Here is a 461,373-nt window from a genome sequence, read left to right as displayed (position 1 = left end):
CGCTGGGCATGGTCGTGCTGTATCGGCTCGGCGCGCTGATCCCGTCACCCGGGGTTTCCTACCCCAACGTCCAGCAGTGCATCGAACAGGTCCAGGGCGGCGACAACCAGAGCGTCTACTCGCTGCTCAACCTTTTCAGCGGCGGCGCCCTGCTGCAGTTGTCGGTGTTGTCGCTGGGCATCATGCCCTACATCACCGCCAGCATCATCGTGCAGCTGCTGCAGGTGGTGATTCCGCGCTTCGAGCAGCTGAAGAAGGAGGGCCAGGCCGGGCAGGCCAAGCTGACCCAGTACACCCGCTACCTCACGGTGGCGCTGTCGATGCTGCAGGCCACCGGCATCGTGGCGCTCGCGGTGCGCGGGCAGCTGTTCCCCGGCTGCACCGTCCCGGTCGTGCCGGACAACTCGGTGCTCAACCTCGTGACGATCGTGGTCGTGATGACCGCGGGCGCCATCCTGCTGATGTGGATGGGTGAGCTCATCACCGAGCGCGGCATCGGCAACGGCATGTCGCTGCTCATCTTCACCTCGATCGCCGCGCAGATCCCGAGCGAGGGCGGCCGCATCCTCAACTCCAACGGCGGCCTGGTCTTCGCCGTGGTGCTCTGCTTCGCCGTGGCCATCATCGCGACGGTCGTGTTCATCGAGCAGGCGCAGCGCCGCATCCCGGTGCAGTACGCCAAGCGCATGATCGGCCGCCGGATGTACGGCGGCACGTCGACCTACCTGCCGCTGAAGGTCAACCAGGCGGGTGTCATCCCGGTTATCTTCGGTTCCTCGCTGCTGTACCTGCCGCAGTTGCTCGGCCAGCTCACCGGCGGTCAGGAGACCTGGTGGTCGACCTTCATCCAGACCTACATCGTCGACCCGTCCAGCTGGGTGCACATCCTGCTGTACATGGCGTTGATCGTGTTCTTCGCCTACTTCTACGTGTCCATCACGTTCAACCCGGAGGAACGTGCCGAGGACATGAAGAAGTTCGGCGGGTTCATCCCGGGGATCCGGCCCGGGCGGCCGACGGCCGAGTACCTGAGCTTCGTGCTCTCCCGGATCACGCTGCCGGGCGCGCTCTACCTCGGCATCATCGCGATCCTGCCGAACTTCTTCCTGGGCATCACCGGCGACGGCGGTCAGGGAGGTCAGAGCGCGCAGAACTTCCCGTTCGGCGGCACGGCCGTGCTGATCATGGTCAACGTCGGGTTGGACACGGTGAAGCAGATCGAGAGCCAGCTGACGCAGCGCAAGTACGAGGGTTTCCTGCGCTGATCTCGGGCGAGGAGCGTCGCCCCGGTCCAGTCAATGGGATCGGGCTGTGAGATGTCGGGGTCGCACCGGTATACCTCGGTCCGGTGCGCGCCGGTAAGGTCGGCGCGACGCCGGCGGCGCCGGTGCGAGGGCAGCGGGCGCGCGTCGCGGTGCGTCAGCGATTGGATTCGGAGGCAGACCCTTGGTGCGATTGGTTCTCTTCGGCCCCCCGGGAGCGGGTAAGGGCACGCAGGCCGAGGTGCTCAGCGAGCGGTTGTCGATCCCGCACATCTCCACGGGCGACTTGTTCCGCTCCAACATCGGCAACCAGACTCCGCTCGGAGTGCAGGCGAAGTCCTACCTGGATGCCGGTGAGCTCGTGCCGGATGAAGTGACCAACGAGATGGTGCGCGTGCGGCTGTCCGAGTCGGACGCGCAGGAGGGCTTCCTCCTGGACGGATATCCGCGCACCACGCCGCAGGCGGACGTGCTCGGCGAGATCCTGAGCGAGAACGGTCTCGAGCTCAGCGCGGTGCTTCAGTTCGACGTTCCCGAGGAGGAGCTGGTGCGGCGCATGCTGGAGCGCGGCCGCGAGGACGACAACGAGGACGTGATCCGGCGCAGGCTCGCGGTCTACCGCGAGGAGACCGAGCCGCTGCTGGACTACTACGGCGACAAGGTCGTCAAGATCGACGCGGTCGGGACGGTCGAGGAGATCTCCGAGCGCGCGCTGCACGCGGTGCGCGCGCGCAGCTGAGGCAACGGGCCGGGCCGGGGTGGGGCCCGCCGGTCCGGTCGTTTCGCCGGCGCCCGGTTTCCGGTGGCGCCCGGCCGGTACGAACGGGGAGGGAGCGCGACGTGTTGCGACGTGGTCGGGGCATCGAGCTGAAGTCCGCCGGTGAGATCGAGGCGATGCGCGCGGCGGGCCTGATCGTGTCCCGCGCGCTGGCCGAGGTGACGCGGCAGGCGCAGCCGGGTGTGAGCACGGGGCAGCTGGACGAGGCGGCCGAGCAGCTCATCCGCGACGCCGGAGCGGTCCCCTCGTTCAAGGGCTACCACGGGTTTCCGGGGTCGATCTGCACGTCGATCAACGAGAAGATCGTGCACGGCATCCCCTCGCGCGACGAGGTCCTCGCCGACGGGGACCTGCTCTCCGTGGACTGCGGCGCGATCCTCGACGGCTGGCACGGCGACTCGGCCGTGACGATCGAGGTGGGCGGTGTCGCCGAGGGCCACCGGACGCTGTCCGCTGCGACGCGCAAGGCCATGTGGGCGGGCATCGAGCAGGTTCGCCCGGGCAACCGGCTGACCGACATCTCGCACGCGGTGGAGACGGCGGCGCGGGACGCCGCGGCGGCGGATGGCCTCGACTACGGCATCATCGCCGAGTACGGCGGGCACGGCATCGGTACGCGGATGCACATGGAGCCGTTCCTGCCGAACCTGGGCAAACCGGGGCGCGGGCCGAAGCTGCGGGTCGGCATGGCGATTGCGGTGGAGCCGATGCTCACCGGTGGCACGGCGGAGAGCGAGGAACTCGACGACGAGTGGACGGTCGTGACGCTCGACGGTTCCCGAGCCGCGCACTGGGAGCACACCGTCGCGGTGACCGAGAGCGGCCCCTGGGTCCTCACCGCCCCCGAGGAGTGACCCCGCCTTCGGATCTGACCAGGCCGAGGCCCCGCAGCCGCTTTGTCCCACCGGACGTCGTCGTTGCGCCGTGCTCACCGCCGGCGGCGCTCGCTTGATACACGCCCGATGGCGTGGTGATCATTTGTCGTCCGGACGTGTGGGGATAACTCACAATTTTCATGAAAATTGTGCTATCTGGAATGGTTCCAGTCTGGCTGGGCGGTGCAGTGGCGGGTGAGCTGCGCGTCATCGCCCCTTGGGCCGGCGGCAGACGTAGATCTTCGCGGGCGGCACGTTCCGCAGCACCGTGCTCCGCGGCAGCACCTCGTCGAAGGTTTCCTCGAGCAGCGCGAGGAAGTCGCGGGTGGACCGGCGCCACAGCGTCGTGACGTAGGTGACGGTGGTGAACGGTGCGGATGGTTCGAGCACGCGTGCGCAGGCGTCGAGCAGGCGGCGCTGGTGCTCGGTGTCGAACAGCGTCCAGGGGATGCTCGTGACGAGCGCGTCGACGGTGCCGATGCCGCGTTCGGCGAGGTGTTCGGGCAGGTCGGCGAGGTCGGCCTGGATCACGTCGAGCCAGGGCTTGTGCTGCCGCAGGTAGGCGACGAGCTCGGGATCGACCTCGACGGCGAGCTGCCGGGTGTGCGGGCTGACGCGCTGCGCGATGCGTTCGCTGAGGGCACCGGTTCCGGGGCCGGCCTCGACGACGACCGGGGCGCGTCCGTCGCGGGCAGCGGTGACGGCGGAGCTGGGGACCACGCCGGCCACGGCCGCGCCGACCTGGCCGCTGGTGGGCAGCACCGCGCCCATGGTGGCCGGTGCGCGCAGCGCGCGGCGGAGGAACGTCCAGTACTCGCGCGCAGTTTCCGCGGGGTTGTGCGATGCGGTGTTCAACGGGCCTCCCCACCGGTCGGGAACGGGCGGCGCGGGAGAAGCGTCCCGCCGCGCTCGCCGCGGGGCAATCCTGCTGCGACCCGCGGCGTCCTGCCGGTCCGGTGGTGCGCCCGGCCCGCTCCGCCGGCGCGTGGCGGTGCCGGTCTCCGCGGAGCGGCTAGCGCAGCGGCCGGCGGCACAGGTAGTGCAGGATCGGCGGCAGGTTGCGCCACGTGGTGTGCGTGAGTATTTCGTCGAACGTGCGGTCGAGCCGGTCGCGGAAGCGTCGGCCGTTGGGGCTCTGCGCCACGGGCAGGTACGTGACGGCGGTGAACGCGCCGGTGTCACCGAGGATGTGGGTGACCTGCTCGAGGACGCGTTGCTGCTGCTCGTCGTCGAGCAGGGACCACGGGATGCTGCTGATGACCGCGTCGGCCCGGTGGACGCCGAGCCCGCCCAGCAGCGTGCCGAGCTCGCGGGCGTCGCCGTGCACGACTTCCATCCAGGGTTTGTGCGTGCGGAGGTGCTCGGCGAGTTCCGCGCCGAGTTCGATGCCGATGTGGCGGGCACCGCTGGGCAGCCGCCGGTGGATGCCTTCGCTGAGCGAGCCGGTGCCGGGGCCGAGCTCGACGACGACGGGTGTGCCGGTGGTGGGCACCACCTGCGCGACCGTGGCGGCGACGGCGGGCGAGGTCGGCGTGGCGGCGCCCATCATGCGGGGTTTGCGCACCGCGCTGCCGAGGAAGGTGCGGTATTCGCTGACCTTGTTCCCGAGTCCGGTGCCGCCGGGGCGCGCGGTTGCGGTTCGGCGTGAGGGGGCGAGCGGACGGGAACGTTGCGGGCTGGCTGTCACATTGCTCCTCGGGTGTGCCGTGCGGACCGCCGAACGGGCGCGGTCCTGGCGGATGCGGCGGTGCGCGCACGAGCGTGCGCGCGGGTGGTGGCGGCCGTCCGTGCAACCGGGCCCCGACACCGGGTGTGCCGCTCCCGGTGGGCGCGGCCCCGCGCCCACCGGGGTTCGGACCCTGCGGGCTCGGGTCTTCGGCACGCGCACGGATACCCCGGTGCGGGGCCTTGCAGTCCCGATGCGCGGACTCCGGCGGCACCCCCCGGCGGGGGCGGGCCCCGGTGGGATGAACCCCGGTGGGTAGGACCCCGGTGGCAGATCCCGGTGCGCCGGACGGGCGTGCGCGGACCCGATGATGTCGGAACCGGTGTCGCGGACCGCGTGGCGGGCCGGCATCGAACGTGATCGAACATAGTGAGGGGGAGCGGCCGGGTGCAACCTGCGCGTTGCGCGCGGGTGATACGCGTGGTTCCCGTTCTGTACACTGTGCGGTGGTACGCGGGATGAGCAGCCCCGATGGCGGGGGCCTGAGCTCCGAGGCGTACGATGGAGCATCGGCGCACTCGTAGTGTCGGGAATGCATGTCCGACGCCTGCGCACGCCAGAATCTCAGCTGGTCCGGAGTCGTTCCGGTCACGCCCGCTCGGGCTGTCCGGAGGCGACGCCGGCCCGTGCGTGGCTCGTCCCGCGCGCCGCGCCGGGACACCGGCTCCATGAGCATAGCGGTTCCGCGCGGCGGGGCGCTGTGGTCATCGGGCGACCGCGACCCCGGGCGTTTCGACGGTGGCGGGGACGTGGGCTGGGAACGGCGTGCGGGGGTCGGTCGGGGCTTGCGTTCGGGTTGCGACCGCGTTCGCACCGGTGCTGCGCAGGGCGCTGTCGTGGGGTCGGCCCCGACCCCGCGGCGCGGACGACCGTCCGATCAACCGTCACCGTCACGAAACGCGGAGGACATGGGCAAGAAAGACGGGGCCATTGAGGTCGAGGGTCGGGTCATCGAACCGCTCCCCAACGCGATGTTCCGCATCGAGTTGGAGAACGGCCACCAGGTCCTCGCACACATCAGTGGCAAGATGCGACAGCACTACATCCGCATCCTGCCCGAGGACCGGGTCGTCGTGGAGCTTTCCCCGTACGACCTTTCCCGTGGGCGCATTGTCTACCGCTACAAGTAGTGACCTCCACGGTGTCCGGGAGCACCGGGCACGTGTCCGAGCAGGAGAGCAGCGGCCGTGAAGGTCAAACCCAGTGTGAAGAAGATCTGCGATAGCTGCCAGATCATCAAGCGGCACGGCAACGTGCTGGTGATCTGCACCAACCCGCGCCACAAGCAGAAGCAGGGCTGAGACGCAGCTCCGATCGCAGCGACAGCGGAAGAGGACCTCCCCCGACCTGCCGGCCCTCGAGGCGGGCCGGCTGACCCCCGGGCCAGGCCGGGGCTCCGCGCGTGCGGAGGTGGCGGAGGAGCAGACCTGGCTGAGACGAAGGGGACCCTGATGGCAGCACGGGTCGTCGGAGTCGATCTCCCCATGGACAAGCGTGCGGAGATCGCTCTTACGTACATCTTCGGGATCGGTCGCACCCGGTCCCGCGAGATCCTGAAAGCGACGGACATCGCGCTCGACGTCCGCGCGCGGGATCTCGACGACGAGCAGCTCGCCAAGCTGCGTGAGCACATCGAGAACAACTACCGGGTCGAAGGTGACCTCCGTCGCGAGGTCCAGGCCGACATTCGCCGGAAGATCGAGATCGGCAGCTACCAGGGGCAGCGGCACCGTCGTCACCTGCCGCTGAACGGGCAGCGGACCAAGACCAACGCCCGGACCCGGAAGGGGCCGAAGAAGACGGTCGCCGGCAAGAAGAAGTCTGGGAAGAAGTAAGCCTCGCTAGGAGATCGCGACACTCATGCCACCCAAGGGTCGCGCCGGCACCGTCAAGAAGGTGCGGCGCAAGGAGAAGAAGAACGTAGCTGCTGGGCAAGCCCACATCAAGAGCACGTTCAACAACACGATCGTGTCGATCACCGACCCGACCGGTGCGGTGATCAGCTGGGCCTCCGCCGGCCATGTCGGGTTCAAGGGCTCGAAGAAGTCCACCCCGTTCGCCGCCCAGATGGCCGCGGAGAACGCCGCCCGCAAGGCCGCCGAGCACGGCATGAAGAAGGTCGACGTCTTCGTCAAGGGACCGGGTTCCGGGCGCGAGACGGCGATCCGCTCCCTGCAGGGCGCCGGGCTCGAAGTCGGCACCATTCAGGACGTGACCCCGCAGCCGCACAACGGTTGCCGCCCGCCGAAGCGTCGCCGGGTCTGAGCGGGAAGGGAGAGTAGACAACCATGGCTCGTTACACCGGTCCCGCGACCCGCAAGTCCCGCCGGTTGAAGGTCGATCTCGTCGGCGGTGATCAGTCGTTCGAGCGTCGTCCGTACCCGCCGGGGCAGCACGGGCGCGGTCGGATCAAGGAAACCGAGTACCTGCAGCAGCTGCAGGAGAAGCAGAAGGCCCGGTTCACCTACGGCGTGCTGGAGAAGCAGCTGCTCGCCTACTACAAGGAGGCGCACCGCCGCAAGGGCAAGACCGGTGAGAACCTGCTGCAGCTGCTCGAGACGCGGCTGGACAACGTGGTCTACCGGGCGGGTCTGGCGCGCACGCGCCGCATGGCCCGCCAGCTGGTCAGCCACGGCCACTTCCTGGTCAACGGCCAGAAGGTGGACGTCCCCAGCTACCGGGTCACCAAGTGGGACATCATCGACGTGCGGCCGAAGTCGCTGAGCACGACGCCGTTCGTCATCGCCAAGGAGACCCTCGGCGAGCGTCCCGCCCCGGCCTGGATGCAGGTCGTCCCGTCGAACCTGCGGATCCTGGTGCACCAGGATCCGGAGCGCGCGCAGATCGACACGCCGGTCACCGAGCAGCTCATCGTCGAGTTCTACTCGAAGAAGTAACGCGTGGCGCCGGCGGCCCGCGGGCCGCCGGCGGACGCCGCGGTGGTGGAGAAGGAAGCCACCACCGGCCCGCTGCGGCGGGCATGCCATCCCATCGGCGTCATATGGCGGGCGCCGTGAGGAAAGGAAAAGACCAGTGCTCATCTCCCAGCGACCCGCACTGTCCGAAGAGACAGTGTCGGAGACCCGGTCGCGGTTCTCCATCGAGCCGCTCGAGCCGGGCTTCGGATACACCCTCGGCAACTCACTGCGCCGCACCCTGCTGTCGTCGATCCCGGGTGCGGCCGTCACCAGCCTGCGCATCGATGGTGTGCTGCACGAGTTCACCACGATTCCGGGCGTGAAGGAGGACGTCACCGACGTCATCCTGAACATCAAGGAGCTGGTGGTCAGTTCCGAAGAGGACGAGCCGGTGACGATGTACCTGCGCAAGCAGGGCCCCGGGGACGTCACCGCGGCGGACATCGTGCCGCCGGCGGGGGTCACCGTGCACAACCCGGACCTGCACATCGCCACGCTCAACCAGAAGGGCAAGCTGGAGATCGAGCTCGTAGTCGAGCGTGGTCGTGGCTATGTCCCCGCGATGCAGAACAAGCAGTCGGGTGCGGAGATCGGCCGGATCCCGGTCGACTCGATCTACTCGCCGGTGCTGAAGGTGAGCTACAAGGTCGAGGCCACCCGTGTGGAACAGCGCACGGACTTCGACAAGCTGATCCTCGACGTCGAGACGAAGCCGTCGATCACCCCGCGGGACGCGGTGGCCTCGGCCGGCCGGACGCTCGTCGAGCTGTTCGGGCTCGCCCGGGAGCTCAACGTGGACGCCGAGGGTGTCGAGATCGGTCCTTCGCCGGCGGAGGCGGACACGATCGCCGCCTACGCGATGCCGATCGAGGACCTCGACCTGACGGTGCGCTCCTACAACTGCTTGAAGCGGGAAGGCATTCACACCGTCGGCGAGCTGGTCTCGCGCAGCGAGGCCGACCTGCTGGACATCCGCAACTTCGGTGCGAAGTCCATCGACGAGGTCAAGATGAAGCTCGCCGGTCTGAGCCTGTCGTTGAAGGACAGCCCGCCCGGGTTCGACCCGTCGGCCGCTGCTGCGGAGTACCCGGCCGAGGGCTTCTCCGACGAGGGCGAGCAGCTGGGTCCGGTCGGTGGTGTCGGGGCTGAGGCCGCCGACTACATGCCGAGCTACGAGACGTCGTACGAGACGGGCTACGACACCGGTTTCGAAAGCTACGACGACGGCCAGGACTACGCGGAGACTGAGCAGCTGTAGCTGTGCGTGCCCGGTTTCCGGGCCGCAGTGAGAGGAGCAAGCGATGCCCACCCCGACGAAGGGCCCGCGTCTCGGCGCGTCCCCGTCGCACGAGCGGCTGATCCTGGCCAACCTGGCCACCTCGCTGTTCGAGCACGGGAAGATCACCACCACCGAGGCGAAGGCCAAGCGGCTGCGTCCGCTGGCCGAGCGGCTGATCACCAAGGCCAAGAAGGGCGATCTGCACAACCGTCGCCAGGTCATGAAGACCATCCGCGACAAGGACGTGGTGGCCAAGCTCTTCGAGGAGATCGGCCCGTTCTACGCCGACCGCCCCGGTGGTTACACCAGGATCGTCAAGGCCGCGCCGCGTAAGGGCGACAACGCCCAGATGGCGATCATCGCGCTGGTGCAGGAGAAGACCGTGACGTCCGAGGCGGAGGCCGCCCGCGGCACCAAGTTCGCCAAGGACCAGCAGGCCGAGCCCGAGCAGGCCGCGGAGGAGTCCGCCGGCGAGTCCTCCGCGGCGGAGTCCGAGGTCGCGGAATCCGCGGAGACTGCGGAATCCGCGGAGACTGCGGAGTCCGCTGACGAGTCCGCGAGCGAGAAGAAGGATGAGTCCTGACATCGCGCGTGACAACGGTGCGCACGAGCCCGCTGCCCCCACCGGGGGTGGCGGGCTCGTTCGTCTGCGGCTGACCGTCGCCTACGACGGGACGGATTTCGCCGGCTGGGCCCGGCAGCCGGGACTGCGCACGGTGCAGGGGCTGTTGGAGGACGCGCTGGCGAAGCAGCCGCCGGGCCGCGAGGTGCCGCGGTCGGTGGTGGTGGCCGGACGGACCGATTCCGGGGTGCACGCCGCCGAGCAGGTGGTGCATCTCGACGCGGTGCCGCTGAACCAGGCGGAAACCCGGCTGCCGGTGGACGAGCACGGGCTGCCGGATCTGGACCGGATGCGGCGCCGCTGGAACCGCATCCTGCCGGGCGATGTGCGGGTGCTGGGAGCCGAACCCGCACCGACCGGGTTCGACGCCCGGTTCTCGGCGCTGCGGCGGCACTACCGCTACCGCGTGTCGGATGCCCCGTGGGGCGTGGATCCGCTGCGTCGCCGGGACACGTTGGCGTGGCAGCGTCCCTTGGACGTGGACGCGCTGAACGCCGCCTCGACGGGACTGGTGGGGCTGCACGACTTCGCGGCCTACTGCAAGGCGCGGGAGGGCGCGACGACGGTGCGCGAACTGCTCGAGTTCACCTGGCAGCGCGTTGAGCCGCACCTGCTGGTGGCGGAGCTCTCCGCCGACGCGTTCTGCCACTCGATGGTGCGCGGCCTGGTCGGCACGGTGCTGTTCGCCGGGGACGGCCGCCGCGGTGCCGACTGGCCGCAGCTGCTGCTGGAGTCCGGGCAGCGCACCAGTGCCGTCGCCCCGGCCCGCGGGCTCACGCTCCGCGGTGTCGACTACCCGCCTGCGGCGGAGCTCGCCGCGCGTGCGGAGCACACCCGCGCCCGCCGCAGCCTGGACTGAACCGGCTGCGGAAGCCGTCCTGAGCCCGCACCGGAGTCCGCCCCCGACCCGAACGTACGCGACTTTTCTCGAGAAAAGTCCCACACTGCTACGGCCGGTCAGTCGCCGCGGCGGATCGGGCCGAGGATCTCCTGCTCCTTCGTGCTCGTCACCAGGCGGATCGGGGACCACAGCATGTTGCCCAGGGCGATGAGGCCGTCGTCCTGCAGCTGGGTCAGCTGCTGCACCTGTTGCGGGTGCAGGCTCCAGATGCGCTGGGCCAGCTGCGCCTGGTTCAGCGGCAGCCGCTGCAGCATCACCAGGTCCGCCGTGTTCGCGACGGCGCCGCTGCTGATCTGCGGATGCAGGTACGGCAGCACGTACATCGTCGTCTGCCACGGCGCGCGCGGCGGGAACAGCTCCTGCGGAACCGCGCCGCCGTCGTGGATGAGCAGCAGCGGCGTGTCCTCCGAGGCGCCGGGCAGGTCGAACGGCGTGAGGCGCCGGATCTGCATCAGCGGGACGGGTTTGCCGTCGGGAGTCTGGCCCGCGGCGCGTTCCAGCACCTTCCACGCGGCCGGCCGGCCGGTGGCGATGATCACCCACGCGCCGGTGGCGATGGCCCGCAGCGCCAACTGCCGCGCGAAGTACAGCCCGCCGACGGTGACCATCCGCGTGGGATGCGGCCGCAGGATGGAGGCGGCGACCGCCTCGCCCTGCGGCCCGGAACCGATGAGCATGCCGCCCCGGTCACCCGAGGGACTCACGGCCTCCAGGGTTTCCGGTGGCACGAGGAACTCCGGCGCGCTGCCCTGGTTCCCGGGGACGTCGATCGTCCTGCTGCGACTCATACGGCACCTCCCAGGGGCAGTGTCGCCGCGTATCCGGACAGCTGGTTGCCGCGCAGCGGCGTCAGCGTCATCCCGAGCCGGTCGCTGATGGTGCGCAGCCGGTCGTCGGCGGTGTCGAGCTCTTCGGGCGTGCGGGCGCTGACGCGGACGACGCCCCGCAGGGCCACCTCGTCCTGTTCGCCGGAAGGCGCGATGGACAGCGTGATGGATGTGGACAGCGCCCGGATGCCGGTGAGCGCGTTGAGGCTGTGGCTCGTCTGCGCGGGCCAGCCGGTGATGGCGTAGCTGGAGTGGCCCACACCGCCCGCGGTGACCCCGCTCCACCGTTCCTTGAGCCCGACGGACCGCTGCGAACCGAGGACGCTGTGCAGCTCGGCCGAGGAGATCCCCGCCTGCAGCAGCTCGTCCGGGGCGAGCGGGCGCGCGGGCACGCCTTGGCTCTCGAGCGCGTTGCGCACGCGGGAGAGCGCGCCGATGAGCGCGCGGTGCGCACCGACCACGCCGCCGCCGCGTTCGCCCACGGCCTTGGCGCAGCGCTGCGGGTCGAGCCGCAGCGCCACCCACGTGGTGCGGCGCGCGGCGGCCGGCAGCGGCCCGAGCAACTCCAGGTACGAGTCCAGCGCCGGCGAGTTCGACGGCAGCGCGGCGCTGCCCGGGTAGCAGTGCCAGATGACCTGGATCGCGTCGAGCACCACCCCGCGGTCCTCCAGGCACGGCGAGAGCACGCCGAGCGGCAGGTTGGGCGCGTTGTTCACCGAGTTCAGCAGCGACGGCGTCGGCTCGACCATGAGCACCGCGGTCCACTTGCCGTTGTGGAAGGCCATTCCCACGGGGTTTCGGTCGTGGTCCTGGCTGCGCGCGATGACGAGGTCGGGCAGCGCGAGCCGCAGCAGCGCGACGCGGTGGTTCTCGTCCGGGCCGATGATGCCGTCGCCGTCGAGGTCCTCGGCGGATTCCACGTCGTCGACGTTCGGCGGTTCGGCCACTCGGGTGTGATCGCGACCGCGGTAGTCGAGCAGGAGCGCGAACCACTGGGTGAACCAGCGGCCGCGGCGGCGCAGCACCGCCAGGACCAGGGCGAGCGCTGCCACCCCGATCGCCCCCGGCCACAGCACTTGGTCGATCAGCACGAGGACCAGGCCGATGGCGAGGCCGACCTCGATGAGCACGATGTTGGCCGCCGGCATGCCCCCCAAGGTCACGCCGTTCAACCGGCGCCGCCGCGCACGGATGCGCGCACGCGGCGGATTTGCGGTTTCCGGTGCGTTCGGCTGGGCCGGATGTTGTGTCGTCACGGACATCCGTTCGGTCTTCCCCCTCGCTGTTACGCGGCGCACGGCACGCGAGTAGGCGGTTGGATCGTTGGCGCGTGCAGAGAATACTGACGGACTTGGTCGAACCGCACCCATTCGGCATCCCCTGAGGACTATCCTGCGGGACCGTACCTCGGACGGGAGAGCTGTAGGCGAAGAATGGCAACAACACCCACGACGAAGTCGCAAGTTCAGGCGTACCGGTTCGTGTTGCGCCGCATGGAGTCCGCGCTGGTGCGCAAGGACGCGGTGATGCTGCACGATCCGATGGGCTCGCACAAGCGGGCCACGGTGGTCGGCGCGATCGTCGCCTGCGTCGGCATGATCGGGTTCCTCGTGTGGGGCCTGTTCGGCGGGAAGGGCAGCGTGCCCGAACCGGGCAACGTCGTCATCGCCAAGGAGAGCGGCAGCGTTTTCGTCGTCACCTCCGACGAGCGGGCGGACAAGCGGCTGATCCCGATGCTGAACATGACCTCGGCGAAGCTGCTGGTGATGGCCCAGGGCGGTGCGCAGGGCGGCGGTCCGATCGATCCGACGACCGTCAAGGAGGCCGCGCTCTCGGAGATTCCGCGCGGTTCGCTGACGGGCATGGTCAACGCGCCCCAGTACCTGCCGGAAGGCGGGGACCAGGCAGCGCCGACCTGGGCCATCTGCGACGAGGGCCAGGTCCGCGACACCCTCGACGACTCGCAGGTGGAGGGTGCCACCGACGTGCGCACCACCGTCGTCGGCGGGCAGCAGGACCACGGCACGGAACTGCGGCCGGATCAGGCGCTGTACGTGCAGGACCAGTCCTCGGGGGACCGCTACCTCGTGTACCGCGTCGCAGACGGGGTTCCGGGCCAGCCGCACACGCGAACGGTCAAGGCGCTGGTCGACGAGGACGACAGCGCGGTGATGGACATGTACGGCCTCAACGGCACCACGCCGCGCACGATCAGCACGAACATGCTCAACGCGATCACCGAGGTTTCCGAACTGTCGGTGCCGCAGCTGCCGACCGGCGGGATCGACTACATGACCGGGCAGTACGCGGCGGGCGACGTGGTGCGCCGCAGCGTCCCCGGCAACCCGGACGAGTTCTTCCTGCTGCTGCCGAGCGGCAAGCAGGAGATCTCCCAGGGTGCCGCGGCTGCGGTGCACGCGGCGAAGTACAGCAGCGAGGAGCTGCCGAACGCGACCGGTGAGATCACCGAGGCACCGGAAGCGAGCGACGGTGACAAGCTGGGCGCGTTGGACTCCTTCCCCACCCAGGTGCCGTCCCCGGTGAGCTTCCAGGAGTCGGACACCTCGTGCTTGAGCTCGAAGAACGACCGCGGTGACCAGGACGTCACGGTGACGCTGAACAAGGGCCCGATCAGCGACAGCCCGGTCAAGCTGGCGCAGGCCGACGGTTCCGGGCCCAATGTGGACAGGTTCCACCTGCCGACGGGCAAGGCCGCGGTCGTGCGCGGCACGTCGAACGAGGCGGACGCGGATTCCGGCCCGATCTTCCTCATCACCGACCAGGGCGTGCAGTACGGCATCAAGGACGTGGCCACTGCGCGCGGACTGGGCGTGATCGGCAGTGCCGCCGACATCGAGCCCGGCCCGTCCTGGTTGATGCGCAGCCTGCCGCAGGGCGATTTCCTCGATCCGGCGCAGGCGAGCTTCACCTATGACGCGGTCGAACCGGGTGAGGGGGTGAACCGCCCGCCGCAGGAGGACGGCCAGGGGCGGGGCTCGCAGCAGCAGGCGGGCTGAGCGCAGCGTTTCCGCTCGCGGGGTCTCCGGCCGGTTGTGCCGGGGATTCCCGGGCGGCAGCTGCCGCGGCGGGCGCCGCTGCGATGCGGGCCGGCTGACCAGCGGCCCCGGCGACCGGCTCGGGCGGGCCGCTGAAATCCCCGCACACGTCCGAGGGCCGCGGTCCCGTCGTCCCGGGTGGACGGCGGGACCGCTTGCTGTCCGCGGTCGCTTCAGCAGGCCGCGTGCCGCAGCAGGCCTCAGTGCCGCAGCAGGCCTCAGTTCCGGGTGGTGTCGCGCTGCGCGTTCAGCCGCGCGCGGAGGTTGCGGCGCGCGTTGATGAGGAACGCGGTGAACACGATGGCGGCGATGCCCGCTCCCGTGCCGCCGAGCGCGGTCAGCAGCGCGGGCCAGTCGCGCGGGGGCAGCACGTCGGCGTCCAACCGCGCCGGCTGGTTGTTGTTCGTGGCCACGCCGTGCTCGGCGGGCACGACGTCGTTGAGCGCCGCCATCGGGTCGATGACGCCGGCGCCGACGATGTCGTTGCGGCCGTCCGCGCCGCCCGGGTGCAGCGCGGTCTTCTCGATGCGATCCATGATCTGCCCGGGTCCGAGTTCCGGGTGCTCCTGCTTGATCAGCGCGACCAGCCCGGACACGTACGGCGCGGCGAAACTCGTGCCCATGATGGGTTCGGGCTGGCCTTGGCCGCTCTGCAGCTGGTTGGCCAGTCCGGTACCGCCCACGCCCGGGTCGAGCGAGGTGAGGTTCTCACCGGGGGCGGCGACGTCGACCCACGGTCCGGGCACGGTGAACTCGGAGGGCGCGCCCTGCTCGTTCACCGAGCCGACGGTGAGCACGTAGTCGTCGTACCAGGCGGGCAGCACCGCGGTGGTCGGATCGCCCGAGGGGTTCTTCTGGCACTGGTCGGTGGTGTTGCCCGCGGCGGCCACGACGACCGCGCCCTCGTCGTAGGCGTCCTTGACCGCCTGGTGCAGCTGGTTGTTGAAGCTGTACTGCGGCGACGAGGAGTCGGTGGCCTCGGCGATGGCCTGGCAGGAGGACTGCGAGATGTTGATGACGCTGGCGCCTGCTTCGGTGGCGTGCTTGACGGCCTGCGCCATCGTCGCCGTGTTGCCCACCGTCTGGTCGTTGTTCTGGTTGACGAACTTCTGCGAGGACTGCCGGATGGACAGGATGGTGCTGTTCGGGGCCACGCCGACGAATCCGGTCTGCGAGTCGGGCTGCGCGGCGATGATCCCGGCCACGGCGGTGCCGTGGCCGTCGCAGTCGAATCCGGCGCCGCGGCCGTCGGGGACCGCGCTGCCGCCGCCGGTGTCCACGTCCAGCCGCGGGTGCCGGTTCACACCGGTGTCGATGACCGCGATCTTCTGGCCCTGCCCGTTCAGCCCCTGCTCGTGCGCCTGCTCGAAGCCGAGGTAGCGCTGGCTCCAGGGCTTCTCCTCGATGGTCCGTCCACCCGGGTTGCCCTGCAGGCAGCCTTCCTGCGGGTCGAACGGGCCCGGTTGGGGGGCGAGCGGCCCGCCGTCCACCACCGTCGGGACCAGGTCGGGCGGTTCGAAGGAGGACTCGGCGACCGCGGGTGCCGTCGGACCACCGAGCACGAGCACGCCCAAGGCGGTGGACAGCGCGAGGGCCCGCCGAGGACCGCGGGCGCGGAGGAATCGTGCGCGCATCGGCTGCCCCTTTAGAACAGGTTCAGGTTCAGGTCGCGGATCATCATGTACACGTTCATCACGGCCAGAGCCAGCGGCAGCACCGCCGCGATGAGCACGGCTTCCAGCAGGTCGACGGTGCGCCGTTGCACCGGTGAGAACCGGCGCCGGGGGAAGACCACGCCGAAGACGAGCGCGAGGACGCCGAGCAGCAGCATCGGCGGGAAGGCCCACGCCACCGCCGTGGGCCACTGCGCCACCTGCACGAGCAGTCCCGCGGTCACGCCTGCGGCCGCGAGCAGTCCGTTGAGCAGCAGCGCCATCGCCTGGCTGCCGTTGGCGTAGTTGCGTCCGCGCAGCAGCAGCACCGCGGCGACCACGATCGCGTAGATGGTTCCCCAGGCACCGCCGAATCCGGCCGAGATGACCGCGCCGAGGGCGGCGGTGAGGCCGCAACCGATGATGAGCCCGGTCATGTACTGGTGCGCCACACCGGTCTGCCGTTCGATCGCCCGGTAGTCGGGGAAGCTGGTGTCCTCCTTGAGGTCCTCGGCGGTGCCGGGGACCTGCGGCAGCGGCAGGCGCGCCAGTTGGATGGTCAACCGGGGCAGCAGCGAGATCCCGGCCAGGCCGACGGCGGCGGCACCGGCGGCGATCCCGGGGGCCTCCGCCTGGCTGACGAGGGTGGCCACGAGGAACGACACCGTGGCGAAAGTGCCCACCACGGCCGCTGCGATGAACGTGATGATCCCGGTGCCCAGCAGCATCAGCGACACCGAGGCGAAGATGAGCACCAGCGCGCTGGCCAGCAGCAGCCGGGGTTCGGGGGAGTTGCCGGGCACGATGTTGAACCCGGCGACGAACGCCATGGACAGCCCGCCGGATGCGGCGATCACCGTGCCCGTGGTCGTCGCTCCGTAGGCCTTGGTGACGATCGTTCCCAAACCGGTTGCGAGCACCGCCGCGACGGTGGCGGCCAAGGCGGCCACGGTCTGCAGCACCAGCGGCAGGGCGCCGCCGGTTTCGGGGTGCAGCAGCACCACGGGGCCGGCCAGTCCGAGCGCGACGGCCGCGGCGAGGAACGCGAGCGCGCCCGCGATGTGGCCGATCCGCGCGGCCGTTTCCTTCGTCCACGGCCGGTAGCTGCCCGGTTCGGCGTCCGCGAGCGCGTCCACCACGTCGTCGTACAGCGGTGGCGGCGGATTGTCCGAACGCTTGCGCAACTGCAACATGTCGCCGTCGACGATGCCCTGGGATGCCAGCGTCTGACTGGGATCGAGCGGCTGGCTGTCGCCGAGTTTTGCCAGGCACCATCCGCCGTGTCGCGAACCGCCGTCCTGAGTGACCTCGCGGGCCATCTCCAGCACCATCGGCAGCAGGTCCGCCACCGACACGTCCGCGGGCAGCGCCAGGTCGATGCGCGTGCTCGGCGCCACCACCGTCACGCGACTGAACACCGTGGTTCCGGTCGCCACTTGGGCCCCCTACTCCCTTGGTCGCCTTGCTGTCTGCGTGTGCACTCCCGCCCGGTCCGGCGCGGCGACGTGCACTCTGTCCGTTGCGATCCAACCAAGCGCGTCTTTTCTTGCGAAACCGGCCCACCCGGTCGGACAGCGCCCCTAGTATGGGCACACCGATCGCCATCGGGTGACGGGTTTGGTGCAACTCGTGGCAATCGGTTCGCATGCGGTGGATCACGACGGGGTGTGCGCACTGCGAGTCCTGCGACCGTGTGCACGCCGTGAAGTGAGCACGACGGGAACCACGACGGGAACACGGTCGCAGGGCCCTGTTCGGCGGTGCCGCGAGGACAGGACAGAATGCCGCGAGCCAAGCGTGCAGGCTCGTAGAGGACGGAAAGGTTGCCGCGTCGGTGAGTACGCTGCAGTTCAAACGCATGGCCCGCCTGGCGCCGCCGCGTCCGCCGGGTGGCGAGGTGCATCTCGAACCACCGCCGGAGATTCCGCGCGCGGTTCCCGGCAACATCGTGCAGAAGATCCTTCCGGCGGTCATGATCGTCGCGTCGCTGGGCATGATGGTCTTCATGCTCCAGCGGGCCAGGGACAACCCGATGATGATGATGATGCCGATGATGATGCTGGTCAGCACCGTCGGCATGATGGCGGGAGGGGGCTCCGGCGGCGGCCAGAAGAAGTCCGAGATGAACGAGGACCGCAAGGACTACCTGCGCTACCTCGGGCAGATGCGGGACCGCGCGCGCGAGGCCGCCGACGAGCAGCGGCAGGCCCGCGAATGGGTGCACCCGGATCCGCAGACGCTGTGGTCGGTGTCGGGCACGCGCCGCATGTGGGAACGCCGGCCCGCGGACAACGACTTCTGCCAGCTGCGCGTGGGCCGCGGTTCCCAGCGGTTGGAAACCCGCCTCGTGCCGCCGCAGACCGGGCCGGTCGACGAGCTGGAGCCGATCACCACGCTCGCGCTGCGCCGTTTCGTGCGCGCGCACTCGCTGGTGCCGGACCTGCCGATCGGGATGTCGCTGCGCGGGTTCGCCGCGATCGGGCTGCAGGGTGAGCGCGATCTCACGCGGGCCGTCGCCCGCGCGATGCTGGCCCAGTTGGCGACGTTCCACGCGCCGGACGACGTGCTCATCGCCGTGGCCAGCGCCGGACGCGCGCGCGGCGAGTGGGACTGGGTGAAGTGGCTGCCGCACGCCCAGCACCCGACGGACACCGACGGGATCGGCCCGCGCCGCCTGATGTCCGGTTCGCTGGGGTCGATCGAGGAGATGCTGTCCGAGGAGCTGGCCGACCGGCAGCGCTTCCAGCGCAGCGCGGCGGCGCCGGAGGGCGAGCCGCACATCGTCATCGTCATCGACGACGCGGAGATCAGCCGCGAGGAGCACCTCGTGCTCGAGGGCGGTTTGGCGGGCGTGACGATGATCGACCTGTCCGAGTCGCTCGGCCGCGTCACCCAGCGCCGCGGCATGCGCATGGTCGTCGAGCCCGAACGCATCGGTGCGCGCGGCGCCAGTGGCGTGGAGTGGTTCGGGGTGCCGGACACGCTCACCGCGTCCGAGGTCTCCGCGCTGGCGCGCCGCCTGTCGCCGTACCGGCTGGCCAGTGGCGGCGCGGTGACCGAATCGGACAGCGGCGGGTACGAGCCGCTGACGACGCCGCTGAACTACGTCGAGCAGCTCGGCCTGGCCGGCGACGTGGTGACGTTCGACCTCAACGAGGCGTGGCGGCCGCGGTCGGTGCAGGACCTCTACCGCGTGGCGATGGGACCGGGCGAGACCGGCGAGATCGTCCACCTGGACATCAAGGAGACCGCTTCCGGCGGCATGGGCCCGCACGGCCTGTGCATCGGTGCGACCGGTTCCGGAAAGTCCGAGTTCCTGCGCACGATCGTGCTGGGCATGATGGCCACGCACTCCTCGGACATGCTCAACTTCGTCCTGGTCGACTTCAAGGGCGGTGCGACGTTCAACGGTTTCGAGCCGGCGCCGCACGTTTCGGCGAGCATCTCCAACCTGGAGGACAACTCCACGCTGATCGATCGGATGTACGACGCGCTGTCCGGTGAGATGAACCGCCGCCAGGAGGTGCTCAACAAGGCCGGCGCGAAGAACGTCTGGGATTACCGGAAGATGCGCGAGGCCGGCGACGAGTACGCGCAGGAGCCGCTGCCCGCGCTGTTCGTCGTCATCGACGAGTTCTCCGAGTTGCTGGCGCAGCAGCCGGAGTTCGCCGAGCTGTTCGTGATGATCGGCCGGCTGGGGCGTTCGCTGCAGGTGCACCTGCTGCTGGCGTCGCAGCGGCTGGAGGAGGGCAAGTTGCGCGGTCTGGACGCGCACCTGTCCTACCGGATCGGGTTGAAGACCTTCAACGCGGCGGAGTCCCGCGCCGCGATCGGTGTGCCGGACGCGGCCGATCTGCCGGCGACGGGTGGCCACGGTTACCTGAAGCATCCCACCGGGATGGAGCGCTTCCGCGCCGCCTACGTCTCCGGGCACCTGCACCAGACCAGCGGCCGCAAGCCCTCGACGCAGGCCGCGTCGCCGGTGACCGGCGACAAGATGCCGCGCGTGTTCATCCCGGACTACGTCGAGAAGCCGCCGGAACCGGAGCAACCCGAGATCGTCGAGGAGGAGCCGGAGCCGGCGGAACCCGATGCCCTGGCACCGACGGACTTCCAGATCGTCATCGACAAGATCTGGCGCTCCGGTGGGCCGCAGGCGCACCAGGTGTGGTTGCCGCCGCTGGACAACCCGCCCACTTTGGACACCTTGCTGCCGCCGCTGCAGCAGACCGACGACCGCGGGTACACCGCCGCGGGGTACGCGGGCAGCGGGCGCCTGCAGGTGCCGGTGGGGCTCATCGACGTGCCCTACCACCAGCGGCAGGACCTGCTCATGCTGGATCTCAGCGGTGCTTCCGGGCACGGCGCGATCGCCGGCTCGCCGCAGGCGGGCAAGTCCAACGCGATGCGGACGATGATCGCGTCGATGGCGCTGACGCACACCCCGCAGGAGGTGCAGTTCTACTGCATCGACCTGGGCGGCGGTTCGATGGTCGCGCTGCGGGACCTGCCGCACGTCGGCAGTTTCGCGGGGCGCCGGGACCAGGACACGGTGCGCCGCACGATCGCCGAGGTGAAGAGCCTGGTGGCGGAGCGGGAAGCGCGGTTCCAGCAGTTGGGCATCGACTCGATGGCCGACTTCCGCACCCGCAAGCGCCGCGGTGAGATCGAGGAAGACCCCTACGGCGACGTGTTCCTGATGATCGACGGCTGGCGCACGTTCCGCGAGGACTACGAGTCGCTCGAGCAGGACGTCATGAACATCACCGCGCAGGGGCTGACGTTCGGCGTGCACGTGTTCGTCACCGTCAACCGCTGGGGCGAGCTCCGTCCGGCGATGAAGGACCTGCTCGGTACCCGGTTGGAGCTGCGCCTCGGTGACACCTCCGAGTCGGAGATGGGTCGCAAGATCGCCGACAACGTGCCGCAGGAGCGTCCGGGCCGCGGTCTGCACTCCTCGCAGCTGCACTTCCTCACCGCGCTGCCGCGTGTGGACAGCGAGAACATCGGTGACCGCGAAGGTGCGGAGCGGGAGCGCGCCGAGCAGGAGCGGGACGCGCTCCGGCCGACGTGGGAGCTGTACAACGACGACCTGGCCGACGGGGTGTCCGATCTGGTCAACCGGATCCGCAGCTCCTGGCGGGGAGCGCCGGCGCCCCAGGTCAAGCTGTTGCCGGACGAGTTGCCGTACGACCAGCTGCCGCGGCCGGAGCAGCAGCCGAAGCAGCGGCTGGTGCCGATCGGTGTCAACGAGGACGGGCTGCACCCGGTGTACCTGGACTTCGACGCCGATCCGCACTTCTACGCCTTCGGTGAGCGGGAGTCGGGCAAGAGCTCGCTGCTGCGCGGGATCGTGCGCGGGATCACCGAGCGGTACACGCCGCAGGAGGCGTTGATCCTGCTGGTGGACTACCGGCGGACGATGCTCGGTTTCCTCAACACCGGGCACTTGCTGGAGTATTCGGTTTCGGCCGATCAGCTCAAGAACAACGTGGGCGATGTGACCAACGCGCTGAAGAAGCGGTTGCCGGGGCCGGACGTGACCCAGGAGCAGTTGAAGACCCGTTCCTGGTGGAGCGGTCCGGAGCTGTTCGTCGTGGTCGACGACTACGAGCTGGTGGCGCCGCAGGGCAACAACCCGCTGGCGCCGCTGTCCGAGTTCGTGGCGCAGGCCCAGGACGTCGGGCTGCACGTGATCCTGGCGCGCAACTCCGGTGGTGCCAGCCGCGCGCTGTTCGAGCCGGTGGTCGGCAAGATGCGCGAGGTTTCGGCGCCGGGGCTGGCGATGTCGGCGAACAAGGACGACGGCCAGCTGGTCGGCAACATCCGTTCGCAGCCCCTGCCCGCCGGCCGGGGGATGCTGGCCAGCCGCGCCTTGCGCGGGGGTCCGCAGCTGATCCAGACGGCGCACGTACCGCAGGAGTAGTCGCTCCGCGCGTCGGGTGTGCGCAGGGCCTGCCTCGTTCCGCAGGGGTTCGGGGCAGGCCCTTTGCCGTGGGGCACCGCTGCTGCGCGCGAAACGACCGCGGGCGCGGGTGTTCTGCCCCTCCGGTGTGCTGCCGCTTGCTGTCAAGGGTCCAGCCACTGAAACACCCGTTCGGGTGTCGCCTGTTCGGAGAGGGGGAGCGGGGCCTCTAGAGTGCTGCAGGAGGCCGCTGCAGGGGGCCGCCGCAGCGGCCGTTGCAGGGGGCCGCTGCAGGGGGCTCGGCGCGGCGCGTCGGAAGCGACCTCGGGACCTCGGGAGACCGCTCCGGCGACGGCGAAGGAGTTTGCTGCGTGTCGCTGCACGTGTCCATCGACTTCGGAACCTCGAGCACCTGCACCGTGGCTTCTGTCGACGGTGAGGGGCCGCAGGTCGTGATGATCGACGGGCAGCCGCTGGTGCCCTCGGCCGTGTGCGGCGCACCGGAAGGCACCCTGTTCGTCGGCCACGAGGCGGAACGGCAGGCGGCGGTCGACCCGGCGCGCTTCGAACCGCACCCGAAGCGGCGCATCGACGAGGGCGAACTGCTGCTCGGCGACAGCGTCGTCGGCGTGCCCGACGTGGTGCGCGCGGTGCTCGGCCGCGTCGTCGCCGAAGCGCGCCGCACCGCGGGCGGAGTGGCCGTGGACCTGCTCGTGGTGACGCATCCCGCGGACTGGGGCGCGGTGCGCACCGGTGTCCTGCGCCAGGCCGCGAGCGGGCTCGCGCGCGAGGCCGTGCTCGTCCCCGAACCCGTCGCAGCGGCGGTGTTCCACTCCGCCGGGCACGGCATGCCCGACGACGCGGCGCTGGCCGTGCTCGACCTCGGCGGCGGCACCATCGACGCCAGCGTGGTGCACAAGCAGGGCGGGGCCTTCCGCGTGCTGGCCACGCGCGGCGACCCGAACTTCGGCGGCGCGGACATCGACCAGCTGCTGCTCGAGCACATCGGCGGGCTCGTCGGTGGAGCCGATGCTGCGGGCTGGCGCAAGCTCGTGTCCGGCCGCGACATGGCCGACCGGCGGCGTCGCCGAGTGCTGCGCCAGGACGTCCGCGGTGCCAAGGAAACCCTCTCCCGGCACGCTTACACCGACGTGCCGCTGCCGCCGCCGTTCACCGACGCCCACGTCACGCGCGGCGACCTGGAGGGCCTCGTCCACGACCCGCTGTCGGCCGCGGTGCGGCTGCTGACCGACACGCTGCGCGCCGGGGGCGTGCCGCGCGACCGGCTCGCCGGGGTGTTCCTCGTCGGCGGTTCGAGCCGGATTCCGCTGGTGTCGCGGCTGGTGCACGAACGCACCGGCGTCGTTCCGAGCACTTTGGACCAACCGGAGACGGTGGTGGCCCGCGGCGCGCTGCGCGCCGTGCGGCTCGATCCGGCCCGCGGCGCGGGGCTCGTGTCCACCGGTGACTGGGCGGGAAGGCGAGCTCCGCCGCGGCAGCACGCGGCGGGGTCGCAAGCCCCTGCGCCGGGCTCGCAGGTTCCCGCCGCGCAGCAGGAGCAGGCCGCGCAGCAGGAGCAGGCGGTGCAGCGGACGGCGCCCCAGCAGGCCGTTGCGCAGCGGCCCGCACCACGGCAGGCGGCACCAGCACATCAAGCGACGCCGTCGCAGCCGGTCGCGCCGTCGCAGCGAGCGGCACAGCGGAGCAACGCGGCACCCGAACCGCCGCCGGAACGCCTCAGCGATGTGCGCACGATCGTCATCGGCGGCTCGGACCGGACGCGGCCGGTGGCGCCACCCGGACGTGCGCGCGGGCCCGCGCGCACGCGCCGGGGCGCTCGGGTGCTCGCGGTCGGCGCGGTGTGCGCCCTGCTCGTCGCGGTGCTCGTCGGGATGCTGCTCACCAGCGATGCCGAGGACACCGCGCGGTACGGCTACGATTTCCGGCAACCGGACCGGTGGGTGGTGGCCGACGACGTGCCGAACGCGCGGCGGACGGTGCTCGCCCCGGCCGCCCACGAGGACGGGAACGCCCGGCTCGTCGTGGAGGCGGAGCGGCTCGCCTACGACAGCGGCTCCGCGCGCAACCGGGCGGTGCACGACGTGCGCGCGGAGTACGACGAGCGCCGCGCCGCGGGGGAGGAGCTCTCCGGTTTCAGCGCACCGGCCAGTTTCGCCGGTCGGGACGTGGTGTACTTCCGCGAGCGGCGCGGCGGACCGGTCGTCGAGTGGTACCAGCTGCACGAGGGCGGCACGCGGCTGCGCGTGGGCTGCCAGTACACCGGCTCCGGCAAGGGCGCGGTGCAGCAGGCCTGCGAGCAGGTCGTCAGGTCGCTGCACGCGACCTGAGGCGCGGCCCTCCCCCTTCCATTCGCGAACACCCGGTGACCAGGCGCTTTCGCGATCATCGTTTACAAGCGCAATCGCTTTCGCGCAAACGCGGGACAACCGGGAACCGGGCGTGGCAATCTCTGCGTCGCAAGGAACGCGATCACGACTCAGAAGGAGGTCGACCCGCGATGGGTGGCGGATTCGGTACCGATACCGAGGTGATGGAGAAGGCCGTCAGCGAGGTGCAGCAGGTGCGCCAGGCCGTGGACTCGGCCGTGCAGACGCTGAACGGCGAGGTCGAACCGGCGCTGGGGAGCTGGCAGGGCCAGGCCGCGCAGGTCTTCCGCAAGTTGATGGACCAGTTCAACCAGGAAGCCAAGACCATCACGCAGAAGCTGGACGAGATCGGCGAGAACATCCAGGGCTCCAGCCGTGACTACAGCCAGCAGCAGGAGGAGAGCGCCCAGGAGATCTCCAAGATCGAGGGCATGCTCAACGGCTGACGCGCGCGCTGCCGCGCTCCGCACGGCCACTGGGGGCCGGGCGATCACTGGGGTCCGGGCGGCGACTGGGGTCCGGACGAGAACCGGCGAGGATTGAGGGGATTACCGAATGAGTGAGATCAAGGTCGATTTCGCGCAGCTCCAGCAGGCTGCGGACAGCCTGAGCCAGGCTTCGAACAAGATCGACCAGGAGCTGAACGAGCTCGAGTCGGCGCTGAAGCCGCTGATCAGCAGCTGGGAAGGTTCCGCGCAGGAGGCCTATTACTCCGCGCAGCGCGAGTGGGACCAGGCCGCGCAGAACATGAAGGAGATCGCGGCCAAGATGGGGATGGCCGTCAACGCCGCCAACGAGTCGTTCCAGTCCGGTGAGAAGCGCAACGCCGGTCGTTTCGGCGGCTGAGCAGCCCGCACCTCCGGCTGCCGGGGTGGAGCGCACCGCGCCGACGTCCGGCCGGTGCCGCCCCGATCGCTCGCACGGCCCCGGTGCCCGCACGGCACCGGGGCCGTTGCACGTGCGTTCGATCTTGCGGTGCGTTCGTGACCGGCGGAAAACCCCGCGATCTCGGAAAGGCGCCGCAGCGGGGCCAACCCGGGTGCGGACCGCCGAACGCCCCCGGGTACGCTGGTCGAGTCGATGACATGGTGAAGACGGGTCTCGGCAGGCCGATGGCCCCGCCTTGCGGGATGGTCCCGCCCTGCAGGGTGCGGTGCCACCACCGGACCCCGTTTTGACCCTGTTGTCGGCCACCGAGTACCCTCATTTTTTGTTGTGCGGTGCGCGCCGTGTGCAGCCGCGGCTGGGACGGACACGCCGGGAGCGTGCTGTCGGCCCGGCGCCACGTCCGCGGCGTGCCGGTCCTGGAGGGACGCCGCGTCCCGGACGGCCGGTCAGTCCCAGCGGGCCCCGCACTCCAGATTCCGACGCGAACGACGACGAGGTAGACCCGTGCGCACGTACAGCCCGAAGCCCGGCGACGTGACCCGTGCCTGGCATGTGATCGATGCCGAGGACGTCGTCCTCGGCCGGTTGTCAACCGAGGCCGCGAGGCTGCTGCGCGGCAAGCACAAGCCGATCTATGCTCCGCACATGGACACCGGCGACTTCGTCGTCATCGTCAACGCCGAGAAGGTCCGTCTGACCGGCAACAAGCGCCAGCAGGCACTGCAGCACCGGCACACCGGCTACCCCGGTGGTCTGCGCAAGCAGTCCTTCGGCGAGGTGCTGAACTCGCAGCACCCCGAGCGGCTGCTGGAGAAGACGATCAAGGGCATGCTGCCGAAGAACCGGCTCGGCCGGGCCATGGCGCAGAAGCTCAAAGTCTACGCCGGGCCGAACCACCCGCACCAGGCCCAGAACCCGCAGCCGTTCGAGATCAACGCGAAGGGCAAGAAGTGACCGACGAACTTCACGAAGACCAGGTGGGCGTCATCGCCCCTGAGCAGCCCGAGGCTCAGGAAATCGCGCCCGTTCCCACCGGACGCCCGGTGCAGACCGTGGGACGCCGGAAGGAGGCCGTGGCCCGGGTTCGCCTGATCCCCGGTTCCGGCAACTTCACGCTCAACGGCAAGTCGCTGGAGCAGTACTTCCCGAACAAGGTGCACCAGCAGGTCGTGCAGGAGCCGTTCCAGGTGACCGACCGGGTCGGCAGCTTCGACATCAAGGTGACGCTGAACGGCGGCGGTCCGTCCGGGCAGGCCGGTGCGCTGCGGATGGCGATCGCTCGCGCGCTCTCGGCCTACGAGCCGGAAGACCGCCCCACGCTGAAGAAGGCCGGCATGCTCACCCGTGACTCGCGGGAGAAGGAGCGCAAGAAGTACGGCCTCAAGAAGGCGCGGAAGTCGCCGCAGTACAGCAAGCGCTGACGAGTCCCCACGATTCGCGGGAGCCAGCCGCGCTACGGCACGGCTGCTCCCGCTTGTCGTATGTGCGGCCCCTTCTCGCGGGTCGCGGTGTTGACGGACTGGGGGAGCGACTTTCGCCGGGCGGAACGGGATCGATCAGACCACCGGGTGACCCGGCGTCGTGTGCGGTGGGCGCCGTGCGGCCATGCTGTCGGCGGGGTCCCCGATCCGAAGCCGTGCGGCGAAGGAGGATCTACGGTCGATGTCCCGGTTGTTCGGCACCGATGGCGTGCGGGGTTTGGCCAACGCCGACCTGACGCCGGAACTGGCCCTGGCGGTGTCGGCCACCGCGGCGCGCGTGCTGTACGAGCACGACGATTCGCACCGCCGCGTGGCCCTGGTCGGGCGTGACCCGCGGGCCAGCGGGGAGATGCTGGAAGCCGCGGTGACTGCGGGGTTGACCGCGGCCGGGGCCGACGTGCTCCGCATCGGTGTCCTCCCCACGCCCGCCGTGGCGCAGCTGGTGGCGATGACCGGGGCCGACCTCGGCGTGATGATCTCCGCCTCGCACAACCCGATGCCGGACAACGGCGTCAAGCTCTTCGGCGCGGGCGGGCACAAGCTGCCCGACGCGGTGGAGGACGTGATCGCTTCCCGGCTGGGCGAGGACGTGCAGCGGCCGACGGGCAGGCACATCGGCCGAGTCCGGGACGACGCGGAGGCTCTGCACCGGTACGTGGACCGGCTGCTGGAGGTCGCGCCGCAGCCGTTGCACGGGTTGACCGTCGTCGTCGACTGCGCGCACGGCGCCGCGTCCTGGGCGGCTCCCGAGGCGTACCGCCGAGCGGGGGCGAACGTGGTCCCGCTGCACGCGGAACCGGACGGGCTCAACATCAACGACGGTGTCGGCTCGACGCACATCGACGGCCTGCGCGCTGCGGTGGTTGAGCACGGTGCGGACCTGGGCATCGCCCACGACGGTGATGCCGACCGGTGCCTGGCAGTGGACGCCGAGGGGCAGGTCGTCGACGGCGACCAGATCATGGCGGTCCTCGCGCTCGCGATGCGCGAGGCCGGCGAGCTGACCGAGGACACCGTGGTCGCCACGGTGATGAGCAACCTCGGGCTGCGGCTTGCGCTCGGCGAGTGCGGCGTCGACATGCGCACCACGAAGGTGGGTGACCGCTACGTCCTGGAGGAACTGCACTCCGGCGGCTGGGCGCTCGGCGGTGAGCAGTCCGGGCACATCGTGCTGCCGGACAACGTCACCACGGGCGACGGGCTGCTGACCGCGCTGCGGCTGATGGGGCGGATCGCGCAGACCGGCAAGCCGCTGGCCGAACTCGCCGCGGTGATGCAGCGGCTGCCGCAGGTGCTGGTGAACGTGCGGGTGGTGGACAAGTCCACCGCCGTGTCCGCACCCGAGGTCACCGAGGCCGTGGCCGCGGCCGAGGCCGAACTGGGCGGGTACGGGCGCGTGCTGTTGCGACCCTCCGGCACCGAGGAACTGGTCCGGGTGATGGTCGAGGCGCCCAGCGAGGACGGAGCGCAGCGCGTGGCTGAGCACCTCGCCGGCATCGTTGCCGCGATCCAGTGATTGTGTGATCTAGCTCTCGTGGTCGGCGGGGTTGTGTGCGACCCTCGTCACATGAGTGCAATAGCCACCGCTCTCGCCGTGGGCGCGATCGCGCTCGGCCTGGTCGCGGGCATCGTCGTGTTCGCGGTGCTCGCGCTGGCCGGGTTGAAAGCGATCAACGCGGCGCACGAGGGGCGAACCTGGTTCGTCGATCACGTCAGGCACCGCCGGGCCTCGTAGGGGCGTTTCCACCTGCGCGCGGTGTGGTAACCGGTGCACGCGGTCAGCGGCGCACCGGCGTCGGTGCAGGGCTCGGACGGTCGGAGCGGCCGGGCGGGAACCCGGCCGCCGGCATCGACGTGGCTGATCCCGCTGCGCGGACCCCGCTTCGGTTGCCGCTGCGTGACTGCTGCTGCGTGGTTGCTGTTGGGCGGCTGCTGCTGGGCGGGGGAGTGCTGAGTCGGAACTGCTGGTCAGGAACTCCCGGACCGATCGCGGGCGGACTGGTCGCGGGCGGGGCCGGTCGCGGGCGGAGCCGGTCGCGGAACTTCCGCACGCCGGAGAGGAGGGAACATGCGGGTTCTCGGTGATCTGCTCTGGGGATTCGTGATACCTCTGGTGCTGCTGGTTGTCTTGACCCTCCTCGCGGTCGTGCTCTCGCAGGGATGGGGTCTTCCCGTCGTGCTGGGGTGAGGCCCGGTAGGGCCGTGCTGGTTCGCTTTCCCGTTCGAGGGCGCTGGTCCGTGCGGCTGGTGCTGCGCGGCATGATGATTCCCCCCAACGTTCTGGTGGCACCGCTTCTGGTGGCACCGCGCGCCGTTCGCCGCGCAAGATGATTGCCCGAAACGCCGCGAGCTGCCGATCGGACCTGCCAAGATGGGCGCGTTGATCGACATGCGCGTCCGCGTCGCACCCGCGGTGTGGTCCCGTGCTGGGTGTCCCGTGCTGGTGGCCCGTAGCTGGTGACGAGGCGGAACGAGCAGAGAGGAGGAGGGCGTGTCCGGGTTCGGGGCGAATGCCGGCGAGCTGAGCTCGGTCGCCGGCAGCATTCGCAGCGCCGGTGATCCGTTGCGGGACGAGCACAGCAAGAAGGTCGCGGACTTCGAGTTGGGCAAGGCCGACTTCGGTGAAGCGCACCAGCAGCACTTCCAGGGCTTCGAGGAAGGTGTGCAGAAGCTTTCCAAGAGTCTCCGGAGCATGGCCGATGCGATGGATGATTTCGCGACGAACTTGGAACAGGCCAGTTCCGACTACGAGGCCACGGACGAGAGTGCGTCCGAGGACGTCGGCCAGTCCGGGGAGAAGTGATGAGCGGGGAGGAAAAGCCGAGTTGGGAGGAAGTCGAGAAGCTACTCAACAACCCGGACGTCTCGGACGAGAAGAAGTATGAACTCGTCCGAGGGTACGAGTACCATGGCGAGGGTGGCGATACGAAGGAGTTGGTGGCGTATCGCGATCGTTACCGGGACGAGGACGAGTACACTACCTACGCCGGCGCCCCGCACAATCAGAACCACCAGGCGCACCGTTACGACCTGGACGAGGCGTACAAGGACGCGAAGGAGCAGGCGGACTCGGCGGCAGAGGAAAGGGAGAGGGAGGTCGAGAACGCCCGCGGGGCTCTGGAGGACAGCGAGAGGGCCGCGCAGAGCGGCGAAAACGGCGGTGCGGGGGTGAAGACCGCCGACGAATTGCTGGAATCCGGGAAGCCTGGTTTAAAGTTTTTCGAGAACTGGGTTCCGCTGTACCACGATATTAAGAATGCCGTCAACGACAAGGAAAAAGTTAAGAAGCTTGAGAAGATAAAAGAGGAGTACCAGCAGCAGAGCGGTCTGGACTTTGCCAAGTTCGCTGGCTGCGCCGATGATCTGGAGGCTGCCGACAAGGGCGCCAGGGAGGCGCACCAGAAAACGGCCGGGAAGCTCGGCCAGTTGTGGGGGTCGTGGAGCGGACAGGCGGCTCAGGCTTCGGAGGGTTTCTTTCAGGAAAAATTCACTCCCGCGGCGCAGGAGAGGGTGGCAGCGCGGGCGAAGGACGGTGCTGAGTCGATCCGCGAGGCGAACAAGAGCGTCGCCGAGTTCGTGCGGAACAAGGTGAAAACCGTTCTTGGGTTCGCCGAACATGCGAGTCAGATCGACGGGAAAGGGAAGTCCGACTGGAAGATCACCATCGAGGTCGCCAACAACAGCCAGGACGACGACACGCTCAAAAGGGCGTGCGCGATCTGGAATGTCCAGATTGATAACGAGTGCTGGGGCAATGATCTGACGGACGGGCAGAGGCGGAAGATTCAGACGGACTGCCAGAGCGTGGTCCGCGATACCTTTGCTTCGATCGTCGAGAGTTCCTGCGCCGAGCTGCACGAGGCCTGCAAGGACGCCAGGGAGAAGATCGACGAGGCCTTCGGCGAGCTGAACAAGGTGCTCGGTGAGGCGGAGGAGGACCCGTTCAAGAACCCGGGACCTGCGCCGGATTCGGAGGGCGACAAGGGCGGCGGTTCGCAGCAGCCGGACCAGACACCTGGTGGTGGCACGCCCGCGGGCGGTGGCGGTCCGCAGGGCGGAGGCGGGGGCGATGCCTCGGGCGGCGGTGGCACGCCCGGCGGTGCCGGAGGCGGAGCTCCGGGTGGTGGCGGCACACCTGCAGCGCAGGACATGCCGAAGCCGCCGGATCCGCAGGCGGCGATGCCCGACACGCCCGGCGGTCCCGGAGAATCCAGCGGGCCGGGTGAACCCGGCGGCCCTGGAGAATCCGGCGGACCGGGTGAGTCCGGCGCTCCGGGGGATCCCAGCGGCCCTGGGGAGCCCGGTGGTTCTGGGGAACTCGATGCTCCTGGGGAGCGGGGCACGCCAGCAGCTCCGCAAGGGCCGGGAACGCCCGACGGGCCCGGTGCACCCGGCGATTCGGGGGAGAAGGTGACGCTCGGCCAGGGGGAGGAGGCCGTGAGCCTGAGCGAGCCGGGACCGGACGGCACGGTGAACGTGGAGATCCGCGATGAGAACGGCGAGCCGAAGTCGTACGCCCTCGCGCTCGGCCAGGAAGGCGACAACCCCGCCGGGCCGGGGCAGCGGGGAAGTGGCCCGCCCTTGCCGGGACAGCAGGATCCGGGTGGACCGGTGCCGGAACCCGGCGGCGCCGGCCAACCGGGCGAACCGAACGCGGGACCCGGCGGGATGCCCGGGCCGGACGGACCGGGCGGGGCCGTGGGCGGCCCGATTCCGGTGCAGCCCGGTGAGGACGGCAAGGCCGTGATCGAAGAGGGCGACCGCACGATCACCGTTGAGCGGGCACCGGAAGGCCGCCTCGCCGTCAGCGTGGACAACGGCGGGGGTCAGCCGCCGCTGCACCAGACCGTCGGTTTCGGTGGCGACGGCGGGGTCCCGGCGCCCGGCATGCCGGACGGCCCTGCGCAGTCCGCGGATCCGGGTACCGGCCCGGGTGGCCAGACGCCTCCCGCCCCTCCAGAGCCCGAGGCGCCCTCGCCGGACCCCCCGGGCGCGAGCAGCCAGGTGCCGACCGCGCCGCAGACCGCGGAGGCTCCTGCGGCAGCGCAGCAGGGGCCTGTCGGCGACCCCGCCGCGACTCCCGGCGGGCCCGAGGCCGCTCCCGGTCCGACCGCGGCGACCGGTGCCCCCGAGGCGCAGCCCGGTGCCGCTGCCCAGAACGCGCCGGCCTCGACGACACCGCAGTCCGCGCTCGGCTCGGTGTTCAGCGCGAATGTCGGGGGATCCTTCGGCAGCATCGCCGGGGACCTCTTCGGTGGCACCAGCCCCGACAGCGCGACCGGGCCGACGGAGCCGGGTTTCGGCGGCGGCCCCGATCGCGGGGCGTCCGCGGTGAACGAGGGCGCCGCCAAAGCTCCGGGTGAAGCGCAGTCCGGCGGGCCGAGCGGCGGTACTTCCGGCAGCGCCCAGGGGTCCGGCGCCGGCGGCGGCATGATGGGCGGTATGGGCATGATGGGCGGCGGCATGGGTCAGCAAGGCGGTGACCAGGAACGTTCCAACGACAGCCCGTGGCGCACCGAGGGTCAGCTGTTCGACGACGGCGTTCCGCAGTCGAACGTGCGGTACCGCTCCGTGATCGGCGAGGAAGACGAGCGACCCGAGCAGAACAAGAACACGTGACGGTGCGGCGAGAGGCGAACGTGAGCGGGGACAGCGAACGGGTGAGAGCGTTCCGCGACCGGATGCAGACGCTGGTCGCCGAGAGCGCGCGCAACCGCGAAGCAGCCGGGCAGCGGTGGCAGGAAACGGTCAAGCAGGCCGGGGAGAAGGCCGACGAGCAGGTCGCGAAGGCGCAGAAGCTCGTCGAGCGGGTGCGCGAACGCGCCGCGTACCTCCGCCGCCAGGAGGAGTCGAACGAGATCTCCGTCGGTGCGGAGATCGACGAGGAAGAACGGGATCCGGAGGTCGAGCGCTTCGCCCAGTCGTTGCGGGATCAGCAGCGCGAACAGGAGCGTGCTGCGGCGAGCACTGCGCAGGCCTCGGCAGCCCCGGGGGCGCCGACCTCGGCGCCCGGTGCAGCGCCGAACGCGGCAGCACCTGGCCAGGCTCCAACTCCGGGCACCGCGCCACCCGGGGGAGGTTCCGCCACCGGCCCCGGTGCTGCCGCACCTGCGTGGCAGAGCTCCTGGCAGGTGCAGGCGGGCAGGTTCGGCCGGCAGAGCGCCGAGGGGGCCGAACAGCCCGCGCCGAAGCGGAAGGAGCCTCCGGCGGCGCAGGCGAACGGGCGCGAGCAGCAGTCCGCGCCCGCGGAAGCACCGCGCCCACCCGCACGTCGCCGGGAGCCGGTGTTCGACGACCCGGTGTTCGACGACGATGAGGACTTCAGCAACCAGACCTGGTTGCGCTGAAATCCCGTTGCCGCGGGCTCAGGGGTGGTGCGGCGGTCCGTGGTCCCGGCCTGCCGCCCGCGGTGGTCCGCTCGGCCGCGTCGGGCCGGGCGCGGGCGGCTGGTCCTGCATCTCCCCGTGCTGTTGCGCCCCGCCGTGTACCGGTGGGGCCGCGGCAGGACCAGCCGCTCCGCGCGGCATGTGCGGTGCGGGCCCTCCGAACTGCGCGGCCTGCGGCCGGGTCGGGCGCGTGAGCGTGCGGCGCACGATCGGGAGGAACACCAGCCCCGCGAGGAGGATCGGGGTGAAGGCCAGGAACAGCCAGATCGGGCTCCGCAGCCACACCGTCCAGAACGACGCTCCCACGTGGAGGAACTCCAGGACGGCCTGGTGCACGACGCTTTCGATCTGGACGAGCCCGTAGACGAGGTAGGCCCACAGCGCGAGGCGTTGACGGCGCAGCAGCAGGACCACGCCGGCGACGGCGGACGCCACGGACACCGCGAGTTCGAGGTAGGCGAGGGCCAGCTGCACGTTCGGTTCGGGCGGGCCGTAGAGGGCGAGGAGCCGCACGTTGATGATGACGGAGTAGGCCGGGAACAACAGCGCGAGCGCGCCCAGCGCGATCGCGACGACGCGTCCGGCGTCCGGACCGCCCGGTGCGTTCGGGGGAGGAGCCGGGGCCCCGGGTGGCAGCTGGGCCCCGGCCTGCGGAGGGGCAGCTTGCGGAAGTCCGGTCGGCGGAGGGCCGGGTTGCGTGCCGGGTGGGGGTGGTGGTCCTGGTGGGCCGAACGGCTGCGCGGGGCCCGGTTGTGCGGGCTGGTCCCGTCCCGGGGCCGGTTGGCCGTGCGGAGCAGGCTGCCCCGGTGAAATCCCGGGGTAGCCATCCGGTCCCTGCTGGCCCTGCGGTGGTTGCGGCGTGTTCATCGCCGGGGAGTATGGCTGAGGTGATCACTCCTGTGGGGCGGATCGGCCACGTGCCCCGGCGCGTCGGTGCCGCGGCCCCGGCGCACGCCTCCTGAACACGGCGCACGCCTCCTGAACACGGCGCACGCCGCCTGAACGCCGGCGCACGCCTCCTGAACACGGCACACGCCGCCTGAACACGGCGGACGCCGCTGCGCCACCCGGTGCCGCGGGAAGCCCGCGCCGCCGCGCCTACGCGGCGGTGAGTTCTCCGCGGGTGTGCTCGGAGTCGAGCTCGGTGCCCTTGAGCTTCTCCGCCAGCAGCATCGCCCCCCGCTTGTCCCTGGCCAGCGTGCGCAGGAAGAACGCGGTGAACAGCGCTTTGGTGATCCGCTGCGTGCGGTACTCCGAGCGGCCGTGCAGCAGCAGCTCCGACCAGTGCCGCCCCTCGGTGTAGCCGAGGTGGCTGGCCTTCGGCAGCGTGCGCAGCTGCACCGCTGCGCCCCAGGCGCGTGCCAGCGGCATCGCGTGCGCGTTCGCCGGAGCGAGCAGGTCGTTGTCCCCGGTCAGGAACAAGGCGGGCGCGCTGACGTGCGGTGCGACGTCGAACATCGACGGCAGCGTCTGCGCCGGAGCCGCTGCCGCGACCGCGCGCACCCGGCTGTCCGAGCCCGCGGCGAGCACGGAGCAACCGCCACCCATGGCGTGCCCGGCGAGTCCGAGCCGGCGCTCGTCGACGCTGATGCCGCCGTCGCCGAGCCGCACGTTCACGCAGACGTCCAGGGCGGTGCGCAGGTCGTTGGCGAACGAGCGGTGCGAGGCGAACACGCCCTTCTGGGTGGCCGGCGCGGCGACGACGAAGCCCCACGAGGCCAGGTGCCGCAGCAGTCCGAGGTAGCGCCGCGGCGGTTGCAGCCACCCGTGCCCGAAGGCGATCGCCGGCAGCCCGAATCCGCTGCGTGGCGTGCACAGCACACCGGGCAGCCCTACCAGCGCCAGGTCGCCGTGCAGCACCTCGTGCGGCCCGCGGCGGGAGAGTTCGTCGAACGCGTTCGTCACATTGCGCGCCATGGGCCGTAACCGTAGTCCACGGCCCCGCGTGTGTGCGGGAGCCACGCCTCCGCGGAGGTGCGGCGCGCGAGCGGTAGCTACGCTGGGGCGAGTGTGCGGCATCGTTGGTTACGCAGGACATCGCCAGGCCCTGGACGTGGTGCTCGGAGGTTTGCGCCGCCTCGAGTACCGGGGGTACGACTCGGCGGGAGTGGCGCTGCCGAACGGGCGCGGTCCGCTCGCCGTGGAACGCGCCGCCGGAGCGCTGTCGAACTTGGAAGAGCGGCTGGCCGCCTCGGACGGGGCGCGGTTCGCCGGCACCAGCGGCATGGGTCACACCCGCTGGGCAACGCACGGCGCGCCGACTGATCGGAACGCCCACCCGCACTGCGACAGCAGCGGACGGGTCGGGGTGGTGCACAACGGCATCATCGAGAACTTCTCCGCGCTGCGGGCCGAGCTGGAGGCCGCGGGTGTGGAGATGGCCAGCGAGACCGATACCGAGACCGCTGCCCACCTCATCGCCGCCGCGTTCGACCGCGGCGCCACCGCCGGTGATCTCACGGCGAGCGTGAACGCCGTGGCCCGCCGGTTGGAGGGCGCGTTCACGCTGGTGGTCACGCACGCCGACGTGCCCGGCACGGTCGTGGCGGCGCGGCGTTCCTCGCCGCTGGTGGTGGGCGTCGGTGCGGGCGAGCACTTCGTGGCTTCGGACGTGGCCGCGTTCATCGAGCACACCCGCGACGCCGTCGAGCTGGGCCAGGACCAGACGGTGACGATCACCGCGGGCGGCTACCGGGTGACCGATTTCGACGGTGCGGAGGTCGCGGCGAAGCCGTTCACCGTGGACTGGGACTTGTCGGCCGCCGAGAAGGGCGGGCACGACTACTTCATGCTCAAGGAGATCGAGGAGCAGCCGGAGGCCCTGCGCAACACGCTGCGCGGGCACTTCCAGAACGGTTCGGTCGTGCTCGACGAGCAGCGCATGAGCGACCAGGACCTGCGGGACGTGGACAAGGTCTTCGTCGTGGCCTGCGGCACGGCGTACCACTCGGGGCTGCTGGCCAAGCACGCGATCGAGCACTGGTGCCGCATCCCCGTGGAGGTGGAGCTGGCCAGCGAGTTCCGCTACCGCGACCCGGTGCTGGGGCGCGACACCCTGGTCGTGGCGATCTCCCAGTCGGGTGAGACCGCGGACACCTTGGAGGCGGTGCGGCACGCGCGCACCCAGCGGGCGCGGGTGCTGGCGATCTGCAACACGAACGGGGCGCAGATCCCGCGCGAGTCGGACGCTGTGCTCTACACGCACGCCGGCCCGGAGATCGGGGTGGCGGCGACGAAGACGTTCCTGGCGCAGATCGCCGCGAACTACCTCGTGGGGCTGGCGCTGGCGCAGGCCCGCGGCACGAAGTACCCGGACGAGGTGGCCCGCGAGTTCGCCGACCTGGCGGCCACGCCGGAGGCGGTGCAGCAGGCGCTGACCGCGGTGGAGCAGACCCGGCAGCTGGCGCAGGACCTGGTCGGTTCGAAGGCGGTGCTGTTCCTCGGTCGGCACGTGGGCTACCCGATCGCGCTGGAGGGTGCGCTCAAGCTCAAGGAGCTCGCCTACATGCACGCGGAGGGCTTCGCGGCCGGGGAGCTCAAGCACGGCCCGATCGCGCTGATCGAGGAGGGCCTGCCGGTGGTGGTCGTGATGCCGTCGGCGAAGGGGCGGGCCCAGCTGCACGCCAAGATGGTGTCGAACATCCGCGAGATCCAGGCCCGCGGCGCGCGGACCGTCGTCATCACCGAGGAGGACGATGACGCGGTGCGTCCGTTCGCGGACGAGCTGGTGGAGGTGCCCGCGGTGTCGACGCTGTTGCAGCCGCTGGTTTCCAGCGTGCCGCTGCAGGTGCTGGCTGCGGAGATCGCGCGCGGTCGCGGTTTCGACGTGGACAAGCCGCGCAACCTCGCCAAATCGGTCACGGTCGAGTGACGCCGCGGGGTCGGTCGTGATCATCGGCGTGGGCACGGACCTGGTCGAGGTGCGGCGGTTCGCCGCGTCGCTGCGCCGCACCCCGGAGCTGGCGGATCGCCTGTTCACCGCGGACGAGCGGGTCACGTGGGAAGGGCGGGCGCGGTCGGCGCGTTCGCTGGCGGCCCGCTTCGCCGCGAAGGAGGCGGCCGCGAAGGCGCTCGGGGTTCCGGCTGGCGTCGAGTTCACCGACTGCGCCGTGCGGAGCACCTCCGACGGGCGACCGACGCTGCACGTGACGGGCGGGCTGGCGGCGGCCGCGGCGCACCGCTCGGTGAACCGGTGGCACGTGTCGCTGACGCACGAGGTCGAGCTGGCCTCCGCCGTGGTCATCGCCGAGCACGTCGCCGCCGGGTGAACATTTCTCGAGAAAAGTCGCCGACATTTCTCGAGAAATGTCCGCCAGCCCCGCCGGGGCGCGGGAGTGGTGACGCGCCCCGGCATGACTGGGAACACACGACGAGCACGTATCGTGTTCGCCAATGGACGCCGGCGACGAGGAGGCCCTGGCATGCGGGGAGCGTGGACACCGGAGCAGATTCGCGCTGCCGAGCAGAGCCTGTTCAGCACCGTCGCCGAACCCGCTGTGATGCGCCGCGCCGCCTACGCGGTGGCGATGAGCGTCCGAAAGGTGCTGGTCGAACGCACCGGAGGTGTTGCGGGCCGCCACGTGACGCTGCTGGTCGGCGCCGGGAACAACGGTGGCGACGCGTTGTGGGCGGGGGCCGAGCTGCGCCGCCGCGGCGCCGGTGTGACGGCTGTGCTGCTGGCGCCGGACCGCACGCACGCGGAGGGGCTGGCGGGCCTGCGTGCGCGCGGCGGCCGGGCCGTGCCGGCCGAGGGTGCGCACCCGGACACGGCGGGCATCGGTGCTTCCGCGGCCGATGCCGTGCAGCGCGCCGACGCGGTCGTCGACGGCATCGTCGGCCTGGCCGCGCGCGGCGGGTTGCGGCCGACCGCGGCGCTGCTGGTGCAGCGCATCACCGCTCCGGTGGTGGCGGTCGACCTGCCCAGCGGTGTGGATCCGGTTACCGGGGAGGCCGCGGAGAACGCGGTGCGCGCGGAGCGCACGGTGACCTTCGGCGGCAGCAAACCAGGGCTGGTCCTCGGTCCCGGCGCGGTGCGCGCCGGGGCGGTCGACGTCGCCCCGATCGGTGTGCACGAGCACCTGCCCGAGCCGGAGCTGTTCATGCTCGACGGCGTCGACGTCGGGGCGCACTGGCCGGTGCCGGCTCCGGCGGACGACAAGTACACGCAGGGCGTGGTGGGCATCGCCGCCGGTTCGGCCACCTTCCCCGGCGCCGCGGTGCTCGCCGCGGGCGCGGCGGTGCAGGCCACCTCCGGCATGGTGCGCTACGCCGGGCCGGCCGCGGACACGGTGCGCAACCACTGGCCCGAGGTCGTCACGACCGGGGCCGTGGCCGATGCGGGCCGGGTGCAGTCCTGGGCGATGGGCCCGGGCATCGGCACCGGCTCGAGCGGCCGCGACGTGGTGCGGCACGTGCTCGAGTCGGGCCGCCCGGTCTGCGGGGACGCGGACACGATCACGCTGCTGGCCGAGGACGCGTCGCTGTGGGACGCGCGGGACCCGGAGGCGCCCGTGGTGCTCACCCCGCACGCCGGGGAGTTCGCCCGCCTGGCGGGCGGCGAGCCCGGCGCGGACCGCGTCGGCGCTGCCCGCGAGGTCGCCGCCCGGTTCGACGTGGTGCTGCTGCTCAAGGGCAACACCACGGTGGTCGCCGCGCCGGACGGGCGCGTGCTCGTCAACGACGCCCGCCACGCGTGGCCGGCCACCGCCGGTTCCGGGGACGTGCTCACCGGGCTGATCGGCGCGCTGCTGGCGAGCGGCATGGATCCGCTGTGGGCGTGCGGCTGTGCTGCCCGGGTGCACGCCACGGCGGCCGAGCGCGCCGCGCTCGGCCGGGGGACGAGCGGGGGCATCGAGGTGGGTGCGCCGATCGGCGCGTCGGCGCTGTTGGCGGCGGTGCCGGATGCGGTGCGCGAGGTGCGCGGCCGGGCGCTCGAGGCCGGCGCGCTGAGGACCGTGCAACCCGAGTGACCGGCGGTGATGCTGCTGCCGGAGGTCGGTTGGCCGGTCTCGTGTGCGAGGATGGTGCTGCATGAGCGAGTTGACCGCCTTCCGCGCTGATCTTCGCGTGGACCTCGACGCGGTGCGGGGCAATGTGCGCCTGCTGGCGGGGATGGCGCGCGAGTCCGGCGCGGCGACGATGGCCGTGGTCAAGGCCGACGGGTACGGCCACGGAGCGGTGCCGGTGGCGCGGGCGGCGCTGGAGGCCGGCGCCGAGTGGATCGGAGTCGCTTCGCCCGATGAGGCGCTGCAACTGCGCGCGGCGGGCATCACCGCGCCGGTGCTGTGCTGGCTCTACACCGACGGGGAGGATTTCGCACCTGCGCTGCGCGCCGGGGTGGACCTGTCGGTGTCCTCGTCGAGCGAGCTGCGCGCGATCGTCCTCGCGGCGCGCGGGGTGGGCGCTGCCGCGCGGGTGCACCTGAAGATCGACACCGGGTTGAGCCGCAACGGCTGTCCGGCGGAGGAGTGGCCCGAGCTGGTGGACGCGGCGGCGAAGGCCGAGGTCGACGGGGATGTCGCGGTGCACGCGGTGTGGTCGCACCTGGCCTGCGCCGACGATCCCGGCGATCCGTCGGTGGACGCCCAGGCGGAGCGGTTCGGCCGGGCGTGGACGCGGGCGCGGGAGGCCGGGTTGCGGCCGATCCGGCACCTGGCGAATTCGGCGGCGGCGCTGACCCGGCCGGACCTGCGGTTCGACCTGGTGCGCCCGGGCATCGCCGTGTACGGGTTGGATCCGGTGTCGCGGCGGGGCGAGCGCGGTCTGCGTCCGGCGATGACGTTCCGCTCCTCGGTGGTGCGGACCAAGCGGGTCGCCGCGGGGGAGAGCGTGTCCTACGGGCGGACGTGGACGGCGTCGCGCCCGACGACGCTGGCTCTCGTCCCGGTCGGCTACGCCGACGGGGTGCCGCGCAGGTTGTCCGGGAACCTGTCGGTGTGGCTGGCGGGGCGGCGGCGTCCGGTCGTGGGGACCGTGTGCATGGACCAGGTGCTCGTCGACTGCGGTGATGCGGAGGTTCCCGCTGGTGCGGAGGTCGTGCTGTTCGGCCCCGGGGACCGGGGCGAGCCCACTGCCGCGGAGTGGGCCGAGGGTCTCGGCACGATCCACTACGAGATCGTCACGGGCATGTACCGGCCGCGGGTGACGCGGACGGTGGTGGCCGGATGAAACCGCTGTGGCAGGCGCTGGCGTGGGCCGGCGGTGTCGCGGGTGCGGCGGGCGTGGTGCTCGGCGTGGCCGGTTCGCGCCGCCGCGACGGTGATCCGGCCGATCCGCGAGCTCCCCGACCGGAGGAGGTCGGCCCGGCAGAGACCCGTTCTGATGGGGCCGGCCCGGTCGGGACCCGCTCGGCCGACTCCTGCCGGGAGGACCCGGCCGCGGAGGAGCTGCCGGGCAGGTCGGACGCCTCGCGCAGCTCCACCGTCTCCACCGATGACGGGGTCCCGCTGTGGACCTGGGAGTTCGACCCGGTCGGCGATCCGGACGTGACCGCGGTGTTCGTGCACGGGTTCGCCCTGGACAGCCGTGCGTGGACGTTCCAGCTGCGCACGTTGGCCGCCTCGGACGACCCGCGGGTGCGGGTGGTGGCCTACGACCAGCGCGGGCACGGCAGGTCCGGCTACACCGGCGCCACCGGCAGCACGATCGAGCAGCTCGCCGCGGACCTGGACGCGGTGCTGCGCGCTGTGGTGCCGCGCGGGCCGATCGCGCTCGTGGGGCACTCGATGGGCGGCATGGTCGTCATGGAGCTGGCCGAGCGGTGTCCGGACCTGTTCCGCGAGCGGGTGCGCGCGGTCGCGTTCATCGGCACCGCCGCGGGCGGGCTCGAGCAGACGCGGATGGTGCGGCCGTGGCTGTCCCGCTACAACCCGGTTCCGCGCGGTCTGACGATGCTCGCCGACGTGCAGCCCGACCTGGTGGAATGGGTGCGGCACCGGGGCGATGCGGTGGCGCGGCGGATCACCCGTTCGCTGGCGTTCGGCGGGCGGGAGGTCACCGCGGCCGTGGTCGACCTGGCCGCGGAGATGATCGGGGCGACCCGGGTGGAGGTCATCACCGATTTCCTGCCGACGTTCGCCGCGCACGAGCGCACCGCCGCGCTGGCCGCGCTGGAGAGCTGCGAGGTGCTGGTGCTCGGCGGCGACGCGGACCGGATCACGCCGTTCTCCTGCGCCGAGGCGATCGCCGAGGCCGTGCCGCACGCTCGGCTCGCCTCCGCGGAGGAGGCCGGGCATCTGGTGATGCTGGAAAAGCCCGAGCTGGTCAACGAGGAGTTGTTCCGCTTGCTGCGCTCCGCCCTGCTGCCGGGCGGAAGCGGTGCGGCGAACGGATCGGTTCGACCTGAGAAGGTGACGCGCACGATGGAATCCGAGGCGAACGCGGCAGTTCCGGCGCTGGAATTGTCCACTGAGGACGAAACGTGGGAGTTCGGTCGGGACCTCGGCGCGCGGTTGCGCGCCGGCGATCTCGTGCTGCTGGACGGCCCGCTCGGTGCGGGCAAGACCGTGCTCACCCGCGGCATCGCGGCGGGCATGGGAGTGCGGGGGCCGATCACCTCGCCGACGTTCGTCATCGCCCGGGTGCACGATCCGGAGTCCGGCGCGGGCCCGTCGCTGGTGCACGTCGACGCCTACCGCCTGTCCTCATTGGACGAGGTCGACGACCTGGACCTGGACACGGATCTGACCGAGGCCGCCGTGGTCGTCGAGTGGGGCGAGGGCATGGCCGAGCGCCTCGCGGACTCGCACCTGCTGGTGCGGATCCAGCGCCGCCCGGACGACGTCCGCGAAGTGGGGCTGCACCCGCAGGGCCCCGCCTGGCGGGGGCGCGAGCTGGGTTCGCACCGCGGTTGAGCGCAGCACGCCGCTGCCGTGCGGGCGAACACCCGGAGCAGCAGGAGCCCTGTTCGACTGCGCCGTCGGGCGAGCTCCGGGCTTCTCCCCGGGCCTCACGGCTCGGATTCGTCCGAGCCGATCTCCTCGGCCAGGTCCCGCGCCAGCCGCTGCATCAGCGGGATCACCTCGTCGGTGGTGCAGCGGGTCATGCGTCCTTCCGGCCCGCTGATGGAGATGGCCGCGCGCGCCGGTGTGTGCGGTAGCGCCACCGCGTAGCAGCGCACACCCACTTCCTGCTCGCCGTCGTCGACGGCGTAGCCCTGCTGCTGGATGCGTTCGATCTCGTCCCACATGCCGTCGACGGTGGTGACGGTGCGCTCGGTGTGCGGACGCATGTGCGTGCGCGTGAGCAGCTGGTGCACCGGGTCGGCGGGGAGGGTGGCGAGCACGGCCTTGCCGACGGCGGTGGCGTGCGCGTCGACGCGGCGCCCGACCTCGGTGAACATGCGCATGGAGTGCTGCGAGGGCACCTGCGCCACGTAGACGATCTGGTCGGCGTCGAGCACCGCCATGTTCGAGGTCTCGCCGGTGGCTTCGGTGAGCTCGGCGAGGTAGGGCCGTGCCCACGTGCCGAGGGCGCGGCTGGCCGTTTCGCCCAGGCGGATGAGCCCGGGGCCGAGCACGTAGTGGCGGGAGGGCTGCTGCCGCACGTAGCCGCGGGTGACGAGCGTGCGCATGATCCGGTGGATCGTCGGCAGCGGCAGCCCGGACTTGTCGGCGAGCTCGGAGAGCGCGACCTCCCCGCCCGCGTCGGCCATGAGTTCCAGCAGTTCGAAGGTGCGCTCGACCGACTGCACTCCTCCGGCCTGCTGCGTGCGGCGCGGATCGGTGGCCATGAGCGTCGTCCTTTCGGCTGGGGTCCGTGCGGAAGTCTATCCCGCGTGCGTCGCGACCACGTCTGTTGCTTCGAACGCGATGTGGAAACTAACATCCACGATGCAGAAAACAAGACAGCCGTACCGCTAGGATGCGACGGCCGGCCGGCCGTCGCGGCCCCGCGTGGATGCGCGCGAGCGCACCACGCGGCACTGTGAACGCTCACCACCATCTGGCGACCCGGCAGCGAAAAGAGGTGGACTCTCATGTCTCAAGGACAGGGCGTGCGCGTGCTCGGCGCACCTGTCGAACGCGGTGACGAGATCCTGACGGCCGAGGCCCTGGAGTTCGTCGCCGGCTTGCAACGGGCCTTCGGCCGGCGCCGCGCGGAGCTGCTCGAGCGGCGGGCCGAACGGCGCGCCCAGGCCGTGCGCGACGGCCGGCTGGACTTCCTCGAGGAGACCAGGAACATCCGCGAGGGCGACTGGCAAGTCGCCGAACCGCCGGCGGACATCCGCGACCGCCGCGTGGAGATCACCGGACCCACCGACCGCAAGATGGGCGTCAACGCGCTCAACTCCGGTGCCCGCGTGTGGCTGGCCGACCTCGAGGACGCCAACACCCCGCACTGGAACAACGTCGTGTCCGGTCAGGTCAACCTCTCCGACGTGGTCCGCAAGCGGATCGAGCTGACCACGCCGGAGGGCAAGCACTACGAGCTGCGGGACGACGTGCAGCACGCGGTCCCGCTGGTGCGCCCGCGCGGCTGGCACCTGGACGAGAAGCACGTGCTCGTCGACGGCGAACCCGTCGCCGGTGCGCTGCTCGACTTCGGGCTGTACTTCTTCCACAACGCGCGCGAGCTGATCAACCGGGGCAGCGGGCCGTACTTCTACCTGCCCAAGATGGAAAGCCACCTGGAAGCGCGGCTGTGGAACGACGTGTTCACGCACGCGCAGTCCGAACTGGGCATTCCGCACGGCACGATCCGCGCGACCGTGCTCATCGAGACCTACCCGGCGGCGTTCGAGATGGAGGAGATCCTCTACGAGCTGCGCGAGCACTCGGCCGGGCTGAACGCGGGACGCTGGGACTACCTGTTCAGCGTCATCAAGACGTTCCGCGAAACCGGGCAGTACATCCTGCCGGACCGCAACAGCGTCACGATGACCGCGCCGTTCATGCGCGCTTACACCGAACTGCTGGTGCGCACCTGCCACAAGCGCGGCGCGTTCGCCATCGGCGGCATGGCCGCGTTCATCCCCACCAAGGACCCGGCGACCAACGAGAAGGCGCTGGCCAAGGTGCACGACGACAAGAAGCGCGAAGCCGGCGACGGCTTCGACGGTTCTTGGGTCGCCCACCCGAACCTGATCGGGCCGTGCTTCGAGGAGTTCAACGCGGTGCTGGGCGAGGCGCCCAACCAGATCGACCGCAAGCGCGAGGACGTGTCGGTCACCGCCGATGACCTGCTCAACGTCGCCGCCACGCCCGGCGGCAAGACCCGCGAGGGCCTGCGCGGCGCGGTCGACGTCGGCGTGCGCTACCTGACCGCGTGGCTCGGCGGCAACGGCGCCGCGGCGATCCACAACCTCATGGAGGACGCCGCGACCGCCGAGATCTCCCGCTCGCAGGTGTGGCAGTGGCTGCACAACGGCATCGAGCTGGACAACGGCGAGAAGGTCACCAAGGACCTCGTCCGCGAGATCCTCGCCGACGTGCACCAGGAGTTGCAGCAGGAGTTCGGCGCGGACGAGAACCTCGCGCAGGCCGTGGAACTGTTCGAACAGGTCGCCGTGGCCGACGAGTTCGCCGACTTCCTGACCCTGCCCGCTTACGAGCGGATCGACTGACGGTTTCCGGTGCGGCCCCTGCCGGCACGCCTGCCGTCCCGCCGTCCACGAAGGCGGGCGGCAGCCGGGAGGGGCCGCACATCCCCGATGGAGAAGAGGAGAGTGCTCCGTGGTCCGGACCTCGTTGGACCCCGCCGCCGTGAACGACCGGTTGCGACGTCTGTCCGCTGTGGATGAAACGCTCGCCGAGGCCTACCCCGGTTCCGGTGCGGCGCGGCAACCCGTGCACACCTGCTACGTGCCGGCGAACCAGGTGGACGGCGACACCGTGCGCTCGTGGGGCCGGCGGGCCCTCGAGGCGCTGGACGCACACGCTCCGCGCCCTGCGGACCTGGCCGAGATCCTCGACATGCCGGTCGAGATCGCCGAGGCGGTGCACCCGCGGGTGTTGCAGCGCTTGGCCGAGGAGCCGCTGGAGGACCTGCGCATCGACTTCGAGGACGGCTACGGGCAGCCGGGCGACGAGGTGGAGGACGCCGACGCAGCCCGCACCGCCGGGGTTCTCGCCGACTGGCTGGCCGCCGATGCGGCACCGGGCACGTTCGGCCTGCGGGTGAAGTCCTTCGACACGCCCGCGTTGCGGGCGCGTTCGCTGCGCACGCTCGACGTGTTCCTCACCGAACTGCTGGACCGGCACGGGCGGCTGCCGGACGGGTTCGTGCTCACGTTCCCGAAGATCATGGACGTCTCCCAGGTGGAGGTGTTCGTCGAACTGCTGGGACTGACCGAACGCGCCCTCGGGCTGGACGAGGGCGCGCTGCGGTTCGAGCTGCAGGTCGAAACACCGCAGTCCATTGTGGACTTAGATGGCCGGTTCGCGCTGCCGCGGCTGATCCGCGCCGGCGCCGGGCGGGTCAGCGGGCTGCACTTCGGCACCTACGACTACACCGCCGCCTGCGGGCTCACCGCGGAGAACCAGCACCTGGCGCACGGGGCCTGCGACTTCGCGCGGCACGTGATGCAGGTTTCCGCCGCGGGGACCGGGGTGTTCCTCTCCGACGGCTCCACCAACGTGCTGCCGGTCGGCGAGCAGGTGCGGCACGGTTGGCGCACCCACTACGACCTGCTCCGCCGGTCCCTGCGGCACGGTTTCTACCAGAGCTGGGACCTGCACCCGGCGCAGCTGGTCACCCGCTACGCCGCCGTGTTCGCGACGTTCCGGGAAACCGCCCCGCAGCAGGCGCAGCGGCTGGCCGCCTACGTCTCGGCCACCGACTCCGCCGTGCTCGACGAACCGGCGACGGCCCGGGCGCTCGCGGTATCGTTCGCACGCGCCCTGGACAACGGGGCCATCGACGCCGCGGAGGCCGAACGGATGACCACGCTGCCCGAGCAGCGCCTGCGCGCGCTCGCGCACTGATCCCCTCGCCCGCGGGCGACCGCGCCTGCGGGCGCGTGCTCGCGGGTGCGACCTCCGCGGGTGGCTGTGCCTGGCAGACGGCTGTACCCGCGGTGCCGTGGGTGTCGTGTCCGGTGGGTGCCGCGGCTGCACCCGCGGGCGCGATCTTCGCGGGTGCCGCGGTCGCCGGCCGTGCCGCGGACGTCGGCGTGCCGGTCCGAACGCGGAGAGGAGCACCGAGGATGGAACGACCCGACGGCGATGGCGAGCAGGACGGCGGTCCTGCGCCGGAGCGGCTCGAGCGACTGGCGGAGCGGTTGACGGGCCACCAGGTGTTCGGCGAGCCCGTCGTGCACGGTGCGAGCACGCTCGTGCCGGTCGCGGCGGTGCGGACGGGAGCAGGCCTGGGCGGTGGCCGCAAACGCGGTGGCGGAGGAGGTGCCGACGTGCGACCCGTCGGTGCCTTCTGCCTGCGCAGCGAGGGCGTCACCTGGCATTCCGCGGTGAACGTCAATCGCGTCATCCTGGGCGGTCAGCTCGCCGCCACCGTCCTGGGCGTCGCGATCGCCCTGGCTCTGCGCAAGCGACGGTGATCCCCTCGTCCTTCGGGCGACTCCGCAGTGCTCCGCGCAGGCGCCCCTTCTCTGGAACTCTTCCAGGGAGCACAATTTTCATGATAATTGTGAGTTGTCCCCACACGGATGGAGCACAAGCTGTCCACAGGGGATCGTGTTGTCCACCGGTACTCCGCGTGTCGGGTGGGGGCCCGTGCGTGTCGGCGGATCCGGGAGGCGGACCGAAGCGGGTCAGTCTTCGACGGTGGCCGGGTCCACGCCGCACCAGTCGCTGAGCATCGACGAAACGTCGAGCACCGTCGGCCGCTGCTCCGGGGCGGGTTCCAGGCACGCGTCCACTGCGCGCGCCAGCGGCTGCGGCCACGCCTGCTGCCCGGTCAGCGGTTCCGGCGGTTCGCGCAGCTGCGGGTAGTAGCGGCCGCCGCCGGCGGTGCGTTCGCGGTGCGGCACGTGCCTCCACGGCGGCGCTCCGGACAACGCCTCGTAGAGGGTGACGCCGAGTCCCCAGGTGTCCGCGGTCGCCGTCATCGGGTCGCCGCGGGCCTGCTCAGGCGAGAGGTAGTCGAACGTCCCCGCGGAGCTGAGCTCGCCGATGCGGCAGGCGAGGCTCAGGTCGAGCAGCACCGCGCGTCCGCCGCTGGCGACGATGTTGGACGGTTTCACGTCGAGGTGCACCCAACCGCGCTGGTGCAGGTAGGACAGCACCGAGCACAGTTGGATGCCCAGCACCGCCACGTCCAGCGGCGCGATGTGCTCCTCGTTCGCGATGAGATACCCCAGCGTGTTGCCGCCGACCGTTTCGACGATCACCACCGGTCGAGTCGGTGCGTGCGTCGCGGTGATCTCGTAACCGCGCACCAGGTGCGGATGGGTGAGCTGGGTGAGCATGACGCCCTCGTTGCGCAGCGAGCCGGCGGCCTGGTTGTCCCCGGCGCGCTCCGGTCGGAGCGTCTTACCGATGCAGCGGCACGAACGCTCCGCGCTCCACAGGTCGTAGACGTCGAGCCGCGTGCCGCGGCGGAGGTGCGCGACCACGCGGTAGTTCGGCGCGAGTTCCGCGCCGGGTTCGACCACGGGGCCGGCCGGTTCGGCCGGCGCTTCCTGGTCGCGCGAGCAGGAGCTGAACGAGTCGGGGAGTATCACTGGTCACCGCAACAGCACGTCAGCGGGGGTTCTGCGGCTCGTTGTGCGGGTTCGGCTGCGCCGGGGTGTCGAGCCCGCGGTGCGGAGCGCTGCTCGAGCGGCGGGGGTGCGCATCACCGGCCGGCCGGTCCGGGCCGTGTACGTGCCTGGCCGGGAACAGCGGCGTGAACAGCCTGGTCATGCGCGTTCACTCCTCGCCCGTCGCCGATGCTGGTGGTTCACCCACGATCATTGTCCGCATGACGAGCGCCGAGGTCGAGACCGGTGAGCGCTTCAAGCGGAATGTCCGCATGCCGGGGGCTGCGCGGTGTGCTTCCGCGCCGCTCTGCTCGGGCAGCTCGGCGCAGCATTCGCGCAGGAACGCGGCCAGGTCTTCGAGCGCGACGGCGGTGTCGTGGCAGCGTTGCTGCGAGAGCCTGCCGCCGCCGACGGAGTGGGCGGCGTCGTCGAGCATCCACTCGCCCTGGCGCATGAGCACGGCCAGCACGCGCTGCGTCTCGGCGCGCGTCATCGCGCACCGCCCCGGGCCTCGGTGCGCGGCCGGGCCACGACTCGGCCGGATTCGTCGCGCACCAGCACGATCTCGTGCTCGTCGCGTTCGTGCCGACGCACCACGTCGTGGTAGCGGTGCTCGTAGCCGCACTCGCCGTGGGTGCAGCGGTAGACGAACTGCACCGCCGTTGCGGGCTTGTCGATGCGAACGGGCATGGAATTCCTCGGAAGCGTCGGTTCGGGTGCTCGGCGGTGCCGGGCGCGGATCGTTGCTGCGTGCACGGAAAAGCAGGTCGCGACGTGCACTGATGAGCCTGCTGCTGTCGATCAGAGTTGGGCTGCGAAAAGCCGCTCGCGCGGGCAGTCGCACGCGCTCGTGTGCTGCGCGCGGCGCTGTGTCAAGCACCTCACCCCATCGGAGGGTGGGTACATTTCTCGAGAAACGTCGCCGACATTTCTCGAGAAAAGTACACACCGTCGCCGCGCACGGGTGTCTGCGCAGCGCTTTTCCGGAGCGAGGTGCGCCGTGGAAGCGGTGGCGCCACCGGTCCTTCGGGCGCGAACCGCGCGTGGCAGGCCTCGCAGGGTGCGTATCCGGCGCGCGGAGGCGTGAACCCACCACGGGCGCGCCGCCAGGGCAGGTCGATGCCGGGCAGGCGGTGGCCGCACACGCCGCGCGGAGGCCGGTCGCGGCCGGAGGCGTCCAAAGCCGCCGCGTCGACGAGGTGCACGACGGATTCACAGCTGCTCGCAGCCCACAGCAACTCGGGATTGCCGGTGTCGCGGGCAACGCGTTGCGCCGGCTCCCGCGCGGAGGGTGGTGGCTCCTGTCCGGAACACGGCGATCCCCGCGTGGCGGGCAGGGGTGCCTGCGCGCAGGCCGGAGGTGCTTGTGTCGAGAACGGTGGCGTCTGCGCGGAGGATGCGGGCGCCTGCACGGAGGTTGCAGGCGCCCGCGCGGAGGTTGCGGGCGCCTGCAGGGAGGTTGCGGGCGCCTGCGCGGAGGAGGGCGGTGCCGCGCGGGACGGCTGCGAGCTGCGCAGCAACGCCGCAGCGAGCACGCACAGCCCGGCGAAGAGCTCCAGGACTACGAGCAATGGCTTCTCCGTAGGAAGAACGGCCTGTGGAAGTTTCTGCAAATTGGTTGCGTAACCACTATGTTGAACGTGCAACCGACGAGCAATTCCTCGTTCGGGTGATCAACTACCCGGTAGGTGTGCTGGATAGGATCGGTTACATGGCTGCAACCAGTGGAGCCCCGCGGGGCCGGGCGCTCGCCGCTGCGCTCAGGGACGCCCGACTGTCGCAGGAGATCGGCTTGCGTGATCTCGCTCGCCGCATCGGAATTTCGCACACGCTCGTTTCCCAATGGGAGCGCGGCCATCGTCTCCCCAAGGTTGAGGACGTGGCGACCGTGCTCACCGGTATTGGAGTCTCGTCGGCGGAACGCGGCCGCATCATCGAACTCGCCCGCAACGCGGGGGAAAACGACTGGCTCGCTTCCGGGATGCCGGGCATGTCCCAGCAGATGGCGGGCATGCTCGAGTGCGAGCGTGCCGCGTCGGAGATCGTCAATTGGGCCCCGTTGCTCATTCCGGGGCTGTTGCAGACCTCCGACTACGCCCGCGCCATCCTCGGAGCGGGCAACGTTCAGCCAGGCCAGGTGGAGACACAAGTCGTGTTCCGGGTCGGGCGTCGTGACATCGTCAATCGGCGCCGTCCGACGCAGTTGTGCGCGCTGATCGGCGAACCCGCCTTGCATCTGCAGGTCGGCGGCCCGGAAGTCCTGGTGCACCAGCTGCGGTTCCTGCAGGAGGTAGCGGAGTCCTGGGATGCCGTCACGGTGCAGGTCGTGCGCAACGACGTCGGGTGGCATCCGGGGGCTTCCGGGTCGTTCGTCTTCTACGAGTTCGACGACGGGCCGCCGATCGTGCTGCTGGAGCACCACCGCTCATCGGTTTTCCTGTCCAATGACGAGGATCTTTCGGAATATCGCCGAGCTGCGGATAGTCTTCGCAAGGAAATGGCGATGGAGCCCCAGGCTTCGGCCGAGTTCATCGCCGGTGTCGTCGAGGAGCTGGAGGCGGCTTGATGGGTGCGTTGTGCGAGGCGAGCGGTTGGCGCAAGTCGAGCTACAGCGGTCAGGACACGGACTGCGTCGAGGTCGGGCGCACCGGAGCAGGTGCTGCCGTGCGGGACTCGAAGGACCGCGCGGCCGGTTACGTCACGGCCGACCGCGGGCAGTGGCAGGCGTTCCTCACCGCGGTGAAGTCGGGAGCGTTCGGCTGAGCACCGGTGCGACGAGCCAGGGCCTCAGCCAACGGGCAGGTACTCCGGCCTTGCTGCGCGGGCGTTCCCCGTGCTCGTTCGCACGAGGAACGCCCGCACGAGGAACGCCCGCGCGGCGGACGTCCGGCGCAGCTGGCGGAGGTGCTCAGCGAGAACCCTCGGCGGACGTCGCGTCCGTCGCACCTTCCTGCACCTGCTGCGGGATCGCGGTCGCCGTTTCCTCCGCCGCGGCGCCCGCGGAGCCCGCTCCCGCAGCAGAACCCCCGCTGCCCGCAGGACCCGCGTTCGCCGTGGCACCCGCGGCAGCACCGCGCGGAACCGGAGCCCCTTCACCGGAATCGCTCGCAGCTGCCGTGCCCTCGGGCGCGACCTCGCCGCCGTGCTCGGTCGCAGAACCCGCGCGGAAGCTGTTGAACAGCAGGTTCAGCAGGATCGCGACGAGGCAACCGGTGCTGATGCCCGAGTCGAGGATGGTGCGCATCGCCGCCGGGAAGTTCTCGTAGAAGTCGGGCGCGGCCACGGGGATCATGCCGATCCCGATCGCACCGGAGACCACCAGCGCGTTGAACGGATCGCCGAGGTCGGCCTTGCTCAGCGTCTTGATGCCGCTGGCCGCCACCGAGCCGAACAGCACGAGCGCGGCACCGCCCAGCACCGGCTGCGGCACCAGCGAGATGATCGCGCCGACGATGGGGAACAGCCCCAGCAGGATGAGCACCCCGCCGGCCGTGGCGACGACGAAACGGCTGCGCACGCGGGTCAGCGCGACCAGGCCGATGTTCTGCGCGAACGCGCTGCAGGTGAATCCGCCGAACACCGCGCTCAGCGCGCTGCCCGCACCGTCGGCGCGCAGCCCCGCCGCGATGGTCTTCTCGTCGGCGGGCTTGTCGACGACCTCGCCCAGCGCGATCATGTCCGCTGTGCTCTCGGTCATCGCCACGAGCATGACGATGCAGATGGACAGCGTCGCGGTGAAGCTGAACGCGGGCGTGGCTAGCTCGAACGGAACCGGCAGGTTGAAAACCGGGGAGTTGTCGAACGTGGTGCTGTCCACCGCACCCAGCGGCCACGCCACGAGCGTGCCGGCGACGAGCCCGATGAGCAGCGAGATGCGGTTCCAGAACCCCTTGAGAACGCGGTTGAGGATGACCACGAGGGTGAACGTGGCCGCGCCGAGGATGATCTTCTGGCCCGTTGCGTAGTTCGGCGCCTCCGGGTCGTCGCCGGCGATCCAGTTGATCGCCACCGGCATCAGCGACAGCCCGATCAGCGTGATCACCGTGCCGTTGACCAGCGGCGGGAAGAACCGCAGCAGCCGCGAGAAGTAGGGCGCGGCGAAGAACGCGAGCACACCGGCGATGAGCACCGAGCCGTAGAGCACGGGCAGCGGGTCGTCGGACTGCTGGTCCACGATCGCCAGCATCGGTGCCACCGAGGCGAACGTGACGCCGTTGACGAACGGCAGGCGCGCCCCGATCCGCCACACGCCGACGGACTGGAGCACGGTGGCCAGCCCCGCGGTGAACAGGCTCGCGGCGATGAGCAGGGCCATCTTCAGCGGCGGCAGCCCGATCGCTTCACCGACGATGAGCGGCGGTGCGACCACGCCCGCGTACATCGCCGCGATGTGCTGCACGCCGAGCGCGAGCATCCGCCACCAGGGCAGTGTCTGGTCGACCGGGTGCAGGTCGGATCTGCCGTTGCGGGAACCGCGGTTCCGCCGCGTGGTGAACAGGGCCATGGTGCTCTCCTAGAGGGGTGAGGAGCAGGTGAACCGCACCGGCGACGAATTCCGGGCCGGGGAGGGTGCAGTAGCGGAATTGTCGGCAGTGGGGGTGCGAAAACGCGCGGGGCCACCGGGGAAACCCCGATGGCCCCGTGACGTGCCGAGTCCGCGCGCCGGTTCCCGTTCGAGCAACACCGCAGTGAGCATCCGAACCACTCCCGGAGGAACGAGTGAGGAATGCCCGGATCGCAGGAGACGAGCCGGTGTTCGTCAGAAACGGCGTGCGGAATGATCGGCACGCGGGTTCCGGAATCCGCCGTGTGCGGGGAGGAAGATCCGGACGCGGCGGTCGGAACGAAAGCAGCTGAAAACGGCGCGGGAAGGATCTCCCGCCGATTTTAGAACTCGGGCAGGCTGAACCAGGCTTCCGGGGATTCCGGAACGTCGTCGCGGGTCACCGTGCCTTCGATCAGCCCGTACGGGCGGTCGGCGGCGAAGAAGACCTCGTTGTTGTTCTCCAGGTCGCAGTAGGACAGATCCACGAGGAAGTGGTGCTTGTTCGGCAGCGACAGGCGCACTTCGGCGAGTTCGGAGTGCGCTTCCAGTGCCGAGCGGCCCATTTCGTAGAGCGTCTGCTGCAGCGCGAGGCTGTGCGTGGTGGCGAAGGCCTCCAGCAGCGTTGCGCGGATCGAGGAGAAGCTCTTGTCCCAGTCCACGTCGTTGTGCTGGTAGCGCCACCGCGCGGTGACGGCCGTGGCCAGCACGCGGTCCTCGGTCTCGGCCAGCGTGGTGTAGCGGTCCTTGGGGTATCCCCAGAACTCGGAGCCGGTGGATTTGAGCACGACCAGGTCGGACAGGCCGGAGACCACGTGCGCCTCGCCGTTGTGCATGGTGACGGCGGTGGTGCGCTTCTCCTCGCCGCTGCGCAGGAACGAGTGGTCGTGCCCGGTGCCGCCGACGGGGATGCGTTCCCAGGGGTGCTCCTCGGCGAGGATGCGCGCGCCGGTGACGGGTTCCTGCGTGTTCACGAAGTGGTGGCCGAGGCGCAGCGCGAAGTCCTCGATCGCGCCGATCGGTTGTTCCTTGGCGAAGGCGTAGACGGTGTTCTTCTGCGTGTCGGTGGGCAACACGTTCGAGTTGTCGCCATCGTGGTGGGCGCTGGCGAAATCACCGCGCAGCGATGTGCTCACGGTGAGGTCGCGCATGCGGTGGCGGGTGCTGGAGCGGTCCACCGCCACCATGCGCACCTCGGCCTTGCCGTATTGGTTGTGCCCGAGTACGACACCCATCGTTGGTCAGCTCCCTCGGTAGGTGGAAAATGCGAACGGACTGAGCAGCAGGGGAACGTGGTAGTGCTGTTCGGGGTCGGCCAGTCGGAAGGTGATCTGCGCCTGGGGGTAGAAGGTCGCCACACCCTGCCGGTCGAAGTAGTCGCCGGTGGCGAAGGTGAGCCGGTAGTCGCCGGCGTCGAGGCGGTCCGGCCCGAGGTCCCGGATCCGGCCGTCGTCATCGGTTTCGCCCTCGGCGAGGAGTTTCCACTGCGAGTCCACGAGGGACTCGAGGTGGACCGCGACGCCGGCGGCGGGTTGTCCGCGCGCGGCGTCGAGGATGTGCGTGGTCACGGCGCTCATTGTTCGATCACCTTGGCCAATCGGAGTCGTGCGATCTTGCGCAGTTCGGTGGCGACCACGTCGAGTTCCGCCTCCGCGTCGTTGTCCAGTCGGGAGCGCAGGATCTCGAGCAGCTCCTGCCCGCCGCGCCCGCTGGCGCACACCAGGTAGACGTGGCCGAAGCGGCGCTCGTACTCCTCGTTGCCCTCGCGCAGCGCCCGCGTCAGCGCCTCGTCTTCGGTGTCCACACCGGACTGCTCGGACCGGGAGAAGGAGCCTTCCCCCTCGGTGCGTTCGCCGATGCGCGGATGGGCCGCGAGAGCGCCGTGGATCTCCTCGGTCTCCAGCGGGTCGGCCGCCCGGTCGGCGGCCTCGTAGAGCTCCCGGGTGCTGCCGAACGGCCGCTGATCGGCGATGTCGGTCGCCCAACGGGGTACGTCCAGGCAGGCTTGCAATTGTTTGACGAGTTCCGGTCGGGGCAGGCCGTTGAGTTTGGTCAGCCCCGAGCCGGTGTCGGTGACAGGTGTCGACATCGCGTTCTCTCCGTGAGTGCAGCCGCCCGGGCGAATGGTTCTCCTGTTCGAGAAATGCGCCGAATGGCCGCGTGAAGGTTCTCCGTGCCGGTGCGGGTCAAGCTACGGCCGGGTTCAGCCAGGTGTCAACACTTTGTTGAATAGCGTGGGCACGGTGTTGTGCGCGGAGCACATCGCGCGGTGCTGCGGTCCGGACGTCCTGCGGGGCGGGTGCTGCGGGGCTGCTGCCCTGCGGAGCGGACGCTGCGGGGCTGCTGCGCTGCGGGGCGGGTGCTGCGGGGCTGCTGCTCTGTGGGACTGCTGCTCTGCGGAGCGGACGCGGGCTCAGTCCGCGCGGTTGAGGTAGTTGTAGACCGTGAAGCGGCTGACGCCGAGCGACCGGGCCACGGTCTCGACCGACTTGCGCAGTGTGAACGCACCGCGTTCTTCGAGCAACCGCACGGCCTGCTGCTTTTCCGGGCGCGGCAGCTCGGAGAGCGTGCCGCCGAGTTCGCGTTCGACCTGGCCGATGAGCCGGTCCAGGGCGGTGGTGATCTCCTCGTTGGGGAGCCGGACGGCGACGGCCGGAGCGCCGTCCCAGTAGAGCACGACGTCGTCGGGTTCGCGCTGCTCGACGGGGACCGAGACGGCGCCGAGCCGGTCGAGCAGCGGGGCGATCGCGGTGGCCAGGGGGTGCACGGCCATCAGCGTACTGAGTCGACCCGCCGGCGTGTCCCGCGTGTCGAACACACCGGGTGGCAGGTGGGTTGCGCTGCGCGCATGTTCCGAGCGCGCCTCACGCCGTTCCTGGGGTGGCCGTTCCGGGGGCGGAGTCCTCGCCGACCGCGGGGGCCGCGTCTTCCGGGTTCGCCTCGCCCGGGCTCGTCTCGTTCGCGGGCGCGTCCTCCGAAGCCGCGTCGTCCACGGTGATCTGCAGGGTCACCCGGTTCGCGCCGGAGGTGAGCGCCGAGTGCAGCACTTCGGCCAGCGCGGGCAGCACCGTCGAGTGGTCCCCGTGCACGGCCGTGCCCAGCGGTCCGAAGTCGGGGTCGAGGCCCGCCGCGAGCAGGACGTCACGCGCGTTGACGGCGTGCGCGGGCGGTTCGCCCTCGCCCTGGAAGGGCTCGGTGGTGAACTCGGCGTTCAGGATCATCGACGACCTCCTGCGGCAACCGTAACCGGCGGTTCGCGGCCGCGCCGAGGCAGGCCGTGCCGCGGTCACCGGGTCGCGGCGGAGCTCGAAAGCCCGCGATTCGGCGGAACGTGCGACGCGTGCGGCGTTGACCGCTCCGCACCTGCTCGCTTAGTCTATCGCTGTACGAAATTTTAGTTCCGTAATATGAAAAGAGGCGTTGTCGGTGGATCGCTCCCGTTTCGACGTCAACCTCTCCGTGCTCTTCACCGAGCTCGACCTGCTCGACCGTCCCGCCGCGGCCAAGGCCGCCGGCTTCGACGCGATCGAGTTCTGGTGGCCCTTCCCGGACCCGGTCCCGTCCGAACGGGAAGTCGACCGCTTCGTCCATGCCGTCGAGGACGCCGGAGTGTCCCTGGTCGGGCTGAACTTCTTCGCCGGCGACATGCCGGCCGGTGACCGCGGCGTGCTCTCGCAGCCCGCCCGGGCGCACGAGTTCCGCGACAACATCGACATCACCGTCGACATCGGCAAACGACTGGGCTGCCGGGCGTTCAACGCGCTGTACGGCAACCGCGTCGAGGGCGTCGACCCCGCCGAGCAGGACGCGGTGGCGACCGAGAGCCTCGTGAGCGCCGCCAAGGCGGCGGCCGAGATCGACGGGACCGTGCTCGTCGAACCCGTCAGCGGGACACCCGCCTACCCGCTGCACACCGCGGGCGACGCGGTGGCCGCCATCGAACGCGCGCGGGCGCGGGACGTGCACAACGTGGGTCTGCTGCTGGACATCTACCACCTGGTGGCCAACGGTGACGACCCGTCGCGCGCGGTGCGCGACCACGGCCGGCACATCGGGCACGTGCAGATCGCCGACGCTCCCGGCCGCAACGAACCGGGCACCGGATCGATCGATTTCTCCCGGCACTTCCGGGAACTCGACGACCTCGGCTACACCGGTCACATCGGACTCGAGTACAAGCCGAGCGCAGCGACCACGGACAGCTTCAACTGGATCCAGTGAGCGATCGCCGGGTAGCTGTTGCGAGTCGTGAACAGCTCCGTTCGCCACCACTGCGGAAGCAGCATCCGCACCAACGGCGCATCCCGCGCGCACAACAGCGTTGAGGAACATCAGGAGGAACCGAATTGAGCCGCATCGGATTCATCGGACTGGGCATCATGGGTGGCCCCATGGCGGCGAACCTCGTCGCCGCAGGCCACGAAGTCACCGGATACAACCGCAGCCGGGCCAAGGTCGACCGGCTGGTCCAGCAGGGCGGCGAGGCCGCCACCAGCGTCGCCGAGGCGGTGCGCGGGGCCGATGTCGTGGTCACCATGCTGCCGGACTCGCCGGACGTGGAAGCGGTGGTGACCGGCGAGGACGGCGTGCTCGCCCACCTGCCCGCGGGGACGCTGCTCATCGACTTCAGCACCATCCGGCCCGACGTGGCGCGCCAGGTCGCCGAGGCCGCCGCGGACAAGGGCGTGCGCATGCTCGACGCGCCCGTCAGCGGTGGTGAGCCGAAGGCCGTGGACGGCTCGCTGTCCATCATGGCCGGTGGAAGTGAGGACACCTTCGCCGCCGCGCGGGAGGTGCTCGACGTGGTCGGCTCGACGATCGTGCACGTCGGACCCGCCGGTGCCGGGCAGACCGTGAAAGCGGCCAACCAGCTCATCGTCGCCGGCAACATCGGCCTGCTGGCCGAAGCGCTGGTGTTCCTCGAGTCCTACGGCGTCGACACCAAGGCGGGCCTGGAGGTCCTCGGCGGCGGCCTGGCCGGCAGCGCGGTGCTCGACGCCAAGGGGACCAAGATGCGCGATCGCGAGTTCGGCCCGGGGTTCCGGCTCGAACTGCACCACAAGGACATGGGGATCGTGCAGGCAGCGGCCCGCGAGGCCGGTTTGACGATCCCGCTGGGGTCGCTGGTCAGCCAGCTCGTCGCGGCGGCCAACGCGCAGGGCGACGGGGCGCTGGACCACTCCGGCCTGCTGCGGCAGATCAACAACCTGAACGGTCGGGACTGACCGCGCCGCGCGCGCTTCCGGTCGGACCACGGCCGACGAGCCCAACCGCAAGGTCGCGGGTGGCGGTCGGGTAGCCGCCAAGCATTCCACCGCCACCCGCTCCCACCGGTGCGCGCCGAAGCGCCGCACCTGAGAGGAAGTCTCACATGATCCCAACAGTCCCCGCCATGCGGGCCGTCGTGGACGTGCTGGAGTCCGAAGGCGCCACCACCGTGTTCGGCTGCCCGGGAGCGGCGATCCTGCCCCTGTACGCGGAGCTGGAGCACAGCCCGATCGAGCACCTCGTGGTGCGGCACGAGGAAGGTGCCACGCACATGGCCGACGGCTGGTCGCGCACCACCGGCGGTGTGGGGGTGGCGATCGGCACCTCCGGACCCGCCGGCACGAACATGATCACGGGTCTGTACACGGCGCAGGCCGACTCGATCCCGATGGTGTGCATCACCGGTCAGGCGGTGTCGTCGAAGCTGCACCAGGAGGCCTTCCAGGCCGTCGACATCGTCGACGTCGCCCGCCCGGTCACGAAGTGGTCGGTGCGGGTCAACGAGGCCGCGCAGGCGCCGTGGATCTTCCGCGAGGCCTTCCGCACCGCGCGGTCCGGCCGTCCCGGCCCGGTGCTGATCGACCTGCCGCTGGACGTGCAGAAGCAGCACATCCCGTGGGACTCCGGCGTGGACGCTCCGCTGCCGGTTTCCGCGGTGCACCCGCACCCGCCGCGGGTGCGCAAGGCGCTGGACATGCTGCTCGAGTCGGAACGCCCGCTGCTGCTGGCCGGCGGCGGTGTCATCGGTGCGGAGGCGTGGCCGCAGCTGCGCGAACTCGCCGAACTGCTCGGCATCCCGGTGCAGGTGACGCTCATGGGCAAGGGGTCGTTCCCCGAGGACCACGAGCTGTTCGCCGGCATGACCGGGATCCAGACGGCGCACCGCTACGGCAACGAGTCGCTGCTGGAATCCGACCTCGTGCTGGCGCTCGGTGCGCGGTTCGGCGACCGGCACACCGGCGATGTCGACGTCTACCGCGGTGACCGGCGGTTCATCCACGTCGACATCGAACCCACCCAGCTCGGCAAGGTTTTCGGCCCGGACCTGGGTGTGGTCTCGGACACCCGGCTGTTCTTGCAGGAAATGCTGCGGCAGGCTCGGGAACGCGCGGCAGCGACCGACTTCCGCGGATGGGTCGAGCGCGTCGGCGAGCTCAAGCAGGCGCTGGTCCGGCCGGACGACTACGACGACGTGCCGATCAAGGCCCCGCGCGTGTTCCGCGAGCTCAACGACATGTTCGGGCCGGAGACGTACTTCGTCACGGCGATCGGGCTGTACCAGATCTGGTCCGGCCAGTTCCAGCGCACCCACCTGCCGCGGCACTACCAGGTGTGCGGGCAGGCGGGCCCGCTGGGCTGGGAGGTGCCCGCGGCGATCGGGGTGAAGTCGGCCGAACCCGACGCCGAAGTGGTGGCCGTGGTGGGCGACTACTCCTTCCAGTTCCTCGTGGAGGAGCTGGCGGTCAGCGCCCAGTACGACATCCCGTTCGTGATCGTCATGCTCAACAACGAGTACCTGGGCCTCATCCGGCAGGCCGAGGCCGACGGCTATTCGATGAACACCGAGGTCGACCTGCACTACGACGAGTACGGCACCGACAACGTGGCGATCATGCAGGCCTACGGCTGCACCGGCTGCCGCGTGCGCGATCCGGGTGATCTGGCGGAGTCGATCGAGTGGGCCCGCAAGACCGCCGGCGAGACGAGTCGGCCGGTGCTCGTCGAGGCGATGATCGAGCGGGAGGCCGACACGGCTCGCGGTGGCCGCATCGACGGGCTCATCGAGCCCGAACCCGTCCCGTTCCCCGAGGGGATCCCCGCGTCCGGCAGCACCGACCGGGCGGGGCAGGCGGCCCGCGCGTAGCGCGCGGCGCCCCTTCCGCAGGCCGGGGGTATCGGGTGGAATGGGACTCGTTGCCCCCAGTGTTGCCCGTCGGGCGAGCCGGGCGTCTCGGCGGGCAACACCCCTCTTGCAGTGGGAGAGACCTGGTGACGGGAGAAGGTCTGTGGCAGTGCTGATCGCACCGGACAAGTTCAAGGGCTCGTTGGCCGCGCCGGAGGTGGCCGATGCGGTCGCGGCGGGCCTGCGCCGGGTGAACCCGGACCTGGCGGTGCGCATCGCCCCGGTCGCCGACGGCGGTGACGGCACGGTGCGCGCGGCGGTCGCCGCCGGATACCGGCCCGTTCCGGTGCGGGTCACCGGACCGGTCGGCGAGCCGGTGGACACCGAGATCGCCGTCGACGGGTCGACCGCGGTGGTGGAGATGGCCACGGCCTCCGGGCTGGCGCTGCTCGATCCGCGGAACCTGGCCCCGATGACCGCGCACAGCACCGGCACGGGCGAGGCGGTCGCCGCGGCGCTGGACGCCGGGGCGCGCACCGTGGTGCTCGGCGTGGGCGGTTCGGCCAGCACCGACGGAGGTGCCGGCTTGCTCGCCGCGCTCGGCGCGCGGATCACCGACGCCGACGGCCGGGAGGTGCCGCCGAGCGGCGCGGGACTGCGCGACGTCGCAGCCGTGGATCTGTCCACTCTGGATCCTCGGCTGTCCGGAACGGACATCGTGCTGGCCTCCGACGTGAACAACCCGCTGCTCGGGGAGAACGGCGCGGCGCACGTCTACGGGCCGCAGAAGGGCGCCGAGGGCGACCAGCTCGGGCGGCTGGACGCGGCGCTCGGCAACTGGGCGGGTGCGCTGCGGCGGGCAGGCGGGCGCGACGTGGCCGCCGAACCCGGGGCGGGCGCGGCCGGCGGCGTGGGCTTCGCGGCGCTGTCGGCGCTCGGTGCGCGCATGCGTCCGGGGGTGGACGTGGTCCTGGAACTGGTCGACTTCGCCGGGGGCTTGACCGGTGCGGAGCTCGTCGTCACCGGTGAGGGATCGCTGGACGAGCAGACGCTGCACGGCAAGGGGCCCGCCGGAGTCGCGGAACGGGCGCGCGCGGCCGGTGTGCCCGTCCTCGCGGTCGCGGGCGTGTGCTCGTTGCCGCCCGAGCGGCTGCGCGCGGCCGGGTTCGCGGGCGCGTACGCGTTGGCCGACATCGAACCGGAGCCGCAGCGGTGCCTGGACCGGGCAGCGGAGCTGCTGGCCGAGCTCGGGGAGAAGGTGGCCCGCGACCGCGGTCTGTGAGGGCGTCGCGACCGCCCGTTCGTGCATTTCCACGCGAAATGTGCACGCACCTGGGGCGTCGCTCCCTCGCGGAGGCGGAGCTTGACCCGGCGCGCGAACAAGGCTCAACATTCTGTTGAAGCTCGAGGAAGGAGTCCCAGTGGCAGCGTCGACCCCCGACAACCCGGAGACCGTGTTCCGCGCTCCGCGGATGATCACCCAGCACGGCGAAGCAGCAGGCAGCGTGGCGGTGCGCGACGGCACCATCACCGCTGTCGACGCGCTCGACGCGCGGTGGAACGCGGGTCACGAGATCTCCCTGGGCGCGGACGAAGTCCTGCTGCCCGGGCTCGTCGACGCCCACGTGCACGTCAACGACCCCGGCCGGTCGGAGTGGGAAGGCTTCCCCACCGCCACCCGCGCCGCCGCGGCCGGCGGCATCACGACCATCCTCGACATGCCGCTGAACAGCATCCCGCCCACCACGAGCGGCGACGGGCTCGCCGCCAAGCAGCGGTCGGCCGCCGAGGCCGTGCACGTCGACGTCGGCTTCTGGGGCGGTGTCGTGCCCGGCAACGTCGCCGAACTGCGCGGGCTGCACGAGGCGGGCGTGTTCGGCTTCAAGGGCTTCCTGCTGCACTCCGGCGTGGACGAGTTCCCCGGGCTGACCGAGGACGAGCTGGAAAAGGCGATGCGCGAACTGGCCGGCAGCGACGCGCTGCTGATCGTGCACGCCGAGGACGCCGAGACCGTCGAGCACGCACCGCAGGCCGCCGGCACGGGCTACCGGTCGTTCCTCGACTCGCGCCCGGAATCCGCCGAAGTCACCGCCATTTCCCGCGTTCTCGAACTCTCCCGGCGCACCGGGTGCCGCGTGCACATCGTCCACCTCGCCGCGGCCGGCGCCCTCGACGAGCTCGCGCGGGCGCGCGCCGAAGGCGTGCCGGTCACCGTGGAAACCTGCCCGCACTACCTCTCGTTCTGCGCCGAGGAGATCCCCGACGGCGCCACCGCGTTCAAGTGCTGCCCGCCGATCCGCGGCGCGGCCAACCGCGAACGGCTCTGGAAGGGCTTGCAGGAGGGGATCATCGACTACGTGGTCACCGACCACTCGCCCTGCGTGCCCGAGCTGAAACTGCTGGAGACCGGCGATTTCGGCGGCGCGTGGGGGGGAGTCGCCAGCTTGCAGGTGAGCCTGCCCGCCGTGTGGACCCAGGCCCGCGCCCGCGGCCACGACCTGGCGCAGGTGGTGCACTGGATGGCTTCCGAACCAGCCCGGCTGCTCGGCGTGCCGCGCAAGGGCGCGATCGCACCGGGCAACGACGCCGACCTGTGCGTGTTCGCCCCCGAGGAGGCCTTCGTCGTCGACGCACGGGAGCTCAACCACCGCAACCCGGTCACCGCCTACGACGGGCGCCCGCTGGCCGGGGCGGTGCGCCAGACGTGGCTGCGCGGGCGGCGCATCCACGGTGACCGGGCACGCACCGCCCCCGCGCCGAGCGGGCGGTTGCTGCGCCGCGACGAGTGAGTCGCGCACGTGGCGGGCCGACGGGGGCGAGCGACCCGTGTACCCGTGGTGACCAGCGTTGAGCTACGCTGAGTAGCCGTGCTCGTCATCGCGTTGGACACAGCGACCCCCGCGGTCACCGCCGGGCTCGTCGAGCTCGGCGACGCTCCGCGCCGCCTCGCCGCGCGGATCACGACGAACCCCCGTGCGCACGGCGAGCTGCTCGTGCCGCACCTGGCCGACGCCGCCGCCGAGGCCGGCTGCGAGCTCTCCGCGGCCGACGCGGTCGTCGTCGGTTCCGGACCGGGTCCGTTCACCGGGCTGCGCGTGGGCATGGCCACGGCCGCGGCCCTCGGTACGGCGCTGGAGCTGCCGGTGCACCCGGTGTGCAGCCTCGACGCGATCGCCCGCAGCGCTTCCGGCGCCTGCCTGGTGGCCACGGACGCGCGGCGCAAGGAGGTGTACTGGGCGGCCTACGACGACGCGCACACCCGGGTCGACGGTCCGCACGTGCAGCGGCCCGCGGACGTCCCCGTCACCGAGTGCGCAGGCGCCGAGCACGCGGTCGCCGAGGTCCTCGGGGAGAAGGCCGCCGCGCTGGAGGTCCCCGAGGGCGTCCGGTGCCTCGAGGGGGTCGGGCCCGCTCCGGAAGGCCTGGTGGCTGCGACCGCGGAGGCGCTGCGCAGCGGTGCCGAACCGGACCCGCTGGTGCCGCTGTACCTGCGGCGTCCGGACGCCGCCGAGCCGGGGCCGCGCAAGCGCGTCACGCCGGCGAGGGGTGACCGGTGACCGGCGCCGATCTGACGGTGCTGCGGCTGCGCCGCAGCGATCTGCGCCGTTGCGCCGTGCTGGAGCAGGAACTGTTCGCCGGCGACGACCCCTGGACGAAGGAGATGTTCGAATCCGAGTTCAACCAGGGGAACTACTACCTTGGTGCGTACGACGCCTGCGAGCGGCTCCTCGGCTACGCCGGCCTCGCCTTGCTCGGCTCCGGTGACGGAGCAGAAGCGGAGGTGCACACTATCGGTGTCGACCCGCGAGCGCAGGGCCGCGGGGTGGGCACCGCCCTCCTGCGGGGGCTGCTCGAGCGGGCGGACGAGCGGGGCGCCGTCACGTTCCTGGAAGTCCGCACCGACAACGACGTGGCGATCGGGATGTATCAGGCGCACGGCTTCGAGATCGTCGGCACGCGGCGGCACTACTACCAGCCGTCCGGTGCGCACGCCTACACCATGCGGCGCGCGCGGGCCGCCGCCGGTGCGCAGGACGCGGCCGGTGCGCAGGACGCGAGGGAGGAAGCGGGATGACGGAGCGGATCGTGCTCGGGATCGAGACCTCGTGCGACGAGACGGGTGTCGGACTCGTCCGCCTCGACGCCGACGGTTCTGCGGAGCTGCTCGCCGACTCCGTGGCCTCCAGTGTGGACGAACACGCCCGCTACGGCGGTGTCGTCCCGGAGATAGCCAGCCGCGCCCACCTGCAGGCGATGTCACCGATGGTGCACCGCTGCCTGGAGCAGTCCGGGCGTCGACTGTCCGATGTAGACGCCGTGGCGGTGACCTCGGGACCGGGGCTGACCGGTGCGTTGATGGTCGGCGTGGCCTCGGCGAAGGCCTACGCCGCGGCGCTCGACGTCCCGCTGTACGGGGTGAACCACCTCGCCGGGCACGTCGCCGTCGACACGCTCGAACACGGCCCGCTGCCGGAGCGGTGCCTCGCGCTGCTCGTCTCCGGTGGGCACACGCAGCTGCTGCTCGTGGAGGGAATCGCGCACAAGATCACCGAGATCGGCAGCACGATCGACGACGCCGCCGGCGAGGCCTACGACAAGGTCGCCCGGGTGCTAGACCTGCCCTATCCCGGCGGGCCGCCGATCGACCGCTGCGCGGCGGAGGGCGATCCGCGCGCGATCGACTTCCCGCGGGGGTTGACCGGACCGCGGGACGCGCCGTTCGACTTCTCGTTCTCCGGCGTGAAGACCGCCGTGGCCCGCTGGGTGGAGAACGAGCAGGCCGCCGGTCGCGAGATCCCGCTCGCCGACGTGTGCGCCTCGTTCCAGGAGGCGGTGGCCGATGTGCTCACGAGCAAGGCGGTGCGCGCCGCGGCGGAGCACAACGTGGACACACTCGTGATCTCCGGTGGTGTCGCGGCGAATTCGCGCATCGCCGGGCTCGCGCGGCAGCGCTGCGAACGGGCGGGCCTGCGGTTGCGCGTGCCCCGTCCGCGGCTGTGCACGGACAACGGCGCGATGATCGCGGCGCTGGGCGCGCACGTGCTCGCCGCCGCCGCCGAACCGTCCCCGCGGGGGTTGTCGGCCGACCCGGGCCTGCCCGTGGAGACGGTCGTCGCGCGCTGAACGGGACATTGCCAGGTCGTTTTGTCCGTTGGGGCGGGGCCAGCTGGGAGGAACCCCGGGCACGCCTCTCGCTGTGGGTGCTCGACGTCGAGTAGCGGCCTACACGTGGAACGCACGTGCAGATTGCCGCCCTCGCCTCCGGTGGTCCGGCGCGGCCTGCACACTGAGCACGTGCGAACGATCAGCGTGGCGATCGCGGGCCTGCTGCTGGCCGCGGCGGTCGCGTGCTTCGCCCCGTGCGCGTGGGTGCTGCTGCGAGTCCGCGGACGACTGCGCCGTCCCGGCGACGTCCCGCGCACCACGCACGCCCTCGTGCTCGGCGCCGGAGTGCGCAGCGACGGCCGACCCAGCCTCATCCTGCGCGGGAGGTTGGAGACCGCGTTGGACCTGTGGGAGCGGGGTGCGGTGCGCCGCATCGTCGTCAGCGGAAGCCCCGCATCGCGCGGGCACAGCGAACCCGTCGTGATGCGCGAGCACCTCGTCGCGCGCGGTGTGCCGCCGGCGGCGGTCGTTCTCGACGAATCCGGCGTGGACACGTGGCGTTCGTGCCTGCACGTCTCGCGGGAGTTGAGATTGGACTCGGTGATCGTCGTGACCACGAGGTTCCACCTGCCCCGCTCGGTGGCGCTGTGCCGCCGAGCGGGCGTTGACGCCTACGGGGTGGGGCACGACGCGGCTGCCGCGGGACTGCGGCGCGTTGCCGCCCGCGGCGCCCGCCGCGAGGCCTTCGCCCTGATCAAAGCCTTCTGGTGGCGGCGCTGATGCGCAACAGCGGCTGATGCTCCGCAGCGACTGATGCTCCGCGGCGACCGGGATCCACAGCGTCTGGGGCTCCACAGCGACCGGGCTCCACAGGGATGGGCTCAATAGCGCGGCCGGCGGTCGGAACGGTTCGGAGGCGCCTTCGGGCCCGGTGGGCGGGACGGGCGGGGGCGGCGCTCCCATGGGCGACTCGCGGGTTTGCTGCGGGCAGCCATGTGGGTGAACCTAGGAGACCGAACCGGGCTGTGGGAAACGCACATGGCGCGCGGTGACATTTCACGCATGCCGATCTACCTGCGAAGATCACGCACTGTGGATCACCGGTTACCACGTTCGGTGTTCGTGCGCACGGATTTCGCGGTGCGGGTGGACGAAGTGGCTACCGCACCGGCGGCGGCGCGGTAGCGTTGCGGCGACCGGGCGCTGCGCCGGGGTTGGCAGGGCCACCGGTTCGAGCGAAAACACGAGGTTCGCCGACGGTGGTAGTTGAGGACTGGCACTCGGGTGGGTAGAGTGCTAGATGAACGGCGCCGGAGCGCCCCGGCACCCGCGACGGCGGGGAGCCACGGTAGCCGTCGTAAATCCAGCCAATGCTTTGAAGGCCCCAGAAGGTGGAGGTCACACCGTGGCGAGCATCAAGCCGCTTGAGGACAAGATCGTTGTCCAGGCGAGCGAAGCCGAGACGACGACCGCGTCCGGCATCGTGATCCCGGACACCGCCAAGGAAAAGCCCCAGGAGGGCAAGGTACTGGCTGTCGGTCCGGGGCGGATCGACGAGAAGGGCAACCGCATCCCGCTGGATGTCAACGAGGGTGACGTCGTCATCTACTCGAAGTACGGCGGCACCGAGGTCAAGTACAACGGCGAGGAGTACTTGATCCTCTCCGCCCGCGACGTGCTGGCCGTCGTCAACTGAAGCCGAGCACCGTGCGAGTGATGCCGCCCCGGAGGTCCCCGAGCGGGATCACCGGGGCGGTTCGCGTGCGTCAATCCGCAACCGCTCTTCCACGCGAAAAGGCTGAAACACATGGCTAAGCAGATCAGCTTCGACGAGCACGCCCGCCGGGCGCTCGAAAGCGGAGTCAACCAGCTCGCCGATGCCGTCAAGGTGACCCTCGGTCCCCGCGGTCGGCACGTCGTGCTGGACAAGCAGTTCGGCGGGCCGCAGGTCACCAACGACGGCGTGACCATCGCTCGGGAGATCGAGCTCGAGGACCCGTACGAGAACCTTGGTGCGCAGCTGGTCAAGAGCGTCGCCACCAAGACCAACGACGTGGCCGGTGACGGCACCACGACGGCCACCGTCGTCGCCCAGGGCCTGGTCCGCGAGGGCCTGCGCAACCTGGCCGCCGGTGCCAACCCGGCTTCCCTGAACGCTGGCATCGAGGCGGCCGCCGACGCGGTCGTCGAGGAGCTGAAGGCCAAGGCCACTCCGGTCAAGGGCCGCGACAACATCGCGCAGATCGCCACCGTGTCCTCGCGTGACGAGAACATCGGTGCGCTGGTCGGCGAAGCGATGGAGCGGGTCGGCGAGGACGGCGTGGTGACCATCGAGGAGTCCTCCTCGCTGGCCACCGAGCTCGAGGTCACCGAGGGCCTGGAGTTCGACAAGGGCTACGTCTCGCCGCACTTCGTCACCGACGCCGAGCGGCAGGAAGCGGTGCTGGAGGACGCGCAGATCCTGCTGCACCAGGAGAAGATCTCCAACATCCAGGAGATGCTCCCGCTGCTCGAGCAGATCGCGCAGGACAACAAGCCGCTGCTGATCATCGCCGAGGACGTCGAGGGCGAGGCGCTGTCGACCCTGGTCGTCAACGCCGCGCGCAAGACCTTCCGCGTCGTCGCGGTGAAGGCCCCGTACTTCGGTGACCGCCGGAAGAGCTTCCTGGCGGACCTGGCCGTGTCCACCGGTGCGCAGGTCGTCTCCCCGGACGTCGGCATGAAGCTGTCCGAGGTCGGCCGAGAGGTGCTGGGCAGTGCCCGCCGCGTCACCGTGACCAAGGACAGCACCACCATTGTGGACGGTCGCGGCAGCGCCGACGAGGTGCGTGGCCGCACCGAGCAGATCCGCAAGGAGATCGACGCCAGCGACTCCGACTGGGACCGCGAGAAGCTGCAGGAGCGGCTGGCGAAGCTTGCCGGCGGCGTTGCGGTCATCAAGGTCGGCGCGGCCACCGAGACCGAGCTCAAGGAGCGCAAGTCCCGCATCGAGGACGCCGTTTCCGCGGCCAAGGCCGCCGCGGAGGAGGGCAGCGTCCCCGGCGGTGGTTCCTCGCTGATCCACGGCGCCAAGGTGCTGGAAGGCGACCTGGGCAAGACCGGCGATGAGGCCACCGGTGTCCGCCTGGTGCGCGCGGCGCTGGAGTCCCCGCTGTACTGGATCGCGCACAACACGGGCAAGGAGGGCGCCGTCGTGGTGTCCCGCGTGCGCGACATGGAGTGGGGCTCCGGTTTCAACGCTGCCGAGGAGACCTTCGGTGACCTGGTCAAGCCGGGCATCGTGGACCCGCTGAAGGTGACCCGTTCGGCCGTGTCCAACGCCGCCTCGGTGGCGCGGATGCTGCTGACGACCGAGAGCGCGGTCGTGGACAAGCCCGAGGAAGAGGAGAACGAGGGCGGCGGCCACAGCCACTGATCGAGCGTCGTTCTCGCTCGACTCGAGCCTTCGCCGATCCCGGCGGCCCCGCGGTGGGGTCGCCGGGATCTTTTTTCGTCCGGCGCGCCGCACGCCTGGGACGTGCAGTTGCAACGGAACATGCACGTGCACCGGTCTGCGGACGGAGGATTCCCGGTGCCACCGGGAAGAGCTCGCGCGGGAAGGATCGCCCGGGACAGAAAGGACTCCGGGCAGCTCACTCCTGCCCGGAGTCCTTCGCGTCCGGTGTGGAGTTGTGGCGTGCGGTGAATGGCGCCCCTCGTCGATGTGCACTCGCATGCACTGCCATGCACCGATGTTCACCGTTGTCCGCAGGCTCGCGCGGTGGCGAGCGTCAGCGTCAACTCGCCAACCTGGCAGCCTCCTGCTGAGGCTCCTCCGAGATCTCCTGCGGACCGCCCTGCTGGGGCACCTCCGAGATCTCCTGCGGACCGCCCTGCTGGGGCACCTCCGAGATCTCCTGCGGACCGCCCTGCTGGGGCACCTCGGGATGGATCATCTGGTGTTGGCGCTTGCGGGCCTTGATGATCATCTCGCGTTCCGACTCGGACAAACCGCCCCAAATGCCGTACGGCTCTTGCACTCTCAGGGCGTGGTTTCGGCACTGCGCGATCACTGGGCAACGTTGGCAGACTTCTTTGGCCTTGGCCTCGCGACGTGCGCGGGCAGGGCCGCGCTCACCGTCCGGGTGGAAGAAGTACGCGCTGTCCATTCCGCGGCAGGAACCCCGTATCTGCCAGTCCCAGATATCAGCGTTGGGTCCTGGAAGACGTCGAGTATCCGCCATTGCGTCGACCACCTCCTACTGGTGGGTTCCCCTCCCTGTCGGGCTCGGCCCGACCTCGCGAGATCCACCGTAAAACCGAGCCACACGTTGTTCAACCATAATCGCGCCAAATATTGGTCAATCATGGCAGCGGTGTCCGTTCGGGGGTGCTTGTCGCGATCACCTCGACTGGGTTGCTCTCGGCGTGCTAGAGCCGGAGCATGTCCCGCGTGATGACACGGCCGGAACGCGAGCACGACTCCGACGACGCCACGCCTCGGCCGGCCGAGCACGAAGCGGCGCAGGCCCACGAATCCGATTTAGCGGAAGGAACGGGCACCGCGCGGCGGCGTTCGGCCCGGGGCGAGGAATCGGAGGCCGAGCAGCCGCGTTCCGCTGCGCCCGAGTCATCGGAGAAACCCCTGCAGCAGCCCCGTCTGACAGTTGCCGCGGTCGCGCGCCGGCTCGGCGTTGCGCCGGCCACGCTGCGCACGTGGGACCGCCGCTACGGGCTGGGCCCCAGCGATCACGCGAGCGGGCACCACCGCCGCTACGCGCCCGAGGACGTCGCGCGGCTCGAGCAGATGCAGCGCGCACTGCTGCGCGGTGCCTCCCCGGCCGAGGCCGCGCGGTTCGCGCGCAGCGTCGACATCGATCCGAGCGATCCCGCCGACGCGGTCCGCGCGGAGGCGAAACCGAGCGGCAGCGAACCGGTGCTGCGGTCGGGAGTGCTCGACGACGGCCCCGCGGAACAGATCGACACCACTCGGAGCGGGGGGCAGGGGTTGCGCCTGGCGGGTGCGGGCCCCCGTGCCCGCGGCCTGGGGCGGGCGGCGTTGGCGCTGGACACCTGGGCCGCGCAGGGTCTGCTGCGCGAGGCGGTCGAGGCCGACGGCGTGGTGTCCACATGGGAGGAGACGCTGCACCCGGTGCTGCGCGCGGTCGTGGAGCGGCGGCAGCGCACCGGTAGCGGGATCGAGGTGCAGCAGCTGCTGGTGGACTGCTCCTCGACGGCGCTGCGCGCGGTCATCGCCGCGGCGCCCGAGCCGGTCAGCCCGCGCCCGGTGGTGCTCGCTCCCGTGCCCGGCGAACCGCAAGGGCTCGAGCTGGTGGCGTTGGCCGCGGCGCTGTCGTCCGCGGGAGTGGGCCAGCGGCTGTTCGGCGCGGGAGTGCCGCGCGAGGGGTTGTGGGCAGCGGTGCGCCGTGCGGCGCCGGCGGCGGTGATCCTGTGGGCGGACCAGCCGCACTACGCCTCGTCCCGACTGCTCGCCGAGGTTCCCGCCACCCGGCAGCGGGCGCGGTTGTTCGCCGCCGGTGCCGGGTGGCCCGCCGCGGGACTCGCGGGCGGAGCCGAGCACGTGGAGTCGCTGCGGACCGCGGTCAGCCGGGTTTCCGAGACGGTTCTCGACTAAAGTGACGTAAATCACAGTAACCGTACTCATGTCGTACATTCGAGCGAAGACAGCTCCCGAAAATACGTGCGGACGAGTGAATATCGCAGGTAATCGGCTTACAGGCGATCACGTGTCGCCCGCGTGCGGTCGGAACGCGGGACTGTGGTCTGTTCCGGTGAAGATCATCGAGGCGCACGATGGGCGAATTCCCCACCGGATCGGGTCAAGGTTTCCCGGTCTCCAGCCGATAAGGGGAGGTGGAACGTCACTCGCCTGCAGGAAGGAGTTCCCGTGACGACGGTCCTGATCTGCGATGACCGACGGAGTGTCCGAGAAGGACTCACCCGCGTCATGTCCGCGGTGCCCGGGGTCAGCCGTATCGACTGCGTCGCTCACGGCGACGAACTGCTCGCGCGCTACTCCCGGCAAGCTGTGGACGTGGTGCTCGTGGGGACCCAGCGTGCGGTGCCCAACGGCGTGGAAGCCACGCGGCGGCTCGTCTCGGCGCACCCGCAAGCCAATGTGATCGTGTTCGGCGCGCCGGACGACGCGGCGAGCATCGCCGCGGCGATCGCGGGAGGTGCGCGGGGTTACCTGCGCTGGGACGCCTCCCGGCCGGAGCTGGTCGCGGCACTCGCGCACACGCTCGCGAGCACCTCGGTGCCCACACCGCGGCAGCCTTCCGACCCGGGCGTGCAGCTGACCGAGCGCGAGCTCCAAGTGCTGCGCGGCATGAGCCAGGGCAAGAGCAACGGCCAGATCGGCCGCGAGCTCTACCTGTCCGAGGACACGGTGAAAACGCACGCGCGGCGCTTGTTCCGCAAGCTCGGCGTGCGCGACCGCGCGCAGGCGGTGGCACACGGGTTCCGGCGCGGTCTGGTGGCCTGACCGCGCCGGTGGGCGGCCAAGCCGGGCTCACCCTCCGGGTGCGGAACTCCTTCGGGAGTGGTGTTCCTGTCGAGGGCGGGTGACCGGGGTAGTTGGGGAACCTCCCGCACGAGGGCCCAGCTGCTCCGGCCTCCCGCCCCGGACAGCGGAGTCGGAGCCGTGCCTCGATCCTTCCTCGCGAGGAGTCGCGCAGGAGAACCCGCCGTGAGCCCGGTTGCGAGGTGACCCCGGCCGGACGTGTGTACATTTCGCGCGAAATGTACACACCCCTCGGTCGAGCCGTCCGCGGCGTTGCTGCGGGTGGTGGCGTGACCGATCGCGGGAGTGCGCAATGTCTCATCGCAGGGGCGGGGTCGGGACGTCGGGTACGATCCGTTTTCCGGGCGAGCGGTGCAGGTCTCGTTTCCGGCGGTGCGGTCGGAGTGTCCGGGAAGCCGGTTCTGCGCGGCACGTGCCGGAGGTGCGCAGCGGGACGAATCGTGCGGCGGCGTGGTCCGCTGTGGTTCGTCGCGGTCCCTCGCCGCCCGGGAGCGCGGCCCGTCCGGCGCGCGTCCGAGCGCCCTCCGGTGTCGCGGCGAACGCTGATGAGCTGCGAAAGATCGCAGCGCCGACCGGTGCAGCCGCGTTCTCTGGTAAGTGTGAACAGGCGGTGGTGGGGCTGCGCGCGCCGAGTCCCCGTTCAACGGCCGCTCATGGCCCGGTACGGTGAATTCGGTGCGGCGTGCTGGAGACGACGTCCGCCTGAAATTCGAGTCGCTTAACGCGTAACACCAGGGCTGCTGTCTGCGATGACCAATGTGGGGGACGGGCTGGACGCTCTAGTAAGCGCCGCCGTCGACGGCGATCGTCAGTCGATCGAGCGCTTGCTGGCCGAAATCCGTCCTTTGGTGGTGCGGTACTGCCGCGCCAGGGTTGGACGCAACGAGCGGTCGTTCGCTTCGGCGGACGACGTCGCGCAGGAGGTGTGCCTCGCGGTGATCACCGCGCTGCCCACCTACCGCGACCAGGGGCGTCCGTTCCTGGCGTTCGTGTACGGCATCGCCGCGCACAAGGTGGCAGATGCGCATCGTGCATCCGCCCGCAACCGTTCGGAGCCCGTCGCGGACGTGCCGGACACCCCGGAGTCGGAGGCGGGGCCCGAACAGCGAGCGCTGCAGGATGAGCTCTCCGGCAGGATGGCGCAGCTGTTGCGTGTCCTCCCGGACAAGCAGCGGGAGATCCTGCTGCTCCGGGTGGTCGTCGGCTTGTCCGCTGAGGAAACCGCCGAAGCGGTCGGTTCGACGCCGGGAGCCGTGCGTGTTGCGCAGCACCGCGCATTGGCCCGGCTGCGCAAGACGCTGTCCGCGGAGGAGGTGGTCTGAATGGCTGAGCGGAAAGGGCCGGCAGGTGAGCGACCAGAGCATGAGCCCTTCGACTCCGGTCAGCAGGATGACCGCTCGCACGGCGTGGGCGAGCGGAACGACGAACCGAACACCGAACCGAAAGGGACCGGCAGCACCGACCACGGTGACGGTGCCGCGGCGCGGGCAGTGACTTCCGAAGAGAACCCAGAACCCCCAGAATCCACGGACGAGGACGGCGCGGGCGAGCCGACGGCGGAGTCGCCCGACAACGTGCTGTCCTTCCGCAAGCCCGAATCGGCCGAGGATCCCGACTCGACCGGGGATCCCGACTCGACCGGGGATCCCGACTCGACCGGGGATCCCGACTCGACCGGGGATTCCGAGTCGGCCGGGGCTGCGGACGCCGCTTCCGCGGAGGCCGACGCGGCGGAACCCGCCGAAGCCAGCGGCGAGGCCGCCGATGATCCCGACCTGCTCGAGCAGGAGGAGATCGGCGAGCCCGTCGATCTCACCGCCCTGCGGGCCGACGACGCATTGCTGGACGCGCTCGGCGGCACGAACCCCGAGGTACCCGAGCGGGCCGGCAACGCACCGAACTTGGAGGAGCTCCTCGTCTCCTGGCGGCGGGACATCGATTCCGCGCCGGTCGAGGAGCTCGTCGATGTGGATCAGGCCGCGGGCGCGCTCGAAGAGGCCCAGAAACCGCAGCGCCGCGGTTGGTTCCGCCGGCGGCACCTCGTGCCGGTGGCGACGGCCGCGGCCGTGCTCATGATCGGCTGCACCGGCGTGGGCGTGGCCGCGCGGGACGCGTTGCCCGGCGACATGCTCTGGGGCGTGGCCCAGGTGTTCTACTCCGACCACGCGAAGACCGTGCAGGCGGCCACGTCGGCTCGGGAGGACCTGCGCACGGCCGAGACCGCGCTGGACGACGGCCGGACGAGCACGGCGGAGTCGGCGCTGCGCTCGGCGCGCGAGCGGATGAGCGCGGTGGACGACGAGCACAGGCTCTCGGACCTGCGGGCCGCGCACCGTTCGCTGAGCGCGCGCGCGGACGAGGGTGCCGGTGAGCAGGACCCGACACCGCCGCCGACGACCACCTCGCAGGAGCCGCCGTCCAGTTCGGTGACTTCCCCGACGCCGACCGAACCGGGGCAGCCGCCGCCACCACCGCCGACCGAGCGGCCGACCACGACACCGCCGACGACCTCGGAAGGTTCGACGACACCGCCGACGAGTTCGAGCGAGCCGAGCGAGACTCCGGAGTCCTCCACGTCGGATCCGGCGTGGGGTCCGAGCAACCCGTTCTTCTCCGACTCGGACGAGGAGCAGCCTTCGAGCTGAGGTGTTCCGAAACCCGGTGGGAACCACCTTCGCCCCGGTCCGAACTTCGGGCCGGGGCGAAGACGTGCCGGGAAGACGTGCCGGCGAAGACGTGCGCTGCAGGCCTCGGGAGAGGTCCCGGGAGGTTCAGGCCTTGGGGTAGTGGCTTTCGGACTGGCTGACACCGTCGACGAAGCCGCGGCAGTACTCCCAGGTGACGTACTGGTTCGGGCTCGGGTCGTACGCTGGTTCGTGCGGGCGCATCCTGCCGTTGTGCAGCAGTTGCTCGAGGCTGGCGCGCAGCAGGTCCCAGTCGTGGTAGTGCGCTTCGCCGCAGTCGACGCAGTCCACGACGATGCCGCGGACGCCGCGCGGCTCCAGCAGCGCCTGGTACACGGCGAGGTCGGCCAGATCGGCGAGCAGCTCGGTCTGCTCCTCGTTGCCGAGCGGTGGATCGGCCGGGTCCGGGTCGTTCTCCCCGAGCGCTGTGCTCGGGTCCTCCGGATCCCCCGCGAACGGGTCGGGTGGCATCTGGTCGTGCGGCACGGACCGAACGTTACCCATCCGCACAACGCGGTTCGGCGCACGGGGGTCCATCACCGCGTGGTGTTTTGCGTCCCGTCACATCGGCCGCTCCGGGCGGCAAGCCGCATCCACGGGTCTCTATCATGGGAGTAATCCCGTTCTCCGCAGGTCGCGGTGCACCCGCGCCCCGCACGGCGCTCACCCGTCCGGTAGCCGCGTGCGGCCGACCTGCCCGCACTGCTTCGACCCGACCGGTAGGAAAGGCACATCGCTCGCCATGACCAGTGAACTGAGCGCCTCCAACCTCCCGCCGAAGTTCGCCGCGCTGGGGCTGACCTTCGACGACGTCCTGTTGCTGCCGGACGAAACCAACGTCATTCCCAGCGAGGTCGACACGACGACCCGGCTCTCGCGCAACGTGACGCTGCGGGTGCCGCTGGTCTCCGCGGCCATGGACACGGTGACCGAGGCCCGCATGGGCATCGCCATGGCGCGGCAGGGCGGTGTCGGGATCCTCCAGCGCAACTTGTCGGTCGAGGAGCAGGCGGCGCAGGTCGAGGTCGTCAAGCGTTCCGAGTCCGGCATGGTCACCGACCCGGTGACGTGTTCGCCGGAGGACACGCTCGCCGATGTCGACGCGCTGTGCGCCCGTTTCCGCATCTCGGGTGTGCCGGTCGCCGACGCCTCCGCCCAGCTGGTGGGCATCATCACCAACCGCGACATGCGGTTCGAGATGGACCACACCAAGAAGGTCCGCGACGTGATGACGACCTCGCCGCTGATCACCGCGCAGGTCGGTGTCACCGCCGACGTCGCGCTCGGCCTGCTGCGGCGGCACAAGGTCGAGAAGCTGCCGATCGTGGACAACGCGGGCAAGCTGCGCGGGCTGATCACGGTCAAGGACTTCGTCAAGACCGAGCAGTACCCCGACGCCACCAAGGACGCCGACGGCCGGCTGCTGTCCGGCGCCGCCGTCGGTGTCGGCGCCGACTCGCGGGAGCGCGCGATGGCGCTGGTCGACGCGGGGGCGGACGTGCTCGTCGTGGACACCGCGCACGGTCACTCGCAGGCGGTGCTCGACACGGTGACCACGTTGAAGAAGGAGCTCGGCCCGTCGGTGGACATCATCGGCGGCAACGTCGCCACGCGCACCGGCGCGCAGGCGCTGGTGGATGCGGGGGCCGACGCGGTCAAGGTCGGTGTCGGGCCGGGGTCGATCTGCACCACCCGCGTGGTCGCCGGTGTGGGCGTCCCGCAGATCACCGCGGTCTACGAGGCGAGCCTGGCCTGCCGTCCGGCCGGGGTGCCGATGATCGCCGACGGCGGTGTGCAGCACTCCGGTGACATCCCCAAGGCCCTCGCGGCGGGCGCGAGCAGCGTCATGCTCGGCAGCCTGCTCGCCGGCACGGCCGAGGCGCCGGGCGATCTCGTGCTCGTCAACGGCAAGCAGTTCAAGGTCTACCGCGGGATGGGCTCGTTGGGTGCGATGCAGACCCGCGGCGAGCAGAAGTCCTACTCCAAGGACCGCTACTTCCAGGACGACGTGCTCAGCGAGGACAAGCTCGTGCCGGAGGGCATCGAAGGGCGCGTGCCGTTCCGCGGCCAGCTCGAGCAGGTGATGGACCAGCTGGCGGGCGGGGTGCGTTCCGGCATGGGCTACACCGGCGCGCGCACGATCCCGGAGTTGCAGGACGCGCACCTGATCCGCATCACAGCCGCCGGGCTCAAGGAGAGCCACCCGCACGACGTCGCCATGACCGCGGAGGCGCCGAACTACACGACCCAGTGAGGTCGGTGCGGCCGCTGCACCCCCGCGGTGCGGTCTGCGGCCTGCTCCATGAGCGGTGCGGCCGCGTGGTCTTCCGCCGTCCGAGCAGCGTGCGCCGCCGCGCCCGGGCGTTCACCCCGGTGCTGCGCATCCGGGGCGAGTAGAGAGAATGTCCCGTCGGAGGAGCTGGGTCGTTGAGAAGGGACTGACGGTGCGGGATCAGGTTGAGATCGGCATGGGCCGCACGGCCATGCGCGGCTACGACTTGGACGACGTGGAAATCGTTCCGTCCCGGCGTACCCGCTCGTCGAAGGACGTGTCGCTGAGCTGGCAGATCGACGCCTACCGCTTCGACATCCCGCTCATGACCCACCCGACGGACGCGATCGTCTCGCCCGCGACGGCGGTGCGGATCGGCGAGCTCGGGGGTCTGGGCGTGCTCAACGCCGAGGGACTGTGGGCGCGGCACGACGACGTGGCGGACAAGCTCGCCGAGGTCGTGCGGATCGCCGAGGAGAACGGTGATCCCGAGGCCGCGATCCGGCGTCTTCAGCAGTTGCACGCCGCGCCGATCCGACCCGAGCGGTTGGCCGAGTCGATCAAGCGGATCAAGGATTCGGGCGTGACCGTGGCGGCGCGGGTGAGTCCGCAGCACGCCGAGGACCTCACGCCGGACCTGATCGCAGCGGGCGTCGAAGTGCTCGTCGTGCAGGGCACCATCGTCTCGGCCGAGCACGTGGCGGAGGGCCGCGAGCCGCTCAACCTCAAGCGGTTCATCGGCGATCTGGACATCCCGGTAGTCGCCGGCGGTGTGGGGGACTACCGCACCGCGATGCACCTGATGCGCACCGGCGCGGCCGGTGTGATCGTCGGTTTCGGGCAGTCCCGCGCGGCCACGACGACGCAGGTGCTCGGGATCGGCGTGCCGATGGCCACGGCGATCTCGGACGCCGCCGCGGCGCGGCGCGACTACCTGGACGAGACGGGCGGCCGCTACGTGCACGTGATCGCCGACGGCGCGCTCGGTTACTCGGGTGACGTCGCCAAGGCGATCGCCTGCGGCGCCGACGCGGTCATGCTGGGCGAGGCGCTGACCGAGACGCACGAGGCGCCGGCGCGGGGTTACTACTGGACGCCCGCGGCCGCCCATCCGAACCTGCCGCGCAGCGAGATCATCGGCTTCGAGGGGTCGGGCGTGGATCTGGAGACGCTGCTGTACGGCCCGAGCAGCGATCCGTACGGCACGTTGAACCTGTTCGGCGCGCTGCGCCGGTCGATGGCCAAGACCGGCTACTCCGAGCTGAAGGAGTTCCAGAAGGTCGGTCTGATGCTCGGTCGTTGAGCCTCCACTCGGCCACCGCACCCCGACATTTCTCGAGAAAAGTCGCCGACGTTTCTCGAGAAATGTCCACATCCTCCCTCGGGCGAGTGACGGGCGAGCGTGGGTGCGGGTGCGGCGGCTCGGGGTGTGGTAGCGGCGCGCTGCCCTCGCGTGGATCGATCAACCCCGGTCGTTCGGCGGTGATGTCTGGCTACTCGCGAGTAATACGTTCTAGCCTGTCGCGCATGACTGGCTCCCGCGATCGCGAGACGGATTTCGACGTGGTCGTCGTCGGCTCCGGGTTCGGCGGCAGCGTGGCCGCCCTTCGCCTGACGGAGAAGGGCTACCGCGTCGCCGTCCTGGAGTCCGGCAGGCGGTTCGCCGACGACGAGCTGCCCAAGACCTCCTGGGACCTCCGCAGGTTCCTCTGGGCACCCGACCTGGGCTGCTACGGCGTGCAGCGCATCCACATGCTGCGCGACTGCCTCATCCTCGCCGGGGCGGGCGTCGGCGGCGGTTCGCTGAACTACGCCAACACGCTCTACCGCCCGATGGACGCGTTCTACCGGGACACCCAGTGGTCGCACATCACCGACTGGAAGGCGGAGCTCGCGCCCTACTACGACCAGGCCAGCCGGATGCTCGGCGTGGTCACCAATCCGACCGAAACCCCCTCGGACACGGTCATGCGCCGCGTCGCCGAGGACATGAACTGCGCCGACTCGTACCACCACACGCCGGTGGGCGTGTACTTCGGCGAGCCCGGGGAACAGGCGCAGGACCCGTACTTCGGCGGCGCCGGTCCGGCCCGGACCGGATGCACCGAATGCGGTGCGTGCATGACCGGCTGCCGGGTCGGGGCGAAGAACACGCTGGTGAAGAACTACCTCTACCTGGCCGAGCAGAACGGCGCGCAGGTCTTCCCGATGACCACGGTCTCCCGGCTGGGGCAGGCGGGAGACGGCACCTGGCGGTTGGCCACCCACCGCACCGGTTCCAAGCTGCGCCGCGACTTCCGGATCTTCCGCGCCGACCAGGTGGTGCTGGCTGCGGGCACCTGGGGCACGCAGAACCTGCTGCACCGCTCCCGCGACGCCGGGGACCTGCCGCACCTGTCCGAACGGCTCGGCGAACTCACCCGCACCAACTCCGAGGCGATCCTGGGTGCGCAGGTCAGCCAGGTCGACCCGGAACGGAACTTCTCCGAAGGCGTGGCGATCACCTCGTCGTTCTACCCGGACCCGGACACGCACATCGAACCGGTCCGCTACGGCAAGGGCTCCAACGCGATGGGGCTGCTGCAGACCCTGCCGACCAGGGGCGACGACCCGCGGCCGCGGTGGCGGCAGTGGCTGAGCTTCCTCGGCAGGCATCCGGTGAAGTCGCTGCGGCTGCTGTGGGTGAACCGGTGGAGCGAGCGCACCGTGATCCTGCTGGTGATGCAGAGCCTGGACAACTCGTTGCGCACGGGCCTGCGCAAGCGCTTCGGGCGCCGCTGGCTGACCTCGCGGCAGGGGCACGGCGCGCCGAACCCCACCTACATCCCGGTCGGCGAGGAGGCCAACGAGCGCGCTGCGGAGAAGATCGACGGCATGGCCGGCGGCGTGTGGTCGCAGCTGTTCGACATGCCGATGACCGCGCACTTCATCGGTGGCTGCCCGATCGGGGACACGCCCGAGACCGGCGTGATCGACCCGTACCACCGGGCCTACGGCCACCCCGGCCTGTCCGTTGTGGATGGTTCGGCGATCACCGCGAACCTGGGCGTGAACCCGTCGCTGACGATCACCGCGCAGGCCGAGCGCGCGCTGTCCATGTGGCCGAACAAGGGCGAGTCCGATCCGCGCCCGGAGCAGTCCGCCGGGTACGCGCGCATCCCGGCGGTGCCGCCGGGCGAGCCCGCGGTTCCGGCGGAGGCCCCCGCGGCGCTGCGGCTGCCCGTGGTCGCGATCGGCGCGGGTGGCTCGGGTGCCGATGCCGTCGGTGCGCAGGCCGGGCGGGGCGAGTGAGGCCGGCCGGGCGGCGGCTCCGGCGCGGACGCTCGTGCCGTGACCGAGCTCGCGCGGGGTCGCTGCCCCTGTGCCGGTGAGACCTGGGAGAATGAGGGCGGCAGGCATTAGCGGGCAGCGCCGGTCACCGCCGCGAGGGCAGTACCCCGCAGTGCGCTGTCAGGCATGACGATGTCCTGCAGGGGAGGTTGCCGCTCCGTGTCCGGTTCCGCCGGCCCCGGCCAGGGGCCCGTTCTGGTGCTCGACTACGGTGCCCAGTACGCGCAGCTCATCGCGCGTCGGGTGCGCGAGGCCCAGGTGTATTCCGAGGTGATCCCGCACGAGACCTCGGTCGACGAGATCGTGCGCCGCGACCCGGCCGCCGTGGTGCTCTCCGGGGGCCCGGCGAGCGTGTACGCCGAGGACGCGCCCCAGGTCGACTCCGCGCTGTTCGACACGGGCATCCCCGTGTTCGGCATCTGCTACGGCTTCCAGGCGATGACTTCCGCGCTGGGTGGTTCGGTGGAGCACTCCGGGGTGCGCGAGTACGGCCGCACGGACCTGGACGTCACCGGTGACGGCGGCGCGCTGCACGAGGACCTCCCCGCGCACCACCCGGTGTGGATGAGCCACGGGGACTCGGTGAGCAAGGCGCCGGAGGGCTTCAGCGTGACCGCGGGAACCCGGGACACCCCGGTGGCGGCCTGCGAGAACGTGCAGCGCCGGCTCGCCGGCGTGCAGTACCACCCCGAGGTGGCGCACTCGCCGCACGGACAGGAGGTGCTGCGCCGCTTCCTGCGCGACATCGCCGGCATCCGCCCGCAGTGGACGGTTTCGTCCATTGTGGAGGAAACCGTGCGCGGGATCCGCGAGCAGATCGGCGACCGGCGCGCGCTGTGCGCCCTGTCCGGTGGTGTGGACTCCGCCGTGGCCGCGGCGCTCGTGCAGCGCGCCATCGGTGATCGGCTCACCTGCGTGTTCGTCGATCACGGGTTGTTGCGCTCCGGGGAGCGCGCCCAGGTGGAACGGGACTTCGTCGCCGCGACCGGTGTGCGCCTGGTGACCGTGGACGCGGTCGAGCAGTTCCGCGCAGCTCTGCAGGGAGTCAGCGACCCCGAGGAGAAGCGCCGCATCATCGGTCACGAGTTCATCCGCACCTTCGAGCGGACCGCGAGCGACCTGCAAAGCGGCGACGGCGCGGAGGGTCAGATCGACTTCCTCGTGCAGGGCACGCTGTATCCGGACGTCGTCGAGTCCGGCGGCGGCTCCGGGTCTGCCAACATCAAGAGCCACCACAACGTGGGCGGGCTGCCCGAGGACCTGCAGTTCGACCTCGTCGAACCGCTGCGCGCGCTGTTCAAGGACGAGGTGCGCCGCGTGGGCACCGAACTGGGGCTGCCGGAGACGATCGTGAACCGGCACCCGTTCCCCGGCCCCGGCCTGGCCATTCGCGTCATCGGTGAGGTGACCGCCGACCGGCTGAACACGTTGCGGGCGGCCGACTCCATCGCCCGCGAGGAGATCACCGCGTCCGGTTTGGACAGCGACATCTGGCAGTGCCCCGTGGTGCTGCTCGCCGACGTGCGTTCCGTCGGAGTGCAGGGCGATGGCCGCACCTATGGCCACCCGGTCGTGCTGCGTCCGGTGTCCAGCGAGGACGCGATGACGGCGGACTGGACGCGACTTCCCCACGAAACCCTGGAGCGCATCTCCACCCGCATCACCAACGAAGTCTCCGGCGTGAACCGGGTCGCGCTCGACGTGACCTCGAAACCGCCGGGCACCATCGAATGGGAGTGAGCGGGACGCGGTCCTACTGCCCGCGACGGGGCCGCAGCGAGAGCACCAGCAGCAGCACTCCGACGGCCACGACGGTCGCGCCCAGCAGCCACACCAGTTGATCGACGAGACCGAGCAGCACGAACGCCGACATCGCCAGGGCGAGGCAGCCGCCGGCCAGCGCCACCTGATCCACGTCCCGCCGGATGTGTTCACCACCGCGGTTCGACGGTTCAGTCACGGAGGACCTCCACATATCCCGTTCCCGCGTGCGCGGTGATCGTGACCAGACGACCGTTGCGCGCACCTTCTCCGTGGTCGGTCACCGTCTGCCGGGCCGGGGCGCCCGAACGTTCGGTGCCGAGGCAGTCCACCGTTCCGGCCCAGCTGCTGCAGTGCGCGGTGACGTCCCAGTCGGCCGGCACGTGCACGGTGACGCCGCCCGCCCCGGTGTCGGCCTGCACGTGGTGGACCCGGGCGGCCTCCTGCGGCGGTATGCCGCGCAGGTCGAGCGTCATGTTCCCCGCCTCGAGGGTGTGCGCCCGGTTCGCCTCGGCGGCGGTGGTCGGCACGACGTGCCGATCCGCGTCGGCCGCCGGTGCCGGGGTCTCCGGGGGCGTCGAGCCGCGGTGCGGTGTTGCGCCCGCGGCGAGCACGGTCAGCACCGCGACCGGAACGGCGAGCAGCACGAGGACGCGCCCGCGGCGCAGCACCGAGCCGACGAGCATGCCGAGGCCGAGCACGCCCAGGGTGGCGGCCAGGATCGTCGTCAGGTCGTAGGCGAGGTACAACCCGCCCGCTGCGGCCAGCGCGGCCAGCAGCAGCGTGACCGGTGTGAGCATCCGGTCGAACCGGGGGCGCTCCGGCACGGGTCCGGCCGCGGCCGGCGCGTCCGGGACGTCCTCGGCGAAGGGCGCGTTCCACGGGTCCACCGCGGGCGGTTGCCGGGCGGTGAACCGGTCGGTGTCCGCCTCCGCCTCGGATTCGGCGCGCGCGGTCTCCGCCTGGACCGGTTCGGCGCGGGTGCTCTCGGCCTCGGCAGACGCGCCCGTGCCTTGCGTCGTCTGAGCGGCGTCGGCAAGGCTCGTGGTGTTGCCTGGATCCGTGCTCCCGGGCGGTATTACCTCGGCGGCCGGACCGCTGGACCCCGTATCACCGGATGCCGGGCCACCGGGTGGCGTCGCCGCGGATCCGGGACTGCCGCCCGGCCCGCTGCTGCCCGGTCCGCTGTCGCCCGGCCCGCTGCTGCCCGGTCCGCTGTCGCCCGGGCCGGGTTCGGCGCGGTTGCGGTGCAGCAGGTACAGCGCCAGGAAACCGACCACCACGCCGATCAGCCCGGGCAGGTTGCGCAGCGCGTACAGCGCCGGGATCAGCAGCACCGCCAGCACCACGAGCACCGGCGTCGAAGTGGTCCGAGTGCTCACCTGCCCGGAGGCGTCCCGCTCTTCGCGCGGGAGGAACATCCACCCCAGCAGGTACAGCAGCACTCCGGACCCGCCGTAGAGCGCGGCGACCACGAAGGCGACGCGCAACAGCACCGGGTCGACCGCGTAGCGGTTGCCGATCGCGGCGGCCACCCCGCCCAGCTTGCCGCCCGTCGCGGGACGCACCGGACGGGACGTCCAGAAGTCCCGCACGGTCGTCTCGATGCTGCCCACCGCGCTCCGCGTGTCGTTCATGCCACCACTATCCGTGCACCGCGCGGGCGGTGACATCGGGGACGCCCCTGAGCTCGGCCCCCGGAACCCGGCTCGCGCGCCCCGATGTGCCCGGGTGCGGGGGCGTGCAAGCATCGGTGGTGTGAGACCCCGGTTCGGGCGGCGCCGGGCGCGCACAGCGCCGCAGACCCAGCAGACACCGCAGCAGGCGCCGGCCCAGCAGACACCGCCGCAGCAGGCGCCGCATCCGGCGCCGGCGCAGTGGCGTTCAGCGGAGGACCCGCGGGCCGCCCGGCAGCGCGCTGCGCACGGTGCACCGGAGGCGTCGCGGTTGCGCCGGACCCGCGAGGGCCGGCTCCTGGCGGGTGTGTCCGCGGGTGTGGCCGAGCACCTCGGCATTCCGGTGATGTGGGTGCGCGCCGCGTTCGCCGTGCTCGCGGGGTTCTGGGGCGCGGGCGTCCTCGCCTACGCGCTGCTGTGGGTGTGCGTGCCGCAGGACGGCACCTCTCCGCGCGAGCCCATCACCACCCGTGAACGGCAGCAGGGCGCGGCGCTCATCCTGCTCGGCCTGGGGCTGATGGTGCTGTTCGGCTCGCTGGCCGCCCTGCCCGCGTGGTTCACCGTGCCGCTGCTGGTGATGCTCGTCGGCGCCGCCGTCGTGTGGCGGGAGGCCGACGAACCGCGGCGACGCCGGTGGATCGAGGGGCGCGCCGGTCTGCTGCGGGTCCTCATCGGTGCGGCGCTCGTCTTCGTCGGGATCTCGGTGTTCCTGGCGGGCAGCTCCTCGCTGAGCATGGTGCCGTTCCTGCTGCTCGCGGTGCTCACCACGCTCGGCGGGGCGGTCGTGCTGACCGTGCCGTGGTGGATGCGCCTGGCCCGCGATCTCAGCCAGGAGCGCGCCGGACGCATCCGTTCGCAGGAGCGCGCGGAGATCGCCGCGCACCTGCACGACTCGGTGCTGCAGACGCTCGCGCTGATCCAGAAGCAGGCCGACGCTCCCCGCGAGGTGCGGCGGCTGGCGCGGGGGCAGGAGCGGGAGTTGCGGCACTGGTTGTACGGACCGGGTGGTTACCGCGGAGCGCGCTCCGGTGCGGAGGAGGCCGCCGATCCCGCGCCGGAGCAGCCGGCGCAGCCGGCGATGCTGACCGCGGAGCTCGCCCGCATCTGCGGGGAGGTCGAGGACCGGTTCGCGGTGAGCGTGCAGCACGTCGAGGTGTCCGACTGCGCCCTCGACGAACGCGTGCGGGCCCAGCTGGCGGCCGCGCGGGAGGCGGTGACGAACGCGGCCAAGCACTCCGGGGACTGCGAGATCAGCGTCTACGCCGAGGTGGAGCCCGAGCGCGTGTCGGTGTTCGTCCGCGACCGCGGTGCGGGTTTCGATCCGGACGCCGTGCCGGCCGATCGGCACGGGCTCTCCGACTCGATCCGCGGGAGGATGGAGCGGTTCGACGGATCGGTGCGGCTGCGCACGGCACCCGGGGCGGGCACGGAGGTGCAGCTGGAGATGCCGCGGGAGACGGCTGAACGCACCCCCTCGGGGCGATGAGCGAGGAGGAGCAGATGAGTGGCATGGCGGAATCGACGGCCGGCGAGCAGGCGGTGCGCCCGGTGCGGGTGTACATCGTGGACGACCACGCCCTGTTCCGCTCCGGTGTGCGGGCGGAGCTGGCTTCGGCGCCGGAGGAGGTGGACGTGGTCGGCGAGGCGGGTTCCGTGGGCGAAGCGGTCGCCGGCATCGGCCACTACCGGCCGGCGGTGGTGCTGCTGGACGTGCACATGCCGGACGGCGGAGGAGCGGAGGTGCTGCGCCGCACGCGCGCGGAGTTCCCGGACGTGGTGTTCCTGGCGTTGTCGGTCTCGGACGCCGCCGAGGACGTCATCACGGTGATCCGCGGCGGGGCGCGCGGCTACGTCACCAAGACGATCTCCGGGCGCGAGCTCACCGATGCGATCCGACGCGTCGCCGGGGGCGATGCGGTGTTCTCACCGCGGTTGGCGGGTTTCGTGCTGGACGCGTTCGCCGAGGGGCCGAACGTCTCCCCCGTGGGGGATCCGGAGCTGGATCTGCTGACGCGGCGGGAGCGGGACGTGCTGCGGCTGCTCGCCCGCGGCTACGCGTACAAGGAGATCGGCGCTGAGCTGTTCATCTCGGTCAAGACGGTCGAGACGCACGTGTCCAGCGTGCTGCGCAAGACGCAGCTGTCGAACCGCTACGAGCTGTCCCGCTGGGCTTCGGACCGCCGCCTGGTGTGAGCGCATCTGCTCGAGCTCGCGGCGGGTGATGCGGCCGCCAGCGGGCGGAGCCGGGGTCGTCAGACGACGGAGTCGGTGTTGATGCGCAGGTCGCCGTCCTGCTCGATCAGTCCCAGCCGGTGCTTCTCGGTGCTGGTGCCCCCGTCGGTGGTGGTGAACTCCAGCTGCACCGTCACCGTCTTGCCGGAGGCCTTCGGCTTGCCCTTGACCTCCACCGACTCGACGGATTCCCAGAACGCGCGGTAGCTGTCCTCGCCCTGCGACCGCAGTTCGGGGCCGAGCATGGACCAGCCCTCCGCCACGTCGTCCGGCATCGCGTCGTAGTACTGCTCGACGGTCTCGACCGCGTCCTCCTCGTTCACCTTCGCACCGGAGGTGGTGCTCGTCGTCGACGAGGACGTCGTGGTGCTCGAGGAGGTCGTGCTCGTCGGGGAGGTCGACGTCCCGGTGGTGGTCGTGGGCGCAGTCGCCGTGGGCGCAGTCGTCGTGGGGGCGGCCGGCACGGCGGGCTGTTCGGGCGAGGAGGCTTCCGAGTCGGAGGACCCGCCCCCGCCGCCGAGGGCGTTGGCCCCGAGGACGCCGAGCAGCACGGCCGCGAGGAGGGCGACGACCCACAGCCCCGCTCGCACCGGGCGGGGAAGGCGTCCGCGCGCTCGCGCGGACGCCGGGGCGGAGGCCGGTGCTGGCGCGCCCGCTCGCGTGGCGGGGGAGGCGTTCGCCGCGGCCGGGCCGCCGACCCGAGCGGGGTGCGGTGCCTGGGGGGCCGCTGCCGGGGCGGCGGTGCGCTGCCAACCGGCCGTGGGGGTGGCGTTCGGGATCGGGCGGCCGTCCACCACCGCCCGCAGCAGGTCGCGCGTCTGCGCCATCGTGGGCCGTTCCACCGGGTCTGCGCGCAGCATCTGCATCAGCGCGGGCGCGAGCGGCCCGGCCTGCCGCGGCGGTTCGACGTTGCCCTGCGCGACCCGGTGCAGCAGGCCGATGGCGTTCTCGTCCGTGCCGAACGGCGGGGAACCTTCCACCGCCGCGTACAGCGTCGAGCCGAGCGAGAACACGTCCGAGGCGGGCGCCGGGTCGCGGCCGGTGGCGACTTCCGGTGCCAGGTAGGCCGGCGTGCCCGCGAGGATCCCGCTCTTGGTGACGGCGACGTCACCGATGGCGCGGGAAATGCCGAAGTCGGTGATCTTGGCCTGCCCGTTCTCGCCGAGCAGGATGTTGCCCGGTTTGAGGTCCCGGTGCACGATCCCCGCCATGTGCGCCGCAGCCAGCGCACTGGAGACCTGCACGCCGATGCGCGCCACGTGCATCGGAGCGAGCACGCCCTGGTCGGCGACCACCGACGCCAGGCTCTGCGAGGGCAGGTACTCCATCACGAGGACGGGCTGGCCGTCGTCCTCGGCCACGTCGAACACGAGGATCGCGTTCTGGTGCTGCAGCCGGGCGGCGATGCGGCCCTCCCGCATCGTGCGCTGCCGGGCCTCTTCGGTCTCTTCCCGGGTGTAGCCGGGTTGAAGCAGCAGGAGTTTGACGGCGACGGTCCGGTGCAGCCGTTCGTCGACGGCTTGCCAGACCACGCCCATGGCGCCGCTGCCGATCCGCTCCACCAAGCGGTATCGGCCTGCGATGACCCGATCCTCGGCGCTCACCGGTGTCTCTCCCCTGGTGGCTGCTCCGACACGACTGACCGGACCCCCGTGGCCAGCTTTTCCGACCCACCAACCCGCCGGCCCGGTGCGTCCGGTCCAGCGGATGGTTTCACGGGACGCAACGTTACTGGGCGTTCCTGACGGCACGACACACCGGGGTCCACCGCGCCGGAACCGTTCACTCGGCGGAACGCGAGGCGGGGTCGAGGCCCGGCAGGCCCCGTCCCCGCTTCGAGGCCCCCGGCCTCGAAGGCTCGCCCTCGAGCGCGCGACCGAGGGCTACTGCCCCGGCTCCGTCATCGCCTGCGACCCGGTGGCACCGCCGTCCGTCGTGGTCGGCTGTTCCTGGGTCGTGGTGGTCGGTTGCTCCTCGGTCGTGGTGGTGGGCTGTTCCTCGGTCGTGGTGGTGGGCTGTTCCTCGGTGGTGGTGGTCGGTTGCTCCTCGGTCGTGGTGGTGGGCTGCTCCGTCGTCGTGGTCGGAGTCTGCTCCTCGGTCGTCGTGGTCGGAGTCTGCTCCTCCGACGTCGTCGGCGCCGGCGGTGGCGGCATGTCGTTGCCACGCGTCGGCGACGGGCCGTCGTTGGCGGGGGGAACCGGGGGCCCGTCATCGTTGTTGCCGAGGAACATCGAGGTGAGCAGCACGCTGGCGACGGCCACCGCGAGCAGCGCCAGACCCGAGATCAGCACCGGGCGCTTGCGCTTGCGCGGCTCCTCGTACAGCGCGTCATCGCCCCGGGTGTCCGCGCCCATGTAGGAGGTCGCGTTCTCGTAGGCCTGCTCGGAGTACGGGTCCTCCTCGTAGGCGGCGCCCTCCGGTGCGACCGCCGTGGGGGGAGCCTCCTGCTGGCCGGACGACTCGGGAGCGAGCGCCGAGGGGATCGGGGCCGCGGCCGTCGGCACCGACGTCACCGAGTTCCCGTCCGCGACCGTCTGCAGCATCTCCACGACCTGCGCCATGCCCGGCCGGTCCTCGACCCGGGCGTTCAGCATGGCCATGAGCGGCTGGGCCATCGGTCCGGACTGCTGCGGCGGTTCCACGCGGCCGGCGGCCACGGCGTGCAGCAGCGCCAGCGTGTTCTCGTTCAGACCGAACGGCGGCCGGCCCTCGATCGCCGCGTACAGCGTCGCGCCCAGCGAGAACACGTCCGAGGCGGGTGTGGGCTCCTGACCCATGGCCACGTCCGGCGACAGGTACGCGGGCGTGCCCGCGAGCATCCCCGTCTTCGTGACCTGCACGTCGCCCTGCGCCCGGGAGATCCCGAAGTCCGTGATCTTCACCGTGCCGTCGTCGCCGAGCAGGATGTTGCCGGGCTTGATGTCGCGGTGGATCACGCCGGCGGAGTGCGCCGCCCCGAGCGCCGAGGCGACCTGCGCGCCGATCCGGGCCACCTCGCGCGGGGGCAGCGGCCCGTGCTCGGACATCATCTTCGCCAGGCTGGTGGACGGCAGGAACTCCATGACGAGGACGGGTTGGCCCTCGTCCTCGGCCACGTCGTACACCGAGATCGCGTTCGGGTGCTGCAGGCGCGCGGCGATGCGCCCTTCCCGCATGGCGCGTTGCCGCGCTTCGTCAGCCTCGCCGGGATCCAGCCCGGGCTCGAGCAGCAGCTGCTTTACCGCGACAGTGCGGTGCAGGCGCTCGTCGACACACTCCCACACCACGCCCATCGCGCCGCTACCGATGCTGCGCTGCACCCGGTAGCGTCCGGCGACCAGGCGACCTTCGTCGCTCACCGACGTCTCCCCGTACTGCTATCGATGCCCGGTGGGCCGGGTCGATCGGGTGGTCGCACCACCCGGCCCCGGTGCCACCGGCCAAACGGCGGTCTGCACGAACCGGCCGCGCCGGTCCGCGATATGTACACGTTGCTGGCGGGCCCTGCGGCGACCGCACAGCCTGTCACTGAAACGTTGGTCGCGGTCATCCGGGGCCGCTGGTACGGCAGCCTAGCCGACGCGCGTGTCGCGTAGGTCCGAAGTCCGCAGATCCCGCACACCGATTTCACCGCGCTCCGCCACCGCGTGGATTCTCACCCGCGCACGCCGTTCGTTGTGCCCGTTTGTCCAGGTAGTGGTCGGAATCACCCGTTGCGGACCCGCGTGCGGCCCGGGGTGTTCGCGCCGCGCGTCCACCAGCCTACGCGTCGGAGCGGGTCGAACGGAGCGTTCGGATCCACGGAAGTTCGTTGCCGCATCGTTGTTCCGCCCGCGGTGGACAACCTGTGACCGGGTGCGGGCGTTCCGGAGTCCCGTTGCACGCGTGCGGCTCACCGCGGGTGCGTGCGGCGGGCGCTCAGCAGGCGCACGTCGGTGATCCGCGACGCGCCCGGCTCCTCGCTGACCGCGAACGCCTGCCGCAGCGTGACGCGCGAGCCGTCCGAGCAGTGCACAGCGGCCTCGGCGAGCACGGGTCCGTCCCGGCGCGCCGTCACACCCGTGAGGCGGACCGCTTCGGTGCCGGACCACGCCGACACGAGGTCGTGCTGCGTACCGCCCCGCAGTTGCGGGTGCAGCCACGGCAGGGCCGCGGCCGGCTCCGTTGCCAGGGCGCCGTAGAAGCTGCGGACGGTGCGGACCGCGGAGGTCGAGCTGCCCGCGGCCGGGTCGGCCACCTGCTCGCGTTCGTTCGACGGGGTGACGGGGAGCGGTCGTTGCGCACCGCCCGGCTCGGGGTGGCCCGCGCACGAAGTGCCGCCGGAGCGCAGCACCTCCGGCGCGAGCGCGGGCGCGCCGGTGACCGGTGCGGCCGTGCCCGGCTCCGCGTGCGCATCAGCCGGCGGGTCGGCGCCCGTGCCCAGGCGCAGGATCACCGCGAGCACCGTCAGCGCCGCGCACAGCAGTGCGACGCCGATGACCACGATCCCCGTGCGCGCGGGGCGGGGAGGTTGCGCGGAGCCGCCGTGCTCTCCGCTGAGCACGGCGCGGGCGAGCCGCTCGTAACGGCCGCTGCGGCGCAGGAGGTCGGTCACGCGCACGCCGCCAAGGTGGTTGTGGCGGGACGTCGAATCGGAATCCTGCACGGTGCTCTCGTTCTCCCCGGGTTCTCCCCGGCCAGGCCGCCTCACGGCGAGGCCGTGGCCGCGGTGTAGCCCTGCGGGAGCCAGCCATCGGCACCGACCGCGGGCTCGGGCAGCGGCGACGGGAGCACGCCCTGCTCCGCCGGGAACAGCGGTGTCGGAACGGTGTCGTCGACCGCCGGGAGTTCCGGGAGATCGGGTGGTTCCGGGAGATCGGGCGGCTCCGGGGTGCTCGAGGGCGGCGAGGTGGGCGGGGGTGCCGGTTCCGGTTCGGCGGGTTCCGGCGTCGCTGCCGGCGGTGCGGCGGCGGGGGGACCGGCCTCGACCGGTGCGGCCGCGCCGGTCGAGGCCGCGGCAGGCGTGGTCGAGGCCTGCGCAGTGCTCGGAGGTTCGGGGCTCGGAGGTTCGGGCTCCTCGGCGCGCACGACGGTGAACGGCCGAGGCTGCCCGTCCGTCCGCTCACCCGCCGGCGCGTCGTCCTGCTGCGCGTCGTCCTGCGGTGCGGCGAGCCCGAGCTGCGGCTGGCCGTGCGGCACGCTCGGCGATGGCAGGTGCTCGAGCGGGGGCGTCCTGTTGTGCGCGGCGGTCGCCACGATCGACATGCCGCTGAGCACGAGCGCGGAGGTGGCCACGGCGAACCACGCCGCGCGGCGGGAACTGCGCGGCGGAGTCACCGAAGCGGGCACCGTGCCGAGGTCGAAGGCGCGGAGTCCGGCGGCTTCGGCCTCCGGCGGAGCAGCGGCGGCGGTCGAGCCGCCTGCGGCCGCGCACCGCTGCGGAAGCGGTGCTCCCGCCGGGTGCGGGGCGTCCTCCTGAAGCGGTGGGCCGTTCCCCGGCCGCGGGCCGCGGGGGGAGGCTGCCGGCGCGACCCGCACACGACGCGCCCTGCCGGGGTGACGTCCCGGTGCCCCGCTGCAGCGGGCTCGCCCGTCGGTCATCGGTACCGCCTTCCGCCGCGGGACGGTCGCTACCCGGTGTTGACGAACTGGAACGCCTCGGCCAGCCGTCCAGGCATGCCGTGCTGCTCGGCGTTGCGCGCCAACCAGGGACGCAGCATGCCGGCCAGGTCGGTCAGATGCGCCGTTTGCGACGTGTGCGCGGCCAGCGCTGCGATCTTCGTATCAAAATGATCGGTGATGTCGACGGCACGGTTGATCCGACATTCAGGTGAAGCGACCAGCCACAGTTCCGGCACGCTCCACGGCTGCAGCCCCTCGGCGGCCAACTCGGGGTGGGCGAAGGCGTTGCGCGCATCCGGGTAGACGGCCGCCAGCGCCGCTTCCCCGACGGCGCGGTGATCGGGGTGCGAAGCGGGGATGTGCTCCCAGTTGATCTCCGGTGAATGGGTGAGCACTCGCTGCGGTCGCACCTGGCGGATCACGCGGCTGACGTCCCGCCGCAACGCCATGTCCGGCTGCAGCGAACCGTCCCGGTGGTCGAGGAAGCGCACGTCGTGCACCCCGGCGGCGGCTGCGGCCGCGCGCTGCTCCGACTCGCGCAGCTGCGGCATCGCCTCGCGCGGGGTGTCGTCGAAACCGCCGGCATCCCCGTACGTGCACACGCAGTAGGTGACGACCGCCCCGGCCGCCACCCAGGAGGCGATGGTCCCGGCGGCGGCGAAGTCGGCATCGTCCGGGTGCGCGGTCACCACCAGCACGCGATCTTGGTCCACGACGCCATGGTTCCCGGCATGCACCACCCGGGCAACTTGCGTCTCTACCCGCACCACCAGCGGAGCTCACAAGTGCCGCTGGAGCACTGGCAGTACTTTTTACGTGACTGTCGGTCGCCGCCAGGGGCTGCAAGCGTTTCGTCATCTCGGCGCGACAGCTCGCAGCTCAGCGGCTGCCTCGACCGCCGACCCCGCATCGCAGCCGGGCCCACTGCGGGTTCTCCTGTGCGGCTCTCGCGAGGAAGGCGAGACGTGGTGTAGGTGGCTACTCGAGGTCGAGCACCCGGAGCGAGAGCCGTGCGGGAGGTTCCGCCACGGGAGTCCGCACGCAAAACGGTTTGACGATGTCCTCCTAGTTGAGTTCGCCGCGGCGGAACTTCCCCTGGCTGCTCTGCAGCGACTTGAGCGAGCCGATACCGCCCGCACCGCCGAGCAGGATCGCGAAGATGTCCGCGCCGACTCCGCCGCCGAGCGCGATCAGCAGCGCCACCGCCGTGACACCGAGGCCGATGCCGGCCGTCGGGTAGCGCTTGCGCGCGAACTCGGCCGCGGGCTGGCCGCCCGCGCGCTTTTTCGCCGCCGTGTTCAACATCGCCAGGTAGCCCATGTGCCCGGCCGCGACACCGAGCGCCGCCAGTGTGATCAGGAACGCGACAACACCGATAATTGCACCCATGCCTCCAGTCTGCCTCGTCCGGGCGCGCTTCCGGTATGGGTACTTTTCCGGAAGGCCCGGCACCGCGGAGCGGAAAAGGTGCCGCGGAGGACTGGATCACCGCGGCGATCACGCATAGTTTCCCGGTCATGACCGATCGTCGGGACCTCGGCCCCGAACCCGCGACACCGACCGCTGCGACACCGACCACCGCTGCGGCACCCGCACCCGGTCCCGGCAGCGGAATCGCCGGAAAGCGCGTCGTCATCACCGGTGCGGCCGGTGGGATCGGCGCGGCGCTGGCCCGCCGCTTCGCGGCCGAAGCCGACGTGCTCGTGGCCGACCGCGAGGCCGAACCGCTGCACGGGCTCGCCGCCGAGCTCGACGCCCAGGCGCGGGTGGTCGACCTCTCCGACCCGGACAACGCCGCCGAGCTCGGCGAGGGCGCCGACGTCGTCGTCAACAACGCGGGTTTCCAGCACGTCGCCCCGATCCAGGAGTTCTCCCCGGACGTGTTCGACACGCTGCTGCGCGTGGTGGTCTCCGCCTCCTTCCGGATCGTGCGCTCGGCGCTGCCCGCGATGTACGAACGCGGCTGGGGACGCGTGATCAACATTTCCTCGGTGCACGGGCTGCGCGCCTCCCCGTTCAAGAGCGCCTACGTGGCGGCCAAGCACGGACTGGAGGGGCTGTCCAAGACGATCGCCGTCGAAGGTGCGCGGCACGGCGTCACCGCCAACTGCATTTGCCCCGGGTTCGTCCGCACGCCCCTGGTGGAGCGCCAGATCTCCGAGCAGGCGGTGCTGCACCGCGTGTCCGAGGAGGAGGTCCTCGAGGACGTGCTGCTGGAACGGACCCCCACCAAACGCCTCGTCGAGCCGGAGGAGGTCGCCGAACTCGCCCGGTGGCTGTGCGAACCGGCGGCGAACTCCGTGACCGGGGCGTCGTTGTCCATGGACGGGGCGTGGTCGGCCAACTGAAGCGCGGCCGGCTGCCCGAGGGGAGGTGTGCGCGATGAGTGTTCCGGCGCGCAGCGCTGCCGGTACGGGGCGGTTCCGGATCGTCCTGGCGAGCCTGGTCGGCACCACCGTCGAGTGGTACGACTTCTTCCTCTACGGCTCGGCCGCGGCCCTGGTGTTCAACCAGCTGTTCTTCCCCGCGGGCGACGCGCTCACCGGGACGCTGCTGGCGTTCGTGACCTACGCGGTCGGGTTCGTCGCGCGCCCGCTCGGCGGACTCGTGTTCGGCCACTACGGCGACCGCCTCGGCCGCAAGAAGCTGCTCGTGCTCAGCCTGATGCTCATGGGGCTGTCCAGCTGCCTCATCGGCCTCGTGCCGACGTACGGGACGATCGGGGTGGCCGCCCCGATCGCGCTGACCGTGCTCCGGCTGGTGCAGGGCTTCGCCATCGGCGGCGAGTGGGGCGGTGCCGTGCTCATCGTCTCCGAGCACGAAGGCGCGAAGCACCGCGGGTTCTGGGCGTCCTGGCCGCAGTGCGGCGTGCCGCTCGGGAACCTGCTCGCCGTGGCGGTGCTGGCCGTGCTGGCCGCGGTGCAGAGCGAGCAGGCCTTCCTCGCCTGGGGCTGGCGCGTGGCGTTCCTGCTCTCCGGAGCGCTGGTGCTCGTCGGGCTGTGGGTGCGCTTCGGCGTCGCCGAATCGCCCGTGTTCCAGCGGGCCCAGCAGGAGGCGGACGAGGCCGGTGCGGAAGCCAAACCTCCGATACTGGAGGTGCTGCGGCGCTACCGCGGTGCCGTGTTCACCGCGATGGGAGCGCGCTTCGCGGAGAACGTCGTGTACTACATGCTGACGTCGTTCGTGCTCACCTACGTGGTCACGCACCTGGGGCTGCCGCGTGGGCTGGCGCTGAACGCCTCGCTGATCGCCGCCGTGATCCACTTCGCCACGATTCCCGCATGGGGCGCGCTGTCCGACCGGGTGGGGCGCCGCCCCGTGTACCTGTTCGGTGCGCTCGGCACCGGGGCGTGGGCCTTCGCCTTCTTCGGCCTGCTGGACACGGGATCGTTCCTGCTGATGACCTTGGCGATCACCGTGGGCCTGGTGCTGCACGGCGCAATGTACGGGCCGCAGGCGGCGTTCTTCGCGGAGTTGTTCGGCACCCGGGTGCGCTACTCGGGCGCGTCGATCGGCTACCAGCTGGCCTCGATCGTGGCGGGCTCGCTGGCGCCGATCATCGCCACCGCGTTGCTGCGCGAGTACGGCTCCTCCGCGCCGATCATCGCCTACCTCGTCGTGTGCGCCCTGGTCACCGCGGTGACCGTGCTGCTGTCCGCGGAAACGCGGCACCGCGACCTGAGCGCGGACCACGGCGTGTGACCAGGGGTGCGACGAGGGGTGTGGCCAGGCGTGTGCACATTTCTCGAGAAAAGTCGGGAACTTTTCTCGAGAAAAGTCCCCTCCGGGCAGCCGCGCGGGCTCCTCGGGGGGCAGTCCTTCCGCTACTCGGCGCCTTCGTGCCCGAGGCGCCCCCGGCCCAGCCGCAGCAGGATCATCGCCAGCTCGCGTCCCTCCGGGCCGAGCTCGCGGTAGCGGGCGAGCACGTCCATCTCGCGGTTGTAGACGATGCGGGGCCCGCCCGCGGCCATGCGCTGCTCGCCGACCTGCCGGGAGATCTCGGCGCGGCGCTTGACCAGCCGCAGGATCTCCGCGTCGATGTGGTCGATCTCCCCGCGGAAGTCGGAGATCGCGGCCGCGGCCTGCTCCGGCTCCTCCGCCGCGGCGGGGTCAGGAGCGTTCTCCGCGGGCTGCGTCGAGCTCTCCGGCTGCCCCCGGTCACCGTCCACAGTGGTGTTCATGGCACGTCCTCCGGTTCATCGGGCCCGGAGCGAGCGGCCCGGATGCGCGAAAGCCCCGGGTCCGCGGACTCCGGGGCGTCGTAGATGGTGAGTGCTCACGCGTCCACGGGCGCCGGAGCCTTCCGGTGCCCGTAGAAAAAGTAGTTCCGCGCCAGCACGTCGGCCATTGTGCCACAACCCCGCGTGGCCGAAACAGCGCGCACGGCTGTATCCCCCGCCACGAGATTCCCCTGCCACGAACGCCTGTTCGAGTGCGCGCCTGCCCGCGTCGCCCGGCCGTCGCTGCCGCCCGTGGTCACCGGGGTGCGGAGCGGGCCGTCTGCGCGTGGAACGTTCGCCGCGCCCGGTAACGTGGAGCCGTGATGAGCACCCTGTTCGACCTTCCGCACGAGTCCGAGGAGCCGGCGCCGCGTGCGGGGCGGTCCGGCAGCGATCCGGACGCCCTGCTGGCGGGGATGAACCCGCAGCAGCAGGAAGCCGTGACGCACCGCGGTCCCCCGCTGCTGGTCGTCGCCGGCGCCGGTTCGGGCAAGACCCGGGTGCTCACCCACCGGATCGCGCACCTGCTGGCCACCGGGGTGCACCCGGGCCAGGTCATGGCGATCACGTTCACCAACAAGGCGGCCGCGGAGATGAAGGAGCGCGTCGCCGAGCTCGTCGGGCGCCGCTCCGGCGCCATGTGGGTGTCCACGTTCCACTCGATGTGCGTGCGCGTGCTGCGCCGCGAGGCGAAGACGCTCGGGCTCTCGTCGAACTTCTCCATCTACGACGCCGACGACTCCAGGCGGTTGATCACGCTCATCACCCGCGACCTGGAGCTGGACTCGAAGCGCTACCCGGTGCGCACGCTCGCGGGGCAGATCTCGAACCTGAAGAACGAGCTCATCGGGCCCGAGCAGGCTGCCGAGCAGGTCGGCAGCGACGTGGAGCGCGTCGTCGCCCGGGTCTACGCCGCCTACCAGCAGCGGTTGCGTGAGGCGAACGCGCTGGACTTCGACGACCTCATCATGCGCACGGTCGAGCTGCTGCAGGACCACCCGGGCATCGCCGAGTACTACCGGCGCCGGTTCCGCCACGTGCTCGTCGACGAGTACCAGGACACCAACCACGCGCAGTACGTGCTCGTGCGCGAGCTCGTCGGCACGCAGACCACGGACAACGGTGTGCAGCCGTCCGAGCTGTGCGTCGTCGGCGATGCCGACCAGTCGATCTACGCCTTCCGCGGCGCCACGATCCGCAACATCGAGGAGTTCGAGCGCGACTACCCGCAGGCGCGCACGATCCTGCTGGAGCAGAACTACCGCTCCACGCAGACGATCCTCTCGGCGGCCAACGCGGTCATCCGCAGGAACCCGAACCGCTGGGACAAGCGGCTGTGGAGCGAGGCGGGCGAGGGCGAGTCCGTGGTCGGCTACGTCGCCGACAACGAGCACGACGAGGCCGCGTTCGTCGCCTCCGAGATCGACCGGCTCGTCGACGAGGGCTCGGTCACGTTCAACGACGTCGCGGTGTTCTACCGGACGAACAACCAGTCGCGGGTGTTCGAGGAGGTGTTCATCCGCCTCGGCCTGCCCTACCGCGTGATCGGCGGGGTCCGCTTCTACGAGCGGCGCGAGGTGCGCGACGCGCTGGCCTACCTGCGCGCGATCGACAACCCGGAGGACACGGTCAGCCTGCGACGGGTGCTCAACGTGCCCAAGCGGGGGATCGGTGACCGCGCCGAATCCGTCGTCGCCGCCCACGCGGAGCGGGAGCGCCTGTCCTTCGCGCAGGCGCTGCGCGCCGCCGCGGCCGGTGACATCGCCGAGCTCAACACCCGCGCCGCCCGCGCGATCAACGGGTTCGTCGCGCTGCTGGACGAGCTGCGCGAACTGGCAGCCCAGGCCGACGTGGGCGAGCTCCTCGAGACCGTGCTGGAGCGGACCGGCTACCGCGCCGGGCTCGACGCCAGCGACGATCCGCAGGACGCCACCCGCGTGGAGAACCTCGACGAGCTGCTCACCGTCGCCCGCGAGTTCACCGAGGCGCGTTCCGGCGGTGGGGTCGCGGAAGGTTCCGCCGAAACCGCGGAAGACGCGGCGCCGGGAGCCGCCGCGGCAGACGCGGCAGCGGACACGGCAGCAGATGCGGCAGCGGACACGGCGGCGGCAGATCTCGCCGACGCCGCTGACGGGCTGCCGCCGGAGGACTCGCTGGCCGCGTTCCTGGAGCGGGTCTCGCTCGTGGCCGACGCGGACGCGCTGCCCGAGTCCGGTGACGGCGTGGTCACGCTGATGACGCTGCACACCGCGAAGGGACTGGAGTTCCCGGTGGTGTTCAACACCGGTTGGGAGGAAGGCGTCTTCCCGCACAACCGGGCGCTGGGCGACGAGAAGGAGCTCTCGGAGGAGCGGCGGTTGGCCTACGTGGGCATCACCCGCGCGCGGCAGCGGCTGCACGTCTCGCGTGCGCTGACCCGCTCGGCCTGGGGCCAGCCGATGACGAACCCCGCGTCGCGCTTCCTCGACGAGCTGCCCGCGGAGCTCGTCGAGTGGCGGCGGGCGGAGCCGGAGCGCTCCGCTCCGCAGACCCGCAGCACGTGGGGCGGGCGGGCCGCCGACCCCACCGGTGCGGACTCCGCCCAGGCGCGGCTCGGGGCGGGCGGCATGCGCTCGACCGGTGCGCAGGGGTGGAAGAACGAGGTTGCGATCAGGCTCACCGCCGGTGACCGGGTCAACCACGACAAGTACGGCCTGGGCACCGTCCTGTCCACGGAGGGCGAGGGGCCGCGGGCGACGGCCACGATCGACTTCGGTGCGAACGGCACCGTGCGGCTGATGCTCATCGGCAGCGTGCCGCTGACCAAGCTTTGAGGTGCACGCGGCCGTGACGTGCGCGCGGCCGTGACATGCGTGGCTGAAAGGTGCAGCGCCGCCGCCGGGCCGCGCCGCCGCGGAGAGCGTGCCGCGGCCCGGCAGCGGTCGCGGGACTACACCGGCGAGATGCCGTGCTCCTGCATCCACGGCAGCGGGTTGATCTTCGCGCCGCTCGGGTTCCACACCTCGAAGTGCAGGTGCGTGCCGGTGGAGAGCCCGCGGTTGCCCATGGTGGCGATCTCGTCGCCGGCCTGCACCTGCTGGCCTTCTTCGGCGGTGATCGTGTTCACGTGGCCGTAGACGGTGATGGTGCCGTCCTCGTGCTGCACGCGGACCCACTGGCCGAACCCGCTGGCCGAGCCGGCTTCGATGACCTCGCCGTCGGCGGCGGCGACGATCGGAGTGCCGGTCTCGTTGGCGATGTCGATGCCGTAGTGGGTGGTGCCCCACCGGCCGCCGAACCCGGAGGTGAAGTAGCCCTCCGCGGGTTGCACGAACTTGGGCCGCGCGGCCTCGGCGGCCGCGGCGGCGCGTTCTTCGGCGATCCGCTCGCTCTTGGCCAGCTTCTCGACTTCGGAGCCGGCGTCGGTGGTCTGCTGAGCGGCCGGGAGCACTTCCGCGGGCGGCGCGCTGCGCTGCGACTGCTGCTGGTTCGACCCCTGCGCCGAGCGGGTGCTCGCGGCCCCTTCGTTCGCAGCCCCGTCGTTCGAGGAGTCGTCGCCGGCGGCGGTTCCGAACGAGGCGGCGACCCCGCCGGGGTCGAACCCGTCGCGCTCGGCGGCGTGGCCTTCTTCGCTGGCGAGGGACTGCCCAGCGGCGGCGAAGGCGCCCGCGGCGACGGCGGCGACGACGATGCGTCCGCGCCAGACCGCGGCGGGCGCGCGTGTGGCCGTGCTCGTGCGGGTGTCCACGGCTTCACCCGGGTCGCCGAACGGGGCGGCGGGGCCGGTGGGTGCTGCCGGGGTCGCAGCCTCCGGGGTGGCCGGGGGATGTTGTTCGCCGCTGGGGGAGCGGTATCGCGACAATGCCTGCCCTTCCGTCTCGGGGAGTCCGAACGCGTCGCCGGACGGGGGTTCCGGCTCGCCGGTCGGGGAACCGGCGCGGGGTGTTGTCGTGATCGGACTGTGACAACGGACCGGAGGAAGGTAACGAAGATGATCGTCCGGGGGCAAGCCTCCGCTCGTGCGCACGTGAACGCGTTCGGTGATCACCGGGTGCTCCGGTGCACCGGTCGCCGGTTCGTTCCAGCGCCGGTGCGCACCCGGGAAGCGCATCTGCCTGCGACTTCACGTGCGAGCGCGAGCGGGGCGGATGCCGGCACGTATCGCCCTTTCGGGCAAGCTGCGGTGGCGCGCGCGGCGAAAAATGATGTATATCACAACGTGGACGCGGCCGTTGGCCCTGCAAGCGATACGGTGAGGCGGCGCTACTAGCGTTTGTGCGGTGACTGAGCGGTCTGCCTCCCCCGCCCGCGGTTCCGCCCGGCCGGAACGGCACGAGCCCTTCGGCCGCACGACCTTCACCTCCGCGGTGGTGCTCGCCCTGCTCGGCGCCCTGCTGCGCGGACTCGGCCCGCTCGCGGGACTGGTGGTTCCCGAACCCGCACCGGCCTACCCCGCGTGGCCGGTGCTGCTCGTGCTCGCCCTGCTCGCCCCGGGCGCCGCGCTGTGGCTGCAGGCGCGCGGACGTCGCACCACCGCTGCCGCGGTGCTCGTCGGTCCCGCCGCGCTCGCCCCCGGCCGCGCCGTCCTCGACGCGCAGCTGGCCTTCGACGCGAGCGCGGCCGCGCGGCCCGAACTGCTGCGGCCGGAACGCCTGGCCGCCTTCAGCCCCGGCCCCGGGTTGTGGCTGCTGCTGGCCGGGCACGTCGCGGTGCTCGCCGCCGGTGTCCTCGCCATGCGCTTGATCACGTGGGACACCGCCGGTGACGGGCCGCAGCGGCAGGGCCTGCTCGCCGTCGGACTCGTCGCCGGGGTGCTCGCCGCAGTGGGCGCGCTGATGGCCTCCTACACCTCGAACGACCCGTACGTCGTGCCCACTTCTGCCGTCGACGGCCCGCCGGCCGTGCTCGCCGGCAGCCTGCTCGTGGCGCTCGCGGTGCCGGTCACCGCGGGGCTCGCGGTCGGCGCGGCCGATCCCGGTTTCGCACGCGGCGGGCTGCTCGGGTTGGCGCTCGCGCTGGCAGGCGTGTTCGTGCCCGCGCTGGTGACGGCCGTGGTGCTCGCCGACTTCCAGGTGGGCGGGGGACCGGTGCTCGGTTCGGCCTCCGCGCTCGTGCTGGCACTGCTCGCGATCCCGGCGGGACGCCGGTTGCAGTCGGCGGGGGAGCACCGGGAGTTGCAACTGCCGGCGCGCGGCGGGCTCTGCACGCTGACCGCGGTGCTCGCCTGTCTGGCCGGGGTGAGCTGCCTGGTCGCGGCCGCCACGAGCCAGTTGCAGCTGCCGGCGGGCATGGACGACCCCGCGGAGTACCCGGCGCACCTGCTCTGGGTCGCGGGCGGGGTGCTCGTCGTGCTCGGTGCGGGAGTGTTCGTGCCCGGGTGGGCCGAGCGGATCCGGCCGGTCCTGGCCATCGCCTGGGTGGTGGTGCCGCTGTCCTGCGCCGCCGTGCTCGACTCGGTGTTCACCGCCGTGCAGGTCGCCGACGCCGCGGCCGGTCCCGGTGCGTGGGCGTGCGGTGCCGCGCTGGTGCTGGCCGTGCTCGCGGCGATCGCCGCGGCGCTGGCCGGGGCGGTGGAACGCGACGAGGTCGACCTGACCGAGATCGCGATGCGGCGGGACGTGCTCCCGCCGTCCCTGGTGGCGCTGGTGCTCGGCGCGGGCGCGTTCAGCTTCCCCGTGGTCGATGCCCCCGGCTACACGCCGCCGGGGGTGTTCGCGGCCTTCGGGACGACCTCCTGGGGGCTGCTCACCGCGGTGATCGCGGTCGTGGCGGCGGCCGTGGTGGCCCCGCTGTCGCGGCCCGCGCGGTCTTCGGCGCTGCTGATCGGGGGCGCGCTGGTGGTTGGCGTGCGCGTGGCCGAGTACCCGTTGACCGTGGACCGGTTCGAGGGTTCCTGGGCCGGTCCCGGACTGTGGCTCGGCCTGGCGGCGGTGGTGCTGCTGCTGGTCACCGCGGGCTTCGCCGGGCGTGCGCAACGCCCCGCGACGGGCTCCGCTTGACTGCTCCCCGCCCTGAGCGGCCGCTGCAGCGAGGTCGCAACCGCGGCCGCGCGCACGCGGGCTGGCCTTCCCGGCGGATTGGATCTGCCGCGAGCAGTCACCGCGTGCGCGCACGCGGGGCTGGCGGGTGCGTTCCCGCCGCGGGAGACTGGTGTGGCGGGAGACCGGCGCCGCGGGAGCCCGGGAGCGGCTCGGCGCGGCGCTCGACCGGGCGTTCCGCGGCTGTTCCGTTCATCACGGTAGGGCCGCGCAACGGGCGCACCCGCGGTGGGCTTCGCCCGCACTGTATGGATTCACCCGCTGGTCGCGGGGCGCTGCGGGTGAGGCAGTTCACCAGGTGCGCCGACCCGTTCGTCGTCGCAGGTCGATATGGTCTTCCCCGTCCGACACCGACGTCGCAGGAGACTCGAGTGGACCTGTACGAGTACCAGGCGAAGGAGCTCTTCGCCGCCCACGGAGTTCCCACGCTGCCCGGCTCCGTGGCCACCGATCCGCAAGGGGCGAAGGCAGCAGCTGAAGAACTGGGCGGGCCGGTCGTCGTCAAGGCCCAGGTCAAAGCCGGCGGCCGGGGCAAGGCCGGCGGTGTGAAGCTGGCCGAGAGCCCGGACGAGGCGCAGCAGAAGGCCGAGGCCATCCTCGGGCTCGACATCAAGGGGCACACGACCCGCCAGGTGCTGGTGACCAGCGCCTCCGACATCGCCGACGAGTACTACTTTTCCTTCCTGCTCGACCGCGCCAACAGGAACTTCCTGGCCATGGCCTCGGTCGAGGGCGGGATGGAAATCGAGGAAGTCGCCGCGACGAAGCCGGAGGCCCTGGCCCGGGTGCCGATCGACCCGATCGAGGGCGTGGACAAGGCCAAGGCGCGGGAGATCGTCGACGCCGCGAACTTCCCCTCCGACATCGCCGACGAGGTCGCCGACGCGGCCGTCCAGCTCTGGGAAACGTTCGTCGCCGAGGACGCCACGCTGGTCGAGATCAACCCGCTGATCAAGGACCCGCAGGGCAAGGTCATCGCGCTCGACGGCAAGGTCAGCGTCGACGACAACGCTTCCTTCCGGCACCCGCAGCACGCCGGGATGGCCGACTCCGCCGCGGAGAACGCGCTGGAGGCCAAGGCCAAGGAGAAGGACCTGAACTACGTCAAGCTGGACGGTCAGGTCGGCATCATCGGCAACGGCGCCGGTCTGGTCATGTCCACCCTGGACGTCGTCGCCTACGCCGGTGAGCGGTACAACAACGTCAAGCCGGCGAACTTCCTGGACATCGGCGGTGGCGCCTCGGCCGAGGTGATGGCCGCGGGGCTGGACGTCGTCCTGGGGGACCCGGACGTCGAGTCCGTGTTCGTCAACGTCTTCGGCGGGATCACCGCCTGCGACGCGGTCGCCAGCGGTATCGTGCAGGCGCTGGAGATGCTCGGCGACGACGCCACCAAGCCGCTGGTGGTCCGCCTCGACGGCAACAACGTCGAGGAAGGCCGTCGCATCCTGGCCGAGGCCAATCACCCGGCCGTGACGATGGTGGACACCATGGACGGTGCGGCCGACAAGGCCGCCGAGTTGGCTTCGGGGGCGTGACGCGCGATGGCGATCTTCCTCAACGAGAACAGCAAGGTCATCGTTCAGGGCATCACCGGCTCTGAGGGAACCAAGCACACAGCCCGGATGCTGCGTTCCGGCACGAACATCGTCGGTGGCGTGAACGCCCGCAAGGCCGGCACGACGGTGGAGATCGAGGGTCAGGAGCTCAACGTCTACGGCTCGGTCAAGGAAGCGATGGCCGAGACCGGCGCGAACGTCTCCGTCGTCTTCGTCCCGCCGAAGTTCGCCAAGGACGCCGTGATCGAGGCCGTCGACGCCGAGATCGGCCTGGCCGTGGTGATCACCGAGGGCATCCCGGTGCACGACGCGGCGACGTTCTGGGCGCACGCGCGGGCCGCGGGCAACAAGACCCGCCTGGTCGGTCCGAACTGCCCCGGCGTCATCTCCCCGGGCAAGTCCAACGCGGGCATCATCCCGGCCGACATCACCGAGTCCGGCAAGATCGGCCTGGTCTCCAAGTCCGGCACGCTGACGTACCAGATGATGTACGAGCTGCGCGACATCGGCTTCTCCACCTGCGTGGGCATCGGCGGTGACCCGGTCATCGGCACCACGCACATCGATGCGCTGCAGGCCTTCGAGGACGACCCGGAGACCGAGGCGATCGTGATGATCGGCGAGATCGGCGGGGACGCCGAGGAGCGCGCCGCCGACTACATCAAGGCGAACATCAGCAAGCCGGTCGCCGGCTACGTTGCCGGGTTCACCGCGCCGGAGGGCAAGACGATGGGGCACGCCGGCGCCATCGTCTCCGGTTCTTCCGGCACGGCGCAGGCGAAGAAGGAGGCCATGGAGGCCGCCGGGGTCAAGGTCGGCAAGACGCCGAGCGAGACCGCCCGCCTGATGCGCGAGATCGTGCAGGGCTGACAGCCCGCGCTGTCGGTCCCTTCTTCTCGGTCCCTTCTTCCGGGCCGGGTGCTCCGCGGGAGCGCCCGGCCCGTTTCGCCGCGGCCCGCTTCCGGCGATGCCGCCGACCGTGCAAGCGCCTGCGGCGGGGAGGACGGCGGTGCGGTGGGCGCTGCTGCCCGGCCGGGCTGCACCGCACCGTCCGGTACTGTCGCGGTGGCCCCGACAAGCGAGCGTTCTCCGAGGAGAAGTCGACACCATGCCCGAGCCGTACCCGCCGCCCCCGAAGGCCACCGCGTCCGGACGGTTCCAGCTCGGAACCGGCGAGATCCTGCTTCTCGCGGCGTTCGGAGGCGGAATCCTCGGCTACCTGATCGGCTTTTTCAACGACGTGGCGCGCACCCACTTCGCCGGCCTCATCGGAGCGGCCTCGCTCCTCGCGGCGTTGCTGGCCGGGCTGCGGCTGGCGGCCGCGTTCGGCAACGGCACCAAGGGCGTCCCGAACGTGCTGCACGCGGCGGCGCCGCTGTCGGTGTACGCCTCGCTGGCTCTCGTGCACGCGCTGTTCGACAGCGGATCCGTGGCCAGCACGGTCGTCGTGCTCGTGCTGAGCGCGGCGCAGAGCGCCGCCCTGGTCGTCCTGCTGCTCGATGAGCTGGGGATCACCGCGGTCAGCGGATCGGGGTCGAGCGGTTCCCAGCCGCCGCCACCACCGTTCGCCCCGCCCGGCCAGTCCCAGCAGGGGTCCGGGTGGGCTCCGCAGGGCAAGCCGGTCCCCGGGCACTTCGGGCAACCGCCCGCCTCGCCGCAGGGCGGCTGGAACCCCGGTTCCGGCGGCCAGCCCCAGGGCGCTCCGGGGCAGGGCACGCCCGGTCAGGGCGCTCCGGCGCATCCCGCTCCGGCACCTCCCGCGCCGCCGCAGCAGGCGCCCGGGCAGCCGCAGCAGGGACAACCCCAGCAGGGGCAGTCCCCGGCTCCGGGACAGCAGGGCCCGAGTGCGGGGCACAGCGGCAACGGCGGCCCGCAGGGCACGCAACAGATGCCGCACCCCGGTCAGTGACCCGGTTCGGTTTCCGCGACCCGGGGTGGTGGCGCAGCGCGGCACCGCTCCGGGCTTTCTGCGTCCGGCTCCTGGAGTCCCCCGTTCAGGAGACATGATCAACGCAACGGCGTGTTCCCGCCCGATCGGAGCCCCCGCGGTGCGAAGTTCGCGGCGTGTCGGAAGTTGATGCACCTGCGGAACCAATCCAGCGCAGCACGGACGCGGATCCCTCCGCCGAGGCCGGGGCCTTCCCGGGCCGGGGCGGAGCGCGGGGGTGGCTGCTCGTGGCCGTGTGCCTGGCGACCCTGCTGCTGAGCTACCTGCTCGTCGCCGCGTTGCTGGCCTGCGTCGTGGGCACCGCGGACGGGGCGCGGTTCGAACCACCGGCGATCCTGCTCGCCGCTGTGGCGGCGTGGTTGGCCTGCTTCCAGGTCCCGCTCACCCTCGACGGCGCCGCCCTGGGGGCGTTGCCGCTGCTGCCCACCGCGCTCATCGCGGTGCTCGTCGCCGCCGCAGCTTCGGCGTACGCGCGCCGGTGCCGCCTGCACCGGCCCGACCAGGCGGGCCCCGTGGTGCTGAGCTTCGGCGTGGGCCACGCGATCCCGGCGGGACTGGCGGCCTTCCTCATCGGCCCCCAGGCCGCGCCCGGTCCGGCTTTCGCGTGCGCGGGCCTGCTGACCACCGCCGCGGCCACCGCCGGTGTCGCACCCCGCTGCGGTCTCGTCCACCAACTGCGGGGATACGCCCCCGCTGACGTGCGGGCGGGCGTGCGGGTCGGGTTGCTCGGCCTCGGCGCGGTCCTCGCGGCCGGCGCGGCGGTCGTGCTGGTGTCCCTCGGTGCAGCCCTGCCCGATCTGGCCGGGTCCTACGGTGCGGGCACGTGGGGTGAAGGGTTCGGGACGACCGTGCTGTCCCTGGTCTACCTGCCCAACGCGGTCGTGGCCGGCTGGTCCTTCGCCGCCGGCACGGGATTCGCGCTCGGCCGCACCTCGGTGGGCCCGTGGCACCTGGTCGGTGGGGACGTGCCGCGCTTCCCGCTGGCGGATCTGCTGCCGGCCGGCGGACCGCACGCGTGGTGGTCGGCGATGGTGCTGCTGGCGCCCGCGGCGGGCGCGCTCGTGGGCGTGCTCTGCCGTCGCGCGTTGCCGGACGTGGCCGGGCGGTTGCGCGCGGCGGTCGCCGCGGTGGTGGTGATCGCGCTCGGCGTGCTGGTGCTGGCCTGGCTCGCGGGCGGGGCCGTGGCGGACGGCCCGCTCGGACCCGTCGACCTCGCTCCGGTGGCACTGGTGTTGGCGACGCTCGGCTGGACGGGGGTACCCGCGGCGGCAGTGGTGCTGCTGGTTCCGACGCCGATGCCCGCCGGCCCCGAGTTCGACGAGGAACAGGAGGAAGAACTCGCCGGTGCGGAGCTGCCCGACGGGGAGCTCGAGGCGGAAGGCGCACCGGATGCTGCCGGGGGAGCAGGTGCGAACAGCGCCCCGGAAGCGCTCTCGGAGGAGCCCGTCGAACCGCACGGCTCCGATTCCCCCGGGCGGCCTCCCGGAGATCCCGCCGATGAGCACGACGCCGATCCGGCCGCTCGGCACCTGCGCTGAAGCCGTCGTGCTCCGGCGGGGGCGCGGGCGGCGCGCCCCCGGCGCGTTTCCGCGGTGGTCGGCGCCTACGCTGCATGCGGAAAGCGCGTCGTGCAACGTCGCCAGGCCGCCGAGCAGGTCGGGAGTCCCACGCTGAACACCACGGTTGAACCGGGCCGGCAGCACGAGCCCCGGCGACTGAGCACCGGAACCCCCGCACGCGTGGTGGTGCTGGTGTCGGGATCGGGCAGTCTGCTGCAATCCCTGCTGGATGCCGGCTCGGAGCACTTCCGCATCGTCGCCGTCGGAGCGGACCGCTCCGATGTGGAAGGGCTCGCGCGGGCGGAGCGCGCGGGTGTGCCCACGTTCGTGCGGCGCGTGTCCGACTACGATGCGCGCCAGGACTGGGACCGGGCGCTGACCGGGGACTGCGCCGCGCACGAGCCGGACCTGGTGGTGTCGGCCGGTTTCATGAAGCTGGTCGGCGAGGCGTTCCTCGCCCGTTTCGGCGGGCGGTACCTGAACAGTCATCCGGCGCTGTTGCCGTCGTTCCCCGGTATGCGCGGAGTGCGGGACGCGCTGGAGTATGGGGTGCGGGTCACCGGCTGCACGCTGTTCGTCGTGGATTCCGGTGTGGACACCGGGCCGATCCTCGCTCAGGAGGCGGTCGAGGTGGCCACCGATGACGACGAGTCGAGTCTGCACGAGCGGATCAAGGCCGCGGAACGGCGACTGCTGGTGAACGCCCTGGAGCAGCTGGCGAAGCACGGGTGGACCGTGCAGGGACGGAAGGTGAGTATCCCGTGAGTACGAACTCCTCGCGTCGTCCGGTGCGGCGCGCGCTGATCGGCGTGTCGGACAAGTCCGGCCTGCTGGAGCTGGCTACCGGGTTGCATGCCGCCGGAGTGGAGATCGTCTCCACCGGGGGCACGGCCCGAGCGCTGTCCGATGCGGGGGTTCCGGTCACTCCGGTCGAGGAGCTCACCGGTTTTCCCGAGGTCCTCGACGGCCGGGTGAAGACGCTGCACCCGCGGGTGCACGCGGGCCTGCTCGCCGACACGCGCCGCGAGACCCACGCCCAGCAGCTGCAGGACCTGGACATCGCCGCGTTCGATCTGCTCGTGGTGAACCTCTACCCGTTCGTGCGCGCGGTCGACTCGGGCGCCGACGACGAGGAGGTCGTGGAGAACATCGACATCGGCGGTCCGGCGATGGTCCGCGCTTCCGCGAAGAACCACGCCAACGTCGCGGTCGTGGTCGACCCGAGCAACTACGACTGGGTGCTGGAACAGGTGCGCGGCGGCGGTTTCACGCTTCGGGAGCGTTCCGAGCTGGCCGCGGCCGCCTTCCGGCACACCGCTTCGTACGACGTGACCGTGGCTTCGTGGATGAGCCGGCGGCAGGACGTCGAGGCCGGAACGTCCGCAGAGGACAGTCCGTTCCCCGGCTGGATGGGGCAGACCTGGCAGCGCCGGTCGCTGCTGCGCTACGGCGAGAACCCGCACCAGCCCGCGGCGCTGTACGTCTCCGGCGGGGAGGCGGCGGGCCTGGCCGCCGCGGCGCAGCTGCACGGCAAGGAGATGTCCTACAACAACTACGTGGATGCGGACGCGGCGTGGCGGTCCGCGCACGATCACGACGAACCCTGCGTGGCGATCATCAAGCACGCCAACCCGTGCGGCATCGCCGTGGCCGACGACATCGCCGAGGCGCACCGCAAGGCGCACGAGTGCGACCCGGTGAGCGCGTTCGGCGGGGTGATCGCGACGAACCGCGAGGTGTCGGTGACCACGGCCGAGCAGATCGCGGAGGTGTTCACCGAGGTCGTGGTGGCTCCGGGCTACGCCGAGGGCGCGCAGGACGTGCTCATGCGCAAGAAGAACATCCGCGTCCTCACCGCGCAGCCGCCGAAGAGCGGCCGGGTGGAGATGCGGGCCATCTCGGGAGGGCTGCTCACCCAGGGGGCGGATGCGATCGACGCCCCGGGCGACGACCCGGCGAACTGGGAACTGGCCGCCGGTGAAGCGGTGGACGAGGCCACGTTCGCCGATCTCGTCTTCGCGTGGCGGACATGCCGCGCGGTGAAGTCGAACGCGATCCTGCTGGCCGCGGACCGGGCGACGGTCGGCGTGGGGATGGGGCAGGTCAACCGCGTCGACTCGGCGCGGCTGGCGGTCTCCCGCGCCGGTGACCGGGTGCGCGGGTCGGTCGCCGCTTCGGATGCGTTCTTCCCGTTCGCGGACGGTCCGCAGGTGCTCATCGACGCCGGTGTGCGGGCGATCGTGCAGCCGGGCGGTTCGGTGCGGGACGCCGAGACCATCGAGGTCTGCGCGGCGGCGGGAGTGGCGCTGTACCACACGGGCACCCGGCACTTCGCGCACTGACCGGGCGGGGAGCACCTGGCTGAACCTCGACATGCCGGGCCCCGCCGACCTCGCGGATTTCCACCGGGTCAACTTCCACCGGGTCAACTTCCACCGGGTCAACTTCCACCGGGTCAACGCGGTGCGCACCAGGAGATTGCGAATGTGCTGCAGGCGTCGGCCTCGATGACCACGGGCCATACCATTTTGGCGTGGCCGAACGCGACATGACCGGTTTCGAGATCGGCAAGGACGGGCTGGGCGGCATCGTCGTCGGGATGGACGGCAGCCCGGCGAGTTTCCACGCCGCGGCATGGGCGGCGGGGCTTGCGCGGCGGGAGCGGGCGCGGCTGGTGCTCGTCTACGTCGAAGCCGTGGGCGGGGTGGCCTACTGGTCGCCCATGGGCGTGGCCGTCGCCAGCGAGGCAGCGGAGAGCCTCGTGGCCGAGTTGAAGGACGAGGTGGTCGAGCACCTCCGCGGCATCGACATCAACTGGGACTTCGTGCACCACCGCGGTGACCCCGCGGTCGGGTTGGAACAGGTCGCCGAGCAGTACCGGGCGGATCTCATCGTGGTCGGCCGTTCCCGCCGGCGTGGCGGGCTGTTGGGCACCGTGCCGGCCACGCTCGTGGTCGAAGCGGTGCGGCCCGTCGTCGTCGTTCCCTAGCCCACCGCCACCAGCGCACCCGAAGCGGAGAGCGCTCCGCGCGGCTGAAAGAGCAAAAAAGGAGCACACCGCGGGAATTCGCGGTGTGCTCCGGACGCGGTCGCGCGTTCCTCACTCCATCGGCGGGCGCAGCGCTTCGGTCGGCGGCATTTCCACCAGCACGCCCTCCGCCAGCAGCTCCTCGACGGAGGTGGGCAGGACGTACGCCGTGCCCCCGCCGGGCTGCTCGAACCACGGCACCGCCGAACCGCGCAGCACCTGCAGCGGCCGTTGCACGCAGTAGGCGTAGTAGTTGCGGTTCGCCCACTGCGGCGGCAGCGAGCGGTTGCCGTACGGCGTGCGGAACGCGTAGGTCACGTTGCCGCCCGGTTCGCCGAAGCGGTCCAGCTCGGTGCCGGGTTGCAGCATGACCTGCTGGCGGTCGCGGTACAGCGTCAGCGGCGGTTCCCCGCTCAACGGTTGGATGTTCGCCTGCGCGGCCGGGGTCTGCACCGGCTGCCCGCCCGAGGAGGGGTTCATCGGCTGGCCCGGTGCCGGTGCGGGCGGCTGCCCGCCGGAGTGGGCACCCGGCTGCTGCGGACGCGGCGGCATCGACGCCTGTCCCTGCGGGGGAGCGCCCGTTCCCGGCGTCCCGTTCGGTTGGGCCCCGTTGGGGTGCGCCCCGTTGAGCTGGGCCCCGTTCGGTTGCGGAGCGTTCGGCTGCTGCGGAGCCGGCGGCATGCCGCCGTCCTGCCGCGGTTGCCGCTTCGGCAGCGGTGGAACCGGTGCACCGTTGTTCGCTGGCGGCCCGACCGGTGCTTGCGGTGGCTGCTGCCCGCCCTGCGGAGGTTGTGGCGCGGGAGCCTGCGCCGGAGGCTGACCGCCGTGCGCGGAGGGCGCCTGCGGGGCTGGAGGCTGCATCCCCGGGGCTTGGCCGGCCGCGGGCGGCTGCGACGCGGGGGGCTGCGGCTGCTGGCCCGCAGGCGCTTCCGGCGGTGTCGGACGAGCATCCGGCAGCGGTGCTTGTGCCGGAGCCTCCGCGTCCAGGGCCTGGGCGATGTCCCCGGCCGGTTCCGGCGGTTCGCTCGGCTGGTTGGCGGTGAACAGCGGATTGCCGCCCGGATGCTTCGGCAGTCCCGCACCGGCACGGCTGTCGGCCGCTTCCGGTTCGGCCGCCTCCGGGGCCGCCGTTCCCGGTTGCGGCGCGTCCAGCGGTTCCACCGGTGCGGACGCGGCCTCGGGACTGCTCGGCACGTCGGCGGCCTGCCGGCGAGCCGGGTCGCCGGCATCGGCGGGCGCTGCGCCCGCCTGCGGCTCTTCGTGCCGGAGCAGCAGGGTGCCCAGCAGGAACGCGGCGGCGTGATCGACGCGGGCGAACCGCACCTCGGCGTCCTCGTCGGTGACGACCCACGACGCGCCGTCGGCGAGCAGGCAGTGCGCCGTGTCCACGCGGCTGCCGATCCGGTACTCCGCAGCCCCCACACCGTGGGCGCTCAGCTTGTCGTGCAGCTGCGCGAACACCGACTCGGGGGAGATGTCCGGCTCTTCCGGCTCCTCCGCCGCATCGGTCTCATCGCCGGCGGCCCCGTCGAACGCGGTCCCCTCGTACGCAGATCCCGCCGCGGGGCCGTCGAGCAGCTCTTCCGGTGTGCCCAGCTCTTCCGATGGGACCAGTTCCGCCGGTTCGTCGATCTCCGCCGGTTCGCCGAGGTCGCCGAGGCCCTCGGGGCTATCGGCATCCTCAGGGCTACCGGCATCCTCGGGGCCACCGCCAGCCTCGGAGCCACCGCCAGCCTCGGGACGATCCGCACCGAGGCCCGGGCCGAGACCCGCGCCGAGATTCGAGCTGAGCTCCGAACCGAGTTCCGGGACGCCCGCGGGATCCTGCGCCTGCGTGCCCTCGTCGCCGCGGGCGGAGGGCTCCTGCTCCGGAGCAGCACTCGCGGCCATCGCCGGACCCTGCTCGGCGTGCACGTCGGCCTCCGGCGCAGTTCCGGTCCGGTCCTCGTCCAGGTCGGACGTGGTCCAGTCCTCCTCCGGAGCGAACGTGGCGGGCTCCCCGATGAGTCCGGTTTCCCCGGTGTCCCCGGTGTGCATGGTCTCCCCGGTGTGTCCGGCGGGGACCTCGGCAGCGGCGGCTTCGTCCGCGGGGTCCGCCGTGCCCTCGAGGAACCCGCGGATCGCGGCGAGCCGCTCCTGCGGCACCGCGGGCACGGCGAAGCCGCGTTCGCTGATGTGCGCCAGCAGTTCCGGTTGCGGCGGGACGCCGTACTGGGCGAGGTAGTAAGGCACCGCTCCCGGCCAGAGCCAGGCGCCGTCGGTGTGCCACGTGCCGGGCACGCTCGGGGAGCGCTCGGGATCCAGCTCGTCGTGGTGCTCGCTCGTGCGCTGGACCAGCGGAGCGGTCTCCAGGTACTGCCGCAGTGCGGCGACTTCTTCCAGCGGCACCGGCGGGCGGCCGGTGAGCAGCGGAAGCCCCTGGTCGTCGATGTCGACGAAGACCTCCGCGACAGCGGGCGCCTGCTCCGTGCCCGGGACGTCCGCGGCCGGAGCGGGCGGCTCCTCGGAGGCGAGTCCTCCGCCGGCCCGGCCGGTCAGGTACTGATCAGGTGCGGCCGAGGATCCCGCGGCGCTCGCCCCGCTCGCGGGAACGGCGCTGTCGGGAACGGCGCTGTCCTGCGGCGGTTCCGGGGCGGACAGGGTCGCTGCCGGCTCGCCCAGGCCCGCGGGCGAAGCCGGCACGGCGAACTGGTCGTCCGTCCCGGTCCCGCCCTCGAACGCGCCGGTGCCCGCGGCTTCGGTGTCAGCGACTTCGGTGCCGGCAGCATCGCCGGGCTGCGGGGCGGTGGGGGTGAACTCCACCCCCGCCGAGCGCTCCGCCGCTGGGTCCTCGTCCGCCGGGTCCTCCTCCGCGGAGGGATCGGAACCGTCGAGCTTCGCCCACATCCACTCCGGGATGTTCTCCTCGGCTCGCGGGTAGCGGCGCAGCTCGTCCGCGTACGCTCCCCGCGGCAGCGGCTGGTGCCAGCTCGGTTCGGAGTCGAAGTTGATGTCGATGCGGTAGGACGACGGGCGCTCGACGATGTACAGCGCGCTCAACCAGGTGCCCACGTCCGGGCGGTACATGCCGTCCCGCAGGTTCTCGAATATCCCCGGAAGTTCGGACGGCGGTTCCCACTGCTCGGCGGTACCGTCCTGCTTGATGATCTCGCCGAGCAGGTCGTGGTGCTCACCGGTGGCGCGGTACTCCACGGTGATCTGCTGCCAGTCGTCGGGCACGGCCTGTAACAGCAGGACCCCGATCTGACGGGCGATCTGTTCCTGCTCTTCCGGGCTGATCGCTGTCGGACGCGACATGGGTGACATCCTCCCCCTCTGGGCCAAGCACAGCGTCCCCACCCCGCACTAGACGCTACTCGACACGAGCGAAGCAGTGTGCCGCGTGTGCCGTTCCGGACGTCGATGCAGGACACGCGCACCTCTCGCCGGGGAGGTGGGCGCCTGGCCGGGCCGTTCCGCGGCGCACAGCTTCCCCCGTGACCGGGGTGGAACAACATCACACCACCAGGTGGGATTCGATCACAAACGGCCGGTGGCCGATGTGCACCGTCCCGCACGTGGCCTGTCGCGGAATGCCCGGTTCAGCAGACCGGTTCAGCAGACCGGTTCAGCAGACCGGTTCAGCACGTCCGGTCAGCGCCGAGGTGCACCGGGGAACCGTTCGGGAAAACCGTTGGCGACGTGCGGCTGCCGCACGCCATGGTGGAGATCGTGCCGCAACCGCGTCTGCTCCAGCCGTACCGCGTCCTGGCCGGCGTTCCGCACGCACCCGGCCTCATGGCGTTCAGCCTGCTCGGCCGCCTGCAGATGCCCGCCGTGCCGATGGTGCTCACCTTCCTCGTCGCCGAGTGGACCGGCTCCTACGCCGCCGCCGGCGTCGTCGTCGGAACGATCACGGTCGGCCAGGCCGTGGCGGGGCCGGTGCGGGGACGTGCCGCCGACCGCCGCTCCGTCCCGCTGCTCGTGATCGCCATGGGTGCGCTGTACGCGGCGGGGCTGGTCGCGATCGTGTTCGTCGCCGAGGCGCTGCCGGCGCAGCAGTGGTGGGTGGTGATCCCGCTCGCCGGCCTGACCGGGCTGGCGCTGCCGCCGGTGGGGCAGGTGGGCAAGGCCATCTGGCCGCGGCTCGCCTCGGGGAGGGCCCTGGAGGCCGCCTACGCGGTCGAGGCCACGCTGCAGGAGCTGATCTACATCGTTGCCCCGGTTTTCGCCGCGTTCGCCGTGACCCACCTCGGCGCGGACGTGGGCGCGCTCGCGGTCGCCGCCGTGGCGGTCCTCGGGCCCGCGCTGTTCGCGCTGGCCCTGTGGCACGCGGGTTTGCAGCGCGCACCCGCTCGTGCGGCGGGCTCGACCGACCAGCGGCGCGGCCTCCTGCGGACCCCGGGGATGCTGCGGCTGCCCGTGTTCGGTGCTGCGCTGATCGCCGGGCTCGTTTCCGGTGACCTGCTGCTCGTCGGTTGGGCCCAGGAACGCGGCACACCGCAGCTGGCCGGGGTCCTCGCCGCCGTGTGGGCGCTGGGTTCGCTGACCGGCGGGCTGTTGGCGGGCGGACTGCCTGGACGGCCCGTGCTGTGGCGGCGCGGGCTCGCGGCAGCGGCCGGACTGGCCGCGCTCGTCCCCGCCCTGCCGCCGGTGACGGCGGGATCGCCGGTGATCGTGGCGGTGCTGCTGGGGCTGGGTGGGATGGCGATCGCACCGAGCCTGGCCGCGGCGAACGGTGCCGTGGCCGGGATCGCCCCGCCCGAGCGGCGCAACGAGGCCTTCGGGTGGTTCTTCAGCGCCACCACCGCCGGTGCCGCGGTGGCCTCGCCGCTGTCCGGTGCGATGCTCGACTCCGTCGGGCCGGCCGGGGCCGCCGGGGCCGCCGCGCTGCTCGTCGCCGGCGGGGTGGTGCTTGTCGCACATCACAGCCTGCACGGCTCGCGTTCCCCGCGTGCGACGGAGGAGACTGCCCGCACGTGACCGTGTCCGCAGAACGCCCTACCGCCACCTCCGCAGGACAGACCGGCCGACGCGCGATCGCCGGGATCGCGGCCGCCGGCGTGGGCATGCTGCTGGCGGTGCAGGCCAGGATCAACGGAACGCTCGGTGACCGGCTGGGCGACGGTGTGACGGCCGGTGTGGTCTCGTTCGGCGTGGGTTTCGTCGTGCTGCTGCTCGTCGCCGCGGCCACGCCCGCGGCGCGGCGCGGAGCGCGCCGGGTCGCGCGGAGCGTGCGGAGCGCGGGCGGACTGCGCCCCTGGGAGTGCCTGGGCGGCGTCTGCGGTGGCTACCTCGTGTTCGCGCAGGGCACCGCCGCCGCCCTGATCGGTGTCGCGCTGTTCACCATCGCCGTCGTCGCCGGGCAGGTGCTCAGCGGCATGGTCGTGGACCGGCTGGGGCTGGGGCCCGCCGGCAAGCAACCGGTCACTCCGCCGCGCCTGGTCGGCGCCGCGCTCGCCGTGGTGGCCGTGGTGATCGCCATGTCCACCGAACTGGGCGGCAGTCGCGGGAGTTGGCTGGTGCTGCTGCCCGCGCTCGCCGGCATCGGCCTCGGTTGGCAGGCCGCGGTCAACGGGCTGGTGAAGCAGACCGCCGAGTCCAACGTCGCGGCGACCACGCTGAACTTCGGAGTGGGCACGGTGGCGCTGCTCGCGGCGTTGGCGGTCACCGCCGCCGTGCGCGGGCTGCCCGGTGGCTTCCCGCCGGAACCGTGGTTGTACACCGGGGGGCTGCTGGGGATCTTCGTCATCGGCGGTTCGGTGGCGCTGGTGCGGCACACCGGTGTGCTGCTGCTGAGCCTCGGCATGATCTCCGGGCAGCTCATCGGCGCGTTGCTGCTGGATCTGCTCGTGCCGGCCCCCGGCACGCACGTCGGCACGTCCACAGTGGTGGGTGTGCTGCTGACGTTGGTCGCGGTCGGAGTGGCCTCGCTGCCCACGCCCCGTCTGCCGCGATGACGGGTGCTCTGCCAGGATGTGACTGTGAGCGCGACGATTCTCGACGGCAAGGCCACGAAGGACGCGATCTACGGCGAGCTGAGCGCCCGCGTCGCCAGGCTCACCGAGCACGGGCACACCCCGGGGTTGGCGACGGTGCTGGTGGGTGACGATCCGGCGTCCCACTCCTACGTGCGCGGCAAGCACAACGACTGCGCCAAGGTCGGTATCACCTCCATCCGCAAGGACCTGCACGCCGATGCGAGCCAGGACGATGTCGAGGCGGTGCTCGACGAGCTGAACGACGATCCGGCGTGCACCGGCTACATCGTCCAGCTGCCCGTGCCCGACCACCTCGACTCGGGGGCGCTGCTGGAGCGGATCGCCCCGGAGAAGGACGCGGACGGGCTGCACCCGAACAGCCTCGGGCGCCTCGTGCTCAACGAGCCGGGGCCGCTGCCGTGCACCCCCCGCGGGATCATCGAGCTGCTGCACCGCTACGAGGTGCCGCTGAACGGGGCGCGGGTCGCCGTCGTCGGCCGCGGCATCACCGTCGGTCGCTCGATCGGCCTGCTGCTCACCCGGCGCAGCGAGAACGCCACCGTGACGCAGTGCCACACCGGCACCATCGACCTCACCGCCGAGGTGAGCCGAGCGGACGTGGTCATCGCCGCCGCCGGCAAGCCCGGTCTGATCACGCCGGACATGGTGCGGCCCGGCGCGGCCGTGCTGGACGTCGGCGTGACGCGGACCGAGTCCGGACCGGCCGGTGACGTGCACCCGGACGTGGCCGAGGTCGCCGGGCACCTCTCGCCGAACCCCGGGGGCGTCGGTCCGATGACCCGGACGATGCTGCTGACGAACGTCGTGGAGGAAGCCGAGCGCCGCCTGGGCCTGTGAACACGCGCTCGGCGCGTCGGCGCGGAGGGGAAGCATGAGCGACCGGTTGTGGGACGATCCGCGGTTCCGCGCGCACCTCCCGTTCGCGCTGGTGGCCCTGATCGTGCTGCTCGGTTTCCTCCGCGTGGCGTTGCAGCACTGGCGGGAGGGCGCCGCGCTGGTGAGCGCGGCGCTGCTCGTGGCAGCCGTGCTGCGCGTGCTCGTGCCCGAGTGCCGCCTCGGGTTGCTGACCCTGCGCACCCGGGCGGTCGACATCGCGTTGTACGGCGGGTTCGGACTGGCCATCGGGTATGTCGCGCTGACCATCGAAGGCGGCCCGTTCGGGTGACGAGCGGCGCGGTCAAGCAACGCAGCTGCGGAACCGGCCGGATCGCTCGCGCGGCGGTGCGGGAACCGCGCGAGCGCGCGGGAACCGGGCGACGGGCGCCGGTCAGTCCCACCAGAACGACCAGGTCCGCCGTCCGCGGATCTCGCGCGCGTATTCGGCGATGCTGCCGGACTCCTGCACGATCCGGTCCGGGCAGAACGTCCAGTGCTCGGCGGCGACGGCCGCGGCTTGCTCGGCGTCCTGCGGCGGGGCGGACACGCTCAGGTCGAGCCGGTCCGGTCCGAGCCGCAGCACGCGGGCGCCGAACCGCTGCTCCCAGCTGCGGGCCATGGCCGAGAGCCCGGCCGTGCGGGACACGTGATTGGCCGCGCCGGACCAACCCAGCGCGGTGAGCACGTCCGAGCCGTGCCGCACGGGCACGAGGGCGAGCTGGGACTGCTCGTCGACGAACCGGGCGAGTTGTTGGTTGGCCAGGATGTCGGGGTCGGCCAGCAGGTTGCCGGGAGCGGCCGCTCCCGGGCAGGCGTGGCCGAACGGGGCGAGCGTGTCCAGGTCGTAGGCCGGGCCGAGCGCGTCGTCGGCCTGCACGAGCCCGTCCCAGATGCGGGCCATGACGTCCTCGATGGTCCACCGGTCGATGTGCTCGAGGGGTTCCGGTGGGACGACGCCGATGGTGCAGCGGTCGCCGTAGGTCTCGGTGCTGTCGCAGACCAGCAGCGGCCACAGCCCGGTCCGGTGGTGCTCGCCGCGCAGGGTGGCCACGAGCTGGGGTGCGGGTGGTGCGTCGCTGAGCCAGCACAGGGCGTTGCGCGAGTCCGAGTGGGCGGCCTGCTCGGTCATCAGGCCGCCCACGGGCAGTTCCGCCGACGGGGCCGCCGCGGCACCGAGAGCGGCGAACGGCCCGTCCGCCTCGCCACCGTCGGAGAACTCACCGGCCCGCGGGTCGGTGGGCGTTGCCGACGCCCAGTTGTCTCGCACCTCTTCACCGCCTCCTCGCCATACGCCCCTCATCGCGATCTACTTTATGAAGTCGGTCGCGGCCGCGCGCGTGGGTGGTGCTTTCCGTTCCCGCCGTTGCCCGCGCTGCCGTTGCCCGCGCTGGGGTGCGCGTCCTGCCGGCGCGGTGCGGCGACCCGGCGGGAAGCGGTCGAACGAGCGGCGGCACCGGGACGATACCGCCCGGTGCCGCGTCTGTGGAGTCGGATCGGCGTGCGGGCGGGATCAGTCCCCCTGCCGGGGGCGGGGTGGTTCGATGAGGCAGTCCCCGCCGGGGAAGACCAGCCGCTCGTGGCCGTCGTCGAAGCGCACGAGGTACGGCGGCCCCCCGTTCTCGCCGCGGACTTCGATGATGACGCCCGTGCGGTCCACCTCCGAAATGGTCCTGCTGTGCACGTGGAGTTGGTCGCCCACCGTCGCTTGCATGCCCATCACCTCCGTCGTTCCAGGCTAGGTGACCGAGGACACACTCCGCAGCGGGTGCGAACACCACTCGTTCGGGTGCACTGGGACGCTCGGGTGCGCTGGCTCGGGCGCGCAGGGACGAGTGCCCGCTCCCGAGCGGCGGGTCAGGTCACCCCGCCTGCTACGCGCGAGCAGGTGGTGCTGACCTCCTCGTAGTTCTCCGACTGCTGGTTCGCCCACTTCCCGCTGCTGTCGAGCGAGATCTCGCCGGTGGCGACCCGGTGCACCGACTCCCGCACGTCCTGCAGGTTCTCGTGCAGCTGTTCGTCGTGGGTCCGGGACAGCAGTCGGTCGATCTCGGCGAGCTTGTCGTGCGCGTCCGCCCGGGCCTGGTGCGGATCGACGAAGTTGGGCATGAAGTTGGCGACGCTGATCGCGCTGGCGCACGCCGAGGTGTCCGCCGGGTCGACGCGGGATGCGCCGCCCTGGCCCTGCTGCGTCTCGTGCAGCGCGCCGCAGGCCGTGAGGGCCGTCAGCACCAGGACGAACGGTGCGGCCGCGCGCGTGATCAGTTTTCGTCTCCGGTCGCGTGTACCGGCTCGCATGGTTCCTCCGGGCCTGTCCCAGCCAGTGCTTCCTGCCCGCCTTCTTCTTACCTTATCGGTCGGAGCGGTCTGGATGGGTGGTTTGCCCGGACTTCAATGTGGTGATCCTGGTGTGAGCCAAGCCGCCACCTGAGGCGGCAGGTTCAGATCGGCCAGCCACGGGGCCGCACCGATGCGGTAGAGCACAACTGCTCCGAGGACGACCGCACCGATGGTGAAGGCCGGGCCGACCAGGAGCATCTCCACGCGGCCGCCGGTTTTCATGCGCAGCGGTTTCGGCGGGGCCACCGGGTACCAGGTCTGTCCCTTCAGCGGCAGCGGCCACAGCATGGGGCAGCCCTGCTCGGTGATCGCGTCGCCGAGGAAGTGCGCGGTGCAACCGATCATGACCGCCACGCCGAACGCGGCGGCTTCGGTGGACTGGTGGCCGGCCCAGGCCCAGCACGCGATGGTGAGCAGCACGGATGTGACGGAGATGAGCAGGGCGTCCTGCCGCGGGCTCCACTTGTGCATGATGCCGCGCACCGTCAGGCCCGCGAAGACGAACATGAGCGCGGCCAGCGCCGCGCCGTTGCTGGTCTGCACGATCGCGGTGGTGATCAGCCCGGCGAGCACGGCGAAGACGAGCGTGTGGGTGAAACCGCGGTGGGTGCCGGAACGGTCGCTGTCGTGCTTGGTGCGCGTCAGCCGGTACATGAACCCGCTCAACCCGCTCAGCGCGGCCGAGGCGCCCCGGGAGATGCCCCCGAAGGTGCTCGCGACCGTGGATTTGGGGTGGTCGATGTCCGGCAGCAGTGCGGCACCGGCGGCCAGCGTCGCCCCGACGATCCACGTCTTCGGGGTGAGCTGTCCGATGGTGTGGCTGTTCGCCAGGGCGGTGACCGCCGCCCACGCGGTCAGTCCGCTCATCGCGTGCGTCGGTCCCGTCGCCATGCCGCTCCCAAGATCACGTGTTCGACGGCCCACCAGCCTAATAGGACGCCAGCCCCGCACAGGACGCCAGCCCAACGGGACGTTCGAGGTGGGGGCGGCCGCGGTGAGCGTGCTGCGCGCCCGTGCCGCGCGGGGCGCCGTCGGAGGGCCGTCGGAGGAAGGGGCCGCCGGGAGCGGTCGCGACCGGGCCCGCGCCGACTCCGGGGAGTGGTGTATCGCGCGGCCGATGGGGTGGTGGCCGTTACGGACGGGCAGGCACAATCGAACACTGATAGCAGTACGCTCGTACCGCTATCATTCTCGCGAGAGGAGCACCCCGCCACATGAGCAAGATCAAAGTACAGGGCACCGTAGCCGAGCTCGACGGCGACGAAATGACCCGGATCATCTGGTCCTTCATCAAGGACAAGCTGATCCACCCCTACCTGGACATCAACCTCGACTACTACGACCTGGGCGTCGAGAACCGCGACGCCACCGACGACCAGGTCACCGTCGACGCCGCCAACGCGATCGCCAAGCACGGCGTGGGCGTCAAGTGCGCCACCATCACGCCGGACGAGGCCCGCGTCGAGGAGTTCGGGCTGAAGAAGATGTGGCGCAGCCCGAACGGCACCATCCGCAACATCCTCGGCGGTGTGATCTTCCGGGAACCGATCGTCATCTCCAACGTCCCGCGGTACGTCCCGGGTTGGACCAAGCCCATCGTGATCGGCCGCCACGCGCACGCCGACCAGTACAAGGCCCAGGACTTCAAGGTCCCCGGCCCGGGCACGGTCACCATCACCTACACCCCGGCCGACGGCAGCGAACCGATGGAGCTCGAGGTCGCGGAGTTCCCCGAGGACGGCGGCGTGGCCATGGGCATGTACAACTACCGCCGCTCCATCGAGGAGTTCGCCCGCGCCTCCATGCGCTACGGCCTGCAGCGCGGTTACCCGGTGTACATGTCCACCAAGAACACGATCCTGAAGTCCTACGACGGCCTGTTCAAGGAGGTGTTCGAGGAGGTCTACGAGAACGAGTTCAAGGCCGACTTCGAGGCCAACGGCCTGGAGTACGAGCACCGCCTGATCGACGACATGGTCGCCTCCGCGCTCAAGTGGGAAGGCGGCTACGTGTGGGCCTGCAAGAACTACGACGGCGACGTGCAGTCCGACACGGTCGCGCAGGGCTTCGGCTCGCTGGGGCTGATGACCTCGGTGCTCATGACCGAGAACGGCACCGTCGAAGCGGAGGCCGCGCACGGCACCGTGACCCGCCACTACCGGCGGCACCAGGAGGGTCAGGAGACCTCCACGAACCCGATCGCGTCGATCTTCGCGTGGACCCGCGGTCTCGCGCAGCGCGGGCAGCTGGACTCCACGCCGGAGGTCGTGTCCTTCGCGCAGACGCTGGAGCAGGTCGTCATCGAGACCGTCGAGAGCGGCAGGATGACCAAGGACCTGGCCCTGCTCGTCGGCGGTGACCAGGGGCACCTGAACACGCAGGACTTCCTGAACACGTTGGACGAGAACCTGCAGAAGAAGATGGCCGAGCGCTGAGGACCCCTCGCGCTCAGCGGCGCGAGGAGGTGGTGCCGCGCGGTGCGCGCAGCGCCGCTGCCGGCGCCACCTGCTTCCGGCGCCGCGGTTGCCGACGGTCGAGCCGGTGTGCCCCGGGCACACCGGCTTTCGCCGCTTCAGGAGGGGTGTCGTTGCCGGCGATCGCCGTGCGCTATGCTGTCGGTGCACGTGGTGCAGTGCTTCGCGCGATTAGCTCAGCGGGAGAGCGCTACCTTGACACGGTAGAGGTCGCTGGTTCGATCCCAGCATCGCGCACCGGTGAGAAGTCCCGAGCGCGAATCCCGGTCGGTGTTCCGGCCGGGATTCTCCCGTGAGCAGCGCGAGCGGCGCGCCGACTCCGCTCGAGCGGCCCCTCGGGGCCAGCGGACGGTTCCGTCCACAGTGGTCCGTTGGGCTCGTGATCGCGGTATCGCCTGCCGATGTCTGCGCGCTGGTGTCCACAGTGCCTGGTGAGCGTGTGGTGCGCTCGTGGTGCGCGGTCCGGGTCGTCCCGCGCTCGAGCCGCCCGCGGCCTCAGTCGTCGTCGAGACCGCCGGCGGCGTGCTCCTCCGGAGTGACGATCTCGACGCTGCCGAAGGCGCCGCGGGTGTCCACCACCACGCTGCTCGTCCCGGCACCGGGGGAGGTGGCGCAGGCCGACGCGCACTCGGTGCTGCCGAACACCACGAGACCGGACGTCTCCGCTCGGACGCCCTCGGGCACGACCACGTCCACCGAGCCGAACAGCGCGCCGACCTCGGCGCGGCCGGTGTCCCCGGAGACCTGCACCACCTGGTCGCCGAAGACGGCCACGCCGTCCTCGGCGGTGACGACGTAGCCCACGCCGAACAGCCCGCCGATCACCGCGAGCGTGCCGATCGCGGCATCGAACACCCGGCTCGCGCGGCTCTTCTCCGCGGGTTCGTCCTCGGAGTCCTCCGTCGCGTCCTTCCGCGCCGGCGCGGCCTCCTCAGCGGCCTTCTCCGGGGGCCGCTCGGCGGTTTCCGCCGGCAGGTCCTGGGTGAGCGGTTCGAGGTCGCGCCGGATGCGCGCTGCCCAGCAGTGGCCGGAGCGCTCCTCGTACTCCGACACGGTCAGCCGGCCCTCGGCCAGGGCCTGCTGCAACCGCCGGTCCACCTGCCTGCGTTCCTCGTCGCTGATGCGCATCGCGTCGCGTTCGTCCGCCACAGCAGCATTGTGCCCCGAACCCGGATGTTCGGGGCACAGGGCTGGGAAATTCCCGTGCTGCGCGCGCGGTTGTCCGCGCCCGCGTGATCGTGTTCGCTGCACGGGAGGGCCCCCGAGAACGGATGAGGACCGATACCGGAGAGGACGGGACATCGTGCTCGAAGCACCGCGAACCCGGGAGAAGGTGGCTGCGCTGCGAGCGGAGACCGCCGGATGCGACACGGTCACCCACTTCAACAACGCGGGATCGGCGCTGCCGCCGAAACCGGTCGTCGACCGCGTCGTGCAGCACCTGCGCGCGGAAGAGGCCATCGGCGGTTACGAAGCGGCCGAACAGGTGGGTGAGGAGCTCGACGGCGTCCACCGCGACTTGGCCGCGCTGGTGAACGTCGATCCCGACGAGATCGCGATCACCGACAGCGCCACCCGGTCCTGGCTGGCGGTGTTCACCGCCGTGCCGTTCCGGCCCGGCGACCGCATCCTGACCGCGGTCCCGGAGTACTCCAGCAACATCATCGCCATGCGCTCGGCGGCCGAAAGCCGCGGCGTGCGGGTGGAAACCGTCCCGAGCGCCCCTGCGGGCCAGATCTCGGTCGATGCGCTGCGCCGCGCCCTCGACGACGACGTGCGCATGGTCGCGGTGACGCACGCGCCGACGAACGGGGGGCTGCTGCAACCGCTGGCGCAGATCGGCGAGCTCGTGCGCGACTCCCCCGCGGTGTTCCTCGTGGACGCCTGCCAGAGCCTCGGCCAGGTGCCGATCGACGTGCCCGCGGTCGGCGCCGACGCGGTGGCGGTCACCGGCCGCAAGTACCTGCGCGCCCCGCGCGGAACCGGGTTCCTCGCAGTGCGCCGGCACCTGCTGTCCGAGCTCACGCCGCAGCACGTGGACCTGCACTCGGCGGCGCTCGACGGCGAGAGCTTCCGGCCGCGCGAGGACGCGCGTCGGTTCGAGCTGTGGGAACGCAACGTGGCGGGCGTGCTGGGCCTGGGCGTGGCGGCGCGCTACTACCGCGACACCGGCATCCCGTGGGTGCACGACTACGTGACCGCGCTGGCGCAGCGGCTGCGGGATCAGCTCGCCGAACTGCCCGGTGTGCGGGTGACCGACATCGGTGCGGAGCGCTCCGGCATCGTGACGTTCCGGCACGATCGGCTGCCGGCACCGGAGTTGGTGGGGAAGCTGCGCGAGGAAGGGTTCAACCTGACGGTTTCACGCGCCCCGTCCACGCCGTGGGACATGGCAGAACGCGGCTTGGACGCGCTCGTGCGGGCCTCGGTGCACGCCTACAACACCACCACCGAGATCGAGCGGTTCTGCCGGAGCGTGCGCGCGGTCGCGGCGTGAGACCCGGGATGTGCGCGCGGAAGCGGGTGCGCGTTCAGGAGCGCACGAGGCGCGCGATGGCGTCGTTGGCTTCCTTGATCTTCTCCTCGGCGACCTCGCCGCCTTCGGTCATGGCTTCCGCGACGCAGTGCCGCAGGTGTTCTTCCAGCAGGCTGAGCGAGACGGACTGCAGCGCCTTCGAGGCGGCGGCGCCCTGGGTCAGCACGTCGATGCAGTACTGGTCCTCCTCGACCATGCGCTGCAGCCCGCGGATCTGCCCTTCGATGCGGCGCAGCCGTTTGAGGTAGTTCTCCTTGTTCGCCGTGTAACCGTGCATCACCGCTCCCGTGTCGCGCTCGCGTACTGGGGGTCATCATACCCGCCGGCGCTCCGCTTCCGGCCGAATCGCGGAATGGCCACCACCGACGGCGGAGCAGCCGTGCGGCGCGGCCGCGGCCCGGCGCGACAGCACCCGCGCCGCGCGTGCTCCGCCCGGCGCGGGTTCCGACCGTCGGGCGGGGTCAGTCCTTGCCGACCACTTCGTAGCCGGCTTCGGCGATGGCCTCGCGGACGGAGTCCTCCGCGGCCTCGCCGGTGACCGTGACGCGGCCGCTGGAGAGGTCGACGGCCACGTCGCTGACCGCGGAGAGTTCACCGAGCTCGCTGCGCACGGCTTGGACGCAGTGGTCGCAGCTCATGCCTTCGACGACGTAGGTGGTGCTCACGAGTTCCTCCTGCTGGTTTTCTTCCTGGAAGCCCGGTGCCTCCGAGTTGATCGGTTCCTCCGGGTTGTTCGGTTCCTCCGAGTTGCTCGGTTGTTCCGGGGTGCTCGGCTTCCCCGGGTTGCTCGGCTGTTCCGGGCGGCTCGGCTTCCCCGGGTGCTTCGCTCACTCGCTCGGGAAGTCTCCCCGAGGCGCACCACATACATTACCCCCGTGGGGTATAAGTTTCAACGTTCCGACTTGGCGGCATCGGAAGTTGAACGATTCAGAAACTTGTCGCCCGAACAGACCAGCAATGCCTGAACGAGCGACCCGAGGCTCCGTCTCGCTCCCGTGTTTGCCCAGGCCACGGCGCGATGCCGGACTGAATCGGTCAACACAATTTTCATGAAAATTGTGCCGGCGGGGGCGAGCAGGCCCGGTGGGTGGAGGATGAAGCGGCGGGCTCGGCCAGCGCGGGCGGAACGTGCCGACCGCGCCGTTCGGGGTGCCGAGCCCGCCGGCTCGGGGGCGCCGTCGGGGGTGGGCGCCCGTGGGGCTGGTCCTCGGGGCCCAGGACCGTGCGACGACCAGAACCCGGCGGAGAGCGTGCGGACGCAGCGCTTCGGCTTCAGGCCGAAGCGGGCACCGGGTGCGCCGGGGCGGGTGGCCAGCACCCGGTCGGCTGCATGTGGTGCCGCGTCGACGCGGCGTCCAGGGCGAGGACCTCCTCGATCACCTCGTCGCTGCTGCCGGCGGCTCGCCACAGCACGCGGCCGGGAAACAGGATGTCGGCCTCGTCGCTGGGAACGCGCAGCGCTTCGGCGTCGTCCTCGCCGAACAGCTTGATCACGTCGATGGCTTCGTCGAGCACACGCAGGCCGACCACGGCGACGAGAGCGCCGCCGGCATCCCGGGGGTGCGCGAACTCGAAGCCACAGGCGGTCAATCCCTGCAGGTCGCAGGTGATCTCGTTCATGGCGCCACCGTTTCCTCGGGAGGGCAACGATCGGATGTCAGGAGACGAGGTCGTCGAACTCGCCGTCTTTGGCTCCGTGCAGGAACGCGGCCATTTCGGCGCGGGTGTAGATCAGAGCGGGGCCGTTGGGGTGCCGGGAGTTGCGCACGGCGACACCGCCGTCGGTCAGTTCCGTCACTTCGACGCAGTTGCCCACCGCACCGCTGTATCGGCTGCGTCGCCAGCTCGTGGGCAACAGCTCGGCCGACATGCCGTTGTGGATCTCTGCCATCGAGGTGCCTGTTCCTTTCCGCCGACTCCCTCTGCACGCTCATCTGCACGTGCACGCAACAGGCGCCGACCGTAGCAGGACTCAGTGCACGCGTGAATGCACGTGCACGCGGCTGAGATCGCGATCACTGGGCGGGCCCAGCGCTGACCCGCGAGGCGTGCACGTTTGGTCAGCACGAGCGCCGTGCTCTCATCCGAACGGCCGCGTTGACGTGAACGGAGGACGCCGTTCGCAGGGACGGATACCCCGCAGGGGCATACCGCGAGCGGCCGGTTACAGCTCCCGCAGCCGCTGCGCCAGCAGGTCGCGGGTCTGCTCGGGGGTGCGCGCGTCGACCGCGAGGCGGTGGCTGGCCTTGCTGTACTGCTCCACCTCGTCGGCCTTGTCCAGGTAGAGCGCGCCGCACATGTGCTCGAGGTAGACGATGTCCGGCAGTTCCGGCTCGCCGAACCGCAGGAGCGTGAAGGCCCCCTCGGCGCCCGAGCGACCCAGGTCGAACGGCAGCACCTGCAGCGAGATGTGCGGGCTGCTCGTGACCTCGAGGAGGTGCTCGAGCTGTTCGCGCAGCACTCTCCGCCCGCCGATGGGGCGCCGCAGCACCGACTCGTCGATCACCGCCCACAGGTGCGGGCTGTTGTCGCCGGTGAGGAGTTGCTGCCGCTGCACGCGCAGGCGTACGCGGCGGTCGATGTCGTCCGGCGGCGCGTCGGGACGACCACCGAGCGCGACCGCGCGGGCGTACTCGGCGGTTTGCAGCAGACCGGGCACGAACTGCAGCTCGTAGGTCTGGATCCGGGAGGCGGATTCCTCCAGGCCCACGAAGTCCTGGAACCAGGTCGGCATCAGGTCGTTGTAGCGGTTCCACCACCCGGGTTCGTTGGACAGCCGCACCATGTCCACGAAGGACTTGTGCTCCTCGTCCGAGTCGACTCCGTAGAGCCGGAGCAGGTCGGTCACGTCACGTTCTTTGAATCCGACGCGTCCGAGCTCCATCCGGCTGATCTTCGAGCCGGAGCCGCGAATGGCCTCGCCTGCTTCTTCGCGCGAAATCCCGCTGGCCTCGCGGAGTCGCCGCAGCTGGCTGCCCAGGACCAACCGCCGCGCCGTCGAGCCGCCGCCCGCCTGTCCGGCGATGCCGCCCGTGGCCACGTCGTAACCTCCCGCGAAAAGACTGCTGGTGCGCCGCTGCGGAAGTCGTGCGCCGACAACCGCGTTACCCGCGGGAATCCTAGTGCACGTCCGGCCGGATTCGAATCCCTTCGGCGGAGGAGAATTTACTTACTCACAAGTAGGCTTTTCGGTGCCGCGGGCGGAAATCCGCGCACACTGGAACCGTTCCAGCGTGCAGCGGAGCAGTCGCCGTCCGGCCGGTGGACGGTGTTTCGGCAGACGCTACCGTGTGGGCCGTGCTGACTGTGTCGACCGTGAACGTCAACGGCCTGCGCGCCGCGGCGCGCAAGGGTTTCGTCGAGTGGCTGGCCGCCACCGCGGCCGACGTCGTGTGCCTGCAGGAGACGCGGGCGGAGCACGACCAGCTGTCGAAGCAGGTCATCGAACCCGCCGGCTGGCACACGGTGCTCGCGCCGAGCTCGGACAAGGGGCGCTCCGGGGTGGCGCTGTACATGCGCGCCGAACCGGACGAAGTGCGCGTGGGCTTCGGCTCGGCCGAGTTCGACGGCAGCGGCCGGTACGTCCAGGCCGACTTCCCCGGGCTGACGGTCGCCAGTCTCTACCTGCCCAGCGGCGATGTGGGCACGACGCGGCAGGACGAGAAGGAGCGGTTCCTGAAGGAGTTCTTCAACCACCTCTCGAACCTGCGCGAGCGCGCCGCCGCGGAAGGCCGGGAAGTGCTGGTGTGCGGCGATTGGAACATCGCGCATCAGCAGATCGACCTGAAGAACTGGAAGGCGAACCAGAACGAAGCCGGGTTCCTGCCCGAGGAGCGGGCCTGGATGACGCGCGTGTTCGGCGAGCTCGGCTACGTCGACGTGCTGCGCCGGCTGCGTCCCGAAGGACCCGGCCCGTACTCGTGGTGGACCTACCGCGGCAAGGCCTTCGACAACGACTCCGGTTGGCGGATCGATTACCAGGCGGCCACGCCCGGCTTGGCGGAGATGGCCGCGGACATCACCATCGAGAAGGCGCCCAGCTATGACCAGCGCTGGTCCGACCACGCCCCGGTGACGGCGACGTTCGACGTGCCCGGGCTGGAGGAGCGGTAGGGGACCTTTCGGGGCCGCACAGGCGGACCCACGGTTGCGGGCTCTGGTGTTCCGCCGTCGGTTGGGCATGTCCTTGCAGCCACCGGCCCTGTGTGCTCATCGGTGCTCGGGTGGCCGCTGGTGACGTTGGCAGGCTCAACAGACGGTGTGGTCACCCGCGGACGCCCTCGACAGCGCCACACGCTACGGCGAGCAGGACTGCACCGGTCGTAGCGCTTGCCTGGTTCGATCCTGCTGCGTCAGAAGACGAAGCAACCATCTCGGCCGCGGCAACCCGGGCAGGCAAGGTGAGGCACGTCGATCCCCCTGCGCTCGGCGGGTGCGCGTTGAACGCGTACCCGTCCAACAGAAGAAGGGGGGAACGCTCACCCGTCGAGCTTGTTACGGCTCGACAGCGCCGGGGTTACCGCCGAGTCTGCGATGGGAGGCATGTTCGGCGGAGCTTGCGCGCGACGCTTCCAAGACCGGTCGCGGGGTGCTCCGAGAACGACACGTTCGCGCGCTCCAGCTTCACCGGTTCTGACCCGGGTACTCGGCGCTGTGAACGTCGGCCACGACTGACACCGTGCCTACACCGTGCGTGGGGCGGTGTAGCGGGAGCAACTTCCGGGCGGTATGCTCAGCCCTGCGTTTTGATTCCTTGGCAGGTTCAAAATAGCACGGTTCGCCCCCCGGTCCAGCCGGGGGGCGTTCTCGTTTCCCGGGTCCGCCGCTCCGCCCGAGTGATCACGCGGGAATGAGTAGAAACCCGCACCCGAACTCGTAGCTTGTTCGATACGGTGCGTTCCCGGTGATGATCAACGGGCTGTGGGGAGGCTCCGTGAGCGTGCGGGTTGCTCCGGCGACCTTGTCGGCGCTTACCGGTGGGATCGAGCGGTCCACGAGCGAGCTCGGGCAGGCACAACCGCCCGCGTCGCCGGACCTCGGACCGTCGAGCGCGGCCGCGGATGCCACGGTGGCCGATCTGCTGCGGGTCACCGCCGGCTACGTCGAGACCCTGCACCGGGGTGCCGCCGACCTGGATGCCAACAAGGCCGACTACGCCTCGACCGACGACAGCAACGCCGGACTCTTCCACAACCTGGGGCAGTGACAACCGATGACGCTGAACAGCTTCGTCGCCGGTAGCCCCGGCGAGGCGCGTTCGTTCGCGCAGGAACTGCGCAAGCTCGGCGGAGGCACCGAGACCGCAGCCACCGGCGCGCACCAGGCACGCACTCGGGCCGAAGGCGAATGGGAGGGTTCCGCCTCGGAGGCGTTCCAGGGCTGGGCGAAGACACAGGGCACCGACGGTGACGCGCTGCCGAGGTCTATCCGAGCATGATCCGTGCCTACGAGATGTGGGCTGATGAGCTCGACACCGTGCAGGCCCGGATGGAGCAGGCCAAGCAGGTGGCCCGCGAGGGCGGGTTGAAGCTCATGGGCGCGCATCTCATCCTGCCGCCGAAGGCACCCACGGTGAGCAAGCCCGAACCGCCACAGGGACGGATGAACGCTGCCCAGGCCGAGCAGCATTCGCAGGACGTTGCCGCCTACGAGGCCGCTATGGCCGAGCAGCAGCGCCAACAAGCCGCCTGGCAGGAAGCCAAGTCCACCGTGACCGGACGCGCGGGAGAAGGAGAAAGCCGCCCACGAGACGTTCGTGAATGCTCTGGACAAAGTCAAGGCGCAACTTCAGGGCATCGGCCAGGCTCAGAAGTGGGCCGAAGCTGGCGTACAACCATCCAGCGCCGCCGCTGGCGGGCTGGCACACGCTGCCACCGCGATGGAGTCCAGCTCGGCCGCAGCCACCAAGAGCATGTTCGAGAGCTCCATCGGCAACCCAGCCGCCGTCAACGCCGCGTGGTCGTCGATGTCCACCGCCCAACGAGCCGACCTCATCGATCGGCACCCGCAGATGGTCGGCAGCACGAACGGCGTACCCGCCGTCGCCCGGGACGAAGCCAACCGTTCGATCCTGGCGACACAGCGTCAGGCCATCGTCAATAAGATCAACGGGCTTCAGCAGGCGATGAAGGAGGACTTCCGCAAGCACGGCCACAGCGACAACGCCAAGGGACACGTCATCCAGCCGCTGCAAGAGGCGCTTGACGGCATCGATCAGTTGCAGGAAAAGCTCGGCCCTTCCGCTGAACAAAGCGGATATTACCTGCTCGGGATCGACTCCACCGCGAACGATCGCGGACAAGCGATCGTCGCACAAGGCAATCCGGACTATGCCGACAATACGATAACGCTCACGCCTGGCACGTACAGCGACCTTCAAGACGTTACCGACTATGTACAGGAAAACGAAAACGTGGTGGAGCGGGCCAACCAGATGGCGCCCGGTCAAAACAATGTCGCGATCACGTGGGCGAGCTATGACTCACCGAATCACATATTCCCGCACGCCGGTCAGTACGGCTACGCTGAGAATACAGCACCCGACCTCAGCGAGTTCCAAGAAGGCCTTCGAGCTACACATGAAAGCGACACCCCGTCCAACAACACCCTCGTGGGGCACAGCTACGGCTCGACAGTCGTCGGAGAAACTTCTCACAATACCGATGGCAGCTACGCCGACAGTATCGTCTTCCTCGGCAGCCCCGGCGTCGGCGTTGACACAGCACACCCACTCGACGTCCCCGCCGACCACGTGTGGGCCGGTAAGGCCGGAAACGACCCTATCGATAGTACTCCGGACTCACCTGCGCATGCGAACCCCACGGAAGAGAGAGCGGGCTCACACGTTGGTCGGATACCTTGACCCGGTGGGGATCAACCGTTTGGACCGGAAAACCTGACTTCGCAGCCTTTGGTCTCGACCCGACTGAACCAGAGTTTGACGGGAACGTTCTTCCGACTTCCCCCGACGGCGAGCACGGAGACTACTGGCAACAACATCAGTCTCGGGACGCCATGGCTCGAATCATGACTGGCAACCAAGGTGCACACTGACATGACTAGCCGAAACGACAACGATGCCAATAAACACCCTCGAAACCATCCACTGAGAATGGTGTCGATATCAATTGGCGCTTTCCTTGTCCTGGTAAGCCTGTTGGTATGGATCCCGTCCCTGGCGGGAAGCCTGAAATATCTCGATCCCGATCCTGAAACTGGCCCTGGCGTCACAAACGAAGGAATCATAGGGGCAATATTCGGGGTGTGGCTACTCGTCTGGACCCCAGGGATCGGCTTGATGATCGCAGGAGCGGCTGGCTGGCGCAAACGGCTCATGTGGGGCTTCGTTGCGCTCGCGGTGGTGATGCTTGCGGTGTCGGGAGCCACCTACATCGTCGGCAGCACAACCGGGTGAGCAACTTTCGCCGCAGAGAGTCGGGTAGCCGGGAGGGGCAGTTCCTCCCTGCTACCCGACTTAATATGGATTGGATTCGCACTCAGGGTGTGGAGTCGGTCGAGTTGGGAGTGATCTACTGCCGGGGACGGAACCGGTGAACACTCGGCCCCGGGACGGTCTCCCGTCCCGGGGCCGACGCGGTTTCTCAATCGAGGCGCTCGATGGTGTGGACTCCCTGATGCTCGCCGAGGGTCACCAGGACTGCACCGAGGGCCAACGGGCCGGTTGCGAGTTCGTAGGCGGGCAGTCGGGTGACGTCCTCACCACGGAGTGCTGCGGCGAAATGAACCGGGTCGAACCCGCCGCCGGTGAAGCCGAGTCTGCCGGTCATCCCCACTTCAGCAACATAGCCGGTGCCGGCCGGCAGGACATGCCCTCGCAGAGTGGGGTCGTGTGTGTGGGTGCCCAGCACGGCATCGACCTGCCCGTCGAGGGCGGTGGCGAACGAGGCCTTCTCCCACGGCGATTCCCCGTGCAGGTCCACGAGGACCCGGCCTGGCAACGACTCCTCGGCGCACAAGGCCTGCCAGGACGACCACAGAGGGTAGGGCTGCGGGGCATGCATCCCGGGCAGCGCCGCGGTTGGGCTGAGCAGGTTGACCACGGTCAACGCCTCGGTTCCGCGTTTGAGCGTAACCACGCCCTGGCCGCGCTCCTCGTCGACGTTGACCGGCCGCACCACGCGCTCGTAGGCCAGGACCTTGTCGACCTCGGGCCCATCCCAGGAGTGGTTGCCACCGGTGATGGCATCGACACCGCTGTCCAGCAGCATGTCCACAATCTCGGTGGTCAGCCCGAAGCCGTCTTGCGGCAGTGGGCCGGTGACCACGCAGTTCTCACCGTTGACGATGATCCAGTCGGCGCCGAGCTCCTCGCGCAAGCGGGGAACACGGGAGGCGACCCACTGAGCGGCCTCGGTTCCGACGACGTCGCCGATGAAAACAACTTTCACAGGAACCGTCCCTTCTCGCGGTGCGGCGACCACGATCAGCTGGCCACGACTGTCGAGCGGGAGAACAGGTGCTGAGATGCCCGGTGTGCACCTTCGGAGAGCGAACGGAGCTTGGCCCACACCAGCCGCGGCATGACCGGCTTGAACGAAGCGAAACTCGCAAAGCCGCAGTCCGTGCCGGCGATGACGCGCTCGGCACCGACGACCGAGGCGTAACGTTCAATCCGTTCCGCGACCAGATCGGGGTGTTCGACGTAGTTGCTGCACGTGTCGATCACGCCGGGAATGAGGACCTTGTCCTCCGGCAAGGGGATGTCTTCGAACACGCGCCATTCGTGGGCGTGCCGCGCGTTGGCGGCTTCCACCGCGAGTCCGCGCGGCCGGGCTTGCAGCACGATGTCGAGGATCTCGGTCAACTCGACGTCGCGGTGGTGGGGCGATTCGTAGTTGCCCCAGCACAGGTGCATCCGCAGCTGATCCGGGTCGATGTTGGCCACGGCCGTGTTCAACGCCTCGACATGCTCGGCGATCGCTGTGCGGAAGGCGGCCGTGGAGCAGTCGGCATACTGGGCATGCCGTCCCATGGCCAGGTCCGGGCAGTCGATCTGGACGATGAAGCCGGCCTCGGCGATGGTTTCGTACTCGGCGCGCATGGCCTCAGCCAGTGCCCCGAGATAGGATTCGTGCGAGTCGTAGTACTGGTTTCCCAAGTACGTCGCGATCACGCCGGGCGAGGCGGCCGGCACGAACACCTCCTGCGGGCGACCGCCTTCAGCTTCCTGAGCCACGTCGACAGCCGCGCGCAGCTCTTTGAGCTCGCGGTGCAGCACGTCACCGCCCTGATACTGCACCGGGCCAGTACACGACGGCGTGCTCGTGACCAACCCTGCTAAGGCCTGCTCGGCAATTTCCGGGTAGTCATCGAGATCGGCCAGGCCCAACGCACCCACTTCGCCGTCGAAGCCCGTCAAACGCTCCTTGACGTAGGTCGCGTAACCGATCTTGCCCTGCTCGCCGTCACTGGCAACATCGATCCCGCAGCCGGCTTGATCACGCAGGACCGATTCCGTCGCTTGCCGCGCCAACAGAGACAACCGGTCCACTTGATCTTGGCTTAGCGTCTCGGACTCGCGAGCGACCATCAACTCGGCCAACTCGCCCGGGCGCGGCAAACTTCCCGTGTGCGTCGTCAGAATTCGATCATCACTGGTCAACACAGTTGCACGGTAAAGAGCACAAGAAAATCACCAATCACTCGATCCTGAACAGGAAGTGGCTGATCAATGCAAATCGACTGACTGATGTTTTCTGATCAAGGTGCGGGGTTATGTCGGGAGTATGCAGGCAGGGAAACCGACAGCGGTGCATACCCGTGAGCAGGAGCAGCAGCGGCTGGCTGCGGCGGAGTTGTTTGAGCAGGGTGGGTGGTCTCAGTCGGAGATCGCTGGGGTGTTGCAGGTGTCCCAGCAGACGGTCAGCACGGTATCGCCGGTGGCTGTGTGGGTGCGACGCGCTGGCCAGCACGGGCACGCCGGGAGCGCAGTGCCGCTTGACGGTCGAGCAGCGTGCTCGCCTGCGCGCGGTGTTGCAGGCAGGTGCGCAGGCGTCTGGCTTCGCCACCGACGGGTGGACGCTGACCCGGGTTCGTCGGATCATCGCCAGCCGGTCAGACTCCGGTATTTGCCCGTGGTCAAGGGGCGTCAGCCGAAACTGTCCCTGGCGGCCCTGTGTTGTTATCGACCCGGCCACACTCCACGATTGCTCTAGGAGCACCCGACGCGGCTGGTGGCACGACACAGCACTGATCCGCCTGCTCGACCAAGCCCACCAGCAGCTACAGACCCCGCTGATCCTGATCTGGGACCGCTTGGACGCCCACCGCAGCCACCGCATGCGCCGAGCCATCGCCGCCCGCTCCTGGCTCGAGGTGGAATACCTGCCCGCGCCCCGGCCTCAACCCACCGAAGGGCTCTGGTCAAGCCTGAAACGCACCGCTCTGGCCAACCTCGCCGCCCGCACCCTCGACGAACTCACCACTGCTGTCCACGTCGGACTCACTCGACTCCAACGCCGATCCAGCCTACTGACCAGCTTCCTCACCCACGCCGGACTGGATCATCCACAACTCACAACCTGACAGGAAAACGTCAGTGGTACACGGGGTGGCGGTGGATCTCCTCGAGGAGCATGCCGTCGGGGTCGTTGATCGCCGGATTGCGCACGTTCGAATCCCCACCGGGAAGACGAACGTGTCCGTCTTCCCGGTGCGGAAATCCTCGTCCTCCGTGGCGCAGGCGAATTCCCGTCCGCCAATGCCGAGGAACACGCGGTTCTCGGAGTATCCGACGTCGGGTTCGGCGTCGAAGGTGTCCGATGCGCGGTCCTTCGTGGCCGTCTGGATCTCGATCTCGATCTTCGCGATGCTTTCCGACACTGCGGCTCCTCGGGTGCTGCGGGTGTGCTGGGATCGGCGGGCCGTTTTCCCGGTCGGGAGGAATGGCCGAGATGATCATCACACCGCTCGCCCGCAGTGATCCAGCAAGGTGCCACGAAGGTGTGCGCGCGCTGCTCTTTCCGAGCCGGGAATATTCCGCGGATCCCACCGCTCTCGCGGAATGCGCGGCTCACCCGTGTCGGGTGCGGAACTCCTCCTCGAACTGCTCGAGCGTCTTGCCGCGGGTTTCCGGCACTGCGGTGAGGACGAACAGGATGCCGACCGCGGAGACCGCGGCGAAGATGAAGAACGTCGGCGCGATCCCGAGGGTGTCGACGACCGGCGGGAAACCGAAGGTGACGCAGGCGTTGGCCAGCCACAGCACGAACACGCACACGCCGACGGCGAAGCTGCGGATCTTCAGCGGGAAGATCTCCGAGAGCATCAGCCACACCAGCGGTCCCAGCGTGCCCTGCATGGAGAAAACGAATCCGACGAGGCAGACCAGGATGGCGTAGGGCTTGAACGCGTTGTCCGGCAGCAGCAGCGCCGCGGCCCCGGACAGCGCGTGGAACAGGGTGATCAGCGCGAAGCCGCCGAGGAACATGGTGCGGCGGTTGAGCTTGTTGATCAGCATGATGCCGACGGTGATGCCGAGGAGGCTGAACAGCCCGTTGGCGGTGTTGGCGATGATCGCCCCGTCGCCGGAGAAGCCGGCCGTCTGCAGCAGCTGCGTGCCGTAGTACATGATCGAGTTGACGCCGGTGAACTGCTGGAAGATCCCGAGCACCGCACCGATGACCACCAGCCGCCGCACCCACGGCACCGCGAGGTCGGACCACCCGCCGCGCCGGGCCTGCCGCTCCTCCTGCACGAGTTCGTGGACCTCGGTCATCTCGGCTTCCGCGCGTTCCGGGGAGCGGATCTGCTTGAGCACGGCCAGCGCGTCGCCGTCGCGGTCCTTCGCGGACAGCCAGCGGGGGCTTTCGGGCATCCGCAGCATGCCGAGCAGCAGGGCGAACGCCGGGAGCACGGCCACGACGAGCATGTACCGCCACACCGAGGTGTGCTCGCCCCAGGCGGTCATGATGAGCGCGTTGATGATGAACGCCGCGAACTGGCCGGTGATGATCATGACCTCGTTGCGGGTGACGAGGCTGCCGCGGCGTTCCGCCGGGGCGACTTCGGCGAGGTAGACGGGCACGGTGGCGGAGGCGCCGCCGACGGCGAACCCGAGCACGAAGCGGAACGCGGCGAGCACCTGCCACGTGGGGGACAGGGCGCAGCCGAGCGTGCCGATGATGAAGACCCCGGCGAGCATGAGGATGTTGGCCCGGCGGCCCTGCCGGTCGGCGAGGCGTCCGCCGACCGCCGCGCCGAAGGCGGCGGCGAAGATGAGGATGCTGACCACGAAGCCCTCGGTCACCGGGGTGAGTCCGAGGTCGGTGGTCATGGGATCCACCGCGCCGTTGATCACGCCCGTGTCGTAGCCGAACAGCAGCCCGCCGATGGTCGCGACGAAGGCGACCGCGCTCAGGCGTTTGGAGTGCGGTCCCGGGCGATCGGCGGGCAGGGGTCTCCGGTCGGGGCTCGTCGTGGCGCCGCTCATGAGCGCTACCTCCACTCGGTCGGGCAGTGGTGCGCCGCGCGGGGTCTTCGTCGGGCGTTGCCGGCGTCGTCCGCAGCTGGGTTCGGGTGCTGCGCACCGTCGACGCTGCGCGGTTGCACGGACTGTGTCCCATGCCACCCTTTATGTCAAGACATAAGGATGACGGTATTTTTTGCGGGGCTGTGCGTCCCGTCCGAGCACCCGCCTCGCCCCGACACGCGGGCGCTGCGGCGGGCGGGTGTCGCGCCGGGCGCCGACGCACACCGGTGACCAGCGCAAGTGCGAGGGCTGTCGACCCGCACGTGGGTACCGCTCTTCGAACGAGCCCCGGGGCACTTTTCAGGTAATGCCCGCGGGGCCGCTCAGCCGCATACAGTCGGCGCCATGTCAGCACACGAACAAGCCCCGGAGGACCCGGCTCCCACCGCCTCGGCGATGCGCCGCGCACTGCGACGGGCCACCGACGGGGCCACGCTCGACAGCACCGAAGCAGCGACGCTGATGCACGCGCGCGGTGACGACCTGGAGACGTTGCTCGGCGCGGCCTCCCGTGCGCGGGACGCGCACCTGCTCGCCGAAGACCGCGCCGGGATCGTCACCTACAGCCGCAAAGTGTTCATCCCGCTGACCAAGCTGTGCCGCGACCGGTGCCACTACTGCACGTTCGTCACCGTTCCGGGCAAAGTGGACGCTCCATACCTGGAACGCGAAGAAGTCGTGGAGATCGCCCGCCAGGGTGCGCGGCAGGGCTGCAAGGAAGCCCTGTTCACCCTGGGCGACCGGCCCGAGGACCGGTGGCAGGAGGCCGCCGACTGGCTCGAGGCGCGCGGCTACTCCTCCACAGTGGACTACCTGCGCTCGTGCGCGATCGCCGTGCTCGAGGAAACCGGCCTGCTGCCGCACCTCAACCCCGGTGTGCTCAGCTGGTCGGAACTGACGCGGCTGAAACCCGTGGCCCCCAGCATGGGCATGATGCTGGAGACCACGGCCGAACGGTTGTTCAGCGAGAAGGGCGGGCCGCACTACGGCAGCCCGGACAAGGAACCCCGGGTGCGGCTGCGCACCCTCACCGACGCCGGACGCGTGGCCGTGCCCTTCACCAGCGGCATCCTGCTCGGCATCGGCGAGAACACCACCGAACGGGCCGAGTCCCTGCACGCCCTGCGCAGCAGCGCCCGCCAGTACGGGCACCTGCAGGAGATCATCGTGCAGAACTTCCGGGCCAAACCGGACACCGCGATGCGCGGCATGCCCGATGCCGACCTGCACGAGCTCGCCGCCACGATCGCCGTGGCGCGGCTGCTCATGCCCTCGGGCGTGAGCGTGCAGGCACCGCCGAACCTGGTGGGCGCCGAACAGCAACTGATGCTGCGCGCCGGCATCGACGACTGGGGCGGTGTCTCACCGGTGACGCCCGACCACGTGAATCCGGAGCGGCCCTGGCCGGAGATCGACGACCTGCGTGCCGAGACCGCGCGCGGCGGCTACGAGCTGCGCGAACGCCTCACCGCCTACCCCCGCTACGTGCGGCAGGGACTGGCCGGGGACAGCACGCAGTGGCTGGACCTGCGCGTGGCCGCGCACGTCGACGCCCTCGCGGGGGAGGACGGACTGGCCGAGGCGGACGCGGAGGTCACCGGCCGCGAATGGCAGGAACCGGACGGCGGGTTCGAGTCCATCGGCCGCACCGACCTGCACACCGCCATCGACACGGTCGGCCGCAGCGAGGACAAGCGCAGCGACTTCGACACCGTCTACGGCGACTGGGACGAGCTGCGGGCGCAGGTGCCGACCGCGCGGACGCCGGAGCGCCTCGACACCGACGTGCGGGCCGCGCTGGAGCGCGCCGAGTCGGATCCGGCCAGCCTGCTGGAGCACGAGCACGCCGATGCGGCCATGGCCCTGATGACCTGCGACGGTCCGGCGCTCGACGCGCTGGCGGGCATCGCCGACCGGCTGCGCGCGGACACGGCGGGCGAGGACGTGACCTACGTGGTCAACCGCAACATCAACTTCTCGAACATCTGCTACGTGGGCTGCCGGTTCTGCGCCTTCGCGCAGCGCGAGCGCGACGCCGACGGCTACCGCCTCGCGCCGGAGGACGTGGCCGACCGCGCCGAGGAGGCCTGGCGGCTCGGCGCGACCGAGGTGTGCATGCAGGGCGGCATCGACCCCCGGTTGCCGGTCAGCGCCTACGCCGACCTCGTGCGCGCGGTCAAACAGCGGGTTCCCGACGTGCACGTGCACGCGTTCAGCCCGATGGAGGTGGTCAGCGCCGCGTCCAAGGCCGGGGTGAGCATCGCGGAGTGGCTCTCCGAACTCGCCGGGGCCGGGCTGGACAGCATCCCGGGCACCGCCGCTGAGATCCTCGATGACGACGTGCGCTGGGTGCTGACCAAGGGCAAACTGCCGGCGGCCGAGTGGATCGACGTGGTCAGCACCGCCCACCGGCTGGGCATCCCGTCCTCGTCGACGATGATGTACGGCCACGTGGATCACCCGGAGCACTGGCTCGGGCACTTCCGCACGTTGGCGCGGGTGCAGGACACCGCCGCCGAGCACGGCGAGGCGGGCTTCACCGAGTTCGTGCCGCTGCCGTTCGTGCACCGCAACGCGCCGATCTACCTGGCGGGCATCGCGCGGCCCGGCCCGAGCGCGCGGGACAACCGCGCGGTGCACGCCATGGCGCGGGTGCTGCTGCACGGCCGCGTGCCGAACGTGCAGTGCTCCTGGGTCAAGCTCGGCGACGAGGGCACGCTGCAGGTGCTGCGGGGCGGTGCCAACGACCTCGGCGGCACGCTCATGGAGGAGACGATCAGCCGGATGGCCGGCTCGGAGCACGGTTCGCAGCGCACCATCGAGCAGCTGCACGAGCTGGCCGGGCGCATCGACCGTCCGGCGCGGCAGCGCGGGACGACGTACCAGCCGATCGCCACCGCGACGTCCTGAACCGGCCGAGGTCGGCGGACGCGCCGATCCGGTGGCCGGTTCGGTGGTGGTCCGTCCCGGGCGTCCGGGGTCGGTGTCCGCCTGCTCCGGGGCGCCCGTCCCGGGCGTCCCGGGGTCCGGTGGTGTCCGGTCCGAGCGCCGGGCCGAGATCAGCACCGTGCCGAGATCAGTGCCGTGCCGGGATCAGTGCCGTGCCGGGATCAGTGCCGTGCCGGGATCAGTGCCGTGCAGGGGATCGGGGTGCTCTGCGCGTGAGCTCGTGCGGTGCACCCCGCTCCCCGAGCAGTGCTCGGTTTGCGTCGCTGCCGGTCGCTCCTGCCGGGGGCAGCCGACGGCTCGCCGTTTCGACGCTCGTCACCGCGAGCGCTCGACGAGACCGCAGAAGTCTTTGCAACGACACGCGGTGATTCGGGTGAACAGTCCTGGAACATTCGTCGAACGGGGAGTGGTCGTGGTGCTGCGACGCGTTGGCCGTGCCGCCGGTCGAACGGTGCGAGCGCTGCGGTGACCAGCTGCTGGGGCGACCCCCGCAGCCCCTGGTGGAGGCGGCTGCCGGGATCAATATCATCACTGCCTTGTGATGACCTCACCGTGAGGATCTCGCTGTGGTGACCTCGCCAGTGGGTCATTTTCCTAACCCGAAAGAGTGTCCTTCGGGTTCTGGTAGACACGACCCGTGTGCGAAGACCCTGTGCGAAGACTCGTCGAGGAGGCGTGCTCGTGCGTAGCCGAATCGCTCGTCGGAGCATCCGGCTGTCCGTGGTGAGCGCCGGTGTGGCGAGTGCGTCCGTGGCCACCGCCGCCACGGCTGCCGCCGCCCCCGTCCACGCGGCGCTGGCACAGCAACCCGGTCCGCTGGAGTCGCTGAGCACCCCGGTCGGCCTGGGTGCCGTCGGGCTGGGCGTCGCCGGCATGGTCGCCGGCGTCTTCCGCAAGAAGAAGGTCCACCCGGAGAACCAGCGCAAGCAGTGATGCGGGCCGAACCCGGTGCCGCCGCCGCAGCCGGCCTTGCGAGAATCGCCCCCGTGAGCAGCGTCAGTTCAGTTCCGGCCGAGCGAGCCGGCGCCCGGCCCCGGGTGTTCTCCGGCATCCAGCCCACCGCCGACTCCTTCCACCTCGGCAACTACCTCGGTGCCCTGCGGGAATGGATCCGGATGCAGGAGCAGTACGACGCGTTCTACTGCGTCGTCGACCTGCACGCGATCACGGTGCCGCAGGACCCCGCGGAACTGCGCGAGCGCACCCGGCGCTCCGCCGCGCAGCTGCTCGCGCTCGGCATCGACCCGGAGCGCTGCACGCTGTTCGTGCAGAGCCAGGTGCCGGAGCACACGCAGCTGAGCTGGGTGCTGGAATGCCTCACCGGCTTCGGCGAGGCCGGCCGGATGACCCAGTTCAAGGACAAGTCGGCGCGCCAGGGCGAGGACCACGTCGGCGTCGGTCTGTTCACCTACCCGGCGCTCATGGCGGCCGACATCCTGCTCTACCAGACCGACGCCGTGCCGGTCGGCGAGGACCAGCGCCAACACCTGGAACTCACCCGGACCCTGGCGCAGCGGTTCAACTCCCGGTTCGGTGAGGCGCTCACCGTGCCGCAGGCGCACATCCCCTGCGACACCGCGCGCGTCTACGACCTGCAGGACCCCACCTCGAAGATGAGCAAGTCCGTCCCGGGCGGGCTCGTCGAGCTGCTCGAAGACCCCAAGCGGCTGTCGAAGAAGATCCGTTCCGCGGTCACCGATAACGAACGCGAGATCCGCTACGACCCGGAGGCCAAGCCGGGCGTGAGCAACCTGCTGGCCATCCACTCCGCGCTGAGCGGGCGCAGCATCGCCGATCTCGAATCGGCCTACGAGGGCAGCGGCTACGGCGACCTGAAGAAGGACCTCGGCGCGGTCGTGGCCGACTTCGTCACCCCGTTCCAGCAGAAGGTGCACGGCTACCTCGACGACCCCGCGGAGCTGGACAAAGTCCTCAACAGGGGTGCGGAACGAGCCCGCGAAGTCGCCACGCGCACCCTCGGCCCCGTCTTCGAACGGGTGGGTCTGCTCGTGTCGAGCAGCTGAACTGATCATCCCGCGGTACTCTGCCTCGGCGAGGATGCCGCCGTGGAGGAGGGTGCTGCCGTGGCGACGAAGGAGGGCCAGCAGGACAGGCCGAGCCGGCTGACCGTCTGGCGCACGCGGTACCCGCGGCTCGACCGTCTGGTCACATCCTGGAACCGGTACCAGGAGCAGTACGGCGACTACTACGCCGCTGCGTTGACGTACTTCAGCGTGCTCGCGCTCGTGCCGCTGCTGATGATCGTCTTCGCCGCGGCCGGGTTCGTGCTGCGCGGCAATCCCGAGCTGCTGAGCCAGCTGCGGGAATCGATCGCCACGGCCGTGCCCGACCCGGCCATCCGGACCATGCTCGAACGGGTCGTCGACGAGGCGGTGCAACGAGCCGGCGCCGTCGGACTGATCGGTCTGCTCGCCGCGCTGTACTCCGGACTCGGCTGGATGACCAACCTGCGCGCGGCGCTGACCGCGCAGTGGACCCAGAGCCCGGTGCAGCTGTCCTTCCTCACCCGGATCGGCGTGGACCTGCTCGCGCTGGTCGGGCTCGGCCTGGCGCTGGGCATCAGCTTCGGCATCAGCGCGCTCGGCGGGCTCAGCGGTCAACTGTTCACCCTGCTCGGCATCGGTGGCACGGCTGCCGCGAGCGTCGGGGCGTGGATCCTGACGCTGCTCGTGTCCGTCGCGGCGAGCTGGCTGGTCTTCCTCTGGGTGCTGACCCGGTTGCCGCGGAAACCGGTGACCCTGCGCAGCGCCGTGTGGGGCGCCCTGTTCGCCGCGATCGGGTTCGAGATCCTCAAGCAGGTCGGCGTGTACTACCTGGGCAGGGTCACCGAATCGCCCGCGGGCGCCGCGTTCGGCCCGATCCTCGGGCTGCTCGTCTTCGCCAACCTCACCTCGCGGTTCGTCCTGTTCGTGACCGCGTGGACCGCCAGCGCGCGGGAGAACCAGGCGCTGCTGCCGCCCGAACCGCCAGGACCGACCGTGATCCGCCCGGTGGTGTCCGAACGCGCGGGATCGCGACTGGCTGCCGGCGCGTTCGGCCTCGGCGTGCTGGCGGGTTTCCTCGCGCGGCGGCGGCGCTGAGGTAGGCACTCGTTCCGGATGCGGAGCGCCCGCTGGAGGGCGGGCAGCGGGACCTCTGGGCGCTGGCGCGCCGGAACAGCTCAGTTGTGCTCGCCCGCAGCCGCCGCGACCGGCCTCTCGCCGCCGACAGGAGCACTGCTGACGGGAGCTACTGCCGCCAGGAGCACCGCCGACGGGAGTACCGCCGACGGGAGTACCGCCGACGGGAGCACTGCCGACGGGCGTTGATGCGCATCACTCGCGATGGGCTCGACGCGCGCGGCGGTGGCGCACCGCGAGCACGGCGGCGATGACGGCGGCCACCGCGGCGGCGAGCCCCACCGGCCAGGCCCAGGACTGCACACCCGGGGAAGCCGTGTCGCCCGCCGACGGGGCCGCGGCGGCACGATCGCCCTCGCCCGGGCCGCGCCCGTCCGTCGCGGTGGGGCTCGGTGTCGGGGTGACCAGCCTGCCCACAGGTTCGGCGGCGGACATGCCGTAGCCGTAGTCCAGCAGCCGCTCACCCTGCGTGGACAGCCGCACCGGGGTCTGTTCGCCGTGCATGAGCACGGTGACCAGCCGTCGTCCGCCCTGCTCGGCCGCGCCGATGAACGTGTGCCGCGCGTCGTTGGTGAAACCGGTCTTGCCGCCGATCCCGCCGGGGTAGTTCAGCAGCACCTGGTTGTTGCTCCGCACCTCCAGCGGCGGCTGGTCGGGCGGACCGGGTATCTCGGTGCGCTCCGTGCCGACGATGCGCGCGAAGTCCGGTTCCTCCATCGCCTCCCGGTACACCAGTGCCAAGTCGTAGGCGGAGGTGCTCATCCCCGGACCGTCGAGCCCGGACGGCGTGGCCACGCGCGTGTCCCGCGCGCCCAGGTGCTGGGCCAGCCGGGTCATCTTCTCCGCAGCGACGTCCGGGCCGCCGAGCAACCGCCCCAGCAGGTGCGCAGCGTCGTTGCCGGACTGCAACAGCAGCCCGGCGAGCACGTCCTCCACGGTGTAGGACACGCCCGGTTCCAACCCGACGCGGCTGCCCTCCATGTTCGCGTCCTCTTGCGTGGCCACGACCTGCCGCGACAGGTCCAGCTCCCGCACCGCCAGCAGCGCGGTCAGCACCTTGATCGTGGAGGCCGGGCGGTGCCGCGCGTGCGGGTCGTGCGCGGCGAGCACTTCACCGCTGTCCAGATCGGCGAGGACCCAGCTCGCCGCGGTCACCTCTTCCGGAGGTGCCGGGACGCCTGCGGGCAGCACGGAGCCGCACTCGCCGAGGCGCTCGCCACCGACGGGCTGTTCGGGCACGGGCAGCGGGGAGGGCTCCGGCTGCCCGGGCGGCGGCACTTCCGAGCTGTCCACCGGCGGTGGTGGGGCGGCGGCGGGGCACGGCGCTTCCTGCGCGGCCGCCGCGGTGCCGCCGAACACGAGTGCGGTGGCCAGCGCGGCTGCGCCGAGCGTGCGCAGGGCCGGCCGCGATGGACGGGCAGTGAGCTGGTCACGCGTGGAAGCAGGCACGGAGCGAAGCCTAGACGGACGTCCGCGGCCCTCGCCGACTCGACCGGAAATCGCCACCCGAAACGGCGCGGAGTTCCACGCGTGCGCCCCACGGCCGTTCATCCCGGTGGCGGGCGGGACACTGGGGGGGCGTGAAACTCTCTCGTGGTGCAGCGCTGTTCCTGCTCGCGTTCGGGGTGTGGAGCTACCTGCTGTGGCCCACCTTCATCCGCAACATCTGGGCGAGCGACCGTTCGTGGGACCTCGCCGGGGCGCCCACGTCCTACCTGATCGTGCACCTGGTGATCGGAGGTGTCTCGCTGGTGCTGGGCACGATCATCGGCGTGCTCGGCTGGCGCGGGCTGCGCGCCGCCCGCGCGGCACGGCACGCCGCCGCGGGCGGGAGCACCTCGAGCCCGTCGGATTGAAACCGCCACGCCGGGCGGACAACGCGCCCACCGGTGGGGACATTTCTCGAGAAAAGTCGGGAACTTTTCTCGAGAAAAGTCCTTCACCTCACTCGCGCAGGTGAAACGTGAACGAGCCCGGTGGGTGCGGAAGGCAGCTCCGACCGCGGCGGCGGCAACGCCTCAGCGGCGGAACATCAGCGCCCGCTTGACCTCCTGGATGGCCTTGGTGACCTGGATGCCGCGCGGGCACGCGTCCGTGCAGTTGAACGTGGTGCGGCAGCGCCACACGCCGTCCATGTCGTTGAGGATGTCGAGGCGTTCCTCGGCGGCCTCGTCCCGGCTGTCGAAGATGAACCGGTGCGCGTTGACGATCGACGCGGGACCGAAGTACTGGTTGTCCGACCAGTACACCGGGCAGGACGAGGTGCACGCGGCGCAGAGGATGCACTTGGTGGTGTCGTCGAAGCGCTCCCGCTCGGCCACCGACTGGATGCGCTCGTGCGTCGGGTCGTTGCCCGAAGTCACCAGGTACGGCTTGATGGCCTTGTACGACTCGAAGAACGGCTCCATGTCGACCACGAGGTCCTTCTCCACCGGAAGGCCCTTGATCGGCTCCACCGTCAGGGTGGTCTCGCCCTTCTTGGCGAACATGTCGCGCATGAGGACCTTGCAGGCCAGCCGGTTGTGGCCGTTGATCCGCACGGCGTCGGAGCCGCACACACCGTGCGCGCAGGACCGCCGGAAGGTCAGCGTCCCGTCCAAGTACCACTTGATGTAGTGCAGCAGGTTCAGCACCCGGTCCGTCGGCAGCGCGGGGACGCGGAAGGTGTCCCAGCGCATGTCCTCGTCGACCTCGGGGTTGTACCGCTCGATCTTGACGGTGACGATGGTCGCGCCCTCGGGCACCGGCGGCGCGTCCTCCGGCAGGTCCACGGTGCCGTTGCTGGCGGTAGTGGTGGCTGCTGTCATCAGTACTTACGCTCCATTGGCTGGTACCGGGTCATGACGACGGGCTTGTAGTCCAACTGCAGGTCGGACTGGAAACCGGTCAACCCGAGCGGGGCGTTCGGGTCCTCCTGCTCGGGCAGCAGCTTGTACTGCATGCTGTGCCGCATGAAGTTCACGTCGTCCCGGTCGGGGTAGTCCTCGCGCGCGTGCCCACCGCGCGATTCCTTGCGGGCGATCGCGGCGTTGACCAGCGACTCGGCGAGATCGAGCAGGAAGCCGAGCTCGACCGCCTCGAGCAGGTCGGAGTTGTACCGGTAGCCCTTGTCGTGCACCGAGACGCGGCCGTAGCGCTCCTTGAGCGCCTGCACGTCGCGCAGCGCCGTCTTCAGCGTCTCCTCGGTGCGGTAGACCGACGCGTTGGCGTCCATGGTCTGCTGCAGCTCGGTGCGGATGTTGGCGACGCGTTCGCCGCCGTGGGCGGTCCGCAGGTGGTTGACCATGCCCTCGACGAGCTGGGCGGGGTTCTCCGGGAGCTCCGCGTGCTCGCGCTCGAGGGCGTGCTGGGCGGCGGCGATGCCGGAGCGGCGGCCGAACACGTTGATGTCCAGCAGCGAGTTGGTGCCCAACCGGTTCGACCCGTGCACGGACACGCAGGCGCATTCGCCGGCCGCGTACAGGCCGGGCACCGTGTTCTCGTTGTCGCGCAGCACTTCGCCCTCGATGTTCGTGGGGATGCCGCCCATGGCGTAGTGCGCCGTCGGGTAGACCGGCACGAGCTCCGTGGTCGGCTCCACGCCGAGGTAGGTGCGGGAGAACTCCATGATGTCCGGGAGCTTCTCCTCGAGCAGGTCCTCGCCGAGGTGCGTCACGTCGAGGTAGACGTAGTCCTTCTCCGGACCGGCCCCGCGGCCTTCCAGGACCTCCAGCGCCATGGCCCGCGCCACGATGTCGCGCGGCGCGAGGTCCTTGATGGTCGGGGCGTAGCGCTCCATGAACCGCTCGCCGTCGACGTTGCGGAGGATTCCGCCCTCACCCCGCACGCCTTCGGTGATCAGGATGCCCAGGCCGGCCAGTCCGGTCGGGTGGAACTGGTAGAACTCCATGTCCTCCAGCGGCAGCCCCTTGCGGTAGATGATGCCCATCCCGTCACCGGTGAGGGTGTGCGCGTTGGAGGTGGTCTTGAAGACCTTGCCGAAACCGCCGGTGGCGAACACGACGGACTTGGCCTTGAACACGTGGATCTCGCCGGTGGCGAGATCGTAGGCGATGGCGCCGGAGGCCACCTGGTTGCCGTCCGCGTCCTCGCTGAGGTTGATGTCGAGGACGTAGTACTCGTTGAAGAACTCGACACCGTGCTTGACGCAGTTCTGGTACAGCGTCTGCAGGATCATGTGGCCGGTGCGGTCGGCCGCGTAGCAGGACCGGCGCACCGGGGACTTGCCGTGGTCGCGCGTGTGCCCGCCGAAGCGGCGCTGGTCGATGCGCCCTTCCGGGGTGCGGTTGAACGGCAGGCCCATCTTCTCCAGGTCGAGCACCGAGTCGATGGCTTCCTTCGCCATGACCTCGGCGGCGTCCTGGTCGACCAGGTAGTCACCGCCCTTGATGGTGTCGAAGGTGTGCCATTCCCAGTTGTCCTCTTCGACGTTGGCCAGGGCCGCGCACATCCCGCCCTGGGCCGCGCCGGTGTGCGAGCGGGTGGGGTAGATCTTGGTCAGCACGGCGGTGCGCGCGCGCTGGCCCGACTCGATCGCGGCGCGCATGCCGGCGCCGCCGGCGCCGACGATGACCACGTCGTAGGTGTGGAATTGCATGATCGTCTCCTCGGGCTGGTGGCGGTGCCGCCGAGGCGGCCGCCACGCTGCGGTTCGCGGTCAGCCGATGTTCGGGTCGAAGGTGAAGATCACGTAGGTGCCCAGGACCACGATCAACAGCACTGCCGCGTTGAGCAGGGTCTGCAGCCAGAAACGGGTTCCGTCCTTGCGAGCGTAGTCGTTGATGACGGTACGCAAACCGTTTCCGCCGTGCAGAGCCGCAAGCCACAGCATGACCAGGTCCCAGACCTGCCAGAACGGGGAGGCCCAGCGGCCGGCGACGAAGGCGAAGTTGATCCGCTGCACGCCTCCGTCCAGGAACAGCATGATCAGCAGGTGCCCCAGCACGAGGAACAGCAGTACGACGCCGGACATCCGCATGAACAACCAGCTGTAGAGCTCGAAGTTGCTGCGGCGGGCGGCGCGCCGGTGCGGCGAGCGCGGCTTGTCGACGGACATCGGTGCATCGGTGACGCTCATCGTTCACAGCCCCCCGAGGAATTCCGTGACGGCCCGGCTCAGCAGGTTGATCGCCGCCGGGATGATCAGCACCAGCCACAGCACCAGCACCGTCCACAGCATGGGGCGCTGGTACTTCGCCCCCTTGGCCCAGAAGTCGACCAGCATGACCCGGATGCCGTTGAACGCGTGGAAGAGCACGGCGGCGAGCAACCCGAGCTCGAACAGGATCATGAGCGGGTGCTTGTAGGTTTCGATGACCGTGTCGTAGGCGTTCGGCGACATGCGCACCAGTGCGGTGTCCAGCACGTGCACGAACAGGAAGAAGAATGTGAGCACGCCCGTGATGCGGTGCGCGACCCACGACCACATACCCGGATCGCCGCGGTAGAACGTCCCCTTGGCGCGCGGCCTGGAGACCGCGCGCGGAGGCGCTCCCGCGGAGGCGGTGGTGCTGGCCATGGTGGTAGGCCCTCCAACCTCGCTGGTGGACGAACGGCCCAGTTCGGTCACGGCGTGGTCCGGATGGTCCGGGCCGCGTTCGCCCACGGCGAGTGCGGCTGTCTGCTCGTCACCGGCCACGGAACTGAAGCCTTGACTTTCTGGAATGCTAGTCCCACGACATGTTCCCGGCCTACTCGCCTGTGCCGTCTGTGATCGACCAGACAAAGCCCGCGGGCGGGTGGATCGGTTCGGAAAACCGATTCGGCTCCCGGGAAACCGCTGTGCTGGTGCGTCAAGATATCGACCGGAGAGGCATCTCACCAATTCGCCGGGGATTGGGTTTCGCGGGCGTGTCGGCCGCCACAACCGCGCAATTCGGCAAGGATTGCCTTACCTAAAAGACTTGCACCACTCGATCGGGGTGTATCGAATCGGCCCTCGCGCCCTCTTTATTGGGTGAGCGCAAAGAGGAGGTCGGGATCGTGCAACAGCGAGACACCGCAGCGCGCGCCGAGCAGTTCACCGCCGTCGATGTCGTCCGGGCGAAACGCGACGGGGAAGAGCTCGACGACGCGCGCATCGCATGGATGCTCCGCGAATACCTCGACGGCCGGGTCACCGAGGGGCAGATGGCCGCGCTGCTGATGGCCGTGGTGTTCCGCGGCATGACAGAGCGCGAGACGGCGAGCTGGACCGCGGCGATGCTCGGCTCGGGGCGGCGACTGGACTGGAGCGATCTGGACGTCGCCACTGTGGACAAGCACTCCACGGGCGGAGTGGGGGACACCACCACGCTGGTGCTCACCCCGCTGCTGGCCGCGTGCGGCGTGGCCGTGCCGCAGCTCTCCGGCCGCGGGCTCGGTGGCACCGGCGGCACGCTGGACAAGCTCGAGGCGATCCCGGGCTGGTGCGCGGAGCTGTGCACCGCGGGCGTTCGCGCGCGGATGGCCGATCCGGGAGCGGTCGTGTGCGCGGCGAGCGAGCAGCTGGCGCCCGCAGATCGCGCGCTCTACGCCCTGCGCGACGTCACCGGCACCGTGGAGTCGGTGCCGCTCATCGCGAGCTCGATCATGAGCAAGAAGCTCGCCGCGGGCACCGGTGCGCTCGTGCTCGACGTGAAATGCGGCTCCGGTGCGTTCATGCGCGACCGGGAGCAGGCCACCGCGCTGGCCCGCGCGGCGATTGCCCTCGGCCGGGAGAACGGGCTGCCCACGAGCGCGCTCATCACCGACATGTCGCGGCCACTGGGCACCGATGTCGGCAACGCCCTGGAGGTCGCCGAAGCCGTGCGGACGCTGCGCGGGCAGGGATCGCACGATCTCGTCGAACTCACCCTCGCCCTCGCTCGGGAACTGCTCGCGCACGCCGGAATCACCGATGTGGACCCGGAACGCGTGCTGGCGGGTGGCCAGGCCTACGAGCGTTGGCAACGCCTCGTCCGCGCGCAGGGCGGCGATCCCGCGGCCCCGCTGCCGCAGGCCGAGCACGTCGAGGCGGTCACCGCGCCGTGCGCGGGAACGCTCGCGCGTCTGGACGCGGCCGCTGTGGGCGAGGCCGCCTGGCGGCTCGGCGCGGGCCGGGCGCGGCAGGGCGACGCCGTCGATCACGCCGCCGGTGTGCGGTGCCTGGTGAAACCCGGCGAGGCAGTGCAGGAGGGCCAGCCGGTGTGCGAGCTGCACACGAACCGTCCGTCGACCCTGCCCGCGGCGCGCCGGCACGTCTCCGAGGGGATCGACGTCACCGCGGCGGCGGTGGCGCCGGGCCCGCTGATCCTCGCCCGGGAACCGACGTGAGGGCGGACGACCGCGGCCGGTCGGGTGCTCGCGAAGCCCCGACCGGCTGGCGCGAGCAGCAGCAGGAGCTCCGCCACTGGCTGCGGCGCGCGCCCGGCTGCAGCAGCACACCAGGGGACCACCTCGGCAGCGAGGCAGTACTCACCGGCCGGGAAAACACCGACCGGTGACCACCACAGCACCGTTGCCGCTTTCCTGCCCCGAACGCAACAAGCCAACCCCGGACGGCGAATGACCGGGACGCACCGAACCCCACCGGCTGCGAACCATTCCGCCGCGTCCTGCGGGCCCACCAACATCACCGCATTGGAAGAGCGGTAGGTCGCTCCGCGGAGGAACTCGACTCCGCCGCGCTCCACGCGGCACGAAAGCAAGCAAAACACGTTGTTGCGCAACACTTTTCAGCAATTCCCCCGTTCCGCGGAAGAATCGGGTCGCACTGCGCCCGGCAGCACCCCCGCGGGCGCTCCAGCCAGCGCGGGAAGGGTCCAGCACACCGCTCTCGGCTGAGCGCAGTGGTGACGCGGCAGTCATGACAACACCAGTGGGCCGGCAACGGGCGATCGAGCCGGAAGCCCCGCACCGGTCACCCCTGTTTGGCGGGAACGAACAACAGCTCCCGTGCTGATTGTTCCTCCCGCACAACCAACCTCGGCGGGTGTGACGACAAGCTGGGAACGGACGGGTTGGTGTGCCGACTGGGGAGCCTCCCGCGTCAGCGACAACGACCGAGGAGGAAGCACAATGAGCACGAGCGAGGCGAGCGCCCGGTGGCCGGTCACCCTGACCGTCGGGTCCGGGACGCTCGCAAGCGAGATCGGCAGCATCACCCCGGACCCGGACCGGTGGCGCGGGCACCTCGCCCTGTTGCTGCGGCAGACCGCGGCGATCCTCGAAGCCCGTGAGCAGGAAACCGTCGAAGAGCACTGCCTGTGCGGGCATTCGGTGCTGGCGCACGATACCGGAGTGTGCTGGACCCGCCCGGAAAACGAAGCGCACCCGGATCCGGCGTGCGGATGCCGCTGGTACGAGCCAGCGAGCAGCACCGAAGCATGACTACGTTGCTTCCCGAATGATTCGGTCTTGTGTGAGGTGATCTCAACACGCCCACCTTGTTGAGATCACCTCGGTGCGCGCGGCATCGCGGCGGCCGCCGCCAAGTGCGGCAGGTGCGGCCGCCGCTGCTCAGGCGCTCTCGGCGACGTCGTCGCTGCTCTCCGCCGGCAGCGCCTTGTCCCCGGACTCGCGCTTGGCGCTCTTGGAACGCCCCCGCCGCTGCTGGTTGTTCTGCCGCGGCAGCGCCGTGGGAGCGGACGTGCCCTGCTGAGGCATCTGACCGCCACCGCCGAGGATGAGTTCGGCGAACGTGGCCATGGCCTCGTCCAGCTGGCCCGCGTGCCGCTGCTCGCTCTCCTCGTTGGCCTTCCGCACCAGGGAGTCCAGCGCTTCCGCATCGGGACGCGAGGAAACCGTGCCGCCGAGCTCCGTGAAGTTCTGGCTCACCGAGGTGCCGAGCTCGTCCAGTCCCGACTTGACGCCCTGCTCGGCGGTCTCGATGCGACTGTGGACGTTGCTCTCCACGGCGTCCAGCCGACCGGACACCTGGTTGAGGCGGTCGGTGAGCTGATCCAGCCGCTCCGCCAGGGAATCCAGCCGCTCGGTCGGGTCGACCGCCGGACGCTCGGCGAGCTCGTCGAGCTTGCCGGTGATTTGCTCGCGGCTACCGGAGACCGTCTCGGACAGCTCGGAAACCGTCTCGGACAGCGAGGCGCGCACGCCGTCGGTGCTTTCGGTGACCGAGCGCTGCAGCGATTCGCGCGTTCCGTCGAGGTGCTCGTGGATGCCCTCGTCGATCTCGGCGACCCGGCCGCGCAGATTCGTCTCCAGCGACTCGATGCGCTCGCGCACCGGGTCCTGCACCGCGCTCGGCAGCGACTCGAGCCGGTTGTCCTGCTTGTCCAGGTGCCCGCCCAGCTCGTCGAGCCGCTTGTGGATGTGCGCGAGCTTGTCCTCGAGCCCGTCCATGCGCCCGACCACGCCGTCCATGTTCCCGGCCATGCCGTCGAGACGTCCGTTCAGCTGCGCGAACGGAGTGGCGAGCTTGTCGACCAGGCCCTCGACCGCGGTTTTCAGTTCGGACAGGGCGTTGTCCTGGCCCTCGAGCTTGGACAGCGTCTCGTCGAGACGTTCGGCCAGCACGCTGACCTCGGTGCGGTCCGGCAGCTCGGACAGCCGCTTGCGCACCGAGCCCATGGACTCCAGCGGAGTCAGCCTCGCGTGGATCTCGTCGAGCGCGTCGAAGATCTGCTGCTGTTCGCTCTCACGGATTTCAGCCGCACGCGTCAACATGGTGCGCATGCGATCGAACGACATGTTCTCGGTCACGGCTTCCGGAGTCCTTCGTCGTGGGGAGCTGAGGACTACGGAAGCCTAGCTACTCGAAGGGGTGGTGATCAGCAGCCCCCCGGGGCAAGATCACCCGGTCGTCGCGCCGCGCGTCGCGCGGGCGAGCTGCCCGCACCGGTCACAGCACGTACAGGTGCGTCGCTTTATATGAAGAGGTTTCATTCAACGGTTCCGCGCCCTTCGGAGCGCCGGTCGACGCAGCGTGATCGCGGCTTGTGCGCACGCGAAAGCACCATGGGTGCGTGCACCGGCACCGCGGGTCACGTCGGGCGCTGCGACCGGAGATGAGCTACGCAGCGTCGCCGAGGCAGTGCGGCCCCAGCCCCGTCGGAGGGCGGAGGGGTCCGTCACGCACCGGAGTGGGGTGGCAGCGCGGGGAAACGCCACCGCCCCGCCCGAGCGCGGTCGCGGTTCTTCCCCGTGCAGGAGAATCGTGCCCGAATCGATATCGGCCCCGCCGGGACCGCGCCGGCCGAAACGTCCGGAAAGAACGAAAAGAGGTCTCCCGCCGGTGGTCGAGGGTTCAATGGCTGCGGAGCTTCTGCTCGAACCTCTCCACGAGGTCCCGCCACACGCGGACCTCGTCGTCGAACGGCGCGCTCGGCGGCAACCGGTTCGGCGTGGGCTCCAGGATGAACGACACGAGCCAGCCGAGGCGGTTCGAAGGGTTCAGCGCCTCGGACACCGCGTCGTCCCCGGTCCAGACGGCGGCGTCGAGGAGCAGCTCCTCGGCCAGCTCGAGCTGTGCGGCGTCCACTTCGGACGGCCCTGCTTCCAGGTCGGCGTCGAGGCCGTTGAGCACGTAGGTGTTCGCCGGTTCGACCTCGATCTCCAGCTCACCCGCCACGGCCTTCTCGGTGACCTGCGGCCAGGTGGACACGCGGGCGAGGTCGGTGCCGTCGACTTCCTCCTCGTGGGCGAGGAACCGGGCCAGCGCCCGCGGGGAGCGGAACACGTCGATGAGCCCGTCTCTGCCGAGGAACACCGGCTCGTCGTCGAGGTAGCAGCGCAGCGTGTAGTGCTCCGCTTCGGCCGTGACGATGCGGATCGGGTCGATGCCGATCTCGTTCCACCAGGTGGGTTCGCGCTCCTCGGCCGTCGCGTCCACATCGGACTCCGCGTCGGCGGTGGCGGTCTCCTCGGTCTCGTCCGCCGCCTCGGCGAGTTCCGCTTCGGCAGTGGCCACCGCGTCCTCGTCCACCTCCGGAGTGGTCACCACGGCGTCGACCGCGTCGAGCAGCTCGTCCCAGCGCTCCGCCACGACGCGGCGGATCTCCTCCCAGCGGCGCTGCCCGTCGCGTCCGTTGAACGCCATCGGGCCCTGCTGCAGGGCGGCGAAACCCGGGGCCGCCTCGAGCACCTCGTGCACCGCGTCCAGGTCGCACACCTCGGCCAGCGACCGGACGATCTCCACGATGCCGGCGAGTTCGCTGACGGTCCACGTGTCCAGCGGCTCGGTCAGCAGCTCCGGCACGCCCACCAGGTCGTACTGGTGGTCCTCGTCGGGATTCAGGTCGGTCGCCGACAGGTTCGGCACCACGTGCCACGCCGGGTGGTCGTTCAGGTCGTGCTCCTGCGCGGTGCGCGTGAACGCGGCCAGCCGCGCGGTGTCCGGGAAGACGTACAGATCCTCCTCGTGGCCGAGGAACGCCTCCCACTCTTCGCCGTCCTCCCGCCACTGCGGCGCCCAGAGCGTGACGACGTCGCCCTGCGGCAGCCCCAGCTCGATGGGAACGATGTCGTGAGCCATCTCTTCCACCTCCGGTCACCGAAGCAGACGTCGCGGAAGCCTACGGGGTCGATACCTGCGCGCTGCTCGCCGGGCCGAGGCTCGCCGACACCGCGCCGGCGGGCGATCCCCGCATCCGGCGTTCGGTGGATCCGTGCGCGAAGCAGCGGGACGTGCGGCCGTGGTTCGCCGCCGCTGGGCCACCCGCCGCCGGCCGGAGCTACCTTTGGCGGTACCTCGACGGGCAGCGGGCGGCGATCATGAGCGGCGATGAGCGTCACCGAACTGTGGACGAGAATTGTGCGCTGGTTAACCGACCGCGCGCCGGTGACCGGGGGCGCGCTGCGCTCCCCGCCGTCCCCACCGGTGTTCGGCCCGCTGGAAGCCGAGCTCGGCGTGGAGCTGCCCGCGCAACTGCGGGAGTGGTGGAAGTGCTGCGACGGGACCGGCGGCGACGTGCTGGCCGACGTGCTGCCGCCGTTCTACACGCCCTACGGTGCCGCGAAGGCGCTGGAATCCTGGCGGATGCACCGGGAGAAGCGCGCCGCCCCGGGAACCGGCGGTTCCTGCGCCGGTACGACGTGCACCACCGGGTTCCACCCCGCGTGGATCCCCATCGCCGGGGACGGGTTCTCCGACGAGCTGCTCGTGGACCTGCGGCCCGGGCGGCTGCACGGGTGCGTCGTGGAGTGGGAGCACGAATCCGGGCAGGTGCACCGTCCCGAGTGGTCCGGAGTGCACGGCATGCTCGCCGATGTGCACCGGGCCCTCAACGAGGGCGTGCCCGCCGGGCACGCCTACCCGACCGTCACCGAGGACGGCAGGCTCGACTGGCGGATCAGCTGATGCACATGCTGCCGTTCCGGGTGGGTTGCCGGAACAGCTGGGCGGAACCGGGGCAGCTGGGAGGATTGGGGCAGCTGGGGCGGAATTCCTGCGCGGCTCACGTGCCGACCGGGTGCCACAGGGTGGTCGTGCGCGTGTACGCGCGCAGCCGCGCCGGACCGGGGTGGGCGGTGAAGTCCGGTTCGGCCCCGACGCGCACCTGCCCGGCGGCCTCGGCCGCGACGCCCCGCAGTTGCGCGGCCAGTTCCGCCTCCGCCCCCGGAGCGTCCACGAGCGCCACGTCGTCGTGCCCCACCAGCCACGGCGCCAGCTCCGCCGGTGCACCGCTCAGCACGTTCACCAGCCCGTCCGGGACGTCCGAGGTCGCCAGCACCTCGGCCAGCGTGCTCGCCGGGACCGGGTCCGGCTCGCTCGCCAGCACCACGCACGCGTTGCCCGTCGCCAGCGCCGGGGCGAGCAGGCTGATCGCGGCCAGCAGCGGTGACGCGGCGGGGCAGACGACGCCGACCACGCCGAGCGGGCGCGGCGTGCTCACCGACAGGAACGGCCCCGCAACGGGATTGGGCGCGCCCAGCACGGTCCCGATCTTGTCCGTCCACCCCGCGTACCAGACCAGTCGGTCCACCGCCAGGTCCACGACGGCCGAGGAGTCCGAAGTGGACGGATCGGCGCCGGAGGCGTCGAGCAGGGCGGTGAACTCGGCGCGGCGGGACTCGAGCATCTCGGCCACCCGGTAGAGCACCTGCCCCCGGTTGTGCGGGCTCGTCGCCGCCCAACCGTCCGCGGCTCGCACCGCCGCGGCGACCGCGTCGCGCACGTCCTTGCGGGAAGCCCGGGCCGCGTTCGCGCGGAACACCCCGTCGGCGGAGTGCACCGGGTACACCCGGCCGGACTCGGAACGCGGGAACCGCCCACCGATCGCGAGCTTGTACGTCTTGGCCACGGTGAGTCGCTCCCGGGGATCAGACATCGAGGTAGGCCTCCAAACCGGCACGTCCACCGGTGCTGCCGGCCGCGGCGGCAGGATCGGATCGGTGAGTGGTGTTCGCCCAGGTCACCTCGCCTGGCATCTGCTCCGCGGCCCACAGGGCGCGCGAACCCTTCTCCGTCCAGACAGCGGTGCCGGCACCGGAGGCCGCACTGCCCGCCACGGCCTTCTGCGCCTCCTGGGGCGTGCGGAACGTGCGAACCGCCAGCATGGGCCCGCCCGGTGCCTCCCGCGCGACCGGCACCGTGCCATCGAGCCCGGTGCACACGGTCGGCCGGACGAACCACCCGCGTTCCGGCAGTTCCACCGCGGCCGCGTGCGCCCGCGCGCCCGCGGCCACCGCCTCGTCCACCAGCGCGGTGAACCGCACCTGCCGCCGCTCGGTCACGAGCGGGCCGACTTCGGTGTTGCGGTCCAGCGGGTCGCCGACGCGCACCACGCCCAACCGGGCCCGCAGGTGCTCGGTGAAGCTTTCCGCCAGCGGTTCCTGCACGAACACCCGGGATCCGACCGGCCCGGACTCCCCGCACCCCCGCAGCACACCGTCGACGGCCTGGTCGAGCGCCGCATCATCGAAGACCACGTGCGCGCCGGGGCCGGTCGTGTCCGCCCGCACCGGCAGCGCACCGGCCGCGCCGCGCACCGCCGCCGCGGCGGACGCCGAACCGGACAGGAACAGCTGATCCACCGCGGAACTGGCCAGCGCCGCGCCGAGCCCGGCATCACCGGGCAGCACGTTGACCACCCCCGCGGGCAGCCCGGCCTGCCGGCACACCTCGGCGAAGACCAGCGCGCTCAGCGGAGCGTGCGCCGAAGGTTTGACCACCACGGTGTTGCCGCAGGCCAACGCGGGCGCCGCCGCGCGCACCAGCGAGACCAGCGGCGCGTCGGCGGACAGCAGCTGCGCGACGACGCCCAGCGGGCGCGGCCGCGCCCCGAAACCGACGAACTCCAGCTTGTCGGCCCAACCGGCGTAGTGGAACAGCCACGCGGCCGCGCTCGGCAGATCGCCCTCCCGCGTGCGGGTCACCGGCCGCCCGGTGTCCAACGTTTCCAGCACGGCCAGTTCCCGCGCGCGTTCCTGCAGCAGCCGCGCGAGGCGGAACAGGTGCTTGGCGCGCCGCTCACCCGGCATGTCCGCCCACTCCGCGAACGCGGTGCGCGCGGCCTCGACCGCCTCGGCGGCGTCCTCGGAGGTGGCGGTGGCTACTTCGGTGAACACTTCCTCCGTGGCCGGGTTCCGCGCCGGGTGCACGGGCCCGCGGCCGTCGCGGAACTCGCCGGCGAAGAACGGCCGGTAGTGCGGGGCCGGCCCCGCCGCTGCCGCCGACTCCGGCGCCGGGGCGTACTCCCAGGGGATCTCCGTCATTCACTCCACCGCCACGTCGCTCTTCGTGCCGTAGTGCGACCGCACCCGCTCGCGTCCCGCACGGGTGCGCCGCTGCAACAGCAGATCATCCAGCAGGCTCGACGCGCCGAACCGGAACAGCTCCGGAGTGAGCCACTCCGCTCCGGCGACCTCCCGCACGGCGACCAGGTAGCGCAACGCGTCCTTCGTGCTGCGGATCCCGCCGGCCGGTTTCACCCCGCACCGGCGGCCGGTGGTCGCGTGCCAGTCGCGGACCGCCTGCAGCAGCACGTGCGTGACCGGCAGGGTGGCCGCCGGTGCGATCTTGCCGGTGGAGGTCTTCACGAAGTCCGCCCCCGCCAGCAGGGCCAGCCAGCACGCGCGGCGCACCGCGTCGTACGTGCCGAGCTCACCGGTCTCCAGGATCACCTTCAGGTGCGCGCCGCCGCAGGCCTGCTTGACCGCGCGGATCTCCTCGTGCACCCGGCCGTAGCGCCCGGCCAACAACGCCGCCCGGTCGAGCACCATGTCGACCTCGTCGGCACCGGCCTCGACCGCCTGGCGCACGTCGGCGAGCTTGACCTCCCGCGAGGCGCGGCCGGACGGGAACGCCGTGGCGACCGAGGCGACCCGCACGGGGCTTTCCCGGGTGGCGGTGACGGCCGTCTCGGCCAGGTCGGGGTAGACGCACACCGCGGCCACCGGTGGCGCCGCGGCGTACGGCTCCGGGTGCTGCGCCCGGCCGCAGAGCCGCCGCACCACCTCGGGCGTGTCGGCGCCTTCCAACGTGGTCAGGTCGAGCATGCCGATGGCCGTGTCGATGGCCCGGTCCTTGGCCTCGTCCTTGAGCGCACGACCGGCGAGCTCGTCCGCGCGCTGGTGCAGCCCCACCGCGTCGACGGCGGGCAGGCCGTGCAGGAAACGGTGCAGGGCGGATTCGCTCGCCGCGACCTCGGGCAGCGGTTCGTCCGGGGCGTGGGCCATGCAGCGGAGTCTACGACCGCTTTCAACGCCGCGGCTGCGCCAGGAGGGCAGCCAGGTACCCGGTCACCGCCAGGAGGGCAGCCACAGCTCCGCGTCCCAGTGCCCCTGGGTGATGGGCACGGCGTTGAGGATCGGCCACAGCCACAGGAAGTTCGCCACGACCAGCCCGACGTACAGCGACACCGCCAGCAGGCCCGTTCGCCGGCGCTCCTCGGAGTCGCCGACCCCGCCGAGCACTTCCCCGAGCACCAGCGTGATCCCCAGCACCAGCAGCGGCGCCAGCGGCGTGGCGTAGAAGTAGTACATGGTGCGGTCGAGGTTGCTGAACCAGGGGAGGTACCCGGCGCCGTAGGCGACGAGCACCGCCGCGTACCGCCAGTCGAAGCGGGTCGCCACGCGCCAGAGCGCCCAGCCCGCCACGGGCAGCGCCACCCACCACAGGGCAGGCGTGCCCAGCAGCATCGTCGCTTCGACGCACTCCGGGCGGCCGCAGCCCCGGGCGGTGTCGTCGATCGAGTAAGCCATCGGCCGCAGCCCCATCGGCCACGACCACGGTTTCGACTCCCACGGGTGCGAAGAGGTCAGCCCGGTGTGGAACTGGAGCACGTTGGAGTGGTAGTACAGCAGCGATCGGAACATGTCCGGCAGGAAGCCGAGGCCGACCTGGTCGAGCTCGACCGCGTGCCGGTCCGTGCCCGTCTCGCTGGCGTACCAGCCGGCCCACGTGCCGAAGTACACCACGATGGGCAGCACGAGCAGCGCCCACAGCGCGGCGGGGGTGTCCCGCAGCAGCGCACCCGCCCACGGTCGGCGCACCCCGGCGGTGCGCCGCGCCAGGGCGTCCCAGATCACCGACAGCAGCCCGAACGCGGCCACCCAGTAGATGCCGTTCCACTTCACCCCGCAGGCCAGGCCCACCGAAACCCCGGCGGCCAGCCGCCACCAGCGGACACCGAGCCGCGGCCCCCAGTCGGAGGCGGTCACGCGGCCTTCCTCGACGACGCGGTGCAGCCGCCGGCGGACCTGGTCGCGGTCGACCAGCAGGCAGCCGAAGGCGGCGAGCACGAACAACGCCTGGAAGACGTCGAGCATGCCCACCCGCGACTGCACGTGGCTGAGCCCGTCGCAGATCAGCAGGATCCCGGCGATCGCCCCGAGCAACGTCGAGCGGGTCAGCCTGCGGCCGATGCGGACGATCAGCACGATCATCAGCGTCCCGGCCAGTGCCGCCATGATCCGCCAGCCCCACGGGTTGTAGCCGAGCAGCCACTCGCCGACGGCGATGAGCTGCTTGCCAACCGGCGGGTGCGCGACCAGCTCGTAGCCCGGGTTGTCCTCGTAACCGCCGTTGCGCAGCATCTGCCACGCCTGCGGCACGTAGTGCTTCTCGTCGAAGATCGGAGTGCCGTCGTCGGTGGGGTGGCCCAGGTTCCACAGCCGCACCAGCCCGCCGAGCACGCCCAGCACCAGCGTGACGATCCACCCGCGGAGGCGGTCGGTGGGCATGGCCACGCGCAGCGGTCCACGCGGATCGCGCTGCCCGGGAGGTCGGGGCGGCGGAGTTCGCCCGGCGGGGACCAGCTCGTCGCAACGGCCGGCGGATTCGGGCACGAGGACGCTCACACCCGGGATCGTAGGGCGTGCCGGCGACGCGGGTGCACGGCCACCTCGCCCCGCCCGGTCGGCCGCGCGCCGTCTAACCTCGAGGGCGATGTCGGCCTCTGACGCTGCTGGAACCCTGCTGCTCGCGGCGACCCCGCTGGGGGACGCGCGGGACGCCTCGCCGCGCCTGCGCGAAGCGCTGCGCACCGCAGACGTCGTCGCCGCCGAGGACACGCGCCGGGTGCGCGCCCTCGCGTCCAGCGTCGACGCGGTGCCCGCGGGACGGGTCGTCAGCTACTACGACGCGGTCGAGGCCTCCCGGACGGACGCGCTGCTGGCGCACCTGCGCGAGGGCAGCACCGTGCTGCTCGTCACCGACGCGGGCATGCCCAGCGTGTCCGACCCGGGCTACCGCCTGGTCACGGCGTGCGCGGCCGAAGGCCTCGCGGTGACCTGCCTGCCCGGGCCGTCGGCGGTGACCACGGCGCTGGCGCTGTCCGGACTGCCGTCGGACCGGTTCTGCTTCGAGGGTTTCCCGCCGCGCAAGTCGGGCGAGCGGCGGCGGTGGTTCGACGTGCTGCGCACCGAACGGCGCACGGCGGTGTTCTTCGAGGCCCCGCACCGACTGGCCGACGCGCTGGCCGACGCGGTGGATGTGCTGGGCGGGGCTCGGCCGGCGGCGGTGTGCCGGGAGCTGACCAAGACCTACGAGGAGGTTCGGCGGGGCACGTTGGCCGAGCTCGCCGACTGGGCCGCCGCGGGCGTGCGCGGGGAGATCACCGTGGTGCTCGGTGGTGCCGAGGCGGCGCCGAGCGATCCGGGTTCGCTCGTGCCGCAGGTGGAACAGCGTGCGGCCGCCGGCGTGCGGCTCAAGGACGCGGTCGCCGAGGTGGCCGAGCTCTCCGGCCTCCGCAAGAAGGAGCTCTACGACGCGGTGCTGTCCGCCCGCGAGCAGGAGTGACGGCGCGAACGTGCGCGGGGGTGCGGAACGCCCGCACCGGGCCTGCGCCGCCGTGCTTCGGGCTGACCCGGGCCGCCAGCGGCTGCTCGAGGTGAGCACCCGGAGCGCGGGCGTGCTCGGCGATGCCCCAGCTGCCGGTCACCCGCCCTCGTCGGCGCCGAGCACGGCCAGCTGGGGCGCGGCCTTGGTGAGGCTCTCGCGCCACTCGGCGTCCGGATCGGAGTCGGCGGTGATGCCGCCGCCCACGCCGAACTCGTACACCCCGGCCCGGTGCTCCAGCGTGCGGATGGCGACGTTGAGCTCCATGCCGGCCGCGGGGGAGGCCATGCCGATCGCGCCGCAGTAGAGGCCGCGCGGCTGCGCCTCCAGCTCCTCGATGAGCTGCACCGCGCGGGGCTTCGGCGCGCCGGTCACCGAAGCGGGCGGGAACGTCGCGCGCAGCAGCCGCCCGTGGGGGAGATCGGCGGGGACCTCGGCGCGCACCTCGGAGACGAGGTGCCACACGCCCGGATGCGGCTCCACCTCGAGCAGCCGCGGCACGGTGACCGTGCCGGTCTCGGCGACGCGGCCGAGGTCGTTGCGCGCCATGTCCACGATCATCACGTTCTCGGCGGTGTCCTTGACCGAGCTGCGCAGCGCTTCCGCGTTGGCGTCGTCGGCGGGTCCGCGGCGCGGCAGCGTGCCCTTGATCGGCCGCGAGCGGACCTCGCGCCCGGTGCGGCGCAGGAACAGCTCGGGTGACAGGGACGCGACCGCGCCCCACGGGCCGGACAGGTACGCCGCGCGGGCCGGGCCGAACCGGGCGCTGCCGTGCGCGAAGACCTCCCACGGTTCGGCGTCGGAACGCACGCCGAACCGGCAGCAGATGTTGGCCTGGAAGATCTCCCCGGCGGCGATCTCGGCGACGCAGCGCCGCACCGCCTTGCGGTGCTGCTCGCCGTCCGGGTGCGCGGCGGTTCCGGTCCGACCGCTCGGGCCGCTCCACCGCGCCGGCGCCGGTTCGGCCGCGGTGCGCACGAGCGCGCCGAGCTCGGCGCTGAGCTCCGCGTTCGGTGGTTCGCTGCCCAGGGATTCGAACCACCACTGGCCGTCGCGGTCGCGGCGCAGCACGTGGTCGGCCCAGCCCCACGCGGTGCGCGGCAGGCGCCGCGGCTGGGCGTGGCGGTCGGGGTAGCCGAGGTAGCCGATCCACCCGCCGCCGACCGCGCCCGGCCGGTCGCCGGAGACCGGCGGGTCGCTCGTGTCGAGCGGGCCGAACTCGGAATCGCTCGGGGTGATCGCCACGGAGGGGGCCAGCACCGCGCTCGAGCCGAACCACTCGCCGGTCAGCGCGGCCGGCCCGGGCAGGTGGCGGCGCCGGGCGCGGGCGACGAGCGCCCGCAGCACCGCCGAGGGGTGGGCGTCGGCGTCCAGCGGCCGCGTGTACAACTGCATTCCGCCGAGTATGCCGGGTGCGCTCCATCGCCTCCGCCGCAGGTGGCGGGGTGATCTGGCTCGCGTTCGGCTGCTGTGCGCCGATGCCCCCCGACGCGGGTGCCCTCGATGCAGTGCCCTCGTCCTCGATGCGGGGCACCGCCGCGCTCGCCGGTCTACCGTGGAAGCCATGGTGCGCGTGCTCGGCAGCGTCCGGATCGGGCGGGTGACCGGTGAGGACTCGCGGAACCGCACCGCGAGCCGCTTCGGGGTCACCGCCACGGACCTCGGCATTCCCTGGCGCTGCGCCGACGGCGGAGTGCTCATCGCGTTCGGCGACACCTACGGCCACGGCTGGGGCGGTTACGGGGCGGGGCCGCGCACGGCCGACTGGCGCTGCAACGTGCTCGCCCACAGCAGCACCACCGACCCGGAGGCGGGCGACTCGGAGGCGGGGTTGCGGCTGGACTGGATGCTGCCCCGCGGGGACGGCGTTGCCGAGCAGGTGCTGGCACCGGACGGGGAGGCGCGCGAGGCGACGGTCATCCCGACCTCCGGCATCTCCGTCGACGGTCGGACGTACCTGCACTACATGTCGGTCCGGCGCTGGGGCGTGCCCGGCGTGTGGCACACGAACTACAGCGGTCTGGCCTTCTCCGCGGACGGCGGTTGGACGTGGACGAAGTCGCGCACGGCCGTGTGGCCGAACCGCAAGCAGCGGACGCTCGCCCGGCTGCGTCGCCGGGACCAGGGCGGGCACCCGTTCCAGATGGTCGGTTTCGCCGGAGTCGTGGACGGTTGGCTCTACCTGCTCGGCACGCCCAGCGGGCGGTTCGGCGCAGCGCACCTGGCCGCGGTGCCGGCGGAGGAGCTGCTGCAGGCGCGCGCCTACCGGTACTGGACCGGCGATGGTTGGGGTGCGGACCCGTACGCCGCGGCGGCGCTGCTGCCCGCGCCGGTCGGGGAGGTCTCGGTCGGGTTCCACGCCTACCTGGGGCTGTGGTTGGCCACGCACCTGGACGAGCACCGCGCGGCGATCGTGGTGCGCAGCGCGCCGGAGCTGACGGGGCCGTGGAGCGCTGGCGAGGTCGCGGTGGCCGGGTTGGACTACCCGGCGCTGTACGGCGGCTTCCAGTACCCCTCGCCGCGGGACCGCCCGGTGCTGTACTTCACGCTCACCCAGTGGGGCCCGTACAACGTGGACCTGTTCCGCGCCGACCTGGTCGGCTGAGAGGCCTCTCGACGGGCAGCGGAGCCGCCGCGCGTCACCCTCGCTCGAGTGACGTGAGGAACATTTCTCGAGAAACGTCGCCGACGTTTCTCGAGAAATGTTCTCCGCCGTCCCCCGCGGGTGCCCCGGTGGCGCGGGACGGGCGGTTCGAGTGGTTCCGGCGGTGCGCCGTAGGCTGGAAACATGAGTGCCTCCGTGTTGACTGCCGTGGCGTGGCCCTATGCCAATGGTCCGCGGCACATCGGCCACATTTCGGGTTTCGGTGTGCCGTCGGACGTGTTCACGCGGTACCAGCGAATGGCGGGCAATCGGGTGCTCATGGTGTCCGGCACGGACGAGCACGGGACGCCGATCCTGGTGCAGGCCGAGAAGGAGGGCCTGAGCCCGCGGGAGGTCGCCGACAAGTACAACCGCGTCATCACCGAGGACCTGCAGGGCCTGGGGCTGTCCTACGACCTGTTCACCCGCACCACGACGAGCAACCACTACGCCGTCGTGCAGGAGATCTTCAAGGCGATGTACCGCAACGGTTACATCCAGCCGAAGACGACCACCGGGGCGATCAGCCCCTCGACCGGCCGGACGCTGCCGGACCGCTACATCGAGGGCACCTGCCCGCTGTGCGGGTCCGACGGCGCGCGCGGCGACCAGTGCGACAACTGCGGCAACCAGCTCGACGCGGCCGACCTGATCAACCCGGTGTCGCGGATCAACGGCGAGCGCCCCGCGTTCCAGGAGACCGAGCACCTGTTCCTGGATCTGCCCGCGTTCACCGAGTCGCTCGGCAAGTGGCTGTCCACGCGCACCGACTGGCGGCCGAACGTGCTGCGGTTCGTGCGCAACCTCGTCGAGGACATGCGCCCCCGGGCGATCAGCCGCGATCTCGACTGGGGCGTGCCGATTCCGCTGGAGGGCTGGCGGGAGCAGTCGATGAAGCGGCTGTACGTCTGGTTCGACGCGGTGATCGGCTACTTCTCCGCCAGCGTCGAGTGGGCCCAGCGCATCGGCCAGCCCGATGCGTGGCAGCCGTGGTGGACCGACCCGTCCGCGCAGGCCTACTACTTCATGGGCAAGGACAACATCACCTTCCACGCCCAGATCTGGCCGGCGCTGCTCATGGGCCACAACGGCCAGGGCGACAAGGGCGGCCAGACCGGCCCGTACGGCGAGCTGAAGCTGCCGGACGAGATCGTCTCCAGCGAGTTCCTCACGATGAGCGGCTCGAAGTTCTCCACTTCGCGGGGAACGGTCATCTACGTGCGCGACTTCCTCCGCGAGTTCGGGCCGGACGCGCTGCGGTACTTCATCTCCGTGGCCGGCCCCGAGAACCAGGACACCGACTTCACCTGGGACGAGTTCGTCCGCCGGACGAACTTCGAGCTGGCCAACGAGTGGGGCAACCTGGTCAACCGGGCGATCTCGCTGGCGGCGAAGAACAACGGCGGCGTGCCCGCGCCGAACGCTCCGCGCGAGGAGGACGAGCAGCTGCGCCGGCAGTCCCGCGAGGCCTTCGACGCCGTGGGCGCGAACCTGCGCGGCTCGCGGTTCAAGAACGCCGCGCAGGAGGCGATGCGCGTGGTCAGCGCGGCGAACAAGTACCTGTCCGACCAGGAGCCGTGGAAGCTCGGCGACGACCCGGACCGCCGCGACTCGGTGCTGCACACCGCGTTGCAGGTGGTTGCGGACGCGAACGCGCTGCTGACGCCGTTCCTGCCGCACTCGGCGCAGAAGGTGCACGAACTGCTCGGCGGGACCGGCGTGTGGTCGGCCCAGCCGGAGCTGCACGAGGTATCCGACTCCGCTGACGGCTCGCAGTACCCGGTGATCATGGGCGAGTACGCGGCCGAGCAGGCGAGTTGGCAGCCGCAGGAAGTGCCGGTGGGGCGCCCGCTGAGCAAGCCGAAGCCCCTGTTCGGCAAGGTCGACCCGCAGCTGGCCGAGACCGGGCCGGAGTGGGCGCCGATCCCCGAGTGACGCTCGGCGGAGTGATCGACGCGTTCGCGGAGGCACCCCGCCCGGTCGTGGACCGGCGGTGGTGCCTCCGTCGCGCGTGGACGGTGGTGTTCGCGCACCACCGCTGATGTGGAGGGACGATGAGCAGCAAGCGGGAGCTGCCGCCGGTGCCCGAGTCGTTACCGGCGGCGGCGGTGGACGCGCACACCCACCTGGACGCCATCGGCGCGACGACGCCGGAGGGGGTGCGCGCGGCGGCCGACCGCGCCGAGCGGGCCGGCGTGGGCCGGCTGGTGACGGTCGCCGACGACATCGAGTCGGCACAGTGGACGGTGCGCGCGGCCGAGTGGGACGAGCGCGTCGTCGCCGCCGTCGCGCTGCACCCGACGCGCACCGAGAAGTTCGATGCGCAAGACCGCGCGGTGCTCACCGAGCTCGTCGAGCACCCGCGGGTCGTCGCGGTCGGGGAGACGGGGCTGGACTACTACTGGGACTACGCCTCGCCCGGTGCGCAGCAGGACGCCTTCCGCTGGCACATCGACCTCGCCAAGCGCTGCGGCAAGCCGCTGATGATCCACGACCGCGAGGCGCACGAGGACATCCTGCGCATCCTCGACGACGAAGGCGCTCCGGAAACCGTGGTGTTCCACTGCTTTTCGGGTGATGCCGAGGTCGCCCGGCGGTGCCTGGACGCGGGCTACGTGCTGTCGTTCGCGGGCACGGCGACGTTCCGCAACGCCAAGGGGGTGCGCGCGGCGGCGGAGATCGCGCCGGCGGAGCAGATGCTGGTGGAGACCGACGCGCCGTTCCTGGCGCCGCATCCCTACCGCGGGCGTCCGAACGAGCCGTACTGCGTGAATTACACCCTTCGGGACCTCGCCGAACTGCGCGCTCAGCCGCTGGAGGAACTCACAGTGGCGACCACGCGCACTGCCGAGCGGACGTTTTCGCTCGATCCCGTGTCCTGACCCCTGTTGCTGACCTCGCCGCGTGCCGTGCTAAGAGCGCGGTTTCACCGTCCGGCTTGCGGGTGACTGCGCACTTCGTACCGTCCGAAGTGGAAGCCGGATGAGGAGCCCGAAGCGGACACCGCCCCCGCTGCTCGTGCTGAGCGCGGCGGGCCGTGGTTGCCGCGGCCTCTGCCCGGACCCCGCGAGAGTCAGGACGGACATGCGCAACGACGGCGATGCGGCCGGTCCCTCCCGGAACACCGCCTCCCGGAACACCGCCTCGCAGAACACCGCCTCGCAGAACCCTGCTTTCCCCGAGTCCCGCGGCCGCGCGGTGCGCGCGTCCGGGCGCACCGCGCTGGCGGCGGTGTTCGCGCTCTGCGCCGGTGCGGTCGGCCCGGCGCTGGGCGCGCAGGCGAACCCCGGCGCCGCCGGGGGGACCGCTGCCGCCGAGAGGGCTGCGGAGCAGCGCAGCGCCGTGTGGGACCGGCTCGCCGAGTGCGAGGCCGGCGGCAACTGGCAGGCCAACACCGGCAACGGCTACTACGGCGGGCTGCAGTTCGACGCGAGCACGTGGCGCGCCTACAACGGTGACCGTTTCGCCGGATACGCCCACAACGCGACGCGGGAGCAGCAGATTTCAGTCGGTGAAGCGGTTCGCGCCGACCGCGGCGGCTACGGGGCGTGGCCCGCCTGCTCCCGGAAGTTGGGGCTGCCGCGATGACGTGACGGCGTTCGCGACGTATTCCGCGGTCGTTACCAGCGAATTTCGTTCGCGTTGGATGTTCGTGGCGCGTCCGCGCGCGCATCGCCCGCCCGGCATCAGGGATACCGCCGAACGGGTGGCGATCGCGAGCACTTTCCGGGCGAAATGTCACCGCGCGTGACGATCGAGGCGGCGAAGTTGGGTAATACGAGTCACATCGCGATGTTGGTGCCTTGGTTCGGCAGTGGAGATCACGCTAGAGTCTCGGCGCCATAACCCACGTCAACACCTGCCGTGGGACGGGTATCCGCTAGTCGCCGCCGGTGCACGTCGGGGAGTCGATCCATCGGATTGGCTGGAACGGCGCTCGGCTAGGGGAGTCGAGTACACAGCGAAGCACGAAAGGCCGTGTCGGATCGGGGCAGGAGTGGCGGCGTGCACCTCATCGGGGTGAGCGCAGCCCGTCGTGTCCTGCGAGCACGGCTTTTGCGCCTTCGGGAGGTAGCGACCCGGTGAACGATAGCGACGACCCCGGCAATCCCGCGCGCAGTGGTGCCGACCGGACGGCACCCGGGATACCGATGAACACGATTCCGCGCGGCGGCCGGCACGGTCGCGGCGCCGATGGTGCCGACCAGTGGCAGACCAGCCGGTTGGCGGGAACGATCGGGGACACCGCCGCGTGGCAGGCGCCGCGCAGCGCGGAGCGGACCTGGATCGACCCGAGCGAGGCGCAGTCCCGGCCCGCGGCGCGGCACGGCGCCGTGGGCGTGCTGGATCGCCCGCGCACCGCCGAAACCCCGGACTCGGCAACCCCGGACTCGGTGCTGTCCACGCAGGACATCCCCGCGATCGGGAGCTTCCCGGACACGATGGAGCGCGCGCTCCGCGACTTCCCGTCCGATGATTACCCGAGCATCCCGCCGGGCACCCTGGACATCACCCCGCAGGACGTCTACGAGGCCCTCGGCCCGGACGCCGACGACCTGCTGGCCACGGCCGACGTCGACGTGGACGAGATCATCCGGCTGATCAACGCCGAAACCACGGTGCTGCCCGCGGTGCCGCTGCCGGTGATCCCGGACGAGCCCGCGCGGACCCGGGCGCAGCCGCAGGCGCAGCCGGAAACCGACCAGGAGGAGGGCGAACAAGCGCTCACCACCTGGAAGCGGCGCTTCGTCAAGGGCGCGGTGGCCGCGGTCGTGCTGTCGCTGACCGGTGGCGGCGGTGCCGCCGCGGCGATGGACAAGTCCGTGACGCTCGACGTGGACGGCAAGGAGCTGTCCGTCAACACCTACGACTCGACGGTCGGCGAGGTCCTCGAGGAGGAGGGCATCAACGTCGGGCCGCACGACGCGCTGAGCCCGTCCCCGCAGGCCGAGGTCAACCACGGCGACACCATCACGCTCGACCGCGGCCGCCTGATGAAGGTGACCGTGGACGGTGAGCAGCGCGAGGAATGGGTCCGCTCGGTCACCGTCGGCCAGGCGCTGCGGCAGATGGGCGTGTCCCCGCAGGACGCGCAGGTCTCCGCCGACCTGAACCGGGCCGTTCCGCGCGACGGCATGAACGTCAACGTGCAGACCAGCAAGGACATCACGGTCGTCGACGGTTCCGGCGAGCCGCGTCCGGTCAGCACGCACGCGGTGACCGTCGAGGACCTGGTCCGCGAGCAGAACTTCGACCTGGGGCCGCAGGACGAAATCACGCCCGGCGGCGAGCAGAAGATCACCGATGGCACCGAGGTGCGCATCGACCGCACCAGCAGCTCGGTGATCAACGTGCGCCAGCCGGTCGAGCCGCCGGTGAAGGAGATCGTCGACGACTCCATGCTCAAGGGCGAGGAGCAGGTCGAGAACCCGGGCAAGGCCGGCGAGAAGATCCTGGTCACCCGCGTGACCGAGCGCAACGGTGACGAGGTCGGCCGGGAGACCATCAAGGAGAAGGTCGTCCAGCAGCCCCAGCCCCGCGTGGTCCGCGTCGGCGGCAAGGAACCGCCGAACAGCGGCGTGTGGGACAAGCTCGTGCAGTGCGAGGCCGGCGGCAACTGGCAGGCCGACACCGGCAACGGCTACTACGGCGGGTTGCAGTTCGACAAGTCCACCTGGAGCTCCTACGGCGGTGACCAGTACGCCGAGTACCCGCACCAGGCCAGCCGCGAGCAGCAGATCTCCGTCGCCGAGAAGGTGCGGGATTCGCGCGGCGGCTACGGCGCCTGGCCGTCCTGCTCGAGCCAGCTCGGCCTGGGCTGACCCGCGTTCGCGCCGCCGCGCCGGTCCCGCACCGGCGCGGCGGCGCTGCTTTCGGCCCGCGAGCGCGGCCTCGATCCGGAAAGGTCGCGGCTTCGGGCTGACGGGCGGTCCGGGCGGAGGTTTCCCGGCCCCGGCGGGGCGCGGACACGTCCGATCGCCTCCGCCCCGCCCGGTACATTGGTGCGAGTGGACCAGCAGGTGACGCTGCTCGGCCCGGCCGACGTGCGCCGGCTGGCCGCCGAGCTCGGGATCCGTCCGACCAAGAAGCTCGGGCAGAACTTCGTGCACGATGCCAACACGGTGCGGCGCATCGTCTCCGCCGCCGACGTGGGCGCAGAGGACGTGGTGCTCGAAGTGGGGCCGGGTCTGGGGTCGCTCACCCTGGGACTGCTGGAGGAGGTCCGCGCGGTCACGGTGGTCGAGGTCGACGCGGTGCTGGCGCAGCGGCTGCCGCGCACGGTCGCCGAGCACGCACCGGCGGCGAGCGACCGCCTGCGCACCGTGCAGGCGGACGCGTTGCGCGTGCGCGCCGCGGACTTCCCGGAGGAGCCGACCGCGCTGGTGGCGAACCTCCCGTACAACGTGGCCGTGCCGGTGGTGCTGCACCTGCTCGCGGAACTGCCGAGCGTGCGCACCGGGCTGGTGATGGTGCAGGCCGAGGTCGCCGAACGGCTCGCCGCCAGCCCGGGCGGGCGCGACTACGGCGTGCCGAGCGTGAAAGCCGCGTGGTTCGCCGAGGTGCGGCGCGCCGGTTCGGTTCCGCGCGGCGTGTTCTGGCCGATGCCGAACGTGGGTTCCGGGCTGGTGGCGTTCGAACGCGTCGATCCGCCGTCGCAGGCGCCGCGCGAGGAGGTCTTCCGCCTGGTCGACCAGGCATTCGCGCAGCGTCGGAAAACGCTGCGCGCGGCCCTGTCGTCGTGGGCCGGTTCGGCCGGGCGCGCCGAGGAGTTGCTGCGGGCGGCGGGCATCGACCCGGCCGCTCGCGGGGAGCGGCTGCGCGTGGGGGATTTCGCGCGCGTGGTGGAGTGCCTCCGCGGCTGAAGCCGTCCGTGCGCGCACCGTGAGCACTCGAACGCGCAGCAGCGCAAGCCCTGATCCGATTCCGTTACGTGGGCCATAACAGCTTGCGCCCGGGCGTGCCAGTAGGGTCTACTATTCGGGAAATCGCGAAGAACCCATCCTGAGCGGCCGAGAGACCTGGCTCGACGACGCCGCAGCAACCACCCGCACGGGCAGGTGCTAACGCCGGGACCGATGGAGTTGTGGTGTCCATTTTCCTTCCTGCCAGCTGGGCCGGTTCGACCGGCGGGTCCCTGCTCGTCGGGCTCGACGCTGTGGACCGTTCGCAGCGTTGCGTCCCCTCCCGGAGGCTGCTGACGCAACGGCGCGTCATCGATCACGGACGGCGCACCACGACCGCTTGTCCAACTGGGATGTGATCCCCCAGCCGTCCTCCTTCCCACTCCAGTCCCGGGCACCCGTGTGCCCGGGGCCGGTGCGAGCTGATCTGGAGCCGATCGTGATCACCGTTGAGAACCTGACGAAGACCTTCCCGCACAACGGGGAGACCGTGCGTGCCCTGGACAACGTGTCGCTCGAGGTGCCTGCGGGCAGCATCTGCGGCGTGGTGGGCTCCAGCGGCGCGGGCAAGTCCACGCTCGCTCGGTGCCTCGCGCTGCTGGAACGCCCCGAAAGCGGCGCCATCCGCATCGACGGGACCGACCTGCTGGCGTTGCAGGGACGCGACCTGCGCGCCGCTCGTCGGCAGATCGGCGTTGTGCCGCAAGGGGATTCGCTGCTGCGGCAGCGGACCGCGGCCGGCAACGTCGCCCTGCCGCTGGAGGCGGCCAAGGTGGACGCGTCGCAGCGGCGCAGCCGCGTCGCCGAACTGCTCGACCTCGTGGGCCTGTCGGACAAGGCCTCGGTCTACCCGGACCAGCTCTCCGGCGGGCAGCGGCAGCGGGTCGCGATCGCCCGCGCGCTGGCGGCGAAGCCGTCGGTGCTGCTGGCTGACGAGCCGACGTCCGCATTGGACCCGGGCACGACCGACTCGGTGCTGACCGTGCTCGACCGCGTCCGGTCCGAACTGGGCGTCACCGTGCTCGTGGTCACCCACGACATGGCGGTGGTGCGCCGCGTCGCCGATGACGTCGCCGTGCTCGAGCAGGGCAGCGTGGTCGAGGACGGCAGGGTGCTCGACCTCGTCACCGAACCGGGCAGTCGGATCGGCACGACGTTGCTGCCGGAGACCGACCAGGCCGACCACTTCGGCGCGGTCGGCGGGCGGCACGACGTCGTTGCCGAGGTGGTGCTGGTCGGGTTCGCCGCGGTGGGGGCGCTGCTGCCGGAGGCCTCGAGCCGGTTCGACGTGGGATTGGACATCCTCGGTGGCGGACTGACCCGCCTGGGAGACACCCCGGTGGCGAAGTTCCGGGTCGGGATCAGCGGTGAACGGTCCGAGTCCGCCCTGAAGTGGATGGTCGAGCGCGACGCGCACGTGCGTCGCAGCCCAGTGAGTGTTGACGGAGTTGCCGCGTGACTGATGTGACCCCCTGGGCCGAGGTTCTCGAACTCCTCGGCCCGGCGACGGTCGAAACCCTGTACATGGTGCTGGTAGCGACCCTGCTGGCAGTGCTCGGCGGGCTACCGCTCGGCGTGCTGCTGCACATGACTTCGCCGGTCGGGCTGAACCCGCGGCCGACGTTGTACAGGGTCGTCGGCGTGATCGTCGATGTGGTCCGCTCGGTGCCGTTCGTGGTGCTGCTGGTCGTGCTGGCGGCGTTCACGCGAGTGCTGATCGGCACGTCGATCGGCAGTACGGCGGTGATCGTGCCGTTGACGATCGGTGCCGTACCGTTCTTCGCGCGGTTGACGCAGAACGCGCTGCGCGAAGTGAACTTCACCGTGGTGGAGGCGGCGGTGACGACCGGGGCGAGCCGGCTGCGCATCGTGTGGACGGTGCTGCTCGGCGAGGCCCGGGCCGCGCTGGTCGGCGCGGTGGGCGTCACCGCCGTGGCACTGATCGGCTACGCCGCCATGGCCGGTGTGATCGGCGGCGGTGGTCTGGGGGCGACCGCGATCCAGGACGGCTACCAGGGTTACGACGACCGGATCCTCTACAGCTCGGTCGTGGTGCTGGGGGGCTTGGCCTTCGCCATGCAGTTGACCACCGACGCGGTCGCCAAGATCGTCGACCGGCGCCGCAGCGCCAGCGCGTGAACCGCAGGCGCCGGTGCCGCGCCGCGCGCTCCGAACCGCGCGGCGCCGGTCGGTGAGTTGTTTTCCGCAATCCCCCGACGCTTCCGGTCGGGGAGGGCAGCGCACGTCCGACACCGCGCGGGCGGGCGTGCCCGATTCTGTCCAGAAAGGACTGATCATGCGTACGCGTTTCGCCGTGTTGCTGGTTGCCGCCGTGTTCGCGCTGGCGGCCTGCGGCGGGGGTCGGACTCCGGCGCAGGAGGACCCGCAGGCACCGCTGAAGATCGGCGCGAGCTCCACCCCGCACGCCGAGATCCTCGAGTTCGTCGAGGACGAGCTCGCCGAGGACGCCGGCCTCGAGTTCGAGATCGAGCAGTTCGACGATTACAACCGCCCGAACGACGCGCTGCAGCACGGCGAGCTCGACGCGAACTACTACCAGCACAGGCCGTTCCTGGAGAAGTACGAGGGCGAGCGCGGCGGCGAGTTCGCCTGGGTCACCGACGTGCACAGCGAGCCGCTCGGCGTGCACTCGGAGAAGGTCGACGACCTGCAGGACCTCGGCCGGGGCGCGACCGTCACGCTGCCGAACGACCCGGCGAACCAGGCCCGCGCGCTGAAGCTGCTGCAGGCCGAGGGCGTGCTCCAGCTCAAACCGGACGCCGGGCAGGGGGCCGGTGTCCGCGACGTCGCGGAGAACCCGAAGAACCTCGAGCTGAAGCCCCTGGCCGCCGACCAGCTGCCGCGCTCGACCGCGGACGCCGGAGCGGCCGTGGTCAACGGCAACTACGCGATCAAGGCCAACTTGAACGATCCGATCGCGGTGGAGGACGTGGCCAACGACCCGTACGTCAACGGGTTGGTCAGCACCCCGCGGATGCAGGACGACCCGCGCGTGCGCAAGCTCGCCGAGCTGCTGACCTCGCAGCAGGTCGCCGACTTCATCAACGACGAGTGGGGCGCGGCGGTCGAACCGGCCGCGTGATCGCGGGAGCGGGAACTCCGGGCCGGGTGCGCACCGCGCGTCGCCGGCCCTCCCGCGCCGCGCCGTGCCCAGGCGAGTCGACCCCGCCCCGGGGAAGACACGTACGCTTTGAGTGTGCTCTCCGTGGTTCCGACGCCGATCACCGTCCGCGTGCCAGCGAAAGTGAACCTGCACCTGGCCGCGGGAGACGCGCGCCCGGACGGCTACCACGAACTGGTGACCGTCTTCCAGGCGCTCTCCCTGATCGACCAGGTCACCGTGGTGGCCTCCGAGCAGTCCGGCATCGAGGTGCACGGGGAGGGCGCCGACGTGGTGCCCGCGGACGCGGACAACCTCGCCTGGCAGGCAGTGCGGGTCGTGGCCGAACGCGCCGGACGGGATCCGGACGATCCGGGCGTGCGGCTGTCCGTGCACAAGGGCATCCCGGTCGCCGGGGGCATGGCCGGCGGCAGCGCCGACGCGGCGGCGGCGCTGCTGGCGCTGAACCAGCTGTGGCGGCTCGAACTGGGCCGCGACGAACTGTCCGACCTCGCCGCACCGCTCGGCAGCGACGTGCCGTTCGCCCTGCACGGCGGCACCGCGCTCGGCACCGGCCGCGGCGAACGGCTCGTGCCCGTGCTGGCGCGGCACCCGTTCCACTGGGTCATCGCCCTGGACGACGAGGGCATGAGCACCCCCGAGGTGTACGGCGAACTGGACCGGCTGCGGGCGGAGAGCAAACCGCACCGGGTCGGCGACGTGGAACCGCTGCTGGAGGCGCTGGCTTCGGGCGACCCGCGGCAGCTCGCACTGCTGCTGGGCAACGACCTGCAGTCGGCGGCTGTGTCGTTGCGACCCGGCCTGCGGCGCACGCTGCGCGCCGGGGTCCAGTCGGGAGCTCTCGCGGGGATCGTGTCCGGTTCCGGTCCCAGCTGCGCCTTCCTCTGCCTGGACGGGGACGAGGCGGTCCGCGTGGCCGCCGAGCTCTCCGGCGCCGGCGTGTGCCGCACCGTGCGTGTGGCGCAAGGCCCCGTGCCCGGGGCGCGGATCGTCACCGAGGAGCACACCGACCGGCCGACACCCCCGCAAGTGCACGCGTGAGCCGTCCCACCACCCGACCGGAACGAGTGCGGGATGCTGTGGCGGGCAGGGTGGCGTTGTGCCGGGGCGGGCCCGTGCGGACGCCTGCGACGCTGCGCGAAACCGCAGGTGGGCCGGATTGTCACGGGGTGCGCCGCGCGCCGAAGCGCGGGCGTGCCCACCGGAACGCGAAGTCGATGGAGCGGTTGAACCCCCGATGGTGAATATCGTCAATCTGGAGGCGGTGCACAAGAGCTACGGCGTGCGCCCGCTGCTCGACGGCGTCTCGCTCGGCGTGAGCTCCGGCGACCGCATCGGGGTCGTGGGACTCAACGGCGGCGGCAAGACGACGCTGCTCGAAGTGCTGTCCCGGCTCGAAGAGCCCGACGAGGGACGCGTCAGCCACGCCCGCGACCTGCGCACGGCCGTGGTCACGCAGCGCACCGAACTGCCCGCCGGGGCGACGGTGCGCGACGTGGTCCTCAAACCGCAGGGCTACACGGCCGAGCACGAGTGGGCCGCGGACGCCAACGTCCGTTCCGTGCTCGGCGGCCTCGGCATCACCCGCCTCGGGTTGGAAACCGCCGTGGACAACCTCTCCGGTGGTGAGCGGCGGCGCGTGGCGCTCGCCGCCGCGCTCGTGGCCGACCTCGACCTGATCGTGCTCGACGAGCCCACCAACCACCTCGACGTGGAAGGCGTGCGGTGGCTCGCCGAGCACCTGCTCAACCGGCGCATGTCGCTGATCGTCGTCACCCACGACCGCTGGTTCCTGGACACCGTCTGCAACCGCACGTGGGAGGTCGTCGACGGCCGCGTCGAGCAGTACGAGGGCGGCTACGCCGACTGGGTCTACGCCCGCGCGGAACGCGCCCGACTGGCCCAGCAGGCCGAGGAGAAGCGCCGCAACCTCGCGCGCAAGGAGCTGGCCTGGTTGCAGCGCGGCGCCAAGGCCCGCACGACGAAACCGAAGTTCCGCGTCGAGGCGGCCGAAGCGCTCATCGCCGACGTCCCCGAGCCGCGCGACACGGTGGAACTGGTCGCCTTCGCCAAGCAGCGGCTCGGCAAGACGGTGGTGGAACTGGAGAACGTCGACCTGCGGCTGGACGACCGCGCGCTGCTGCAGGACGTGACCTGGCGGCTCGGCCCGGGCGACCGGATCGGCCTCGTCGGCGTCAACGGGTCCGGCAAGACCACGCTGCTCGACCTGATCGCCGGGGCGCGCGAACCGGACGCGGGCCGGCGCGTCCAGGGCAAGACGGTGCGGCCGGCCCACCTGACCCAGGAACTGCACGACCTGCCCGAGCATTGGCGCGTGCTCGAAGCGATCGAGAAGGTGGCCACCAGCGTCCGGCTCGGCAAGTACGAACTGTCCGCCTCGCAGTTGGCCGAGCGGTTCGGCTTCGGCAAGGGCCGGCAGTGGACCCGGGTGCAGGACCTCTCCGGCGGGGAGCGGCGGCGGCTGCAGCTGGCGCGGCTGCTCATGGACGAGCCGAACGTGCTCGTGCTCGACGAGCCGACCAACGACCTGGACATCGACACGCTGCAGCAGCTCGAGGACCTGCTGGACGGCTGGGCTGGCACGCTCGTCGTCGTCTCGCACGACCGCTACCTGGTCGAGCGGGTCTGCGACAGCGTGCACGCGTTGTTCGGCGACGGCACGATCACCCACCTGCCCGGCGGCATCGACGAGTACCTGCAGCGGCGGGAGTCGCTGCTCACGGAGGACAACAGCATCGGGCGGCAGGCCCGCGACGGCGCCGGCCGGAACAGTGCCGCCCAAGACGGGGCCGCCCAGGACGGGGCTGCTCAGAACGGGGGCACCGCGGGTTCGGCAGGCGGCGGGCTGGGCGGTGCCGAGGCGCACGCCGCGCGCAAGGAGCTCGGCCGCCTCGAGCGGCAGCTGGACAAGCTCGACAAGCAGCAGCAGCAGCTGCACGAGGAGCTCGCCGCGGCCGCCACCGATCCGGATCGCCTGTCGGAGCTGGAGTCCAAGCGGCGTGACCTGCAAGAGCGAAAGGACGAGGTCGAGGGGCGCTGGCTCGAGCTGGCCGACCAGCTGGGGTGAAACGCCCTCGGGGTGCCCTGCGTGCGTGGTTCCACCCCGGTTGCGCCGCCCGGGATCCGCCGACGCGGTGATCCGCGGGGCTGTGCAGGGCGTCACAGCGGCCGTAAGCTGCCGGACATGAGCAGGTTCGTGGACACGCTGGTCGCCGCGGCGCGGGAGAACACGGACGCGGGCGACGGCACGGCCCGCGGGCTGGTCACGGGCGAGCCGGACGAGCCGGTCCGCCGCAGCTGGGGCGAGGTGCACGACCGCGCCCGCGGCATGGCCACCGCGCTGCGCGGCACCGTCGGCTCCGGCGACGCGGTCGCGGTGCTCGCGGCCGACCCCGCCCTGATCGCCTGCGCCGTGCAGGCGGTGTGGCTCAGCGGCGGCAGCGTCACCATGCTGCACCAGCCCACCGCGCGCACCGACCTGGGCCAGTGGGCCGAGGACACGCTCCGCGTGCTGCGCATGATCGGTGCTCGCGTGGTGCTGCTCGGCCCGCCGTTCGACGAGCTCGGCGACGTGCTCACCGACAACGGCATCGCCTTCCAGCGGCTCGGCGAGCTCGTCGAGACGCCGGCGGACCCCGAACTCGCCCCGGTCGACACGACCGAGGACGCCGTCGCGCTGCTGCAACTGACCAGCGGTTCCACCGCCGAGCCGAAGGCGGTGCGCATCACCCACGGCAACCTCGACGCGAACCTGCGCGCGATCACCGCGGCCGGCGAGCTCGACCCCGCGCACGACGTGGTCGTCTCCTGGCTGCCGCTGTTCCACGACATGGGCATGGTCGGCTGCCTGGCGGTGCCGATGGCGCTGGGCATGGAGACCGTCAAGGTCACCCCGGTCGACTTCATCGCCCGGCCGCTGCTGTGGCCGGAGCTGATCACGCGCTACCGCGGCACCGTCACGGCCGCGCCGAACTTCGCCTACGCCATCACCGGGCGCCGCATGGCGCGGGCCGAGGAGGGCGATTTCGACCTCTCCTCGATGCGGTTCACGCTCAACGGCGCCGAGCCGATCGACCCGTCCGCGGTGCGCGCGTTCACCGAGGCGGGCGCGCCGTTCGGACTGCCCCCGGACTGCATGGTGGCCGCGTTCGGCTTGGCCGAGGCGACGTTGGCGGTGTCCTTCGCCCCGCTGCACCGGGGGCTGGAGGTGGACGCGGTGGACGCGGACGCGTTGGAACGCGAGGGCCGCGCCGTTCCCACGTCCGCCGGGGGCTCGGAGGTGCGGCACTTCGTCCTGCTCGGCGAGCCGCTTCCCGGGTTGGAAGTGGAGGTCGTCGACGACGCGGGCACGCGGCTGGGCGAGCGGGAGGTCGGGCGGCTGCGCGTGCGCGGCGGGGCGGTCAGCCCCGGTTACGTGACCGTCGACGGGTTCGCTCCCACGCAGGACGTCGAGGGTTGGTTGGACACCGGCGACGAGGGCTACCTGGTGGATGGCCAGGTGGTCATCTGCGGACGCCGCAAGGACGTGATCATCATGGGCGGCCGCAACATCTACCCGGTGGACATCGAACGCGCCGCCTGCGAGGTCTCGGGGGTGCGCGCGGGCAACGCGGCCGCGGTGCGGCTGGACGCGGGCAGCAGGCGGGAACGCTTCGCCGTGGTCGTCGAATCCGCCTCGGCCGGTGCGGAGGAGGCCGAGGGCGAGCTGCGCAAGCAGGTCGCGGCCCGCGTGGTGGACGCGGTCGGGCTGCGGCCGTCGGCCGTGGTGGTGCTGCCCGCCGGCGGCCTGCCGAAAACCCCGTCCGGCAAGCTCAAGCGGGCTGCGACGGTGGCGCTGGTGCCGCAGGAGGCTGCGGCGCGGCGGGCGTGAGCGGTGGTGCCGCACGCGATCGGGGAGCGCGCACGCGGGTAGCGGTGGGGATGGTGTCCTCGCCCGTGGCGCGGCCTCCGCGGCCGCGCGAGTCGGCGGGGACTACGCGCAAGCCGCGGAGCGGTCGACTTCGCTCCTCGAGACCGTGACGTCGTGATCCTCGAAGTCCGCGATGAGCTTCAGCGTGGCGCCGAGGGCGGTGATGTAGCGCCGGATCGTGCCGAGCTCGAGGTGAGCTGGATCGCCGTTCTCGAGCTTGCTCACACGTGCCTGGCTGATTCCCATTCGTTCGGCGATTTCAGCCTGGCTCACGTGCCTCGTTTCGCGCAGTTGGGCCAGGCGGTCGCCCAGGACGTAGGCTTGGGTCAGCGTTGCGGCGTGCTCGCGGGCGGTTTCGACATCCCGGCCACGGGCTCGATCCTGAGCTTCCTTGTCCTGCTTGACGTCTTTCCACGAACGTCCCACGGTTCAGCCCTCCCTCTGCTCGGCCAGGTGTTCGTCGAAGCGTTGATCGGCTACGGGGATGTTGGCTTCGTACCAGCCTCTCCAGTTACCGGCTTTGTCACCTGCAACCAAGACCAGTGCGCAGCGTTGTGGATCGAATGTGGACCCGTGCGTTATGGCGTGCAAGTGCCCGCGCAGCGGCGTGGCGCCGAGGGCGGTGATGTAGCGCCGGATCGTGCCGAGCTCGAGGTGGGCTGGATCGGCCGTTCTCGAGCTCTCCCCGGCGGGCCTCAGTGGAAGCGGTTCTGGGCCGCCTCGAGGCCCTCGGAGACGAGCGCTTCGACGGCGTCGGCGCACTGGTCGACGAAGTAGCCGAGCTCCCTGCGCTCGGTGGTGGAGAAGTCGCGCAGCACGTAGTCGGCCGGGTCCATGCGCCCGCTCGGCCGGTCGACGCCGAACCGCACGCGCAGGTAGTCGCGGGTGCCGAGCGATTTGCTCACCGAACGCAGCCCGTTGTGCCCGTTCTCGCCGCCGCCCTGCTTGAGCCGGACGGTGCCGAACGGCAGGTCCAGTTCGTCGTGGATCACCGCGATCGACGTCGGCTCGATCTTGAAGAACTTCGCCACGGCCGAGACGGGGCCGCCGGAGAGGTTCATCAGCGACCGCGACTTGGCCAGCAGTGCGCGGGTGGAGCCCAGGTGACCTTCGGCGAGTTCGGCGCCGCTGCGGTGCGCCCGGAACTTCTCGCTCATGCGCTCGGCCAGCTCGTCGGCGACGAGGAATCCGATGTTGTGCCGATTGCCGGCGTAGCGCGGGCCAGGGTTGCCCAGTCCGACGACCAGGCGGGGGGGACCGGTCACGAGGTGCACTCCACGGGCTGCTGCGGCGAACGTTGAGCGGGGTGCGGCGCCGCCCGCGCGGCGGCGCCGCACCGGCTTATCAGGACTCGGCGGACTCGCCTTCCTCGGAGCTCTCCTCGGAGCCGGCCTCGGCGGTCTCCTCGATGCCTTCCTCGGCGGTCAGCTCGGCCTCGGTCGGGGCCTCGGTGACGTTGACGACCAGCGCCTCCGGAGCGCTCTGCAGCTCGACGCCGCTCGGCAGCGGCACGTCGGCCGCGGTGATCTGCGTACCGGCCTCGGCCCCCTCGGTGGAGACCTCGAGCTGCTCGGGGATGTGCAGCGCCTCGGCGGAGACCTCGATCGCGGTGATCTCCTGGTTCACCAGGGTTCCCGCGGCGGCCTCGCCGGCGACCGCGACCGGGACCTCGACGGTGACCTTCTCGCCGCGCCTGATCACGAGCAGGTCGACGTGCTCGATGTAGGACTTGATCGGGTGCGCGCTGACCGTCTTGGTCAGCGCCAGCTCGGTGCCGCCGCCGGCGACGTCCAGGCGCAGGACGGCGTTCTGACCGTTCTCCCGGAGCGCGCGGGCGAACTCGACGGACGGCAGCGACAGGTGCTTCGGGTCGGTGCCGTGCCCGTAGAGCACGGCGGGGATCTTGCCGGCGCGGCGGGTGCGGCGGGCGGCACCCTTGCCGAACTCGGTGCGCTGTTCGGCGGGCAGGCGGACCTCGGACACGGCGGTACTCCTCAGGACGTCGGTGAACGTTGGGGCGGCCTGCGGCGGCGGGGCGCGCAACGAGCGAGCACGACGCGGGGACCACCAGGTCCGTGCCAACCGCGGGTGGCACCGCGGCACGGACGAGCGGTGGCGACGTGGCGGAGCGGTGCCGACCGCTGCGGACGTCGCCCGCGTCACCGCGCCGATCACGCCAGGCACAGCGCCCGACCTCGCCGAGGCAACCCGCACAGTGTAAAGGTTGCCGGTCGCGGTACTCGCGCGCGGGTCCGCGAGGCCCCTCCTCCCGGCAGGCGGCCGCGCAGCAGGAACCCGCGGGCACGCGACAGGAGGGGGTCCCCGCCTTCCGGGACGGGCAGAAAGTCAAGTTTTGGTCGCGCGTCCGGGTCAGCGCCGCGCGCGGCTACTACGTTGCCCGCCATGGCAGATGCGAAGGCTGAACAGAACCCCGGACCCGGCAGCGGGCCGGAGCCGCCCGCGGGCGGACTCGCGCGGGCGAAGCAGATCGGACCGGGACTCGTGGCCGCGGCCACCGGGGTGGGAGCCGGGGACCTGGTCGCGAACATGATCGCCGGATCGCGCTTCGGCTACGCGCTGCTGTGGGCCGTGGTGCTCGGCGCCGTGTTCAAACTCGCGCTGGCCGAGGCGGTCGCGCGCTGGCACATGGGCTCCGGCCGGACGATGCTCGCCGGATGGCGCACCCTCGGCCGCTGGGCGGTGACGTTCTTCGGCGTCTACATCGTCATCTGGGGCGTGATCTACGGCGCCACGGCCATGTCCGCCTCCGCGCTGCCGCTCAACGCGCTGGTGCCGGGGCTTCCGGTGTCCGCGTGGGCCGTGCTGTGCGGCCTGCTCGGGCTGGTGCTCGTGTGGTTCGGCCGGTACCGCCTGGTCGAGCGCCTGATCACCGTGCTCGTCGGCGTGATGTTCGTGACCGTCGTCGGCGCGGCCGTGCTCACCGCACCGCACCTGTCCGGCCTGGCCTCCGGGCTCGTGCCGCGCGTCCCGCCGGGTTCGGTGGCCTACGTGCTCGGTCTCATGGGCGGTGTCGGCGGCACGATCACCATGGCGGCCTACGGGTACTGGACGCTGGCCAAGGGGTGGGCCGCGCCCAAGTGGATCCCGTTCATGCGTCTGGACAACGCCGTCGGCTACGTCACCACCGGCATCTTCTCCGTGGCGATGCTCGTCGTCGGTGCCGAGCTGATGCTCGGCCAGGGCATCACCGACAGCGACGAGGGGCTGCTCGTGCTGGGCGAAACGCTCGGCGCGGAGTACGGGCAGTGGGCGCGGGTGATCTTCCTCGTCGGGTTCTTCGCCGTGTCCTTCAGCTCGCTGATCGGCGTGTGGAACGGCGTGAGCATGCTGTTCGCCGACTGGTGGCGGACGTGGCGGATGCCGCGGGAGGCGCCGCAGGAAACGACGCAGGAGTACAGCGCCAAGGCGGGCACGCGCAGCTGGCCGTTCCGGTTGTACGTGCTGTGGCTGACCTTCCCGCCGATGCTGCTGCTGTTGTGGGGCAAACCGTTCCAGCTGGTCATCATCTACGGCGTGCTCGGCGCGCTGTTCATGCCGTTCTTGGCGGGGACGCTGCTGTGGCTGCTGAACAAACCCGTGCACATGCCCGCGGCGCACCGCTCGCGGTGGTTGTCCAACACGATGCTGGTGCTGTGCGTGGTGCTGTTCGTGCTCGTCGGCGTCATCCAGATCATCGAGCAGTTCACGTAGCGAGCGCGGGTGGCTCGTGGAAAACCACTGGTCACCCGTGCAGGGCGAGGTAGGGCGCCACGACGAGCAGGGCGAGGACCAGGGCGTGCTTGAGCACGCGGGTGGGCAGCTTCCGCGCCACCACCCAGCCGATGAGCACGCCCGCGAGTTCGGGGACACCGACGAGCGCGGCCAGTCCCCAGTCGATCCCGCCGTGCGCGAGGTAGCCGACCGAGCCCGCCGTGGCGATCACGATGGACTGCGCCTGGGCCGCGGCCAGCGCGGAGAGCACGGGTACGGAGGCGGCGATGAGCAGCGGCACGGCCAGCATGGGGCCGCCGATGCCGAGGACGCCGCTCGCCACCGACACGCCGAGGCCCAGCGCCAGCACGCTCGGTGTCGCAGGCGGGCGGGTGCTGCCGCCGTCGGGCGTCCCGCCATCGGGCGCCCTGCGGTCGCGGTAGCGGACCAGCGCGGCCACGAGCACGAGGAGCACGGCCAGCAGCACCCCGAAGGCGCGGGCGGACACGAGCGTGTTCAGCTGCACGCCGAGGGGTGTGCCCACCACCGCGGTGGCGGCGATCAGGCCGGCGAGCCGCAGTGTCGCCGGTTCGCGCAGTTCACCGGAACGCGCGTAGGCGCCGGTGGCGAGCAGGCCGGTGGCGACGTGCGTGACGATCGCCGTGCCCGCCACCACCGTGGGCGAGAGGTCGGTCAGCGCGAACAGTCCGATCGTGGGCAGCACTCCGCCCGGGCCGAGCGCCGTGATGCCGATGCCGCCGGCGAGCCCGAGCAGGGCCAGCGCCGCGAGGACGGGCAGTTCCAGCCCGGCGATCTCCCACCCGGCCATCTCCAGCCCAGCCATCTCCGCTCCGCGAGGGTGCCTCGGTTCCGTTGCCGGAGGGAGAGGCTACCTGCGCGGTGCGGCGGGCCAGTATCAGGCGGGAACGGCCCGGCACAGCACGAGGGCCTGGCCCGCGCCCTGCGAGGTGCGGACCAGGCCCTCGTGCTCGGAGCACGCGCACGCCTCACGCGTCGCCGTCGAAGAGGCTCGTCACCGAGCCGTCCTCGAAGACCTCCTGGATCGTGCGGGCCAGCAGCGGAGCGATCGACAGCACGGTCAGCGTGTCGAACTTCTTCTCCTCGGGGATCGGCAGCGTGTTCGTCACCACTACCTCGCGCGCACCGCAGCTGGACAGCCGTTCCGTGGCCGGCCCGGACAGCACCGGGTGCGTGGAGGCGATGATGACGTCCTTGGCCCCGCTCTCCAGCAGCTGCTTGGTGGCCTTGGTGATGGTGCCGCCGGTGTCGATCATGTCGTCGACCACCACGCACAGCCGGTTCTCCACGTCGCCGACCACGCGGTTGGCGACGACCTCGTTCGGCCTGAGCGGATCGCGCGTTTTGTGGATGAACGCCAGCGGCGTGCCGCCGAGGTCGTCGGCCCACTTCTCCGCGACGCGCACGCGGCCCGAATCCGGGGAGACGACGGTGATCCGCTCGTCCGGGTAAGTCTCGCGGATGTAGTTCGCCAGCAGCTTCTGCGCGAACATGTGGTCCACCGGGCCGTCGAAGAAGCCCTGGATCTGGTCGGTGTGCAGATCGACGGTGACCAGGCGGTCGGCACCGGCGGTCTTGAACAGGTCAGCCATCAGGCGCGCCGAGATCGGCTCGCGGCCCTTGTGCTTCTTGTCCTGGCGGGCGTAGCCGTAGAACGGCATGACCACGGTGATGCGCTTGGCACTACCGCGCTTGAGCGCGTCCACCATGATCAGCTGTTCCATGATGGCGTCGTTGAGCGGGTGCGTGTGCGACTGGATCACGAACGCGTCGCAGCCGCGCACGGACTCGTCGTAGCGGACGAAGATCTCGCCGTTGGCGAACTGGTAGGCAGCCTGGGGCGTGACCGTCACGTCGAGCTGCTTGGCCACCTCCTCGGCCAGCTCCGGGTGGCTGCTCCCGGAGAAGAGCTTGAGGCTCTTCTTGGGTGTCGCGGACATGGCACTCACGGTCATCGTCCCTCCCCGTTGACGTGCGTCATTGCCGTCACTCGTCGGATTGGTGGATGGTTTCTGCATTGCCCAGGGCCCGTTGTGCGGCCTGGTCGGCGGCGGTGCCCGGGCGGCGCTTGGCCACCCAGCCTTCGATGTTGCGTTGCCTCCCGCGCGCCACCGCCATGGCGCCCGGGGGGACGTCCTCCGTGATCACCGAGCCGGCGGCGGTGTAGGAACCGTCGCCGATCTCGACCGGTGCGACGAACATGTTGTCGGCACCGGTGCGGGCGTGGGAGCCGACCACGGTCCGGTTCTTGTTCACCCCGTCGTAGTTGACGAAGACGGTGGCAGCCCCGATGTTGCTGTGTTCGCCGATGGTGGCATCACCGACGTAGCTCAGGTGCGGGACCTTCGTCGCGGTGCCGATGTCGGCGTTCTTCGTCTCCACGAACGAGCCCGCTTTCGCCCGCGCGTGCAGTTGCGTGCCCGAGCGCAGGTAGGCGAAGGGACCGGCCTGGGCTTCCGGGCCGACCTCGGCCCGCTCGCCGTGCGAGCGCACGACCGAGGCGTCCGCGTGCACGGTGCAGGCGGTGAGCGTGGTGTCCGGGCCGATGGTGGCGCCTTCGCCGACGGTGGTGCCGGCGCGCAGCTGCACCCCCGGTTCGAGCAGGACGTCGCGGTCGAGCACGACATCGCAGTCCAGCCACACGCTGGAGGGGTCGGTGACGGTGACGCCGCTGCGCATCCAGGACTCGACGAGGCGGCGGTTCAGTTCCGCGCCGAGGTTCGCCAGCTGGACGCGGTCGTTGACGCCCTCCACCAGCCACGGGTCGGAGCAGACCAGCGCGCCGACGCGGCGGCCCGCGCCGCGGGCGATCGCCAGCACGTCGGTGAGGTACCACTCGCCCTGGGCGTTGTCGGTGGACAGCCGTGCCAGCGCGTCGCGCAGGACGGACGCGTCGAAGGCGTACACGCCGGAGTTGATCTCGGTGATCTCCGCCTGCGCGTCGGTGGCGTCCTTCTGCTCGACGATGCCGGTGACGACGCCGTGCGCGTCGCGCAGCAGGCGGCCGTAGCCCGTGGGTTCGGCGACGACGGCCGAGAGCACGGTGACCGCGTTGCCGGAGTCGCGGTGTTCCTCGAGCAGGCCGCGCATGGTCGTGCTGTCCAACAGCGGCACGTCGCCGTAGGTCACCAGGACGGTGCCGGACGTCTCGTCGAGCGCGTCGAGGCCGCGGGCGACGGCGTGCCCGGTGCCGAGCTGCTGCTGCTGCACCGCCGTGCTGATCGGGCGGTCGAGCGAGGTGGACAGCTCGTCCAGGTGCGGAGTCACCGCGTCGCGGCCGTGGCCGACGACCACGGCGAGCTCGCGCGGGTCGATGCCCGCGGCAGCGCGGACGGAGTGCTCCACGAGGGGGCGGCCGGCCAGGCGGTGCAGCACTTTCGGCGTCGCGGAGCGCATTCGCGTGCCTTCCCCCGCTGCGAGCACGATGGCCTGCACGGAATCCGACGAATCGGATCCGGCGGAACCGTCGGGGGAAGCGGGCTGGGCGGCTTCGCCCTCGAGCATCGGCGCTCTCCCTTGGTCTCTCGAGACTGCCTTGGCGGCACCAGGCCCGAGCTCGCCGCGATGTCGACCCCGCGATGTCGACCCGTGGTATCGACACCGTGATCGTCGACGCACCGGCGATCGCGTGCCTTCCCGGGCGCGTGCCAACGCCCGCGCAGCGACCGCGCGGTCACCCGGTCGTTGCCACCAAGTGGGTGAAGGGTAACCGGGATGCGCGGCCGCGGATCGCACGGGCCCTCCACGCTCCGAGGGCGTGCGATTGCCGTGGTGCCGACTCGACGATACCTGCTCAGCCTCCTCGCGCGGTTGTGCCGCGAGGGGTTCGAGCTGCGGTTTCCAGCTCGCGATCCGCAGCGGGGCGGCAGCACCGGCGCCGCGCCGCCGGACCGCGCTCCGCCCGCGCTCCGGCCGCGCAGGCCGCGGGCGCGCCCGCCACCGGTCGCGCGCGGCGGGAGGTGTCGCGAATCCCACTGTCCGCCCGCCGGGTGGTGCCCGCGGAGTCCGGAATCCGCCGCTCGAGCCCGGGCCGCCGGCAACAGCGCGGGCCACTGGCAACAGCGCGGGCCGCCGGCAACAGCGCGGGGCGGATCAGGTGAGCGGATCCGGTGGGATCCAGCGGTGCTGCCCGTCCAGCCGGCCGGTCTCCGCGGCCGGTTCGCAGACGTGCACGCCGTTGCCGCCCGCGCGCTTGGCCCGGTACATGGCTTCGTCGGCGCGCGCGAGCGTGCGCACCGGCGATTCCTCGGGGCGGGCGGAGACGGCCCCGATGGACAGCGTCACCCCCCGCGCGACTCCGGCGGGCAGTCGGCCCACCGCGTGGACGGTGCGCCGCAGCGCCGATTCCGCGGCATCGAGCGCGACCCCCGGAAGGAGGATGACGAACTCGTCCCCGCCGTAGCGCGCGACGAAGTCGTCCGCGCGCAGCGTGTTCCGCAGCGTGTCGGCGATGGCGCGCAGCGCGTCGTCGCCCTCGGCGTGCGAGGAGCGGTCGTTGACCTCCTTGAACCCGTCCAGGTCCACCAGCGCCACCACCAGCGGCTGCGCGGTGGGGCAGGCGTGCAGCTGCTCGAGGCGCTCGTCGAGAGCGCGCCGGTTGTTCAGCCCGGTCAGCGAGTCCTGCAGGGCCTGGCGCGTGATCGCGTCGTGCTTGTTGCTCAGCCGCGCGTTCTCCAGCCGCGTCAGCAGCGTGGACACCCGGGCCTGGCGCATCGCCCACAGCTCGTTCTCCAGCTCGGCGGCGTAACTGCGCAGCGCGGAGTCCGTCGCATCGGATGCGGGGGCGGTCAGCCACGTGTACTCGCGGGTGAGCGCGAGCCCCAGGGTGGGATCGGAAGCGTCCGCGGTCAGCTCGCCGCGCACCCGGGCCAGCAGCTCGCCCGCCTCGTCCTCGCGGCCGGCGCGCACGAGGCAGCGGGACAGCGCGATCGTGGTGGTGATCCTCTCCCGCGGGTGGATCGCGCGCTCCGGCTCGAGCAGCCCCCGCAGCCGGGAGATGTGCTCGGCAGCGGGCCGGGCCAGGGCGTGCGCGGCACCGAGGGGCGGCATCTGCTCCGCCGCCGGCCGCTCCGCCAGCCGCGGGAACAGCGACTCGTGCCACGGCCCTTCGGCGGCGTCCGCGATGGCCGCGGCGGTGTTGAAGCGGCGTTCGGCCTCCTCGGAGTGGCCGACCCGTTCGAGCCGCAGTCCCCACCCGAGCAGCATGCGGCACCGGTTGATCAGGTGCACCGCGATCTCGTGCGGGCCGCCGCCTTCGCGGATGCGCTGGTGCGCCCGCGACATGACCTCGTCGGCCATCTCGTAGACGCCGAGCTGGGTGAGCACCAGCCCCAGGTCCACCAGGGCGGTGGCGAGCACCCGCTCCCAGGAGCGCAGCCCGAGGACGTGGTCCGGGGCGGGGTCCTCGTCGAGCATGGCCAGCCCGCGGGCGACTTCGGTCAGCGCGCTGTCCTCGGCCCCGGTCAGCAGGGCGCGGTGGCCGCGCAGGGCGTGGCTGTCGGCCTGGAAGACCACGAGCCCGTGCCGCCGCGAGTGCGTGAGCAGTTCGTCGAGCAGGGGTTCGGCGCTGGCCGGGCAGCCGGCGGTGGACAGGCGGAGGGCGGCGCAGTGCCGCAGGAGCTGCGCGATCATGCGGGGTTCGCCGCGGCGGCGGGCTTCCGCGAGCAGCCCGTCGGCTTGTCCGATCGCTTCGGACTGCCCCTGCGTGTCGCTGTACTGGCCGACGGCGCTGAGTTCCCGCGCCCGCGCCATGAGCCAGGCGTTGGAAACCTCGCCCAGCGCGGCCGCATCCTCCCGCGGTGCCGCGGCGTCCTCGTGCCGCGGGTTCTCGTGCCGCGGGTTCTCGTGCCGCGGGGCCTCGTGCTGCGGCTGATCGTGCCCCGGGGCCTCGTTCTGCGGGTCCTCGTGCAGCGGCGAACACCCCCTGGTCGTCTGGCGGAGCCGGCGGAGTTCACCGGCGTCCGGTTCGGGGGTCAGCACGGCAGGTCCGGGAGGGTTGCTCGCTCCGCCGCCAGGATTCGAACCTGGACCATCGGAACCAAAATCCGAGGTGCTGCCTTTACACCACGGCGGATCGGGCACTGCCGTGGAAATCCCTCGACAGCCGGGAGCGGAGCTCGAGATCGGAACCGGTCCCGATATCGCCCAGGGCACATCCTGGCATGGCCGCGGCCGCCGGCGGCCAGTGGGGCCGCGCCCGCGCGGGTCGGGTGCCCCCTCGTGCGGCGCTCGGCGGTACCGGATTCTGCGTCGGTCATGTGGCCTCCGACGAGGTGCACCGACTCGTGGTTGCGTGCTCGTCGTCGGCCGACCGGGTGAAGCTGGCTGGCACCGCGGGCAGTGCGGGGGACCAATGAGGGCGGGGACCGATGAGGGGGCTCGATGAGGGCGGGCAGCGACACGCCGGAAACGGCGACACGCCGCAATTTTCCGGATCAGGGTGACGTGTTCGCGGGAAAGACCTTACGCTGGCGTAGGTTACGGTTCCGTAGGTTGAACGCTCTCGCAGCACAACGGCACGCGCGAGTATCGGAACTGCCACGGACAGTGAGGAAGAGAGCATGACCGCAACTACCGGGTACGCAACCCCTTCCGCCGCTTCCGCGGACTCGGAGACCTCGAACGGCCGCTCCGGGCGCAAGCCCCTCGTGGCCGGAACCAGGAACTGGGTGTCGCAGCTGTCGGTGTACATCTTCGTCCTCGTGCCCCTGATCGCGTTGATCACGGCCATCCCCTTCGCGTGGGGCTGGGGACTCGGCTGGGCCGACGTCGGGCTCGCCGCCGCCTTCTACGTCATCACCGGTCTCGGCGTCACCGTCGGATTCCACCGGCACTTCACGCACGGCTCGTTCAAGGCCAAGCGGCCGGTCCGCGCCCTCCTCGCGGTCGCGGGCATGATGTCCGTGCAGGGGCCGCTCATCAACTGGGTCGCCGATCACCGGCGGCACCACGCCTACTCGGACCGCGAAGGCGACCCGCACTCGCCGTGGCGCTTCGGCGGCTCGCCCGTGGCCCTGGCCAAGGGATTCTGGTACGCGCACATGGGGTGGCTGTTCGAGCGCAACGTCACCAACGCGCAGCGCTTCGCCCCGGACCTGCACAAGGACCGCACCATGTTCGGGCTCAACCGGCTGTTCGTGCTGTGGACCGTGCTGAGCCTGCTGCTGCCCGCCGCGCTGGGCGGTCTGCTCACCATGTCCTGGTGGGGCGCGTTCACCGGGTTCTTCTGGGCCGGCCTGGTGCGGGTCTCGCTGCTGCACCACATCACGTGGTCGGTGAACTCGATCTGCCACATGATCGGCGAGCGGCCGTTCAAGAGCCGCGACAAGGCCGCCAACTTCTGGCCGCTGGCCCTGGTGTCCTTCGGCGAGTCCTGGCACAACTCGCACCACGCCGACCCGACCTGCGCGCGCCACGGCGTGCAGCGCGGGCAGCTGGACATCTCCGCGCGCGTGATCTGGGCGCTGGAGAAGTTCGGCTGGGCCTGGAAGGTGCGGTGGCCGAACGCCAAGCGCCTCGCCCGCATCTCGGTCACCGAGACGGGGACCTGAGCGACCGGGCCCGGCAGGACCCGGTGATCGGTTTAGGGTTGTTCGAGTGGCACGGCGACGCGCACGCACCAGCGAATCCAACAAGCGGGCCTCCCGCTCGGCCCGCCGCGCCGCGCGCGTGCGGATGAGCGGGGAGGAGCGGCGGCACCAGCTGCTCGACGTGGCGCGCGCCCTCTTCGCCGAGAAGGGGTTCGACGGGACCTCGATCGAGGAGATCGCGCACCGGGCCGAGGTCTCCAAACCGGTGGTCTACGAGCACTTCGGCGGCAAGGAGGGCATCTACGCCGTCGTGGTGGACCGGGAGATGCGGCACCTGCTCGACGAGATCGTCTCCGCCCTCTCGGCCGGACACCCCCGGGACCTGCTGGAACAGGCCGCACGAGCACTGCTGGACTACGTCGACAACTCCACCGACGGGTTCCGCGTGCTCGTGCGGGACTCCCCGGTCGCCAGCACCACCGGCACCTTCTCCAGCCTGCTCAACGACATCGCCAGCCAGGTCGAGGACATCCTCGGCGTGCAGTTCTCCGCGCGCGGCTACGACCCGAAGCTCGCGCCGCTGTACAGCCAGGCGCTCGTCGGCATGGTGGCACTGGTCGGGCAGTGGTGGCTCGAAGTGCGCAAGCCGAAGAAGGACGAGGTCATCGCCCAGCTGGTGAACCTGGCCTGGAACGGCCTGTCGCACCTGGAGGCCAAGCCCGAGCTGCGCACCACCTGACGAGGTGCGTCAGAGCTCGTTCGGCGTCACCCGCAGCACCGCACTTTCGATTTTTTCGAATTTTCCCTAAGCTGGTGCCGCGAAGGGAGCGTAGCGATGAGTGCGAAGATGCGTGAGCAAACCGTCCTGCCTCCCGAAGACGGGCGGAATCTGCTGGGTGCGCTGGCCAAACAGCTGACTGCTGAGCGGCCCAGTGGTCATGCGCTGTTGCTCGGGCCGGAGGGGGAGGAAGTCGAACTTCCCGAACCCGTTTACCGCGCCCTTCAAGAGGTCGTGACCGCGATGGCGCAGGGCATGGCGATCACTGTGGCCCCGCACAACACGATGTTGACCACGCAGGAGGCTGCCGACATGCTCGGTGTTTCGCGTCCAACACTGATCAAACTGCTCTCCTCCGGCGAAATCTCCTACAGCATGCACGGTCGGCACCGGCGCGTGCGGCTTGCCGACGTCGTCGCCTACCAGCAGCGCACGCGGCAGGAGCGGGAGGCGGCATTGCACGAGATGGCGGTAGAGGGGGAGGAAGCAGGCTTCTACGAGGACACGTTGCAGTCTCTTCCCGAGGAGTAGGAGCCAGCGGTGGCGTTCCCCGTGCTCCTCGACACGTGTGTACTCGTTCCTGGCTACCTGAACGACACGCTGCTCTGGCTGGCTGCAGCCGATACCTACCGGCCGCTGTGGTCGGCCCATGTTCTTGATGAACTACACCGCAACCTCGTCAAGCTGACTTCCGAGGCTCAGGCTGATCATCGTCACGGCAAATCTGCGGCACTTCCCGGCATGGGCCGTGCGACCGTACGAGGTGGAAGCGGTCCATCCGGACGAGTTCCTGCTTGACCAGCTCGATCTTTATCCGGGGCGGGTGCTGGCCAGCTTGGAGCGTCAGGTAGCTGGTTACCGGCGGGATCCCACGACGGTCGCCGGTTTGATGAACCGGCTCGAGCGGATCGGGGTGCCGAAGTTCGCGAACGAAGTGCTGCGGCATCAGCGGTAGGGTTTCCGGCGCACCACCTGACGAGGTGCGTCAGAGCTCGTTCGGCGTCACCCGCAGCACCCGGTCGTTGGTCCCGTTCGAGGTCGTCACGTACAGCGCGCCGTCCGGGCCCTGCGCGGCGGCCCGCAGGCGGCCGAACGTGCCGTCCAGCGGCCGCGGCACGTCCACACCGCGCACCTGCGAACCGGCCACGTCGAACAGCAGCAGTTTGCTGCCCTTCAACGCGGTCACCGCCAGCCGCCCGTCCAGCGGGCCCCACTGCGGGCCGGACAGGAACGTCGCATCGCAGACCGCCTCGGTGTCTTCGCCGGAGGACCACGCGGCCGGCACCGCGTCCGGGAACCGCTCCCGATCGGTCATCGGCACCGACTCGTCGTAGCCGGTCAGCCCGCCGCCCGGCGCCCACCCGTAGTTGCGGCCGGGCCGCACCCGGTTGACCTCGTCGTCGACGTCCGGGCCGTGCTCGGCGAGGAACACCCTCCCGTCGGCGCGCGTGGCGATGCCCTGCGCGTTGCGGTGGCCGAAGGTGAGCACGAGGCGCTGGCGCGGATCGGCGGCGTCGGCGAACGGGTTGCCGCGCGCCGGCCCACCGGTGTCCGGATCGACCCGCAGGAGCTTGCCGCCGAGGGACGTCAGGTCCTGCGAGATCCGGGGCGCGGCGCTGTCGCCGGTGGTGACCAGCAGGGCGCCCGTGTCGTCCAGCGCCATCCGACAACCCGCGTGCCGCCCGTTCGACCGCAGCGGGATCCCCGTGACCAGCGGGTCGCCGACGCGTTGCGCCGCCGTGCGGTCCTCGGACAGCTGCCAGCGCAGCACGCGGACGTCGCCCGCGCCGTCGCCGCGCTCGGTGGCCTGGCAGGTGAAGAAGACCCGGTTCCGCGCGAAGTCCGGGTGCGTCTGCAGTCCCATGAGCCCCGCCTCGTTGCGGGCGAAGACATCGCCGAAGTCCGCGCGCACCGGTTGCGCCCGCGTGCGCGAGCGCGGATCGGGCAGCAGCACCAGCTCCCCCGAGCGCTGGGTCACCAGGGCCGCCCCGTCCGGCAGGAACCCGATCTCCCACGGGTGCTCCAGCCCCTCGGCCACGACCTCGGCGGCGAGCTCGCCCGTCGGCGCGGACGGGCTCGGTGCCGCGTCCTGCCGGGTCGGTTGCCCACCGCAGGCGACCAGCGCTGCGACGACCGCGAGGGACACGAGGAACCGAACGCGCACGGGCTCAGTGTGCCACCTCACTCGCGGCGGCGGGGGTCGCCGACGCGCCCGGCCGCGCCCAGCGCCCTCGGACGGCACCGCGGCCGCACGTCGTAGGCTGGGTGGTGGCTTCCTGTTCCCGGTCGACCGCACCCCCTCCTCCGGTCGGCGGCGTGCGCGCCGTCCTCGCGGTCCCGGGCAGGAGCGTGTGCGCCTGTCGTGACGTCGCTGCGAGGTACATCCCATGACTCAGGCCGGTCCCCTGCGCGGACTGCTCGACGCGATGCTGGCCGATCCGGCCGTGGCACGCGTGCTGCGCTCCACCGACCGTCCGCGCCTGGTGCTGGAGGGACCGGCCGCCGCGCGCCCCCTCACCGCCGCCGCGCTGGCGGCCGACGAGGACCGCGGCGGGGGCGAGCGGCCGGTGCTGCTGGTCACCGCCACCGGCCGCGAGGCCGAGGAGGCCGCGGCGGCGATCGGCGACCTCATCGGCGAGCACGCGGTGGCCGTGTTCCCGTCGTGGGAGACCCTGCCGCACGAACGGCTCTCGCCCCGCGCGGACACGGTGGGCCGCCGGCTGGCCGTGCTGCGGCGGCTGGCCCACCCCGAGGAGCACGACGAGGGGCCGGTGCGCGTGCTCGTCAGCACGGTGCGCAGCCTGATCCAGCCGATCGCGCCCGGGTTGGGCGAACTGCGACCCGTGCGGTTGAACGTCGACGACGAGCACGACTTCGAACAGCTCGTGGCCCGGCTGGCGCACCTGGCCTACGAACGCGTGGACATGGTCGAGAAGCGCGGCGAGTTCGCCGTGCGCGGCGGGATCATCGACGTCTTCCCGCCCACTTCGGAACACCCGCTGCGGCTGGAGTTCTGGGGTGACGAGATCACCGAGGTCCGCCCGTTCTCGGTGACCGACCAGCGCTCCCTGCCGGAGGCGGAGTCGGTCGAGCTCTACGCACCGCCGTGCCGGGAGCTGCTCATCACCGACCAGGTGGCCGAGCGGGCGGCGAAGCTCGCCGAGCAGCACCAGCAGGACCCGCAGCTGGCCGAGATGCTCGGCAAGATCGCCGCGGGCTCGGCCGTCGACGGGATGGAGGCGCTCATCCCCGCCCTGTGCGAGGGCGAGATGCACCTGCTGACCGAACTCGTCCCCGAAGACACGCACGTGCTGCTGGCCGATCCGGAGAAGATCCAGGCCCGCGCGGCCGACCTGGTGCGCACCGGGGAGGAGTTCCTGCAGGCCTCGTGGACGGTCGCCGCCGAAGGCGGGCAGGCCCCGATCGATCTGGGCGCGGCCGCCTACCGCGGGCTCGGCGACGTCGCCGAACAGACCCGGCAGCGCGGCCTGCCCTGGTGGAGGCTGACGCAGCTGTCCAGCGAGCACGACGAATCCGATGACGAAACCGTGCCGCTGGGCCTGCAACCCGTGGAGCGCTACCGCGGCGAGATCAGCAAGGCCTTCGCCGACCTGCGCGCGCACATCACCGCCGGCGGCGCGGCCGTGCTCGTCGTCGCCGGCACCGGCACTGCGCAGCGGGTGGGTGCGCAGCTCGGCGAGGAGGAACTGCCGGTCAAACTGGCCACCGAGGGGCTGGACAGCTCTCCCGAGGGCGGTGTGGTCACCGTGGTGCGCGGCGGTCTGGAGGACGGCTTCGCCGCTCCCCAGGTGCGCCTGACCGTGCTCACCGAAACCGACGTCACCGGCGGCCGCGGCGGCACCTCCACCCGCGACATGCGGCGCATGCCGTCGCGCCGCCGCAACGCGGTCGACCCGCTGGCGCTGAAACCGGGCGACTACGTGGTGCACGACCAGCACGGCGTCGGCAAGTTCATCGAGATGGTGCAGCGCACCGTCGGCGGGGCCACCCGCGAGTACCTCGTCCTCGAGTACGCCTCGAGCAAGCGCGGCCAGCCGGGCGACCGGCTGTTCGTGCCCACCGACCAGCTCGACGAGGTCTCCCGCTACGTCGGCGGGGAGACCCCCTCGCTGAACAAGCTCGGCGGCGCGGACTGGAAGAACACCAAGGCCAAGGCGCGCAAGGCGGTCAAGGAGATCGCCGCCGAACTCGTCCAGCTCTACGCGGCGCGCCAGTCCTCGCCGGGGCACGCGTTCGGCCAGGACAGCCCGTGGCAGCGCGAACTGGAGGACGCCTTCCAGCACACCGAGACCGGCGATCAGCTCGCGGCCATCGACGAGGTCAAGAGCGACATGGAGAGCTCGGTGCCGATGGACCGGGTGATCTGCGGCGACGTCGGCTACGGCAAGACCGAGATCGCCGTGCGCGCGGCGTTCAAGGCCGTGCAGGACGGCAAGCAGGTGGCGGTGCTCGTGCCGACGACGCTGCTGGCGCAGCAGCACCTGAACACCTTCACCGAGCGGATGCGGTCCTTCCCGGTGCGCATCGAGGGCCTGTCCCGGTTCACCACGCCGGAGGAGGCCGAGCGCACGCTGAGCGGGCTCGCCGAGGGCGAGGTGGACGTCGTCATCGGCACGCACCGGCTGCTGCAGACCGGTGTGCGCTACCGCGACCTCGGCCTGGTCATCGTCGACGAGGAGCAGCGCTTCGGCGTGCAGCACAAGGAGCACATCAAGTCGCTGCGCACGCACGTGGACGTGCTGACGATGTCGGCCACGCCGATCCCGCGGACGCTGGAGATGAGCACCGCGGGCATCCGCGAGATGTCCACGATCCTCACACCGCCGGAGGAGCGCCACCCGGTGCTCACCTACGTCGGCGCCTACGACGAGAAGCAGGTGGCCGCCGCCATCCGCCGCGAGCTGCTGCGCGACGGCCAGGTGTTCTTCGTGCACAACCGGGTCTCGGACATCGAGAAGACCGCGCGGAACCTGCGCGAGCTCGTCCCCGAGGCGCGGGTGGTCACCGCGCACGGGCAGATGAACGAGGACCGGCTGGAGAAGATCATCCAGGGCTTCTGGGAGCGCGAGCACGACGTGCTCGTGTGCACCACGATCATCGAGACCGGCCTGGACATCGCCAACGCGAACACGCTCGTCGTGGACCGGGCCGACCGGCTCGGCCTCGCCCAGCTGCACCAGCTGCGCGGCCGCGTCGGGCGCGCCCGCGAGCGCGCCTACGCGTACTTCCTGTACCCGGGGGAGACGCCGCTGAAGGACACCGCCTACGACCGGCTGTCCACGATCGCGCAGAACTCGGAACTGGGTGCCGGGATGGCCGTGGCGATGAAGGACCTGGAGATCCGCGGCGCGGGCAACATCCTCGGCGCGGAGCAGTCCGGGCACATCGCCGGGGTCGGGTTCGACCTGTACGTGCGGCTCGTCGGCGAGGCGGTCGAGGCCTACCGGCAGCAGGCCGACGGCGGTTCCGGCGACGTCGAGGAGACCGAGCCGACCGAGGTCCGCGTCGACCTGCCCGTGGACGCGCACATCCCGCACGACTACGTGACCGGTGAGCGGCTGCGGCTGGAGGCGTACCGCAAGATCGCGGCCGCGCGGACCGAGGAGGAGCTGGAGTCCGTGCGCACCGAGCTGGTCGACCGCTACGGGCCGGTGCCGGATCCGGTGACGCGGCTGCTGCACGTCGCCCGCTTCCGCCAGGCGTGCCGCGAGCACGGCGTCACCGAGGTGACGGTGCAGGGCTCCTCGTTGCGGTTCGCGCCGGTGGAGCTGCGCGATTCGCAGGTCGTGCGGCTCCAGCGGCTGTACCCGAAGGCGGTGCACAAGTCGGCCGTGCGCACGCTGTCGGTGCCGCGGCCGACCGAGGGCGCCGCCGGCGGGCGCATCGGCGCTCCCCAGCTGCGCGACGAGGCGTTGCTGGACTGGTGCGCGAACCTGCTGAACTCGGTGGTGGCGGCACCGGCACCGGCGTGACGAACAGCTGCCCGGCTTCGGCGTGGTGATGTGCGCCACGGGGCGTGCGCCGTGCGAAGCTGTGCCGCTGTGAGATCCACCTTCTCCCGCCGTGCCCGCCCGTTGCTGGCCGTGCTGCTCGTCACCGGAGTGCTCGCCGGGTGCGGCACGGCCGACCGCGCGGGCGCGGCCGCGTTCGTCGGCGGTACGCGCATCCCCGTGCGGGAGGTGCACGGCTGGCTGCACGACACCCTGCGCGACGAGCAGGAGCTGAAGCAGCGGTTGCAGCAGCGCGGCGAGGTCGACGACCTCGGCAGGGAGCTCGCCGCGCAGCTCGTCCGCGAGGAGCTCACCCGGCGCGCGGCGCGGGCGGAGGGCCTCGAGGTCTCGCAAGCCCAGGTGCGCGAGCTGATCAGCGGCGCCGGCGGTGCGCAGTCGCTGACCGAGGGCACCCCGTACCAGCGGGACCAGCTGCCGCGGGCGGCGCGTTCGGAACTGACGCTGGTGGAGCTCGGGCGCAAGTACTACGACCGGCTCGCGGTGAGCTTCGCGATGACCCGGGCCGACAGCCGCGGCGAAGCCCGGCGCAAGGCGCAGCGGATGGCCGCAGGGCCGCAGCAGGCCCGCGAGCTGCTCGCCGCGGACCGCCGCGCCGGAGTGCCCGCGCAGCGCGTCGACGGGCTGCGCGCGTCCGCCGCGCCGGGCACGGCCGCGGGGAGCCCGCTGTTCGGCGCACGGCCGGGAACCGTGCTCGCCTACGAACCCAGCCCCGGGGCCGGGCAGTGGCTCGTCGCGCGGATCGCCCGGCGCGACGAGCGCGCCGAGCCGGACCGCCGCGCCCGACCCGCCGACGAGCAGGTGCTCAGCCGGTTCGGCGAGCAGCTGCTGGGGTTGACGGCCGCGCGCGAAGGCGTGCGGCTCAGCCCCCGCTACGGCGTCTGGGACCCGATCGCGCTGACCACCCGCAGCGACGAGGAGGAGCTCCGCGGCTTCCGGATCGGGCCGTGCCCCGGCGCGCCCGGCTCCAGCGCATCCGGATCCGGTGCGCGGCCGCGCACCGCCGCAGTGCCCACCCCGGAACCGGGCGAACGCGCGGTCCGGGCAGAATCGAAGCGTGGTTGCTGAGTCCAAGCCGGTATCGGGCACTGCCGTGGTCGTGGTGGATGCGCGGCTCGGCGAGGTCATCCCCGCGTCCGCCTTTCCGTTCCTGCGCGACGCCGCGGACGTGTTCGCCACGGACGCGGTCCCGGACGCCGCGCGTGCGGCGCTGGCCGCGCGCGGGACCTCCCGGGTGCCCGCGCCGCCGCCGGCGGCCGAGCTCGCGCGGCGCGCGGCGGTCGCCCCGGTCGTGCTGCTGACCACCGATGCCGCCGAAGCACCCGCGGCCGAGCTGCGCGCCGCGGGTGCGGACGTCGTGGGCACGCCCCGGCCCGCCGGTGCCGAACTGCTCGCGGCCGTGTCGGTGATGGACCGGCTGCGCTCGCCGGGCGGCTGTCCGTGGGACGGGCAGCAGGACCACGATTCGCTGCGGCGCTACCTGGTCGAGGAGACCTACGAACTGCTCGACGCCATCGCCCAGCGGGACCGCGCCGCGCTGCGCGAGGAGCTCGGGGACGTGCTGCTGCAGGTGCTCTTCCACGCCCGCGTGGCCGCGGAGGACGCCGGCGATCCGTTCGACATCGACGAGGTCGCCGCGGACCTCGTCGCCAAGCTCGTGTCCCGCCACCCGAACGTGTTCGCCCAGGACGGCGAGGTGCTCGACCCCGAGGCGCAGCACGCCCGATGGGAGGAGCTCAAGCAGCGCGAGAAGCAGCGCGACTCGATCGTGGACGGTGTGGCCCCGGGGCAGCCGGCCGCCGCGCTGGCGGCGAAGATCGCGCAGCGCGCCCACCGCGCCGGGGTGCCGGTGGCGGAACTGCCCGCGGGTGACGGCTTCGGCGGGCGGATGTTCGCGCTCGCCGCGCGCGCCCGCGTCGACGGGCACGACCCCGAGGACGAACTGCGCGAGGTGGCGCTGCGGGTCGACCGGATGATCCGCCAGGCCGAACGGCAGCTGCGCGAGGAGGGCCGCGAGCCCGCGCGGGCCGGCGAAGCCCAGTGGCGCGCAGCACTGCCCGGTTTGTCCGAGCGCGCTGCCGTGCCCCACGATCGGTGAGGCGCAGCGGAGCGCCGCACCGGCCGCGTGGACGGTGTCCCCGCGAACCGGGTGCCGCGGGAACCGGGCGAGGCCAGCGGTCCGGGACACGGGTTGCAGAAGGCGCGGGTACGCGCGGACGGAGGAATGCTGTGCCGCGAGCAGGTGCGCGCGGGATGCTGGTGTGCGTTCCGGCGCTGGTCGTGCTGACCTCGTGCTCCGCCCTGGACTCCCGAGGGCCGGACACTTCGGAGCGCTTCGAACCGCCGCCCGCGTCCGCCCCGCCCGACCCGGGGGTGGACCCGCCCGAGGTGCGGCTGCACGAACCCGGCGACGGTGCTCGGCCGCCCGAATCCCGCCCGCAGGCCCAGCTGCGGCCGTGGACCGAGAATCTGTCCACTGAGCTGAACATCCCGCGCGCGGCCCTGCAGGCTTACGGCTACACGGCGCGGCAGCTGGAACGCGACAACCCCCGGTGCGGTCTCAGCTGGACCGTGCTCGCGGGCGTCGGCTCGGTCGAGTCCGGCCACGGGCGCTACGGGGGTGCGCAGCTGGACGCCACCGGCCGACCCAGTCCGGAGATCCGCGGCGTCCCGCTGGACGGCAGCGAAGGCGTCCGGCGGATCACGGACACCGACGGCGGCGCGTGGGACGGCGATCCCGTCTGGGACCGGGCGGTGGGCCCGCTGCAGTTCATCCCGGACACGTGGCGCGAGTGGGGCGTCGACGCGGATGCCGACGGGGACGCCGACCCGCACGACATCGACGACGCGGCGATGGCCGCCGGGCGCTACCTGTGCGCGCAGGACGCGGACCTGACCGATCGCGATGACTTCCGGACGGCGCTGCTGCGCTACAACGCCAGCCGCGACTACGTCGAGGAGGTCGTGGCCTGGGCCGATCACTACGGCCGCACCAGCCGCGCGCAACCGGGCGAGCAGAGCTGACCGCCGTCCCCGCGCACCGCTTCCGCGCATCCGTGGCAGCGCGGTGATGGTCACGGCAGGCTACTGGCACGTAGCCTGTCGCCGTGCTTCGGTCGTTCTACCGGGGGGCGGCACGCTGGGCCCGCAGCTGTTCGCACGCGTGCGGCGCCGCGGGGCGGTTCCTCCACCGGCGTCTCGCTCCGCTCGCGGCGCGCGCTCGCCCGCACGAGCTCGGCGTGCGCGGGCGTGCCGTCGTGGCCGTGGCGCTCGTCGTGCTCGTCTCCGGTGGGATCGGGCTGCTCGACGTGCTCACCCGGCCGCCCGAGGGCCCCCGCGCGGGGCCGCTGCCGCGCGAGCCCGTGCGGCCCGCCGCGGTCGAGCCCGGCTCCGAAGCGCCGGCCCCGGACGAGTCCGCGGGTCCTGAGTCGCTGCCGCCACCGGCTGAGGGCGCGTGGCAGCAGCACGACGACCCGGTGCGGGCGTTGGCCGAGGACGTCGCCGCCGAGGTGGACATACCGGCACGTGCCGCCGAGGCCTACGTCAACGCCGAGCTGGGGATGCGCCGGCACCGGCCGGAGTGCGGCCTGTCCTGGGTGACGGTCGCCGGGATCGGGCGGGTCGAATCCGACCACGGCCGCTACGGCGATCGGGTGCTCGGCGAGGACGGCACCTCCACCACCCCCATCATCGGTGTGCCGCTGGACGGCGGTCCCGGCGTGCGCCACCTGCCGGACAGCGACGGCGGCGCGCTCGACGGGGACACCCGGTTCGACCGGGCCGTGGGGCCGCTGCAGTTCATCCCCGGTACGTGGCGCAGCTGGGGGGCCGACGGCAACGGGGACGGGGTGGCGGACCCGTTCGACATCGACGACGCGGCCATGTCGGCCGCCCGCTACCTGTGCTCCGGCGGGCGCGACATGACCACCGGGCGGGGCTGGTGGTCGGGAGTGCTGACCTACAACAACTCCGCGGACTACGGCCGCACCGTCTTCTCCCTGGCCGAGAGCTACGCCGCGGCCGGTTCCCGCCACGAGTGAGACCCCGCGCGGCTGCCCCGGAGGGGACTTTTCTCGAGAAAAGTCCCCTCACTGCCCGCGGACGGCGATGTGCGCGTTGATCTCGCCGAGCGCTTCCTGGTAGGTGGGCGTGGGCGACATCGTCGCCGCGAGCCGCAGCTGCGCTCGTGCTTCGGCGAGCCGTCCCTGCCGCTGCAGGGTCCGGCCGAGCGCGAGGCGCGCGTAGTGATCGGACGGGTCGAGCTCCAGCACCCGTGAGAACGCCGACTCGGCGCGGGCGAGCTGCGCCGAGAAGTAGTACGCCCGCCCGAGCAGCAGCTGCACGCTCGGCTTGTCCGCGCCGATGTGCAGCACCGGTTCGAGCGTGCTGAGCGCTTCCCGCGGGCGGCGCTGGACGACGAGGTTCTCCGCGCGGCGGAAGGCTTCCACGGCCTCCTCGCCGAGCGCCGCCGCGTCCGCGGCCCCGCCCGCTGGACCGGTTCCGACGTCGTCGTGCGAACCGTTCCGCGCGGGGGGAGGCTCTTCGGCGCCACCCCGGTTCGCCTGGTGTTCCTCGCTCATCGCGACCTCACCGTAGGACGATTCGCCACTGCACACGACGTCCAACCAGATGGTAGGTGACCGATTCGGTGGTGCGCCGCCTTTCCGCGCGGCGCCGCGGCCGTCAGGCTGGACGGGCGGGCGGCACAGCGACGTGTCGAAGGCGACGGGAGTGCGGACGGCCCGGCCCGAGCGCATAGGCTCGGGAGTGGCCGGTACCGCCGGGGCGGCGCAACCGCCTCCGAGGTCACCGCCGCGAGGTCAGATCGTTGGAACGCTGGTAAGGAGCACACGTGGCGATCATCGAGCAGGTCGGCGCCCGCGAGATCCTCGATTCCCGGGGCAACCCGACGGTCGAGGTCGAAGTGGCGCTGGAGGACGACACGCACACCCGCGCCGCGGTGCCTTCGGGCGCCTCGACCGGTGAGCACGAAGCGGTCGAGCTGCGCGACGGGGACGCCGGCCGTTACGGCGGGAAGGGCGTGCAGCACGCGGTCACCGCCGTCCTCGACGAGATCGGTCCGGAACTGCAGGGGCTGGAAGCCACCGAGCAGCGCGTCGTCGACCAGAAGCTGCTGGACCTCGACGGCACGGCCACCAAGTCCCGGCTCGGGGCGAACGCGCTGCTGGGCGTGTCGCTGGCCGTGGCCAAGGCCGGAGCCGAGTCCTCCGGGCTGGACCTCTTCCGCTACCTGGGCGGCCCGAACGCGCACGTGCTGCCCGTGCCGATGATGAACATCCTCAACGGCGGCGCCCACGCGGACACCGGTGTGGACATCCAGGAGTTCATGATCGCGCCGATCGGCGCTGACAGCTTCGCCGAGGCACTGCGCTGGGGCGCGGAGACCTACCACGCGTTGAAATCGGTGCTCAAGTCCAAGGGCCTGGCCACCGGCCTCGGTGACGAGGGCGGGTTCGCCCCGACGCTGAGCAGCAACCGGGAAGCGCTGGACCTGATCACCACGGCGATCGAGAAGGCCGGCTACAAACCGGGGCGGGACATCGTGCTCGCGCTGGACGTGGCGGCCACCGAGTTCTGCTCCGCGGGCGTGTACACCTTCGAGGGCAAGCAGTGGACCGCCGAGCAGCTGTCCGGCTACTACAGCGAGCTCGTCGACGCCTACCCGCTGGTGTCCATCGAGGACCCGCTGTCCGAGGACGACTGGACCGGCTGGGAGCAGCTGACCAACCAGATCGGCGGCAAGGTCCAGCTCGTCGGCGACGACCTGTTCGTCACCAACCAGGGCCGCCTCGAGGAGGGGATCAACCGCGGCGTGGCCAACGCGCTGCTGGTGAAGGTCAACCAGATCGGCACCCTCTCCGAGACCCTGGACGCGGTGCAGCAGGCCACCTCCGCCGGCTACAAGAGCATGCTCAGCCACCGCTCCGGGGAGACCGAGGACACCACGATCGCCGATCTCGCCGTGGCCACCGGCTGCGGCCAGATCAAGACCGGTGCGCCCGCGCGCAGCGAGCGGGTGGCCAAGTACAACCAGCTCGTGCGGATCGAGGAGCTGCTCGGCGACGCCGCGCGGTTCGCGGGCGAGCTCGCGTTCCCGCTGTTCACACCCGTGGAGGACTGATACATGCCGGTCGGGCGCGTTTCGCGCAACACGGGCCGCCGCGGTCGGGACGACTCGCGGCGGCCGGCCCGCGCCCGTCGCGGCACGTCCCCCCGGCCGACCGGGGCCAAGCGGTCCCGGTCGGCCTCGGGCAGCACCGGCGGTGCGTTCAAGCTCTCGTCCACGCCCCGCGCCGCGGTGCTGGCGCTGGTGGTGTGCGCCATGGCGTTGAGCGTCGCGGTGCCGCTGCGCACCTACTGGAGCCAGCGCACCGAGCTCGGCGCGCAGCAGGAGCGCCGCGCGCAGCTGGAACGCGAGGTGCAGTCGCTGCAGCAGCGCAAGGAGGAGCTGTCCGACCCGGCGCAGGTGGAGGCCGAAGCGCGCGAGCGGCTCGGTTACGTGCGCCCCGGTGAGACGCCGTACATGGTGCACGTGCCGCCCGCGGAGGCCACCGCGGACAGCGACGGGTCCGCGGCGGAGCACGAGGACGTGCCCTGGTACGAACAGCTGTGGAAGTCGGTGCGAGGGGAGGACGGATCGTGACGACGGGCACTCCCGAAGCGGTGCCGCCGATCGACGAGCACGACCGGGAGGCCGTCGAGCGGCAGCTGGGACGCCGTCCGCGCGGGTTGCGCTCCGTCGCGGCCCGGGACGCCGCGGGCGATCCGACCGCCGTGTGCACCAACCCGCGCCTGGAGGACGGGACCCCGTTCCCCACGCTGTACTACCTGACCGCGCCCGCTCTGGTCAGCGCGGCCGCCACGCTCGAATCCGAAGGCCTCATGCGGGAGATGACCGAGCGGCTCGAGCAGGAAGCGGAACTGGCCGAGCGCTACCGCCGCGCGCACGAGGCGTACCTGGCCGAGCGGGACGCGCTGCAGTCGCTCGGCACCCGCGTCAGCGCCGGGGGCATGCCCGATCGCGTCAAGTGCCTGCACGTCCACCTGGCGCACGCGCTCGCCGTCGGCCGCGGGACCAACCCGATCGGTGACGAGCTGATCGACCTCATCGCGCAGCGCTGGCCCCACCTGCGGGGCGCGCTCGGACTCGGCGCGTGAACCCGCCCGTCCCCGACTCGTCCGGGTGACCTCGCGCTGCGACCACCCGGCGATCTTCCCCGCTGTCCGGTAAGGAAGGGAATCGTGCGCGGGCATTGCGCCCCTGGGGGCACCGCCCGCGGCGCGATACGGCGCCGACTCGCGCGCGGGGAGAGGGCAGTGGCGTTGGACGAGGACAGCCGAGCGCGACGCGGCCGCGACCGCCACAACCCGTGGCGCCGTCGCAGGCGCGTCGAAACCGTCGTGGCCGCACCGATCGTGGCCGCCTCGGCGGCCGTGCTCGTGGTCACCGGGATGCTCACGCAGCGGGGCGAGGACTCGGCGCAGGAGGCCGACGCGCCGCCGCGCACGCTCGGCATCGCCGGTGCGCTGCCGGAGCGGCTCGATCCGCGGCCGCCCGGCTCGGGCGGGTCGCAGAACTCCGCGGCCGAAGCCGCCGATCCCGCTTCCCCGGACGGTGCGGCGCGGGCGGGGCGGTTGGACATCCCCGAGTCGGTGCTGGAGACCTACCGGGCCTCGGCGCGGGCGGTCTCGGACGAGCAACCCGGCTGCGGACTGCACTGGTCGGTGCTGGCCGCACTGGGACGCGTCGAGTCCGGGCACGCGGAAGGCGGCGCGATCGACGCGAACGGCACGACCACCACGCCGATCCTCGGGCCGGTGCTCGACGGCGACGGCGTGGCCGAGATCCCGGACACCGACGGCGGGCGGCTCGACGGAGACCCGCGCTGGGACCGCGCGGTCGGTCCGATGCAGTTCATCCCGGGGACGTGGCGCGTGGTCGCGGAACCGGGCACGGATCCGAACAACCTGGGCGATGCCACCACGGCGGCGGGGGAGTACCTCTGCGCAGGAGGCCGGGACCTGAGCCGTCCGCAGGAGCTGGCCCGCGCCGTGTTCGCCTACAACCGCTCCGGCGAGTACGTGCGCGAAGTGCTCGTCTGGGCGAACGCCTACGAGCGCGGTGTGGCCCCGAGCCCCGGCGAACTGGCACCTCCGCAGGAGTCGGCTCCGGACGTGACCGGGCCGTACTTCCCGCGGATCGAGCCGCTGCCACCCGCGGATCCCGTCCCGCCACCGAGGTTCACCCCCCGGGCCGGCAGCGCGCAGCCGGGCGGCTCCGCCGCACCGCAGGGACCGCCGCCCGAGCTGTCGGAGGGCACCGCCTCCGCACCTGCGCAGCCGCCGGCGGGCGAGCAGTCCCCGGAGGGCTCCCCGCGGCCGGAGGCTCCCGCCCGGCCGTCCGAGGCGACCTCGTCGCAGCCGCCGGAGGCGGGCTCACCGGAGGAGCAGGCACCCCGGGAAACTCAGACGCCCCAGGAGACCCAGACGACCCCGGAGGACCAGACGTCCCCGGCGGACCAGACGTCCCAGGAGGTCCAGCCGCCTGCTGCCGAGGCCCCCGCGCCGGGTGACGTCGAGGTGCCGCTGCCGCCCGCGCACCCGGTCGGCGAGTCCTGAGAATCCCCGGCAGCCGCGGACGCCCGTCACCCCGCGGCGGGCGGAGCGGGGCGGACGGTGAGGATCTGCTGCGCCTGCCCGACGGGGCCGTGGACGTCGTGCAGGCAGGTGCTGGTGAGGCCTTGGCCGGCGGGTCCGAAGGTCACCGCGGTGTCGAGCCCGGTCCAGCGGCACACGAGCGCCGATCCGCGGACTCCCTTACTAGTGTGGTGACCGCACCCCTCACCGGGAGCGGTGCGCACCGACACTGCGAGGAGGAACGCCGATGGCACGGGTCGCCGCGATCGACTGCGGGACGAACTCGATCCGCCTGCTGATCGCCGATGTGGCGGTGACCGGGGACGGGCGGCGCGAGCTGCGGGACGTGCAGCGGGAGATGCGCATCGTCCGGCTCGGTCAGGGAGTGGACGCGTCGGGGCGGCTCGCCGATGAGGCGATCGAGCGCACCCGGCTGGCCCTGGTGGACTACGCCGAGGCCGCGCGGCAGGCCGGTGCCGAGCGCGTCCGCATGGTGGCCACCTCGGCCACCCGCGACGCGGCGAACCGGGACGACTTCTTCGGCATGGTCCGCAGCACGCTCGGCGTCGACGCCGAGGTGGTCACCGGCCAGGAGGAGGCGCAGCTGTCGTTCACCGGTGCGGTCAGCGCCTTCGACCCCTCCGGCAGCCCGTTCGCGGTCACCGACGTCGGCGGCGGCTCGACCGAACTGGTGCTGGGCACGTGGGACGGCGCGCAGGCGCGGGTGCAGGCGTCGTACTCGGCCGACATCGGCTGCGTGCGGCTGACCGAGCGGTGCCTGCCGTCCGACCCGGCGACGGCCGACGAGGTCGCCGAGGCGGAGAAGGTCGCGCGGTCCGTGCTCGACGAGGCGTTCGCCGCCGTGGACGCCTCGGGCGCGCACACGTGGATCGGTGTGGCGGGCACGGTGACGACGTTGTCGGCGCTGGCCATGGGGCTGGAGGAGTACGACTCGGTGCGCATCCACCGCTCGTCCGTGCCGCGGGAGGGCATCGAGCGGCTGACCGGTGATCTGCTGCGCATGCAGCACTCCGAGCGCGCCGCGCTGGGGCCGATGCACCCCGGGCGGGTGGACGTGATCGGCGGCGGTTCGCTGGTGGTGAAGGTGCTCGCCGACGAGTTCGCCGAACGCGCGGGCATCGCCGAGATGGCGGTGAGCGAGCAGGACATCCTCGACGGCATCGCGCTGTCGCTCGTGTGAACTTCTCGCTCGTGTGAAGCTGGAAGAGCCTCCCATGGTGTGGACCAATTGGCCCGCCATATGGCTGAATTGTCGTCTGTACCGAGAAAGTCGGCTACGTCTTGATGACACACCCGCACTGTGGGCCACCTCTCGCCTAAATTGTGCGCGAGCCACGCGGCGGACCGGACCGACGGCGGTCCGTGGCGTCGCGCGGCTGGTGCGTTAGCGGGAGGTACACATGCGGAAACGACGCTTGGCCGCCTGGGTGGCGGCCCCACTCGTGGTGGGGCTGGTCGCCAGCGGCTGCGGCGGCAGCGGCGCCAGCACGGAGGAGGGCTACATCTCGGTCAACACGACCGAGCCGGAGAACCCGCTGGTGCCCGCGGACACTACGGAAACCGGCGGCGGACGCCCGATCGACGCGATGTTCACGGGCCTGGTCGGCTACGACTCCGAGAGCAGCGAGCCCTACAACGAGCACGCCGAGTCGATCGAGACCGAGGACAACCGGGTCTACACCATCACGCTCAAACCGGGCTGGACGTTCCACGACGGCACCCCCGTGACCGCGGAGAGCTACGTCCGGGCGTGGAACTACGCGGCCTACGCCCCCAACGGGCAGTCCGCCGCGTCGTTCTTCTCGCACATCGAGGGCTTCGACGAGGTCAACCCGGGCGGCGGGGAGGGCGAAGGACCGCAGCCCGAACCGCAGGCGCAGGAGATGTCCGGCCTCGAGGTGATCGACGAGCGCACCTTCCGGGTCACCCTCGACCAGCCCTTCGCCATCTTCCCCACGACGCTGGGCTATCCCGCGTTCTCCCCGATGCCGAACGCCTTCTTCGACGACCCCGAGGGCTTCGAGCAGCACCCGATCGGCAACGGCCCGTTCAGGTTCGAACAGCGGCAACCGAACGCGCACATCACGCTCGGCCGCTTCGAGGAGTACAAGGGCGAGCACAAGCCGCAGATCCGCGGCGTCGAGTTCCGCGTCTACAACGAGCAGGAAACCGCCTACCAGGACGTGCGCTCCGGCAACCTCGACTTCATCGACTCGGTCCCGCCGTCGGCCCTGGTCGACGACAAGTGGCGCACCGACCTGCAGGACCGCGTGGTGGACAAGGAGATCCTGCGCAACAACGCGCTGCAGCTGCCGCTGTACCGGGAGGAGTACCAGGACCCGCGGGTGCGCAAGGCGCTGTCCATGGGCATCGACCGCGAACGCATCACCGACGTGGTGTTCAACGGCGCCTACACCCCGGCGAAGGGCTGGGTGCCCAAGAACGTCATCCCCGACTACGAGACCGGCGCCTGCGGTGAGAACTGCGAGTTCCAGCCGGACCGCGCCAAGCAGCTGCTCGACGAATCCGGCTTCGAAGGCCCCGTCAACATCACGTCCAACGCGGACGGCGGGCACAAGGAGTGGATCGAGGCGCTCTGCGGGCAGTGGAAGAACAACCTCGGCCTGGACTGCACCTTCAACTCGGTGCCCACCTTCTCCCAGTTCCTGACGATGCACGACAACCGCTCGCACAACGACCCGTTCCGGTTCGGCTGGGTCGGCGACTACCCGTCCGCGGAGACCTTCCTCGGCAAGATCTACCGCACCGGTGCCTCGTCGAACTACATGGACTACTCCAACCCCGAGTTCGACAGGGCGATGGACGCCGCCGACAGGGCACCCAGCATCGAGGAGAGCAACAAGGGGTACCAGCAGGCCGAACAGGTCCTCGCCCAGGACATGCCCTCCATCCCGCTGTGGGACCAGAAAGCCGTCTCCGGCTACTCCGAGCGCCTGGAGAACGTGCACGTCCAGTTCGACATGAGCCTCGACCTGGAAACGGTGCGCCTGACCGAGTGAGCGCGCGGATCCACGGGTCCGGCCGCACCCGGCCGGGCCCGTGGCGCGTTCGCGCACCGCTCCTTCGGAGCACCGCAGGCAGAAACCGTTGCGAGGAGGTCCGGCGTGGGACGCTACATCCTCAGGCGCCTACTCCAGTTCGTCCCGGTGTTCATCGGGACCACCTTCATCATCTACGCGCTCGTGTGGGCGCTGCCGGGCGATCCGTTCGCCGGCCGGTGCGGTGAACGCGCCTGCCCACCGGCCTACATCGCGGAGATGACCGACAAGTACAACCTGGACGATCCGCTGATCATCCAGTACTTCAAGTACCTCGGCCAGTTGCTGCAGGGCGACTTCGGCGAGACCTACGCCGGCGTGTCCGTCGGGCAGCTCGTCGGCGACGCCTACCCGATCACCATCCGGCTGGCCGTCATCGGCCTGGCCTTCGCCGCCGTCATCGGCATCGCGGCCGGCGTCCTCACCGGTCTGCGCGGCCGCGGGCTCGTGGACAACCTCGTGCTCGTGTCCACGCTGTTCCTCATCTCGCTGCCGGTGTTCGTCACCGGCTTCGTGCTGCAGGTGCTGCTCGGCACCGAGTGGGGCCTCATCAACCCCAGCGTGAGCTCGCAGGGCCGGTGGGGAGAACTCATCGTGCCCGGGCTCGTGCTGGGCAGCCTGTCCATGGCGTACGTGGCGCGGCTCACCCGCACCAGCATCATGGAGAACAAGCGCGCCGACTACGTGCGCACCGCCCACGCCAAGGGCCTGGCACCGCGCCGCGTCGTCGGCGTGCACCTGCTGCGGAACTCGCTCATCCCCGTGATCACGTTCATGGGCACCGAGCTCGGAGCGCTCATGGGCGGCGCGATCGTCACCGAGGGCGTGTTCAACATCAAAGGCATCGGCGGGTTGGTCTTCGACGCCATCCAGACCAAGGAAGGCGTCACCGTCACCGGCGTGGTGACGCTGCTCGTGCTCGTGTACCTGCTGATGAACCTGCTCGTAGACGTGCTCTACGCGGTTCTCGATCCGAGGATTCGCTATGACTGACATGCGACGGTCCCCCGCGGACAGGAACGCAGCGGCCGCAGCGGACGAGGTGCGGTCGCCCGCACCCGCGCCTGCGCAGCCGGCGGGCGGCGGCAAGCAGGAGAAGCCGCGCGGCTTGTGGGCCGACGCGTGGCGCGACCTGCGGCGCCGCCCGCTGTTCGTGATCGGCAGCGCGCTGCTGGTGCTGCTGCTCGTGATGGCCGCGTTCCCGCAGCTGTTCACCTCCGCAGACCCGACGCACCAGGACCTGCTCCGCGTCCGCGAAGGCCCCTCGGGCGAGGCGTGGTTCGGCTACGACGCCCAGGGGCGCGACATCTACGCGCGCTGCATCTACGGGGCGCGCACCTCGATCATCGTCGGCGTGCTGGCGACCGCGCTGACCGTCCTCATCGGATCGGTCGTCGGGCTGGTCACCGGGTACTTCGGCGGCTGGTTGGACAGCCTGCTGTCCCGCTTCGCCGAGGTCTTCCTGGGCCTGCCGTTCGTGCTCGGTGCGATCGTCGTGCTCACCACGCTCAACCCGGCGAACCAGCAACCCGAACCCGCGCGGATCATCACGCAGGTGATCCTGGCGATCTCGCTGCTGTCGTGGCCGATCTCGATGCGCATCATGCGTTCGGCCGCGATCGCGGCCAAGCAGCAGGACTACGTCAAAGCCGCGCGCGCCCTCGGTGCGGGGCCGTTGCGGGTGATCCGCTACCACCTGCTGCCGAACACGATCTCGCCGGTGCTCGTCTACGCCACGATCGCGCTCGGCGGGTTCATCGGCGCCGAGGCCACGCTGTCCTTCCTCGGCGTGGGCCTGCAGTCGCCGGTGGTGTCCTGGGGCGTGATGATCGCCGACTCGCGCGACTACATCTCCGTGGCACCGCACCTGCTGTTCTTCCCGGCCGCGTTCCTGGTCGTCACCGTGCTGACCTTCGTCATGCTCGGCGACGCGGTGCGCGACGCACTCGACCCGAAGCAGAAGTAGGAGGAGATCGTGTCCACACAGGACAGCAGCGCGTCCGGCGCGGCACCCCTGCTCGCGGTCGACGACCTGCACGTCGAGTTCCGCATGCGGGAGAGCACCGCCCGCGTGCTCAACGGCGTGAGCTACCACGTCCGGGCCGGCGAAACGCTCGCCGTGCTGGGCGAGTCCGGTTCCGGCAAGAGCGTCACCGCGCAGACCGTCATGGGCATCCTGGACATGCCGCCCGGCGTGATCACCGGCGGCTCGATCCACTACCGCGGTCAGGACCTGCTCACCGCGGGCGAGGAGAAGCGCAGGAAGCTGCGCGGTGAGTCCATGGCGATGATCTTCCAGGACGCGCTCTCGGCGCTGAACCCCGTGTACACCGTCGGGCACCAGATCGGGGAGCAGTTGCGCCTGCGGCGCGGCATGTCGCGCCGCGACGCGGCGAAACGCGCCGCGGAACTGCTCGACATGGTGCGCATCCCCAACGCGAAGCAGCGCGTGCGGGAATACCCGCACCAGTTCTCCGGCGGGATGCGGCAGCGCGCCATGATCGCCATGTCGTTGGCGCTCGACCCGGAGCTGCTCATCGCCGACGAGCCCACCACGGCGCTGGACGTCACGGTGCAGGCCCAGATCATGGACATGCTCGACGACATCCGCCGCGAACAGGGCATGGGGATGATCCTCATCACCCACGATCTCGGCGTCGTCGCCGAGATCGCCGACCGCATCGCCGTGATGTACGCCGGGCGCGTCGTCGAATCGGCCGACGCGGAAGAGCTGTACCGGCGTCCCGCCCACCCCTACACCGAAGGGCTCATGCGGTCCATTCCGCGCATGGACGCCAAGGAGTCCACACTGGACAGCATTCACGGCATGCCGCCGAGCATGTCCGCCATTCCCAGCGGATGTCCGTTCCACCCGCGGTGCCCGCACGCGCGAGAGCGGTGCGCGGTGGAAGTCCCCGGCTACCACGAACCCGAGCCCGGCCGGATCAGTGCCTGCCACTTCGCCGAGGAGTTGATGAGCCGTGTCTGAGCCGATCCTCGAGGTGCGCGACCTCGTCAAGCACTTCCCGATCACCCGCGGAGTCCTGTTCCGCAAGACGATCGGCCACGTGCGCGCAGTCGACGGCGTTTCCTTCGACCTCAACCGCGGTGAAACGCTCGGCATCGTCGGCGAAACCGGTTGCGGCAAGTCGACTCTCGCGCAGGTGTTGATGAACCTGGAACGCCCGACGAGCGGGCAGGCCTTCTTCGAAGGTCGCGACATGTTCCGGATGAAGAGCAGCGAACTGCGGAAGCTGCGCCGCGACATCCAGATCGTGCTGCAGGACCCGTACACCTCGCTGAACCCGCGGCGCACCGTCGGCGACATCATCGGCGAACCCTTCGAGCTGCACCCGGACGTCGCGCCGAAGGGCGACCGGCAGCGGCGAGTGCAGGAACTGCTCGAGGTCGTCGGACTCAACCCGGAGCACATCCAGCGCTACCCGCACCAGTTCTCCGGCGGCCAACGGCAGCGGATCGGGATCGCGCGGGCGCTGGCGCTGCGGCCCAAGGTCATCATCTGCGACGAGCCGGTGTCCGCACTGGACGTGTCCATCCAGGCGCAGGTAATGAACCTGCTGGCGCAGTTGCAGTCCGAGCTCGGCCTGTCGTACATCTTCATCGCGCACGACCTCGGCGTCGTCCGGCACCTCTCCGACCGGGTCGGGGTGATGTACCTCGGGCGCATCGTGGAAACCGGGACCGAGCAGGAGATCTACGAACACCCGCAGCACCCCTACACGCAGGCGTTGCTGTCGGCCGTGCCCGTACCCGACCCGTCAGTGCGCGAGCGGCGGGAGACGATCCGGCTCGTCGGCGACGTGCCGAGCCCGGCCGACCCGCCGTCCGGGTGCCGGTTCCGCACGCGGTGCTGGAAGGCGCAGGACGTGTGCGCCGAACAGGACCCCGCGCTCGAGCGGCAGGACGGCCGGCACGACGTGGCCTGCCACTTCGCCGAGGAGCGGCCCCAGGTCGTGTCCTGACGCCCGCCCGGCTCCGCGCCTGCGGCGCGACGAAGCACTGCGAGTTGTCGCGGCTCGCTCGGGGCGGGGCCTGCGTCGCGGTCGCCGCCGGCGGCGGGCGGATATCCTGGCGCCAGGAAGTCACGGCGAGGGAGGATGCGGCGTGTCCGACCGAGCACCGCGCGGCGAGGAAACCGACGCGTCCGACACGGGGCCGATCGCGGCACCCGAGGGCTCCTCCGCGGCCGACACGGGTCCGATACCGCTCGCCGCGCCCGGTCGGGAATCGCGGACCGCCCCCGGGCGGGCGCTTCCCCCGGCAGACCCCCGTGCCGGCCCGGGCTCGCAGGTCGGCGTGCCCCGCGGCGCGGAGCAGGTGCGTCCGCGTGCGGCGCTGCGCCCCGCCGCGCCCGGAATCCCACCCGTGTCGCAGCGTCCCGCACGCGCCGCGCGCACGCCGCGCAGCGCGGAGGCCACCGCGTTCGTGCTGCACCAGTTCCCGCTCGGGTACATGCCCGTCTCCGCCAGCACCCCGGTGCATCAGCGCGCAGGGGAGGGGATCGAGCAGCAGCGCGAGCTGCGCGCGGCGTACTCGGCGCAGCAGCCCGCGGATCCCACCGGTCCGGAAGCCGCCGGGATCCTCGGACCTGCAACCGCGTTGCCGGCGGAGCTGCTGACCGGGTACGAGCCCGACGGCGGGTTCGACCCGCGGGAATGGGACTGCAACTACCGCGATGACACGGGCGAGGGCGGTTACGTCTGGCCTCCGTCCGGGTCGCCGGGGTCGGTGGAGCCGCTGCCCGCGGGCGCCGAGGTGGACCTGCTGGGCACGCCAGCGCGGCGCGTCGTGTTCGCCGCTGGCACGCCGTTCGCCGAGCGGGCGCAGCCGCCGGAGTACCGCCGGCGGCCCTACCGCCGGTTCCGCGTGCGGCGCGCGGTGCCGGTCGTGCGTGACGAAGCGCAAGCGTGGTTCGGCCAACCCGGCGGCGGTACCCGCTACGTGCTGCCCTGCTCGGTGGTCGAGCTCGCGGCTTCGGGAAGTCTCGTCGAGGACACGGCCGGGGCGGCCGGCGGGGCGGATGCCGGTGTGGGAGTGGCGGGGCGTGCCGCGGAGCTCCCCGGCGGTTCCGGTGACTCGGAGCGGACGGATACTCGGGTGCGGGCGGTCGGCGGGAGCGACCCGTTGGACGCCCCGAACGAGTCGACCGGGGTGCGGTTCGGCTCGGAGGGAGAATCTGCGAGCCAGGAGGCCCGTTGAACGTCGAATCGGTGCTCGGCTGGCTGCGCGCCATGCACGTTCCGGCGGAGCTCGTGTCGGTCGGGGCGGAGGCCGATGACGCGTGGTGCCTGCTGCGTTCCGAGGCCGATGGCGCCGCCACCTGGGACGTGTTCTGGCGGGAGCACGGAAACCGCTACGACTGGGCGCGTTTCGAGGACGAACAGGTGGCGTGCTTCTACCTTTTCGGCCGGTTGACCTGGACCCAGCTCCTGCGCGGCGCCGTCGGTCCACTCGACACCACCCCCACTCCCGCCGACGGCACCGAACTCCCCACGTCCGAGTAGCTCGCCTGCCGCGATCCCCGAGCAAGTCGCCGGCACGATCTGGAACTCTTCCAGAGAGCACAATTTTCATGAAAATTGTGAGTTGTCCCCACACGGATAGAGCAGCATCCATCCCCAAGGGTGCGGGTTGTCCACAGGGGTGCTCATTCGATGGGGCGGTTGTGGGGGGTGACTGTATCGCGCGGTGGGTCGCATGGCCTCAAGCCGGATCGTCGCAGGGGCGCAGCACCACGCTCCGAGGCCGTGGCCGACCCACCGTGGTCCAAGTTGCGGCGGTCGAGCCACCTGGTCCGCGTCGCCCCCTCGGAGGGGTGCCGCCCGAGCCAGCACCAGCGGAGGGTTGCCGCCCGAGCCGCCGATCCGAGCCGCCTACCGTCGAGCCGTCGTGGAACGGGGCGGCCGCGGTCCGCGGCATGCGCACGGGAACTGGGCGCGCGAGGCAGGGCAGACCGAGCCGCGCGAGTCAGTCCGAGCGGAGCGCGGCCAGAGCCGCGTCGTGCAGGAGGCCGTTGGTGGACAGCGCGTTTCCGCCATCGATCCGCGCAGTGCCGTCGAGATCGGTGAACTGCCCGCCCGCTTCCTCCACGAGCAGCCGCGCAGCCGCGACGTCCCACGTGTTCACCACGGGCTCCGCGGCGATGTCGATGGCACCTTCGGCGACGAGGCAGTGGTGCCAGAAGTCGCCGAACGCCCGCGTCTCCCAGCAAGCGTCGAGCAGCCGCAGGTACGACGCGCGGGAGCGGTGGTTGCCCCACTCGGCCAGGTTCGTGGTGGACAGGTAGGCGTCCGCCAGGGTGCCCACGGCCGAGACCCCGAGCCGTTCGACCCCGCCCGCCGGGTTGTTCGCCCACGCTCCCTCGCCGGCACCGGCCCACCAGCGCCTGCCGAGCGCGGGAGCGCTGATCACCGCCACCCGCGGAAGTCCGTCTTCGAGCAGTGCGAGCAGGCTGGCCCACGCGGGCACACCGCGCAGGAAGTTCTTCGTCCCGTCGATGGGGTCGAGGATCCACGCGCGGCCGGCGTCGATCTGCCCGCCGCGCTCTTCGCCGACGACTCCGTCCGCGGGGCGCTGTTCGGCGAGCACCCCGCGCACCGCGTCCTCCACGGCGAGGTCGGCATCGGTGACCGGCGTCCGGTCGGGCTTTCGGTCGACGGTGAGGTCGCGCGCCCGGAAGCGCTCCAGCGTGATCCGGTCCGCCCGGTCGGCGAGATCCAGGGCCAGGTCGAGATCGCGGTCGTCACCAGTCACGCGGAGCACCCTACCGGGCGCGGGTGCGGCCGGGGCACGGCGACTGCCGAGGGCATCTGAAATCGATACGTGTTCGCAGGAACACGTGAAGTGCGCGATCCGCCGGGGAAATTCCGCTCGAACCGTTCATGGCGAGAGGAAGAACGCGCTGCGCAACGCCGCGTGGTCACAGCACCACCGACGCGATCCGCAGCGGCCTCTAGGCTGGAATCGTGAGTGTGGTCCTACTGGCGGAAGACGACCCGGCGATCGCCGAGCCACTGTCGCGCGCCCTGCAACGCGAGGGCTACTCGGTGCAGGTGCTGGAGGACGGTCCCGGAACGCTCGAAACAGCTTCCGCGGGAGGCGTCGACCTCCTCGTGCTCGACCTGGGCCTGCCGGACATGGACGGTCTCGAGGTGTGCAGGCGTTTACGAGCCCAGGGACGCGGCCTGCCCGTGCTGATGCTCACCGCGCGCACCGACGAGGTGGACTTCGTCGTCGGCCTCGACGCGGGCGCCGATGACTACGTGGCCAAGCCGTTCCGACTCGCCGAACTCATGGCGCGCATTCGCGCGCTGCTGCGCAGGGGAGCCCCGGACACGCTCGAGGCGTGCGGCGTGCGGCTCGACCTCACCGCCCGGCGCGTCCTCGTGGAGCAGCAGGAGGTGCAGTTGGCCAACAAGGAGTTCGAGCTGCTGCGGGTGCTGATGCAGCGCGCCGGGCAGGTGGTCAGCAGGGAGGAGATCCTGGAACAGGTCTGGCCCGAATCGGACCGCAAGGGGAGCAAGACGCTCGACATGCACATCTCCTGGCTGCGTCGCAAGCTCGGCGACGGCAACGGACGCATGGACGAAACGCACATCGCCACCGTGCGCGGTGTCGGATTCCGCTTCAACACAGACTGAGCCATGCGCCGCCGCATCCTCCGCGCCACGCTGCTGGCGGTCGCCGTGACCGCCATCGTGCTGGGCCTGCCGCTCGGGTTCAGCGCGTTGAAGCTCGTGCAGGACATCACCAGTGCCGGCCTGGCCACCCGCGCCCAGCAGATCGCGACGCTGCTGGACGAGCAGATCGCCGCGCACCGCCCCATCAACCTGGACACGGCGCGCTTGGCGGTACCGGACGGAGCCCGCCTCGTCGTGCGCACGCAGCAGCACGACTACACCTACGGGCCCGATCCGGGGGAGAACCCGCTCGTGGAGAGCGTGCCGATGGTGCAGAGCGGCACCGTCACGATCGCCGCGCCGAGCCAACCCGTGCGCATGCAGCAGTTGCAGGTCGCCGGGCTGCTGCTGTTGCTCGTGGTGTTCTCCGCGGCCACCGGGATGATCGTGGCCACGGTCACCGCGCGGCGGTTGGCCGACCCGCTCAGCCATGTCGCGGCGCGCGCCGCACGTCTCGGGGCGGGGGACTTCCGCGCCGATCCCACCAGGCACCAGGTGCCTGAACTCGACCGAGTCGCCGACGCCCTGGACGCTTCGGGTGCGGCGTTGTCGCAGCTCGTGCAGCGGGAGCGGGAGCTCGTCGGGGATGTGTCGCACCAGCTGCGCAGCCGGTTGACCGCGTTGCAGCTGCGGCTCGAGGCGTTGAGCACGATGGAGGACGAGGAGGTCTCCGAGGAGGCGCAGGCGGCGCTGGAGCAGGCGGAACGGCTCTCCGCGGTGCTGGACGACCTGCTGGCCGCGGCCACGGAAGCGCGGGCGCGGGAGGCGGAGCCGCTGGACGTTTCGGCGCTGCTGGACGAGGTCGCCGCGGAGTGGCGCGAGCCGTTGCACGCGGAGAACCGCTCGCTTCGCCTGCGGGTTTCGGACGGGCTGCTCGCCCGGGCCACGCCGGAACGGCTCCGCGAGGCCATCGGGGTGCTGCTGGACAACGCGCGGCACCACGGCAGGGGGCCCGTGGTGCTCACCGGCAAGCAGGGCAGCGGGACCGTGGTGATCGAGGTCAGCGACAGCGGACCGGGCGTGCCCGACGAGCTGGTCTCCCACGTGTTCGAGCGCGGCTTTTCGGGAGCGGGCTCCACGGGTGTGGGGCTGGCGTTGGCGCGGGCACTGGTGGAAGCCGATGGGGGGCGGATGGAGCTGAGCCAGTCGCGCCCGGCCGTTTTCAACATCTTCCTGCCGCTGGCCAGGGCCGATGATGTGCTCGGCGTGCCGTGGAACGCGGACGGCTCCACTCCCCGCTGACTCAGCGTTTCGTATCGGCCAGCGCCAGGTCGCGGTGCGTCGTGGCGGTGCTGCGGGGGAAGACCCAGCGGCGGAACGCCCACCAGCGGAACAGCATGCCGAGCAGGATGCCGATGATCTGCCCCGACGTGAAATCGGCGAGTTCTTCGACGAGCCTCGTGGTGTACGGCGTGTGCAGGTGCAGCAGGTGCCGTGAGATCCACAGCGGAGCCGAGTACATCCCGACGGCGAGACCGCTGACCACGAAGTACAGCAGCGCTTCGTGCGGAGTGCGGCGCCCGCCGCGCGTGCGGAACGACCACTCCCGGTTGAGCAGGTAGGAAGCGAACGTCGCGACCGTCACCGCGATGACCTTCGCGGTCACGGGTTGCTCGACCAGCACCGCGAGTTTCAGCAGGTAGAACAGCGCGGTGTCGAGCACGAACGTGGCCGCGCCGACGGTGCCGAACTTGAGGAACTCGCGGTGCCGGATCGCCAGGTCACGCACGCGGCGGGGGAGCCGTCCCGACGTCAACTCCACGGTGGACACGTCCCGAGTCTAGGGGCCGACCAGCGAACCGGCGTCCTTGCCCGTAGTGGGGGGCACCATGGCCTCTCCGTCACTGTCCGTGCGGGGGATTGGTTTCGCTGCTCGTGCCCTCCGGAGGTTTCGAGGTCGGCGCCTGCGAGGGGGACGGCGTCTGCGAGGGGGGCGGCGTCTGCGAGGGGGACGGCGCCGACGTTGCCTCCGCGTCGCCGTCCGGGGGAGGCGTTGTCGGCGGAGGCCCAGCGGACGACGGAGCGGACGGCCCAGTGGACGGCGGGGTGGACGGCCCAGTGGACGGCGGGGTGCTCGATGGAGCCGGCGGCCGTTGCTGCGACGGCGGTGACGGTTCCGCAGGACGAGTCGGTGTGCCCGAAGCGGGTGCGCTGGGCGTCGGCGTGCCCGGGCTCGGCGTGCTCGGAGCGGGTGGCGCAGTGGGGGTCGGCACCGACGGCGTCGGCTGCCCGGGAGACGTCGGCTGCCCGGGAGATGTCGGCTGGTCCGGAGTCGTCGGCACGGGAGTGCTCACCGAGGGGCTCGGTGACGGCGTCTCCGGCGGAGGTGTCGGCTCCGGCGGGCGCGGCGGCATCGGAGGCCACGGCGACCACGCGTGCAACGTGGCCGTGTCCCGGTCCGCGGCCGTGCCGAGGTGCGCCTGCGCGTGCACCGTCACGTCCCGGCCGAACGGGACCTGTTCGTGCGGCCACGACGCCGGCTCCGCCGACGGCCGCTGCGCCAGGTCCGGTTCGGTGTGCAGCCAGGCGTGACCGCGGAACACCTCGCCCGGGGCGAGCTCCTCCGCGCAGCGCAGGCGGTGCTCGGCGATGCGGTCGCAGCGCGCCGACCAGCCCGCGAGCTCGACCCTCTCCGGCAGCCGCAGCAGCACCTCGGCGCGGTCGGTGCTCCGGCCGGTGTTGTGCACCCGCAGGACCACCCGGCTGCTGTGCAGCCAGGGGACGCCGTCCCAGGCGGTGACGTGCGCCTCGACGCCGTCGCGCGGCGGATCCGGCGCGACCACGACGGGCACGGTCGGCAGGGTGACGTCCACCTCGCCACCGGATCCGATGCGCGCGTGGAGCTGCCCGCCGGTGGCCTCCTCCGCAGCTCGGACGCGGAAGTCGAAGCGGATCGACTCGCCGGGTTCGAGGCCGCGCGAGGTCGAGCACCGCAGCTGCGAGTCGGTTTCCGCGCAGGACACGTTCGGCCCGGGGGCCTGCGCGGCTGCGGTGCGCACCGCAGCCGGGGAAGTGCTCGCCGGTGCGGTGGCGGACCGCGCCGCTGCCGGCGCGCTCGCGGCGGGCCGTACCGACGCGGGCTGCACCGCGGCGGGTTGCGCCGACGCGGGTTGTACCGCGGCGGGTTGCGCTGACGCGGGTTGTACCGCGGCGGGTTGCGCCGATGCGGGGTCGCTGTCGGCGGGCGTGGCCGTGCCCTGGGGCTGCGCTTCGGGCAGCGCAGCCGACACGCCGTCCGGCAGGTCGAGGGTCACGGTGACCGGTTCCGACGTGGCGTCGCCGTCGTTGCGCACGGTGACGGGCAGGTCGGCCGGATCGCCGCCCGCGACGAGCCGCACCGGTTCGGCCGGACCGGTGGCCGCCAGGTCCTCCTCCGGAGGGGGCGGAACCGGCTGCGGTGCAGGAGGTTCCGGCGCGGGCGGAGGAGGCTCTTCGGCCGGGGGCTGCGGTGCAGGCGGGTTCTGCGGCTCGGGCGCTGGAGGAGCCGGTGGTTCGGGCTCCTGCGGCCGCTGCACCGGCGGCTGCGGCGGCGGAGCGGCCGCGGGCTGGGGCGGCTCACCGCTACCCGCGCTCAGCGCCAAGCCGATCGCGGCGAGGAATCCGCCGGCGGAGAGCGCAGCCGTGGCCGTCTGCCGCGGCCCGGAGGTCAGCGCTTCACCGGCGGCGCCGGCCCCGCCGGCCGCTCCCGCGCCGGCGGCGGCACCCGCGGTGGTGCCGCCCGCGGTGGCGCCGGCCGCCCACGACAGGTAGCCGGTCGTGGCGGCGAGGCCGAGCAGCGCCGCCGGCACGGTCCCGCGCAGCGTGTCGTTGATCGCGACGAGCTCGCCGGCCCGCGCGTGGCAGCGGTCGCACTCGTCGAGGTGGGCCTCCACCTGGGCGGTCTCGCGGCGGGCGAGCTTGCCGCGCGCCCAGGCCCCGAGGCGTTTGGCGGTGGACCGGCAGCGCACCGGAGCCCCCTCGGTGTCCAGTTGACCGAGGTGGACCTGCAGGTACTCCTGCCGCAGCCCTTCGCGGGCGCGGTAGACCAGGGCGGACACGCCGTTCGGGCTGAGCCCGAACTGCGCGGCCACGTCGGCGGGCGTCTGCTGCTCGATGACGACGTGCCACAGCACCGCCTGCCAGCGCTCCGGTAACCGCTGGAACGCCCGGGTGATGAGCGTGCGCTCCAACCCGGCCACCGCGGTGTCGGTGAACGGCACGCTGATGTCCGCGCCGGGCACCTCCCCGACGTCCGCGGCAGGCTGCTCCCGGGACTTGCGCGTCCGGTCGTAGGCGGTGTGCCGGATGGTGGTCAGCAGGTAGGCGCGGAACGCGTCGGTCGGGCCCCGGCCGGAGCGCAGCACGTCGAGCACGCGCGCGAAGGCTTCGGCGACGAGGTCCTCGGCATCGGCGGAGCCGCGCGCCACGGTCCGGGCCATGTTGTACGCGGCTTCGACGTGGCGCTGGTACAGCTGCGCGTACGCCTGGGTCGAACCGCCGCGAACGTCCTCGATCAACGCCGCGTCGCTGCGGTCCTGCACCTTCGTCGGGAGGCTCGCCACACCGCACCTCTCTCGCCGCTCGCTCCGCCCGCGGGCGGAGCCCCCGGGCCACCCGGTCCCCGCCGGGACTTCCCGCGCCCTCCGGCGCGCTCTCGGTTCACATTGTGATCGACAGTGCGCTGCGCGCACCATCCCGGCCGCCGAACCGGGCGCGCGCCGGCGGGTGCGTCCGGGCGAACACGGTACGGCGTGCGGCATCTCGCGATGTGCGCTCCCCGTTCCGAACGGCGGTGCGCACCCGCTTAGGCTGGGCGGCGTGGACCAGCGCACCGGAACCCCCGTTGTCGGCATGATCGGTGGCGGCCAGTTGGCCCGCATGACCCACCAGGCGGCGATCCCGCTCGGCCAGTCGCTGCGCCTGCTGGCCGCGTCGCCGGAGGAGTCGGCCGCCTTGGTGGCCTCGGACGTGCGCATCGGCACGCACACCGATCTCGAGGCGCTGCGCGCCTTCGCCGCCGAGTGCGACGTCGTCACGTTCGACCACGAGCACGTCCCCGGCGAGCACCTGCGCGCGCTCATCGCCGACGGCCACGCGGTGCACCCCGGCCCGGAGGCCTTGGAGCACGCGCAGGACAAGCTGGTGATGCGCCGCCGGCTGGCGGCCATGGGCGCACCGGTGCCGCCGTTCGCGGAGATCACCGAGGCCGAGCAGCTCGTCGAGTTCGGCCAGGAGCACGGTTGGCCGTGCGTGCTCAAGGCCGCCCGCGGCGGCTACGACGGCCGCGGCGTGTGGGTGCTCGACGACGCCGACGAGGCGCGCCGCACGGCCGAGGAACTGCTGGGAGAGGGCCTGCCGCTGCTGGCCGAGCAGCGCGTGGCGCTGCGCCGGGAAGTGGCGGCCGTGGTGGCGCGTTCGCCGTTCGGGCAGGGCGCGGCGTGGCCGCTGGTGGAAACCGTGCAGCGCGACGGCATCTGCGTGCAGGTCGTCGCACCTGCGCCGGACGTGTCCGCGGAACTCGGCAACGAGGCCCAGAACCTGGCGCTGCGCATCGCCGAAGAGCTCGGCGTCACCGGGTTGCTCGCGGTCGAGCTGTTCGTCACCGATGACGGGCTCGTCGTCAACGAGCTGGCGATGCGCCCGCACAACTCGGGGCACTGGACCATCGAGGGAGCCCGCACCTCGCAGTTCGAGCAGCACCTGCGCGCCGTGCTGGACTACCCCCTGGGCAGCACCGAGCTGACGGCGCCGGTCGTGGTGATGGGCAACGTGCTGGGGGCGCCGGAGACGCCGAGCACGAAGCTCGACGAGCGGCTGCACCACCTGTTCGCGCGGTTCCCGCACGCGAAGGTGCACTTCTACGGCAAGGCCGAGCGCCCCGGCCGCAAGATCGGGCACGTGACCCTGCTGGGGTCGCAGCCGGATGCGGTGCGGCACGAAGCGGATCTCGCGGCGCACTGGCTGTCGCGGGCGGAGTGGCCCGACGGGTTCAGCAGCCACTGAGCGGGCGCGGAGAATTGGGCGTCGACCGCGCGGAGCGCGCGGGAGCGGACGATCGACGGGAGCGGAACGTGGTGGAGGACCCCCAGGTCGGCGTGATCATGGGCAGTGACTCGGACTGGTCGGTCATGTCCGAGGCGGGTGCGGCGCTGCGCGAGTTCGACGTGGACTACGAGGTCGGTGTCTACTCGGCGCACCGCACGCCGCAGCGGATGCTGGAGTACGCGCAGGGCGCTGCCGACCGCGGGCTCCGCGTGCTCATCGCGGGAGCGGGGGGTGCGGCCCACCTGCCGGGCATGGTCGCGGCGGCCACCGCGCTGCCGGTGATCGGCGTCCCCGTGCCGCTGAAGTACCTGGACGGCATGGATTCGCTGCTGTCGATCGTGCAGATGCCCGCCGGTGTTCCCGTGGCCACCGTTTCGGTCGGCGGCGCGCGCAACGCGGGGCTGCTCGCGGTGCGCGTGCTCGCCGCAGACGCGGGCGAGCGCGGTGGCCGGCTGCGCGAAGCGATGGCGCGGTTCCAGTCCGAGCTCGGCGACTCGGTGCTGCACAAGGACGCCGCGCTGCGCGAACGCGCCGCCGAGCAGTAGGCCCGAACCCTTCAGCCGCACGCCCAGCCGGTGTGCACATTTCGCGAAATGTACGCACCCCTGGTCAGGTGGGGTGCGGTTGGATACCGCCGCGCGGCCTCGGCCGCACGGCGGTAGGCGGCTCAGTCCAGCACGGCGGTGATCTTCTCGTTGTCCCGGCGGCGCTGCCACTGCTCGGAGTCGAGCTGCTCGGAGTGCGCGCACTGCACCAGGGACGCGCCGCCGGTGGCCAGCACGGACAGCAGCCCGCCGAGCACTCCGCCCGGCACCGACCAGTCGCGTGTGGACAGAACCCGGTCGGTGGCGCCCAGGCCGCGCGCTGCGGCCTCTTCCCGCGCCTCGGCGAGCACCTGCGCCACCGTGCGCCCGGCCAGCGCCGGGGCGTCCTCACCGACGGGCGCCAGCGGTAGGAACTCGTCGCCGTGCGCGCGGATGTCGCCGATGTAGTCCACCGCGTCCGCGCGCAGGTCCTGCAACGGTGCGCCGAGCGCGTCCAGCCCGACGGCCGCGATCGTGCGCGCGCCGACGCCGCGCTGCACCGCATCGGCGGGCACGAACGCCACGTCCGCCTCCTGCGCCTCCGGCACGATGTGCGCCCCGCACCACCAGGCGCCGAGGAACACGCCGACCGTCTGCCAGTGCGCGGGCAGGTCCACGGCCACCGGGGCTCCCGGCTCGACGTCCCACTCGTCGACCAGCCAGTTCGCCGTTTTCGCGGCCCAGTTCGCCGTGGTCGCGCGGGACAGCTCCACCCGCGCTCCGCTGGCGTCGTCGTAGAAGGTGATCAGCGGCTTCGGTGAGCTCGCGCGCACGAGCGGTTGCAGCAGGGTGTCGGTGAGCGTGGCCATGCGCCCCAGGTTAGGGGCCGCCTCCGCGGGGTGTTGCGGGGCGGTGCACCGCACCGGGTGGCGCGGTGCACCGCGGGTTCCGGTGGCCGGTCGAACGTGGCGGTCAGTCCACGCAGGGGATGTTGCCCGCGTCGATCTTCTGCCCCGGGCTGTCCGACTCGTTCGTCATCGGCTGCTGCCCAGCCGGACCGCCCTGCTGCGCAGCCGGACCGTCCTGCTGCCCGTCGAGCTGCACGGTGCCCGCGTCGCCGATGCCGCTGGCCCCCGGGCCGGAGTAGTCCGAGGCCAGGTAGACCTCGGTGCTGCCGGGGGAGAGGTTCTCGCTGACCTGCACGTCGATGCCGCCGAGCTGCTCGGACATCCGCTGGCCCGTCTGCTCCTCGCCGGGGGCGACGTAGATGACCGAGGAGTCCATGGATTCGGAATTCGTGGTGCCGTTGACGGTGTAGCCGGCCTGCTCGAGCGTGTTGCTGACGTCGCCGGCCAGGCCGTCGATGCCGGCGGCGTTGTACACGCTGACTTCGACGTCGGCGTTGGCTTGCTGCTGCTGCTCGCGCTCGGCCCGCTGCTGCTCGCGCTGCTCCGGCGGCAGCATCATGTCCTTGGCGAACTGCTGCATCTCGGACGGGTTGATCTCGACGTCCTCCGAGCCCGATTCGCCGACCATCCTCACCGGGGCCGTGTGGAACTCGATCTTGTTCGGATCGATGCCCCTCAGCTTCTGGGCGAAGCCGAGCACGTCCGAAGCGAGCTGGTCGTCCAGGACGACCGACTTCTGCACGGCGTCGATCAGCTTCGACAGCTTGGCCGGGTTCGCCAGGGTGCCGCTGGAGAGGATCTTGTTCGCCAGCGACGACATGAACACCTGCTGGCGCACGCCCCGGTCGAGCTCGTTGGTCAGCCCGTGGCGCTGCCGGACGAACGCCAGCGCGTCCGAGCCCTGGATCTTCTGGCGCCCGGCTTGGAAGTGCGCTCCCGAGTAGGGGTCGTCGACGGGGTTGTTCAGGCACACCTGGACACCGCCGACGGCCTTGGTGACCTCGTAGAACCCGAACAGGTTCACCTCGGCGTAGTTGTCGATGGACACGCCGGTCAGTTCGCTGATCGTCTTGACCAGGAACCGCTGCCCGGCCAGCGTGGATTCGCGCTCGATCCGCTTCGGGTCGGTCACGCCCTGCTGCCGGAGCTCGTCGGCCTTGGCGGCCTTGGCGTTGGCCAGCGTCGAGTTGATCTTGTCCTCGCCGAACTGCCCCTGGTCGATGAGGGTGTCGCGGGGGAAGCTCATGACCACGGCGCGCTCGCCGTTGTTCGGGATCCGCACGAGCATGATGGTGTCCATCAGGTCACCACCCTCGTCGTCGGTGGTGCGCAGTTTCTCCAGGACTTCCGGGGGAAGCGGGTTGCCCTCCGAGTCCGTGCGCGAGTCGTTGCCGGTCAGCAGGATGTCGGTGGAGCCGTCGGGGGAGTTGAAGCCCGCCCCGAGCACGTTCCCGCCCGTGGTGCTGCCCGTGAAGCTGCGGAAGTGCGCCCAGGCGAACCCGGTGGTGGTCAGGATCACGATGGACATCACCGCGGCGATCGTGCGGCCCGCGTAGCGCCACTGCCGGCGGCCCTTCCCGGAACGGCGGGAGCGCTGCCACGTGTCCTCCGGCGGGGCGCCGCCGTGCGCGGCCTGCCGGCGGCGCCCGGGCTCTTCGGAGCGCGCGGCGTCCGGCCGCCGTTCGCGCGGCGGGCCTTCCTGCGGCGGGCGCTGCCGGGGTGGTCGTGGTTGCTTGCCGCCGGGCTGCTTGGCACCGGGTTGCTTGGCACCGGGTTGCTTGCCAGCGGGGGGAGGGGGGTGCTCGCCGCCGCGCTGCCCGGCCGGCCTGTTCTGCGGGCGGCCGGCGGGACGGCCACCCGCCGGGGGCGGAGCATTCCCGCCGCGCGGGGCCGCGTTGCCGCGCTGCTCGCCTGCGGGACGGGCTGAGCGCCCCGGCGGGCGCTGCGGATTGCCCTGTCCGTGCGGCCCGGCTTGCCCGTGGGGATCGCCTGGTCGCCGAGGCCCGTCCTGCACGCATCCTCCTTGGCCTGGACGCCAGCAAATCGGGAAAAAGCCTGAAAGCGTTACAACTTTCAGGTGTGATTCGTATCCTGGTCGGGTGCAGGCTAGCGGTGCTCGCTCCCCTCTCGCCGCCCTCCCCGAGGGGTCGTGACGTCACTCATACTGATGAAAACCGGTGTCATGTGTCGACAGGAGGCGGCCTGCGGGCGCGGTCCGCCTCCGTGGCACACTGCCCGTGCTCGCGGCACGCCGAACCCCCGGCCGCACGAATCTTGTGAGGTGTCATGCGCATTCTGGTGACGGGCGGAGCGGGTTTCATCGGATCACACTACGTGCGCGGACTGCTGAACGCTTCCTACCCGGCATTCGCCGGGGCCGACGTCGTCGTTCTGGACAAACTCACCTACGCCGGCAACGAGCAGAACCTGCGCGCGGTTTCCGGGCATTCGCACTTCGAATTCCGCACCGGCGACATCTGCGACCGGCCGCTCGTGGACGACATCATGCGCAACGTGGACGTCGTGGTGCACTTCGCCGCGGAGAGCCACGTGGACCGCTCCATCGCGGGTTCCGACGCGTTCGTGCGCACCAACGTCCTCGGCACCAACACGCTGCTGGACAGCGCCGCCGAAGCCGGGGTCTCCAGGTTCGTGCACGTCTCCACCGACGAGGTGTACGGCTCCGTCGAAACCGGGTCCTGGGCCGAGGACCACCTGCTCGAGCCGAACTCGCCGTACTCGGCGGCGAAAGCGAGCTCCGACCTGCTCGCGCGGGCCTACTACCGCACGCACGACCTGCCGGTGTGCATCACCCGGTGCTCGAACAACTACGGGCCGTACCAGTTCCCCGAGAAGATGCTGCCGCTGTTCATCACGAACCTGCTCGACGGGGCGGCCGTCCCGCTCTACGGCGACGGTGCGCACACGCGGGACTGGCTGCACGTCGCCGACCACTGCCGCGCCATCCAGCGCGTCGCCGAATCCGGCCGGCCCGGCGAGATCTACAACATCGGTGGCGGCACCGAACTCACCAACCGCGAGCTGACCGAACGGCTGTTGCAGCTGTTCGGCAAGGACTGGTCGCACGTGCACCACGTGCCCGACCGCAAGGGCCACGACCGGCGGTACTCGGTCGACGACGACAAGATCGCCCGCGAGCTGGGTTACGCCCCGAGCGTGGACTTCGACACCGGGCTGCGCGAAACGGTCCAGTGGTACGCCGACAACCGGGCGTGGTGGGAACCGCTGAAACGCCGCGCGGCGCTCGCGGAGACGCCATGACCGCACGACTCGCCGCGCTCGTGCCGGGCGGTCGCGGGCAGCTCGGCAGCGAACTGCGCCGCGTCCTCGGCCCGCTGCAGCACTCCCTCGTGCACGCACCGGGCTCCGCGGAACTGGACGTGACCGACGCCGAAGCCGTCAGCGACGCGGTCGACGCGTTCGCCGAAGCGGCCCGCGACGCCGCACTGCGCCCCGTGGTCATCAACGCCGCCGCCGACACCGCCGTCGACAGGGCCGAGGCCGAACCCGAACGCGCCCGGGCCGTCAACTCGCGCGGCACGGAACTGCTCGCCGAGCGCTGCCGCGCACGCGGTCTGCCGATGGTGCACGTCTCCACCGACTACGTCTTCTCCGGCGATGGTGACCACCCCTACGAACCGGACGACGCGACCGGCCCGCGCACCGCCTACGGCCGCACCAAGCTCGCCGGCGAGCGCGCCGTGCTGGGCTCCGGGGCCCGCGCCTGGGTGGTGCGCACCGCGTGGGTCTACGGCGCGCGCGGCGGGAACTTCGTCAAGACCATGAGCGGGCTCGCCGCCGAACGCGACACCGTCGCCGTCGTCGACGACCAGATCGGTTCGCCCACCTGGGCCGCCGACCTCGCCGCGGGGCTGCTCGAGCTGGCCGGGAGCATCGCCGGTGGGCGGGCGCCCAGCCGGAACGTGCTGCACTGCACGAACGCCGGCCGGGTGAGCTGGTACGAGTTCGCCCGGGCGGTGTTCGCCGAACTCGGCGAGGACCCCGAGCGCGTGCACCCCTGCAGCAGCGCCGAACATCCCCGGCCGGCGCCCCGCCCGGCGTACTCGGTGCTGTCCCCGCACGCCTGGCAGCAGGCCGGCCTGACACCGCTGCGGCACTGGCGGGAGGCCCTGGCCGCGGCGTTCCACCAGGACGGCGACGCCTTCACCAGTCCTCCTTCCGATGGCAGCTCCGGCCTGCGGGGCGGGGAGTAGCCAACTCGCGAGGCGCCGGGACGGGGAGGTTCGCGGCTACCCTGGTGGGACCTCGGCGGTGGAGCAGCGGTCCACCGGCAGTGCTGGACGCCGGTCAACGCGGCACCGCGTGCGGACGCGACCGGGCGCCCGCGCCCGCACGGCGTTCGGCGGACGGCGTTCGGCAGAATGTCGCGGGTGAGCGCACGTGAATCCCGACCGCGCACCTACGGTGAGGAGCTCGCCGTCGTCGTCGTGACCTACTCGCCCGGTGAGACGCTCGCGCGCATGCTGGACACGCTGCGCGGGGCCACCGAACACCGCGGGTCCGCCGAACACCGCGGGTCCGCCGAACACCGCGGGTCCGCCGAACACCGCGGGGCCACCGAACACCGCGGGGCCACCGAACACCGCGGGGCCACCGAACGCCGGGTGCGCGTGATCCTCGCCGACAACGGGTCCACCGACGGCGCTCCCGAGCAGGCGGCGCAGCGACCGGACGTCCAGCTCGTGCGCACCGGCGCCAACCTCGGCTACGGCGGCGGCGTCAACTGCGGCATCGCCGAACTCGGGGAGGAGTTCGGCTGGGTGGTGTTCGCCAACGCCGATCTCGAATGGGCGCCCGGCTCGCTGGACGAACTGCTCACCGCGGCCAAGCGCTGGCCCCGGGGCGGGGCGTTCGGTCCGCTCATCCGCGAACCCGACGGCAGCGTCTACCCCTCGGCGCGGCTGCTGCCCTCGCTCGGTCGCGGTGCCGGGCACGCCGTGTTCGGGCGCGTGTGGCCGGGAAACCCGTGGAGCCGGGCCTACCGCCAAGTCGCCGCGGGACGCGCCGAACGCACCGCCGAGTGGCTGTCCGGCTCGTGCCAGCTCGTGCGCCGCGAAGCCTTCGACTCGGTCGACGGGTTCGACCCGCGGTACTTCATGTACTTCGAAGACGTCGACCTCGGCGACAGGCTCGGCCGCGCCGGCTGGTTGAACGTCTACGTGCCCGGCGCGGAGATCACGCACATCGGCGGGCACGCCACCTCGCAGGCCTCCGCGCGGATGCTCGCCGAACACCACCGCAGCGCCTACCGCTACCTGGCCGACCGCTACCGCGGGCCGGTGCACGCCCCCCTGCGGATGGTGCTGCGCGCGGGTCTGGGGCTGCGCAACAAGGTGCAAGCGCGCGCTGCACGCCGCTGATGCGGCCCGGTGCTGCGGCCCGCCGCGAGCTCGTCACCACCGGGGCGGGCGTTGCTTCGACCCCAGCGGGCCGAACTCGCCGGGGCCCCGCTGCGCCTCGTACGGGTTCGGCGGCAGCCGGGTGACGTCCGCATCCTCGGGCCAGTCCGGCGCGGCGTACGGGTCCTGCCGAGATGCCTCGGGATCCGGTTGCACCGCGTACGGGTCCGGCTGCTCGTACGGGTCCGGCTGCCCCGAGGCGGGCTGGGTGGGCAGCCGCGGGGCCGTGGCGGGCTCCTCGTACAGCTGCAGCCGGACCGTGGCCTCGGCGTCCATCGGTGACGTCGCGTTGTCCGGGGTCACCACGTCGCCGTCCCGAGCTCGCGCACGAGCGAGGGCTTCATCGGCTCGGTTGCGCGGGTTCACCAGGTCCCACTCCGTCCTGCGCCGGGTTCCGTGTCGCCGTCCCGCCGCGGGGAGGCGGGCCCTGTGCTCATTATGACGGCGTGGCTGTCAGAGTATTCCCCCCAACGGGTTTCCGCGCGCATCTTCTCCGCGCGCGGCGTGGCACGCGCGGTGCTGGAGCGACGCCGCGTCCCGTCAGGTCGAAGGAGAGGTGGAGCACATGTCCGCCGACGCGCAGGAACCCGCCGGCCGGGCCGGATCGGGAGCACGTCCGCCGGCAGCGGCCGGAGCGGACGCCGTCGTGCTCGTGGGCGGTCAGGGCATGCGCCTGCGACCGCTGACGCTGTCCGCCCCGAAACCGATGCTGCCGCTGGCCGGGGTCCCGTTCCTGCGCCACCTGCTCGCCCGCATCCGGGACGCGGGCATCGGGCACGTGATCCTCGGCACCTCGTACCAGGCGGACGTGTTCGCCGACTACTTCGGCGACGGGTCCGCCTTCGGCCTCGACCTGGAGGTCGTCGTCGAGGACGAACCGCTGGACACCGCAGGTGCGATCCGCAACGTGTCCGATCGGCTGCGGCACGAGGACGTGCTCGTGTTCAACGGCGACGTCCTGTCCGGAGTGGACCTGCCGGAGCTGCTGCACAGCCACCGCGAAACCGCGGCCGACGCCACGCTGCACCTGGTCCGCGTGGCCGACCCCAGCCATTTCGGCTGCGTGCCGACCGACGCGGACGGGCGCGTGACCGCGTTCCTGGAGAAGACCGCCGATCCGCCGGTGGACCAGGTCAACGCCGGCTGCTACGTGTTCCGCCGTGAGGTGATCGAGACGATCCCGGTCGGTCGCCGGGTCTCGGTGGAGCGCGAGACGTTCCCGCAGCTGCTGGAGTCGGGCGCGCACCTGCACGGCCACGTCGACTCCGCCTACTGGCGCGACATGGGCACGCCGGAGGCGTTCGTGCGGGCCGGTGCCGACCTGGTGCGCGGAGTGGCGCCCTCGCCGGAACTGCCCGAACCGCCGGGCGAGGTGCTCGCCCTCACCGGCGCCGAGGTCGACGCCGGCTCCGTGGTCGACGGCGGGAGCACCGCGGGACGGGACAGCGTCGTCGAACCCGGTGCGCGCGTGTCGGCCTCCACCCTGTTCGACGGGGCGCACGTGGCGCGCGACGCGGTCGTCGAGCGCTGCATCATCGGCGCGGGCGCGCGGATCGGCGCCGGTGCGGTGGTGCGCGACGCGGTCATCGCCGACCGTGCGAGCATCGGTGCCGGATGCGAACTCCTCGGCGGAGTGCGGGTGTGGCCGGACGTGCAGCTGCCCGCCGGTGGTGTCCGCTTCTCCGCTGCTTGAATCGAGCGCGATGATCCGACGAACCTGCCACCTCGCGAAGGGGTGCGAACCGGTGCGCGTGCTCGCACCGCTGCGGCGCGGCACCGGTGATCCGACGATGCGCGTGGACAGCGGCGGCCTGTGGTGGGCCTGCACCACCGCCGCCGGCCCCGCGAGCCTGCACGTCGCCCGCGGCGCGGACGGCGCCGTGCACGGCAGCGCCTGGGGCGAGGGAGCGGAAGCGGTGCTCGACGGCCTGCCGCGGCTGCTCGGCCAGCACGACGACGTCGGCGGTTTCCGGCCGCGGCACGAGATCGTCCGCCGCGGCTGGCGCACCGGCGGCGGGGTGCGGATGTGCGCGACCGGCCGCGTGTGGGACGTGCTGCTGGCCGCCGTGCTGGAGCAGAAGGTCACCACCCGCGAAGCGTGGCGGTCGTGGCGGGAGCTGTGCCGCCGGTTCGGCACCTCCGCCCCGGGCGCGGTGCCGGACGGTCTGCGCGTGCCGCCGACCCCGCAGCAGCTGCGGCGCCTGCGCGACTGGGAGTGGCACCGCGCCGGTGTGGACGGGATGCGGCGGCGCACGCTCATCGCCGCGGCCGCGGTGGCCGGGCGGGTGGAACGCGCCGTGGACCTCGGCGGCAGCGCCGGACGCGACCTGCTGTGCCACGTGCCCGGCATCGGGCCGTGGACGGCAGCGGAGGTCGCGCAGCGCGCGTGGGGCGATGCCGACGCGGTCAGCCTCGGCGACTACCACCTGCCCACGATCGTCGGCACGGCGCTCGTCGGCGAGCCCGTCGACGACGACGGCATGCTCGAGGCGCTCGCCCCGTACGCGGGGCACCGGCACCGCGCGGTGCAGTGCCTGCTCCAGGCCGGGGCGCAGCGACCGCGGTTCGCGCCGCGCGCGCCGGTGCGGAACCACCGCGCGATCTGAAGGTCCGGCGGAACGTCGAGCAGCGACCTGCGCAGCCGGTGAGCTCCCGGTGCTCCGTGCGCGCGACCCGCCTTCGAGGCTGCCGCGCCGGAAAGCGCAGGCCCGCCGTTGCCGCGGTCGTCAGCGGTGCAACGAGCACCGTTGGGGATCGCCGCCGTGCGGTGCTTGCGGCTTCAGGTGCCGGCTGCGGCGGTGCGCGCGGTGGCCGCGGCGACGAGCTCGGCGATGTCGCACTCCGCCGGCAGCGCACCAACCGGCCACCAGCGCAGGTCCAGCGATTCGGCGCTGCGCGCGGGCCGGGCACCTTCCGGTGCGCGCACCGCGAAGCGCACGTCGAAGTGCCGCGTCGGCGCACCGAGCGAGCAGGTGATCGGGTGCAGGTCCAAGTGCACCGGCCACGGGTCGATCTGCAACCCGGCCATCCCGGATTCCTCGGTGGCCTCGCGCAGCGCCGCGCCGCGCAGCGTCGAGTCCTCGGGTTCGCAGTGCCCGCCGAGCTGCAACCACCGGCCCACCCGGGGGTGCAGCGTGAGCAGCACGTGTTCGGCGGTGCTGTCGAGCACCACGGCCGAGGCGGTGATGTGGCCCGGTGCGCACTCCCGGTCGCAGGCGTCCGGCCGCGCCTGCAGCAACGTCAGGAAAGCCTGCCGCAGCGTCTCCTGCTGCGGCTGCTCCGGGCGCCAGGCAGCGAGAGTTTCCAGCCCGTCGCCGTGCGGTCCGCTCATTTCTCGACGAGCCCCCCGTCCGCGTCGCGGGGCGGACGGGGGCCGGGCGCGGGTTCGGCCGGATGGCCGAGGGCCACGCTGCCCAGCGGTTCCCACTCGGGCGGCAGGTCGAGCTCGGCGCGCACCGTCTCCGGGCAGAACAGCGTCGAGGACACCCAGCAGGAACCGAGGCCCTCGGCCGCGAGCGCCACCATGAGGCCCTGCACGGCCGCGCCGGCCGCCACGGTGAACATGGACCGTTCGGCCTCGGCACGCCGCGCGTCCGGGTAGTCGTGCGCGCCGTCGCGGACGAGGAGCGGCACCACGATCTCCGGGGCCTCGTAGAGCAGGTTGCCGCGGTTCACCCGGCGCTGCGCGGCCTCTTCGTCGAGTCCGTCGGCGCGCAGGTCGGCCAGCCACGCCTGGCGCATCGCATCCAGCACTTTCCTCCGCAGCGGACGGTCGCGCAGCCACACGAAGCGCACCGGCCGCGTGTGGTGCGGCGCCGGGGCGGTCAGCGCGGCCCCCACGGCGCGGCGCACCGCCTCGGGATCGACGTCCCCGCCGGAGAACTCCCGCACCGAGCGGCGCAGCAGCACGGCCTCCCGGTGGCCCTGGTGCAGCGCTTCCCGCGTGCCGAGGCGGAACAGGTCGTGCTCGACCGGTCGCACGAGATCGCGCGCGCCGGCCTGCTCGTCGGTCATCGACAACCCGCGCACCACCGCCACGGGCGTGCCGCCGAGCTTGCCCTTGACGAGGTCGCCGGCGGCGGCGACCTCGTCGGCCACGGCGACCTCGGTGACGCTGAGCGTGTTGCCCTGCGCGTCGACGCTGCCGGCGTACTGGTGCAGCGCTTCCACCCCGGCCGCGCCGATCGCCGCGTCGATCTGCCCGTTGCGCCAGGTGCGGCCCATCGTGTCGGTGATGAGGACGCCGACGCGCACGCCGAGCCGTTCGGCCAGCCCTTCCCGGATGCGGCGGGCGGATGCGTCCGGGTCGGCGGGCAGCAGTGCGATCTGGTCGTCGGCCACGTTCGACGCGTCCACGCCCGAGGCGGCCTGCACGATCCCGAGCTGGTTGCGGGTGATCAGCGTGCGGCCGTGGCTGGCGAGCACCGCTGTCGACTCGGACAGCACGAGCTCCCGGCGGAGCTGGTCGCGCTGCTCGGGATCGCGCGGGGCCTGCACGATCCGCCCTTCGGCCTTGGACAGGATCTTGCTGGTGACGACGAGGACGTCGTCCTCGACCAACCACGGCGCGGCGGCGGCGATCGCGGCCGCCACGTCGTCGCCCGGGGCGAACTCGGGCAGCCCCGGCACGGAGTGGACGGTGATCCCCTCCGGCGCTCCGTGGTCGCCGTTGGTGTGGTTCGCGGTCACCGCGGCACCTCCAACCCTGCGGTGTCGAACGCGGTGCGCACCATCTCCGCGGTGGCGTCCACGTCGGACATCACCAGCGGGGCCTCGCGCACCCGCACCCCGCCGACCTCGCCGGCGTCGCCGGGGTGCACCAGCCACGCGTCCAGGATGCCCCCGTGCTCGCGCGCACCGTAGTGGTCGGCGACGGCGGTGGCCGTGGACTCCACACCGATGGCGCGCAGGCACGAGTCGGCCATGCCGCGCAGCGGGCTGCCGCCGATGATCGGGGATATGCCCACGACCGGAGCGGACGTCTCCCGCAGCGCCTGGCCGAAGCCGGGGATCGCGAGCAGCGTGCCGATGCTGACCACCGGGTTGGAGGGGGCGATGAGCACCAGGTCCGCCCCGTGGAGGGCTTCGCGCACCGCGGGGCTGGGCGCGGCCTCCTCGGCGCCGACGGGGACGATCGCGTGCGCCTCGGGGCGTGCGCCGTGGCGGATCCACCATTCCTGGAAGTGCACCGCGCGGGCCTCGCCGCTGTCCGGGTCCGTGATGGCCACGTGCGTTTCCACGCGGTCGTCGGTGGCGGGCAGCAGCTGTGCGCCGGGTTGCCATCGGGTGCACAGCGCGCTGGTGACGTCGGTGAGCCCGTAGCCGGCGCGCAGCATGCGCGAACGCACCAGGTGCGTGGCGATGTCGCGGTCACCGAGCCCGAACCAGGTCGGTTCCGCGCCGTAGGCGGCGAGTTCCTCCTTGGCCGACCAGGTCTCGTCGACCCGCCCCCACCCCTTCTCCGGGTCGATGCCCGAACCGAGGGTGTACATGCAGGTGTCGAGGTCGGGGCACACGCGCAGGCCGTGCAGCCACAGGTCGTCACCGGTGTTGACCACGGCGGTGACTTCGTGGGCGTTGTTGTCGGTGTCCTCCGGTGGCCCGTGGGCGGGCAGTCCGAGCGCGGATTTCACTCCCAGCAGGAAGCGGGCGCCGCCGACTCCGCCGACCAGTACTACGACGTTCACGGCGGTCGATCCTCGCACGAGTGCCCGTCGAGCGGAGCGCGAACCCGGCACGGGTCACAGTCCGGGCGGCTGAGGCTACCGGCGGCGACCACAGGTGGCGGCGACCACAGGCGGCGGGCGGCTACAGGCGGCGGGCGGCTACAGCCAGAACCGGAACAGGTCCATGCCCTCGATCGCCAGTGCGGTCTCGCCGCCGACGAGGGAGTACAGCGCGAACGCGCCCTGGAAGAACAGGGTGCCCACGCCCGGCAGGAAGAAGATCGCCGCGACGAGCACCAGCGGCGCCCACGGGCGCGCCCGCATGCCGAACCGCCGGGCCTGCGGGGACAGCCACGGTTCCCACAGGCCGTAACCGTCCAGCCCCGGAATCGGGAGGATGTTCAGTACGAACGCGATCACCTGCAAAAACGCCAGGTAGGACAGTCCGGCGGCGGTTCCCCACGGCATCGGCACGAAGATGACGATCAGCGAGAGCACGAGGCCGACCGCGAGGTTGGCCAGCGGACCGGCCGCCGACACCAGCGATTCGGTGCGCCGGTCGCGCAGCGCGGCGTGGTTGATCCACACCGCTCCGCCGGGCAGCGGGATTCCGCCGAGCGCGACGAACAGCAGCGGCAGCACGATGCTCAGCACCGGGTCGGTGTAGCGGCGCGGGTCGAGGGTGAGGTAGCCCTTCAGGCGCACTTCCCGGTCGCCGCCGCGGTAGGCGGTAACGGCGTGGCCGAACTCGTGCAGGCACAGCGAGCTCGCCCAGCCGCCGATGATGATGAGGACGACTCCGGTGATGCGCGCGGGCTGGTTGTCGACGGCGGCCAGTGCGCAGCCGAGACCGGTGAGCGCGAGCAGGCCGAGGAAGATGGGGCTGACTCGTACCGCTGGGTTCATCACCGGGCCAGTGTTTCATCGCATGTTCCGGGGTTGCTGCCGCCTCGAGTTCACCCGTGCACGGGCGCAGGTGCGGATGTCCTTCTGCTGCGGGCCCGTGCGGTTCGGCTTCCACATGTCCCGGTGTCTCCGCGCACTCCGTGCGCGGGGCGCGAACGGGTCCGGCGCTGCGGCGATTCGTGTGCGCAGGCGCTGCAACGTGTGGGGAGGCGGTTCGGCGGGTACGGAGATCGTTCGCGGGCTGCGGACGCGGTTCGACGGCTGCGGACGCGGTGTCGGCGCTGCGGCAGTACCGGTGCGCGAGTACCGGTGCGCGGGTGCGGGCGTTCGTCGGCGCCGGGATTCGTCGCTGGAGTTCGTGGCACCGGTAGCGGAGGGCGATGAGGGCACCGACGCGCACCGGTGTGTCGGGTCGCGGTCGGCGCACCGGCACCGGTCGCTGAACCGCTGGGCACAGCGCCGGCGGCGCGGCGGCAGGGAGCGGGCGTGTCACCGGTCGGGGATGCGGTGCGTTCTCAGACGGCATTCCGCGCCGAGCGATGATATTCCTTGATCATGCGGAGCAACGCGGATGGCCGAACGGAGCAATCGCCGCTGGCGCGAATCGCGGTGTGCACGCGGTGCTCGAGCCGTTCGAGCGTTGTCCCCCTACGGAAGGTTGCCACTTGACCGCAAGGAGCTACCCGGGTGTAATCACAGCAATGTCATTCAACGTTCGGGCGACGTCCGCAGGGGTGACGCGGAGTTAAGGCGCGGAGCTGATCCGAGGCGGACGTGACGCTCGCGGTGGGCCGGATTATGGGAGTCGTCCGGTCGCACGTGGGTCGGTCGGATTCCGGAAACGGTTGAGCCGAACGGAGTGGCCGGCACGGCGTCATACGTACCCGCAGCAGTCGTCGGTACCAGTGCCGCCGATGGGCGAGCGAGGAGAGAAGACAACGAGTGCGCCCGGGAACGCCCCTCTGGGGAGAGGTGCGGGAACGGGAGAATGACGGGGGAGATAAGAATGACGGAGTCGAGTGCGGACTGCTTGTTCGGTCAGGGGGATGCGCGTGTCGCTGAACTCGACATCCTGTCCCAACTCGTGGACCCGCCGGGAGAGGAACCGCAGTGGCAGGAGCGCGCGCTGTGCGCGCAAACCGACCCGGAGGCGTTCTTCCCGGAAAAGGGCGGATCCACGCGGGAGGCGAAGCGAATCTGCCAGGGCTGCGAAGTCCGCAACGAATGCCTGGAATACGCCCTGGAGCACGACGAGCGTTTCGGCATTTGGGGCGGATTGTCCGAACGGGAGCGCCGGAAACTGAAGCGACGGGCGAGTTGACGCCGTTCCGGCCGGCGGTGCGGGAGCTCGTCGCCGCGCGTTGAACGGTCCACTGTGGAAACGCTGAATCGGTTCGCTCGCACCGCCTCCGGGTGGAGCTCGTCCGATGCGGCGCACTAACCTGCGGCCGTGCCGTTCAGCCCGCGTCGCCTCGCGCGCGAATTCCTCACCGCCCCGCCCGTCGTGCTCACCGTTGTTCTCGTCGTGCTCGCCGTGCTCGCACACGGCGTGCTCGCGGCCGAACCGCGGTGGGACACCGGTCTGCAGGGCGGACGCCTGTCCCCGGTGGCGGACTGGTCGACGACCTGGCGGGACTACCTGGCCTCCTGGCACGCGCAGTGGGGCGGAACCGGTGCCCCGGCCCCGGTTTCGCTGCTCGTGCTCGGACTGCTCGGCACGGTGCTGGGCGGTCCGGCCGTCGTGGCTGCGGGGCTGCTGCTGCTCGGGATGCCGCTGGCCGGCCTGTCGGCTTACCTCGCCGCGCGGGCGATCACCGCGGACCGGGGGCGCCGGGCCGTGCTCGCCGGCGCGTACGCCGCGTTCCCGGCGGCCGCGGTGTCGGCCGGGCAGGGACGGCTGGACGTGGTCGCGGCCCACGTGCTCGTCCCACCGGTGCTCGCCGGCCTCGCCGCCGTGCTCGGTGCGGTGCGCGCACGGCGCTCGTGGTTGGCCGCGGCGTGCCGGACCGCCCTGGTGGCAGCCGTTCTCGGCGCGTTCGCACCGCTGCTGCACCTCGCGCTGCTGGCCCTGGCGGTGCTCACCTTCGTGCTCCTTCCCGCGGGAGCTCGTTCCGCGAGCGGCCCGGACGGCGCGCACGAGTCCACAGCGGACGGTCCCGTGGCGCCGCGATCGCGGTTGGCGGGCCTGACCGCGGTGGTGGTGCTGTCGCTGGCCTGCCTGTTGCCGTGGCTGGTGAGCCTGCCGCGGCATCCGCAGGTGCTGATGCACGGCCTCGGCACGCGGGTGCGGGAACCGGAGCCGGGAGCCTGGCTGCTGCTGACGAGCCCGGACGGTTCGGTCGTGACGTGCTTCGGCGTGCTGCTGCCGCTCGCCGCTCTCCTGGTGCTGTTCGTGCGGCCCGGACTGCTGGTGCGGCCCGGGCTGCTGGTGCGGCCCGGAGTGCTGGTGCGGCCCGGAGTGCTGGTGCGGCGCAGCCGCACGCTGCTGCCACCGGTCTTGCTGCTCGGGTGCGGCTGGGTGCTGGCCGGCGTGGTCGGCGCGGTCTCCGCACCGCTGGTCGGTTCGACGCAGAGCAGTCCGGGGTGGACCGGGGGGCCGCTCGTGCTCGTGGCGGCGGGCAGCTGCTGGGCGCTGCTGCGCGCGTGGACTGACGGCCGCGCGTGGATCGACGGCGCAGCGGCGCGCGAGCCGGCACCGCGCGGACCCGCGAGGTACGAGCGGTCGGGCGCTCTCGGCGCGGTGAGCCGCGTGCGGCTGCAGTGGGCCGCGGCAGGTGCAGGCGTGCTGGTGCTCGGCGCGGTCGGGACGCTCGCCGCCTCCACCGGGCCGCTGCGCGCCGCGGAACCGCTCGACCGCGGCCTCGCGTCCGAACTGTCCGGACCGGGATCGGTGCTGCTGCTCGACGCCGGTGGCGGCCCGCGGCTGGTGCGCGAAATGCCCGCGCGGTACGGCGTGGACGACACGCCGCCGGTGCCCTCCACCGCGGAGTGGGTCGGCCGGGTCGACGACCAGGTGGCGCGGGCGCGGCCGCAGCAGGTCCGGGAAGCGGTGGCCACCGCCCGCACGCACGGGGTGGGGCACCTCGCCGTGGACGACCCCGCACCGCTGCTGCGGCATGCCGGCGATCTCGTCAGTGCTCGCGGGAAGCTGCCGGGCGGTCGGACCGTGCTGCGGGTGGACGGGGCGGTGAGCCCGGTGCGGCTGCTCGGCCCGGACCTGTCCCGCCAGTCGCGGTTGACCGAGCGGAACGTCGGCCGAGCCCGTCCGCGCGAGGTGCCCGTCCGGCTGGACACCGCGATCGCCCCGGGTGCCACCCTGCACGTCTCGGACGGCGGTGTCGGGCGGCAGCTGGTCTTCGCCGTGGCGGACGAACCGAGCTGGTGGGCGCGTGTGGACGGTGAACCCGTGGGCATCGCCGGTGTGTGGGGCGGGCAGCTCGCGGTGCCGCTGCCGGAGCACGCAGCCCGCGTGGAACTCGGCTTCACGCACGGCCCGCGGATGGTGCTGCTCGTGGCCCAGGCCGCGGTGGTCGTGTTCACCGTGGTGGGAGCGCTGCCGGAACGGCGTCCCAGGAGCCGGCGGCCTCAGCCGCCTTCGATCACCTCCGGGTCGAGCCCCAGGTAGTGCGCGATCTGCTCGACGAGCACGTCGTGCAGCAGGTCGGCCATGTCGGTGCCGTCGCGCGCCCGCGTCTCCAGCGGGCGGCGGTAGAGCACGATCCGCGCCCGGGTCGGCAGACCTCGCCTGTCCACGCCGGCGGGCACCAACCGCGCCAGCGGCACGTTGGAGTCGACCACCACGTCGTCGTCCCAGGTGAGCTTGTCCGGGGCGGTGGTGGTCAGCTCCGGGACCTCGTCGACGGCCACGTCCAGTTCGGTCAGTTCCGCGCGCCACCGCTTCTCGATCGGCTCGAGGGCTTCCAGCACGAGGGCGTCGAAGATCTGCGAACGGCTGCGCGCGATGGGCAGGGACGAGGGATACAGCGGCCCGCGCAGTCCGCGCCCCCTCCTGTCGCGGCGGGCCAGCCGTCGACGTCGCGATCCCCGTGCTGTCACCACGGGACGAGGGTACGCCTCCACCACCGGACGGGTCGTGCCCCATCCGGAGGGCAGCGGGCCGAGCGCGCTCGGTGCGGGTGTTTTGCGCGTGGCCTCCGGCGAGGTCTGGACGAAGGGCGCTATCGTGCGTGGCGTGCGGAGCGTGAGGCGGTGCTCGCGAGCCGGGTGTGCGAACCCGGCCGTAGCCACACTCACCTATGCCTATGCCGATTCCACCGCGGTGGTCGGTCCGCTCGCCACAGCTGCCGAGCCGCACAGCTACGACCTGTGCGAGGAGCACGCGACGCGGCTGACCGTGCCGAAGGGCTGGGAGGTAGTGCGGCATGAGGGTGAGTTCGCTGCGGAGGAACCCGCGGACGACGACCTGACCGCGTTGGCCGAGGCCGTGCGGGAATCGGGGCCGGCGGACGCGGAAGCGGCGGTCGAGGCGGAGGCGCAGGTCGCTTCCCGGGAACATCGGCGCGGACACCTGCGTGCGGTGCCCGATCCGGCCGAAGGAGGCCAGTGATGCCGCCCGTCCGCGATGGCTGCTGTGGGCGGAGCCGCGGCGGCGATCCGGGTGACGAACGGCTCGTGCTCTCCGGCGCGGACCACAGGCGCCGGATGCGTCGGTAGGCTCTGCCCTGGTCGTTTCGAACAACGCGGGAGGGCGAAGCGTGCGGGACCTGTCGGAGATCGTCAAGGCCTACGACATCCGCGGCGTCGTGGATGAACAGCTGGACACCGACGCGGTTGCCGAGATCGGCGCCGCGTTCACCCGGGTCGTCGGCGGCTCGGCGGTGGTGCTCGGGCACGACATGCGCGAGTCCTCGCCGCGGCTGGTGTCCGCGTTCGCCGAGGGGGTGACCGCGCAGGGCCTCGACGTGATCAACATCGGGCTGGCCAGCACCGACATGCTCTACTTCGCCTCCGGGCGGCTGGACCTGCCGGGTGCGATGTTCACCGCCAGCCACAACCCGGCGCAGTACAACGGCATCAAGCTCTGCCGGGCCGGTGCCGCCCCCGTGGGGCAGGACAGCGGGCTGTCGGAGATCCACGAGCTCGTCCGCCGGGGCGTGCCGGAGTTCCTCGGCCAGCACGGATCGGTCACCGAACGCGACATGGTCGCCGACTACGCCGCGTTCCTGCGCGAGCGCGTGGACCTCAGCGGCAGCCGTCCGCTGAAAGTCGTCGTCGACGCGGGCAACGGCATGGGCGGGCGCACCGTGCCCCCGGTCTTCACCGGGTTGCCGGTCGAGATCGACCCGCTGTACTTCGAGCTCGACGGCACGTTCCCGAACCACGTGGCCAACCCCCTCGAACCGGAGAACCTGGTGGACCTGCAGCGGCGGGTGCGCGAGGTCGGCGCCGACGCGGGACTGGCCTTCGACGGGGACGCCGACCGCTGCTACGTCGTCGACGAGCGGGCCGAACCCGTGTCCCCGAGCGCGATCACCGCGCTCGTCGCAGTGCGGGAACTGGCCAAGGAGCCCGGCGCCACCGTCATCCACAACCTGATCACCTCGCGCGCGGTGCCCGAGATCATCGCCGAGAACGGCGGGAAGCCGGTGCGCACGCGGGTGGGGCACTCGTTCATCAAGCAGAGCATGGCCGAAACCGGGGCGATCTTCGGCGGGGAGCACTCGGCGCACTACTACTTCCGGGACTTCTGGCACGCCGACTCCGGGATGCTCGCCGCGCTGCACGTGCTGGCCGCGCTGGGCGAGCAGCCGGAGCCGCTGTCGCGTCTGATGGCCGACTACACCCGTTACACCACTTCCGGGGAGATCAACTCCACGGTGACCGACCAGCACGAACGCATGCGGGCCGTGGCCGAGGAGTTCGGCGGCCGCCCCGGTGCTCGGACGGACGAGCTCGACGGACTTACCGTGGAACTGCCGGGCGGGGCGTGGTTCAACCTGCGCCCGTCCAACACCGAGCCGCTGCTGCGGTTGAACGTGGAAGCCGGTGACACCGGGAGCATGGCCGCACTCCGGGACGAGGTCCTCGCGGTGGTCCGCGCGTGATGTGCGACCGCGACCCGGGCGAGCCCGGTGAGGTTGGGAGGAAATGTGGTCACTGAACTGGACCCGCAGCTGCTGGAGATCCTGGCCTGCCCGGGCGACCGCGGCCCGCTGCGCACCGGTGCTGCGGCCGGGGCGGCGGCCGATGCGCTGACCTGCACCACCTGCGGTGCGGTGTTCCCCGTCCGGGACGGCATCCCCGTGCTGCTGTGGGACGAGGCGCAGCTGCCGCCGGCAACGGCCGGATCCGGTGGGGGACGGGAGTGACCGCTGTGCTGGACGACAGCCTCTTCGAAGACCCCGCGCGACTGTTCGACGTGGACCGGCGGGAGCTGCTGCGGACGGCGGCGCTGGCCGGGGCGCAGGTGCGTTCCGCCGTCGAGCGCGCGGCCAACGCCGGCGTGTCGGACTTCGGCGAGGAGCGCCCGCGGGCCGTCGTGCTGCTGGCCCGGCCGGGCCTGGGCATGCGGGTGTGCGAGCTGCTGGCCGCGCTGACCGGCCGGGCGGCCGTGCCGGTCGTGGTCGCCGAAACGCTGCCCGCCTGGGTCGGCGCGCTCGACGCGGTGTTCGTGCACGCGGCCGACCAGGGCGACGCGGACCTGGCCACCGCAGTGGACACCGCCTCCCGCCGGGGCGCGCGGGTCGTCGTGGCCGCCGAGGAGGAAGGCCCCGTCGCGGCGTCCGGCGCCGGTCGGGCGCTGCTCGTGCCGCCGACGTTCCCCGTGCCGGAGGAATTGTCGTTCACCTACGTGTTCACCGTCGGGCTGGTGGTCTTCGCCGAACTGGGGCTGCTCGCCGTCGACGTGGAGGCCCTGGCCGCGGAGCTCGACAGCATGGCCGAGCAGTGCCACCCGGCCAAGGAGTCCGTGGTCAACCCGGCCAAGACGCTGGCGCTGCGGCTGGCCGACCGGACCCCGGTGCTGTGGGGCGTCGACCCGGTGAGCACGGCCGTCGCGCGGCACGGCGCGTTCGCGCTCGGCTGCCACGTCGGCGTGCCGTGCGCGGTGGCCGACTACTCCGAGGCGGTGGCGCAGCGGACGCTGCACCGCAAGGCCGCGCAGGCCGGGTCGACGAGCGCGCTGTTCGCCGACCCGGACGAGGAGCATCCGCTGCGGGTGTTCCTCGTCAGCGCCCGCGCAGATGAACGCGGCGGGCACGCGGAACTGGGCGCCGTGCGGGACCTGCCGGGGGCCGATTCGGTGGTTCCGGACGATTCCGTCACGGCCGATCCGGTGCTGCGTGCTGCGGTGCTCGCGTTGCAGCTCGACTTCACCGCGGTCTACCTCGGGTTGGCCGCGGGAACGCTGGACGGTCCGAGCTGGACCACGGTGGCCGCCTCGTAGCCGACGCCTCCGGGGCGGCTCCCGGTCGCGGGCGGTGCATGATGCGATGTCCCCGGTCGGGGTCCCCGGTCGGGGTCACCGGTCGGGCGCCGGCCGCACGCGGCGTGCGACCGGCAGCAGGAGCGGACGAGGAAGCGAGAACAACAGTGGAGTTACTGCGGAACGCGGTGCGCCCGTACGCCTGGGGCTCGCGTACCGCGATCGCGGAACTGCTCGGCCGCCCGGCGCCCGCGCCGCATCCCGAAGCTGAGCTGTGGATGGGTGCGCATCCGCAGGACCCGTCCCGCGTGGTGCGCGCCGACGGCTCGGAGACCTCGTTGCTGTCGCTGCTGCAGGACGATCCCGACCACCACCTGGGCGAGCAGTGCGTGCGCCGGTGGGGCGACCGGCTGCCGTTCCTGTTCAAGGTGCTGGCCGCCGACGAGCCGCTGAGCCTGCAGGCGCACCCGTCCGCGGAGCAGGCGGCCGAGGGGTACTCGCGGGAGGAGGCGGCGGGGATCCCGCACAACGCGCCGAACCGCAACTACCCGGACCCCACGGCCAAACCGGAGCTGGTGTGCGCGCTGACCGAGTTCCACGCGCTGGCCGGTTTCCGGGACGCGCAGCGGACCGTGCGGCTGCTCGACGCGCTGGACGTGCCCGATCTGCGCGCGCACCGGGAGCTGCTGGCCGCCCAGCCCGACCCGGCAGGGCTGCGGGCGCTGTTCACCACGTGGATCACGTTGCCCGAGCACTTCCTGCGGCAGGTGCTGCCGCAGCTGCTGGACGCCTGCGTGGCGCACGTGCGCGCGCACGGCGAGTTCGCCATGGAGTGCCGCACCGTGCTCGAGCTCGGCGAGGCGTATCCGAACGACGCGGGTGTGCTGGCGAGCCTGCTGCTGAACCGGCTGGTGCTGCAACCGGGCGAGGCGATCTTCCTGCCCGCGGGCAACCTGCACGCCTACCTGCGGGGAACCGCGGTGGAGATCCTGGCGAACTCGGACAACATCCTGCGGTGCGGGCTGACGCCGAAGCACGTGGACGTGCCGGAACTGCTGCGCGTGCTCGACTTCGGCTGCGGTGACATGCGGGTGCTCAAGGGCGAGTCGCTGGACGCGAACCGCATGGTCTACCCGGTCGGCGCGGACGAGTTCGAGCTGTGCCGGCTGGACTGGACCGAGGCCGAGCCGAGCGCGGTCGAACTGGGCGCGGCGAGCCCGCAGATCCTGCTGTGCACCAAGGGCGGCGTGCGCCTGCGGTGGGCCGGTGCGCGCAGCGACCACCAGGTGGAACTCCCGCGTGGACAGTCGGTGTGGTTGCCGGCCGGCGATCCTCCGGTGGAGGTGGCTCCGGCGGAGCTGGATGCGGACGGGGGAGCGCAGGTGTTCCGCGCCGCGTCCGGGATCACGCCGATGCGTTGAAGCACCCCGCCGGATGCCCCGCCGAACATCGCCGCCCAGCTGATCCCGCTGCCCCGTCGCCGGGTGGCTGCTCCGAACGGACGTTCATGCCTGCGTCAGGAGCAGCACCCGCAGGAGCAGCACCCGCCTCGTCCGGATGCGGGTCCGGCCCGCCCGCTCCGGTGCGCGCCCCGGAGCGGGCGGTCAAGAGTAGCTAACGAAACGCGCGGCGAAGCCGGCGCCCGCATGTCTCCCACGCCGTTCGGGGGATAAGGTTCCCATCTGACCACTCGGGACGACAAAGGGAGGCGGCAGTGCCAGGCACGGGCCTGTGGCGCACCAAGTCGGTTGAACAATCGATCTTGGAGACCGACGAACCCGATACGAAACTGCGGAAGAACCTCGGCACCTGGGACCTGATCGTCTTCGGTGTCTCCGTCGTCATCGGCGCGGGCATCTTCACGGTGACCGCGCGCACCGCCGGCGACGTCTCCGGCCCCGGCGTGTCGCTGGCGTTCGTCATCGCGGCGATCGCGTGCGGACTGGCCGGGCTGTGCTACGCCGAGTTCGCTTCCACCGTGCCGGTGGCCGGCAGCGCCTACACGTACTCGTACGCGACGTTCGGCGAGTTCATCGCGTGGATCATCGGGTGGGACCTGGTGCTCGAGTTCGCCGTCGCTTCCGCGGCGGTGAGCAAGGGGTGGTCGAGCTACGTCGCCGAAGCGTTCGGGCTCCTCGGGCTGCAGGTGCCCAACGCGATCGACCTGGGACCGGTGCAGTTCGACTGGGCCGCGGTGCTGCTGGCCGGGGTGCTGACCCTGCTGCTGGCGGTGGGGACGAAGCTGTCCGCACGGGTCAGCCTCGTGATCACCTCGATCAAGGTCGGCGTGGTGCTGCTGGTGATCCTCGCCGGCATCGCCTTCATCAACGCGGCCAACTACACGCCGTTCATCCCGCCGGCCGAGCCGGAGACCGAGGCGGGTCCGGCGCTCGAGCAGTCGCTGTTCTCGCTGCTCGTCGGCGGTGAAACGAGCACCTACGGCGTCTTCGGCCTGCTGGCGGGCGCTTCGCTGCTGTTCTTCGCGTTCATCGGGTTCGACGTGGTCGCCACCACCGCCGAGGAGACGAAGAAACCGCAGCGGGACGCACCGCGCGGCATCCTCGGCACGCTGGCGATCGTCACCGTGCTCTACGTCGCGGTGTCGCTGGTGCTCACCGGGATGGTCCCGTACACGGACCTGGCCACGCAGAACGGTGAGCAGTCCACGCTGGCCACCGCGTTCGAGATCAACGGGGTGACGTGGGCGGCGTCGATCATCACGCTCGGCGCGCTCATCGGTCTGATCACCGTGGTCATGGTGCTGCTGCTGGGGCAGGTGCGCGTGCTGTTCGCCATGTCCCGCGACGGGCTGGTCAGCCGCAAGCTGGCCAAGACCAGCGAGCGCACCGGCACGCCGGTGCGGGCCACGGTGCTCGTCGGCGTCGTCGTCATGCTCGCGTCGGGCTTCTTCCCGGCCGAACGGCTCGAGGAAATGGTCAACGTCGGCACGTTGTTCGCGTTCATCCTCGTCTCCGCCGGTGTGATCATGCTGCGTTGGAAGCGTCCGGACCTGCCGCGCGGCTTCCGCGCACCCGGCGTGCCGATCGTGCCGATCGTGGCGATCGTCGCCTGCCTGTGGCTGATGCTGAACCTGACCGCGCTGACCTGGGTCCGGTTCCTGGTCTGGATGGCGGCCGGCGTCCTCATCTACTTCCTGTACGGGTACCGCAACTCGCGCCTCGGCCGCGGAGAGCTCCGCGAAACGAGCTCCGAAGGGGGCGAGTCGGCAACCGGCGAGTAGGACGCATCCGGCACGTGGACGACGGCGCCATCGCGGTTGCGGTGGCGCCGTCGTCGTTTCCGGGGGCTGCCGCGGGGTTTTCCGGGGTGGGGGGGGGGTGATGGGGGCTGCCGCGGACTACTCCAGCGGGTGCAGGCCCTGCGCGCGCTCCCACGGTGCGGTGCGCCCGGCGGGCTCGAACACCTCGGGTGCGGGCTCCGGTTCCCCGGTTGCGGGCGCCCCCGGCTGCGCGGACGCCTCCACCGAGGCCTCCACCGAGGCCTCCGCCTCGGCGGCCGGCTCCTCCTGCAGCGCGGGATCGTGCACCGACCGCTGGGCGCCGACCTCCTCCGCGGCGTGCTCGAGCTGCGGGACCGCGTCCACCGCCCCGCCGGTGCCCGCCTGCGCGGTCTCCGCCTCGGCAACGGTGCTCGCCGCGGTCGCAGTCCCCGCCGGCTGCTCGTCCGCACGGGTGGAGCGCGGGCCGTGCTGCGCCGCCGCACCGTCACCGCCGCGGACGGCCACCGGCCAGCGCCGCTGCGGCCCCCGACCGGTCTCCCCGCGGGAACCGGTGTCCCCGCGAGGTCCGGCATCCCCGCGAGGTCCGGGGCCGGTCGAACCGAGCACCGATTCGGGCAGCGCCGGCCCGGCCTCGGCATCGCCCGGTTCCAGCCCGGCCGCCATGGCCACCGCGCGGTCCCACTCCGGATCGCCCGCGTAGTCGGTGTGCCGCAGCACGCCCGGCACCCAGCGCCGGTGCGAGACGGGACCGCGCTGCGGATCGGGCAGCCAGTGATCCCCGCCCAGCACAAGAGCCCCGGTCGGCCCCCGCGTTGCCGGCGGCAGCGGCCCGCAGGTACTGCCGGGGCGGTGCCCCACGCCGAGCAGCGTCCCGGCGTAGACGTGCCTGCTCCACGTGGTCACCGCGCCGCCCATCGGATCGGTGCCGCGGCACAGCGCGCGCCAGCGCCCGCCGAGCGAGTCGGCCAGCTCGCCGATCGCGTCGTGCGAAACCGCCGCCGGGAACGCCCGCGGGTAGGCCCACTGCAACTGCGAACCCGCGGTGACCAGCCCGATCCGCTCGCGGTCGGCCGGGGGCAGGCTCGCCAGCAGCCGCGAGACCGCCACGGTGACGAGCAGGCTGCCCTGGCTGTGCCCGACCAGCACGACGCGCGTGTTCGGATCGGACAGGTGCTCCTGCGCGCGGGCGACCAGTTCGGGGATCACCTTCAGCGAGTAGCACGGCGGCACCACCGGGTGCGACTCCCGCGGCCAGAACAGCGTGAGATCGCACAGCACACCCAGGTAGCGCGCCGCGTGCCGCTCGGTCGCGGCGACGAAGACCATGCGCAGCAGCCCGACGGCCAACCCGGCGAGGGTCACCACCCCGAGTCCCGCGAACCAACCCGCCCAGGCCACCTGCCCCAGCCCGGCCAGCCGCAGCCCCGCCGCTGCGGTCGCCGCGACGAGCAGCACCCCGGCCAGCACGAGGAGCAGCAGGTACCCGTGGCTCCGCTGCACCCGCGCCCACAACCACGCGGACGCGGCCGCCTGGCGGTCGCGGTAGCGGCCCGCGTGCAGCAGCCCCACCTCGGGCGGGACCGACTCGCCGGAGAGCACGCACCGCCAGCGCCACAGCAGCAGCCACGGGACACCGACCAGTGCGGCCGCGCCCAGCAGCACCGCAGCCACCCCCCAGAACGTGGTCACGTCCTGGTACGGGCGGGGCAGCACGAGCCCCTCCGCACCCAGGGCGTGCCGCAGGCTCAGCGCGAGCCCCGCTCCGAAGCCGGTGCCCAGCATCGCGGCGAGGAACAGCAGGGGGGCGGCGAACCAGCCGCCGGCCCACGGCCGCATCCGCCGCGGCAGCGGTTTCCACAGCGGCGCGGCCAGCAGCGCCGCCGGAACCAGCACCAGCCCCGTGAGCAGGCACGTGAGACCGAGCAGCGCCGTGAGCGCGTCGATCGTCGGGCCGGAACCGGGAAGCGGACCGTCCGTGCCGGCCGGTGCGACGGCCGCTGCCAGCACCAGTGCCGCGGCCAGCGCCTGCAGCGCGCGCCGCGGAACGCGTCCGAAGAGGACGCGGCGGCGCGGCTGTTGCGCCCACATCTCCTCCGGATCGTCCAGCGCGGCGGCCCCGAACACGCAGCACACCAGCACCGCGGCGCTCGCGATCCACCGCGGATCGCCCTGCGCGGCGAACGGCCCGCCCAGCAGCAGCAACGCCACTGTGGACAGCGCAGCGCCGATGTGCAGGGCCCGCAGCGCGGGCGTTTCCGGGTCGGTGACCACGTTCCCGCCGGGCAGCACCGGTGCGCGGGCGGACGGCCGCGGTGCGCCCTGCCGCGCGTTGGCCGAGTTGCCCGTCGTGACCGGCCAGCTCTTGCCGGCCAGGCGCTGCATGAGCAGGACGACCAGACCGACCGGTACCAGCCCCAGCCAGATCCGCAGCAGGTCGAACTCGCGCGCCGCGTCCGGGACCGGACCCAGGCACCCCGAGCCCGGCCGCAGGCACTGCGCGGCGAGCAGGTCCGCGGTGACCACGGTCAGCTGGGCGACGAACAGCATCGTCAGCGCGATCGCCGCCACGCGCACGAGAGCACGGGCGCAGTGCCCGACCACGCGGCCGGTGCGGCTTTCCGGGCGCACCGGAGGCAGCATCCAGCGCGCCAGGTTGGCCAGCGCGAACGGGAAGAGCAGCGCCCACAGGGCCTTGCCGGGTCCCCCCGAGGTCATGCTGCCCCAGACGTAGCCCTCGACGATCCGCGGCACGGTGCGGCTGCCGTCGCGCAGCGCGGGCCCGGGCACGGGTCGGCGCAGCCGGTCGGCCGGGCGGACGACACGGCCCACGCCGTCGCCCGCGACATCGACCGCCTCGACCGAATCGGTCAGCTTCGGGCCGGTGGCGCCGAGCACGCCGTGTACCCGCAGCTCCACCACGCGGGTGCCCTGCTCGGGTGCGTGCACTGGAGACCTCCCGTGGCCGGGGACTGCTGGTTCGTGCCGAACCACCGCTGCGCAGCGGCGGCGCTGCCCGCGGCGCTGCCGCGGGTGCGGGCACGGTGGGTGCGTGATCACGTCCGCGGCGATTCTGCACCCGCGCGCGGAGAGCTGGCGAGCGCCGCGCATCGATTGTGATCGTCGCCCGGTTCGTTCGTCCGCATTTGCGAGCGGTCGTGTCCGGCCGCGCCGATCGCGCAGCGAGTACGACTGGAAACAAGCGGTAGCATCACACCGGTGCGCGCGGACCGCGAGTGGGAAGCGCCCGGGTGACGACGGGTTGAGCGATGACGGGTGAGGCGATGACGTCGGACAAGCACCGCACGGTGAACGGAGTGGAGTTCGCGGTCGCGGACCTCTCGCTCGCGCCGCGGGGCCGCGAGCAGATCCGGCTGGCCGAGCACGAGATGCCGGGGCTGCTCGCGCTGCGCCGGGAGTACGCCGAGGTCTACCCGCTGCGGGGTGCGCGGATCACCGGATCGCTGCACATGACGGTGCAGACCGCGGTGCTCATCGAAACGCTGCTCTCCCTCGGCGCCGAGGTGCGCTGGGCCTCGTGCAACATCTTCTCCACCGACGACGCGGCGGCGGCAGCGGTCGCGGCCGGCAGGAACGGCACTCCGGAGGATCCTCGCGGCGCCTCCGTGTTCGCCTGGGAGGGCGAAACGCTCGAGGAGTACTGGTGGTGCTTGGAAACCGCGCTGAGCTGGCCCGGCGGGGCGCCGAACATGATCCTCGACGACGGCGGCGACGCGACGACGCTGCTGCACCGGGGTGTGCGCTGCGAACGCGCCGGAGCGGTGCCCACCGCCGACGAGAGCACCCCGGAGGACGACGAGGTCGTGCTGCAGCGGTTGCGCTCCTCGCTGGCCGCCGACACCGGTCGGTGGACCCGTCTCGCCGAGGAGGTCCGCGGCGTCACCGAGGAGACGACGACCGGCGTGAACCGGCTCTACCGGCTCGCCGCTCAGGGCGAGCTGCTGTTTCCCGCCATCAACGTGAACGACTCGGTGACCAAGTCGAAGTTCGACAACAAGTACGGCATCCGCCACTCCCTCGTCGACGGCATCAACCGCGCCACCGACGTGCTCATGGGAGGCAAGACCGCCGTGGTCTGCGGTTACGGCGACGTCGGCAAGGGCGCGGTGCAGGCGCTGCGCGGGCAGGGCGCACGCGTGATCATCACCGAGATCGACCCGATCAACGCGCTGCAGGCCCAGCTCGAAGGCATCCAGGTCGCCCGGTTGGAGAGCGTGCTGCACGAGGCCGACATCCTCATCACCGCCACCGGCAACAAGGACGTCATCACCGTCGAGCACCTGCGCCGGCTCAAGCACCAGGCGATCATCGGCAACATCGGCCACTTCGACAACGAGATCGACGTGGCCGGGCTGGCCGCCGTGTCCGACGTCCGGAGAGTGCGGATCAAACCGCAGGTCGACGAGTGGGTCTTCCCCGACGGCCACTCGGTGCTGGTGCTGTCCGAAGGGCGGCTGCTCAACCTGGGCAACGCCACCGGGCACCCCAGCTTCGTGATGTCGAACTCCTTCGCCGATCAGACCATCGCCCAGATCGAACTGTTCACGAACTGGCGCGAGTACGACCGCGAGGTCTACCGGCTGCCGAAATCGCTGGACGAGAAGGTCGCGCGGATCCACGTGCAGGCCCTCGGCGGTGAACTGACCCGGTTGAGCAAGGAGCAGGCCGAGTACATCGACGTGGACGCGGAGGGGCCGTACAAACCGGACCACTACCGGTATTGAAAACTGTTTCGCAAGTTTTGCCGAGGTGCTCGCTCGGCGGGACCTCGAGCACGGCTCTCGCTCCGGGAGCTCCGACATCGAGTAGCCACCGCGGGTGCGGCCGGTGCGCGCGCAGCGGGCGGGCGCGACGCTACTAGCCTCTGACGCGTGAGTCGTCTGATCGTGATCGAGGGCGTCGACGGCGCCGGCAAGCGCACCCTGGCCGAGGGGCTGGATGCCCAGCTGCGGCGCCGCGGGTGCTCCGTGAGCCGCCTGGCCTTCCCCCGGTACGAGGCCGATGTGCACGCCGCGCTCGTCGGTGAAGCCCTGCGCGGGGCGCACGGCGACCTCGCCGAATCGGTGCACGGTGTGGCCGTGCTCAACGCGCTGGACCGCCGCGCGGCCGTCGACGAGCTGCGCGGCCGGCTCGACGCGCACGACGTGCTGCTGCTCGACCGCTACGTCGCGTCGAACGCTGCCTACGGCGCCGCGCGGCTGCACGAGGACGCGTGCGGCGACTTCGTCCACTGGGTGGAGGATCTCGAGGTGCGGCGCTTCGCCCTGCCGGCTCCCGACCACCAGCTGCTGCTGCGAGTGCCCGTGGACCTGGCGGCGCAGCGCGCCGAACACCGCGAACGGACCGAAGTGGACAGGCAGCGGGACGCGTTCGAATCGGACGACTCGCTGCAACGGCGCTGCTCCGCGGTGTACGCGCAGCTGGCCGAACGCTCCTGGTGGTCTCCCTGGGCCGTCGTCGACGGCGTCGCCGAGGTCGACTTCGCCGCACTGGCCCGCAGCTGCCTCGGCGAACGCTGATGCGCGCTACTCCGGCGCGCTGGTCCGCGGTTCGTGCCGCACCGGGAAGTTCACCGAATTCGCGATGAAGCACTTCCGGTGCGCCTGGGCGTGCAACTTCTCCGCGGCGCTGAGCATGTCCTGTTCGGACACCTGCACCTCCGGTCGCAGCAGCACCGCCTCGAACCGCCCGGAGCCGTCCCGCTGCTCGACCATCGTCGCCGACGCCGCGTCCCGGTAGGCGGTGACCACGACGCCGCTGCGCGCGCACAGCCCCAGGTACCAGAGCATGTGGCACTGCGACAGCGCGGCGAGCAGCATCTCCTCCGGGTTCAGCAGCTCCGCGTCGCCGAGGAACGACGGGTCGGCCGAAGCGCGCAACGGGGGTTTGCCGGCGATCTCCACCAGGTGTTCGCGGTCGTAGCCGCGGTAGCTCGCGGTCCCGCCGCCGGAGTTGCCCGTCCACGTGACGGTGGCCGCGTAGTGGTGCTCGGACATGTTCTCCCCCTGCAGCGGGCGAAGGGCAGTGGACGAAGGGCGGCGGGCGAAGGGCAGTGGACGAAGACCGCACTGGTACGCATACGATCCGTCAGCGGAGGTGCGGTACGCATCATTCTCGCCCGCGTGTCGTCCACAGTGGCGCCTCCGGGCGTGCGAGGCGGAGCACGCGTGGCTTGCTCCGAACGGCGGTACCGCCGGTTCCGTCCCCGCGGGGGCGGTCGACCGGCGAAGACACAGCGGAACTCCAGCGAAACCCTCGGCGCAACGATGGGCGGGGACTGCAACGGGAGGGGAGTGACGAGTGCGACCATGAACGACATGAAGGCGCGCGTGCTCGTGGTGGACGACGACCCGGCCTTGGCCGAGATGCTGACGATCGCGCTGCGCGGCGAAGGGTTCGACACGGCCGTCGTCAGCGACGGCACCAAGGTGATGCCGGCGCTGCGGGAGCTCAAACCCGACCTCGTGCTGCTCGACCTGATGCTGCCCGGGATGAACGGCATCGACGTCTGCAAGGCCATCCGCACCGAGTCCGTCGTCCCCGTGGTGATGCTCACCGCCAAGAGCGACACCGTGGACGTGGTGCTCGGCCTGGAGTCGGGCGCGGACGACTACGTCGTCAAGCCGTTCAAGCCGAAGGAGCTCGTGGCACGGCTGCGCGCGCGGCTGCGGCGCACCGACGCGGAACCCGCCGAGGTGCTCACCATCGGTGACGTGTCCATCGACGTTCCCGGCCACGAGGTCACGCGCGACGGCGAAGCGATCTCGCTGACCCCGCTGGAGTTCGACCTGCTCGTGGCCCTGGCCCGCAAACCGCGCCAGGTGTTCACCCGCGAGGTGCTGCTCGAGCAGGTCTGGGGATACCGGCACGCGGCCGACACGCGGCTGGTCAACGTGCACGTCCAGCGGCTGCGGTCGAAGGTCGAACGCGACCCCGAGCGGCCCGAGATCGTGCTGACCGTCCGCGGTGTCGGGTACAAAGCCGGTCCGCAGTGAGCGCCGGGCACCGGCGTGCGGCCGACGCCGGTGCCCGGCGGGGCGGTGCGGGGCCGCGCAGTGCGCACGGCATCCTGGAACGGCCCGGCTGCGGGAAGTCGTGGCGGACCGGTTCGACGCGGGGTGCCGGGTCGACCGGTGCTCGTGCGTGAGCAGAAGGCGGAGCACGTGAGCGTGTGGGCGCGTAGACCTCGGGCGGTGCGGCAGTGGGTCGCCCGCATCCGGGAGGAGATCCGCGAGCGGTGGCACCGCTTCGAAGCGGTGTGGCGGCGTTCGCTGCAGCTCCGGGTGGTCGTGAGCACGCTCGCGCTGTCGCTGGTCGTGGTGCTCGTGCTCGGCATGGTGCTGCAGACCCAGATCACCTCGCGGCTGCTCGACGCCAAGGAGGAAGCGGCGATCTCGCAGACCGAGTACAGCCTGCCGGTGCTGGAGCGCGAACTCACCGCCGTCGATCCGAACTCGGACAACGTGCACGAGCAGCTCGAAGCCGCGCTCAACCGGCTGACCACGTCGAACCCCGGCCAGTCCACCGAATCCGCGGCGGGCGCGTTCGACCCCGTGCTGGTGGACGGGCACGCGCTGGGCGAGCTCGGACGGCAGCCCGCCGCCGGTCCGGTGCAGAACGTTCCCGACGGTCTGCGGCGCAACGTGGAGCGGGGCCAGCTGGCCACCCAGATCACCACCGTGCCCAACGAGGGCGAGCCGGTGACCATGCTCGCCGTGGGCAGCCCGGTGGGGACCGCGACCCGCCCGCTGCAGGTGTACCTGCTCTTCCCGCTGACGGCCGAGCGGTCCACGGCGAACGTCGTGCAGAGCACCCTGCTCGCCTCCGGTGCCGTGCTGCTGGTGCTGCTGGGAGCGATCACCAGCCTCGTCACCCGCCAAGTGGTGCGCCCGGTGCGGCAGGCTGCGCAGACCGCGGAGGAGCTCGCCGAGGGCGACCTGGACAAGCGCATGCGCGTGATCGGTGAGGACGACATGGCGCGCCTGGCCGAGTCGTTCAACGAAATGGCCGACAGCCTCAAGCAGCAGATCACCCAGCTCGAGGAGTTCGGCCAGCTGCAGCGCCGGTTCACCTCCGACGTCTCGCACGAGCTGCGCACCCCGCTGACGACCGTGCGCATGGCCGCGGACGTGCTCTACGCCTCGCGCGAGGAGCTCCCCTCCGGCCTGTCCCGGTCCACCGAACTGCTCACCGACGAGCTCGACCGGTTCGAAGCGCTGCTGGCCGACCTGCTGGAGATCTCCCGGCTGGACGCGGGCGTGGCAGACCTCTCCCCGGAGCCGCTCGACGTGGGAGAGGTCGCCGACCGCGCCGTGAACTCCGTGCGCGGCATCGCCGAGAGCAGCGGTGTGCCGCTGCGCTTCGACATGCCCGAACCCGGCAGCGAACAGCGCGAACACCTGCACGTGCTCGCCGACGCGCGGCGCGTGGAACGCATCCTGCGCAACCTCGTCGCCAACGCCGTCGACCACGCCGAAGGCGAACCGGTCGAGATCAAGTCCGCGGGCAACGAGCAGGCCGTCGCCGTGACCGTGCGGGACTACGGCGTGGGCCTGCGCCCGGGCGAGGCCGAGCTCGTCTTCACCCGGTTCTGGCGGGCCGACCCGGCGCGGAACCGGCGCACCGGCGGTACCGGTCTCGGGCTGTCGATCAGCCACGAGGACGCCCGGCTGCACGGCGGGGCGCTCGACGCCTGGGGTGAACCCGGCCAGGGCTCGTGCTTCCGGCTGACCCTGCCGCTGCGTCCCGGTGAGTCGTTCGAATCGAGCCCGCTGGGCATGCCGGACAGGCGCAGCATCGCAGCACCGGACGCGCTGCTGGCCGCCGGTCTCGACGTCCCGCGCGAGGGGGATGCCTCCGCCGAAACCGACGTGCCGGACACCGAGTACCGCGACGAGGGGCCGGCGCGGCTGTCCGAGCAGGAACGGGAGTCGCCATGACCTGGCGAGCACAACCCCGGCGGCCCACCACGGCAGCATCCCGGACCGGCTTCCGCGCACTGGCCGCGGTGCTGGTCCTGGCGATGTCCGGCTGCGCCAGCATCCCGGAGCACTCCGAACCGCGCGGCGTGCGCTGGGTCGACGAGGGCAACTCCAACGAACGCGTGCAGGAGCCGCGCCGGGACGTGGACCCGCTGCCGCTGGTGCGCAGCTTCGTCGACTCGGCGGCCGCTCCGGAGAACGAGCACGAGGCCGCACGGCTGCACCTCACTCCGCGGGCGCGTTCGGAGTGGTCGCCGAGCGCGGGGATGCGCATCGTCGACCAGGTGGACACCATCCCGGTGCAGAGCGACCACCCGCTGCCGCGAGGGGTGCAGCTCGTCGGGCTGCGGGCGGAGAAGGTCGGCCGGCTGTTACCGGACCGCTCGTTCGTCCCCGAGCAGGGCGAGTTCAGCACCCGGGTGCGCGTCGAGCGCCAGGACGACGGGCAGTGGCGGATCGCCACGCCGCCACCGGAGCTGGTCGCCACCCGCGACTCGTTCAGCAGCACCTACCGCTCGGTGTCGGTGTACTTCCCCGACTCCGAGAGCACCGGCGTGGTCCCGGATGTGCGGTACGTGCCGTCGCAGCCGGCGAGCACCTTGCCGCGCCGGGTGATCGACCTGCTCATGACGGGGCCGTCGGAGTCGATGCGCGACGCCCTGCGCACCGGTCTGCCAGAGGGTGTGCGGACGAAGACGAACGCCAGCGAGGCAGCCGACGGCGCCCTCGTGGTCAACTTCAGCGACCTGGGGGACGTCTCGCAGGAGTCCCGCCGGTTGATCGCGGCGCAGGTGGTGTACTCGCTGCAGAGCGTCAGCAGCGCGCGCGTGCGGCTGAAGGAGGAGGGCACGCCGCTGCTGTCGGACAGTCCCGAACTGCGCCCGGCCGATGTTCGCCCGTACGTGCGGGAACGTTCGGACGCGGCGAACCTGCCGGGGCTGGCCGTGGTCGACGAGAGCCTGGTGCATCTCGACGAGCAGGCGAAGCCGGTCGCCGGCCCCGCCGGCAACGGGGAGTACGACGTGGTGCGCGCGGGCATGTCGCCGGACGGCAGCCGGCTCGCCGCGGTCACCCGCCGGCCCGGTGGGGTGGCGTTGCGCGTCGGCGGCGAGGGTTCGGTGCAGGACGGTTCGCAGCTGCCCGAGCTTCCCGTGGGCGGTGCGTTCATGAGCAAACCCGAGTGGCGGGGCAATGGTGAGGTCTGGACCTCGGTGGACGGCCGCCGGGTCGTCCGCGCGGTCGGCACCGACTCCGGCTGGGACGTCGGACGCGTGGACGTGAGCGCGTTGGGGGCGGATCCGAAGATCAGCGACATGCGGTTGTCGCCCGACGGTGCGCACGCTGCGCTCGTCAGCGACGGGCAGCTCGTCGTGGCCGCGGTCGCCGAGGTCGACGGGAGGACGACGCTGTCCCGGCCGACCCGTTTGCCGCCCCCGGGGGACATGCGCATCCGCGGTGTGGAGTGGCGCAGCAACGACGAGCTCGTGGCCACGACCGACAGCAACCGTTCCCCGGTCTACGACGTGTCCGTCGACGGGCTGTACTGGACTCCGTACACCGCGTCGAACCTGGGGCAGCCGGTGAACGCTGTGACGGTGGCTCCCGGCGGCCGCGTGATCGTGGCCGACCGCAGCGGGCTGTGGGAGTCGCAGGACTCCGATGACGTGTGGGGGCTCATGTCGGGGCCGATCGGCGGCGCGTCGATCCCCTTCTACCCGGGGTGAGGCCGCCGACCCGCCCCATCGATCCAGTCCTGCCGTTCCAGCGCTGCCGGATCCAGTACTGCCGGATCCAGCGCTGCCGTTCCAGTACTGCCGATCCAGCACTGCCGGGCCGCCCGACGCGCGCCGGTGAGTCGGGCGGTTCAGATCCCGCATCCTCGGCGGCATGCGTGGGAACGAGAACTCCGCGGGGCGCGACTCCGCGGGTTGCGACTGTGCCGGGCGGGGTTGTGCGGACCGTACTGCCGCGGGGCGCGGCGAGCACCTCACGTGGGTCGGTGCCGCGGCCTCCGCCCCCGCCCGGCTGCGGACGCTCGACCTCGTCCTGCCAGTGCGCTGCGCCGGGTGCGGCCGGCAGGGGACGCACTGGTGCCTTCCGTGCGCCGCGGAACTGTCCCGACCGCACCGCGTGCCGCTTCCGGTCCTCGGGCGGCGGACGCCCGTGTACGCGTTGGGTGCCTACCGCGGTGCCGCGCGTCGAGCGGTCCTCGCCTACAAGGAGCGCGGCCGGCGAGCTCTTGCCGGCGTCTTCGCCGAGCGGTTGGCCGCGGGCATGCGCGCCGCGCACGCCGCGTGCGGACCGTGGTGGATCGTGCCCGCGCCGTCCCGTTGGTGGGCGGCGCGACGTCGCGGGGGTGCGCACATGCTCCGGGTCGCGCGGGAGCTGTCGCGGGGGCTGCGGGCGGGTGGGTGCGCCGCCGAGGTGTTCGAATGCCTGCGGTTGGGTCCCGGCGCGGTGGATGCCGCGCGGCTCGCGCACGCCGATCGCCCCGCGAATCTGGCGGGGCGACTGCGAGCGCGTCCGCCCAGCCGTCCGCCGCCCGGCGGCGTGCTGCTCATCGACGACGTGATCACCACCGGCACGACGGTCGCGGAATCCGCGGCAGCGCTCGAACAGGTGCAGTGCCGTCCGGAGCTGGTCCTGGCTGTGACGGCGGTGGATCCCCGTGCTGTCGAGCCCGGCTGAGTGCTGGCCCGGTTGAGCGCTGGCCCGGTTGAGCGCTGGCCCGGTTGAGCGCTGACCCGGTTGGGGCTCGGTGGGCGGTCGACTACGGGAGCGTTTTTCACACTGTAGGCCTATCGTGTGGTATGAGACGCACCCGTTCGTCCGCGTGGAACCCGACCGGGCAGCCCCGCGTTGTTCGGGAAAGGCACGAGGTCCGGGAAAGGCACGAGCGCGGTTCGCCCGCCGTTCCGGCACGGCCGGAGCCCGTGACCGGGGGTGCCCGCCATCGAGTGCCCGCCATCGAGTGCTTGCCGTCGGGCGGTCGCCATCGGGGACGCCGCGGTCGGAAGACGCCCGCGATCGGAAGACGCCTGCGATCGGAAAGCTGGAGCGCTGAACCGCAGCTGGCGGCTGCCGGTGCTCCGGTCACCTCCGTTCGCACCGTCGGGTTACTGCGGGCAGCGGCTCCGAGCGTGCTCGGTGGTCGCTTGACGTCGCCCGACTCGGGGGTGTCACAAACCGATAAACCGAGATAGCGTGCCATCAATCACACACCACCGGCGGCGGAAGGAGTGACAACCCGTGTCCGTGGCGCCGGTTCCGCAGTGACCTTCCGGGAAAGCCCGGTACGTCCGGAGCACCCCCACATCTCACCGGCGCCGACCGAGCACACGTCTCCTGTGCCAGTGATGAACGGAGGTCGTGAATGGACATCGTGGTCAAGGGGCGCAACGTCGAGGTCCCCGAGCACTACCGCGAACAGGTCGCGGAGAAGCTCAGCAGGCTCGAGCGGTACACCCGCAAAGCGATTCGCACTGAAGTGGAGTTGTTCCACGAGCGCAACCCCCGCCAGGCGAAGAACTGCCAGCGGGTGGAACTCGTTCTCGTGGGCAAAGGGGGGCCGCTGCGCGCCGAAGCGTCCGCCGGCAACTTCTACGCCGCGCTCGACGCGGCCGCGGGCAAACTGGAGACCCGCCTCCGCCGGATGCACGACCGCAGGAAAGTGCACTACGGCCAGCGCAATCCCACATCGGTCGCCGAAGCGACATCAACCATGGCACATCGCCGCGTGGTCACCGAACGCACACCAGGGGCTCCCTCGCCGGACGGGAACACCGTCCTGCTGGAAACCCCCGAAAACGCCGCCGAGAACGGATCCGAGGCCGTGCTCGCGGACAGCACCGGCACCCGGCCGGACGAGCGCACAGCAGAGCCCCAGAACCTCAGCGAGAACACGCCGGAGGTGACCGCGGAAGTGCCGGAACAGCGCGTGGAGGCGGGCAATGGCCACTCCGCCGGAGGGTACGCGGCCACGCAGGAGTACGAACCGGGTCGCGTCGTCCGCGAGAAGGAACACCCCGCGAAACCGATGACGGTGGACCAGGCGTTGTACCAGATGGAGCTGGTCGGCCACGACTTCTACCTGTTCTCGGACGCCGACAGCGGTAAGCCGAGCGTCGTGTACCGCCGGAAGGGCTTCGATTACGGGGTCATCCGACTGGCCGAGTCAGCATGAACGCCGCAGCTGCACCGTGAGCGGACAAGCGAGCGGATCGCAGCCGAGCAGCTCGTCCCCCGCGTACGGTGGTGCGCGGGGGACAGTTGCGTTCCGCGTCAGCCCGGGCCCCGACGCGGCCACCCGGGGCCCGACGTGGTAACCCGGGGTCCCCGTTGCTGGTGAGTACGATGGCCGTAAAGCGTCCGTGACGGGCGCGTCACGATCAGCTAGTGAGGTCGACCGGATGGTCCTGTCCCGACTGCTCCGCGCCGGCGAGGGCAAGATGCTCAAACGTCTGCGCGCCATAGCAGCGCACATCAACGAGCTCGAAGATGACACCGTCGCGCTGTCCGACGCCGAGCTGCGGGACAAGACCGACGAGTTCAAGCGCCGCCACACCGACGGCGAGTCCTTGGACGCCCTGCTGCCCGAGGCCTTCGCCGTCGTTCGCGAGGGCGCGCGCCGCGTGCTGGGGCAGCGGCACTTCGACGTGCAGCTCATGGGGGGTGCTGCGCTGCACCTCGGGCAGATCGCCGAGATGAAGACCGGTGAGGGCAAAACCCTGACCTGCGTGCTGCCCGCCTACCTCAACGCAGTCACGGGCAAGGGCGTGCACGTCATCACGGTCAACGACTACCTGGCCAAACGTGACGCCGAGTGGATGGGCCGCGTCCACCGGTTCCTCGGGTTGACGGTCGCACCGCTGCTGGCGGACATGACGCCGGATCAGCGCCGCGAGGCCTACGAAGCCGATGTCACCTACGGCACGAACAACGAGTTCGGCTTCGACTACCTGCGCGACAACATGGCCTGGAGCCTCGACGACTGCGTGCAGCGCGGGCACAACTTCGCCATCGTCGACGAGGTCGACTCGATCCTCGTCGACGAAGCCCGCACCCCGCTGATCATCTCCGGCCCGGCCGACCAGTCCTCCCGCTGGTACCAGGAGTTCGCGCGGCTCGCACCGATGTTCGAGCGCGACGTCCACTACGACGTCGACGAGCGCAAGCGCACCATCGGCATCACCGAGGAAGGCGCCCAGCTCGTCGAGGACCAGCTGGGCATCGAGAACCTCTACGAGGCCGCGAACACCCCGCTGGTCGGGTTCCTGAACAACGCCATCAAGGCCGCTGAGCTGTACAAGAGGGACAAGGACTACATCGTCAGCAACGGCGAGATCCTCATCGTCGACGAGTTCACCGGCCGCGTCCTCGCGGGACGCCGCTACAACGAGGGCATGCACCAGGCCATCGAGGCCAAGGAAGGCGTGGAGATCAAGGCCGAGAACCAGACGCTGGCCTCGATCACGCTGCAGAACTACTTCCGCCTCTACGACAAGCTCTCCGGCATGACCGGTACGGCGCAGACCGAGGCGGCGGAGTTCCAGTCCACCTACCAGCTCGGCGTCGTGTCCGTGCCCACCAACGAGCCGATGATCCGCAAGGACCAGCCGGACGTCGTCTACAAGACCGAAGCGGCCAAGTTCGACGCGGTCGCCGAGGACATCGAGGAGTGCTACGGGCGCGGACAACCGGTGCTCGTCGGCACCACCAGCGTCGAGCACTCCGAGTACCTGTCGAAGCTGCTGACCAAGCGTGAAGTCCCGCACAGCGTGCTCAACGCCAAGCACCACGAATCCGAGGCGCTGATCATCGCCGAGGCGGGGCGCAGGGGCGCCGTGACCGTAGCGACCAACATGGCCGGCCGCGGCACCGACATCGTCCTCGGCGGCAACGTCGACCACCTCGCCGATGCCGAGCTGCGGCGGCGCGGACTCGATCCGGTGAACAACTCGGAGGAGTACGAAGAGGCCTGGAGCAGCACGGTCGAGGAGATGAAGAAGCAGGCCGAGGCCGAAGCCGACGAAGTCCGCGAAGCCGGCGGCCTGTACGTGCTCGGCACCGAACGGCACGAATCCCGCCGCATCGACAACCAGCTCCGCGGGCGGTCGGGACGCCAGGGCGACCCGGGGCAGTCGCGCTTCTACCTGTCCCTCGGCGATGAGTTGATGCGCCGCTTCAACTCGAACATGGTCGAGACCATCATGACCCGGTTCAAGGTGCCGGAGGACGTGCCGATCGAGGCCAAGATGGTTACGCGGGCCATCCGCAGCGCGCAGACCCAGGTCGAGCAGCAGAACATGGAGATCCGCAAGAACGTCCTCAAGTACGACGAGGTGATGAACCAGCAGCGCCTGGTCATCTACGCCGAGCGGCGCCGGGTCCTGGAAGGCGAGGACCTGCGCGAGCAGGTGCGCCTCATGCTCTCGGACGTCATCACCGCCTACGTCGACGCGGAGACCTCCAAGGGCTACGCGGAGGACTGGGATTTCGAGAAGCTCTGGAGCGCGTTGAAGACGCTGTACCCGGTCTCGCTGGACTGGGAAGAGCTGCTGGACACCGAGTCGGATCTCAACCGCGATCGGCTGCTCGAGCTCCTCGTCGAGGACGCGCGCGATGCCTACGACAAGCGCGAAGCGGCGATCGAGGGCACGGTCGGGCCCGGCGGGATGCGCGAGCTGGAGCGCCGGGTCGTGCTGAGCGTGCTGGACCGCAAGTGGCGCGAGCACCTCTACGAGATGGACTACCTCAAGGAGGGCATCGGCCTGCGCGCGATGGCCCAGCGCGACCCCCTCGTGGAGTACCGCCGCGAAGGTTTCGACATGTTCCACGCCATGCTCGAGGCGTTGAAGGAGGAGACCGTCGGGTTCCTGTTCAACGTGCAGGTCGAAGCCGCCGAACCGGCCCAGGGCCAGCAGCCCGCCGGGGCACCGGCTGCGGAAGCGGACGGCGCCGCGGGCAAGGCGGCTGCGACGGCCACGGCCGCGCAGCCGCAGACGCAGCAGGACCAGCAGGGCGGCCGCCACCAGGCGCGCGAGCCCCGGGCGAAGCGGGCGCAGTCGACCTCGGCCGGGCCGGCACTGAGCCAGCTCAGCAGTCCTGTCGGTGGTGACGGCTCCGCCGGTGGTGGGCAGCAGGCTGCTCCCGCGCTGACCGGCAAGGGCTTGGGCGCGCCGCAGCAGCAGGGCCTGAGCTACTCCGGTCCTGCGGAGGACGGTGGCGTGCAGCGCAGCGGCGAGGACAACACCTCCGCCGAGAACGGCGGGACCGGCCAGGGCGGAACGCGCCGGGAGCGCCGCGCTGCCGCTCGGGCGGAGGCGAAGAAGAACAAGTCCCGCAAGCAGTAGTCCTTCCGCGTCGGTTGTCGTGCAGTGCGGGCGCCCGAAGCAGCAGCTCCGGGCGCCCGCACTGTTTTCGGACGCCGGTGCTCGCCCCGCGGGTGGCGCCGGGTGCTCGGCTCAGACGAACGCGAACCGGCCGCACCGCCACTGCTCGCTCCTGCGCTCCGCGGTGGAGAGCAGAGCCAGCGTGCGCTCAGTCGTGTCGAGGATCCAGCACATCTCCACGCGCCGGGCGGTGATCAGCGAGGTGTGCACCGAGCGCAGGCGGTAGCGGGATGGTTCGCGCCGAGCTGGTCGCCGGGCTGCGACCCAGGCGAGCCCCTTGGAGGTGAGCAGCTCCCCGAGCGTTGCCGGATGACGGCGTCCGTTGAGCACTTCGACGACGAGTTCGGCCACGCGCGTGGCGAACGCTGCCGAACTGCGTTCGGAGATGCGTGCGGAACCCGTGGGCGGAAGAGCGCGCTCGCTCGGCACCGGCGGATGCTGCGCGGGTGCGTGCGCCCCGCGTGCAGCGGCGTTGTCGTGCCTGCGCGGTTGCGGGAAAGCAGGGGTGGGCTGTGTTGCCGTGCTCATCGTGCGGCCTCCTCGACGGTTCTTCAGGGATGGGGTCTTCAGGGATGGGGTCTTCAGGGACGGGCTCATCAGGCGCTCGTGCGATCTCGTCACCCGTGGAAGAGCGCGCATCGGGCGCGATCCGGTCAGCGGCACGGTGAATCTGCCCGGAACGGGTGAGTCCGTGCGCTAGACTGCGTTTCGTGCGACTGAGCGCGCTGATCGTGGACTGGGGTGGTGTTCTCGACGATCCGGACGGCCGCGGTGCCGGGGATCGGACGGGTGTCGAGGCGGGTGCCGAAATGTCGGTGCTGGAGGCCGTGCGCGGCCTGCGGCGCAACGGCGCAGCCGTGGCCCTGGTGTCGAACAGCGCGTCCCGGGAGGGGTTGCCGACCGCGGATTTCGACGTGGTGGCCGTCTCGGGCGAGCTCGGTGCCGCGAAGCCGTCCGAACGGATCTACCGCTACACCGCGGAGGCCTTGGGCCGGCGGCCCGAGGAGTGCGTGTTCGTCGACGACCTCCGCTCGAACGTCGATGCCGCCGTGGCGCTCGGCATGGTGGGCGTGCATCACGTCGCTGCGGATCGGACCGTGCTCGAGCTCGAGGCGCTCTTCGGTGCCCCGGCAACCGAGCGCGGACCGCTGGCGCCACCGCAACAATCCACCTGACCTGGTGTTTTGTGTGTGGTGGGGGGTGGGTGTTGGTGGGGGTGTGGGGTGGGTGTAGATTGTTTTGTGCTGGCGACGGAGCGGGCTGATTTCGGGGTTTCCTGCGGGTTTTCGTGGGGGCTGTGGGGTTGGTTCGGTGTTGCTGGGTGTTGTTTGAGGTTGATGACAATCTGAGCATGGTTGCCGTGGTGGGCGTGGTGGTTCTGCCTGTGTGGGGTGGGGTTGCTGGGTCTGCTTGCTCCTGGTGGTCGGGTGGGGTTGTTTTCCCCCCGGTGTTGGGGGTGGGTGTGGCGCGGTGTTAGGGTTGTTGTTGTGCCGCCGTTTTGGTGGTGTGTTCTTTGAGAACTCGACAGCGGATGTTTGTGTGACGCGTGTGCGTGGCTCTTTTGTTTTTGCTGGGATTTGTTGTTGGAGAGTTTGATCCTGGCTCAGGACGAACGCTGGCGGCGTGCTTAACACATGCAAGTCGAACGCTGAAGCCTGCTTCGGTGGGTGGATGAGTGGCGTACGGGTGAGTAACACGTGGGTAATCTGTCCTGCACTCGGGGATAACCTTGGGAAACCGGGGCTAATACCGGATGGGCACACGGCTCTCGCATGGGGGTGTGTGGAAAGCGGTTACGGTGGTGCAGGGTGTGCCCGCGGCCTATCAGCTGGTTGGTGGGGTAAGGGCCTACCAAGGCGACGACGGGTAGCCGGCCTGAGAGGGTGATCGGCCACACTGGGACTGAGACACGGCCCAGACTCCTACGGGAGGCAGCAGTGGGGAATTTTGCGCAATGGGCGGAAGCCTGACGCAGCAACGCCGCGTGGGGGAGGACGGCCTTCGGGTTGTAAACCTCTTTCGGTTCTGACGAAGCTCTGCGTGTTCGTGGGGTGACGGTAGGGGCAGAAGAAGCACCGGCTAACTACGTGCCAGCAGCCGCGGTAATACGTAGGGTGCGAGCGTTGTCCGGATTTATTGGGCGTAAAGGGCTCGTAGGCGGTGTGTCGCGTCGGTCGTGAAATCCTGCCGCTTAACGGTGGGCGTGCGGTCGATACGGGCACACTTGAGTTCGGCAGGGGAGACTGGAATTCCTGGTGTAGCGGTGAAATGCGCAGATATCAGGAGGAACACCGGTGGCGAAGGCGGGTCTCTGGGCCGATACTGACGCTGAGGAGCGAAAGCGTGGGGAGCGAACAGGATTAGATACCCTGGTAGTCCACGCTGTAAACGTTGGGCGCTAGGTGTGGGGACTGTCGTGGTTTCTGTGCCGTAGCTAACGCATTAAGCGCCCCGCCTGGGGAGTACGGCCGCAAGGCTAAAACTCAAAGGAATTGACGGGGGCCCGCACAAGCGGCGGAGCATGTGGATTAATTCGATGCAACGCGAAGAACCTTACCTGGGTTTGACATCCATCAGATTGCCTCAGAGATGGGGTTTCCCTTGTGGTTGGTGGACAGGTGGTGCATGGCTGTCGTCAGCTCGTGTCGTGAGATGTTGGGTTAAGTCCCGTAACGAGCGCAACCCTTGCCCCATGTTGCCAGCGGGTCGTGCCGGGGACTCGTGGGGGACTGCCGGGGTGAACTCGGAGGAAGGTGGGGATGACGTCAAGTCATCATGCCCCTGATGCCCAGGGCTTCACACATGCTACAATGGCCGGTACAGAGGGTGGCGAGTCCGTGAGGGCGAGCGAATCTCGAAAGCTGGTCGTAGTTCGGATCGGGGTCTGCAACTCGACCCCGTGAAGGCGGAGTCGCTAGTAATCGCAGATCAGCAGTGTTGCGGTGAATACGTTCCCGGGCCTTGTACACACCGCCCGTCACGTCATGAAAGTCGGTAACACCCGAAGCCCATGGCCCAACCGGATTCCGGGAGGAGTGGTCGAAGGTGGGACTGGCGATTGGGACGAAGTCGTAACAAGGTAGCCGTACCGGAAGGTGCGGCTGGATCACCTCCTTTCTAAGGAGAAACCCGTGAGTGTTTCGGGGAGTGTCCTCGAGGCGTGTGGTGTGGGTTTCGTGTTGGTTTTGTGGTGTTTTGGGGTTCGTGCGCGTGGTGGCACAGGCATTCGCTGTCGGGTTGTGAGGGAACACGGCCCGGCTGGGGTGGTGTTTCTGGGTGTTTGAGAAGTGGATAGTGGGTGTGAACATCCTGTCGTGGTGTTGTTGGTTGTGGTCCTTCGTGGTGGTAAGTTGTGAAGGGCGTACGGTGGATGCCTTGGCACCAGGAGTTGTTGAAGGACGTGGGTGGCTGCGATAAGCCTGGGTGAGTTGCCGACCGAGCTGTGATCCCAGGGTGTCCGAACGGGTGAACCTGGCCGGAGTGTTGTCCGGTCGCTGCTGTCTGAATGTATAGGGCAGTGGGTGGTAACGCGGGGAACTGAAACATCTCAGTACCTGCAGGAGGAGAAAGCAAGAGCGATTCCCTGAGTAGTGGCGAGCGGAAGGGGAAGAGGCTAAACCGGGTGCGTGGGAGAGTCGGCAGGCGTTGCGTGTCCGGGGTTGTTGGGACGGCTTGTTCCGGGGCTGCCGCTCCGGGGGATGGAAGCGTGGCTAGCCGAAGGCGTTGGAAGGCGCTGGCGGAGTGGGTGAGACCCCCGTAGGTGAAAGTTGTCGTGGAAGTCTGGGTTGTTCCCGAGTAGCACGGTGCCCGTGGAATTCCGTGTGAATCTGCCAGGCCCACCTGGTAAGCCTAAATACTCCCTGGTGACCGATAGTGGATCAGTACCGTGAGGGAATGGTGAAAAGTACCCCGGGAGGGGAGTGAAAGAGTTCCTGAAACCGTGCGCCTACAAGCCGTCAGAGCACCGGTTGGGGTGTGATGGCGTGCCTTTTGAAGAATGAGCCTGCGAGTTAGTGGTGCGTGGCGAGGTTAACCCGTGTGTGGGGTAGCCGCAGCGAAAGCGAGTCTGCAGAGGGCGGTGGAGTCGCGTGCTCTGGACCCGAAACCGAGTGATCTTCCCGTGGTCAGGGTGAAGCCCGGGTAATACCGGGTGGAGGCCCGAACCTACCAGGGTTGCAAACCTGGAGGATGAGCTGCGGGCAGGGGTGAAAGGCCAATCAAACTCGGTGATAGCTGGTTCTCCCCGAAATGCATTTAGGTGCAGCGTTGCGTGGTTCCTGGGTGGGGTAGTGCGCTGGTTGGTCGAGGGGCCCGGTGGGTTACCGAGATCAGCTAAACGGTGAATACGCCTGGGTTTCAGCGTGGCAGTGAGTCTGTGGGGGAAAAGCTCCATGGTCGAGAGGGAAACAGCCCAGATCGTCGGCTAAGGCCCCGAAGTGTGTGCTGAGTGGGAAAGGATGTGGGGTCGCTGGGACAGCCAGGAGGTTGGCTTAGAAGCAGCCATCCTTGAAAGAGTGCGTAATAGCTCACTGGTTAAGCGACTTTGCGCCGAAAATTCAGCGGGGCTGGAAAGCACACCGCCGAAGCCGCGACAAGCAGCCCCCTGGTGGGGGGTTGTTTGGGTAGGGGAGCGTTCCGGTGACGGTGAAGCATGCCGGGTAACCGGGTGTGGAGGAGCCGGAAGTGAGAATGCAGGCATGAGTAGTGTTTGAGGAGTGAGAATCTCCTCCGCCGGATGGCCAAGGGTTCCAGGGGAAGGTTGATCCGCCCTGGGTGAGTCGGATCCTAAGGCGAGGCCGACAGGCGTAGTCGAAGGGCAACGGGTTGATAGTCCCGTACCTGCCGGCGCTGATCCGCCCGGCATCGTGGTGGTGGTGTCATCGTTCGTGCGGCGTGTGGCCTTTGGGCTGCGCGTCGTGGCGGGCCGTGGCGCCGCGCTGGGTGTGCGGGCCCGCGATGGGGGGACGCAGAAGGGTAGTCCAGCCCGGCCGGTGGTTGTGCCGGGGTAAGGGTGTAGGGCGGTGTACAGGCAAATCCGTGCACCGGGTGCCTGAGACCTGATGCCGAGCCTGAGTGGCGAAGTGGGTGAGCCCATGCTGTCTCGAAAAGCCTCTAGCGGACGCGTCGGTGGTCCGTACCCGAAACCGACACTGGTGGCCAGGTAGAGTATACCGAGGCGAGCGAGCGAACCGTGGTTAAGGAATTCGGCAAATTGTCCCCGTAACTTCGGGAGATGGGGAGCCGGTTGGCGTGTACGCCCGTGGCGGCGGAAGCGCGGGCCGGCCGCAGTGACGAGGCCTGATCGACTGTTTACTAAAAACACAGGTCCATGCGAAGCGTGGTTGCGAAGTATATGGACTGACGCCTGCCCGGTGCCGGAACGTTAAGGGGAGGGGTGAGCCCCCGTGGGGGGCGAGGCTCTGAACCGAAGCGCCGGTAAACGGCGGTGGTAACTATAACCATCCTAAGGTAGCGAAATTCCTTGTCGGGTAAGTTCCGACCCGCACGAATGGCGTAACGAATCGGGCGCTGTCTCGACCACGGACTCGACGAAATTGCACGACGAGTTAAGATGCTCGTTTCGCGCGGCAGGACGGAAAGACCCCGGGACCTTTACTGCAGCTTGGCATTGGTGTGTGGTGCGGCTTGTGTAGGATAGGTGGGAGACGGTGATGCGGGCACGCCAGTGTGCGCGGAGTCGTTGGTGAAATACCACTCTGGCCGTTCCGGGCATCTAACCTAGGTCCGTGATCCGGATTGGGGACAGTGCCTGGTGGGTAGTTTAACTGGGGCGGTTGCCTCCCAAAGAGTAACGGAGGCGCACAAAGGTCCCCTCAGCTTGGTTGGGAATCAGGTGGTGAGTGCAAGGGCACAAGGGGGCTTGACTGTGAGACTGACGGGTCGAGCAGGTGCGAAAGCAGGTCTTAGTGATCCGGCACTTCCAGGTGGCTGGGGTGTCGCTCAACGGATAAAAGGTACCCCGGGGATAACAGGCTAATCATGCCCGAGAGTCCGTATCGACGGCATGGTTTGGCACCTCGATGTCGGCTCGTCGCATCCTGGGGCTGTAGTGGGTCCCAAGGGTTGGGCTGTTCGCCCATTAAAGCGGCACGCGAGCTGGGTTTAGAACGTCGTGAGACAGTTCGGTCCCTATCCGCCGCGCGCGGAGGACACTTGCGAGGAGCTGTCCCTAGTACGAGAGGACCGGGACGGACGGACCTCTGGTGTGCCAGTTGTCCCGCCAGGGGCACGGCTGGTTAGCTACGTTCGGTACGGATAACCGCTGAAAGCATCTAAGCGGGAAGCCAGCCTCAAGATGAGGTGTCCCGCCCCATGTGGGTTAAGGCCTCCAGGAGATGACTGGGTGGATAGGCCGGTGGTGCACGCTCGGTAACGAGTTCAGCCGACCGGTACTAAACGGCCGAGCGGCTTACCCCCCTTTTTTGCGGGGACACAATCCTCGAGCATCACGGGCGCGCCAGCCAGTGCTGGTGGTGGGGTGTTCACACCTGCTGATCGGCTTCTCAACCACCCACCCCCCACCCCGGTGCGGGTGTGGGGGGTTTGTGAGTTGTCGGTGGCCATAGCGGGAGGGGTAGGCCCGGATCCCATACCGAACCCGGTAGCGAAGTCTCCCAGCGCTGATGGTACTGCACCCGGTGGGGTGTGGGAGAGTAAGTCGCCGCCGACACACACCCAAAAAAGGAGGAAGAGCGGGGCACGGGGTGACCACACCCCCGTGCCCCGCTCCTTCCCATTTCACACCCCCCGCCGCGGCAAACCGCCCGCCGCGGCGCGGGATGCCCCTCCCCCGTTACTTTCTTTGTGGTCCCCGTTCCGGGGTTGCGAGGGGTGCTACCGGCCACGCGGTCGCAGCGCCACACCGGTCCCGGGCAGAACAACGCCCGCCCGGGACGGCCGGTCGCGGGTCAGCCCCCGATCCTGCCTCCACCCTCACGCACGACAGTGACCACCGCGACCGACACCGGCCACGTGCAGCGGGACAACCGCGCGGGCGCGCCGGTGAGCTGTACCCGCACGGATCACCGTGTGCGGCGGAGCATTTCGAAGGCGAGCACGGAGGCCGCGCTGGCGACGTTGAGCGATTCCACTGCCCCCCGCATCGGAATCCGCACCGTATCGGCCACGTACCCGCGCACATCGTCCGACAATCCCGCGCTCTCGCTGCCGAGGACGAACACGGCGCGGTTGCCGAACTCGGCCTCGAAGACGTCTGTGCCACCATCGGCGGCCAACGCGTACAGCGGGTAGCCGGCTTCGCCGAGCAGCTCCGCCGCCTCGCCGGCCGTTTCGGTGCGCAGTACCGGGGCGTGGAACGCCACTCCCGCGGAAGCCTTCACCACGAGCGGGTCGATGCGCGCGGTACCGCGGTGCGGCACGACGATCCCGTCGATGCCCGCGGCGGTCGCGGTCCGCAGGATCATCCCCACGTTCGCCGGAGTTGTCAGCCCGTCGAGCAGGAACACGCTGCGCGGGGCGCGGGCCGGTTCCTCGAGAGCATCGGTGAGACGCCGCATGCCGAGGGCCACGACGTCCGCGGCCACCCCCTGGTCGTGCCTACCGTTGCCGGCCAGCACCTTCACCCGCTGCGCGCTCGCGCGCTGCACCGCGACGGCGCGGTCCGCAGCGGCCTCCTTGATCTCGTCGATCACGCGCCCGTGCAGCCCTTCGGCGAGGACGACCTTGTCCACGCGCACGTCCAGGTCGCCGAGGGCTTCGAGGACGGGTTTGCGGCCGTAGACGGTGACGAAGCGATCCTTGGGTGCCGGTGTCGTGCTCACCTGCCCAGTGTGCAACCCGGTTCCGGGACGGTTCACCCGCACCCCTGCTCCGGGCCCCGTGGCGGATCCCAGGGCGGCGGACGGTGTGCCAGGATCACGGGCATGTCCGAACGGTTGACCGCGCTCGACGCGTCGTTCCTCTACTTGGAGGACCGCACGACGCCGATGCACCTGGGTGGTGTGGCGGTGTTCGAGGCGCCCGGCCTGGACTACGAGACCGTGCTGGAACTGATCGACCGGCGTCTCCACGCGGTGCCGCGCTACCGGCAGCGGGTCGTGCACGTGCCGGGGCGGTTGGCGCGGCCGGTGTGGGTCGACGACGAGGACTTCGACCTGACCTACCACGTGCGGCGCTCGGCGTTACCGCGTCCGGGGGACGACGAGCAGTTGCACGAGCTGGTGGCCCGGCTCATGTCGCGGCAGCTCGACCACGCGCGTCCCCTGTGGGAGATGTACGTGGTGGAGGGACTGGCCGGTGACCGGGTCGCCGTGGTCACCAAGGCGCACCAGGCGCTGGTCGATGGGGTCGCCGGGATCGACCCGTCCCAGGTGCTGCTCGATGACGCGGAGCAGGAGGTCGCCGAGATGTGGGCGCCCCGCCCGACTCCTGGGCGGGCGGCCCTGCTCGCGGACGCTGCGGTGGAGGCGGTGCAGCGACCGGGTGCGGTCGTGGAGAACCTGCGCGCCGCGGCGACCGATCTGAACGCGGCGACGGGCAATTTCCGCCGCGTCCTCGGCGGGATCGGCTCGGCGGCGTGGACGGCCGCGGTGCCCGCGCCGAACCGGCCGTTGAACGCGCCGACCTCGCCGCAGCGCCGGTTCGCCGTGGCGCGGACCGGGCTCGACGAGTTGCGCGCCATCCGCGCCGAACACGGCACGACGGTTAACGACGTGGTGCTGTCCGTGGTGACGGGCGCTCTGCGGAACTGGTTGCTGTCCCGCGGTGAGCTCGTCGGCTCGGGCGCGAGCGTGCGGGCGATGGTGCCGATGTCGGTCCGGTTCGGTGCTGCGCGCGGGCCGGATTCGGTCACTCCGTACCTGGTGGACCTGCCCGTGGGGGAATCGAATCCGACGGTGCGGTTGCACCAGATCAGCCACGCGCTGCGCAGGCACGTGGACTCGGGCCGGTCGGTGGCGGCGGACGCGTTGGTGACCCTGTCCGGGTTCGCCCCGCCCACGTTGCACGCGTTGGGCGCTAGGGTGGCCAACGGGTTCTCGGACCGCTTGTTCAACGTGCTCGTCACCAACGTGCCGGGGCCGCAGGCCGCGCGGTCGGTGGCGGGTGCCGCGATGCGGGAGATGTTCCCCGTGGTTCCGTTGGCCAAGAACCAGTCGCTGTCGATCGGTGTGACGTCCTACCACGGCGGCGTGTTCTTCGGGCTCAACGCGGACCGCGACGCGATGTCCGATGTGGAGGTGGTGGCGACGATGCTCACTGAGGCCGTGGACGAGATGCGCGGGACGGTCGGCGCATGAGGGCGTACGTACCGGCGACGCTGTCCCTGTTGCGACGTCTCGTCGACGAACGCCAGTTGTTCCCGCTCGGCGGCAACGCGTTCGCGTTGACCGCCGCGCTGCGCGAGGCCTACGTCAGCGGGGACACGGAGGAGTTGGAGTACGCCGCGTTGCGCGAGGCCGCGCGCGCCTCGCTGCGCCTGCTGGCCACCGACGAGTCGAACCAGTCCGAAGAGGACCGCGAGCATCCGCGGCGCGTGGTGCTGTCGGTGGACGTGGAGGACGTGACTCCGCGGCCCGATCTGGACCACGCGGTGGTGAAGGTCTCCGCGGCGATCGAGTGGACGCAGGTGGCCGCGGTGCACGTGGACGCCGGGGAGGCCGAGGAGGCGGTGCGGGCGGCTGCGGCCGTGGTGGACGCCGCCGATCTCGGCGATGTGGATGCGGAGTTCCAGCTCGGCGAGGCCGAGGATCACGAGCTCGCCTGGTACGCGCCGCAGGAGGTTCCGTTCCTGCTCGAGCTCATGTGAGTTGTCCGCGCGGAACCCTGCTCGGGGTTCCGCACGGACTCGTTGCTGCGCCGTCCGGATCGTCCGGTCAGTTCGGCATCTGCGGTGCGCCGCCGCCCATGTCGGGCATCTCCTGGACCTGCTCGGCCGGCGGGACGGTGATGTCCACCGGCTCGCCCCACGCGCTGTAGTTCACGGTCGTGGTCATCTCGGGGACCTGCTGTCCCATGACCTCCATCGGGGGCATGGTGCTCCGCACGCGGATCGGCAGGTCGTCCTCGCTGACCCACACGGTCTGCCGCAGTTCGCTGACACCGGCGTCGAGCACGGGTTGCAGCATCTTCTTCTGCTGCTCCGGGGACTCCTGCACGGCCTTGCGGACGTCGGTCACGGTTTCGTACTTGGTGGCCTGCTGCTCGTCGACCTGGTCCTGGCTCGTGCCGGTGATCTCGGTGCCGGGCGGCAGCATGCTCTGCAAGTCCTGGAACTGCGACACGTCGCCCATTCCCTGGCCGAGTTCGGAGATGTCCGTCTTCATCCAGGGTTTGCCGGACTCGCCGCCGAGCTCGGCCATCTGCGGGACTTTCACGTAGACGGCGTCGCCGGTGGCGACCATTTCCTGGTCACCGCTGCAGGCGACGCCCTGGTTGCCCAGGTCGGCCTGGCAGTCGAGGTGCTGTCCGCCCTGCGGGCCGCCGGCGATGTCGATCGCCATGCGCACGGTGTCCTTGTCGGTCATGCTTTGCGACGAGGCGTTGACCAGCGAGGTGACGCTGTCGAACGAGCCGCTGCTGGTGTTCTGCTCACCGGAGTTCCCGGACGAGGAGTCGCCGGCGGGTGAGCCGCAGGCGCTGAGCACGGCAGCGGTCAGGGTGACCGCGGAGAGGGTCATCGTCGTACGACGCACGATCCGTCCTTCCTTCGGTGATTGCTACGCAGGGCAGCGTAGTCGTCCGAAGGGGATGTGCGTGCCGTTTCGGTGAAAATCACCCGTGTCCGATATGACCTTTCGGGGCTCGGCCGAGTTCGCCGACCTCGGACGGGGCCGGCGGTGCGATCGCTGCTGGTTCCGCCCAGTCCGAGTACGTGGTGGTCAGCGCGGCGGGGCCGGACGCTCCGGGAGCGTCGACCCGGGGTGCGCTGCTGAAGCGGACGGGCAGGTTCTGCTCGTCGACCCACAGCTGGAACCGCTGCTCCGCGCGGCCGGATTCGGCGGCGCTGCGGAACTTCCGCTGCCGCTGCGGATCGTCCGTCTCGTTCGCCGCCTGCCGGGTGTCCAGCCGCAGGTCGTAGCGCGTGACCGGCCGGTCCGCGAGCGCTTCGGTGCTGGTGTCCTGGATCCGCACGGCTCCGCGCACGTCGCCGAGGGCGGCGCGCGGGTCGAGCGCGTCGTGCAGCTGGCGCAGCGGGGGTCCGAGCAGTGCCGCGGTGGCGTCGGTGCCCTGAGCGGGCACTCGCAGCCAGGGGGCGCCGTTGTCCGTGGGCAGCAGGGGTGTGCGCAGATATCCGACCTGGTCGACGATGGACAGCGCCACCGGTTCGGGCGCGCGGCCCGAACGGGTTTGGCCGTGCAGCGTCACATCGGAGTTCGCCGCCGCGTCCGCACCCGCGGCGTTCGGATCCGGATCGGGGGCTGCCGTGTCCGGGGCTGCCGTGTCGGGGGCTGCCGTGTCCGGATCGTCCTGGTAGTGCAGCGCGCCGCTGCCGTGCACCTGCCCGACCACGCCGAGCTGGCCTCGCACGTCCGTGTGCACGGAGCCGCGTGCCGTCATGGTGCCGAGCACGTCGCCGAGCATCCCGGCGGCGCTGGGCCGCGGGTCGGGAGGCGCGTGCGCCGCGCCCGGCCCGGGTTGCGGCGGAGGTGGGGGTTCGGAGGAGGAGCAGCCGCCGAGGACGACGGCGGTGACGAGTGCGGTTGCGGTGAGCGCTGCGCGGAGTCGGGGTCGGGGCATCGACGTGCTCCTCGCGTGGTCGACGGGAGACGGGTGCTGCCGGCGCGTCTCACGCTAGCAACGCCGCCGCGGGCGCACCGGCCGGCGAACGGGTCAGCTTTCCTGGCCCGCCCGGGAACGCAGCAGGCGTCGCAGCGAAACCAGCTGGTCACCGCGGTTCTCCTCGGCGGCGAACTCGTCGAGGTGGCAGTCCGGGTCGTCGATGTGGTCGCAGTGCGGTGGGCACTCCTCGGCGGCTGCGGAGAAGCCTTCGAACACGTCGATGACGTCGTCGGCGGTCACGTGCGCCAGGCCGAACGAGCGGATGCCGGGCGTGTCGACGACCCAGCCGCTGTCCGGCAGCGGCAGCGCCACCATCGAGGTCGACGTGTGCCGTCCCTTGCCGACCTCGCTGACTTCGGCCGTGGCGCGCTGCGCCTCCGGAACCACCCGGTTGACCAGGGTCGACTTGCCGACGCCGGAGTGGCCGATGAGGGCGGACACGTTGCCGGTCAAGCAGGAGCCCAGCTGCGCCGGCTCCTCGTCGAGCCGGGTGACGATGATCCGCAGGTCCAGTGCGGTGTAGCCGTCGAGGAACGGTCCCGGTTCGGCCAGGTCGGCTTTGGTCAGGCACAGCACCGGGGAGAGGCCGCCGGCGTAGGCGGCGACGAGCGCGCGGTCGATGAACCCCGCGCGCGGCGGCGGGTCGGCCAGCGAGCTGACGATGACGAGCTGTTCGGCGTTGGCCACCACGACCCGCTCGTACGGGTCGGTGTCGTCAGCGGTGCGGCGCAGCACGCTGCTGCGTTCGTCGACCCGCACGATCCGGGCGAGCGTGCCGGGCTGCCCCGAGGTGTCGCCGACGAGGTTGACCCGGTCACCGACGACGACGGGGGTGCGTTTGAGTTCCCGCGCGCGCATGGCGACCACGAGGTGGTCGGGGTCGCCGTGCAGCGCGCAGGTCCAGCGTCCGCGGTCGACGGCCACGACCATCGCGCTCTCCGCGTCGGCGTGCCGCGGGCGCTGCTTGCTGCGGGGGCGGCTGCCCCGGCGGTTCGGCCTGACCCGGACGTCGGATTCGTCGAGGTCGCGCCAGCCGCGGCTCATCAGGCGCTCCCCCGCGCCTCGGTGAGCATGCCGGACCACAGGGCGGGGAAGTTCGGCAACGTCTTGTAGGTGGTGGAGATGTCGTCGATGGCCACTTCGGGCAGCCGCAAACCGAGGATCGCCCCGGCGGTGGCCATCCGGTGGTCGTCGTAGGTGTGCCAGTTCGCAGGACGGGGGTTGCGCGGCGGCCCGTCGATGACCAGGCCGTCCTCCGTCTGCTCCGCGGTGCAGCCGACCGCGCCCAGCTCGTGCACGAGGGCGGCGAGCCGGTCGGTCTCGTGCCCGCGCAGGTGGGCGATGCCGCGCAGCCGCGAGCGGCCGTCGGCGAGCGCGGCCAGGGCGGCGATGGTGGGGGTGAGTTCGCCGACGTCGTGCAGGTCCGCATCGGCCGGTTGCAGCCGGTGCGGCCCGGTCACCGTCAGCCCCGCTTCGTCGAGCCGCACTCGGCAACCCATCGATTCGAGCAGGCCGCGGATCGCGTCGCCGGGCTGCGTGGTCCGCTGCGGCCAGTCGGGCACGGTGACGCTGCCACCGGTGGCGGCCGCGGCGGCCAGGAACGGGGTGGCGTTGGACAGGTCCGGTTCGACCGCGACGTCCGCGGCGGCGATCTCCGCCGGTGCGACGTGCCAGACGTCGTCGGTGGAGGTGTCCACGTGCACGCCGCGTTCGGCGAGCATGGCCACGGTCATGTCGACGTGCGGCAGCGACGGCACCGGCGGGCCCGCGTGCGTGACGGTCACCCCCTCGTCGAAACGCGCGGCCGACAGCAGCAGACCGGAGACGAACTGCGAGGACGCGGACGCGTCGATGGTCACCGCCCCGCCCGCGAGACCGCCGGTGCCGTGCACGGTGAACGGCAGCGTGTCGTCGTCGACGTTCGCGCCGAGCGCGCGCAGCGCGGAAACCATGGGGCCGAGGGGCCGCTCGCGGGCCCGGGGGTCGCCGTCGAAGCGGATCTCGCCCTTGGCCAGGGCCGCCATCGGAGGCACGAAGCGCATCACGGTGCCGGCCAGGCCGCAGTCCACGTCGGCAGGACCGTGCGGCGTGTCGGGTTCGACGATCCAGGAATCGTCGTCGCCGTCCCGTACGGTCGCGCCGAGCGCGCGCACCGCCGAGGCCATGAGTTCGGTGTCCCGGCTGCGCAGCGGGCCGCGGATGGTGGACGGGCCGGTGGCCAGGGCGGCGAGCACCAGTGCCCGGTTGGTGATCGATTTCGAACCGGGCACGGACACGGTCGCCTGCACCGGGCCGGCGGCGACGGGGGCGGGCCATGGCTGCGTCATGTCCGCAATGATTCCGTACTCGCCCGCTGAAGTGGCGCGGTGGGTGCGCATGCGCCGCTCGTGCGGTTGAGTGTGGGGTGGGTGGTGCCGAGGAGGTGGGTGCGATGTGCGGCAGGTACGCCTCGACGAAAGGTCCCGCGGCGTTGGCCCGGGAGTTCGCCGCCGTGGACGCCACCGGTGGTGCGAAGCCGGGGGCGGACTACAACGTGGCACCGACCAAGGACGTGTTCAGCGTGGTCGAGCGCCATCCGCGGCAGGACGACGGCAGCCGCGACGAGAGCCGCATCGAACGCGGCGTCCGCATGATGCGCTGGGGCCTCGTGCCGCACTGGGCGAAGGACCCGGCGATCGGCAACCGGATGATCAACGCGAAGGCGGAGACGGTGGCGGACAAGCCCGCGTTCCGGGCGCCGATCCGCCGCAACCGCTGCCTGCTCCCCGCTGACGGCTGGTACGAGTGGCAGCGCACCGGAGCGGGCAAGCAGCCGTACTTCATGACCACCGGGGACGGGTCCTCGCTGGCGCTGGCCGGCATCTGGTCGGTCTGGCGCGACCCGTCCGCCGAGGAAGGGGCCTCGCCGCTGGTGACGTGTTCGGTGCTGACCACCCGGTCGGTCGGGCGGCTGCGGTCCGTGCACGATCGGATGCCGCTGGTGCTGCCCGCGCGGGTGTGGGGCGACTGGCTCGACCCGGACGCGCAGGACGTGTCCGACCTGCTGGTTCCACCGGCGGAGGACTTCGTGGCCGCACTGGTCCTGCGGCCGGTGTCCACGCAGGTGAACAACGTGCGCAACAATGGTGCGGAACAATGGTGCGGAACTCGTCGAGCGCGTCCGCGGCGTGGACGCTGAGTGATGCGAACGGAGCGGCGATGTGCGGTCGGTACGCCGTGCACCGCGATCCCGCCGCGCTGGCCGCGGAGTTCGCGGGCGCGGACAAGGTCGGTGCCCACCTCGGTCCGGATTTCAACGTGACGCCCGCCAGGACGGTGCCGATCGTCGTGCAGCGCGGGGCGGAGCGCAGCCTGCGGCCGGTGCAGTGGGGGCTGCTGCCGGAGTGGGCAGCCGACGACGCCAAACCGCTGATCAACGCGCGTGCCGAGACGCTGACGAGCAAACCCGCGTTCGCCGAGGCCGCCGCGCGGCGGCGCTGCCTCATGCCCGCCACCGGCTGGTACGAGTGGCAGCCGGGTCGGCGGCAGCCGTTCCTGTGCACCAGGCGGGACGGTGGCGCGAGCCTGGCGATGGCTGCGGTGTTCACGGCCCGTCGGGTCGCCGGGCGCCGCGATCCGCTGGTCACCTGCGCTGTGGTCACCACCGCTGCGGTGGGGGAATTCGCCGAGATCCACCCGCGGACGCCCCTGGTGCTGCCGAGCCGGCAGTGGGCGGAGTGGTTGGACCCGGAGCGTGCGGAGATCGACGAGCTGCTGGCTCCGGCCCCGGACATGCTGTCGGACATCACGGTTCAGCCCGCGTCCGTCGAGGTGAACAACATGCGCAACAACCATCCAGGACTGCTCGACCCGGCCGCGGCCGAACCGGAGCCCGCTGTGCAGACCGCGCTGTTCGAGTCATGACGACGCTCGACCTGTCCACTCCGCACGGTCCGGCGCGTGCCACGTTGCACCGCGCCTCGGAAGGCCGTGCCCTGCTGCTGCTCGGGCACGGGGCGGGCGGGGGCGTCGATGCGGCCGATCTCGTGGCGGTCACGCGCACGGCGACCGCGGCCGGGGTGCACGTGGCGCTCGTGGAGCAGCCCTACCGCGTGGCCGGGCGACGCGCCCCCGCGCCCGCGCGCCAGCTCGACGCGGCGTGGCTGGCGGTGGCCGAGGAGCTGGACGAGCGGCGGTTCACCGACCTGCCGTGGATCTTCGGCGGGCGTTCCGCCGGGGCGCGGGTGGCTTGCCGCACCGCCGACGCGGGCGGGGCCTCGGCGGTGCTGTGCCTGGCGTTCCCGCTGCACCCGCCGGGCAAGCCGGAGAAGTCGCGCCTGTCCGAGTTGACCGAGGTGGATCTGCCGGTGCTGGTGGTGCAGGGCGAACGCGACACGTTCGGCCAACCGCCGCCCACGCACGACCGCGAGGTGGTGCTCGTGCCCGGCGATCACGCGCTGCGCTCCGACATCGCCGCCGTGTCGCGCGCGGTCGACGAGTGGTTGACCCGGCTCCTGCGCCTGATCGACTGAGGCCTGCTGCTAACCCGTTGCGGCGATGTCGGCGACGCGGGCGCCGAGCAGGTCCACGAGGTCCTGCGGGGCGAGTTCGATCTGGAGGCCGCGCCGGCCGCCGCTGCACAGAACCGTCGTGTGCTCGAGCGCGGTGGCGTGCACCACGGCGGACAACCGCTTCTTCTGCCCGAGCGGGGAGATGCCGCCGGCCACGTATCCGGTGGCGCGTTCGGCCGCCTCCGCATCGGCCATCCGCGCTCTCTTCCCGGCGGACGCGGCGGCGAGCGCTTTGAGGTCGAGCCGGTCGGCGGTCGGCAGCACGGCCGCGACCAGCGTCCCGTCCACGTCGGCGACGAGCGTTTTGAGCAACCGCTCGGGTGCTACGCCGAGGTGTTCGGCTGCTTCGTGCCCGAAGGACGTTGCGTGCGGGTCGTGCGCGTACTCGTGCAGCCGGTGCGTGATGCCGTGCCGGGTGAGCAGTTTCGTGGCCGGAGTGCCCTTGCCTGCCATGAGCCGCAGTGTAGGGAGCGGGCGGCGCAGGGACTGGCAGCGCAGGAACTGGCGGCGCAGGGATTGGCGGCGCAGGGATTGGCAGCGCAGGGATTGGCGGTGCAGGGACTGGCGGCGCAGCCGGGTGATCGTCCGGACCGCGGCGCGTCCCGCCCGGGCCGGTGCGTCCCCGCTCGGACGTGGTCGACGACACGCAGGCCGGCGCGGGAATAGCGGCTCGTGATCGCGTGTTGCACGCGGTGTGAAACGCGATGCGACTTGCGTGCTGGACCGCCCGGAGCAGGCTGGCGGTGGTGACCGCTCGTCTTCCGTGCGGACCCCCGAGTCCCCGGTATCCTGGAAGACGGACCATGCGCGCGAAGCCATGGGATCATCGTCTACCCCGAACTCGTCGCAGCGACGGGAAAGGAGTCCGGTGCCCAGCACCTCAGGCAACGAGACCGAATCCCCGGACAGCACGGGAACGCTCGCACCGGCCGATGCCGCCCGCTCGGCGGATTCCGCGCAGGACACCGCCGCGCAGGCGACGGCTGCGGAGGACGCTCCCCCGGAGGACGCTCCCGCGGAGAACTCCGCCGCGGAGGACACCGCTGCGGAGGAGACCGAGCAGGAGCGCGCCGCGCGGTTCGAACGCGACGCGATGCCGCTGCTGGACCAGCTGTACGGGGCGGCTCTGCGGATGACGCGGAACGCGCAGGACGCCGAGGACCTGGTGCAGGAGACGTATCTCAAGGCGTACTCCAGGTTCAAGACGTTCACCCGGGGCACGAACCTCAAGGCGTGGTTGTACCGGATCCTGACCAACACCTACATCAACGGCTACCGCAAGCGGCAGCGCCAGCCGCAGCAGCAGCCGACCGACGAGATCGCCGACTGGCAGTTGGCCCAGGCGGAGAACCACTCGTCGACGGGTTTGCGGTCCGCGGAGATGGAGGCGCTCGACCGGCTGCCGGACAGCGACGTGAAGAACGCGCTGCAGCAGTTGGGCGAGGAGTTCCGCATGGTCGTGTACCTGGCGGATGTGGAGGGCTTCGCCTACAAGGAGATCGCCGAGATCATGGACACGCCGATCGGCACGGTGATGTCGCGGTTGCACCGCGGGCGTCGCCAGCTGCGCGACATGCTCGCCGGCGTGGCCCGTGACCGCGGTCTCATGCGGGCTCGGCAGCAGCAGGAGGAGGTGAGCACGCCATGAGCGCGCACGAGTCCCACGAGACCTCCTGCGAAGACGTGCTCTCCGAAGTCTGGCTCTTCCTCGACAACGAGTGCGACGAACAGCGCCGGGCGGCCGTGCAGCGCCACCTCGACGACTGCGGTTCCTGCCTGGAGCACTACGGCATCGAGGAGCACATCAAAGCGCTGCTGCACCGCAAGTGCCAGGGGGAGCACGCGCCGAGCGAGCTGCGTGAACGCCTGCGGACCTCGATCCGCGACGCGGTGCTGCGGCAGGCGCAGGTCACCGTGGAGGAGGGGCCCGGCGGCACCTCGGTGGAGGTGCGGACGTGGGAGTCCTCCGCCACCCGTTCCTGGGACGCCGCAGGCGATTGACCAGTGGGACAACGATCGACGATGACGTTGTCGTGCATGAAAAAACCCCGGATGGTGACTCCGTGGAGTCCCTCCGGGGTTTTCTGACGTTCCGCACCGCTCAGCCGCGTCCGGCGTTGGGACGCTTGCCGTGGTTGGCGTTGTTCTTGCGGCGGTCCTTCTTCTTGCGGGCCCGCTTACCCATGGCCTCTCCCTCAAGGTTGGCTTGCGTCACCAGCCGACCCTGGGCATCGCGCGAGCGGCGCCTCGCCGACGAACACCCGGCCAAGCTGGGCTTTTCCGTCCCCCAGTCTGCCATGGCCACCACCTGGTGCCGTGAGGTGGTGGCGTTCGTGGTTTCCTGTGCGGTGTCCGTTGTCGGATGCCCGCCGGCTCGTCGGTCGGGGGACGCGGCGGGTACGAGGAGGGGAAGCGATGGCCGAGGAGATCCGCGCCGAACTGGTCGCCAACGTCATGTCGGTGTCCGTGGCGGCGGGTGACGCGGTGACCAGCGGCGACTCGGTGGTGGTGCTGGAGTCGATGAAGATGGAGATCCCGGTGCTGTCCGAGTCCGCCGGAAACGTGCGCGAAGTCGCCGTGCGCAGCGGTGACGTGGTGCGAGAAGGCGATCTGATCGCAGTCGTGGAGTGAGCCGTGATCGCGCGAACGTTCCCGGCGAGCGAGGTCCCCCGGTGTCCACGCTGAGCGACCTGCTGGCGGAGCACACCCGGTTGTCCGGTGCGGCGGCGGACCACCTGCAGCTGGTCGTCGCCGAGTGGCAGCTGCTGTCCGACCTGTCGTTCGCGGACTTCCTGCTGTGGGTGCCGGTCGGACCGGACGAGGATCCGGCGAACCGGTTCATCTGCGTCGCGCAGGCGCGGCCGACCACTGCGCCGACGGCCCACCCGGAGGACGTGGTCAGCAGCGAGGTGACCGAGCAGGAGCACCCGCAGCTGCGTCAAGCGTCGTCCGAGGGACGCATCTGCCGCGAGGAGGACCCGCGGTGGCACCTGGGAGTGCCGGTGCGGCGCGAGACGATCCCGGTGCGCCTCGGTGACGACGTCATCGCGGTGCTCGGCCGGGACACGAATCTGGCGGTGCCGCGCGTCCCGAGTCCGCTGGAGATCTCCTACCTGGGCAGTTCCGCGGACCTGTGCCAGATGGTGGCCGACGGGGCGTTCCCCACACCGGAACCGGCTCCGGACGTGCACACGAGTCCGCGGGTCGGCGACGGCCTGGTGCGGCTGGACAGCGCGGGCACCGTGGTGTTCGTCAGCCCGAACGCGCTGTCGGCCTACCACCGCATGGGGCACGCGGCCGATCTCGTGGGGGCGCAGTTGGCGCCGCTGACGCGTTCGCTGCTGTCGGACCCGTTCGACGCGGACGAGGTCGTCGAGCGGATGCGCCGCGCGGTCTCCGGCGAGCCGAGCATGCGGATCGAGGCCGAAGCCCGCGGGGCCACCGTTCTGTTCCGCGCGCTTCCGCTGCACCCGCGAGGGCAGAGTGCCGGCGCGTTGGTGCTGGTGCGGGACGTCACCGAGGTCAAGCGGCGCGACCGGGCGTTGCTGTCGAAGGACGCGACGATCCGGGAGATCCACCACCGCGTGAAGAACAACCTGCAGACCGTCGCCGCGTTGCTGCGGCTGCAGGGGCGGCGCACCGGCAACGCGGGTGCGCGCTCGGCGTTGGACGAGTCGGTGCGGCGGGTGACGTCGATCGCGCTGGTGCACGAGACGCTGTCCATGTCGGTGGACGAGCGGGTGGATCTGGACGACGTGGTCGACCGGGTCATCCCGGTGATGAGCGATGTGGCCACCGCGGACACCGGTGTGCAGGTCGGCCGGCAAGGCCGGTTCGGGGTCGTCGCTGCGGAGTTGGCCACGCCGCTGGTGATGGTGTTGACCGAGCTCGTGCAGAACGCGTTGGAGCACGCGTTCTCGGACGGTCAGGGTGGCGAGGTCACCGTGCGGGCGGAGCGTTCGGCGCGGTGGCTCGACGTCGTCATCTCCGATGACGGGCGGGGACTGCCGGCGGGCTTCTCCCTGGAGCAGGCCGAACACCTCGGCCTGCAGATCGTGCGGACTCTCGTGGAGTCCGAACTGCGGGGCTCGTTGAGCCTGCGCACCCGGGCGCAGCACAGCGGCACCGAAGCGGTGCTCCGGGTGCCGCTCAAGTACCGCCGGTGAGGACCGGCTCGCTTCCGCGGGGAAACCGGCTGCGCGGGGAAACCGGCGCCGCGGGGAAACCGGCGCCGCGGGGAAACCGGCGCCGCGGCGAGCTCCGCCGGACGGGAGCCCGGCTCCGCGGGTGCGGTGCGGAGCCCGGCTCCTGATCGTCCGGCGGAGTCCTGCGGTGGTGGCCGCTTCGCGGTCGTGGCGCGTCGATGGTGGGTGCGCTCGGAACGGGGTGCGCACCGGCGGCCGGTCCGCCGCGGCTGCCGCGACGTCGACGCTGGCCGGCCGGGGATGTGCTCGGCTACGGGGGATCGGTGCTGAGTCCCTTCAAGCTGAGTCCCTTCAAACGACGTGGGGTCGGGTGTGGTTGTCGTGTCCGGCCCCACGTGGGGTGAAGGGAGTGCTCAGACGTTGCTCCGGGTGCGGGCGCGCGAGTTGCGGCGCTTGAGCGCACGCCGCTCGTCCTCGCTCATACCGCCCCAGACGCCCGCGTCCTGACCGGTCTCCAAGGCCCAGGCAAGGCACTCGGAGACGACAGGGCAACGGCGGCATACGGCCTTCGCCTCGTTGATCTGCAGCAACGCAGGCCCGCTGTTCCCCACGGGGAAGAAGAGTTCGGGGTCTTCGTCACGGCAAACCGCGCGGTCGCGCCAGTCCATCGTCCTTGCTCCTCGCTAGGCACGCTCGTGCGCGCCGGTCGTGGTTCGGGGTGTTTGTGAATGCTTTCACGGAGTCCGTGCGCTTGTGAATGCTTTCACGAACTGCCGCGATGTCAAGGGGTCGATCTTGCCCGGTGAGCGAGCTCACTCGAAGATCGACGGAGCTTGACCTGGGGTTCGGTTCGACGATGGTGCACACGCGGAGGCCCTGTGCGCACGTCGAAGCGCAGCCGTTGCGGGAAGGTTATACGGCGACGCGAAGTGCGGCCGGCGCTGAGCGGAAGACCACCCCGGAGCGCTCGCCCGCGCTGTCACCGTCGACCTGAAGCCGTGACGGCACGTGACACGTTACGCAAAGACGTGCCACGTTCGCACTCCAAAATGAGTTTCTTCCGTGTGGTTTCCCTCTATCGCGGAGTGCTGACGCGATATATGACAACACAGCGTGAACACGCATGCTGCGCATGCCGACGACGCCGAGTCCGTCATCGAAGCTCGTGCCAGGGGAAAGGCGAACAGGGCGGGAGCCGAAGTAGGTCCACGGGTCCGTGTTGGCCACGAAAACGCTGTGCAAGCTGTCAACCGGTTGGGTGTCATCGGCACGAACCGTGATCATCGGCGCGCAGCGGGCCATGTGCAAGTAGCGCTCCAGCGCCGTGCGCGCGTACAACCCGGGCGTGACCGGACGCCCCCGCTGGCGGTGCCGCTCGACCGCCGCGACGACCTCCGCGTCCCAACCGAGGCCGGCGTTGAAGGTGAACCAGCGCTCGTCGGCGCGGCCCAGGCTCACCCAGCGGCTGCGACCCTCGTGCAGCGCGCGCAGCAGCCAGTGCGTCGCCTCGATCGGGTCGCGGGGCGTGCCGAGCGCGCGGGCGAACACGTTCGCCGAACCACCGGGCACCACGCCGAGCAGCGGCAGGGCGGGATCCCCCGGTGCGCGTTCGGCCAGCATGCCGTTGACCACTTCGTTGACGGTGCCGTCGCCGCCGTGGGCGATGAGCACGTCCGCGCCCTCGCGGGTGGCCGTGCGCGCCGTCTCGGCCGCATGGCCCGCGCAGCGGGTTTGCACCACGTCCAGCTCGAGTTCGCTGGCCAGTGCGTGGGCGAGCACGTCGCGCCCCGCCGCGGTGGTGGCGGTGGCCTGCGGATTGACCACGAGGATGGCACGCACGACCGCAGCCTATGCCAGCGCGCGTCGATCACCGGTACCGGGCGAGGACGGGTACCGGTGCGGGGCGGTGTCGGCGCGCGGCGGGCCTGCACCCCGGAGCACACCCGACGCGCGACACCCGACAACCCGGTCACGAGCAGGCGGAACACCCCGAAAGCCCGCTCGCTGCATCGTGACCCCACCCATCATGGACCGTGCTGACGCTCGCAGTCATGCGGCGTTCGGGCGTATTACCATCGACGAGTGCGCACGTTCAGTGACCACTGGGCGTCCTCCCCGTCCGCGAAGTCCGGAAAGGCGTGTTCCCGTGTCCTCTGAAGCATCCGCGTCCGGCGCGTCGATTCCGCGGAGCGTGCGAGTCGCCGGAGCGATCACGACACTGCAGGCGCTGTTCGGTTGGGGTTTCGTCATCGCCCTGCTGATCCGCGGCACCTCGGACGAGCTCGGCGCCGTCGGCACGCTGCACCGGCAGCAGACCTACGGCGAAGCCGGCTACTACGCCTTCCTCGCAGCCTGCGTGCTCGCCGCGGGGATCGGGCTGCTCAAGGGCAAGCACTGGGCGCGCACGCCCGCGCTGCTGCTGCAACTGCTGCTGCTCGGCACCGCCTGGTACGCGATGGGCCCCTCCGAGCGGCCGTCCGTCGCGTTCGCGCTGGCGGTGCCCGCGGTGGCGGTGCTGTACTTCCTGTTCAACCGCGACGGGCGGAGCTGGTCCTGGAACGCGGGCATGGCGCCGGACGCGGACCGCTCCGAGTCGGGGTAGGCGGCGGGTCGCTACGACGACTGGTCCCCCGCGGCGAACGCTTCGAGCGCGGCCCGGCTCATCCGGTAGCCGGTCCACTCGTCGAGCGCGTCCGCTCCGGCGGCCTCGTAGAAGCGGATGGCCGGTTCGTTCCAGTCGAGCACCGACCACTCCAGCCGGGCGTAGCCGTGCTCGAGGCACTCGCGGGCCAGCGCGCGCAGCAGCGCCTTGCCGAACCCGTGGCCGCGGTGCTCCGGGCGGACGTAGAGGTCCTCCAGGTAGATCCCGTGCGCGCCCTCCCAGGTGGAGAAGTTCAGGAACCACAGGGCGAAGCCGGCGACCCGGTCCTCGTGCTCGGCGATGTGGCCGAACAGCGCAGCGTCGTCGGCGAACAGCGCGTTCTTCAGCGCCTCGGTGGTGAGGTGGCACTGCTCCGCGGCCCGCTCGTAGCGCGCGAGTTCGTGCACCAGGTCGACGACGGCGGGCACGTCGGCTTCGGTGATCCGGCGAATCATGTTCTGCCTCCTGCGCGGTCAGTCCATCGGCGGGACGTTGGCGTGCACGAGCTGGGCGACGCCGCGTTCGTGGCCGAGCACGGTGATACCGGCGGCGTCGAGCGCGTAGCGGACCCCGTCGGAGATCGGGCGGTCCAGCCAGCGCGCGACCAGGCAGCGGCTGAAGTGCCCGTGTCCGATGAGGACGACGTCGGAGCCGGCGGCGCGGGCGCGGGAGAGCACCGCGTCGGCCCGCTGCGCGACCTCCTGGGCCGTCTCCCCGCCCGGCACCCCGTGCGTCCACAGTGTCCAGCCGGGCACCTCCTCGCGGATCTCCGGGGTGGTGCGGCCCTCGTAGTCGCCGTAGTCCCACTCCGCCAGCTGCGGCTCCACGGCGGAGGTTTCGAGGCCGGCCAGCCGGGCGGTTTCCCGCGCGCGCTGCCGCGGACTCACCAGCACCAGCGCGGGGGCGGTGCCGCGCAGCGCGTGCAGCGAGCGCCCCGCGCGTTCGGCGGCCCGCTCTCCCGCCGCCGTGAGCGGGATGTCGGTGCGGCCGGTGTGCCGGCCGTTGCTGGACCACGCGGTTTCGCCGTGGCGGAGGAGGTAGATCCGGTGTGCTGGCACGTCTGCAGAGCTTAAAGCTCCGAGACCGCCAGCCGTGCGCGGCCCGCTGCGGGCGTGCGCCGGGCCGTCGTGAGGTAGCTCCGGCAGTGGTGCGGCCCTCTGGGGCGTCCGTGGGCCTCCTGGGCCTCCTGTGGGCCGTCTCAGAAGGCCAAACGACGAAAAGAGACGCTGACCAACGAAGGGTCGTCTTCGCAGGTCAGCGTCTCAATCAGCGCTGTGCGCTCAGCCGTTCTTGGTCTCCCAGAAGATCTTGTCGATCTCGGCGATGTAGTCCAGGAGCTGCTGCCCGGTCGAAGGGTCCATCGAACCCTTGGTGCCGGCGGCGCCCGCGGCCTTCGTGGCCTTGTTCACCAGTTCGTGCAACTGCGGGTACTTCTCGAAGTGGTGCGGCTTGAAGTAGTCCGTCCACAACACCCACAGGTGGTGCTTGACCAGCTCGGAGCGCTGCTCGGCGATGTTGATCGCCCGGGTGCGGAACTCCTGGTCTTCGTTGTTCTGGTACTTCTCCTGGATCGCTTTGACCGATTCGGCCTCGATCCGGGCCTGCGCCGGGTCGTAGACACCGCACGGCAGGTCGCAGTGTGCGGTCGCTTCCAGGCGCGGGCTGAGGATCCGCGACAGTAGCCGCATTGTTCCTCCCTCACAGTGAGTGCTCCGACACCGTCGACCCTACTCTTGGAGATCTACGTTGACCTAGTGGAGGTGGCAGTTGAACTCGCTCGCGTGGTGGCCCTGGCGTCGGCTCCGCGTCCGCGGACCCTCCATGGTGCCCGCGTTGCGCGACGGTGATGTGGCGTGCGTGCGGCTGCGCGGCTCTCCCCGCGCGGGTGATGTGGTGCTGGTGCGTTGGCCCGAACGCCCGGAGCAGCTGTCGGTGAAGCGCGCGGTGCGGCGTCACGGCCGGGGCTGGCACGTGGAGGGGGACAACGCCGCGGGGTCGACCGACTCGCGCGGGCTCGGTCCGGCCGAGGTGCTCGGCGTCGTGCGATGGCGGCTGTGGCCGCGGCCGGGCCGCGTGCCCTCACTGCTGTCGTAGCTGTTCGTACCGTGCGCGGCAGCTGCCGTAGTCGGGCAGCAACCCCTGCTCGGCCGCGGCGTGCAGCCCGGGCGCGGCGCGGTCCTTCTCGGACAGCACCGGTTCACCTCGCAGCCACTCCTGCCACGGCAGCCCGAGGTCCGGGTCGAGCGGGTTGATGCCGTGCTCGGCCGACGGGTTGTAGGGGGTGGAGCACAGGTAGACCACCGCGGTGTCCGCGGCGAGGGAGAGCAAGGCGTGGCCGAGGCCCTCCGGGAGGTAGACCGCGCGGTGCTCCTCCGCGTCCAGCCGCACCGCGTCCCACCGCCCGAAGGTGGGAGAACCGGTGCGCACGTCCACGACCACGTCGAGGATCGCGCCGCCTGCGCAGTAGACGTACTTCGCCTGCCCCGGCGGCACGTCGGCGAAGTGCACGCCGCGGATGACGTCGGTGGTCGAGACGCTGTTGTTCACCTGGGCGACGGTGAGCGGGTGGCCGGTGGCCGCCGCGAACGGCTCGTGCTGGAACGGCGCCACGAACTTCCCGCGGTGGTCGGGAAAGGACGGCGGGGTGAACTCGAGCGCGTCGTCGATGGTGAGTCTGCGTGTCCGCACGCTCGGAGCCTATTAGGGCCCGGTGCATCGCGGCGGTCTGCCGCGCGACTTCGCGAGGTGGATGGTTTCAGTGGCGCGCACCAGCGGATTCGCGGTCTGCTGCGCGGGTTTCCGATGCGCAGCTGCGAACCAAAAGGTTGACAAAATGTTGAAAGTACTGGTGATGTGTGACATCGGTCGCAGACAGCGGGCGGTGCGCGTGTGGCAGACTGGCCGGACCGCAGCGTCCACCCGAGCCGTTGTCCCGCACCAGGGACGGCTGGTCTCGGAAACTCGACGCCCACCGCGCCGCCCACGCTCGGCAGGTCGGCTGCGTCGAGGGGCGGTCACCGCACCGCCCGTCCACCCGGGCCGGGCCCTGCCCCGGTCACCGGCATGGCTATAGGAGGGACGCCGTGACCACCGTGAACGAAGGCACCGACACGTCCGCATCCACCGGTGCCGAACTGACCAACGAGGAAATCTTCGCCGCTCACGAAGGCGGCAAGCTGGACATCGAACTCAGCTCCAGACTGGACACCTCCCGGGACCTCTCGATCGCCTACACCCCCGGGGTGGCGCAGGTCAGCCGGGCGATCGCCAGCGACGCCGAGCTCGCCGACCGCTACACCTGGACCCAGCAGCTGGTCGCCGTGGTCAGCGACGGCACGGCGGTGCTGGGGCTCGGCGACATCGGTCCGCGTGCCTCGCTGCCCGTGATGGAGGGCAAATCGGCGCTGTTCCGCAAGTTCGCGGGCCTGAACTCGATTCCGCTGGTGCTCGACACCAACGACATCGACCAGACCGTGCAGACCCTGGTGAACCTGCGCCCCTCGTTCGGCGCGGTGAACCTGGAGGACGTCGCCGCACCGCGCTGCTTCGAGCTGGAGCGGCGGCTCGTCGAGGCGCTCGACTGCCCGGTGATGCACGACGACCAGCACGGCACGGCGGTGGTCACGCTCGCCGCGCTGCGCAACGCCTGCCGCCTGACCGACCGGGACCTCTCCGAGCAGCGCGTGGTCATCTCCGGCGCGGGCGCCGCGGGCGTGGCCTGCGCGCGCATCCTGTACGCGGCCGGGGTGACCGACATCATCATCGGTGATTCGCGCGGCGTGCTGCACGAGGGTCGCGAGGGTCTGACGCCGATCAAGCAGGAGCTCGTCGAGTACACGAACCCGCGCGGTGTGACCGGCGCGGTCGCCGATGCGCTGCACGGCGCCGACATGTTCCTCGGGCTCTCCACGGTGCAGGTGCCGGAGGAGCACCTGGCGCGGATGGCTCCGGAAGCGATCGTGTTCGCCCTGTCCAACCCCGACCCGGAGGTCCACCCGGAGGTGGCCGCGAAGTACGCCTCGGTGGTGGCCACCGGCCGCAGCGACTTCCCGAACCAGATCAACAACGTGCTGGCCTTCCCGGGCATCTTCCGCGGTGCGCTGCAGGCCGGGGCGCGGGAGATCACCGACGGTATGAAGGTGGCGGCCGCGGAGGCCATCGCCGCGGTGGCCGCTGACGACCTCGAACCGGAGTACATCGTGCCGAGCGCGCTGGATCCGCGGGTTGCTCCCGAGGTGACCGAGGCGGTCGCCAGGGCCGCGCGGCGGGAGGGCGTCGTGCGGTAAGCGGTTCTCCGGAGGCTTCCGAGGGTTCTGTGGACCGATCGGGTGTATCCGGTCACCGCCTGCAGTCGACCGTTTAGCGAAATCGGGTGACAACCACCAAAATTGGTCAAACAGGCAGCGTAAATTCGGCGACTGGGACGCGCGTCCCAGTCGCCGAATGTGTTTCGTGCCCTACTGGCGGCCGGGTCACAACCTGCTGGGGGTGTGCCGCGTCATATCCGGGTGTGCAGCTCGTCCCGTCCGGTGCGGTGCACGGACACGCGGGGCGGACGTCCTTGCCGCGACCGGTGTTCCGAAGCGCACCGCCGGTAAGGTCCGCCGCGGGGCGCGCTGTGTTCAGGGCACACGTGCCCAGGAGAAAGGAAGCAGGTGTTGTGACCGAACGGAGCGAACGGATGCGGCGTGCGGGGATCGGACCGCGCGGAGGCACCACCGGAGCCGCCGAGCCCGCCAGGGCAGGGGCGGAGGACGTGCTGCCCGCCGCACCCGCTCTCCTCAGCGCCGCTGACGGTGCCGTGCTGCGCGCGAGCCCCGAACTGGCCGGCTTGGCGGGGGTCTCCTCGGCCGAGGACCTCGTCGGTACCAACCTCAGCCACCTGCTCAGCCAGGACGGCGCGGTCTGCTGGCTGCACGGGCAGCGGCACCGCGTGCCCGTTCGCGTGGTCAGCTGGCCGCGCCCCGGGTGCGCGGAGCAGTCGATCTCGGTGCTGGTCGACATCTCCGACCTCGCGGTGCACCCGCCGGACGGGGAGGTGCACTCCGCGGAGGGGGCGCCGGCCGCGGGCGAACTCTCCCGCGTGGGGCGGTGGGTGTACGACCCGTGCACCGGGGAGATCCACCCCAGCCCGATGGTCGCCGAGCTGCTCGGCTCGAGCTACCCGTACCCGAAGTTCGACGCGCTGCTCGCGGTGACGCATCCCGCGGACCGGGACAAGGCCGAGGAGTTCTACACCCGCCTGCTCAACGCCACCGAAGGCGTGCTGATCGAGGTCGAGCTGCGCGAACTCGCCGGTGAGCGCGTGTACCTGTGCACCGGCCGCGTCGAGTGCGGAGCGGACGGCCGCATCGAGCGCGTGCAGGGAACGGTGCAGGACGTCACCGAGCACCGGGTGCTGAAGCGCCAGTTGCAGGACGAGCGCCGCAAGCTCGAGGACGCCGAACGCATCGCGCGGCTCGGCACCTGGGAGTGGGATCCGCGCAGCGACGTCATCCGGCTGTCCGACACGTTGCACGTGCTGCTCGGGCGTCCGCCGAAGACGCACACCACGTTCTCCGGCTACCTCGACCGGGTGCATTCGGAGGACCGCGAGCGGGTGCGGGCGGCGTGGATGCCGCTGCTGCAGCGGCACGAGACGGTCGAAGTCGAGCACCGCCACGTCTGCACGGCCACCGGCACGATGCTGGTGCTGCGGCTGCGCGGCAGCGCCGCGCGCGATGCCGACGGGCGCACCCTGCTGGTGGGGACCGCGCAGGACGTCACCGAGCAGCGGGCGGCAGCGACGCGGCTCGAGCGCTCCAGCCAGCGGTTCACCGATCTCGTCTCGGTCACCCCCGTCGGCATCGGCCTGTTCGACACCGCGGGACGCCTGGTGGATGCGAACGAGGCGCTGTGCGACCTGTTCGGGTTCCGGGCCGAGCGGCTGCAGGGGCGCTCCGTGGACGAGCTACTGCATCCGGACGAGCCCGAACGCGAACTGCCGGTCCCCGCGGAGGCGGACGAGCGACTGCGCGTGCCGCAGCGGGCGTTCCGGCGCTCCGACGGGGAAGCGGTGGACTGCGAACTGCACGTGTCCCGGTCGGTGCAGGACGACGGCAGCCAGTTCTGGCTGGTGGTGTTCCAGGACATCACCGAGCGCCGCCGCGCGACCGAAGCGCTGCACTACCAGGCCACGCACGACGAGCTGACCGGGTTGCCGAACCGGGCCGCGGTCAAGACCGTGCTGTCCGGGTTGCTGCCGGCGACGGCCGACGGCGAGCTGCCGGACATCGCGGTGCTGTTCTGCGACATCGACAAGTTCAAGCGGATCAACGACGGGCTCGGCCACGACGCGGGTGATGAACTGCTCGTGGCCCTGGCGCGCCGCCTGGAACGGGGTTTGCCGGAGGGGTGCGTGGCCGCGCGCATGTCCGGCGACGAGTACGTCGTCATCTGCCGCGATCTCACCGCCGTCGGCGGGTTGGACGCGCTGGCGACCCGGGTTTCCCGGTTGCTGCGCACGGCGGTACCGGTGCACGGCCAGCTCATCCGGGTGTCCGCGTCGATCGGTGCGGTGACCCCGCGCGGGGCCGCGGACTCCGACGCCGTCGGCACGCTCGGCGGGGTGCTGCTGGGGGAGGATCTGCTCCGGTTCGCCGATGCGGCGATGTTCGAGGCCAAGAACCGCGGTGTGGGCAAGGTGTCGCTGGCCAGTCCGGCGCTGATGGCTTCGGCCGACCGGCAGTTGCAGCTCGAGGGGCAGCTGCGGGAAGCGCTGCACAGCGACGGGCTGTCGCTCGTGTACCAGCCGGTGGTGGCCACCGACGGTCGCGTGCTGGGTGCGGAGGCGCTGGTGCGGTGGCCGCACCCCGAGCGGGGGCTGTTGGCGCCCGATACGTTCCTGCCCGTGGCCGAGCAGGGCGACCTGCTGCAGGAGCTGGACCGGTGGGTGCTGCGGACGGCGCTGCGGGAGGCCGCTTCGTGGCCGGGATCCGGCGGATGTCCGGTGTCGATCTCGGTGAACCTGGGCGGGATGGTGCCGGGGGCGCCGGATTTCGTCCGCACCGTCACCGAGATCGTCGCGGAGGCGGGCATCCGGTGGAACCGCGTGGTGCTCGAAGTGGTGGAAACTGCCCTGGTCGACCTGCCCGCGCACACCCGGGCGGAGATGGCGGACCTGTCCGCTCGGGGTGTGCGGTTCGCCGTCGACGACTTCGGCACCGGTTACTCCTCGCTCGCCCGGCTGAAGGACCTGCCCGCGCAGATCATCAAGGTGGACCGCCGGTTCGTCTCCGGTGTCGGAGGCGATGCTTCGGATTTCGCGGTCACGCGCGCCGTGGTCGACATGGCGCGTGCGATGGGGCGGCGCTGCATCGCGGAGGGGGTGGAGCACGCGACCCAGTTCCACGTGCTCTCCGGGGTCGGTGTCGACGCCTATCAGGGATGGCTGTTCTCGTATCCGCTCTCGGCGGAGCGGTTCCGGGAGTTGCTCGAACGCAGTCCGCTGACCATGCCGTGACCCGGCGCTCGGGCGTGTGTACTTTTCCCGAGAAAAGTCGGCGACATTTCTCGAGAAATGTACGAACCCCTGGTCAGGTGGGGTGTGGCTGGGAGCTGGCGCGCCGGAGCACGACAGCGGAAGTCGCCCCGGCGCAGCGGGCGCGGTCGCTGCGGCAGCCGTCGCCGCACGTGGAGCGGAGGGCGCGCGCCGGTACTGCTGCCGAGTGGGAGTCCTGGCCAAATGGTGTACGAAACGTGATCACTGTTGGATGAGCTCACACGACCGGGTGATTGAGGGTGGAACGGGCGGCTCGCGCGCACAGCGCTGGGCATGCTGGGCGCCATGTGGTTGACGGCGGGCCGAGACGCCCTTCCACGCAGCCCCGCTCGCGCGACCCACGGCGCCCCTGAGGGAGAAGAGGGAGCAAGTCCGTTGCCACGTTGGATGGCCGGCGCGGACGAGGACGTGTGGCACAACCCCGTCTCCGGGGGAGAGCACCCGCGTACCGCGTGCGGCAAGAGCCTGACCACGCCGGTGCGTGCCCAGCGCGGTGACCTGCCCGTCGCGTCGGTGGAACCCGGCGCCGGTGGCGCGCCGGCCGACCCGGACGGTCCCGTCGTGTGCCCCGTCTGCGCGCGCAAACTCGGTGTCGATCCGGTCGGTGAACGCCGCACCCTGCGCGACGCGCGCCTGCAGCGCGCGCTGCACCAGGCCGAGCACCGGCCCTACGGTCGCGAACGCTCCTGAGCGGTAGGGCTTTCCGGAGCGGTCGCTCGATCGCCGTGGGCCCGGTGCGCGGTCCGCACGGTAGACGTGCGGCACCATGATCAAGCCTTTTCCGCGCCCGGAGCGGGCAGAGCGAGCGGTGGATGTGAGGAACGGCGTGCGCGAACCCGAAGACAGTCCTGCCCCGGCCAGTCCTGCCCCGATGCGGTGGCACGCCTACGTGGAGGTGCGCGACGAGCTCGCGCTGGAGGAGCTCAGCACCCGCGCGGACCGGTTGGCGCGGACCCCGGACGCCGTGTTCACCGCACCCGAACAAGCGGCCCGGTGGGTGGCGGAGACGATCGCGCGGCACCGCGTGCCGCGCACCGTGCACCTGTTCGGCTCCGAGGGCGGCACCGGCGAGCTCGGTGACGAGGCCCACCGCCGCCGCGACTACCGTTGCAACCTCCACGTGCTGCAGCGGGGCGACTCGTTGTACTACGACTTCCCGCGCAACGGTGCGCGCGTGCGGTTGTGGCTGGAAGCTGTCAACAGCGCGGCGGTGCTGCAGTCGCCCCCGGGCGAGCAGTCGGAGTCCCCGCAGCACGGTCCTCCGTGAAGAAAGCTGTCCCCGCGAGCCGCGGGCCCATGCCCCACCGAGGGCGGTCAAGGCGCTTCGCGCGCATCAGGCGGCCACGAACGTGTGGTGATGATTTGTCCCGCAAAAGCGTGGGGACAACTCACAATTTTCATGAAAATTGTGCTCACTGGAATCGTTCCAAATAGGGGTGGTGGGGCACGAGCTCCCGGTGATGAACTACCGGTCGGGCTGCGGCAAGTGCGCGAGCAGTTCGGCAATCCGGTGGCGCGGCAGGTCGACGAGGCGGAGCTGCGCGTCAGCGGTGACGGGTAGCAGTGCGGCGGCGCGGTCCTTGGCCTGCCGCTTGGACAGCGGCTCCGCCGCATGCGTGATCAGCGCCTCGCGCACGATGTTGCCGAGTTTGCCGTGCGCCCGGCCGAGCACGTCGCGCGCCGCGGAGGGCTCGTTGATGCGTTCGGCGAGCACCACAGCCGTGCGGCGCTCCGGGAAGCTGCGCAGCATCCGCAGCGCGTACTTCGGCCCGATCAGTTCGGCGAGGTCGCGCTGGGCGGCAGCGCTGGTGATGTCCGGGTGGTTGTTGTCCACCACGCAGGCCGGACGCGGCGAGTTGCACGCCAGCAGCATCCGCAGCAGCCACGCTCCCGGGTCGTCGCGCAGGTCGAACACCGGATCCCGGCCGCGGACCGGACGGGACCAGTCCGGCTCGCGCAACGCCTCCACCGTCGTACCGAGCCGCTCGCCGAGACGAGCGCGGAAATCGGCCGAAGTCTCCGACGCACCGCCTTCCACCGAACGGGCGCCGTGCGTGTAGATCGCGGCCTGCTGGTTCCGGCCCTGGCGCCGCGCCTGCGAGGTCGGCTGGCACACGTACAGGTCGCTGGCACTGCCGACGGCCTCCGCGCCGTGGTACCGGTGGAAGTCCGGCAGCACCGCGGTGAACACGAACCCCAGTCGCAGCAGCTCCTGCTGCACCTTGCGGCCCAGCGCGGGCGTGCGGGCGCTGAACCCGTAGGCCAGGTGCAGGCGGCTGTGCGCGCCGGCCATGCCCTCCAGCGCGCGAGTCGCGAACAGTGTCATGCCCTCCGGCGTGTAAGGCGGGTCGCTGAACGCGAGGTCGGCCCACTCCTGCAGCGCGGGCGGCAGGCCTCGGCGCAGGTCGGCGTGCAGCGTGCGCACCGGCAGGCCGTGCTCGGCAGCGGTCACGTCGATGTGCCGCAGGATGCGCTCGTCCACGTCGACCGCGGTGATCTCCGCGGACGGCGCGAGCAGTCCGACCGCCAGCGAGGTCAGGTCGTGGTCTCCGAGGCAGAGCAGGCGGGCGCCGGTGAGGTCGTAGTTGCTGTGCAGCCAGCGCGCGCGGGCCAGCACTGTCTCCGCCGTCGCGGTGACGTGGTCCAGGTCCCGGTCGGGACGCGGGCCCGCAGCGATGAACCCGCGCAGCAGTTCCAGCGGGGCGCCGGCTCGCCCGGCGGCACGGGCCTGCCCGGCCGCACCACCCGTCCTGAGGTCGCCGCCCGCCCCGCAGCCCCCGTCCGTTCCGGGGTCCCCGTCCGTGCCGGGCCCCCTGTCCGTGCCGGGGTCGTCGCTGCCGGTTTCGCGGAGCGACTCCGCTCCGGCGCTCACCCGCGGATCGTCGAGGTCGAACCGCGCGCGGTAGCGCTGCACCTGCTCCGGTTGCAGGCGCACCGCGGCCCCGTCGCAGTGCAGGTGCCCGCGCGCGGCCGCGAGCAGTTCGTCCACGGTGCGTCGCGGAGTGGCTGTGCGGCGCACCAGTTCGGCGCGCGTGCGCCCGCCCGCGGCGAGCAGGGCGAGCACGCGGCGCAGGGCGAGGGAGTGCACACCGGCGTCGGCGAGCAGGGCCTCGACCGCGTCGAACGGGTCGCCGGAGGTGCTGTCCTCGTGCTGCTGGCCGGGTTCGTGCTGGCCGGGTTCGTGCTGCTCGGGCCGGTGCTGCTGGCCGGGTTCGTGCTGCTGTCCGGGGGAACGCGCTGCGGATTCCATCGCGGACAGCTTACGAGCAGCAGCTGCGTGCGCCCGCGCTTCGGTGCGCCTCGGGTGCGGGCGGTCAAGTGTTAGTTCCGAAACATCGCACGTTCCGCTCCGGCGAACTAAGGTGTGCTCCCGGCCTGCGGCGGAGAGCCGCTCGCACCGTCCACCGCCTTCGCGGTGGTTGCCGGAGACCCAGGAGGCATCCCCGCGTGATCGAGTTCCGGACCGTGAGCAAGGAATACCGCGATGGCACGGTCGCCGTCGCGGACCTGGAGCTGACCGCCGCCGCGGGCGAGATCACGGTTCTGGTGGGGCCGTCCGGTTGCGGCAAGACCACCCTGCTGCGGATGGTCAACCGGATGATCGAACCCTCGTCCGGGGCGGTGGCCGTCGACGACGTGGACGTGCGCAACCACGATCCGGCAGTGCTGCGGCGCGGCATGGGCTACGTCATACAGCAGGCCGGGCTGTTCCCGCACCGCACGGTGCTGGACAACGTGGGCGCGGTGCCGAAGCTCGCCGGGATGCCGCGGCGCCGGGCGCGGCGCCGGGCCGCCGAGATGCTGGAGCTGGTGGGGCTGCCCGCCGAACTCGGCGACCGCTACCCGGCGCAGCTGTCCGGCGGCCAGCAGCAGCGCGTCGGCGTTGCGCGCGCCCTGGCCGCCGACCCCCCGATCCTGCTGATGGACGAACCGTTCAGCGCGGTCGATCCGATCGTGCGCGAGGCGCTGCAGGAGGAGCTGCGCCGGTTGCAGGACGAGCTGCACAAGACCGTCCTGTTCGTCACGCACGACATGGACGAAGCGGTGCGCCTCGGCGACCGGGTCGCGGTGCTGCGCCAGGGCGGGCGGCTCGCGCAGTGCGCCGCACCGGATGCGCTGCTGGCCGAACCCGCCGATGACTTCGTGGAATCGTTCGTCGGCAGGGACCGCGGTTTCCGCCGGCTGTCCTTCGTGGAACCCGACGGCGTCGCACCGGGGAGCACCACGACGGTCCGCATCGGGCAGTCGGTGCGGCCGAGCGCGCAGTGGCGGCTCGCCCTGGACGGTGACGACCGCCCGCGCGGCTGGCTCGCCCCGGACGCGCCGGCGGACACCGCGCTCACCGAGCAGCGGCTGGTGCCGGGCGGGTCGCTCTACACCGAGCACACGCCGCTGCGTGGCGCGCTGGACGCGGCGCTGTCGTCGCCCTCCGGTCTGGGCGTGGTCGTCGACGAGGCGGGGCGCTACGCGGGTGTGGTGACCGCCCGGCACGTGCTCGACGTGCTGGACCAGCGACGTCCCGTTTCCGGGAGCGCTCGATGATCGAGGCGCTCGCGCACTTCTTCAGCAGCCCGAGCAACCGCGAGATGCTCGGTGCGCAGCTGGTCGAACACGTCTACCTGGCCCTGGTCCCGCTGCTGCTGGGCCTGCTGCTGGCCGTTCCGCTCGGCCGGTTCGTGCTGCACCTGCCGTTGCTGCGCGGGTCGTTGCAGGCCGCGGCGGGCGCCGTGTACACGATCCCCTCGCTGGCGCTGTTCGTGCTCATCCCCGGCATCATCGGCACCCCGCTGCTCTCGCCGGTGAACGTGGTGCTGGCGTTGGCCCTGTACACCGCGGCGCTGCTCATCCGCCCCGTGGTGGACGCGCTGGAAGCCGTGCCCGCGCACGTGCTCTCGGCCGCCACGGCACTGGGTTACCGGCCGGTGCGGCGGTTCTTCGCGGTGGAGCTGCCCCTGTCGCTGCCCGTGCTGGCCCAGGGGGTGCGGGTGGCGTCGGTGAGCAACATCAGCCTGGTCAGCGTCGGGGCGCTCGTCGGTATCGGCGGGCTCGGGCGGCTGTTCACCGACGGGTACCAGCGCGACTACCTGGTGCAGATCGTGATCGGCGTCGTCGGCATCGTGCTGCTGGCGCTGGTCGTGGACTTGGTGCTGGTGGTGCTGCGGCGGGTGCTCACCCCGTGGTCCCGGCACGCGGTCGGCTCCGGAGGGGACGGCGGATGATCGGCGAGATCTGGGCGTGGCTGGCCACCCCGGAGCACTGGCGCGGCTCGGACGGGATCCCGGCGCAGACCCTGCTGCACCTGTACTACTGCGTGCTGGCCGTGTTGGCCGCGTCGGCCGTGGCCGTGCCCCTCGGCGTCTACCTGGGCCACACCGGCAGGGGCGGGGTGTTCGTCCTCGGCGCCAGCAACGCCATCCGCGCCCTGCCCACGTTGGGGCTGGTCACGCTGCTGGTGCTGGTGTTCGGCCTGGGCACCGGCCCAGCGCTGGCCGGGCTGGTGGTGCTGGCGGTCCCCCCGATCCTGGCCGGCACCTACAGCGGTGTGCGCACCACTCCGGCGGATGCGGTCGACGCGGCCAAGGGCATGGGGATGACACCGGTGCAGCGCCTCTGGCAGGTGCGGTTGCCGAACGCGATGTCGCTGATCCTCGGTGGGCTGCGCACCGCGATGTTGCAGGTCGTCGCCACGGCCGCCGTCGCGGCCTACGTCGGTCTCGGCGGGCTGGGGAGGTTGCTGCTGGACGGGTTGAAGATCAGCGACTACGCGCAGATGGCTGCGGCCGCGATCGCGATCGCCGTGCTCGCCGTCGTCCTCGACCTGGTGCTGGCGGGTGTGACGCGGTTGTGCGTGCCGCGGGGACTGGTGGTCGCGGCCCGCGGCGCCTCCCGGCCCGCCGAGCGGGTCGCGACGCTGCGCACGAGGAGGGTTCGCCGGTGACACGCCTGATCGGATGCCTGGCCGCGGCGGTGCTCGTGCTCGCCGGCTGCGCCGGGCACGACCCGTTGCGGGCCAACAACCAGGCCGACGACACGCTCGTGGTGGGTTCGGCGGATTTCGCCGAGAGCGAGCTGTTGATGAACATCTACGCCGAGGCGCTGCGCGAGACCGGTGTCGACGTGCAGACGCGCCCGCGCATCGGCGCCCGCGAGTTCTCCATGCCCGCCGTCCGCCAGGGCGAACTCGCGGTGATGCCCGAGTACACGGGAAACCTGCTCGAGTACGTCGACCCCGGTGCCGAGGTGACCTCGGACGGTCCGGTCTACGACGCGCTGTCGCGGGCGCTGCCGGACGGGCTGCGGGTGCTGCAGCAGGCCCCGGCGGAGAACTCCGACGTGCTCACCGTGACGCGGGAAACGGCGGCGCGGGGCATCCGCTCGCTGGCGGATCTCGGACCGCGCTGCGGCCGGATGGTGCTCGCCGCCCCCGCGGAGTGGAAGTCGCGGTGGACCGACGCGATCGCCGCCGAGTACGGGTGCCAGTTCGCCGATATCCGCGCGGTGGAGTCCTCGACGGTCACCGTGGACGCCCTGCTCGCCGACCAGGTCCAGGTGGCGAACCTGTTCACCACTTCGGCGCAGATCAGGCAGCACGATTTGGTGAAGTTGGCCGATCCGCACAACATGTTCCCCGCGCAGCGCGTGGTTCCGCTGGTGCGCTCGGGGGTGTTGAACGACCGGCAGGTGGCCGCGTTGGACAGGGTCTCGGCGCGGTTGGACACGGCCACGCTGACGGAGCTGAACCGGCGGCTCGAAGTGGACAAGGCCAACCCGCGGGACTTGGCCAAGCAGTTCCTCGCCGAAATCCGCTGACCTGCCGACCCCTGCCGCCCGTGCGGTGGATCAGCGGCGCGGTGGGTGCGGTTCGGGGGAGGATCCGCGGGGAGGGCGAGCCCGGGCCCTCCGCCGGGCGCGGTGAAAACGACCGCTCCGGCGAGTGTCGGTGCACCGCGCTCACCGGCGGGATGTGGCAGGGTTCCGGTTGCCGGGTGATCGACGTTCGGTGACCGGGCGGATGCGGTGCGCGTGCGGACGGGTCTCGCGGCCGGCGCCGCTCGACGGAAGCGAGCTCTCGCGAGAGGAGTCCGTTGTGGCCACACCAGACGAGCTGCTGGCGGAAATCGCCGACGTCGGCGCGGACCGGCGGCGGGGCGGCTACTCGCGGCACGCGTTCGATCCGGCCGAGCGGGAGCTGCGCGAGTGGTTCGCCGAGCAGGCCCGCGCCCGCGGCATGAGCGTGAGCACCGACCGCAACACGAACCTCTGGGCGTGGCTGACCGAACCGGGCGACGACGCGGTGGTCACCGGCAGCCACCTCGACTCGGTACCGGGCGGCGGTGCCTTCGACGGCGCGCTCGGCGTGGCCAGTGCGCTGGCGGCCGTGGACGTCCTCCGCGCCGAACAGGTGCAGCCGCGCCGACCGGTCGCGCTGCTGGTGTTCACCGAGGAGGAGGGCAGCCGGTTCGGCGTGCCCTGCCTCGGGTCGCAGCTGCTGACCGGTGCGCTGTCCGCCGACCACGCGGGCAAGCTCCGCGATGCCGAGGGCACCGCCTTCGCCGAGGCGCTCGCGGACTTCGGCGGGGACCCCCGCTGGATCGGACGCGACGAGGAAGCGCTGAGCCGCATCGGCCACTTCGTCGAGCTGCACGTGGAGCAGGGCCGGGCGCTGGTGGACCTGGACTGCCCGGTGGGCGTGGCCTCGTCGATCCTCGCGCACGGGCGGTGGCGGTTCCGCTTCCGCGGCCAGGGGAACCACGCCGGCGCCACGCGGCTGGCGGAGCGCTGCGACCCGATGCTGCCCGCCTCCCGCCTCGTTTCGGCCGCCCGCCGCGCCGCGTCCCGGGTGGACGGCGGCCGGGCCACGGTCGGAAGGCTCGTGCCCACGCCGGGCGGAACGAACGTGATTCCGTCGAGTGTGGACGTCTGGCTGGACGCGCGCGGCACCGGCGACCGCGACGCCCGCGGGATCGTGCGCGAGCTGACCCACCTCGCCGGCGAGTTCGCCGATGGCGAGGGGGCCACGGTCGAGGTCAGCGAGGAGTCCTACGACGACGCGGTCACCTTCGACGGGGACTTCCGCTCCCGGCTGTCCACCGTGGTCGACCAGGCGCCGCTGGTGGCCTCCGGGGCCGCGCACGACGCGGGCGTGCTCGCAGCCGAGAAACCCACCGGAATGCTGTTCGTGCGCAACCCCACCGGGATCAGCCACGCGCCGGAAGAGCACGCGGAGGTCGCGGACTGCCAGGCCGGTGCGCAGGCGTTGGCCCGCGTGCTGACGTGGCTGGCGGGGTGAGGTTGGCGACGTTCTGGTGCGAGTGGGCGTGGTTGCCCGGCGGTCCGCGCCGTTCGACCGTCTGCGAAGTCGACCAGGGGCGCATCGTCTCCGTCCTGCCGGACACGCCCGCCCCGGAGGACGCCGAACGCCTGTACGGGCTCGTGCTGCCCGGTCTGGCCAACGCGCATTCGCACGCGTTCCAGCGCGCGCTGCGCGGGCGCACCGGTGAGGCGGCCGTGTTCGGCACGTGGCGCGAGACCATGCACCACCTCGCCGGTCGGCTCGACCCGGAGAGCTACTACCGGCTGGCGGTGGGCGCGTTCACCGAGATGGCGCTGGCCGGCTTCACCAGCATCGGCGAGTTCCACTACCTGCACCACGCGCCCGGCGGCAGGTCCTACGCCGAACCGAACGCGATGGGCGAGGCGCTCATCGCCGCGGCGCGGGAGGCGGGGGTCCGGTTGACGCTGCTGGACACGTGCTACCTGCGCGGCGATTTCGACGGGGAGCTCAGTGAGGCCCAGCGGCGGTTCGCCGATGCCGATGCGCAGGCGTGGCTCGACCGCATCGACCGGATCAGCACGGACGGGCGCACCGTGCGGCTGGCGGCGGCGGTGCATTCGGTGCGCGCCGTGCCGCCGGCGGCCATCCGGCGGGTCGCCGCGTGGGCGGAGGAGACCGAATCGCCCCTGCACGTGCACGTGTCCGAGCAGCGTTCGGAGAACGAGGCCTGCCTGGCCAGCTGCGGTCGTACGCCCACTCGGGTGCTGTCCGACGCGGGCGCGCTCGGTCCGCACGTGACGGCGGTGCACGCCACGCACGTCACGGAGGCCGACATCGTCCTGCTCGGCGGCAGCGGCACGACCGTGTGCCTGTGCCCGACCACCGAGACCGACCTGGCCGACGGGATGGGGCCGGCCGAGGCGCTCGGTGCCGCGGGCACGCCGCTGTGCATCGGTTCGGATGCGAACACGGTGGTCGATCCGTTCCTCGAGGCGCGCACCGTGGAAGGCCTGCAGCGGCTGCGGCACGAGACCCGCGGGCATTTCGCCACGACCGAGCTGCTCGCCGCGGCCGGTGAGAACGGGCACCGCAGCCTCGGTTGGTTCGACGTGGGGTGGCTCGAAGTGGGGGCCCGTGCCGATTTCGTCGTGCTGGAGCTGGGAGTGCGGCACGCAGGGGTTCCCATCGCGGAAGTACCGGCGATCGCCCGCGGCGACGACGTGCGGCACGTGTACGTCGACGGCGGGTGCGTGGTCCGCGACCGCGGTCACTGCCGCGTCTCCGACGTGCCCGCACTCCTGTCCGAGGTGGTGGGTGCCCTGTTCGACGGCCCGAGCTGACCGCTCGGCGGCCTCAGCTGACCGCTCGGTGACCCGGTTGGTCGAGGTGCCCGGCCGGCTGCACTGCACTGGCTGCTCGCGGTACCTGCCCGGCCAGGGGTGTGCACTTTACGCGAAAAGTACACACCCCTGGCCGGGTGAGGCGCTTGCCAACGGGCACCGCGGGTTCGGTAGGCGCGGCGGAGTTGGCCGGGCGCGGCGGTTCGAAGGGGCCGCAGGACCAGCGGCCTCAGAACGGGTACTGGGCGTGGTCCTCGCGGAAGGTGATCCACCGGGTGTCGGTGAACGACTCGACGCCGTAGCGCCCGCCGAAGCGCCCGTAGCCGGAGTCCTTCACCCCGCCGAACGGCGCCTGCGGCTGGTCGCCCACCGACTGGTCGTTGATGTGCACGATCCCCGTGTGCAGGCGTTGCGCCACCGACCAGCCGCGGCGCGTGTCCTCGGTGAGCACACCGGCGGTGAGCCCGTACGGCGTGTCGTTGACGACGTCGATCGCGGCGTCCTCCGAGTCGTAACCGAGCACGGTGGTGACCGGCCCGAAGATCTCCTCGGCGTAGATCCGCTGCTGCGGGGTGACGTTGCTCAGCACCGTCGGCGGATACACCGTGCCGTCGGGCCGGCCGCCGCCGCAGTGCACCACCGCGCCGCCGGCGACCGCGTCCGAGACGAGCTCGGCGACCCGCTCGGCAGCCGCACCGTTGACCAGCGGACCGATGACCGTGTTCGGATCGTTCGGATCGCCGGTGGCCAGTCCGCGCACCTTCTTGGCGAAGCGCTCGGCGAAGTCCTCGACCCGGTCGGTCGGGACGAGCACGCGGTCGGCGGACATGCAGATCTGGCCCGCGTTCATGAACGAGCCGAAAGCCACCGCGTCCACCGCGTAGTCCACGTCGGCGTCGTCGAGCACGAGGATCGAGTTCTTGCCGCCGAGCTCCAGCACGGCGGGTTTGAGGTGCTGCGCGGCCTGCACGCCGATCGCGCGGCCCACGCCCGTCGAACCGGTGAAGTTCACCCTGCGCACCCGGCGGTCGGCGATGAGCGCACCACCCACCTCGGCACCGTCCTCGCGGGCGTTGGTGAGCACGTTGAGCGCACCGGCCGGCAGGCCCGCCTCGTGCATGATCTCGGCGAGGAACAGCCCGGCGGAGATCGGCGCTTCCTCGCTGGCTTTGAGCACGACCGTGTTGCCGGCCGCCAGCGCGGCGGCGAACGAGCGCGTGCCCAGGATCAGCGGGGCGTTCCACGGGGCGAAGGCGGCGACCACGCCGGCGGGCTGGCGCACCGCGAAGCTCCACTCGCCGGGGTCGGAACCGGCCAGCACCTCCCCGCGCGGGGCGGTGAGGCCGCCGGCGGCTTCCCGGAGGACGTCCGCGGCCAGCGCGGCGTTGAACATGGCCCAGGGGCGGGTGCCGCCGACCTCCTGCGCCAGCAGTTCGCGGGCCTGTTCGGTGCGCTGCTCCAGCAGGTCGGCGGCGCGGAGGAACACCTCGCGCCGGGTGCCGATGTCGGAGCGGGACCACTCGGCGAACGCGTCCGCCGCCGCGTCGACGGCCGCCGTGACGTCGGCGGTCGATGCTGCGGCCACTTCCGCGTAGACCTCGCCGGTGTACGGGTTGATGTCCCGTTCCGTGCGCCGCCCCTCGGCGGGACGCTGCGCACCGGCGATCAACAGCTGCTTCGTCAGCGGCGCCATGGCACCCACTTCCCCCGGGCCGCAACCCGGTCGTTCACGGATCGTTCGTGATGCGCACGCCAGACCGCTGTGCGCACACCATGTTCCGACGACACTACGCCCGCGACTCGCGGTCCCGCCCGCGCCTCAAAGGTTGAACACCTTGCGGGCCGTTTCGCCGAGGATGTTCTGCTTGCCCCGCTCGGAGAGGAACGGGATGCCCATGATCCGCCCGGGCACGTCGAAGTCCCAGTGCGGCCAGTCGGACGAGTACATCAGCGTGTGCTCGGCGTCCATCGCCTTGAACGTGGCCTCGAGCAGGCCCATGTCGGTGATCTCCAACGGCTGCGAGGTGTAGTACATCTCCCGCATGTAGTCGCTGGGCAGCTTCGTCAGCAGCGGGGCGTCCGACTGGCGCATGAGGTACTCGTGGTCGAGCCGCTGCATCAGGAACGGCACCCAGGCCAGCCCGCTCTCGATCCAGATCGTCTTCAGGTTCGGGAAGCGCTCCGGGATGCCGTTGACGATCCAGTTGGTCATGTGCGTGATGTTGCAGGTGACGAACGAGATCGCGTGCGCCGACAGGAACCGGTTCATCGTGGACGTCATCGAGTCGCCCTGGTTCGGACCGGCGTGGAACCCGATCGGCATGCCCCGCTCCTCCAGCTCGGCGTACACCGGCATGTACTCGTTGCGGTACACACCGGTGGAGCGCTGGCTGGTGACGAGGAACCCGATCACACCCGGGTGGTCGGCGTACTCGCGGATCGTGCGCAGCGAGGCCTCCGGGCTCTCGAACGGCAGCCCGAGCATCGTCTTGATCCGGCCGTCGGCGGGCAGGATCGTCTCGGTGAACCACCGGTTGTAGGCCATCATCAACTGGGTGGCCGTGCTCGGGCTCGGGTGCAGCCCCACTTCCAGCATCGGCTGCGGGAACACCACCTGCAGGTCGATGCTCATCGAGTCCATCGCCCGCCGGACCAGGGTCACGTCCCGGTGCACGTCCGTGTCCGGCACCGGTTCGGACAGGCTGGCCTGGTGCAGCACGCGGCCGTTCACGTCCTGCTGGGTCAGCCCCGGCGGGTGGTTGCTCAGCGCGACGTTCTGCGCGTTCGGCCAGTTCTGCATCATCTGCTTGCCGTTCTCCCGCAGCACGGGATCCTCGATGCGGTCGATGATCTCCGGCCACGAGTCCAGCTCGACGTGGTGCGAGTCCACGTCGACGATGAAGTAGTCGTCCAGCCCGTACCGCTCGGTGTCCCGCCGGGCGTTGGCGAGGATCTCCCGGGAGTCGGTGTGGATCGTGATTTCCTGCGTGTCCCGGGGCGCGGCGGCGTTCGCGTCGGTCAAGGTGCCTCCTATCGGTCAGCCGGCCGTGCGGCTGCGGGAGAACCACAGCGCGAGGTCGAACGGGTTGAGGTCCTGGGCTTTGAGCAACGCGGTCACGAGCACGACCGCTTCGGTGGTGCTCACGCCGCCCTCGAGCGGGTCAGTCGCCTCCGCGGCGCCCTCGTTGGCGGTGGCGTACAGCCGCGTGGCCGCGCTGACGAGCGCGCGCAGGTCCTCCGCGGGGACGTCGGCCACTCCGCCGGTGCGGAGGAGTTCCTCGGAGCTCTCGCGCACCCGGCGGCACAGCTCGCCGAACTCGGACGGGGACGCGGCCCCGGACTGGGGCGCGGGGGATTCGGACACGGCCCCGGATTCGGACGCGGGGGATTCGGGCGCGGGCACGGAACCGGACTCAGACGGTGACATAAACGCGGCCCTCCTCTTCGGCGACCGGGAAGTCGCGCAGGCGGATCTGCTGCTTGCCCGGGTGGCTGCCGGTGGTGACGTCGTACTCGAAGCCGTGCCAGGGGCAGACGATGTGCAGCTCGTCCTCGTCGAAGTCCATGCCCCGGCTGCGCTGTTCGGAGTCGAGCACTTCGCGGACGCGGGAGATGAGCCGGCCCTGGCACACCGGCCCGCCCTGGTGCGGGCACCGGTTCTCGTAGGCGTAGAGGGTGCCCTGGAAGCGGAAGATGCCGATGGTGGTGCCGGCGACGTCGACGACGTAGCGCCCGCCTTCGGGGACGTCCTCGCTGGTGCCCACCGGATACCGCGTCGCTGCGGTGGTCATGTGGCCTCCGGTCTTCGGGTCGTGCGGCGGTGTTCGGGTTGTCGAGTCCCAGTCTGCGCCGCGGGTGAGGCAGGTCGCATCAGTCAGATGACTGGTCACCGCGGAGGTCCCTCCGCCGCGCACGCGTGGGTTAACGTGTTCGCCCGGGAGGTCCTGCGATGAGCACCTTCGGTGACGAGCTCCGCCACGCCCGGGACGTGCTCGCCGGGACCGGCGGCGGTTGGCTCGTCGCCGGTGGGCGGGCGGTCGGCAAGACCGCGCTGCTGCGCAGCGCGGCCGAGCACGCCCGCACCACGCGCGGGGCGGACGTGCGGTGGGCGGTCGGCGGTCCGACCGAGGAGCGCACCCCCGGTGCGGTGGTGAGTTCCCTGCTCGGCGCGGAGCTGCGTCCCGAGGACCCGGTGTGGCAGCGGCTGGCCGAGCTCGCTCCCGCACTGCTCCTCGTCGACGACGCGCATCACCTCGACACCGCCTCGGCGGAGCTGCTGGCGCATCTCGTGCGCGGCGCGCCGGGTCGGCACGTGTGGATCGTGCTCGCAGCGGACGCGCGCGCCCGGCTGCCGGTCGAACTGGCCCGCGTCCCGCGCCGCGACCTCTCCGGAGCGGACGAAGCCGAGGCCGCGGAGATCGTGTCAGCGGCGCGGCCGGCCGTGCGCAGCGAGATGCTGCGCCTGGCCCGGGGCAACCCGCTGGCGTTGCGGGAGTTCGCCGCGGAACTGGGCGAGGCCGAGCTCGCCGGATCCGCACCGCTGCCCCGGCAGCTCCGGCTCGGGCCGGCCGGACGCGCGGTGTTCGCGCCCGACTGGGACGTGCTCGACGAGGCCGCGTGCACTTGGTTGCTGCTGCTGGCGCACGGCCCGCCCGAGTACGGCGCGTGCGCGCGGGCGGCGGCGGAGCTCGGCCTGGGGCCGGACGAGCTGGCCCCGGCCGAACGCGCCGGTGTGGTGCGCGGGGCCGAATGGGTGGAACCGCTGACCGCCGCCGCGGTGCGCAGCGCGGGCAGCACCGCCGGCACCGAACGGGTCTGCAGCGCCCTGGTGCGCACGCTCGACGCCGACGAGTGGCCGGTCACCCGCGCCCGCGCCCTGGCCGGGGCGGTGCGCGCACCGGAGCGGGCGGCGGCCGAACTGGCCGCCGCGACCGTGCCGCTGGCGCGCGGCGGGCACCTGCTGGAGGCCCACGCCGCGGCGGTGCGCGCCGCCGAACTGGCGGCGGACCGGTCCGAACGCGACCGCTACCGCATCATCGCCGCCGAACTCGCCTGGCTGGCGGGCTACAGCGAGCAGGCGCTGCGCCTGCTCGACCGCGCGGAGCCGCGCGGCGCGGACGCGCGCACCTCCGCGGCGGTGATCCGCGCGGTGATCCACGGGTTCCGCGACTCGTGGACGCGCGGCTGGCGGCTGCTGCCCACCGCGCCCGAGCCGGGCGGTGCGGAGCACGCGTTCCGGCTGCTGGTCACCGTCATCAACGCCGGGTGGAACACGGTGTCGGTGGATTCGCTGCACCGGGCGGTGCGCCGGCTGCGCGGCGCCGTGGAACCGGGGTTCGCCGCGGCCCTCGGCGCGCTGGAGCAGGTGCTCGACGGCAACAGCGCACCGGAGCAGGAGCACAGCGCCGCGCTGCGCGAACTGGCGTGGTGGGCACGCCCGTCGGATGCGCTGCACCCGAAGTCGTGGCCGCCGCCGCTGCTGCCGATGTTCCTCGGTGAGGAGGGCGAGTACGCGCGGCTGTTCTCCGCGCTGCTGGACAGCGAGGCGGTGCGGGGAGCGCCGAGCACGCGGGCGCTGCTGCTGCTGAAGACCGCCGCGACGGAGCTGGCGCTGGGGCGCTGGGATCGGGCCGCGGCGCACGCGGCTGGCGGTGCCGAGCTCGCCGAGGAGCTCGGCCACCACGCGCTGCGGGCGGAGCTGCTGCTGTGCCAGGCGTGGATCGCGGCCGCCCGCGGCGACGAGGAGCACTGCACCGGGCTCGTGGACGCCGCGCTGCGCTGCTGCGAGGACGACACGAGCGTGCGCGAACCGGCCATGGTGCCGTGGATCCGCGGGCTGTCCGCGTTGACGCGGGGCCGTCCCGGCGAGGCCTGCGAACACCTGCGGTGGGTGGTGCGGGACGCGGGCACGCCGCAGCGGGTGACCCTGCGGCGCCTGGCCACCGCGGACTACGTGGATGCCGCGGTGCGCGCGGGCGCCGTGGACGAGGCCGCGGCGGTCACCGAGGAGTTCGCGGGCTGGGTGGGGCGCGGTGCGGCAGCGTGGGCGCGGCAGGACCTGGCGCTGTGCCGCGCCCTGCTCGCAGGCGAGGACGCGGCGGCGTGCTACACCCGGGCGTTGGAGTTGGCCGAGCACAGCGGCCGGGTGCTGTGCACCGGGCGGGCGGAGCTGCGCTACGGGGCGTGGCTGCGCCGCAGGAAGCAGGAGCAGCGGGCGCGCGAGTACCTGCGGGCGGCGGAGGGGCGTTTCGAACGGCTCGGAGCGCAGCAGTGGCGCCGTGCGGCGCACGCCGAACTGCGCGCCGCCGGTGAGACGCACCAGCCGAATCCGGACGTCCCGCTGACCCCGCAGGAGCGGGAGATCGCGCTGCTGGCCGCCGAGGGGCTGACGAACCGGCAGATCGCGGCGAAGCTGGCGCTGAGCCCGCGGACCGTGGGTTACCACCTGTACAAGGTCTTCCCGAAGCTCGACATCACCTCGCGGGCGCAGCTGGCCGGCGTGCTGCGGGAGTGACGCCCCAGCGAGACCTTCCCCGGTGTCGGCTCGGAAGCACCGTTCGAGCGGCAGCCGCCGGTCAGCGCGCGTCGCGGTCGTCCTGCAGGTCGTCGGGCAGGAGCCGGAATGCTTCCTGGCCGGTCGGTGGTCGCATGGCGCGGAAGTCGCGGCGGTCCGACGTGAGTACCACGTCGGTGCGGTATTCGGCGGTCAACGCGACGACGGCGGCGTCGGCCAGATCGAGATCCAGTTCGGCGTACTGGCGGCGGATGGCCAGCGCCGTGCTCAGCAGCCGCGGGGTGGTATCGGCGATGGCGACTCGAGTCGTCTCGGCCCGGGCGGTGAGGGTGCGCAGGATGGCATCGCCCGTGCGCCGATCCGCGCGGATGGTGGCGACCTGGTGGACCTCGATGAGCGTCAGCGGGCTGACGACCAACAAGCCGCAGGTATCGGCCGCGGCGGCTGTCTGCCGGTGTTCGGGGTCGGTGCGGTTGAAGAGGGCGAGCAGACCGGAGGTGTCGGCGACGGCGATCACCGGTGAGCCTCGGTGCGCTCCTCTTTCGCCCGGGCGGCCTGCCCGATGGCCTGGTGGACGTCCTCGCTGCTCAGCGGGCCGCCGAGGTCGACGGTTTCCTCCTCGCGGACCATCGGTTCGTTCCACAGCCGTGCGCCCAAGGCGGCCAGCTTGATGCCCTCGCGCAGAATCTCCGCCTCGGAGACGCCGCGCCGATCGGCTGCTTCCTTGATGAGGGCGAGATCTTCCGGCCGCCCCGACATGCGAACGGGCCGCCGGCTCCGGGGAACCGGCGGCCCGCTCTGGTCGCGTCACTCGTCTCCGCGGGCGGTGCTCGGCGGCACCGGCCCGGTGCGGGTCAGGCGAAGGCGTTCTCCACGACCTCGGCCTGCTCGACCTCGTGGACCTTCGCCAAACCGGTGGCCGGGGCGGCCATCGGGCGGCGCGAGACCCGTTGCAGCTTGCCCTGCAGTTCGGGGAACAGGTCCGGCAGGTACAGGCCGAGGAACGGCCACGCACCCTGGTTGGCCGGTTCTTCCTGCACCCAGCGGATCTCGCTGGCGTTGGAGTAGCGCTCCAGCATCTTGCCGATCTTGCGGTGCGGCACCGGGTAGAGCTGCTCCAGCCGCACGATCGCCGTGTCGGTGATGCCCTGCTTGTCCCGGTGGGCGGCCAGCTCGTAGTAGAGCTTGCCGGAGCACAGCACCACGCGCCGCACCTGCGACGGGTCCGGCTGCGCCGGGTCGTCCAGCACGGAGGTGAACTTGCCCTCGGTGAAGTCCTCCACCGCGCTCGTCGCGGCCTTCATGCGCAGCATCGACTTCGGCGTGAACACGACCAGCGGCCGGTGGATGCCGTCGAGGGCGTGCCGGCGCAGCAGGTGGAAGTAGTTCGCCGGGGTCGACGGCAGCGCCACGGTCATCGAACCCTCGGCGCACAGTTGCAGCCACCGCTCGATGCGCGCCGAGCTGTGGTCCGGGCCCTGGCCTTCGTGTCCGTGCGGCAGCAGCAGCACCACGTCGGAGCGCTGGCCCCACTTGGCCTCACCGGCGGAGATGAACTCGTCGATGATGGGTTGCGCACCGTTGAAGAAGTCGCCGAACTGCGCTTCCCAGGCCACCAGGGCGTTCGGGTGGGCCACCGAGTAGCCGTACTCGAAGCCGACGGCGGCGAACTCGGACAGCGCCGAGTCGTAGGCGAGGAACTTCGCCTGCTCGTCGGAGAGGTTCTGCAGCGGCGTGTGCTCCTCACCGCTCTTGCGGTCGATGAGCACCGAGTGCCGCTGGCCGAACGTGCCGCGCCGCGAGTCCTGGCCGGCCAGCCGCACCGGGCGGCCTTCCATGGCCAGCGAACCGAACGCGAGCAGTTCGCCGAAGGCCCAGTCGATGCCGCCTTCGTGGCCCATCTTGGTGCGCCTCTCGAGCACCGGCTTGACGCGCGGGTGGGGGGTGAAGCCCTCGGGCAGCGCCGTCTGCGACTCCGAGATGTGCTCCAGCCTCTCCCGCGAGATGGCGGTGGACAGGCCCGTGGCCACCTGCTGCTCGGCCTCCACCGAGGGGCTCGGCTCCGGCGGCTGCTTCTCCAGCTCGCGCACTTCGTTGAACACGTGCTCCAGCTGGCTGGCGTAGTCCTTCAGCGCCGTCTCGGCCTCTTCCATGGTGATGTCGCCGCGGCCGATGAGCGACTCGGTGTAGACCTTGCGGACGCTGCGCATCTGGTCGATCGCGTCGTACATCCGCGGTTGGGTCATCGACGGGTCGTCGCCCTCGTTGTGCCCGCGGCGGCGGTAGCAGACCATGTCGAGGACGACGTCCTTGCCGAACGCGCGGCGGTACTCGACGGCCAACCGGGCGGCCCAGACGCAGGACTCCGGGTCGTCGCCGTTGACGTGGAACACCGGCGCGCCGATCGTCTTGGCCACGTCGGTGCAGTACTTGCTCGACCGGCCGTACTCCGGCGCGGTCGTGTACCCGACCTGGTTGTTGACGATGACGTGCACGGTGCCGCCGGTGCGGTACCCGCGCAGCTTCGACAGGTTCAGCGTCTCGGCGACCACGCCCTGGCCGGCGAACGAGGCGTCACCGTGCAGCAGGACCGGCAGGACGGTGAAACCGTCGTGCCCCTTGTCCAGGATGTCCTGCTTGGCGCGGACGATTCCCTCGAGCACCGGGTTGACGGCTTCGAGGTGCGAGGGGTTGGAGGTCAGCGACACCTTCGTCTCGCCGTCGCCGAACATGCGGAAGTACTTGCCCTCGGCGCCGAGGTGGTACTTCACGTCGCCCGAGCCGTGCGCCTGGCCGGGGTCGAGGTTGCCCTCGAACTCGCGGAAGATCTGCGAGATCGGCTTGCCGACGATGTTGGCGAGCACGTTCAGCCGCCCGCGGTGCGGCATGCCCACGACGACCTCGTCCATCTCCTGCTCGGCCGAGGCGTCGAGCACCGAGTCCAGCAGCGGCACGACGGTCTCCGCGCCCTCGAGGGAGAAGCGCTTCTGCCCGACGTACTTCGTCTGCAGGAACGTCTCGAACGCTTCGGCGGCGTTGAGCTTGGACAGGATGTACTTCTGCTCGCTGGAGTCCGGCTTGCGGTGGGACTTCTCCACCCGCTGCTGGATCCACTCCCGCTCGTCCGGTTCGAGGATGTGCATGTACTCCACGCCGACCGAGCGGCAGTAGGAGTCGCGCAGCACGCCGAGCACGTCCCGCAGCTTCATGTAGTCCTGACCGGCGAAACCGCCGACCGCGAATTCGCGGTCGAGGTCCCACAGGGTCAGGTCGTGCGACAGCACGTCGAGGTCCTCGTGCCGCCGCTGGCGGTAGTTGAGCGGGTCGATGTCGGCCATCAGGTGACCGCGGGTGCGGTAGGCGTCGATGAGCTCCAGCACCCGCGCGGTCTTGTCGACCGCGCCTTCGGGGATGTCCTGGGTCCAGCGCACAGGTTCGTACGGGATGCGCAGCGACGTGAAGACGTCGTCGTAGAACCCGTCCTCGCCGAGGAGCAGTTCGTGCATCTTGCGCAGGAACTCGCCGGACTCGGCGCCCTGGATGACCCGGTGGTCGTAGGTGGAGGTCAGCGTGACGATCTTGCTGATCCCCATGTCGATGAGGGTCTTCTCGCTGGCGCCCTGGAACTCGGCCGGGTAGTCCATCGCGCCCACACCGATGATGGCGCTTTGGCCCTTGGTCAGCCGCGGCACGGAGTGGTTCGTGCCGGACGGGCCCGGGTTCGTCAGCGAGATCGTCGTGCCGGCGAAGTCCTCGGTGGTGAGCTGGTTGTTCCGGGCCTTGCGGATGATGTCCTCGTAGGCCTGCCAGAACTGCTGGAAGTTCATCTCCTCGCAGCCCTTGATGGAGGCCACGACGAGGTTGCGCGAGCCGTCCTTGCCGGGCATGTCGATCGCCAGGCCCAGGTTGACGTGCTCCGGAGTGACCACGGCGGGCTTGCCCTTGGCGTCCTCGCCGTAGTGGCGGTTCATGTTCGGGAAGTCCCGCAGCGCGCGCACCATCGCGTAGCCGATGAGGTGCGTGAACGAGACCTTGCCGCCCTTGTTGCGCTTGAGGTGGTTGTTGATGACGATCCGGTTGTCGGACAGGAGCTTCGCCGGAACCGCCCGCACGCTGGTCGCGGTGGGCACGGTCAGCGACTGGTCCATGTTCTTGGCGATCGCAGCGGCCGGACCGCGCAGGGTTTTCACGTCCTCGCCGGCCGCGGAGTCCTTCACCGGTGCGGCCTTGGCCGCCTCGGTGGGCGAGGGCTTGGCCGCGGACGCCGCGGACTGGGCTGCCTGGGCGGACGATGCCGGTTTGCTCGGCGCCGCTGCCTGGCCGGACTGGGCGGTCTGGCCGGACTGGCCGGACTGAGTGGACTGGGCCGACTGAGCGGACTGGGCCGACGACTGGCCGGACGGCTTCCGGCCGTCGGTCGAGGTGCTCGTCCCGGCACTCTCGGCTGGCCCGGTGCTCTCGACTGCCCCGGAGGACGTCGATGTCCCGGAGGACGTCGATGTCCCGGAGGACGTCGGCGCCCCGGAGGACGGCGGTGCCCCGGAGGACGGCGGCGGCGTCGAGGAGATCTGACCGTTCGCCCCCTTGCGAGTGGCGGTCGTTGTCGCGGCTTGTGCGCTTTGCTGCGTCGTCGAAGCGCTGGCCGCGGCCTGACCGGCGGCGGGCTCGTCAGTGGATGTTTGCCCCGGCTTGTAGTCAGCGAAGAACTCGTGCCACGCAGAGTCTACGGAAGAGGGATCGCGGAGGTACTGCTCATACATCTCCTCGATCAACCACTCGTTGGGGCCGAACTGTGACGCAGGGCTGCTGCTGGACACGGCTGGCGTTCGCCTCGATCCATATGCTCGGGATTGACAGACACTCACGTACCAGGCTAACGGTCCGATTCGGGTGCATGTCACACCACGGCCGACTGGGCCGGGCGGCGCCGACGGAAGCGTTCAGTGGAAACGGGACGTGTCGGGTCGCGCCTGTCTCCGCCTCGCGGAACCGCGACGGCATTCCGTCTGCTGTGCGAATGCTGCGCATGGCCTCGATCACGTCGGCTGCTGGTACGCGCTGCTGCCAGATTATCCGCCATGCCCGGGGTGGTGTTTCAACAGCGCGTCGGTGTGAGTCGCGACTCCGCCCGCAAGCGCGGCGCACACGCCCTGCGGAATCGCTTCAGTACCTGCTACGCGATCTGGGACTCGTCCGCGGCCACCTCCGATCCGGCGGTGTCGCTGCCGGAGGAGTACCACAGCCGCGCGTACCGCCCGCGCCGCCGCAGCAGCTGCTCGTGCGTGCCCTGCTCGGTGATCCGGCCACCGGCGACCACGACGATGCGGTCCGCCTGCGCCGCCGTGGCCAGCCGGTGCGCCACCAGGAACGTGGTGCGCCGCTGCGTCACGCGCCGGCTCGCATCGGTCACCAGCGACTCCGTGGCCGGGTCCAGCGCGGCCGTGGCCTCGTCGAGCAGCAGCACGTCGGGATCGACGAGCTCGGCCCGGGCCAGGGCCACCAGTTGCCGCTGGCCCGCCGAGAGCTCCCGTCCGCGCTCCCCGGTCTGCTGGCGGAAGCCGCGCCGCAGCTGGGCGATCCCGGACAGCGCGCCCACGTCGCGAGCGGCGGCCTCGATCCGCGCGGGGGGCGAGTCGGGACGTCCGTAGGCGATGTTCTCGGCGACCTCCCCGGAGAACAGGTGCCCCTCCTGCGGCACGATCGCCGTCCGCCGGTGGAACGCGTCCGGGTCGTAGCTCCGCACGTCCACCCCGTCGACGAGCACCGCGCCCGCGGTGGGGTCGTAGAACCGGGAGAGCAGTTTGATCAGCGTCGACTTGCCCGCACCGGTCGCCCCCACCAACGCCACCGTCTCACCGGGGGAGACGTGCAGCGACACCTCGCGCAGCGCGTCCTGCCCACCGCCCGGGTAGCGGAACGACACTCCGCGCAGCTCGACCTCCCCGCCCAACCGGTCCGGCACGGGCACCGGGTTCCGCGGGCGCGGCACCGACGTCGGGGTGCGCAGCAGCTCGCCGATGCGCCGCAGGCCCACCCGCGCCTGCTGGTACTGGTCGAACACGCCGGACAGCTGCTGGATCGGGGAGAAGAACTGGTTCAGGTACAGCATGAACGCCACGAGCACACCCGCGGTCAGGCCTCCCGAGGCCACGCGGGCCGCACCGACGCCGAGCACGGCCGCCTGCGCCACCTCGGACAGGAACGCCACGAACGGGAAGTACGTGGCGATGTAGCGCTGCGCCCGCAGGCGGGAACGGCGGTAGGCGTCGCTGCGCCGCGAGAACAGCTTGGCCGAGTGCTTCTCCCGGCCGTGCGACTGGGCCACCCGAAGCCCGGCCACGTTCTCCTGCATGTCCGCGTTGACCGTGCTCACCCGCTCGCGTGCCTCGGCGTAGGCCACCGAGGACAGCCGACGGAAGATCACCGTGGCCACGACCAGCACCGGCAGCACCGCCATGGCCACCAGCGCCAGCTCCGGATCCGTGACCAGCAGCGCTCCGGCGATGCCCAGCAGCGTGAACAGGCTGACCACCGCCGTGGCCAGACCGGTCTGCAGGAACGTGGACAGCGCGTCGACGTCGGTGGTCATCCGGGTCATGATCCGCCCGCCGAGCTCCCGCTCGTAGTAGTCGAGCCCGAGGCGCTGCAGGTGGGCGAAGCTGCGCACCCGCAACGTGTACAGCAGCGTCTCCCCGGCGCGCGAGGCCGCGACCGTCTGCAGCTTGACGAACACCCACCCCGCCGCCACGAGCACCGCGCCGACCGCCGTCACCAGCCACAGCACGTTCGCGTTCTGCCCGGTGACCCCGTCGTCGATGCCCACGCGCACCAGCGAGGGCAGCGCGACCGAGGTCAGCGCGTCGGCGGCCACGAGCAGCACGGTCAGCAGCAGTCCCCACCGGACCAGGCGCAGCGTGCGGCTCAGGCGGAAGTGCGGATCGGGAGCCTCCGGGTCGGCCCCGCGCAGCCGCGGCTCGTCGGTGGCCGCGGGCAGGCGGCGCAGCCCCTGCTCCAGCTCCGCGGTGGAGCGCCCGCCCGTTTCCGGCGCGTCGTGCCCGGAGCCGCCGGCCCCGGCCGCGCCCGCGGCCCGCACGGCCTCGACGGTCTCCTGCGGCTCCGGTTCCGGCCACAGCCGCGGCGTGGTCCCGTCCGGCCCCGGTTCGTCGAGATCGGCGGGGTCCTGGTCGTGGCGCGTGTCGAGCGCGCCTTGCGGGGAGGCGAGCAGCGAGCGGAACAGCGAGCACCGCTGCTGCAGCTCCTCCTCCGTGCCCACGTCGACGACGCGGCCCGAGTCGAGCACCGCGATCCGGTCGGCCAGGGCCAGCGTGGAGCGGCGGTGCGCCACCAGCAGCGTCGCTCGCGTGCGCATGACCGAGCGCAGCGTGTCGTGGATGGCCGCTTCCGTCGTCGGATCGACCGCCGAGGTGGCGTCGTCGAGCATCAGCACGCGCGGGTCGGACAGCAGCGCGCGGGCCAGCGCCACGCGCTGGCGCTGACCGCCGGAGAGCGTGTGGCCGCGTTCGCCCACGACCGTGTCGTAGCCGTCGGGCAGGGCGCTGATGAACTCGTGCGCCTCGGCGGACTCGGCGGCCGCGCGGACCTCGGCGTCGGTGGCTTCCGGGCGCCCGTAGGCGATGTTGCCGCGCACCGTGTCCGAGAACAGGAACGCCTCCTCGAACACCACGCCCACGGCCGAGCGCAGCGAGGCCAGGCGCAGCTCGCGCAGGTCGCGGCCGTCCTCGCCGGGAGGACCCAGGCGCAGGGAACCGCCGTGCGGATCGTAGAAGCGCGGGAGCAGCAGCGAGACGGTGGACTTGCCGGAACCGGCAGGCCCCACCAGCGCCAGGGTTTCGCCGGGGCGCACCCGCAGCGACACGTCGCGCAGCACCGGCTGGTCGCGGGTGTAGCCGAAGGTGACGCCGTCGAGCTCGACCTCGAGCGACCCGTCCGGCACGTCGACCGCGCCGGGCCGGTCGGTCACCTCCGGCTGCGAATCGATGACCTCGTGGATGCGTTCCACACCCGCCCGGGCCAGCTGGCTCTGGACGATGATGCTGGACAGCATCCGCGCGGGCCCGGCCAGCATCGACACGTAGCCGGCGAAGGCGACGAACGTGCCCAGGCTGACCTGGCCCTGCAACGCCATCCAGCCGCCGAGGCCGAGCACGCCGACCTGGCCGGCCGCGGGCAGAGCCGACAGGCTCGCCGCGGGCACGGACGTCATGCGCGCGGCCCGCAGCCGCTCGGCGAACAGCCGCCGCGCGCGGGACTCCAACGCCCCCACTTCGCGGGCCTGCTGCCCGAAGCCCTTGACCACGCGGATGCCGGTGACGTCCTCCTCGACCTGCTGGGCGATCTCGGCGGCGCGCTGCTGCGCCGACCAGGTCGCGGGGAACAGCGTCTTCTTGCTGCGGGCGGAGACCACGGCGATCAGCGGCACCACGACCAGCGCCACCACGGTCAGCAGCGGCGACAGCCACAGCATCGCCCCGAGCGCGATGACGCCGAGCACCAGCGATCCCAGCGCCATCGGCAGCATGGACAGCAACGCGTTGATCAGCTGCAGGTCGCTGATGGACCGGGAGACGACCTGGCCGGTGCGCATCGCGTCCTGCTTGCCGCCGTCCAGGCGCTGCACCGCGCCGAAGACGGCCCGGCGCAGGTCGTGCTGCACGTCGAGGGCGAGCCGGCCGGCGCTGTAGCGGCGGACGAAAGCAGCACCGAAGCGGAACAGCCCCAGGCCGAGCAGCGCACCGATGATCCAGGGCAGGCTCGCGGTGGAGCCGCGGACGGCCTCGTCCACGGCGCGTTTGGTCAGCAGCGGCACGAGGGCTTCCAGCCCGACCGCGGTGCCCGCCGCACCCAGCGCGAGCAGCAGCGCTACGGGGTGGCGCCGGCACGCGGCGAACAACCGGCGGACCCACCCCGCCGCGGGCCGGTGCGCGAAAGCGGGGTCGTCGGGCTCGTCCTGCGTGGTGTTCGTCGTCTCGATCTGCGCCGTGCCGGAATCCTTCACCTCGCCAGGTTAGGCCGCTTCGCCGACAGGCGCGGCAGCCTCTCCACCCCCGCAGCCCGGCCATCCCCGCAGCCCGGCCATCCCCGCAGCCCGGCCACCCCCGCAGCCCGGCCACCCAGGCAGCTGGGCCAGCAGCGGGTTCTCCTGTGCGGCTCTTCGTGAGGAAGGCTCGACGTTGTGTGTGGCTACCCGATGTCGAGCACACGGAGCGAGAGCAGTGCAGGAGGTTCCACCACGGAAGTGCTACTCCGCCGCGGAAGTGCTACGGGGAGGAAGTAACAAACGCTTTTCACAGGATGTCGCGGCGGCGGCTGGCGGCCCAGCCGAGCAGCACGATCACCGCGGTGTAGCCGGCGAACGTCAGCAGGCTCGCCCACCAGGGGTGACCGCTGCTGCCGCCGGCGAACACGTGCAGCGTTTCGGCGACCTCCGGCGGTACGTAACCGCGCGTGGCTCCGGAGATCTCCGCGAGGAAGATCGGCACGGCGAGGTTGCCCACCGCGCCGCCCGCCGCGGAGGCCGGCAGGTACGCGCTGATCGCGTTCGCGGTGATGTTGCCGGAGCTCGTCAGGAACGACGCCAGCATGGATTCGAACGGGAACCGGTACAGCAGCAGGACGAAGATCGAGGCCACGGAGTGGGCGATCAGCGCGCCGAGCCCGACGCCGAGCACCGTCCACAGGATCATCACCAGCACCCCGGCGCCGCCGACGGCGAACCAGTCGAGCGGGCGGCCGAAGCCTTCCAGGCCCGCGCCGACCAGGGCGCCGATGCTGGAGCACAGGACGTTGACCAGTCCGTAGACCAGGCCCGCGGCCGCGTAGACGAGCAGTTTGGCGCCGAGGACGGCGCCGCGCGGGTTCCCGGTGAGGAACGTGGTGGTGATGCTGCGGTTCCAGTGCTCACCGGAGACGGCGAGCGCGCCGAACAGGGCGGCGAAGACCGTGCTGAAGTTCGTCGCCATGGACACCGTCAGCAGTCCGAGCGGCAGCGTCTGCCCGAAGGCCTGCTGCAGCTCGTTGAGCGTGCCGATGGCCGTGCCGAGCCAGCCCGCGAGGAAGCTGAGCACCGCCACCGGGATGAGCAGCGCCCACCACAGGTGCGTGGTGGTGATCTTGCGGATTTCGGCGCGGACCAGCCCGCCCATCAAGCGTTACCTCCGATGCCGGGACCGTGCGGGGGCTGTCCGGATGAGGGAGGTCCGGGCGGTCCCCACGTTCCCGGTCCTGCCTGCGGTGGTTGCCCGCCCTGGGGCGGCGGCCCGGGCTGGCCCGGTGCGTACGGCCCCGGGGGTTGGCTGCCCGCGTACTGGCCGCTGGTGAGCTGGAAGAACAGCTGCTCCAGATCCAGCTGCTCGGTGTTGGCCTCGTACAGCGCGACTCCGGCGCGCAGCGCGATCTCGGCAACGGTGCGGGAGTCCGCGCCGGTCACGGCGATCCGCCCGTCGGGCAGCTGCTCGTAGCCCAGCTCGTGCTCGGCCAGCGCGCTGGTCAGCGCGGCCGGGTCGGAGGCGCGCACGAGTGCGCGGGTGCGCTGCGCGGCGCGCAGCTGGTCGAGGTGCCCGTCGTAGACGCACTGGCCGCGGCTGATGATGACCGCGTGGTCCACGGTGTGCTCCATCTCGCGGAGCAGGTGGCTGGAGGCGAGCACGGTGCGGCCGCTGGCGGCGAACGAGCGCAGGAAGTTCCGCAGCCACGCGATGCCCTCGGGATCGAGGCCGTTGGCGGGTTCGTCGAGCACCAGGATCTGCGGGTCGCCGAGCAGTGCGGTGGCCAGCGCCAGTCGTTGTCGCATGCCGAGCGAGAAGCCGCCGGCTTTGCGCCGGGCGGCGTTGCTGAGCCCGACGAGGTGCAGCGCGCGCCGGGCCTGCTCGTCCGGCACGCCCATGGCGGCGGCGTAGCAGCGCAGGTGGTCGATCGCGGTGCGTCCGGGGTGGAAGCTCTGCGCGTCGAGGACCGCGCCGACGACCGAGGCCGGTCGCGGCAGCCGGTGGAAGGCGAGCCCGTTGACGGTCGCGGTGCCCTCGCTCGGGTTGACCAGGCCGAGGATCATGCGCAGCGTCGTGGTCTTGCCGGAACCGTTCGGTCCGAGGAAGCCGGTGACGACGCCTGGCTCGATCGCGAAGCTCAGGTCGTGCACCGCGTGGACCGGTCCGAAACTCTTCGTGAGTCCCTGCACCACGATCCGACCGCTGTTGTCGTGCACACACCCCTCCTTGTCCGGACCGGCCCGCGCGGCAGCAGGTGCGAGCCGACGCCCATCCTGCCGGATCACCACGTGGCTTCCGGCGGGCGGCACCGGGTTGTGGTGCGCGTCTCAAACGGGCTGCGGAGTGCAAGCAGGGCGGTGGAATGTCACTCGATAGGGGCTGTATCGATTCGGTCGTGAAATCCCGGGCTCGAACGGGCACTGATTCTCGGCAAACGGCGCCACGTGACCTACACTGAGTGGTGGCGGCCCGCTCCCGGTGACCCCCAGGCCGGTTGAGCGGGCCGCCCTCTTGTCCCCGGCGTGACCCTCCGGCAGCTGCCTGGTAGTACTTCGTCGCGTCACTGTCGGTCGCTACCCGGAGGGCGCGAGCCCTTCGCCGTTTCGGCGCGACAGCTCGCGCCTGCCTCGACCGCCGACCCGCTCGCAACCGGCCCCCCAACCGGCCCCACCGCGGGGCCCTGCTCGAGGACTTCCTCCACTGCCGTCGCGGTGATCCCGTGCGCCAGCCCCACGGGCTCGTTGGTCAGGGTGCCGTCGTGGGCGTTGAGCCCGCCGGCCAGCGCCGCGTCCTCGCGGCAGGCCCGCTGCCAGCCCTGCTCGGCCACGCGGAGCACGTACGGCAGGGTCACGTTGGTCAACGCGTGCGTGGAGGTGTTCGGCACCGCGCCCGGCATGTTCGCCACGCAGTAGAACACCGAGTCGTGCACCTGGTAGGTCGGTTCGTCGTGCGTCGTCGGGTGCGAATCGGCGAAGCAGCCGCCCTGGTCGATGGCGATGTCCACCAGCACGCTGCCCGGCTTCATCGCCGCCACCAGCTCGTTGGACACGAGCTTCGGCGCCTTCGCTCCGGGGATGAGCACGGCACCGATGACCAGGTCCGCCTCGCGCGCCGCCTGCTCGACGGTGTACCGGTTGGACGTCACCGTCGTGATCCGACCGCCGAAGGCCTGGTCGATCTCGCGGAGCCTGCCGACGTTGGTGTCCAGCAGCTGCACGTCCGCACCCATGCCCAGGGCGATGCGCGCGGCGTTGAGGCCGGCGACCCCGCCGCCGATGACCGCCGCGCGGGCGGGTGCGACGCCCGGTACGCCGCTGGGCAGCATGCCGCGGCCGCCGCTCGGCCGCATCAGCGAGTGCGCGCCGACCTGCGGTGCGAGCCGTCCGGCGACTTCGCTCATCGGAGCGAGCAGGGGCAGGCTGCCGTCGTCCAACTGCACGGTCTCGTAGGCGATGCCGGTGACGCCTGCGCTGAGCACCGCCCGGGTGAGCTCCGCCGAAGCGGCCAAGTGCAGGTAGGTGAACAACACCTGCTCGCGCCGCAGGTGCGGGTACTCCTGCGGGACCGGCTCCTTGACCTTGAGGACGAGCTCGCCCTCGCCCCACACGTCCTCGTGCTGCCGCAGCACTTTCGCGCCCGCGGCCAGGTAGTCCTCGTCCGGGATCGACGAGCCCGCGCCCGCTTCGGTCTCCACGAAGACCTCGTGCCCGCGGGTGGTCAGCTCGTGCACGCCCGCGGGGGTGAGCGCGACCCGGTACTCGTTGTTCTTGATCTCGCGCGGTACAGCGATGCGCACGGTCGGTCCTTTCCCTCGGTGTCGCGTGTCACGATCCGCCAGCCCCGCCGGGCGACGCATCGTTCCCGCACGATGAGCATGCCCGCTGCTGTTTGTCCTGTCAGCACAAAACAGCTGCGCAGCCCCGGCGCATGCCTGATCGGACGGCCGCGGAACCGGTGGGCTGCTCGCCGGCTTCCCGCGAGTCAGTCGTGCTGGGCCCACTGCCCGGCCAGCAGCTGGACGAGCAGTGCCGACCGCACGTCCGGATCGTCCAGGTCGAGCTGCAGGAGCTCGTCGATCCGCCGCATCCGGTACCGGAACGTGTTCGGATGCACCCGCAGTTCGCGGCTGGCGCGCCGCGGCTCCGCCGGATGCCGCAGGCAGGCGTGCAGCGTGGCCACGTAGTCCGAACCGTGCCGGCGGTCGTGCTCGCGCAGCGCCGCGAGCGACCCCAGCTCGCCCACCCCCGCGTCCGTGGCCGCCCCGGCCATCCGCGAGAGCACCAGCGCCGGCCAGTGCTCCTCGTACACCGCCACCCGCGCACGGGTGAGCCCGCTGCGGGACAGCCCCACCAGTTCGTCGGCCTGCCCGCGGGAGGTGGAGAGATCGGCGACCCCGAGGGCCGTGCCCACGCCGATGAGCGGACGCGGCTCGATGTCCCAGCCGGCCAACGTCTCCCGCAGCATGCGCCACCCGCCGGGACCGGAACGCTCCGGTACCACCGCGTACAGCAGGTTGCCGATCTCCGTGACCAGCGGGTGCGGCCCGACCCCGCGGGTGACCCACTCCCAGAGGCTCAACCGGTGCCCGGCGTCCGGCCCTTCCTGCGCGGGCACCTCGATCGCCACCACGCGGTGCGGCTCGTTGGACACGGCCAGCTCCGCCGTCGCCGCGCGCCACCCCTCACCGCCCTGCAGCAGCAGGCGCACCTGCTCGGCCGAGCGCTGCCGCTCCGCGTCGGCCACCGCGCGCCAGCGCAGCAGGCGCAGCGCCACGAGCGGGGCGGTGTCGGCGAAGGCGGTGGCGCGCTGCTCGGAGACCTCCTCCGGCACGACCGCCCACATCGACCCCAGCAGTTCACCGCCCATCCGGATGGGCACCACCAGACGCGGCAGCGTGCCGTCCTGCTGGGCGGGCACGAACACGGCCGAGCCGGACTTGCTCAACTGCCGGAACGTGCCGCGGGCGCGGAACTTGGCGAGCACCTCGTCCGGCTGGCGCCGTCCCATGATCGTCGAGACGCGCGCCGGGTCGATCCGGTCCTGCCGCGCCGAGTGCGCCAGCACCTGCGAATGCGCGTCCTCGATCGTGACCGGCGCGTCGACGACGTCGGCGACCGCATCGGCCACGCGGAACAGATCGCCCAGACCCGGCAACCCGGTGAACGCGCGCGCCTCGCCGGCGACCGCAGGGGCGTCCGGCTCCTCCCGGCCGCCGGTTTCGGCCAGCGCGGCGCGCACGAGCCACACCAGCTGCGCCCACGACGTGCCGGGCAGCACCTCCACGAGCGCGAGCCCGGCCTCCTGCGCGGCCGTGCGCACCGCCTCGTCCCCGGGCCACGGCGTCTTGCACAGCAAGCCGGCCGCGCCCCGCTCGGCGCACTCGGTGACGAGCCCGACCACCTCGCCGCGGTCGTGGCACGCCACGCCGAGAACCAGATCACCCCCGGTGATCGTGATGTCGGCCTCAGCGATGACGACGTCGCGCACGCACGGGGACGCGTCCGGCAGGACCGCCGCACGCAGCAGCGTCGGGCCCACCCGCTGCACGAGCGCGGAGAGTTCCAACATGAGCTGCCTCACTGGAGCGGCGGATCGAAAGCGAGGTGGGCGTGTTGACAGCCCGCCGCCTCCGTTTATGGTGACCACACCGACAATCGCACAAGCCGAGGATCCCGAGCGGGAGAGACCCCGAGCGCCCCCTGGGCGCCGGGGCGCCGAAGGAGCAAGACTCCCCGCAAACTCTCAGGCCCCATGACCGCTCGGGGAAGGTGACTCTGGAAAGCCGGCATCACCGCTGATGCCGCACCCACGGTGCAAGCCGCGCACGCGGCGAAGCTCTCAGGTTCCGCAACAGAGGGGGAGGCCCATCCCGGGCAGGCGGCTGCGCACTGACCACGGCCTGCCCAGACGACGAACGGACGGAGCCTCCCGACATGACGTTGCCGAGCGAACTGCACTACACCGAAGAGCACGAATGGCTCTCCGATTCCGGTGAGGTCACCCGGGTCGGCATCACCGAGCACGCCGCCGACGCCCTCGGCGACATCGTCTACGTCCAGCTGCCCGAGGTGGGCGAGCGGATCGAGGCCGGGCAGTCCTGCGGCGAGCTCGAGTCCACGAAATCGGTCAGCGACCTCTACGCGCCGGCGACCGGCGAGGTCACCGCCGTCAACGAGGCCGTGGTCGACGATCCGGCGATCGTCAACTCGGACCCGTACGGTCAGGGGTGGCTCATGGAGGTGCGCGTCACCGAGATGGGCAAGGTGCTCACCTCGGAGGAGTACCAGCAGCTCATCGGGTAGATCTTGAGACGACCCGGGCGGACGGTGCTCGACCGGCCACCGTCTGCCCGGGATCCACGAGCCACCGGCCGCCGGTGCACCGTTCCGCCCGCGTCCACCGCGGTGCCGCTGCACGGGAAGGACCAGTGCGACACCGCGGCTGCTGCGACCGGGCGCGGTCCCGCGGCCCGACAGCACAACAGGGGGACCGATCAATGGCGATCAGCGTCTTCGACCTCTTCTCCGTGGGAATCGGACCGTCGAGTTCGCACACCGTCGGCCCGATGCGCGCTGCGCGCATGTTCACCGAACGTCTCGAGCGGGACGGCGCCCTGCCCGCGGTCGCACAGGTGCGAGCCGAGCTGTTCGGCTCGCTCGGCGCCACCGGAGCCGGCCACGGCAGCCCGAACGCCGTGCTGCTCGGACTGGAGGGCAACGCTCCCGAAACGGTCGACCCGGCCGTCGGCGACGAGCGCGCGGCGGAAATCCGGAGCAGCGGCAGCCTGCGGCTGGCCGGCACCCGCGAGATCCCGTTCCAAGTGGACCGCGACCTCGTGCTGCACCGGAAGGAATCGCTGCCGGTGCACCCCAACGGCATGCGGTTCACCGCCACCGACCCCTCCGGTGCGGAGCTGGCCAGTGCCGACTACTACTCCGTGGGCGGCGGTTTCGTCGTCGACGAGCAGGCCAGCGGCACCGACCGCATCGCCGCGGACGCGACGGCCGTGCCCCTGCCGTTCCACAGCGGTGAGCAGCTGCTGCACACGGCCGTCGAGCTGGGCCTGCCGATCAGCGAAGTGATGCGCGCCAACGAGATGTCCTGGCGCAGTCCGGACGCGGTGCGCGAAGGCCTGCTGCACATCTGGCACGTGATGCGCGAGTGCGTCGACAACGGGTGCCGCGCCACCGGCCACCTGCCCGGCGGGCTGAAGGTGCGTCGCCGCGCGGCCGACCTGCGGGCGAAACTGTCCGATGAGGACGACTCGACGGAGTGGGTCGGGTTGTACGCGCTGGCGGTCAACGAGGAGAACGCCGCCGGCGGTCGCGTGGTGACCGCGCCGACCAACGGCGCCGCCGGGATCGTGCCCGCCGTGCTGCACTACTACGCGCGGTTCGTCCGCGGCGCCGACGAGGACGGCATCGTGCGCTTCCTGCTCACCGCGGGCGCCATAGGCGCGTTGTTCAAGGAGAACGCGTCGATCTCCGGTGCCGAGGTGGGCTGCCAGGGCGAGGTCGGCTCGGCCTGCTCCATGGCCGCCGCCGGGCTCACCGAAGTCCTCGGCGGAACCCCGGGGCAGGTGGAGAACGCCGCCGAGATCGCGGTCGAGCACAACCTCGGGCTGACCTGCGATCCGATCGGCGGGCTGGTGCAGATCCCGTGCATCGAGCGCAACGCGGTCGCCTCGGTCAAGGCGATCACGGCGGCGCGCATGGCGCTGCGCGGCAACGGTACCCACTTCGTGTCCCTGGACAAGGCGATCAAGACGATGCGCAACACCGGGCGCGACATGAAGGACAAGTACAAGGAGACGGCGCGGGGCGGCCTGGCGGTCAACGTCATCGAGTGCTGATCCGGCCGCGCGGATTCGCGGAGGTCTCACTGCGTGCGATACCGACGAGCGCCCGAAGCTCCTCGCGCTAACCTGTCACCGGTGTCGTCACGTCGTGAAAGAGAACCCAGTTGATGAGTGACTCCCAGCCGTCTCCGGCATCGGGCACCGATCGTGCGGAGGCCCCCTCTTCCGACCTCGCAGTCGAAGGTCAGGGGAGGGGGCCCCTGCACTCGCTGCTCAACGGGATCCGCGTGCTCGAGGCCTTCTCCGTCAGCGAACCGATGCTGGGGGTGAGCGAGATCGCTCGCCGGGTCGAGCTGCACAAGAGCACGGCCTCTCGCGTCCTGGCCACGTTGCAGCAAGCCGATCTCGTCGAGCGCGACGCCAACAGCGGCAGGTACCGGCTGGGTCTGGGCATCATCGGCCTCGCGGGGCCGCTGCTGGCGCACCTCGACGTCCGCAGCGTCACGTATTCCGCGCTCGACGAGCTCGTCGAGCTCACCGGTGAGACCGCCGCGCTCAGCGTCTGGAGCGGTCACGAATCCATAGTCGTCGAGCAGATCCCCAGTCCGAAGCAGGTCAAGCACACCACGCCGCTCGGGACGCGGTTCTCGAAGATCGCGAGCGCCACGGTGCAGGTGTTCCTCGCCGAGCAGAACGAGCCGGAGGTCCGGCGGCTGATCCGGCACGGTCTGCTGTCCGCCACCACCGGAACGGAAGACGACGTCGCGCACCTGCTGGAGCGCCTGGCCACCATCCACGAGCGCGGCTACGCGCTCAATGACGGGGAGACCGATCCCGAGGAGTTGTCCGTGGCAGCGCCGATCCGGGATCACCGTTCGACCGCGGTTGCCGCGGTGCTCCTCTCGGTGCCCCGTTCGCGGTCGAACGCGTTCCTGATCGACGACTACGTCCGCCGCGTGTGCGAGGTGGCCCAGAACGTCTCGGCGCGCCTCGGCGCGGGGCGCGGTTAGGCGTCTGGGAGAGCCTGGAGGTGGGCTGCCGCGGACGGATCCGCGGCAGCCCACGCGGGTTGCGGGTTACGACGAGGTGTGCTGCGCGGTCCGCCGCTCCCGTTCCCGGGCGGTCGCGGCGGTGTCCACGGTCATCGTGCGCGGGTCGAGCACCACGCCGTAGTCGCGCTGGGCGCGCTCGATCGTGGTGAGTTCGTCGAGGACGTCCTCGCGCACCTGCTCGGCGTCGCGGCTGCACGGGTCGCCGTAGCCGCCCGAGTTCGGCACCGTGATCTCCACGCAGTCCCCGGCCTTGAGCTGCCGGGCGTTCACCTTGGACGGCCACTGCTCCTCGTCGGGCTCACCGGGGTTCTTGACCAGTGAAGCGTTCATTCCGTCCTGCCCGCCGAAAACGCCCCACGGCACGTCCGATTCGTGGCGCTCACCTTCGCAGGTCACGACCGTGTCGGTGAGGAACCGGTTGACCCGCACCACTCCGACGCCGCCGCGCGTGCGGCCGGCCGCGCACGGGTCGTCGCGCAGCTCGTAGCGGTCGGTCCGCATCGGGTACCGCCATTCCAGTTCCTCGATCGGGTTGTTGCGGGTGTTGGCGATCAGGCAGTCCACCGAGTCGAGGCCGTCGCGCTCCGGCCGCCCGCCGTAGGAGCCTTCGTTGACCTCGAGGTACACCCAGTACTCGCCGGCGGACTCGTCCCACCCGGAGTAGGACATGAAGTGCAGGTGGGCCGAGTTGCCGGCGGTGATCTGCTCCGGCAGGACCGGTGACAGCGCTCGCAGCGCCAGGTCCACGGCTCGCTGTACCTGGCAGAAGCGGGCGAAGCAAGCTCGCGGGTACCGCGGGTTGAAGATGGTTCCTTCCGGTGCTGTGACGTTGACCGGACGCAGCATGCCCTCGTTCTGCGGAACGAACGTCGAGTGCCCCACTTCGTCCAGGAAGATCATCCGCGTGATGAAGGCGAACGCGGACATCGTCGTCCCGTCGAAGGGGCAGTTGTAGGCGGTGGGCACTTCGGGGCTCGAGCCGGTGAGGTCGTAGGTGATCTCGTCGCCCTCCACGATGACCTTCACCTTGACCGGGAGCTTCTCGCCGTGGTTCACGCCGTCGTCGTCGAGGTAGCCGGTGTCGGTCTCGTAAACGCCGTCGGGCACCTTGGCGATCTCGGCCCGCAACATGCGTTCCGAATAGGACAGCCACGACGTGCTCGCTTCGAGCACCGTGTCCTTGCCGTACCGCCCGATGAGCGTGAGGTAGCGACGCTTGGCCAGGTCGCAAGCGGCCATCATGGCCTCGATGTCGCCCGCGTTCTGGGTGGGCGTGCGGGTGTTGCTCAGGATGTGCTGCAGCAGCCGTTCCTGCCGCACGCCCTGATCGCTGATCTTCACGGCGCGGAAGATCTGCCCCTCCGCCTGGTTGTCCACCAGGTCGATCGCCAGGCCCGGGTAGGCGCCGCCGATGTCGAGCAGCTGTCCGGACGCGCCGGCGAAGCCGACGCACTCGCCGTCCCAGAAGATCGGGGTGACCACGGCGACGTCGGGGGAGTGGGTGGCGCCCATGTAGGGGTCGTTGTGCAGGATGACGTCGCCTTCGCGGATCTCGTCCCCGAGCTCCTCGATGACCCCGCGCACGATCTTCGGCATCGCGCCCATGAACATCGGCGTGGAGTCCGACTCGGCCAGCACGTTCCCGTGCGCGTCGAAGATGCCCGCTCCCAGGTCCTCGGACTCGCGGATGATGGAGGAGTACGCCATCCGGAACAGCACGCTGGCCATTTCCTTGGCGATGGACGCGAAGGCCCCGCCGACGACGCGCATCAAGATCGGGGCCGCCAGGTCGTCGCCGTCCGCGGCGTGCTCCCCGTGCTCGGCTTGCTCCCCGTGCTCGGCGTCCGCGGTCCGGTCGCGCGTGGGGCAGGCGAGGACGATGTTCCCGTACGCATCGATCGATGCGGTGAACTGCGGTGGCACCACGGTCGTCGTGTCGTACTGCTCGATCACCGCGGGTCCGGTGATTTCGTGCCCGGTCGTGAGGTGATCGCGGTCGTAGAACGGGGTGGGGTGCGGCACCGCGTGCCCGCCCTGGTCGAAAACGACGTCGCGGCGGTCGAACTCGGCGGAACCCACGGGCTGCTCCGTGGCCGGCCACCTCGGCGGTTCGAGCGGTTCGATCTTGCCGATGCCGACCACGCGGATGTTGATCAGCTCGACCTCGGCCCCTGCGAACCGGTGACCGTACTCGGCCTCGTGCGCCTCGTGGAAAGCCTGCTGCAGACGGGCGACCCAGGAGTCATCGATGTCCCCGTCCGGAACCTCGAACCGGATCTCGTAACCCTGCCCCGCGCAGCGGCAGTCGGCCAACCACTGCACGACGCGTTGGCCCGCGGGCACGCCGTCTTGGTCGAGCTGCTCGATCGCTTGCTCGGTGAGCTCGCGGTAGCGCCGCTGCAGCCTGGCGTGCTCCACGGTGCTCACGGTGTGCCGCTCCGTGGCGACGAACTCGTGCTTGTGATCGGTGGCCAGCAGGCCGGTGGCCGCGATGATCCCCGGGTTCGCCGGGACCAGCACGCGGGGGATGTCGAGCTCATCGGCGATCTCCGCGGCGAACAGCGGTCCGGCGCCGCCGCCGGCGACCAGCGTGAACTCCCGCGGGTCGTAACCGCGGCGCACCGAACTGAGCTCGATGGCCTGGGTCATGCCGAACTTCTGCACCTGCACGGCGCCCAGGGCGGCTTCCTCGACCGACATGCCCAGTTGGTCGGCGAGGTGCGAAACGGCTTCGCGGGCCGCCGAGGTGTCCAGGCGCATCCCACCGCCGGCCAGGCCGCGGTCCGGCCGCATGCGGCCGAGCACCACTTGCGCGTCGGTGGCGGTGGGCTCCACGCCACCGCGTCCGTAGCAGGCGGGGCCGGGGACGGCGCCCGCGGACTGGGGGCCGACGCGGAAGACTCCTCCCTCGTCGATGTGCGCCAGGGAACCGCCGCCGGCACCGATCGTGTCGATGTCCACCATCGGCACCATGGCCTGGTAGTCACCGACCTTCGTGTCGAGCAGGTGCCGCATCCGCATCTCGCCGTCCACCGCGACGCCGATGTCGGCCGATGTGCCCCCGATGTCGAGGGTGACGACGTTGTCGCTCTGCGCCAGCGCTCCCGCCCAGATACCGCCGGTGAGCCCGGCGACGGGCCCGGACATCAGCAGGTTGACCGGGTGCTCCACGGCGGTGTCGAGCGGGACCATGCCGCCGGAGGACTGCATGATCAGGACTTCGTGCTCGAAGCCGCGGTTCGCCAGCTCGGAGGCCAGGTGCCGCAGGTAGGACGAGACCCGCGGCCCGACGTAGGCGTTCAGGGCCGTGGTGGAGAACCGTTCGAACTCGCGGTACAGCGGGACGACCTCGCTGGAGATCGACAGGTAGCAGTTCGGGTGCTCCTCGAGGACGATCTCCTTGACGCGGCGCTCGTGGGCGTCGTTGAGGTAGGAGTGGAGCAGGCACACGGCGATGGCTTCCACCCCCGCGTCGCGGAGGTGGCGCACCTCGTCCCGCACCTCCTGCTCGTCCAGGGAGGTGAGGACCTTGCCGTCCGGGGCGGTCACGCGCTCGGCGACCGTCACCCGGTTCCGGCGCTTGACCAGCGGCTGGGACTGCCACGCCAGGTCCTGCTGCAGCGAGAAGTTGTGCGGCTTCTTGTGGCGGCCGATGTGCAGGATGTCGCGGAAGCCTTCGGTCGTGATGAGCCCCACCTCGGCACCGGTGTGCGTCAGGGCGATGTTCGTGGCCACGGTCGTGCCGTGCAGCAGTTGGTCAATCTCGTCGAGTCGCACACCCGCCTTCTCGCAGAGCGCGGTGAGCCCGTCGAGCACCGCGCGCGAGGGGTCTTCCGGGGTCGAGGCGACCTTCTCCACGACGACGCTGCCGGAGCTCTCATCGAGGAAGTACAGGTCGGTGAACGTGCCACCGACGTCAACGCCAATTCGCTTCATGAAGCCATCTCCTTGCCACCGGTCGGGGATGCGCGGGCGGGTTCCCGCCACGGCCTCGCCCTGGCTGGTGCGGGCGAGAGCACCCGCACCGGAATTCCATGCCGTCGATGCGAATGAAGGGCAACGTAGATGCCACATCAGCAACGGTCAACAGCGACTGAGGTTCCTCGCGGTTGCTCGTTCGTGTAGTTCCACCCAGCAGTTCCTGGGTGCGGGGTGCGGTAGCGGGCACTTCGAAACGGGGTTATGAGATCTGTCGCTGCACGCTTACGCGTCGTTGTGCTGCAAAAACCGTGTCGCCGAGGAACAGCGCGGAGCTCGGGCTTCGAGTGGGCGCTGTGTCGCGCCCAACACGTTCGTCGTGAAGGATATGGCAACGCTGTTGCGTATTTGGCGACACTGAGTCAGGCTCTTGAGTACGGGCGCCGGCCGGTGGCCGAGCGCTCCGAGATTTCCACGGCCCTCGTGGTGCCAGTTCACTGGGAAAGGAAACATCGTGTCGGAAGAACTGCAGCGGCTGCTGGACCAGGCCTTCTCCGCGGACTCCTCCGAATACCGCGAACGCGGATTCCAACGGCGGGTCGGATACGGTTCGCGGCCAGCCATCGTCCACATCGATCTCGCGAATGCGTGGACGCGTCCGGGACACGCCTTCACGTGCGAGAACATGGACGTCATCATTCCCGCCTGCCAGGACCTCAACCGGGCGGCACGCGCCAAGGGCGTACCGATCGTCTACACCACGACGGCCTACGAGGTCACCGACAGCGGGCAACCGTCCGACATGGGGCTGTGGGCGAGCAAGATCCCCCTCGAGACCCTGGCGGTCGGAAGTCCCGGTGTGGACATCGACGAGCGCATCGCTCCGGCGAGCGGCGACCAGGTGATCACCAAGAAGCGCGCCAGCGCGTTCCACGGCACCAACCTGGCGTCGTTCCTCACGGCGAACCGCATCGACACGATCATCGTCACCGGGGTCACGATGGCCGGCTGCGTCCGGCACACCGTCGAAGACGGCATCGCCGAGGGGTTCCGCCCGATCGTCGTCGAGGAAGCGGTCGGCGACCGGGTGGACGGTGTCGTCGCGTGGAACCTCTTCGACATCGACGCGAAGTTCGGCGACGTCGAACCGCTCGAGAACGTGACCAGCTACCTCGAGGGGCTGCCCAAGTTCTCCGAGACTACCGCGAGCTGATCGCAGCAGGCGGGGCCGGCTGGTTGACCGGCCGGTTGACCGAGCGACCGGGCGCGGCAAGCGCCCCGGCCCCGTCGAGGCCCCGGGCCGTCGCAGGCCTCGGGGCGTCGAGCGAAGACCCGAGGTGCCGGCGGCGCCGCTGGGCGCACCGCAGGGGCGGCGCGCTGCGCGGATCGCTGCGGTACCCGAATCCGCACGCCGACGAGGGAAGTTGCTCATGGGATCCGACCACGACCGTTCCACGGTCCTGCGCAAGGTGACGGTGGCCGCGGTAGCGGGCACTGTCGTCGAGTGGTTCGACTTCGCGCTCTACGGCTTCCTCGCGCACATCCTGGCGACCCGGTTCTTCCCCGGGGACGACGGGCTCGTGGGACTGCTGCAGACCTTCGCGGTGTTCGCGGTCGCGTTCGCGCTGCGGCCGCTGGGCGGAGTCGTGTTCGGCGTGCTCGGCGACCGCGTCGGCAGGAAGCGGGCACTGGCGCTGACGGTGCTTCTGATGTCCGGGTCCACCGCCGCGATCGGGCTGCTGCCCACGTACGCGAGCATCGGGATCGCAGCACCGCTGCTGCTGACGGCGGCGCGCTGCCTGCAGGGACTTTCCTCGGGGGGCGAGTACGCGGGGGCCTGCACCTACCTGATCGAACACTGCCCGCCGAACAACCGCGGGAGGTACGCGAGCCTCCTGCCCGCGGCGACCTTCGGCGCGTTCGCGCTCGCCGCCTCGCTCACGTACGTGCTCACGGCCGCGTTGCCCGCGGAGCAGATGAACAGCTGGGGATGGCGCGTCGCCTTCCTGCTGGCCGCGCCCGTCGGGCTCATCGGGTTCTACATCCGGCGGCGCCTCGACGAGAGCGCCGTGTTCCAGGAGCTCCGCAACGACTCGGCGTCCGCGACGGCGTCGCTCGGCAGGAGCGTCCGGCCGCAGCTCTCCCCGATGTTCCGCCTCGGCGGCGTCGTCATCACCACGGCCCTGTCGTTCTACGTGCTTTCGGCTTACATGACCACGTTCCTCCAGGAAGTGGTCGGTATGCGGGTGGAGCACGTACTGCTGTCCAACGTGGTGGCGCTCACCTTCGGCGTGCTGCTGGCACCCTTCGCCGGGGTCCTGACCGACCGGGTCGGTCGGCGGCGCACGCTGTTCGCGGCGTGCGCGGCGCTGGTCGTGCTGGCCGTACCCGGGCAGGTCGTGGCGAGCACCGGGACGCTGCTCGGCGCCCTCGGCGGCCAGCTGATGCTCGGGTTGGGCACGGTAACGATCAACGTGGTCACGGCCGTGCTCCTGGCCGAACTGTTCCCGACCGCGGTGCGTTACACGGCCTCGGCCGTCACTTACAACGTGGCGTACGCGCTCTTCGGCGGCACAGCCCCGTTCGTCGCGACGTTGCTCGTCGCGCTGACCGGCAGCGAGTTCGCGCCCGCCGGATACCTGACCGCGATCGCCGCCGTGTCCCTCGGCGTCACGGCTCTCCTGCCCGAAACCGCGGGCCGTCCGCTCAACCCCAGCGCGCAGGAGACCGCCGCGGAAAGGACGCAACACCGGACGTCCGCCCGGGCCCAGCACCCGTAGCGGCCGCCGAAACGGCGCCAGCGCCCGATGGTCCACCTCGGAAGCAGCCGTTCCGACGACTCGCGATCAAGAGCCCGGTAGGACGCGGGAGCGCGTATCAGAGCACGATGTAGAGCAGGGCGGCGGCGCCGGCGAGCACGACCGCCGCGGACACCGCCGCGTGCAGCGCCGCACCGGGCAGCGGGCGGCCGGCGTGCAGCCGGCGTTCCTCCTGCAGGTTCCGCCGCCAGGTCAGCCACGTGCTGCCCACGGCCAGCGGTACGAGCACCACCGCGCAGACGGCCGCGGCGGCCGCGTTGTGCCAGGCGATCAGCCGCAGCAGCACGAGCGTGCCCACGGTGAACGCCAGGGTGGTGCGCAGCCAGGCCAGGGCGGTGCGTTCGGTCTGCAGCCCGGGGTCCCAGGGCCCGTGCGGGCGCGGCCCGTTCGTCCTCATCATCGTGCGTCCGTCCCGCCCCGGGGCCTCAAACGCCGGGCAGGAACATGAGCACGCACGCGAGGACGCCGGCGGCGACGAGGCCGTAGCCGAGCACGGGGCCGAGTCGCGGTGCGGGCAGGGTCCGTCCCGCGCGCAGCGCGCGTTCGGTGGCGAACCAGCGGTGGAACGCTCCGCCGGCACAGGCCGCGCCACCTGCCACGAGCAGCACCGCGAGGACCGTCCGCAGTGGACTCGCGGGCGAGTGCGGCACGACGTTGAGGGCTTCCACGCCGACTCCCGCCGCCATCAGTGCCAGCGCGGTGCGGATCCACGCGAGGAAGGTGCGCTCGTTGGCGAGGCTGAAGCGTGGGTCCGGGTCCTCGCCGCTGGCGTACAGGCGCTGCGGCCAGCGGTTGTCCTCGGATTCGGGGGGCATGTCGCCAGGTTAGCCGCTCGTTCGAGCGAAGGGGCGGGCCCAGGCGGACCTGGATGTTCCGGACCCAGCGGGCATCCGCCCGTGCCGGACGCTGTCCGCCGGGCTCGGCACCCGGGCGCCCAGCACCGCAGCGGGTGTACTGGGCGATGGCGCCAGGAGCGGGCTGGTGGCGGGACGGGCCGGTGGGCGGAGGCAGCCGGGACGTCCGGTACCGAGCCGGCGTCCCGGCGTGCGACGCGGGCGTTCAGAGCTGGAAGACCTGGCCGGTTTCGGCCTGCAACTGGCAGGAGTTCGAGTACTCCTGCTGGAAGCGCACCGGCTCGCCGCGCCAGTCACCGGTGGCCGTGGCGGTGACGGGGGCGTACTCCATGGTGCACCGCATGTCGTCGTTCTTGAGCGTGTCGAGCTTGCCGTTGGCGTTGGCCAGCGCGGCACATGCCTGTTCGGCAGCCGGGTGCGATCCACCGGCCGGGTCGCAGGTGAGCACCGCGGCGCTGCGGGCCGAGTTCTGCTGCTGCACGGTCAGCGTGAGCATGCTGCCGGCCGGCTCGGCCGCGGGTTCGGAGCGGACGGCGCTCGCAGCGCCGGGATTGCTCGCAGCATCGGGATTGCTCGCAGCGCCGGGGTTGCTCGCGAGTGCGGGGCTGCTCAGGACTACGGGGCTGAGCGCGAGGCCGGCCGCGGCGACCGAACCGAACACTGCCCGCCGGAAACTGTTCATATGCACACTTCTCCTGAAGGTAGTGGACTTCCACCATCTTCATCGGCGTGCGCGGTGTTGTGTATCGGTTATGCCCGAATTTAGCTTGATCGAGGTGTCGCGTCGGCGCGCTCGTGACGAGACGTAGCGATCAGCAGTGGCTGTTCCGCTCCGGTGATCACACTGTCGAGTGGTGTCCGTTGTGGTCTGCTCGCCCACCGGATGCCGTGCCGCCGTGTTCCTCCCCGCCGTGTTCGTCACCGCCGTGTTCGTCCCCGTCGGGGGACTCGTCACCGAGCGCGCCGTCACCGGGCTCGTCGGCGCCGATCCCGTCGTCACCGGCGGGTCCGTCCATTCGCGACACCTCTGGACCGTCCTGCACTTGCTGCCTGATCACGCGGTTGACCGCGCGCTGGAAACCGTCCATGAGCACCCGCAGCGTCAGCGGCCGCAGCTCGTCGGCCACCGCCTGCACCCGTGCGCGCTCCTCCTCGGGGCGCCCCCGCTGCCGGTACGGCCGCAGCACGTTCTCGGCGAAGAGCTCGCGCAGCTCCCCGGCGATCTGGCCGGTGTGCTGATCCACGATCTCCTTCGCGCGCACCAGCATGTCCTGCGGCAGGTCGAACTCCAGGATGCGCAGGCCGACGTCGAGCATGGCCGGGACCAGCAGCCGGATCCGCGCGGAGTCCTCGTCGAGGCGTTGCACGATCCCCAGCGCTACGAGCTGGTCGATGCGCGCTTCATCGAGGTGGCGGCCGGCCCGCTGGTCGAGCTCGTGGTGGTCGAGGTCCTCGGCCTGGTCGTCGGTCCACGGGGCGATCAGCGCGCGTTGCAGCGCCAGCTCGGCGGGGGATGCGTCCTCCGGGATGCGGTGCAACTGCCGCTCGATCGCTGCCAGGGTGAAGCCGAGCGCCTGCAGCTCCCGGATCAGGTCGAGCCGGGCGAGGTGCTCGCCCGAGTACACCCCGGTCCGTCCGCGCAGCCGCGGCGGCGGCAGCAGTCCGCGCGAGGAGTAGAAGCGGATCGTCCGCACTGTCACCCCGGCGCGGGCGGCCAATTCGTCGACGGTGAGCTCGTCGTCCGCAGTTCGGAGCATGGCCGCACGATACTCCTTGACCTCTGTGACACCAACGGTGTAACACTGAGCACGTCACGATATGCTGTAGGGTGCGTCACATCGGGTCATGCCCGGGAATGAGGTGGTCCGTGACCGAATCCTCGCAGGACACGCGCTCCACCGGGCCTCTTGCCGGGGTGCGCGTGGTCGAACTCGCCGGCATCGGGCCGGCGCCGTTCTGCGGCATGCTGCTGGCCGATCTCGGTGCCGACGTCGTGCGCGTCGACAGGCCGCAGAACGCCGGCAACCCGGCGGACACGCTCGACCGCGGCAAGCGCTCGCTGTCGGTCGACCTCAAGCACGCGGACGGCGCGGCGACCGTGCGCGGCCTTACCGCACGTGCCGACGTCCTGCTCGAAGGACTGCGCCCGGGAGTGACCGAACGGCTCGGCATCGGACCCGAGGACTGCTGGCGCGCCAACCCCGCGCTCGTGTACGGGCGGATGACCGGTTGGGGCCAGGAAGGCCCCCGGGCCGACCGGGCCGGGCACGACATCAACTACATCGCGCTGACGGGGATGCTGCACTCCATCGGCCGGGCCGGCGGCCCGCCGCAGGTGCCGGTGAACCTGCTCGGCGACTTCGGCGGCGGCGCCCTCTACCTCGCCGTGGGAGTGCTGTCCGCGCTGCTCGAAGCGCGCACCAGCGGACGCGGCCAGGTCGTCGACGCGGCCATCGTGGACGGTGCCAGCCACCTGGGCACCATGCTGTTCGGCATGCTCGGCGCCGGCCTGTGGACGACCGAGCGGGGGACCAACCTGCTCGACACCGGTGCGCCCTACTACGACGTCTACGAGACCGGCGACGGCGGCCACATGTCCGTCGGCGCGCTGGAACCGCAGTTCTACGCCGAACTCCTCGAACGGCTCGAGCTCACCGGCCGGCTGCCCGACCGCGACGACCCGGCCAACTGGCCCGAGATCCGGCGGGCGTTCCGCGAGGCCTTCAGCGCGCGCACCCGCGAGGAGTGGGAAGCGGTCTTCGCCGACTCCGACGCGTGCGTCGCGCCCGTGCTGTCCATGGCCGAAGCGGCCGAACACCCGCACATGGCCGCGCGGGCGACGCAGCCCGAGGTCGGCGGGGTCCGGCAACCCGCAGCCGCACCGCGGTTCGGTCGCACCCGGCCGCAACCGCCGCGGACACCTCCGCGAACCGGTGCGCACGCAGCCGAAGTCGCCCGCGACTGGGCGCTCGGCGACGACCTGCTCCAGTCCGAAGCCGTGGTGCGGAAGGAAGCCTGACGATGCGGCGAGAACTGTACGAAGCCGACCACGAAGCGTTCCGCGACACGGTGCGCACGTTCGTGGAGAAGGAGCTCGTGCCCCATGCCGAGCAGTGGGAGCAGGACGGCGTGGTCAGCCGTGACGCCTGGCTCGCCGCCGGGCGGCAGGGCCTGCTCGGGTTCGCGGCCGAGGAGCGGCACGGCGGTGCGGGAGTCGACGACTTCCGGTTCAACGCCGTCATCGCCGAGGAGCTCGTCGCCGCCGGGATCACGTCCTTCGGGGCAACCCTGCACAACGACATCATCGCCCCCTACCTGCTGAAGCTCGGCACCGAGGAGCAGAAGCAGCGGTGGCTGCCCGGGTTCTGCTCCGGCGAGACCATCAGCGCCATCGCGATGACCGAACCGGGCGCGGGCAGCGACCTGCAGGGCATCACCACCACGGCCGTGCTCGACGGTGACCACTACGTGCTCAACGGGCAGAAGACGTTCATCAGCAACGGCATCCTCGCCGACCTGGTGGTCGTCGTGGCGCGCACCGATCCCGACGCGGGACACGAGGGCATCAGCCTGCTCGTGGTCGAGCGCGGCATGGAAGGCTTCGAACGCGGCCGCAACCTCGAGAAGATCGGCCAGAAGGGGCAGGACACCGCCGAGCTGTTCTTCAACGACGTGCGCGTGCCCGCGGAGAACCTGCTCGGTCAGGAAGGGCAGGGCTTCGTCTACCTGATGGAGAACCTCCCGCAGGAACGGCTGTCCATCGGTGTGGCCAGCGCGGCCGCCGCCGAGCACATCCTCGACGAGACGACGCGGTACTGCCGGGAACGCACCGCCTTCGGCCGCCCCATCGGCAAGTTCCAGCACATCCGCTTCGAGCTCGCCGAGATGGCCACCGAGGTGCAGATCGGACGCACGTTCGCCGACCGGTGCGTGCAGGAGCACAACGCGGGCGAGCTGAACATCTCCGACGCGGCCATGGCCAAGTGGTGGTTGACCGAGATGAACAAGCGCGTCGTCGACCGGTGCCTGCAGCTGCACGGCGGTTACGGCTACATGGCCGAATTCCCCGTGGCCAAGGCCTACTTGGACTCGCGCATCCAGACGATCTACGGCGGGACGACGGAGATCATGAAGGAGATCATCGGCCGCTCACTCGGGATCTGAAGCCGTTTTCCGCCTTTTCGCCGCACTCGCCCCGTTCGGCCTGGTGCGCGGTTCGGCCCGGGGAACGGGTCGATCGGCCCTTCGACAGGCGCGTCCTTCCGGAGGGCTGGCCGCGTGCCCGGCCGTCGCGGGAGACTGGCGGGACCCGCCGGTGCAGCGATGGAAAGGCGCGCGATGAGCCGTTCGACGTCGTACCAACCAGACTGGGTCGTCCCGCCGGACCCGGGTGGACGCACGCTCGCCGCCGTGCTGCCGAGCCTGCTCGCGGCGATGGGCGTTGCCGGCCACACCGACACGATCGGGTTCCCGCAGTGCCGCAGCGCGATCGTGCTGCTCGTCGACGGCCTGGGCCAGCAGCTGCTGACCGAGCACGCCGCCGACGCGCCGTATCTGTCCACTCTGCCCACCGCGAGTCCGCTCACCGCGGGCTTTCCCACGACCACGGCCGCGAGCATCAGCTCGCTCGGAACCGGCCGGTGCGTCGGTGAGCACGGCATCGCCGGCTACTCCTTCGCCGCACCACCCGTCGGCGGGCTGCTGCACCCGTTGAGCTGGAGCACGCACGGCACGGTGCAGGACGGTGCGGGACAGCGCACCGGGATGCTGAGCACCTGGCCGCCGGAAGCGGCGCAGCCGCACCCCACGATCGCCGAGAGCCTGGGTGGTTCGGGCGTCGAGCTGCGCACGGTCGTACCCGCCGAGTTCGCCGGCACCGGACTGACCCGCGCCGCGCTGCGCGGGGCGCGGCTGCACGGGGTGCGCGCCCTCGGCGATCTCGCCGACGGGATGCTCGCCGCGGCGCACGCCGACGCGCCCACGCTGTGCTACGCCTACCACGCGCACGTCGATCTGCTGGGGCACGCGCACGGACCCGGTTCGGACCCGTGGCGGTTGCAGCTGTCCCAGGTCGACCACCTCGTGTCCACTGTGGCCGAACGCCTGCCACCCGGGGTGGCGTTGACCGTCGTGGCCGACCACGGGATGGTCGCAGTGGACCCGTCCCGGATGTTCGATGCGGACACCGACGCCGCGCTGTCCGCGGGCGTGCGCCAGGTGTCCGGCGAGGTCCGGGCCCGCTACGTCCACCCCGAGGCGGGCGCGGTCGATGACGTGGCCCAAGCCTGGCAGGGCGTGCTCGGCGACTGCGGGGTGGTGCTCACCCGCGAGCAGGCGGTCGACGAGGGGTGGTTCGGCCCGGTCGTCGACGACGAGGTGCTGCCCCGGATCGGCGAGGTCATCGCCGTGATGCACGAGTCGGGAGTCATCCGCTCCGCCGTGGAACCGGGGGAGTCGCGACTGCGCGGCCATCACGGCTCGGTGACCGCCGCCGAGCAGTGGGTCCCCGTGCTGCTCGGGCCGTGAGCTCGCCTTTCACCCGCCGGCGAGGTCGATGACGTGGCTGCCGTGGCCGCACGGATCGCGGGCGCCGTCGAGCAGCGCTGAACCGCTCCGCGCGGGGTCTATTCGCCGAGCCAGCGGATCCAGCTGCCGTGGCCGTCCACCTGCGCCAGCGGCCGGCCGTCGCGGGTGAGCGCGAAGTCCGCGCCGTCGTTCGGCGCCTCGGTGATCTCGTCCAGCACGGCCGGGGATTCGTTCGCGATCCAGCACGCCCCGAGCTCGCGCGCGGCCGCTGCGAAGACGCGTCTGCGCAACGGGCGGACGTAGGGCAGCACCGCGGTGTGGAACACGACGAGCGTGGCCTCCGGTGGAGCCGTGCGGGCGAGTCCGGCGAGGTCGTCCACCAGGTCGCCGCGGTGCACCGGTGGCGGATCGCGCCGGGCGACGGTCAGCGCGGCTTCCAGGCGCCGGGCCCGTTCCGGCTGCCCGGGCCAGACGAGCGCGCGGAGCCAGTCGGTGTCGGCGGCGGCGTCGACGTGCAGCGGGTGCTCGTCGATCCCGGCGCGCCACGTCACGCGGGGCTGGTGCGCGGGCAGCGGTACCGGTCCGTGCGGACGGCAGGCCAGCACGGGCGCTTCGGGCGTCGGTGGTTCGAGCCGGTGGCCCGCGTAGTCGTAGCCGTAGCGGTCCGGCAGCAGGGTCAGACCGGCGCTGGCGCCCACTTCGAGCAGCGCCAGCGGCTGCGGCAGCGCGGCGAGCACGGGCAGCAGCGCGGCGCAGCGCCCGGCCTCGTTGGTCTGCGTGCGGCGGGTGCGCAGCGCGTGCTCCAGTTCGGCGCCGCGCTCGTGCACGACCGTCCGCAGCTCGTCGAGGTCGGCGGGCAGGCCGGCGATCCAGCGCAGCGATGCGAAGAACAGCGTGGGCTGGCGCCGCTCGGGCGGCAGCCGGTGCAGGAAGGCGAGGACGTCGCGGTCCTCGGCGATGGCGCGCGCCCACTGCTCGTACAGCGGCGAGTGTCCGCGTGCCGCGTGCTCGGCGAAGCGGCGGTAGTTCTCCGCGGTGGATCGCCCGGTTTCGAGACCGATCATGCGCGTCTCCTTGTCCCTGCCCGCGATGGTGGCACGCTGGACCCGTACGCGGTGTGTTCGCGGACACGATCGGTCGGTGCCAGCGGTGTCGGTGCCGGCGGTGTCGGTGCCAGCGGTGCGGGCGGGCATGCGCGCGGACCGTGCCGGCGCGGAGGTGGACCGGTTCGCATCGCGCCCTCTTGTATCTATGTCGGCTACAACCTAGGGTTCAGGATCAAAGCTCGAAACTCGGTTTCCACTGACTGAAATTCGCTGAACGAAGCTCCTCCGGGAGGCGGTCATGTCGGCCAGCACGACGCACGAACCGGTCGAGCGTTCCGACGAACAACCGGACGTCGCGGACGCCGTCCGGCGGTTCCGCGCGCTCCTGCCGGAACGCTCGATCATCACCGACCCGCAACAGCTGCGGACCTACGAATGCGACGGCCTCGCGAGCTACCGTACGACCCCCGCCGTCGTGGTCCTGCCGGAAACGGCCGAGGAGATCAGCGCGATCGTGCGCACCTGCAACGAATGCGGCATCCCGTTCGTCGCCCGCGGCGCCGGGACCGGCCTGTCCGGCGGTGCGCTGCCGCACTCCTCCGGCGTGCTCGTGGTGACCTCGCGGATGCGGCGCATCCTCGACATCGACATCGCCAACGAACGCGCCGTCGTCGAACCCGGCGTGATCAACCTCGACGTGACCAAGGCCGTCTCCGGCGACGGCTACTACTTCGCTCCGGACCCCTCCAGCCAGCAGGTGTGCTCGGTCGGCGGCAACGTCGCGGAGAACTCCGGCGGTGCGCACTGCCTGAAGTACGGCTTCACCACCAACCACGTCCTCGCGCTGGAAGTGGTCACCCCGGACGGGCAGATCGTCGAGCTCGGCGGGCCCGCGCGCGAAGCCCCCGGCTACGACCTGCTCGGCGCGTTCATCGGCAGCGAGGGCACGCTCGGCGTCGTCACCAAGATCACCGTGCGGCTGCTGCGCGCCCCGGAGAGCGTGCAGACGCTGCTGGCCGGGTTCCCCTCCACCGACGAAGCCGGGGCCGCGGTCTCGGCGATCATCGCCGACGGCATCACCCCGGCCGCCATCGAGATGATGGACGCCCTGTCGATCGAAGCCGCCGAACAGGCCGTGGCCTGCGGTTACCCCAAAGGTGCCGGGGCCGTGCTGGTCGTCGAGCTCGACGGGCCCGCCGCCGAGGTGGAGCACGCCTTCCGCTTGACGAGCGAGCACTGCGAGGAGCGCGGCGCGTTCGAGGTGCGCGTCGCCGCCGACGAGGCCGAACGCGCCCGCATCTGGAAGGGGCGCAAGTCGGCCTTCGCCGCGGTGGGACGCATCAGCCCCGACTACATCGTGCAGGACGGGGTGATCCCGCGGACCGCGCTGCCCGAGGTGCTCGGCCGCATCGCGCGGCTGTCCGCGGAGAGCGGGGTGCGCGTCGCCAACGTCTTCCACGCCGGCGACGGCAACCTGCACCCGCTGGTGCTGTTCGACTCCGCCGAACCGGGCGCGACCGAACGGGCCGAGGAGGTCTCCGGGGCGATCCTCGACATCTGCGTCGACTACGGCGGATCGATCACCGGCGAGCACGGGGTGGGCGCGGACAAGGTCACCTACATGGGACGCATGTTCACCACCGCGGACATGGCCACGATGCAAGCGGTGCGCTGCGCGTTCGACCCGGCCGGGCTGTGCAACCCGGGCAAGGTGTTCCCCACGCCGCGGCTGTGCGGCGAGAAGCCCGGGCCGCAGCGCGGCGTGCATCCGTTGACCGAAGCGGGATTGGCGGACCTGTTCTGATGAGCACGACCACCTCGGACGCGGCAGGGACGGCGGACCGGGCCGAAGCGGCGCTGCGGGCCGCGCTCGGCGAGGACCGCGTGGTGGCGGCCGACGGGGCCGACGCCCGGCTCGGCGCGCGCTGGCGCGTGGCGGCCCGCAGCACCGACGAGGTCTCGACCGCCATGCGGGTCAGCACCGAGCACGGGCTCGCCGTGGTGGCCCGCGGCGGCGCGACGAAACCGGACTGGGCGGCGGCCCCGGAGCGCGTCGACGTGGTGCTCGACGTGGCCGGGAACAGCGGCGTCGTCGAGCACGCCGCCGGCGACCTCGTGGTGCGCGCCCGCGCCGGCACGCCGCTGGACGAGCTCAACGCCGAGCTGCGCCGGCACGGCCAGCAGCTCGCGGTCGACCACCCGCTGCCGGGCGCGACGCTCGGCGGGGTGGTCGCCACCGCCGAGTCCGGCCCGGTGCGGCACTACTTCGGTGGTGTGCGCGACCTGCTCATCGGCATCACCGCGGTGCTCGCCGACGGCACGGTGGCCACCTCGGGCGGCAAGGTCGTCAAGAACGTCGCCGGCTACGACCTCGGCAAGCTCTACACCGGCTCCTACGGCACGCTCGGCGTGATCACCGAGGTCGTCTTCCGGCTGCACCCGGTCAGCTCCGAGCACCGCTGGATCCTGTGCCCCGCGGAGACCCCGGAGCAGGCGGGGCGGATCGTCTCGGCCGTCCGCGGCAGCCAGGCCATGCCCACCGCGATCGAGGTCGACCGGCCCGAACCGGCCGGGCCGCTGGCGGTGTGCGCCGAGCTAGAAGGCCTGCCGGAGGTGACGCACCGCCGCGCGGAGGAGCTCGTCGACGCCCTCGGACTGGAGGCCGACATCCGCACCCGACCGCCGGAGTGGTGGGGGCGTTACCCGTTCGACGCGAGCGGCGGCACCGGGCTGCGCGCCGGCGTGCCCCCGGCCGAACTGCCCGGTCTGCTCGCTGCGGTGCAGGAGTCGGCGGCCGAGCACGGGCTCGCCGCCACCGCCCGCGGCGCAGCCGGTCTCGGCGTCGTCCACGTGGGACTGGACGGCGCGGCCGACCCCGACCGCGCGGCGGCCTTCATCGGCGATCTGCGCCGGCGCTGCACCTACGCGGTCGTGCTGCGCGCCCCGCGGGCCGTCCGCGCGGCCGAGGACGTGTGGGGGCCGGTCGACCCCGGGCTGCGCACGTTGCTGGCACGTACCAAGCACTACTTCGACCCGGACCGGCGCCTGGCACCCGGGCGGTTCGTAGGAGGGATCTGATGTCGCAGGAGACATCCGCGGACGCGGCCGGGACCGGCGCGTTCGACGAGCTGAACCCACCGCAGCAGGAGCTGATCAACGACTGCGTGCACTGCGGCTTCTGCCTGCCCGCCTGCCCGACGTACGAGCTGTGGGGCGAGGAGATGGACTCGCCGCGCGGGCGGATCGACCTCATGGCCCTGGGGCTGCAGGGCGAACCGCTCACCGACACGATGGTCGGGCACTTCGACAACTGCCTCGGCTGCATGGCCTGCGTCAGCGCCTGCCCGTCCGGGGTGCGCTACGGCGAGCTCCTCACCGACACGCGGGCCCAGGTGGAGCGCCACCACACCCGCAGCCGCTGGGAACGGCTGCTGCGCGGCACGATCTTCGCGCTGTTCCCGTACCCGCGGCGGCTGCGCGCCCTGCGCGCACCGCTGGCGCTGTACCAGCGCTCCCGGGTCGGACCGCTGCTGCGCAGGACCAAGCTGTGGCAGCGGGTCCCGGCGAGCCTGCGCACCATGGAGTCGCTGGTACCGCGGATCCGCCGGGCGGACCGGCTCGGCACGCGCCTGCCCGCGCGCGGTCGCCGGCGCGCGACCGTCGGCATGATCACCGGCTGCGTGCAGAGCGCGTTCTTCCCGGACGTGAACGCGGCCACGGCGCGGGTGCTGTCGGCGGAGGGCTGCGACGTGGTGATCCCGCCGTCGCAGGGCTGCTGCGGCGCGCTCAGCGAGCACTCCGGCCGTGCCGAGGAGGCCGCCGGCTTCGCGCGGCGCCTGCTGGACCTGTTCGAGCGGGCCGAGGTGGACTACGTGGTGATCAATTCGGCCGGTTGCGGTTCGACGCTCAAGGAGTACCCGCGGCTGCTGCGCGACGACGCCGAATACCAGCGGAAGGCGGAGCGCTTCGCCGCGCGTGTGCGCGATGTCAGCGAACTGCTCGCCGAGCTGCAACCGCGGGCCGCGCGGCATCCGATCGAGCTGGACGTGGCTTACCACGACGCCTGCCACCTCGCGCACGGCCAGGGCATCCGCTCGGCGCCGCGTGAGCTGCTGGCCGGCGTCCCCGGGCTGCGCCTGCGGGAGATCAACCGCGGCGAGCTGTGCTGCGGTTCGGCCGGTGTGTACAACCTGCTGCAGCCGGAAGCCGCTGCGGAGCTCGGCGACCGCAAGGCGCAGAACGTCCTGGACACCGGTGCCGACCTGCTGGTCAGCGCCAACCCGGGCTGTTCGATGCAGATCGGCACCGCGTTGCAGCAGCGGGGAGCGGAGCTGCCCATGGCGCACACGGTGCAGTTGCTCGACGCCTCGCTGCGCGGGGTCGACGTGCGGGAGCTGCTGCGCTAAGAGAGCCCGCGGATTGGCTGGCGTTGTGGGTCGGGTGGGAGAACCTCAGGCGCTGCCTCGCTCTGGGATCCCCGACATCGGGTAGCCACCTACACAACGTCGGGGCTGTCCTCGCGAGGCAACGCCTGAGAACCCCCGGCGGCTCGGCCTGCCTAGGTGGAAAAGGAAGCGGCTCCGCCGCTTACCTGACGAACCGGTGCGGCCAAGCAACCGACCGCCAATCCGTGCGGCCGCTAAGGAGTGTTTCAAATTGGTTTGCGTAGCGAGGCCGGTGGCGGAACCTCAGCGCTTCCCTGGACTGCGGGTGCCCCTCCTCATGTAGCCACCTACACAGCGTCGGGACCGTCCTCGCCAGGAAAACGCTGAGAACCCGCGGGCACTGTCGTTGCTCAGAGGGCGACAGAGCAAACGGCTGCACCGCTATGAAACAGGCCGTAGTCCGGCGGGTGCCGTGCGTTCTCGGGAGGGTGCGGCCACCTCGTCGCTATTGACGATGACAGTTCCGCTGTCTCACTCTGGGTGAAGCACTGCCGCGCGACGAGGAGGCCCGTGAACATGTCGGAGGCGTACGTCTACGAATCGATCCGCACGCCGCGAGGGCGCGGAAAGAAGGACGGATCGTTGCACGGGACCAAACCCATCAGTCTCGTGACGGGGCTCGTCGACGAACTGCGGCGGCGGCACCCGCAGGCCGATCCGGCGGAGATCGACGACCTCGTGCTCGGCGTGGTCTCCCCGCTCGGGGACCAGGGCGGGGACATCGCCAAGACGGCGGCCCTGGCGGCCGGTCTGCCGGAGACCGTCAGCGGCGTGCAGCTCAACCGCTTCTGCGCGTCCGGGCTGGAAGCGGTCAACACGGCCGCGCAGAAGATCCGCTCCGGCTGGGAGGACGCGGTCCTGGCCGGTGGTGTGGAGTCCATGTCCCGCGTCCCGCTCGGCTCCGACGGCGGCGCGTGGGCGATGGACCCGGAGACGAACTTCGCCACGTCCTTCGTGCCCCAGGGCATCGGCGCGGACCTGATCGCCACGCTGGAGGGCTTCGACCGCGGAACGGTGGACGCCTACGCCGCCGAGTCGCAGACCCGGGCGAGCAAGGCCTGGGCCGACGGGCGGTTCGCGCGTTCGGTCGTGCCCGTTCTCGACCGCAACGGGAACACGGTGCTCGACCGGGACGAGCACGTGCGCGCCGGCACCACCGCCGAGGCGCTCGGCGAGCTGAAGCCCTCCTTCGCCGAAATGGGCGAGGCAGGCGGTTTCGACGCGGTCGCCCAGCAGAAGTACCACTGGGTGGAGAGCATCGATCACGTGCACACGCCGGGCAACTCCTCCGGGATCGTCGACGGCGCCGCGCTCACGCTCGTCGGCAGCGAATCGTTCGGCTCGCGCCACGGGCTGCGCCCCCGCGCCCGCATCGTCGGCGCGGCGCTGAGCGGGTCCGACCCGACCATCATGCTCACCGGCCCCGGCCCCGCCGTGCGCAAGGCGCTGCGCACCGCGCAGCTGGGCATCGACGACATCGACCTGGTCGAGATCAACGAGGCGTTCGCCGCGGTGCCGCTGAAGTTCATGCGCGATTTCGGGGTCGGGCACGAGAAGGTCAACGTCAACGGCGGAGCGATCGCGATGGGGCATCCGCTCGGTGCCACCGGCGCGATGATCCTGGGCACGCTCATCGACGAACTGGAGCGGCGCGAACTGCGCCGCGGCCTGGCGACGCTCTGCATCGGCGGCGGCATGGGCATCGCGACCATCGTCGAACGCGTCGCCTGACACCGCGCACGCGCGCATCCGCAACACCCGCAACCCGGCTGACGAAGACTGAAGGGCAGCGCATGACCGAGGAGAGCACCATCCGATGGGAGTCCGACGGTGACGGCATCGTCGTGCTGACCCTGGATGACCCCCAGCAGCAGGCCAACACGATGAACGAGCGCTTCCTGCGCTCGTTGGAAGAGACCCTCGACCGGTTGGAGCAGCAGCGCGACCAGCTCACCGGTGTCGTGCTCACCTCGGCGAAGAAGACCTTTTTCGCCGGCGGTGACCTGCACGACCTCGTCCAGGCCCGCCCGGAGAACGCCGAGCGCGTCGCCGCGAGCTCCGCGCGGAGCAAGCGCCAGCTGCGCCGGCTGGAAACCCTCGGCGTGCCGGTGGCGGCCGCGATCGGCGGTGCCGCGCTCGGCGGCGGCCTGGAGATCGCCCTGGCGTGCCACCACCGGGTCGTTCTCGACCACCGCTCCGCCAAACTCGGATTCCCCGAGGTCACGCTCGGTCTGCTGCCGGGCGCCGGCGGCGTGGTCCGCAGCGTGCGGATGTTCGGCATCACCGACGCCCTGCTCAACCTCCTGCTGGAGGGCCAGCAGCTGAAGCCGGGCAAGGCCGCCGAACAGGGTCTGGTCGACGAACTCGTCGACTCGCCCGAGCAGCTGCTCGAGCGGGCCAAGGAGTGGATCGCCTCCGGCCCCGAGCCGACGCAGCCCTGGGACCGCAAGGGCTACAAGATCCCCGGGGGCACACCGGACAACCCCAAGTTCGCGGCGAACCTGCCGGCGTTCCCGGCGAACCTGCGCAAACAGCTCAAGGGCGCGCCGCTGCCGGCGCCGCACCACATCATGTGCGCGGCGGTCGAAGGCTCGCAGGTCGATGTGGACACCGCGTTCAAGATCGAGGAGGAGTACTTCATCGACCTCGCCTGCGGGCAGACGTCGAAGAACATGAGCAAGGCCTTCTTCTTCGATCTGCAGCAGATCAACGCCGGCGGCAGCAGGCCCGACGACCAGCCGCAGACGCGGGCGAGCAAGGTGGCCGTGCTCGGCGGCGGCATGATGGGCGCGGGCATCGCCCACGTGTGCGCCCGGGCGGGCATGGAGGTCGTCATCAAGGACGTCTCCGCCGAGGCCGCGGCCAAGGGCAAGACCTATTCGGAGCAGGTGCTCGACAAGGGCGTGTCCAAGGGCCGCGTCAGCGAGTCCGAGCGCGACGAGGTGCTGGCGCGCATCACGCCGACGGCCGAGGTCGAACCGGTGCGCGGGGCGGACCTGGTCATCGAAGCGGTCTTCGAGGACCCGGACGTGAAGCAGCGGGTCTACGCCGAGATCGAGGACGTCGTCGATCCGGACGCCCTGCTGTGCTCGAACACCTCCACGTTGCCGATCACCGGCCTGGCCGAGGGCGTGCGGCGCAGCGAGGACTTCATCGGCCTGCACTTCTTCTCCCCGGTGGACAAGATGCCGCTGGTGGAGATCATCCGCGGGCAGCGCACGAGCGACCGCGCGCTGGCGCGGGCGTTCGACGTGGTCCGGCAGATCAACAAGACGCCCATCGTGGTCAACGACAGCCGCGGTTTCTTCACCAGCCGCGTCATCGGCACGTTCCTCAACGAGGGCGTGGCCATGCTCAGCGAGGGCGTCCCGGCGCAGACGGTCGAGCAGGCCTCCGCGCAGGCCGGGTTCCCCGCGGGCGTGCTGCAGCTGTTCGACGAGCTGACGTTGACGCTGCCGCGCAAGATCCGCGAGGAGTCCAAGCGCGCGGTCGAGGCGGCCGGCGGCACGTGGACGCCGCACCCGGCCGACGCGGTGCTCGACCGGATGGTCGAGGAGTTCGAACGGCCCGGGCGCAGCGCGGGCGCCGGCTTCTACGAGTACGCCGACGGCAAGCGCACTCACCTGTGGCCCGGGCTGGCGGAGCACTTCGGCAAGTCCGGTGCGGACCCGGCCGCGGTGGACTTCACCGCGCTGACCGAGCGGATGCTGTTCATCGAGGCGCTGGAAACGGTGCGGTGCTTCGACGAGGGAGTCATCGAGACCGCGCCGGATGCCAACATCGGATCGATCTTCGGGATCGGGTTCCCGGCGTGGACCGGCGGCGTGGTGCAGTACATCAACGGCTACCCGGGCGGGCTGCCGGCGTTCGTCGCGCGCGCCCGCGAACTCGCCGCGCACCACGGGGAGCGGTTCAGCCCGCCGGCGAGTCTCGTGGCCAAGGCGGAATCCCGCGAACCGCTGGACGCGGGCGAGCCGGACTCGCAGGTCGTCGCCGCCACCTCGGCGTAGGCGGGCGCGCGGAGCGCGTGCGCGGAGGCGGCCGGGCCGTTCAGCTCGGCCGCCTCCGTCAGCTTTCCCGCACCTGGTCCGCTTCCGGCAGCAGGCTGGGGTGCAGCAGGTCCATCAGGTGCTGCGCGGCTTCTTCCGGGGCCACTTCCGGCCGGTGTTCGCGCCACAGCGCGAGGCGTTCGCAGGCCCCGATGATCGATTCGGCGTAGGCTTCCGCACGCAGCTCGCTGAGGTCGGGGCGCGTGGCCTGCAGCAGGCGGGCGGTGAAGTCCGTCTGCTGCGCGCGGATGGCTTCGAGTTCGGTGGTGACCGACGTGTCGGCCACGGCGGACTCGTTGCGCAGCAGCGCCCAGGCCTGCGCGTGGTCCTCGCCGAAGCGGAAGAACGCCAGCAGGCAGTCGTGCAGCAGCTGCTCGGGGTGCTGCGCGCCCTCGGCCGCGCGCGTGGTGGCGTCCAGCAGCTCCCGCTTGGCACGGTGCAGGCAGGCGATGAGCAGACCTTCCTTGGAACCGAAGTACTCGTAGAGCATCGGCTTGGACAGCCCCACGCGGTGGGCGATGTCGTCCATGGACGAGGCCTGGTAGCCCTCCGCCGCGAAGACCTCCTCCGCCACGGACAGGATCTGCTGTTCGCGCTCCGCACGGGTGTGGCGTTTGCGCGTGCCGTTCGTCGTCCCCGCTTGCTGCCGTATCACCACGGAACAAACCCTACCGCAAGTAACTTACTCGTAGTAGCCTACTGTGTGGTAGCGCCGGATGGCGGTGAGAGGAGGGCCGATGACGCGGCAGAACAGCTCGAGTCAGCACCGGTACGAGCACTCGGTGGTCATCGTGGGCACCGGGTTCTCCGGACTCGGTGCGGCGATCCGGCTCAAGCAGTCGGGCATCCACGACTTCGTCGTGCTGGAGAAGAGCGAGACCCTGGGCGGAACCTGGCGGGACAACGTCTACCCCGGCTGCGCCTGCGACGTGCCGTCGCTGATGTACTCCTTCTCGTTCGAGCAGAACCCCTCCTGGTCGCGGGCGTTCGCCACGCAGGACGAGATCTTCGACTACCTGCGCCACTGCGCCGACAAGTTCGGCGTGCACGAGCACATCCGCTACGGCGCCGAGTTCACCGGCGCGGAGTTCGACGAGTCCGCGCAGAAGTGGCACGTCGCCACTGCCGACGGCACCGAGCACGTCGGCCGCGCGCTGGTCTCCGGCGTGGGTGCCCTGCACATCCCCAAGTACCCCGAGGTCCCGGGGATCGAGCGGTTCACCGGCGAGGTGTTCCACTCCGCGCAGTGGAACCACGACTACGACCTGGCGGGCAAGCGCGTGGCCGTGCTCGGCACGGGCGCCAGCGCCATCCAGTTCGTGCCGCAGGTGGCCGAGGAGGCCGCGCAGGTGCACCTGTTCCAGCGCACCCCGCCGTGGATCCAGCCCAAACCGGACATGGAGATCCCGCCGAAGGTGCGCCGCTGGTTCCGCCGCGTCCCGGGTCTGCAGCGCGCGGCACGCTGGGCCCTGTACTGGGTGCTCGAGGCCCGCTACCTCGGCGTGTTCAACCGTCGGTTCCGCTGGGTCGCCGAGGCGATGGCGAAGCGCTACATCCGCAGGAGCATCTCCGACCCGGAGACGCGGAAGGCCGTCACGCCGGACTACGCGATCGGCTGCAAGCGCATCCTGCTCTCCAGCGACTTCTACCCGGCGCTGAACCGGGACAACGTCAACCTCATCACCGGCGGAGTGCGCGAAGTGCGGGAGAACTCGGTGGTCACCGGCGACGGAACCGAGCACGAGGTCGACGCGATCATCTACGGCACCGGCTTCCACGTCACCGACGCGTTCGACCACCTGTCCATCGTCGGCCGCGACGGGCGCAAACTCCAGGACGCCTGGCGCGACGGGATGAACGCGCACATGGGCATCACCGTCTCCGGGTTCCCCAACCTGTTCTTCCTGCTCGGGCCGAACACGGGACTGGGGCACAACTCGGTGGTGTTCATGATCGAGTCGCAGCTCAACTACGTGATGAGCTGCCTGCGCCCGATCTGCCGCGACGATGTCGGCTACATCGACGTGCGCCAGTCCGCGCAGGACGAGTTCAACGCGGAGATCCAGAACGACCCGTCCGCCGATGTCTGGGCCGCCGGGGGTTGCCAGAGCTGGTACCTGGACGAGAACGGCGTCAACCGCGCGCTGTGGCCCGGCTTCAGCTGGAAGTACTGGCTGCGCACGCGCAAGGCCGATCCCGCCGACTACGAGGTGGTCGCCCCGGCGAAGCGGTGATGCCGCGGCCCCGTCGTCTCCCGCGCGTCGCCCGTTCGGCGGGGCATCTCCGGGCGGGGACGCCTCGGTCGGGGATATTTCAGTGGGGACATCTCAGGTGGGAACACCTCAGGTGGGGACATCTCGGGCCGGGGACACGCGGCGGCGTGTCGGTGGCGGCCTGTCGACGAGATCGCACGCGCGTTCGATACTCTGTCCGCACACCGAGACGTACGCACCGGCGGGGACGGGGGTCTCATGGGGCGCGCACTTTCCGACGACGAGCTGGCCACCCTCCGTTCGGAGCTGGCCGCGGGCAACACGCCGACCGTCTGGTTCACCGGCGAGGCGGTGGGGGTCACCGAAGGACGTTCCGGCAAGGTCATGGATCTGGGCGAGCCCGCGGAGGGCGATTTCATCCAGGTTCGGCCTGCCGGTTCGAAGGACGTGCTGTCGTTCTCCGCGGGGGAGGTGACCACCGAACGGCCATCGCGCAAGCGTTCGGCGAACACCGGTGGTGACAGCGGCCGGAGCGGTTCCGCGGGCTCCTCCGGCTCCTCGGCGCCCGGGAAAGCGGCGAGCGCGGGACGTTCCGCCACCTCGAGCGGGACGCGCGGTTCCGGGGCGAGCGGTGCCGCCGGCGGAAAGGCCGCCGCCAGCGGGAGCGGTACCACCTCGGGCGGCGAGGCCTCGTCCGCGGACCGGAGCGCATCCGGCGGCGCGGCGCAGCGTTCCTCCGGCGGCGCGGCGAAACGCACCGCCCCAGTTTCGTCCGCCCCAGCTTCGTCCGGCCCAGCTTCGTCCGGCCCAGCTTCGTCCGGCCCGGCCTCGGCCGGGGCTTCTCCTGCCAGTTCGACCACCTCCGCCCGCTCCGGGCAGCGGACGGGCGCGCAGTCGAAGAGCTCGGCGGAGAAGTCCGGCGGGCAGGAACGCGGCGGCAGCGGCGGCGGCAGCGGCACCGGTTCCGGGCAGCGCCGCCAGCGCTCGACACCCGGCGCCGTCGTCACGCTCACCGCCGACGCCGAGGGGCAGTGGCACGTCGAGGTCACCAGCGGCAAGAAGCGCGTGCTGCGCGCCACGCCCGTGCCACCGTCCGCGGTGGCGCAGGCTGCGCACGCGCTGCACGACGACGTCGCCGCCGCCGTCGAACCCGTGCTCGAGGCGGCGCGGGAACGGCAGCGCGCTCGTGTCGAACAGCTCCAGCAGGAACTGGACAGCGCCCGCCGTCTCCTCGAAGATCTCGACGGGCAGCAGGGCTGACCCGAGCTGCGCGGTGCCGCGGCATCTGCGGCGGATGCGGCGAGACCCGCGCGGATGCGACGACACTCGCCCGGATGCTGGGACGGAGCAAAATCAGGCGCATGACCACACGCACATCGACCGCCCGCGCACTGCGGAGCCGCTCCTTCGGGGCGCTGCTCGTGGTGACCATCGGCGGTTTCGGCGGGTATGCGCTGCTGCTGTCGGTGGTGCCGCTGTGGGCGGTCACCGGAGGGGCGGGGGAGTTCGCCGCCGGTGCGACCAACGGCGTGTTCATGCTGATCACGGTGCTGACGCAGTTGTTCGTACCGTGGCTGCTGCGGCGCGTCGGGCACCGCGTCGTGCTCGCGGCGGGCACAGCGCTCATCGGGCTGCCCGCTCCGCTGTTCGCCTTCGCCGGTGAGCTGTGGTCGTTGCTGGTCGTCTCCGGGACGCGCGGGGTCGGTTTCGGCCTGCTCACCGTCGCCGGCAGCGCCCTCGTCGCCGAGATCGTCCCCGCCGCGGCGCGCGGGCGGGCCGCCGGGTCGTACGGCTTGGCCGTCGGCCTGCCCAACGTGGTGTTCCTGTCGCTGGGGGTGTGGCTGAGCCAACAGGTCGGTTTCACGTGGGTGTTCCTCGGCGCCGGCATCTTCCCGGTGGTGAGCACGCTCGCCGTGCTCGGCATCCGACCGGTGCGCACGGCCGGGGCGCGCAGCCGGACTCGGGGTGTGCCGGTGCAACTCGCACCGCCTTGGCTGGTGATGACCGTGGTCGCCACGACCGCGGGCGGACTGCTCGCGTTCGTGCCGATGGCCGTGGGCGGGTCGGTGGCTCCGGTGTCGCTGGCCGCGTTCGGTGCCGCCATGATGCTCGGCCGGTGGGCTGCCGGGCACATCGGCGACCGGTTCGGCACGCGTCGAGCGCAGGTGCCGTCGATCCTCGTGGCCGCGGTCGGTCTGGCGCTGTTCGCCGCGGGCAGCGCCGGTGCCGCTTCCTGGGCGGTGCTCGGAGCGGGCGTGTTCGGCGCCGGTTTCGGTGCGGTGCAGAACATCACCCTCGTGTTGATGTTCGAGCGCGCGCAGTCGGGCGCGGCCAGCGCGGTGTGGAACATCGCCTACGACGCGGGCAACGGCTTGGGCTCGGTGGGGTTCGGTGCGCTGCTCAGCGCTGTGAGCTATCCGTCCGCGTTCGGGTTGGCCGCGGCAGCGGTGGTGCTGTGCGCACCGGTGGCCCTGTTCGGGCGGGCGAGGTCCGCGCGGCGCAGCGCCACCGGCTGACCAGCTCAACCTGACCCTCGAACGCACACCACTGCGGAACGATCCCTAGACTCGGGGTGTGTTGCGGCGATTGCTGACCCCGCGGTGGCTCCTGGTGCACCTGCTGTTCCTCGCGGCCGTCGTCGTCACGATCTTCCTCGCCGTGTGGCAGTGGGACCGTGCGCACGCCGCCGGGGGCAGTTTCCAGAATCTCGGCTATGCCCTGCAGTGGCCGTTGTTCAGCGCGTTCACCCTGTTCTTCTGGTGGCGCGTCATCCGCATTTTCGGTTTCGGCGAGGGCGCGGAGGAGGAGCGTCCCGTGGCCGTGTCGGCGAGTTCCGCGCAGGCGCGTGCCGCGTCCGCGGCGGCGGCCGTTGGGCAGGACGATCCCGCAGCGCAGGCAGGCCCTGCTGGGCAGGGGGGTTCCGCTGAGCGGCGTCGCCGCCCCCTCGTGCCTCCGCCCGCGTCGCCGGTCGATCGGGAAGAGGACCCGGAACTGGCCGCGTACAACCAGTACCTGCGAGAACTGCACGAACAGGACGGACAGGCCGATAAGCACCGAACGTGATCGGCGCACTGCTTTCCGTGCAACGGCTGCGTCCCCCGCGTGTGATAAGAACGAAGGTGCTGGCTGATTCCCTTCAACGGACGGTGGGCGTGATCGCCAGATCCACCGTGAAGCCGGTCGGGTCAGAGGAAGCGGAACGATTGGGGCGGGCGTGCGCAGTGGCGTACTGCTGAAGATGTTCGGGCTCTGCGTGCTCGCGGGTGTGCTGGTCGCTTGTGTGGCGCTGCCCGGGGCGACGGCTGCCGGTTCGATGGTCAACCAGACCACCGACGCGATGGACGAGATGTCCACCTCGCTGGCGAACCGCGACATGCCGCAGGTTTCCACGGTCACGGACAAGGACGGCGAACCGATCGCGCACTTCTTCGACGACTACCGCGTCGACACCGAACCCGGTGAGGTCTCGGACACGATGAAGGCCGCGATCACCGCGATCGAGGACAAGCGGTTCTGGGACCACGACGGCGTGGACTGGCAGGGCACGATGCGTGCGCTGGCCACGAACGTGGCCACCGGCGGGACGACGCAGGGTGCTTCGACGATCACCCAGCAGTACGTGAAGAACTACCTGGTGCACGTGGTCGCGCAGAGCGACGCCCAAGCCGCCAAGGCGCAGGAGACCACCATCGCGCGCAAGCTCCGCGAAGCGAAGATCGCCGTGGAGCTGGAACGCTCGATGAGCAAGGAGGAGATCCTCACCGGGTACCTCAACGTCGTTCCGTTCGGCAACCAGACCTTCGGCGTCGGTGCCGCCGCGCGGACCTACTTCAACACGACGCCGGACAAACTCACCATCTCCCAGTCGGCCTTGCTGGCCGCGATCGTCAACCAGCCCGGCTCGCTCAACCCGCAGAGCAACCCCGAGGAGGCGCTCCAGCGCCGCAACCTCGTCATCGACCTGATGGCCGATCCGCACAACAACATCCGGATCACCGAGGAGGACGCGGAGCGCGCGAAGCAGGAGCCCCTCGGGATCGCGTCCCCGCTGGGGCGGCCGCCGAACGGCTGCGTCGGGCTCGGCAACGGCTCGACCGACGGGTTCTTCTGCAACTACGTCCTCGACTACCTCGAGCGGTTCGGCATCGACAAGAACGAGCTGGAAACCGGCGGTTACACGGTCCGCACCACGTTGGACCGCCAGACCAGCGATGCGACCAAGGAAGCCGCGGAGAGGCACGTGCCGACCCAGACCGACGGCATCGCCAACGCGATGGCCGCGGTCGAGCCGGGCCAGGGCAAGCACAAGGTCCGAGCTCTCGTCGCCAACCGCGACTACGGCAACGACGGGAGCAAGGGGCAGACGGCCTACGACATCGTCAGCCGCGTCCAACCGTTCGGGGCGGGGTCGATCTACAAGATCTTCACCGCGGCCGCTGCCATGGAGCAGGGGATGAGCGCCGAGGACGTCATCCCGGTGCCGCCCACGTACACCTCGCAGGTGTACAGGTCCGGGACGGCGCCGTACACGGTGGGCAACGCGGACGGAGTCGAGCCCGGCCCGCGCAGTCTGGGGGACGCGTTGGCGACCTCGCCGAACACGGCTTTCGTGGCGCTGCAGGAGAAAGCGGGCCTGGGAAACGTCGTGGACATGGCCTCGAAGCTCGGCATGCGCAAGAGCATGAACCAGGTCAACATGGCGGGGCAGACGCTCGAACCGGACGGTTCGAACGGGCCGTCGCAGGCGCAGAGCGTCAAGCAGAACAACAGCGGTGCGTTCACCCTCGGTTACACGCCGACGAGCGTGCTGGAGTTGTCGAACGTCGCCGCGACGATCATGAGCGACGGCGTGTTCTGCCCGCCGACGCCGCTGGAAGGGGTGCAGGACCGGCACGGCAATCCGGTGCCGATCGACGAACCCGACTGCGAGCAGGCGGTGTCCCCGCGCACGGCGCACGAGTTGCAGCAGGGCATGAGCAAGGACCACACGGAGGGCACGTCGCGCCAGGCGGCCGAGGCCGCGGGGTGGGACCGTCCGATGATCGGCAAGACCGGTACGACGCAGCAGCACCGCTCCGCGGCGTTCCTGGGCGCGAGCCCGCAGTTGGCCGGTGCGGTGCTGACCTACGCGGACGGCTCCTCACCGGAGGGCATCTGCGACGCGGGCGGCGATGCTCCGCCGTACCTGTGCGGGAGTGAAGGCAACATCTACGGCGGCAAGGTGCCGGCGCGCACCTGGTACGACGCGATGATGCCGGTCCACGAGGGCCTTCCGGCGGAACCCCTGCCGGGCGTGCAGCAGCAGTAACTGGCGGAGCGTGCAGCAGCTAGCAACCGGCGGAGCCCTGCCGGGCGTGCAGCAGTGGCCGGCGGGTCCGGCGAGGCGAACACCCCGGTCTGCCGACTCCGAAGCTGCAGCACTGCCCGCCCCAGCACGTGCTCACCCGAAGGCGTGGTGATCATTTGCCCCCTGTCGTGTGGGGACAGCTCACAATTTTCATGAAAATTGTGCTCCCTGGAATCGTTCCAGAAATGGTTTCGCGTCTACTGCCGCTTCTTGGTGCGGGTGCGGGCGCTGCTGGCGCGGGGGCCGGGGCCGGTGCCGCGGGAGATGCCCTCCTGCGTCACCGGGATGTGCACCGGCAGGCGCCCTCGCAGGACGAGCAGCCCGATGAGCGCCGCCAGCACGAGCCATCCGGTCCAGCCGAGCAGCCCCGTGGTCGCGTTGTTCACCGGGTGTCCGGCGGCGCTGAAAAGCACCCCCATGCCGGCAGCGGCGTTGATGAAGCCGTGCCCGATGGCGGGCGGCCACACGCTGCCCGAAGCCAGTCGCAGCCATCCGAGCAGCGTGCCGACCAGCACGCAGAAGCACATCATCATGATGATCGCCGCCACCGAGGGCACGGTCGGGTAGTTGTAGCCGAGCAGCAGCACCGGCGTGTGCCACAACCCCCACAGCACGCCGCTGACGAGGAACGCGCCCGGTTGGCCGAGCGGCAGCAGCTCCGGTAGCAGGTAGCCGCGCCAGCCGAGCTCCTCACCGAGCGCGGGCACCACGTTCAACCACCCCACGAGCACGATCTGGGCGAGTTGCACCAGCGCGAGCGTCTTCGGCGCGGTATCCGGGGCGTCCTCGCCGAGCACCACGGCCTGCTGCTGCTGCGCGAGTCCGGACAGCCCGAACCAGTCGGCCTGGTACACGCCAACCGCCCAGGCCAGGACCAGGGCGAGCAGCACCACCACCGGCGGGGCCAGCCAGGCCAGCAGCGCGTAACGCCACCACTTGCGGACCCCGCCGCCGCTGGTGATCCCGGTGCGGCGCCGCAGCGGCCCCGAGCCGGGGCTGATCCACTTGCTCACCACCAGCGCTGCCGCTGCGGGCGTGAACATCATCAGCGGCAGCAGCACGAGCGCGCCGGACCAGGACAGACCTTGCCCGCTCAGCCACAACGGAAGGGTGATCAGCCAAGCCGGGACGTAGGCGAGCAGGACGAACGCGACCGTTCCGCGGACGTCGACGCGCTGTTGTGCGGTGCGCATGGCGTCCATTCTGCCAACGCGTTCCGGCGCCGGACGGCTTCGCGCTCCGGGCGGCTCGCGTTCATCGATCGCACGGAGGGTTTTCGCGCCTCGCGGCGACACCCGGCGTTGCCGGGGCATCGGATGTTGCCGTGCCGCCCGGTGTTGCCGGGACGCCGGATGTTGCCGGGCCGCCGGATGTTGCCGTGCCGCCCGGTGTTGCCGGGGCACCGGATGTCGCCGGGCCGCCGGCGTCGCCAGGCCGCCCGGTGTTGCCGGGTAGTCGGGTGTTGCGAGGGCCCCGCAACGGCGACCAGGATGTGCTGATCAGCGCCGTCGAGGATGGGCGAACGGGGCGGTACATGGCCGAGGACGAGCAGTTCCACCGGGTGCTGCGGCGCGCGGACGTGCTGGCGATCGGCGTCGGGTCGATGATCGGCTTCGGCTGGGTGGTGCTGGCCGGCGAGTTCATCACCGAAGCCGGCTCGCTCGGTTCCGCGCTGGCGTTCGTCCTCGGTGGGATCGTGGTCGGACTCGTGGGGCTGACGTACGCGGAGCTGGTCGCCGCGATGCCCCGCGCGGGCGGTGAGCACCACTACGCGCTGCGCGCGCTCGGCGCGCGGTGGGCGTTCGTCGCGTCCTGGGCCGTGGTCCTCGGTTACGTCTCGGTCGTCGCGTTCGAGTCGGTGGCGCTGCCGGAGACCCTCTCCCACCTCGTCGACCTCCCCGACTGGTCACTGTGGACCGTTGCCGGATCGCCGGTGCGGATCGCCTGGATCGCGATCGGCGTGCTCGGGGCGCTCGTGGTCACCGCGGCCAACTACGTCGGCGTGCGCCCCGCCGGGCTCATGCAGATCGTCGCCGTGGTCTTCCTGCTGTGCGTGGGTGTGCTGCTGGTGACGGGCGCGGCCGTCGGCGGTTCGCTCGGCAACACCGAACCGTGGTTCACCGGAGCGACCGGGCTCATCGGTGTGGTGGCGGCCACGCCGTTCCTGTTCCTCGGTTTCGACGTGATTCCCCAGTCGGCGGAGGAAGTGCGCCTGCCGCACGCCCGCATCGGACGCCTGCTGCTGTTCGCGGTCGTGTGCGCCACCGCCTGGTACGTGCTGGTGCAGCTCACCGTCGGATCGGGCCTGACCGCGGAAGAATCGGCGGCCTCCGAGCTGCCCACGGCGGACGCGATGACCGCCCTGTGGGGCTCACCGCTCATGGGCGGTGTGCTCATCCTCGGCGGTGCGGCCGGGATCGTGACGAGCTGGAACGGCCTGCTGCTCGGCGCGAGCCGCCTGCTGTACGCGATGGCCCGCTCCGGCATGCTGCCGCGCTGGTTCGCCCGCGTGCACCCGCGGTTCGGCACCCCGGGCAACGCGGTCCTGTTCATCGGCGCCATCAGCGTCGTCTCCCCGCTGTTCGGCGACCAGATGCTGACGTGGCTGTCGAACGCCGGCTCGGCCAACATCGTCATCGGATACCTGCTCGTCGGCGTGTCGTTCCTGGTGCTGCGCCGCCGGGAACCCGGGCTCGAGCGGCCCTACCGCGTGCGGGCGCCGCGCACCACCGGCGTGCTCGCCGTCGTCGCCAGCGCGGCGCTGCTGCTCGTGTCGTTGCCCGGCATGCCGGCCGAGCTGGCCTGGCCCGCCGAGTGGCTCATCGTGGCACTGGCCTGGGGAACGGGTGTCGTGCTGCTGCTCCGGGTTCCGCGCGTCGGGCCGGGTTCGGACGCCGAGGCGCGGTTGCACGAGCGGACCGCGAGCCGCGGCTGATCCGCAGCCGGCGGCACCGCTCGAGCGACGTGGCAGGATAGCTCCATGCCCACGTTGTTCCCGGAAACCCGCCGAGCCCTGCTGCGCCGTCTGGCCGTGGAGCAGTCCAGCAACCGCGTTCCCTCGTTGACCGCCGGCCTGCTCCGCGACGGTGAGGTGCTGTGGTTCGACGCGCGCGGCGAGGTCGACGGCGCGACCCCCACGCAGGACACGCAGTACCGGACCGGGTCGATCAGCAAGACGTTCACCGGCGTGCTGGTGATGCGCCTGCGGGACGAGGGGCTGCTGGATCTGGCCGACCCGCTGGAGAAGTTCGTTCCGGCAACGGCGGTCGGCAACCGCAGCATCGGTGCGCTCCTGTCGCACAGCAGCGGGTTGAGCGCCGAACCCGCCGGTTCGTGGTGGGAGCGCACCGAGCGGGAAACGGGCTCGGAGTTCCTTGAGCGGGTCGACGAGACGGCGGTGCGTCCGACACCGCGGCACGCGTTCCACTACTCCAACACCGGTTTCGGCGTGCTCGGCGAGCTCGTCGCCCGGCTGCGGGGTCGTTCCTGGTTCGACGCCGTGGACCGGGAGATCCTGCGCCCGCTGGGGATGCACCGCACCACTGCGCGTCCGGTGGCCCCGCACGCGCAGGGATTCGCGGTGCACCCGTGGGCCGACGTGGTGCTGCCGGAGCCGGCGGAGGACGCCGGCGCGATGGGTGCTGCGGGGCAGCTGTGGTCCACGTTCGACGACATGGCGCGGTGGATGCGGTTCCTGCTCGGCGACACGGGCGAGGTGCTGCACCCGGACACGGTGGCGGAGATGCGCGTGCCCGCGGCCGTCGACGAGGGCGACGAGTGGCGCGCCGGCTACGGTCTCGGGGTGCAGCTGTCGCGTCCCGGTGGACGTCGGCTGGCCGGGCACACCGGTTCCATGCCCGGGTTCCTCGCGACTGCGTGGGTGCAGCCGGAGGAGAACCAGGGCGTGGTGTTCATGGCGAACGCCACCAGTGGTGTGCGGCCCGAGCTGTGCACCGACCTGCTGTCCATCCTGGACGAACGCGAACCGCGGATCCCGCAGGTGTGGCGTCCCGACGGGGACGTCGACATGGGCCTGCTGGAGCTCACCGGCGAGTGGTACTGGGGGCCGAGCCCCCACGTCCTGCGGATCCTGCCGGGAGGGCTGCTCGATCTCAGTCCGATGCGCGGTGGCGGGCGCGCCTCGCGGTTCCGCCGGGTGGACACGGACACGTGGCTCGGGCTGGACGGCTACTACTCCGGTGAGAGCCTCCACATCGGACGCGATGCGGACGGCACGCCGCGCTACCTCGATCTGAACACGTTCGTCTTCACGCGCGTCCCCTACGATCCGCAGGCACCGGTGCCGGGTGGCGTGGCCGGCTGGCGCAGCAGCTGCTGAGACCCTGCGGACGGTCCGCGCGCCCGTCTCGGCGGGCGCGCGGACCACCGGCCGCGTCGTCACGAGCCGCGGTGTTCGTCCGTAGTCTCGGTGGGGCCGAGCCCGGGCAGGCCGAGTCCGGCAGTCCGACTCGGGCGCAGATCGATCCGGGAGCGGGGAGACTCGGGCGCAGATCGATCCGGAAGCGGGGAGACTCGGGCGCAGGGCGACGAGAGGAGGGGCGGATGCCGACGGCGTGGGTGTTGCCGGGCGGCTCCACGTTCGGGGCCATCCAGGCGGGGGCGGTGACCGCGCTGCTGGAGGCGGGCGAGCGACCCGACCTGCTCGTGGGCACCTCGGCCGGTGCGTTGAACGCGGCGTGGCTCGCGCACGAGCCCACCGAGCGCGGTGCCCAGGCGCTGCGCCGGTTGTGGATGACGATGCGCCGCGCCGACGTGTTCCCGGTGCAGCCGCTCCGGATCCTCGCGGCGAGGCTCGGCCTCGCGCACCACGTGATGAGCAACTACGGCCTGCTGCGCTGGTTGCACCGGAACCTGCCCTACCAGCGCATCGAGCAGGCCGGAGTGCCGCTGACGATCACTGCCGCGGACCTGGAGCTGGGCACCGCGGTGTACTTCGACCGCGGGCCCGTGCTGGCGCCGCTGGTGGCCTCCTGCGCGATCCCGGGGATGTTCCCGCCCGTGCGGTTCGGCGAGAGCTGGTTGGTCGACGGGGGCGTTGCGACGTTCATGCCGGTCACCCGGGCCGTGGACCTGGGTGCCGATCGCGTGTTCGTGCTTCCGTGCGGTGGGTCGGAACCGTTCCGCACCGGAAGCGAGGAGAACGCGGGCGCGGTCGCGACCTGGCCGGTTCCGGCGACGCCGCCGCGCTCGGTCGCCGGGGTGAACGGCGCTTCGCTGGGGGCGGCGATGGTGGCGGGTGCGCGTGCGGAACTGCGCTACGGGGCGGAGCGAGCCGAGCTCTACGTGGCGCCCGCGCCGTCGACGGAGGGGTTGTCGCCGTACTCGTTCGACCAGTCGGCGGCGCTCATCGACGCGACCTGGCAGGCCGTGCGTCGCTGGTACCCGCGGGCCTCGCCGGTGCCTGCCGGGCCGGTGGATCTGGCCGGGGCGCCGCTGCCCACCGGGGGTGTGGACGCCGCCGCGGGGTGACGTGCACGTTCGTGCGCTCCGGATCCCGGCGGGAACCCCCTTTGAGCGCTGCACCTGCGGATGCGTTAAGGTGGAGATCGTCGGCACGGAGTCGACGGAATGCGGAGCAGAGCCCTCGTAGCTCAGCGGATAGAGCACTGCCCTCCGGAGGCAGGTGTCGCAGGTTCGAGTCCTGCCGAGGGCACCCAGGTCAGAAGGGGTACGCAGTGCCCCGAGATCATCCTTGGGGCACATCCGGGGCGCATGAGCCTCAGGCGAACCCCGCCGCCTCGTCGAACTTGTCGGCCACCTCGTTCAGCCGGGCGGGGAGCAAGTGGCCGTACAGGCCCAAGGTCATCGTGGCTGCCTTGTGCCCGAGCATCTGCTGAACGAGCTTCACGTCAGCCCCCGAGGCGATCGCTGACGACAACGAGCGCCACCGTGCGGTCAACGTCCCAAATCAGCACCGAAGCACACGCGCCCGGGACAGCTCCCCCGAGAACACCGCGGCCCACGCTGAAGCTGGACGCCGTATCGTCGGCCATCCACGGCACGTTAGGGCGCGACCAACCATGATCGGAATGGGGGCGCGGTCACGAGGTGCTCACGCTGGTGACGCCTCCGGCCAGCAGCACGTCCGGCCCCAGGCGTTCGGGACGCTTCTGGGGCACATCTGGGGCACATGAGCCGCACGGTCAGCGGCCAGCGCGTAAGGCCCGCGTGATCGCTTCGGCGGCGTCGACATCGACTTCGCGCGTGGCGTGATCACTGACGCTGATGCGCAGAGCCGTCCTCTGCGCACCAGACGGTGGTGCCGAGCCAGGTCGTGCCGCCGGACTGGACGATCGCGGCAACGTGCTCAGTTGTTGTGTCGCAGTTGTCGATGCGCGCTCTCCGCAGCAAGGCCGCCCCGCCGCGCGTTCTGCGCGGACATGCGCGACACCGTGGGCTACTCTTCGTGCATGCGGTCGCTCCCAGCAGGTGTGCTGCGAGGAGGCAGCGATGGACGTCAACGAGATCGTCGTCTGGATCCTGATGATCTGCATGGTCCTCGGCGGGCTTGATCGGGCGATCGGCAACAGGTTCGGGCTCGGCGAGAAGTTCGAAGAAGGCTTCATGGCCCTGGGGCCGTTGGCGCTGGCGATGGTCGGCGTGGTCTCCCTGGCGCCGGTGCTGGCGAAGGTCCTCGAACCCGTCATCGTCCCGATCTACACCTTCCTCGGGGCGGATCCCGCGATGTTCGCCACGACGCTGCTCGCGAACGACATGGGTGGTTATCCGCTCGCGGTGGAGCTCGCGCGAACGGAGCAGGCGGGGCTGCTGGCCGGGCTCATCCTCGGCGCCATGATGGGCCCGACGATCGTCTTCACCATCCCGGTGGCGCTGGGCATCATCGAGCGGGAAGACCGCGGGTTCCTCGCCCAGGGCGTCCTCGCGGGGATGATCACGATCCCGCTCGGCGTGCTCGTCGGTGGCCTGGTCGCCGGCTTCGAACCCGCGATGGTCTTCGCCAACCTGGTCCCGATCGTCATCGCCGCCGCGCTCATCGCGCTGGGACTGTGGTGGATCCCGGACAAGATGACCACCGGCTTCCTGTGGTTCGGCAAGTTCCTCGTCGCGCTCATCTCCGTGGGCCTGGTCATCAGCGTCTTCGAGTTCATGACCGGTGTGCGGATCATGCCGGCCGGCTGGGAGCTCGCCCCGCCCACGGAAGGCCTGGAGATCGTGGGCCTCATCGGCATGATGCTGCTCGGCGCCTTCCCCGCGGTGCACCTCATCGTCACGCTCGCCGCGAAACCCCTGACGAAGGTCGGCATGCTGCTCGGCATGAACGACAAGGCCGCCGGCGGGATGATCGCCACGCTCGCCAACAACATCCCGATGTTCCAGATCCTCAAGGAGATGGACCCGCGCGGGAAAGTCCTCAACGTGGCCTTCGCGGTGAGCGCGGCGTTCACCCTCGGTGACCACCTCGGCTTCACGGCGGGAATCGAGCGGACCATGATCTTCCCGATGATCGTCGGGAAGCTCTGCGCCGGCATCACCGCCGTCCTCATCGCCTTCCTCTTCTTCCGCCGGCGCTATCCGCCCGCCCAGCCGGAACAGCGATCCGCTGCATCTGAACACGACGAGTAGGTGTGGGAAATGTTCATCGCGCGTGGTGGGGACATGGACACGCGAGAGGTGCTGAGCGTCGGCATCGACGTGGGCACGACGACGTTCCAGCTCGCCTTCTCGCGCCTGACGGTGCGCAGCGGTCGTGGGATCGGCGTCCTTCCCCGGCTCGAGGTCGGTTCCCGTGCCACCGCGCATCGGAGCGCTCCGCGCGAAACCCCGCTGAAAGACCGGGACGAGGTCGACGCCGAGCGCCTGCTGGATCTCATCGAGCGGGAGTTCGGCGCCGCCGGGGTGCAACCCGCGGACGTCGAGACCGGAGCGGTCATCATCACCGGTGAAACCGCCCGGACGAAGAACGCGGAGGCCATCCTCGCGGCCGTGTCGGGACTCGCAGGCGACTTCGTCGTGACGGTGGCCGGACCGAACCTCGAGGCGCAGATCGCCGGACGCGGGGCGGGCGCTGCGGCGTTCTCCGCGAAGCACTACACGACGGCGATCAACGTCGACATCGGTGGCGGTTCGGCGAACGTCGCCGCGTTCCGCTCCGGCCGCCACCTCGCCTCCGCGGCCATCATGGTCGGCGGTCGCCAACTCACGCTCGACCCCGCGTCCGGAAGCGTCACGAGCCTGGCGCCGCCGGGGCGGGCGCTGATCGCCCACCTCGGCATCGACCTGGCCGGCGGCCAGCGGGCGAGCGTGCCGGCGCTGCGGGAACTGACCGACGCCATGGCGGATCTCATCGTCGACCTCGTGCGGGGCTGCGAACAGCACCTGCCCCGGGACATCCCGCGCACGCCGCCGCTGCCGCGGTTTTCCGACGACGTTGCAGCCGTCTTCCTCTCCGGCGGTGTCGGTCGGGCCTACTACGACGGCGACGCAGCGGGCGACATCGGCGAGATCGCGGCCTACGGGGACGTGGGCCCGCTGCTCGCCCGGTCGCTGCGGGAGAACGCGCGCCTGGGTGAGATGCCGGTGCGGGCACCGGCCGATGCGCTCGGCGCGACCGTGCTCGGCGCGGCGAGCCAGACCGTGACGCTCTCCGGATCGACCGTCTGGACCCGACGGGCCCTGCTGCCGCTGCGGAACCTGCCCGTCATCGAACCCGTCGTCGGCGACCCGGTCCCCGAGCCCGCCGACCTGGTCGCCGAGCTCGTTCGCGCCGTGCGGCGCTGGGGCGGGGACGACGAGGCGAACGCGGCCCTGGCGCTGGACCTGCCCGCGCACCTGGACTTCCCCGCTCTGCAGCGGGTGGCGCACGGCGTGGCCGCCTTCGCGCGCCAGCGTCCGCAGCACGGACCCGTGGTGCTGGTCAGCGAGCACGACTACGCCCAGGCGCTGGGCCAGACGATCAACACCGCGATCCCGGACGTGCCGCTCATCGCGATCGACCAGATCGAGCTCGGCGAGGGCGATTTCATCGACATCGGCCAACCGATGCCGGACGGGCGCGCCGTTCCGGTTTCGGTCAAGACGCTGGTCTTGCACTCAGAAGGCTGAAGTGCACTTTCGACGGCAGGAGGCGCGGCGATGCTGCTGAGAACGAAGTTGTTCGGCGAGACGTACGAGTTCGGCTCGATCAAGGAGCTGCTCGCCAAGGCCAACGAGGAGAAGTCCGGTGACCAGCAGGCGGGTATCGCCGCCCGCTCCGCGGCAGAACGCGTCGCGGCGAAGTTCGTGCTCGCCGAGGTCCCCCTCTCGACCCTCCGGGAGAACCCCGCCGTCCCGTACGACGAGGACGAGGTCACGCGGGTCATCGACGACGCCGTCAACGAGGCGGTGTACGCCGAGATCAAGAACTGGACGGTCGGTGAGCTGCGGGAGTGGATACTCGACGACGCGACGAGCTCCGAGATGATCCATCGGCTGAGCAACGCGCTGACCGGCGAGATGATCGCGGGCGTCGCGAAGCTCATGTCGAACCTCGACCTCGTCGTGGCAGGGCGCAAGATCCGGGTGAGCGCGCACTGCAACAACACCATCGGGCTCGAGGGCACCTTGGCCTCGCGGAACCAGCCCAACCACCCGACGGACTCCGTCGACGGGATCCGGGCGACGATCTACGAGGGCTTGTCCTACGGCTCCGGCGACAGCGTCATCGGCATCAACCCGTCCGACGACTCCGTCGGCAGCGTCGCGCGGCTGCTCGAGATGACCAAGGACGTCATCGACCGCTGGGAGATCCCCACCCAGAACTGCCTGCTGGCCCACGTGACCACGCAGGTGGAGGCGATGAAGCGGGGAGCGCCGGTGGGGCTGCTCTTCCAGAGCCTGGCCGGTTCGGAGAAGGCGATGGCGGCCTTCGGCGTCAGCGTCGACCTCATGGACGAGGCGCACGCGATGGTCCGCAAGCACGGCTGGGCCACCGGCCCGAACTACACGTACTTCGAGACCGGGCAGGGCACGGCGCTGTCGGCCGGCGCGCACAACGGGGCCGACCAGCTGGTCATGGAGGCGCGCATCTACGGCGTGGCCAAGCGCTGGAACCCGTACCAGGTGAACACCGTCGTCGGTTTCATCGGGCCCGAGTACCTCTACGACGCCGTCCAGATCACCCGGGCCGGTCTCGAGGACCACTTCATGGGCAAGCTCGCCGGCCTGTCCATGGGCTGCGACGTGTGCTACACCAACCACGCCCGGGCGACGCAGAACGACCTGGAGAACCTCGCGGTGCTCCTCGCCTCGGCCGGCGGCAACTTCATCATGGGCGTGCCGATGGGCGACGACGCCATGCTCTCGTACCAGAGCACCAGCTACCACGACGCATCGAGGCTCCGCCAAGCGCTCGGGCTGCGCCCGCTGCCCGAGTTCGAACGCTGGATGGAGGGCATCGGTCTGCTCGAGAACGGCAGGCTCACCGACAAGGCCGGCGACCCGTCGTTCTTCCTCAAGAGGTGAGACGTCATGTCCAGCAGGGACACCGAGAACATCGGCAAGGGAGCTCCGGGCGGGCCCGGCCCCGGCGCGGCTTTCGGCGCGTCGTCCGCGCACGCGGCCGAAGGCGAGCTCGTCATCGACCTGCCCGACCCCGCCGCAGCGGACCTGCGCCGGACGACCGGCGTGGTCGATCCTGCGGATCCGGACGGGCTGCGCAACCTGCGCGCGGCGACCAACGCCAGGATCGGCACCGGGCGCGCCGGCCCGTGCCCTCGAACCGGCGCCCTCCTGCTCCTGCAGGCCGACCACGGCGCCACGCAGGACGCGATCCACGGCGAGGTCCCGGAATCCGTGAAGGAGCACCTCGGGCTGTTCACCGTGCGCACCCAGGTGTCCGACCGCACCGAGTACCTGCTGCGGCCGGAGCTCGGGCGCCTGCTCGGCGAGGAGGCGAAGCGCCTGCTCGCCGAGCGCTGCGCGAAGTCGCCCGACGTGCAGATCTGCGTCGGTGACGGGCTGTCCGCCGCGGCGGTCGAGAACAACCTCGCCGACATCTACCCGGTCATCGAACAAGGGCTGAGGTCCGCGCACCTGACCGTCGGCACCCCGTTCTTCGTCGAGAACTGCCGGGTGGGGGTGATGAACGACGTCAACGCCGTCATCGGCGCCGAGGTGGTGCTGCTGCTCCTCGGTGAACGGCCGGGCCTCGGCATCGCCGATGCGATGAGCGCCTACACGGGCTATCGCCCGGGGCCGGGCAAGACCGATGCGGAGCGCGACCTCGTCTGCATGGTCAGCCGGCACGGCGGCACCAACCCGCTCGAGGCGGGCGCGCACGTCGTCGAGCTCGTGCACCGGACCCTGAAGTACCAGTCCTCCGGTGTGCGGCTCCGGGAACTGTCCGCAGCGGACAGCTGAGCGCGGTCGCCGGGCTGCGACTGCACGACCTGCACGACCGGATCTGATCGCCGACCACCTCCGCCGGGTCGTTCCACTCCGGCAAGCGGTGCGCCGGATGCCGTGCAGCACGCTCCCGACCGCGTGCTGACGTGGTTGCGCGCGAGCAGTGAAGAGCAGCGAGCTGCTGGAGATGGTGCGGGGTTCCGCCTCAGCGCCCGTTCCGATCGCGTTCCTGGAACCAGCGCGTTCCGGGCGGAGTGCAGCGCGGATTGCGTCGCGAGGGCGTCCTCAACCGTGTGGAACGGGACCGTCCCACCGGATTCCGCGGGAGCGGGCGCATCGACGGGGGCGGCACGTAGGGTGCCGTGGCGATGGACACGGACATGCGCCCTCGCGCTCGGCGTCGACACACGCGGCACCTGGTGCTGGTGCTGGTGGCCGTCCTGGCCGGTGCGGTCGGCGGCAGCGTGCTGGCCGGGTGGTTGCTCGACGGTGCGGTGCGCGCCCCCGGGGTGAGCGGTCTGCTGGGCCCGGGGGTGGGCGTGGCGCTCGGGCTCGGCGCGGTGCTGTGGCTGCGGCGCCGCGGGCGGGCGTCGTTCCAACCGAGCCCGCTGTTGGCGCTGCGGGGGAGTGAGCGGCGGCGACTGCTCCGCACGATCCGCCGCGGCGAGTCCGTCCCGCCGGAGCAGCACGCCGTCGCGCGCGCAGGGGCCCAGCACGTGGTGCGGCAGCGCTGGGCCGGGTGGGTGCTGGTGGGGCTCGCCGTCCTCTACGGGGCCGCAGCTTTCGCGCTGCTGGGGGAAGGGCGCTGGATCCTGCTGGCCGGCGTCGTCGTGCTGGGCGGTTTCGAGCTGTACCAGTTGTGGTTCGTGCGCCGGGCGCAGCGCGCTTTGGCCGCGCTGCCGGAGCCGGACCCGCCCGCCGAGAGCTCGTAAGTGGACGCACGGATTGATGGCCGTGTGCTTGCCCGGCCGAGCGTTGACCGCGGTGACCTCGAACACTAGCCTGCGTTCCACGACCGCAAAGGCTAGTTCCGCATCATGGAAGTCGAGGCACGGATGACGGCTCCGGGCAGCCAGCCTGCGCACGTCCAGGACACCACTGCTCCGGTTGCCGTCAGCTCCGGCCTGTACAGCCACGACCTGGCGCCCACGCAGCGCTCCGGTCGCCGCTGGAACGCCTACAACGTTTTCACACTGTGGGCCAACGACGTGCACAGCCTCGGCAACTACGCGTTCGCCATCGGTCTGTTCGCGCTCGGCCTGGGCGCCTGGCAGATCATGCTGGCGTTCCTCATCGGCTCGGCCGTCATCTTCGGGCTGCTCACCCTCTCCGGCGTGATGGGTCACCGCACCGGGTTGCCGTTCCCCGTGCTCAGCCGCATCGCCTTCGGCATCCACGGCGCCCAGGTGGCCGCGGTGATCCGCGGCGGTGTGGCGATCGCCTGGTTCGGCATCCAGACGTACCTGGCCTCGGCGGTGCTGTCGACGGCGATCGTCGCGCTGGCTCCGGGACTGCGCGCGGCGAGCGAGGACTCGATCCTCGGTCTGTCCACCGTGGGCTGGGTGACGTTCTCCGCGCTGTGGCTGGTCCAGGTGCTCATCGCCAGCTACGGCATGCGGGTGATCCGCGTGTTCATGGCATGGGCCGGCCCGGTGGTGCTGGTGACGATGCTCGCCATCGCGGTCTGGATGTTCAGCAAGGCCGGGTGGTCCATCGCGCCGTCGACCAACGACGCGCTGACCGGCGGTGCGATGTGGAAGCAGATCTTCGAGAGCGCCGCGCTGTGGGTGGTCGTGTACGGCACGTTCGTGCTGAACTTCTGCGACTTCACCCGCTCCGCCACCGACCGCGGCGCCATCGTGCGCGGCAACCTCGTGGGCATCCCGGTGAACATGCTGTTCTTCGCCGGCATCGTCGTGGTGCTGTCCGGTTCCCAGTTCCGCATCAACGGCGAGATCATCACCAGCCCGGCCGACATCGTCGGCACGATCCCCAACCACGCGCTGCTGGTGCTCGCGTCGCTGGCGCTGGTGGTGCTGACCATCGCGGTGAACCTGCTGGCCAACTTCGTCGCGCCGATCTACACGCTGACGAACCTGTTCCCGCGCGTGCTGAACTTCCGGCGCGCCGCCTGGGTCAGCGCCGTGCTCGGGTTCGTGATCCTGCCGTGGAACCTGTACAACAACCCGATCGTCATCGAGTACTTCCTCGGCGGGCTCGGTGCGCTGCTCGGCCCGGTGTTCGGCGTCATCGTGGCCGACTACTGGCTGGTGCGGAAGGCGCGGGTGAACGTCCCGCACCTGTACACCGATGACCCGCGCGGCGACTACCACTACAAGCGGGGCGTGAACCGGCGGGCGCTGCTGGCGCTGCTGCCGAGCGCCGCGCTCTCGGTGGTGCTGGCGCTCGTGCCCGGCTTCGGTGCCGTGTCGAGCTTCTCCTGGTTCATCGGGGCGGCCCTGGCGGCCGTGCTCTACCTGGCGTTGGCCGACCGCGGTATGCCGGTCAGGGACGTCGACGGTGCGGAGATCGCCGTCGCCAGCGAGTGAGCGCACACCTGGCAGAGTTGCACCGGCGAGCAACCCGCCGCGAGCGCGTGCACGACGCGCCCGCGGAGGCCGCACCACTGCACAGCACGGCGCGGTCGGGCCCGCAGGCAGCGGCGCGTCGACCGCGTGCAGCCCGCACCGCGACGAAAGGCCGGCAGGCATGCGCATTCTCGTGATCAACGTGAACACCAGCGAGCAGGTGACCGGGGCGATCGGGCAGCAGGCCCGCGCGGTGGCGGGTGAGTCCACCGAGATCGTGCCGCTGACACCGCGTTTCGGCGCGGAGTCCGTCGAGGGCAACTACGAGAGCCACCTCGCGGCAGTGGCGGTGATGGAGACCGTGCGCGCGTACGACGAACCGTTCGACGCGGTGATCCAGGCCGGCTACGGCGAGCACGGCCGCGAGGGGCTGCAAGAGCTCGTGGACGTGCCGGTGGTGGACATCACCGAAGCTTCGGCCAGCGCGGCCCAGTTCGTCGGCCGCACCTACTCGGTGGTCACGAGCTTGGACCGCACCGTCCCGCTCATCGAGGACCGCCTGCAGCTGGCCGGGCTGGCGCAGCGCTGCGCCTCGGTGCGGGCGAGCGGGCTGCCGGTGCTGGAGCTCGAACGCGATCCGGATGCCGCGATCGAGGCCATCGCCGAGCAGGCCGAGCACTGCGTCACCGCGGACCGCGCCGAGGTGATCTGCCTCGGCTGCGGCGGCATGGCGGGCCTGGCCGAGCGGGTCGTGGCCCGCACCGGCGTGCCCGTGGTCGACGGCGTGGCCGCGGCGGTCACCACGGCCGAAGCGCTCGTGCGGCAGGGTCTGGTGACCTCGAAGGCGCGCACCTACGCGGCCCCGCGGCCGAAGCGGCTGGACAACTGGCCGCCACGGGCCAGCTGAGAGGCGGCGCAGGCACGACCTGAACGCCGCTGACCGCTCCTTCGCGGTGACCGGATGGAGTGATCCCGCAGAAACACTTGCGCATATGCACATCTGACTATGTAATATCGGCGGCATGGGACACGAGCACGGACACGGCCACGGGAGCGCCGCCGAGGCCATGCACGCCTCCGGCCGCTACATCCGCCGGATGGGCCTGGCGTTCGGCATCCTGCTCGCGTTCTTCGTCCTCGAAGCGGTGGTGGGGTTCGCCACCTCGTCCCTGGCGCTGCTGTCCGACGCGGGCCACATGCTCACCGACGTCCTCGGCGTCGGCATGGCGCTGGCAGCGATCACCGCGGCACGCCGCACCACGAAGGACAACCGCACGTTCGGCCTCTACCGCATGGAAGTGCTCGCCGCACTGGCCAACGCGGTGCTGCTGTTCGGCATCGCCGGCTACATCGTCTACGAGGCCGTCGGCCGCGTGCTGGAACCACCGCACGTGCCCGGCCTGCCGATGATGCTCACCGCCGCGGCCGGGCTCGCGGCGAACCTCGTGGTGTTCGCCATGCTGCGCCGCGGCTCGACGGAGAGCATCAACGTCCGCGGTGCCTACCTCGAGGTGCTGGCCGACACGATCGGCTCGGTCGGCGTCCTGCTCGGCGGTGTGCTGACCTGGGCCTTCGGCTGGTACCTCGTCGATCCGATCGTCGCCGTGGCCGTGGGCGTGTTCATCCTGCCGCGCACGTGGCGACTGGCGCGGCAGGCGCTGCGCATCCTGGTGCAACAGGCACCGGAGGGCCTCGACGTCGCCCGCGTCCGCGACGAGCTCGCCGCGCTGCCCGCGGTGGCCGAGGTGCACGACCTGCACGTGTGGACGCTCACCTCGGGCATGGAGGTCGCCTCGGCGCACCTGACGACCACGCCGGAGGCGGTGCACAGCGAAGTGCTGACCGCGGCGCAGCGGCTGCTGTCCGAGCGCTACCACATCGAGCACGCGACGCTGCAGGTCGAGCCGGCCGAGTGCGCCCGGCGGTGCTCGGCGCTGACTTGGTGACGCGCAGCGATCCGCGCAGTGAACCGTGCAGCGGGTTCGCACGCCGGGAAACCGGAGCTGCTCGCCCCAACCCGTTCGCCCAGCAGCGCGGACGCTTCCCTAGACTGCACAGGGTGACTCCCGCTGCGCTTGCTGAACTCGTCCGGAAGACCGCTGTCGACGTGCTCTCCGCCCGCGGACTCGACACGTCCGCGCTGCCCGAGTCGGTGACCGTCGAGCGGCCCCGCAACCCGGAGCACGGCGACTACGCGACCAACCTGGCCATGCAGGTCGCCAAGAAGGTCGGAACGCAGCCCCGCGAACTCGCCGGCTGGCTGGCCGAGGCGCTCGGCGAGCTCGACGCGATCGACACCGCCGAGGTCGCCGGACCGGGCTTTCTCAACCTGCGCCTGGCCGCGGACGCGCAGGCGCAGATCGTGCGCGACGCGCTGGCCGCCGGTGCGGAGTACGGCCGCGGCGAGGCCTACGGCGACCGCCGGATCAACCTGGAGTTCGTCTCCGCCAACCCGACCGGACCGATCCACCTGGGCGGTACGCGCTGGGCCGCGGTCGGCGACGCGCTCGGCCGCATCATGCGAGCCCAGGGCGCGGACATCACCCGCGAGTACTACTTCAACGACGCCGGGGCGCAGATCGACCGCTTCGTGCGCTCGCTCGTCGCCGCCGCCCGCGGTGCGGAGCCGCCGGAGGACGGCTACGGCGGCTCCTACGTCACCGACATCGCCACCGCCGTGGTGCGCCAGCAGCCGGACGTGCTGCAGCGTCCCGAGCAGGAGCGCGACGAGACGTTCCGCAGCGTCGGCGTCGGGATCATGTTCGACGAGATCAAGCGCAGCCTGCACGAGTTCGGCACCGACTTCGACGTGTTCTTCCACGAGGACTCGCTGCACACCTCCGGTGCGGTGACCGAAGCGGTGGAGAAGCTGAAGGGCTCCGGCGACGTCTACTTCGCCGACGGCGCCTGGTGGCTGAAGTCGAGCGAGTTCGGCGACGACAAGGACCGGGTGCTGATCAAGAGCGACGGCGCCCCGGCCTACATCGCCGGCGACCTGGCCTACCTGCGGGACAAGCGCAGCCGCGGGTTCGACCTGTGCCTGTACATGCTCGGGGCCGACCACCACGGCTACATCTCGCGGTTGAAGGCCGCGGCGGCCGCGTTCGGCGACGACCCCGAGGTGGTCGAAGTCCTCATCGGACAGATGGTGAACCTGGTGCGCGAGGGCCAGCCGGTGCGGATGAGCAAGCGCGCCGGCACGGTCGTCACGCTCGAGGACCTCGTGGAGGCGGTCGGCGTGGACGCGGCCCGCTACTCCCTGATCCGGTCCTCGGTGGACACGGCGGTGGACATCGACCTCGACCTGATCAGCCGCCGCACCAGCGACAACCCCGTGTTCTACGTGCAGTACGCGCACGCCCGGTTGTCCTCGCTGCAGCGCAACGCCGCGAACCTGGGCATCGGGCGGGGAGCGGTGGCCGAGGCCGACCTGTCCCTGCTCACGCACGACCGCGAGGGCGACCTCATCCGCACCATCGGCGAGTTCCCGCGCGTGGTGCACGCGGCCGCCGAACTGCGCGAGCCGCACAGGGTCGCGCGCTACATGGAGGACCTCGCCGGGGCCTACCACCGCTTCTACGACGCCTGCCGGGTGCTGCAACCCGGCGACGACGAGACCGGTCCGCTGACCGTGGCGCGCCTGCACCTGTGCGAGGCGGCGCGGCAGGTGCTCGCCAACGGCCTGGCGCTGCTCGGGGTGAGCGCCCCGGAGCAGATGTGACGCCGGGTGCCCGGCCGGGCACGCGCGCCGGCCGGGCACCGCCCCGAGCGGCGCGGGCGGGACCGAGCACGTGGTCGCGACCGGGCACGCCCGCGCAGCGGACCGCGGCCGCGCCGAGCGCCAGCAGACACGACCGGACCCGGTGACCGGGTGGCACGCGCCGCCCGGTCGCGCGGGCCAGCCCGAAGGAGCCGCCCATGCGTGCCCACCCCGCCGGACCCCGGCACGCCGACGTCGTGCCCGGCGGCACGACCGCCGGTCCCGCGCCGGGGTCCGAAGCCGAACTGGACCAGCTGCACCCCCGCGTGTGGCCGCGGAGCTGCGCCCGCGGCGACGACGGGGTGGTGCGCTTCGCCGGTGCCGACGTCCGCGACCTCGCCGAACGGTTCGGCACCCCGGCGTTCCTGCTCGACGAGGACGACTTCCGCGCCCGCTGCCGCGACTACGCCACCGCGTTCGGCGACCCGACCGCCGTGCACTACGCGGCCAAGGCGTTCCTGTGCACCGAGGTGGCCCGCTGGGTCGCCGAGGAGGGGCTGAGCATCGACGTGTGCAGCGGTCCCGAGCTCGGCGTGGCGCTGCGCGCGGAGTTCCCGCCCGAGCGCATCACCTTCCACGGCAACAACAAGTCGCCCGCCGAACTGGCCAGGGCCGTCGAGGCCGGCGTCGGCACCGTGGTGCTGGACTCGTTCCACGAGATCGCGCGCCTGCAGCAGATCGCCGCCGAACACGGCGTGCGCCAGTGCGTGATGGTGCGGGTGACCGTCGGCGTCGAGGCGCACACGCACGAGTTCATCGCCACCGCGCACGAGGACCAGAAGTTCGGCTTCTCGCTCAGCGGCGGGGCCGCGCACGAGGCGATCACCCGCGTGCTGCAAGCGGACTCGCTCGAGCTGTCCGGTTTGCACAGCCACATCGGATCGCAGATCTTCGACAGCGACGGGTTCGAGCTCGCCGCGCACCGGGTGATCCGCCTGCTGGCCGAGGCCCGCGACGAGCACGGCGAGGCGGCGTTGGCGACGGTGTCCACCGTGGATCTCGGTGGCGGGTTGGGCATCGCCTACACCGCCGAGGACGACCCGCCGAGCCCGGCCGAACTGGCGCGCAGCTTCCGCGAGGCCGTGGCGAAGGAGAGCGCCGACGCCGGGTTGGCGGTCCCGCACATCGCCGTGGAACCGGGACGGGCGATCGTCGGCCCGAGCATGGTCACGCTGTACGAGGCCGGCACGATCAAGGACGTCGACCTCGGCCAGGGGGCGTCCCGGCGCTACGTCAGCGTCGACGGCGGGATGAGCGACAATGTCCGCACCGCGCTGTACGACGCGACCTACGACTGCCGGCTGGTGTCCCGCGGCGCCGGCGGACCCCCCGTGCTGTCCCGCATCGTGGGCAAGCACTGTGAGTCCGGTGACGTCGTGGTGCGAGACTGCTGGCAACCGGAGGACATTGCACCGGGTGACCTGCTCGCGGTCGCGGCGACCGGTGCGTACTGCTACGTGATGGCCAGCAACTACAACCGGCTGCCGAAGCCGCCCGTGGTCGCGGTGCGCTCCGGGACCGCCCGGTTGCTGCTGCGCAGGGAGACCGAGGACGACCTTCTCCGGCTGGAGGTGTGAGTGATCGAGGACCGCAAACCGATCAAGGTCGCGCTGCTGGGGTGCGGCACCGTCGGCGCCGAGGTGCTGCGGCTGCTGCGGGACCAGCCGGAGGAGTTCGCCGCGCGAACAGGTGCGCCGATCGAGGTGGTCGGCGTCGCCGTCCGCCGGCCGCACAAGCACCCGGACGTGCCCGCGGAGCTGCTGACCACCGACGCGGAAGGGCTCGTGGACGGCGACGTGGACATCGTCGTCGAGCTCATCGGCGGCATCGAGCCCACGCGTTCGCTGCTGCTGCGCGCGCTGCACGCGGGCACCTCGGTGGTGACGGCGAACAAGGCGCTGGTGGCCGAACGGGGCCGGGAACTGCACGCCGCCGCCGACGCGTCCGGTGCCGACCTGTACTTCGAGGCGGCCGTGGCCGGGGCGATCCCGCTGCTGCGCCCCCTGCGCGAGTCGCTGGCCGGTGACCGCATCAACCGGGTGACCGGCATCGTCAACGGCACGACGAACTACATCCTCTCGGCCATGGACGCCACCGGCGCCAGCTACGCCGAGACGCTGGACGAGGCCGGCCGGCTCGGCTACGCCGAGGCGGACCCGACCGCGGACGTGGACGGCTTCGACGCGGCGGCCAAGGCCGCGATCCTCGCCTCGCTCGCCTTCCACACCCGGGTCAGCTCGGCCGAGGTGCACCGCGAGGGCATCTCGGGGGTGACCCCGGGCGACGTCGAAGCGGCGCAGGTGCTCAACCGGACGGTGAAGCTGCTGGCGATCTGCGAACGCGTCGTCGGCGACGACGGCAGCGAGGCCGTGTCCGCGCGGGTGCACCCGGCGATGATCCCGCGCAACCACCCGCTGGCCGGGGTGGGTGACGCGTTCAACGCGGTCTTCGTGGAGGCCGAGGCCGCGGGCGAGCTCATGTTCTACGGGCAGGGCGCCGGCGGCGCGCCCACCGCGAGCGCCGTGCTCGGCGACCTCGTGGCGGTCGGGCGCAACCAGGTCGTCTCCGGCCTGGGGCCGCGGGAGTCCGCCTACGCCCAGCTGTCGGTGCGGCCGATGGGCGAGACCCCGACGCGGTACCACATCAGCTTGGACGTGGCGGACAAGCCGGGTGTGCTCTCCCAGGTGGCGGCCACGTTCAACGAGCACGACGTGAGCATCTCCGTCGTGCGCCAGCAGGGCCGGGGCGAGGACGCGAGCCTCGTCGTGGTCACGCACAACGCGACCGACGCGGCCCTGCGGTCCACGGTGGACAAGGTCGCGCAGTTGCCGGTGGTGCGCGAGGTGGTCAGTGTGATGCGGGTTGAAGGTGAACGATCGTGACGTCTTACGCGGCGGACGGGTCCGCGGCTGCGAGCCCGGGCAGCGTGCCCGGCTGGCCGGGGGTGATCGAGGCGTACCGGCACCGGGTCGCGATCCCGGAGCACGCCGAAGCGGTGACCCTGCGCGAGGGCGGCACGCCGCTCGTGCCCGCCGGGCACCTGTCGGCGCTGACCGGCTGCGACGTGTACCTCAAGGTGGAGGGCGCCAACCCCACCGGGTCGTTCAAGGACCGCGGCATGGCCGTGGCCATCACGCAGGCCCGCGCGACCGGCAGCCAGGCGGTGCTGTGCGCCTCCACCGGCAACACCTCGGCCTCCGCCTCGGCCTACGCGGCGCGGGCCGGGCTGACCTCGGCCGTGCTCGTGCCGCAGGGCAAGATCGCCATGGGCAAGCTGGCCCAGGCCGTGGCGCACGGCGCGAAGATCCTGCAGGTGCAGGGCAACTTCGACGACTGCTTGGAACTGGCGCGCAAGACCACCGCCGAACACCCGGTCACCCTCGTGAACTCGGTGAACCCGGCGCGGCTGGAGGGCCAGAAGACCGCCGCTTTCGAGGTCTGCGACGTGCTCGGCCGCGCCCCGGACGTGCACTGCCTGCCCGTGGGCAACGCGGGCAACATCACTGCCTACTGGAACGGTTACGCCGAGTACGCCCAGGACGGGGTGACCGGCGGTGCCCCGCGCATGTTCGGGTTCCAGGCCGCCGGGGCCGCACCGATCGTGACGGGCGCGCCGGTGACCGAGCCGGAGACCGTCGCCACGGCGATCCGGGTGGGCAATCCGGCGTCCTGGCAGCACGCGGTGAGCGCCTGCGGCGCCTCGGACGGGTTGTTCTCCGCGGTCACCGACGAGCAGATCCTGTCGGCCTACCGGTTGCTGTCGTCGAAGGAAGGCGTGTTCGTCGAACCCGCCTCGGCCTCCAGCATCGCCGGGTTGCTGGCCACGTCCGAGGACGGCCGGCTGCCGAGCGGGGCGACCGTGGTCTGCACGGTGACCGGGCACGGCCTCAAGGACCCGGACACGGCGCTGTCCGGGATGGTGGAAGTGGAGCCGCTGCCGGTGGACCCGTCCGCCGTGGCGACCGCCCTGGAGCTGACATGAGCGAACCGCAGCAGGTGCGGGCGGACGAGCTGCCCGTGCCCGCGGTGCAGGTGACCGTTCCCGGCTCCGCGGCGAACCTCGGGGCGGGTTTCGACGCGCTGGGGCTGGCGCTGGGCCTGTACGACACGGTGCACGTGCGCCAGGTCGACGGGCGGCCGGGGTCGGCCGCGGTCACCGTGGAGGGCGCCGGCGCCGGCGAGGTGCCCGCGGACGAGCGGCACCTGGTCGTGCGGGTGCTGCACGACACGCTGGCGGAGTTCGAGGTGACCCCGCCCGCGTTGGAACTGACCTGCCGCAACGCCGTTCCGCACTCCCGCGGGCTGGGATCCTCGGCGGCGGCGATCGTCGCCGGGGTCGCCGCGGCCCGCGCCCTGACCGGGCGCACCGAGTGGGACGCCGACAGCCGGGCCGAGGCGTTGCAGCTGGCCGCGGGCCGGGAGGGGCATGCGGACAACGCGGCGGCGAGCCTGCACGGCGGTTTCGTCATCGCCTGGAGCGAACAGGGCCGCTACCGCGCGGTCGCGCGGGCTCCGCACGACGCGCTCTCGCCGGTGGCGCTGGTGCCGGAGGAGGAGTCGTCCACGCACCGCGCGCGCGGGCTGCTGCCCGAGCACATCCCGCACGGCGACGGGGTGTTCACCGCCAGCCGGGCCGCGCTGGCGGTGCACGCGTTCACCGCGGAGCCGGAGCTGCTGCTGCCGGCGACGCAGGACCGGCTGCACCAGGACTACCGGGAGAGCGCCTGGCCCGGCACGATCGCGCTCGTGCGCGAGCTGCGCGCGCGGAACGTGCCCGCGGCGGTGTCCGGGGCGGGGCCGACGGTGCTGGCGTTGCCGCCGGAGGGGGACCTCGGCATGGTCCCCGAGGGCTTCGCGGTGCTGCCGCTGCCGGTGGACCGGCACGGGGTGCGGGTGCACCCCGTGCAGTGATCCCGGTGCTCGCCTCCGCGGAGTCGGGTCCGGGCTCGGCCGGCGCGCTCGGAATAGCGGCGGGCGCAGCGGTGTTGTGCGGGGCGAGCGGTGGACCGCGCGGTGGAGCCCGCGCGGCCTGCGCCCACTCGTGACCCGCCCGGCGGGTTCGACGGTGTGCCGGGTGCAGGCCCGGCGCGTGCTGCTGCGGCGGACCGGTGGTCCGCGGCGGTCCCCGTTGCGTGGAAAATCCGCCCCAGGAGGTTCGGCTGCCGCGCTCGAATGGTACAAAGGAAGTGTCGCCGCGGGATGCGGTGGCATTCGATCCGCTGGACGTCGTGCACCTCGGGTGCCGGGCGAACGGCGGCGTACCGGTTTCCATTCCGAACAGGCGTCGGACGGGCGGTGTTCGGGCCGGTGACACGTTCAGCGCAGTGATCGAAGCGGGGCGCGCGATGCGCCCTGGGGGTTGTTGCACCTGAATCACAGGGCGTCTACCCTCAAGGTCAATCAGTCACCGCGCGCAGGGCGCCGGTGTTGTATCCGGGGTTTTCCCGGGACGCATCCTTCGCTGTGTATTGACCTCACCCGTCCGTCGCGGGTGAAGATCAAGTTGGCGAACCCGCTGGCGGTGACCGAGGCAGGAGTCGTCGACTCAATGCACCGGGGCGACCGGCCGTCGACGTGACACACGGCCGACCGCGAAACCCTCCGCGCACAGGGCCTTTCGGCGCGGGTGCGCGGAAGCGGGACACGTGCCGGCGTGTTCCCGGAGCTCGGGCGGACCGTTCGCGACAGCGGGGACGGTGCGGATCCGAGGCAGGCCGAGTCGGCGTTTCCTGGTAGTGGCGGCAGGGCGTGCATCGGCGAGTGCGGATCGGAGTGGATGCAACGCACGTGGACCACGATTCGGGCGCGGCGGCGTGGCGAACGGGTTCCACGACCTGGCATTGGTTGAGTCACGCGAGCCGGGGACTTCTCCCTGCCCGGTGCTGCTGGTTCCCCGAGCTACCCACGGCACGGGCCGTGGCGCGTACACGCACGGGACCCGACCGGCATCCGGACTGGTAGCACACATCGGTCGCCCGCGGAACGGACTGCGGGCGGGCAATCCGCTGGGCTGGGCGAGACGCACGGCCCGGTCAGGAAGGATATTCGTGAGCGACACCGAATTGTTGAGCAGCGAGGCAGCCAACGGCAGCGCAGCGGCTGACCAGCAGGACTCAGGACGGTCGTCCACCTCGAACGGGTCGGCCAGCGGCACCACGCGCCGGCGCGGTGGTCTGTCCGGCATGGTCCTGCCGGAGCTGCGCGAGCTCGCCCGTGAACTGGGGATCGAGACCAAGGGGCTGCGCAAGGGCGACCTGATCGCGGCCATCAGGGAACGTCAGGCCGGCAACTCGAAGGAGGCCGCTGGCTCCGCTTCCGGCAACGACGAGCAGCGTTCCCGGGACGACCGCAAGCCCCGGGGGGCGAAGGGCGACAACGCCGCCGGTTCCGAAGTGGACTCCTCCGGCAGCACCGAGGCGAGCGGCTCCACGTCGAGCTCGGCCAAGGCGCACCAGCCGGCGCTCGACGAGCAGGAATCGACGTCCGGCAAGCGCGGCGGCAATGCGGAGCAGGCGCCGAACAACGGCAATCAGCAGGGCGGTCGGAACCGTCCGCGCCGGCAGGACTTCGACTCCGACGACAACCGGCGTGGCGGACGGCGGCGCCGCCAGTCCGGTGGCCGCGGCGGTGGCAACGGCGGCGGGAACCACCAGCAGGACGAGGACCGCGCCGCCGAGAAGACCGAGCAGAAGCAGCGTTCGGAGCAGCACGACTCGGACGACGACGGCAACCGCAACCGGCGGGGCCGCCGCTACCGGGACCGCCGGCGCAACCGCGGACGCGGTGAAGGCGGTGGCGAACCGGACGTCCGCGAGGACGACGTGCTGCTGCCCGTGGCCGGCATCCTCGACGTGCTGGACAACTACGCCTTCGTGCGCACCTCCGGTTACCTCGCCGGTCCGAACGACGTTTACGTTTCCCTGTCGCTGGTGCGCAAGTACGGGCTGCGGCGCGGGGACGCCATCCAGGGCGTGATCCGCCAGCCGCGCGAGGGCGAGCAGCAGCGGCAGAAGTTCAACCCGCTGGTGCGGGTGGACGCCGTCAACGGCCTGGACACCGACTCCGCCAAGAAGCGGGCCGAGTTCCACAAGCTCACCCCGCTGTACCCGAACGAGCGGCTGCGGTTGGAGGACGACCCGCAGCACCTCACCGGGCGGATCATCGACCTGGTGATGCCGGTCGGCAAGGGGCAGCGCGCGCTCATCGTGTCGCCGCCGAAGGCGGGCAAGACGATGGTGCTGCAGTCGATCGCCAACGCGATCACCGCGAACAACCCCGAGTGCCACCTCATGGTCGTGCTCGCGGACGAGCGGCCGGAAGAGGTCACCGACATGCAGCGGTCGGTGAACGGCGAGGTCATCGCCTCCACGTTCGACCGCCCGCCGGCGGACCACACCACGGTCGCCGAGCTGTCGATCGAACGCGCCAAGCGGCTCGTCGAGATGGGGCACGACGTGGTGGTGCTGCTGGACTCCATCACGCGTCTGGGCCGGGCTTACAACCTGGCCGCGCCCGCCTCCGGACGCATCCTCTCCGGCGGTGTGGACTCGACCGCGCTGTACCCGCCGAAGCGCTTCCTCGGTGCTGCGCGCAACATCGAGGGCGGCGGGTCGCTGACGATCATGGCCACCGCGCTGGTGGAGACCGGGTCCACGATGGACACCGTCATCTTCGAGGAGTTCAAGGGCACCGGCAACGCCGAGCTCAAGCTCGACCGCAAGCTGGCCGACAAGCGGCTGTTCCCCGCGGTCGACGTGGACGCCTCCAGCACCCGCAAGGACGAGATCCTGCTGTCGCCGGACGAGCTGGCCGTCACGCACAAGCTGCGGCGCGTGCTCGCGGCGCTGGACACCCAGCAGGCCCTGGAACTGGTCCTGGACAAGCTGCGCAAGACGAACACGAACATCGAGTTCCTCATGCAGGTCGCCAAGAACACTCCGGGCAAGGACGAGGAGTGAGGATCACCCGTGCGGCGGGGCGCTCGCCGCACGGGTGAACCCCCGCCGCGCACCGCTGCCGGTGCGCCGCTGTCGGTGCGCTGCTGTCGTGCGCTGCGTCGGCAGGTCGTCGGCGTTTCGGACGGGGCCGCTCGGGGAAATCCCGGCAGGCGGGACGTCCTGCCCGGCGCCGGGCGCGGCCCCAGCTCCGGGAATAGCCCGGAGACCCCCTCCGTTCCAGGTCACAGGCCTTGGTCTGGCACAATCCAAGGTTGGTTCACCGCGCCGGTTCACCTCCGCGGGCAAGGCCATCCCCGGGGGACCCGGCGGCGTCAAGGAAGGACAAGGCTTTGAAGAGCGGAATCCACCCGGAGTACGGGGCCACCGAGGTGACCTGCAACTGCGGCAACGCTTTCACCACGCGCAGCACGAGCAGCAGCGGCAAGATCCACGTCGAGATCTGCTCCAACTGCCACCCGTTCTACACGGGCAAGCAGAAGATCCTCGACACCGGCGGTCGCGTCGCCCGGTTCGAGGCCCGTTACGGACGTCGTCCGCAGAACGCCCGGAGCAAGAAGTAGCCATCCGCACGGCGCCCGCTCCCGCTGCATCCGCGGTGAGCGGGCGCCGTTGCTGCGTCCGGGTCGGGTCCGCATCGTTCGGGAAGAAGGTCGTCGCCAGTGGAAACGTCGAAGGTCGATGAGCTGCTGGCCGAGTACGCCGAGCTGGAGCAGCGGCTGGCCGACCCGAACGTGCACGCCGACCAGTCCGCGGCCCGCAAGTTGGGCCGCCGCTACAACCAGCTGAAACCCGTCGTGAACACCGCGCGGGAACTGGACCGGGTGCGGTCCGACTGGGCGACGGCCAAGGAGCTGGCCGGCGAGGACAGCGGCTTCGCCGCGGAAGCCACCCGGCTGGAGCAGCGCGTCGGCGAGCTCGACGAGCAGCTCACCGAGCTGCTGCTGCCGCGCGACCCGTACGACACTTCCGACGTGCTCGTGGAGATCAAGGCCGGTGCGGGCGGCGAGGAAGCCGCGCTGTTCGCCGGGGACCTGTTGCGCATGTACTTGCGGTTCGCCGAGCGGCGGGGTTGGCATGCCGAGGTGCTCGGCGCCACCGAATCCGAACTCGGCGGGCACAAGGACGTCACCGTGGCGGTCAAGGATCGCGCGGCCGACCCCGGCCCGGACGGCGTGTGGTCCCGCATGAAGTTCGAGGGCGGGGTGCACCGCGTGCAGCGCGTGCCCGTCACCGAGTCGCAGGGCCGCGTGCACACCTCCGCGGCCGGCGTGTTCGTCTTCCCCGAACCCGAGGAAGTCGAGGTGGAGGTCGACGAGCAGGACCTGCGCATCGACGTGTTCCGCTCCTCCGGGCCGGGTGGGCAGAGCGTGAACACCACGGAGTCGGCGGTGCGCATCACCCACCTGCCGACCGGTGTCGTCGTCGCCTGCCAGAACGAGAAGTCGCAGCTGCAGAACAAGATGCGCGCGATGCAGGTCCTGCGGGCCCGGCTGCAGGCCATGGCCGAGGAGGAGAAGGAGCGCGAGGCGGCCGAGACGCGTCGCAACCAGGTGCGCACCGTGGACCGCTCGGAGCGCATCCGCACCTACAACTTCCCGGAGAACCGCATCTCCGATCACCGCATCAACTACAAGGCCTACAACCTCGACCACGTGCTCGACGGGGAGTTGACGCCGATCATCGACGCGCTCGTGGCCGCCGACCGGCAGGCCCGGCTGGCCGTCGAGACCTGACCGGCAGCGGGAAGTCGCGTGTCACCGCAGCCGCTGCGCACCGTCCTCACCGAGGTCACCGGTGTGCTCGCCGAGGCCGGAGTGCCCACACCGCGGGTGGACGCGGAACTGCTGGCCGCGCACGTGCTCGGGGTGCAGCGCGGGCGCCTGCTGCTCGTGCGCGAGCTCGACGCGGCCACCGCCGAGCGCCTGCGCGGGCTGGCGCGGCAGCGGGCCCGGCGCGTTCCCCTGCAGCACGTCATCGGTTCGGCAGCGCTGGGGCGCGTCGAACTGCGCGTGGGAGCCGGGGTGTTCGTGCCGCGCCCGGAGACCGAGCTGCTGCTGAGCTGGGGCTTGTCGCTGGTGGAACCGCTGCGCTCGCCCGTGGTGGTGGACCTGTGCACCGGGTCGGGTGCGCTCGCCCTGGCGTTCGCGCACGAACGCGCCGACGCGCAGGTGCACGCGGTGGACAACGCGCCGTCGGCGCTGGACTGGGCGCGGCGCAACGCGGCGGAGCGCGTCGCAGCCGGGGACTCGCCCGTGGCCGTGCACGCGGGCGACGTGGCCGATCCCGCCGTGCTGGGGCGGTTGGACGGGGCGGTGGACCTCGTGCTGTGCAACCCGCCCTACGTGCCCGAAGGCACCGAGGTGCCCGCGGAGGTGGCCGAGCACGACCCGGCCGCGGCCGTGTTCGCCGGTGCGGACGGGCTGCGGGTGATCCGGCACGTCGCGGCGTGCGCGGCGCGGTTGCTGCGCACCGGCGGCGGGGTGGCCGTGGAGCACGACGACACGCACGGCGATGCGGTGCCGGAGCTCTTCCGCGCCGCCGGTTTCACCGCGGTCTCCGCCCGGGAGGACCTGGCGGGGCGGCCCAGGTTCGTCACGGCCCGGTGGCCGGCTGCGCAGTAGAGCGTTCCGGTGTGCCCGGGATGCCGGCGAGTCGCCGGTCACGCGCCGTTGCGATCGTCCTGCCGGCGGATCTGCTCCTCCCAGCGCGCGGTGAGGTGGGTGGTGATCTCGGATTCCACCTCGCGGGCCCGCATCGGCAGCATCATGGCCGGGATGTTGACGGGTGTGGCCATCATCCGCGCGTTGGTGGCGAGCAGGGCCCGGCGCAGCCCGGAAGCGCGGTCGACGACTTCCTGCGTGTCGCATGCGGCGACCATGAGCATGCGCTGCATGCCGAAGCTGTCGACGTGCACGGCGGCGATGTTCTCCCACGGGATCGTTCCGGCAGCAGCCATCGAAGCGTGGTCGTGGATCCCGATGGCGTCCACGATGAGCACGGGGGTGCGTTGGATCAGTCGGGCCAGGGCGTAGAACGTGCCGAGGCCGAAGAAGGCCGTGCCGACGACGCCGATCACACCGGCGACGGGCGAGCTCTCCGCACCGGTGACCGCACTGACCACGAGGAAGGCGCAGCCGAAGGCGAACAGGGTGGCGCCCGCGGCCAGGACGGCGATCCGGCCGCGGTGCGGGTAGAGCTCGAGGCGGTAATCCCCGTGGCCCGGAGTTCCGGTGCGGTGAACGTTGCTCATGGTGGATCTCCCCAGACATGCGCGGTTGTGCTCCGTGTGCGCTGTGCTCGTGGATGCTTATCACGCAGGCCGGCACGAGGTCGCCGTCGGTGTGTCGGCCCGGAGTCGCACCGGCCCGAACTCGGTTCCGCGCGGCCGCGAGCGCATTTCGCGAGTGGTGTGCGCAACGGGCGGGTTGATTCCGCGCGCACTCGTGCAGAAGGTTCCAGAATTGGTTAGAGATCGTTCACCAGGAATTCACTCAGAATCCGGTTGAACTCCTCCGGCCGCTCGCGGTTCGGCCAGTGGCCGGCGCCCTCGATCACGTGCAGCGGGCAATCCAGTTCCGCGGCGCATTCCCGGGCCGCTGCGACGGGGACGAACCGGTCGTGCTCGCCGTGCACGAGCATCATCGGGCACGACACGCCGCGCAGCAGCGGGAGCAGGTTCGTGCGCAGTCCGCGGAACCCGACCGCCTCGCGGTGCCAGTGGCCGACCACTCCGCGCCGGTTGCGGCATTCGGCCCGGACCTCGGCGAGCAGTGCGCGCTCGTCCTCCGGTGCCGCCGCCGGGGCGAGCAGCGTCCGCCGGAACACGCGGCGGGCCACCGGTCGGGGCGAGCGCAGGCCCCACGCCGCCAGCCTGCTGACCAGGGGAACGTGCGCGGCCGCGTAGAGCTGGAGCTGGCGCCGCCGCCGGACCTGCACGCCCAGCGGATCCACCAGCGCCAGGCGCCGCACCCGACTCGGGTTGCGCGCCGCGAAGCCCGCCGCGGTGGCCGCGCCGGAGGAGATCCCGACCAGGCCGACCGCCGCCAGCTCCCACTCGTCGAGCAGCCAGCGCAGCGTCTCCTCGAACGTGCGCTGGTTCGTCCGCCCGTACCAGGGCAGGCTGCCGCCCTGACCGGGCAGGTCCGGGGCGTGCACCTGGTGCCTGCCACCCAGCGCCGGGAGCGCGTGCCGCCAGCTGATCAGGGCGTTGTCCGGTCCGCCGCCGTGCAGCAGGACGACCGGCGAGCCGGTGTCGCCGCACCGGTAGTAGCGGACCACGCCCGCCAGGAACTCCGCGTGCGCGACCTCCACACCCGCAGGGGGACTGCTCATGGCCGAACTCTCCTCGGTTTGTGCGTCTCCGTGGGCCGGACCTCTCCGGTGCCGGGCGGCGGATCGCGGGCGCCGCCGCAGCGTCGGATGATCGTCCCGGATCACGCGGCGCCGTACCACTCGAACGCGCCGAGCGGCGGCATGTCAGGATCACTCGTGTGAGCACCGTGTACGACTGCGGTCGACCGGACAGCCGTGAGGCGGGACTGGCCGCGGCCGCGAATGCGATCCGAGCCGGTGGGCTCGTCGTCCTGCCCACCGACACGGTCTACGGCATCGGAGCTGACGCGTTCGACGAGCACGCGGTCGGTGCGCTGCTGCGGGCCAAGGGGCGTGCTCGGGACATGCCGGTCCCGGTGCTGGTCGGTTCCTGGTCGACGGTCGACGGGCTGGTGCTGTCGACGCCGCGCCGCGCGCGCACGCTCATCGAGTCGTTCTGGCCGGGCGGGCTGTCCATCGTGGTGCACCAGGCGCCGTCGCTGTCCTGGGACCTGGGCGAGACCCGCGGCACGGTGAACCTGCGCATGCCGCTGCACCCGGTGGCGCTGGACCTGCTCCGCGAGGTCGGGCCGATGGCGGTTTCGAGCGCCAACCGCAGCGGCCAGCCGCCCGCCGGGACGGCGACCGAGGCGCAGCGGCAGCTCGAGGAATCCGTGGGCGTCTACCTCGACGGCGGGGACAGCGGCGAGACCGTGCCGTCCACGATCGTCGACCTCACCCACGACCGGCCGCGCGTGCTGCGCGAGGGCGCGATCAGCTCCGCGGAGCTGTCCGAGGTGCTGGGCGAAGAGGTCGAGTCGGCCGGCTGACGCACGCCCGGCGAGCGCGGGCACGCCCGCGGTGGTCGCGCCGGCGTGCCCGCGCGCACCCGCGCAGGTCCCGTGCCGGGGTGGCCCGCGCGGGCCGATAGCGTGGCGGAGGAAAGCAACTGCGGCAGCGACGAGGAGCGTCGAGTTTGGTCACGCCGTGCACCTGGCGGATCGGCGGCCTTCCGCGGGCCGGCTCGCCCCGGAGGTGACCCGTCGGGATGGACAACAACCCCTGGGCTCCGGCCGGGCTGCCGGCGCGGGAGTACCTGCTGGTGCTGCTGACAGCGGCGGCGGTGACCTTCCTGCTGACCGGGCTGGTGCGCCTGGTGGCGAAGCGCACGGGCGCGGTGGCCCACCCGCGCAAGAGGGACGTGCACGTCGAGCCGATCCCCCGGATGGGCGGCGTCGCCATGTACGGCGGCGTGCTCGCGGCGATGTTCCTGGCCAACAACCTGCCCGCGCTCTCGCGCGGTTTCGACTACTCCAAGGACGCGCTGGCGGTGGTGCTCGCCGGCGGGCTGATCGTCCTCGTCGGCGTCCTCGACGACCGGTTCGAGCTGGACTCGCTGACGAAACTGGCCGGGCAGGTCACCTCGGCGGGGATCCTGGTGCTGCTGGGGGTGCAGTGGTTCAGCATCTGGGTCCCGTGGGGCGGGGAGGACGGCGGCTCCCCCGGTCAGCTGATGGTCCTGGGCAGCAACCAGGGGCAGCTGCTGAGCGTGCTGCTGGTCGTGGCCATGATCAACGCGATGAACTTCGTGGACGGGCTCGACGGCCTGGCCTCGGGGATCGGCCTCATCGCCGCCAGCGCCACGTGCGTGTTCTGCCTGAGCCTGCTGGAGCGGCACGACGGCGACGTCATGGCGTATCCGCCCGCGCTCATCGCCGCGACCATCGCGGGGGCGTGCCTGGGCTTCCTGCCGCACAACTTCCAGCCGGCGAAGATCTTCATGGGCGACTCCGGGTCGATGCTCATCGGCCTGATGCTGGCCACGGCGAGCACCACGGCCTCCGGGAAGATGGACTACACGGGGCCGAGCCCGACCGACAGCATCGGCCTGCTGGCGCCGCTGCTCGTGGTGGCGGCCGTGCTGTTCATCCCGCTGCTGGACCTGATCCTGGCGGTGGTGCGGCGCACCAGAGCGGGGAAGAGCCCGTTCCACGCGGATAAGATGCACCTGCACCACCGCTTGTTGGAGCTGGGGCACTCCACGCGGCGCGCGGTTCTGCTCATCTACCTGTGGGCGGCGCTGATCGCTTTCGCCGCGGTGTCGTTGACCCTGTTCAACGCGGTGGTGGTGGCCTGGGTGTTCGTCCTGGGCGTGGTGGCGGCGGCTATCATTTCGACGTTTCCGCGGATGCGCGGGCGTCGTGATCGCGAGGTGTGATGAGCGAAACAATTTCTGAATCGGCGGGGGCGTCGGATCCGGGTGCTCCGCAGCGGAATCCGCACGCGGACTCGGTGCTGCGCCTGGCCTCGGCCATGCTGCGAACCGCCTGGTTGCCCGGTCTCGTGACGGTCGCCCTCTGTGTGCTCCTGTCGTTCGTCCTGGCCGGCTGGACCGGTTCGGTCTCGGCGCTGCTCGGGGGTGTCGTGGCTTTCGGGTCCTCGCTGCTGACCCTCTGGCTGATGCGGTTCAGCGCAGGTATGAACCCGGCCGCCGTCATGGGGATGTGCCTGGGCGGTTACATCATCAAGATGCTGGTGTTGATGCTGGTCATGACGCTGCTCGGTGGTCTCGCGCTCGTGCAGCGGGAGGCGTTGGCATTCACGATGCTGGCCGCCGTCCTGGTCTGGGCCGGGGCCGAGATTGTTGCATTCCGCAAAACCCCGATTCCGACTATCATCCCCGCGGAGTAAACGCCGGACGCTCCGAGGTCGTGGTCGACCAGTTCGTTGGTCTGCGTTACCCGTTGGTATGGTTTCGCCCGAACGCGCTCTCGGTGCTACAGCGCCGGGTTTACGAGCATGTGAACTCCTGCGGCTGGCCGGAGAGCGGGGTCTGGCACGTACCTGGACAGGCGTCAGGTACGTTAAGTGCAAAACGTGACGATTCCCCCGGGTGAGTGTCCTCGACCGGGAGAACCGGAAGGAGCCCAGTTGGGCGCGCTGACGTTGGCTCAGGGTGGCTTTCAGCCACCAGGCGCCGAGAGTTTCGTCCTCCCGCCGATCTTCGGTGGTGTCACCAAGCCGATGGTGCTCGCTGTGCTGGCGGCGGTGATCGTTGGCGCCTACTTCGTGATGGCCACTCGCAACCTCAAGCTGGTTCCCGGCCGGGGTCAGTTCGTCGCTGAGTTCTTCTACGAGTTCAGCCGGAACAAGATCGCACGGGAGCACATCGGAGCGAAGGATTTTCGCCCGTTCGTGCCGCTCATCTTCGCGTTGTTCACGTTCATCCTGGTGAACAACCTCTTCGGCATCATCCCGTTCATCCAGTTCCCGACGATGTCCCGCATCGGGTTCCCGCTGGCGCTGATGGCGGTGGTCTACGTCGTGTTCCACGGCGCCGGTATCGCGCGGCACGGAGTCGTGGGGTACTTCAAGCACGTGATGTTCCCGCCCGGCGTGCCGAAGCCGATCTACGTGCTGCTGGCCCCGATCGAGTTCCTGCAGAAGTTCATCGCTCAGCCGCTCGCGCTGGCGGTCCGGGTCTTCGCGGCGATGTTCGCCGGGCACCTGATCCTGCTGGTGTTCATGCTCGGGGCCGAATACCTCCTGGTGGAGGCGAGCGCCGGGTTGAAGCCGGTGTCGATATTCGCCGCAGCTTTCGCGATCGCGATGACCTTCGTGGAAGCCCTGATCCAGGTCCTGCAGGCGTACATCTTCGCCCTGCTGACCGCGAACTTCATCGGTGCAGCCGTCGCACAAGAGCACTGACGAAATCCCGAGATCTCCGATCCGCGAAGTGGAATTGCGGACCGAGTGAAAGGTAGTTGAAAGTGAACAACATCGTTCTTGCGCAGGCCGCGGACGCCGCGACGAACATGAACCCGGGGCTGGCCGCCATCGGCTACGGCCTCGGCGCCATCGGTGCCAGCATCGGTGTCGGCATGATCTGGGCCGCGGTGATCAACGGCACGGCGCGTCAGCCGGAGGCGCAGGGCCAGCTGCAGGGCATCGCCTGGATCTCCTTCGTGCTGGTCGAGGTGCTCGCGCTGATCGGCCTGGTGGTCTTCTTCATCGCGTCCGCCGGCTGAGTTGTCGCCTCAACCGACGTTGGGAGACGGTGTGGTGAAGACGCAGATGGTACTGGCGGTGGAGAACCCGATCGTTCCGGCGCCAGCCGAGATGGTGGTCGGCTTTGTCGCCTTCCTCCTGTTGCTGTTCGCGCTGTGGAAGTACGCGGTGCCCCGCTTCGAGAAGGTCTTCGCGGACCGCACGGAGCGGATCGAAGGCGGCATCGCCAAGGCCGAGGAAGCTCAGGCCGAGGCCCAGCGCACGCTGGAGCAGTACAAGGCGCAGCTGGCCGAGGCCCGTTCCGAGGCGGCCCGCATCCGGGACGACGCGCGTGCCGAGGGGCAGCAGATCCTCGAGGAGATGCGCTCCCAGGCCCAGACCGAGTCCGACCGGATCATCAACCAGGGGCACGCCCAGCTGGCCGCCCAGCGGTCCCAGATCGTCGCCGAACTGCGCGGCGAACTGGGTCGGCACGCGGTGGACCTGGCGAGCCGCGTGGTCGGGGAGTCCCTGGAGGACGAGGCCCGCCGCCGAGGCACCGTCGACCGGTTCCTCGACGAGCTGGAATCCACCTCCGCCTCGGAGGGGTCCGAGTCGACCAGTTCCGGGGCCTCCCGGGGCTAACCGAGTGAAAGGCGCTTGACAGTTGAGCACCCTCGTGCATCCTGCGAGCAGGGATGCGCTGGCGGCCACCGAGTTGCAGCTGTTGCAGGCAACCGACGGTGCGCCGCCAGCGGAGATCACCGAGCTCGCCGACGAGCTGTTCGGCGTGGCCGACCTGCTGGGCCGCGAGTCCACGCTGCGTCGGGCGCTCGCCGATGCGGCCACCGACCCGGGTGATCGGGAGCAACTGGCTCGCGGGCTGCTCGGCCAGCGGATCGGTGCCCGCGCGCTGCCGGTCGTGGTGGAGGCCGTGCGCGTCCGGTGGTCCGGGCCGCGCGACCTGGTCGCCGGCCTGGAGCGGATGGCCCGCACCGCGCTGCTGGTGCAGGCCGAGCGGGCGGGCCGGCTGGATGCCGTGGAGGACGAGCTGTTCCGCCTCGGACGGACCGTCGGGGCGAGCGTGGAGCTGGACCGGCTGCTGTCGGATCCGACCGCGGTGGTTGACGGCAAGTACGCGGTGGTCGACCAGCTCATCGACGGCAAGGTCGAACCGATCACGCACAGCCTGACCCGCCACCTGGTGGCGCAGTCCCACGGGCAGCGGGTCAGCGAGGGCTTGGTCGAACTCGCCGAGATGTCGGCCAAGCGGCGCGAACGGTCCGTGGCCCAGGTCCGTTCGGCGACACCGCTGGACGAGCAGCAGCAGCAGCGGCTCGCCCGCACGCTGCAGCGGATCTACGGGCGTCCGATCGCCCTGCACCTGGAGATCGACCCTGAGGTGGGCGGAGGCCTGGTGATCCGGGTCGGTGACGAGGTCATCGACGGCAGCGTCGCGGGACGGCTCCAGTCCCTTCGGCGCGACCTCGCCGAATGAGGCGGGGCATCATGGTCGCAAGCGGCGTGGTCGCAACGCGCCGGACGAGAACTCCTTTCCCCGAACGACCCGAGAGCAGGAACGAGACATGGCGGAGCTGACGATCTCGTCGGACGAGGTCCGCAGTGCTATCGAGAAGTACGTCTCCAGCTACTCCCCGGAGGTCAGCCGCGAGGAGGTCGGAGTCGTCACCGACACAGGTGACGGCATCGCCCATGTCGAGGGCCTGCCTTCGGCTATGACCGAGGAGTTGCTGGAGTTCCCCGGCGGCATCCTGGGTGTCGCGATGAACCTGGAGGCCAACTCCCTCGGTGTGGTCATCCTGGGCGATTCCGACCAGATCGAGGAGGGCCAGGAGGTCCGCCGGACCGGCCGGGTCTCCTCGGTTCCGGTGGGGGACAACTTCCTCGGCCGCGTGGTGAACTCGCTGGGCGAGCCGGTCGACGGCCTCGGCGAGATCAGCGCGGAGACCGACCGGGAGCTGGAGCTGCAGGCGGCGTCGGTCTTGCAGCGGCAGCCGGTCGCGGAGCCGATGCAGACCGGGATCAAGACGATCGACTCGCAGACGCCGATCGGGCGGGGTCAGCGGCAGCTGATCATCGGCGACCGCAAGACCGGCAAGACCTCGATCGCGGTCGACACGATCCTTAACCAGAAGAGCAACTGGGAAAGCGGCGACCCGAGCAAGCAGGTCCGCTGCGTCTACGTCGCGATCGGCCAGAAGGGCACCACGATCGCCGGGGTCAAGGAGCGGCTGGAAGCCGCCGGTGCGATGGACTACACCACCATCGTCGCCGCGCCCGCCTCGGACTCGCCGGGGCTGAAGTGGCTGGCGCCGTACGCCGGGTCCGCTCTCGGCCAGCACTGGATGTACCAGGGCAAGCACGTGCTGGTGGTGTTCGACGACCTCACCAAGCAGGCCGAGGCCTACCGTGCGATCTCGCTGCTGCTGCGGCGCCCCCCGGGCCGCGAGGCCTTCCCGGGCGACGTGTTCTACCTGCACTCCCGGCTGCTCGAGCGCTGCGCGAAGCTCTCCGACGACATGGGCGCGGGCTCGATGACCGGTCTGCCGATCATCGAGACGAAGGCCAACGACATCTCGGCCTACATCCCCACCAACGTCATCTCCATCACCGACGGGCAGTGCTTCCTGCAGTCCGACCAGTTCAACGCCGGTCAGCGGCCGGCCATGGACGTCGGTACGTCGGTCTCCCGCGTCGGCGGCGACGCGCAGATCAAGGCGATGAAGAAGGTGACCGGTAACCTGCGCGTCGACCTGGCGCAGTACCGGGAGCTGGAGGCCTTCGCCGCGTTCGCCTCGGACCTGGACGCCGCCTCCCGGGCGCAGCTGGACCGCGGTGCCCGCCTGATGGAACTGCTCAAGCAGGACGAGGGCAACCCGCTGCCGGTGCAGGAGGAAGTGGTCGCGCTGCACCTCGGCACGGCCGGTCACCTCGACTCGGTCCCGCTCGAGGACGTGCAGCGGTTCGAGTCGGAGTTCCGCGAGCACTTCCGCCGCACGCACGGTTCGGTGCTGGACAGCATCGTGGAGACCGGTCAGTTCTCGGACGACACCGCCAAGGCGCTGGACGACGAGGTGGCGAAGTTCAAGAAGCAGTTCACCGCCTCGGACGGCTCCTCGGTGGCGCCGCAGGACGAGGAAGTCGAAGCGATGAACGCCAACGAGGTGGAGCAGGAGACCGTCAAGGTCAACCGCTCCGCCCCGAAGAAGTGACCGGGTAGGCCATGGCTCAACTTCGGGAGATTCGCAACCGCATCCGCTCGGTCCAGTCGACGCGGAAGATCACCAAGGCGCAGGAGCTGATCGCCACCTCGCGGATCACCAAGGCGCAGGCGCGGGTGGAGGCCTCGCGGCCCTACGCCGAGGAGATCACGAAGGTGCTGACCTCGCTGGCCGACGTGAGCGCGTTGGACCATCCCCTGCTGACCGAGCGGACCAACCCGGACCGGGTCGGTGTGCTGGTCGTGACCAGCGACCGCGGTTTCTGCGGCGGGTACAACGCCAACGTCTTCCGGGCGACGGAGGAGTTGATCGCCCTGCTGCAGGGTCAGGGCAAGACACCGGTGCTGTACGTCATCGGCCGCAAGGGCGAGGCGTACTACCGGTTCCGCAACCGCGAGGTCGAGGCCTCGTGGGGCGGGTTCACGGACCGCCCCGAGTACCAGAACGCCTCCGAGGTGGGCGACTTCCTGGTGCGGGCCTTCACGGCCGGTTCGGGCAACCGCATCGACGAGGAGGACCCGAGCAGCAAGCTGGGTGTGGACGAGCTCCACCTGGTCAACACCGAGTTCCAGTCGATGCTGACGCAGCGGCCGAAGGTCACCCGGATCGCACCGCTCGAGGTGGAGTACGCCGAAGAGGGGTCCGAGGCCGCGGCGCGTTCGACCTACGAGTTCGAGCCGGATCCGACCGCGCTGCTGGCGGCGCTGCTGCCGAAATACGTCAAAACCCGCCTGTTCGCTGGACTGCTGGACGCGGCGGCCTCCGAACACGCCGCCCGCCGCACGGCGATGAAGTCGGCGACGGACAACGCGGACGAAATGGTCCGCACCCTCAGCCGAGAGGCCAACCAGGCTCGCCAGGCGCAGATCACCCAGGAAATCAGCGAGATCGTCGGCGGTGTCGAGGCGCTCTCGTCCGCAGGAAGTGAGTGACATGACTGCTACTACCACGGCAACAGGCACCGGCCGTGTCGTCCGGGTGCTCGGCCCGGTCGTGGACATCGAGTTCCCGCGGGACGCGGTGCCTGACCTGTTCAACGCCCTCAAGGTCGACATCACCGCGGAGGGCATGGCCAAGACGGTGACCCTCGAGGTCGCGCAGCACCTGGGTGACAGCGTCGTGCGCGCCATCTCCATGGCGCCCACCCAGGGCCTGGTCCGCGGCGTGGACGTCACCGACACCGGTGCTGGCATCTCCGTGCCGGTGGGCGACGAGGTCAAGGGCCACGTGTTCAACACCCTCGGCCAGTGCCTGGACACCCCCGGTCACGCGTCCGAGAACGAACTCTGGGAGATCCACCGCAAGGCGCCGGCCTTCGACCAGCTCGAGGGCAAGACGCAGATCCTGGAGACGGGTCTGAAGGTCATCGACCTGCTCACCCCGTACGTCCAGGGCGGCAAGATCGGCCTGTTCGGCGGTGCCGGTGTGGGCAAGACGGTGCTCATCAAGGAGATGATCACCCGTGTTGCCAAGAACTTCGGCGGCACCTCCGTGTTCGCCGGCGTCGGCGAGCGCACCCGCGAGGGCACGGACCTGTTCCTGGAGATGACCGAGGACGGCGTCATCAACGACACCGCCCTCGTGTTCGGCCAGATGGACGAGCCGCCGGGCACCCGCATGCGCGTGGCGCTGTCCGCGCTGACCATGGCGGAGTACTTCCGCGACGTGCAGCAGCAGGACGTGCTGCTGTTCATCGACAACATCTTCCGGTTCACCCAGGCCGGCCAGGAGGTTTCCACGCTGCTCGGCCGCATGCCGTCGGCGGTGGGCTACCAGCCGACGCTGGCCGACGAGATGGGCGAGCTGCAGGAGCGGATCACCTCCACCCGCGGCCGGTCGATCACGTCGATGCAGGCGATCTACGTGCCGGCCGACGACTACACCGACCCGGCCCCGGCGACCACTTTCGCCCACCTGGACGCGACCACGGAGCTGTCCCGGAACGTGTTCCAGAAGGGCATCTTCCCGGCGGTGGACCCGCTGACCTCGTCCTCGACGATCCTCGAGCCGAACATCGTCGGCGACGACCACTACCGGGTCGCGCAGGAGGTCATCCGGATCCTGCAGAAGTACAAGGAACTGCAGGACATCATCGCGATCCTCGGTATGGACGAGCTGTCCGAGGAGGACAAGCTCACCGTCAACCGCGCACGGCGCATCGAGCGGTTCCTCTCGCAGAACATGCTCGTGGCCGAGCAGTTCACCGGCATGCCCGGTTCGACCGTTCCGCGCTCGGAGACCATCGAGGCGTTCGACAAGATCGCCCGCGGCGACTTCGACCACTACCCGGAGCAGGCGTTCATGGGCATCGGTGGCCTGGAGGACCTCGAGAAGGCCTACGAGAAGATCACCGGCCAGTGATCCCCGGGCGGTGAGTCCGGTGGCCGCGCCGCGAGGTGCGGCCACCGGACCCGAGCGGTGCTGTCGAGCAACCGGCTCCATCCGGGAACCTCCCGTCCAGCGTGGACGGCGGGTTCCCGTGCTGTATCGACTCCCAGGTGGTCGGGTGGTCGTCCACCGTCCTGTGCGCCACCTGTCGCCCGCAGGCCACCCCGCGGCCGTCAGTCGCGGCTCGGCTAGACTGCGGGCACACACCCGACGAAGGAGACGCACGTGGCCAACATGTCCGTCCAATTGGTCGCTGTGGAGCGACGCCTCTGGGCCGGGGAAGCGACCCAGGTCGTCGCGCAGACGACCGAGGGAGAAATCGGAATCCTGCCGGGCCACGAGCCGGTGCTCGGTCAGCTGGTCGAAGGCGGGGTCGTCAAGATCACCACGTCGGAGAACGACACGGTCACCGCCGCCGTGCACGGTGGTTTCCTGTCGGTGACGTCCGAAGGTGCGAGCGTGCTCGCCGAGTCCGCGGAGCTCGCCGACGAGATCGATGTCGCGCAGGCCCGCGAGGACGTGCAGCGCGGCGACGAGGAGGCCCGAGCACGGGCTCTGGTGCGACTGCGGGCGGCTGGACACTCGGCGTAACGGGCCACCGCATGGGATCGGTGGTGGTCTGGGGCGCGGCCGTGGTCGGGCTGCTGCTCGTCCTGGTCGCGGTGCTCGTCGCGATGCTCGCGTGGCGTCGCTTGCGCACGTTGCGCGTCGGGGGTGTGGATGTCGCGCTGCGGTTGCGCAAGGACCAGCGCGGCCGCGGATGGCATCTCGGCGTGGCGCACTACCGCGGCGAGGAGTTCGCCTGGTACCGCGCGTTGAGCCTGCGCTCCGGGCCCGATCTCGTGCTGAACCGCAAGAACTTGGCGATCGACGAGCGCCGCGACCCCACGATGGCGGAGAGCTACGCGATGCCCGCGGGCGCCACCGTGCTGGACTTGGCGGGGTACTCCTCGGAGCTCGAACTCGCGATGGACAGCGGTGCGCTCACCGGATTCCTGTCGTGGTTGGAGTCGGCGCCCCCGTCGGGCCGTTCGGTTCCGTGGAGCGCGAAGTGACGGGTTGATCCGGTGCCGGGCGCGCGACGTCCGCCGGTTCCGGCCGCGTCTATTCTGGGACGTGTGCGTGTTCTTTCCGTTTCCTACGACCACGCGGATGCGCGTCGGTTGATCGCCGCGGTGCAGGAGGAGTACCTGCGGCGCTACGGCGAGCGGGACGTCTCCGCGGTCGATCCGGACGAGTTCGCGCCGCCGCACGGCGCGTTCTTCCTCGGCTACGTGGGCGGTGCGGCCGCCGCGGCGGGCGGCTGGCGTCTGCGCGCCGACCTGCCCGGTGGTACCGACCGGGACGCGGAGATCAAGCGGATGTACACCGCGCCGTGGGCGCGCGGTCGCGGACTGGCCCGCGTCATGCTGGGTGAGATCGAGCGCTCGGCCGGCCTGGCCGGCTGCAAGCGGGCCGTGCTGGAAACGGGTGTGCAGCAGCCGGAGGCCCTGGCCCTGTACGCCTCCGCCGGCTATGCACCGATCACCCCGTTCGGCGTGTACGCCGGCGATGACGAGAGTCGCTTCTTCGGCAAGGAGATCTGACCGGCGGACGAGCAGCTCGCCCGGCGGGTGGACATTTCTCGAGAAACGTCGCCGACTTTTCTCGTGAAATGTCCACCGAGCCGGCGTGCGCAGCCGTTTCCGCCTCCGTGCCGGCCCCGGGCGAGCTCCTGCGTCAGGCGTTGCCGCCGGGCCGCCACAGCACGTCGCCGTCCGGGTTGGCCAGGCGTGCCAGGATGAACAGCAGGTCGGACAGGCGGTTGAGGTACTTCGCGGGCAGTTGCGAGGTGCGCTCGGAGTCCTCGGCGACCTGGCCCCACGCGCCGCGTTCGGCCCGTCGCGCGATGACGCGGGCCTGGTGCAGCAACGCTCCGCCGGGTGTGCCGCCGGGCAGGATGAACGACTCGAGCTTGCCGAGGCGCGCGTTGAACTCGTCGCACCACTGCTCGAGCCGGTCGACGTAGTCCTGCGGCACCCGCAGCGGCGGGTACTTGGGGTTCTCCGCGATCGGCGTTGCGAGGTCGGCGCCCACGTCGAACAGGTCGTTCTGCACCGACCGCAGGACTTCGCCGATCTCCGCGGGCAGTTCCGAGGTCGCCAGTGCCACGCCGATCGCCGCGTTGGTCTCCTCCACGTCGGCGTAGGCGACCAGCCGCGGGTCGGTCTTGCTCACCTGTGAGTTGTCCGACAGCCGCGTGGTCCCGCCGTCGCCGGCGCGGGTGTAGATCTTCGTGAGGTGTACGGCCATGTCCGCCACCCTAGTGGACCGCGGCCGCGGCGTGGCCGAAAATGCCGGCTGACCACCGAGATCCGCTGCTGGGCGCGGGTACCCGCCACGGCGGGACGTGCTGCGGGGCCGTAACCTGGGTACCCGTGAGTGAACATTTCCGGGTGCACGGCGGCGCGCGGTTGGTCGGTGAGGTCGACGTCGTCGGGGCGAAGAACAGCGTGCTCAAGCTGATGGCCGCGGCGCTGCTCGCCGAGGGCACGACGACGATCACCAACTGCCCGGAGATCCTCGATGTCCCGCTGATGGCCGAGGTGCTGCGCAGCCTGGGCTGCTCGGTGGAGATCGACGGCACGACAGTGCACATCACCACTCCGTCCGAGGTGGAGCACCGCGCGACCTCCTCCGCGATGGGCAAGCTGCGGGCCTCGGTGTGCGTCCTGGGCCCGTTGGTGGCGCGCTGCCGGCGGGCGGTGGTGACGCTTCCCGGTGGCGACGCGATCGGTTCGCGGCCGCTGGACATGCACCAGAACGGCCTGCGGCAGCTGGGCGCGAGCAGCCACATCGAGCACGGCGTGGTCGTGGCCGAGGCCGAGGACCTCAGCGGGGCGCAGATCTGGCTGGATTTCCCCAGCGTCGGTGCGACGGAGAACATCCTCATGGCTGCTGCGCTGGCGGAGGGGACGACGGTCATCGACAACGCGGCGCGCGAGCCGGAGATCGTCGATCTGTGCGTGATGTTGCAGCAGATGGGCGCGAAGATCGAGGGGTCGGGGACGTCGACGCTGACGGTGTACGGGGTGCCGAAGCTGGAGGCCGTGCAGCACCGCGTCATCGGTGATCGCATCGTCGGTGCCACCTGGGCGTTCGCGGCGGCGACGACGCGCGGGGACATCACAGTGCGCGGGGTGCAGCCGCAGCACGTCAACCTCGTGCTGGAGAAGCTGCGCATCGCCGGTGCGGAGATCACCACTTCGGATGAGGAGTTCCGGGTGACGATGAACCGGCGTCCCGACGCGGTGGATTTCGTGACGCTGCCGTTCCCGGGTTTCCCGACGGATCTGCAACCGATGGCGCTGGCGCTGTCGGCCGTGGCCGACGGGACGTCGATGATCACGGAGAACCTGTTCGAGTCGCGGTTCCGGTTCATCGAGGAACTGGTGCGGATGGGGGCCGATGCGCGCACCGATGGCCACCACGCGGTGGTGCGCGGTCAGCAGCGCTTGTCCAGCGCGCCGGTGTGGGCCACGGACATCCGGGCCGGTGTGGGGCTGGTCCTGGCGGGGTTGTGCGCCGACGGCGTCACCGAGGTGTGGGACGTGTTCCACATCGACCGCGGGTATCCGGACTTCGTGCGGAATCTCGGCCAGCTCGGCGCCGCCATCGAACGTGTCGGCGAGAACGGCTGACTTCTGATGCACCCACGATGGCGTGGGGATCGTTCGTACTCCGTTCGTGTGGGGACAACTCACAATTTTCATGAAAATTGTGCTCACTGGAACAGGTCCAGATTGGGCGCGGCCCGGTTGTCCGTCAGCCTTTGACGGCGCCGCTGGTGAGGCCGGAGACGACGAAGCGACGGAAGACGAGCACGAGCACGGCCACCGGCAGGGTCGCCGAGACGGCGCCGGCGAAGATCGTTCCGTAGGGGACTTCGAAGGACGTGCCGAACAGCGAGATGCCGACGGGGATCGTGCGGTAGGCGTCCTGCGCGTTGAGCGTGAGCGCCATGAGGAACTCGGTCCAGGTCGCGGTGAAGGTGAAGATGCCGGCGGTGAGGATGCCCGGCCGAACCACCGGCAGGATGATCTGCAGCACCGTGCGCACGGGACCGGCACCGTCGACGACGGCGGCGTCCTCCAGCGCGCTGGGCACCGACAGCATGTAGTTGCGCATGATCCAGATGGCCAGCGGCAGGTTGAACGCCACGTACGGGATGATCAGCCCCAGGTGCGAGTTGAGCAGCCCGAGCTGGCGTTCGGCCAGGTACAGCGGCGTGATCACCGCTACCGGCGGGAACACCGAGATCATCAGCAGCACCATGAGCAGCGGGCTGCGCCCGCGCATGGGCAGGCGCGCGAGGGCGTAGCCGGCGAAGAGGGCGAGGGCGAGCACGACCGCGGTCGAGCTCAGCGAGACGATGACGCTGTTGGTCACGTAGGTGCCGAAGTTGTCGGTGCCGAAGGCGCGTTCGTAGTGTTCGCCGGTGATCTTCGTCGGCCACGGTGTGGGCGGGCTCGCGCCGATCTCGCCCAGCGGTTTCAGCGAGCTGACCACCATCCAGTACAGCGGCGCCGCCGTGATGACGAACATGAGCGCGGCGCCGATGTTGACGAGGTTGAACACGCGGCGCAGGGGGCGTTTCCGCGCGCCCCGCCGCGTCACCCGTTGCCGGGGTTCCTGCTTGCCGGAGACCTGTGTGCGGGTCAAGCCGTGTCCTCCTTGCCGACTTGGGCGCGGAACGCGCGCAGGAACAGCAGGCAGGCGCCGATCACCAGCAGCGCGGTCGTGGTGGCGATGGCCGCCCCCGTCCCGATCCGCAGGTTCTGGAACAGCGTCTGGTAGGTGAGGATCGCCAGCGACTGGGTCGCGGTGCCGGGTCCGCCTTCGGTGAGCACGAACGGCAGGTCGAACACGCCGAAGGCCTGCAGGATGCGGAACAGCACGGCCACGGCGAGCGTCGGCCGCAGCTGCGGCAGCGTGACCTGCCAGAACGTCGTCCACGCACCGGCGCCGTCGACCTCGGCGGACTCGTACAGCTCGCGGGGCAGCATCATCAGCCCGGCCAGCGCGATGACGGCCACGAACGGCGTGGTCTTCCAGATGTCGGCGACCATCATGCCCGCGATCGCCGGGGCCGGTTCGCCGAGGATGAGCGGGGTCGTGCCGGTGAGGCTCCGCCACAGCCAGGTGGCCGCGCCGTAGGTCGCGTCGTAGATGTAGCCCCACAGCTCCGCCGAGATGACCGTGATCATCGACCACGGGATGAGCAGGAAGGCGATGAACCAGCCGCGCGCCGCGCCGAGCCGTTCCAGCACGAGGGCGGCCAGGACGCCGAGCACGAGTTCGGCGAAGACGGTCACGACGGTGTAGCCGATGGTGAAGGCCACCGAGTAGTACCACTCGCCCGAGCGCAGCAGGGCGGCGTAGTTGTCCCAGGTGAAGCCGTCCAGCCGGAATCCGTCGTAGGTCATCTGCACGTCGGTGAAGCTGAGCACCACCGAGAACGCGATGGGGAACAGCGTCACGGCCGCGATGACGACCAGCGCGGGCGAGGTGTACATCCAGCCGAGCCGGGCGAGGTGGCGTTCGCGCGATCGCCGCGGCGCGCCCCGCCGGGACGGCTGTTCGGGCGTGCTCCGCTGCGCTCCGGTGGGCGTGTGCGTTGCGGTGGTCACAGCGCCACCCCCGCCAGTGCCGAGTTGATCTCGGCGGCGACGTCCCGGGTCAGCCCGCCGGGGCCGCGCGAGCCGATGACGAGCGCGTTGAACGCGGTGCGGACGGCGTCGGAGATCTGCGGGTAGTAGGGCGTGCGCGTGGGACGCGGGTGCAGGTTGAGCTGCGAGGCGACGCGGAAGATGGGCAGGTCGTCGCGCTGCAGCCGCGGGTGCGCGAGCGCGGTCTCCGAGGCGGGCACGTGGGCCGAGCGCGTGCACAGCAGCAGTTGCGCGGGGACCTCGGACAGCCAGCGCGCGAACTGCACGGCCGCGCCGAGGTTGCGGGTGTGCGGGTTGATGTAGTTGTGCCAACCGCCCACTGTGGACACGTTCGCGGTGCGGGTGCCCGCGAACGTGGGGCGCGGGGCCACGCCGGTCCTGCCGGCCACCGCGGACTCCCCCGGGCTCGCGATCGTCGTCCACAGCGAGTCCCAGTTGCGCAGGAAGGCGGCCTGGCCGGAGCTGTAGGCGGTGACGGACTCCTGCTCGCTGTAGGTGCCGACCGCGCGCGGGGACACACCGGTGCGCATCATCTCGTCGATGAACTCCGCGGTGCGGCGCCCGGCCGGGCCGTCGATCGCCGCGGCGCCGTAGTCCGCGGTGACGAAGCCGCCGTCGGCGTCGCTGAGGAACTCGGAGATGTTGGCGGTGATGGTTTCCGAGGGCGCGCCCTGCCACAGGAACCCGTAGCGCACGTCGCCGGCGTCGATGAGCCTGCTCGCCGTGCGGGAGAGCTCCTCCCAGGTGCGCGGAACCGGCAGGTCGTGCTTGGCCAGCAGGTCGCTGCGGTAGTACAGGAACGACTCGGCGAGGTAGAACGGGAACGCCCAGCGCCGCCCGTCGTAGGTCAGCGAGGTGACCACGGGGGCGGCGAAGTCCTGCCAGAACTCGGTCGGCACCAGTTCGTCCAGCGGCATGGCCAGTGCGTTCTCCCCGAACTGGGCCGGCCAGGCGCAGTCGCCGAGGTAGACGTCGGGCAGTTCGGAGCCGGCGGCGATCTGCGTGGCGAAGGTCGAACGCTGGGTGTCCGAAGTGGGCGGTGTTTTGGTGATGCGCACCGTGACGTTGGGGTGCGCGGCCTGGAACGCTTCGACGAGCGCGGGGCGCAGGTCGCTGCCGTCGCGGCCGTCGATCGGGGCGGCGGCCCACTGGATCGTCACGGGCCCGCGGGGCGGGGCGGGGTCTTTGCCGGCGAGGGGATCGCTGTCGGCCCGGGCGCAGCCGGCGAGTCCTGCTGCGCCGAGCGCGCCGGCCAGCAGCTTCCGGCGGGATAGCGGCATGTGCGGCCTCCTCAGTGACACCGCGGTGCTCCGGTGGCGCGCCCACTGCGGGGTGTTCCACGTCACCGCACGGATGAAAACGCTTGCATTGATCTGCTGGGTCGTCAATCCCCGTGCTCGCAGCAGAACTCGTGCCGTGCTGCTGCGGTGCTTCTGACGTGCTGGTTCCTCTGCTGCCGTGCTGCTGTCGTGCTGCGAAGTGGCACGTCACCCGTGTGGAAGCGTTGCCAATCGTGCAGCGCCTCCGTAGGGTTGCCGACCATGACTGGGCAGCACCCCCGGATGAGCGATGTGGCCGCACGTGCCGGCGTCTCCCTGTCGACCGTCTCCCGAGCTCTGCGCGAGGCACCCGGCGTCGCGCAGGAAGTGCGCGACCGGGTGCGGCAGGCGGCGAGCGATCTGTCCTATGTGGTCTCCCGGGACGCCTCGGCGCTCGTGACCGGCGCGACCGGCAGGATCGCGGTGCTCGTGCCGTTCCTGCAGCCGTGGTTCTTCGGCGTCGCGCTGTCCGGAGTGGCCAACCGCCTGCGCGCAGCGGAGCGGGACATGCTGACCTACGAGGTCGGCGACCGGCGGGCGGCCCGCGACGTGCTGGCCGAGCTGCCGCTGAAGCGCAACGTGGACGCGGTGATCGCGCTCGCCCTCGATCTCGGCGACGAGGAGATCGCCGTGCTCGACGAGATCGGCGTGCCCGTGGTGTTCGCCAGCCAACGCGTGCCCGGCAGGCCGAGCGTGTTCGTGGACAACGCCGCGGCGACGGCGGCCGCCACCCGGCAGTTGATCAACCTCGGCCACACCCGGATCGGGTTCGTCCAGCCCTCCGACAGCACGGGGTTCAGCTGGAACTCGCGCACCCGCGCGCAGGGCTTCCAGCACGCCATGGCCGAGGCCGGGCTCACCGTGCCGGGCGAAGCAGTCGTGCGCACCGAGTCCGGCCCCCGCGGCGGGTCGGACGCGGCCGCCGAGTTCCTCTCCCGGCCGGACCCGCCCACCGCGGTGGTGGCCGAATCCGACGACGTCGCCTTCGGCGTGCTGCGCACGGCCTGGCGCAGCGGCGTGGCGGTGCCCGGTGCGCTGTCCGTGATCGGCTTCGACAACCACGACACGGCCGAGCTGCTCGGTCTGACCACAGTGGAACAACCGGTGTCCGAACTGGGCGCCCGAGCGGCCGAACTCGCCGTGCAGGCAACCGCAGAAACGGACGTGACCACCCACGCCGAACTGCCCACCCGCCTCGTCGTCCGCGATTCCGCGGCACGACCGAGAACGACCGGACGACTGGTCGACGCACCCGAGGATGAGGGGAAAGCATGAGCACCTGGTGGCGCAACGCCGTGATCTACCAGATCTACCCGCGCAGCTTCGCCGACACCGACGGCGACGGGATCGGCAACATCAGCGGCATCACGAGCAGGATGGACCACCTGGCGCGGCTGGGCGTCGACGCCGTGTGGCTCTCGCCCTGCTTCCCGTCACCGTGGATCGACGGCGGCTACGACGTGGCCGACTACCGCGACATCGACCCGGTGCTCGGCAGCCTCGAGGACTTCGACGAGATGGTGGCCGCGGCCCACGCGCGCGGTTTGCGCGTGCTGCTCGACATTGTGCCGAACCACACCTCCAGCGAACACCCGTGGTTCCGGCAGGCCCTCGACTCGGAACCGGGATCGCCGGCCCGCGAGCGCTACGTCTTCCGCGAGGGCCGCGGGCCGGGCGGTGCGCAGCCGCCGACGAACTGGCTCTCCCGCTTCGGCGGTCCCGCGTGGACGCGCCTGCCCGACGGGCAGTGGTACCTGCACCTGTTCGATCCGCAGCAGCCGGACCTGAACTGGCAGCATCCGCAGGTGCGCGCGGAATTCCGCGACATCCTGCGGTTCTGGGGCGCACGCGGGGTGGACGGGTTCCGCATCGACGTGGCGCACGGCCTGGTCAAGGATCTCGCCGAGCCGCTGCGGAACACCGACAACGACCACGCCGACAGCAAGATGGCCGAGTTCGAGGTGAACCCGGACCACCCGTTCCTCGACCGCCCCGGGGTGCACGAGGTGTACCGGGAGTGGAACGCGGTGTTCCACGAGTTCGACCCGCCGCTGTTCGCCGTGGCCGAGGCGTGGGTGCCGAACGCCAGCCGCGTGCTCTACACCCGCCCCGGCGAGCTGCAGCAGGCGTTCAACTTCGAATTCCTGCAGGTGCGGTGGGACGCCGCGCGGTACCGCGAGGTGATCGACTCCTCGCTGGAGGCCGCGGCCGAGGCGGGGACCGTGCCCACGTGGGTGCTGTCCAACCACGACGTGGTGCGCCATCCCTCGGTGTTCGGCTTGCCCGAGGGCACCGACCTGCGCGCCTGGCTCCTCTCGGACGGCACCGCGCCGCCGGCGGACCTGGAGCTCGGCACCCGGCGGGCGCGGGCGGCGCTGCTGCTGGAACTGGCCCTGCCCGGATCGGCCTACGTCTACCAGGGCGAGGAGCTCGGCCTGCCCGAGGTCGCCGACCTGCCCGCGGACGCGCTGCAGGACCCGCGGTGGGCGGGTTCCGGCGGCACGGACAAGGGCCGGGACGGCTGCCGGGTTCCGCTGCCGTGGACGCGCAGCGGTGTCTCCGCCGGGTTCAGCAGTGCTGCGGGTTGGCTGCCGCAGCCGGAGTGGTGGGCCGAGTACTCCGCGGAGGCCCAGGAGGGCGTCCCGGAGGGGATGCTCGAGTTCTACCGCGCCGCGCTGCGGTTGCGCCGCGAGTTCGCCGACGACGAGCGGTTCGCCTGGGACGACAAGCACAACACGGGCGAGGTGCTGGCCTTCCGCCGCGGCGATGACGTGCTCGTGCTGGTCAACACCGGTTCGACCGAGGTGTCGTTGCCCGCGGGGGAGGTGCTGCTGTCCAGCAGCGGCCTGCCGATGCGCGTGGACGAGGGGGAGCCGCTGCCCGCCGACGCCGCCGTGTGGCTGCGCACCGGATAACAGGACCTCGTCGAGTCGTTCTGCCCGACGTCACCAGCTTGCAACCGGCCGCGCGCGGTCGCTTCCGGCGGCGTCGCGGACTGCTCGCCAGCACCGAGATCACCCGCCTCGAAGGCCGGCTCCGCGTCCACCTCGGCCTGTGGAGCCGGATCACTCGGAACGCAGGAAGTCGTCGTGGTTGAGCGCCGAGCGGCGGTACCCGTACAAGGCGTACACCGCCAGCCCCACGACCATCCAGATCAGGAAGGTGTACCAGGTGACCGGCTGCAACCCCGTGATCAGGTAGACGCACAGCGCGAGGCCGAACAGCGGGATGACCGGCATCAGCGGGGTGCGGAACCCGCGCGGCAGGTCCGGGCGCGTGCGGTGCAGCACGATCACGCCGATGTTGACGAGGCTGAAGGCGACCAGCGTGCCGATGCTGGTCGCCTCGGCGAGCTGGTTCAACGGGACGACCGCGGCGAGCACCGCCACGACCACGCCGACCAGGGCGATGTTCCGCCCCGGCACGGAGCGTTGGTTGATCCGGGAGAACATCTTCGGCATGAGGCCGTCGCGGGACATCGACACGAGGATGCGGGTCTGCCCGTAGAGCACGGTCAGCACCACCGAGGCGATCGCGATGACCGCGCCGAGCGCCAGCACCACCGAGGCCCACGTCTGGCCGGTGACCAGGCGCAGCGCCACCGAGAGCGAGGCCTCCGACTCGCCCAGCGTGTCGGCGCCGACCGCGCCGACGGCGGTGAAGGCCACCGCCACGTACACCAGGGTGATGATCGCCAGCGACAGGATGATCGCGCGCGGCAGGTCGCGCCGCGGGTTCTTCGCCTCCTCGCCGGCGGTGGAGGCGGCGTCGAACCCGATGAACGAGAAGAACACCGCCGAGGCGCCCGCGGAGATCCCGGCGAAGCCCGCGGGGGCGAACGGCTCCATGTTGCCGGACCGGAAGCCGGTGGCGGCGACGATGACGAAGAAGACGAGCACCGCGATCTTCAGCACCGTGGTGACCGTGGCCGCGCGGGCGCTCTCCCGCACACCCATGAGCAGCACGCCCATGGCCAGCAGCACCACGAACGCGGCCGGAACGTTGACCACACCGCCTTCGCCGGGCGGAGCGGCCAGTGCCGCGGGCAGTGTCACGCCCAGGGTTCCGGCGAAGAACTCGTTGAGGTAACCGCCCCAGCCGACGGCCACCGCCGCGACCGACACGCCGTACTCGAGCAGCAGGCACCAGCCGCAGATCCAGGCGATGAGCTCGCCGAGCGTGGCATAGGTGTACGAGTAGGCGGAGCCGGAGACGGGGACGCTGCCGGCGAGTTCGGCGTAGGACAGCGCGGAGCACAGCGCTGCCAGCCCGGCGAGCACGAACGACAGCACGACGGCCGGGCCGGCCGCGGGCGCGGCTTCGGCCAGCACGACGAAGATGCCGGTGCCGAGCGTGGCACCGACGGACAGGGCCACGAGCGGCACGAGGCCGAGGGAGCGTCGCAGACGCGTGTGCGCCCCCTCGTCGTCCATCTGCTCAGCAGGTTTGACGCGGAGCAAAGTTCGGGCGGTTGACACGAGTGCCTACCGTAGCTCCCCGTGTCGATCACTCGGCGTGCTGGTCGCGCGGCGTTGCCACGCGGGAGTAGCTACGGGCCACGCGGGAGTGCTACGGGCCGCGCGGTCGTGCGTCAGTCGGACGGGTGGCCGTTCGGAACCGCTGCCCGGGACGGCCGCCCGGGGTGCCCGGAGGGTGATCCACGCGCCGTACCCTGTGTCGCGTGCGACTCGTCATTGCCCGCTGCCAGGTGGACTACATCGGTCGGCTCACCGCGCACCTCCCGATGGCGCAGCGGTTGCTGCTGATCAAAGCGGACGGCTCGGTGTCGGTGCACTCCGACGACCGCGCCTACAAGCCGTTGAACTGGATGAGCCCGCCGTGCTGGCTGATCGAGGACCCGGGGTTGTGGACGGTGCAGAACAAGTCCGGGGAGAAGCTGGTGATCACCGTCGACGAGGTCGTGCACGACTCGCACCACGAGCTGGGGGCGGAACCGGGGCTGGTCAAGGACGGTGTGGAGGCGCACCTGCAGGAGCTGCTCGCCGAGCACGTCACCACTTTCGGCGACGGCTGGTCGCTCGTGCGGCGCGAGTACCCCACCGCCATCGGCCCGGTGGACCTGATGTGCCGGGACGCCGAGGGCAACAGCGTCGCGGTGGAGGTCAAGCGCCGCGGCGAGATCGACGGTGTCGAGCAGTTGACGCGCTACCTCGAACTGCTCAACCGCGACCACCTGCTCGCGCCGGTGAAGGGGATCTTCGCCGCGCAGCAGATCCGGCCGCAGGCCCGCACGCTCGCCGAGGACCGCGGCATCCGCTGCGTCGTGCTGGACTACGAGCAGCTGCGCGGGATCGAACCGGACGAGTTCCGGCTGTTCTGAGCGGACTCGTCGTTGTCGAACTGCCCTGCACGACGGTTGAGTTCGATCCCGCGCAGCTGCGGTTGTCCGGCGCCGAGCGCGAGCAGACGGTGCAGCGCTTGAACACGGCCCTTTCCCGTTCAACGAATTGGTATCGGTCGGCAGCGGCTTCGCTCGCCGTGCGGTACTGTGCGCTCGCTTCGCACCTGTGGTGAGTGTCGTTTGGATTTGTTGAATCTGGAGGTGGGGTGGCGTGCACGTGCTGGCCCAGGAGCAGCTGCGGCTCGACGCGAGCGCGGTGGACTACGTACTGCTCGCGCTCTACTTCGCGTTCGTGGTGGGGATCGGATACCTGGCGCGCCGGTCGGTGTCCACGAGCCTGGACTTCTTCCTGTCCGGACGTTCCCTGCCGGCCTGGGTGACCGGGCTGGCCTTCATCGCGGCGAACCTCGGTGCGATCGAGATCATCGGCATGTCGGCCAACGGCGCCGAGTACGGCATGCCGACCATGCACTACTTCTGGGTCGGCGCGGTGCCCGCGATGCTGTTCCTCGGCATCGTGATGATGCCGTTCTACTACGGATCGAAGGTCCGCAGCGTCCCCGAGTTCATGCTGCGCCGCTTCGGCAGGGCTGCGCACCTGGTCAACGGCATCAGCTTCGCCCTGGCGCAGCTGCTCATCGCCGGCATCAACCTGTTCCTGCTGGCCAGCATCGTCAACGTGCTGCTCGGCTGGCCGCTGTGGCTGTCCATCATGTTCGCGGCGGCGATCGTGCTCAGCTACACCGCGATGGGCGGGTTGTCCGCCGCGATCTACAACGAGGTGCTGCAGTTCTTCGTGATCGTGGCCGCACTGCTGCCGCTGACCCTCGCCGGGCTGAACAAGGTCGGCGGCTGGCAGGGGCTGGTCGAGAAGGTCTCCGCGGGCCCCGGTGGCTCCGCGCAGCTGTCGGCCTGGCCGGCCAACGAGCTCACCGGTTTCGGCAGCAACTTCCTCAGCGTGCTCGGCGTCGTGTTCGGCCTCGGCTTCGTGCTCGCCTTCGGCTACTGGACGACGAACTTCGTCGAGGTGCAGCGGGCGATGGCCTCCAAGAGCATGTCGGCGGCCCAGCGCACGCCGATCATCGGTGCCTTTCCCAAGCTGCTCATCCCGTTCATCGTCATCATCCCGGGCATGATCGCCGGTGTGGCGGTGCAGGAGCTCGCCGCGTTCAAGGCCACCGGTGAGGGCGACGTCGACTACAACGACGCGCTGCTGCTGCTCATGCGCGACCTGCTGCCCAACGGCATGCTCGGCATCGCCCTGGCCGGACTGCTGGCTTCGTTCATGGCGGGCATGGCGGCGAACCTCAGCTCGTTCAACACCGTGTTCACCTACGACATCTGGCAGGCCTACATCGTCCGCGACCGGCCGGACGACTACTACCTGCGGATGGGCCGGTGGGTGACCGTCGGCGCGACGCTCGCCGCGGTCGGGTCGGCGTTCATCGCCGCCGGCTACGAGAACCTGATGGACTACCTGCAGCAGCTGTTCTCGTTCTTCAACGCGCCGCTGTTCGCCACGTTCATCCTCGGCATGTTCTGGAAGCGGATGACGCCCACCGCCGGGTGGCTGGGCCTGGTGCTGGGCACGGTCTCGGCGGTGGCGGTGTTCGGCCTCGCCGAGACCGGCGTGCTCGATCTGCCCGGTCAGGGCGCGAGCTTCGTCGGCGCCGGCACGGCGTTCGTCGTCGACGTGGTCGTCAGCATCGCCGTCAGCACGGTGACCCGGCCGAAGCCCGAGGCGGAGCTGGTCGGCCTGGTGTACTCGTTGACCGACCGCAGGTCGTTGCGCGCGAGCACCACGGGGGAGGACGCGGGCTGGTACCGCCGGCCGGGCCTGCTCGCGGGCATCGCCCTGGTCCTCGTGATCGTGTTGAACATCGTCTTCGGCTGAGTCCCGAGCGGCGACCGGCCCGCCGCGCTCGGGACTCGGCCGCCCTGTCCCAGCTGCCATGTTCCAGTTGTCATCGAACGGAGGTGATCGGTGTGGCGAGCGGAACCGAACGGCGCACCGGCCGGGGGAGCACCGCTGGTGCCTTCGACGTGCGCACCGTGATCGCGCTGCTGTTCGCCATCTACGGCGTCGTCCTGGTCGTGATGGGGCTCGTCGGCACGACGGAGGAGGAGATCATGCGGGCCGACGGGTTCAACCTGAACCTGTGGTCCGGGGCCGGCATGCTCGTCTTCGCCGTGCTCATGCAGGGGTGGGCCTGGTGGCGCCCGATCGTCGTGCACGAGGAGGACGGCGAGTAGCGGGCAGCAGGAGAACCCGCAGCGGGGCCGGTTGCGATGCGGCCCCTTCGGCGCTGCCGCGCCGAACCATCGCGGGGCGGCGGACGGCGTCCGTGCGGCGCCCCGCCCGATTACCGTGCGGTAATCGGTTGGAACACCGCCGTTCGGGCGAGTCGCATCGCACCACCCGTGCGTTCAAGCGCTGTTGGCCTGCGGTCCCGTTGCGGGCAAGGATTCCGTAGGCTGCACGATTAACGACGAGCGACGTGGCAGGTGGGAGGCCCGGCATGACCCAGACCGTCGGCATCGCAGGTGACCGTTCCGCGGCAGCCGAACCCGAGAAATTCGACTCCCTGGACCCGCGCACCGGCGAGGTCGTCGGCCGGCATCCGGTGCACGACGCGGCCGCGGTCGGCGACACCGTGCGCGCGGCGCGCGAGGCGCAGCAGTGGTGGGCCGAGCTCGGATTCGGCGAGCGGAAACGACGCCTCGACAAGTGGCGCAGGATCCTGGTCAAACGCCTCGACGAGCTGGCCGGTCTGATCTGCGCGGAGACCGGCAAACCGCTCGACGACGCCCGGCTCGAACTGGTCCTCGTCATCGACCACCTGCACTGGGCGGCGGCCAACGCGGAGAAGACGCTGCGCCGCCGGAAGGTCCCCTCCGGCGTGCTCATGGCGAACCACGCCGCCAGCGTCGAGTACCTGCCCTACGGCGTCATCGGCGTGATCGGCCCGTGGAACTACCCGGCCTTCACCCCGATGGGTTCGATCGCCTACGCCCTCGCGGCCGGTAACGCGGTCGTGTTCAAACCCAGCGAGCTCACCCCCGCCGTCGGGGAGTGGCTGGCCGGCACCTTCGCCGAAGTCGTCCCGGAACGGCCCGTGTTCTCCGTGGTCACCGGTTTCGGCGCGACCGGTGCGGCGCTGTCCGAATCCGAGGTGGACAAGGTCGCCTTCACCGGATCCACGGAGACCGGCAAGCGCGTCATGGCCTCCTGCGCGAAGAACCTCACACCGGTGCTCGTGGAATGCGGCGGCAAGGACGCGCTCATCGTCGACTCCGACGCCGACGTCCAAGCCGCCGCCGAAGCCGCCGTGTGGGGCGCGATGTCGAACGCGGGGCAGACGTGCATCGGCGTCGAACGCGTCTACGTCGTCGACTCCGCGGCCGAGCGCTTCCTCGACGCGGTCGGCGCGCGCGCCGCGAAGCTGCGCCCCGGTGCGGAACCGAACGCCAGCCTCGGCCCGATCACCATGCCCGACCAGGTCCCGGTGATCCGCGGGCACATCGACGACGCGCTGCAGCAGGGCGGGCGCGCGCTCGTCGGCGGCTCCGACTCGGTGCGTCCGCCGTTCGTGGAACCGGTCGTGCTCACCGACGTCCCCGCGGACTCCTCGGCGGTCACGGAGGAAACCTTCGGTCCGGCCATCGTCGTGCAGCGGGTCGGCGACGCCGACGAGGCGGTGCGCCTGGCCAACGGCACCCGCTACGGTCTCGGCGCCACCGTGTACTCCAAGTCCCGCGGCGCGGAGCTGGCGCGGCGGCTGCGCAGCGGCATGGTGGCGGTCAACTCGGTGATCTCCTTCGCCGCGGTGCCCTCCCTGCCGTTCGGCGGTGTCGGCGACTCGGGCTTCGGCCGCATCCACGGCGCCGACGGGCTGCGCGAGTTCACCCGCGCCCAGTCGGTCACCCGCATGAAGTTCCGCATCCCGCTGAACCCGATGAGCTTCGGCCGACCCAAGGGCACCGTGCGGAGCCTCGTGCGGCTCATCCGCCTGCTGCGGAGGTAGCGGGGCGGCGCGCGAGGCGGTGGGCACCTGGCAGGATGGTGGGAGTGTGACGGCGCGCACCCGGGTCGGCGGCAGCTGCCCCCCCGGACGCGCCGCCCGCTGCGAGCGTTCCCGCCCGGTGAGGAGACCATCGCTTGAAGAAGATCGTGGACGCCTCGTCGACCCTCGTCGAGGACGCGCTGCGGGGCATGGCCGCGGCCTGGCCGGACCGGCTGCGCCTGTGCACCGACCCGGCGGTGCTCGTGCGCACCGACGCGCCGGTGTCCGGCAAGGTCGCCGTGATCTCCGGCGGCGGCTCCGGTCACGAGCCGCTGCACGGCGGGTTCGTCGGGCCCGGCATGCTCGACGCGGCCGTGCCCGGTGCGGTGTTCACCTCGCCCACGCCGGACGCGGTCCAGCAGGCGGTGGCCGAAACCCGCGCCGGGGCGGGTGCGCTCATGCTGGTGAAGAACTACACCGGCGACGTGCTCAACTTCGAAACCGCGGCGGAACTGGCGGGCGTGGACGACGTCGCGGTGCGCAGCGTGATCGTCGACGACGACGTCGCGGTGCAGGACTCGACGAACACCGCGGGGCGGCGCGGCGTGGGCGGCACGCTCATGGTCGAGAAGATCGCCGGTGCGGCCGCGGAACGCGGGTCGGGGCTGGACGAGTGCGCGCGGATCGCGCAGCGGGTCGTCGACGGCGTCCGCTCCATGGGCGTGGCGCTGACCGCGCCGACCGTGCCGCACGCGGGGGAGCCGAGCTTCGAGCTCGGTGCCGACGAGATGGAGATCGGCATCGGTATCCACGGCGAGCCGGGTCGGGAGCGCGTGCCGCTGGCGCCGGCTTCGGACCTCGTGCGGCGGTTGCTCGACCCGATCCTGGCGGACCTGCCGTTCGGCGAGGGTGACGAGGTCGCGCTGCTGACCAACTCGATGGGCGGCACACCGCAGCTGGAGCTCTACGCCGCGCACGGGATCGCCGAGCGGCTGCTGGCCGAACGCGGGATCACGGTTGCGCGGCGGCTGGTCGGGGCGTACGTGACCAGCTTGGAGATGCAGGGGATGAGCCTGTCGCTGCTGCGGCTCGACGACGAGCTCCGCGGGCTGTGGGACGCGCCGGTGGACACCCCCGCGCTGCGGTGGTGAGTTCGGAAGGTGGAAACGATGGGTTGTTCGGCCCGTGACGTTGCCGCTGTGCTGCACGCGGCTGCCACGGCGATGAGCGAGCACCGCGAGGAGCTGGTCGAGCTCGATCGGCACATCGGCGATGCCGACCACGGTGAGAACCTCGACCGCGGGTTCCGCGCGGTCGTGTCCAAACTGGATACGAGTTCGTGGCAGACACCTGCCGACGTGCTGAAGCTCGGCGCCACCGTGCTGATCTCCACCGTCGGCGGTGCCTCCGGCCCGCTGTACGGCACCGCGCTGCTGCGCGCGTCCACCTCCGCCGGCGAGGACGAGCAGCTCGACGCGCGCGGCGTCGTCGCGGCGCTGCAGGCCGCCGTCGACGGCGTCGTCGCCCGCGGCAAGGCCGAGGTCGAGGACAAGACGATGATCGACGCGCTCACTCCCGCGGCCCGCGCGGCCCGGGAGGCCGCCGACCTCGGCTCCGAGGTCGCCGACGTGCTCGCCACCGCTGCGGAGGCGGCGCAGCTCGGCGCCGACCGCACCGAACCCATGGTCGCCCGCAAGGGCCGCGCCTCCTACCTCGGCGACCGCAGCGCCGGCCACGTCGACCCGGGGGCGCGCTCCACCGCGCTGCTGCTGCACGCGATGGCCGAAACAGCGAGGAAGCGCTCATGACCGTCGGACTGGTGATCGTTTCGCACAGTGACCGCCTGGCGCGCGGCGTCGTCGAACTGGCCGGGCAGATGGCCCCGGACGTGGCCGTCGGCCCGACGGGCGGCGGGTCCGACGGCAACCTCGGCACCGACTTCGAGGCGGTGAACACCGCCGTCGACCAGGTCGACGACGGGGCCGGAGCCGTGCTGCTGTACGACCTGGGCAGCGCGCGCATGGTGGCAGAGCTGGTCGTGGAGACCCGCGAACCCCGGGCCGTGCTCGTCGACGCCCCGGTGGTGGAAGGGGCCGTGGCCGCGGCCGTGTCCGCTCAGGGCGGGTCCGCGCTGGCCGAGGTGGCGCAGGCGGCCCGTTCCGCCGCGCACGAGCGGGCCGACGAGTCCGCCACCACCGCCACCACCGCGTCAGCCGTTTCCCCGCCGCAGGCCGCTGCGGAACAGCCGCTGGAACGCGACCTCGCACTGCGCAACGAGGTGGGGCTGCACGCGCGCCCGGCCGCGCTGCTGGCCCGCTGCCTCGCCGGACTGCAGGCCGAAGTGCACGTCGCGCTGGGCCAGCAGCAGGCCAACGCGGGCAGTGTGCTGGAGGTCATGGGACTGGGTGCGCGGAAGGGCGACACGGTGCGGCTGCGCGGCGAGGGGCCCGATGCGCAACTGGCCCTCGACCGCATCGCGGAGCTCGCCGAACGAGACTTCGACGAATGAACCACCGGCCGCGGAGCCGGGCCCGGCCGCGGCCCGATACCGTGGTGGACGTGCCACGTCGCAACCGAGTGCGCCGCCCGCGCGGAAGCGGCCCGCCCGAACGCCCCCTCGGCGGGGTCGGCGCGTCCCGGGTGGAAAGCGGCCCGGACGGCGACTGGGTGGTGCGCACCGTGCCGGCCGCGCAGGCGGTGAAGGAGTACCGCTGCCCCGGCTGCGACCACGAGATCCGAGCGGGCGTGGCGCACGTCGTGGCCTGGCCCGAAGCGGAGTTCGGCGGGGCGGAGGTGCGCCGCCACTGGCACACCGGTTGCTGGCACCGTGGCGGCCGGTCGCGGCGCCGCTGAGCGCACGTATTGCGCTGAGCACACGTGTCGCGCGGGGCGCCGTGTCGCGCGGGGCACGCCGGCGAGGACCGCACCCCCGCGCCGGTACCGCGTCGTGGCAGGATCGACCGCGATGAGCACCGAGGAGGAAGCCCCGCCGGGCACGCGGATCGGGCCGAACACGATGCTGCCCGCGCGGCGGCGGTCGATCACCCTGCACACGGCGGATGAGCTCCGGTTGATCGGCGAGCTGGCGCTGCCCGAGTCCCGCCCGCCGCGGGCGAGCCTGGTGTGCCTGCACCCGCTGCCGACGCACGGCGGCATGATGGACTCGCACATCTTCCGCAAGGCCGCGTTCCGGCTGCCGGCCCTGGCCGACGTGGCCGTGCTGCGGTTCAACACCCGCGGCACCGCGAGCGAAGCCGGCCGCAGCGAGGGCGCCTTCGACGGCGGCGACGGGGAGAAGTTCGACGTGGCCGCGGCGCTGGAGTACGCGGAGTTCGAAGAGCTGCCGAACGTGTGGCTCCTCGGCTGGTCCTTCGGCACCGACCTGACGCTGGTGCACGGCCTCGACCCGCTCGTGCAGGGCGCGGTGCTGCTGTCCCCACCGCTGCGCTGGAGCACCGAGGAGCACCTGCGCGCCTGGGCCGGATCCGGCAAACCGGTGCACGCGTTCGTCCCCGAGCACGACGACTACCTGCAGCCGGAACAGGCCCGCCGCCGGTTCGCCGCGCTCCCGCAGGCCGAGGTCGTCGGCTTCGACGGCACGAAGCACCTGTGGGTGGGCAAGGCGGACTCCGCGCTGGACGCGATCGTCGGCACGGTCGCACCGGAGGTGCCGACGCCGCTGCCGCGCTCGTGGGACGGGCCGTCCGAAGAGCGCCAGGTGACGATCGTGGGTTCCTGACCGCGGCAACTGCTGGGCGGGCCGGAAATGCGCAGATGGGTGCTGCACGTGGACATGGACGCGTTCTTCGCGGCCGTGGAGCAGCTGACCCGCCCCACGTTGCGCGGGCGCCCCGTGCTCGTCGGCGGGGTCGGTCCGCGCGGCACGGTCGCCGGCGCCAGCTACGAGTCGCGCGAGTTCGGCGCCGCCTCGGCCATGCCGATGGCCGAGGCGCGGCGGCGCTGCCCGACGGCCGTGGTGCTGCCGCCCCGGTTCCGCGTGTACCAGGTGGTGAGCAGGCGGGTGCTCAGCCAGGTGCGCGCGGTCGGCGACCTCGTCGAACAGGTCTCCGTCGACGAGGCCTTCCTCGAACCGGCCCGGCTGCACGGGGCGCACCCCGAGGCGGTCCGCGCGTTCGCCCGGGAGCTGCGCGGGCGCATCCGCTCGGAGGTGGGCGTGCCGGCTTCGGTCGGTGCGGGCAGCGGCAAGCAGCTCGCCAAGATCTCCTCCGGGTTGGCGAAACCGGACGGGATGTTCGTGGTGGATCCGGCCGAGGAGCGGGAACTGCTGTGGGCGCTGCCGGTGCGCAAGCTCTGGGGCGTCGGCCCGGTCAGCGAGGGGAAGCTGCACCGCATCGGCGTGTACACGGTCGGCCAGCTGGCCGCGATGCAGCCGCACGACGTCACCGCCCTGCTCGGCCAGGCGCACGGCACCGAGCTCTACCGGTTGGCGCACGGGGAGGACGAGCACCCCGTGGCCGAACGCGCCGAGTCGAAGCAGGTGGGGGCGGAGACCACGTTCGACGTCGACATCACCGATCCGCGGCGGCTGCTCGGCGAGGTCGACGGGATGGCGCAGGCGGCGCACCGCCGGTTGGTGGGGGCGCAGCGCGCGGCGCGGACGGTCACCGTCAAGGTCCGCGACGCGGACTTCACCACGATCAGCCGTTCGGACACGCTCGCCACGGCGACGAGCGACCGGGCGGCGTTGGTGGGCGCGGCGCGCCGCCTCGTTTCCGCCGCGGTGCCACCGGGCACGCCGGTGCGCCTGGTGGGCGTGGCCTACTCGGGATTGGCGCACTGGGAGCAGGAACCGCTGTTCGGCGAGGAGGAGCCCGTCGAACCGGCCGGACAGCAGCCCGCCGAGCAGCGGGACCCCGGCGGTTCGCCGCAGGTCGAGCACGGGTGGCGCGCCGGCGACGACGCCTGCCACCCGGACCTCGGCCACGGGTGGGTGCAGGGGGCCGGGCACGGGCGGGTCACGGTGCGGTTCGAAACGGCCGCGACCGGTTCCGGGCCGGTGCGCACGTTCGCCGCGGACGCGCCGGAACTGGTCCGCGACGACCCGGTGGCCAGCCTCGGGTGGGACGCGGACACGCTCGCGCGTTTCCACGACGGATGAGCGCGCGGTGCGCCCCCGCCACCGGCAGTCGCGCCGCCTTCTGCGCACGGTTCGGCGGTGCGCAGGTGCGTTGCCCGGAGGCGTTCAGTCCTCTTCTTGCGGCGGCGGTGGCGGCAGGTGCCTGCGGTACTGGCCGATCCACTTGCGCGGGGCGATCGCCCGGACGGCGCGCTCCAGCTGTTTCGGCAGGCGGCTGAACGGCGGGAGGTGGAACCGGTAGCGCTCGCCCGGGGTGCCGGACACCGAGGGCGGTTCGACCACGCGCCACCGCTCCCAGTCCGGGTGCCGCTCGGCGAAGCCCCGATCGGTCGGGTAGAACTCCAGCGCCACCCGGCGTTCCGGGTGCACCGGGCGACGGTTCTCCACCCAGGGCAGGGTTCCCACGCCCACGGCGGCGATCTCCTGCCACGGCACGCCGAACACCTCGCCGCGGGTGCGCACGTACAGCCCGCTGTGGTCGAGCAGGAAGCCGCGGCTGTTGAGCATGCCGCGGGCGGAGACGACGAACCAGACGAACACGATGCCGAAGACGAGCTGCCAGATCCACATCCCCACGCTGTGGCCGTCGTAGGCGAGCACGGCCGCGCACAGCACGGTGAGCAGCCCGCTCGTTCCGCCGCCGATGAGCAGCAGGCGGAAGGAACTGGCGCTGACGTCCACGTCGCAGGCCTGGGGGGTGAGCAGGCTCGCCCGCGGCGACTGCGCCGTCGGGGCGGAGGGCGCGGCCTGGTCGTGCCCCGCGGTGTAGCGGCGGGTCCCGTCCACGGCCCCGTGCCGCTGCTGTGGCTGCTGCTGTAGCTGTTGCTGCCGCTGTTGCGGCTGCTGCGCCTGTTGCTGCCGTGCCGTGGTGCGTTGCGGATCGGCCCAGTCGGCGCGGTTCCATCCCCCGCGTAGCCACTTCATGGCGCCAGGGTAAGTGCTCGCCGACCGATCGGCCCCCGTCGGTGGCGGATCTCCGGGACGGTTGCGGGAACGCTCAGGGTGCTCCCGGAGACCCACCGGACGGGTGGCTCCACCGGACGGGCGGGCCCACCGGACGGGCGGGGGCGGGCCGGCTCAGCTCCGCAGCAGGAGGGCGTCGCCCTGGCCGCCGCCACCGCACAGCGCGGCCGCGCCGACACCCCCGCCGCGGCGCTGCAGCTCGAGCGCCAGGTGCAGCACGAGCCGCGCGCCCGACATGCCGATCGGGTGACCCAGGGCGATCGCTCCGCCGTTGACGTTCACCCGCTCCTCGTCGAGCCCGAGCGCCCGGGTGGAGACCAGGCCGACGGAGGCGAAGGCCTCGTTGATCTCCACGAGGTCGAGCGCGGACGGCTCCGCGCCGCCCTGGCGGGAGCACGCCGCCCTGACCGCGTTGGCGGGCTGCTCGTGCAGGCTCGCGTCCGGACCGGCGACCACGCCGTGCGGGCCGATCTCGGCGATCCAGGGCAGCCCGAGCGCTTCGGCGCGGTCGCGGCGCATCACCACGACAGCGGCCGCGCCGTCGGAGATCTGCGAAGCCGTGCCCGCGGTGATCGTGCCGTTCGCGCCGAAGGCGGGCGGCAGCTTCGCCAGGCCCTCCTCCGTGGTCTCCGGGCGGATGCCCTCGTCGGCCTCGACCGTTTCGGTGGCGCCCTTGCGCTTCGGCACCTCGACCGGGGTGATCTCGTCGTCGAACCGGCCGTTCTTCGCCGCGGCCGCGGCGCGCTGGTGCGAGCGCGCGGCGAACGCGTCCTGCTCGGCGCGGGTGAGCTGGTGGCGCTCGTTGTGCTCGTCGGTGGCCGCGCCCATCGCCTTGTTGTCGAAGGCGCAGAACAGCCCGTCGTAGGCCATGTGGTCGAGCAGCTGGGCCGCGCCGTACTTCACGCCCTCGCGGGACTTCGGCATGAGGTGCGGGGCCTGGCTCATCGACTCCTGACCGCCCGCGACGACCGTGTCGAACTCGCCGGCGCGGATGAGCTGGTCGGCCAGCGCGATCGAGTCCAGGCCGGACAGGCACACCTTGTTGACGGTCAGCGCGGGCACGTCCATGCCGATGCCCGCCGCGACGGCGGCCTGCCGGGCGGGGATCTGCCCGGCGGCCGCGGTGAGCACCTGCCCCATGATCGTGTACTGCACCTGCTCGGGGGACACCCCTGCGCGTTCCAGTGCCGAGCGGATGGCGGCGCCGCCGAGTTGCGCGCCGGAGAAGTCCTTGAGGGATCCCAGCAGGCGCCCCATCGGAGTGCGGGCGCCCGCGAGAATCACGGAGGTGCTCACTGCTGCCTCCCGGTGTCGGTTTGCGGGACGGTATCGGTTCGCGGGACGGATGGTCCTGCCCCGGCGGCGCCGTTGCGGCGCCGTGCTTGCCGTCCATCATCCTCGCCGCTCGGCGGCGCCCTTGGCCAGGTGTGGCCGGGAGAGCGTGCTACTGGTGCCGAACGAAGTTCTCCCGTGGCTACTCGAGGTCGAGCCCCCGGAGCGAGAGCCGTGTAGGAGGTTCCGCTGCGGAAGTCCGTACGCAAACCATTTAACGATGTCCTTCTTACTAGGATGCGGTGCATGCGCGAGGATTTGGGTGGCCTGGTCACGGCGATCGACCACGTCGGCATTGCGGTGCCGGACCTGGACGAGGCGATCGAGTTCCACCGGAGCGCGTTCGGGTTGGAACTGGCCCACCGCGAGCTCAACGAGGAGCAGCAGGTGCACGAGGCGATGCTGCGCGCTCCAGGGGACACCTCCGGCGCGACGCAGGTGCAGCTGCTGGCTCCGGCCGACGAGGTGTCGACCGTCGCGAAGTTCCTCGAGCGCAGCGGACCGGGGTTGCAGCAGCTGGCCTACCGGGTGACCGATGTCGTCGAGGCGGCGCGGGTGCTGCGGGGCAGGGGTCTGCGCATGCTCTACGAGGAGCCGCGCCGCGGCACCGCGGACAGCCGGGTGAACTTCGTGCACCCGAAGGACGCGGGCGGTGTGCTCGTGGAGCTCGTCCAACCGGCCGCGTGACGCTCCCGGCCCGCCGTTCGCTCCTGCCCGGTCATCCCTGCCGGCTCGGGTGGGCCGAGGTGACCGCGGGCAGCGCGGCCAGGCCCAGCGCCACGACGAGCACGCCGATCACCCAGGACGTCCACGCTACGCCGCTGAAAGCGGCGTAGCCGAGCGGCCAGGGGGCGATGAACAGGATCACCCCGAGCAGGATGTGGGCGTACTCGCTGGTCATGGACCGCGGATCGGCCAGCGACCACAGGCTGGTCAGGATCAGCAGGATCCCCAGGATGAGCGAGGCGGACGTGGCCGGCGCCGTCGTCGTCGTCCACAGCGGTGTCAGCACGAGGACGAGCCCCAGCAGCACGGCCACCCAGTCCTGCCACCGCACCCACCGTTGCGCGCGGGTGCTCCGGCTGCCTGAGTCGTTCGCACCGGTCATGTCCCTCACCCCTGCTCGCCGTTGCGGACCCGAACGGGCGCCCGTCCGGTGCGCCCGGCCTGCGCCCCGCCCGATGGGGCTCGGCTGATGAGTCCTCCCCGGTGGACCTCGGAGGAGCTCCCCCCGACGTCCCGGGGTACTCGTGTATCCGTCCCCTGGTCATCTCACACCCGTTGCGGGACGGCGGCATGATCGACGGCATCGACCGATCGGCCGAGATGCGGTCCGCGGGGCACCCGACGGCCGCGGTCGAGATCACGACGACCAAGATCGACTCGGGAAATTTGGCGCTCGATCCCTGCCACACGTCGCACACGAGCCGGGCGTTGCGGGTAGCTTGGAGAGCATGGGCCTTGCCGATGATCGCGATCTGCTGCCGATGGGATCAGGTTTCGACCTGGCGCGCAAGAACGGGTACGACCGGGCGCAGGTGGACGAGCACCTGGAGCGGCTGGACTCGGAGATCAAGCTGCTCACCTCCGACCGCGACGCGGCCGTGTCGCAGGCCAACGATCTGTCCAAGCAGTTGGAGGCGGCCCGCTCCGAGGTGGAGTCCCTGCGCGGTCAGGTGGAGCGGCTCGGGAAGCCGCCGACCACGATGGAGGGGCTCAGCGAACGGTTGCAGCGCATGCTGCGCCTGGCGCAGGACGAAGCCGCCGACATCCGCTCCCGCGCCGAGCAGGACGCCTCCGACACCCGCGAGCGCGCGGAGACCGAGGCGACCGAGCTGCGCAACCGCTACGACTCGCTGATCGGCGAGGCGGACAACCGGCGCACGGAGATGGAGGCCGAGCACCGCTCGGTCATGGAGTCCGCCAAGACCGAGGCCGAGCGCATCACCCGCGAGGCCGAGGAGAACCGGCAGCGGGCGGACGAGGAGTCCGAGGCGCGGCGCGCGCAGATCGAAGAGGACTTCGAGATCGCGATGAGCGCCCGGCGCAGCGAAGCGATGCGCACGCTCGCCGAGCAGGAGGCCAACAGCAAGGCCGAGGCCGAACGCCGGGTGCGCGAGGCCAACGACGAGGCCAACCGCCGTCTCCGGGAAGGCACCAACGAGGCCCACCGGCGCGTGCGGGAAGCCACCGACGAGTCGAACCGGCTGGTCAACGAGGCCACTGAGCAGGCGCGTGAACTCGAGCGCGAGTCCACCGAAGCAGCGGAGAAGCGGGAGGCCGACAGCAAGGCCGAGGCCGAGCGGATCGTCTCCGAAGCCCGCGAGGAGGCCGCCCGCATGGTCCGGGAGTCCACCGAGGAGGCCACGCGCCTCATCGACGACGGCACCCGCGAACGCAGCCGGCTCATCACCACCGCCCGCGAGGACGCGAACGAGCGGCTGCGCGCCACCTCCGAGGAGGTGCAGCGCCGGTTGGGCAAGGCCGACGAGCAGGTGCACGCGGTGACCCAGCTGCGCGACACCGTCACGACCAAGCTGCGCGACGTGGCGGAACTGCTCGGGCAGACCACGCCGCTGCTGGAGCGGCTGTCCCAGGAGGACACCGAGGAGGATCAGCTGCAGCAGGCCGCGGCAGAGGCGCGGGAGCAGGCACGGCGGGAAGCCGCGGGCTCCGTGTCCGCGGACCACTCGGAGGGAACGTCCGCGGAAGCTGCGGCTCGGCGTGCCGCTGAGGCGGAGTCCGGTGCGGACGCGGCGCAGGCCGCGGAGACCGCAGCCGGTGCGGACACCGCGGACACCGAGGTGCACGAGCCCGTCGGCGGTGCAGAGATCGAGGCTCCGACCGAGCGGATCGCGCGGGAGGACCTCGCCGCGTCGGACGGGCAGTCCGGTCGGGACGCGGCGCAGCAGGAGCGCGCGGTCGAGTCCCCCGCCAGCGCCGAGGACCACCAGGTCGGGTCCGACGGGGCCGGGACAGCTGAGGACGGCGACGGCGGTCCGCCCGCGACGCGCACGAAGCAGTTCAGCGCCACCCGGGCCGACATCGCCGAGAACAACTGACCCGCGGCGAGTCCTCGGGAGGAACCGGGCGGGATTGCCGGGGGAGAATCCCGCCCCGCTCGTCCACCCGAGCCGCGCTCGTCTACCCGATCCGCCGTAGCCAGGGGCCGACGATGTCGGCGAAGCCGTCCGGGTCCTCCAGCGGGGACAGGTGGCCCGTGCCGGGTACCGAGTGGAACTCGCCGCTCGGCAGCTGCTCGGCGAGCGCGGCGGCATCCTCCGGTGGCGTGATCGCGTCTTCTGCCCCGGAGACGACGAGCACCGGGCCGGTGTAGGAGCGCAGCAGCTCGGTGTTGTCCGGCCGCGCCGCCATGGCCCGCTGCGCCCACGCGACGCCCGCGCCCGCCTGCGAGTCGATGATCGCGCGTGCGCGTTCGACCACGGCCGAACGCGTTTCGTGCGTCGTCGTTCCCAGCAGGTTCGGCAGCATGTCGCCGGCGAGCCAACCGTCGACGCCCTCGCTCTCCGCCCGCTCGGCGACGGACAACCGGTTCGCACGCGCCTGCTCGGCATCGGCGGCGGCCTTGGTGTCCACCAGCAGCAGGCCGTTCACGCGTTCCGGGGCCGCGCGCAGCACGGCCATCGCCGCGTAGCCCCCCATCGAACAGCCGCCGAGCATGACGCGGTCCAGTCCGAGGTCGTCGAGCAGTGCGAGCACGTCGGCGGCCACGGTCGGCAAGCCGGGGTCGTCGGCGGAGGTGTCGGGGGTGCGGGCATCGACCAGCGGGCTCTGTCCCATGCCCCGCTGGTCCGGGGTGATCACCCGTGCCTGCTGCTCCAGCCGGGCCCGGGCGCCGTTCCACATCCGGGAGTCGATAGGGAACGCGTGCAGGAGGACCAGTGGGCGTCCCACTCCCGATTCGACGTAGTGCATCACTCCATCGTGCCGGACCGGGCGAGCCCGCGCCGAGGAGCGCCGGGTGGGCATGTCGGGGGAGCGCCCCGGCAGCGCGGCTGGGGTCCGGTCAGCGCGGCTGGGGTCCGATCAGCGCAGCTGCGCCCACGCGTAGTGCGTCATCGCGTCCCGCAGGTAGGAGGCCATGCCCTGCGGCTTCTTTCGCTCGATGCGTTTGCGGAACTTCGGTTGGTTGACGTACAGCTCGGCCAATCGCAGGTACGAGTCCCGGTCGGGTACCCAGAAGTGGCAGATCCACCGGTAGTGCTCGTGCACGGTCTGCTGGGTACGCGGGTCGTTCGCCCCGATGCCGGTGGCGAACAGCTCGGCGATCTGCGAGCTGATGCGCTTCCAGTCCTCACCGATGCGCTGGGCGAAGGCGCTCTGTTCCGGATCGAGGGCGCGGGTGTCGGACGGTGCTGACTGCCCGAGCAGTGCGGTGCCGTCCGCAACGGCCTCGTCGTTGTCGAGTCCGGAATTCTGGAAACCCGTGTCCGGCTGCACAGCCCGCCCTTTCTCCGCTGCTGCGGCGAGCGTCGCGGAGAAGGCCCCACGTCTCGCCTGATCGTGCTACGTCCGCGAGGGACCGTAGCGGAGAGAACAGGCCACTGGGGGCGGTATGCCGCAAACCGCGATCTCGTCGTGACGTGTCCGACGGGAAACGCCCGTCCGCCGCTCGGCGGGCGGGCGTGCGGTGTTCAACGCAGCGACGCACGGGATTCGACACGGGGGTGCGCGGCGCGAACGGAGCTCACTCGGAGGGCTCCTCCGCGGTGTCCGCGTCCGAGTCGTCCGAAGTTGCCGCTTCGGAGTTCGGTGGAGCGAGGTGGACCACACCGCTGTCGAGGTCCAGCGGGCCGCCCGGATCGTGCTTGCGTCCGGCGCTGTCCTGATCGCCTTCGTGCTGGAGCTTGCGGCCGGGGAAGAGTTCGCCAAGTCGGGCCATGCGGCCACCGTATCCGCTCGTGACGCCCGTGTCCGCCTGTCGGCCGCTGCCGGCCGGGCGCCGCGGGTGGCCGGGCGCCGCGGGTGGCCGCGTGCGGAGGATGACCCGGCTCGCGGCTGCTCCGGTCAGTTCAGCGTGCGCAGGACGTACCCGACGCGGCCCCAGAACGTGGGCTCGGGCGAGTCGGTCCGCTCCAGCAGGCCCCGACGCATCGCCCAGCGTTCGAACCACACGGTCGCCAGCGGTGGTACCGAGGCGGCCACCGCCAGCACGAGCACGCTGAACTTCCAGCGCAGCGGGCTGAACACGACGAGGCAGCTGAGCACGTAGGCGGTGAAGACCAACCCGTGGATCCAGCCGAAGACGGTCACGCCCTGCGGCATTCCCAGGCCGTACTTGAACGCCATCGACACCAGCAGCCCGAGCCACGAGAGCGCCTCGGCGATCGCCACGATGCGGAACCAGCCGCCGTAGGTGTGCAGCACGGCGTCCCACCTCCCTCACGTCGTCCCCACCCGAGTCTGCCCGTGTGATCGGCAGCACAGCCGCGCAGGGTGTTCTCCGGCCTGCCGGGCAGGGCAGGGGAGGGGCGGCGCGGCGGGCGTTGCCCGAGGGGAGCCGGAGGTGCCGGCACGCGGTCAGGGGTTACCCGCTGGTTTCCTGGTTGATCCAGGCGAGGTAGTCATCGCTGCCCCCGGTGACGGGCAGCGCGATGATCTCCGGGACGTCGTAGTTGTGCTCGCGGCGCAGGTGTGCGGTCAGTTCGTCCAACCGCCCGGCGGAGGTCTTGACCTGCAGCTGCCACTCGGGATCGTCCTGGGCTTCGCCGTCCCAGACGTAGAAGCTGCGCACCGGTACGACCTGCACGCACGCGCCCAGGCCGGCCCGCACGACGCCGCGCGCGAGCTCCGCCGCGGTCTCCTCGGAATCGGTGGTGGTCACTACCTGGAGGTGATCGGCCATGCCCGCAGCCTATCGGGACCAGCCCCGGCCGTCCGAGTTCCGTGCCGGGACTCCGTGCAGGAGTGCCGTATCGGGACGCCGTGCCGGGGCTCCGTATCGGGCTGCCGTGTCGGGCCGCCGTCAGAAGTCGCCGCTGGCGTGCCGGACCTTGCCCAGCAGCGTGCTGAGCTGCTCGGTCTCCTCCCGGCTGAGCCCGTGCAGTCCGAAGTCCATGTCGGTGACCGCCTCGGTCGCCTGCTTCATCCGGTCCTGGCCCTCTTCGGTGATCTCGACCAGGGTGGTGCGCCGGTCCGTCGGGTGCGGGAGGCGGCGCACCAGGCCGTCCTGCTCCAACCGGTCCACGATGTTGGTGACGCTCGTGGGGTGCAGCTGCAGCCGGTCGCCCATGACGCGCATCGGCAGGCTGCCCCGGCTGGAGAACGTCAGCAGCACCAGGGCTTCGTACCGCGCGAAGGTGAGGTTGTGCGGGCGCAGCGCTGTGTCCACCTCCGACTGGAGGATCTGCTGCACGCGCATCACGCTGGTGACCGCTGCCATCGTCGAGGACGGCCCTATCCGTTCGGCCCAGTTCTCGGCCGCGCGGGCGATGGGGTCGAACGGCAGCGGGCGATGCGGGCTCATGGCAGCCGACGCTAGCAGTGCGTACGACGGTGGGGGGTTGCCGAGGTGGTCGAAGGTGGGAAGTGCACCGCGGGCGCAGAGCGGCTGCGGAAGTGGAACGGACGAGGAGAGGAGCACCGAGGATGCTGGTTGCGTTCAGCGTGGCGCCGAGCGGCGGCGGGGAGACGGACAGCGTCAGCGAGGCGGTCGCTGCCGCGGTGCAGGTCGTGCGCGAATCCGGCCTGCCGCACGAGCTGACGTCGATGTTCACCACGATCGAAGGCGGTTGGGACGAGGTCATGGACGTCGTCAAGCGCGCCACGGAAGCCGTCTCCGCGGTGGCGCCGCGGACGAGTCTCGTGGTCAAGGCCGATATCCGGCAGGGTCACGAGACCGGACAGCTGCAGGAGAAGGTGCAGCGCGTCGAGGAACACCTGGGCGAGCAGTGACGGCGCGGCGACCGGCGCCTGGCACGACCGGGCCCTGACATGCCTGGATCCGACATGAGCGGGTCCCGACACGACTGGCCCGACGAGTGGATCCTGACACGACTCGGGGCGACCACGGTCGACCGTGGTCGCCCCGAGCGTGCTCGATCCGTTGTCGTTTTCGTCGGCGGGAGAGCTTCGAGCGCGCGGAGGTGGCGGAATCCCCCGAACGCCCGGGCGGCCAACGCAGCGCCCGGGCGGCCAACACTGGGCACCGGCGTGTCACGATGGGGGTGTGACGAGCCCGGAGCAGAACACAGGGATGCCTGCCGCCATGGCGGGCGCAGTTGATCTGTCGAACCTGAAGAACAGGGCCCAGTCCGCCGGAAGTGCGCAGGCGCCCGGCGGAGAGGCCGCGGGTGGGCAGGCGGACCCGAGCGCGGCGATCGTGGACGTCACCGAATCCACCTTCCAGAACGAGGTGGTGGAGCGGTCCAAGCAGGTCCCGGTGATCGTGGACCTGTGGGCCGATTGGTGCGGTCCCTGCAAGCAGCTCTCGCCCGTGCTGGAGAAGCTCGCCGGGGAGTACAACGGCGCGTGGGTGCTGGCCAAGATCGACGTGGACCAGAACCAGCGCATCGCGCAGCTCTTCCAAGCCCAGTCGATCCCCATGGTCATCGCGGTCGCCGGGGGCCAACCCGTCGACGCGTTCCAGGGCGTCCAGCCCGAGCCGCAGCTGCGCCAGTGGATCGACCAGCTGCTCGATCAGCTGCGCGAGCAGCTGCCCGGCATCGCCGCGGCCGAGCAGGGCGGCGGTGCCGCTGAGGAGGCCGAGGACGCGCGCTTCACCGCCGCCGAGGACGCGTTGGAACGCGGTGACTACCAGCAGGCGGTGCAGGCCTACCAGGAGATCCTGGACGCCGAACCGAACAACGAGCAGGCCCGGGCCGCGTTGGCGCAGGTGCGGTTCCTCGAACGGGCCGAGTCGGCCGATCCGTCCGCCATCGAACGTGCGGACGCGGCCCCGGAGGACGTGGATCTGCAGTTGTCCGCGGCCGACGCCGAACTCGCCGCCGGCAAGGTCTCCGAAGGTTTCGACCGGCTGATCGGCACCGTGCGCCGCACTTCGGGAGACGAGCGCGACCGGGTGCGCCGGTACTTGCTGGAGATGTTCGACCTGTTCCCGGAGTCCGACGAGCGGGTGCTCAAGGCGCGGCGTTCGCTGGCCAGCGCCCTGTTCTGAGATGCGTCCCGGTCCCCGCGGGCCGGGACGCTCCGCAGGCCCGGTGCGCCGATGCGCGCCGGGCCGTTTCTCGTGGGCCCGCTGGCAGCCGCACCGGCGCGACCGCAGGCGGTGCTGCTCGCCGGGCCCGATGCCCGTCGGCCTCAGCGCTCCGCCAGGCCCGGTGCAAGTCAGGCCCTGTGCAAGTCAGGCCCGGTACTTGGTGCCGCAGGCGCTGAACCCGCCCTGGAAACCGGTGCGGAAGGCTTCCACGCGGGCGAAGCCCGCCGTGGCCTGCTCCCCGTCGACGTCCGCGGCGATCAGACCGTCGCGGCTGAGCAGTGCCGCCACGCCCTCGTCGATGTCACCGGGGGCCACGCGCAGCTGGCCGACCGGGTTGCGCTGCCCGATCGGGTCCTCCATGAGCAAACCGCTCCAGCCGCCCACGAAGCAGGCCGTGCGCAGCCCCGCCCGCTCACCGCGCAGCGGCATGCCGGAGGCCTGCTGCACGGACAGCGCGTACCGGGAGGCCACCTGGGCGTAGGCGGCGAAATCGCCGTAACCGGCGGTCTCGGCGTTCCCGTCGGGCGGCTGGGCGAGCGCCCCGAGGCGCTCGAGGTCCACCGCGACGACGTTCTCCCCCGGGCAGTACGCAGCGGCGGCGCCCGGGTCGGCCGGGGAGCACTCCGCCACGTCCGTGCTCAGCTGCGGTGGGCGGGCGGCCGTGTCGCGGAAGACCGCCTGCAGGCTGTCCCAGACGCGCTGCAGGGAACCGCGGTCGACCGGTAGGTCCTCGTCCTGGCCGCCCTTCCAGCTCGCGAACTGCGTGGTGCGCTCGCGGACGCTCTGCTCGTCCATCGCGGCGCACCGCTCGGGACCACCGGTGAAGCCCTGCTGGAAAGCCGTGGTGCGGTCGAACGCGCTGCCGTGGGCCTGCTCGTCGGTGAAGTCCCGCTGGCCCGGAGCGTCGCGGATGTAGTTCAGCACCCCGAGCACCTGGTTGAGCCCGTCCCCGGTGGACATGCGGAAGCGGCGCGAGCCCCCTTCGGCGACCCAGCGGAAATACGATCCGGTGAAGCAGTCGGCCTGCTGCTCGCGCACGATCATCGGGGTGCCGCCACCGGTCGTGCCGGCGCGCCGCTGCACCGCGTGCCCCGTTTCGTGCGCGAGCACGGCCACCACGCCCATGGGGCCGAAGCTGTTGCTCAACCCGGGCAGCAGTTTCCCCCGGTCCCAGGCGATGCGGTCCTCGCGGGCGCAGTAGAAGGCGTTGGGGGTGCGCATGTGCTTGCCGCAGAACGGGGCGCCGCGCCCGGTCGAGTCGAAGGAGACGAACCCGCGCATCGGGGCGAACCCGGCGCCGTCGAACGCCTTCGGGAACCGCTCGGCCCAGTACTCCTGCACGTCCTCGACCGCCTGCGCGGCCAGCCGGTCCCCCGGACCACCGTTCGCGCCGCGCACCGGCACCGTCGGCGCGGGGGCCTGCGCGCGGGCGCCGCTCGGACCGTCGACCGCGGGCAAGCCCGCCACCTCGGCGCTCGGGTCGCCGCCGGCCACGGTGGGGACACCGCTGATCGGCGGGGTGCACCCGGCCACCGCGGCGCAGGTGAGCACGGCGCCGACGGTGCTCAGCAGCCGCCGCGTCCACCGCGGCCCCGGCCGGCCGGTGCGTGCGCGCGGCGGCCCGCCCGCTCGCACGGGTGCGGTGCGGTCCGGCCCGGCCGGACGTGAACGTGGCAGCCCCAACACTGGCGTCTTCCCTACCTGCCGCAGTGGTCCGTCACCCGCGCGCACGCGGAACGCGGGAAAGCCTAACGGGTCGGCTCGGGGGCGCTGCGCGAGATCGACGAGTCGGCCACGCGCCCTCAGCGGCACGCTGCCTCGCCGCCGCGCACACCCGCGCGGAAGGCGCCGAAGCGCGCGAAGGCGGTGGGGCCGCCCTCCTGCGGGGCGCGGCCGAACGCCTCCGCGTCGAGCACGGCCTCGACCGCCTCATCGGCATCCGAGCGGGTCAGCTCACCGCGTTCGGCGAGCTGGGCGGTGTACGCCCCGGTCAGGCACATCTCCGGCCGGGTGGGGGCGGCCGGTCCCGGCGCGTCCGCTCCGGAGCCGGCGCCGCGCAGCGCGGCTCGTGCGTACCGGGCGGCGAGCACCGTTTCCACGGCCTGGTCACCGATGTCGTAGTGCAGTTCCGCCAGCATCGGCCGCCGCACCACCACGTGCGGGGCCTCGGTGCAGTAACCGCTGGGGCCGGTGGCGGCGCAGTCGGACCGGTTCTCGGGCAGCGGACGCGGCGGCGCGGCGCGGAACCGCCCACCGCTCACCTCGCCGAAGAACTCCGCAGGGCGGGAACCCCGGAGCACCTCGTGCAGCGGGCGCGGCTGCTGCTCCCCGCTGCCGAGGGCGCGCGGCTGCGCACCGCCGCAGGCGCTCGGACCGTCCCGGTAACCCGCGTGCAGTGCCGCGACCCGGGTGAAGGCGTCGCCGTGCGCGGACTGCCCACCCGCGGAGTCGCGGAACACCAGCAACGCGCGCGGTGCGGCGTCCAGCTGCTCGTCGGTGAGGCGCAGGCGCTGGCTGTCGCCGTCGTGCACCCACCGCAGGAACGCGCCGGCCTGGCAGTCGGCCATGACCTCCAGCGAACGGCGCGGCAGGTCGGCCCCGGCGGAATCCAGACCCGCGCGCCGCTGCACCGCGTGCCCGACCTCGTGGGCGAGCACGGCCGCCACGGCCGCCTCGCCGTAGCGGTCGCGCAGCACCGGCAGCAGTGCCGAGCGGTCCCACACCACCGTGTCCGCCTCGGCGCAGTAGTAGGCGCTGCCCTCCACCTGATCCAGGTCCCCGGCGCACGGCGGGAGGTCGCGGCCGCTGCCGGTGGTGCTGACCGCGCGGAAACCGCGCAGGTCCCGCCACGGCTCGCCGTGGATCTCGCCGAACCGCTGCGACCAGTAGCGCTGGGCTTCGGCCGCGACCGTGGCCGCCAGCGCGTCGGTGCCGCCGGGCTCCTCGGACGCGCCGCGCACGAAACCCGGATCGACCGGGTCGGTGACCATCGACTCCGGCTGCGGGCCCTGGGTGCACGCACTCAGCAACCCGAGCACCGTCAGCAGCACCAGCACTCCGCGCACCCGGGCAGCTTCTCAGAAGCGCTGCGGGGGCGCGTGCGCGGCTGCGGCGTTGCCCGGGGTGGCGGCGTTGCCCGGGTGGTGGCGGCGGTGAGCACGAGCAGCGCCGCGCGAGCGGGGTGCCTGCGGACCGGGGTTTCGCGTTCGCGACGACGAGATATGGTCCTGCCGCGTGAGAGCAGTCCACCGATTCACCGTGCGCGCCCACCTGCCCGAGGCGCTGGGCGCCCTGCGCACGCTGGCGACGAACTTCCGCTGGACCTGGCACCCGCCGACGCAGGACCTGTTCGCCGCGGTGGACCCGCGGGTGTGGAACGAGGTCGGCGGTGATCCGCTGCGGCTGCTGGCCGAGGTGCCCGCCGAGCGGCTCATCCAGCTGTCGCACGACGAGGACTTCCTCGCGCGCACCCGCGCGGTCGACGACGACCTGCGCAGGTACCTGTCGGTGCCGCGCTGGTACCAGCAGCGGCTCGACGAGGGTGCTGCGCTGCCCCGGTCGGTGGCCTACTTCTCGATGGAGTTCGGGCTGCACGAGACGCTGCCGAACTACTCCGGCGGGCTCGGCGTGCTCGCCGCCGACCACCTCAAGTCGGCCTCGGACCTCGGCGTGCCGCTGATCGGGGTGGGGCTGCTCTACCGCTCCGGGTACTTCCGGCAAGCCCTCTCGGCGGAGGGCTGGCAGGTCGAGCACTACCCGGTGATCGACCCGCGGGGCCTGCCCCTGGAGCAGCTGACCGGCCAGGACGGCGAGCCGATGCGCGTGCGCGTGGCCATCCCCGCGGGGCGCGTGCTGCACGCGCGGGTGTGGAAGGCCAGCGTCGGGCGGGTGCCGCTGCTGCTGCTGGACAGCGACGTCCCGGAGAACGACGAGGATCTGCGCGGCACCACCGACCGGCTCTACGGCGGCGATGCCGAGCACCGCGTCCGCCAGCAGATCCTCGCCGGCATCGGCGGTGTGCGCGCCGTGCGGGAGTACTGCGCGGCCACCGGGCATCCGCATCCCGAGGTGTTCCACACCAACGAGGGGCACGCCGGGTTCCTCGGCCTGGAGCGCATCCGGGAGCTCACCGACGACCCGGGGCTCCGGTTCGACGAAGCGGTCGCCGCCGTGCGCGCGGGGACCGTGTTCACCACGCACACCCCCGTCGCCGCGGGCATCGACCGGTTCCCCGTGGAACTGGTGCGCCGGTACTTCGACGACCGGGCGGAGGAGCCGCTGCTGCCCGGTGTGTCCGCCGACCGCGTGCTGCAGCTCGGTGCCGAGGAGAAGGAGGGCATGTTCAACATGGCGCACATGGGCCTGCGGCTGGCCCAGCGCGCCAACGGCGTGTCCGAACTGCACGGCAAGGTCACGCGGAAGATCTTCCACGGGCTGTGGCCGAGCTTCGGCGTCGAGGAGATCCCCGTCCGCTCGGTGACCAACGGGGTGCACGGGCCCACCTGGTCCGCGCGGGAGATCGGCAAGCTCCTCGGCGAGTCCGAAATGGACAGCGGTGCGGGACTGCGCGGTGTGGAACCGGTCAGCGACTCGCTGCTGTGGGAACTGCGGTGCTCGCTGCGCCAACGCATGATCGAGGAAGTGCGCCGCAGGCTGCGCCGCTCGTGGCTGGAGCGCGGTGCTTCGCACCTGGAACTGGGCTGGTGCGACTCGGTTTTCGACCCGGACGTGCTCACCATCGGCTTCGCCCGCCGCGTGCCGACGTACAAGCGGCTGACGCTGATGCTGCGCGACACCGACCGGCTGCGGCGGTTGCTGCTCGACGAGCACCGCCCCGTGCAGGTCGTCGTCGCAGGCAAGTCGCACCCGGCGGACGAGGGCGGCAAGGCGATGATCCAGAAGATCGCCCGGTTCGCCGATGAAGCCGACGTGCGCCACCGCATCGTGTTCCTGCCCGACTACGACATGTCGCTGGCCCGCTACCTCGTCTCCGGCTGCGACGTCTGGCTGAACAACCCCGTGCGCCCGCTGGAAGCCTGCGGCACCTCCGGCATGAAAGCGGCGTTGAACGGCGTGCTCAACCTGTCCGTGCGGGACGGTTGGTGGGACGAGATGTTCGACGGGCACAACGGGTGGGCGATCCCGAACGCCGACGGTGTCACCGACCCCAACCGGCGCGACGACCTCGAGGCCGAAGCGCTGTACGAACTCGTCTCCGAACACGTGGCACCGATGTTCTACGAGCGCAACTCCGACGGCGTGCCCGGCAAGTGGATGTCGATGGTGCGGCACACCCTCGGATCGCTCGGCCCGCGCGTGCAGTCCTCCCGCATGGTGCGCGAATACGTCGACCACCACTACGGACCGGCGATCCGCTCGGTGCGCGCGATGTCGGCCGACGGCTACCGCGGAGCGAAGGAACTCGCGGAGTACCGCGCGAAACTCGACCGCTCCTGGGACTCCGTGCGCGTGCGCGACACCGAGATGATCGTCGCCGACGGCGGCGCACCGCTGCTCGGCGGCCGGATGACCGTGCGCGCCCGGGTGGATCTCGCCGGGCTCGACCCTTGCGACGTGGACGTCGAAGTCGTCGTCGGCCGGGTCGACGACGACGACGGCCTGCACGACTTCGTCACCGCATCCATGCGCTGCACCGGGCAGGATCACTACGAGGCGGAGGTGACCCTGCCGCACGCCGGGCCCGCCGGCTACACGGTGCGGGTGCTGCCGAAGCACGCGCTGCTGTCCGGCTCGGCCGAACTCGGCAAGGTGGTCCTCGCGGACAAGTGACGGCCCGCGGTCGGGACGGCGTCGGGTCGTTCCGCCCGCTGCGGGTGGTGGTCGGGTGCTCGAGGCACCTCCTGCGCAGCTCCCGTTCAGCTGATGTCGAGGCGTTCGCGGGTGCTGCGCACGCGCGGCCACCAGGCAGCGTCGTCCTCGGCCAGTCGCAGAGCCCGCCGCGCGGCCGCGTGGTCGCGCCGCGCCATGCGGGCGCGCGCCAGGGTGGCGTGGTCATCGGCGCGGGTCAGCGGCGACGTGGTGAACTCGGCGCCGAGCAGTGCCAACCGCTCGGCCTCGAAGTGCTGCCCGTTGAGCAGCGCGAACACCGCGCGAGTGCCGCACAGCTGCAACTCCGGATAACCCAGGCGGACCGCGTCGCGCAACGCGTCCCGCGCGGTCGGCAGCAGCTGCTCGGCGGGGACCGCCCCGGCCTCCACCGCCGAAACCCCGGCGCCCGCCAACCCGGCCAGCAGCTGCGCCATCTCCCGCGGCGGTCTGTCCCCTTCGGACAACCGGCCGAGCAGGAGCAGCGCGCCCTGAGCCGGTTCGCCGCGCGCCTCGGCGAGCGCGACGCGGCACCACAGCGCGGTGTCGAGATCCGGGTGCTCCGCGGCGAGCCGGTCCGCCCGCCGCTGCGCCTCGTCGAGCTCGCCGGAGTGCAGCGCGTCGTGCACCGCCCCCGCCAGCGGCGAGGCGCGGAACTCGGAACGCCGCGGCTCGGGCATCCGCGGCAAACCGATCAGCAGCCACCCGGTGGACGTGACCAGCGCCCCTCGGCGGGGGACGAGTTTCGCCACCATCATCGCCGTGCCCGCCACCGCGAACCCCCGTCCGAGCGGTGCGCCGAGCGCCCACCAGGACGCGGCCGCCACGGCCGTTCCCGCCAGCGCCGACAGCGCCCCGGCCAGCCAGCTGCGCAGGACGGCCGGCGAGCGCCACGGTCCGATCTCGGACTCCACGGACACCGGCAGCGCCCGCACGGTGAGCGTCGTGCGCCCGATCCGGCGGCGCAGCAGGGCGCGCCGCGCGCCGATCACGACGTGCCGGACGCGCAGCCCGAACAGCCCGGCACCGAGCAGCAGGCCGAGCTGCGTGGCCAGCGGAACCGCGAGCACGCCGAGCACCGCGCCGCACAGCGCCCCGGCCACGCCCGCGATGCCGGTGCCCAGCAGCAGCTCGGCACCGGTCAGGACGGCCGCGGTGAGCAGCGGCGCGGTCGTGCGGGGTGAAAGCAGGGATCGCAGGAGGCGCACGGAACGGGAACGGTACGCGATCACCGCGCCGCCGTGTGCCGATCCCGCCGACCGGCCGGCGGGCGCGGCCCCGTGGACGTCGCGGCGAAGCCGGAGGCGACAATGGCCCGCGGAACGCGGCGGCGGTCGGTCACCGACCGGGGTCGAGGACGCGTCGGCGCGGGCGCCGCATGGCCGAGCACACGGGGAGGTTGACGTGGACGACCTGGTCATCCGGATGGACGGCGTCGGCGTGCGCCGGGGCGGCACCGACCTGCTTGCGGACGTGAACTGGTCGGTGGAGCTGGACGAGCGCTGGGTCGTGCTCGGGCCGAACGGCGCCGGCAAAACCACGCTGCTGAACCTGGCCAGTGCCGGGACGCACCCGAGCACCGGAACCGTCGACCTGCTCGACGAGCGGCTCGGCCGCACCAACGTCTTCGAACTGCGCCCGCGCATCGGCCTGTCCTCGGCCGCTCTGGTGGGGCGCATCCCCACCGACGAGGTGGTGCGCGACGTCGTGCAGAGCGCCGGCTACGCGGTGATCGGGCGCTGGCGCGAGGAGTACGAGGACGTCGACACCGAACGCGCCCGCGAACTGCTGGACGTGCTCGGCATCGGGCACTTGGCCGAGCGCACGTTCGGCACGCTCTCCGAGGGGGAGCGCAAGCGCGCCAGCATCGCGCGGGCGCTGATGACCGACCCGGAGATGCTGCTGCTCGACGAGCCCACCGCCGGGCTCGACCTCGGCGGCCGCGAGGATCTCGTGGCGCGGCTGAGCGCGCTGGCCCAGGACCCGGAAGCTCCCGCGTCCGTGCTGGTCACGCACCACGTGGAGGAGATCCCGCCCGGTTTCACGCACGCCCTGCTGCTGCGTGACGGCGGCATCGTCGCCCAAGGCCTGCTCGACGACGTGCTCACCGAGGACAACCTGTCGAAGACCTTCGACCAGGATCTGCGGCTGCAGCGCGCCGGGGACAGGTTCTTCGCCTGGCGGCGGTGACGGCTCCCGTGAATCCGCCGCGCGCGGTAGCGTTCCGCCGGAACCGTGTCACGGCGACGAGGAGGAAACCCCGTGGGCGAGCTCATCAACCTCGAAGTGGAGGGCGCGGTCGCGACCCTGCGCCTGAGCCGACCCCCGATGAACGCGCTGAACCGGCAGATCGAAGGGGAGCTCCGCGAGGCCGCGGAGGAAGCGGCCGAGCGCGCGGACGTGCGGTCGGTCGTCGTCTACGGCGGGGAGAAGGTGTTCGCCGCCGGCGCCGACATCAAGGAGATGGCCGACATGTCCTACGCGGACATGTCGGAGAAGGAGAGCTCCGGCCTCTCGCGCGCGATCACCGCTGTCGCGCGGATTCCGAAGCCGACGGTGGCCGCGCTGACTGGCTACGCACTGGGTGGCGGCCTCGAACTGGCACTGGCCTGCGATCGCCGCGTCGCGGCGGACGGCATCCAGGTCGGACAGCCCGAGATCCAGCTCGGGGTGATCCCCGGTGCCGGCGGGACGCAGCGCCTCGCACGCCTGATCGGCCCGAGCAAGGCCAAGGACATCATCTACACTGGACGCTTCGTCGGGGCTGACGAGGCGTTGTCGCTGGGTGTGGTGGACCAGCTGGTGCCCTCCGGTGAGGTGTACAGCACAGCGCACGCGTGGGCCGCGCAGTTCAGCAACGGACCGGCGCGCGCGCTGGCCGCGGCGAAGCAGGCGGTCGACGGGGGGCTCGACGTCGACCTGGACAGCGGTCTGCGGCTGGAAACGCAGTTCTTCGCCGGGATGTTCGCGACCGAGGACCAGAGCATCGGGATGCGCTCGTTCCTGGAGAACGGTCCGGGCAAGGCCGAGTTCCGCGGACGGTGAGGAGCACGTGCGGGTGAGCGGGCTGTGGCGTACGAGTTCGACCTGACCGATGTGCACTACCTGCGCACCGCGGACGGACAGCGCGCCGTCGCCGGGCTCGACGCCCGCCCGCTGACCGCGGCCTCCCGCATGGACGACGTGGCCGCCGCGCGGGGCCTCGCCGGTGAGCACGCCGGCGCCGCGCTGGAAACCGCCGTGCTGCGGCGCCGCGCCGCCGACAAGCTCGACCGCGCGCAGCATTTGCTGCTTGCCGACGCGGCGCTGCAGCAGGCCACGCCGAGCGCGGTGGCGCGGCACCGGGCCCGCCGGCTGGCCGGTCGCGACGTGCACGACGTGACCTGTTCGATCGGTGCCGACCTGGTGGAAGCGGCGGCTGTGGCGCGGCGCTGCCTCGGCTCCGACCTCGATCCGGTGCGGTTGGCCATGGCCGCGCACAACCTGCAGGTGCACGGTGCGGCCGCCGGCCTCGCCCGCGCGGACGCGCTGCGCCCGGTCAGCACCGGCACCACCGTCCTCGCCGACCCGGGCCGGCGGGACGGTGCCGGGCGGCGCACCTGGGACCCGGCCGCGCTGCAGCCGCCGCTGGACGAGCTGCTGGCCACCTACGCCGGACGTGACCTGGTCGTCAAGACCTCGCCCGGAATGGATTTCGCCGCCGTGCCGGAGGGTTCTGAGGTCGAGGTCGTGTCCTGGCGCGGTCAGGCGCGCGAAGCGACCGTGTGGCTGGGCGAACCGGCCGCGGCCGGTGTGCGCCGCCGGGCGAGCGTGCTCGCTCCGAAGGCCGCCGGCGGTGCCGGTGCGGACTGGGAGGTCACCGACGCCGAGGACGACGACTGCCCGGTGCGGGACGTGGGGGAGTGGATCGTCGAGCCCGATCCGGCCGTGGTGCGCGCCGGACTGGTCCGCCAGTACGCCGCACGGGCGGGGCTGGGCCAGTTGGACCCGCGGATCGCCTTTCTCACCGGGGATGCTCCCGTGCCGGGCACGCGCGCGTTCCGCGTGCTCGACCACGGCCCGTACCGGGAGAAGAGCCTGCGCTCCGCACTGCGCGAGCACGACGTGGGCAGTCTGGAGATCCTCGTGCGCGGGGTGGACGTGGACCCCGACGCGTTGCGCAAGCGCCTGAAACCGCGCGGAGACCGCCCCGCGACGGTGGTGCTCACGCGCATCGGGGACGCCGCCACGGCCTGCATCTGCCGTGCCGAGTGGACGTGAACCGAGGCGCGTTTCGACGTGACGAGCCGCACAGCAGGACCCGCGGCGGCCCCGGCGGGGAGAACGTTTCTCGAGAAAAGTCGCCGACTTTTCTCGAGAAACGTACACACCCCTGGTCAGGTGGGGTGCAGCCGGGAGCTGCCGCCGGAGCGAGGACGTGGGGATCGAACCGCCCGCCGCGTGCGGGCTTGCTCTCTTCCGCACGGATGTGCAGGGACTCCTGCACCCGGTGTTCGTGGGCACGCGCTCGCGGGGCGCCTATCCTGGACCCCGGTATGGAAACCTCGGCCGCCACCACCCCGTCCCTGTCCGAACTGCGCGAACGCGTCGGCGAACTGATGACGCGGGACCAGCAGCGCCTGCGCAAGCGGTTGGACGGCGCGCGCAAGATCCGCGACGACCGGAAGCTGCGCCCCGTCCTCGGCGAGATCGCCGCGGACGTGGCCGAGTCGGAGCAGCGGTTGGTGCGGCGGCGCGCCCGCGTTCCCGAGCTCGACTACCCGGAGGAACTGCCGGTCAGCCACCGCCGGGCGGACCTGCTCGAGACGATCCGGGACAACCAGGTCGTCATCGTCGCCGGTGAGACCGGTTCGGGCAAGACGACGCAGCTGCCCAAGATGTGCCTGGAACTCGGCCGCGGCGTGCACGGGACGATCGGGCACACCCAGCCGCGCCGGATCGCCGCGCGCACCGTGGCGCAGCGGGTGGCCGACGAGGTGGACAGCGACCTCGGTGACACCGTCGGCTACCAGGTGCGGTTCACCGAGCGCGCCGGCGAGGACACGCTGGTCAAGGTCATGACCGACGGCATCCTGCTGGCCGAGATCCAGCACGACCGCATGCTGCGCCGCTACGACACGATCATCATCGACGAGGCGCACGAACGCGGGCTCAACGTCGACTTCCTGCTCGGCTACCTCAAGCAGCTGCTGCCGAAGCGGCCCGACCTGAAGGTCATCATCACCTCGGCGACGATCGACCCGGAGCGGTTCTCCCGCCACTTCGGCGACGCCCCGATCATCGAGGTATCCGGACGGACGTACCCGGTGGAAGTGCGCTACCGCCCGCTGGTGGACGACTCGGACGCCGACGAGGACGTCATGCGGGACCAGACGCAGGCGATCAGCGACGCCGTCGACGAGCTCACCGCCGAAGGTCCCGGTGACGTCCTGGTGTTCCTCAGCGGTGAGCGGGAGATCCGCGACACGGCGGAAATGCTGCGCGGGCGGGAACTGCCGAACACCGAGATCCTGCCGCTGTACGCGCGGTTGTCGATGGACGAGCAGCGCCGGGCGTTCGCCCCGCACTCCGGGCGGCGCATCGTGCTCGCGACGAACGTGGCCGAGACCTCGCTGACCGTCCCCGGTATCAAGTACGTCATCGACCCCGGCACGGCGCGGATCTCCCGCTACAGCCACCGCACGAAGGTGCAGCGGCTGCCGGTGGAGCCGATCTCGCAGGCTTCGGCGAACCAGCGCAAGGGGCGTTGCGGCCGCGTCTCCGCGGGCATCTGCGTCCGGCTGTACTCCGAAGAGGACTTCCTGGCCCGGCCGGAGTTCACCGACCCGGAGATCCTGCGCACCAACCTCGCTTCGGTGATCCTGCGGATGACTTCGCTGGGGCTGGGCGATGTGGAGTCCTTCCCGTTCGTCGAACCGCCGGACCGGCGGCAGATCACCGACGGGGTGCAGCTGCTCAACGAGCTGGGCGCGCTGCGGCAGACCAACAGCGGTGGCCGGAAGCTCACCGACGTGGGCCGCAGGATCGCCGAACTGCCCGTGGATCCGCGGCTGGCGCGGATGGTGCTCGAGGGCGAGAGCAACGGATGCCTGCACGAGGTCCTCGTCATCACCACCGCTCTGTCCATCCAGGACCCGCGGGAACGTCCGGCGGAACAGCAGGAAGCGGCCGACTCCAAGCACGGGCGGTTCAACGACGAGGAGTCCGACTTCCTGTCCTACGTGCACCTGTGGCGGTACCTGCGCGAGCGGCAGCGGGAACTGTCCGGCAACCAGTTCCGCAAGCGGTGCCAGGCGGAGTTCCTCAACTACCTGCGCGTGCGCGAGTGGCAGGACCTGTACGGGCAGCTGCGCCAGCTGGTCAAGGGCATGGACATGTCGCTGAACGACCAGGACGCCGATGCCGAGCGGGTGCACCGTTCGCTGCTGGCCGGGTTGCTGTCGCACGTCGGCGTGCAGGACGTGGAGAAGAAGGGTTCCCAGCGCAAACGCGGTCCCCGCGAGTTCCAGGGCGCGCGCAACACGCGCTTCGCGATCTTCCCCGGGTCCGTGCTGGCGAAGAAGCCGCCCCAGTGGGTGATGGCGGCGGAACTGGTCGAGACCACGCGGCTGTGGGCGCGCACGTGCGCGCGCATCGAACCGGAGTGGGTCGAACGGATCGCCGGCGACCTGGTCAAGCGCAACTACAGCGAGCCGCACTGGGAGAAGCGCCAAGCCGCGGTCATCGCCTACGAGAAGGTCACGCTGTTCGGTCTTCCGCTCGTCGTCGGCCGCAAGGTGAACTACGGCAGGATCGACCCGCCCGTGGCGCGCGAGTTGTTCATCCGGCACGCCCTGGTGGAAGGTGACTGGGACACTCGGCACGAGTTCTTCCACCGCAACCGGGAGACGTTGCGGTCCGTGGCGGAGCTGGAGGATCGCGCGCGGCGCCGGGACATCGTCGTCGACGACGAGACGCTGTTCGACTTCTACGACCGCCGCGTCGGTTCGGAGGTCGTGTCCGGGCGGCATTTCGACACCTGGTGGAAGAAGATCCGCCGCAGCCAGCCGGATCTGCTCACCTTCGACCGCTCGATGCTCATCAACGCCGGTTCGCCGGAGATCACCGAGTACGAATATCCGAGCGCGTGGCGGCAGGACGGGCACGAGTTCCGACTGACCTACCAGTTCGAACCGGGCGCCGATGCCGACGGCGTCACCGCGCACATCCCGCTGGCCTCGTTGAACCAGGTCGACGGCAGCGGTTTCGACTGGCAGATCCCCGGCCTGCGCGAGGACCTCGTCGTCGCGCTGCTCAGGGCGCTGCCGAAGGACCTGCGCCGCAACTTCGTCCCGGCGCCGGACTACGCCCGGGCGCTGCTGGACCGGATGCGCCCGTTCGACGGTGCCCTGGTGGACGCGCTGAGCTCGTGGCTGCGGCAGATGACCGGGGTGCTCGTACCGCGCGATTCGTGGGATTTCGAACGCGTGCCGGAGCACCTGAAGATGACCTTCCGCGTCGTCGACGACGACGGCGAGACCGTTGCCGAGGGCAAGGACCTCGCCGCGCTGCGGCGGGAACTGGCGCCGGCGGTGTCCGCCGAGCTGTCCGCGGCCGCCGACGAGATGCAGCGAAGTGGACTGTCCCGTTGGGACTTCGGGGAACTGCCGGGAACTTTCGAACAGCAGCGGGACGGCCACCGGGTGCGTGCTTACCCGGCGCTGGTTGACGAGGGCGACACGGTCGGGGTGCGCACGTTCGGCACGGAGGATGAGCAGCGGCGGGCGCACGCCGTGGGGCTGCGCCGGCTCGTGCTGCTGAACGTGCCCTCGCCGGTGAAGTCGTTGCAGAAGGGCATGTCGCCCACGCAGCGGTTGGCGCTCTCCGGGGGTCCGCACCGCGGACTGGAGGAGTTGATCGGCGACTGCGTGCGCTGCGCGGCCGACCGGATCATCGCCGAGCACCGCGAACCCGTCGCCGACGAGGACTCGTTCAACCGGCTCGTCGGCGTGGCGCGCTCCCAGCTCGGTCCCGTCGCCGCGGGGATTATGTCCACTGTGGAGAAGGTGCTGACCGTGTTCGGCCGGGTTTGCGCGCAACTGGACGACGCCCCGGCCGGGGCTCGGCGGGAATCGTTGGACGACATCCGCGAGCAGCTGAACTCGCTGGTCCACCCGGGATTCGTCGCCGGGACCGGCGCGGCGCGGCTGAACGATCTGGTGCGCTACCTGCTCGCGGTGGAGCAGCGGTTGGAGAAGCTGCGGTACCACCCGGTGCGCGATCTGGAGTGGATGGACGAGATCGATCCGGTCCGTGCGCGGTACGAGGAACTGCTCGACGCGGCGCGACGAGGCGAGCAGGCGTGGGAATCCGTGGTTCCGATCGGCTGGATGCTGCAGGAACTGCGGGTGAGCGTGTTCGCGCAGAACCTCGGCACGGCGCACTCGGTGTCGGTCAAGAGGTTGCACCGGGCCATGGACAAGGCCGCCGGCTGAAGCGGGCCGCCTCGCCGAACCCGGTGCGGCAGGGGTGGACGTTTCTCGAGAAAAGTCCGCGACTTTTCTCGAGAAACGTCCACCTCCCCCTTTCGCCGCGGGTCAGCGCTCGGCGGGGGAGACGGTGACCCCGATGGAGCCCGGTCCGGTGTGCGCGCCGAGGATCGCGCTGGTTTCGGTGATGCTGACGCGGCGCGCCAGCGGGACTTCCCGCTGGATCCGGTGCAGGAGTTCCTGGGCGTCCTCGGGGCTGGTGAAGTGCTCGACGCCGATGTCGACCGGGCGCCTGCCCGCGTGTTCCACGGCGGTGCGCACCATCTTGCGCAGCGCGCGGTCGCGGCCCATGCCTTGGAGCTGCTTGTCGATCACGCCGTCCTTGACGGCGAGCACCGGTTTCACCGACAGGGTGCTGCCCAGCCAGGCCTGGGCGCGTCCGATGCGGCCGCCGCGTCGGAGGTGCTCGAGGGTGTCGACGTACAGCAGCTGCATCGAGTTGCGCATCCGGTAGTCGAGCACGTCCATGACCTGCATCGCGTCGCAGTCGCTGCGGGCGGCTTCGGCGGCGGCGATGATGCTGTAGCCGAGGCTCATGCCGACCAGCCGCGAGTCGACCACGTACACCGGTACGCCCACTTCCTCGGCGGCGATGCGGGCGGAGGCGCAGGTGTCCGAGAGCTGCTCGGAGATGTGCACCGACAGCACCGCTTCGGCGCCGGTGGCCTCGGCGTCCGAGTAGTTCCAGAAGAACGCCGGCGGCGGGGGTTCCGAGGTGCTCACCGGGATGCCGTCGGTCATGGCGCGTGCGAGGTCGGCGTGCGGCACGCGGCGCTCGTCGTTGCTTTCCCCTCCCACGGTGAGTTCCAGCTGCACCGGTGAGATGCCGAGCTGGTTCGCCGTTTTCGGCGGGATGGAGGCGGTCGAGTCGGTAACGACGGCGACGCGTTGGTTCATACCAACAGGTTAATCAGGCGCGAGGATTTTCGTCCGGGCCCGGGTGGATGCGCTTTCGCGACCGAGGCACAGTGAGGTAGGAAGCAGTAGTGAACGCTCGTTTACCCGGTGGCGCGCCCGTCGTTTCCCGGGAGGGTGAGTACCGTCACGTCCACCACCTGCTGGCGGATGTGCTACTGATAAGTAACATTCTTGGTGGTTGACAGCACCGGCGCTTCGCCCCGGCGGAGCGGCGGATCATCGTCCCGGCCGCTCGGCCGGGACGCGCAGAGCACCAGCGTCGGTAGTCCGCGGGAGGTCGAAGAGGGCCCATGAACATTGTTGTCCTGGTGAAGCAGGTGCCCGACACGTATTCCGAGCGGAGGCTGTCGGCGGATCACACGTTGGACCGGGAGTCCGCGGACGCCGTGCTCGACGAGATCAACGAGCGTGCGGTGGAGCAGGCCCTGCAGGTGAAGGAGGCCCACGGCGGTGAGGTCACCGCGGTGTGCATGGGCCCGGAGCGGGCCGGTGAGGCCATCCGCAAGGCGTTGTCGATGGGGGCAGACAAGGCGGTGCACGTCTCGGACGAGGCGCTGCACGGTACGGACGCGCCGGCCACGGCGCGGGTGCTGGCCGCGGCGGTGGGCACCGTCGAGGACGTGGACATGGTCGTGGCGGGCAACGAGGCCACGGACGGTCGCGTCGGTGCGGTGCCGGCGATGGTGGCCGAGCTGTTGGGCTGGCCGCAGCTGACGTTCGCCCGCTCGGTCGAAACCGACGGGGCGCAGGCGAGCATCGAGCGCGAGACCGACGCCGGGGTGAGCACGGTGCGCGCGAACCTGCCGGCCGTCGTGTCCGTCACGGAGAAGATCAACGAGCCGCGGTACCCTTCGTTCAAGGGGATCATGGCGGCGAAGAAGAAGCCGGTGCAGACCGTGTCGCTGGCGGAGGTGGGCATCGACGCCGGTGCGGTCGGGCTGGCCGGTGCCGGCACGACCGTGGTCTCCTCCGCGCCGAAGCCGCCGAAGGCCGCCGGGGAGAAGATCACCGATGACGGTGAGGGCGGCGTGCGGCTGGTCGAGTTCCTGTCCGGTCAGAAGCTGGTGTGACACGTCCACGGGTTGCGTGAGGAGGCTTGAATCATGGCTGAGGTGTTGGTCCTCGTTGACCACGTGGACGGTGAGGTCAAGAAGTCCACGGCGGAACTGATGACCGCTGCGCGGCGCATCGGCACCCCGGCGGCCGTCGTCGTCGGTGAGCCGGGCACGACCGGCAAGATGACCGATGCGCTGGCCGCCTGCGGCGCGGAGAAGGTCTACGCCGGCGAGTCCGCCGAGGCGAACCAGTATCTGGTCACCCCGCAGGTGGGCGTGCTGGCCGCGCTGGTCGAGCGCACCTCGCCGGCCGCGGTGCTCGTGTCCGCCTCGGTCGACGGCAAGGAGATCGCCGGACGGTTGGCCGTGCGCACCGGATCCGGGCTGGTCTCCGAGGCCGTTGAGCTCGACGGCGACGGGACCGCGTCGCACTCGCTGTTCGGCGGCACCTACGACGCGGCCTCGCAGGTGGGCACGGGCACGCCGATCGTGACGGTGCAGCCGGGCGCGGTCGACGCGGAGAACACGGCCGGTGCCGCCGTCGAGGAGTCGGTCGAGGTGCCGAGTGCGGACGCGGGCGCCGCCGCCGAGATCACCGGCCGGTCGCCGGCCGAGGCGGGCGACCGGCCGGAGCTGACCGAGGCGAACGTCGTCGTCTCCGGCGGCCGCGGTGTCGGCTCGTCCGAGAGCTTCGCCGTGGTGGAGCAGCTGGCCGACGCGCTCGGTGCGGCGGTGGGCGCCTCGCGGGCGGCGGTGGACTCCGGCTACTACCCGCACCAGTTCCAGGTCGGCCAGACCGGCAAGACCGTCTCGCCGCAGCTGTACCTCGCGCTGGGCATCTCCGGCGCGATCCAGCACCGCGCGGGCATGCAGACCTCGAAGACCATCGTGGCGGTCAACAAGGACGGCGAGGCGCCGATCTTCGAGATCGCCGACTACGGCGTCGTCGGCGACCTGTTCAAGATCGCACCGCAGCTGACCGAGGAGGTCAACAAGCGCAAGGGCTGAGCCGCTCTGGCGGCCCCGGCGGGTCCTGCGGACACCGGGGCCGTCGGCCTCCGGCGCTGTGCTTCCGCTGCGGAAATCCCTTGCGGAATTCCCCTGCGAAGTTCCCCTGCGAACGGGCGGGTGCCGCGCGCACCCGCCCGTTCGCGCGTGTCGGCGCGGGTGCAGCCGGCCGCTGGTGCGCGGGGTGTCGGTCGCGGTTGGCAGAATCCAGCGCGTGGAAGGCACCGAGCAGCACGCGGAGCCCCGCGACCGCGACGGGACCTGGCTCGACCGCGACGTCTCCGGCCGCGACCTGCGGGACGTGTTCGGGCAGGGCACCACGCCGCGGACCGGTCCGGTGTTCCGCCGGTGCGACTTCACGGCAGCGGATCTGCGCGGAGCGGAGCTCGCCGACGCGGTGTTCGAGCAGTGCACCCTCGTGCAGGCACGGATGGGCGGAGCACGGCTCGACGGCGCGCGCATCACCGGCTCCCGGTGCGCCGGCTCAGACCTCACCGACGCGGACCTCACCGATGCGGTCTTCGAGGACGCCGACCTCTCCCACGCCCGATTGACCGGAGCCCTGTCGGCCGACGCGCGGTTCCGCGGGTGCCGCATGATCGGGGTCGACCTCAGGGCCCGGCGCGGACTCGCCGTCGCCATCACCATCGAGGACTGCAACTTGCAGTTGGCCGAACTGTCCGAACTGTCGCTGCGGGGGGGCTCGTGTGACGGGCAGCGACCTCAGCGAAGCCGACCTGTGGGGCACCGACCTGCGGGGCGCCGTGCTCACCGGTTGCCGCTTGCGCGATGCGGACCTCTCCACGGCCCGGTTGGACGGTGCCGACCTGCGCGGGAGTGATCTCGGAGAGCTCACCGCAGATGCGCCGCGGCACCTGCGCGGCGCGATCGTGTCACCCGGAGCAGGCAGTGCAGATCTGCGCCGCGCTGGGCGTCACCGTGCTCGAGCAGCACGAGCACGCAGGCGGCAGCGCTCATCGGTGAGTTCGCTGCGCACGTCGTTCGGCGCCGATGCCCCCACACGCGAGTGAGCTCCGCTGCGCGTGCAGTACCCTGGGAAAACGATGACCTACCTGGACCACGCCGCCACGACCCCGATGCGGCCGAACGCGATCGCGGTGACCAGCGAGGCGCTGAGCCGGCTGGGCAACGCGTCCTCGCTGCACAGCTCGGGCCGGCGGGCCCGACGTGCGGTGGAGGAATCCCGGGAGGACATCGCCGCCGCGCTCGGTGCGCGCCCCTCGGAGGTCCTGTTCACCGGCGGCGGCACGGAGAGCGACAACCTGGCCATCAAGGGCATCTTCTGGTCGCGGCGCGCCGCCGACCCGCGGCGCCACCGGATCGTCGCCTCCGGTGTGGAGCACCACGCCGTGCTCGACGCGGTCGAGTGGCTGGTCAAGCACGAGCAGGCCGAGGTGACCTGGCTGGAGGTGGACTCGTGGGGGCGCGTGCTCCCGGGCGAGCTGGAGCGGGTGCTGTCCCAGCACGCCGACGAGGTGGCGCTGGCCACGGTCATGTGGGCGAACAACGAGGTCGGCACGGTCAACCCGGTCCGCGAGTTGGCCGCGGTCGCCGAACGCCACGGCGTGCCGCTGCACACCGACGCGGTGCAGGCGGTCGAAACGGTTCCGGTGGACTTCGCCGCCTCGGGGGCGGCGGCGATGACGCTCACCGGGCACAAGATCGGCGGTCCCTACGGCGTGGGGGTGCTGCTGCTGGCGCGGGACGTCGACTGCACGCCCGTGCTGCACGGGGGTGGGCAGGAGCGCGAGGTGCGTTCCGGCACGCTGGACACGCCGGGGATCCTGGGGCTGGCCAGCGCGCTGCGCGAGGCGGTGGACGAACGCGACCGGCACGCCGCGGAACTGGCCGCGCTGCGGGAGGAGCTGATCGCCGGGGTGCGCGCGGCGGTGCCGGACGTGGTGCTCAACGGCGATCCCGGTGGTGGTGAGGTGGACGGCGGCCCGGCCCGGGTGGCGGGCAACGCCCACTTCACGTTCCCCGACTGCGAGGGGGACAGCTTGTTGATGTTGTTGGATGCCCAGGGCATCGAGTGCTCCACCGGGTCGGCCTGCACCGCCGGGGTGGCCGAGCCGAGCCACGTGCTGCTGGCGATGGGGGCACCGGCGCGGACCGCGCGGGGGTCGCTGCGGTTCTCCTTGGGGCACACTTCGACCGCGGACGACGTGCGGGCGCTGACCGGGGCCATCGGCCCGGTGGTGGAGCGGGCCCGCAACGCCGGGCTTGCAGGCCTGCGTCGGTCCGCGGAGAGGACGACCGCCGCTACGGAGGTGTGAGACGTGCGAGTTTTGGCCGCGATGAGCGGCGGTGTGGATTCGGCTGTTGCTGCCGCGCGGGCCGTGGAGGCCGGGCACGAGGTGGTCGGCGTGCATCTGGCGTTGTCGGCCAAGCCCGGCACGCTGCGCAGCGGGGCGCGCGGGTGCTGCACCGTGGAGGATTCCCGCGACGCGCGGCGCGCCGCGGACCTGCTCGGCATCCCGTTCTACGTGTGGGATTTCGCCGAGCGGTTCACCGAGGACGTCATCGAGAACTTCGTCGGTGAGTACGCCGCCGGGCGCACTCCGAACCCGTGCCTGACCTGCAACGAGAAGATCAAGTTCCAGGCCGTGCTGGAAAAGGGCATGGCGCTCGGCTTCGATGCGGTGTGCACCGGGCACTACGCGCAGCTGTCCGTTGTGGACGGCAAACCGGTGCTGCGGCGCAGCCGGGACGAGGGCAAGGACCAGTCGTACGTGCTCGCGTCGCTGACGTCCGAGCAGCTGCGCCATTCGATGTTCCCGCTCGGCCACTCGCTCAAGTCCGAGGTGCGCGACGAAGCCGCGCACCGCGACCTGGCGGTGGCGTCCAAACCGGACAGCCACGACATCTGCTTCATCCCGGACGGCGACACCAAGAAGTTCCTCGACGAGCAGATCGGGCACAACCCCGGTGAGCTCGTCGATGCCGAGAGCGGCGCCGTGCTCGGCCACCACACCGGCGTGCACGGGTTCACCGTGGGGCAGCGCAAGGGCCTGGGCATCGACGCTCCCGCGCCGGACGGGCGTCCGCGCTACGTGCTCTCGCTGGAACCGGTCTCCGGCACGGTCGAGGTCGGTTCGGCCGAGCAGCTCGACGTCACCGAGATCGAGGCCGACCGGCCGATCTGGCCGTCCGAGCAGCCGCTGGACGGGCCCACCGAGTGCGCCGTGCAGGTGCGCGCGCACGGCGAAGCGGTCGAGGCCGTGGCGGAGGCGGACGACAGCGGCATCCGGGTGCAGTTGCGCCGCCCGATGCGCGGTGTCGCACCGGGCCAGGCGATGGTGCTGTACCGGCCGGATTCCGCGGCCGGCGATCTCGTGCTCGGCAGCGGGATCATCGCCGGCACGCGCTGAAGGCGTGTTGGAATCCTCCGCGCACCCCGGTAGTGTCGTCCGTCACACCCGGCGAACGGAGGCGGCATGGAGGCTCTTCGCTCCAGCACGGTGGCGGATGTGCTGCGGCGCAGCGCCGCACGGCACCCCGAGCGGACCGCGCTGCGGTTCACCGACGACGCGGGGCGGACGCGCAGCTGGACCTACGCGGATCTCGACGCCGCGGTCAGCCGGGCGGCCGCGCGGCTGGTCGAGGCCGGTGCGCGCGCCGGGGACCGGGTGGCGGCCTACGGCAAGAACTCGGACGCCTACCTCATCGGTTACCTGGCGTGCGCCCGGGCGGGGCTGATCCACGTGCCGGTGAACAACAGCCTCACCGGCACCGAGCTGGCGTACCTGCTCAGCCAGTCCGGCAGCACGCTGGCGCTGGTCGACCCCGACCTGTCCGCGGAGGTCGCCGAGGTGCGCGCGAACACCGCGCTGCAGCGCACGCTGCCGCTGCGCGACCGCGAGGGGTCCCTGCTGGAACTGGCCACCTCCGGCCCGGTGCCCGAACCGGCCGCGCCGCCGGACGAGAACGACGTCGTGCAGCTGCTGTACACCTCGGGCACCACCTCGCAACCCAAGGGCGCGATGATGACCCACCGCGCCCTGCTGCACGAGTACGTCTCGTGCATCCAGGCGCTGGACCTCGACCCCGCGGACCGGCCGCTGCACGTGATGCCGCTGTACCACTCGGCGCAGATGCACGTGTTCCTGCTGCCGTACCTGATGATCGGGGCCACCAACCACCTGCGCGAATCCCCGGAGCCGGCGGACCTGCTGCGGCGCATCGAGCAGGAGCGCATCGGTGCGTTCTTCGCCGTGCCCACGCTGTGGGTGGCGCTGGCCAACCACGCCGAGTTCGGCGCGCGCGACCTGCGTTCGCTGCGCAAGGCCTACTACGGCGCTTCGATCATGCCGGTGCCCGTGCTGCAGCGGTTGCAGGAGGCGCTGCCGGACCTGGCGTTCTACAACTGCTTCGGCCAGTCCGAGATCGGTCCACTCGCGACGGTGCTGCGACCCGAGGACCACGAGGAGCGGCCGGATTCGGCCGGAAAACCGGCACTGTTCGTGGAAACGCGCATCGTCGACGAGACCGGTGCGGACGTCGCCGCCGGCGAGCCGGGGGAGATCGTGTACCGCTCGCCGCAGCTGTGCACCGGGTACTGGGGCAAGCCGGAGGAGACCGAGGAGGCCTTCCGGGACGGGTGGTTCCACTCCGGCGACCTGGTGCGCGCCGACGAGGAGGGCTACGTCTACGTCGTCGACCGCATCAAGGACGTGATCAACACCGGTGGGGTGCTGGTGGCCTCGCGGGAGATCGAGGATGTGCTCTACACCCACCCCGCGGTGCGCGAGGTCGCGGTCGTGGCCGTGCCCGACGAGCAGTGGGGCGAGGCGATCAACGCCGTCGTCGTGCCGAACTCCGCAATGGACGGAGGGGCGATGGACGGAGCCCCAGGGGATGGAGCCCCGGGGGACGGGGGCCCGGTGGACGAACGGGAGCTCGCCGCGCACGTCCGCGAGAACCTCGCCGCGTTCAAAGTGCCCAAGCGGGTGCACGTCGTCGACGATCTCCCCCGCAACGGGGCCGGCAAGCTGCTCAAGCGCAACCTGCGCGACGCCATCCGCGACCACGGCACGCCCGCGCCGGACGAGCTCGCGGGAACGTGACGCTCGGGCGAGCGGCGGGCGCGGGACTCATTCCCGGCGCTGGGCGTCGCCGCCCTTGCGCGCGGCCGCGTGCAGGCGCGCCTTGGCCGGGTCGCGGGGACGCACGCCCGCGCGCGGCTGCCGGCTCGTCGGCATGTCCGGTGCGTGCCGGATGAACAGGGTGAGCGTGACGCTGTCGGTGAACCCGTTGCGGTGCATCACCTTCGCCGAAGCCGTGTTGCTGCGCTCCACGTCGGTGACGATGCGGGTGGCGCCCGCGGCGAACAGGGCGGCGCACGAGCGCTCCAGCAGCGCATCGGCCACACCCCGGCCGCGGTGCTCCGGGTCCACCCCGATCCACTCCACGTAGCCCCAGTCCGAGCGCTCCTCGTAGGACATCGAGGCCAGCACGAACCCGGCGACCGCCGCACCGTCCTCGACGACCCAGCAGGCCTCGGGCTGGGTGTCGAGGTGCGTGGCCGCGCTCGACAGCGACCAGGAGGTGTAGGGCATCGTGTTCACGTCGAACAGCCGGAACCCCAGGTCCAGCACGCCGGAGAGGTGGTCCAACCGCATCGGGATGGGGACGAGGGTCTCGGCGTCGGTCATGCCCGTCAGCGTGCCGGACGAAGGCCGCCCGCGCACACCCCCGGGGCGGCCGGCATGTCGATCCCCGGCAGGGACAATGGTGCCGTGAGTGAAGCACCTTGGCGAGCTGGTACGGCCACCGCGCTCGGCTCGATGCCGGGGACCGACGCGGTGGAGAGCGCGCGCACCGTGCTCGCGCAGCTACCCGATCTGACACCGTTGCCGGAGTTGCCCGCGCGGGGCGTGGGCGCCGACGCCGTGGGCCGCACCGCGGGCATGCTGGTCGACCTCGCGGTGGAGGTGGTGCCCTCGGGCTACCGCGTGGCGCAGCGCCCGGGCCGCGACCACCGGCGCGCCGTGGACCTGCTGCGCTGGGACCTGGACGCGATGGAGCAGGCCGTCACCGAGCTCGGCGCGCCGCGGATGGTGAAGGTGCAGGCCGTCGGGCCGTGGACCCTCGGCGCCGGGGTGGAACTCGCCAACGGCCACCGCGTGCTCACCGACCACGGTGCGCTGCGGGACTTCACGAGCTCCGCGCTGGAGGGGCTGGCCCGGCACGTCGACGAGGTCGTCACCCGCACCGGCGCGCCCGTGCTCGTCCAGCTGGACGAGCCGATGCTGCCGCAGGTGCTGGCGGGCGATCTGCCGACCCCCTCGGAGTACGGGACGGTCCCGGCCGTGCCGGAACCGGAAGCGCGGGCGCTGCTGTCCGATGTGCTCGATCACGTGCGCGGGATGACGCGGCAGCCGGTGATCGTGCACTGCGACGCACCGCGTCCGCCGGTGACGATGCTGCGGCGGTCCGGGGCGGACGCCGTCGCGCTGGACCTCCTGCGGCTCGGGGAGGTCAGCGGGGAGTTCGCCGATGCTTTCGGCGAGGCGTGGCAGGAAGGCACCACGTTCCTGCTCGGCCTGGTGCCGAACGCGGGCGATCCCACGTCGGACCAGGTGCGCGAGCTCGCCATGCCCGCGTTCGACCTGATCACGCGTCTCGGTTTCCCGGCCACCGTGCTGCGCGAGCACGCCGTGCCGACGCCGTGCGGCGGGTTGGCGCAGGCCACTCCGGCGTGGGCGCAGCGCGCGTTGAAGCTCTCCGCCGCGTTGGCGCGCATGTTCGCGGAGGAAGCCGCCGCCTGAGCGGGCACCGGGCGCGGCGCGCGGCCGACGTCCGGTCGGAGCACTTGTCGCAGCACGTCCGCCCTGCCAGAGTCGGGACCGAGGCACGACACGGCCATGGGAGGTGGCTCCGATGCGCGTGGTGCGAACCCACGTGGTGAGCCAGTGCTTCTGCCCGCGCGGCAGTGATCACCCCGGGCTCGGGGACGCCCGGGAAGCGGTCGAGAGCGGATCGGCCGCGGCCGAGATCGTTCCGACTCCGCTCCCACCACCCGCCGAACGCGGGTGCGCGGCGGTGCACGACGCCGCCGGCGGTTGACTCGCCTCCTTCCACCCGCTTCCCCCACCCGCACGCGTCCTGGCGTCGCGGGCCTCCCGATGCGCGCCCGGAGCCGTGCGCATCCGCACCAGTTCAAGCGACCGCACCAGTTCAAGCGAAGACGAAGCACGGTGTCCGTCATGCGTTCCGACCTGAGTCGACGACGTAGCTCCCACCCGCACCGGCACGTGGCCGCGCTGGCCGACGTGCAACCCCGACCCCTGTGGCTGGACGGTCCGGACCGTCCCGAGCCGGCCTCGGCCCTGACCCGAACCACTTCGACCGACCTGCTCGTCATCGGCGGCGGCTACACCGGGCTGTGGGCCGCGTTGCGCGCGAAGGAACGCGACCCCGCCCGGGACGTGGTGCTCGTCGAGTCCCGCGAATGCGGCTGGGCCGCGTCCGGGCGCAACGGCGGGTTCTGCGCCGCCAGCCTCACCCACGGTCTGCACAACGGGCTGCGCCGGTTCCCGCGGGAGGTGGGGCGGCTGGAGCGGCTCGGGCTGCGCAACCTCGACGAGATCGAGAAGGCCGTGCACGCCCACGGCATCGACTGCGACTTCGAGCGCACCGGGGAGCTCGAGGTCGCCGTGGCCGACTGGCAGTTGCCCCAGCTGCGCTCGGCGGCGCGGCTGGCCGCCGAGCACGGCCACGACGCCCGGCTGCTCGACGCCGAGCAGACGCGCGGCGAGGTGAACTCGTCGACCTACCGCGGCGCGCTGTGGATGCGGGACTCGGTCGCGCTGGTGGACCCGGCGCGGCTGGCGCGGGGCCTGCGTGCGGCCTGCCTGCGCGCGGGGGTGCGGCTGCACGAACGCACCCCGGTGCACGCGCTGCAGGACGAGCGCGCCGGCGTGACCGCCAGCACCCCGTACGCAGCGGTGCACGCGCGGCACGTGCTGCTGGCCACGAACGCGTTCCGGCCGTTGCTCGCCGGGCTGCGCCGCTACGTGCTGCCGATGTACGACCACGTGCTGGCCACGGAACCGCTCACCGGTCGGCAGCTGGCCGACATCGGCTGGGACCGCCGCCAGGGCGTCAGCGATTCGGGCAACCAGTTCCACTACTACCGGCTCACCGCCGACAACCGGATCCTGTGGGGCGGCTACGACGCCGTGTACCACTTCGGCGGAGCTGTGCGCGATGAGCTGGACCAGCGGCCGGAGACCTTCGCCACGCTCGCCGAGCACTTCTTCGCCACGTTCCCGCAGCTGGAGGGGGTGCGTTTCACGCACGCCTGGGGCGGTGCGATCGACATGTGCGCCAGGCTGTGCCCGTTCGTCGGTACGGCGCGCCGCGGCCGCGTCGGCTACGCCCTCGGTTACAGCGGCCTGGGCGTGGGCGCCAGCCGGTTCGCCGCCGGCGCGGTGCTCGACCTGCTGGACGGGCGGCGCGGTGAGAACACCGACCTGGGCCTGGTGCGCACGCATCCGCGCCGGTTGCCGCCGGAACCGCTGCGGTGGGCGGGGACGCAGCTGACGCGGAGGTCGCTGGCCGCTGCCGACCGGGACCGGGGACGGCCGAACTGGTGGCTGCGCGCGCTGCGCAGCGCCGGTGTCGGCTGAGCAGGGCAGCCGGCCGGGGTGGCCCGCCTCCGCTGCCGTCGTGCTCGCCGCTGGTCGTGCGGCCGCCGCTCGCAGCCGGCGCGCGCGCAGCCGGCGGCGGGCACGACGGCCGCGATGCAGCAGCCGTGCAGTGCGGTTGGGCCGAACCGGCCCCGCTGCGGCGGCCGGAGCGGCACAATGGGTCCCATGCTGAACTTCTTCCGCCGCCGCGGCGCCGCGAGCGGAGCCGAGCGAGCAGACCCGGACGCACGTGCGGCGGCGTTCTGGCAGCGCTGGGACGAGCTGCTGCCCGAGATCACCTCGGCGCTGGCGGACGGCCGCCCGCAGCACGTCGAGCCGCTGGTGTCCGATCTGGTGCGGCGGTTGCACCCGGACCTGGGCTTCTCGTTCGAGCGCGGTCTGCGCGCCACCTACGCGCTGGTCGTCAGCGGTGAGGCGGATCCGCAGCTGCGCCCCTACACCGACGCGTGGATGCGGGCAGCTCCGCAGGAGGACCAGGCGTGGGAGTACCACGACGCGATCCCGCCGGTGCCCGATCCGATGGAGGTGACGGTGCGCCTGGGCGAGACCCCGTACACGCTGGCGGACGTGCGGGTCGTGGCCCAGGTCGACGGCGCGGCCGGTGTGGTCGACGTCGCCGTGCACCACCCGGGGTTCGCCGGTCTCGAGGACCGTTCGCGCACGGCGCTGGCGCTGATGGCGCTCGACGCCGCGCTCGGGGAACGTCGCGCCGCCGACCGGCTCGGCCGCATCGAGACGGCCGAGTTCCCGCCGGAGTCCACGGTCGATCTCGCACGATTGCGTGAACTTGCCGAAGAACTGGAGCGCACCGGGACCGATCCCGGGCAGGGCGGAGCGGTGGCCGCCTCCTGACGGTGTCGGACGCGCTCGCTACTCTCGAGGTGACCAGGCGGAACCGTGTGATCCGGGGAGCAGTACGCGTGACCGAGCAAGCAGCCGACGCAGCGGAGCGCGGCGCCGAGGAGGACGTCCCGCGTGACGCCGCGGCGGGGCGCAGCGCCGAAGGCGTGGAGGACGTGCCCGCCGACGTGCGCGAGCAGCACGCCGAGTTGGCCGAGGCGGTCCGCGCGCACCAGTTCCGCTACTACGTGCTGGATTCGCCGATCATCACCGACGGTGAGTTCGACGAGCTGTTCACCCGGCTGCAGCGCGCGGAGCGGGAGCACCCGGGCCTGGCGGCGGCCGACTCGCCGACGCGCGTGGTCGGCGGCACCTTCTCCACCGAGTTCACCGCTGCCGACCACCTCGAGCGGATGCTCAGCCTGGACAACGCGTTCAACGTGGACGAGCTGCGCTCCTGGGCGGACCGCGTGGAACGCGAGATCGGCGGTGGCGCGCACTACCTGTGCGAGCTCAAGATCGACGGCTTGGCGATCAACCTGCTCTACCGCGGCGGCAAGCTGGAACGCGCGCTGACCCGCGGTGACGGCCGCACCGGCGAGGACGTGACGCTGAACGTGCGCACCGTGGGCGACGTTCCGCAGCAGCTGACCGCCGGCGAGGACTACCCGGTGCCGGACGTGGTGGAAGTGCGCGGCGAGGTGTTCTTCCGCACCGACGAGTTCGACGTGCTCAACGAATCCCTGGTGCAGGAGGGCAAGGCGCCGTTCGCGAACCCCCGCAACGCCGCCGCCGGATCGCTGCGGCAGAAGGACCCGCGGGTGACGCGCAACCGCCCGCTGCACCTGATCTGCCACGGCCTCGGCCGCCGGGAGGGTTTCGAGCCGGAGCGGCAGTCCCACTCCTACGAGGCGCTGCGCGCCTGGGGACTGCCGGTTTCCGAGCACACCGTCGTGCTGTCCACCGTGGACGAAATCGTCGAGCACGTGCGGTACTGGGGGGAGCACCGGCACGACGCGGAGCACGAGATCGACGGTGTCGTGGTCAAGGTGGACGAAGTGCCGCTGCAGCGGCGGTTGGGCACGACCTCGCGCACCCCGCGCTGGTCCGTCGCGTACAAGTACCCGCCGGAGCAGGCGACGACGACGCTGCGCGACATCCAGGTGAACGTGGGCCGCACCGGCCGCGTCACGCCGTTCGCCGTGATGGAGCCGGTCAAGGTCGCCGGTTCCACCGTGGCGCTGGCGACGCTGCACAACTCCGACGAAGTGCGCCGCAAGGCAGTGCTCATCGGCGATCGCGTGGTGATCCGCAAGGCCGGCGACGTCATCCCGGAAGTGCTCGGACCGGTGGTGGACGTGCGCACGGGCGAGGAGCGCGAGTTCGCGATGCCCGCGCACTGCCCGGAGTGCGGCACGCAGCTGCACCGCGAGAAGGAGAGCGACGTGGACATCCGGTGTCCCAACACGCGCTCCTGCCCCGCACAACTGCGCGAACGACTGTTCCACCTCGCCGGGCGCGGCGCCTTCGACGTCGAAGTGATGGGCTACGAGGCCGCCGTGGCGCTGCTGCAGGCTGGTGTGCTCACCGACGAGGGGGACGTGTTCGATCTCGACGAGGACGCGCTGCTGGCGGTGCCGCTGTTCCGCACCAAGGACGGTTCCCTGTCGGCCAACGGGACCAAGTTGTTGCAGAACCTCCAGGCGGCGAAGGAGAAGCCGCTGTGGCGGGTACTGGTGGCTCTGTCCATCCGGCACGTGGGGCCGACCGCCGCGCAGGCGCTGGCGCGGGAGTTCGGTTCGCTGGACGCGATCGAGGAGGCTTCCGAGGAGCGACTGGCCGCGACCGACGGGGTCGGCCCGACGATCGCCGAATCGGTGCGCGAGTGGTTCACCGAGCCGTGGCACCGGGAAGTGGTGCGGAAGTGGCGCGAAGCGGGCGTGCGAACGGCCGACGAGCGCGACGAGTCGATTCCGCGCAACCTCGAAGGGCTGTCCATTGTGGTCACCGGAACGCTGCCGACGTACTCGCGCGACGAGGCCAAGGAGGCCATCATGGCGCGCGGCGGGCGTGCCGCGGGATCGGTGTCGAAGAAGACCGCGTTCGTCGTCGTGGGCGATTCCCCCGGTTCGAAGCACGACAGGGCGGTGCAGCTGGGCGTGCCCGTGCTCGACGAGGACGGGTTCCGCGTGCTGCTCTCCGACGGACCCGACGCCGCCGCCAGCCACGCGCTGTAGCTTCGGCGGCGGACTCTCTTCTCAACCGTCGAGCACGACGCCGACGATCCCGGCCAGGTGAGCCAACCGGGCGATCTCGGAGGCGCGGAACATCGGCCCGCCCGGGCGGCCCGCCAGCAGCACCCGGTCGGGTTTGCCGATCGGCGTGGCGGCGAGTTCCGTGCCGAGCTCCTGCCACGTCTCGGGCACCCAGTCGTCGTCGCCGTCGAGGCTCGTGGCGCGCGGCAGCGGCATCCACGGCAGTTCGAGGTAGCCCTCCTGCGGAGCGGAGGTGCTCGCGGACAGCTGTTCGGCACCGCCGGAGTGGTGGCCGAACACGAGGGCCCAACCGGAACGGATGATCTTCGGCACGCCCTCGGCGAAGATCTCCAGGCCGCGCGCCGGTTCGGCGGCGACCTCCTCGACGAGTTCGAGTTCGCGGTGCGTGTCCAGCACGCCCGCGTAGGGGCGGACGGCGTCGACCTCGACGCCGTCGATGGATTCCGCCGCGGTGATGAGCACGTCGGGCAGGCGTCCGGCCTCCATCTCCACGACCATGTCGTCGATCGCGACACCGTTGCCGCGTTCCACGACGTTGACGCCGAGGATGTCGGCCCCGATCTCGCCGAGTGCCGTCGCCACCGATCCGAGCGTGCCCGGTCGATCCGGTATCTGAACCCGGAGCAGGAAGGACACCGGACTCAAGCCTCCAGCTTCGTGCGCGGCACCTCGCCGTCCGCGCGTCTTCGCAGGCACGGGGTCGGGGCCCCGTGCGAACAACCGGCGCCGAAATTGTGGCAGATCGCGGCGTGTCGTGGTCAGCCTGGCGTCCGTGCAGTGGAACGATCGCCGCTTGCGCCCGTCCTGCCGGCCGCCGGGACGAACCCGGCGAACCGGTCGCCTCCCCGCCCCCGCGGGGCCTGCCCGATCGGCCCGTTGCGGCCGGGTGCGCGGCGGCGCCCCCCGCGGGCCGCGGGCCGGTAGCGCCATAGACTGGGAGTGTCGAACGGTTTCGCCGCGTGCCGTCGGCCTGCGCCGGAAGCGGAGCGGTGTCGACGACCGGGACGACCGGATCGGGGTGGCTCGGCCGCGCGGATGGCCGCGGAACGTTTCGGAACGAATCGGTTCCGCCTCTTCCGCGCTGTGCCGGGCCCGCCCGGGCGTGCACAACCGGACTGCGATCGGACCGAGGAGCCCGCACAGTGTCCAAGATCTCCCGCGACGAGGTCGAGCATCTCGCCGGCCTCGCCAGGCTGGCCGTGAGCTCCGAAGAGCTCGACACGTTCGCCGGCCAGCTCGACGTGATCCTGGAATCGGTGGCCAGGATCGGCGAGGTGGCCGCGGACGACATCCCGCCCACGTCGCACGCGGTGCCCACGACCAACGTGTTCCGCCCGGACGAGGTGCGGCCCGGCCTGACCCAGCAGCAAGCGCTGTCCGGTGCGCCGGCCGCAGAACAGGACCGGTTCCGCGTTCCGCGGATCCTCAACGAGGAGGCTTGATGACGTCGACCGCATCCGGCGGTGAGTTGACCGGGCTCACCGCGTCCGAACTCGCGGACAAGCTCGGCAACGGCGAGGTCTCGGCGGTCGAGGTCACCCAGGCGCACCTGGACCGCGTCACCGCCGTCGACACCGGCGTGCACGCGTTCCTGCACATCGACGCCGAGGGGGCGCTGGCCGCTGCGCGGCAGGTGGACGAGCGCCGCGCCGCCGGTGAGCAGCTGCCGCCGCTGGCCGGGGTTCCGCTGGCCCTCAAGGACGTGCTCACCACCAGCGACATGCCCACCACCTGCGGTTCGAAGATGCTCGAGGGCTGGACCCCGCCCTACGACGCCGCGGTGACCAGCAAACTGCGCGAATCCGGCGTGGTGGTGCTGGGCAAGACGAACATGGACGAGTTCGCCATGGGCTCGTCCACGGAGAACTCGGCCTTTGGCCCCACCCGCAACCCGTGGGACCTTAACCGCATCCCCGGCGGTTCCGGGGGCGGTTCCGCGGCGGCGCTGGCCGCGTTCGAGGCGCCGCTGGCGATCGGCACCGACACGGGCGGCTCGATCCGCCAGCCAGGTGCGGTGACCGGCACGGTCGGCGTCAAACCCACCTACGGCGGGGTCTCCCGCTACGGCCTCGTCGCCTTCTCGTCCTCGTTGGATCAGGTGGGTCCCTGCGCGCGCACGGTGACCGACGCGGCGCTGCTGCACGAGACGATCGCCGGGCACGACCGGGCCGACGCCACCTCGATCGACCGGCCGGTGCCGCCGGTGGTGCGGGCCGCGCGCGAGGGCGCCGCGGCCGACCTCAGCGGCGTGCGGGTCGGCGTGGTGCGCGAACTGTCCGGCGAGGGCTACCAGGACGGCGTGCTGCGCTCGTTCCGGACGGCCGTGGACCAGCTGACCGCGCTGGGCGCCGAAGTCGTCGAGGTCTCCTGCCCGCACTTCGAGTACGCCCTGGCGGCCTACTACCTCATCGCGCCGAGCGAGTGCTCCTCCAACCTCGCCCGGTTCGACGCGATGCGCTACGGGCTGCGCGTCGACGACGACGGCCAGCACAGCGCCGAGCAGGTCATGTCCGCCACCCGCGAGGCCGGGTTCGGCGACGAGGTCAAGCGCCGCATCATGCTCGGCACCTACGCGCTGTCGGCGGGCTACTACGACGCCTACTACGGCCAGGCCCAGAAGGTGCGCACGCTGATCAGCCGCGACTTCGAGGCGGCCTTCGGTTCGGTGGACGTGCTGGTCTCGCCGACCACGCCGACCACGGCCTTCCCGATCGGCGAACGCGTCGACGACCCGATGGCGATGTACCTCGCCGACGTGTGCACGCTGCCCGTCAACCTGGCCGGCACTCCCGCGATGAGCGTCCCCTCCGGCGTCTCCGAGGAGGACGGCCTCCCGGTGGGACTGCAGATCATGGCGCCGGCGATGGCCGACGACCGGCTCTACCGAGTCGGCGCGGCGTACGAGGCCGCCCGCGACGCCGCGCTGGGCGGCTCCTTCACCGACCGAATCCCCCGCCTGGAGGTCGCCTGATGAACCCCAAAGTGAAAGCCGCGATCCAGCTCGCCTCGACCGTCGGCGGCGTGGTCACCCTGCAGCGGCGGCTGCGGGAGGCCAAGGCCGACAAGGACAAGCTCGTGTTCGCCGACGCGGTCATCACCGGGCTCGGCCTGATCACGGGCACGGCGTTGGCCCTGCGGGAGCTGCGCAAGAGGGAGGACTCGTGACCACGGCCACCGAGATCATGGACTTCGACGGGGTCCTCGCCCGGTTCGACCCGGTGCTGGGCCTCGAGGTGCACGTGGAGCTGTCCACGGCGACGAAGATGTTCTGCTCCTGCGCCAACGCGTTCGGTGCCGAGCCGAACACGCAGGTCTGCCCGGTGTGCCTCGGCATGCCGGGGGCGCTGCCGGTGGTGAACGGCAAGGCGGTGGAATCGGCCGTCCGCATCGGCCTGGCGCTCAACTGCGAGGTGGCCGACTGGTGCCGGTTCGCCCGGAAGAACTACTTCTACCCGGACATGCCGAAGAACTTCCAGACCTCGCAGTACGACGAGCCGATCGTGCACGACGGCCACCTGGACGTGGTGCTCGACGACGGCGAGACCTTCCGCGTGGGCATCGAACGCGCCCACATGGAGGAGGACACCGGCAAGTCCGTGCACATGGGCGGGGCCGACGGCCGCATCCACGGGGCGGACTACTCGCTGCTGGACTACAACCGCGCCGGCGTGCCGCTCATCGAGATCGTCACCAAGCCGATCACCGGTGCGGGCGAGCGGGCACCGGAGGTCGCCCGCCAGTACGTGACCGCGCTGCGCGACCTGCTGCGCGCCCTCGGCGTGTCCGACGTGCGCATGGACCAGGGTTCGCTGCGCTGCGACGCCAACGTGTCGCTGAGCCCGAAGGACACCGGCGAGTTCGGCACGCGCACCGAGACGAAGAACGTGAACTCGTTGCGCAGCATCGAACGAGCCGTCCGCTACGAGATGCAGCGCCAGGCCGCCGCGATCACCGAGGGCGTGCGGATCGTGCAGGAGACGCGGCACTTCGACGAGGCCACCGGCAGCACGTCCGCCGGCCGGCCCAAGGAGACCTCCGAGGACTACCGGTACTTCCCGGAGCCCGACCTGGTGCCGATCGCCCCCTCGCGCGAGTGGGTCGAACAGTTGCAGCAGACCCTGCCCGAGCTGCCGTGGCAGCGGCGCAGGCGCGTGCAGGAGCAGTGGCAGCTCTCCGACGAGCAGCTGCGCGACCTGGTCAACGCCGGGGCGCTCGACGTCATCGCCGAAACGGTCGACGCGGGCGCCTCACCCGACCAGGCCCGCTCCTGGTGGGTGGCCTACCTGACGCAGCAGGCCAACGAGCGCGGCGTGGAACTGCGGGACCTGCCGATCACCCCGGCGCAGGTGGCGCGGGTGATCGAGCTGGAGAACGAGGGCACGCTGACGAACAAGCTCGCCCGGCAGGTCGTCGACGGCGTGCTCGCCGGCGAGGGCGAGCCGGACGAGGTCGTCAAGGCCCGCGGCCTCGAGGTCGTCTCGGACGAGTCGGAGCTGCAGAGCGCCGTCGACGAGGCCCTGGCCGCCCAGCCGGACGTGGCCGAGAAGATCCGCGGCGGCAAGGTGCAGGCCG

Annotated in this window: 393 protein-coding genes, 3 tRNA genes, 3 rRNA genes, 5 pseudogenes and 3 riboswitches (2 of these 407 cut by a window edge); of the genes and pseudogenes, 264 read left to right on the top strand and 140 right to left on the bottom strand. The window is 71.4% G+C overall.

What is annotated here, in order from left to right; all coding sequences use genetic code 11:
* The 3 genes from secY to map form a co-directional block, all read left to right on the top strand.
* Positions 1–1,265 carry the 3' portion of a preprotein translocase subunit SecY gene (gene secY, locus ACVGV2_RS18395; protein ID WP_459163596.1) on the top strand. The gene continues 61 nt to the left of window position 1, outside the view, so only the last 1,265 of its 1,326 coding nucleotides appear in the window; its start codon lies off the left edge, out of view; its stop codon occupies positions 1,263–1,265.
* 181 nt (positions 1,266–1,446) lie between these two features.
* Positions 1,447–2,001 (top strand): adenylate kinase, encoded by a 555-nt coding sequence (locus ACVGV2_RS18390; protein ID WP_459163595.1) that lies wholly within the window; start codon positions 1,447–1,449, stop codon positions 1,999–2,001.
* 101 nt (positions 2,002–2,102) lie between these two features.
* On the top strand, positions 2,103–2,894 hold the full coding sequence (gene map / locus ACVGV2_RS18385; RefSeq protein WP_459163594.1) for a type I methionyl aminopeptidase: 792 nt from the start codon (positions 2,103–2,105) through the stop codon (positions 2,892–2,894).
* Between the two features lie 228 nt (positions 2,895–3,122).
* Here the strand turns inward: map and ACVGV2_RS18380 are convergent, their stop codons facing one another.
* Positions 3,123–3,770 (bottom strand): class I SAM-dependent methyltransferase, encoded by a 648-nt coding sequence (locus tag ACVGV2_RS18380; protein WP_459163593.1) that lies wholly within the window; start codon positions 3,768–3,770, stop codon positions 3,123–3,125.
* Positions 3,771–3,927: 157 nt separating this feature from the next.
* Positions 3,928–4,602 carry a class I SAM-dependent methyltransferase gene (locus ACVGV2_RS18375; protein WP_459163592.1) on the bottom strand — a complete coding sequence of 225 codons (675 nt, stop codon included), beginning with the start codon at positions 4,600–4,602 and terminating at the stop codon, positions 3,928–3,930.
* 947 nt (positions 4,603–5,549) lie between these two features.
* On the opposite strand from ACVGV2_RS18375, the gene infA reads away from it, so the two are divergent.
* The 8 genes from infA to truA all read left to right on the top strand — a co-directional run bounded on the left by infA (position 5,550) and on the right by truA (position 10,319).
* Positions 5,550–5,771: a translation initiation factor IF-1 gene (infA, locus tag ACVGV2_RS18370; RefSeq protein ID WP_114451020.1), complete on the top strand. Its 222-nt coding sequence runs from the start codon at positions 5,550–5,552 to the stop codon at positions 5,769–5,771.
* Between the two features lie 57 nt (positions 5,772–5,828).
* Entirely contained in the window at positions 5,829–5,942 is a 114-nt protein-coding gene (gene rpmJ / locus ACVGV2_RS18365; protein ID WP_459163591.1) for a 50S ribosomal protein L36, read from the top strand.
* 150 nt (positions 5,943–6,092) lie between these two features.
* Positions 6,093–6,476, top strand: a complete 384-nt coding sequence (gene rpsM / locus ACVGV2_RS18360; protein ID WP_459163590.1) for a 30S ribosomal protein S13 — start codon at positions 6,093–6,095, stop codon at positions 6,474–6,476.
* Between the two features lie 25 nt (positions 6,477–6,501).
* Positions 6,502–6,906: a 30S ribosomal protein S11 gene (rpsK, locus tag ACVGV2_RS18355; protein WP_459157358.1), complete on the top strand. Its 405-nt coding sequence runs from the start codon at positions 6,502–6,504 to the stop codon at positions 6,904–6,906.
* 23 nt (positions 6,907–6,929) lie between these two features.
* On the top strand, positions 6,930–7,538 hold the full coding sequence (gene rpsD, locus ACVGV2_RS18350; RefSeq protein ID WP_459163589.1) for a 30S ribosomal protein S4: 609 nt from the start codon (positions 6,930–6,932) through the stop codon (positions 7,536–7,538).
* A 136-nt stretch (positions 7,539–7,674) separates the two neighbouring features.
* Complete coding sequence (locus tag ACVGV2_RS18345) at positions 7,675–8,817, top strand: DNA-directed RNA polymerase subunit alpha (protein WP_459163588.1); 1,143 nt, start codon at positions 7,675–7,677, stop codon at positions 8,815–8,817.
* A 43-nt stretch (positions 8,818–8,860) separates the two neighbouring features.
* The gene (gene rplQ / locus ACVGV2_RS18340) at positions 8,861–9,421 is read left to right on the top strand and encodes a 50S ribosomal protein L17 (protein WP_459163587.1); all 561 of its coding nucleotides are present in this window, start codon (positions 8,861–8,863) and stop codon (positions 9,419–9,421) included.
* Entirely contained in the window at positions 9,411–10,319 is a 909-nt protein-coding gene (gene truA / locus ACVGV2_RS18335) for a tRNA pseudouridine(38-40) synthase TruA (RefSeq protein WP_459163586.1), read from the top strand. Before rplQ ends, truA begins: the two co-directional genes overlap by 11 nt.
* Before the next feature lie 98 nt (positions 10,320–10,417).
* Here the strand turns inward: truA and ACVGV2_RS18330 are convergent, their stop codons facing one another.
* Both ACVGV2_RS18330 and eccE read right to left on the bottom strand, forming a co-directional pair.
* Positions 10,418–11,149, bottom strand: a complete 732-nt coding sequence (locus ACVGV2_RS18330) for a hypothetical protein (protein WP_459163585.1) — start codon at positions 11,147–11,149, stop codon at positions 10,418–10,420.
* Positions 11,146–12,336 (bottom strand): type VII secretion protein EccE, encoded by a 1,191-nt coding sequence (gene eccE / locus ACVGV2_RS18325; RefSeq protein WP_459163584.1) that lies wholly within the window; start codon positions 12,334–12,336, stop codon positions 11,146–11,148. The genes ACVGV2_RS18330 and eccE overlap by 4 nt, the downstream gene beginning before the upstream one ends.
* Positions 12,337–12,621: 285 nt before the next feature.
* Here eccE and eccB point away from each other — a divergent pair, with 285 nt between their 5' ends.
* Positions 12,622–14,205 carry a type VII secretion protein EccB gene (gene eccB / locus ACVGV2_RS18320; protein ID WP_459163583.1) on the top strand — a complete coding sequence of 528 codons (1,584 nt, stop codon included), beginning with the start codon at positions 12,622–12,624 and terminating at the stop codon, positions 14,203–14,205.
* A 257-nt stretch (positions 14,206–14,462) separates the two neighbouring features.
* Here eccB and mycP read toward each other — a convergent pair whose 3' ends face one another.
* Both mycP and eccD read right to left on the bottom strand, forming a co-directional pair.
* Positions 14,463–15,878, bottom strand: a complete 1,416-nt coding sequence (gene mycP, locus ACVGV2_RS18315; RefSeq protein ID WP_459163582.1) for a type VII secretion-associated serine protease mycosin — start codon at positions 15,876–15,878, stop codon at positions 14,463–14,465.
* Between the two features lie 11 nt (positions 15,879–15,889).
* On the bottom strand, positions 15,890–17,332 hold the full coding sequence (gene eccD / locus ACVGV2_RS18310) for a type VII secretion integral membrane protein EccD (protein ID WP_459163581.1): 1,443 nt from the start codon (positions 17,330–17,332) through the stop codon (positions 15,890–15,892).
* A 398-nt stretch (positions 17,333–17,730) separates the two neighbouring features.
* Here eccD and eccCa point away from each other — a divergent pair, with 398 nt between their 5' ends.
* From eccCa to ACVGV2_RS18255, 11 genes are all read left to right on the top strand, one after another.
* Positions 17,731–21,822, top strand: a complete 4,092-nt coding sequence (eccCa, locus tag ACVGV2_RS18305; RefSeq protein WP_459163580.1) for a type VII secretion protein EccCa — start codon at positions 17,731–17,733, stop codon at positions 21,820–21,822.
* Positions 21,823–22,172: 350 nt separating this feature from the next.
* Positions 22,173–24,149, top strand: a complete 1,977-nt coding sequence (locus tag ACVGV2_RS18300) for a type VII secretion-associated protein (protein ID WP_459163579.1) — start codon at positions 22,173–22,175, stop codon at positions 24,147–24,149.
* A gap of 170 nt (positions 24,150–24,319) precedes the next feature.
* The gene (locus ACVGV2_RS18295; protein WP_459163578.1) at positions 24,320–24,634 is read left to right on the top strand and encodes a WXG100 family type VII secretion target; all 315 of its coding nucleotides are present in this window, start codon (positions 24,320–24,322) and stop codon (positions 24,632–24,634) included.
* 109 nt (positions 24,635–24,743) lie between these two features.
* Positions 24,744–25,034, top strand: a complete 291-nt coding sequence (locus ACVGV2_RS18290) for a WXG100 family type VII secretion target (protein ID WP_459163577.1) — start codon at positions 24,744–24,746, stop codon at positions 25,032–25,034.
* A gap of 546 nt (positions 25,035–25,580) precedes the next feature.
* Positions 25,581–26,030, top strand: a complete 450-nt coding sequence (gene rplM / locus ACVGV2_RS18285; RefSeq protein WP_459163576.1) for a 50S ribosomal protein L13 — start codon at positions 25,581–25,583, stop codon at positions 26,028–26,030.
* Entirely contained in the window at positions 26,027–26,497 is a 471-nt protein-coding gene (rpsI, locus tag ACVGV2_RS18280) for a 30S ribosomal protein S9 (RefSeq protein ID WP_459163575.1), read from the top strand. Before rplM ends, rpsI begins: the two co-directional genes overlap by 4 nt.
* Before the next feature lie 241 nt (positions 26,498–26,738).
* Positions 26,739–28,073, top strand: coding sequence for a phosphoglucosamine mutase (gene glmM, locus ACVGV2_RS18275; RefSeq protein ID WP_459163574.1), 1,335 nt, complete (start codon positions 26,739–26,741; stop codon positions 28,071–28,073).
* A gap of 51 nt (positions 28,074–28,124) precedes the next feature.
* Complete coding sequence (locus ACVGV2_RS18270) at positions 28,125–28,292, top strand: hypothetical protein (protein ID WP_459163573.1); 168 nt, start codon at positions 28,125–28,127, stop codon at positions 28,290–28,292.
* Positions 28,293–29,048: 756 nt separating this feature from the next.
* Positions 29,049–29,360, top strand: a complete 312-nt coding sequence (locus ACVGV2_RS18265) for a type VII secretion target (protein ID WP_459163572.1) — start codon at positions 29,049–29,051, stop codon at positions 29,358–29,360.
* On the top strand, positions 29,360–32,176 hold the full coding sequence (locus ACVGV2_RS18260) for a WXG100 family type VII secretion target (RefSeq protein ID WP_459163571.1): 2,817 nt from the start codon (positions 29,360–29,362) through the stop codon (positions 32,174–32,176). Before ACVGV2_RS18265 ends, ACVGV2_RS18260 begins: the two co-directional genes overlap by 1 nt.
* A complete protein-coding gene (locus tag ACVGV2_RS18255; RefSeq protein ID WP_459163570.1) occupies positions 32,173–32,904 on the top strand; it encodes a hypothetical protein in 732 nt (243 codons plus the stop codon). The genes ACVGV2_RS18260 and ACVGV2_RS18255 overlap by 4 nt, the downstream gene beginning before the upstream one ends.
* Before the next feature lie 18 nt (positions 32,905–32,922).
* Here ACVGV2_RS18255 and ACVGV2_RS18250 read toward each other — a convergent pair whose 3' ends face one another.
* Positions 32,923–33,810 carry a hypothetical protein gene (locus tag ACVGV2_RS18250; protein ID WP_459163569.1) on the bottom strand — a complete coding sequence of 296 codons (888 nt, stop codon included), beginning with the start codon at positions 33,808–33,810 and terminating at the stop codon, positions 32,923–32,925.
* Between the two features lie 231 nt (positions 33,811–34,041).
* Positions 34,042–34,860: a dienelactone hydrolase family protein gene (locus tag ACVGV2_RS18245; protein ID WP_459163568.1), complete on the bottom strand. Its 819-nt coding sequence runs from the start codon at positions 34,858–34,860 to the stop codon at positions 34,042–34,044.
* A 91-nt stretch (positions 34,861–34,951) separates the two neighbouring features.
* Between ACVGV2_RS18245 and glmS the strand changes: the two genes are divergently transcribed.
* From glmS to tsaE, 5 genes are all read left to right on the top strand, one after another.
* Positions 34,952–36,814 carry a glutamine--fructose-6-phosphate transaminase (isomerizing) gene (gene glmS / locus ACVGV2_RS18240; protein ID WP_459163567.1) on the top strand — a complete coding sequence of 621 codons (1,863 nt, stop codon included), beginning with the start codon at positions 34,952–34,954 and terminating at the stop codon, positions 36,812–36,814.
* Between the two features lie 16 nt (positions 36,815–36,830).
* Complete coding sequence (locus ACVGV2_RS18235) at positions 36,831–37,211, top strand: holo-ACP synthase (RefSeq protein WP_459163566.1); 381 nt, start codon at positions 36,831–36,833, stop codon at positions 37,209–37,211.
* 153 nt (positions 37,212–37,364) lie between these two features.
* Positions 37,365–38,912 (top strand): NAD(P)H-hydrate dehydratase, encoded by a 1,548-nt coding sequence (locus ACVGV2_RS18230; protein ID WP_459163565.1) that lies wholly within the window; start codon positions 37,365–37,367, stop codon positions 38,910–38,912.
* Positions 38,913–38,973: 61 nt separating this feature from the next.
* The gene (gene alr / locus ACVGV2_RS18225; protein WP_459163564.1) at positions 38,974–40,110 is read left to right on the top strand and encodes an alanine racemase; all 1,137 of its coding nucleotides are present in this window, start codon (positions 38,974–38,976) and stop codon (positions 40,108–40,110) included.
* The gene (tsaE, locus tag ACVGV2_RS18220) at positions 40,107–41,795 is read left to right on the top strand and encodes a tRNA (adenosine(37)-N6)-threonylcarbamoyltransferase complex ATPase subunit type 1 TsaE (protein ID WP_459163563.1); all 1,689 of its coding nucleotides are present in this window, start codon (positions 40,107–40,109) and stop codon (positions 41,793–41,795) included. Before alr ends, tsaE begins: the two co-directional genes overlap by 4 nt.
* Before the next feature lie 95 nt (positions 41,796–41,890).
* Here tsaE and ACVGV2_RS18215 read toward each other — a convergent pair whose 3' ends face one another.
* Positions 41,891–42,673 (bottom strand): IclR family transcriptional regulator, encoded by a 783-nt coding sequence (locus ACVGV2_RS18215; RefSeq protein WP_459163562.1) that lies wholly within the window; start codon positions 42,671–42,673, stop codon positions 41,891–41,893.
* A gap of 246 nt (positions 42,674–42,919) precedes the next feature.
* Here ACVGV2_RS18215 and aceB point away from each other — a divergent pair, with 246 nt between their 5' ends.
* The 3 genes from aceB to ACVGV2_RS18200 all read left to right on the top strand — a co-directional run bounded on the left by aceB (position 42,920) and on the right by ACVGV2_RS18200 (position 46,438).
* Complete coding sequence (gene aceB / locus ACVGV2_RS18210) at positions 42,920–44,506, top strand: malate synthase A (protein ID WP_459163561.1); 1,587 nt, start codon at positions 42,920–42,922, stop codon at positions 44,504–44,506.
* 109 nt (positions 44,507–44,615) lie between these two features.
* On the top strand, positions 44,616–45,866 hold the full coding sequence (locus ACVGV2_RS18205; protein ID WP_459163560.1) for a DUF6986 family protein: 1,251 nt from the start codon (positions 44,616–44,618) through the stop codon (positions 45,864–45,866).
* Positions 45,867–46,087: 221 nt separating this feature from the next.
* Positions 46,088–46,438: a hypothetical protein gene (locus tag ACVGV2_RS18200; RefSeq protein WP_459163559.1), complete on the top strand. Its 351-nt coding sequence runs from the start codon at positions 46,088–46,090 to the stop codon at positions 46,436–46,438.
* Positions 46,439–46,651: 213 nt separating this feature from the next.
* Here the strand turns inward: ACVGV2_RS18200 and ACVGV2_RS18195 are convergent, their stop codons facing one another.
* Genes ACVGV2_RS18195 through ACVGV2_RS18180 form a run of 4 tightly spaced genes read right to left on the bottom strand, consistent with a single transcriptional unit; the run spans position 46,652 to position 48,271 of the window.
* The gene (locus ACVGV2_RS18195; protein ID WP_459163558.1) at positions 46,652–47,563 is read right to left on the bottom strand and encodes a serine/threonine-protein kinase; all 912 of its coding nucleotides are present in this window, start codon (positions 47,561–47,563) and stop codon (positions 46,652–46,654) included.
* Between the two features lie 19 nt (positions 47,564–47,582).
* Positions 47,583–47,744, bottom strand: coding sequence for a hypothetical protein (locus ACVGV2_RS18190; protein ID WP_459163557.1), 162 nt, complete (start codon positions 47,742–47,744; stop codon positions 47,583–47,585).
* Between the two features lie 6 nt (positions 47,745–47,750).
* Positions 47,751–48,074, bottom strand: coding sequence for a hypothetical protein (locus ACVGV2_RS18185; protein ID WP_459163556.1), 324 nt, complete (start codon positions 48,072–48,074; stop codon positions 47,751–47,753).
* Positions 48,071–48,271 carry a hypothetical protein gene (locus tag ACVGV2_RS18180; protein WP_459163555.1) on the bottom strand — a complete coding sequence of 67 codons (201 nt, stop codon included), beginning with the start codon at positions 48,269–48,271 and terminating at the stop codon, positions 48,071–48,073. Before ACVGV2_RS18180 ends, ACVGV2_RS18185 begins: the two co-directional genes overlap by 4 nt.
* A gap of 1,021 nt (positions 48,272–49,292) precedes the next feature.
* Between ACVGV2_RS18180 and ACVGV2_RS18175 the strand changes: the two genes are divergently transcribed.
* Together ACVGV2_RS18175 and ACVGV2_RS18170 are read left to right on the top strand one after the other, a co-directional pair.
* Entirely contained in the window at positions 49,293–50,147 is an 855-nt protein-coding gene (locus ACVGV2_RS18175) for a helix-turn-helix domain-containing protein (protein WP_459163554.1), read from the top strand.
* Positions 50,147–50,344, top strand: coding sequence for a DUF397 domain-containing protein (locus ACVGV2_RS18170; RefSeq protein ID WP_459166051.1), 198 nt, complete (start codon positions 50,147–50,149; stop codon positions 50,342–50,344). The genes ACVGV2_RS18175 and ACVGV2_RS18170 overlap by 1 nt, the downstream gene beginning before the upstream one ends.
* 145 nt (positions 50,345–50,489) lie before the next feature.
* On the opposite strand, the gene ACVGV2_RS18165 is transcribed toward ACVGV2_RS18170, so the two are convergent.
* The 6 genes from ACVGV2_RS18165 to ACVGV2_RS18140 form a co-directional block, all read right to left on the bottom strand.
* Positions 50,490–52,085 (bottom strand): nucleobase:cation symporter-2 family protein, encoded by a 1,596-nt coding sequence (locus ACVGV2_RS18165; RefSeq protein WP_459163553.1) that lies wholly within the window; start codon positions 52,083–52,085, stop codon positions 50,490–50,492.
* 383 nt (positions 52,086–52,468) lie between these two features.
* A complete protein-coding gene (gene pucL / locus ACVGV2_RS18160; protein ID WP_459163552.1) occupies positions 52,469–53,359 on the bottom strand; it encodes a factor-independent urate hydroxylase in 891 nt (296 codons plus the stop codon).
* 6 nt (positions 53,360–53,365) lie between these two features.
* On the bottom strand, positions 53,366–53,701 hold the full coding sequence (uraH, locus tag ACVGV2_RS18155) for a hydroxyisourate hydrolase (RefSeq protein WP_459163551.1): 336 nt from the start codon (positions 53,699–53,701) through the stop codon (positions 53,366–53,368).
* On the bottom strand, positions 53,698–54,213 hold the full coding sequence (gene uraD, locus ACVGV2_RS18150) for a 2-oxo-4-hydroxy-4-carboxy-5-ureidoimidazoline decarboxylase (RefSeq protein ID WP_459163550.1): 516 nt from the start codon (positions 54,211–54,213) through the stop codon (positions 53,698–53,700). The genes uraH and uraD overlap by 4 nt, the downstream gene beginning before the upstream one ends.
* Before the next feature lie 324 nt (positions 54,214–54,537).
* Entirely contained in the window at positions 54,538–54,891 is a 354-nt protein-coding gene (locus ACVGV2_RS18145; RefSeq protein WP_459166050.1) for a helix-turn-helix domain-containing protein, read from the bottom strand.
* 97 nt (positions 54,892–54,988) lie between these two features.
* Positions 54,989–55,345: a thiamine-binding protein gene (locus ACVGV2_RS18140; protein WP_459163549.1), complete on the bottom strand. Its 357-nt coding sequence runs from the start codon at positions 55,343–55,345 to the stop codon at positions 54,989–54,991.
* 205 nt (positions 55,346–55,550) lie between these two features.
* Between ACVGV2_RS18140 and ACVGV2_RS18135 the strand changes: the two genes are divergently transcribed.
* From ACVGV2_RS18135 to groL, 11 genes are all read left to right on the top strand, one after another.
* Positions 55,551–56,345, top strand: coding sequence for a hydroxypyruvate isomerase family protein (locus ACVGV2_RS18135; protein ID WP_459163548.1), 795 nt, complete (start codon positions 55,551–55,553; stop codon positions 56,343–56,345).
* Positions 56,346–56,470: 125 nt separating this feature from the next.
* Positions 56,471–57,349 carry a 2-hydroxy-3-oxopropionate reductase gene (locus tag ACVGV2_RS18130; RefSeq protein ID WP_459163547.1) on the top strand — a complete coding sequence of 293 codons (879 nt, stop codon included), beginning with the start codon at positions 56,471–56,473 and terminating at the stop codon, positions 57,347–57,349.
* Positions 57,350–57,516: 167 nt separating this feature from the next.
* Positions 57,517–59,256 (top strand): glyoxylate carboligase, encoded by a 1,740-nt coding sequence (gcl, locus tag ACVGV2_RS18125; RefSeq protein WP_459166049.1) that lies wholly within the window; start codon positions 57,517–57,519, stop codon positions 59,254–59,256.
* Positions 59,257–59,404: 148 nt separating this feature from the next.
* Positions 59,405–60,517 (top strand): glycerate kinase, encoded by a 1,113-nt coding sequence (locus ACVGV2_RS18120; protein ID WP_459166048.1) that lies wholly within the window; start codon positions 59,405–59,407, stop codon positions 60,515–60,517.
* Between the two features lie 139 nt (positions 60,518–60,656).
* Positions 60,657–62,024: an allantoinase AllB gene (gene allB, locus ACVGV2_RS18115; RefSeq protein WP_459163546.1), complete on the top strand. Its 1,368-nt coding sequence runs from the start codon at positions 60,657–60,659 to the stop codon at positions 62,022–62,024.
* A gap of 78 nt (positions 62,025–62,102) precedes the next feature.
* Complete coding sequence (gene tsaB, locus ACVGV2_RS18110) at positions 62,103–62,792, top strand: tRNA (adenosine(37)-N6)-threonylcarbamoyltransferase complex dimerization subunit type 1 TsaB (protein ID WP_459163545.1); 690 nt, start codon at positions 62,103–62,105, stop codon at positions 62,790–62,792.
* Positions 62,789–63,310: a ribosomal protein S18-alanine N-acetyltransferase gene (rimI, locus tag ACVGV2_RS18105; protein WP_459163544.1), complete on the top strand. Its 522-nt coding sequence runs from the start codon at positions 62,789–62,791 to the stop codon at positions 63,308–63,310. The genes tsaB and rimI overlap by 4 nt, the downstream gene beginning before the upstream one ends.
* Entirely contained in the window at positions 63,307–64,359 is a 1,053-nt protein-coding gene (gene tsaD, locus ACVGV2_RS18100; RefSeq protein ID WP_459163543.1) for a tRNA (adenosine(37)-N6)-threonylcarbamoyltransferase complex transferase subunit TsaD, read from the top strand. The genes rimI and tsaD overlap by 4 nt, the downstream gene beginning before the upstream one ends.
* 171 nt (positions 64,360–64,530) lie before the next feature.
* Positions 64,531–65,121, top strand: a complete 591-nt coding sequence (locus ACVGV2_RS18095; RefSeq protein WP_459163542.1) for a SanA/YdcF family protein — start codon at positions 64,531–64,533, stop codon at positions 65,119–65,121.
* Positions 65,122–65,746: 625 nt separating this feature from the next.
* A complete protein-coding gene (groES, locus tag ACVGV2_RS18090; protein WP_459157310.1) occupies positions 65,747–66,037 on the top strand; it encodes a co-chaperone GroES in 291 nt (96 codons plus the stop codon).
* 111 nt (positions 66,038–66,148) lie between these two features.
* Positions 66,149–67,756 carry a chaperonin GroEL gene (gene groL / locus ACVGV2_RS18085; protein ID WP_459163541.1) on the top strand — a complete coding sequence of 536 codons (1,608 nt, stop codon included), beginning with the start codon at positions 66,149–66,151 and terminating at the stop codon, positions 67,754–67,756.
* 517 nt (positions 67,757–68,273) lie between these two features.
* Here groL and ACVGV2_RS18080 read toward each other — a convergent pair.
* Positions 68,274–68,564: pseudogene (locus tag ACVGV2_RS18080) on the bottom strand (WhiB family transcriptional regulator); the annotation flags it as partial.
* 200 nt (positions 68,565–68,764) lie between these two features.
* Here ACVGV2_RS18080 and ACVGV2_RS18075 point away from each other — a divergent pair.
* The 4 genes from ACVGV2_RS18075 (at position 68,765) to ACVGV2_RS18060 (ending at position 73,509) form a co-directional block, all read left to right on the top strand.
* On the top strand, positions 68,765–69,955 hold the full coding sequence (locus ACVGV2_RS18075; protein WP_459163540.1) for a MerR family transcriptional regulator: 1,191 nt from the start codon (positions 68,765–68,767) through the stop codon (positions 69,953–69,955).
* 273 nt (positions 69,956–70,228) lie between these two features.
* Positions 70,229–70,825 carry a response regulator transcription factor gene (locus ACVGV2_RS18070; RefSeq protein ID WP_459157308.1) on the top strand — a complete coding sequence of 199 codons (597 nt, stop codon included), beginning with the start codon at positions 70,229–70,231 and terminating at the stop codon, positions 70,823–70,825.
* 788 nt (positions 70,826–71,613) lie between these two features.
* Positions 71,614–72,186, top strand: coding sequence for a sigma-70 family RNA polymerase sigma factor (locus ACVGV2_RS18065; protein ID WP_459163539.1), 573 nt, complete (start codon positions 71,614–71,616; stop codon positions 72,184–72,186).
* Positions 72,187–73,509, top strand: a complete 1,323-nt coding sequence (locus tag ACVGV2_RS18060) for an anti-sigma-D factor RsdA (protein ID WP_459163538.1) — start codon at positions 72,187–72,189, stop codon at positions 73,507–73,509.
* Between the two features lie 126 nt (positions 73,510–73,635).
* Here the strand turns inward: ACVGV2_RS18060 and ACVGV2_RS18055 are convergent, their stop codons facing one another.
* Positions 73,636–74,019 (bottom strand): DUF5319 domain-containing protein, encoded by a 384-nt coding sequence (locus tag ACVGV2_RS18055; RefSeq protein WP_459166047.1) that lies wholly within the window; start codon positions 74,017–74,019, stop codon positions 73,636–73,638.
* Positions 74,020–74,290: 271 nt separating this feature from the next.
* Between ACVGV2_RS18055 and guaB the strand changes: the two genes are divergently transcribed.
* The 4 genes from guaB (at position 74,291) to guaA (ending at position 80,890) form a co-directional block, all read left to right on the top strand.
* Complete coding sequence (gene guaB / locus ACVGV2_RS18050) at positions 74,291–75,802, top strand: IMP dehydrogenase (protein ID WP_459163537.1); 1,512 nt, start codon at positions 74,291–74,293, stop codon at positions 75,800–75,802.
* 190 nt (positions 75,803–75,992) lie between these two features.
* A complete protein-coding gene (locus ACVGV2_RS18045) occupies positions 75,993–77,123 on the top strand; it encodes a GuaB3 family IMP dehydrogenase-related protein (RefSeq protein WP_459163536.1) in 1,131 nt (376 codons plus the stop codon).
* A gap of 224 nt (positions 77,124–77,347) precedes the next feature.
* Positions 77,348–79,111, top strand: a complete 1,764-nt coding sequence (locus tag ACVGV2_RS18040) for a GMC oxidoreductase (RefSeq protein WP_459163535.1) — start codon at positions 77,348–77,350, stop codon at positions 79,109–79,111.
* A 198-nt stretch (positions 79,112–79,309) separates the two neighbouring features.
* The gene (guaA, locus tag ACVGV2_RS18035; protein WP_459163534.1) at positions 79,310–80,890 is read left to right on the top strand and encodes a glutamine-hydrolyzing GMP synthase; all 1,581 of its coding nucleotides are present in this window, start codon (positions 79,310–79,312) and stop codon (positions 80,888–80,890) included.
* Between the two features lie 13 nt (positions 80,891–80,903).
* On the opposite strand, the gene ACVGV2_RS18030 is transcribed toward guaA, so the two are convergent.
* Together ACVGV2_RS18030 and ACVGV2_RS18025 are read right to left on the bottom strand one after the other, a co-directional pair.
* Entirely contained in the window at positions 80,904–81,110 is a 207-nt protein-coding gene (locus tag ACVGV2_RS18030; protein WP_459163533.1) for a hypothetical protein, read from the bottom strand.
* Positions 81,103–82,548, bottom strand: a complete 1,446-nt coding sequence (locus tag ACVGV2_RS18025; protein ID WP_459163532.1) for a PspC domain-containing protein — start codon at positions 82,546–82,548, stop codon at positions 81,103–81,105. Before ACVGV2_RS18025 ends, ACVGV2_RS18030 begins: the two co-directional genes overlap by 8 nt.
* Positions 82,549–82,669: 121 nt before the next feature.
* Here ACVGV2_RS18025 and ACVGV2_RS18020 point away from each other — a divergent pair, with 121 nt between their 5' ends.
* A complete protein-coding gene (locus tag ACVGV2_RS18020; protein WP_459163531.1) occupies positions 82,670–84,073 on the top strand; it encodes a PspC domain-containing protein in 1,404 nt (467 codons plus the stop codon).
* Between the two features lie 14 nt (positions 84,074–84,087).
* A complete protein-coding gene (locus ACVGV2_RS18015) occupies positions 84,088–84,780 on the top strand; it encodes a response regulator (protein ID WP_459163530.1) in 693 nt (230 codons plus the stop codon).
* Between the two features lie 59 nt (positions 84,781–84,839).
* Here the strand turns inward: ACVGV2_RS18015 and ACVGV2_RS18010 are convergent, their stop codons facing one another.
* From ACVGV2_RS18010 to ACVGV2_RS17985, 6 genes are all read right to left on the bottom strand, one after another.
* The gene (locus ACVGV2_RS18010; RefSeq protein WP_459163529.1) at positions 84,840–86,423 is read right to left on the bottom strand and encodes a serine/threonine-protein kinase; all 1,584 of its coding nucleotides are present in this window, start codon (positions 86,421–86,423) and stop codon (positions 84,840–84,842) included.
* A gap of 279 nt (positions 86,424–86,702) precedes the next feature.
* Complete coding sequence (locus tag ACVGV2_RS18005; RefSeq protein WP_459163528.1) at positions 86,703–88,157, bottom strand: serine/threonine-protein kinase; 1,455 nt, start codon at positions 88,155–88,157, stop codon at positions 86,703–86,705.
* 533 nt (positions 88,158–88,690) lie between these two features.
* Positions 88,691–89,443, bottom strand: coding sequence for a hypothetical protein (locus ACVGV2_RS18000; RefSeq protein WP_459163527.1), 753 nt, complete (start codon positions 89,441–89,443; stop codon positions 88,691–88,693).
* Positions 89,444–89,484: 41 nt separating this feature from the next.
* Positions 89,485–90,114 (bottom strand): hypothetical protein, encoded by a 630-nt coding sequence (locus ACVGV2_RS17995; RefSeq protein WP_459163526.1) that lies wholly within the window; start codon positions 90,112–90,114, stop codon positions 89,485–89,487.
* A gap of 293 nt (positions 90,115–90,407) precedes the next feature.
* Positions 90,408–91,112 carry a PIG-L deacetylase family protein gene (locus ACVGV2_RS17990; RefSeq protein ID WP_459163525.1) on the bottom strand — a complete coding sequence of 235 codons (705 nt, stop codon included), beginning with the start codon at positions 91,110–91,112 and terminating at the stop codon, positions 90,408–90,410.
* 352 nt (positions 91,113–91,464) lie between these two features.
* Positions 91,465–91,788 (bottom strand): hypothetical protein, encoded by a 324-nt coding sequence (locus ACVGV2_RS17985; protein WP_459163524.1) that lies wholly within the window; start codon positions 91,786–91,788, stop codon positions 91,465–91,467.
* A gap of 128 nt (positions 91,789–91,916) precedes the next feature.
* Between ACVGV2_RS17985 and ACVGV2_RS17980 the strand changes: the two genes are divergently transcribed.
* Together ACVGV2_RS17980 and ACVGV2_RS17975 are read left to right on the top strand one after the other, a co-directional pair.
* Positions 91,917–92,747 (top strand): 3-hydroxybutyrate dehydrogenase, encoded by an 831-nt coding sequence (locus tag ACVGV2_RS17980; RefSeq protein WP_459163523.1) that lies wholly within the window; start codon positions 91,917–91,919, stop codon positions 92,745–92,747.
* Positions 92,748–92,781: 34 nt separating this feature from the next.
* The gene (locus ACVGV2_RS17975; RefSeq protein WP_459163522.1) at positions 92,782–94,101 is read left to right on the top strand and encodes an MFS transporter; all 1,320 of its coding nucleotides are present in this window, start codon (positions 92,782–92,784) and stop codon (positions 94,099–94,101) included.
* Between the two features lie 122 nt (positions 94,102–94,223).
* Here the strand turns inward: ACVGV2_RS17975 and ACVGV2_RS17970 are convergent, their stop codons facing one another.
* Positions 94,224–94,580: a chorismate mutase gene (locus tag ACVGV2_RS17970; RefSeq protein WP_459163521.1), complete on the bottom strand. Its 357-nt coding sequence runs from the start codon at positions 94,578–94,580 to the stop codon at positions 94,224–94,226.
* Between the two features lie 362 nt (positions 94,581–94,942).
* Between ACVGV2_RS17970 and ACVGV2_RS17965 the strand changes: the two genes are divergently transcribed.
* The gene (locus ACVGV2_RS17965; RefSeq protein ID WP_459163520.1) at positions 94,943–97,432 is read left to right on the top strand and encodes a UvrD-helicase domain-containing protein; all 2,490 of its coding nucleotides are present in this window, start codon (positions 94,943–94,945) and stop codon (positions 97,430–97,432) included.
* A 116-nt stretch (positions 97,433–97,548) separates the two neighbouring features.
* Here the strand turns inward: ACVGV2_RS17965 and ACVGV2_RS17960 are convergent, their stop codons facing one another.
* On the bottom strand, positions 97,549–98,346 hold the full coding sequence (locus ACVGV2_RS17960) for a M23 family metallopeptidase (RefSeq protein WP_459163519.1): 798 nt from the start codon (positions 98,344–98,346) through the stop codon (positions 97,549–97,551).
* A 532-nt stretch (positions 98,347–98,878) separates the two neighbouring features.
* On the opposite strand from ACVGV2_RS17960, the gene ACVGV2_RS17955 reads away from it, so the two are divergent.
* The 8 genes from ACVGV2_RS17955 (at position 98,879) to ACVGV2_RS17920 (ending at position 108,691) form a co-directional block, all read left to right on the top strand.
* Positions 98,879–100,597 (top strand): hypothetical protein, encoded by a 1,719-nt coding sequence (locus ACVGV2_RS17955; RefSeq protein WP_459163518.1) that lies wholly within the window; start codon positions 98,879–98,881, stop codon positions 100,595–100,597.
* Positions 100,598–101,007: 410 nt separating this feature from the next.
* Positions 101,008–102,174 (top strand): ADP-forming succinate--CoA ligase subunit beta, encoded by a 1,167-nt coding sequence (sucC, locus tag ACVGV2_RS17950; RefSeq protein WP_459163517.1) that lies wholly within the window; start codon positions 101,008–101,010, stop codon positions 102,172–102,174.
* A gap of 6 nt (positions 102,175–102,180) precedes the next feature.
* Positions 102,181–103,065 carry a succinate--CoA ligase subunit alpha gene (gene sucD, locus ACVGV2_RS17945; protein WP_459163516.1) on the top strand — a complete coding sequence of 295 codons (885 nt, stop codon included), beginning with the start codon at positions 102,181–102,183 and terminating at the stop codon, positions 103,063–103,065.
* Between the two features lie 238 nt (positions 103,066–103,303).
* A complete protein-coding gene (locus ACVGV2_RS17940) occupies positions 103,304–104,104 on the top strand; it encodes a DUF5336 domain-containing protein (protein ID WP_459163515.1) in 801 nt (266 codons plus the stop codon).
* 155 nt (positions 104,105–104,259) lie between these two features.
* A complete protein-coding gene (locus tag ACVGV2_RS17935; RefSeq protein ID WP_459163514.1) occupies positions 104,260–105,681 on the top strand; it encodes a cell division protein PerM in 1,422 nt (473 codons plus the stop codon).
* 177 nt (positions 105,682–105,858) lie between these two features.
* Positions 105,859–106,467 carry a phosphoribosylglycinamide formyltransferase gene (purN, locus tag ACVGV2_RS17930; RefSeq protein WP_459166046.1) on the top strand — a complete coding sequence of 203 codons (609 nt, stop codon included), beginning with the start codon at positions 105,859–105,861 and terminating at the stop codon, positions 106,465–106,467.
* Complete coding sequence (gene purH, locus ACVGV2_RS17925; RefSeq protein WP_459163513.1) at positions 106,464–108,044, top strand: bifunctional phosphoribosylaminoimidazolecarboxamide formyltransferase/IMP cyclohydrolase; 1,581 nt, start codon at positions 106,464–106,466, stop codon at positions 108,042–108,044. Before purN ends, purH begins: the two co-directional genes overlap by 4 nt.
* A 191-nt stretch (positions 108,045–108,235) precedes the next feature.
* Positions 108,236–108,691 carry a universal stress protein gene (locus tag ACVGV2_RS17920; protein WP_459163512.1) on the top strand — a complete coding sequence of 152 codons (456 nt, stop codon included), beginning with the start codon at positions 108,236–108,238 and terminating at the stop codon, positions 108,689–108,691.
* A gap of 111 nt (positions 108,692–108,802) precedes the next feature.
* On the opposite strand, the gene ACVGV2_RS17915 is transcribed toward ACVGV2_RS17920, so the two are convergent.
* The gene (locus tag ACVGV2_RS17915; RefSeq protein WP_459163511.1) at positions 108,803–112,027 is read right to left on the bottom strand and encodes a glycohydrolase toxin TNT-related protein; all 3,225 of its coding nucleotides are present in this window, start codon (positions 112,025–112,027) and stop codon (positions 108,803–108,805) included.
* Positions 112,028–112,411: 384 nt separating this feature from the next.
* On the opposite strand from ACVGV2_RS17915, the gene ACVGV2_RS17910 reads away from it, so the two are divergent.
* Genes ACVGV2_RS17910 through ACVGV2_RS17895 form a run of 4 tightly spaced genes read left to right on the top strand, consistent with a single transcriptional unit; the run spans position 112,412 to position 115,876 of the window.
* The gene (locus tag ACVGV2_RS17910; protein ID WP_459163510.1) at positions 112,412–113,692 is read left to right on the top strand and encodes an MFS transporter; all 1,281 of its coding nucleotides are present in this window, start codon (positions 112,412–112,414) and stop codon (positions 113,690–113,692) included.
* Entirely contained in the window at positions 113,689–114,669 is a 981-nt protein-coding gene (locus ACVGV2_RS17905) for a DMT family transporter (protein ID WP_459163509.1), read from the top strand. Before ACVGV2_RS17910 ends, ACVGV2_RS17905 begins: the two co-directional genes overlap by 4 nt.
* Positions 114,670–114,693: 24 nt before the next feature.
* Positions 114,694–115,548, top strand: a complete 855-nt coding sequence (locus ACVGV2_RS17900) for a bifunctional methylenetetrahydrofolate dehydrogenase/methenyltetrahydrofolate cyclohydrolase (RefSeq protein ID WP_459163508.1) — start codon at positions 114,694–114,696, stop codon at positions 115,546–115,548.
* Between the two features lie 34 nt (positions 115,549–115,582).
* A complete protein-coding gene (locus ACVGV2_RS17895; protein ID WP_459163507.1) occupies positions 115,583–115,876 on the top strand; it encodes a DUF3017 domain-containing protein in 294 nt (97 codons plus the stop codon).
* Positions 115,877–115,978: 102 nt separating this feature from the next.
* Here the strand turns inward: ACVGV2_RS17895 and ACVGV2_RS17890 are convergent, their stop codons facing one another.
* The 4 genes from ACVGV2_RS17890 to ACVGV2_RS17875 form a co-directional block, all read right to left on the bottom strand.
* Positions 115,979–116,854, bottom strand: coding sequence for a DUF4253 domain-containing protein (locus ACVGV2_RS17890; RefSeq protein ID WP_459163506.1), 876 nt, complete (start codon positions 116,852–116,854; stop codon positions 115,979–115,981).
* Between the two features lie 243 nt (positions 116,855–117,097).
* The gene (locus ACVGV2_RS17885; RefSeq protein WP_459163505.1) at positions 117,098–117,298 is read right to left on the bottom strand and encodes a DUF1918 domain-containing protein; all 201 of its coding nucleotides are present in this window, start codon (positions 117,296–117,298) and stop codon (positions 117,098–117,100) included.
* 143 nt (positions 117,299–117,441) lie between these two features.
* The gene (locus ACVGV2_RS17880; RefSeq protein WP_459163504.1) at positions 117,442–117,882 is read right to left on the bottom strand and encodes a hypothetical protein; all 441 of its coding nucleotides are present in this window, start codon (positions 117,880–117,882) and stop codon (positions 117,442–117,444) included.
* A gap of 93 nt (positions 117,883–117,975) precedes the next feature.
* Positions 117,976–118,815, bottom strand: coding sequence for a metal-dependent hydrolase (locus ACVGV2_RS17875; protein ID WP_459163503.1), 840 nt, complete (start codon positions 118,813–118,815; stop codon positions 117,976–117,978).
* A gap of 323 nt (positions 118,816–119,138) precedes the next feature.
* Between ACVGV2_RS17875 and ACVGV2_RS17870 the strand changes: the two genes are divergently transcribed.
* Both ACVGV2_RS17870 and ACVGV2_RS17865 read left to right on the top strand, forming a co-directional pair.
* Positions 119,139–120,359 (top strand): NADP-dependent isocitrate dehydrogenase, encoded by a 1,221-nt coding sequence (locus ACVGV2_RS17870; protein WP_459163502.1) that lies wholly within the window; start codon positions 119,139–119,141, stop codon positions 120,357–120,359.
* A 204-nt stretch (positions 120,360–120,563) separates the two neighbouring features.
* Positions 120,564–120,635: transfer RNA gene (locus tag ACVGV2_RS17865), tRNA-Val, on the top strand.
* Between the two features lie 258 nt (positions 120,636–120,893).
* Here ACVGV2_RS17865 and ACVGV2_RS17860 read toward each other — a convergent pair.
* Positions 120,894–121,547 (bottom strand): DUF1707 SHOCT-like domain-containing protein, encoded by a 654-nt coding sequence (locus tag ACVGV2_RS17860; protein WP_459163501.1) that lies wholly within the window; start codon positions 121,545–121,547, stop codon positions 120,894–120,896.
* Between the two features lie 154 nt (positions 121,548–121,701).
* Between ACVGV2_RS17860 and ACVGV2_RS17855 the strand changes: the two genes are divergently transcribed.
* Entirely contained in the window at positions 121,702–122,895 is a 1,194-nt protein-coding gene (locus ACVGV2_RS17855) for an aminotransferase class V-fold PLP-dependent enzyme (RefSeq protein ID WP_459163500.1), read from the top strand.
* 34 nt (positions 122,896–122,929) lie between these two features.
* Here the strand turns inward: ACVGV2_RS17855 and ACVGV2_RS17850 are convergent, their stop codons facing one another.
* The 5 genes from ACVGV2_RS17850 to ACVGV2_RS17830 form a co-directional block, all read right to left on the bottom strand.
* A complete protein-coding gene (locus ACVGV2_RS17850) occupies positions 122,930–123,211 on the bottom strand; it encodes a metal-sensitive transcriptional regulator (protein WP_459163499.1) in 282 nt (93 codons plus the stop codon).
* Between the two features lie 184 nt (positions 123,212–123,395).
* Positions 123,396–123,599, bottom strand: coding sequence for a heavy-metal-associated domain-containing protein (locus ACVGV2_RS17845; protein WP_459163498.1), 204 nt, complete (start codon positions 123,597–123,599; stop codon positions 123,396–123,398).
* 607 nt (positions 123,600–124,206) lie between these two features.
* Positions 124,207–124,554, bottom strand: coding sequence for a hypothetical protein (locus ACVGV2_RS17840; protein WP_459163497.1), 348 nt, complete (start codon positions 124,552–124,554; stop codon positions 124,207–124,209).
* Between the two features lie 37 nt (positions 124,555–124,591).
* Positions 124,592–124,825, bottom strand: a complete 234-nt coding sequence (locus ACVGV2_RS17835) for a DUF397 domain-containing protein (protein ID WP_459163496.1) — start codon at positions 124,823–124,825, stop codon at positions 124,592–124,594.
* 273 nt (positions 124,826–125,098) lie between these two features.
* Positions 125,099–125,974 (bottom strand): helix-turn-helix domain-containing protein, encoded by an 876-nt coding sequence (locus tag ACVGV2_RS17830; RefSeq protein WP_459163495.1) that lies wholly within the window; start codon positions 125,972–125,974, stop codon positions 125,099–125,101.
* Between the two features lie 257 nt (positions 125,975–126,231).
* Between ACVGV2_RS17830 and ACVGV2_RS17825 the strand changes: the two genes are divergently transcribed.
* From ACVGV2_RS17825 to ACVGV2_RS17805, 5 genes are all read left to right on the top strand, one after another.
* Positions 126,232–127,047, top strand: a complete 816-nt coding sequence (locus ACVGV2_RS17825) for an exodeoxyribonuclease III (protein WP_459163494.1) — start codon at positions 126,232–126,234, stop codon at positions 127,045–127,047.
* 820 nt (positions 127,048–127,867) lie between these two features.
* Positions 127,868–128,140: a hypothetical protein gene (locus tag ACVGV2_RS17820; protein WP_459163493.1), complete on the top strand. Its 273-nt coding sequence runs from the start codon at positions 127,868–127,870 to the stop codon at positions 128,138–128,140.
* A 6-nt stretch (positions 128,141–128,146) separates the two neighbouring features.
* Positions 128,147–128,371 (top strand): hypothetical protein, encoded by a 225-nt coding sequence (locus tag ACVGV2_RS17815; RefSeq protein ID WP_459163492.1) that lies wholly within the window; start codon positions 128,147–128,149, stop codon positions 128,369–128,371.
* Between the two features lie 318 nt (positions 128,372–128,689).
* Entirely contained in the window at positions 128,690–129,796 is a 1,107-nt protein-coding gene (locus ACVGV2_RS17810; RefSeq protein WP_459163491.1) for an alpha/beta hydrolase, read from the top strand.
* A 192-nt stretch (positions 129,797–129,988) separates the two neighbouring features.
* Entirely contained in the window at positions 129,989–130,348 is a 360-nt protein-coding gene (locus ACVGV2_RS17805; RefSeq protein WP_459163490.1) for a hypothetical protein, read from the top strand.
* 187 nt (positions 130,349–130,535) lie between these two features.
* On the opposite strand, the gene ACVGV2_RS17800 is transcribed toward ACVGV2_RS17805, so the two are convergent.
* Together ACVGV2_RS17800 and ACVGV2_RS17795 are read right to left on the bottom strand one after the other, a co-directional pair.
* Positions 130,536–131,375: a YmdB family metallophosphoesterase gene (locus tag ACVGV2_RS17800; protein WP_459163489.1), complete on the bottom strand. Its 840-nt coding sequence runs from the start codon at positions 131,373–131,375 to the stop codon at positions 130,536–130,538.
* A gap of 2 nt (positions 131,376–131,377) precedes the next feature.
* Entirely contained in the window at positions 131,378–132,559 is a 1,182-nt protein-coding gene (locus ACVGV2_RS17795; protein ID WP_459163488.1) for a cobalamin-independent methionine synthase II family protein, read from the bottom strand.
* A gap of 121 nt (positions 132,560–132,680) precedes the next feature.
* On the opposite strand from ACVGV2_RS17795, the pseudogene ACVGV2_RS17790 reads away from it, so the two are divergent.
* A pseudogene (locus ACVGV2_RS17790) lies at positions 132,681–132,809 on the top strand (helix-turn-helix domain-containing protein); the annotation flags it as partial.
* A gap of 82 nt (positions 132,810–132,891) precedes the next feature.
* Positions 132,892–133,479: a transposase gene (locus ACVGV2_RS17785; protein ID WP_459163487.1), complete on the top strand. Its 588-nt coding sequence runs from the start codon at positions 132,892–132,894 to the stop codon at positions 133,477–133,479.
* Here ACVGV2_RS17785 and ACVGV2_RS17780 read toward each other — a convergent pair.
* Both ACVGV2_RS17780 and ACVGV2_RS17775 read right to left on the bottom strand, forming a co-directional pair.
* On the bottom strand, positions 133,423–133,776 hold the full coding sequence (locus ACVGV2_RS17780) for a hypothetical protein (protein ID WP_459163486.1): 354 nt from the start codon (positions 133,774–133,776) through the stop codon (positions 133,423–133,425). The two genes, ACVGV2_RS17785 and ACVGV2_RS17780, sit on opposite strands and share 57 nt — an antisense overlap.
* A gap of 190 nt (positions 133,777–133,966) precedes the next feature.
* Positions 133,967–135,385, bottom strand: coding sequence for a sugar porter family MFS transporter (locus ACVGV2_RS17775; protein WP_459163485.1), 1,419 nt, complete (start codon positions 135,383–135,385; stop codon positions 133,967–133,969).
* Between the two features lie 384 nt (positions 135,386–135,769).
* Between ACVGV2_RS17775 and ACVGV2_RS17770 the strand changes: the two genes are divergently transcribed.
* The 4 genes from ACVGV2_RS17770 to ACVGV2_RS17755 all read left to right on the top strand — a co-directional run bounded on the left by ACVGV2_RS17770 (position 135,770) and on the right by ACVGV2_RS17755 (position 141,474).
* Positions 135,770–138,334, top strand: a complete 2,565-nt coding sequence (locus ACVGV2_RS17770; RefSeq protein ID WP_459163484.1) for a bifunctional FO biosynthesis protein CofGH — start codon at positions 135,770–135,772, stop codon at positions 138,332–138,334.
* A 720-nt stretch (positions 138,335–139,054) separates the two neighbouring features.
* Positions 139,055–139,306, top strand: a complete 252-nt coding sequence (locus ACVGV2_RS17765) for a hypothetical protein (protein ID WP_459163483.1) — start codon at positions 139,055–139,057, stop codon at positions 139,304–139,306.
* 104 nt (positions 139,307–139,410) lie between these two features.
* On the top strand, positions 139,411–140,397 hold the full coding sequence (gene trpS, locus ACVGV2_RS17760; protein WP_459166045.1) for a tryptophan--tRNA ligase: 987 nt from the start codon (positions 139,411–139,413) through the stop codon (positions 140,395–140,397).
* 60 nt (positions 140,398–140,457) lie between these two features.
* Positions 140,458–141,474, top strand: coding sequence for a YhjD/YihY/BrkB family envelope integrity protein (locus ACVGV2_RS17755; RefSeq protein ID WP_459163482.1), 1,017 nt, complete (start codon positions 140,458–140,460; stop codon positions 141,472–141,474).
* Between the two features lie 234 nt (positions 141,475–141,708).
* Here the strand turns inward: ACVGV2_RS17755 and ACVGV2_RS17750 are convergent, their stop codons facing one another.
* A complete protein-coding gene (locus tag ACVGV2_RS17750) occupies positions 141,709–142,962 on the bottom strand; it encodes a D-alanyl-D-alanine carboxypeptidase family protein (RefSeq protein ID WP_459163481.1) in 1,254 nt (417 codons plus the stop codon).
* A gap of 131 nt (positions 142,963–143,093) precedes the next feature.
* On the opposite strand from ACVGV2_RS17750, the gene ACVGV2_RS17745 reads away from it, so the two are divergent.
* A complete protein-coding gene (locus ACVGV2_RS17745; RefSeq protein ID WP_459163480.1) occupies positions 143,094–143,369 on the top strand; it encodes an SCO4848 family membrane protein in 276 nt (91 codons plus the stop codon).
* Positions 143,370–143,531: 162 nt separating this feature from the next.
* Here the strand turns inward: ACVGV2_RS17745 and ACVGV2_RS17740 are convergent, their stop codons facing one another.
* Genes ACVGV2_RS17740 through sdhC form a run of 4 tightly spaced genes read right to left on the bottom strand, consistent with a single transcriptional unit; the run spans position 143,532 to position 147,031 of the window.
* Positions 143,532–144,320, bottom strand: a complete 789-nt coding sequence (locus tag ACVGV2_RS17740) for a succinate dehydrogenase iron-sulfur subunit (RefSeq protein ID WP_459163479.1) — start codon at positions 144,318–144,320, stop codon at positions 143,532–143,534.
* The gene (gene sdhA / locus ACVGV2_RS17735) at positions 144,320–146,110 is read right to left on the bottom strand and encodes a succinate dehydrogenase flavoprotein subunit (RefSeq protein ID WP_459163478.1); all 1,791 of its coding nucleotides are present in this window, start codon (positions 146,108–146,110) and stop codon (positions 144,320–144,322) included. The genes ACVGV2_RS17740 and sdhA overlap by 1 nt, the downstream gene beginning before the upstream one ends.
* A 60-nt stretch (positions 146,111–146,170) precedes the next feature.
* Entirely contained in the window at positions 146,171–146,590 is a 420-nt protein-coding gene (gene sdhD / locus ACVGV2_RS17730; RefSeq protein WP_459163477.1) for a succinate dehydrogenase, hydrophobic membrane anchor protein, read from the bottom strand.
* Between the two features lie 3 nt (positions 146,591–146,593).
* Positions 146,594–147,031, bottom strand: coding sequence for a succinate dehydrogenase, cytochrome b556 subunit (gene sdhC, locus ACVGV2_RS17725; RefSeq protein ID WP_459163476.1), 438 nt, complete (start codon positions 147,029–147,031; stop codon positions 146,594–146,596).
* Between the two features lie 464 nt (positions 147,032–147,495).
* On the opposite strand from sdhC, the gene ACVGV2_RS17720 reads away from it, so the two are divergent.
* The 3 genes from ACVGV2_RS17720 to ACVGV2_RS17710 all read left to right on the top strand — a co-directional run bounded on the left by ACVGV2_RS17720 (position 147,496) and on the right by ACVGV2_RS17710 (position 149,862).
* On the top strand, positions 147,496–148,806 hold the full coding sequence (locus ACVGV2_RS17720; RefSeq protein ID WP_459163475.1) for a thymidine phosphorylase: 1,311 nt from the start codon (positions 147,496–147,498) through the stop codon (positions 148,804–148,806).
* A complete protein-coding gene (locus tag ACVGV2_RS17715) occupies positions 148,803–148,976 on the top strand; it encodes a hypothetical protein (protein ID WP_459163474.1) in 174 nt (57 codons plus the stop codon). The genes ACVGV2_RS17720 and ACVGV2_RS17715 overlap by 4 nt, the downstream gene beginning before the upstream one ends.
* Positions 148,977–149,550: 574 nt before the next feature.
* On the top strand, positions 149,551–149,862 hold the full coding sequence (locus ACVGV2_RS17710) for a hypothetical protein (protein WP_459163473.1): 312 nt from the start codon (positions 149,551–149,553) through the stop codon (positions 149,860–149,862).
* 129 nt (positions 149,863–149,991) lie between these two features.
* Here ACVGV2_RS17710 and ACVGV2_RS17705 read toward each other — a convergent pair whose 3' ends face one another.
* Both ACVGV2_RS17705 and ACVGV2_RS17700 read right to left on the bottom strand, forming a co-directional pair.
* Positions 149,992–151,191, bottom strand: a complete 1,200-nt coding sequence (locus ACVGV2_RS17705) for a hypothetical protein (RefSeq protein WP_459163472.1) — start codon at positions 151,189–151,191, stop codon at positions 149,992–149,994.
* A 544-nt stretch (positions 151,192–151,735) separates the two neighbouring features.
* Positions 151,736–152,962, bottom strand: coding sequence for a primosomal protein (locus ACVGV2_RS17700; RefSeq protein ID WP_459163471.1), 1,227 nt, complete (start codon positions 152,960–152,962; stop codon positions 151,736–151,738).
* A gap of 249 nt (positions 152,963–153,211) precedes the next feature.
* Between ACVGV2_RS17700 and ACVGV2_RS17695 the strand changes: the two genes are divergently transcribed.
* Positions 153,212–153,787 (top strand): SMI1/KNR4 family protein, encoded by a 576-nt coding sequence (locus ACVGV2_RS17695; protein WP_459163470.1) that lies wholly within the window; start codon positions 153,212–153,214, stop codon positions 153,785–153,787.
* Between the two features lie 97 nt (positions 153,788–153,884).
* Here ACVGV2_RS17695 and ACVGV2_RS17690 read toward each other — a convergent pair whose 3' ends face one another.
* From ACVGV2_RS17690 to ACVGV2_RS17675, 4 genes are all read right to left on the bottom strand, one after another.
* Positions 153,885–154,757 (bottom strand): aldehyde dehydrogenase family protein, encoded by an 873-nt coding sequence (locus tag ACVGV2_RS17690; RefSeq protein WP_459163469.1) that lies wholly within the window; start codon positions 154,755–154,757, stop codon positions 153,885–153,887.
* Positions 154,750–156,144: an aldehyde dehydrogenase family protein gene (locus ACVGV2_RS17685; RefSeq protein WP_459163468.1), complete on the bottom strand. Its 1,395-nt coding sequence runs from the start codon at positions 156,142–156,144 to the stop codon at positions 154,750–154,752. Before ACVGV2_RS17685 ends, ACVGV2_RS17690 begins: the two co-directional genes overlap by 8 nt.
* Complete coding sequence (gene deoC, locus ACVGV2_RS17680; protein WP_459163467.1) at positions 156,145–157,107, bottom strand: deoxyribose-phosphate aldolase; 963 nt, start codon at positions 157,105–157,107, stop codon at positions 156,145–156,147.
* Positions 157,108–157,170: 63 nt separating this feature from the next.
* The gene (locus tag ACVGV2_RS17675) at positions 157,171–158,730 is read right to left on the bottom strand and encodes a dolichyl-phosphate-mannose--protein mannosyltransferase (protein WP_459163466.1); all 1,560 of its coding nucleotides are present in this window, start codon (positions 158,728–158,730) and stop codon (positions 157,171–157,173) included.
* Between the two features lie 88 nt (positions 158,731–158,818).
* Between ACVGV2_RS17675 and rsmI the strand changes: the two genes are divergently transcribed.
* A complete protein-coding gene (gene rsmI / locus ACVGV2_RS17670) occupies positions 158,819–159,670 on the top strand; it encodes a 16S rRNA (cytidine(1402)-2'-O)-methyltransferase (protein ID WP_459163465.1) in 852 nt (283 codons plus the stop codon).
* A gap of 138 nt (positions 159,671–159,808) precedes the next feature.
* Here rsmI and ACVGV2_RS17665 read toward each other — a convergent pair whose 3' ends face one another.
* Complete coding sequence (locus ACVGV2_RS17665) at positions 159,809–161,104, bottom strand: aminodeoxychorismate synthase component I (protein ID WP_459163464.1); 1,296 nt, start codon at positions 161,102–161,104, stop codon at positions 159,809–159,811.
* A 169-nt stretch (positions 161,105–161,273) separates the two neighbouring features.
* Between ACVGV2_RS17665 and ACVGV2_RS17660 the strand changes: the two genes are divergently transcribed.
* The 12 genes from ACVGV2_RS17660 to ACVGV2_RS17605 all read left to right on the top strand — a co-directional run bounded on the left by ACVGV2_RS17660 (position 161,274) and on the right by ACVGV2_RS17605 (position 177,288).
* Positions 161,274–162,314 (top strand): DUF4185 domain-containing protein, encoded by a 1,041-nt coding sequence (locus tag ACVGV2_RS17660; RefSeq protein ID WP_459163463.1) that lies wholly within the window; start codon positions 161,274–161,276, stop codon positions 162,312–162,314.
* 183 nt (positions 162,315–162,497) lie between these two features.
* Positions 162,498–164,288: a methionine--tRNA ligase gene (gene metG, locus ACVGV2_RS17655; RefSeq protein WP_459163462.1), complete on the top strand. Its 1,791-nt coding sequence runs from the start codon at positions 162,498–162,500 to the stop codon at positions 164,286–164,288.
* 119 nt (positions 164,289–164,407) lie between these two features.
* On the top strand, positions 164,408–165,235 hold the full coding sequence (locus ACVGV2_RS17650) for a TatD family hydrolase (RefSeq protein ID WP_459163461.1): 828 nt from the start codon (positions 164,408–164,410) through the stop codon (positions 165,233–165,235).
* 202 nt (positions 165,236–165,437) lie between these two features.
* Complete coding sequence (locus tag ACVGV2_RS17645) at positions 165,438–165,941, top strand: transglycosylase family protein (protein WP_459163460.1); 504 nt, start codon at positions 165,438–165,440, stop codon at positions 165,939–165,941.
* Positions 165,942–166,795: 854 nt separating this feature from the next.
* Complete coding sequence (locus ACVGV2_RS17640; protein WP_459166044.1) at positions 166,796–168,175, top strand: transglycosylase family protein; 1,380 nt, start codon at positions 166,796–166,798, stop codon at positions 168,173–168,175.
* A gap of 186 nt (positions 168,176–168,361) precedes the next feature.
* Positions 168,362–169,216: a 16S rRNA (adenine(1518)-N(6)/adenine(1519)-N(6))-dimethyltransferase RsmA gene (rsmA, locus tag ACVGV2_RS17635; RefSeq protein WP_459163459.1), complete on the top strand. Its 855-nt coding sequence runs from the start codon at positions 168,362–168,364 to the stop codon at positions 169,214–169,216.
* Positions 169,217–169,347: 131 nt separating this feature from the next.
* Positions 169,348–169,436: riboswitch (SAM riboswitch) on the top strand.
* Positions 169,437–169,694: 258 nt separating this feature from the next.
* Positions 169,695–170,714, top strand: a complete 1,020-nt coding sequence (locus ACVGV2_RS17630; protein WP_459163458.1) for a methionine ABC transporter ATP-binding protein — start codon at positions 169,695–169,697, stop codon at positions 170,712–170,714.
* On the top strand, positions 170,711–171,394 hold the full coding sequence (locus ACVGV2_RS17625; protein ID WP_459163457.1) for a methionine ABC transporter permease: 684 nt from the start codon (positions 170,711–170,713) through the stop codon (positions 171,392–171,394). The genes ACVGV2_RS17630 and ACVGV2_RS17625 overlap by 4 nt, the downstream gene beginning before the upstream one ends.
* A gap of 157 nt (positions 171,395–171,551) precedes the next feature.
* Positions 171,552–172,358 carry a MetQ/NlpA family ABC transporter substrate-binding protein gene (locus tag ACVGV2_RS17620; RefSeq protein WP_459163456.1) on the top strand — a complete coding sequence of 269 codons (807 nt, stop codon included), beginning with the start codon at positions 171,552–171,554 and terminating at the stop codon, positions 172,356–172,358.
* A 123-nt stretch (positions 172,359–172,481) separates the two neighbouring features.
* The gene (locus ACVGV2_RS17615; RefSeq protein WP_459166043.1) at positions 172,482–173,438 is read left to right on the top strand and encodes a 4-(cytidine 5'-diphospho)-2-C-methyl-D-erythritol kinase; all 957 of its coding nucleotides are present in this window, start codon (positions 172,482–172,484) and stop codon (positions 173,436–173,438) included.
* A gap of 196 nt (positions 173,439–173,634) precedes the next feature.
* Complete coding sequence (locus tag ACVGV2_RS17610) at positions 173,635–175,485, top strand: ABC-F family ATP-binding cassette domain-containing protein (RefSeq protein WP_459163455.1); 1,851 nt, start codon at positions 173,635–173,637, stop codon at positions 175,483–175,485.
* Positions 175,486–175,602: 117 nt separating this feature from the next.
* Complete coding sequence (locus tag ACVGV2_RS17605) at positions 175,603–177,288, top strand: fatty acyl-AMP ligase (RefSeq protein ID WP_459163454.1); 1,686 nt, start codon at positions 175,603–175,605, stop codon at positions 177,286–177,288.
* 102 nt (positions 177,289–177,390) lie between these two features.
* On the opposite strand, the gene ACVGV2_RS17600 is transcribed toward ACVGV2_RS17605, so the two are convergent.
* The 3 genes from ACVGV2_RS17600 to ACVGV2_RS17590 form a co-directional block, all read right to left on the bottom strand.
* Complete coding sequence (locus ACVGV2_RS17600) at positions 177,391–177,753, bottom strand: helix-turn-helix domain-containing protein (protein ID WP_459163453.1); 363 nt, start codon at positions 177,751–177,753, stop codon at positions 177,391–177,393.
* A 269-nt stretch (positions 177,754–178,022) separates the two neighbouring features.
* Entirely contained in the window at positions 178,023–178,592 is a 570-nt protein-coding gene (gene pth / locus ACVGV2_RS17595; RefSeq protein ID WP_459163452.1) for an aminoacyl-tRNA hydrolase, read from the bottom strand.
* Positions 178,593–178,671: 79 nt separating this feature from the next.
* Positions 178,672–179,310, bottom strand: a complete 639-nt coding sequence (locus tag ACVGV2_RS17590) for a 50S ribosomal protein L25/general stress protein Ctc (RefSeq protein ID WP_459163451.1) — start codon at positions 179,308–179,310, stop codon at positions 178,672–178,674.
* 420 nt (positions 179,311–179,730) lie between these two features.
* Between ACVGV2_RS17590 and ACVGV2_RS17585 the strand changes: the two genes are divergently transcribed.
* A complete protein-coding gene (locus ACVGV2_RS17585; RefSeq protein WP_459163450.1) occupies positions 179,731–181,038 on the top strand; it encodes an Nramp family divalent metal transporter in 1,308 nt (435 codons plus the stop codon).
* Positions 181,039–181,069: 31 nt separating this feature from the next.
* Here the strand turns inward: ACVGV2_RS17585 and ACVGV2_RS17580 are convergent, their stop codons facing one another.
* From ACVGV2_RS17580 to ACVGV2_RS17560, 5 genes are all read right to left on the bottom strand, one after another.
* Positions 181,070–181,882: a sulfite exporter TauE/SafE family protein gene (locus ACVGV2_RS17580; RefSeq protein ID WP_459163449.1), complete on the bottom strand. Its 813-nt coding sequence runs from the start codon at positions 181,880–181,882 to the stop codon at positions 181,070–181,072.
* Positions 181,883–182,045: 163 nt separating this feature from the next.
* Positions 182,046–183,017, bottom strand: a complete 972-nt coding sequence (locus tag ACVGV2_RS17575) for a ribose-phosphate diphosphokinase (protein ID WP_459163448.1) — start codon at positions 183,015–183,017, stop codon at positions 182,046–182,048.
* 46 nt (positions 183,018–183,063) lie between these two features.
* Positions 183,064–184,581: a bifunctional UDP-N-acetylglucosamine diphosphorylase/glucosamine-1-phosphate N-acetyltransferase GlmU gene (gene glmU, locus ACVGV2_RS17570; protein ID WP_459163447.1), complete on the bottom strand. Its 1,518-nt coding sequence runs from the start codon at positions 184,579–184,581 to the stop codon at positions 183,064–183,066.
* 588 nt (positions 184,582–185,169) lie between these two features.
* Positions 185,170–187,056 carry a sensor domain-containing diguanylate cyclase gene (locus ACVGV2_RS17565; RefSeq protein WP_459163446.1) on the bottom strand — a complete coding sequence of 629 codons (1,887 nt, stop codon included), beginning with the start codon at positions 187,054–187,056 and terminating at the stop codon, positions 185,170–185,172.
* 23 nt (positions 187,057–187,079) lie between these two features.
* A tRNA-Gln gene (locus ACVGV2_RS17560) sits at positions 187,080–187,150 on the bottom strand.
* Between the two features lie 487 nt (positions 187,151–187,637).
* On the opposite strand from ACVGV2_RS17560, the gene ACVGV2_RS17555 reads away from it, so the two are divergent.
* The 4 genes from ACVGV2_RS17555 to ACVGV2_RS17540 all read left to right on the top strand — a co-directional run bounded on the left by ACVGV2_RS17555 (position 187,638) and on the right by ACVGV2_RS17540 (position 190,339).
* The gene (locus ACVGV2_RS17555) at positions 187,638–188,627 is read left to right on the top strand and encodes an acyl-CoA desaturase (RefSeq protein WP_459163445.1); all 990 of its coding nucleotides are present in this window, start codon (positions 187,638–187,640) and stop codon (positions 188,625–188,627) included.
* A 124-nt stretch (positions 188,628–188,751) separates the two neighbouring features.
* Complete coding sequence (locus tag ACVGV2_RS17550; protein ID WP_459166042.1) at positions 188,752–189,345, top strand: TetR family transcriptional regulator; 594 nt, start codon at positions 188,752–188,754, stop codon at positions 189,343–189,345.
* Positions 189,346–189,441: 96 nt separating this feature from the next.
* Positions 189,442–189,915, top strand: a complete 474-nt coding sequence (locus ACVGV2_RS17545) for a helix-turn-helix domain-containing protein (protein WP_459163444.1) — start codon at positions 189,442–189,444, stop codon at positions 189,913–189,915.
* A gap of 232 nt (positions 189,916–190,147) precedes the next feature.
* Positions 190,148–190,339, top strand: a complete 192-nt coding sequence (locus ACVGV2_RS17540; RefSeq protein ID WP_459163443.1) for a hypothetical protein — start codon at positions 190,148–190,150, stop codon at positions 190,337–190,339.
* 30 nt (positions 190,340–190,369) lie between these two features.
* Here ACVGV2_RS17540 and ACVGV2_RS17535 read toward each other — a convergent pair whose 3' ends face one another.
* Entirely contained in the window at positions 190,370–191,548 is a 1,179-nt protein-coding gene (locus ACVGV2_RS17535) for a PQQ-dependent sugar dehydrogenase (RefSeq protein WP_459163442.1), read from the bottom strand.
* Positions 191,549–191,771: 223 nt separating this feature from the next.
* On the opposite strand from ACVGV2_RS17535, the gene mfd reads away from it, so the two are divergent.
* From mfd to ACVGV2_RS17510, 5 genes are all read left to right on the top strand, one after another.
* On the top strand, positions 191,772–195,377 hold the full coding sequence (mfd, locus tag ACVGV2_RS17530) for a transcription-repair coupling factor (protein WP_459163441.1): 3,606 nt from the start codon (positions 191,772–191,774) through the stop codon (positions 195,375–195,377).
* A 69-nt stretch (positions 195,378–195,446) separates the two neighbouring features.
* Positions 195,447–196,481 (top strand): SurA N-terminal domain-containing protein, encoded by a 1,035-nt coding sequence (locus ACVGV2_RS17525; RefSeq protein WP_459163440.1) that lies wholly within the window; start codon positions 195,447–195,449, stop codon positions 196,479–196,481.
* Entirely contained in the window at positions 196,471–197,511 is a 1,041-nt protein-coding gene (locus ACVGV2_RS17520; protein ID WP_459163439.1) for a MazG family protein, read from the top strand. Before ACVGV2_RS17525 ends, ACVGV2_RS17520 begins: the two co-directional genes overlap by 11 nt.
* 131 nt (positions 197,512–197,642) lie before the next feature.
* Positions 197,643–198,437, top strand: coding sequence for a lytic transglycosylase domain-containing protein (locus ACVGV2_RS17515; protein WP_459163438.1), 795 nt, complete (start codon positions 197,643–197,645; stop codon positions 198,435–198,437).
* A gap of 215 nt (positions 198,438–198,652) precedes the next feature.
* Positions 198,653–199,453 carry a lytic transglycosylase domain-containing protein gene (locus tag ACVGV2_RS17510; RefSeq protein ID WP_459163437.1) on the top strand — a complete coding sequence of 267 codons (801 nt, stop codon included), beginning with the start codon at positions 198,653–198,655 and terminating at the stop codon, positions 199,451–199,453.
* Positions 199,454–199,501: 48 nt separating this feature from the next.
* On the opposite strand, the gene ACVGV2_RS17505 is transcribed toward ACVGV2_RS17510, so the two are convergent.
* Positions 199,502–199,861, bottom strand: a complete 360-nt coding sequence (locus tag ACVGV2_RS17505) for a tetratricopeptide repeat protein (protein ID WP_459166041.1) — start codon at positions 199,859–199,861, stop codon at positions 199,502–199,504.
* A 404-nt stretch (positions 199,862–200,265) separates the two neighbouring features.
* Here ACVGV2_RS17505 and eno point away from each other — a divergent pair, with 404 nt between their 5' ends.
* From eno to ACVGV2_RS17485, 4 genes are all read left to right on the top strand, one after another.
* Entirely contained in the window at positions 200,266–201,555 is a 1,290-nt protein-coding gene (eno, locus tag ACVGV2_RS17500) for a phosphopyruvate hydratase (RefSeq protein WP_459163436.1), read from the top strand.
* Between the two features lie 3 nt (positions 201,556–201,558).
* Positions 201,559–202,077 carry an FtsB family cell division protein gene (locus ACVGV2_RS17495; RefSeq protein WP_459163435.1) on the top strand — a complete coding sequence of 173 codons (519 nt, stop codon included), beginning with the start codon at positions 201,559–201,561 and terminating at the stop codon, positions 202,075–202,077.
* Entirely contained in the window at positions 202,074–202,592 is a 519-nt protein-coding gene (locus ACVGV2_RS17490) for a DUF501 domain-containing protein (RefSeq protein ID WP_459163434.1), read from the top strand. The genes ACVGV2_RS17495 and ACVGV2_RS17490 overlap by 4 nt, the downstream gene beginning before the upstream one ends.
* A gap of 159 nt (positions 202,593–202,751) precedes the next feature.
* On the top strand, positions 202,752–204,053 hold the full coding sequence (locus ACVGV2_RS17485; protein WP_459163433.1) for a lytic transglycosylase domain-containing protein: 1,302 nt from the start codon (positions 202,752–202,754) through the stop codon (positions 204,051–204,053).
* Positions 204,054–204,079: 26 nt separating this feature from the next.
* Here ACVGV2_RS17485 and ACVGV2_RS17480 read toward each other — a convergent pair.
* A pseudogene (locus ACVGV2_RS17480) lies at positions 204,080–204,220 on the bottom strand (thioesterase family protein); the annotation flags it as partial.
* A gap of 98 nt (positions 204,221–204,318) precedes the next feature.
* On the opposite strand from ACVGV2_RS17480, the gene ACVGV2_RS17475 reads away from it, so the two are divergent.
* The 8 genes from ACVGV2_RS17475 to ACVGV2_RS17440 all read left to right on the top strand — a co-directional run bounded on the left by ACVGV2_RS17475 (position 204,319) and on the right by ACVGV2_RS17440 (position 212,676).
* Positions 204,319–205,272: a Ppx/GppA phosphatase family protein gene (locus tag ACVGV2_RS17475; RefSeq protein ID WP_459163432.1), complete on the top strand. Its 954-nt coding sequence runs from the start codon at positions 204,319–204,321 to the stop codon at positions 205,270–205,272.
* Positions 205,273–205,492: 220 nt separating this feature from the next.
* Positions 205,493–207,112, top strand: a complete 1,620-nt coding sequence (locus tag ACVGV2_RS17470; protein ID WP_459163431.1) for a peptide ABC transporter substrate-binding protein — start codon at positions 205,493–205,495, stop codon at positions 207,110–207,112.
* Positions 207,113–207,217: 105 nt separating this feature from the next.
* Positions 207,218–208,144, top strand: a complete 927-nt coding sequence (locus ACVGV2_RS17465; RefSeq protein WP_459163430.1) for an ABC transporter permease — start codon at positions 207,218–207,220, stop codon at positions 208,142–208,144.
* Complete coding sequence (locus ACVGV2_RS17460; protein WP_459163429.1) at positions 208,137–209,117, top strand: ABC transporter permease; 981 nt, start codon at positions 208,137–208,139, stop codon at positions 209,115–209,117. Before ACVGV2_RS17465 ends, ACVGV2_RS17460 begins: the two co-directional genes overlap by 8 nt.
* Positions 209,118–209,201: 84 nt before the next feature.
* Positions 209,202–210,140 carry an ABC transporter ATP-binding protein gene (locus ACVGV2_RS17455; protein WP_459166040.1) on the top strand — a complete coding sequence of 313 codons (939 nt, stop codon included), beginning with the start codon at positions 209,202–209,204 and terminating at the stop codon, positions 210,138–210,140.
* Entirely contained in the window at positions 210,133–211,134 is a 1,002-nt protein-coding gene (locus ACVGV2_RS17450; protein ID WP_459163428.1) for an ABC transporter ATP-binding protein, read from the top strand. The genes ACVGV2_RS17455 and ACVGV2_RS17450 overlap by 8 nt, the downstream gene beginning before the upstream one ends.
* A 142-nt stretch (positions 211,135–211,276) precedes the next feature.
* The gene (locus tag ACVGV2_RS17445; RefSeq protein WP_459163427.1) at positions 211,277–212,371 is read left to right on the top strand and encodes a TNT domain-containing protein; all 1,095 of its coding nucleotides are present in this window, start codon (positions 211,277–211,279) and stop codon (positions 212,369–212,371) included.
* Complete coding sequence (locus tag ACVGV2_RS17440) at positions 212,368–212,676, top strand: hypothetical protein (RefSeq protein ID WP_459163426.1); 309 nt, start codon at positions 212,368–212,370, stop codon at positions 212,674–212,676. Before ACVGV2_RS17445 ends, ACVGV2_RS17440 begins: the two co-directional genes overlap by 4 nt.
* A 463-nt stretch (positions 212,677–213,139) precedes the next feature.
* Here ACVGV2_RS17440 and hisN read toward each other — a convergent pair whose 3' ends face one another.
* Positions 213,140–213,934, bottom strand: coding sequence for a histidinol-phosphatase (hisN, locus tag ACVGV2_RS17435; RefSeq protein ID WP_459163425.1), 795 nt, complete (start codon positions 213,932–213,934; stop codon positions 213,140–213,142).
* 203 nt (positions 213,935–214,137) lie between these two features.
* Here hisN and ACVGV2_RS17430 point away from each other — a divergent pair, with 203 nt between their 5' ends.
* Both ACVGV2_RS17430 and ACVGV2_RS17425 read left to right on the top strand, forming a co-directional pair.
* The gene (locus tag ACVGV2_RS17430) at positions 214,138–214,812 is read left to right on the top strand and encodes a response regulator transcription factor (protein WP_459163424.1); all 675 of its coding nucleotides are present in this window, start codon (positions 214,138–214,140) and stop codon (positions 214,810–214,812) included.
* A gap of 3 nt (positions 214,813–214,815) precedes the next feature.
* Positions 214,816–216,093, top strand: a complete 1,278-nt coding sequence (locus tag ACVGV2_RS17425) for an ATP-binding protein (protein ID WP_459163423.1) — start codon at positions 214,816–214,818, stop codon at positions 216,091–216,093.
* A 1-nt stretch (position 216,094) separates the two neighbouring features.
* Here ACVGV2_RS17425 and ACVGV2_RS17420 read toward each other — a convergent pair whose 3' ends face one another.
* Positions 216,095–216,622 carry a GtrA family protein gene (locus ACVGV2_RS17420; RefSeq protein WP_459163422.1) on the bottom strand — a complete coding sequence of 176 codons (528 nt, stop codon included), beginning with the start codon at positions 216,620–216,622 and terminating at the stop codon, positions 216,095–216,097.
* Between the two features lie 70 nt (positions 216,623–216,692).
* Complete coding sequence (locus tag ACVGV2_RS17415) at positions 216,693–219,392, bottom strand: sigma-70 family RNA polymerase sigma factor (RefSeq protein WP_459163421.1); 2,700 nt, start codon at positions 219,390–219,392, stop codon at positions 216,693–216,695.
* A 256-nt stretch (positions 219,393–219,648) separates the two neighbouring features.
* Here ACVGV2_RS17415 and ACVGV2_RS17410 point away from each other — a divergent pair, with 256 nt between their 5' ends.
* A complete protein-coding gene (locus tag ACVGV2_RS17410) occupies positions 219,649–220,833 on the top strand; it encodes a 5-(carboxyamino)imidazole ribonucleotide synthase (protein ID WP_459163420.1) in 1,185 nt (394 codons plus the stop codon).
* Positions 220,834–220,904: 71 nt separating this feature from the next.
* A complete protein-coding gene (gene purE / locus ACVGV2_RS17405) occupies positions 220,905–221,420 on the top strand; it encodes a 5-(carboxyamino)imidazole ribonucleotide mutase (RefSeq protein ID WP_459166039.1) in 516 nt (171 codons plus the stop codon).
* Positions 221,421–221,542: 122 nt separating this feature from the next.
* Here the strand turns inward: purE and ACVGV2_RS17400 are convergent, their stop codons facing one another.
* On the bottom strand, positions 221,543–222,268 hold the full coding sequence (locus tag ACVGV2_RS17400; RefSeq protein WP_459163419.1) for a TIGR03089 family protein: 726 nt from the start codon (positions 222,266–222,268) through the stop codon (positions 221,543–221,545).
* Between the two features lie 103 nt (positions 222,269–222,371).
* Entirely contained in the window at positions 222,372–224,321 is a 1,950-nt protein-coding gene (locus ACVGV2_RS17395) for an LCP family protein (RefSeq protein ID WP_459163418.1), read from the bottom strand.
* A gap of 272 nt (positions 224,322–224,593) precedes the next feature.
* Here ACVGV2_RS17395 and rfbB point away from each other — a divergent pair, with 272 nt between their 5' ends.
* The 3 genes from rfbB to ACVGV2_RS17380 all read left to right on the top strand — a co-directional run bounded on the left by rfbB (position 224,594) and on the right by ACVGV2_RS17380 (position 227,709).
* Entirely contained in the window at positions 224,594–225,589 is a 996-nt protein-coding gene (rfbB, locus tag ACVGV2_RS17390; RefSeq protein WP_459163417.1) for a dTDP-glucose 4,6-dehydratase, read from the top strand.
* Positions 225,586–226,542, top strand: coding sequence for a dTDP-4-dehydrorhamnose reductase (gene rfbD / locus ACVGV2_RS17385; protein ID WP_459163416.1), 957 nt, complete (start codon positions 225,586–225,588; stop codon positions 226,540–226,542). Before rfbB ends, rfbD begins: the two co-directional genes overlap by 4 nt.
* 168 nt (positions 226,543–226,710) lie before the next feature.
* On the top strand, positions 226,711–227,709 hold the full coding sequence (locus tag ACVGV2_RS17380; RefSeq protein WP_459163415.1) for a glycosyltransferase family 2 protein: 999 nt from the start codon (positions 226,711–226,713) through the stop codon (positions 227,707–227,709).
* 33 nt (positions 227,710–227,742) lie between these two features.
* On the opposite strand, the gene ACVGV2_RS17375 is transcribed toward ACVGV2_RS17380, so the two are convergent.
* Complete coding sequence (locus ACVGV2_RS17375; RefSeq protein ID WP_459163414.1) at positions 227,743–228,114, bottom strand: hypothetical protein; 372 nt, start codon at positions 228,112–228,114, stop codon at positions 227,743–227,745.
* A 199-nt stretch (positions 228,115–228,313) separates the two neighbouring features.
* On the opposite strand from ACVGV2_RS17375, the gene manB reads away from it, so the two are divergent.
* Together manB and ACVGV2_RS17365 are read left to right on the top strand one after the other, a co-directional pair.
* Positions 228,314–229,441: a mannose-1-phosphate guanylyltransferase gene (manB, locus tag ACVGV2_RS17370; RefSeq protein ID WP_459163413.1), complete on the top strand. Its 1,128-nt coding sequence runs from the start codon at positions 228,314–228,316 to the stop codon at positions 229,439–229,441.
* Positions 229,442–229,451: 10 nt separating this feature from the next.
* The gene (locus ACVGV2_RS17365) at positions 229,452–230,354 is read left to right on the top strand and encodes a DNA-3-methyladenine glycosylase family protein (protein ID WP_459163412.1); all 903 of its coding nucleotides are present in this window, start codon (positions 229,452–229,454) and stop codon (positions 230,352–230,354) included.
* A 173-nt stretch (positions 230,355–230,527) separates the two neighbouring features.
* Here the strand turns inward: ACVGV2_RS17365 and ACVGV2_RS17360 are convergent, their stop codons facing one another.
* The 4 genes from ACVGV2_RS17360 to ACVGV2_RS17345 all read right to left on the bottom strand — a co-directional run bounded on the left by ACVGV2_RS17360 (position 230,528) and on the right by ACVGV2_RS17345 (position 234,320).
* Positions 230,528–231,079 carry an NUDIX hydrolase gene (locus ACVGV2_RS17360; protein ID WP_459163411.1) on the bottom strand — a complete coding sequence of 184 codons (552 nt, stop codon included), beginning with the start codon at positions 231,077–231,079 and terminating at the stop codon, positions 230,528–230,530.
* Positions 231,076–232,437 carry a coenzyme F420-0:L-glutamate ligase gene (locus ACVGV2_RS17355; RefSeq protein WP_459163410.1) on the bottom strand — a complete coding sequence of 454 codons (1,362 nt, stop codon included), beginning with the start codon at positions 232,435–232,437 and terminating at the stop codon, positions 231,076–231,078. The genes ACVGV2_RS17360 and ACVGV2_RS17355 overlap by 4 nt, the downstream gene beginning before the upstream one ends.
* Positions 232,434–233,435, bottom strand: a complete 1,002-nt coding sequence (gene cofD, locus ACVGV2_RS17350) for a 2-phospho-L-lactate transferase (protein ID WP_459163409.1) — start codon at positions 233,433–233,435, stop codon at positions 232,434–232,436. The genes ACVGV2_RS17355 and cofD overlap by 4 nt, the downstream gene beginning before the upstream one ends.
* Positions 233,436–233,573: 138 nt before the next feature.
* Positions 233,574–234,320 (bottom strand): site-2 protease family protein, encoded by a 747-nt coding sequence (locus tag ACVGV2_RS17345; protein WP_459166038.1) that lies wholly within the window; start codon positions 234,318–234,320, stop codon positions 233,574–233,576.
* Positions 234,321–235,326: 1,006 nt separating this feature from the next.
* Here ACVGV2_RS17345 and ACVGV2_RS17340 point away from each other — a divergent pair.
* Both ACVGV2_RS17340 and ACVGV2_RS17335 read left to right on the top strand, forming a co-directional pair.
* Positions 235,327–235,641 (top strand): WhiB family transcriptional regulator, encoded by a 315-nt coding sequence (locus tag ACVGV2_RS17340; protein ID WP_459163408.1) that lies wholly within the window; start codon positions 235,327–235,329, stop codon positions 235,639–235,641.
* A 129-nt stretch (positions 235,642–235,770) separates the two neighbouring features.
* A complete protein-coding gene (locus ACVGV2_RS17335; protein WP_459163407.1) occupies positions 235,771–237,945 on the top strand; it encodes a hypothetical protein in 2,175 nt (724 codons plus the stop codon).
* Here the strand turns inward: ACVGV2_RS17335 and ACVGV2_RS17330 are convergent.
* Positions 237,906–238,379 (bottom strand): metallopeptidase family protein, encoded by a 474-nt coding sequence (locus tag ACVGV2_RS17330; RefSeq protein WP_459163406.1) that lies wholly within the window; start codon positions 238,377–238,379, stop codon positions 237,906–237,908. The two genes, ACVGV2_RS17335 and ACVGV2_RS17330, sit on opposite strands and share 40 nt — an antisense overlap.
* 133 nt (positions 238,380–238,512) lie before the next feature.
* On the opposite strand from ACVGV2_RS17330, the gene ACVGV2_RS17325 reads away from it, so the two are divergent.
* The 6 genes from ACVGV2_RS17325 to ACVGV2_RS17300 all read left to right on the top strand — a co-directional run bounded on the left by ACVGV2_RS17325 (position 238,513) and on the right by ACVGV2_RS17300 (position 244,945).
* Complete coding sequence (locus tag ACVGV2_RS17325; protein ID WP_459166037.1) at positions 238,513–238,887, top strand: DUF3499 domain-containing protein; 375 nt, start codon at positions 238,513–238,515, stop codon at positions 238,885–238,887.
* A gap of 148 nt (positions 238,888–239,035) precedes the next feature.
* On the top strand, positions 239,036–240,385 hold the full coding sequence (locus ACVGV2_RS17320; RefSeq protein ID WP_459163405.1) for a phosphomannomutase/phosphoglucomutase: 1,350 nt from the start codon (positions 239,036–239,038) through the stop codon (positions 240,383–240,385).
* A gap of 45 nt (positions 240,386–240,430) precedes the next feature.
* Positions 240,431–240,649 carry a Trm112 family protein gene (locus tag ACVGV2_RS17315; RefSeq protein WP_459163404.1) on the top strand — a complete coding sequence of 73 codons (219 nt, stop codon included), beginning with the start codon at positions 240,431–240,433 and terminating at the stop codon, positions 240,647–240,649.
* Entirely contained in the window at positions 240,646–241,725 is a 1,080-nt protein-coding gene (locus ACVGV2_RS17310; protein WP_459163403.1) for a hypothetical protein, read from the top strand. The genes ACVGV2_RS17315 and ACVGV2_RS17310 overlap by 4 nt, the downstream gene beginning before the upstream one ends.
* Positions 241,726–241,871: 146 nt before the next feature.
* A complete protein-coding gene (manA, locus tag ACVGV2_RS17305) occupies positions 241,872–243,125 on the top strand; it encodes a mannose-6-phosphate isomerase, class I (RefSeq protein WP_459163402.1) in 1,254 nt (417 codons plus the stop codon).
* A 293-nt stretch (positions 243,126–243,418) separates the two neighbouring features.
* Positions 243,419–244,945: an amino acid permease gene (locus ACVGV2_RS17300; RefSeq protein ID WP_459163401.1), complete on the top strand. Its 1,527-nt coding sequence runs from the start codon at positions 243,419–243,421 to the stop codon at positions 244,943–244,945.
* Between the two features lie 117 nt (positions 244,946–245,062).
* Here ACVGV2_RS17300 and ACVGV2_RS17295 read toward each other — a convergent pair whose 3' ends face one another.
* A complete protein-coding gene (locus ACVGV2_RS17295; RefSeq protein WP_459163400.1) occupies positions 245,063–247,891 on the bottom strand; it encodes an alpha/beta hydrolase family protein in 2,829 nt (942 codons plus the stop codon).
* A 335-nt stretch (positions 247,892–248,226) separates the two neighbouring features.
* Here ACVGV2_RS17295 and ahcY point away from each other — a divergent pair, with 335 nt between their 5' ends.
* Entirely contained in the window at positions 248,227–249,687 is a 1,461-nt protein-coding gene (gene ahcY / locus ACVGV2_RS17290) for an adenosylhomocysteinase (RefSeq protein WP_459163399.1), read from the top strand.
* A 147-nt stretch (positions 249,688–249,834) separates the two neighbouring features.
* Positions 249,835–250,482: a dTMP kinase gene (locus tag ACVGV2_RS17285; RefSeq protein WP_459163398.1), complete on the top strand. Its 648-nt coding sequence runs from the start codon at positions 249,835–249,837 to the stop codon at positions 250,480–250,482.
* Positions 250,483–250,488: 6 nt separating this feature from the next.
* On the opposite strand, the gene ACVGV2_RS17280 is transcribed toward ACVGV2_RS17285, so the two are convergent.
* The gene (locus ACVGV2_RS17280; protein WP_459163397.1) at positions 250,489–250,959 is read right to left on the bottom strand and encodes an OsmC family protein; all 471 of its coding nucleotides are present in this window, start codon (positions 250,957–250,959) and stop codon (positions 250,489–250,491) included.
* A 321-nt stretch (positions 250,960–251,280) separates the two neighbouring features.
* Between ACVGV2_RS17280 and mtrA the strand changes: the two genes are divergently transcribed.
* The 6 genes from mtrA (at position 251,281) to secA (ending at position 261,296) form a co-directional block, all read left to right on the top strand.
* Positions 251,281–251,958 carry an MtrAB system response regulator MtrA gene (mtrA, locus tag ACVGV2_RS17275; protein ID WP_459166036.1) on the top strand — a complete coding sequence of 226 codons (678 nt, stop codon included), beginning with the start codon at positions 251,281–251,283 and terminating at the stop codon, positions 251,956–251,958.
* A gap of 168 nt (positions 251,959–252,126) precedes the next feature.
* Entirely contained in the window at positions 252,127–253,902 is a 1,776-nt protein-coding gene (gene mtrB / locus ACVGV2_RS17270; RefSeq protein WP_459166035.1) for an MtrAB system histidine kinase MtrB, read from the top strand.
* Positions 253,899–255,668 (top strand): LpqB family beta-propeller domain-containing protein, encoded by a 1,770-nt coding sequence (locus ACVGV2_RS17265; protein ID WP_459163396.1) that lies wholly within the window; start codon positions 253,899–253,901, stop codon positions 255,666–255,668. The genes mtrB and ACVGV2_RS17265 overlap by 4 nt, the downstream gene beginning before the upstream one ends.
* Positions 255,669–256,107: 439 nt before the next feature.
* Entirely contained in the window at positions 256,108–256,632 is a 525-nt protein-coding gene (locus ACVGV2_RS17260) for a ComF family protein (protein ID WP_459163395.1), read from the top strand.
* A 685-nt stretch (positions 256,633–257,317) separates the two neighbouring features.
* Positions 257,318–258,127: a ribosome hibernation-promoting factor, HPF/YfiA family gene (gene hpf / locus ACVGV2_RS17255; protein ID WP_459163394.1), complete on the top strand. Its 810-nt coding sequence runs from the start codon at positions 257,318–257,320 to the stop codon at positions 258,125–258,127.
* A gap of 226 nt (positions 258,128–258,353) precedes the next feature.
* Complete coding sequence (gene secA / locus ACVGV2_RS17250; RefSeq protein WP_459163393.1) at positions 258,354–261,296, top strand: preprotein translocase subunit SecA; 2,943 nt, start codon at positions 258,354–258,356, stop codon at positions 261,294–261,296.
* Between the two features lie 111 nt (positions 261,297–261,407).
* Here the strand turns inward: secA and ACVGV2_RS17245 are convergent, their stop codons facing one another.
* Positions 261,408–261,863, bottom strand: a complete 456-nt coding sequence (locus tag ACVGV2_RS17245; RefSeq protein ID WP_459163392.1) for an Rv3235 family protein — start codon at positions 261,861–261,863, stop codon at positions 261,408–261,410.
* Positions 261,864–262,045: 182 nt separating this feature from the next.
* On the opposite strand from ACVGV2_RS17245, the gene ACVGV2_RS17240 reads away from it, so the two are divergent.
* The 4 genes from ACVGV2_RS17240 to rrf all read left to right on the top strand — a co-directional run bounded on the left by ACVGV2_RS17240 (position 262,046) and on the right by rrf (position 268,026).
* Positions 262,046–262,510: an HAD-IA family hydrolase gene (locus ACVGV2_RS17240; protein WP_459163391.1), complete on the top strand. Its 465-nt coding sequence runs from the start codon at positions 262,046–262,048 to the stop codon at positions 262,508–262,510.
* A gap of 405 nt (positions 262,511–262,915) precedes the next feature.
* Positions 262,916–264,452 (top strand): 16S ribosomal RNA (locus ACVGV2_RS17235).
* 226 nt (positions 264,453–264,678) lie between these two features.
* Positions 264,679–267,773 (top strand): 23S ribosomal RNA (locus tag ACVGV2_RS17230).
* A gap of 135 nt (positions 267,774–267,908) precedes the next feature.
* Positions 267,909–268,026, top strand: a 5S ribosomal RNA gene (gene rrf / locus ACVGV2_RS17225).
* Together the 16S, 23S and 5S rRNA genes form the textbook arrangement of a ribosomal RNA operon.
* 352 nt (positions 268,027–268,378) lie before the next feature.
* Here the strand turns inward: rrf and ACVGV2_RS17220 are convergent.
* The gene (locus ACVGV2_RS17220) at positions 268,379–269,137 is read right to left on the bottom strand and encodes a TrmH family RNA methyltransferase (RefSeq protein ID WP_459163390.1); all 759 of its coding nucleotides are present in this window, start codon (positions 269,135–269,137) and stop codon (positions 268,379–268,381) included.
* Between the two features lie 102 nt (positions 269,138–269,239).
* On the opposite strand from ACVGV2_RS17220, the gene ACVGV2_RS17215 reads away from it, so the two are divergent.
* Together ACVGV2_RS17215 and ACVGV2_RS17210 are read left to right on the top strand one after the other, a co-directional pair.
* Positions 269,240–270,613 carry a WS/DGAT/MGAT family O-acyltransferase gene (locus ACVGV2_RS17215; RefSeq protein ID WP_459163389.1) on the top strand — a complete coding sequence of 458 codons (1,374 nt, stop codon included), beginning with the start codon at positions 269,240–269,242 and terminating at the stop codon, positions 270,611–270,613.
* On the top strand, positions 270,610–271,122 hold the full coding sequence (locus ACVGV2_RS17210) for a DUF6912 family protein (RefSeq protein WP_459163388.1): 513 nt from the start codon (positions 270,610–270,612) through the stop codon (positions 271,120–271,122). Before ACVGV2_RS17215 ends, ACVGV2_RS17210 begins: the two co-directional genes overlap by 4 nt.
* A gap of 67 nt (positions 271,123–271,189) precedes the next feature.
* On the opposite strand, the gene ACVGV2_RS17205 is transcribed toward ACVGV2_RS17210, so the two are convergent.
* The 4 genes from ACVGV2_RS17205 to aroA all read right to left on the bottom strand — a co-directional run bounded on the left by ACVGV2_RS17205 (position 271,190) and on the right by aroA (position 275,422).
* Positions 271,190–272,008, bottom strand: coding sequence for a hypothetical protein (locus tag ACVGV2_RS17205; RefSeq protein WP_459163387.1), 819 nt, complete (start codon positions 272,006–272,008; stop codon positions 271,190–271,192).
* A 79-nt stretch (positions 272,009–272,087) separates the two neighbouring features.
* Positions 272,088–273,053 (bottom strand): hypothetical protein, encoded by a 966-nt coding sequence (locus ACVGV2_RS17200; protein WP_459163386.1) that lies wholly within the window; start codon positions 273,051–273,053, stop codon positions 272,088–272,090.
* A 93-nt stretch (positions 273,054–273,146) separates the two neighbouring features.
* The gene (gene rsgA / locus ACVGV2_RS17195; protein WP_459166034.1) at positions 273,147–274,142 is read right to left on the bottom strand and encodes a ribosome small subunit-dependent GTPase A; all 996 of its coding nucleotides are present in this window, start codon (positions 274,140–274,142) and stop codon (positions 273,147–273,149) included.
* Positions 274,139–275,422 carry a 3-phosphoshikimate 1-carboxyvinyltransferase gene (gene aroA, locus ACVGV2_RS17190; protein WP_459163385.1) on the bottom strand — a complete coding sequence of 428 codons (1,284 nt, stop codon included), beginning with the start codon at positions 275,420–275,422 and terminating at the stop codon, positions 274,139–274,141. The genes rsgA and aroA overlap by 4 nt, the downstream gene beginning before the upstream one ends.
* Before the next feature lie 104 nt (positions 275,423–275,526).
* Between aroA and ACVGV2_RS17185 the strand changes: the two genes are divergently transcribed.
* Genes ACVGV2_RS17185 through ACVGV2_RS17175 form a run of 3 tightly spaced genes read left to right on the top strand, consistent with a single transcriptional unit; the run spans position 275,527 to position 277,606 of the window.
* On the top strand, positions 275,527–276,273 hold the full coding sequence (locus ACVGV2_RS17185) for an SOS response-associated peptidase (RefSeq protein ID WP_459163384.1): 747 nt from the start codon (positions 275,527–275,529) through the stop codon (positions 276,271–276,273).
* A gap of 20 nt (positions 276,274–276,293) precedes the next feature.
* Positions 276,294–276,998 (top strand): SOS response-associated peptidase, encoded by a 705-nt coding sequence (locus ACVGV2_RS17180; protein ID WP_459163383.1) that lies wholly within the window; start codon positions 276,294–276,296, stop codon positions 276,996–276,998.
* Entirely contained in the window at positions 276,995–277,606 is a 612-nt protein-coding gene (locus ACVGV2_RS17175) for an alpha/beta hydrolase family protein (RefSeq protein WP_459163382.1), read from the top strand. Before ACVGV2_RS17180 ends, ACVGV2_RS17175 begins: the two co-directional genes overlap by 4 nt.
* A gap of 9 nt (positions 277,607–277,615) precedes the next feature.
* Here ACVGV2_RS17175 and ybaK read toward each other — a convergent pair whose 3' ends face one another.
* Positions 277,616–278,098 carry a Cys-tRNA(Pro) deacylase gene (gene ybaK / locus ACVGV2_RS17170; RefSeq protein ID WP_459163381.1) on the bottom strand — a complete coding sequence of 161 codons (483 nt, stop codon included), beginning with the start codon at positions 278,096–278,098 and terminating at the stop codon, positions 277,616–277,618.
* 415 nt (positions 278,099–278,513) lie between these two features.
* Between ybaK and ACVGV2_RS17165 the strand changes: the two genes are divergently transcribed.
* Together ACVGV2_RS17165 and rsrA are read left to right on the top strand one after the other, a co-directional pair.
* Positions 278,514–279,293, top strand: coding sequence for a sigma-70 family RNA polymerase sigma factor (locus ACVGV2_RS17165; RefSeq protein ID WP_459163380.1), 780 nt, complete (start codon positions 278,514–278,516; stop codon positions 279,291–279,293).
* Positions 279,290–279,646 carry a mycothiol system anti-sigma-R factor gene (gene rsrA / locus ACVGV2_RS17160; protein WP_459163379.1) on the top strand — a complete coding sequence of 119 codons (357 nt, stop codon included), beginning with the start codon at positions 279,290–279,292 and terminating at the stop codon, positions 279,644–279,646. Before ACVGV2_RS17165 ends, rsrA begins: the two co-directional genes overlap by 4 nt.
* Before the next feature lie 100 nt (positions 279,647–279,746).
* Here the strand turns inward: rsrA and ACVGV2_RS17155 are convergent, their stop codons facing one another.
* Positions 279,747–279,830 carry a 50S ribosomal protein bL37 gene (locus ACVGV2_RS17155; protein WP_459160067.1) on the bottom strand — a complete coding sequence of 28 codons (84 nt, stop codon included), beginning with the start codon at positions 279,828–279,830 and terminating at the stop codon, positions 279,747–279,749.
* Between the two features lie 230 nt (positions 279,831–280,060).
* Between ACVGV2_RS17155 and ACVGV2_RS17150 the strand changes: the two genes are divergently transcribed.
* Complete coding sequence (locus ACVGV2_RS17150) at positions 280,061–280,276, top strand: biotin/lipoyl-binding carrier protein (RefSeq protein ID WP_459163378.1); 216 nt, start codon at positions 280,061–280,063, stop codon at positions 280,274–280,276.
* Between the two features lie 41 nt (positions 280,277–280,317).
* Positions 280,318–281,811, top strand: coding sequence for a histidine kinase N-terminal domain-containing protein (locus ACVGV2_RS17145; RefSeq protein ID WP_459163377.1), 1,494 nt, complete (start codon positions 280,318–280,320; stop codon positions 281,809–281,811).
* Positions 281,812–282,203: 392 nt separating this feature from the next.
* On the opposite strand, the gene ACVGV2_RS17140 is transcribed toward ACVGV2_RS17145, so the two are convergent.
* Both ACVGV2_RS17140 and ACVGV2_RS17135 read right to left on the bottom strand, forming a co-directional pair.
* Positions 282,204–282,458: a WhiB family transcriptional regulator gene (locus tag ACVGV2_RS17140; protein WP_459163376.1), complete on the bottom strand. Its 255-nt coding sequence runs from the start codon at positions 282,456–282,458 to the stop codon at positions 282,204–282,206.
* A gap of 244 nt (positions 282,459–282,702) precedes the next feature.
* A complete protein-coding gene (locus tag ACVGV2_RS17135; RefSeq protein ID WP_459163375.1) occupies positions 282,703–283,629 on the bottom strand; it encodes a diacylglycerol/lipid kinase family protein in 927 nt (308 codons plus the stop codon).
* A gap of 307 nt (positions 283,630–283,936) precedes the next feature.
* Here ACVGV2_RS17135 and ACVGV2_RS17130 point away from each other — a divergent pair, with 307 nt between their 5' ends.
* Complete coding sequence (locus tag ACVGV2_RS17130; RefSeq protein WP_459163374.1) at positions 283,937–284,392, top strand: hypothetical protein; 456 nt, start codon at positions 283,937–283,939, stop codon at positions 284,390–284,392.
* Between the two features lie 11 nt (positions 284,393–284,403).
* On the opposite strand, the gene ACVGV2_RS17125 is transcribed toward ACVGV2_RS17130, so the two are convergent.
* The 3 genes from ACVGV2_RS17125 to sodN form a co-directional block, all read right to left on the bottom strand.
* Positions 284,404–284,886, bottom strand: a complete 483-nt coding sequence (locus tag ACVGV2_RS17125) for a GNAT family N-acetyltransferase (protein ID WP_459163373.1) — start codon at positions 284,884–284,886, stop codon at positions 284,404–284,406.
* Positions 284,887–284,904: 18 nt separating this feature from the next.
* Complete coding sequence (locus tag ACVGV2_RS17120; protein WP_459163372.1) at positions 284,905–285,489, bottom strand: acid phosphatase; 585 nt, start codon at positions 285,487–285,489, stop codon at positions 284,905–284,907.
* Between the two features lie 222 nt (positions 285,490–285,711).
* The gene (gene sodN, locus ACVGV2_RS17115; protein ID WP_459163371.1) at positions 285,712–286,119 is read right to left on the bottom strand and encodes a superoxide dismutase, Ni; all 408 of its coding nucleotides are present in this window, start codon (positions 286,117–286,119) and stop codon (positions 285,712–285,714) included.
* Between the two features lie 133 nt (positions 286,120–286,252).
* On the opposite strand from sodN, the gene ACVGV2_RS17110 reads away from it, so the two are divergent.
* On the top strand, positions 286,253–286,525 hold the full coding sequence (locus tag ACVGV2_RS17110; RefSeq protein WP_459163370.1) for a S24/S26 family peptidase: 273 nt from the start codon (positions 286,253–286,255) through the stop codon (positions 286,523–286,525).
* Here the strand turns inward: ACVGV2_RS17110 and ACVGV2_RS17105 are convergent.
* Positions 286,511–287,119 carry a dTDP-4-dehydrorhamnose 3,5-epimerase family protein gene (locus ACVGV2_RS17105; RefSeq protein WP_459163369.1) on the bottom strand — a complete coding sequence of 203 codons (609 nt, stop codon included), beginning with the start codon at positions 287,117–287,119 and terminating at the stop codon, positions 286,511–286,513. The two genes, ACVGV2_RS17110 and ACVGV2_RS17105, sit on opposite strands and share 15 nt — an antisense overlap.
* Before the next feature lie 395 nt (positions 287,120–287,514).
* Here ACVGV2_RS17105 and ACVGV2_RS17100 point away from each other — a divergent pair, with 395 nt between their 5' ends.
* From ACVGV2_RS17100 to ACVGV2_RS17085, 4 genes are all read left to right on the top strand, one after another.
* On the top strand, positions 287,515–288,717 hold the full coding sequence (locus ACVGV2_RS17100) for an NAD(P)-dependent malic enzyme (RefSeq protein ID WP_459163368.1): 1,203 nt from the start codon (positions 287,515–287,517) through the stop codon (positions 288,715–288,717).
* A 395-nt stretch (positions 288,718–289,112) separates the two neighbouring features.
* On the top strand, positions 289,113–291,932 hold the full coding sequence (locus ACVGV2_RS17095) for a sensor domain-containing protein (protein ID WP_459166033.1): 2,820 nt from the start codon (positions 289,113–289,115) through the stop codon (positions 291,930–291,932).
* A gap of 414 nt (positions 291,933–292,346) precedes the next feature.
* Positions 292,347–292,661 carry a hypothetical protein gene (locus ACVGV2_RS17090; protein ID WP_459163367.1) on the top strand — a complete coding sequence of 105 codons (315 nt, stop codon included), beginning with the start codon at positions 292,347–292,349 and terminating at the stop codon, positions 292,659–292,661.
* A 136-nt stretch (positions 292,662–292,797) separates the two neighbouring features.
* A complete protein-coding gene (locus tag ACVGV2_RS17085) occupies positions 292,798–293,238 on the top strand; it encodes a hypothetical protein (RefSeq protein ID WP_459163366.1) in 441 nt (146 codons plus the stop codon).
* A 198-nt stretch (positions 293,239–293,436) separates the two neighbouring features.
* On the opposite strand, the gene ACVGV2_RS17080 is transcribed toward ACVGV2_RS17085, so the two are convergent.
* Positions 293,437–295,221 (bottom strand): bis-aminopropyl spermidine synthase family protein, encoded by a 1,785-nt coding sequence (locus ACVGV2_RS17080; protein ID WP_459163365.1) that lies wholly within the window; start codon positions 295,219–295,221, stop codon positions 293,437–293,439.
* A 197-nt stretch (positions 295,222–295,418) separates the two neighbouring features.
* On the opposite strand from ACVGV2_RS17080, the gene ACVGV2_RS17075 reads away from it, so the two are divergent.
* From ACVGV2_RS17075 to ACVGV2_RS17050, 6 genes are all read left to right on the top strand, one after another.
* On the top strand, positions 295,419–296,513 hold the full coding sequence (locus tag ACVGV2_RS17075; protein ID WP_459163364.1) for an ABC transporter ATP-binding protein: 1,095 nt from the start codon (positions 295,419–295,421) through the stop codon (positions 296,511–296,513).
* Positions 296,510–297,190 (top strand): ABC transporter permease, encoded by a 681-nt coding sequence (locus tag ACVGV2_RS17070; protein WP_459163363.1) that lies wholly within the window; start codon positions 296,510–296,512, stop codon positions 297,188–297,190. The genes ACVGV2_RS17075 and ACVGV2_RS17070 overlap by 4 nt, the downstream gene beginning before the upstream one ends.
* Positions 297,187–297,909 carry an ABC transporter permease gene (locus tag ACVGV2_RS17065; protein WP_459163362.1) on the top strand — a complete coding sequence of 241 codons (723 nt, stop codon included), beginning with the start codon at positions 297,187–297,189 and terminating at the stop codon, positions 297,907–297,909. The genes ACVGV2_RS17070 and ACVGV2_RS17065 overlap by 4 nt, the downstream gene beginning before the upstream one ends.
* Entirely contained in the window at positions 297,906–298,781 is an 876-nt protein-coding gene (locus ACVGV2_RS17060) for an ABC transporter substrate-binding protein (protein ID WP_459163361.1), read from the top strand. Before ACVGV2_RS17065 ends, ACVGV2_RS17060 begins: the two co-directional genes overlap by 4 nt.
* 277 nt (positions 298,782–299,058) lie before the next feature.
* Complete coding sequence (locus tag ACVGV2_RS17055; RefSeq protein WP_459163360.1) at positions 299,059–300,261, top strand: allantoate amidohydrolase; 1,203 nt, start codon at positions 299,059–299,061, stop codon at positions 300,259–300,261.
* Entirely contained in the window at positions 300,258–301,586 is a 1,329-nt protein-coding gene (locus ACVGV2_RS17050; protein ID WP_459166032.1) for a formimidoylglutamate deiminase, read from the top strand. The genes ACVGV2_RS17055 and ACVGV2_RS17050 overlap by 4 nt, the downstream gene beginning before the upstream one ends.
* A gap of 229 nt (positions 301,587–301,815) precedes the next feature.
* On the opposite strand, the gene ACVGV2_RS17045 is transcribed toward ACVGV2_RS17050, so the two are convergent.
* The 4 genes from ACVGV2_RS17045 to ACVGV2_RS17030 form a co-directional block, all read right to left on the bottom strand.
* A complete protein-coding gene (locus tag ACVGV2_RS17045; RefSeq protein WP_459163359.1) occupies positions 301,816–303,279 on the bottom strand; it encodes an aldehyde dehydrogenase family protein in 1,464 nt (487 codons plus the stop codon).
* Positions 303,280–303,405: 126 nt separating this feature from the next.
* Positions 303,406–304,608 carry an amidohydrolase family protein gene (locus ACVGV2_RS17040; protein ID WP_459163358.1) on the bottom strand — a complete coding sequence of 401 codons (1,203 nt, stop codon included), beginning with the start codon at positions 304,606–304,608 and terminating at the stop codon, positions 303,406–303,408.
* A 15-nt stretch (positions 304,609–304,623) separates the two neighbouring features.
* Positions 304,624–305,013, bottom strand: a complete 390-nt coding sequence (locus tag ACVGV2_RS17035) for a hypothetical protein (protein WP_459163357.1) — start codon at positions 305,011–305,013, stop codon at positions 304,624–304,626.
* On the bottom strand, positions 305,000–305,377 hold the full coding sequence (locus ACVGV2_RS17030) for a Rieske (2Fe-2S) protein (protein WP_459163356.1): 378 nt from the start codon (positions 305,375–305,377) through the stop codon (positions 305,000–305,002). The genes ACVGV2_RS17035 and ACVGV2_RS17030 overlap by 14 nt, the downstream gene beginning before the upstream one ends.
* Positions 305,378–305,535: 158 nt before the next feature.
* Here ACVGV2_RS17030 and ACVGV2_RS17025 point away from each other — a divergent pair, with 158 nt between their 5' ends.
* Positions 305,536–308,100: a helix-turn-helix transcriptional regulator gene (locus tag ACVGV2_RS17025; RefSeq protein WP_459163355.1), complete on the top strand. Its 2,565-nt coding sequence runs from the start codon at positions 305,536–305,538 to the stop codon at positions 308,098–308,100.
* Positions 308,101–308,161: 61 nt separating this feature from the next.
* On the opposite strand, the gene ACVGV2_RS17020 is transcribed toward ACVGV2_RS17025, so the two are convergent.
* From ACVGV2_RS17020 to ACVGV2_RS16985, 8 genes are all read right to left on the bottom strand, one after another.
* Positions 308,162–308,617, bottom strand: a complete 456-nt coding sequence (locus tag ACVGV2_RS17020) for a PIN domain-containing protein (RefSeq protein WP_459163354.1) — start codon at positions 308,615–308,617, stop codon at positions 308,162–308,164.
* Complete coding sequence (locus tag ACVGV2_RS17015) at positions 308,614–308,859, bottom strand: ribbon-helix-helix domain-containing protein (protein WP_459163353.1); 246 nt, start codon at positions 308,857–308,859, stop codon at positions 308,614–308,616. The genes ACVGV2_RS17020 and ACVGV2_RS17015 overlap by 4 nt, the downstream gene beginning before the upstream one ends.
* A 95-nt stretch (positions 308,860–308,954) precedes the next feature.
* Positions 308,955–312,860, bottom strand: a complete 3,906-nt coding sequence (locus ACVGV2_RS17010; RefSeq protein WP_459163352.1) for a multifunctional oxoglutarate decarboxylase/oxoglutarate dehydrogenase thiamine pyrophosphate-binding subunit/dihydrolipoyllysine-residue succinyltransferase subunit — start codon at positions 312,858–312,860, stop codon at positions 308,955–308,957.
* Between the two features lie 413 nt (positions 312,861–313,273).
* Positions 313,274–317,092, bottom strand: a complete 3,819-nt coding sequence (locus tag ACVGV2_RS17005) for an ABC transporter ATP-binding protein (protein ID WP_459166031.1) — start codon at positions 317,090–317,092, stop codon at positions 313,274–313,276.
* 313 nt (positions 317,093–317,405) lie between these two features.
* Complete coding sequence (locus tag ACVGV2_RS17000; RefSeq protein WP_459163351.1) at positions 317,406–318,263, bottom strand: ABC transporter permease; 858 nt, start codon at positions 318,261–318,263, stop codon at positions 317,406–317,408.
* On the bottom strand, positions 318,263–319,321 hold the full coding sequence (locus ACVGV2_RS16995; protein WP_459163350.1) for an ABC transporter ATP-binding protein: 1,059 nt from the start codon (positions 319,319–319,321) through the stop codon (positions 318,263–318,265). Before ACVGV2_RS16995 ends, ACVGV2_RS17000 begins: the two co-directional genes overlap by 1 nt.
* A 344-nt stretch (positions 319,322–319,665) precedes the next feature.
* Positions 319,666–320,901 (bottom strand): alanine dehydrogenase, encoded by a 1,236-nt coding sequence (ald, locus tag ACVGV2_RS16990; RefSeq protein WP_459163349.1) that lies wholly within the window; start codon positions 320,899–320,901, stop codon positions 319,666–319,668.
* A gap of 185 nt (positions 320,902–321,086) precedes the next feature.
* Positions 321,087–322,673 carry a helix-turn-helix domain-containing protein gene (locus tag ACVGV2_RS16985; protein ID WP_459163348.1) on the bottom strand — a complete coding sequence of 529 codons (1,587 nt, stop codon included), beginning with the start codon at positions 322,671–322,673 and terminating at the stop codon, positions 321,087–321,089.
* Positions 322,674–322,772: 99 nt separating this feature from the next.
* Positions 322,773–322,873, top strand: a riboswitch (glycine riboswitch).
* Between the two features lie 4 nt (positions 322,874–322,877).
* Positions 322,878–322,961: riboswitch (glycine riboswitch) on the top strand.
* A 77-nt stretch (positions 322,962–323,038) separates the two neighbouring features.
* Here ACVGV2_RS16985 and gcvH point away from each other — a divergent pair.
* From gcvH to ACVGV2_RS16970, 3 genes are all read left to right on the top strand, one after another.
* Positions 323,039–323,407 carry a glycine cleavage system protein GcvH gene (gene gcvH, locus ACVGV2_RS16980; RefSeq protein ID WP_459163347.1) on the top strand — a complete coding sequence of 123 codons (369 nt, stop codon included), beginning with the start codon at positions 323,039–323,041 and terminating at the stop codon, positions 323,405–323,407.
* Positions 323,408–323,601: 194 nt separating this feature from the next.
* Positions 323,602–324,957, top strand: coding sequence for an L-serine ammonia-lyase (locus ACVGV2_RS16975; protein WP_459163346.1), 1,356 nt, complete (start codon positions 323,602–323,604; stop codon positions 324,955–324,957).
* Positions 324,958–325,070: 113 nt separating this feature from the next.
* Positions 325,071–325,913 carry an IclR family transcriptional regulator gene (locus ACVGV2_RS16970; RefSeq protein WP_459163345.1) on the top strand — a complete coding sequence of 281 codons (843 nt, stop codon included), beginning with the start codon at positions 325,071–325,073 and terminating at the stop codon, positions 325,911–325,913.
* 66 nt (positions 325,914–325,979) lie between these two features.
* Here ACVGV2_RS16970 and ACVGV2_RS16965 read toward each other — a convergent pair whose 3' ends face one another.
* Positions 325,980–329,891 (bottom strand): hydantoinase B/oxoprolinase family protein, encoded by a 3,912-nt coding sequence (locus tag ACVGV2_RS16965; protein WP_459163344.1) that lies wholly within the window; start codon positions 329,889–329,891, stop codon positions 325,980–325,982.
* Positions 329,892–330,387: 496 nt separating this feature from the next.
* Between ACVGV2_RS16965 and ACVGV2_RS16960 the strand changes: the two genes are divergently transcribed.
* Together ACVGV2_RS16960 and ACVGV2_RS16955 are read left to right on the top strand one after the other, a co-directional pair.
* Positions 330,388–331,086, top strand: a complete 699-nt coding sequence (locus ACVGV2_RS16960) for an isochorismatase family protein (RefSeq protein ID WP_459163343.1) — start codon at positions 330,388–330,390, stop codon at positions 331,084–331,086.
* 217 nt (positions 331,087–331,303) lie between these two features.
* Positions 331,304–332,653 (top strand): MFS transporter, encoded by a 1,350-nt coding sequence (locus ACVGV2_RS16955; RefSeq protein WP_459163342.1) that lies wholly within the window; start codon positions 331,304–331,306, stop codon positions 332,651–332,653.
* Positions 332,654–332,750: 97 nt separating this feature from the next.
* Here ACVGV2_RS16955 and ACVGV2_RS16950 read toward each other — a convergent pair whose 3' ends face one another.
* From ACVGV2_RS16950 to ACVGV2_RS16935, 4 genes are all read right to left on the bottom strand, one after another.
* Positions 332,751–333,092, bottom strand: coding sequence for a DUF202 domain-containing protein (locus ACVGV2_RS16950; RefSeq protein WP_459163341.1), 342 nt, complete (start codon positions 333,090–333,092; stop codon positions 332,751–332,753).
* Positions 333,093–333,117: 25 nt separating this feature from the next.
* Positions 333,118–333,507, bottom strand: coding sequence for a YidH family protein (locus tag ACVGV2_RS16945; protein WP_459163340.1), 390 nt, complete (start codon positions 333,505–333,507; stop codon positions 333,118–333,120).
* Positions 333,508–333,751: 244 nt separating this feature from the next.
* Entirely contained in the window at positions 333,752–334,228 is a 477-nt protein-coding gene (locus ACVGV2_RS16940; RefSeq protein WP_459163339.1) for an SSI family serine proteinase inhibitor, read from the bottom strand.
* Between the two features lie 157 nt (positions 334,229–334,385).
* Positions 334,386–335,303: a MerR family transcriptional regulator gene (locus ACVGV2_RS16935; protein WP_459163338.1), complete on the bottom strand. Its 918-nt coding sequence runs from the start codon at positions 335,301–335,303 to the stop codon at positions 334,386–334,388.
* Between the two features lie 98 nt (positions 335,304–335,401).
* On the opposite strand from ACVGV2_RS16935, the gene ACVGV2_RS16930 reads away from it, so the two are divergent.
* The 3 genes from ACVGV2_RS16930 (at position 335,402) to ACVGV2_RS16920 (ending at position 339,072) form a co-directional block, all read left to right on the top strand.
* A complete protein-coding gene (locus ACVGV2_RS16930) occupies positions 335,402–336,565 on the top strand; it encodes a CaiB/BaiF CoA transferase family protein (protein ID WP_459163337.1) in 1,164 nt (387 codons plus the stop codon).
* A gap of 2 nt (positions 336,566–336,567) precedes the next feature.
* The gene (locus ACVGV2_RS16925) at positions 336,568–337,710 is read left to right on the top strand and encodes an acyl-CoA dehydrogenase family protein (RefSeq protein WP_459163336.1); all 1,143 of its coding nucleotides are present in this window, start codon (positions 336,568–336,570) and stop codon (positions 337,708–337,710) included.
* 174 nt (positions 337,711–337,884) lie between these two features.
* Positions 337,885–339,072 carry an alkaline phosphatase family protein gene (locus ACVGV2_RS16920; protein ID WP_459163335.1) on the top strand — a complete coding sequence of 396 codons (1,188 nt, stop codon included), beginning with the start codon at positions 337,885–337,887 and terminating at the stop codon, positions 339,070–339,072.
* Positions 339,073–339,170: 98 nt separating this feature from the next.
* Here ACVGV2_RS16920 and ACVGV2_RS16915 read toward each other — a convergent pair whose 3' ends face one another.
* Positions 339,171–340,136 (bottom strand): DUF2332 domain-containing protein, encoded by a 966-nt coding sequence (locus tag ACVGV2_RS16915; protein ID WP_459163334.1) that lies wholly within the window; start codon positions 340,134–340,136, stop codon positions 339,171–339,173.
* Positions 340,137–340,416: 280 nt separating this feature from the next.
* On the opposite strand from ACVGV2_RS16915, the gene ACVGV2_RS16910 reads away from it, so the two are divergent.
* The 5 genes from ACVGV2_RS16910 (at position 340,417) to ACVGV2_RS16890 (ending at position 348,573) form a co-directional block, all read left to right on the top strand.
* Positions 340,417–341,922: an FAD-linked oxidase C-terminal domain-containing protein gene (locus tag ACVGV2_RS16910; RefSeq protein WP_459163333.1), complete on the top strand. Its 1,506-nt coding sequence runs from the start codon at positions 340,417–340,419 to the stop codon at positions 341,920–341,922.
* Complete coding sequence (locus ACVGV2_RS16905; RefSeq protein ID WP_459163332.1) at positions 341,922–343,196, top strand: FAD-binding oxidoreductase; 1,275 nt, start codon at positions 341,922–341,924, stop codon at positions 343,194–343,196. Before ACVGV2_RS16910 ends, ACVGV2_RS16905 begins: the two co-directional genes overlap by 1 nt.
* On the top strand, positions 343,196–344,524 hold the full coding sequence (locus ACVGV2_RS16900; RefSeq protein WP_459163331.1) for a (Fe-S)-binding protein: 1,329 nt from the start codon (positions 343,196–343,198) through the stop codon (positions 344,522–344,524). The genes ACVGV2_RS16905 and ACVGV2_RS16900 overlap by 1 nt, the downstream gene beginning before the upstream one ends.
* Before the next feature lie 555 nt (positions 344,525–345,079).
* Positions 345,080–346,294 (top strand): acetyl-CoA C-acetyltransferase, encoded by a 1,215-nt coding sequence (locus ACVGV2_RS16895; protein WP_459163330.1) that lies wholly within the window; start codon positions 345,080–345,082, stop codon positions 346,292–346,294.
* Positions 346,295–346,356: 62 nt separating this feature from the next.
* Positions 346,357–348,573, top strand: a complete 2,217-nt coding sequence (locus ACVGV2_RS16890) for a 3-hydroxyacyl-CoA dehydrogenase NAD-binding domain-containing protein (RefSeq protein WP_459163329.1) — start codon at positions 346,357–346,359, stop codon at positions 348,571–348,573.
* Positions 348,574–348,631: 58 nt separating this feature from the next.
* On the opposite strand, the gene ACVGV2_RS16885 is transcribed toward ACVGV2_RS16890, so the two are convergent.
* On the bottom strand, positions 348,632–349,270 hold the full coding sequence (locus ACVGV2_RS16885) for a TetR/AcrR family transcriptional regulator (RefSeq protein WP_459163328.1): 639 nt from the start codon (positions 349,268–349,270) through the stop codon (positions 348,632–348,634).
* 79 nt (positions 349,271–349,349) lie between these two features.
* On the opposite strand from ACVGV2_RS16885, the gene ACVGV2_RS16880 reads away from it, so the two are divergent.
* The 5 genes from ACVGV2_RS16880 to ACVGV2_RS16860 all read left to right on the top strand — a co-directional run bounded on the left by ACVGV2_RS16880 (position 349,350) and on the right by ACVGV2_RS16860 (position 356,133).
* Positions 349,350–350,846: a flavin-containing monooxygenase gene (locus ACVGV2_RS16880; protein WP_459163327.1), complete on the top strand. Its 1,497-nt coding sequence runs from the start codon at positions 349,350–349,352 to the stop codon at positions 350,844–350,846.
* Positions 350,847–351,083: 237 nt separating this feature from the next.
* Positions 351,084–352,085, top strand: a complete 1,002-nt coding sequence (locus ACVGV2_RS16875) for a DUF6319 family protein (protein WP_459163326.1) — start codon at positions 351,084–351,086, stop codon at positions 352,083–352,085.
* Between the two features lie 101 nt (positions 352,086–352,186).
* Entirely contained in the window at positions 352,187–353,341 is a 1,155-nt protein-coding gene (locus ACVGV2_RS16870) for an MFS transporter (protein ID WP_459163325.1), read from the top strand.
* A gap of 58 nt (positions 353,342–353,399) precedes the next feature.
* Positions 353,400–353,888 carry a hypothetical protein gene (locus tag ACVGV2_RS16865; protein WP_459163324.1) on the top strand — a complete coding sequence of 163 codons (489 nt, stop codon included), beginning with the start codon at positions 353,400–353,402 and terminating at the stop codon, positions 353,886–353,888.
* A 151-nt stretch (positions 353,889–354,039) separates the two neighbouring features.
* Positions 354,040–356,133, top strand: coding sequence for a transglycosylase domain-containing protein (locus tag ACVGV2_RS16860; protein WP_459163323.1), 2,094 nt, complete (start codon positions 354,040–354,042; stop codon positions 356,131–356,133).
* A gap of 236 nt (positions 356,134–356,369) precedes the next feature.
* Here the strand turns inward: ACVGV2_RS16860 and ACVGV2_RS16855 are convergent, their stop codons facing one another.
* On the bottom strand, positions 356,370–357,365 hold the full coding sequence (locus ACVGV2_RS16855; RefSeq protein ID WP_459163322.1) for a CPBP family intramembrane glutamic endopeptidase: 996 nt from the start codon (positions 357,363–357,365) through the stop codon (positions 356,370–356,372).
* A gap of 341 nt (positions 357,366–357,706) precedes the next feature.
* Between ACVGV2_RS16855 and ACVGV2_RS16850 the strand changes: the two genes are divergently transcribed.
* From ACVGV2_RS16850 to ACVGV2_RS16835, 4 genes are all read left to right on the top strand, one after another.
* The gene (locus tag ACVGV2_RS16850) at positions 357,707–359,107 is read left to right on the top strand and encodes an APC family permease (protein WP_459166030.1); all 1,401 of its coding nucleotides are present in this window, start codon (positions 357,707–357,709) and stop codon (positions 359,105–359,107) included.
* 45 nt (positions 359,108–359,152) lie between these two features.
* Complete coding sequence (locus ACVGV2_RS16845; RefSeq protein ID WP_459163321.1) at positions 359,153–360,511, top strand: serine hydrolase domain-containing protein; 1,359 nt, start codon at positions 359,153–359,155, stop codon at positions 360,509–360,511.
* 224 nt (positions 360,512–360,735) lie between these two features.
* Positions 360,736–361,662 carry a patatin-like phospholipase family protein gene (locus ACVGV2_RS16840; protein WP_459163320.1) on the top strand — a complete coding sequence of 309 codons (927 nt, stop codon included), beginning with the start codon at positions 360,736–360,738 and terminating at the stop codon, positions 361,660–361,662.
* A gap of 111 nt (positions 361,663–361,773) precedes the next feature.
* Positions 361,774–361,846: transfer RNA gene (locus tag ACVGV2_RS16835), tRNA-Arg, on the top strand.
* Positions 361,847–361,912: 66 nt separating this feature from the next.
* Here the strand turns inward: ACVGV2_RS16835 and ACVGV2_RS16830 are convergent.
* A pseudogene (locus tag ACVGV2_RS16830) lies at positions 361,913–362,068 on the bottom strand (site-specific integrase); the annotation flags it as partial.
* Positions 362,069–362,643: 575 nt separating this feature from the next.
* Here ACVGV2_RS16830 and ACVGV2_RS16825 point away from each other — a divergent pair.
* The 17 genes from ACVGV2_RS16825 (at position 362,644) to prmC (ending at position 384,403) form a co-directional block, all read left to right on the top strand.
* Positions 362,644–363,777 carry an ethanolamine utilization protein EutH gene (locus tag ACVGV2_RS16825; RefSeq protein ID WP_459163319.1) on the top strand — a complete coding sequence of 378 codons (1,134 nt, stop codon included), beginning with the start codon at positions 362,644–362,646 and terminating at the stop codon, positions 363,775–363,777.
* 33 nt (positions 363,778–363,810) lie between these two features.
* Positions 363,811–365,256, top strand: a complete 1,446-nt coding sequence (locus ACVGV2_RS16820; protein WP_459163318.1) for an ethanolamine ammonia-lyase reactivating factor EutA — start codon at positions 363,811–363,813, stop codon at positions 365,254–365,256.
* 30 nt (positions 365,257–365,286) lie between these two features.
* Complete coding sequence (locus ACVGV2_RS16815) at positions 365,287–366,654, top strand: ethanolamine ammonia-lyase subunit EutB (RefSeq protein WP_459163317.1); 1,368 nt, start codon at positions 365,287–365,289, stop codon at positions 366,652–366,654.
* Between the two features lie 6 nt (positions 366,655–366,660).
* The gene (gene eutC / locus ACVGV2_RS16810; RefSeq protein WP_459163316.1) at positions 366,661–367,551 is read left to right on the top strand and encodes an ethanolamine ammonia-lyase subunit EutC; all 891 of its coding nucleotides are present in this window, start codon (positions 366,661–366,663) and stop codon (positions 367,549–367,551) included.
* A 353-nt stretch (positions 367,552–367,904) separates the two neighbouring features.
* Positions 367,905–368,468: a hypothetical protein gene (locus tag ACVGV2_RS16805; protein ID WP_459163315.1), complete on the top strand. Its 564-nt coding sequence runs from the start codon at positions 367,905–367,907 to the stop codon at positions 368,466–368,468.
* A gap of 123 nt (positions 368,469–368,591) precedes the next feature.
* Positions 368,592–370,085, top strand: coding sequence for an NCS1 family nucleobase:cation symporter-1 (locus tag ACVGV2_RS16800; protein ID WP_459166029.1), 1,494 nt, complete (start codon positions 368,592–368,594; stop codon positions 370,083–370,085).
* 160 nt (positions 370,086–370,245) lie between these two features.
* Entirely contained in the window at positions 370,246–370,971 is a 726-nt protein-coding gene (locus tag ACVGV2_RS16795) for an aspartate/glutamate racemase family protein (protein WP_459163314.1), read from the top strand.
* A 115-nt stretch (positions 370,972–371,086) separates the two neighbouring features.
* Positions 371,087–372,010, top strand: a complete 924-nt coding sequence (locus tag ACVGV2_RS16790; RefSeq protein ID WP_459163313.1) for a cation diffusion facilitator family transporter — start codon at positions 371,087–371,089, stop codon at positions 372,008–372,010.
* Between the two features lie 113 nt (positions 372,011–372,123).
* Complete coding sequence (gene argS, locus ACVGV2_RS16785) at positions 372,124–373,785, top strand: arginine--tRNA ligase (RefSeq protein WP_459163312.1); 1,662 nt, start codon at positions 372,124–372,126, stop codon at positions 373,783–373,785.
* A gap of 197 nt (positions 373,786–373,982) precedes the next feature.
* Positions 373,983–375,401 (top strand): diaminopimelate decarboxylase, encoded by a 1,419-nt coding sequence (gene lysA / locus ACVGV2_RS16780; protein WP_459163311.1) that lies wholly within the window; start codon positions 373,983–373,985, stop codon positions 375,399–375,401.
* Positions 375,402–376,706, top strand: a complete 1,305-nt coding sequence (locus tag ACVGV2_RS16775; protein WP_459163310.1) for a homoserine dehydrogenase — start codon at positions 375,402–375,404, stop codon at positions 376,704–376,706. It abuts the gene before it with no gap.
* Complete coding sequence (gene thrC / locus ACVGV2_RS16770; protein ID WP_459163309.1) at positions 376,703–377,806, top strand: threonine synthase; 1,104 nt, start codon at positions 376,703–376,705, stop codon at positions 377,804–377,806. Before ACVGV2_RS16775 ends, thrC begins: the two co-directional genes overlap by 4 nt.
* Positions 377,803–378,735, top strand: coding sequence for a homoserine kinase (gene thrB / locus ACVGV2_RS16765; protein ID WP_459163308.1), 933 nt, complete (start codon positions 377,803–377,805; stop codon positions 378,733–378,735). The genes thrC and thrB overlap by 4 nt, the downstream gene beginning before the upstream one ends.
* A gap of 1,136 nt (positions 378,736–379,871) precedes the next feature.
* Positions 379,872–381,782: a transcription termination factor Rho gene (gene rho, locus ACVGV2_RS16760; RefSeq protein ID WP_459163307.1), complete on the top strand. Its 1,911-nt coding sequence runs from the start codon at positions 379,872–379,874 to the stop codon at positions 381,780–381,782.
* 329 nt (positions 381,783–382,111) lie between these two features.
* A complete protein-coding gene (rpmE, locus tag ACVGV2_RS16755) occupies positions 382,112–382,342 on the top strand; it encodes a 50S ribosomal protein L31 (RefSeq protein WP_459163306.1) in 231 nt (76 codons plus the stop codon).
* Between the two features lie 99 nt (positions 382,343–382,441).
* Complete coding sequence (gene prfA, locus ACVGV2_RS16750) at positions 382,442–383,515, top strand: peptide chain release factor 1 (RefSeq protein WP_459163305.1); 1,074 nt, start codon at positions 382,442–382,444, stop codon at positions 383,513–383,515.
* Between the two features lie 18 nt (positions 383,516–383,533).
* The gene (gene prmC / locus ACVGV2_RS16745; protein WP_459163304.1) at positions 383,534–384,403 is read left to right on the top strand and encodes a peptide chain release factor N(5)-glutamine methyltransferase; all 870 of its coding nucleotides are present in this window, start codon (positions 383,534–383,536) and stop codon (positions 384,401–384,403) included.
* A gap of 38 nt (positions 384,404–384,441) precedes the next feature.
* Here prmC and ACVGV2_RS16740 read toward each other — a convergent pair whose 3' ends face one another.
* A complete protein-coding gene (locus ACVGV2_RS16740) occupies positions 384,442–385,032 on the bottom strand; it encodes an STM3941 family protein (RefSeq protein WP_459163303.1) in 591 nt (196 codons plus the stop codon).
* Positions 385,033–385,247: 215 nt separating this feature from the next.
* Complete coding sequence (locus ACVGV2_RS16735) at positions 385,248–386,114, bottom strand: alpha/beta fold hydrolase (RefSeq protein ID WP_459163302.1); 867 nt, start codon at positions 386,112–386,114, stop codon at positions 385,248–385,250.
* Between the two features lie 158 nt (positions 386,115–386,272).
* Between ACVGV2_RS16735 and ACVGV2_RS16730 the strand changes: the two genes are divergently transcribed.
* The 13 genes from ACVGV2_RS16730 (at position 386,273) to ACVGV2_RS16670 (ending at position 397,296) form a co-directional block, all read left to right on the top strand.
* Positions 386,273–386,923 carry an L-threonylcarbamoyladenylate synthase gene (locus ACVGV2_RS16730; RefSeq protein ID WP_459163301.1) on the top strand — a complete coding sequence of 217 codons (651 nt, stop codon included), beginning with the start codon at positions 386,273–386,275 and terminating at the stop codon, positions 386,921–386,923.
* 218 nt (positions 386,924–387,141) lie between these two features.
* Positions 387,142–388,311, top strand: a complete 1,170-nt coding sequence (locus ACVGV2_RS16725; protein WP_459163300.1) for a glycosyltransferase family 4 protein — start codon at positions 387,142–387,144, stop codon at positions 388,309–388,311.
* A 74-nt stretch (positions 388,312–388,385) separates the two neighbouring features.
* A complete protein-coding gene (locus tag ACVGV2_RS16720) occupies positions 388,386–388,784 on the top strand; it encodes a hypothetical protein (RefSeq protein ID WP_459163299.1) in 399 nt (132 codons plus the stop codon).
* 240 nt (positions 388,785–389,024) lie between these two features.
* The gene (atpB, locus tag ACVGV2_RS16715) at positions 389,025–389,801 is read left to right on the top strand and encodes a F0F1 ATP synthase subunit A (protein ID WP_459163298.1); all 777 of its coding nucleotides are present in this window, start codon (positions 389,025–389,027) and stop codon (positions 389,799–389,801) included.
* A gap of 62 nt (positions 389,802–389,863) precedes the next feature.
* Positions 389,864–390,121 carry an ATP synthase subunit c family protein gene (locus ACVGV2_RS16710; protein ID WP_459163297.1) on the top strand — a complete coding sequence of 86 codons (258 nt, stop codon included), beginning with the start codon at positions 389,864–389,866 and terminating at the stop codon, positions 390,119–390,121.
* Between the two features lie 46 nt (positions 390,122–390,167).
* A complete protein-coding gene (locus ACVGV2_RS16705; RefSeq protein ID WP_459166028.1) occupies positions 390,168–390,725 on the top strand; it encodes a F0F1 ATP synthase subunit B in 558 nt (185 codons plus the stop codon).
* A 22-nt stretch (positions 390,726–390,747) separates the two neighbouring features.
* Complete coding sequence (locus ACVGV2_RS16700; RefSeq protein ID WP_459163296.1) at positions 390,748–391,578, top strand: F0F1 ATP synthase subunit delta; 831 nt, start codon at positions 390,748–390,750, stop codon at positions 391,576–391,578.
* Positions 391,579–391,666: 88 nt separating this feature from the next.
* Positions 391,667–393,313 carry a F0F1 ATP synthase subunit alpha gene (gene atpA / locus ACVGV2_RS16695; RefSeq protein ID WP_459163295.1) on the top strand — a complete coding sequence of 549 codons (1,647 nt, stop codon included), beginning with the start codon at positions 391,667–391,669 and terminating at the stop codon, positions 393,311–393,313.
* Positions 393,314–393,324: 11 nt separating this feature from the next.
* On the top strand, positions 393,325–394,254 hold the full coding sequence (locus tag ACVGV2_RS16690) for a F0F1 ATP synthase subunit gamma (RefSeq protein WP_459163294.1): 930 nt from the start codon (positions 393,325–393,327) through the stop codon (positions 394,252–394,254).
* Between the two features lies 1 nt (position 394,255).
* Positions 394,256–395,683: a F0F1 ATP synthase subunit beta gene (atpD, locus tag ACVGV2_RS16685; protein WP_459163293.1), complete on the top strand. Its 1,428-nt coding sequence runs from the start codon at positions 394,256–394,258 to the stop codon at positions 395,681–395,683.
* 252 nt (positions 395,684–395,935) lie between these two features.
* Positions 395,936–396,301: a F0F1 ATP synthase subunit epsilon gene (locus ACVGV2_RS16680; protein WP_459163292.1), complete on the top strand. Its 366-nt coding sequence runs from the start codon at positions 395,936–395,938 to the stop codon at positions 396,299–396,301.
* 11 nt (positions 396,302–396,312) lie between these two features.
* Positions 396,313–396,765: a DUF2550 domain-containing protein gene (locus ACVGV2_RS16675; protein WP_459163291.1), complete on the top strand. Its 453-nt coding sequence runs from the start codon at positions 396,313–396,315 to the stop codon at positions 396,763–396,765.
* Positions 396,766–396,828: 63 nt separating this feature from the next.
* Entirely contained in the window at positions 396,829–397,296 is a 468-nt protein-coding gene (locus tag ACVGV2_RS16670) for a GNAT family N-acetyltransferase (protein WP_459163290.1), read from the top strand.
* Between the two features lie 133 nt (positions 397,297–397,429).
* Here ACVGV2_RS16670 and ACVGV2_RS16665 read toward each other — a convergent pair whose 3' ends face one another.
* Entirely contained in the window at positions 397,430–398,002 is a 573-nt protein-coding gene (locus ACVGV2_RS16665) for a cob(I)yrinic acid a,c-diamide adenosyltransferase (RefSeq protein WP_459163289.1), read from the bottom strand.
* A 125-nt stretch (positions 398,003–398,127) separates the two neighbouring features.
* On the opposite strand from ACVGV2_RS16665, the gene murA reads away from it, so the two are divergent.
* Positions 398,128–399,390: a UDP-N-acetylglucosamine 1-carboxyvinyltransferase gene (gene murA, locus ACVGV2_RS16660; RefSeq protein ID WP_459163288.1), complete on the top strand. Its 1,263-nt coding sequence runs from the start codon at positions 398,128–398,130 to the stop codon at positions 399,388–399,390.
* Between the two features lie 124 nt (positions 399,391–399,514).
* Here murA and ACVGV2_RS16655 read toward each other — a convergent pair whose 3' ends face one another.
* The 3 genes from ACVGV2_RS16655 to ACVGV2_RS16645 all read right to left on the bottom strand — a co-directional run bounded on the left by ACVGV2_RS16655 (position 399,515) and on the right by ACVGV2_RS16645 (position 402,698).
* On the bottom strand, positions 399,515–400,294 hold the full coding sequence (locus ACVGV2_RS16655; protein ID WP_459166027.1) for a carbohydrate ABC transporter permease: 780 nt from the start codon (positions 400,292–400,294) through the stop codon (positions 399,515–399,517).
* 113 nt (positions 400,295–400,407) lie between these two features.
* Positions 400,408–401,379, bottom strand: coding sequence for a carbohydrate ABC transporter permease (locus ACVGV2_RS16650; RefSeq protein WP_459163287.1), 972 nt, complete (start codon positions 401,377–401,379; stop codon positions 400,408–400,410).
* On the bottom strand, positions 401,376–402,698 hold the full coding sequence (locus tag ACVGV2_RS16645) for an extracellular solute-binding protein (RefSeq protein ID WP_459163286.1): 1,323 nt from the start codon (positions 402,696–402,698) through the stop codon (positions 401,376–401,378). The genes ACVGV2_RS16650 and ACVGV2_RS16645 overlap by 4 nt, the downstream gene beginning before the upstream one ends.
* Before the next feature lie 261 nt (positions 402,699–402,959).
* Between ACVGV2_RS16645 and ACVGV2_RS16640 the strand changes: the two genes are divergently transcribed.
* Both ACVGV2_RS16640 and ACVGV2_RS16635 read left to right on the top strand, forming a co-directional pair.
* On the top strand, positions 402,960–404,012 hold the full coding sequence (locus tag ACVGV2_RS16640; protein ID WP_459163285.1) for a LacI family DNA-binding transcriptional regulator: 1,053 nt from the start codon (positions 402,960–402,962) through the stop codon (positions 404,010–404,012).
* On the top strand, positions 404,009–405,652 hold the full coding sequence (locus ACVGV2_RS16635) for a glycoside hydrolase family 13 protein (protein WP_459163284.1): 1,644 nt from the start codon (positions 404,009–404,011) through the stop codon (positions 405,650–405,652). The genes ACVGV2_RS16640 and ACVGV2_RS16635 overlap by 4 nt, the downstream gene beginning before the upstream one ends.
* Before the next feature lie 150 nt (positions 405,653–405,802).
* On the opposite strand, the gene ACVGV2_RS16630 is transcribed toward ACVGV2_RS16635, so the two are convergent.
* Complete coding sequence (locus tag ACVGV2_RS16630; protein WP_459166026.1) at positions 405,803–407,170, bottom strand: amino acid permease; 1,368 nt, start codon at positions 407,168–407,170, stop codon at positions 405,803–405,805.
* A gap of 248 nt (positions 407,171–407,418) precedes the next feature.
* On the opposite strand from ACVGV2_RS16630, the gene nucS reads away from it, so the two are divergent.
* The 10 genes from nucS (at position 407,419) to ACVGV2_RS16580 (ending at position 417,222) form a co-directional block, all read left to right on the top strand.
* Positions 407,419–408,078, top strand: coding sequence for an endonuclease NucS (nucS, locus tag ACVGV2_RS16625; protein WP_459163283.1), 660 nt, complete (start codon positions 407,419–407,421; stop codon positions 408,076–408,078).
* A 232-nt stretch (positions 408,079–408,310) separates the two neighbouring features.
* Positions 408,311–409,993: a sodium:solute symporter family protein gene (locus ACVGV2_RS16620; RefSeq protein ID WP_459163282.1), complete on the top strand. Its 1,683-nt coding sequence runs from the start codon at positions 408,311–408,313 to the stop codon at positions 409,991–409,993.
* 92 nt (positions 409,994–410,085) lie between these two features.
* Positions 410,086–410,352 carry a hypothetical protein gene (locus ACVGV2_RS16615; RefSeq protein WP_459163281.1) on the top strand — a complete coding sequence of 89 codons (267 nt, stop codon included), beginning with the start codon at positions 410,086–410,088 and terminating at the stop codon, positions 410,350–410,352.
* A 266-nt stretch (positions 410,353–410,618) separates the two neighbouring features.
* The gene (locus tag ACVGV2_RS16610; protein WP_459163280.1) at positions 410,619–412,124 is read left to right on the top strand and encodes an aldehyde dehydrogenase family protein; all 1,506 of its coding nucleotides are present in this window, start codon (positions 410,619–410,621) and stop codon (positions 412,122–412,124) included.
* Positions 412,125–412,258: 134 nt separating this feature from the next.
* The gene (dhaK, locus tag ACVGV2_RS16605; RefSeq protein WP_459163279.1) at positions 412,259–413,254 is read left to right on the top strand and encodes a dihydroxyacetone kinase subunit DhaK; all 996 of its coding nucleotides are present in this window, start codon (positions 412,259–412,261) and stop codon (positions 413,252–413,254) included.
* Between the two features lie 18 nt (positions 413,255–413,272).
* Positions 413,273–413,911: a dihydroxyacetone kinase subunit DhaL gene (gene dhaL, locus ACVGV2_RS16600; protein WP_459163278.1), complete on the top strand. Its 639-nt coding sequence runs from the start codon at positions 413,273–413,275 to the stop codon at positions 413,909–413,911.
* Positions 413,908–414,612, top strand: a complete 705-nt coding sequence (gene dhaM, locus ACVGV2_RS16595; RefSeq protein WP_459163277.1) for a dihydroxyacetone kinase phosphoryl donor subunit DhaM — start codon at positions 413,908–413,910, stop codon at positions 414,610–414,612. The genes dhaL and dhaM overlap by 4 nt, the downstream gene beginning before the upstream one ends.
* 50 nt (positions 414,613–414,662) lie before the next feature.
* A complete protein-coding gene (locus tag ACVGV2_RS16590; protein ID WP_459163276.1) occupies positions 414,663–414,956 on the top strand; it encodes a hypothetical protein in 294 nt (97 codons plus the stop codon).
* A gap of 112 nt (positions 414,957–415,068) precedes the next feature.
* The gene (locus ACVGV2_RS16585; protein WP_459163275.1) at positions 415,069–415,842 is read left to right on the top strand and encodes an alpha/beta hydrolase; all 774 of its coding nucleotides are present in this window, start codon (positions 415,069–415,071) and stop codon (positions 415,840–415,842) included.
* A 27-nt stretch (positions 415,843–415,869) separates the two neighbouring features.
* Positions 415,870–417,222, top strand: a complete 1,353-nt coding sequence (locus ACVGV2_RS16580; protein ID WP_459163274.1) for a DNA polymerase IV — start codon at positions 415,870–415,872, stop codon at positions 417,220–417,222.
* Between the two features lie 84 nt (positions 417,223–417,306).
* Here ACVGV2_RS16580 and ACVGV2_RS16575 read toward each other — a convergent pair whose 3' ends face one another.
* On the bottom strand, positions 417,307–418,125 hold the full coding sequence (locus ACVGV2_RS16575) for a hypothetical protein (RefSeq protein ID WP_459163273.1): 819 nt from the start codon (positions 418,123–418,125) through the stop codon (positions 417,307–417,309).
* A gap of 153 nt (positions 418,126–418,278) precedes the next feature.
* Positions 418,279–419,460, bottom strand: coding sequence for an acetyl-CoA C-acetyltransferase (locus tag ACVGV2_RS16570; protein WP_459163272.1), 1,182 nt, complete (start codon positions 419,458–419,460; stop codon positions 418,279–418,281).
* 282 nt (positions 419,461–419,742) lie between these two features.
* Between ACVGV2_RS16570 and mce the strand changes: the two genes are divergently transcribed.
* Positions 419,743–420,183, top strand: a complete 441-nt coding sequence (gene mce, locus ACVGV2_RS16565; RefSeq protein WP_459163271.1) for a methylmalonyl-CoA epimerase — start codon at positions 419,743–419,745, stop codon at positions 420,181–420,183.
* A 31-nt stretch (positions 420,184–420,214) separates the two neighbouring features.
* Here the strand turns inward: mce and ACVGV2_RS16560 are convergent, their stop codons facing one another.
* On the bottom strand, positions 420,215–420,604 hold the full coding sequence (locus ACVGV2_RS16560) for an SPW repeat protein (protein WP_459163270.1): 390 nt from the start codon (positions 420,602–420,604) through the stop codon (positions 420,215–420,217).
* Between the two features lie 346 nt (positions 420,605–420,950).
* Between ACVGV2_RS16560 and ACVGV2_RS16555 the strand changes: the two genes are divergently transcribed.
* A complete protein-coding gene (locus tag ACVGV2_RS16555; protein ID WP_459163269.1) occupies positions 420,951–422,558 on the top strand; it encodes a M protein in 1,608 nt (535 codons plus the stop codon).
* A gap of 82 nt (positions 422,559–422,640) precedes the next feature.
* On the opposite strand, the gene ACVGV2_RS16550 is transcribed toward ACVGV2_RS16555, so the two are convergent.
* The 6 genes from ACVGV2_RS16550 to ACVGV2_RS16525 all read right to left on the bottom strand — a co-directional run bounded on the left by ACVGV2_RS16550 (position 422,641) and on the right by ACVGV2_RS16525 (position 425,983).
* Complete coding sequence (locus ACVGV2_RS16550) at positions 422,641–423,432, bottom strand: alpha/beta fold hydrolase (protein ID WP_459163268.1); 792 nt, start codon at positions 423,430–423,432, stop codon at positions 422,641–422,643.
* A gap of 111 nt (positions 423,433–423,543) precedes the next feature.
* On the bottom strand, positions 423,544–423,957 hold the full coding sequence (locus ACVGV2_RS16545) for a TipAS antibiotic-recognition domain-containing protein (RefSeq protein WP_459163267.1): 414 nt from the start codon (positions 423,955–423,957) through the stop codon (positions 423,544–423,546).
* Between the two features lie 247 nt (positions 423,958–424,204).
* Entirely contained in the window at positions 424,205–424,399 is a 195-nt protein-coding gene (locus tag ACVGV2_RS16540) for a hypothetical protein (RefSeq protein WP_459163266.1), read from the bottom strand.
* A 125-nt stretch (positions 424,400–424,524) separates the two neighbouring features.
* A complete protein-coding gene (locus tag ACVGV2_RS16535) occupies positions 424,525–424,884 on the bottom strand; it encodes a DUF3817 domain-containing protein (protein ID WP_459163265.1) in 360 nt (119 codons plus the stop codon).
* Positions 424,885–425,044: 160 nt separating this feature from the next.
* Positions 425,045–425,362: a divalent-cation tolerance protein CutA gene (cutA, locus tag ACVGV2_RS16530; protein ID WP_459163264.1), complete on the bottom strand. Its 318-nt coding sequence runs from the start codon at positions 425,360–425,362 to the stop codon at positions 425,045–425,047.
* Between the two features lie 120 nt (positions 425,363–425,482).
* Complete coding sequence (locus ACVGV2_RS16525; RefSeq protein WP_459163263.1) at positions 425,483–425,983, bottom strand: MarR family winged helix-turn-helix transcriptional regulator; 501 nt, start codon at positions 425,981–425,983, stop codon at positions 425,483–425,485.
* Positions 425,984–426,105: 122 nt separating this feature from the next.
* Between ACVGV2_RS16525 and ACVGV2_RS16520 the strand changes: the two genes are divergently transcribed.
* Positions 426,106–426,411, top strand: coding sequence for an MTH1187 family thiamine-binding protein (locus ACVGV2_RS16520; protein ID WP_459163262.1), 306 nt, complete (start codon positions 426,106–426,108; stop codon positions 426,409–426,411).
* A gap of 313 nt (positions 426,412–426,724) precedes the next feature.
* Entirely contained in the window at positions 426,725–427,633 is a 909-nt protein-coding gene (locus tag ACVGV2_RS16515) for a tetratricopeptide repeat protein (protein WP_459163261.1), read from the top strand.
* 186 nt (positions 427,634–427,819) lie between these two features.
* Here the strand turns inward: ACVGV2_RS16515 and ACVGV2_RS16510 are convergent, their stop codons facing one another.
* Both ACVGV2_RS16510 and ACVGV2_RS16505 read right to left on the bottom strand, forming a co-directional pair.
* Positions 427,820–429,226, bottom strand: coding sequence for a neutral zinc metallopeptidase (locus ACVGV2_RS16510; RefSeq protein ID WP_459163260.1), 1,407 nt, complete (start codon positions 429,224–429,226; stop codon positions 427,820–427,822).
* 251 nt (positions 429,227–429,477) lie between these two features.
* Entirely contained in the window at positions 429,478–430,740 is a 1,263-nt protein-coding gene (locus ACVGV2_RS16505; protein ID WP_459163259.1) for a neutral zinc metallopeptidase, read from the bottom strand.
* A gap of 169 nt (positions 430,741–430,909) precedes the next feature.
* Here ACVGV2_RS16505 and glgP point away from each other — a divergent pair, with 169 nt between their 5' ends.
* Entirely contained in the window at positions 430,910–433,465 is a 2,556-nt protein-coding gene (gene glgP / locus ACVGV2_RS16500) for an alpha-glucan family phosphorylase (protein ID WP_459163258.1), read from the top strand.
* An 86-nt stretch (positions 433,466–433,551) separates the two neighbouring features.
* Here the strand turns inward: glgP and ACVGV2_RS16495 are convergent, their stop codons facing one another.
* Positions 433,552–434,709, bottom strand: a complete 1,158-nt coding sequence (locus ACVGV2_RS16495) for a hypothetical protein (protein ID WP_459163257.1) — start codon at positions 434,707–434,709, stop codon at positions 433,552–433,554.
* Positions 434,710–434,926: 217 nt separating this feature from the next.
* Between ACVGV2_RS16495 and ACVGV2_RS16490 the strand changes: the two genes are divergently transcribed.
* From ACVGV2_RS16490 to hrpA, 4 genes are all read left to right on the top strand, one after another.
* Entirely contained in the window at positions 434,927–435,691 is a 765-nt protein-coding gene (locus ACVGV2_RS16490; protein ID WP_459166025.1) for an ABC transporter ATP-binding protein, read from the top strand.
* Positions 435,692–435,763: 72 nt separating this feature from the next.
* A complete protein-coding gene (locus tag ACVGV2_RS16485; RefSeq protein WP_459163256.1) occupies positions 435,764–436,546 on the top strand; it encodes an enoyl-CoA hydratase/isomerase family protein in 783 nt (260 codons plus the stop codon).
* Between the two features lie 24 nt (positions 436,547–436,570).
* On the top strand, positions 436,571–437,761 hold the full coding sequence (locus ACVGV2_RS16480) for a THUMP-like domain-containing protein (RefSeq protein WP_459163255.1): 1,191 nt from the start codon (positions 436,571–436,573) through the stop codon (positions 437,759–437,761).
* A 275-nt stretch (positions 437,762–438,036) separates the two neighbouring features.
* Positions 438,037–441,975, top strand: a complete 3,939-nt coding sequence (gene hrpA / locus ACVGV2_RS16475) for an ATP-dependent RNA helicase HrpA (RefSeq protein WP_459163254.1) — start codon at positions 438,037–438,039, stop codon at positions 441,973–441,975.
* 102 nt (positions 441,976–442,077) lie between these two features.
* Here the strand turns inward: hrpA and ACVGV2_RS16470 are convergent, their stop codons facing one another.
* The gene (locus ACVGV2_RS16470) at positions 442,078–442,926 is read right to left on the bottom strand and encodes a DegV family protein (RefSeq protein ID WP_459163253.1); all 849 of its coding nucleotides are present in this window, start codon (positions 442,924–442,926) and stop codon (positions 442,078–442,080) included.
* 311 nt (positions 442,927–443,237) lie between these two features.
* Between ACVGV2_RS16470 and ACVGV2_RS16465 the strand changes: the two genes are divergently transcribed.
* The 7 genes and pseudogenes from ACVGV2_RS16465 (at position 443,238) to ACVGV2_RS16435 (ending at position 450,097) form a co-directional block, all read left to right on the top strand.
* Positions 443,238–444,017 (top strand): electron transfer flavoprotein subunit beta/FixA family protein, encoded by a 780-nt coding sequence (locus tag ACVGV2_RS16465; protein WP_459163252.1) that lies wholly within the window; start codon positions 443,238–443,240, stop codon positions 444,015–444,017.
* Positions 444,018–444,050: 33 nt separating this feature from the next.
* A complete protein-coding gene (locus tag ACVGV2_RS16460) occupies positions 444,051–445,010 on the top strand; it encodes an electron transfer flavoprotein subunit alpha/FixB family protein (RefSeq protein ID WP_459163251.1) in 960 nt (319 codons plus the stop codon).
* Positions 445,011–445,068: 58 nt separating this feature from the next.
* A pseudogene (locus ACVGV2_RS16455) lies at positions 445,069–445,524 on the top strand (pentapeptide repeat-containing protein); the annotation flags it as partial.
* Positions 445,525–445,717: 193 nt separating this feature from the next.
* Positions 445,718–446,041 (top strand): pentapeptide repeat-containing protein, encoded by a 324-nt coding sequence (locus ACVGV2_RS16450; RefSeq protein ID WP_459163250.1) that lies wholly within the window; start codon positions 445,718–445,720, stop codon positions 446,039–446,041.
* Positions 446,042–446,074: 33 nt separating this feature from the next.
* The gene (locus ACVGV2_RS16445) at positions 446,075–447,307 is read left to right on the top strand and encodes a cysteine desulfurase family protein (protein WP_459163249.1); all 1,233 of its coding nucleotides are present in this window, start codon (positions 446,075–446,077) and stop codon (positions 447,305–447,307) included.
* 3 nt (positions 447,308–447,310) lie between these two features.
* Positions 447,311–448,402, top strand: a complete 1,092-nt coding sequence (gene mnmA / locus ACVGV2_RS16440; protein ID WP_459163248.1) for a tRNA 2-thiouridine(34) synthase MnmA — start codon at positions 447,311–447,313, stop codon at positions 448,400–448,402.
* Between the two features lie 66 nt (positions 448,403–448,468).
* On the top strand, positions 448,469–450,097 hold the full coding sequence (locus ACVGV2_RS16435) for a fatty acyl-CoA synthetase (RefSeq protein ID WP_459163247.1): 1,629 nt from the start codon (positions 448,469–448,471) through the stop codon (positions 450,095–450,097).
* A gap of 27 nt (positions 450,098–450,124) precedes the next feature.
* Here ACVGV2_RS16435 and ACVGV2_RS16430 read toward each other — a convergent pair whose 3' ends face one another.
* Positions 450,125–450,685: a GNAT family N-acetyltransferase gene (locus tag ACVGV2_RS16430; RefSeq protein ID WP_459163246.1), complete on the bottom strand. Its 561-nt coding sequence runs from the start codon at positions 450,683–450,685 to the stop codon at positions 450,125–450,127.
* A gap of 84 nt (positions 450,686–450,769) precedes the next feature.
* On the opposite strand from ACVGV2_RS16430, the gene ACVGV2_RS16425 reads away from it, so the two are divergent.
* The 5 genes from ACVGV2_RS16425 (at position 450,770) to ligA (ending at position 456,762) form a co-directional block, all read left to right on the top strand.
* Positions 450,770–451,801 carry a uroporphyrinogen decarboxylase/cobalamine-independent methonine synthase family protein gene (locus ACVGV2_RS16425; RefSeq protein ID WP_459163245.1) on the top strand — a complete coding sequence of 344 codons (1,032 nt, stop codon included), beginning with the start codon at positions 450,770–450,772 and terminating at the stop codon, positions 451,799–451,801.
* Positions 451,802–451,913: 112 nt separating this feature from the next.
* Complete coding sequence (locus ACVGV2_RS16420) at positions 451,914–452,099, top strand: hypothetical protein (RefSeq protein ID WP_459163244.1); 186 nt, start codon at positions 451,914–451,916, stop codon at positions 452,097–452,099.
* A gap of 140 nt (positions 452,100–452,239) precedes the next feature.
* A complete protein-coding gene (locus ACVGV2_RS16415; protein ID WP_459163243.1) occupies positions 452,240–453,664 on the top strand; it encodes an NAD(P)/FAD-dependent oxidoreductase in 1,425 nt (474 codons plus the stop codon).
* Positions 453,665–453,850: 186 nt separating this feature from the next.
* Positions 453,851–454,537 (top strand): hypothetical protein, encoded by a 687-nt coding sequence (locus ACVGV2_RS16410; protein WP_459163242.1) that lies wholly within the window; start codon positions 453,851–453,853, stop codon positions 454,535–454,537.
* A gap of 68 nt (positions 454,538–454,605) precedes the next feature.
* Positions 454,606–456,762, top strand: coding sequence for an NAD-dependent DNA ligase LigA (gene ligA, locus ACVGV2_RS16405; protein WP_459163241.1), 2,157 nt, complete (start codon positions 454,606–454,608; stop codon positions 456,760–456,762).
* Positions 456,763–456,783: 21 nt separating this feature from the next.
* On the opposite strand, the gene ACVGV2_RS16400 is transcribed toward ligA, so the two are convergent.
* Positions 456,784–457,437: an ACT domain-containing protein gene (locus ACVGV2_RS16400; RefSeq protein WP_459166024.1), complete on the bottom strand. Its 654-nt coding sequence runs from the start codon at positions 457,435–457,437 to the stop codon at positions 456,784–456,786.
* 506 nt (positions 457,438–457,943) lie between these two features.
* Between ACVGV2_RS16400 and gatC the strand changes: the two genes are divergently transcribed.
* The 4 genes in view from gatC to gatB are tightly spaced (each overlapping or abutting the next) and all read left to right on the top strand, a layout consistent with a single transcriptional unit that may run on beyond the window.
* Positions 457,944–458,243, top strand: coding sequence for an Asp-tRNA(Asn)/Glu-tRNA(Gln) amidotransferase subunit GatC (gene gatC / locus ACVGV2_RS16395; protein WP_459163240.1), 300 nt, complete (start codon positions 457,944–457,946; stop codon positions 458,241–458,243).
* Positions 458,243–459,772 carry an Asp-tRNA(Asn)/Glu-tRNA(Gln) amidotransferase subunit GatA gene (gene gatA, locus ACVGV2_RS16390; protein ID WP_459163239.1) on the top strand — a complete coding sequence of 510 codons (1,530 nt, stop codon included), beginning with the start codon at positions 458,243–458,245 and terminating at the stop codon, positions 459,770–459,772. The genes gatC and gatA overlap by 1 nt, the downstream gene beginning before the upstream one ends.
* Positions 459,772–459,966 (top strand): hypothetical protein, encoded by a 195-nt coding sequence (locus tag ACVGV2_RS16385; protein ID WP_459163238.1) that lies wholly within the window; start codon positions 459,772–459,774, stop codon positions 459,964–459,966. The genes gatA and ACVGV2_RS16385 overlap by 1 nt, the downstream gene beginning before the upstream one ends.
* On the top strand, positions 459,963–461,373 hold the 5' portion of the coding sequence (gene gatB, locus ACVGV2_RS16380; RefSeq protein WP_459163237.1) for an Asp-tRNA(Asn)/Glu-tRNA(Gln) amidotransferase subunit GatB. The gene runs 98 nt beyond the window's last position; 1,411 of the gene's 1,509 nt are visible here — the first part of the coding sequence; it begins with the start codon at positions 459,963–459,965; its stop codon lies off the right edge, out of view. Before ACVGV2_RS16385 ends, gatB begins: the two co-directional genes overlap by 4 nt.

Source organism: Bounagaea algeriensis, assembly GCF_054491375.1.
The sequence above is the reverse complement of the archived record's forward strand: the minus strand, read 5'-3'. Positions and strand labels throughout refer to the sequence as shown.

Bases quoted from the DNA above. Each gene is read 5' to 3' on its own strand.
- truA (WP_459163586.1), top strand. From the start codon at position 9,411: ATGAGTCCTGACATCGCGCGTGACAACGGTGCGCACGAGCCCGCTGCC.
- ACVGV2_RS16850 (WP_459166030.1), top strand. From the start codon at position 357,707: ATGGCCGAGGACGAGCAGTTCCACCGGGTGCTGCGGCGCGCGGACGTG.
- uraH (WP_459163551.1), bottom strand. From the start codon at position 53,701: ATGAGCGCCGTGACCACGCACATCCTCGACGCCGCGCGCGGACAACCC.
- gatA (WP_459163239.1), top strand. From the start codon at position 458,243: ATGACGTCGACCGCATCCGGCGGTGAGTTGACCGGGCTCACCGCGTCC.
- gcl (WP_459166049.1), top strand. From the start codon at position 57,517: ATGCGGGCCGTCGTGGACGTGCTGGAGTCCGAAGGCGCCACCACCGTG.
- ACVGV2_RS17070 (WP_459163363.1), top strand. From the start codon at position 296,510: ATGATCGAGGCGCTCGCGCACTTCTTCAGCAGCCCGAGCAACCGCGAG.
- ACVGV2_RS16560 (WP_459163270.1), bottom strand. From the start codon at position 420,604: ATGACCGGTGCGAACGACTCAGGCAGCCGGAGCACCCGCGCGCAACGG.
- ACVGV2_RS18290 (WP_459163577.1), top strand. From the start codon at position 24,744: ATGAGTGAGATCAAGGTCGATTTCGCGCAGCTCCAGCAGGCTGCGGAC.
- ACVGV2_RS17645 (WP_459163460.1), top strand. From the start codon at position 165,438: ATGCGCAACGACGGCGATGCGGCCGGTCCCTCCCGGAACACCGCCTCC.
- ACVGV2_RS18260 (WP_459163571.1), top strand. From the start codon at position 29,360: ATGAGCGGGGAGGAAAAGCCGAGTTGGGAGGAAGTCGAGAAGCTACTC.
- manB (WP_459163413.1), top strand. From the start codon at position 228,314: ATGTCCGCCGACGCGCAGGAACCCGCCGGCCGGGCCGGATCGGGAGCA.
- ACVGV2_RS17775 (WP_459163485.1), bottom strand. From the start codon at position 135,385: ATGAGCGGCGCCACGACGAGCCCCGACCGGAGACCCCTGCCCGCCGAT.
- ACVGV2_RS16580 (WP_459163274.1), top strand. From the start codon at position 415,870: ATGCGCAGATGGGTGCTGCACGTGGACATGGACGCGTTCTTCGCGGCC.
- ACVGV2_RS16610 (WP_459163280.1), top strand. From the start codon at position 410,619: ATGACCCAGACCGTCGGCATCGCAGGTGACCGTTCCGCGGCAGCCGAA.
- ACVGV2_RS18185 (WP_459163556.1), bottom strand. From the start codon at position 48,074: ATGACGCGCGCCGAGACGCAGCGCGTGCTGGCCGTGCTCATGCGCCAG.
- ACVGV2_RS18215 (WP_459163562.1), bottom strand. From the start codon at position 42,673: ATGGCCACCGATCCGCGCCGCACGCAGCAGGCCGGAGGAGTGCAGTCG.
- rfbB (WP_459163417.1), top strand. From the start codon at position 224,594: ATGCGCATTCTGGTGACGGGCGGAGCGGGTTTCATCGGATCACACTAC.
- guaB (WP_459163537.1), top strand. From the start codon at position 74,291: ATGACCAGTGAACTGAGCGCCTCCAACCTCCCGCCGAAGTTCGCCGCG.
- ACVGV2_RS17455 (WP_459166040.1), top strand. From the start codon at position 209,202: ATGCGGGAGAGCACCGCCCGCGTGCTCAACGGCGTGAGCTACCACGTC.
- ACVGV2_RS16555 (WP_459163269.1), top strand. From the start codon at position 420,951: ATGGGCCTTGCCGATGATCGCGATCTGCTGCCGATGGGATCAGGTTTC.
- ACVGV2_RS16985 (WP_459163348.1), bottom strand. From the start codon at position 322,673: ATGTTGGAACTCTCCGCGCTCGTGCAGCGGGTGGGCCCGACGCTGCTG.
- ACVGV2_RS16490 (WP_459166025.1), top strand. From the start codon at position 434,927: ATGGACGGCGTCGGCGTGCGCCGGGGCGGCACCGACCTGCTTGCGGAC.
- ACVGV2_RS16805 (WP_459163315.1), top strand. From the start codon at position 367,905: ATGGACACGGACATGCGCCCTCGCGCTCGGCGTCGACACACGCGGCAC.
- ACVGV2_RS16965 (WP_459163344.1), bottom strand. From the start codon at position 329,891: ATGAAGCGAATTGGCGTTGACGTCGGTGGCACGTTCACCGACCTGTAC.
- ACVGV2_RS17640 (WP_459166044.1), top strand. From the start codon at position 166,796: ATGGAGCGCGCGCTCCGCGACTTCCCGTCCGATGATTACCCGAGCATC.
- metG (WP_459163462.1), top strand. From the start codon at position 162,498: ATGAGTGCCTCCGTGTTGACTGCCGTGGCGTGGCCCTATGCCAATGGT.
- rfbD (WP_459163416.1), top strand. From the start codon at position 225,586: ATGACCGCACGACTCGCCGCGCTCGTGCCGGGCGGTCGCGGGCAGCTC.
- ACVGV2_RS17340 (WP_459163408.1), top strand. From the start codon at position 235,327: ATGACGGAGTCGAGTGCGGACTGCTTGTTCGGTCAGGGGGATGCGCGT.
- ACVGV2_RS16585 (WP_459163275.1), top strand. From the start codon at position 415,069: ATGAGCACCGAGGAGGAAGCCCCGCCGGGCACGCGGATCGGGCCGAAC.
- ACVGV2_RS17215 (WP_459163389.1), top strand. From the start codon at position 269,240: ATGTCCGAACGGTTGACCGCGCTCGACGCGTCGTTCCTCTACTTGGAG.
- ACVGV2_RS18025 (WP_459163532.1), bottom strand. From the start codon at position 82,548: ATGAACGACACGCGGAGCGCGGTGGGCAGCATCGAGACGACCGTGCGG.
- ACVGV2_RS17870 (WP_459163502.1), top strand. From the start codon at position 119,139: ATGAGCAAGATCAAAGTACAGGGCACCGTAGCCGAGCTCGACGGCGAC.
- ACVGV2_RS17550 (WP_459166042.1), top strand. From the start codon at position 188,752: ATGAGCGGGGAGGAGCGGCGGCACCAGCTGCTCGACGTGGCGCGCGCC.
- ACVGV2_RS16675 (WP_459163291.1), top strand. From the start codon at position 396,313: ATGGGATCGGTGGTGGTCTGGGGCGCGGCCGTGGTCGGGCTGCTGCTC.
- ACVGV2_RS17580 (WP_459163449.1), bottom strand. From the start codon at position 181,882: ATGGCTGGGCTGGAGATGGCCGGGTGGGAGATCGCCGGGCTGGAACTG.
- ACVGV2_RS17620 (WP_459163456.1), top strand. From the start codon at position 171,552: ATGCGTACGCGTTTCGCCGTGTTGCTGGTTGCCGCCGTGTTCGCGCTG.
- ACVGV2_RS18165 (WP_459163553.1), bottom strand. From the start codon at position 52,085: ATGGCCCTGTTCACCACGCGGCGGAACCGCGGTTCCCGCAACGGCAGA.
- sdhA (WP_459163478.1), bottom strand. From the start codon at position 146,110: ATGCAATTCCACACCTACGACGTGGTCATCGTCGGCGCCGGCGGCGCC.
- ACVGV2_RS17180 (WP_459163383.1), top strand. From the start codon at position 276,294: ATGTGCGGTCGGTACGCCGTGCACCGCGATCCCGCCGCGCTGGCCGCG.
- ACVGV2_RS16855 (WP_459163322.1), bottom strand. From the start codon at position 357,365: ATGCGCACCGCACAACAGCGCGTCGACGTCCGCGGAACGGTCGCGTTC.
- rpsM (WP_459163590.1), top strand. From the start codon at position 6,093: ATGGCAGCACGGGTCGTCGGAGTCGATCTCCCCATGGACAAGCGTGCG.
- ACVGV2_RS16840 (WP_459163320.1), top strand. From the start codon at position 360,736: ATGCCGACGGCGTGGGTGTTGCCGGGCGGCTCCACGTTCGGGGCCATC.
- ACVGV2_RS17000 (WP_459163351.1), bottom strand. From the start codon at position 318,263: ATGGGCGGGCTGGTCCGCGCCGAAATCCGCAAGATCACCACCACGCAC.
- ACVGV2_RS17080 (WP_459163365.1), bottom strand. From the start codon at position 295,221: ATGGAATCCGCAGCGCGTTCCCCCGGACAGCAGCACGAACCCGGCCAG.
- ACVGV2_RS18060 (WP_459163538.1), top strand. From the start codon at position 72,187: ATGGCTGAGCGGAAAGGGCCGGCAGGTGAGCGACCAGAGCATGAGCCC.
- ACVGV2_RS17345 (WP_459166038.1), bottom strand. From the start codon at position 234,320: ATGAACCCAGCGGTACGAGTCAGCCCCATCTTCCTCGGCCTGCTCGCG.
- ACVGV2_RS17575 (WP_459163448.1), bottom strand. From the start codon at position 183,017: ATGTCCGCGACACCCAAGAAGAGCCTCAAGCTCTTCTCCGGGAGCAGC.
- ACVGV2_RS16925 (WP_459163336.1), top strand. From the start codon at position 336,568: ATGCGGCGAGAACTGTACGAAGCCGACCACGAAGCGTTCCGCGACACG.
- ACVGV2_RS17915 (WP_459163511.1), bottom strand. From the start codon at position 112,027: ATGTCGCGTCCGACAGCGATCAGCCCGGAAGAGCAGGAACAGATCGCC.
- mtrA (WP_459166036.1), top strand. From the start codon at position 251,281: ATGAAGGCGCGCGTGCTCGTGGTGGACGACGACCCGGCCTTGGCCGAG.
- ACVGV2_RS18040 (WP_459163535.1), top strand. From the start codon at position 77,348: ATGACTGGCTCCCGCGATCGCGAGACGGATTTCGACGTGGTCGTCGTC.
- ACVGV2_RS16735 (WP_459163302.1), bottom strand. From the start codon at position 386,114: ATGAGCAGTCCCCCTGCGGGTGTGGAGGTCGCGCACGCGGAGTTCCTG.
- ACVGV2_RS16930 (WP_459163337.1), top strand. From the start codon at position 335,402: ATGAGGTGGTCCGTGACCGAATCCTCGCAGGACACGCGCTCCACCGGG.
- hpf (WP_459163394.1), top strand. From the start codon at position 257,318: ATGGACATCGTGGTCAAGGGGCGCAACGTCGAGGTCCCCGAGCACTAC.
- rpsK (WP_459157358.1), top strand. From the start codon at position 6,502: ATGCCACCCAAGGGTCGCGCCGGCACCGTCAAGAAGGTGCGGCGCAAG.
- dhaM (WP_459163277.1), top strand. From the start codon at position 413,908: ATGACCGTCGGACTGGTGATCGTTTCGCACAGTGACCGCCTGGCGCGC.
- ACVGV2_RS16635 (WP_459163284.1), top strand. From the start codon at position 404,009: ATGAGCACCTGGTGGCGCAACGCCGTGATCTACCAGATCTACCCGCGC.
- ACVGV2_RS16795 (WP_459163314.1), top strand. From the start codon at position 370,246: ATGCGCATTCTCGTGATCAACGTGAACACCAGCGAGCAGGTGACCGGG.
- ACVGV2_RS17740 (WP_459163479.1), bottom strand. From the start codon at position 144,320: ATGACAGCAGCCACCACTACCGCCAGCAACGGCACCGTGGACCTGCCG.
- rsrA (WP_459163379.1), top strand. From the start codon at position 279,290: ATGAGCGCGCACGAGTCCCACGAGACCTCCTGCGAAGACGTGCTCTCC.
- ACVGV2_RS17585 (WP_459163450.1), top strand. From the start codon at position 179,731: ATGGCAGATGCGAAGGCTGAACAGAACCCCGGACCCGGCAGCGGGCCG.
- eutC (WP_459163316.1), top strand. From the start codon at position 366,661: ATGTCCAGCAGGGACACCGAGAACATCGGCAAGGGAGCTCCGGGCGGG.
- ACVGV2_RS16915 (WP_459163334.1), bottom strand. From the start codon at position 340,136: ATGATCGGTCTCGAAACCGGGCGATCCACCGCGGAGAACTACCGCCGC.
- deoC (WP_459163467.1), bottom strand. From the start codon at position 157,107: ATGGCCCACGCCCCGGACGAACCGCTGCCCGAGGTCGCGGCGAGCGAA.
- ACVGV2_RS17245 (WP_459163392.1), bottom strand. From the start codon at position 261,863: ATGAGCACGGCAACACAGCCCACCCCTGCTTTCCCGCAACCGCGCAGG.
- ACVGV2_RS16910 (WP_459163333.1), top strand. From the start codon at position 340,417: ATGTCGGCCAGCACGACGCACGAACCGGTCGAGCGTTCCGACGAACAA.
- ACVGV2_RS16415 (WP_459163243.1), top strand. From the start codon at position 452,240: ATGCGTTCCGACCTGAGTCGACGACGTAGCTCCCACCCGCACCGGCAC.
- ACVGV2_RS18055 (WP_459166047.1), bottom strand. From the start codon at position 74,019: ATGCCACCCGACCCGTTCGCGGGGGATCCGGAGGACCCGAGCACAGCG.
- ACVGV2_RS16950 (WP_459163341.1), bottom strand. From the start codon at position 333,092: ATGATGAGGACGAACGGGCCGCGCCCGCACGGGCCCTGGGACCCCGGG.
- lysA (WP_459163311.1), top strand. From the start codon at position 373,983: ATGCGTGCCCACCCCGCCGGACCCCGGCACGCCGACGTCGTGCCCGGC.
- ACVGV2_RS17475 (WP_459163432.1), top strand. From the start codon at position 204,319: ATGGCACGGGTCGCCGCGATCGACTGCGGGACGAACTCGATCCGCCTG.
- hrpA (WP_459163254.1), top strand. From the start codon at position 438,037: ATGGAAACCTCGGCCGCCACCACCCCGTCCCTGTCCGAACTGCGCGAA.
- secA (WP_459163393.1), top strand. From the start codon at position 258,354: ATGGTCCTGTCCCGACTGCTCCGCGCCGGCGAGGGCAAGATGCTCAAA.
- ACVGV2_RS17880 (WP_459163504.1), bottom strand. From the start codon at position 117,882: ATGCGAGCCGGTACACGCGACCGGAGACGAAAACTGATCACGCGCGCG.
- ACVGV2_RS16890 (WP_459163329.1), top strand. From the start codon at position 346,357: ATGACCGAGGAGAGCACCATCCGATGGGAGTCCGACGGTGACGGCATC.
- ACVGV2_RS18295 (WP_459163578.1), top strand. From the start codon at position 24,320: ATGGGTGGCGGATTCGGTACCGATACCGAGGTGATGGAGAAGGCCGTC.
- ACVGV2_RS17360 (WP_459163411.1), bottom strand. From the start codon at position 231,079: ATGAGCGGACCGCACGGCGACGGGCTGGAAACTCTCGCTGCCTGGCGC.
- ACVGV2_RS17885 (WP_459163505.1), bottom strand. From the start codon at position 117,298: ATGCAAGCGACGGTGGGCGACCAACTCCACGTGCACAGCAGGACCATT.
- ACVGV2_RS16575 (WP_459163273.1), bottom strand. From the start codon at position 418,125: ATGAAGTGGCTACGCGGGGGATGGAACCGCGCCGACTGGGCCGATCCG.
- ACVGV2_RS16640 (WP_459163285.1), top strand. From the start codon at position 402,960: ATGACTGGGCAGCACCCCCGGATGAGCGATGTGGCCGCACGTGCCGGC.
- ACVGV2_RS16465 (WP_459163252.1), top strand. From the start codon at position 443,238: ATGAACATTGTTGTCCTGGTGAAGCAGGTGCCCGACACGTATTCCGAG.
- ACVGV2_RS17025 (WP_459163355.1), top strand. From the start codon at position 305,536: ATGAGCACCTTCGGTGACGAGCTCCGCCACGCCCGGGACGTGCTCGCC.
- ACVGV2_RS16845 (WP_459163321.1), top strand. From the start codon at position 359,153: ATGCCCACGTTGTTCCCGGAAACCCGCCGAGCCCTGCTGCGCCGTCTG.
- ACVGV2_RS16550 (WP_459163268.1), bottom strand. From the start codon at position 423,432: ATGCACTACGTCGAATCGGGAGTGGGACGCCCACTGGTCCTCCTGCAC.
- alr (WP_459163564.1), top strand. From the start codon at position 38,974: ATGAGCGAGTTGACCGCCTTCCGCGCTGATCTTCGCGTGGACCTCGAC.
- ACVGV2_RS17940 (WP_459163515.1), top strand. From the start codon at position 103,304: ATGCCCGAGCCGTACCCGCCGCCCCCGAAGGCCACCGCGTCCGGACGG.
- ACVGV2_RS16815 (WP_459163317.1), top strand. From the start codon at position 365,287: ATGCTGCTGAGAACGAAGTTGTTCGGCGAGACGTACGAGTTCGGCTCG.
- ACVGV2_RS16895 (WP_459163330.1), top strand. From the start codon at position 345,080: ATGTCGGAGGCGTACGTCTACGAATCGATCCGCACGCCGCGAGGGCGC.
- dhaL (WP_459163278.1), top strand. From the start codon at position 413,273: ATGGGTTGTTCGGCCCGTGACGTTGCCGCTGTGCTGCACGCGGCTGCC.
- ACVGV2_RS16385 (WP_459163238.1), top strand. From the start codon at position 459,772: ATGAACCCCAAAGTGAAAGCCGCGATCCAGCTCGCCTCGACCGTCGGC.
- ACVGV2_RS18200 (WP_459163559.1), top strand. From the start codon at position 46,088: ATGGAACGACCCGACGGCGATGGCGAGCAGGACGGCGGTCCTGCGCCG.
- ACVGV2_RS17365 (WP_459163412.1), top strand. From the start codon at position 229,452: ATGATCCGACGAACCTGCCACCTCGCGAAGGGGTGCGAACCGGTGCGC.
- ACVGV2_RS18140 (WP_459163549.1), bottom strand. From the start codon at position 55,345: ATGATCCTGAACGCCGAGTTCACCACCGAGCCCTTCCAGGGCGAGGGC.
- ACVGV2_RS17850 (WP_459163499.1), bottom strand. From the start codon at position 123,211: ATGCACGGTTACACGGCGAACAAGGAGAACTACCTCAAACGGCTGCGC.
- ACVGV2_RS17970 (WP_459163521.1), bottom strand. From the start codon at position 94,580: ATGAACACCACTGTGGACGGTGACCGGGGGCAGCCGGAGAGCTCGACG.
- mycP (WP_459163582.1), bottom strand. From the start codon at position 15,878: ATGCGCGCACGATTCCTCCGCGCCCGCGGTCCTCGGCGGGCCCTCGCG.
- ACVGV2_RS16665 (WP_459163289.1), bottom strand. From the start codon at position 398,002: ATGGCCGTACACCTCACGAAGATCTACACCCGCGCCGGCGACGGCGGG.
- ACVGV2_RS17095 (WP_459166033.1), top strand. From the start codon at position 289,113: ATGCGGCGTGCGGGGATCGGACCGCGCGGAGGCACCACCGGAGCCGCC.
- ybaK (WP_459163381.1), bottom strand. From the start codon at position 278,098: ATGGCAGGCAAGGGCACTCCGGCCACGAAACTGCTCACCCGGCACGGC.
- infA (WP_114451020.1), top strand. From the start codon at position 5,550: ATGGGCAAGAAAGACGGGGCCATTGAGGTCGAGGGTCGGGTCATCGAA.
- aroA (WP_459163385.1), bottom strand. From the start codon at position 275,422: ATGACGCAGCCATGGCCCGCCCCCGTCGCCGCCGGCCCGGTGCAGGCG.
- sodN (WP_459163371.1), bottom strand. From the start codon at position 286,119: ATGCGGCTACTGTCGCGGATCCTCAGCCCGCGCCTGGAAGCGACCGCA.
- ACVGV2_RS16630 (WP_459166026.1), bottom strand. From the start codon at position 407,170: ATGGACGACGAGGGGGCGCACACGCGTCTGCGACGCTCCCTCGGCCTC.
- ACVGV2_RS18075 (WP_459163540.1), top strand. From the start codon at position 68,765: ATGTCCCGCGTGATGACACGGCCGGAACGCGAGCACGACTCCGACGAC.
- ACVGV2_RS17140 (WP_459163376.1), bottom strand. From the start codon at position 282,458: ATGGACTGGCGCGACCGCGCGGTTTGCCGTGACGAAGACCCCGAACTC.
- gcvH (WP_459163347.1), top strand. From the start codon at position 323,039: ATGACGTTGCCGAGCGAACTGCACTACACCGAAGAGCACGAATGGCTC.
- ACVGV2_RS16920 (WP_459163335.1), top strand. From the start codon at position 337,885: ATGAGCCGTTCGACGTCGTACCAACCAGACTGGGTCGTCCCGCCGGAC.
- ACVGV2_RS17685 (WP_459163468.1), bottom strand. From the start codon at position 156,144: ATGACGGAGATCCCCTGGGAGTACGCCCCGGCGCCGGAGTCGGCGGCA.
- ACVGV2_RS18065 (WP_459163539.1), top strand. From the start codon at position 71,614: ATGACCAATGTGGGGGACGGGCTGGACGCTCTAGTAAGCGCCGCCGTC.
- eccB (WP_459163583.1), top strand. From the start codon at position 12,622: ATGGCAACAACACCCACGACGAAGTCGCAAGTTCAGGCGTACCGGTTC.
- ACVGV2_RS16520 (WP_459163262.1), top strand. From the start codon at position 426,106: ATGCTGGTTGCGTTCAGCGTGGCGCCGAGCGGCGGCGGGGAGACGGAC.
- tsaE (WP_459163563.1), top strand. From the start codon at position 40,107: ATGAAACCGCTGTGGCAGGCGCTGGCGTGGGCCGGCGGTGTCGCGGGT.
- ACVGV2_RS17200 (WP_459163386.1), bottom strand. From the start codon at position 273,053: ATGCCCCGACCCCGACTCCGCGCAGCGCTCACCGCAACCGCACTCGTC.
- ACVGV2_RS17210 (WP_459163388.1), top strand. From the start codon at position 270,610: ATGAGGGCGTACGTACCGGCGACGCTGTCCCTGTTGCGACGTCTCGTC.
- ACVGV2_RS16435 (WP_459163247.1), top strand. From the start codon at position 448,469: ATGGAGGCTCTTCGCTCCAGCACGGTGGCGGATGTGCTGCGGCGCAGC.
- ACVGV2_RS18175 (WP_459163554.1), top strand. From the start codon at position 49,293: ATGGCTGCAACCAGTGGAGCCCCGCGGGGCCGGGCGCTCGCCGCTGCG.
- ACVGV2_RS16940 (WP_459163339.1), bottom strand. From the start codon at position 334,228: ATGAACAGTTTCCGGCGGGCAGTGTTCGGTTCGGTCGCCGCGGCCGGC.
- pucL (WP_459163552.1), bottom strand. From the start codon at position 53,359: ATGGGTGTCGTACTCGGGCACAACCAATACGGCAAGGCCGAGGTGCGC.
- ACVGV2_RS17495 (WP_459163435.1), top strand. From the start codon at position 201,559: ATGCCGGTCGGGCGCGTTTCGCGCAACACGGGCCGCCGCGGTCGGGAC.
- ACVGV2_RS17875 (WP_459163503.1), bottom strand. From the start codon at position 118,815: ATGGCGACGGGACCGACGCACGCGATGAGCGGACTGACCGCGTGGGCG.
- ACVGV2_RS16705 (WP_459166028.1), top strand. From the start codon at position 390,168: ATGGTACTGGCGGTGGAGAACCCGATCGTTCCGGCGCCAGCCGAGATG.
- ahcY (WP_459163399.1), top strand. From the start codon at position 248,227: ATGACGTCGGACAAGCACCGCACGGTGAACGGAGTGGAGTTCGCGGTC.
- ACVGV2_RS17185 (WP_459163384.1), top strand. From the start codon at position 275,527: ATGTGCGGCAGGTACGCCTCGACGAAAGGTCCCGCGGCGTTGGCCCGG.
- ACVGV2_RS17460 (WP_459163429.1), top strand. From the start codon at position 208,137: ATGACTGACATGCGACGGTCCCCCGCGGACAGGAACGCAGCGGCCGCA.
- atpA (WP_459163295.1), top strand. From the start codon at position 391,667: ATGGCGGAGCTGACGATCTCGTCGGACGAGGTCCGCAGTGCTATCGAG.
- ACVGV2_RS17155 (WP_459160067.1), bottom strand. From the start codon at position 279,830: ATGGGTAAGCGGGCCCGCAAGAAGAAGGACCGCCGCAAGAACAACGCC.
- ACVGV2_RS16900 (WP_459163331.1), top strand. From the start codon at position 343,196: ATGTCGCAGGAGACATCCGCGGACGCGGCCGGGACCGGCGCGTTCGAC.
- tsaD (WP_459163543.1), top strand. From the start codon at position 63,307: ATGACGGAGCGGATCGTGCTCGGGATCGAGACCTCGTGCGACGAGACG.
- ACVGV2_RS17690 (WP_459163469.1), bottom strand. From the start codon at position 154,757: ATGTCTGATCCCCGGGAGCGACTCACCGTGGCCAAGACGTACAAGCTC.
- ACVGV2_RS18250 (WP_459163569.1), bottom strand. From the start codon at position 33,810: ATGAACACGCCGCAACCACCGCAGGGCCAGCAGGGACCGGATGGCTAC.
- ACVGV2_RS16430 (WP_459163246.1), bottom strand. From the start codon at position 450,685: ATGACCGACGCCGAGACCCTCGTCCCCATCCCGATGCGGTTGGACCAC.
- sdhD (WP_459163477.1), bottom strand. From the start codon at position 146,590: ATGAGCGTCACCGATGCACCGATGTCCGTCGACAAGCCGCGCTCGCCG.
- ACVGV2_RS17770 (WP_459163484.1), top strand. From the start codon at position 135,770: ATGTCAGCACACGAACAAGCCCCGGAGGACCCGGCTCCCACCGCCTCG.
- ACVGV2_RS16540 (WP_459163266.1), bottom strand. From the start codon at position 424,399: ATGGCCCGACTTGGCGAACTCTTCCCCGGCCGCAAGCTCCAGCACGAA.
- ACVGV2_RS17470 (WP_459163431.1), top strand. From the start codon at position 205,493: ATGCGGAAACGACGCTTGGCCGCCTGGGTGGCGGCCCCACTCGTGGTG.
- ACVGV2_RS17110 (WP_459163370.1), top strand. From the start codon at position 286,253: ATGGTGCCCGCGTTGCGCGACGGTGATGTGGCGTGCGTGCGGCTGCGC.
- ACVGV2_RS18015 (WP_459163530.1), top strand. From the start codon at position 84,088: ATGAGTGGCATGGCGGAATCGACGGCCGGCGAGCAGGCGGTGCGCCCG.
- ACVGV2_RS16870 (WP_459163325.1), top strand. From the start codon at position 352,187: ATGACCACACGCACATCGACCGCCCGCGCACTGCGGAGCCGCTCCTTC.
- ACVGV2_RS17805 (WP_459163490.1), top strand. From the start codon at position 129,989: ATGACTAGCCGAAACGACAACGATGCCAATAAACACCCTCGAAACCAT.
- ACVGV2_RS16970 (WP_459163345.1), top strand. From the start codon at position 325,071: ATGAGTGACTCCCAGCCGTCTCCGGCATCGGGCACCGATCGTGCGGAG.
- ACVGV2_RS16825 (WP_459163319.1), top strand. From the start codon at position 362,644: ATGGACGTCAACGAGATCGTCGTCTGGATCCTGATGATCTGCATGGTC.
- ACVGV2_RS17710 (WP_459163473.1), top strand. From the start codon at position 149,551: ATGAGCACGAGCGAGGCGAGCGCCCGGTGGCCGGTCACCCTGACCGTC.
- aceB (WP_459163561.1), top strand. From the start codon at position 42,920: ATGTCTCAAGGACAGGGCGTGCGCGTGCTCGGCGCACCTGTCGAACGC.
- ACVGV2_RS17695 (WP_459163470.1), top strand. From the start codon at position 153,212: ATGAGCGTCACCGAACTGTGGACGAGAATTGTGCGCTGGTTAACCGAC.
- ACVGV2_RS18230 (WP_459163565.1), top strand. From the start codon at position 37,365: ATGCGGGGAGCGTGGACACCGGAGCAGATTCGCGCTGCCGAGCAGAGC.
- ACVGV2_RS17985 (WP_459163524.1), bottom strand. From the start codon at position 91,788: ATGGGTGCAATTATCGGTGTTGTCGCGTTCCTGATCACACTGGCGGCG.
- ACVGV2_RS17965 (WP_459163520.1), top strand. From the start codon at position 94,943: ATGAGCACCCTGTTCGACCTTCCGCACGAGTCCGAGGAGCCGGCGCCG.
- ACVGV2_RS17425 (WP_459163423.1), top strand. From the start codon at position 214,816: ATGCGCCGCCGCATCCTCCGCGCCACGCTGCTGGCGGTCGCCGTGACC.
- sucD (WP_459163516.1), top strand. From the start codon at position 102,181: ATGGCGATCTTCCTCAACGAGAACAGCAAGGTCATCGTTCAGGGCATC.
- ACVGV2_RS17265 (WP_459163396.1), top strand. From the start codon at position 253,899: ATGACCTGGCGAGCACAACCCCGGCGGCCCACCACGGCAGCATCCCGG.
- ACVGV2_RS17700 (WP_459163471.1), bottom strand. From the start codon at position 152,962: ATGGCTCACGACATCGTTCCCATCGAGCTGGGGCTGCCGCAGGGCGAC.
- ACVGV2_RS18330 (WP_459163585.1), bottom strand. From the start codon at position 11,149: ATGAGTCGCAGCAGGACGATCGACGTCCCCGGGAACCAGGGCAGCGCG.
- ACVGV2_RS16975 (WP_459163346.1), top strand. From the start codon at position 323,602: ATGGCGATCAGCGTCTTCGACCTCTTCTCCGTGGGAATCGGACCGTCG.
- ACVGV2_RS16905 (WP_459163332.1), top strand. From the start codon at position 341,922: ATGAGCACGACCACCTCGGACGCGGCAGGGACGGCGGACCGGGCCGAA.
- ACVGV2_RS17840 (WP_459163497.1), bottom strand. From the start codon at position 124,554: ATGAACGAGATCACCTGCGACCTGCAGGGATTGACCGCCTGTGGCTTC.
- ACVGV2_RS17665 (WP_459163464.1), bottom strand. From the start codon at position 161,104: ATGCAGTTGTACACGCGGCCGCTGGACGCCGACGCCCACCCCTCGGCG.
- ACVGV2_RS17545 (WP_459163444.1), top strand. From the start codon at position 189,442: ATGAGTGCGAAGATGCGTGAGCAAACCGTCCTGCCTCCCGAAGACGGG.
- ACVGV2_RS16460 (WP_459163251.1), top strand. From the start codon at position 444,051: ATGGCTGAGGTGTTGGTCCTCGTTGACCACGTGGACGGTGAGGTCAAG.
- sdhC (WP_459163476.1), bottom strand. From the start codon at position 147,031: ATGGCCAGCACCACCGCCTCCGCGGGAGCGCCTCCGCGCGCGGTCTCC.
- ACVGV2_RS17065 (WP_459163362.1), top strand. From the start codon at position 297,187: ATGATCGGCGAGATCTGGGCGTGGCTGGCCACCCCGGAGCACTGGCGC.
- groL (WP_459163541.1), top strand. From the start codon at position 66,149: ATGGCTAAGCAGATCAGCTTCGACGAGCACGCCCGCCGGGCGCTCGAA.
- ACVGV2_RS16645 (WP_459163286.1), bottom strand. From the start codon at position 402,698: ATGCCGCTATCCCGCCGGAAGCTGCTGGCCGGCGCGCTCGGCGCAGCA.
- ACVGV2_RS18180 (WP_459163555.1), bottom strand. From the start codon at position 48,271: ATGCCCGTTCGCATCGACAAGCCCGCAACGGCGGTGCAGTTCGTCTAC.
- glmU (WP_459163447.1), bottom strand. From the start codon at position 184,581: ATGCTCGAGGGCGAAGCCGCCCAGCCCGCTTCCCCCGACGGTTCCGCC.
- ACVGV2_RS16690 (WP_459163294.1), top strand. From the start codon at position 393,325: ATGGCTCAACTTCGGGAGATTCGCAACCGCATCCGCTCGGTCCAGTCG.
- ACVGV2_RS17280 (WP_459163397.1), bottom strand. From the start codon at position 250,959: ATGTCCGAGCACCACTACGCGGCCACCGTCACGTGGACGGGCAACTCC.
- ACVGV2_RS17175 (WP_459163382.1), top strand. From the start codon at position 276,995: ATGACGACGCTCGACCTGTCCACTCCGCACGGTCCGGCGCGTGCCACG.
- ACVGV2_RS17815 (WP_459163492.1), top strand. From the start codon at position 128,147: ATGACGCTGAACAGCTTCGTCGCCGGTAGCCCCGGCGAGGCGCGTTCG.
- ACVGV2_RS17980 (WP_459163523.1), top strand. From the start codon at position 91,917: ATGACCGATCGTCGGGACCTCGGCCCCGAACCCGCGACACCGACCGCT.
- ACVGV2_RS17045 (WP_459163359.1), bottom strand. From the start codon at position 303,279: ATGGCGCCGCTGACGAAGCAGCTGTTGATCGCCGGTGCGCAGCGTCCC.
- ACVGV2_RS17150 (WP_459163378.1), top strand. From the start codon at position 280,061: ATGGCCGAGGAGATCCGCGCCGAACTGGTCGCCAACGTCATGTCGGTG.
- ACVGV2_RS16935 (WP_459163338.1), bottom strand. From the start codon at position 335,303: ATGCTCCGAACTGCGGACGACGAGCTCACCGTCGACGAATTGGCCGCC.
- ACVGV2_RS17555 (WP_459163445.1), top strand. From the start codon at position 187,638: ATGACCGCAACTACCGGGTACGCAACCCCTTCCGCCGCTTCCGCGGAC.
- cutA (WP_459163264.1), bottom strand. From the start codon at position 425,362: ATGGCCGATCACCTCCAGGTAGTGACCACCACCGATTCCGAGGAGACC.
- ACVGV2_RS17835 (WP_459163496.1), bottom strand. From the start codon at position 124,825: ATGGCAGAGATCCACAACGGCATGTCGGCCGAGCTGTTGCCCACGAGC.
- ACVGV2_RS16410 (WP_459163242.1), top strand. From the start codon at position 453,851: ATGCTGAACTTCTTCCGCCGCCGCGGCGCCGCGAGCGGAGCCGAGCGA.
- ACVGV2_RS16515 (WP_459163261.1), top strand. From the start codon at position 426,725: ATGGCGGGCGCAGTTGATCTGTCGAACCTGAAGAACAGGGCCCAGTCC.
- ACVGV2_RS16790 (WP_459163313.1), top strand. From the start codon at position 371,087: ATGGGACACGAGCACGGACACGGCCACGGGAGCGCCGCCGAGGCCATG.
- mfd (WP_459163441.1), top strand. From the start codon at position 191,772: ATGACTCAGGCCGGTCCCCTGCGCGGACTGCTCGACGCGATGCTGGCC.
- ACVGV2_RS16445 (WP_459163249.1), top strand. From the start codon at position 446,075: ATGACCTACCTGGACCACGCCGCCACGACCCCGATGCGGCCGAACGCG.
- ACVGV2_RS17035 (WP_459163357.1), bottom strand. From the start codon at position 305,013: ATGTCACCGTCTGAGTCCGGTTCCGTGCCCGCGCCCGAATCCCCCGCG.
- thrB (WP_459163308.1), top strand. From the start codon at position 377,803: ATGAGCGAACCGCAGCAGGTGCGGGCGGACGAGCTGCCCGTGCCCGCG.
- ACVGV2_RS18190 (WP_459163557.1), bottom strand. From the start codon at position 47,744: ATGACCAGGCTGTTCACGCCGCTGTTCCCGGCCAGGCACGTACACGGC.
- rpsD (WP_459163589.1), top strand. From the start codon at position 6,930: ATGGCTCGTTACACCGGTCCCGCGACCCGCAAGTCCCGCCGGTTGAAG.
- ACVGV2_RS17015 (WP_459163353.1), bottom strand. From the start codon at position 308,859: ATGTCGGGGCGGCCGGAAGATCTCGCCCTCATCAAGGAAGCAGCCGAT.
- eccE (WP_459163584.1), bottom strand. From the start codon at position 12,336: ATGCCGGCGGCCAACATCGTGCTCATCGAGGTCGGCCTCGCCATCGGC.
- ACVGV2_RS16525 (WP_459163263.1), bottom strand. From the start codon at position 425,983: ATGAGCCCGCATCGCCCGCTGCCGTTCGACCCCATCGCCCGCGCGGCC.
- ACVGV2_RS17975 (WP_459163522.1), top strand. From the start codon at position 92,782: ATGAGTGTTCCGGCGCGCAGCGCTGCCGGTACGGGGCGGTTCCGGATC.
- uraD (WP_459163550.1), bottom strand. From the start codon at position 54,213: ATGTCGACACCTGTCACCGACACCGGCTCGGGGCTGACCAAACTCAAC.
- ACVGV2_RS16875 (WP_459163326.1), top strand. From the start codon at position 351,084: ATGGGGCGCGCACTTTCCGACGACGAGCTGGCCACCCTCCGTTCGGAG.
- ACVGV2_RS17010 (WP_459163352.1), bottom strand. From the start codon at position 312,860: ATGTATGAGCAGTACCTCCGCGATCCCTCTTCCGTAGACTCTGCGTGG.
- ACVGV2_RS17660 (WP_459163463.1), top strand. From the start codon at position 161,274: ATGGTGCGCGTGCTCGGCAGCGTCCGGATCGGGCGGGTGACCGGTGAG.
- ACVGV2_RS17125 (WP_459163373.1), bottom strand. From the start codon at position 284,886: ATGATTCGCCGGATCACCGAAGCCGACGTGCCCGCCGTCGTCGACCTG.
- ACVGV2_RS17895 (WP_459163507.1), top strand. From the start codon at position 115,583: ATGAGCGACCGGTTGTGGGACGATCCGCGGTTCCGCGCGCACCTCCCG.
- ACVGV2_RS16955 (WP_459163342.1), top strand. From the start codon at position 331,304: ATGGGATCCGACCACGACCGTTCCACGGTCCTGCGCAAGGTGACGGTG.
- ACVGV2_RS17400 (WP_459163419.1), bottom strand. From the start codon at position 222,268: ATGGCCACGCTCACCGACACCCTGCTGCAACCGCTCGTGCGCGCGAGC.
- ACVGV2_RS16880 (WP_459163327.1), top strand. From the start codon at position 349,350: ATGACGCGGCAGAACAGCTCGAGTCAGCACCGGTACGAGCACTCGGTG.
- mce (WP_459163271.1), top strand. From the start codon at position 419,743: ATGCGCGAGGATTTGGGTGGCCTGGTCACGGCGATCGACCACGTCGGC.
- ACVGV2_RS16740 (WP_459163303.1), bottom strand. From the start codon at position 385,032: ATGAGCAACGTTCACCGCACCGGAACTCCGGGCCACGGGGATTACCGC.
- rplQ (WP_459163587.1), top strand. From the start codon at position 8,861: ATGCCCACCCCGACGAAGGGCCCGCGTCTCGGCGCGTCCCCGTCGCAC.
- ACVGV2_RS17030 (WP_459163356.1), bottom strand. From the start codon at position 305,377: ATGACCACCGCAGCGACGCGGTATCCGGTGGGCACCAGCGAGGACGTC.
- ACVGV2_RS16420 (WP_459163244.1), top strand. From the start codon at position 451,914: ATGCGCGTGGTGCGAACCCACGTGGTGAGCCAGTGCTTCTGCCCGCGC.
- ACVGV2_RS17380 (WP_459163415.1), top strand. From the start codon at position 226,711: ATGTCGCGGGTGAGCGCACGTGAATCCCGACCGCGCACCTACGGTGAG.
- ACVGV2_RS17605 (WP_459163454.1), top strand. From the start codon at position 175,603: ATGAGCAGGTTCGTGGACACGCTGGTCGCCGCGGCGCGGGAGAACACG.
- ACVGV2_RS18245 (WP_459163568.1), bottom strand. From the start codon at position 34,860: ATGGCGCGCAATGTGACGAACGCGTTCGACGAACTCTCCCGCCGCGGG.
- ACVGV2_RS17610 (WP_459163455.1), top strand. From the start codon at position 173,635: ATGGTGAATATCGTCAATCTGGAGGCGGTGCACAAGAGCTACGGCGTG.
- ACVGV2_RS16725 (WP_459163300.1), top strand. From the start codon at position 387,142: ATGGACAACAACCCCTGGGCTCCGGCCGGGCTGCCGGCGCGGGAGTAC.
- rsmI (WP_459163465.1), top strand. From the start codon at position 158,819: ATGTCGGCCTCTGACGCTGCTGGAACCCTGCTGCTCGCGGCGACCCCG.
- ACVGV2_RS16945 (WP_459163340.1), bottom strand. From the start codon at position 333,507: ATGCCCCCCGAATCCGAGGACAACCGCTGGCCGCAGCGCCTGTACGCC.
- ACVGV2_RS16800 (WP_459166029.1), top strand. From the start codon at position 368,592: ATGACGGCTCCGGGCAGCCAGCCTGCGCACGTCCAGGACACCACTGCT.
- ACVGV2_RS16470 (WP_459163253.1), bottom strand. From the start codon at position 442,926: ATGAACCAACGCGTCGCCGTCGTTACCGACTCGACCGCCTCCATCCCG.
- ACVGV2_RS18170 (WP_459166051.1), top strand. From the start codon at position 50,147: ATGGGTGCGTTGTGCGAGGCGAGCGGTTGGCGCAAGTCGAGCTACAGC.
- ACVGV2_RS16655 (WP_459166027.1), bottom strand. From the start codon at position 400,294: ATGTTCGTCATCACGGCGGCGCCGCTGTACTGGATGGTGGTCAGCTCG.
- ACVGV2_RS17650 (WP_459163461.1), top strand. From the start codon at position 164,408: ATGAGCAGCAAGCGGGAGCTGCCGCCGGTGCCCGAGTCGTTACCGGCG.
- ACVGV2_RS16820 (WP_459163318.1), top strand. From the start codon at position 363,811: ATGGACACGCGAGAGGTGCTGAGCGTCGGCATCGACGTGGGCACGACG.
- glmM (WP_459163574.1), top strand. From the start codon at position 26,739: ATGTCCCGGTTGTTCGGCACCGATGGCGTGCGGGGTTTGGCCAACGCC.
- ACVGV2_RS18270 (WP_459163573.1), top strand. From the start codon at position 28,125: ATGAGTGCAATAGCCACCGCTCTCGCCGTGGGCGCGATCGCGCTCGGC.
- atpD (WP_459163293.1), top strand. From the start codon at position 394,256: ATGACTGCTACTACCACGGCAACAGGCACCGGCCGTGTCGTCCGGGTG.